At 41.9% G+C, this 364,842-nt stretch carries 340 protein-coding genes, 2 tRNA genes, 9 rRNA genes, 1 other RNA gene, 3 pseudogenes, 3 riboswitches and 3 other annotated features (1 of these 361 only partly in view); of the genes and pseudogenes, 200 read left to right on the top strand and 155 right to left on the bottom strand.

The window, feature by feature from the left end; all coding sequences use genetic code 11:
* Positions 1-122 precede the first annotated feature (122 nt).
* The 18 genes from rrf (MKZ10_RS03090) to MKZ10_RS03005 form a co-directional block, all read right to left on the bottom strand.
* Positions 123-238 (bottom strand): 5S ribosomal RNA (rrf, locus tag MKZ10_RS03090).
* Between the two features lie 151 nt (positions 239-389).
* Positions 390-3,322, bottom strand: a 23S ribosomal RNA gene (locus MKZ10_RS03085).
* A gap of 277 nt (positions 3,323-3,599) precedes the next feature.
* Positions 3,600-5,151: ribosomal RNA gene (locus MKZ10_RS03080) — 16S ribosomal RNA — on the bottom strand.
* Together the 16S, 23S and 5S rRNA genes form the textbook arrangement of a ribosomal RNA operon.
* A 450-nt stretch (positions 5,152-5,601) precedes the next feature.
* Positions 5,602-7,092 carry a lysine--tRNA ligase gene (lysS, locus tag MKZ10_RS03075; RefSeq protein WP_342507779.1) on the bottom strand — a complete coding sequence of 497 codons (1,491 nt, stop codon included), beginning with the start codon at positions 7,090-7,092 and terminating at the stop codon, positions 5,602-5,604.
* A 140-nt stretch (positions 7,093-7,232) separates the two neighbouring features.
* Positions 7,233-7,751, bottom strand: a complete 519-nt coding sequence (folK, locus tag MKZ10_RS03070) for a 2-amino-4-hydroxy-6-hydroxymethyldihydropteridine diphosphokinase (RefSeq protein WP_342507777.1) — start codon at positions 7,749-7,751, stop codon at positions 7,233-7,235.
* Complete coding sequence (gene folB, locus MKZ10_RS03065; RefSeq protein ID WP_342507775.1) at positions 7,748-8,116, bottom strand: dihydroneopterin aldolase; 369 nt, start codon at positions 8,114-8,116, stop codon at positions 7,748-7,750. The genes folK and folB overlap by 4 nt, the downstream gene beginning before the upstream one ends.
* A gap of 7 nt (positions 8,117-8,123) precedes the next feature.
* Positions 8,124-8,975 carry a dihydropteroate synthase gene (gene folP / locus MKZ10_RS03060; protein ID WP_342507772.1) on the bottom strand — a complete coding sequence of 284 codons (852 nt, stop codon included), beginning with the start codon at positions 8,973-8,975 and terminating at the stop codon, positions 8,124-8,126.
* Entirely contained in the window at positions 8,975-9,829 is an 855-nt protein-coding gene (gene pabC / locus MKZ10_RS03055) for an aminodeoxychorismate lyase (RefSeq protein ID WP_342507770.1), read from the bottom strand. Before pabC ends, folP begins: the two co-directional genes overlap by 1 nt.
* A 16-nt stretch (positions 9,830-9,845) precedes the next feature.
* Complete coding sequence (locus tag MKZ10_RS03050; RefSeq protein WP_342507768.1) at positions 9,846-11,255, bottom strand: anthranilate synthase component I family protein; 1,410 nt, start codon at positions 11,253-11,255, stop codon at positions 9,846-9,848.
* Positions 11,256-11,358: 103 nt separating this feature from the next.
* On the bottom strand, positions 11,359-12,285 hold the full coding sequence (gene cysK, locus MKZ10_RS03045) for a cysteine synthase A (protein WP_342507766.1): 927 nt from the start codon (positions 12,283-12,285) through the stop codon (positions 11,359-11,361).
* A gap of 166 nt (positions 12,286-12,451) precedes the next feature.
* Entirely contained in the window at positions 12,452-13,378 is a 927-nt protein-coding gene (locus MKZ10_RS03040) for a peptidyl-prolyl cis-trans isomerase (protein WP_342507764.1), read from the bottom strand.
* Positions 13,356-14,243, bottom strand: a complete 888-nt coding sequence (gene hslO, locus MKZ10_RS03035; protein ID WP_342507762.1) for an Hsp33 family molecular chaperone HslO — start codon at positions 14,241-14,243, stop codon at positions 13,356-13,358. Before hslO ends, MKZ10_RS03040 begins: the two co-directional genes overlap by 23 nt.
* 18 nt (positions 14,244-14,261) lie before the next feature.
* Entirely contained in the window at positions 14,262-15,026 is a 765-nt protein-coding gene (locus MKZ10_RS03030) for a type III pantothenate kinase (protein ID WP_342509981.1), read from the bottom strand.
* 189 nt (positions 15,027-15,215) lie between these two features.
* Positions 15,216-17,243: an ATP-dependent zinc metalloprotease FtsH gene (gene ftsH / locus MKZ10_RS03025; RefSeq protein ID WP_342507760.1), complete on the bottom strand. Its 2,028-nt coding sequence runs from the start codon at positions 17,241-17,243 to the stop codon at positions 15,216-15,218.
* 109 nt (positions 17,244-17,352) lie between these two features.
* The gene (gene hpt / locus MKZ10_RS03020; RefSeq protein WP_342507758.1) at positions 17,353-17,895 is read right to left on the bottom strand and encodes a hypoxanthine phosphoribosyltransferase; all 543 of its coding nucleotides are present in this window, start codon (positions 17,893-17,895) and stop codon (positions 17,353-17,355) included.
* A gap of 26 nt (positions 17,896-17,921) precedes the next feature.
* The gene (gene tilS, locus MKZ10_RS03015) at positions 17,922-19,325 is read right to left on the bottom strand and encodes a tRNA lysidine(34) synthetase TilS (RefSeq protein WP_342507756.1); all 1,404 of its coding nucleotides are present in this window, start codon (positions 19,323-19,325) and stop codon (positions 17,922-17,924) included.
* 19 nt (positions 19,326-19,344) lie between these two features.
* Positions 19,345-19,470, bottom strand: a complete 126-nt coding sequence (locus MKZ10_RS03010) for a hypothetical protein (protein ID WP_342507754.1) — start codon at positions 19,468-19,470, stop codon at positions 19,345-19,347.
* Between the two features lie 176 nt (positions 19,471-19,646).
* Positions 19,647-22,046: a SpoIIE family protein phosphatase gene (locus MKZ10_RS03005; protein ID WP_342507752.1), complete on the bottom strand. Its 2,400-nt coding sequence runs from the start codon at positions 22,044-22,046 to the stop codon at positions 19,647-19,649.
* 202 nt (positions 22,047-22,248) lie between these two features.
* On the opposite strand from MKZ10_RS03005, the gene MKZ10_RS03000 reads away from it, so the two are divergent.
* A tRNA-Met gene (locus tag MKZ10_RS03000) sits at positions 22,249-22,322 on the top strand.
* 138 nt (positions 22,323-22,460) lie between these two features.
* On the opposite strand, the gene MKZ10_RS02995 is transcribed toward MKZ10_RS03000, so the two are convergent.
* From MKZ10_RS02995 to MKZ10_RS02965, 7 genes are all read right to left on the bottom strand, one after another.
* Positions 22,461-22,889, bottom strand: a complete 429-nt coding sequence (locus MKZ10_RS02995) for a S1 domain-containing RNA-binding protein (RefSeq protein ID WP_342507751.1) — start codon at positions 22,887-22,889, stop codon at positions 22,461-22,463.
* Between the two features lie 245 nt (positions 22,890-23,134).
* The gene (locus tag MKZ10_RS02990; RefSeq protein WP_342507749.1) at positions 23,135-23,554 is read right to left on the bottom strand and encodes a septum formation initiator family protein; all 420 of its coding nucleotides are present in this window, start codon (positions 23,552-23,554) and stop codon (positions 23,135-23,137) included.
* A 51-nt stretch (positions 23,555-23,605) separates the two neighbouring features.
* The gene (gene yabQ / locus MKZ10_RS02985; protein ID WP_203248979.1) at positions 23,606-24,073 is read right to left on the bottom strand and encodes a spore cortex biosynthesis protein YabQ; all 468 of its coding nucleotides are present in this window, start codon (positions 24,071-24,073) and stop codon (positions 23,606-23,608) included.
* Positions 24,070-24,366, bottom strand: coding sequence for a sporulation protein YabP (yabP, locus tag MKZ10_RS02980; protein WP_203248978.1), 297 nt, complete (start codon positions 24,364-24,366; stop codon positions 24,070-24,072). Before yabP ends, yabQ begins: the two co-directional genes overlap by 4 nt.
* Before the next feature lie 482 nt (positions 24,367-24,848).
* Positions 24,849-25,370, bottom strand: coding sequence for a hypothetical protein (locus MKZ10_RS02975; protein WP_203248977.1), 522 nt, complete (start codon positions 25,368-25,370; stop codon positions 24,849-24,851).
* Positions 25,371-25,604: 234 nt separating this feature from the next.
* Positions 25,605-25,946 carry a hypothetical protein gene (locus MKZ10_RS02970; protein WP_203248976.1) on the bottom strand — a complete coding sequence of 114 codons (342 nt, stop codon included), beginning with the start codon at positions 25,944-25,946 and terminating at the stop codon, positions 25,605-25,607.
* 368 nt (positions 25,947-26,314) lie between these two features.
* Positions 26,315-26,527, bottom strand: coding sequence for a hypothetical protein (locus MKZ10_RS02965; RefSeq protein WP_203248975.1), 213 nt, complete (start codon positions 26,525-26,527; stop codon positions 26,315-26,317).
* 154 nt (positions 26,528-26,681) lie between these two features.
* On the opposite strand from MKZ10_RS02965, the gene MKZ10_RS02960 reads away from it, so the two are divergent.
* The 4 genes and pseudogenes from MKZ10_RS02960 (at position 26,682) to MKZ10_RS02945 (ending at position 32,007) form a co-directional block, all read left to right on the top strand.
* Positions 26,682-28,157, top strand: coding sequence for a spore germination protein (locus MKZ10_RS02960; RefSeq protein WP_342507742.1), 1,476 nt, complete (start codon positions 26,682-26,684; stop codon positions 28,155-28,157).
* Between the two features lie 4 nt (positions 28,158-28,161).
* Positions 28,162-29,304: a GerAB/ArcD/ProY family transporter gene (locus tag MKZ10_RS02955; protein ID WP_342507740.1), complete on the top strand. Its 1,143-nt coding sequence runs from the start codon at positions 28,162-28,164 to the stop codon at positions 29,302-29,304.
* Positions 29,279-30,370, top strand: a complete 1,092-nt coding sequence (locus tag MKZ10_RS02950; protein ID WP_342507738.1) for a Ger(x)C family spore germination protein — start codon at positions 29,279-29,281, stop codon at positions 30,368-30,370. Before MKZ10_RS02955 ends, MKZ10_RS02950 begins: the two co-directional genes overlap by 26 nt.
* Before the next feature lie 335 nt (positions 30,371-30,705).
* Positions 30,706-32,007 (top strand): annotated as a pseudogene (locus MKZ10_RS02945) (IS3 family transposase).
* A gap of 437 nt (positions 32,008-32,444) precedes the next feature.
* On the opposite strand, the gene MKZ10_RS02940 reads toward MKZ10_RS02945, so the two are convergent.
* From MKZ10_RS02940 to MKZ10_RS02925, 4 genes are all read right to left on the bottom strand, one after another.
* The gene (locus tag MKZ10_RS02940; protein WP_342507736.1) at positions 32,445-32,990 is read right to left on the bottom strand and encodes a DUF5412 family protein; all 546 of its coding nucleotides are present in this window, start codon (positions 32,988-32,990) and stop codon (positions 32,445-32,447) included.
* A gap of 417 nt (positions 32,991-33,407) precedes the next feature.
* Positions 33,408-33,698 carry an RNA-binding S4 domain-containing protein gene (locus MKZ10_RS02935; protein ID WP_340739813.1) on the bottom strand — a complete coding sequence of 97 codons (291 nt, stop codon included), beginning with the start codon at positions 33,696-33,698 and terminating at the stop codon, positions 33,408-33,410.
* Positions 33,695-35,152, bottom strand: coding sequence for a nucleoside triphosphate pyrophosphohydrolase (mazG, locus tag MKZ10_RS02930; RefSeq protein WP_342507733.1), 1,458 nt, complete (start codon positions 35,150-35,152; stop codon positions 33,695-33,697). Before mazG ends, MKZ10_RS02935 begins: the two co-directional genes overlap by 4 nt.
* Before the next feature lies 1 nt (position 35,153).
* Entirely contained in the window at positions 35,154-36,749 is a 1,596-nt protein-coding gene (locus MKZ10_RS02925; protein WP_342507731.1) for a polysaccharide biosynthesis protein, read from the bottom strand.
* A 259-nt stretch (positions 36,750-37,008) separates the two neighbouring features.
* Here MKZ10_RS02925 and MKZ10_RS02920 point away from each other — a divergent pair, with 259 nt between their 5' ends.
* The 21 genes and pseudogenes from MKZ10_RS02920 to MKZ10_RS02820 all read left to right on the top strand — a co-directional run bounded on the left by MKZ10_RS02920 (position 37,009) and on the right by MKZ10_RS02820 (position 59,559).
* The gene (locus tag MKZ10_RS02920; protein ID WP_342507728.1) at positions 37,009-39,567 is read left to right on the top strand and encodes a LuxR C-terminal-related transcriptional regulator; all 2,559 of its coding nucleotides are present in this window, start codon (positions 37,009-37,011) and stop codon (positions 39,565-39,567) included.
* 183 nt (positions 39,568-39,750) lie between these two features.
* A complete protein-coding gene (locus tag MKZ10_RS02915; RefSeq protein WP_342507726.1) occupies positions 39,751-41,970 on the top strand; it encodes a leucine-rich repeat protein in 2,220 nt (739 codons plus the stop codon).
* Positions 41,971-42,600: 630 nt separating this feature from the next.
* Positions 42,601-45,141, top strand: a complete 2,541-nt coding sequence (locus tag MKZ10_RS02910) for a LuxR C-terminal-related transcriptional regulator (protein WP_342507724.1) — start codon at positions 42,601-42,603, stop codon at positions 45,139-45,141.
* A 17-nt stretch (positions 45,142-45,158) separates the two neighbouring features.
* Positions 45,159-45,854 carry a response regulator transcription factor gene (locus tag MKZ10_RS02905; protein WP_342507722.1) on the top strand — a complete coding sequence of 232 codons (696 nt, stop codon included), beginning with the start codon at positions 45,159-45,161 and terminating at the stop codon, positions 45,852-45,854.
* 1 nt (position 45,855) lies between these two features.
* Positions 45,856-46,791 (top strand): ATP-binding protein, encoded by a 936-nt coding sequence (locus tag MKZ10_RS02900; protein ID WP_342507720.1) that lies wholly within the window; start codon positions 45,856-45,858, stop codon positions 46,789-46,791.
* 99 nt (positions 46,792-46,890) lie between these two features.
* Complete coding sequence (locus MKZ10_RS02895; RefSeq protein WP_342507719.1) at positions 46,891-47,814, top strand: ABC transporter ATP-binding protein; 924 nt, start codon at positions 46,891-46,893, stop codon at positions 47,812-47,814.
* Positions 47,807-48,502 carry an ABC transporter permease gene (locus tag MKZ10_RS02890; protein ID WP_342507717.1) on the top strand — a complete coding sequence of 232 codons (696 nt, stop codon included), beginning with the start codon at positions 47,807-47,809 and terminating at the stop codon, positions 48,500-48,502. Before MKZ10_RS02895 ends, MKZ10_RS02890 begins: the two co-directional genes overlap by 8 nt.
* Before the next feature lie 152 nt (positions 48,503-48,654).
* Positions 48,655-48,825, top strand: coding sequence for an aspartyl-phosphate phosphatase Spo0E family protein (locus tag MKZ10_RS02885; RefSeq protein ID WP_342507715.1), 171 nt, complete (start codon positions 48,655-48,657; stop codon positions 48,823-48,825).
* Between the two features lie 140 nt (positions 48,826-48,965).
* Positions 48,966-50,000 (top strand): ABC transporter permease, encoded by a 1,035-nt coding sequence (locus MKZ10_RS02880; RefSeq protein WP_342507713.1) that lies wholly within the window; start codon positions 48,966-48,968, stop codon positions 49,998-50,000.
* A 1-nt stretch (position 50,001) separates the two neighbouring features.
* Positions 50,002-50,676, top strand: a complete 675-nt coding sequence (locus MKZ10_RS02875) for an ABC transporter ATP-binding protein (protein ID WP_342507710.1) — start codon at positions 50,002-50,004, stop codon at positions 50,674-50,676.
* A gap of 568 nt (positions 50,677-51,244) precedes the next feature.
* Positions 51,245-51,928: a GntR family transcriptional regulator gene (locus MKZ10_RS02870; protein ID WP_342507708.1), complete on the top strand. Its 684-nt coding sequence runs from the start codon at positions 51,245-51,247 to the stop codon at positions 51,926-51,928.
* A gap of 58 nt (positions 51,929-51,986) precedes the next feature.
* On the top strand, positions 51,987-53,027 hold the full coding sequence (locus MKZ10_RS02865) for a C4-dicarboxylate TRAP transporter substrate-binding protein (RefSeq protein WP_342507706.1): 1,041 nt from the start codon (positions 51,987-51,989) through the stop codon (positions 53,025-53,027).
* 11 nt (positions 53,028-53,038) lie between these two features.
* A complete protein-coding gene (locus MKZ10_RS02860) occupies positions 53,039-53,533 on the top strand; it encodes a TRAP transporter small permease (RefSeq protein WP_342507704.1) in 495 nt (164 codons plus the stop codon).
* Entirely contained in the window at positions 53,534-54,814 is a 1,281-nt protein-coding gene (locus MKZ10_RS02855; RefSeq protein ID WP_342507702.1) for a TRAP transporter large permease, read from the top strand. It abuts the gene before it with no gap.
* 55 nt (positions 54,815-54,869) lie between these two features.
* Positions 54,870-54,956: pseudogene (locus MKZ10_RS02850) on the top strand (oxidoreductase); the annotation flags it as partial.
* Positions 54,955-55,140, top strand: a complete 186-nt coding sequence (locus MKZ10_RS02845; protein ID WP_342507701.1) for a glucuronate isomerase — start codon at positions 54,955-54,957, stop codon at positions 55,138-55,140. The pseudogene MKZ10_RS02850 and the gene MKZ10_RS02845, both read left to right, overlap by 2 nt.
* A 19-nt stretch (positions 55,141-55,159) precedes the next feature.
* Positions 55,160-56,221, top strand: coding sequence for a mannonate dehydratase (gene uxuA / locus MKZ10_RS02840; RefSeq protein ID WP_342507699.1), 1,062 nt, complete (start codon positions 55,160-55,162; stop codon positions 56,219-56,221).
* 10 nt (positions 56,222-56,231) lie between these two features.
* Positions 56,232-57,080 (top strand): SDR family oxidoreductase, encoded by an 849-nt coding sequence (locus MKZ10_RS02835; RefSeq protein ID WP_342507697.1) that lies wholly within the window; start codon positions 56,232-56,234, stop codon positions 57,078-57,080.
* A 13-nt stretch (positions 57,081-57,093) separates the two neighbouring features.
* Positions 57,094-58,032, top strand: coding sequence for a sugar kinase (locus tag MKZ10_RS02830; protein WP_342507695.1), 939 nt, complete (start codon positions 57,094-57,096; stop codon positions 58,030-58,032).
* 19 nt (positions 58,033-58,051) lie between these two features.
* The gene (locus MKZ10_RS02825) at positions 58,052-58,675 is read left to right on the top strand and encodes a bifunctional 4-hydroxy-2-oxoglutarate aldolase/2-dehydro-3-deoxy-phosphogluconate aldolase (RefSeq protein WP_342507693.1); all 624 of its coding nucleotides are present in this window, start codon (positions 58,052-58,054) and stop codon (positions 58,673-58,675) included.
* 416 nt (positions 58,676-59,091) lie between these two features.
* The gene (locus MKZ10_RS02820) at positions 59,092-59,559 is read left to right on the top strand and encodes a GNAT family N-acetyltransferase (RefSeq protein ID WP_342507691.1); all 468 of its coding nucleotides are present in this window, start codon (positions 59,092-59,094) and stop codon (positions 59,557-59,559) included.
* 186 nt (positions 59,560-59,745) lie between these two features.
* Here the strand turns inward: MKZ10_RS02820 and spoVT are convergent, their stop codons facing one another.
* The 18 genes from spoVT to metG all read right to left on the bottom strand — a co-directional run bounded on the left by spoVT (position 59,746) and on the right by metG (position 78,343).
* Positions 59,746-60,282, bottom strand: coding sequence for a stage V sporulation protein T (gene spoVT / locus MKZ10_RS02815; RefSeq protein ID WP_203248963.1), 537 nt, complete (start codon positions 60,280-60,282; stop codon positions 59,746-59,748).
* Positions 60,283-60,493: 211 nt separating this feature from the next.
* Positions 60,494-64,024: a transcription-repair coupling factor gene (gene mfd / locus MKZ10_RS02810; protein WP_342507688.1), complete on the bottom strand. Its 3,531-nt coding sequence runs from the start codon at positions 64,022-64,024 to the stop codon at positions 60,494-60,496.
* A gap of 200 nt (positions 64,025-64,224) precedes the next feature.
* Positions 64,225-64,455, bottom strand: coding sequence for an anti-sigma-F factor Fin (locus MKZ10_RS02805; protein WP_342507686.1), 231 nt, complete (start codon positions 64,453-64,455; stop codon positions 64,225-64,227).
* Between the two features lie 281 nt (positions 64,456-64,736).
* The gene (gene pth, locus MKZ10_RS02800; protein ID WP_342507684.1) at positions 64,737-65,294 is read right to left on the bottom strand and encodes an aminoacyl-tRNA hydrolase; all 558 of its coding nucleotides are present in this window, start codon (positions 65,292-65,294) and stop codon (positions 64,737-64,739) included.
* 75 nt (positions 65,295-65,369) lie between these two features.
* Positions 65,370-65,996 (bottom strand): 50S ribosomal protein L25/general stress protein Ctc, encoded by a 627-nt coding sequence (locus MKZ10_RS02795; RefSeq protein WP_342507681.1) that lies wholly within the window; start codon positions 65,994-65,996, stop codon positions 65,370-65,372.
* 109 nt (positions 65,997-66,105) lie between these two features.
* Positions 66,106-67,065, bottom strand: a complete 960-nt coding sequence (locus tag MKZ10_RS02790; protein WP_342507680.1) for a ribose-phosphate diphosphokinase — start codon at positions 67,063-67,065, stop codon at positions 66,106-66,108.
* Positions 67,066-67,079: 14 nt separating this feature from the next.
* Positions 67,080-68,450, bottom strand: coding sequence for a bifunctional UDP-N-acetylglucosamine diphosphorylase/glucosamine-1-phosphate N-acetyltransferase GlmU (gene glmU / locus MKZ10_RS02785; RefSeq protein ID WP_342507678.1), 1,371 nt, complete (start codon positions 68,448-68,450; stop codon positions 67,080-67,082).
* A gap of 213 nt (positions 68,451-68,663) precedes the next feature.
* A complete protein-coding gene (spoVG, locus tag MKZ10_RS02780; protein ID WP_342507676.1) occupies positions 68,664-68,948 on the bottom strand; it encodes a septation regulator SpoVG in 285 nt (94 codons plus the stop codon).
* 166 nt (positions 68,949-69,114) lie between these two features.
* Positions 69,115-69,489, bottom strand: a complete 375-nt coding sequence (locus MKZ10_RS02775) for a RidA family protein (RefSeq protein WP_342507674.1) — start codon at positions 69,487-69,489, stop codon at positions 69,115-69,117.
* A 1-nt stretch (position 69,490) separates the two neighbouring features.
* Entirely contained in the window at positions 69,491-70,318 is an 828-nt protein-coding gene (gene purR / locus MKZ10_RS02770; RefSeq protein WP_342507672.1) for a pur operon repressor, read from the bottom strand.
* Positions 70,319-70,374: 56 nt separating this feature from the next.
* Entirely contained in the window at positions 70,375-71,241 is an 867-nt protein-coding gene (ispE, locus tag MKZ10_RS02765) for a 4-(cytidine 5'-diphospho)-2-C-methyl-D-erythritol kinase (protein WP_342507670.1), read from the bottom strand.
* Between the two features lie 267 nt (positions 71,242-71,508).
* Entirely contained in the window at positions 71,509-71,688 is a 180-nt protein-coding gene (locus MKZ10_RS02760; protein WP_203248952.1) for a small, acid-soluble spore protein, alpha/beta type, read from the bottom strand.
* Between the two features lie 131 nt (positions 71,689-71,819).
* The gene (locus tag MKZ10_RS02755) at positions 71,820-72,086 is read right to left on the bottom strand and encodes a Veg family protein (protein WP_342507668.1); all 267 of its coding nucleotides are present in this window, start codon (positions 72,084-72,086) and stop codon (positions 71,820-71,822) included.
* A 139-nt stretch (positions 72,087-72,225) separates the two neighbouring features.
* Positions 72,226-73,119 carry a 16S rRNA (adenine(1518)-N(6)/adenine(1519)-N(6))-dimethyltransferase RsmA gene (gene rsmA / locus MKZ10_RS02750; RefSeq protein WP_342507666.1) on the bottom strand — a complete coding sequence of 298 codons (894 nt, stop codon included), beginning with the start codon at positions 73,117-73,119 and terminating at the stop codon, positions 72,226-72,228.
* Entirely contained in the window at positions 73,116-73,673 is a 558-nt protein-coding gene (gene rnmV, locus MKZ10_RS02745) for a ribonuclease M5 (protein ID WP_342507664.1), read from the bottom strand. The genes rsmA and rnmV overlap by 4 nt, the downstream gene beginning before the upstream one ends.
* A gap of 193 nt (positions 73,674-73,866) precedes the next feature.
* On the bottom strand, positions 73,867-75,099 hold the full coding sequence (locus MKZ10_RS02740; protein ID WP_342507662.1) for a ubiquitin-like domain-containing protein: 1,233 nt from the start codon (positions 75,097-75,099) through the stop codon (positions 73,867-73,869).
* 137 nt (positions 75,100-75,236) lie between these two features.
* Positions 75,237-76,001: a TatD family hydrolase gene (locus MKZ10_RS02735; protein WP_342507660.1), complete on the bottom strand. Its 765-nt coding sequence runs from the start codon at positions 75,999-76,001 to the stop codon at positions 75,237-75,239.
* Between the two features lie 377 nt (positions 76,002-76,378).
* On the bottom strand, positions 76,379-78,343 hold the full coding sequence (gene metG, locus MKZ10_RS02730) for a methionine--tRNA ligase (RefSeq protein ID WP_342507659.1): 1,965 nt from the start codon (positions 78,341-78,343) through the stop codon (positions 76,379-76,381).
* Between the two features lie 258 nt (positions 78,344-78,601).
* Here metG and MKZ10_RS02725 point away from each other — a divergent pair, with 258 nt between their 5' ends.
* Positions 78,602-78,880: an AbrB/MazE/SpoVT family DNA-binding domain-containing protein gene (locus MKZ10_RS02725; protein WP_340739850.1), complete on the top strand. Its 279-nt coding sequence runs from the start codon at positions 78,602-78,604 to the stop codon at positions 78,878-78,880.
* A 66-nt stretch (positions 78,881-78,946) separates the two neighbouring features.
* Here MKZ10_RS02725 and rsmI read toward each other — a convergent pair whose 3' ends face one another.
* The 19 genes from rsmI to ffs all read right to left on the bottom strand — a co-directional run bounded on the left by rsmI (position 78,947) and on the right by ffs (position 95,609).
* Positions 78,947-79,825, bottom strand: a complete 879-nt coding sequence (gene rsmI, locus MKZ10_RS02720; protein ID WP_342507655.1) for a 16S rRNA (cytidine(1402)-2'-O)-methyltransferase — start codon at positions 79,823-79,825, stop codon at positions 78,947-78,949.
* On the bottom strand, positions 79,803-80,090 hold the full coding sequence (locus MKZ10_RS02715; RefSeq protein ID WP_342507653.1) for a GIY-YIG nuclease family protein: 288 nt from the start codon (positions 80,088-80,090) through the stop codon (positions 79,803-79,805). Before MKZ10_RS02715 ends, rsmI begins: the two co-directional genes overlap by 23 nt.
* Entirely contained in the window at positions 80,074-80,823 is a 750-nt protein-coding gene (locus tag MKZ10_RS02710) for a tRNA1(Val) (adenine(37)-N6)-methyltransferase (protein ID WP_342507651.1), read from the bottom strand. The genes MKZ10_RS02715 and MKZ10_RS02710 overlap by 17 nt, the downstream gene beginning before the upstream one ends.
* 122 nt (positions 80,824-80,945) lie before the next feature.
* Positions 80,946-81,305 carry a DNA replication initiation control protein YabA gene (gene yabA / locus MKZ10_RS02705; protein ID WP_342507649.1) on the bottom strand — a complete coding sequence of 120 codons (360 nt, stop codon included), beginning with the start codon at positions 81,303-81,305 and terminating at the stop codon, positions 80,946-80,948.
* A gap of 13 nt (positions 81,306-81,318) precedes the next feature.
* Complete coding sequence (locus tag MKZ10_RS02700) at positions 81,319-82,146, bottom strand: stage 0 sporulation family protein (protein ID WP_342507647.1); 828 nt, start codon at positions 82,144-82,146, stop codon at positions 81,319-81,321.
* Complete coding sequence (holB, locus tag MKZ10_RS02695; protein WP_342507645.1) at positions 82,139-83,134, bottom strand: DNA polymerase III subunit delta'; 996 nt, start codon at positions 83,132-83,134, stop codon at positions 82,139-82,141. The genes MKZ10_RS02700 and holB overlap by 8 nt, the downstream gene beginning before the upstream one ends.
* Before the next feature lie 64 nt (positions 83,135-83,198).
* The gene (locus MKZ10_RS02690; RefSeq protein ID WP_203248938.1) at positions 83,199-83,639 is read right to left on the bottom strand and encodes a YaaR family protein; all 441 of its coding nucleotides are present in this window, start codon (positions 83,637-83,639) and stop codon (positions 83,199-83,201) included.
* Between the two features lie 19 nt (positions 83,640-83,658).
* Positions 83,659-83,988, bottom strand: coding sequence for a cyclic-di-AMP receptor (locus tag MKZ10_RS02685; protein ID WP_203248937.1), 330 nt, complete (start codon positions 83,986-83,988; stop codon positions 83,659-83,661).
* 52 nt (positions 83,989-84,040) lie between these two features.
* On the bottom strand, positions 84,041-84,673 hold the full coding sequence (tmk, locus tag MKZ10_RS02680) for a dTMP kinase (RefSeq protein WP_342507641.1): 633 nt from the start codon (positions 84,671-84,673) through the stop codon (positions 84,041-84,043).
* A gap of 1 nt (position 84,674) precedes the next feature.
* On the bottom strand, positions 84,675-86,111 hold the full coding sequence (locus MKZ10_RS02675) for an aminotransferase class I/II-fold pyridoxal phosphate-dependent enzyme (RefSeq protein ID WP_342507639.1): 1,437 nt from the start codon (positions 86,109-86,111) through the stop codon (positions 84,675-84,677).
* Between the two features lie 576 nt (positions 86,112-86,687).
* Positions 86,688-86,803 (bottom strand): 5S ribosomal RNA (rrf, locus tag MKZ10_RS02670).
* 81 nt (positions 86,804-86,884) lie between these two features.
* A 23S ribosomal RNA gene (locus MKZ10_RS02665) occupies positions 86,885-89,817 on the bottom strand.
* A 277-nt stretch (positions 89,818-90,094) separates the two neighbouring features.
* Positions 90,095-91,646, bottom strand: a 16S ribosomal RNA gene (locus MKZ10_RS02660).
* Positions 91,647-91,878: 232 nt separating this feature from the next.
* Positions 91,879-92,142, bottom strand: coding sequence for a pro-sigmaK processing inhibitor BofA family protein (locus tag MKZ10_RS02655; RefSeq protein WP_342507637.1), 264 nt, complete (start codon positions 92,140-92,142; stop codon positions 91,879-91,881).
* A gap of 55 nt (positions 92,143-92,197) precedes the next feature.
* On the bottom strand, positions 92,198-92,410 hold the full coding sequence (locus tag MKZ10_RS02650; RefSeq protein ID WP_342507635.1) for a YaaL family protein: 213 nt from the start codon (positions 92,408-92,410) through the stop codon (positions 92,198-92,200).
* A 12-nt stretch (positions 92,411-92,422) separates the two neighbouring features.
* Positions 92,423-93,019, bottom strand: coding sequence for a recombination mediator RecR (gene recR / locus MKZ10_RS02645; RefSeq protein WP_342507633.1), 597 nt, complete (start codon positions 93,017-93,019; stop codon positions 92,423-92,425).
* Between the two features lie 11 nt (positions 93,020-93,030).
* Positions 93,031-93,351, bottom strand: a complete 321-nt coding sequence (locus MKZ10_RS02640) for a YbaB/EbfC family nucleoid-associated protein (RefSeq protein WP_342507631.1) — start codon at positions 93,349-93,351, stop codon at positions 93,031-93,033.
* A gap of 22 nt (positions 93,352-93,373) precedes the next feature.
* Positions 93,374-95,131, bottom strand: a complete 1,758-nt coding sequence (dnaX, locus tag MKZ10_RS02635; RefSeq protein ID WP_342507629.1) for a DNA polymerase III subunit gamma/tau — start codon at positions 95,129-95,131, stop codon at positions 93,374-93,376.
* A 211-nt stretch (positions 95,132-95,342) separates the two neighbouring features.
* Positions 95,343-95,609: signal recognition particle sRNA large type (gene ffs, locus MKZ10_RS02630), an RNA gene on the bottom strand.
* 128 nt (positions 95,610-95,737) lie between these two features.
* Here ffs and MKZ10_RS02625 point away from each other — a divergent pair.
* Positions 95,738-95,830: transfer RNA gene (locus MKZ10_RS02625), tRNA-Ser, on the top strand.
* A 122-nt stretch (positions 95,831-95,952) separates the two neighbouring features.
* Here the strand turns inward: MKZ10_RS02625 and thrB are convergent.
* The 3 genes from thrB to MKZ10_RS02610 are packed head-to-tail and all read right to left on the bottom strand — an operon-like array spanning position 95,953 to position 99,199.
* Complete coding sequence (gene thrB / locus MKZ10_RS02620) at positions 95,953-96,846, bottom strand: homoserine kinase (protein ID WP_342507627.1); 894 nt, start codon at positions 96,844-96,846, stop codon at positions 95,953-95,955.
* A complete protein-coding gene (gene thrC, locus MKZ10_RS02615; protein ID WP_342509979.1) occupies positions 96,846-97,904 on the bottom strand; it encodes a threonine synthase in 1,059 nt (352 codons plus the stop codon). Before thrC ends, thrB begins: the two co-directional genes overlap by 1 nt.
* Positions 97,905-97,906: 2 nt before the next feature.
* Positions 97,907-99,199, bottom strand: a complete 1,293-nt coding sequence (locus tag MKZ10_RS02610; RefSeq protein ID WP_342507626.1) for a homoserine dehydrogenase — start codon at positions 99,197-99,199, stop codon at positions 97,907-97,909.
* A gap of 156 nt (positions 99,200-99,355) precedes the next feature.
* Here MKZ10_RS02610 and MKZ10_RS02605 point away from each other — a divergent pair, with 156 nt between their 5' ends.
* The gene (locus tag MKZ10_RS02605; protein WP_342507624.1) at positions 99,356-100,723 is read left to right on the top strand and encodes an aspartate kinase; all 1,368 of its coding nucleotides are present in this window, start codon (positions 99,356-99,358) and stop codon (positions 100,721-100,723) included.
* A 151-nt stretch (positions 100,724-100,874) separates the two neighbouring features.
* On the opposite strand, the gene MKZ10_RS02600 is transcribed toward MKZ10_RS02605, so the two are convergent.
* From MKZ10_RS02600 to MKZ10_RS02585, 4 genes are all read right to left on the bottom strand, one after another.
* Positions 100,875-101,531 (bottom strand): hypothetical protein, encoded by a 657-nt coding sequence (locus MKZ10_RS02600; protein WP_342507622.1) that lies wholly within the window; start codon positions 101,529-101,531, stop codon positions 100,875-100,877.
* A 30-nt stretch (positions 101,532-101,561) separates the two neighbouring features.
* Positions 101,562-102,191: an acetylglutamate kinase gene (locus MKZ10_RS02595; RefSeq protein WP_342507620.1), complete on the bottom strand. Its 630-nt coding sequence runs from the start codon at positions 102,189-102,191 to the stop codon at positions 101,562-101,564.
* A gap of 134 nt (positions 102,192-102,325) precedes the next feature.
* A complete protein-coding gene (locus MKZ10_RS02590) occupies positions 102,326-102,994 on the bottom strand; it encodes a deoxynucleoside kinase (RefSeq protein WP_342507619.1) in 669 nt (222 codons plus the stop codon).
* A complete protein-coding gene (locus MKZ10_RS02585; protein ID WP_342507617.1) occupies positions 102,981-103,628 on the bottom strand; it encodes a deoxynucleoside kinase in 648 nt (215 codons plus the stop codon). The genes MKZ10_RS02590 and MKZ10_RS02585 overlap by 14 nt, the downstream gene beginning before the upstream one ends.
* 243 nt (positions 103,629-103,871) lie before the next feature.
* Between MKZ10_RS02585 and tadA the strand changes: the two genes are divergently transcribed.
* The gene (gene tadA / locus MKZ10_RS02580; protein ID WP_342507615.1) at positions 103,872-104,375 is read left to right on the top strand and encodes a tRNA adenosine(34) deaminase TadA; all 504 of its coding nucleotides are present in this window, start codon (positions 103,872-103,874) and stop codon (positions 104,373-104,375) included.
* Between the two features lie 76 nt (positions 104,376-104,451).
* Here the strand turns inward: tadA and serS are convergent, their stop codons facing one another.
* Both serS and MKZ10_RS02570 read right to left on the bottom strand, forming a co-directional pair.
* Positions 104,452-105,729: a serine--tRNA ligase gene (gene serS / locus MKZ10_RS02575; protein ID WP_342507612.1), complete on the bottom strand. Its 1,278-nt coding sequence runs from the start codon at positions 105,727-105,729 to the stop codon at positions 104,452-104,454.
* Positions 105,730-105,800: 71 nt separating this feature from the next.
* Positions 105,801-106,020: a binding site (T-box leader), on the bottom strand.
* Positions 106,021-106,102: 82 nt separating this feature from the next.
* Positions 106,103-106,675: an NUDIX domain-containing protein gene (locus tag MKZ10_RS02570; RefSeq protein ID WP_342507611.1), complete on the bottom strand. Its 573-nt coding sequence runs from the start codon at positions 106,673-106,675 to the stop codon at positions 106,103-106,105.
* Positions 106,676-106,832: 157 nt separating this feature from the next.
* Between MKZ10_RS02570 and MKZ10_RS02565 the strand changes: the two genes are divergently transcribed.
* Positions 106,833-108,248: a PLP-dependent aminotransferase family protein gene (locus tag MKZ10_RS02565; RefSeq protein ID WP_342507608.1), complete on the top strand. Its 1,416-nt coding sequence runs from the start codon at positions 106,833-106,835 to the stop codon at positions 108,246-108,248.
* A gap of 19 nt (positions 108,249-108,267) precedes the next feature.
* Here the strand turns inward: MKZ10_RS02565 and MKZ10_RS02560 are convergent, their stop codons facing one another.
* The 13 genes from MKZ10_RS02560 to dnaA form a co-directional block, all read right to left on the bottom strand.
* Positions 108,268-109,611 carry a serine hydrolase gene (locus MKZ10_RS02560; RefSeq protein WP_342507607.1) on the bottom strand — a complete coding sequence of 448 codons (1,344 nt, stop codon included), beginning with the start codon at positions 109,609-109,611 and terminating at the stop codon, positions 108,268-108,270.
* A 160-nt stretch (positions 109,612-109,771) separates the two neighbouring features.
* Positions 109,772-111,235 (bottom strand): IMP dehydrogenase, encoded by a 1,464-nt coding sequence (guaB, locus tag MKZ10_RS02555; RefSeq protein ID WP_342507605.1) that lies wholly within the window; start codon positions 111,233-111,235, stop codon positions 109,772-109,774.
* Between the two features lie 112 nt (positions 111,236-111,347).
* Complete coding sequence (locus MKZ10_RS02550; RefSeq protein ID WP_342507603.1) at positions 111,348-111,824, bottom strand: glutathione peroxidase; 477 nt, start codon at positions 111,822-111,824, stop codon at positions 111,348-111,350.
* 127 nt (positions 111,825-111,951) lie between these two features.
* Positions 111,952-112,067: ribosomal RNA gene (gene rrf, locus MKZ10_RS02545) — 5S ribosomal RNA — on the bottom strand.
* 81 nt (positions 112,068-112,148) lie between these two features.
* Positions 112,149-115,081: ribosomal RNA gene (locus tag MKZ10_RS02540) — 23S ribosomal RNA — on the bottom strand.
* A gap of 277 nt (positions 115,082-115,358) precedes the next feature.
* Positions 115,359-116,910 (bottom strand): 16S ribosomal RNA (locus MKZ10_RS02535).
* Positions 116,911-117,363: 453 nt separating this feature from the next.
* Complete coding sequence (locus MKZ10_RS02530) at positions 117,364-118,470, bottom strand: HD-GYP domain-containing protein (protein ID WP_342507601.1); 1,107 nt, start codon at positions 118,468-118,470, stop codon at positions 117,364-117,366.
* Between the two features lie 117 nt (positions 118,471-118,587).
* Complete coding sequence (gene gyrA / locus MKZ10_RS02525; protein WP_342507599.1) at positions 118,588-121,137, bottom strand: DNA gyrase subunit A; 2,550 nt, start codon at positions 121,135-121,137, stop codon at positions 118,588-118,590.
* A gap of 31 nt (positions 121,138-121,168) precedes the next feature.
* A complete protein-coding gene (gene gyrB / locus MKZ10_RS02520) occupies positions 121,169-123,091 on the bottom strand; it encodes a DNA topoisomerase (ATP-hydrolyzing) subunit B (RefSeq protein ID WP_342509977.1) in 1,923 nt (640 codons plus the stop codon).
* A 72-nt stretch (positions 123,092-123,163) separates the two neighbouring features.
* Entirely contained in the window at positions 123,164-124,285 is a 1,122-nt protein-coding gene (gene recF, locus MKZ10_RS02515) for a DNA replication/repair protein RecF (RefSeq protein WP_342507597.1), read from the bottom strand.
* Positions 124,275-124,514, bottom strand: a complete 240-nt coding sequence (gene yaaA, locus MKZ10_RS02510; protein ID WP_212391685.1) for a S4 domain-containing protein YaaA — start codon at positions 124,512-124,514, stop codon at positions 124,275-124,277. Before yaaA ends, recF begins: the two co-directional genes overlap by 11 nt.
* Positions 124,515-124,824: 310 nt before the next feature.
* Positions 124,825-125,961, bottom strand: a complete 1,137-nt coding sequence (gene dnaN, locus MKZ10_RS02505; protein ID WP_342507593.1) for a DNA polymerase III subunit beta — start codon at positions 125,959-125,961, stop codon at positions 124,825-124,827.
* 165 nt (positions 125,962-126,126) lie between these two features.
* Positions 126,127-127,476, bottom strand: coding sequence for a chromosomal replication initiator protein DnaA (gene dnaA / locus MKZ10_RS02500; protein WP_342507590.1), 1,350 nt, complete (start codon positions 127,474-127,476; stop codon positions 126,127-126,129).
* A 503-nt stretch (positions 127,477-127,979) separates the two neighbouring features.
* Between dnaA and rpmH the strand changes: the two genes are divergently transcribed.
* The 11 genes from rpmH (at position 127,980) to MKZ10_RS02445 (ending at position 138,859) form a co-directional block, all read left to right on the top strand.
* Positions 127,980-128,114, top strand: coding sequence for a 50S ribosomal protein L34 (rpmH, locus tag MKZ10_RS02495; RefSeq protein WP_179392742.1), 135 nt, complete (start codon positions 127,980-127,982; stop codon positions 128,112-128,114).
* Between the two features lie 114 nt (positions 128,115-128,228).
* The gene (rnpA, locus tag MKZ10_RS02490; RefSeq protein ID WP_342507586.1) at positions 128,229-128,573 is read left to right on the top strand and encodes a ribonuclease P protein component; all 345 of its coding nucleotides are present in this window, start codon (positions 128,229-128,231) and stop codon (positions 128,571-128,573) included.
* A gap of 105 nt (positions 128,574-128,678) precedes the next feature.
* Positions 128,679-129,443 (top strand): membrane protein insertase YidC, encoded by a 765-nt coding sequence (gene yidC / locus MKZ10_RS02485; RefSeq protein WP_342507584.1) that lies wholly within the window; start codon positions 128,679-128,681, stop codon positions 129,441-129,443.
* Positions 129,440-130,195: an RNA-binding cell elongation regulator Jag/EloR gene (gene jag, locus MKZ10_RS02480; RefSeq protein WP_342507582.1), complete on the top strand. Its 756-nt coding sequence runs from the start codon at positions 129,440-129,442 to the stop codon at positions 130,193-130,195. Before yidC ends, jag begins: the two co-directional genes overlap by 4 nt.
* A gap of 514 nt (positions 130,196-130,709) precedes the next feature.
* Complete coding sequence (gene mnmE, locus MKZ10_RS02475) at positions 130,710-132,095, top strand: tRNA uridine-5-carboxymethylaminomethyl(34) synthesis GTPase MnmE (protein WP_342507580.1); 1,386 nt, start codon at positions 130,710-130,712, stop codon at positions 132,093-132,095.
* Positions 132,096-132,240: 145 nt separating this feature from the next.
* Complete coding sequence (mnmG, locus tag MKZ10_RS02470) at positions 132,241-134,130, top strand: tRNA uridine-5-carboxymethylaminomethyl(34) synthesis enzyme MnmG (protein WP_203248272.1); 1,890 nt, start codon at positions 132,241-132,243, stop codon at positions 134,128-134,130.
* A gap of 41 nt (positions 134,131-134,171) precedes the next feature.
* The gene (gene rsmG / locus MKZ10_RS02465; RefSeq protein ID WP_203248273.1) at positions 134,172-134,888 is read left to right on the top strand and encodes a 16S rRNA (guanine(527)-N(7))-methyltransferase RsmG; all 717 of its coding nucleotides are present in this window, start codon (positions 134,172-134,174) and stop codon (positions 134,886-134,888) included.
* A gap of 311 nt (positions 134,889-135,199) precedes the next feature.
* Positions 135,200-136,081 (top strand): nucleoid occlusion protein, encoded by an 882-nt coding sequence (gene noc / locus MKZ10_RS02460; RefSeq protein WP_342507579.1) that lies wholly within the window; start codon positions 135,200-135,202, stop codon positions 136,079-136,081.
* A gap of 128 nt (positions 136,082-136,209) precedes the next feature.
* Positions 136,210-136,971 (top strand): AAA family ATPase, encoded by a 762-nt coding sequence (locus MKZ10_RS02455; RefSeq protein WP_342507578.1) that lies wholly within the window; start codon positions 136,210-136,212, stop codon positions 136,969-136,971.
* Positions 136,964-137,803 carry a ParB/RepB/Spo0J family partition protein gene (locus MKZ10_RS02450; protein ID WP_342507577.1) on the top strand — a complete coding sequence of 280 codons (840 nt, stop codon included), beginning with the start codon at positions 136,964-136,966 and terminating at the stop codon, positions 137,801-137,803. Before MKZ10_RS02455 ends, MKZ10_RS02450 begins: the two co-directional genes overlap by 8 nt.
* Before the next feature lie 348 nt (positions 137,804-138,151).
* Positions 138,152-138,859, top strand: coding sequence for a DUF554 domain-containing protein (locus MKZ10_RS02445; protein WP_342507576.1), 708 nt, complete (start codon positions 138,152-138,154; stop codon positions 138,857-138,859).
* Here MKZ10_RS02445 and yyaC read toward each other — a convergent pair.
* Positions 138,854-139,411 (bottom strand): spore protease YyaC, encoded by a 558-nt coding sequence (yyaC, locus tag MKZ10_RS02440; RefSeq protein ID WP_342507574.1) that lies wholly within the window; start codon positions 139,409-139,411, stop codon positions 138,854-138,856. The genes MKZ10_RS02445 and yyaC overlap by 6 nt on opposite strands.
* A 79-nt stretch (positions 139,412-139,490) precedes the next feature.
* On the opposite strand from yyaC, the gene MKZ10_RS02435 reads away from it, so the two are divergent.
* The 3 genes from MKZ10_RS02435 to ychF all read left to right on the top strand — a co-directional run bounded on the left by MKZ10_RS02435 (position 139,491) and on the right by ychF (position 141,781).
* On the top strand, positions 139,491-140,345 hold the full coding sequence (locus MKZ10_RS02435; protein WP_342507572.1) for a mechanosensitive ion channel family protein: 855 nt from the start codon (positions 139,491-139,493) through the stop codon (positions 140,343-140,345).
* Positions 140,346-140,367: 22 nt separating this feature from the next.
* Positions 140,368-140,565, top strand: a complete 198-nt coding sequence (locus tag MKZ10_RS02430) for a DUF951 domain-containing protein (RefSeq protein WP_342507570.1) — start codon at positions 140,368-140,370, stop codon at positions 140,563-140,565.
* 115 nt (positions 140,566-140,680) lie between these two features.
* Positions 140,681-141,781 carry a redox-regulated ATPase YchF gene (ychF, locus tag MKZ10_RS02425; RefSeq protein WP_342507568.1) on the top strand — a complete coding sequence of 367 codons (1,101 nt, stop codon included), beginning with the start codon at positions 140,681-140,683 and terminating at the stop codon, positions 141,779-141,781.
* A gap of 76 nt (positions 141,782-141,857) precedes the next feature.
* Here ychF and MKZ10_RS02420 read toward each other — a convergent pair whose 3' ends face one another.
* Positions 141,858-142,418, bottom strand: coding sequence for a DUF3267 domain-containing protein (locus MKZ10_RS02420; protein WP_342507566.1), 561 nt, complete (start codon positions 142,416-142,418; stop codon positions 141,858-141,860).
* A 147-nt stretch (positions 142,419-142,565) separates the two neighbouring features.
* On the opposite strand from MKZ10_RS02420, the gene rpsF reads away from it, so the two are divergent.
* The 16 genes from rpsF to rlmH all read left to right on the top strand — a co-directional run bounded on the left by rpsF (position 142,566) and on the right by rlmH (position 159,006).
* On the top strand, positions 142,566-142,853 hold the full coding sequence (gene rpsF, locus MKZ10_RS02415; RefSeq protein WP_342507564.1) for a 30S ribosomal protein S6: 288 nt from the start codon (positions 142,566-142,568) through the stop codon (positions 142,851-142,853).
* Positions 142,854-142,910: 57 nt separating this feature from the next.
* Complete coding sequence (gene ssb / locus MKZ10_RS02410; protein WP_342507561.1) at positions 142,911-143,444, top strand: single-stranded DNA-binding protein; 534 nt, start codon at positions 142,911-142,913, stop codon at positions 143,442-143,444.
* Positions 143,445-143,781: 337 nt separating this feature from the next.
* Positions 143,782-144,018, top strand: coding sequence for a 30S ribosomal protein S18 (gene rpsR / locus MKZ10_RS02405; RefSeq protein ID WP_340739903.1), 237 nt, complete (start codon positions 143,782-143,784; stop codon positions 144,016-144,018).
* 204 nt (positions 144,019-144,222) lie between these two features.
* A complete protein-coding gene (locus tag MKZ10_RS02400; protein WP_342507557.1) occupies positions 144,223-145,161 on the top strand; it encodes a YybS family protein in 939 nt (312 codons plus the stop codon).
* A gap of 12 nt (positions 145,162-145,173) precedes the next feature.
* Entirely contained in the window at positions 145,174-147,150 is a 1,977-nt protein-coding gene (locus MKZ10_RS02395; RefSeq protein WP_342507555.1) for a DHH family phosphoesterase, read from the top strand.
* Positions 147,147-147,593 (top strand): 50S ribosomal protein L9, encoded by a 447-nt coding sequence (gene rplI / locus MKZ10_RS02390; protein WP_342507553.1) that lies wholly within the window; start codon positions 147,147-147,149, stop codon positions 147,591-147,593. Before MKZ10_RS02395 ends, rplI begins: the two co-directional genes overlap by 4 nt.
* A gap of 19 nt (positions 147,594-147,612) precedes the next feature.
* The gene (dnaB, locus tag MKZ10_RS02385; RefSeq protein WP_342507551.1) at positions 147,613-148,971 is read left to right on the top strand and encodes a replicative DNA helicase; all 1,359 of its coding nucleotides are present in this window, start codon (positions 147,613-147,615) and stop codon (positions 148,969-148,971) included.
* Between the two features lie 355 nt (positions 148,972-149,326).
* Positions 149,327-150,799 carry a peptidoglycan DD-metalloendopeptidase family protein gene (locus tag MKZ10_RS02380; protein WP_342507550.1) on the top strand — a complete coding sequence of 491 codons (1,473 nt, stop codon included), beginning with the start codon at positions 149,327-149,329 and terminating at the stop codon, positions 150,797-150,799.
* Positions 150,800-151,158: 359 nt separating this feature from the next.
* Entirely contained in the window at positions 151,159-151,869 is a 711-nt protein-coding gene (gene yycF, locus MKZ10_RS02375) for a response regulator YycF (protein ID WP_342507548.1), read from the top strand.
* Positions 151,870-151,874: 5 nt separating this feature from the next.
* Entirely contained in the window at positions 151,875-153,698 is a 1,824-nt protein-coding gene (gene walK, locus MKZ10_RS02370) for a cell wall metabolism sensor histidine kinase WalK (RefSeq protein WP_342507546.1), read from the top strand.
* Positions 153,689-155,014 (top strand): two-component system activity regulator YycH, encoded by a 1,326-nt coding sequence (yycH, locus tag MKZ10_RS02365; RefSeq protein WP_342507544.1) that lies wholly within the window; start codon positions 153,689-153,691, stop codon positions 155,012-155,014. The genes walK and yycH overlap by 10 nt, the downstream gene beginning before the upstream one ends.
* Positions 155,001-155,810, top strand: a complete 810-nt coding sequence (gene yycI / locus MKZ10_RS02360; RefSeq protein ID WP_342507542.1) for a two-component system regulatory protein YycI — start codon at positions 155,001-155,003, stop codon at positions 155,808-155,810. The genes yycH and yycI overlap by 14 nt, the downstream gene beginning before the upstream one ends.
* A 12-nt stretch (positions 155,811-155,822) precedes the next feature.
* On the top strand, positions 155,823-156,611 hold the full coding sequence (locus MKZ10_RS02355; RefSeq protein ID WP_342507540.1) for an MBL fold metallo-hydrolase: 789 nt from the start codon (positions 155,823-155,825) through the stop codon (positions 156,609-156,611).
* 231 nt (positions 156,612-156,842) lie between these two features.
* The gene (locus MKZ10_RS02350) at positions 156,843-158,078 is read left to right on the top strand and encodes a trypsin-like peptidase domain-containing protein (RefSeq protein ID WP_342507538.1); all 1,236 of its coding nucleotides are present in this window, start codon (positions 156,843-156,845) and stop codon (positions 158,076-158,078) included.
* A 193-nt stretch (positions 158,079-158,271) separates the two neighbouring features.
* Complete coding sequence (locus tag MKZ10_RS02345) at positions 158,272-158,436, top strand: CxxH/CxxC protein (RefSeq protein ID WP_342509975.1); 165 nt, start codon at positions 158,272-158,274, stop codon at positions 158,434-158,436.
* Positions 158,437-158,526: 90 nt separating this feature from the next.
* The gene (gene rlmH, locus MKZ10_RS02340; protein WP_342507536.1) at positions 158,527-159,006 is read left to right on the top strand and encodes a 23S rRNA (pseudouridine(1915)-N(3))-methyltransferase RlmH; all 480 of its coding nucleotides are present in this window, start codon (positions 158,527-158,529) and stop codon (positions 159,004-159,006) included.
* A 104-nt stretch (positions 159,007-159,110) separates the two neighbouring features.
* Here the strand turns inward: rlmH and MKZ10_RS02335 are convergent, their stop codons facing one another.
* A complete protein-coding gene (locus MKZ10_RS02335; protein ID WP_342507534.1) occupies positions 159,111-159,848 on the bottom strand; it encodes an SDR family NAD(P)-dependent oxidoreductase in 738 nt (245 codons plus the stop codon).
* Positions 159,849-159,948: 100 nt separating this feature from the next.
* Between MKZ10_RS02335 and MKZ10_RS02330 the strand changes: the two genes are divergently transcribed.
* On the top strand, positions 159,949-160,536 hold the full coding sequence (locus MKZ10_RS02330) for a Crp/Fnr family transcriptional regulator (protein ID WP_342507532.1): 588 nt from the start codon (positions 159,949-159,951) through the stop codon (positions 160,534-160,536).
* A gap of 257 nt (positions 160,537-160,793) precedes the next feature.
* On the opposite strand, the gene MKZ10_RS02325 is transcribed toward MKZ10_RS02330, so the two are convergent.
* The 4 genes from MKZ10_RS02325 to MKZ10_RS02310 are packed head-to-tail and all read right to left on the bottom strand — an operon-like array spanning position 160,794 to position 164,719.
* Positions 160,794-161,609, bottom strand: coding sequence for an ABC transporter ATP-binding protein (locus MKZ10_RS02325; RefSeq protein WP_342507530.1), 816 nt, complete (start codon positions 161,607-161,609; stop codon positions 160,794-160,796).
* Positions 161,609-162,640 carry an iron chelate uptake ABC transporter family permease subunit gene (locus tag MKZ10_RS02320; protein ID WP_342507528.1) on the bottom strand — a complete coding sequence of 344 codons (1,032 nt, stop codon included), beginning with the start codon at positions 162,638-162,640 and terminating at the stop codon, positions 161,609-161,611. Before MKZ10_RS02320 ends, MKZ10_RS02325 begins: the two co-directional genes overlap by 1 nt.
* A complete protein-coding gene (locus MKZ10_RS02315; protein WP_342507526.1) occupies positions 162,637-163,671 on the bottom strand; it encodes an iron ABC transporter permease in 1,035 nt (344 codons plus the stop codon). Before MKZ10_RS02315 ends, MKZ10_RS02320 begins: the two co-directional genes overlap by 4 nt.
* 1 nt (position 163,672) lies before the next feature.
* Positions 163,673-164,719, bottom strand: coding sequence for an iron-siderophore ABC transporter substrate-binding protein (locus MKZ10_RS02310; protein WP_342507524.1), 1,047 nt, complete (start codon positions 164,717-164,719; stop codon positions 163,673-163,675).
* 289 nt (positions 164,720-165,008) lie between these two features.
* On the opposite strand from MKZ10_RS02310, the gene MKZ10_RS02305 reads away from it, so the two are divergent.
* From MKZ10_RS02305 to MKZ10_RS02275, 7 genes are all read left to right on the top strand, one after another.
* Positions 165,009-166,553, top strand: coding sequence for a malate:quinone oxidoreductase (locus tag MKZ10_RS02305; protein ID WP_342507523.1), 1,545 nt, complete (start codon positions 165,009-165,011; stop codon positions 166,551-166,553).
* Positions 166,554-166,944: 391 nt separating this feature from the next.
* Positions 166,945-167,325 carry a VOC family protein gene (locus MKZ10_RS02300; protein WP_342507521.1) on the top strand — a complete coding sequence of 127 codons (381 nt, stop codon included), beginning with the start codon at positions 166,945-166,947 and terminating at the stop codon, positions 167,323-167,325.
* A gap of 281 nt (positions 167,326-167,606) precedes the next feature.
* Positions 167,607-168,182: an Ada metal-binding domain-containing protein gene (locus MKZ10_RS02295; protein ID WP_342507519.1), complete on the top strand. Its 576-nt coding sequence runs from the start codon at positions 167,607-167,609 to the stop codon at positions 168,180-168,182.
* Positions 168,179-169,087, top strand: coding sequence for a DNA-3-methyladenine glycosylase (locus tag MKZ10_RS02290; RefSeq protein WP_342507517.1), 909 nt, complete (start codon positions 168,179-168,181; stop codon positions 169,085-169,087). The genes MKZ10_RS02295 and MKZ10_RS02290 overlap by 4 nt, the downstream gene beginning before the upstream one ends.
* Positions 169,080-169,571 carry a methylated-DNA--[protein]-cysteine S-methyltransferase gene (locus MKZ10_RS02285; protein ID WP_342507514.1) on the top strand — a complete coding sequence of 164 codons (492 nt, stop codon included), beginning with the start codon at positions 169,080-169,082 and terminating at the stop codon, positions 169,569-169,571. The genes MKZ10_RS02290 and MKZ10_RS02285 overlap by 8 nt, the downstream gene beginning before the upstream one ends.
* Before the next feature lie 179 nt (positions 169,572-169,750).
* Positions 169,751-170,866 (top strand): GAF domain-containing sensor histidine kinase, encoded by a 1,116-nt coding sequence (locus MKZ10_RS02280; RefSeq protein WP_342507512.1) that lies wholly within the window; start codon positions 169,751-169,753, stop codon positions 170,864-170,866.
* A gap of 12 nt (positions 170,867-170,878) precedes the next feature.
* Positions 170,879-171,526 carry a response regulator transcription factor gene (locus MKZ10_RS02275; RefSeq protein WP_342507510.1) on the top strand — a complete coding sequence of 216 codons (648 nt, stop codon included), beginning with the start codon at positions 170,879-170,881 and terminating at the stop codon, positions 171,524-171,526.
* 90 nt (positions 171,527-171,616) lie between these two features.
* Here the strand turns inward: MKZ10_RS02275 and MKZ10_RS02270 are convergent, their stop codons facing one another.
* Positions 171,617-172,204 carry a GNAT family N-acetyltransferase gene (locus MKZ10_RS02270; RefSeq protein ID WP_342507509.1) on the bottom strand — a complete coding sequence of 196 codons (588 nt, stop codon included), beginning with the start codon at positions 172,202-172,204 and terminating at the stop codon, positions 171,617-171,619.
* Between the two features lie 321 nt (positions 172,205-172,525).
* Here MKZ10_RS02270 and MKZ10_RS02265 point away from each other — a divergent pair, with 321 nt between their 5' ends.
* Both MKZ10_RS02265 and MKZ10_RS02260 read left to right on the top strand, forming a co-directional pair.
* Positions 172,526-172,786 (top strand): DUF4183 domain-containing protein, encoded by a 261-nt coding sequence (locus MKZ10_RS02265; RefSeq protein WP_342507508.1) that lies wholly within the window; start codon positions 172,526-172,528, stop codon positions 172,784-172,786.
* 88 nt (positions 172,787-172,874) lie between these two features.
* Complete coding sequence (locus MKZ10_RS02260; protein ID WP_342507506.1) at positions 172,875-173,195, top strand: DUF4183 domain-containing protein; 321 nt, start codon at positions 172,875-172,877, stop codon at positions 173,193-173,195.
* A 79-nt stretch (positions 173,196-173,274) separates the two neighbouring features.
* On the opposite strand, the gene MKZ10_RS02255 is transcribed toward MKZ10_RS02260, so the two are convergent.
* Together MKZ10_RS02255 and MKZ10_RS02250 are read right to left on the bottom strand one after the other, a co-directional pair.
* The gene (locus tag MKZ10_RS02255; RefSeq protein ID WP_342507504.1) at positions 173,275-174,930 is read right to left on the bottom strand and encodes a sigma-E factor regulatory protein RseB domain-containing protein; all 1,656 of its coding nucleotides are present in this window, start codon (positions 174,928-174,930) and stop codon (positions 173,275-173,277) included.
* 17 nt (positions 174,931-174,947) lie between these two features.
* The gene (locus MKZ10_RS02250) at positions 174,948-175,469 is read right to left on the bottom strand and encodes a sigma-70 family RNA polymerase sigma factor (protein WP_342507502.1); all 522 of its coding nucleotides are present in this window, start codon (positions 175,467-175,469) and stop codon (positions 174,948-174,950) included.
* Positions 175,470-175,795: 326 nt separating this feature from the next.
* On the opposite strand from MKZ10_RS02250, the gene MKZ10_RS02245 reads away from it, so the two are divergent.
* On the top strand, positions 175,796-178,156 hold the full coding sequence (locus tag MKZ10_RS02245; RefSeq protein ID WP_342507500.1) for an EAL domain-containing protein: 2,361 nt from the start codon (positions 175,796-175,798) through the stop codon (positions 178,154-178,156).
* Between the two features lie 59 nt (positions 178,157-178,215).
* Here MKZ10_RS02245 and MKZ10_RS02240 read toward each other — a convergent pair whose 3' ends face one another.
* From MKZ10_RS02240 to MKZ10_RS02225, 4 genes are all read right to left on the bottom strand, one after another.
* Positions 178,216-178,902 (bottom strand): hypothetical protein, encoded by a 687-nt coding sequence (locus MKZ10_RS02240; protein ID WP_342507498.1) that lies wholly within the window; start codon positions 178,900-178,902, stop codon positions 178,216-178,218.
* Positions 178,902-179,786, bottom strand: coding sequence for an ABC transporter ATP-binding protein (locus MKZ10_RS02235; RefSeq protein ID WP_342507496.1), 885 nt, complete (start codon positions 179,784-179,786; stop codon positions 178,902-178,904). The genes MKZ10_RS02240 and MKZ10_RS02235 overlap by 1 nt, the downstream gene beginning before the upstream one ends.
* Positions 179,783-180,154: a GntR family transcriptional regulator gene (locus MKZ10_RS02230; protein ID WP_342507494.1), complete on the bottom strand. Its 372-nt coding sequence runs from the start codon at positions 180,152-180,154 to the stop codon at positions 179,783-179,785. Before MKZ10_RS02230 ends, MKZ10_RS02235 begins: the two co-directional genes overlap by 4 nt.
* A gap of 143 nt (positions 180,155-180,297) precedes the next feature.
* Positions 180,298-181,488, bottom strand: a complete 1,191-nt coding sequence (locus tag MKZ10_RS02225; protein WP_342507492.1) for a coenzyme F420-0:L-glutamate ligase — start codon at positions 181,486-181,488, stop codon at positions 180,298-180,300.
* A gap of 243 nt (positions 181,489-181,731) precedes the next feature.
* On the opposite strand from MKZ10_RS02225, the gene MKZ10_RS02220 reads away from it, so the two are divergent.
* The 3 genes from MKZ10_RS02220 (at position 181,732) to MKZ10_RS02210 (ending at position 185,144) form a co-directional block, all read left to right on the top strand.
* Positions 181,732-182,622, top strand: a complete 891-nt coding sequence (locus MKZ10_RS02220; protein WP_342507490.1) for a LysR family transcriptional regulator — start codon at positions 181,732-181,734, stop codon at positions 182,620-182,622.
* Between the two features lie 88 nt (positions 182,623-182,710).
* A complete protein-coding gene (locus tag MKZ10_RS02215) occupies positions 182,711-183,511 on the top strand; it encodes an ABC transporter ATP-binding protein (RefSeq protein ID WP_342507488.1) in 801 nt (266 codons plus the stop codon).
* Positions 183,504-185,144: a hypothetical protein gene (locus MKZ10_RS02210; protein WP_342507486.1), complete on the top strand. Its 1,641-nt coding sequence runs from the start codon at positions 183,504-183,506 to the stop codon at positions 185,142-185,144. The genes MKZ10_RS02215 and MKZ10_RS02210 overlap by 8 nt, the downstream gene beginning before the upstream one ends.
* A 56-nt stretch (positions 185,145-185,200) precedes the next feature.
* Here MKZ10_RS02210 and MKZ10_RS02205 read toward each other — a convergent pair whose 3' ends face one another.
* Positions 185,201-186,454: a polysaccharide deacetylase family protein gene (locus tag MKZ10_RS02205; protein WP_342507484.1), complete on the bottom strand. Its 1,254-nt coding sequence runs from the start codon at positions 186,452-186,454 to the stop codon at positions 185,201-185,203.
* A gap of 44 nt (positions 186,455-186,498) precedes the next feature.
* Complete coding sequence (locus MKZ10_RS02200) at positions 186,499-187,227, bottom strand: hypothetical protein (protein WP_342507482.1); 729 nt, start codon at positions 187,225-187,227, stop codon at positions 186,499-186,501.
* A 326-nt stretch (positions 187,228-187,553) separates the two neighbouring features.
* On the opposite strand from MKZ10_RS02200, the gene MKZ10_RS02195 reads away from it, so the two are divergent.
* On the top strand, positions 187,554-188,414 hold the full coding sequence (locus MKZ10_RS02195) for a Cof-type HAD-IIB family hydrolase (protein WP_342507480.1): 861 nt from the start codon (positions 187,554-187,556) through the stop codon (positions 188,412-188,414).
* 76 nt (positions 188,415-188,490) lie between these two features.
* Positions 188,491-189,105 (top strand): class I SAM-dependent methyltransferase, encoded by a 615-nt coding sequence (locus tag MKZ10_RS02190; protein ID WP_342507478.1) that lies wholly within the window; start codon positions 188,491-188,493, stop codon positions 189,103-189,105.
* Between the two features lie 226 nt (positions 189,106-189,331).
* Here the strand turns inward: MKZ10_RS02190 and MKZ10_RS02185 are convergent, their stop codons facing one another.
* Positions 189,332-191,272 carry a translation factor GTPase family protein gene (locus MKZ10_RS02185; protein ID WP_342509973.1) on the bottom strand — a complete coding sequence of 647 codons (1,941 nt, stop codon included), beginning with the start codon at positions 191,270-191,272 and terminating at the stop codon, positions 189,332-189,334.
* Positions 191,273-191,392: 120 nt separating this feature from the next.
* Between MKZ10_RS02185 and MKZ10_RS02180 the strand changes: the two genes are divergently transcribed.
* The 3 genes from MKZ10_RS02180 to MKZ10_RS02170 all read left to right on the top strand — a co-directional run bounded on the left by MKZ10_RS02180 (position 191,393) and on the right by MKZ10_RS02170 (position 193,809).
* On the top strand, positions 191,393-191,569 hold the full coding sequence (locus MKZ10_RS02180) for a hypothetical protein (protein WP_342507476.1): 177 nt from the start codon (positions 191,393-191,395) through the stop codon (positions 191,567-191,569).
* Positions 191,570-191,639: 70 nt separating this feature from the next.
* Positions 191,640-192,383 carry a pirin family protein gene (locus MKZ10_RS02175; RefSeq protein WP_342507474.1) on the top strand — a complete coding sequence of 248 codons (744 nt, stop codon included), beginning with the start codon at positions 191,640-191,642 and terminating at the stop codon, positions 192,381-192,383.
* Between the two features lie 193 nt (positions 192,384-192,576).
* Positions 192,577-193,809 (top strand): MFS transporter, encoded by a 1,233-nt coding sequence (locus MKZ10_RS02170; protein ID WP_342507472.1) that lies wholly within the window; start codon positions 192,577-192,579, stop codon positions 193,807-193,809.
* A 1-nt stretch (position 193,810) separates the two neighbouring features.
* Here the strand turns inward: MKZ10_RS02170 and MKZ10_RS02165 are convergent, their stop codons facing one another.
* Entirely contained in the window at positions 193,811-194,668 is an 858-nt protein-coding gene (locus tag MKZ10_RS02165) for a helix-turn-helix domain-containing protein (protein ID WP_342509971.1), read from the bottom strand.
* 267 nt (positions 194,669-194,935) lie between these two features.
* On the opposite strand from MKZ10_RS02165, the gene MKZ10_RS02160 reads away from it, so the two are divergent.
* From MKZ10_RS02160 to MKZ10_RS02115, 10 genes are all read left to right on the top strand, one after another.
* Entirely contained in the window at positions 194,936-195,148 is a 213-nt protein-coding gene (locus tag MKZ10_RS02160) for a helix-turn-helix domain-containing protein (protein ID WP_342507471.1), read from the top strand.
* 81 nt (positions 195,149-195,229) lie between these two features.
* A complete protein-coding gene (locus MKZ10_RS02155; protein WP_342507469.1) occupies positions 195,230-196,531 on the top strand; it encodes an ectonucleotide pyrophosphatase/phosphodiesterase in 1,302 nt (433 codons plus the stop codon).
* Positions 196,532-196,595: 64 nt separating this feature from the next.
* Positions 196,596-197,858 (top strand): MFS transporter, encoded by a 1,263-nt coding sequence (locus MKZ10_RS02150; protein ID WP_342507467.1) that lies wholly within the window; start codon positions 196,596-196,598, stop codon positions 197,856-197,858.
* 305 nt (positions 197,859-198,163) lie between these two features.
* Entirely contained in the window at positions 198,164-198,931 is a 768-nt protein-coding gene (locus MKZ10_RS02145; protein WP_342507465.1) for a GntR family transcriptional regulator, read from the top strand.
* A 4-nt stretch (positions 198,932-198,935) separates the two neighbouring features.
* Entirely contained in the window at positions 198,936-199,367 is a 432-nt protein-coding gene (locus MKZ10_RS02140; protein WP_342507463.1) for a PTS sugar transporter subunit IIA, read from the top strand.
* Positions 199,368-199,383: 16 nt separating this feature from the next.
* Complete coding sequence (locus MKZ10_RS02135; protein ID WP_342507461.1) at positions 199,384-199,668, top strand: PTS sugar transporter subunit IIB; 285 nt, start codon at positions 199,384-199,386, stop codon at positions 199,666-199,668.
* Positions 199,669-199,674: 6 nt separating this feature from the next.
* Entirely contained in the window at positions 199,675-200,943 is a 1,269-nt protein-coding gene (locus MKZ10_RS02130; protein WP_342507459.1) for a PTS ascorbate transporter subunit IIC, read from the top strand.
* A gap of 29 nt (positions 200,944-200,972) precedes the next feature.
* Positions 200,973-201,896, top strand: a complete 924-nt coding sequence (locus tag MKZ10_RS02125; RefSeq protein WP_342507458.1) for a phosphotriesterase-related protein — start codon at positions 200,973-200,975, stop codon at positions 201,894-201,896.
* Positions 201,897-201,906: 10 nt separating this feature from the next.
* Positions 201,907-202,530: a bifunctional 4-hydroxy-2-oxoglutarate aldolase/2-dehydro-3-deoxy-phosphogluconate aldolase gene (locus MKZ10_RS02120; protein ID WP_342507456.1), complete on the top strand. Its 624-nt coding sequence runs from the start codon at positions 201,907-201,909 to the stop codon at positions 202,528-202,530.
* 5 nt (positions 202,531-202,535) lie between these two features.
* The gene (locus MKZ10_RS02115; RefSeq protein WP_342507454.1) at positions 202,536-203,279 is read left to right on the top strand and encodes a creatininase family protein; all 744 of its coding nucleotides are present in this window, start codon (positions 202,536-202,538) and stop codon (positions 203,277-203,279) included.
* A gap of 615 nt (positions 203,280-203,894) precedes the next feature.
* On the opposite strand, the gene MKZ10_RS02110 is transcribed toward MKZ10_RS02115, so the two are convergent.
* On the bottom strand, positions 203,895-204,122 hold the full coding sequence (locus MKZ10_RS02110) for a helix-turn-helix domain-containing protein (protein ID WP_342507452.1): 228 nt from the start codon (positions 204,120-204,122) through the stop codon (positions 203,895-203,897).
* 323 nt (positions 204,123-204,445) lie between these two features.
* Between MKZ10_RS02110 and MKZ10_RS02105 the strand changes: the two genes are divergently transcribed.
* Positions 204,446-204,901 carry a GNAT family N-acetyltransferase gene (locus MKZ10_RS02105; protein ID WP_342507450.1) on the top strand — a complete coding sequence of 152 codons (456 nt, stop codon included), beginning with the start codon at positions 204,446-204,448 and terminating at the stop codon, positions 204,899-204,901.
* A 95-nt stretch (positions 204,902-204,996) separates the two neighbouring features.
* Here the strand turns inward: MKZ10_RS02105 and MKZ10_RS02100 are convergent, their stop codons facing one another.
* Both MKZ10_RS02100 and MKZ10_RS02095 read right to left on the bottom strand, forming a co-directional pair.
* Positions 204,997-205,629, bottom strand: a complete 633-nt coding sequence (locus tag MKZ10_RS02100; RefSeq protein WP_342507449.1) for a CBS domain-containing protein — start codon at positions 205,627-205,629, stop codon at positions 204,997-204,999.
* A 257-nt stretch (positions 205,630-205,886) separates the two neighbouring features.
* The gene (locus MKZ10_RS02095; protein ID WP_342507447.1) at positions 205,887-206,591 is read right to left on the bottom strand and encodes a pseudouridine synthase; all 705 of its coding nucleotides are present in this window, start codon (positions 206,589-206,591) and stop codon (positions 205,887-205,889) included.
* Positions 206,592-206,804: 213 nt separating this feature from the next.
* Positions 206,805-207,143 (top strand) — a binding site (T-box leader).
* 334 nt (positions 207,144-207,477) lie between these two features.
* Between MKZ10_RS02095 and trpE the strand changes: the two genes are divergently transcribed.
* The 6 genes from trpE to trpA are packed head-to-tail and all read left to right on the top strand — an operon-like array spanning position 207,478 to position 213,291.
* Positions 207,478-208,851 carry an anthranilate synthase component I gene (gene trpE, locus MKZ10_RS02090; protein WP_342507446.1) on the top strand — a complete coding sequence of 458 codons (1,374 nt, stop codon included), beginning with the start codon at positions 207,478-207,480 and terminating at the stop codon, positions 208,849-208,851.
* Positions 208,852-208,882: 31 nt separating this feature from the next.
* Positions 208,883-209,914: an anthranilate phosphoribosyltransferase gene (gene trpD, locus MKZ10_RS02085; protein ID WP_342507444.1), complete on the top strand. Its 1,032-nt coding sequence runs from the start codon at positions 208,883-208,885 to the stop codon at positions 209,912-209,914.
* The gene (trpC, locus tag MKZ10_RS02080) at positions 209,911-210,699 is read left to right on the top strand and encodes an indole-3-glycerol phosphate synthase TrpC (RefSeq protein WP_342507442.1); all 789 of its coding nucleotides are present in this window, start codon (positions 209,911-209,913) and stop codon (positions 210,697-210,699) included. Before trpD ends, trpC begins: the two co-directional genes overlap by 4 nt.
* Complete coding sequence (locus MKZ10_RS02075; RefSeq protein WP_342507440.1) at positions 210,696-211,313, top strand: phosphoribosylanthranilate isomerase; 618 nt, start codon at positions 210,696-210,698, stop codon at positions 211,311-211,313. Before trpC ends, MKZ10_RS02075 begins: the two co-directional genes overlap by 4 nt.
* Positions 211,313-212,506, top strand: a complete 1,194-nt coding sequence (gene trpB / locus MKZ10_RS02070; protein WP_342509969.1) for a tryptophan synthase subunit beta — start codon at positions 211,313-211,315, stop codon at positions 212,504-212,506. Before MKZ10_RS02075 ends, trpB begins: the two co-directional genes overlap by 1 nt.
* Positions 212,503-213,291 carry a tryptophan synthase subunit alpha gene (trpA, locus tag MKZ10_RS02065; RefSeq protein ID WP_342507438.1) on the top strand — a complete coding sequence of 263 codons (789 nt, stop codon included), beginning with the start codon at positions 212,503-212,505 and terminating at the stop codon, positions 213,289-213,291. Before trpB ends, trpA begins: the two co-directional genes overlap by 4 nt.
* Positions 213,292-213,373: 82 nt before the next feature.
* On the opposite strand, the gene MKZ10_RS02060 is transcribed toward trpA, so the two are convergent.
* Positions 213,374-214,207 (bottom strand): AAC(3) family N-acetyltransferase, encoded by an 834-nt coding sequence (locus MKZ10_RS02060; RefSeq protein ID WP_342507436.1) that lies wholly within the window; start codon positions 214,205-214,207, stop codon positions 213,374-213,376.
* Between the two features lie 140 nt (positions 214,208-214,347).
* Here MKZ10_RS02060 and MKZ10_RS02055 point away from each other — a divergent pair, with 140 nt between their 5' ends.
* From MKZ10_RS02055 to MKZ10_RS01985, 15 genes are all read left to right on the top strand, one after another.
* Positions 214,348-215,322, top strand: coding sequence for a DUF4003 family protein (locus MKZ10_RS02055; protein ID WP_342507434.1), 975 nt, complete (start codon positions 214,348-214,350; stop codon positions 215,320-215,322).
* Positions 215,323-215,623: 301 nt separating this feature from the next.
* Positions 215,624-216,640 (top strand): ABC transporter ATP-binding protein, encoded by a 1,017-nt coding sequence (locus MKZ10_RS02050; protein WP_342507431.1) that lies wholly within the window; start codon positions 215,624-215,626, stop codon positions 216,638-216,640.
* Positions 216,627-217,559: an ATP-binding cassette domain-containing protein gene (locus MKZ10_RS02045; protein ID WP_342507429.1), complete on the top strand. Its 933-nt coding sequence runs from the start codon at positions 216,627-216,629 to the stop codon at positions 217,557-217,559. Before MKZ10_RS02050 ends, MKZ10_RS02045 begins: the two co-directional genes overlap by 14 nt.
* Before the next feature lie 6 nt (positions 217,560-217,565).
* A complete protein-coding gene (opp4B, locus tag MKZ10_RS02040) occupies positions 217,566-218,531 on the top strand; it encodes an oligopeptide ABC transporter permease (protein WP_342507427.1) in 966 nt (321 codons plus the stop codon).
* A gap of 35 nt (positions 218,532-218,566) precedes the next feature.
* The gene (locus tag MKZ10_RS02035) at positions 218,567-219,469 is read left to right on the top strand and encodes an ABC transporter permease (RefSeq protein WP_342509967.1); all 903 of its coding nucleotides are present in this window, start codon (positions 218,567-218,569) and stop codon (positions 219,467-219,469) included.
* Between the two features lie 18 nt (positions 219,470-219,487).
* A complete protein-coding gene (gene opp4A, locus MKZ10_RS02030) occupies positions 219,488-221,335 on the top strand; it encodes an oligopeptide ABC transporter substrate-binding protein (protein ID WP_342507425.1) in 1,848 nt (615 codons plus the stop codon).
* A gap of 165 nt (positions 221,336-221,500) precedes the next feature.
* Positions 221,501-222,424 (top strand): LD-carboxypeptidase, encoded by a 924-nt coding sequence (locus MKZ10_RS02025; protein WP_342507424.1) that lies wholly within the window; start codon positions 221,501-221,503, stop codon positions 222,422-222,424.
* A gap of 22 nt (positions 222,425-222,446) precedes the next feature.
* Entirely contained in the window at positions 222,447-223,349 is a 903-nt protein-coding gene (locus MKZ10_RS02020) for a C40 family peptidase (protein ID WP_342509965.1), read from the top strand.
* A 429-nt stretch (positions 223,350-223,778) separates the two neighbouring features.
* Entirely contained in the window at positions 223,779-224,081 is a 303-nt protein-coding gene (gene ureA, locus MKZ10_RS02015; RefSeq protein WP_342507421.1) for an urease subunit gamma, read from the top strand.
* Positions 224,082-224,096: 15 nt separating this feature from the next.
* A complete protein-coding gene (locus MKZ10_RS02010) occupies positions 224,097-224,465 on the top strand; it encodes an urease subunit beta (RefSeq protein ID WP_342507419.1) in 369 nt (122 codons plus the stop codon).
* A complete protein-coding gene (gene ureC, locus MKZ10_RS02005) occupies positions 224,462-226,177 on the top strand; it encodes an urease subunit alpha (protein ID WP_342507417.1) in 1,716 nt (571 codons plus the stop codon). Before MKZ10_RS02010 ends, ureC begins: the two co-directional genes overlap by 4 nt.
* Positions 226,178-226,195: 18 nt before the next feature.
* On the top strand, positions 226,196-226,642 hold the full coding sequence (locus MKZ10_RS02000) for an urease accessory protein UreE (protein WP_342507415.1): 447 nt from the start codon (positions 226,196-226,198) through the stop codon (positions 226,640-226,642).
* Positions 226,584-227,324 carry an urease accessory protein UreF gene (locus tag MKZ10_RS01995; protein ID WP_342507413.1) on the top strand — a complete coding sequence of 247 codons (741 nt, stop codon included), beginning with the start codon at positions 226,584-226,586 and terminating at the stop codon, positions 227,322-227,324. The genes MKZ10_RS02000 and MKZ10_RS01995 overlap by 59 nt, the downstream gene beginning before the upstream one ends.
* Before the next feature lie 19 nt (positions 227,325-227,343).
* Positions 227,344-227,958 carry an urease accessory protein UreG gene (ureG, locus tag MKZ10_RS01990; RefSeq protein WP_342507411.1) on the top strand — a complete coding sequence of 205 codons (615 nt, stop codon included), beginning with the start codon at positions 227,344-227,346 and terminating at the stop codon, positions 227,956-227,958.
* 34 nt (positions 227,959-227,992) lie between these two features.
* The gene (locus MKZ10_RS01985) at positions 227,993-228,757 is read left to right on the top strand and encodes an urease accessory protein UreD (protein ID WP_342507409.1); all 765 of its coding nucleotides are present in this window, start codon (positions 227,993-227,995) and stop codon (positions 228,755-228,757) included.
* A gap of 35 nt (positions 228,758-228,792) precedes the next feature.
* Here MKZ10_RS01985 and MKZ10_RS01980 read toward each other — a convergent pair whose 3' ends face one another.
* Positions 228,793-229,185 carry a hypothetical protein gene (locus tag MKZ10_RS01980; protein WP_342507407.1) on the bottom strand — a complete coding sequence of 131 codons (393 nt, stop codon included), beginning with the start codon at positions 229,183-229,185 and terminating at the stop codon, positions 228,793-228,795.
* Positions 229,186-229,275: 90 nt separating this feature from the next.
* On the opposite strand from MKZ10_RS01980, the gene MKZ10_RS01975 reads away from it, so the two are divergent.
* The 3 genes from MKZ10_RS01975 to MKZ10_RS01965 all read left to right on the top strand — a co-directional run bounded on the left by MKZ10_RS01975 (position 229,276) and on the right by MKZ10_RS01965 (position 232,163).
* On the top strand, positions 229,276-229,752 hold the full coding sequence (locus MKZ10_RS01975; RefSeq protein WP_342507405.1) for an acyl-CoA thioesterase: 477 nt from the start codon (positions 229,276-229,278) through the stop codon (positions 229,750-229,752).
* Between the two features lie 102 nt (positions 229,753-229,854).
* Positions 229,855-229,967: riboswitch (SAM riboswitch) on the top strand.
* A 105-nt stretch (positions 229,968-230,072) separates the two neighbouring features.
* Positions 230,073-230,810, top strand: coding sequence for a cyclase family protein (locus MKZ10_RS01970; protein ID WP_342507403.1), 738 nt, complete (start codon positions 230,073-230,075; stop codon positions 230,808-230,810).
* Positions 230,811-231,050: 240 nt separating this feature from the next.
* Entirely contained in the window at positions 231,051-232,163 is a 1,113-nt protein-coding gene (locus MKZ10_RS01965; RefSeq protein ID WP_342507401.1) for a 5-methyltetrahydropteroyltriglutamate--homocysteine S-methyltransferase, read from the top strand.
* Between the two features lie 381 nt (positions 232,164-232,544).
* Here MKZ10_RS01965 and MKZ10_RS01960 read toward each other — a convergent pair whose 3' ends face one another.
* The gene (locus MKZ10_RS01960; RefSeq protein WP_342507399.1) at positions 232,545-233,570 is read right to left on the bottom strand and encodes a DUF4179 domain-containing protein; all 1,026 of its coding nucleotides are present in this window, start codon (positions 233,568-233,570) and stop codon (positions 232,545-232,547) included.
* Positions 233,567-234,130 carry a sigma-70 family RNA polymerase sigma factor gene (locus MKZ10_RS01955; protein WP_342507398.1) on the bottom strand — a complete coding sequence of 188 codons (564 nt, stop codon included), beginning with the start codon at positions 234,128-234,130 and terminating at the stop codon, positions 233,567-233,569. Before MKZ10_RS01955 ends, MKZ10_RS01960 begins: the two co-directional genes overlap by 4 nt.
* A 150-nt stretch (positions 234,131-234,280) precedes the next feature.
* Between MKZ10_RS01955 and MKZ10_RS01950 the strand changes: the two genes are divergently transcribed.
* Complete coding sequence (locus MKZ10_RS01950) at positions 234,281-235,231, top strand: hypothetical protein (RefSeq protein WP_342507396.1); 951 nt, start codon at positions 234,281-234,283, stop codon at positions 235,229-235,231.
* A gap of 55 nt (positions 235,232-235,286) precedes the next feature.
* Here MKZ10_RS01950 and MKZ10_RS01945 read toward each other — a convergent pair whose 3' ends face one another.
* Positions 235,287-236,750, bottom strand: a complete 1,464-nt coding sequence (locus MKZ10_RS01945) for an aminoacyl-histidine dipeptidase (protein ID WP_342509964.1) — start codon at positions 236,748-236,750, stop codon at positions 235,287-235,289.
* Positions 236,751-236,775: 25 nt separating this feature from the next.
* Positions 236,776-237,153, bottom strand: coding sequence for a VOC family protein (locus MKZ10_RS01940; protein WP_342507394.1), 378 nt, complete (start codon positions 237,151-237,153; stop codon positions 236,776-236,778).
* A gap of 285 nt (positions 237,154-237,438) precedes the next feature.
* Between MKZ10_RS01940 and MKZ10_RS01935 the strand changes: the two genes are divergently transcribed.
* From MKZ10_RS01935 to MKZ10_RS01900, 8 genes are all read left to right on the top strand, one after another.
* Entirely contained in the window at positions 237,439-238,221 is a 783-nt protein-coding gene (locus MKZ10_RS01935; RefSeq protein ID WP_342507392.1) for a hypothetical protein, read from the top strand.
* Between the two features lie 5 nt (positions 238,222-238,226).
* Positions 238,227-238,952 carry a hypothetical protein gene (locus tag MKZ10_RS01930; protein WP_342507389.1) on the top strand — a complete coding sequence of 242 codons (726 nt, stop codon included), beginning with the start codon at positions 238,227-238,229 and terminating at the stop codon, positions 238,950-238,952.
* Positions 238,953-238,957: 5 nt separating this feature from the next.
* Positions 238,958-239,755, top strand: coding sequence for a hypothetical protein (locus MKZ10_RS01925; protein WP_342507387.1), 798 nt, complete (start codon positions 238,958-238,960; stop codon positions 239,753-239,755).
* Between the two features lie 3 nt (positions 239,756-239,758).
* Positions 239,759-240,127 (top strand): GntR family transcriptional regulator, encoded by a 369-nt coding sequence (locus MKZ10_RS01920; RefSeq protein ID WP_342507385.1) that lies wholly within the window; start codon positions 239,759-239,761, stop codon positions 240,125-240,127.
* Complete coding sequence (locus tag MKZ10_RS01915; protein WP_342507383.1) at positions 240,120-240,830, top strand: ABC transporter ATP-binding protein; 711 nt, start codon at positions 240,120-240,122, stop codon at positions 240,828-240,830. The genes MKZ10_RS01920 and MKZ10_RS01915 overlap by 8 nt, the downstream gene beginning before the upstream one ends.
* Complete coding sequence (locus MKZ10_RS01910; RefSeq protein WP_342507381.1) at positions 240,820-241,743, top strand: ABC transporter ATP-binding protein; 924 nt, start codon at positions 240,820-240,822, stop codon at positions 241,741-241,743. Before MKZ10_RS01915 ends, MKZ10_RS01910 begins: the two co-directional genes overlap by 11 nt.
* Positions 241,721-242,653 (top strand): ABC transporter permease subunit, encoded by a 933-nt coding sequence (locus MKZ10_RS01905; protein WP_342507379.1) that lies wholly within the window; start codon positions 241,721-241,723, stop codon positions 242,651-242,653. Before MKZ10_RS01910 ends, MKZ10_RS01905 begins: the two co-directional genes overlap by 23 nt.
* 561 nt (positions 242,654-243,214) lie before the next feature.
* Positions 243,215-244,189: a nuclease-related domain-containing protein gene (locus MKZ10_RS01900; RefSeq protein WP_342507377.1), complete on the top strand. Its 975-nt coding sequence runs from the start codon at positions 243,215-243,217 to the stop codon at positions 244,187-244,189.
* Between the two features lie 214 nt (positions 244,190-244,403).
* On the opposite strand, the gene MKZ10_RS01895 is transcribed toward MKZ10_RS01900, so the two are convergent.
* The 4 genes from MKZ10_RS01895 to MKZ10_RS01880 all read right to left on the bottom strand — a co-directional run bounded on the left by MKZ10_RS01895 (position 244,404) and on the right by MKZ10_RS01880 (position 247,052).
* Complete coding sequence (locus tag MKZ10_RS01895) at positions 244,404-245,507, bottom strand: DUF4179 domain-containing protein (protein WP_342507375.1); 1,104 nt, start codon at positions 245,505-245,507, stop codon at positions 244,404-244,406.
* Positions 245,504-246,070 carry a sigma-70 family RNA polymerase sigma factor gene (locus MKZ10_RS01890; RefSeq protein WP_342507373.1) on the bottom strand — a complete coding sequence of 189 codons (567 nt, stop codon included), beginning with the start codon at positions 246,068-246,070 and terminating at the stop codon, positions 245,504-245,506. The genes MKZ10_RS01895 and MKZ10_RS01890 overlap by 4 nt, the downstream gene beginning before the upstream one ends.
* A 176-nt stretch (positions 246,071-246,246) precedes the next feature.
* On the bottom strand, positions 246,247-246,636 hold the full coding sequence (gene mscL / locus MKZ10_RS01885) for a large conductance mechanosensitive channel protein MscL (protein ID WP_342507371.1): 390 nt from the start codon (positions 246,634-246,636) through the stop codon (positions 246,247-246,249).
* Positions 246,637-246,743: 107 nt separating this feature from the next.
* Positions 246,744-247,052, bottom strand: coding sequence for an MGMT family protein (locus tag MKZ10_RS01880; RefSeq protein ID WP_342507369.1), 309 nt, complete (start codon positions 247,050-247,052; stop codon positions 246,744-246,746).
* 340 nt (positions 247,053-247,392) lie between these two features.
* Here MKZ10_RS01880 and MKZ10_RS01875 point away from each other — a divergent pair, with 340 nt between their 5' ends.
* The gene (locus MKZ10_RS01875) at positions 247,393-249,120 is read left to right on the top strand and encodes a HAMP domain-containing methyl-accepting chemotaxis protein (RefSeq protein ID WP_342507368.1); all 1,728 of its coding nucleotides are present in this window, start codon (positions 247,393-247,395) and stop codon (positions 249,118-249,120) included.
* 96 nt (positions 249,121-249,216) lie between these two features.
* On the opposite strand, the gene MKZ10_RS01870 is transcribed toward MKZ10_RS01875, so the two are convergent.
* Positions 249,217-249,870, bottom strand: a complete 654-nt coding sequence (locus MKZ10_RS01870; RefSeq protein ID WP_342507366.1) for a phosphatase PAP2 family protein — start codon at positions 249,868-249,870, stop codon at positions 249,217-249,219.
* A 162-nt stretch (positions 249,871-250,032) separates the two neighbouring features.
* On the opposite strand from MKZ10_RS01870, the gene MKZ10_RS01865 reads away from it, so the two are divergent.
* The 13 genes from MKZ10_RS01865 to MKZ10_RS01805 all read left to right on the top strand — a co-directional run bounded on the left by MKZ10_RS01865 (position 250,033) and on the right by MKZ10_RS01805 (position 262,390).
* Entirely contained in the window at positions 250,033-250,572 is a 540-nt protein-coding gene (locus MKZ10_RS01865; protein WP_342507364.1) for a glycerol-3-phosphate acyltransferase, read from the top strand.
* Between the two features lie 4 nt (positions 250,573-250,576).
* Complete coding sequence (locus tag MKZ10_RS01860) at positions 250,577-252,145, top strand: aminotransferase class V-fold PLP-dependent enzyme (protein WP_342507362.1); 1,569 nt, start codon at positions 250,577-250,579, stop codon at positions 252,143-252,145.
* A gap of 18 nt (positions 252,146-252,163) precedes the next feature.
* Positions 252,164-252,493, top strand: coding sequence for a bacillithiol system redox-active protein YtxJ (ytxJ, locus tag MKZ10_RS01855; RefSeq protein WP_342507360.1), 330 nt, complete (start codon positions 252,164-252,166; stop codon positions 252,491-252,493).
* Between the two features lie 33 nt (positions 252,494-252,526).
* Positions 252,527-253,267: a 3-oxoacyl-ACP reductase FabG gene (fabG, locus tag MKZ10_RS01850; RefSeq protein WP_342509963.1), complete on the top strand. Its 741-nt coding sequence runs from the start codon at positions 252,527-252,529 to the stop codon at positions 253,265-253,267.
* Between the two features lie 315 nt (positions 253,268-253,582).
* Positions 253,583-254,635, top strand: coding sequence for a fatty acid desaturase (locus tag MKZ10_RS01845; protein WP_342507359.1), 1,053 nt, complete (start codon positions 253,583-253,585; stop codon positions 254,633-254,635).
* An 82-nt stretch (positions 254,636-254,717) separates the two neighbouring features.
* Positions 254,718-255,848, top strand: a complete 1,131-nt coding sequence (locus MKZ10_RS01840) for a sensor histidine kinase (RefSeq protein ID WP_342509961.1) — start codon at positions 254,718-254,720, stop codon at positions 255,846-255,848.
* A gap of 1 nt (position 255,849) precedes the next feature.
* Positions 255,850-256,458: a response regulator transcription factor gene (locus MKZ10_RS01835; RefSeq protein WP_342507357.1), complete on the top strand. Its 609-nt coding sequence runs from the start codon at positions 255,850-255,852 to the stop codon at positions 256,456-256,458.
* A 228-nt stretch (positions 256,459-256,686) separates the two neighbouring features.
* Positions 256,687-257,952 carry a kynureninase gene (kynU, locus tag MKZ10_RS01830; protein WP_342507355.1) on the top strand — a complete coding sequence of 422 codons (1,266 nt, stop codon included), beginning with the start codon at positions 256,687-256,689 and terminating at the stop codon, positions 257,950-257,952.
* Positions 257,949-258,584 carry an arylformamidase gene (kynB, locus tag MKZ10_RS01825; protein ID WP_342507353.1) on the top strand — a complete coding sequence of 212 codons (636 nt, stop codon included), beginning with the start codon at positions 257,949-257,951 and terminating at the stop codon, positions 258,582-258,584. Before kynU ends, kynB begins: the two co-directional genes overlap by 4 nt.
* Complete coding sequence (kynA, locus tag MKZ10_RS01820) at positions 258,577-259,395, top strand: tryptophan 2,3-dioxygenase (RefSeq protein WP_342507352.1); 819 nt, start codon at positions 258,577-258,579, stop codon at positions 259,393-259,395. The genes kynB and kynA overlap by 8 nt, the downstream gene beginning before the upstream one ends.
* 337 nt (positions 259,396-259,732) lie before the next feature.
* The gene (locus MKZ10_RS01815) at positions 259,733-260,620 is read left to right on the top strand and encodes a D-alanyl-D-alanine carboxypeptidase family protein (protein WP_342507350.1); all 888 of its coding nucleotides are present in this window, start codon (positions 259,733-259,735) and stop codon (positions 260,618-260,620) included.
* A gap of 86 nt (positions 260,621-260,706) precedes the next feature.
* Entirely contained in the window at positions 260,707-262,020 is a 1,314-nt protein-coding gene (locus MKZ10_RS01810; RefSeq protein ID WP_342507348.1) for a D-serine ammonia-lyase, read from the top strand.
* A 40-nt stretch (positions 262,021-262,060) separates the two neighbouring features.
* The gene (locus MKZ10_RS01805) at positions 262,061-262,390 is read left to right on the top strand and encodes a hypothetical protein (RefSeq protein ID WP_342507346.1); all 330 of its coding nucleotides are present in this window, start codon (positions 262,061-262,063) and stop codon (positions 262,388-262,390) included.
* 43 nt (positions 262,391-262,433) lie between these two features.
* Here MKZ10_RS01805 and MKZ10_RS01800 read toward each other — a convergent pair whose 3' ends face one another.
* Positions 262,434-263,168 carry a YqcI/YcgG family protein gene (locus MKZ10_RS01800; RefSeq protein ID WP_342507344.1) on the bottom strand — a complete coding sequence of 245 codons (735 nt, stop codon included), beginning with the start codon at positions 263,166-263,168 and terminating at the stop codon, positions 262,434-262,436.
* 108 nt (positions 263,169-263,276) lie between these two features.
* Between MKZ10_RS01800 and MKZ10_RS01795 the strand changes: the two genes are divergently transcribed.
* Positions 263,277-264,128 (top strand): arginine deiminase family protein, encoded by an 852-nt coding sequence (locus tag MKZ10_RS01795; RefSeq protein ID WP_342507342.1) that lies wholly within the window; start codon positions 263,277-263,279, stop codon positions 264,126-264,128.
* Positions 264,129-264,249: 121 nt separating this feature from the next.
* Here the strand turns inward: MKZ10_RS01795 and MKZ10_RS01790 are convergent, their stop codons facing one another.
* On the bottom strand, positions 264,250-265,938 hold the full coding sequence (locus MKZ10_RS01790) for a methyl-accepting chemotaxis protein (protein WP_342507341.1): 1,689 nt from the start codon (positions 265,936-265,938) through the stop codon (positions 264,250-264,252).
* 196 nt (positions 265,939-266,134) lie between these two features.
* Here MKZ10_RS01790 and MKZ10_RS01785 point away from each other — a divergent pair, with 196 nt between their 5' ends.
* Positions 266,135-267,112 carry a ring-cleaving dioxygenase gene (locus MKZ10_RS01785; RefSeq protein WP_342507340.1) on the top strand — a complete coding sequence of 326 codons (978 nt, stop codon included), beginning with the start codon at positions 266,135-266,137 and terminating at the stop codon, positions 267,110-267,112.
* 41 nt (positions 267,113-267,153) lie between these two features.
* Here the strand turns inward: MKZ10_RS01785 and MKZ10_RS01780 are convergent, their stop codons facing one another.
* From MKZ10_RS01780 to MKZ10_RS01770, 3 genes are all read right to left on the bottom strand, one after another.
* Positions 267,154-268,521 (bottom strand): FAD-containing oxidoreductase, encoded by a 1,368-nt coding sequence (locus MKZ10_RS01780; protein WP_342507338.1) that lies wholly within the window; start codon positions 268,519-268,521, stop codon positions 267,154-267,156.
* Between the two features lie 503 nt (positions 268,522-269,024).
* Entirely contained in the window at positions 269,025-269,468 is a 444-nt protein-coding gene (locus tag MKZ10_RS01775) for a carboxymuconolactone decarboxylase family protein (protein WP_342507336.1), read from the bottom strand.
* An 85-nt stretch (positions 269,469-269,553) separates the two neighbouring features.
* Entirely contained in the window at positions 269,554-270,243 is a 690-nt protein-coding gene (locus tag MKZ10_RS01770) for an NAD(P)H-dependent oxidoreductase (protein WP_342507334.1), read from the bottom strand.
* 184 nt (positions 270,244-270,427) lie between these two features.
* Between MKZ10_RS01770 and MKZ10_RS01765 the strand changes: the two genes are divergently transcribed.
* Both MKZ10_RS01765 and MKZ10_RS01760 read left to right on the top strand, forming a co-directional pair.
* Positions 270,428-270,919 carry an Rrf2 family transcriptional regulator gene (locus MKZ10_RS01765; RefSeq protein WP_342507332.1) on the top strand — a complete coding sequence of 164 codons (492 nt, stop codon included), beginning with the start codon at positions 270,428-270,430 and terminating at the stop codon, positions 270,917-270,919.
* A gap of 292 nt (positions 270,920-271,211) precedes the next feature.
* Positions 271,212-272,816: a gamma-glutamyltransferase family protein gene (locus MKZ10_RS01760; protein ID WP_342507330.1), complete on the top strand. Its 1,605-nt coding sequence runs from the start codon at positions 271,212-271,214 to the stop codon at positions 272,814-272,816.
* 79 nt (positions 272,817-272,895) lie between these two features.
* Here the strand turns inward: MKZ10_RS01760 and MKZ10_RS01755 are convergent, their stop codons facing one another.
* Positions 272,896-273,036, bottom strand: coding sequence for a hypothetical protein (locus MKZ10_RS01755; protein WP_342507328.1), 141 nt, complete (start codon positions 273,034-273,036; stop codon positions 272,896-272,898).
* Positions 273,037-273,397: 361 nt separating this feature from the next.
* Here MKZ10_RS01755 and MKZ10_RS01750 point away from each other — a divergent pair, with 361 nt between their 5' ends.
* The 10 genes and pseudogenes from MKZ10_RS01750 to MKZ10_RS01705 all read left to right on the top strand — a co-directional run.
* Positions 273,398-273,598, top strand: a complete 201-nt coding sequence (locus MKZ10_RS01750) for a hypothetical protein (RefSeq protein ID WP_342507326.1) — start codon at positions 273,398-273,400, stop codon at positions 273,596-273,598.
* A gap of 85 nt (positions 273,599-273,683) precedes the next feature.
* On the top strand, positions 273,684-274,088 hold the full coding sequence (locus MKZ10_RS01745) for a (deoxy)nucleoside triphosphate pyrophosphohydrolase (protein ID WP_342509959.1): 405 nt from the start codon (positions 273,684-273,686) through the stop codon (positions 274,086-274,088).
* 25 nt (positions 274,089-274,113) lie between these two features.
* Complete coding sequence (locus MKZ10_RS01740; RefSeq protein ID WP_342507324.1) at positions 274,114-277,008, top strand: DEAD/DEAH box helicase; 2,895 nt, start codon at positions 274,114-274,116, stop codon at positions 277,006-277,008.
* Positions 277,009-277,089: 81 nt separating this feature from the next.
* Positions 277,090-277,980, top strand: coding sequence for a pentapeptide repeat-containing protein (locus MKZ10_RS01735; protein WP_342507322.1), 891 nt, complete (start codon positions 277,090-277,092; stop codon positions 277,978-277,980).
* The gene (locus tag MKZ10_RS01730) at positions 277,977-278,681 is read left to right on the top strand and encodes a nucleotidyltransferase domain-containing protein (RefSeq protein WP_342507320.1); all 705 of its coding nucleotides are present in this window, start codon (positions 277,977-277,979) and stop codon (positions 278,679-278,681) included. The genes MKZ10_RS01735 and MKZ10_RS01730 overlap by 4 nt, the downstream gene beginning before the upstream one ends.
* Before the next feature lie 11 nt (positions 278,682-278,692).
* Positions 278,693-279,079: a hypothetical protein gene (locus MKZ10_RS01725; RefSeq protein ID WP_342507318.1), complete on the top strand. Its 387-nt coding sequence runs from the start codon at positions 278,693-278,695 to the stop codon at positions 279,077-279,079.
* A gap of 454 nt (positions 279,080-279,533) precedes the next feature.
* Complete coding sequence (locus MKZ10_RS01720; RefSeq protein ID WP_342507316.1) at positions 279,534-281,072, top strand: hypothetical protein; 1,539 nt, start codon at positions 279,534-279,536, stop codon at positions 281,070-281,072.
* Between the two features lie 838 nt (positions 281,073-281,910).
* Positions 281,911-283,737, top strand: coding sequence for a hypothetical protein (locus tag MKZ10_RS01715; protein WP_342507314.1), 1,827 nt, complete (start codon positions 281,911-281,913; stop codon positions 283,735-283,737).
* Between the two features lie 316 nt (positions 283,738-284,053).
* On the top strand, positions 284,054-284,782 hold the full coding sequence (locus MKZ10_RS01710; RefSeq protein WP_342507312.1) for a hypothetical protein: 729 nt from the start codon (positions 284,054-284,056) through the stop codon (positions 284,780-284,782).
* Between the two features lie 112 nt (positions 284,783-284,894).
* Positions 284,895-284,981: pseudogene (locus MKZ10_RS01705) on the top strand (cysteine hydrolase); the annotation flags it as partial.
* A gap of 84 nt (positions 284,982-285,065) precedes the next feature.
* Here MKZ10_RS01705 and MKZ10_RS01700 read toward each other — a convergent pair.
* The 3 genes from MKZ10_RS01700 to MKZ10_RS01690 form a co-directional block, all read right to left on the bottom strand.
* Positions 285,066-285,581, bottom strand: coding sequence for a hemerythrin domain-containing protein (locus tag MKZ10_RS01700; protein ID WP_342507310.1), 516 nt, complete (start codon positions 285,579-285,581; stop codon positions 285,066-285,068).
* Between the two features lie 236 nt (positions 285,582-285,817).
* Positions 285,818-286,552, bottom strand: coding sequence for a glucose 1-dehydrogenase (locus MKZ10_RS01695; RefSeq protein WP_342507308.1), 735 nt, complete (start codon positions 286,550-286,552; stop codon positions 285,818-285,820).
* Between the two features lie 112 nt (positions 286,553-286,664).
* A complete protein-coding gene (locus MKZ10_RS01690; protein WP_342507306.1) occupies positions 286,665-287,294 on the bottom strand; it encodes a helix-turn-helix domain-containing protein in 630 nt (209 codons plus the stop codon).
* A 160-nt stretch (positions 287,295-287,454) separates the two neighbouring features.
* Between MKZ10_RS01690 and MKZ10_RS01685 the strand changes: the two genes are divergently transcribed.
* Positions 287,455-288,072: an NAD(P)-binding oxidoreductase gene (locus MKZ10_RS01685; RefSeq protein WP_342507305.1), complete on the top strand. Its 618-nt coding sequence runs from the start codon at positions 287,455-287,457 to the stop codon at positions 288,070-288,072.
* A 136-nt stretch (positions 288,073-288,208) separates the two neighbouring features.
* Here the strand turns inward: MKZ10_RS01685 and MKZ10_RS01680 are convergent, their stop codons facing one another.
* A complete protein-coding gene (locus tag MKZ10_RS01680) occupies positions 288,209-288,811 on the bottom strand; it encodes a TetR/AcrR family transcriptional regulator (RefSeq protein ID WP_342507303.1) in 603 nt (200 codons plus the stop codon).
* A gap of 193 nt (positions 288,812-289,004) precedes the next feature.
* Between MKZ10_RS01680 and MKZ10_RS01675 the strand changes: the two genes are divergently transcribed.
* The 3 genes from MKZ10_RS01675 to MKZ10_RS01665 all read left to right on the top strand — a co-directional run bounded on the left by MKZ10_RS01675 (position 289,005) and on the right by MKZ10_RS01665 (position 292,485).
* On the top strand, positions 289,005-289,742 hold the full coding sequence (locus tag MKZ10_RS01675) for an SDR family NAD(P)-dependent oxidoreductase (protein ID WP_342507301.1): 738 nt from the start codon (positions 289,005-289,007) through the stop codon (positions 289,740-289,742).
* 176 nt (positions 289,743-289,918) lie between these two features.
* A complete protein-coding gene (locus MKZ10_RS01670; protein WP_342507299.1) occupies positions 289,919-291,139 on the top strand; it encodes an MFS transporter in 1,221 nt (406 codons plus the stop codon).
* 158 nt (positions 291,140-291,297) lie between these two features.
* Positions 291,298-292,485, top strand: coding sequence for a DUF4317 domain-containing protein (locus tag MKZ10_RS01665; protein ID WP_342507296.1), 1,188 nt, complete (start codon positions 291,298-291,300; stop codon positions 292,483-292,485).
* 146 nt (positions 292,486-292,631) lie between these two features.
* On the opposite strand, the gene MKZ10_RS01660 is transcribed toward MKZ10_RS01665, so the two are convergent.
* On the bottom strand, positions 292,632-293,798 hold the full coding sequence (locus MKZ10_RS01660) for an acyl-CoA dehydrogenase family protein (RefSeq protein ID WP_342507295.1): 1,167 nt from the start codon (positions 293,796-293,798) through the stop codon (positions 292,632-292,634).
* Positions 293,799-294,056: 258 nt separating this feature from the next.
* Between MKZ10_RS01660 and MKZ10_RS01655 the strand changes: the two genes are divergently transcribed.
* The 6 genes from MKZ10_RS01655 to MKZ10_RS01630 all read left to right on the top strand — a co-directional run bounded on the left by MKZ10_RS01655 (position 294,057) and on the right by MKZ10_RS01630 (position 300,978).
* Positions 294,057-296,150 carry an MMPL family transporter gene (locus tag MKZ10_RS01655; protein ID WP_342507293.1) on the top strand — a complete coding sequence of 698 codons (2,094 nt, stop codon included), beginning with the start codon at positions 294,057-294,059 and terminating at the stop codon, positions 296,148-296,150.
* A 22-nt stretch (positions 296,151-296,172) separates the two neighbouring features.
* Complete coding sequence (locus MKZ10_RS01650) at positions 296,173-296,844, top strand: response regulator transcription factor (protein WP_342507291.1); 672 nt, start codon at positions 296,173-296,175, stop codon at positions 296,842-296,844.
* A complete protein-coding gene (locus MKZ10_RS01645) occupies positions 296,841-298,220 on the top strand; it encodes a HAMP domain-containing sensor histidine kinase (RefSeq protein ID WP_342507289.1) in 1,380 nt (459 codons plus the stop codon). Before MKZ10_RS01650 ends, MKZ10_RS01645 begins: the two co-directional genes overlap by 4 nt.
* Before the next feature lie 612 nt (positions 298,221-298,832).
* A complete protein-coding gene (locus tag MKZ10_RS01640) occupies positions 298,833-299,609 on the top strand; it encodes a MerR family transcriptional regulator (RefSeq protein ID WP_342507287.1) in 777 nt (258 codons plus the stop codon).
* Between the two features lie 140 nt (positions 299,610-299,749).
* On the top strand, positions 299,750-300,457 hold the full coding sequence (locus tag MKZ10_RS01635) for a hypothetical protein (protein ID WP_342507285.1): 708 nt from the start codon (positions 299,750-299,752) through the stop codon (positions 300,455-300,457).
* A gap of 296 nt (positions 300,458-300,753) precedes the next feature.
* On the top strand, positions 300,754-300,978 hold the full coding sequence (locus MKZ10_RS01630; protein ID WP_342507283.1) for a hexameric tyrosine-coordinated heme protein: 225 nt from the start codon (positions 300,754-300,756) through the stop codon (positions 300,976-300,978).
* A 65-nt stretch (positions 300,979-301,043) separates the two neighbouring features.
* Here MKZ10_RS01630 and MKZ10_RS01625 read toward each other — a convergent pair whose 3' ends face one another.
* The 3 genes from MKZ10_RS01625 to MKZ10_RS01615 all read right to left on the bottom strand — a co-directional run bounded on the left by MKZ10_RS01625 (position 301,044) and on the right by MKZ10_RS01615 (position 303,815).
* A complete protein-coding gene (locus tag MKZ10_RS01625) occupies positions 301,044-302,231 on the bottom strand; it encodes an amidohydrolase (RefSeq protein ID WP_342507280.1) in 1,188 nt (395 codons plus the stop codon).
* Between the two features lie 205 nt (positions 302,232-302,436).
* Positions 302,437-303,201: a peptidoglycan editing factor PgeF gene (gene pgeF / locus MKZ10_RS01620; protein WP_342507278.1), complete on the bottom strand. Its 765-nt coding sequence runs from the start codon at positions 303,199-303,201 to the stop codon at positions 302,437-302,439.
* Positions 303,202-303,230: 29 nt separating this feature from the next.
* Positions 303,231-303,815: a TetR/AcrR family transcriptional regulator gene (locus MKZ10_RS01615; RefSeq protein ID WP_342507276.1), complete on the bottom strand. Its 585-nt coding sequence runs from the start codon at positions 303,813-303,815 to the stop codon at positions 303,231-303,233.
* A 185-nt stretch (positions 303,816-304,000) separates the two neighbouring features.
* Here MKZ10_RS01615 and MKZ10_RS01610 point away from each other — a divergent pair, with 185 nt between their 5' ends.
* Complete coding sequence (locus tag MKZ10_RS01610; protein WP_342507273.1) at positions 304,001-304,759, top strand: SDR family oxidoreductase; 759 nt, start codon at positions 304,001-304,003, stop codon at positions 304,757-304,759.
* A 118-nt stretch (positions 304,760-304,877) separates the two neighbouring features.
* On the opposite strand, the gene MKZ10_RS01605 is transcribed toward MKZ10_RS01610, so the two are convergent.
* Positions 304,878-305,684: a YitT family protein gene (locus MKZ10_RS01605; RefSeq protein WP_342507271.1), complete on the bottom strand. Its 807-nt coding sequence runs from the start codon at positions 305,682-305,684 to the stop codon at positions 304,878-304,880.
* 777 nt (positions 305,685-306,461) lie between these two features.
* Here MKZ10_RS01605 and hprK point away from each other — a divergent pair.
* Positions 306,462-307,379 carry an HPr(Ser) kinase/phosphatase gene (hprK, locus tag MKZ10_RS01600; protein WP_342507269.1) on the top strand — a complete coding sequence of 306 codons (918 nt, stop codon included), beginning with the start codon at positions 306,462-306,464 and terminating at the stop codon, positions 307,377-307,379.
* A gap of 49 nt (positions 307,380-307,428) precedes the next feature.
* Here hprK and MKZ10_RS01595 read toward each other — a convergent pair whose 3' ends face one another.
* Positions 307,429-308,208, bottom strand: a complete 780-nt coding sequence (locus MKZ10_RS01595; protein ID WP_342507268.1) for a Cof-type HAD-IIB family hydrolase — start codon at positions 308,206-308,208, stop codon at positions 307,429-307,431.
* A gap of 415 nt (positions 308,209-308,623) precedes the next feature.
* On the opposite strand from MKZ10_RS01595, the gene MKZ10_RS01590 reads away from it, so the two are divergent.
* Both MKZ10_RS01590 and abc-f read left to right on the top strand, forming a co-directional pair.
* Positions 308,624-309,160: a histidine phosphatase family protein gene (locus tag MKZ10_RS01590; RefSeq protein ID WP_342507266.1), complete on the top strand. Its 537-nt coding sequence runs from the start codon at positions 308,624-308,626 to the stop codon at positions 309,158-309,160.
* Between the two features lie 396 nt (positions 309,161-309,556).
* Positions 309,557-311,239 carry an ABC-F type ribosomal protection protein gene (gene abc-f / locus MKZ10_RS01585; RefSeq protein WP_342507263.1) on the top strand — a complete coding sequence of 561 codons (1,683 nt, stop codon included), beginning with the start codon at positions 309,557-309,559 and terminating at the stop codon, positions 311,237-311,239.
* 188 nt (positions 311,240-311,427) lie between these two features.
* On the opposite strand, the gene thiW is transcribed toward abc-f, so the two are convergent.
* The 7 genes from thiW to MKZ10_RS01550 all read right to left on the bottom strand — a co-directional run bounded on the left by thiW (position 311,428) and on the right by MKZ10_RS01550 (position 315,864).
* Complete coding sequence (gene thiW / locus MKZ10_RS01580) at positions 311,428-311,925, bottom strand: energy coupling factor transporter S component ThiW (protein ID WP_342509957.1); 498 nt, start codon at positions 311,923-311,925, stop codon at positions 311,428-311,430.
* Positions 311,925-312,575, bottom strand: a complete 651-nt coding sequence (gene thiE / locus MKZ10_RS01575; protein WP_342507261.1) for a thiamine phosphate synthase — start codon at positions 312,573-312,575, stop codon at positions 311,925-311,927. The genes thiW and thiE overlap by 1 nt, the downstream gene beginning before the upstream one ends.
* Complete coding sequence (thiD, locus tag MKZ10_RS01570; protein WP_342507259.1) at positions 312,568-313,404, bottom strand: bifunctional hydroxymethylpyrimidine kinase/phosphomethylpyrimidine kinase; 837 nt, start codon at positions 313,402-313,404, stop codon at positions 312,568-312,570. Before thiD ends, thiE begins: the two co-directional genes overlap by 8 nt.
* Complete coding sequence (gene thiM, locus MKZ10_RS01565) at positions 313,401-314,150, bottom strand: hydroxyethylthiazole kinase (protein WP_342507257.1); 750 nt, start codon at positions 314,148-314,150, stop codon at positions 313,401-313,403. The genes thiD and thiM overlap by 4 nt, the downstream gene beginning before the upstream one ends.
* Positions 314,147-314,836, bottom strand: a complete 690-nt coding sequence (gene tenA / locus MKZ10_RS01560; protein WP_342507255.1) for a thiaminase II — start codon at positions 314,834-314,836, stop codon at positions 314,147-314,149. Before tenA ends, thiM begins: the two co-directional genes overlap by 4 nt.
* 94 nt (positions 314,837-314,930) lie before the next feature.
* A riboswitch (TPP riboswitch) is annotated at positions 314,931-315,036 on the bottom strand.
* 60 nt (positions 315,037-315,096) lie between these two features.
* Entirely contained in the window at positions 315,097-315,477 is a 381-nt protein-coding gene (locus MKZ10_RS01555; RefSeq protein WP_342507254.1) for a hypothetical protein, read from the bottom strand.
* Between the two features lie 3 nt (positions 315,478-315,480).
* The gene (locus MKZ10_RS01550) at positions 315,481-315,864 is read right to left on the bottom strand and encodes a hypothetical protein (protein ID WP_342507252.1); all 384 of its coding nucleotides are present in this window, start codon (positions 315,862-315,864) and stop codon (positions 315,481-315,483) included.
* Positions 315,865-316,064: 200 nt separating this feature from the next.
* On the opposite strand from MKZ10_RS01550, the gene MKZ10_RS01545 reads away from it, so the two are divergent.
* The 5 genes from MKZ10_RS01545 to MKZ10_RS01525 all read left to right on the top strand — a co-directional run bounded on the left by MKZ10_RS01545 (position 316,065) and on the right by MKZ10_RS01525 (position 322,033).
* Entirely contained in the window at positions 316,065-318,218 is a 2,154-nt protein-coding gene (locus tag MKZ10_RS01545; protein ID WP_342507250.1) for a choice-of-anchor I family protein, read from the top strand.
* Positions 318,219-318,404: 186 nt separating this feature from the next.
* Positions 318,405-319,301, top strand: coding sequence for a DMT family transporter (locus MKZ10_RS01540; protein ID WP_342509954.1), 897 nt, complete (start codon positions 318,405-318,407; stop codon positions 319,299-319,301).
* Between the two features lie 51 nt (positions 319,302-319,352).
* On the top strand, positions 319,353-319,904 hold the full coding sequence (locus tag MKZ10_RS01535) for a hypothetical protein (protein WP_342507248.1): 552 nt from the start codon (positions 319,353-319,355) through the stop codon (positions 319,902-319,904).
* 80 nt (positions 319,905-319,984) lie between these two features.
* Entirely contained in the window at positions 319,985-321,178 is a 1,194-nt protein-coding gene (locus tag MKZ10_RS01530; protein WP_342507246.1) for a DUF3238 domain-containing protein, read from the top strand.
* 246 nt (positions 321,179-321,424) lie between these two features.
* Entirely contained in the window at positions 321,425-322,033 is a 609-nt protein-coding gene (locus MKZ10_RS01525; RefSeq protein WP_342507245.1) for an alpha/beta hydrolase, read from the top strand.
* Positions 322,034-322,154: 121 nt separating this feature from the next.
* Here MKZ10_RS01525 and MKZ10_RS01520 read toward each other — a convergent pair whose 3' ends face one another.
* Together MKZ10_RS01520 and MKZ10_RS01515 are read right to left on the bottom strand one after the other, a co-directional pair.
* On the bottom strand, positions 322,155-323,213 hold the full coding sequence (locus MKZ10_RS01520; protein WP_342507243.1) for an acyl-CoA dehydrogenase family protein: 1,059 nt from the start codon (positions 323,211-323,213) through the stop codon (positions 322,155-322,157).
* 24 nt (positions 323,214-323,237) lie between these two features.
* Positions 323,238-323,765 (bottom strand): DUF4242 domain-containing protein, encoded by a 528-nt coding sequence (locus MKZ10_RS01515; protein ID WP_342509952.1) that lies wholly within the window; start codon positions 323,763-323,765, stop codon positions 323,238-323,240.
* A gap of 134 nt (positions 323,766-323,899) precedes the next feature.
* Here MKZ10_RS01515 and MKZ10_RS01510 point away from each other — a divergent pair, with 134 nt between their 5' ends.
* Positions 323,900-324,334, top strand: a complete 435-nt coding sequence (locus MKZ10_RS01510) for a helix-turn-helix domain-containing protein (RefSeq protein WP_342507241.1) — start codon at positions 323,900-323,902, stop codon at positions 324,332-324,334.
* An 18-nt stretch (positions 324,335-324,352) separates the two neighbouring features.
* Here MKZ10_RS01510 and MKZ10_RS01505 read toward each other — a convergent pair whose 3' ends face one another.
* From MKZ10_RS01505 to MKZ10_RS01495, 3 genes are read right to left on the bottom strand one after another with little or no spacing between them, the layout of a single operon-like run.
* Entirely contained in the window at positions 324,353-325,114 is a 762-nt protein-coding gene (locus MKZ10_RS01505; RefSeq protein ID WP_342507239.1) for an ABC transporter permease, read from the bottom strand.
* Between the two features lie 5 nt (positions 325,115-325,119).
* The gene (locus MKZ10_RS01500; protein ID WP_342507237.1) at positions 325,120-326,058 is read right to left on the bottom strand and encodes an ABC transporter substrate-binding protein; all 939 of its coding nucleotides are present in this window, start codon (positions 326,056-326,058) and stop codon (positions 325,120-325,122) included.
* Positions 326,059-326,072: 14 nt separating this feature from the next.
* Positions 326,073-326,852 carry an ABC transporter ATP-binding protein gene (locus MKZ10_RS01495; protein ID WP_342507235.1) on the bottom strand — a complete coding sequence of 260 codons (780 nt, stop codon included), beginning with the start codon at positions 326,850-326,852 and terminating at the stop codon, positions 326,073-326,075.
* A gap of 292 nt (positions 326,853-327,144) precedes the next feature.
* Between MKZ10_RS01495 and MKZ10_RS01490 the strand changes: the two genes are divergently transcribed.
* The 4 genes from MKZ10_RS01490 (at position 327,145) to glpK (ending at position 331,936) form a co-directional block, all read left to right on the top strand.
* On the top strand, positions 327,145-328,794 hold the full coding sequence (locus tag MKZ10_RS01490) for a glycerol-3-phosphate dehydrogenase/oxidase (protein WP_342507233.1): 1,650 nt from the start codon (positions 327,145-327,147) through the stop codon (positions 328,792-328,794).
* 28 nt (positions 328,795-328,822) lie between these two features.
* Positions 328,823-329,398, top strand: coding sequence for a glycerol-3-phosphate responsive antiterminator (locus tag MKZ10_RS01485; RefSeq protein WP_342507231.1), 576 nt, complete (start codon positions 328,823-328,825; stop codon positions 329,396-329,398).
* Between the two features lie 181 nt (positions 329,399-329,579).
* Positions 329,580-330,410, top strand: a complete 831-nt coding sequence (locus MKZ10_RS01480; protein WP_342507230.1) for an MIP/aquaporin family protein — start codon at positions 329,580-329,582, stop codon at positions 330,408-330,410.
* Positions 330,411-330,439: 29 nt separating this feature from the next.
* Positions 330,440-331,936, top strand: a complete 1,497-nt coding sequence (glpK, locus tag MKZ10_RS01475) for a glycerol kinase GlpK (protein WP_342507228.1) — start codon at positions 330,440-330,442, stop codon at positions 331,934-331,936.
* Between the two features lie 61 nt (positions 331,937-331,997).
* Here glpK and MKZ10_RS01470 read toward each other — a convergent pair whose 3' ends face one another.
* Positions 331,998-332,537 (bottom strand): hypothetical protein, encoded by a 540-nt coding sequence (locus MKZ10_RS01470; RefSeq protein ID WP_342507226.1) that lies wholly within the window; start codon positions 332,535-332,537, stop codon positions 331,998-332,000.
* Positions 332,538-332,657: 120 nt separating this feature from the next.
* On the opposite strand from MKZ10_RS01470, the gene MKZ10_RS01465 reads away from it, so the two are divergent.
* Positions 332,658-333,245: a TetR/AcrR family transcriptional regulator gene (locus MKZ10_RS01465; protein WP_342507224.1), complete on the top strand. Its 588-nt coding sequence runs from the start codon at positions 332,658-332,660 to the stop codon at positions 333,243-333,245.
* Positions 333,246-333,295: 50 nt separating this feature from the next.
* Here the strand turns inward: MKZ10_RS01465 and MKZ10_RS01460 are convergent, their stop codons facing one another.
* The 4 genes from MKZ10_RS01460 to MKZ10_RS01445 form a co-directional block, all read right to left on the bottom strand.
* Positions 333,296-334,165, bottom strand: coding sequence for a peptidylprolyl isomerase (locus MKZ10_RS01460; RefSeq protein WP_342507222.1), 870 nt, complete (start codon positions 334,163-334,165; stop codon positions 333,296-333,298).
* A gap of 71 nt (positions 334,166-334,236) precedes the next feature.
* Positions 334,237-335,643 (bottom strand): HAMP domain-containing sensor histidine kinase, encoded by a 1,407-nt coding sequence (locus tag MKZ10_RS01455; protein ID WP_342507221.1) that lies wholly within the window; start codon positions 335,641-335,643, stop codon positions 334,237-334,239.
* Positions 335,640-336,341, bottom strand: coding sequence for a response regulator transcription factor (locus MKZ10_RS01450; protein ID WP_342507219.1), 702 nt, complete (start codon positions 336,339-336,341; stop codon positions 335,640-335,642). Before MKZ10_RS01450 ends, MKZ10_RS01455 begins: the two co-directional genes overlap by 4 nt.
* Positions 336,342-336,452: 111 nt before the next feature.
* On the bottom strand, positions 336,453-337,682 hold the full coding sequence (locus tag MKZ10_RS01445) for a trypsin-like peptidase domain-containing protein (RefSeq protein ID WP_342507217.1): 1,230 nt from the start codon (positions 337,680-337,682) through the stop codon (positions 336,453-336,455).
* A gap of 292 nt (positions 337,683-337,974) precedes the next feature.
* Here MKZ10_RS01445 and adh point away from each other — a divergent pair, with 292 nt between their 5' ends.
* Positions 337,975-339,516, top strand: a complete 1,542-nt coding sequence (gene adh, locus MKZ10_RS01440; protein WP_342507215.1) for an aldehyde dehydrogenase — start codon at positions 337,975-337,977, stop codon at positions 339,514-339,516.
* A 21-nt stretch (positions 339,517-339,537) separates the two neighbouring features.
* Positions 339,538-339,894 carry a DUF779 domain-containing protein gene (locus MKZ10_RS01435; protein WP_342507212.1) on the top strand — a complete coding sequence of 119 codons (357 nt, stop codon included), beginning with the start codon at positions 339,538-339,540 and terminating at the stop codon, positions 339,892-339,894.
* Between the two features lie 220 nt (positions 339,895-340,114).
* On the opposite strand, the gene MKZ10_RS01430 is transcribed toward MKZ10_RS01435, so the two are convergent.
* On the bottom strand, positions 340,115-340,507 hold the full coding sequence (locus MKZ10_RS01430) for a DCC1-like thiol-disulfide oxidoreductase family protein (protein WP_342507210.1): 393 nt from the start codon (positions 340,505-340,507) through the stop codon (positions 340,115-340,117).
* Between the two features lie 175 nt (positions 340,508-340,682).
* Here MKZ10_RS01430 and MKZ10_RS01425 point away from each other — a divergent pair, with 175 nt between their 5' ends.
* The 5 genes from MKZ10_RS01425 to MKZ10_RS01405 all read left to right on the top strand — a co-directional run bounded on the left by MKZ10_RS01425 (position 340,683) and on the right by MKZ10_RS01405 (position 344,282).
* Positions 340,683-340,871: a hypothetical protein gene (locus MKZ10_RS01425; protein ID WP_203247842.1), complete on the top strand. Its 189-nt coding sequence runs from the start codon at positions 340,683-340,685 to the stop codon at positions 340,869-340,871.
* 292 nt (positions 340,872-341,163) lie between these two features.
* The gene (locus MKZ10_RS01420; protein ID WP_342507208.1) at positions 341,164-341,493 is read left to right on the top strand and encodes a helix-turn-helix transcriptional regulator; all 330 of its coding nucleotides are present in this window, start codon (positions 341,164-341,166) and stop codon (positions 341,491-341,493) included.
* A complete protein-coding gene (locus tag MKZ10_RS01415; RefSeq protein ID WP_342507206.1) occupies positions 341,490-342,608 on the top strand; it encodes a DUF2812 domain-containing protein in 1,119 nt (372 codons plus the stop codon). The genes MKZ10_RS01420 and MKZ10_RS01415 overlap by 4 nt, the downstream gene beginning before the upstream one ends.
* Positions 342,609-342,654: 46 nt before the next feature.
* Positions 342,655-343,758, top strand: a complete 1,104-nt coding sequence (locus MKZ10_RS01410) for a DUF2812 domain-containing protein (protein ID WP_342507205.1) — start codon at positions 342,655-342,657, stop codon at positions 343,756-343,758.
* Between the two features lie 89 nt (positions 343,759-343,847).
* Positions 343,848-344,282, top strand: coding sequence for a spore coat protein (locus MKZ10_RS01405; RefSeq protein ID WP_342507202.1), 435 nt, complete (start codon positions 343,848-343,850; stop codon positions 344,280-344,282).
* Positions 344,283-344,425: 143 nt separating this feature from the next.
* Here MKZ10_RS01405 and metH read toward each other — a convergent pair whose 3' ends face one another.
* Positions 344,426-347,872 (bottom strand): methionine synthase, encoded by a 3,447-nt coding sequence (gene metH / locus MKZ10_RS01400; protein ID WP_342507201.1) that lies wholly within the window; start codon positions 347,870-347,872, stop codon positions 344,426-344,428.
* 100 nt (positions 347,873-347,972) lie between these two features.
* A riboswitch (SAM riboswitch) is annotated at positions 347,973-348,079 on the bottom strand.
* A gap of 166 nt (positions 348,080-348,245) precedes the next feature.
* On the opposite strand from metH, the gene MKZ10_RS01395 reads away from it, so the two are divergent.
* The 16 genes from MKZ10_RS01395 to MKZ10_RS01320 all read left to right on the top strand — a co-directional run.
* Positions 348,246-348,431 (top strand): histidine kinase, encoded by a 186-nt coding sequence (locus tag MKZ10_RS01395; protein ID WP_342507199.1) that lies wholly within the window; start codon positions 348,246-348,248, stop codon positions 348,429-348,431.
* Positions 348,432-348,549: 118 nt separating this feature from the next.
* Positions 348,550-350,232, top strand: coding sequence for a hypothetical protein (locus tag MKZ10_RS01390; RefSeq protein WP_342507197.1), 1,683 nt, complete (start codon positions 348,550-348,552; stop codon positions 350,230-350,232).
* Between the two features lie 189 nt (positions 350,233-350,421).
* Positions 350,422-350,892, top strand: a complete 471-nt coding sequence (locus MKZ10_RS01385; RefSeq protein ID WP_342507195.1) for a CtsR family transcriptional regulator — start codon at positions 350,422-350,424, stop codon at positions 350,890-350,892.
* Positions 350,893-351,148: 256 nt separating this feature from the next.
* Positions 351,149-351,703: a UvrB/UvrC motif-containing protein gene (locus MKZ10_RS01380; protein WP_342507193.1), complete on the top strand. Its 555-nt coding sequence runs from the start codon at positions 351,149-351,151 to the stop codon at positions 351,701-351,703.
* Positions 351,693-352,781: a protein arginine kinase gene (locus MKZ10_RS01375; RefSeq protein WP_342507191.1), complete on the top strand. Its 1,089-nt coding sequence runs from the start codon at positions 351,693-351,695 to the stop codon at positions 352,779-352,781. The genes MKZ10_RS01380 and MKZ10_RS01375 overlap by 11 nt, the downstream gene beginning before the upstream one ends.
* A 181-nt stretch (positions 352,782-352,962) precedes the next feature.
* Positions 352,963-355,422, top strand: coding sequence for an ATP-dependent Clp protease ATP-binding subunit (locus MKZ10_RS01370; RefSeq protein WP_342507189.1), 2,460 nt, complete (start codon positions 352,963-352,965; stop codon positions 355,420-355,422).
* Between the two features lie 84 nt (positions 355,423-355,506).
* A complete protein-coding gene (gene radA, locus MKZ10_RS01365; RefSeq protein WP_342507187.1) occupies positions 355,507-356,880 on the top strand; it encodes a DNA repair protein RadA in 1,374 nt (457 codons plus the stop codon).
* 158 nt (positions 356,881-357,038) lie between these two features.
* Positions 357,039-358,142 carry a PIN/TRAM domain-containing protein gene (locus MKZ10_RS01360; protein ID WP_342507186.1) on the top strand — a complete coding sequence of 368 codons (1,104 nt, stop codon included), beginning with the start codon at positions 357,039-357,041 and terminating at the stop codon, positions 358,140-358,142.
* A gap of 38 nt (positions 358,143-358,180) precedes the next feature.
* The gene (gene ispD, locus MKZ10_RS01355) at positions 358,181-358,864 is read left to right on the top strand and encodes a 2-C-methyl-D-erythritol 4-phosphate cytidylyltransferase (protein WP_342507184.1); all 684 of its coding nucleotides are present in this window, start codon (positions 358,181-358,183) and stop codon (positions 358,862-358,864) included.
* Positions 358,865-358,928: 64 nt separating this feature from the next.
* Positions 358,929-359,405 (top strand): 2-C-methyl-D-erythritol 2,4-cyclodiphosphate synthase, encoded by a 477-nt coding sequence (gene ispF, locus MKZ10_RS01350; RefSeq protein ID WP_342507182.1) that lies wholly within the window; start codon positions 358,929-358,931, stop codon positions 359,403-359,405.
* Between the two features lie 69 nt (positions 359,406-359,474).
* The gene (gene gltX / locus MKZ10_RS01345; RefSeq protein ID WP_342507180.1) at positions 359,475-360,935 is read left to right on the top strand and encodes a glutamate--tRNA ligase; all 1,461 of its coding nucleotides are present in this window, start codon (positions 359,475-359,477) and stop codon (positions 360,933-360,935) included.
* 265 nt (positions 360,936-361,200) lie between these two features.
* Positions 361,201-361,419, top strand: a binding site (T-box leader).
* Positions 361,420-361,558: 139 nt separating this feature from the next.
* Complete coding sequence (gene cysE / locus MKZ10_RS01340; protein ID WP_342507178.1) at positions 361,559-362,221, top strand: serine O-acetyltransferase; 663 nt, start codon at positions 361,559-361,561, stop codon at positions 362,219-362,221.
* Positions 362,218-363,618, top strand: a complete 1,401-nt coding sequence (gene cysS, locus MKZ10_RS01335; protein WP_342507176.1) for a cysteine--tRNA ligase — start codon at positions 362,218-362,220, stop codon at positions 363,616-363,618. The genes cysE and cysS overlap by 4 nt, the downstream gene beginning before the upstream one ends.
* Positions 363,619-363,623: 5 nt before the next feature.
* A complete protein-coding gene (locus tag MKZ10_RS01330; protein WP_342507174.1) occupies positions 363,624-364,046 on the top strand; it encodes a Mini-ribonuclease 3 in 423 nt (140 codons plus the stop codon).
* A complete protein-coding gene (gene rlmB, locus MKZ10_RS01325; protein WP_342507172.1) occupies positions 364,043-364,801 on the top strand; it encodes a 23S rRNA (guanosine(2251)-2'-O)-methyltransferase RlmB in 759 nt (252 codons plus the stop codon). Before MKZ10_RS01330 ends, rlmB begins: the two co-directional genes overlap by 4 nt.
* Positions 364,798-364,842: the 5' end (the start) of an NYN domain-containing protein gene (locus MKZ10_RS01320; RefSeq protein WP_342507170.1), read on the top strand. The gene runs 471 nt beyond the window's last position; only the first 45 of its 516 coding nucleotides appear in the window; it begins with the start codon at positions 364,798-364,800; the stop codon falls past the right edge of the window. The genes rlmB and MKZ10_RS01320 overlap by 4 nt, the downstream gene beginning before the upstream one ends.

Below are 364,842 nucleotides of genomic sequence, written 5' to 3'. Positions count from 1 at the left end.
GTGCTTATGTACGCTCCTTCGTTCTCTCAATCGTTTCCTTGTACTACTCGCTTCTCCCACTTTTACCGGGATTACAATAAGTAAAATTAGACGTTTTGAATGTTATATGTAATGAATTACAGGCCCGGCGACGTCCTACTCTTGCAGGGGGAAACCCCCAACTACCATCGGCGCTGAAGAGCTTAACTTCCGTGTTCGGTATGGGAACGGGTGTGACCTCTTCGCCATCGGCACCAGACCTGCATCATCTTTTTCCAAAGACAATACTCATTATATCAAATCAGTTAAGATTTGCAAGCACTTTTTTATGAACGGTACTTATTCGTTCAAAACTGAATAAAACAGACAGTGTGTTTCACAAATCAGGGCCAACCTGCCCTTTTTACTAGAAGGTTAAGTCCTCGTTCGATTAGTATCTGTCAGCTCCACACGTCGCCGCGCTTCCACCCCAGACCTATCAACCTCATCTTCTTTGAGGGAACTTACTTACTTGCGTAATGGGAAATCTCATCTCGAGGGGGGCTTCATGCTTAGATGCTTTCAGCATTTATCCCGTCCACACATAGCTACCCAGCGATGCCTTTGGCAAGACAACTGGTACACCAGCGGTGTGTCCATCCCGGTCCTCTCGTACTAAGGACAGCTCCTCTCAAATTTCCTGCGCCCGCGACGGATAGGGACCGAACTGTCTCACGACGTTCTGAACCCAGCTCGCGTACCGCTTTAATGGGCGAACAGCCCAACCCTTGGGACCGACTACAGCCCCAGGATGCGATGAGCCGACATCGAGGTGCCAAACCTCCCCGTCGATGTGGACTCTTGGGGGAGATAAGCCTGTTATCCCCGGGGTAGCTTTTATCCGTTGAGCGATGGCCCTTCCATGCGGAACCACCGGATCACTAAGCCCGTCTTTCGACCCTGCTCGACTTGTAGGTCTCGCAGTCAAGCTCCCTTATGCCTTTGCACTCTACGAATGATGTCCAACCATTCTGAGGGAACCTTTGGGCGCCTCCGTTACTCTTTAGGAGGCGACCGCCCCAGTCAAACTGTCCACCTGACACTGTCTCCTGCCCCGATAAGGGGCATGGGTTAGAAGTCCAATACAGCCAGGGTAGTATCCCACCAACGCCTCCTCCGAAGCTGGCGCTCCGGAATCTTAGGCTCCTACCTATCCTGTACAGGCTGCACCGGAATTCAATATCAGGCTACAGTAAAGCTCCACGGGGTCTTTCCGTCCTGTCGCGGGTAACCTGCATCTTCACAGGTATTATAATTTCACCGAGTCTCTCGTTGAGACAGTGCCCAGATCGTTACGCCTTTCGTGCGGGTCGGAACTTACCCGACAAGGAATTTCGCTACCTTAGGACCGTTATAGTTACGGCCGCCGTTTACTGGGGCTTCAATTCAAAGCTTCGCTTGCGCTGACCTCTCCTCTTAACCTTCCAGCACCGGGCAGGCGTCAGCCCCTATACTTCACCTTACGGTTTTGCAGAGACCTGTGTTTTTGCTAAACAGTCGCCTGGGCCTATTCACTGCGGCTCTCTCGGGCTTTAACACCCTAACAGAGCACCCCTTCTCCCGAAGTTACGGGGTCATTTTGCCGAGTTCCTTAACGAGAGTTCTCTCGATCACCTTAGGATTCTCTCCTCGCCTACCTGTGTCGGTTTGCGGTACGGGCACCTCCCGCCTCGCTAGAGGCTTTTCTTGGCAGCGTGAAATCAGGGACTCCGGAGATTAATCTCCTCGCCATCACAGCTCAATGTTATAGGAACGGGATTTGCCTCATTCCACACCTTACTGCTTAGACGCACATAACCAACAGTGCGCTCACCCTATCCTACTGCGTCCCCCCATTACTCAAACGGCGGGGAGGTGGTACAGGAATATCAACCTGTTATCCATCGTCTACGCCTTTCGGCCTCGACTTAGGTCCCGACTAACCCTGAGCGGACGAGCCTTCCTCAGGAAACCTTGGGCATTCGGTGGAAGGGATTCTCACCCTTCTTTCGCTACTCATACCGGCATTCTCACTTCCAAGCGCTCCACCAGTCCTTACGGTCTAGCTTCAACGCCCTTGGAACGCTCTCCTACCACTGATACCAAAGGTATCAATCCACAGTTTCGGTGATTCGTTTAGCCCCGGTACATTTTCGGCGCAGCGCCACTCGACCAGTGAGCTATTACGCACTCTTTAAATGATGGCTGCTTCTGAGCCAACATCCTGGTTGTCTGGGCAACGCCACATCCTTTTCCACTTAACGAATACTTGGGGACCTTAACTGGTGGTCTGGGCTGTTTCCCTCTCGACTACGGATCTTATCACCCGCAGTCTGACTCCCAAACATAAATCATCGGCATTCGGAGTTTGTCTGAATTCGGTAACCCGGGATGGGCCCCTAGTCCAAACAGTGCTCTACCTCCGAGATTCTTAAGTTTGAGGCTAGCCCTAAAGCTATTTCGGAGAGAACCAGCTATCTCCAGGTTCGATTGGAATTTCACCGCTACCCACACCTCATCCCCGCATTTTTCAACATACGTGGGTTCGGGCCTCCAGTAAGTGTTACCTTACCTTCACCCTGGACATGGGTAGATCACCTGGTTTCGGGTCTACGACCCCATACTCATTCGCCCTATTCAGACTCGCTTTCGCTGCGGCTCCGCATTCACTGCTTAACCTTGCATGGAATCGTAACTCGCCGGTTCATTCTACAAAAGGCACGCCATCACCCATTAACGGGCTCTGACAACTTGTAGGCACATGGTTTCAGGATCTATTTCACTCCCCTTCCGGGGTGCTTTTCACCTTTCCCTCACGGTACTGGTTCACTATCGGTCACTAGGGAGTATTTAGCCTTGGGAGATGGTCCTCCCGGATTCCGACGGAATTTCACGTGTTCCGCCGTACTCAGGATACACTCTGGAGAGAATGGACTTTCGACTACGGGGCTTTTACCCGCTACGGCGGACCTTTCCAGGTCGCTTCGCCTAATCCATTCCTTTGTAACTCCGTATAGAGTGTCCTACAACCCCAGGAAGCAAGCTTCCTGGTTTGGGCTTTTCCCGTTTCGCTCGCCGCTACTCAGGGAATCGATGTTTCTTTCTCTTCCTCCGGATACTTAGATGTTTCAGTTCTCCGGGTCTGCCTCGTTTACGCTATGTATTCACGTAAACGTACTGCCCCATTATGGGCAGTGGGTTTCCCCATTCGGAAATCTCCGGATCAAAGCTTACTTACAGCTCCCCGGAGCATATCGGTGTTAGTGCCGTCCTTCTTAGGCTCCTAGTGCCAAGGCATCCGCCATGCGCCCTTTCTAACTTAACCTTTTGGGTTCAATCCGCTTAACGCTTCATGAATTCCATTGGTGACTTTTCATCAACAGCGATGTATCCGAAAAAGTCGTAAAAAGGTATTGCAATCGTAAATAACAAGTTATTTACGTGGTTGATTCTTGATTTGTTACTATCAATGTCGTTTTATCCAGTTTTCAATGAACAAGTTTAAAAAAGGCATCTCTTATTATAAAAGATAAACCTTCAAAACTGAACGCAAAACGTCAACTTGCAGACCCCTAGGGTCTACATTCCGAATAATTCCTTAGAAAGGAGGTGATCCAGCCGCACCTTCCGATACGGCTACCTTGTTACGACTTCACCCCAATCATCTGTCCCACCTTCGGCGGCTGGCTCCCGTAAGGGTTACCCCACCGACTTCGGGTGTTACAAACTCTCGTGGTGTGACGGGCGGTGTGTACAAGACCCGGGAACGTATTCACCGTGGCATGCTGATCCACGATTACTAGCGATTCCGGCTTCATGGAGGCGAGTTGCAGCCTCCAATCCGAACTGGGAATGATTTTATGGGATTGGCTCCCCCTCGCGGGTTGGCAACCCTCTGTATCATCCATTGTAGCACGTGTGTAGCCCAGGTCATAAGGGGCATGATGATTTGACGTCATCCCCACCTTCCTCCGGTTTGTCACCGGCAGTCACCTTAGAGTGCCCAACTAAATGCTGGCAACTAAGATCAAGGGTTGCGCTCGTTGCGGGACTTAACCCAACATCTCACGACACGAGCTGACGACAACCATGCACCACCTGTCACCACTGTCCCCGAAGGGAAAGGCGTATCTCTACACCGGGCAGTGGGATGTCAAGACCTGGTAAGGTTCTTCGCGTTGCTTCGAATTAAACCACATGCTCCACCGCTTGTGCGGGTCCCCGTCAATTCCTTTGAGTTTCAGCCTTGCGGCCGTACTCCCCAGGCGGAGTGCTTAATGCGTTAGCTGCAGCACTAAGGGGCGGAAACCCCCTAACACTTAGCACTCATCGTTTACGGCGTGGACTACCAGGGTATCTAATCCTGTTTGCTCCCCACGCTTTCGCGCCTCAGCGTCAGTTACAGACCAGAAAGCCGCCTTCGCCACTGGTGTTCCTCCACATCTCTACGCATTTCACCGCTACACGTGGAATTCCGCTTTCCTCTTCTGTACTCAAGTCCCCCAGTTTCCAATGACCCTCCACGGTTGAGCCGTGGGCTTTCACATCAGACTTAAAGGACCGCCTGCGCGCGCTTTACGCCCAATAATTCCGGACAACGCTTGCCACCTACGTATTACCGCGGCTGCTGGCACGTAGTTAGCCGTGGCTTTCTAATAAGGTACCGTCAAGGTACGGGCAGTTACTCCCGTACGTGTTCTTCCCTTACAACAGAGCTTTACGATCCGAAAACCTTCTTCGCTCACGCGGCATTGCTCCATCAGACTTTCGTCCATTGTGGAAGATTCCCTACTGCTGCCTCCCGTAGGAGTCTGGGCCGTGTCTCAGTCCCAGTGTGGCCGATCACCCTCTCAGGTCGGCTACGCATCGTCGCCTTGGTAGGCCATTACCCCACCAACTAGCTAATGCGCCGCGGGCCCATCCTACAGTGACAGCCGAAACCGTCTTTCAGAGTTGGTTCATGCGAACCAACTGATTATTCGGTATTAGCCCCGGTTTCCCGGAGTTATCCCCATCTGTAGGGCAGGTTGCCCACGTGTTACTCACCCGTCCGCCGCTAACTTCTGGGAGCAAGCTCCCATCCATTCGCTCGACTTGCATGTATTAGGCATGCCGCCAGCGTTCGTCCTGAGCCAGGATCAAACTCTCCATAATAGAAGAAAATGAATAGCTCATTTCTTGCTGGCATTAAATTAATAATGTCATGTGTTTTGCTCGGGTGCGTTAAGCACCTTTGCTGTATTTCGTTGACGTTTTGCTGTTCAGTTTTCAAGGTTCATGTTGATATTGTTTGTCACTTCTTTTTCGTAAGCAACTTTTATATCATACCAAGTTGCATTCCTCATGTCAACAACTAATTTCAATTTCTTTTTCGTTGTTCCTCACACTAAAAGTGCGACGCTTTATATCCTAACATTCTTAGGGATACAAGTCAACAACTAAATTCAATCTCTTTTTTAGTGTTTTAATATATCGGAAGCGCAACGTTTTTTAATATACCACCCCGCACTTTCGATTGCAACAATTATCTTACGTTTTCTCTTCGTTAACAAAAAAACACCACGTAAAGCATATTCAAACAACTTTACGCGGCGGTTATTAACCTTAATCTTTCTTACGCATTTGCGGAAATAGTAGAATATCACGGATTGATTGTGCATTAGTCAACAGCATGACAAGACGATCAACACCAATTCCAAGTCCACCAGTAGGCGGCAATCCATATTCCAATGCCTCTATAAAGTCATTGTCCATTTCATGCGCTTCATCATTACCTTGCTCTTTCTCAACCATTTGCGCTTCAAAGCGCTGACGCTGGTCGATTGGATCGTTAAGCTCCGTGAAGGCATTAGCATGTTCACGGCGAACGATGAACAATTCAAAACGATCCGTAAAGCGACCATCCTCCGAATTTTTCTTCGCAAGCGGTGAAATCTCAACCGGATGACCAAAGATAAATGTTGGTTGCACAAGTTGTTCTTCTACTTTTTGCTCGAAGAATTCATTCAACACGTGGCCAACCTCCATCATTGGAGTTACTTCTACGTTATGCTCTTTAGCTAACGCATGCGCTTCCTCCTTCGACATCTCTTTCCAGAAGTCTACGCCTGTGTATTGTTTTATCGCATCGACCATATGAAGACGCGTCCAACCTGGTGCCAATTCAATTGTATCTTCTCCGTATTGCACTTGTGTTGTACCGAGTACTTCTTGCGCAATATGAGCAACCATGTTTTCCGTTAGCGCCATGATGTCATTGTAATCCGCATACGCCTCATATAATTCAATCATTGTAAATTCAGGGTTATGACGTGTTGAAATTCCTTCGTTACGGAATACGCGTCCAATTTCATAGACCTTCTCAAGTCCACCTACGATGAGGCGTTTCAAATGAAGCTCAATCGCAATACGCATATATAGTTCCATATCTAGCGCATTGTGATGCGTGATGAATGGACGTGCTGACGCTCCGCCTGCAATCGAATGTAACATCGGCGTTTCAACTTCAAGAAAACCTTGTCCATCTAAGTAACGACGCATCGATTGGATAATCTTACTTCTTAAGATGAATGTTTCTTTACTACCCTCTGTTGAAATTAAGTCTAAATAACGCTGACGGTAACGTTGCTCGACGTCTTTTAACCCGTGGAATTTCTCCGGTAGCGGACGTAATGCTTTTGTTAGGAATGTAAATTCCGTTGCTTTAATGGATAGTTCTCCAACTTTTGTTTTAAAGACCACTCCTGAAATCCCAATGATATCACCAAGATCCGCACTATTGAATAGCCCATATGCCTCTTCACCAATCGCATCTTGCCTTACGTAGATTTGAATCTGACCACCAAGGTCTTGTAAATGCGCAAAGCCGGCCTTCCCTTTTCCACGTTTCGTCATAATACGTCCCGCAATTTTCACTTCATGCGGCGTTTCATCTAGCTCTTCCTTTGAAAGAGCTTCGTATTTCTCCAGTATTTCATTGGATAGATGAGTGCGTTCAAATCTTGAGCCGAATGGATCTAATCCACTCTCCCGTATATCTTCCATCTTCTGGCGTCTCACCAGTAACTGATCATTTAATTCATCCAAATGGGACATTTCTTTCACTCCTTCATCATTTATCCTTTAATAGCATGCACCTATTGTACACAATTTGCGCCAGCTCGACACGCTTTACTTATCATACGCAACAAAAAGAGCTACCACGGTATACGGCAGCCCTACTCATTTTTTCAGCTTCATCCCTTTAATTGCAGGAAATGCCCGACTCCGTCAACCTTCTTCCAAAGTATTACGCCACCGTCTTGAACAGCAAATTCCTCCGAAAATAATTTCCCTGTTGCCGGATGTGCGATTGTAGGAGCAATCTCCAAAAGTGGAATGAGCACAAATGCCCGCTCATGCATTCGGGGATGTGGTACAACTAAATTCTCCGCTTCTATATTGTCGACACCATACAGTAAGATGTCGAGGTCAACCGTTCGAGGACCCCATCTTATCGCCCGTACCCGACCAAGCTCCCGCTCAATCTCCTGACAAATCTCCAACAAATCAAAGGCCCTCGCAATAGTTTCTACACATACTGTCACGTTCAAAAAATCCGCTTGATCCGTATAACCAACTGGCGCCGTTTCATAGATAGAGGAAACAGACAACACCTCCACCTCATCTCGAAAATGAAGTGCCCGTACCGCCTCAACTAGATGCTCCAACCGATCACCGATATTCGAACCAATCGACAAATACGCTACAGTCATATGAAACGCCCTCTCGTGATATCGACAGACACCGACGCGTAATGACCTGGAATCGGAGGATCCGGTTTGATCAGCACAACACGGACGCCCGTCACCTTAGCCTCAAACTCCTCCATTACATTAGCTGCAATCTTTTCTGCGACTGTTTCAATTAATTTCACCGGCTCACCTTCCACAATCGCACGACACACATTATAGACCTTCGCATAGTTCACGGTTTTATCTAGATTATCGGTTTTCCCCGCTTCCGAAAGATCCGTCGCAAGTGACACCGTCACACGAAAACGCTGGCCCAATTTATTTTCCTCAGGCAACGCACCATGATAGCCGTAGAACTCCATTTCGTTTAGATGAATATAATCCATACAACTCCTACCCTTCAAATACCGTTTTCCCCGTTAAAACATCCATCATTTTTGCCATTTTTGCAATTTCCTTTACATCATGAACACGCATAATATGACAACCATGCTCAATTCCATAACAAACCGTCGCGCCTGTACCTTCCAATCGTTCCTCGACAGGCAGCTCTAGTACATTGCCAATTAATGATTTTCGTGAAGTGCCTAATAAAACCGGATAACCCATGTTAGAAATCCGACGCAACCCTTGCATTGTCCATATATTTTGCATCGTATTTCTCGCAAACCCAATGCCCGGATCTAGCCATATGTTATCATGCGCAACACCTGCCGCAATCGCAATGCCGACACTTTCTTCCAAATCGGCTACAACCGTGTCCATGAAAGGTTCACCGTACTCCGCTTTTTCACGGTTATGCATCAAGATAATAGGAACCTTATATTTCGCCGCAACATCTGCGATAACCGGTTCACGTTTTGCACCCCATATATCATTAATGATTTGCGCGCCCGCTTTGATAGCCTCTTCCGCCACTCCCGCTTTATATGTATCAATCGACACTACACAGCCAAATTCTTTGGCGATTGCTTCAATAATCGGCACCGTTCGTTCAAGCTCCTGCGCCAACGAAACCGGCGCATGCCCCGGTCGCGTTGACTCTCCACCGATATCGATAATTTTCGCCCCGTCACGGAGCATTTCTTCCACATGTTCAAGCGCCGCATCCATCTGCCCAAATTTCCCGCCGTCCGAAAAGGAATCCGGCGTCACGTTTAAAATACCCATGATCACCGTTTCTTTATGAAAATCCATTTCCGTCTCGCCAAATTTGTACACACCACGCGCATTCGCCAACTCCATCAATCGTCGCCTTCTTTCATATCCCTTATCGCCTGTCTATATAATTCGTGAAGCTTTTGATAATAAAATCCCGAATCTCCCGGAAGCAAGATATCCCCGATTGCCGCTAACGGTACGAGCTCCTGCACAGCATTCGTGACAAATGCTTCATCCGCAGATTCCATATGTTCTTTACCATAACACCCTTCATGAACAGTAATCCCAGCAGTTCTAGCCATTTCCATGATAAACGCACGCGTCGTTCCCGGCAAAATTCCCGTTTCAATCGCCGGCGTGAACAATTCACCATCCTTCAGCCAAAAGACGTTTGACGTCACCCCTTCAGCTACAAACCCCTCACTTGTCACAAACAGGCCCTCCGCATCTTTTAACGAAGGCAATTCCAACCGTCCACGCACATTATTCAAGAAGTTATGCGATTTGTGACGCACTGCGCTTTCCGGCTGATTACGCGTCGTCTCGAGCCAAACCGCCTTTTTCTCCATACCTATAACAGCCGGAGCCAACGCTTTTCTAAATATAATAACGTTTGGCGTTGCGTATGATGAAGGGGCTAGTCCTATATCATGAACACCTGCTGAAACATTGAGTCGAAAATAGCCGTCTTTATTCCCCGACTTTTCACCAAGCATCTGAACAACAGCAAGTATATCTGCATTTGTATAAGGCATCGTAATTCGGTACTCCTTGAGGGCAACATGTAATCGCTCCATATGTTCATCAAACAACAAAACGTTGCTATCATACGTCCTAAACGTTTCGAAAAAACCAGTACCATACAGAAAACCGTGATCAAACGGAGATATTCTCAAATCCTCCGCCCGCATGAATTCACCATTCATCCAACACCACATGCCGCACCCTCCATTGTCAGTTTTCCGCCATCGCCTTTGCTTGCCATAACGCTTTCGCTTTATTCAACGACTCGATATACTCGGCTTCAGGCACTGAATCAGCGACCAAACCTGCCCCTGCCTGAATATGTGTGATCCCGTCTTTGATGTAAGCCGTACGAATAACAATATTTAATTCCATATCCCCATTAAAACCAATCCACCCAATCGACCCAGTATATAGACCTCTACGTGTCGGCTCCAATTCCTCGATAATTTCCATCGTCCGCAATTTAGGCGAACCTGTAATGGAACCGCCTGGGAAAACACCTTTAATAATATCCGCATTGGATATACCTTGCGTCGCAGTCCCCCGAACATTCGATACTAAGTGCATAACGTGCGAATATTTTTCCACGACCATGAACTCATCCGTTTCTACTGTACCGGGTGCACAAACACGCTCAAAATCTTCCTTTTCCAAGTCAACTAGCATAATATGCTCGCCGGTCTCTTTATCATTCGACAATAACTCCGCCTTCAGTGCAGCATCTTCCTCGTCATTCATCCCTCTAGGTCTCGTCCCACCAATCGGTCGCGTGCTCAGTTCTTCCCCACGTTTTTTCAACAACAGCTCAGGCGAACCTGAAACGACTGCAAATTCCGGCGCACCAATTGACGCCATATAAGGCGATGGGTTGAATGAACGAAGCGCCTCATACATGTCAAGCGGGTGCGCCGCCAACGGTTTCGATTGTCGTACAGATAGATTTACTTGCACAACGTCTCCACTCGCAATATAACTTTGCACATCACGTACCATCTGTTCAAATTGCGGTCCCGTTACAGCTACCGCAAGATCATCAGACGCCGAAGAAACTTCTGTCGCTCTTCCAGGTACGAAAACTTGTTTTTTCAACCCTTCCGAAGCTGCAGCTAACCATTCATCTTTCACCTCTACAACATCCAAATCACGATTCGGTAGTGCTATGAAATAAGCAGTTTCCGTTTGCATATCCAATACCGCCCAACGATCAAATAAATAGAAATAGAGATCAGGTGTCTCCAAATCATCTACCGTATCTACCTGAATCGGTTCATAGCGACGCGCATAATCATAACTGATGAAACCCATTAATCCGCCTTGAAAATCCGACAGCGCCGAAACTGTATCCATTTCGAATGATTGAGCAAAATCGTTCAATAATGCCAACGGCTCCCCTTGACGCACTTCTTCCTTACCATCACGCCAAGTAAGTTTTAATTTATCACCCTCAAGTGTTTGCAATGTCACAAGCGGATCAATTCCAGCCATACATAACGCACCGCTCCGTCCACTTTCAAGTAGTAGATGGCGCTCATTCTGATGCGCCAACTCTTTATACGCGTAGAAAAATTGTTCTTTCGTCATTTCCGCCGTTGTATATACTGGTTGTCGTCCTTGCATCCTTATTCCCCCTGCTAACAATTAGTATCTTCATCTTACCTCGCGAAAGGCATTTTACGCCACAAAAAAAGAAGGAGCTTATAAGGCCCCTTCTTCCGCGCTATTACTCTTCGTCGAATTGATAAAGTGGTGTACTCAAATAGCGCTCACCGTTCGATGGAAGAATCGCCACAACTTTCTTCCCTTTACCTAGCTTCTTCGCCGCTTGCAGTGCTACGAAAATGGCTGCTCCAGATGAAACCCCACCTAGAATTCCTTCTTCACGCGCTGCACGTCTTGCTGTATCATACGCCTCGTCATTCGTGACCAAAGCAATTTCATCATAGATTTTTGTATCCAACACTTCTGGAACAAACCCTGCACCAATTCCTTGAATTTTATGCGGTCCTGGTTTTCCACCAGATAGAATAGCTGAGTCTGTCGGTTCAACCGCAATAATTTTCACATCAGGGAAACGTTCTTTCAGGACACTTCCTGCGCCTGTAATCGTACCGCCTGTTCCAATGCCAGAAACAAACGCATCGACACGATCAAGTGCATCTGCAATTTCAGGACCCGTTGTTAAACGGTGTACTTCTGGATTTGCTTCATTATTAAATTGCTGTGGAACGTACCAGCCATTTTCTTTCGCTAATTCATCCGCCTTAGCAATGGCGCCCTTCATTCCTTCAGCACCTGGCGTCAAAATAAGATCTGCACCATATGCACGCAACAAATTACGACGTTCCGTACTCATCGTATCCGGCATGACTAGCACGGCTTTATAACCTTTTGCAGCTGCAATCATCGCAAGACCAATTCCCGTGTTACCACTTGTCGGCTCAATAATCGTGCCACCTTCTTTGAGGTCTCCAGACTTTTCAGCCGCTTCAATCATCGCAAGTGCAATACGGTCTTTCACACTAGAACCCGGATTGAAGTACTCCAGTTTCAAATAGACTTCTGCATCCTCCGGCCCTGTCAATCTATTCAATTTAACAAGTGGTGTCTTTCCAACCAAGTCCGCAACAGAGTTTCCAACTAACGTCATCCTTATCCTCTCCCAATCCCTACTATTTTGATATGCTTTGTTTAATTAATGATACTACCATATTATGCTCGTTGTCAAATGATTCTCTACATTTATTTTACCGCTACCCTTGGTACAAAAAAACTGTTCAGATGTACCGATTATAATCAGCTTCTGAACAGTTTTGTTATTTACTATAAAACCACTCTGCATCAAACTCGCTCCAAAATGCCTCTGGGTTCACAGACTGCGGAAGTTGCTCCAATGCAAGCTCACGTCTAATATGATCGTTTACCTCATTCAATGTAAATGACTGACCTTCTACCACTTCACTTACATGAATAATCGCAAACGTACCGTCACTCAAAGCAATAACCCCACTCGTCGTGGAACTTTTCATATCGACTGCAACCTGTACAATTTCCTTATCGATAGCATTCGTCGATTTGTTCACATAACCAATGTCTCCACCAAGACTTGCAGAAGCAAGATCCGTTGAACGCTCTTTCGCTAGCATATCGAAGCTCGACCCTTTCGATAGCTCTTCCACGGCTTGCTTTGCTTCATCATGCGTCGGAACAACGATGATAGCTGTTCGATAGGCGGTTGAAATATTATAAAGGGAAGCATTTTCGTCATAATGCTTCTCAATCTCGGCATCCTCAACGACGATGTCCTTCGTCAGAACTTTTTCAAGGATGAGATTGGCGCGGATTTTTTGACGCCTCTTCTCCATGTCTAAACCTGTATAGGAGCGGCCATCCACCGAGCGAATGAGCGCTACTTCGAGGTCGATTTCCTGGTCGGATACGTCAATTTCATATCGCTTTGCGGCGACTTCCATTACCTTGTTATTGACAAGCTCCAGCAGAGTTTCACGCCCTACTTCTTTTTCCATCGCGGTCATCCATTGTTCTCTTGTGATCGGCTCGCCAGCAACCGACGCCACTTCCTCACCCGTTTGCTTAGGCTTCTGATCGGGTATCAGCCAGCCAATGAACCACAAAATATTAAAAGCAAAGAGGATACCTATTAACAGAAGGAGCGGCTTCGTCTTTAGTTTGCGCTTTTGCGAACTAGCCGGTTCCGATTTAGGATTCCGACTGTATTTCACTGATAAAGCCTTCCAACTCTTCCTTTGGATACACATACGTCTCTAGACAGAAATGGCAGTGCGCTTCCGCTTTTCCATCCTCAGCAATCATCTCGCGAATTTCTTGCTCTCCAAGACCGATAATCGCATCACCAAATCGTTCCTTTGAACAATTACATGTAAACGCAACATCCATTCGATCCAGTATTTCCACGTTTTCTGTACCGAGCACTTCGCCAAGTATTTCCTCCGGTGTTAGACCACGGTCAATCAGTTTAGAAATCGGCTCGACATTAGCAATACGTTCTTCCAATTCCCCAATTGTTTCGTCCGTCGCCCCCGGCATCACTTGAATAATAAACCCTCCAGCCGCTTTCGCCGTATTATCAGGATTCACAAGAACGCCAAGTCCCACTGCTGAGGGTACCTGTTCCGAAACAACAAAGTACTCGGTAAAGTCTTCCGCAATTTCACCAGAAACGATTGGTACTTGACCCGTAAAGAAATCACGCAAGCCAAGGTCTTTGACGACCGTCAACATGCCTTCCGTTCCAACCGCACGTCTTACATCTAGTTTCCCTTGGTCATTCAAATCAAAATGAGTTTGTGGATGCGTTGCATAACCACGAACTTCCCCATGCGCATTCGCATCAATAATCATTGAACCAATCGGGCCACCGCCCTCAATTTTAATCGTTAGTTTATCTTCACCTTTTACCATTGCTCCCATCATCACAGCCGCAGTCATGGAGCGACCCAAAGCAGCTGTTGCTGTCGGCCAAATCCCATGACGACGTTGTACTTCAGCCACAGTCTCTGTCGAACGAACTGCGTACGCGCGAATTGTCCCATCAAACGCTAATGCTTTTACTAAATAATCCTTCATTTACACTCTCGACTCCTTTTACATGTTTCGTTCATAAATTAAATGAAGCCCTTTTAACGTCAGGAAGTTATCGACAACATCAATAACTTTCGTTTCACTTGCGATTAAATCAGCAAGACCACCTGTCGCAATCACCGTCGGCTCTACCTTACTTTGTGCTTTCATACGCGCAACGATTCCCTCAACTTGTCCAACATAACCATAGACAATCCCCGCTTGCATAGCTGCAACCGTATTTTTCCCTATAACATGGTCCGGCTTTGTCAGTTCAATACGTGGCAATTTAGAGGCTCGGTCAAATAGGGCCTCCATTGAGATACCTATACCCGGAGCAATTGCACCGCCCATATACTCACCTTTTTCATTGACGTAGCAATAGGTAGTCGCTGTCCCAAAATCAACAACGACTAGCGGATAGCTATATTCGTGAATGGCAGCGACAGCATTTACAATCCGGTCCGCACCTACCTCACGCGGATTTTCATACTTAATATTCAAGCCCGTCTTCACTCCTGGACCTACAATCAACGGTTTTTGATTAAAATACTTTCTACACATCTGTTCAAGCGGAAACATTACGGGTGGCACAACCGACGAAATGATAATGCCTGTCACATCCCCAAAAGTGAGACCAACGTGAGAAAACAGCGATTTAACTTGCATCGCATACTCGTCCTCCGTCTTATGTCTGTACGTTTCCATACGCCAATGATGTTTAAGCTGCCCTTGCTCGTAGACCCCAAGGACAATATTGGTATTCCCAGTATCCAACACTAAAATCATAATGGTTTCCTCGCTAACTTCGATGTTTTCCACCACATCATACCACAGACTATTGGATGAACAAAAGCGGAGGGCGCCTGCTTAGATGTAACAGCCCGTCCTGCTCATGACCCGAGCATCTGGCGCCCGGAGACTAGACGTGAAAAAAGCCGACTGCTTCAAAAGAAGCAATCAGCTTTTATTCATCACTCAATCTTGACGTTTCTCGTCAATCGGATCAAGTAATTCTACTGACTCAGACTCCTTCGGCAAATCACCAATAGATGGATCCTTTGCCGCTCCAGTCGAATCAGAGATAACTCCCTCATCTTCTTTTTTCAAAATATCAACACTCTTAACATCTTCATCTAAATTGTCCAAGCCATAACGACCATACGGACGATCAGGCAATGTACCATGATCTTTTAAATGATTAATCTGCTCAGCATCGAGTGTTTCAACTTCCTTAAGCGTTGTTGCAATCAAATCAAGCAATTCACGTTTTTCTGTAAGAATTTCTTTTGTACGTGCATATTGTTCTTTGATAATGCGTTGCATCTCTTGGTCAATCTCATATGCAATCGACTCAGAATAGTTTTGCTCAGAGTTAAAGTCACGTCCAAGGAACACTTGCCCGCCTTGTGATTGACCAAACTGCATCGGTCCTAGCTTATCACTCATCCCGTACTCCGTAACCATCGAACGTGCGATACCTGTTGCACGCTGGAAGTCATTATGAGCCCCTGTTGAAACTTCACCAAGAACGATTTCTTCTGCTACGCGACCACCAAGAAGTCCTGAAATTTTATCCAAAAGTTCTGGTTTTGTCATGAAATAACGATCCTCTTTTGGTAGCATGACAGCATAACCGCCCGCCTGTCCGCGTGGAACGATTGTTACTTTATGGACAATTTCCGCATCGTCAAGCGTTAATCCAACAACGACGTGACCCGCCTCGTGGAAGGCTACGATATTGCGTTCTTTTTCCGATATAACGCGACTCGTTTTCGCAGGTCCTGCAATAACACGGTCTGTCGCCTCATCGATATCTGCCATATCAATTTTCAATTTGCTACGTCTTGCTGCGACAAGCGCTGCTTCGTTTAGCAAGTTTTCAAGATCCGCACCAGAAAATCCTGGTGTACGTTGTGCAAGTGCCTTCAAGTTGACAGTATCGTCAAACGGCTTATTACGTGCATGCACCTTAAGTACAGCTTCTCTTCCTTTAACATCCGGACGACCAACTGTGATTTGACGGTCAAAACGACCTGGACGAAGAAGTGCTGGGTCAAGAATATCCGGACGGTTTGTTGCCGCCACGATGATAATGCCCTCATTTTCGCCAAAACCATCCATTTCAACAAGCAGCTGATTCAATGTTTGTTCACGCTCATCGTGTCCACCGCCGAGACCAGCGCCACGTTGGCGACCAACCGCGTCGATTTCATCGATGAAAATGATACATGGTGCATTCTTTTTCGCGTTTTCAAATAGGTCACGAACACGGGATGCCCCGACACCTACAAACATTTCTACGAAATCAGAACCTGAGATGGAGAAGAATGGTACTCCCGCTTCCCCTGCAACTGCACGTGCCAACAATGTTTTACCCGTACCTGGAGGTCCTACAAGTAGAATCCCTTTTGGAATACGCGCACCAACTTCAACGAATTTACGTGAATCTTTCAGGAAGTCAACAACTTCCACAAGCTCCGCTTTTTCTTCGTCTGCTCCTGCCACATCTGTGAAACGAACTTTTTTCTTATCGTCCGTATGCAACTTCGCTTTACTTTTACCGAAATTCATCACACGGCCACCGCCGCCACCTTGCGCTTGATTCAACAAGAAGAAGAATAAGATGAAGATGATGATGAACGGTACTAGACCCGTAAAGAAGGATACCCATGCGCTTGTTGTTGGCGCAGGCAGAACGGTTATTTCTGTCTTCGTTTCTGTTGCTAATGCTTTTATTTCCTCTTGAATATCCACACCATCCAAGACTTTTACAACGTATGATTCGCCTTTTTCATAGCCTTCCATAACGCCTTTAACCTCAAGAACATTCGCAAGCGGTTGTAAAGATAATGACTTTACTTCCCCTTTTTCTAAAGATGTTATAAATTGATCGTACCGAAGTTCCTGCATCTTCGGATTTGTTTTGTTTAGTGAACTAAATATCCCCATAATCGCTAGGAAAATTAGTCCATATAATAGAAAGTATCGAAGTATTCGATTCATCCCAAGCCTCCTCATTTCATTCAAACAGAAAACTAGTGTAAATCTTATCATAGGTCTGATTCAACCTACAAAGAAAATGCCTTATTCGGGAGTTAGTTTCCCGGTGAGTTTAAAAAGAATAGATTTCTTTTTTCAACACGCCGATATAAGGTAAGTTTCTGTATTTTTCTGCGTAATCCAATCCGTAACCAACGACGAATGCGTCTGGCACAATAAAACCAACATAGTCCGCCTTCAAATCTACCTTCCGCCCGGTAGGCTTATCCAGTAGCGTAACAATTTTAATGGAGTTTGCTTTTCTATATTTCATCAGCTCAACGAGATAACTTAACGTTTTCCCACTGTCAATAATATCCTCAATGATTAGCACGTCGCGCCCTTCGACACTTGTATTCAAATCTTTGACGATTTTCACTTCGCCTGATGAAACCGTTGCATTGCCATAGCTCGATACATCCATGAAATCGAGTTCAATGTATGCATCTACGCGCTTGATAAGATCGCTCATGAAAGGTAGGGCTCCTTTGAGCACACCAATCGCAAGTGGAAACTTATCTTGGTATTCCTCAGTTAATGTAGCGCCAAGCTCATGGATTTTCTCTTCAATCTGTTGTTCTGTTATTAAGACTTCTTCGATATCTTTCTCCAACATCGAAATTCCTCCTCCATCTAAGTCGATTAGCACTTTCTCGTAAGAACTATGTAATGACTCTGCTTTGTCTTGTTGCGCGAAAAGGCCACACCATAACGCAACCCCGGAATCGCACAAACTTCTCCTTGCGCTGTGACAATGATTGGTAAGCGATCACGTTCAGCTAATCCCACTTTGTCATCGATAAATAGCCGAGATAAACGCTTCGAATGGCTCATACCTGGTAACACAATACGATCTCCAGCTTCTCTTTGTCTAATACGTAAAGGAAAAGCCGCATCGGGCAGATCAAAATACATTATGTCGGCTGCGCCTATGAATAATTCTGCATGACTATCATCCACCGTATTCCAGTAAAGCTCTACTTCATGCCCCCAACGAGTCCAGCTACCTTGTGGAAATACTCGCTCCATCGCTATTTCCTCGAGCAATACTTCTCGAACAAACATCAGCTTACTATATGCCCGTATAAATCGGTAACCACGTGGAAGGTCGATGGATACAGTTCCATCCTGCGATGTGATGTGGTGTAATAGCTGGCTAATAAGCGCGGAATTGTATTCAACGGGTACACTTTCCCCATCATAAAGATACTTTAATAGTAGTGTAATCACCCTTCTTTGTAAAGCAAGGTGCATATCGGAAAAAGCATCACTTTCAACGACGGGGAGTCCTTCTACTGTGAATTCAACGATTCTTTCAAACTGTTCCACTGCTAACATTTCGAGTAGTTCTTCATCTTGCTGAAGCAAGCCGGTCATTTTCACTGCATTTTTAGCAGCTGCGGCGTTTTCACGTAGCATAAACGGGACGATATGATGGCGATAGCGGTTGCGCATATAGGCATCACTTTCATTACTCGGGTCTTCACGGTATTGCAAAGCATGCTCTTCAACATATAAGTAAAGCTCTGCTTTCATAACAGAAAGAAGGGGACGAATGACAATGCCGCCATCGACGTCTCGTTTCACAGGCATACCAGACGGTTGCCCCCCTTTCGCTACTTGCATCAAGACTGTCTCTAACTGGTCTTCCGCATGATGCGCAGTTACTAGGACAGTGTAACCTTGCTGTTGCATGACCTCCGCAAATAAAGCATATCTTCCGTCGCGACACACCGCTTGTACATTGCCACCTTCCTGTTCCAATAATTCAGGAACAGGGACATGACCACCAAAAAACGAAATTCCAAGCCCTTTACATAATTCTTCAACAAAAAGTCCATCTGCTGCCGATTCCTCTCCCCGCAGCATATGATCGACGTGAATCGCAGCCACTTCAATGCCCATTCTATCCCGGTACGTGGCCATGAAATGTAACAGCGCAACCGAATCGACACCACCTGAACACGCAACAAGAACACGATTTCCTGGCACAATCAATGACCATTCCTTAATAAATCGGAAAATCGATTGTTTAAATGTATCCATTGCATAAGCACCTCATTCATTACATTTCATCAATTACGCCCCGGCGTAATTGCGTCGGAATTTTGAATTGTGCCTGTCTAAGTGCCTTAATTTCTGCAAAAAACGCAGAAACACGGCAAATCGAACCCTTTGCTGTTCGATTCACAATTAACTCCCCTCAAAATCCTTGACATCCGCCGGCCGACAAAAACGCCACGTCATGTACGTCGGAGGCTTAACTTGAATCAGCAAATGTATTTGCTGATTCAAGTTAAATTTTACCCCTAGAATACCCTCACTTCAAGTTATGCGAAGCGAGGGTATGCCTATCGCATACCTTTTTCAAGAAATAATTTGTGAATAGGGCGTGAAGCTGGACCACTTTGGAAGAACATGGTCAATCTTCAACACCAGCACCGTACGATCATCCGTCACCACACCAAACTTGCGCTCCATTTCACTGATAATGCGATCCGCGATTTTATCACAATCGAACTCTTCGTATTTGTCGAGCGTTCCATACAAAACTCTCTCTTGCTTTTCAAGCGCAATCTCTCCATTAAACATTCCATCCGTCATCATTAAAACTATGTCCCCTGCCTTCAACTGTTCATTTTTTGCTTCAACAGAAAAGGAAGGGAGAAATCCAACGGGGACAGACTCGCTATCCAATCTTAAAAAGTCATCGCCTCGCTTAATATATGTGCTCATAGAACCAGCCTTCCACGACCAAAGCCGACCATCTTGTAAATCAATCAACGCCAAGTCAAGCGTTGCATACATATCATCCAACCCATTCAATGACATCATATAATGTAGCGTATGCATCGCCGTTTCTGGATCCATTTTACGATCCAAGCATTCACGCATTAATCGAATCACCTTACGACTCTCCCGGTAAGCGTTCAAATCCTGACCCATGCCATCCGACAGCAAAACAGCCGTAAGTCCGTCGTGAATTGGAAATACCTCATAGGCATCTCCCGCTTGAAATGACTCACTACCCGCCGTTGCGACAACCCCATAATCCAGTGCAAAACGGACTGCCGAACCAAATGTTAGTTGAATATGTGGAAATGGTTGCTGCTGCACAATCGATCTTGTGACTTGAAATGGCTCATCGTACATTTCTTCAAGAACCGGTAAAATAAGTCGTTCCGCGACAGTCGTATCTGTTTCAAAATCCGATCTTTTTTCCGGTATACAACAAACAATACGACGTGCTCCCCGTTCACCCGATATAATATCTATTTGAAAATACTCAATGTTTTTCTCTTGAAGTCGCTTAGCCAGCTCGTCCTCCGCTGGCTTGTACACCGATAAATCCTCTTTCACTTCATTCATAATCTTATCCAAATGCGTGCTCATATCCCGCAATTGAAGTGCTAGCATTTTCCGACCATGCTGAAGCTGTCCTGTCAATAAACGTGTCGTCGCCTGCTCCTCAAGTTCTGTTACAAGTCCGTTAAACCGAATACATTTATACTTTATCTTATCTTCAACGCGGTGACGCGTGGCTTTTTTCGTCGGAGAGTACGTCGATTCCCATTCATACAGCAGCCTAGCCATATCGTCATCCGCCGATTCCCAGCATTTTGCATAACGAAAACAAGACGCACACGTTTTAGGGATCACTTGGGGAATCGGTTCTTCTTGATTCCCTCTGGAGGAAAATCGTCCGCCAACAAGCGTTGACATGAATTCGGAGAACTGCTGGAAATCTGCCAACTGTTCGTCCAAACGCTCCGCCAACCACTTTTGACGTTTTTCCGTAGATTCCTGATTTTCTGGATAGAAGACACGACGAACAGCCCCTAGCTTTTGCGATGGAATCAATAAAAAAAGAAGCGTCGCGATACCAATTGTGACAAAATGTGAGCTATCTAACGGTAACGTCAAATCATAGAGAAGGAAAAAGAGTGATACAGACACTCCCCCTATAGCAATCCCGATTTTGCCAAAGCGACTGAGCGCACCTGCGACAAAGCCTGTCATCCCATACACAGCCATCATACCGGTAAATGATAACTCCGCTATTCCAATAATCGCAGCGATAATCATCGCAATCGTTGTTGCAAATGGTAGCCCCCCGATTAAAGCGGAAAGCAAGATCGTGAGATGAATGAGTGTTCCAGCCACAGATACATGCCCAAGCATAAGCCCACTCATCCCCGTTGTCGCCATCGCCCCAACTAAACAAGCAGCAGCGAGCCGTTCTGGCGTCCACTTGCCAAAAAAGATTCGATCCGCGGGTGGAAACGCGATAAACAGAAAAAAGGTCATGATTAATGCCAGTACTGCTTCAAAGCCAATAGATAATTGGATATTAACAGGCGGTTGCCCTACATACATAACAAACTGCCATGATACTTGTACAATGATGATACAGCCAGCTACCGTTAACGGTATTGATTTTCGGAAGAACGGGTATCTGACGACTGCATTGAATAGAGCAAGCAATAATAGCTGAATAACTGCCTGTCCCACACCTAAAAATGCACTTCCTGCCATACCACCAATAAAAACCCACACGAGATATTTTTTAAAGCGCGCTCGTGCTAGCGCCCAGACAGGCAGGAAAAAGGGCACAGCTGCATCAAATAACACAGCTTGCGACAAGAAAAAGGAGCCAAACAAAAATAAGGTTGCAACGAGTATGTCTATTTTGTGCTTTCCAAGCATTCCTATATACATACGAATTGGCTGACCTACCGGACGTGTCATACTGTCTATCAATTTCATTTCCCATTCCCCCTATGTCTACTATGCTCCCAGTATACATATGGAAACGGCAGGAAATTGTCTGTTCGTGACGACTAGAAAATAAAATGTTTCGACTTGTTACGAACTATTTTTCTTTTTTCCTACGATGGCTTGACACTATGATAGTTCGGATGTAATATGAATATTGTTGTTCTTGAAGAAGATACAATCACACAATCACGGCGGCGTAGCTCAGCTGGCTAGAGCGTACGGTTCATACCCGTAAGGTCGGGGGTTCGATCCCCTCTGCCGCCATACTGAAGAAGGCATAATGCTTGTTGGAGCTAGACGTTGGCTTCATATCTAAAAAAGCGACAGACATCGGGATATTCCCATTGTCTGTCGCTTTTATATATGATGTACATTTTTTATTGAATTGAAACAGCTAGCAAGTTACCCTCTTCTTGCGCCGCGGCCACCGCGTTTCGATTCTGTCGCTCTCTTCAAAGTCGAGAGGCGTTCTTCACTATCTTTCATGAACTTAGCCATCTTCGTTTCAAAATTTTCTGGGCGTTCAACCGGGCTAGGACGACCACCTTGACGAGGACGTTGAGGGCGCTGCGGACGTTCTGGACGTTGCTCAGACTCAGGCTTCGCTTTACGAATCGACAACCCAATCTTGCCATCTGTTCCGACATTCATCACTTTCACTTCAACCATGTCGCCTACTTTTAAATGTTCGTTAATGTCTTTGACATAGTTGTCTGCCACTTCACTAATATGGACAAGACCTGTCGAACCGCTCGGTAGCTCAACAAACGCTCCGAAGTTTGTGATTCCTGTTATTTTACCCTGTAACTTGCTGCCTACTTCAATTGACATAAAAAAAATGCTCCTCCTTAGAATTTAAGCGGGCTCCTTTTTAGAAGCCTTGCAACCGTATTAATGATCCTATCAATTACGCCTCGGTGTAATTGCGTCGGGATTTTTAATTGTGCTCGCACAATTAAAAATCCCTGACATCTGCCGGAGGCTTAATTTGAGTTAGCGGGGGTTCCGCTAATTCAAGTTAAAATACAGAATCCCTACTCTCTATTATAGCCAACAAAAAAAGAGTGTCAATAAGACTACTCTTTTCCGTCGTCTTTTTTATCGTTTTTCTTCTTATTTTCTGGCACGGAGAAAATAATCTCGTTATTTTCAGACAAAAAATATTCTTTCCGCGCAAGCTTCGCAATATAATTATCGTCATCCAATTTAACAAGCTGTCTATTCAACATTTCTTGTTCTTCTTGTACGACTTCAAGCTGCGCAAGCACATCCTTCCGCTGCTGCTCCTTTACCGCCAAAACCTGCTTTTGTTTGATTTGCATTTGTATTAAACCGCCAAAGGTAACAGCTACGATAATGGCAAACACCGTCAACCTGCGATATAACCTTACTTTCCTTGCATTTTTTCGATTTTCTTTCTGTTGCAGGGAACGGACATATTCAGTTTGAATCGTTGCAACCGTTGCCGGCGATTTTCTCTGCTGCTTTTGTTCCAAGTCCCGCACGTCCTCTCATCACATCACCATCGTTAGTCTATCGATTATATATCATTTCTTCCTCTTATTAAAGAGGTTTCTCGAAATGATGCGGAATAGCTTCACGAATGGGGTGAAAAGAAACACGACAATCTTAATTATCATACGAAAGACTTGCTGGATAATCGACATAACCAACCGAATAATGAACCATAACGGTTTGATGAAAATCATCAAGATGATTCTCCCGAGCAAACGGCATGGCTTATAAAATAAACTAGCATACAATAGCAGTCCACTAATCTGCGCAAACGGGTCATACATTCGCCATGCCCCGTCCCGAACAAGAAAAAGGACATAAAATGTCCCGCATCCGACAACAAACCAGCCAATGACCTCAAACCATACCGCACGCCTTCTAATGAATGACTTCTTTCCGGCATGCGCAGTTCCAGTCCCAATCATATCCATGAATGCCCCGGCAACAATACCTGTCCCAATCATTGCAAGTAGACTAAGAAACTGAACGGATAGACTCATCCAAACAATTTATGGAGGAAGTTCCGCGAACCTGCTTCTTCTTCGTCATATTGGATGGTGGCAACCGTGCCTTCCAATGTGAGAAGTCCTTTATCGACATCGAGATGGACGATGCGCAGTTCCTCTCCGCGTATTTGCAGCAATCCTTGCGATGTCCGAATCAAAAATTCTTCTTGATCGAAGCGATCGATTGATTTTACTGATGTGAGATCCATCCTCTTTCTGTTGCGCATTGTCACAACATGATCACCTGATGGGATTGTGTACGTAGGACTGTCCGTCTGGAATTGCATATGATGCTTCCCCCTTCGCTTGTATGTTCACAGTCATCTTATGCTAAGGACTAAAAAAACATGACAGGAGAATTTCTCTGTCATGTTGGTTAAGTTCATATCGATTGATGAACTTTTTACTTGTTTAATATACCCGAGAGAAGAGATTGGAAAATAAAGAATAGAGGGCTTTCTATAAAGAGTGTAAGTCCCCGAAGATGTAATTTCGGGGACTCTGGCACTTTGTACGATGTATTCCTTCTTTACTTTTTTAAAATCACAAATGGAAACACTAGTAGATAGGGAAGGCTTCAGCAACCAAAATTGCAGCTTTACAAATGCTACCAGCCCCTCTCTCAAAACCGAAAATCAACATCGTAACAATAAATGTGCTACATCCATGTCATCCTGGATAATATCAAGGTATCTTACCATGACGCTTTCAGGGCTATGATTGAACATCTTCAACTAAAAAAAATCCAATTAATAGGGGTAGTTTTGTTTTAGCAGAAGGAAGAGACCATTCGTTCCCACAATGGTTTAATTTTAACTGGGTCTGCAACGCAAGATAAAACCCATTCAGTTTCATTGGATAACAGTTCACATATAAGCTGAGCTGCATGTTTATGTTTTTGGGGTGTCATATTCTTAAAGACCTGATTAATGACACGGACGACGCCTTCTGGAAGTGATGTCTCAATTGTTTTCATTCCCAATTGTGCCCTGTCCGGATTGTACCTGTGAAGTAACACTCTTGATAAATGCGTCATGACATGGTGGAGCATACTTACTAACCAAATATCATTGCCCCGAGCAGACGATTTCTTATATTGAAAAAGGAACCATGCAACATCGTCGACAGCATCCTGAAACTCATTATCGGATAATTTCAGATTCTGGTTTTGTTTGAATTTCTCTAATTTATTGTTTGGATCGAAGAGGACTTTCATGAAATCCTTTTCGATATATGTGTGTTCTGTGACCGTAAACAGGTCTATATGCACACTTGCTTTGCTAATTGCCAAAACGCTTCGAGTTCGTCCAGTGTCTAGTCGGCCAATCGTGATCCACACACAATCGGAAACTATGTAAATTTATCACGCGTGTTGATTAACCAAAATTATACAGTGTTCAATTGATTTATCCTCCATTGAAAATCTATGGTTTCATTCAAACTAATACGCCACTCAATTGGCAGCTCATCACAAAGAAACATGCGTGTAAAACCTGCAAATGATAAGGGTTTTATGTGCTTTACCTTACTTCCTTGTACATGAATAAATTTCAGTAAAACATAGGCAATCATAGCCGCAAACAATGACTTCGAAAATACGTTTCATAATCGCGTAATCTAACGTTTTCATATGCTTTGACAGTGATGAATGATCCACAGAAATAAGTCCTATACTTGGACCCACATCGGCTGCGTGACGGAGGCTCTTCCATTCATTTGTTGCAGCACTAATCAAATATGAAATGACTGTAGAAACCGTGCATTTTCGGGCTGTATCTGTATAGTTAAACTCCGTTAAAATAGCCTGTAGCTCTGCTTCTGAAAGAAATTTTTGAATCAGTGTGTGGGACGTGGTATTCTTGTTCATGAGAGATTCCTCGTTTCGTCAATGTTGGTGTGGTAACTTACATTGTACAAGAGGGTCTCTCTTTTTTGTAGTTATTTATTGGTAGAAACTAGATAATCAACACGCGTGTTAGAATGTAGGATTTCATTCACTGTCTCTACAATTTCCATTGCTAACTATGTGCATCTTTATCTGAACCTTTTATTGATGTTTGAATGATAATGGTTTTTTGATACTCAGTATTTATATTTCCGAATACGTGCTTATATCTATGTCAACAACGGATTTAATTACATTTTTTGCAATGGACTCAACATCCTTTTTTACTGAATTAAAATATTCTTTATTCTCTTTAACTTTTACCTTCAATTCTATCTCCAAGTTCGAACTTACTGTAAACTCCAAATCCCTATATTTCTCATATTTTTTTCAGTTACCGTATTCAATGCAGAAAATTGTAATTCTTGTTCTTTAGTAGATAAAGGTTCTGGTTCATCCTTATTCGCAACGGGAGTATCAACTTCTGAATGCTTATTTAACATGCTAAATGATGCTATTCCCACTATAAGTATTCCATTAATAATCAATATCCTTTTTAACATATAATCCCTCCTGTTAAGAAGGTAAGGGTGTGCCTCTGCATCTTATTAATTTAGTTTCGTATATTTTAAACTTAAAAAGCTAACAATGGAATTAATATGGAATTTTACCGTTCTTCCAAAAATGCTTTTTTACATTTAGAGGTGAGGGATGTACATGTTTTGGAAAAAACAATCAAATGAAAATAAGCCTGTTTCTCAATCAAACGCAGAATCAGAATTATCAATAGAGGCTCTAAAAAAAGCCCTCGTTCAAATGGATGATGCGGAATTTGTGGAAATCAACATTTCTGAAAATCAAAATGTTGAACTTATCTACGTAAGAACCCTGATTGACCAAGAAAAATTAAATGAAAGCATTGTAAAACCTTTATCTAACTGTTCCGAACAATCCATTCAGGAATGCCATGTTCACTCAACAATAAACTCCATTTCCACTTTTAAAGAGGCAAAAAAGCAGCTGTTTAAAGGATCAGTCTTGTTATTTGACTCTTCGTCAAACCTTTGGTTCGCTATCCCTTTAAAAAATCCACTTGGACGTGCAATTGAACCATCCGATACTGAAACCATCCTTTTAGGAGCAAAAGACAGCTTCAGTGAACAGCTAGAACAAAATATTACGCTCATTCGTAGACGTCTTCCAACACATGATCTGAAAACAGAGAAGTTCACCGTTGGTTCTTTAAGTGAGACAAATGTGGTCTTATTGTACATAGAAGGGCTGACCAATCCAGAATTTGTTTCAACCGCCAAAAAGAAGATTTTGGAAATTAATTATGATCTCTTCTTTGATTCTTCTCAAGTAGCGGAATTCATGGAGGGACATCAAGACAGTATTTTTCCTCAGTTTCAGCAAACTGACCGACCTGATGTTGTTGCTTATTCTCTGGGATTAGGAAAAATTACGATTCTGGTAGACAATACACCTTTTGCTCTCGTTGCCCCAATTACTATTTTTCATTTGTTCCAATCACCAGAGGATTATATTAATCGATGGGTAGTTGCCAGTTTTTTGCGCATCATCCGATATGTAAGTTTTATTCTGTCTATCACATTGGTCCCATTCTACGTGGCTTTAACAACTCATCACTATCAAATGATTCCTTTACAAACACTTTTCATCTTGGTGGAGTCAAGGAGCAAGCTTCCGTTTACTCCTTTTTGGGAAGCATTTATCATGTTGATTTTTATTGAAATTATAAAAGAAGCAAGTTTAAGGATGCCAACAAAGACTGGTCAAACGCTTGGGGTTATTGGGGGCATTGTAATTGGTCAAGCAGCAGTTGAGGCTGGTTTGGCAAGTAAGGTGTTAATTGTCATGGTAGGGATTTCAACTATCGGATCCTTTCTTTTTCCTAATTACCTTGTGACAAAGGCGAATTCATTGATTCAATTCATTTTTCTTGTATTTTCTTCGTTTCTTGGGATAGTAGGGATTGTTCTGGCAATGATTATCGTTTTAGCCCACCTTAATGGCTTGTCTTCACTCAAGCAGCCATATTTATCCCCTGTTGCCCCTTTCTACGGAAAAGATTGGCTTGACCTATTCATTCGAGGGCCTTTAGTCAAAATGAAGGAGCGTCCAGAACATCTTAAACCGCTGAAGATGAAGAGATATCAAACTAGGAGATGAACTGATGGAAGCCCTTCAATTATTTAATAAGAATGAAACCTATAATGGGTTCTATGTCATGTTGATGGTAAATCGCCTCCAAATGCTTTACTTCTTTTTGATTATGCCAAGGTTTTTGATCCATTCATATATGATTTGGGTGATTATAGCGGTCGGCATATTGTCTCAACTAAACCTTCTTCTTTTATCCAAATGGTTTTTAACCCGGATTTCTAGCGAAGGATACAACGGATTTGTCCAATTATTCGGAAAAAAACTTGTACGTCTCCTCTCCTTCATCGGGTTGTTCTTTATCCTGCTTAAACTTTTCGTGATTATGTTAGGATTCTCGGAAATGGTTCAAATATTTCTGTTTCCAGCTACAGATTCAAATTGGCTTATCTTTTTTATTCTGTTGTCTTGTTTGTATGTAGCATGGAAGGGCGTTGAAAAAACTATACGTTTTGTCGTGATTTCATTTTTGTGTACATTTTGGATGTTCTTATTCTTTGCTTTTTTCTTCTTTCCTCCAATAGCTCAACTCAGTGATTTGTATCCGATTATTCCAATGGAATTAAGTGTGAATTCCTGGAAAGGAATATTTTTAATTTTATCTTCATTTTCAGGGCCTGAATTTCTGGTATTTTTGGGACCGTGGTTTAAAACAAATAATAAGACATTTCGCTATTTGTCTTATGGCAATGCTCTAACCGTTATAGAGTATGTATCCTTATATATGGCGTCCTTATTCTATTTCGGTTCCAATTATTTAAGCAAAAGTCAATTTCCAATTGTCACTATGGCCCGTTATTTTCAAAATCCAGTAATTGAACGTATTGATATAGTCATGCTTTCTTTGGAATTATTTAACATCGTCTTTGCGGTTTCAATTTTTCTACTGTTGTTTTATGGAGCATCTAAAATAGCTAATGGGAAAATGGAGAGACCACCCAGTCGAGTAGGCTTTTTATTCAGTGTATTCATTATTTTAATTGGAATGATTCTTGTGAATGAATGGATTTGGAAGTCAGATGAAAAGCAGGTTATTTTACTTAATCTTCAAATTTTAGCAGGAAGCTTAAGTTACTTAGTGGTTCCAATTACTATTATCGTAGTGATGAAGATAAAGGGGGTTAATAAACATGAGACTACGAAAGAAGATGGCTAAAAAATTGTCAATCATATTTATGGCATTATGGTTAACTGGATGTGCCCCTTTTACTGAAAATAATATTATTGAAGAGCTTACTCCAGTCACATTTTTATCACTTAGTAAAGGGGATGAAGGTAAAATAAAAATCAGTACGATTTTGCCTCCTCTAAGCAAAGAAAAAAAGAGTGTAATGACGCAAGAAGTAAGCTTAATAAAGGAGGGATTAAGGAGTTTTAATTTAAACTTCTACCAGGAAATGAAATCTGGGCAAATGCGAATGCTGATAATTAATGAAGACCTCGGAAGAAACGAGGGGATTATGTCCATTATTAATGTGTTATTGACTGATCCGGATATTTCTTTGAGAATCTATTTAGTTATCGTAAAAGGAAATTTTGAAGAATACTTGGAAAATCAATTGGACAAACAAGAAAATCTTGATTACTCTTTTTACCGAATGCTGAAGCACTATGAGGAAAAAAATCAGGGAGAATTAAGTGTCGTTAATCTACATGAATTTAAAAATTTGTTATATACTCCTTATTCAGATCCTTTCTTACCTGTATTCAAAATAGAAAATGACGCTATCAGCTATGAAGGTACAGCCCTGTTTCAAAATGATAAACTAGTTGAAATAATAACAACTTTTGATGATCGTATCTTCCAGCTGTTACACAACGATCACTACTTAGCAGTTTTACCGATCCCAGAATTAGAAGTTGTTCTAGGTCATGTTAGGTCTAAAACGAAAGTGGATATCAATAAAAGCTTGTCTACAATGACCTATACAGTGAATATAGACTCAAGAATTGAAGAATACCGGGGAGAAAAGCAATTATTTGACCCGAAGGATTTAGAAGATTTAAAAAAAGATATCCAATCCAATCTTGAAAAACAAACACAAGAACTAGTAAAAAAGATGCAAGAATTGAATGTGGATCCATTACAGCTAGGCATTCATACATTAAAACCATTCTCAAAACCAATGGATGAAAAAAAATGGATTGAACTTTTCGAGAAGATGGACATTAAGATTGATTATCAGTTTAATATTGAGCCTTTGACGGATTCAAACGCATAAAGTTAATTACAATAAAAGAAAAAAACGCACTCACTTGAGAAAATGTACCCTATGAGATAGACACTTAAAAAAAGTCTCTCTTATGGGGTACTTTTATTTATAATGGGAATAACAACGATTATATGTTGACATAAAGAATTCCACCAACAACGCTTGTCGCTTGGGGATGCCTCCCGCAATAAGCCAGACAGAAGATCACTGTCAGTCTTATTGCTTCGGCTACCCCAGTAAGGCGCCTTCGCTGGAGTTTACAAGAAAAACATAAATCCAACATATATAGATAGAGCGGAGCAGAACTTATATCAAAGAAATTATTTAATGATTAAGAACAAAAAATGCTGAGGAGAAATTCCTATGTAAAGGCTGTTAGTGAAAGGGGAATTACATATATAGATGAATTTAAAGCTATGGCTATTAAAGAATTTGAAGAAGGAAAAAGTTCACGGAGAATCTTTGAAGATGCGGGGTTCGATATTGATATCGTGGGGATTCAACGAGCAAAATCAGCTTTGAAACGCTGGCGTGCAGCCTATAAAGAAAATGGTCTATCTGGGCTAGAAGATACACGTAAATATCATTCAGGACGTCCTTTGAAGCGTGAATTAAGTTTAGATGAAAAGTATGCCAGATTAGAAGCGCAAAATGCCCTTCTGCGTGCGGAAAATGAACTACTAAGAAAGATAGAACTAGCAGAAAGGATGTTGGGGAAGAAAAAGTAAAACTAACAGAGGAACGACAATTCCAATTGATACACACCGTCATCGAAAAGCATGATTTAAAACGAATGGTACGCTACCTTTGTCAATTAGTAGGGGTATCCCGTTCGGGATATTATCGATATTTTTCAGATGAGGAAGTGGAAAAACGACAAACAAATCATCAAGCTGATGAAGCAGTCAAAGCCATCATTTTAAAGGCCATTCATTTTCGACGTCGTCCCAAGGGGGCTCGCCAGATAAAAATGACATTAGAACGCCAGTATCAAATTACATATAATTTAAAACGAATTCATCGTATTATGAAAAAATTTGATATCGTATGTCCGATTCGAAAAGCGAATCCTTATCGTAGGATGGCAAAAGCAACAAAGGAACATCGTACACTACCAAACCTTTTAAATCGCAAGTTTAAGCAAGGGATTGCCGGAAAAGTATTATTGACGGACATTACCTATTTAAGTTATGGGAAAGGAAAACGTGCCTATCTATCCACCATCAAAGATGCGGAAACCAATGAAATTCTAGCCTATGAAACATCCGATAAAATAACGCTAGATATCGCCCTAAATACAATAAAGAAATTAAAGAAGAATGGTAGAAAGCTAGCTGCTGGTGCATTCATCCATCCACTCAGATCAAGGTGTTCATTATACTAGCCCCCACTTCCAAAAGCTTGTGAAGAAAATGGGTTTAGGCCAGTCAATGTCACGTCGTGGGAACTGTTGGGATAACGCTCCCCAAGAATCATTCTTTGGTCATTTTAAAGATGAAATAGATATGAAATCATGTGAAGCTTTGGAAGATGTAAAACGAGAGATAAAGAGTTATATGACCTACTACAATCATTATCGAGGTCAGTGGAATTTAAAGAAGATGACGACTGTAGAATACAGACACCATCTTCTTCAAGTTTCCTAAATATGTTGAATGTATGATTCTTACTCACTTCAGCTGATTGAAGTGGAGAGCGGCGACTCCAGCGGGAACAGCGCGAGCCGAAGACCCCGCAGGAACGCAGTGACGAGGAGGCTGAGGCCGTGCCCGCGGAAAGCGTACGCTCGGAACGGAAATCAGCAGCTGGTTAGATTCTTTAGTTCAGCTTATACAAGGACTTTTTTTAAAATGTCCTTTACAAAGGGTACATTTTAATAATCATGACCGTCTTTTTTATTTATCAAATTCAGGTCTTTTAATTCCGATAATGGTTCTGTAATTTCTAAATTACATACTTTACAAATTAGTTTCAACTTGTCGTTTCCTCCTTTTATATGCATATGGTTCCAGTCAATGCTACAAATCTGTTTTTCTTCAAGTAAAGCACACCCTTAATTTAAGTAGATTGTTGCTAACAAACATTAATATCCAAAAGTTTCGCCTTCGTTTAATTTCAAAACATGATTGTTAATCGAAACTTTATTATTGCTTTTCCATTCAACATTTATGTTTTCAGTTCTTTTTTCATAATAAATTCTCTTTTTAAACCAAAGTGGTCCATTCAATTCTCCTCTTATCACAAATGTTCCCGCTGCTCCTGCGTCCCAACGATGGAAATCTATGATTAAGCTATTGTCTGGAGAACTCACCCTCTTTATATGTTCATTTGCTCCAAATGATGAAAAAAAGAATGTAAACGATAGCGCTAAAAAAAGTGCGATAGATAACATCGACGACAAGGTTATCGTTAACCAACTTCTTGTTTTTATCCGCCAGTTTCTCTTATCTTTAAGACCTTTAATTCCTAAAATAAAGGCTAGTACACTAATTATAAAGAGAATGTAATTTGGCGGTGAAATTAACCAAGTGTTGTTAATGTTGGAATATAATGAATAGAATGCCACTCTTAAACAAATAAGTATTAAATAAAGAGACCAAAAGTTATATCGTTTTTCCAAAGAACTCATACTATCCCGCCTCTCTAATAAATAAACGTTCATTGCCTTAGAGAATTTGCGCAACATTCCTATTAAACTTAACTGCCGCATTAGTTCGACAATTCATTCGACGCTGAACGGATTTATATGTTGCATGCACCTCTAGTAGACATAACACCGGGAGTCAGAAGCTACGTACCCCCACAGTCACGCGGAAAACACCTTTTGTAATCCCTGTTGCTTCTGTGCACCATTTTAAACAATCACTTCACTACGCTGTTTTCCATTTCCTCACACACCTCGAAAATGAACAAACACCAAAATATTACCGAAAAAAATGTGTGGGGACGCTATAAAATCGCATCCCCACACATCAAGATATCTTCGTAATCATATAGAATCCGTTCAATCCAAAACAGCTATTCACGTAGCACTCATTTTATAATCTCAATCCTCATCATCCACAAATTCTAATTCCACTTTTTCCAGCTTCTCTTCTTTCAAAATCGTATACATCGAAGCTGCGTCTTCTTTTTTCGTTGACTCTTTCAATAAATTGATTTTCACCGTGACAATCTTTTGACCGAAACGGATGGCCAATTCATCGCTTTCTTTGACGACAGAAGAGGCTTTTGCCACTTTGCCGTTGATTGTAATCCGACCTTGGTCGGCTACTTGTTTTGCCAATGTCCGTCGTTTAATTAGACGGGATACTTTTAAGAATTTATCGAGTCTCATTGTTGTTCCCTACCTTTCGCTAATTGCCAGAACGCTTCTAGTTCATCGAGTGTGTAGTCGGCAAACTCGCCCCGACCTTCTTTGACACTTGTTTCGACGAATGAAAACCGTGAACGGAACTTGTGGTTGGCGTGGACCATCGCTTCTTCCGGTGATAGCTTGAGAAACCGGGAGATATTAACGATGGTGAACAGCACGTCACCGAGTTCGTCTGTTTGGCTTTCTTTTGTACCATTCTTCACTTCTGCATGGAATTCCTGCCATTCCTCTGCAAACTTATCCAAAGCACCATCAATCGTCGGCCAATCAAATCCCACCTTCGCCGCCTCTTTTTGATAATTAAAGGACGTTAACAGAGCAGATGAATACCGATCTTGCCCATCCAACAGCGATTCCACCTGTGGCTTCTCGCTTTTTTTAATGTCCTGCCAATTTGACAACACCTCTTCGGAGTTCTCTACGCTTTTATCCCCGAAAACATGCGGATGACGGCGAATCATTTTCGCACCAACAGACTCAAGTATGTCTTCCATTGCAAAATAACCATCGTCCTCGCCAATTTGAGCATGTAAAAATACTTGTAGCAAGACGTCACCGAGCTCTTCAATGACTGCATCATCATCCTGTTGCTCAATGGCTTCCAGCAGTTCATGCGCTTCCTCGATTAAATATCTTTTCAACGAAGCATGTGTCTGTTCACGATCCCATGGACAGCCATCAGGTGCGCATAATGCAGCGATGATTTCACGGAATGTTGACCAATCCTTCAATCGACCTTCCCGTTCGAGCACTGGCGGAACGTACACTGTCGTCAAGTTATCGATGGTCGTTACATGATCCAGCTCGAATAACGGAACTGTACTTAGCTTTTCACCTGTAGAGCCTGCCGCTGTTACAATCGTCACAGGATGATCGTATGCATATTTCTCCATCAATGATAACTTCACTTCCGATGCCACAAATGCATCATACACTTGTCCAATGAGGACATGCTGCGTCATTTGCACATCATCGCGTTTCATATCTGTGCCGTCGAGCAATTGAAAACCCTCGATTGGATCAATGCGTAGCGCCGCAAAAATCGGGTCTAGAAAACTATTTCCCCCGGCAATATTCAGTTCGACAATGCCCGCTTGCTCTTTTTCTACTAATAATTGCACCGTTCGTTCTGCCACTAGCGGATGCCCTGGCACGACATATGTGACTGGTTGTTCGGCACACATAACCAATAGTTCCGCGACGATTTCTTCGTAAACCGACTCGAATGCATCATGTTTTTCATAAATCGCATCGAAGCTTGTCAACTCCACGCCCTCAGCTCTTAATTCAACAATTGCTGGGTGTTGGTCTGTCCGCGCAACGATAGTTGTTGCCGCTTTTAGTTGTCGATAGGTCCCGAGGGCGAGTTGGTCTAAATCCCCAGCACCGAGACCGATAATTGTTATTGAATGCATATTAGTCACCTTTTCTTTGATTCAGTCGTAATTGTAATGTAGCTAAACGTTTGCCGAACGGCAAGAGATACCATTCCTTCTCTGCCATTATACGCGATTTCATAATAACGAGCAGGAAAACGGACGCTCCTAGTGTAACTGCCGTCAATGCAATAACCGTCGCCCCCATCCGGCTTGATAATCCGTCAAATAAAAAGCCGTCCGCTACGACCATCCACGGTAGCACTACTGCAACCATCAGCGCGGTTGCAGCCATGACCCAACCGTAAAACCTGCGAGGCGCAAGCTGGATGGGATGGACCTTTTTAAAATACAGTATGAGTCCTAGCGTAATGACTGCGAAACCGATATTACCCGCAATCGACGCCCCCTTGACGTCCCATAGAGGAACAAGCAATTGATTGGCAATCATTTTTACAACAAGTCCAGCCATCAGCAACAACGTCGGGATTTTCACTTTTCCTGCTCCTTGCAAAATAGCGGTAAGCGGTAAAATCAATGACAGCCAAAAAATTTGCAGCGAAAAAATAATAAGGGCAACAGATCCAGCGCGTGTTTCAAATAGCATTTCATTGACATAGGGCAACACAAGCGCCAGTCCTGCGGCTGCTGCCCAGCCAAACAAAAATGCCGTCCGAAACGTTAGGCGGATGAAAGGCAAAGCCCCCTGCCCTGCCCTTTTCGTTGAGTGATGTGCAATGAGCGGCACAATTGCCAAAGCCAGCGTTGAAGCAATGAGAATCCCCATTTGCACAAGTGGCTGCCCGCGGTCATAGACACCTTTCATCTCCATTGCTGCATCCTGCGCAAAACCATTTGTCAGCAAAATATTGTAAACAGTAAATGAATCGACGAGCTGAAACAATAGAAGGATGAGTGAACTGGCGCTGACACTCAAACTGACCACCGTCAATTCTTTAACGACGCCCCATGTATCCACCTTTTCCAAAGGTCCTTTAAATGTATTTCGAAAATAGAGTGCCAAAATAACAACGCCCGCAGTTTCTCCAACAACCGCACCCCACATCGCCACCTCGCCAGCTACGTATAGCGAAGCGCCCGTACGTACGGCAATCCATGTCCCAACCAAAATGACTACGACACGAAATGCTTGCTCACCAACTCCCGACACTGCAACAGGCACCATCCGACCTTCTGATTGAAACGACCCCTTCAACACCGCAAGCGCCGGCATAACTAACACAATATAAGCACCCGCACGCAATAAGGTCACAAGCTCTGGATCTCCCATAGCCCGTGCAAAAAACGGGGAAAAGACCGTCAACACCACAAAAAATGTTAGTGACAACACGAGTAAATAGCTAAACGCCACTCGCATCATAGCCTTCGCCTCACCACGACTCGCACTGCCTGCCAACAATTTCGACACCGCAACCGCAAAACCATACGACGTCCAAACAATAAAAATTCCGATAAACGGATACACCTGTTGGTAAATGTAAAATCCTTTATCGCCCACTAGATTTTGAAACGGCACCCGATACACCGCACCAAGCAACTTCACAACTATCGCCGATATCGTCAAGATCGACGCACCTTTCATGAACGTTTTCATATTCCAATCCGTAGAAGACATGCCCGACCCACTTTCTTTTATGTAAGGAAGATTATTTTAGCGAAAATCACACTAAAGTCTTATAGAAGATTATTTTAGCGCAGTTCACGCTAAAAAACCTTAATGAAGCTAGTATATCATTAGCTGCTCGTACAGATAGACACTAGCCATGATTCAATATATGAAAGTTGGGTCCGTCGGAGTATTCCCAATTCAATGATAACCGAGCCGAGATATAGTAGTATAGAATTACAAGATAGTAGAGAGGAAGTCATGACTGATGGAAATGGTTTGTTTGAACTCGAAAATAACCGTGCCACGTGTCGCATTAGAAGCCGTTGAACGACAACGGTTATTTGATTTACTACATAATGATTCGAAAAAATTGACGATTGTGCGCGCTCCGGCAGGCTATGGCAAAACAACATTACTAAGTCATTGGTTCAGTCAATTCGATGACTCGGTCGCATGGCTATCAATCGATACCGCCGATAATGACCCCATGCGTTTTTGGCGATACATCATACATACCGTAGCTGATGTGACTCAGCGTGACGTGAGTGAAACATTATTACCCCTTTTCAATTTGCAACCACAGTTGCCATTGGAGTTACTCGTTGATACCTTTTTAAACGAATTGGATACCATTCCAGGAACGGTTCAAATTGTGATGGACGACTATCATTTAATTGACAACGATACGATTCATGAAATGATGACTCGATTCATCGATTACTTACCGAATAATGTACATATGTATATGACCAGTCGAGCAGAATTACCACTCCCCATCACAAAATGGCGAGTGAAGTCATGGCTTTCCGAAATTGGTAAAGAACAATTGCGCTTTACCTATGAAGATATCAAGCGTTTCTATGAAAAGAAAAACTTGGACTATAAAGACGCAGATGTCTTGCGATATGTATTGAATCAGACAGAAGGATGGGCAGCAGGGATTCAATTGATCGGGCTAACAATCGACATGTCCAAACAAAATAATAGGATAGTCGATCTGCCTCATACAACTCATCCGTTTATTACCGAATTTTTATTGAACGAAATTCTAGCGATACTCCCGCTAGATATACAGGATTTTCTAGTCCGTACTTCACTCTTAAACCTACTCGATCCTGCAATATGCAATACATTGACGAATCGATCAGATAGTGATGCTGTTTTGCTAGAGCTTGAAAAAAAGGGGCTATTCATCGTCCGCTTACATTCGAGCCAACTTGTTTTTCGCTATCATCATATGTTTATGGATGCCTTGCAAATTGAATTGCAAAATCGCTATTCAAAGGACAAAATTGCCCTACTCTATAAAGAAACAGCCACGCTGTTGTACGAAAAAAGGGACGTGCATACGGCAATTGAACTTGCACTTGCAAATGGTTTCTATGAAATAGCAGATACGTGGATAGCCGCTCATATTGTCGAACTATTTGAATCCGGTCAAACGTCGACGTTTCTGCGTTGGGTACAGACCTTATTGAACAATAAATATGTTGTTCAACCCGAAACACTGGTCATGTCTGCGCTTATGTTAACCATCGCCCATAAGCTGACAGAAGCCAGACAACTCTTATCCGATTTGGAACAAAGACAAACGGAAAACCAATGGATGAATAAAGTGGAATATGAGAATATTGCACGGAGCTATAAGGCTGTAAAGGCATATGCACTCATCGCAAGTGGTGAGGATATTGAACAAGCAACGGAAATTATTCGCGAAAAATTGCATGGTGGGTTTGTCGACGCAAAATGGGACGCACTCTCCCTACAATATAATCGATTCGAGCCAAAGATTTTACATACAAGCATTGGATCTCGTGGCAAGCTGTGGTCCGATGAAAAGTCTCTTCCTTTTTTTGAATTATTACGCCAAAGTGAATTTAACAAGCAAAATATGACCGGATTTAGTTACGGATTGCGCGCAGAGACTTTATATGAAAGGAACCGTGTGGATGAGGCCTGGACGGAGCTAAAAGCAGCACTCAAGTATGGTCATACTTTTCAAGATCCCGGTTTACTAATTCCGATGTATCTCCTGCAAGCACGAATGTATATGACCAAAAAGCAATTTACCAATGCCTATACGTTACTAGATCACGCACTAGACAGTGTGAAAGAATCGCATTGGATAAGACCGTTATTCGCGATGAAAGCTTATGGTTTTTTAATAGAAGGAGATATTGCACTGGCAGAAGCAGCACTCTACAACACGACGAATGTCAATAATAGAAAGGCAGAGTCAGGACAAGCATTTTGGTTATTGGTACACATTCGTATTTTATTAGCCAAAAAGCTAGGTAAGGATGCATTGCTAGTCATTATTCAAGTAAAAGAAAAAGCGCTGCAAGAACAACAAATTTCGATCCTGATTGAAGCAACTGTACTGGAGGCGAGCTGTCAACTCATTTTGTCTGATGATAATGCGGCGCTTGAGGCACTGCATGAAGCGTTAGAATATGGTGCTCCTTATTATTATGTAAGGACTTTTCTCGATGAAATAACAATCATTTCGTTGTTTAAAAAATATGTAAAAGTACGCAAAAATGGTGTCAATGCTAGCTGGAATTCGGTACCCCTTTCATACATTGAACAGCTGTTAGCCCATCATCAGGATGATTACATAGGGAGTACAGAGATAGATGTCCTCACACCACGCGAACAAGATGTCCTAAAATTGCTAGCAAGCGGCGCAGCGAATATCGAAATTGCTAGTCAGCTAGCTCTTTCAGAGGGCACTGTACGCATTTATTTGTCGAGAATCTACAGTAAGCTGGGCGTCAATTCACGAACGCAAGCCGTCCTTTTAGCGAAAGAATGGGAAGAGTAGACGATCGCGAGTCAAAGGTCTTTATGACCACTACTAAAGCATTGCTAACATTCCTCAATATAGCATAAAACCACATCTCCTTTTATGATTAAAAGGAGATGTGGTTTTTGTTTTCCTGCTAATAGACAAGACATTCCCTGATAACTTATACTTTCTGATTTCTTTAAAAAAGGAGGAATTATAATGAAGAAAAAGTCTATTCACTTCATTGCATGGTTACTATTACTTTCGGTAATCATCTTATCCCACGGACAATTGGCTACCGCGAATGACAGTGACTATAATTGGAAAGTCAACGATGATGGAACAACGGTAACAATTACAGGGTATAACGGTTCGGACACAATTGTGGTGATTCCGGATAAGCTAGACGATAAGCTAGTGACCGGGATTGGGTATGCTGCATTCACTAGCAACGAACTCAAAAGCGTTATACTGCCGAATAATTTGACGAGTATTGGCGATTGGGCATTCCAAAACAACTACCTCACGAGCATTGCACTACCGGATAGTTTGACGAGCATTGGGAGTGGGGCATTCCATATCAACTACCTCACGAACATTGCACTACCGGACAGTTTGACGAGCATTAGGGGAAGCGCGTTCTCTAACAACCACCTCACGAGCATTGCACTACCAGACAGTTTGACGAGCATTGGGGATCGGGCATTCCAAAACAACCAGCTCACTAGCGTTTCACTGCCGGACACTTTGACGAGCATCGGGAATCAGGTATTCTCTGGTAACAAACTCACAAGTTTAATCCTGCCGAATAAATTGACGAGCATTGGGAGTTCTGCATTCCAATACAATATCCTCACAAGCGTTACAGTTCTATCTGACTCAACAATCATTGGTAATGAAGCATTTCACAATCAGGGTAATTCCACTACCACTACTATTTATAGTCACAATTCATCAACAGCTGAAAATTATGCCCATAACAATAATCATTCATTTAAGGCTTTTACCTATAAAATTATGTATGACGGAAACAACAATACAGGAGGCGATGTGCCTGTAGATAGTAATGAGTATGGGAGACAGACAGCGGTTACAGCGCTAGACAATACTGGTCAACTCGTAAAAACCGGATACACGTTTGATGGTTGGAATACCTTAGCCGATGGAACGGGAGATGATCATGCTGTAAATTCCACATTTCAAATGGGAGAAGCAGATGTCACGTTGTACGCGAAATGGACAGTCAACAGCCCTATCGTCACAGACACCGAAGCTCCAATATGGTCAGCTGACAGCGACCTGAGCATCACGGGTATCACCACAACAAGCGCTCAAATCACCTGGCCTCTGGCAACCGATAACACCGCCATCGCCAGTTATCGTATCTATGTAAACGGCGTTGAAAAGGTAGTGCTAGGCAATCATGAAAAATCCTACGTTGTGACAGGCTTAAACGATCGAACAACATACAATTTCACGGTTCAGGCCTATGATGTAGCTGGAAATGCCAGTATATCTTTAGGTAAAACGGCAACGACATTATCACCAGTCAATCAAGGCGGGGGCGGAAGTGATAACTCTAGTAGCGAACCTAGCTATGTTCCATCCAGCAACAACGATCTCCAAGAATTAAAAGTACTGCTAAACGAGCAGCTATTAACATTAACACCAGACGGTTCAGCCTTTACCCTAGAAACAAAAGCACCCGAAATAGAGCTATTCCCGACGAAGGCACATTCAGCTGCCAAGGTAACGCTCAACGGAAATACCTTAGTCGAAGGACAAAAAACACCGCTTCATGAAGGCATAAACATTTTTGATTTAACTATCGAAGCTGAAAATGGTACAAAAAAAACTTATACAATCATAATCGAGCACACACTAACAGAACCTGTATCACCCATCGAATTCAACGACATGGCAGGCCACTGGGCAGATGATTACATCCAACAAGCTGCTGTGCTCGGCATCCTAAAAGGTTACCGAGACGGCACATTCAAACCGAATCAACCATTAACACGCGTACAAGCCGTCTCCATCATCGTACGTGCACTCCATTTACAAAACGATGAAGCAGCACCATTCAAGGATATCGGCAACTACGCTAACGAAACACAGGCAGAAATCGCAGCTGCTTACCAATTTGGCATCATCAAGGGAAACAACGGCGATTTCAACCCGTCCAACCAAATCACACGCGCACAAATCGCCTTAATGATCCAACGCGCGTATGAATACAAAACCGGAACAAAATACGATGCAGACAAAGCTCCCTACTCTGACTTCGGAAACTATAACGCAGAAACAATTAACGCCATTTCGATGCTTCATGAACTGGGCATCGCAACAGGATCTGAAGGCAAATTCAATCCAGACAATCAAACAACTCGCGCACAAGCCGCAAAAATGTTTGTAAACTTACTCAACAGCTTAGAATAAAGTATTAAACAAAACGCAACCCGGAACTCCATTACAGAAATTCTGGGTTACGTTTTATTTATGAATTATGCGAGCAACACATCAAAAGGAACATAAACGAATTGCGTTGATGATTGAAAGTTCCTACGCACTTAAAACAGGTGTGAAGTACAAAGTAGTCAAAAAAGCGCCGTACTCCACATCGGAAACTACAATGCAGAAACAGGCAATGTCATCTCCATGCTATACGAACAAGGCATCACAATTGGAGAAGCTAGAAAATTCATGCCAAACAATCCAAATCGGTTTCATGGAAAAACGACAAGAAACTAAATAAGCCAAATAAAAATGGTCTGGCATTCTTTCACGAGAATGCCAGACCATTTTTATTTGGTTTAACTCTGTAATTATTTCGGACTGAAAGTGAACCTTCAGCTACAGCAGTCTCCCTACTTTCATTAAAGCAGGAAATAAGCTCCGTTTTATTCGATGAAATGTATCTTTCCAACTGGCAATAAAATTTTAATCTACTAAATAATTTTGCATCAATCTTACTGTGTAGGTATTATAAAGGTTATAGGCAACTGTCTGAACTATACATATATTGCATAAATGGATGATAAAACGACAAAGTGAAGGAGGAGAAGAAACTTGCAAACGCTTTGGCTACATTCAAAAACAACTGCACCAAGCCCTTCATTGATGGTAATTGAAAGAGCGAGGTTAAAACAACCTAGACATTCATCTAAAATTACGATTGTACGGGCACCCGCAGGTTACGGTAAAACGACGCTACTGAGTCAATGGTTTAGCCAACTTGAAGAACCCGTCGCATGGCTGTCAATAGACACCATAGATAATGATCCAATCCGCTTTTGGAAATATCTCATACATACTTTATCGAATGCACTTGCTAATGGGATGGACTCGAGACTGCTTTCTCTATTCAATGAGCAATCACCCTTCGAACTGTTAATAGACTCCTTTTTAAATGAAATCGGGTCAATTCAAAGCACGATACATATCGTCATGGATGATTATCACTTAATCGAAAATCCAGAAATTCATGAGACGTTGACCCGATTTATCGACTATTTACCCAGTAATGCACGGGTCTATATGACAAGTCGGACCGAGTTACCCCTTCCGATTGTTAAGTGGCGAGTCAAATCATGGTTGACGGAAATCGGTGTAGAGCAGTTACGCTTCACTTATGATGAGTTGGAAGATTTCTATACAAAGCAAGGATTTAGCTATGAATCGCTTCAACATGTATTGAACAAGACGGAAGGCTGGGCGGCAGGTATTCAATTGGCAGGGCTTTCGGGGAACACATCTAGAATGAGTGAATGGGAAGTCGATTTACTGGCTAGTGCTCAACCTTTCATAACGCAATTTTTATTACAGGAGATTCTGATATCGCTTTCACTAGCTACACAAGACTTTCTTATTCGTACTTCAATAGTGGATCAGCTTGAACCTGTAATTTGTGATGCTCTTACAGCACGTACAGATAGTGAGCATGTCCTGTTAGAACTTGAAAAAAGCGGATTATTCATTGTTCGTTTACATACAAGTGAACCCGTTTTCCGCTATCATCATTTGTTTGCAGATGCTTTGCAAATTGAACTGAAGAACCGCTATTCACAAAAACAAATTTTGTTGATTTATCAGAAAGCGTCAAATCTATTGTATGACACGGGGGATTTTACATCTGCGATTGAGCTGGCATTGTTAGGTCAATTGTATGAACAAGCAGACGAATGGATGACTGTCCATCTCGTGGAACTTTTTACATCAGGGCAAACCACGACCTGCATGCGTTGGGTACAACAATTAAAGAAAAACCAGTATCCGGTAAATGTGGAAACGCTGATTATGAACGTCATTACTTTGGCAACTACCCATGAATTAGAAAAGGCGACCCAACTCATTACAGAATTGGAACAAAGGCATGAGCTTGATCAATGGATGGATCACTTGGATAACCAGGGCATGGTGAGTATTTTGGAATCTATGAAAGCCTTTGTCCTCTTTGCAAATGGCGGAGATCTTGGGCAAGTAATCGAAATTATGCTGAAACAACTCTCGAAAGGTCCTGCGAGATCAACAAGATGGGATGACATTCCCATGCAATATAATCGGTTTGAACCTACCCTCTTACGTACAAATATTGGCGTAAGAGGTAAGCTTCTGCTAAAAGAAACAGCCGTTCCTTTAAAGCTACTATTTAGTGAGGGGGAATTTGAAAAACAAAATATGACGGGATTTGGGATTGGCGTATCGGCGGAGAACTTATATGAGGGAAATCATATCGATGCGGCACTTAGAGAATTGGAAAGCGCCCTACAGTATGGGCATCATTTTAAAGACCCAGGATTATTCATCCCCATGTATATACTCAAAGGACGTATCTATGCTGCTAAAAAACAGTTTGTAGAAGCACATGCCCTGCTCGACTATGCGATGGAAACAACAGACAACTTGCACTGGATTGGCTCACTACACACCATGAAAGCCCATTGCTTTTTGCAAGAAGGTCATATTGTACAAGCCGAACAACAGCTTTACAAATCGACGAGTTTGAACAATCCTAAAGCTGAATCAGGGCAGGAATTTTGGTTGCTTGTACAGGCTCGTATTTTATTGGCAAAGGAGCAGTCAAAGGAAGCATTACAGATTGTGATTCGCGTAAAAGAAAAAGCACTTCAGGAAAGACAAATTTCAACAATCGTAGAAGCCACGGTGCTTGAAGCGATTTGTCAAATGAAGGTATCGCATGAAGAGGTTGCATTGACAACCTTGCATGAGGCTTTGGAACAAGGTGCCCCTTACGGTTACATCAGAACATTTCTAGATGAAGTAGCTATCATTCCTTTATTGAAAAAACATATCAAGATACGTAAAAACCGAACAAGCTCTCATTGTTATTCTGTACCACTCGCATACGTCGAACAATTAATAGAGGCTAGTCCTGAGGATACTCAGCTAGATACAGTAATGGACACACTTACCCCACGTGAACAGGATGTGCTACGCTTATTGACAAGCGGGGTTTCAAATAATGATATTGCCAATCAATTATCACTATCCACAGGGACCGTGCGTATCTATTTATCGAGAATATATAGCAAACTCGATGTCAATTCGCGAATGCAAGCTGTGTTACTGGTAAAAGATTTGGAGAACTAAAAAAGAGGTGCCTATAGATGCAAAAACATATTTTGCTAGTTGAAGACGATGAGTCAATCCGCGAGATGGTCGAGAAGTATTTACAAATGGAAGGCTTCAGCATTACAACTGCCTCGAACGGTGAAGAGGCCGTACAGAAATGTTTGGATACTTCGTTTGATTTGATGATTTTAGATATTATGATGCCGAAGCTGGATGGTTTGGAAGTGTTAAAGATTATTCGTGAAAAAAGTGCACTTCCGATTTTAATTATGTCTGCTAAAGATAGTGATATTGATAAAGCAGTAGGACTTGGATTAGGCGCAGATGATTATATTGCCAAGCCATTTTCAATGCTAGAGCTTTCGGCACGCGTGAAAGCTGCAATTAGACGAGCGACGACATATTCAAGTCAGGTAGAGGCAAAGCAGGATATGTTAGTGATTGGTGGCCTAACCATCGACATTATGAATTTTTCCGTTATGAAAAAACAACAAGCTGTGAAACTTACTTCAAAGGAATTCGCCATATTGAAGTTGTTTGCAACCAATCGTCAGCGAGTCTTTACCAAGCAGCAAATCTATCAACTCATTTGGAATGATGAGTATTATGGCGATGAAAACATTATAAATGTCCATATGAGTCGGCTCCGAGAAAAAATTGAAGATGACCCATCCAATCCCCAATATATTAAAACGCTGTGGGGCATTGGCTATAAGTTAGAGGATTATTAATATGGTACTACTTCTTTCAATCATTATACTTTTATTAATCGTTATTATTTACTTCCAATATAGAGAGAAAAAGTCGCATAATACTACTCTTCATTATACGTACAAAACATTACAGTCCATCATCGCTGATAACACAAGTGAAAAGGTTTTAGCCGTGACGACCAATCAAGAATTACGACTATTATTCAATGCGATTAATGGGCTGTTGGATCATAACCAAAAGATTATGGCTACACATCGTAAAATAGAAAACTCGACAAAGAAGATGCTGGCGAATGTATCGCATGATATAAAAACACCCTTAACTGTTGTCCTTGGCTATATCGAAATACTCCAACTCGATACCACAATCAATGAAGAAGAACGGCAACAATTACTCTCCGATGTCCATTCAAAAACACTGGAAGTCCTTCAACTCATTCACCAATTTTTTGACTTGGCAAAATTAGAAGCTGGCGATACTGATTATCCCATCACGAAAATAAATGTGAATGAAATCTGCCGAAAAAATATTTTATCTTTCTATAATCTTATTACGTCAATGGGGGTTGACATTGACATCGATATCCCTGAAACAGCAGTTTTTGCACTCGGAAATGAAGGAGCATTGGATCGAATTATGAATAACTTACTGTCGAATGCCATTACATATGGGGCAGAGGGCAATGTGATTGGACTAGCTGTTAGACATGACGATACGAACATTTATGTCGATGTATGGGACCGCGGGAAGGGCATTGATGAATACCATATCGATCGTGTCTTTGAAAGAATGTACACCCTTGAAGACTCTAGAAATAAATCGTTTCAAGGCAGCGGACTCGGACTGACGATAACAAAGCGATTAGTCGAAATTTTAGGCGGCACGATTCACCTATCGAGTATCCCATATGAAAAAACAATCTTCACCGTTTCATTGAGAAAAATAACCTATTAACCAAACCCTTTGAACTTAAGAATTTCGTAAGAAACGGGTAAGAAAAAAGAGAGTTTCACCTCTTATACTAAAAGTAGTCACAGATCGGGGGGAATTCATATGACGTATCTTATACAAACCAATCGGCTCACAAAAGTATATGAGGGGAAAGAAGTTATTTCCGAAGTGAGTATGCATGTGAAAAAAGGAGAAATTTATGGGTTTTTAGGTCCCAATGGTGCAGGGAAAACAACCATCATGAAAATGATGACCAATCTTATAAAACCTACAAGCGGCAGCATCGAAATTTTTGGCGAAACATTAACACATAATTCATATGATGTGTTGAAAAGGATGGGAACAATCATTGAGTATCCCATTTTCTATGATGATTTAACTGCGAAGGAAATTTTGGATCTTCATTGTGAATACATGGGGTACTACGATAAAGGGGAAATCGATCACGTACTTGATTTAGTCAAATTGATCAATACGGATGGCAAGCCAGTAAAAGATTTTTCACTCGGGATGAAACAACGATTAGGCATCGCACGCGCAATTATCACAAAACCGGAGTTACTGATTCTTGACGAGCCGATTAATGGCTTAGATCCAATTGGCATCAAGGAAATTCGCGAATTATTCAAGATGCTATGCAAAGAATATGGCATAACGATTATTATTTCCAGCCATATTTTAGCGGAAATCGAGCAAATTGCCGATACAATTGGCATCATTCATAACGGCAGGTTAATTAAGGAGCTCTCGATGAATACTATTAATCTTAACCAAACAGATTACATTGAATTGATTGTTGATGATGGAAAAAAGGCAGCCTTTATTTTAGAAAACAAATTATCCATCACTAATTTTAAACTAATAGACGACCATTGTATTCGTATATATGATTCGGCAGTTTCTCAAAAGGTGATTTCAAAAGCTTTAATTGAGCAGGAGATTGAGATTGAAACGATTAACAAGGAAACAAGTTCGTTAGAGGATTACTTCTTAAAGTTAATTAACGGGGGTGCTATGAATGCTTAATTTAATGCGATTAGAAATGAAAAAATTTAAATTAGGGGCCTCTATAAAAGGAGCAATCATTACCAATTTCATCATAGCGGCTTTGGTGGTAGCCGTACTATTCATCTCGAAAGCTGAAGGCGAGCCCGCTTTCCAAAGTTATCCGGAAGCTCTAGGTATTATCGACTCAATCATAAGGGCAACCTTTATTATTTTTGCCTCGACATTAATTTCTAAACTAATCATTGGGGAATTTAAAAACAAGACAATCACCACGTTATTTCTATACCCTATTAATCGCAAGAAACTGATTGCTGCAAAGTTAGCCATTGTAGTCCTGTTTACCTTCTGTTCAATTATCGTCTCTAATATATTTATAACAGCAGTGTGTGCTTTCACGACCAACTATTTTAATTTAATACCCGATGCATTAACAGTATCCATGATTGCACAGCACACTCCTGCTGTTTTTATGAACGCAATCGCCGCTTCAGGTATGTGCCTTATACCACTATACTTTGGCATGAAAAAGTACTCCGTACCTACGACGATTATTTCTTCCATTCTTATCGTAATGATTGTTTCTTCAAATTCTGATGGCTTTTCGTTAAATAATATTATTGTGATTCCGATATCACTTGCAGTAATCGGAATTAGTGTTGCCTACTTTGCAATCCGAAATATTGAAAAGCTCGATTTGAGCTACTGAAAACGATTCTATTGAAAAGAGTTGCTTAGTTGCAGCTCTTTTTTTATTTCTTATAATCAAAATAAGTTTAGTTTGGCAAAGTTTAGGGAATATCATAGTATAACCAGTTAAATTGAAAATACTACTTATAAAAAACTAATGGAGGGGTAATTATGGTCAAAAAAGTTCCTAGAAAACATATTCTTTCACAACAAATCAAGCTAAAACAACAAGATATGTATGCCAAGGCTAATCTTTTTGGCTTTACCCATCCGATTGTCGTTGCTTGTAGTCAAGAACTCGATCAACTGCTGAATGAATATCAAGGGCTCCGCTCCGCCTAAATAAGCACTAAAACACCGGAACTGATTTGACACTTACAATCAGTTCTTTTTTGTTGCACTAAAACTGTAATATTGTGTTCATCCTCCGTTCACCTTGCTCCCCCATACTCTAGTTATCAACAACAAACGGAGGCGTAAAGATGAATATTGCATGGAAAGAAATTAGCAAGAACAAAATAAAATTTACGATTTTAGGTTCCATAATTTTTCTAGTGAGCTTTTTAACATTTATCATTTCCGGATTATCCAACGGGCTATCCCAAGATAATGCGGCGTTAATAAAAGATCTGCCTGACGGTCAGTTTTATATGAATGCTGATGCAAATGAAAAATACGGTCTATCAAGAATTGGTGAGGACATACAAGCTACCTTATTAAAAGAGCACCCAAATGCAACCGCTATGTCGATTCAAATGGGCTTTGTCAACGATGCGGACGACAAACAGAATAGCGTAGCCTTCGTCACATCAACTGATTCGAAGTTATTTCCAACAGTTGCTCCAGGAGAAATCATCCTCGATCGTTCATTAGAAGCGAACGGCATTAGGGTCGGAGATGTCCTAACGAACAATCAGTTTAGCGGCGAATTCATAGTAAAGGGTTTTGTCGACCAACAGAAATATAGCCATGCTCCCGTTGCTTTTATTAGCATGGTAAACTATCAAGAAATTTACCGTGTCCTTGAAATGCAATTAGTGTTCGTTCCAGGGCAAGATAAAGCGCAGGACATTGCGTCCTTACAAGCTTTTTCAAATAAAGAATTTCTCAATACGATTCCAAGTTATAGCGCGGAACAACTATCACTCAATATGATTATTTGGTTCTTAGTCGCCATTAGCGGCATGTTATTCGCGATATTCTTCTATATGATGAACGTCCAAAAGATTGGCTTGTACGGCATCTTAAAAGCACTTGGCGTAAAAACAAGCCGCTTGTTCGGTATGATGTGGCACCAAATGATTGTCATCACCGTCATTGCACTCGGACTATCCGTTGCTTTAAGCCAAGGCTTTGCATTCATCGCACCTGATGGAATGCCTTTCAGTCTAACACTTGCGACAACTATTCAACTGTCTATCCTATTCTTAGTCATCGGATTCATAGGCGCAACACTTTCCGGCCTGCAAATTAAAAAAGTAGAACCACTACAAGCTATCCAACAAGGAGAGGTATAAGATGACGATTTTCACAATTGATGAAGTTACCAAATCATTTACCAACGGCGAAGTCGAAGAACAAGTATTAAAAGGCATTAATCTTGCCTTGCAACAAGGAGAAATTACCGCATTAGTCGGCGCTTCGGGATCTGGAAAAAGTACCATTCTGACGATTGCCGCAGGATTGCAACAGGCATCAAACGGCCAAATACTATTTGAAGGACAAAATATGACCGACATGAGCCAGGAGCAAATTCGCAAAATTAGAGCGAGCGAGTTCGGTTTTGTCTTTCAATCCTCCCATCTCGTCCCTTTTCTGACAGTGGAAGAGCAACTGTTGTTAATGTTGGACGTATCAGAAGTAAAAATGAACAAACATGTTCAAAAAGACGAAATCAAAAAAGTACTTACATTAGTTGATATGTATCATCGAAAAGATGCCTACCCTGCCTCATTATCCGGTGGAGAAAAGCAGCGGGTCGCCATTGCCCGTGCGATTATCCACAAACCAAAGATGCTATTTGCGGATGAACCAACAGCGAGTCTGGATTCGAAAAGATCAAAAGACGTTATGGAATTGATTCGAGAATTGACGAAGACATTGAATATCACAACGTTAATGGTGACGCATGATGAGGAAATGCTGCCGTATGCAGATCGGGTGATTACGATTAAGGATGGGTTGATTGTGTAAACCAAATGAGGGAGAGTACACGTAAAACGTTATGATGCGGTTCCACTAACTTACTTACTACTTTTATAAGTTGCGTACGAATGGTCTGAATTCCGAGTGGAAACTACTATAGATTTTGCTGAATTCTCAAGTAAGGGTTATAACCTTTCTCCCATGTAGCTGCATCTACTGAATGGAACTTGTGCAGTATTGTACTTCATTTTGTTTTACAAACTCGTCCATGCCGAGCACACAAAAATGATTGACTGAAGTGGTTTCAAGTCACTTCAATCGATCTTTTTTTCATGTATAGGTTTATTGTACAAAGAATTAAAGTACTACAAATCTGGAGTAGTTGGAGGTTTTTAGTTGGACTTAATAATTAACATGGTGCTATTATACCGGCCTATCCTTTAAAGACATGACACAGCTTCAAATTTTCAATAAAGGAACTTTGGAAAAAACCTACTTGTAAGGGAATATAAAAGGCATGACTTAATAATTGAAACGGAATATAGTAAATGTTCAAAAAATACTAGTATACAAGTATGCTAGTGTGGTAGTATATAAAAAAAGAGGAGGGAAAATATTGTTACATGAAAAAAATAACCGTGTAAGAAGCTATTCTACTCGTGATCATGTATATGAAACACTAAGGGAAAATATTATTAAATTAAAATTTAAGCCAGGTCAAAATGTGTCTGAAAAAGAAATATCCGAAATGCTAAGTGTCAGTCGAACTCCTGTCCGAGAAGCGTTCGTAAAGTTGGTTCAGGAAGAATTATTAGAGGTTTATCCACAAAAAGGTACATTTATTTCTTTAATCGATTTGGAATATGTAGAGGAAATTAGGTTTATCCGTGAGCTTCTAGAAAGAGCTGCTGTAAAACTAGCCGCTGAGAATTCTGGTGATGTAGACCTTGTTTCTTTGAGGGAAAATTTACAAAGACAACGCTATTGTGTGGAAGAGAAAAATTATACTAAGTTATTTGAGCTAGATGAGGAATTTCATTACATTATTACGTTAGGTTCTGGGAAGCCAAGAATTTGGTCTGTACTTCAAAACTTTAACGCACATTTAAATCGTATAAGGGTGCTTAGTTTAGCTGCAAACTATAATTGGGAACAGATTCTTTCGCAACATACAAAGATTGTAGATGCCATCGAATCCCAGAATCCTGATCTTGCTGATGAAGCGATGGGAGAACATCTTCGAAAATTACGCTTTGAGTTAAGTTCGTTAAAAGAAGAATATCCAACTTATTTTAAATAATAAGTTCCAAATTAAATGTAAGCGCTTTATTTAAACTAAATTACAAGGGGGAGAAAGAATGAGTGTGAAAAAAAGGTTATTTTTATTGACTGTATTATCTGTAATGATGCTGCTAGCGGCCTGTGGGGGAAGTTCAGAGGCAGAGGGTTCAACTGATGCAAAAACAAGTGGTGAGAGCGGCACTGGCAAAGTTTATACGCTAAAGATAAATACAGCACTTGCACAAACAGATCCAATTTATCAAGGATTAGAAGCATTTAAAGCTAGTGTAGCGGAGAAAACGAATGATGAAGTAGTTATTGAAATCTTCGGTAATGGCTCATTAGGAGACGATAGCGATGTGTTAGAGCAAGCAAAGGTTGGAGCTAATGTTGCGGTAATCGTAGATGCAGGACGTCTAGCTGAAATGGTACCGGAAATTGGAATTCTTTCCGCTCCTTATATTGTAGATAACTATGATGAGGCTAACAAAGTTACACAATCTGATTTATTTAAAGGCTGGGAAGAAAAGCTTGCAGTAGAGCATAATTTACAGGTCCTTTCCTTCAATTGGTATCAAGGTGATCGTCATTTATTAACAAACAAAAAGATAGAAAAACCTGCAGATTTAAAAGGATTAAAATTACGTACACCAGGGGCGACTGTTTGGACAGAGACGATTTCTGCAATGGGAGCAAGTCCCGCGGGCATGGCATTTTCGGAGGTTTATCCAGGTATTCAGCAAGGGGTAATTGATGGAACGGAAGCACAGCATCCCGCAACATTTGGTGCCAACTTACATGAAGTAGTTAAATATATTACAAAAACAGGTCATTTCCAACTGGTTACTGGAATAGTTGCAGGCGCTGACTGGATGGCAGAATTGCCACAAGAATATCAGGATATCGTTTATGAAGAAGCGCAAAAAAATGGAGAATTAGCTTCGCAAAATACGATAGATTTGTTAGCCGACTTTGAACAAAAAATGATTGATGCTGGTATTGAAGTACATGAAGTAGACATAGAACCATTTAAAAAGGCAACAGAAACAGTTTACGAGAAGTTAGATGGCTATCAAGCTTTAAGAGATCAAGTGAACGACATTCTAGGGAAAAAGTGAGTGATGTTGTCATGATAAAGCGAATTGGACAATTATACATTAGCTTTGAAAATTTCATAACTAATTTATTACTCATAGCCATTGTATTCTTTGTTTTTACTTCTGCAGTCATGAGGTGGGCCGGGGTGCCCCTCTCATGGTCAGTGGAATTTGCACAACTTCTGTTTGTTTGGGTAATATTCTTAGGCGCCAATAGAACCTTACGAGAAAACAAGCATATTGAAGTTGATTTTTTCGTTAAAATGATGCCAAAAAGGGTAAAATCCATTATCGATATAGTGATGAATATACTGGTCATTGCATTTTTATTATTTTTAACAAAGTATGGGATTCAATTAAGTATAGAAAACTCTGTGCGACAAATTAGCAACCTTCCATTAAGTTATTCTTTTATAACGATGGCTGTACCTATCGGAAGCATACTTATGGTTCTAACAACAATCATCAAGTTAAAAGAAAAATTTACAAAGTTCATGTCACGAAGTGAGCTCATAGGGGGGAAATAGATGTTAGTTGTTGCAATTGTTTTTTTTGTTTTGTTATTTTTGAATATGCCAGTTGCATTTGCCATTGGGATTGGTAGTTTAATGTACTTTTTAGTAGGTTCTGATTTACCAATTGAAATAACTACCCAGCGAATGGTGGCAGGGACTCAATCTTTTCCATTACTAGCCGTTCCATTTTTTATACTTGCGGGTAATTTGATGAATGCATCTGGTATTACCGATAGACTTATCCGTTTTTCTAATGCATTAACAGGTCATTTAAAAGGAAGTCTTGCCCATGTCTCGATTGTATTAAGTACTGTTATGGGTGGGGTTTCTGGCTCAGCAAATGCAGATGCTGCCATGCAAAGTCGTATTTTAGGTCAAAAAATGATTGATCGTGGCTATTCTGGTGGGTACTCTGCAGCCGTAATTGCGATCAGTTCTTTAATAACTGCCACTATACCTCCTAGTATTGGATTGATACTTTATGGATATGTGGGGCAAGTCTCCATTGGGCGACTGTTTTTGGCAGGAATAATACCAGGTATTTTAATGATGGTAGTATTAATGGTTATCTCATATATTATTGCAAATAAGCGTGGGTACGATAGTAATGTTGTTCAGAAAAGAGCAACCTTTAAAGAAATAATGATTGCCACAAGAGAGAGTGTATGGGCATTAATGTTCCCAGTTATCTTAGTCGTAGGAATTCGATTTGGGATTTTCACTGCATCAGAAGCTGGAGCTTTTGCCGTTGTGTATGCCATCGTTATTGGTTTCTTTGTTTATCGAGAGTTGAATTGGAAAAATTTCAAAGAAGCTGTTTCACAATCTATTACAGATAATGCTTCTATTTTATTGATCATTTCCGTCTCTTCGATTTTAGGTTTCTTAATTACGTATGATCGTCTCCCTCAAAACGCAGCCGATTTCTTAATTGGTATTACATCAAGCGCTAATCTGATGATTATCTTGATATTAGCATTCTTAGTAATTGCCGGGATGTTCATAGAATCAACAGTCTTGGTTTTATTGTTAACACCAATATTCCTTCCGATTGTTCAAACGGTAGGTGTAGATCCAGTGCATTTTGGGATTCTAATGATGACTATTGTAACATTTGGTGGGATGACACCTCCAGTAGGTGTCACGATGTATACGACTACCTCTTTAATGAAGGTTCCTGTAGAGGAGTATGTAAAGGAATCCATTCCATTTATCTTAGGAGTGTTTGCTTTAGTCCTATTACTAACTTTTGTTCCAGCTATCGTGATGTTCTTGCCTGATTTGTTAATGTGAGTAAAAAAGTATTTTTAGAGAAATGGGGTATTGAAGGTTTTCATTTGAAGATAAGGTGGTTTGGGTTACTGGAAGTAGTACGGGCATTGGTCGATCTATCGCAACCAGGTTTGCAGAATTCGGAGCAAAAGTAGTAGTGCATGGTAACTGATTCACTTAGCTTTTTGTCTTATACTCGTCATGAATATTTTAGAAGGGTCTTATGTGATGTCGTTGATGACTGGGTAGAGAATGGAAAATACACAGTAGACTTTGATTTATTAGGTAAAATAATTCAAGATATCTGCTTCCACAATGTACAGAATTACTTGTCGATAGAATTATAAGGAATGTAAGGTGATAGAAATGGAAATGGTATTTAGATGGTTTGGAGAAGAAAATGATCATATACCACTTGCACATATTCAACAAATACCTGGCGTTAAAGGGGTAGTATGGTCACTGCATAATAAAGTTGCTGGTGAGAAATGGTCTACTGATGATATAAAGGAACTACAACAACAGGTAGACCCGTATAATCTCCACATTGAAGTAGTGGAAAGCGTCAATATTCACGAAGATATCAAGCTTGGATTACCTACGCGAGATAAATATATTGAGAATTATATAGAAACCATTCAAGAGCTTTCTAAAGTTGGGGTCAAAGTAATTTGTTATAATTTCATGCCAGTTTTTGACTGGATTCGAACAGATTTGTTTAAAGAATTACCGGATGGTTCAACTGCATTGTTTTATGAAAAGCAGCTTATAGAAGGAAACGACCCATCTGAACTTGTAGAACGTGTGATGAAAGACGAGAACTTTACACTTCCCGGTTGGGAACCAGAGAGAATGGAGCAATTGAGTGAAATATTAGAAGCCTATAAAAAAGTGGATGAAGAAATGCTATGGGATAATTTGAAGTACTTTCTAGAAGCAGTGATTCCTGTTGCAGAAAAGTATAATATTAAACTAGCTATTCACCCCGATGATCCACCATGGCCAGTTTTTGGACTACCTCGAATTGTCATTAATGCGGAAAACCTTGGAAGAGTTTTAGAGTTAGTAGATAGTCCTTCAAATGGTCTAACTTTTTGTAGTGGATCGTTAGGTGCAAATCCTGCAAATGATTTACCAGCAATCATTCGTAGATACGCAGATAAGATTCATTTTGCTCATGTAAGAAATTTAAAACGATTTGATAATGGTGATTTTATCGAAACATCTCATAAAATGTCCGATGGCTCGGTTGATATGTTTGGAATTATGAAGGCCTTCCATGAGGTTGGTTACACAGGTTATATTCGACCTGACCATGGTCGTCACATTTGGGATGAAGTATGTCGTCCAGGTTATGGTTTGTATGATCGTGCACTCGGAATTATGTATTTATGGGGAATATGGGATTCATTAGAACAAACTAAATGAGGTGAAGAAAATGTTAGAGATTAAAGAACATCTCGCTGGTAAAGTAGCTGTAATTACAGGTGGAAGTGGAGTTCTATGTAGTGCCATGGCACGTGAACTAGGACGCCAAGGTGTAAAGGTAGCGATATTAAATCGTACACTTGAAAATGGTCAGATGGTTGCAGATGATATTAACAAAATAGGTGGAGAAGCTATCGCTATTGCTTGTGATGTATTGAGTAAAGAGTCCGTTGAGCAAGCGAGAGAAAAGGTAGTAGAAGTCTTTGGCACCTGCGATATATTATTAAATGGAGCAGGCGGTAATCATCCAATGGGGATTACAACTAATGAAACATTTAATAAAGAAGATTTTCAAGATTCATCTATTCAAACTTTTTTTGATCTAACGAAAGAAGGATTTGGATTCGTTTTTGATTTGAATATTATGGGGACATTATTACCGACACAAGTATTTGCTAAAGATATGGTGGAAAAGGAGCATGCAACGGTTATTAATATGTCATCAATGAGTGCACCGTCCCCGATGACAAAGGTACCTGCTTATAGTGCTGCAAAAGCAGGGATAGAAAATTTAACTAAATGGTTGGCAGTTCATTTTGCCGATGTAGGGCTACGCGTAAATGCAATTGCCCCAGGCTTCTTTTTAACAGAGCAAAACAAAAAACTATTGACACATGAAGATGGTTCTTTAACAGAACGTTCGAATAAAATCATTACTCATACACCTATGCGTCGTTTTGGAAAACCTGAAGACTTATTGGGAACAATGTTATGGTTGGTGGATGATCAAATGTCTGGTTTTGTTACCGGTGTCACAATACCAGTTGATGGTGGTTTTATGGCCTATTCAGGCGTTTAAAGGGGTGAAAGACATGGATGTAGTGACAATTGGTGAGTCGATGGTGTTGTTTACCCCTGACTCTATAAGTTCTTTAACTTTTGCCTCCAAGTTTGACAAGACAATTGGCGGAGCAGAATCGAATGTAGCAATTGCCCTAGCTCGACTTGGACATCAGGTCGGTTGGATTTCTAATTTAGGGCATGATGATTTTGGAATCTACATCAGAAATATGATACGTGGAGAAGGAGTAGATACTTCCCAAGTTAAATTTCTAGAAGATTACCCTACTGCCGTATTTTTTAAAGAACGAAAAATGGTTGGAGAGCCACAGGTCTTTTATTACCGAAAAAATTCAGCGGCTTCCCAAATGACTCCAAAGGACATAGATGAAAGTTATATAGCAAAAGCAAAATATCTACATATAACAGGTATTACTCCAGCATTGAGTCCTACCTGTTTAGATACAGTTATGCATAGTATTAAGCTTGCGAAAAAACATGGATTAACCATCATATTCGACCCTAATATTCGATTAAAACTTTGGAGTAAGGAAGAAGCAACACCAGTTTTACGCGATATTGCTAATAAGTGTGACATTGTTTTGCCTGGTATAGACGAAGGAGAGTTACTGACAGGAAAAATAGAACCCGAGGCAATGGCACGTGAATTTTTACAACATGATACATCTGTTGTCATTGTAAAGTTAGGTAAAAAGGGTGCATACTACGCAACAGTGGAGGAGTCCGGATATGTAGAAGGCATTCAGCTTGAACAGGTAGTAGATCCAATAGGAGCAGGCGACGGATTTGCCGCTGGATTTATATCTGGATTGATTAGTGGTATCCCTATTTCCGAAGCAGTTCATCGAGCCAATACAGTTGCATCCTATGCTTTAACTGTTCCTGGGGATGCAGAAGGCTATCCTTATTCACATCAAATTGACCCTAATTATAAAGAAGTCCAAAGGTAATGGAAGGAATTGATAATTAATGATAATAGACATTTTAAAGCAGCACCCCATTATTCCAGTACTACGGAAGATACCTTATGAGAAAAGTCAATCCATTATTCAAGCACTTTACGATGGCGGTATTCGAGCAGTTGAAGTCACTATGGAATCTGAAGGGGCAGTTAGTATCATTGAAGAAACATTGGAACTTTTTCCAAAGGATTTACTTGTTGGGGCAGGTACTGTTTTATCCAAAGAGGATTGTCAACGAGCAATTGATGCAGGAGCGCAGTTCATTGTCTCTCCAGTACTAGATGAAGCAGTTATGCAATACGCTATAGAACGAAATGTTCCATTTATTCCAGGTGCTTTCACCCCGAGTGAAATGGTAAAAGCACATAATGGAGGAGCCGCAATGATTAAACTCTTCCCTGCATCTGTTCTTGGCCCATCCTTTATAAAGGATGTAAAAGGACCTCTTAGTCATATCGATATTATGACGACAGGTGGAATTACAATGGAAACGGCCAAGACCTATTTAGATGCCGGGGCTAAAGTAGTTGGTGCTGGCAGCGCACTTATACGAAAGGATTTGGTAGACAGTAACGATTGGGCAAGTTTAACCGCGGAAGCGATCTCTTGGGTGACCCTGGGCGGAAGGTAACTATATTGACATTGTAGGAAATTCTATTATAAACGAACAACTTGTTTCCTGTATAAAGATCTTCCGAATATCGATAAATGTCCGTATTGTCCATGAAATGCAATTGAGCTTCGTACTGGAGCATTATAAAGTACAAGACACTTCGTCCCTACAAGCATTTCTCAATAAGCCCTCTGGCAGCGAATTGCCATTGAATATTTCGGTATTGATGGTGATGATGAGGAAATGTTGCCGTGTGCAGATTGGGTGATTACGATGAAGAATGGATTGTGTAATCCAAATTAGGGAGAGTCCACGTAAGCCGTTATAATACGGTTGGCGTGGACTGTTTTTCTTTAATTGTAAACTTGGAAGCACCAAATTATCTCTTCTACATAATAATTCAACTAGTTGTATATTCGTTAAAGGGAGGTCCTATGAAAATAACATTCGCAAAAACAACCGATGCACCAATCATCCACGACTTAATGATCCAAGCATTTATGGAATATGAAAATGAAGTGCCACCCTCAAGCGCTTTGGAAGAAACCGTACAATCGGTATTGACTGCTCTAGATGATGGCGAACAGGCAATCATTTGCTCTATAGATGATGAGCCGGTGGGAATGGTTCGTTTTCGCGTTAAAGAAGACTATGTTTATTTTTATCGATTGGCCGTTATTCCGATAAAGCAGGGGCAAGGGATTGCAAAGAAGCTACTGAATTCATTGGAGATGTATGCAATTGAACAAGAAAAACCAATGATCCAATGCAAGGTTCGTATGGCTGTCCCTAAAAATATAGCGCTCTATCATTCGTTAGGATATCGGATTTTTGAGGAGGAAATTGTATATAAACTGAATGGTTTTGCTTTGAATGTGGTCGCTATGGTGAAGCAGGTCTAGCTTATTCATCAGTACTTTTGAAATGAAATGAATTGATTTCTTTTTAAGTGGCAAGAGATTTATGTATATATCAGTTTGTTGTGCCAGATTCAGCCACAATTCGATGAGCATAAATCGGGTCTATCACTCCCCCCCAAAAAAAAGCCCACAAAAACCGTAAAACTCCCGGTCCTTGTGGGCTGTTCCCTATTGCTCCATCTGCTTCGATAAAAAATGTGCCGCGGTTTCTGCCGCTTTTTGTTCAGGTTCCCCGATGAAATGGACTTTCGACAACAAATAGACAGCCCCTATCGTGTCGCCCCCCGCTACAATCGGGGCAATACAATACGATTTGACCTGCTCCACTTGTCCCGGTATCCATTCCACCGCCTTTTCAAGTTTTTCGGTGACGATTTTGCGACCTGCTAGGATTTCCTCGATGTCTGGAGATAGCTGGCGATTTAAATAATCCTTTTTCGATAAACCCGAGACAGCAATCATTTCATCCCTATCACTAATAAGTGTAGGTGTACCGAGTGTTTCGTACAGCGTTTCTGCATACTCCTTCGCGAATTCTCCAAGCTCTGATATCGGAGAATATTTCTTCAAAATCACTTCGCCATCTCGATCGGTGAAAATTTCAAGCGGATCCCCTTCACGAATGCGGAGTGTCCTCCTAATTTCTTTCGGAATGACTATCCTTCCTAGATCGTCGATTCTGCGGACGATTCCCGTTGCTTTCATACCATGATGCCTCACTTTCCACAAAATTGAATAGCAATTGCGCCTTGGCGTAATTCCTGACATCCGCCGGAGGCTTAACTTGAATCAGTAAATGTATTTGTACTGAAAGCAAAGCGTCAGCTACAGAGAATTTGAACTTCTGCTGATTCAAGTTAAATTTTGTTTCAAATGTAGTATGCATCATTTATGGACAAAATATGCAACATGCCCTTTAGACGGAATCGGAAACAACCGTTTCCTTTACAGCCGATTGCAGAAGTCTCATCATTTCTTCCAACACATCAAATGCAGTCTGTTTCCCTGTATGGCGTTCATCGACATTCATGATGAGCTGTCCGCCCTCCATCGTAAAGCCAACAGCACGACCAAATTTCATGGATTCAGATACCAACTTAGCACCATCTGTTGTAGCTGATCCTTCCGGCGATATACGTACCTCAATACGTGTATTCACTTTCTTAATCGATTCCACACCTGCCGTACGTCCCCACGCCTTGATACGTGCAATACGGAGCAGTAAGTCGGCTTCAAGTGGCATGTCGCCGAATCGGTCTGTCATTTCATCCACGAGCTCACTGTAATCTGCTTCGCTATCAATTGCTTTCACTCGTTTATACATTTGAATCTTTTGGAAGCCATCACGAACATACTCATCTGGAATATACGCGTTGATTGGCAATGAAATTTCCATTTCCTGAATATCAGCTTTCACAATGCCTGTCTGCTTCTCTTCAATCGCTTCCTGTAGCATCTGCGAGTACAGATCGAAACCTACTGAGTCAATGAAGCCATGCTGCTGCGATCCTAATAAATTACCCGCTCCACGAATGGACAAATCACGCATCGCAATTTTAAAACCTGAACCGAGTTCAGTAAATTCCTTAATGGCTTGTAAACGGTTTTCGGCTACTTCCGTCAGTACCTTATCACGCTGATAAAGGAAATAGGCATATGCGACACGATTCGAGCGTCCTACGCGTCCACGAAGCTGATACAACTGTGATAAGCCCATGCGGTCCGCATCATGCACAATAAGTGTATTGACATTTGGAATATCGATACCTGTTTCGATAATCGTCGTCGTGACCAATACATCATATTCCCCTTCAAGGAAACTAAGAATAACTGACTCCAGTGCCGACTCACCCATCTGTCCGTGCGCAAAGCCTACCCTTGCTTCTGGGACAAGCTGTCTGATTTCATCCACTTTGCGTGCCATATCCTCCACACGATTGTATAAGTAGAATACTTGCCCACCACGACCCATTTCCCGTTCAATGGCCTCACGGACGAGTCCGAAATTATGCTCCATGACATATGTCTGGACAGGAAAGCGATTTGCTGGAGGTGTTTCAATGACGGATAAGTCACGAACACCTAACATCGACATATGGAGCGTCCGCGGAATCGGCGTTGCCGTCAATGTTAGAACATCCACATTCGTTTTTAACTGCTTTAACTTCTCTTTATGCGTCACACCAAATCTTTGCTCTTCATCCACAATCAATAGACCTAGATCCTGATAGACGACATCTTTTGATAATAGCCGATGTGTACCTACGACAATATCAATCGTTCCAGCTTTCATGCCCTTCAATGTTTCTGTCTGTTGCTTTTTCGAACGGAAACGATTTAACAACGACACTTCTACTGGGAAACCTGAAAAACGCTCTTTCATCGTTTCATAATGCTGTTGGGCAAGTATAGTCGTCGGCACAAGGAATGCTGCCTGTTTACCATCGGCCACCGCTTTAAACGCTGCACGAATAGCCACTTCCGTTTTCCCGTAGCCGACATCTCCACAAAGCAACCGATCCATCGGGCGCTCTTTTTCCATATCCAGCTTCACTTCTTGAATCGACCGTAGCTGGTCATCCGTCTCGTCGTAAGGGAATGCATTTTCAAATGCTCGCTGCAAATCATCGTCTGGCGCAAAGGCATGCCCCTTTTCTGATTCACGTTTGGCATACAAAAGGATCAGATCGTCTGCAATGTCTTGAACAGCCGCTGATACCTTACTTTTCGTTTTCTTCCAGTCCGCGCTACCCATCTTATGCAACTTCGGCTCTTTTTCACCTGACGCTACATATTTTTGGATCAAATCAATCTTATCCGTCGGAACGTATAACTTATCCTCCCCACGGAAATGAATCACAAGGAAGTCTTTGTCTATGCCGCCTTGGCTTAAATTATCAATCCCGATATATTTTCCAATACCATGATTGACGTGGACAATATAGTCGCCAGGCTTGATCTCAGAATAGCTTTTAATACGTTCTGCATTGGTCATCTTTTGCGGGCGAGCCTTGCGCTTAGGCTTCCCTTTGAATAATTCCGAATCTGTTATGACTGCAATTTGCTGAAAAGGCAGCTCAAATCCAGCCGACAAATCACCATCGATGACTAACACAGCCCCTGCGCTCGATGGTTTGCCGGACAAGACGGACGCCATATCATAATCTTGCAAAATCGACTGTACTTTTTTCATGCGTTCCGTGCCATTCACAACAATGAACACATTGAAACGGCCTTGCTGCCAGCGCTCTATCTCATTTTTCAATAAATTCATCTGTCCATGGAACTGTTGCATTGGTTTACACGAAAATGTAACAGTCTTTTTCACCGTAATACCAGGTATTGAACGGACAAATAGCGATAAATACATTTTCTGCTGATTGATCATACTATGTATTTCATCGAATGACCAAGAAATTTTCGCATCATGGACAATCTTTCCTTCTTCCAGAAGCGCAATCATCCATTCCTTTTCCTCTGCTTCCAGTGACGCTACAACTTCCAAAATACGCCCAATTTCATCAAATAAAACTGTGCCGTTACTTGGAAAATAGCTTTCAAAGGAGGAGATCACCGCCGAAAACGATGCATATTTCAACATATTCTCTGGAACTATACCATCCCTTAATAAGCTAATATCGCCCGTCATATGTAACGTTAGCCGCTCTTTCGCTTCCGCATCCTTCATCTTCTTCAAACTCGCGCCAAGTGCTAGTTCTAGCTTATCTGCAACGGTCATCAAATCTTCAGCCGCCCATACAAATTCCGAAGCCGGAAGGATGGTCATCTCTTCAAGCTTGCCGGTGGAGCGCTGATCCTCTGCCAAAAATGTACGGATAGAGTCGACTTCCGTATCGAATAATTCAACCCGAACAGGGTCTTCCATATTCAATGGATATAAATCTAAAATACCTCCACGTAACGCAAACTCGCCTGGAGCTGTTACCATTGGCTGCCTCGTATAGCCCATTGACACTAGTTGATCTAGCCACATTGAGACATTAATCGTATCGCCGATTCTTGCTGACAATGAACTATTCAACCATCGCTCTTTTGTCGGCAATAATTTTTTCATACCTGCAATAGGCGTGATATAAATACCTTTTCCAACCCGTGCCATATGATCGATTGTATCAATACGTTGCGCACGGAGCTCATAGCTAGAAATCGAGAAATCAGCTGCAATTAGCTCCTCTGCCGGGTACAGATGCACAAGAGAATCACCCAGCATTTTGACAAGGTCTTCATATGTACGTTGTGCTTGCAATAAATTTGGGGACACAATAAGAACCGGCTGCTGACTCGATTGCTGGAGCGTTTTGAAAAAGACCGACTTTGCCCCTCCTGATAGCCCAGCGATGAGTTGGCGGTCTTTCCCTAACTCTAACTCTTCAACTAGATTTCGAATCTCTTTTTCTTGTAAAAATAAATCTAACAGCGCTTCCACTCATACACTTCCTTTCTTTTCATCAAATACATCGGTTGAAGTAGGTTTAGTCAGAGAATCAAACAGCGAAGGGTTCGATTCACCTTAATTTCTGATGCGGCGAACTTAGATTACCCTCCATTCTTGACTTAGTGAGGGCCCCCATTGAGTCAAGTTAAACCGAAAAAGCTTTGAACGCTATCAAGCGTCAAAGCATACCTCTATTGAAGCCACTTATGGAGTGTGTAATAGTCTGGAAAACGTTGAAGGGACTGTTGACACTGCTCACATATGCAGCGCACCGTCATATCTCCATCTTTTTCATACGTCAAAAACTGTTCCTCTTGCTCCTCGTCCGCTTTCTGCAGTTGAAAGATTGTCTCCTTCACAGATTCAAACGGGAGTGTACCAATTTCTGTTGCACAATGCCGACATGTATAACGAATCGCCATTATTCTCCGCCCCTTTTTACCTTTAGTATAGGCAAGAGTTGGCTCCGTTATTCGTGACACACTACTATAACTTGGCTCAATGAAGATTAAATCAATTACGCCTTGGCGTAATTGCGAATCGAACTGCGAAGGGTTCGATTTGCCGTATTTCTGTGCTTTTTGCAGAAATTAAGGCACATAATTTAAGATGTCGCGCACTTAGACTGCCTTCTTGAGCTCCCCTAAATATTTGTGACATCCGCCGGAGGCTTAACTAGTTTCAGCAGGAACTTCTGCTGAAACTAGTTAAAGTTGTTCATGACATCAAGAAAAGGTTTAGTAATCCATGCTTCACAAGCAGAAGCACTTTTTTGCACCATTTCCTTAATCAATGGACTTTCTTCTTTGCTAAAAGGTGACAGCACATAATCAGGTACCTTCATGCCAGCTGTTGGACGCCCGACACCTATACGAATTCTATTGAATTGATCTGTACCAAGATGAGCAATGAGTGATTTCATACCATTATGACCACCCGCACTCCCTTTTTGACGCAATCGAATGGTTCCAGGTGCAATATCAAGATCGTCATATAAAACGACAACATCCTCCACATCAACCTCAAAGTAATCCATTAATGGTCGAACACACTCACCTGATAAGTTCATATACGTCAAAGGCTTGACTAGCATCACTTTCCCCTCTGGGCGATGAACGACTGTATACATGCCATTGAATTTCGCCTGCATCGCTGGTGCTGATAGACGGTCACAAAGCTCATCAATGACGTGAAATCCCACGTTATGGCGGGTTTTTTCATATTGCTTACCCGGATTTCCGAGTCCAATGATCATTTTCATAGTTTTCTCTTCCCTCTTACAGTAGATAGTCAAACAGAAAAGAAGCGCACGGTTTGTCCGTGCGCTCGTTTTATATTATGCTTCAGCTTGATCTTCGTCAGTCGCCGTACTCGTTTCCGACACTTCACTTTCAAGTTCATCCATTTCTGCTTGCGTACGTGGAGCAGAAATGAGGACAAGTCCGTAATCATCGTCATTCAAAATCTCATACTGCGACTTATCACGAATATCCGCGATGGTAATTGTTTCACCGATTTGCAGCTGTGAAATGTCGATATCGAAGGTCTCTGGAATTTCCGAAGGCTTCACTTTAACCTTCACTTCACGGTTCGGTTGCTGTAGAATGCCGCCTTCCTTCTCGCCTGGCGAATCACCTAGAAGATTTACAGGGACGTCTACTTCAAGCTCTTCAGTCATATTAATTGCAAGGAAATCGGCATGGTGAATATGACCTTTTAACGCATCAGACTGATAGTCATTTAAGACAACGTTAATTGCCTTTCCATCAACATTCAGTTTAATGACACCATTACGACCGGTTACGCGAAGTGTATTCAATAGGTCCCGCTCTTTTACTGAGATCGTTGTAGCCTCCGTATTGTAGCCATAGACTACCGCAGGAACAATACCGCTCTTTCTTAATTCTGTAAGTGTTGATTGTTTTGCTGTTGTTCTCATTTCTGACTGAATTGTTGTACTCATTTTGTTTAGTCACCTTTCTTTTGAAAAAGTTACTCCACCCTAGAAATACCCAATGACAGACGATTTGAAACATACCACTGCTTTTTTAACAATCTTACAACTTAACCTATCATCCAAATAATGGGCTAACGGACTTTTCTTCGAACACACGAACAATTGCTTCACCCAGAAGTTTAGCAAGTGATAACTCGATGATTTTTGAAGATTTTTTTGATTCTGGAAGCTCAATTGAATTCATAATCACTAATTCTTTAATTTGCGAGTTTTCAATCCGTTCGATTGCTGGTCCTGATAGCACAGGGTGTGTACAACAAGCATACACTTCTTTTGCTCCGCTTTCGATCAAAGCGCTCGCAGCAATTGTAATTGTCCCAGCTGTATCGATAATATCGTCAATCAGAATTGCTGTTTTACCTTCAACATTTCCTACAATATTCATCACTTCAGCAACGTTCGGACGCGGACGACGCTTATCGATGATTGCAATAGGTGCTTTCATACGATCCGCCATCTTACGTGCACGTGTTACCCCGCCATGATCAGGAGATACAATAACAAGTTCGTCACTATTCAAACCTTTTCCTTTGAAGTATTCCGTCATAATTGGTTCACCGACCAAATGATCGATTGGAATATCAAAGAAACCTTGAATTTGTGGCGCATGTAAATCTACTGCAATCACACGGTCTGCCCCAGCTGTTTCAATTAGATTTGCAACGAGTTTAGCTGTAATAGGCTCACGTGGACGTGCTTTTCGATCCTGACGTGCATAACCATAATAAGGCATAACGACATTGATAGCACGTGCAGATGCACGCTTCAATGCGTCAATCATGATTAACAGCTCCATCAAGTTTTCATTGACAGGCTGTGAAGTCGACTGAATGACGAATACATCGCAACCGCGGATACTTTCTTCAATATTAATTTGGACTTCACCGTCACTGAATCGTTTTACGGAACATTGTCCGAGTGGGAGTCCAACTTCATCTGCTACTTGCTTCGCAAGTGTTTGGTTAGAATTCAAAGAAAATATCTTCAGTTTATCGTCTGGATAATGATTAGGCATCGTGGCCCTCCTGGTTAATTGAGATTTAGTTTTTTTACATAGCCTTCTTTATTCTCTTGGCGTGCGCGCCCAATTGCAAGTGAATGTTCTGGAACATTTTTAGTAATGGTTGATCCAGCCGCCACATAGGCGCCCTTTTCAATCGTCACCGGTGCAATTAAATTAGAGTTGCAACCAATAAAAGCATCATCTTCAATTGTTGTAATATGTTTGTTTGTACCATCATAGTTAACCGTTATGGTACCACAACCAACATTGACACGCGAGCCAATTTTCGTATCACCAATATAACTCAAATGGGACACTTTACTTCCTTCTCCTAGTGTCGACTTTTTCACTTCAACGAAATTACCGATTTTCACTTTATCGCCAAGATTTGAATCTGGCCGGATATGTGCGAATGGTCCTACCGTTGTAGTCGAGCCGACCGTACTGGCTAAAACAACCGATGAGTGAACAGTCGTTCCTTCACCAATGACACTATCTACAATCTGGCTATTGGGACCAATGAGACAATTTTCACCAATTACTGTATGGCCTTCAATCATCGTGCCTGGCTGTAAGATTGTATCGCGCCCAATCTCGGCAGCAGCACTAATATACGTGTGATCCGGGCTGATGATCGTTACACCGTTGCGCATATGCTTGTCAGCAATCCGACGGCGCATAACACTTTCCGCTTCTGCTAAAATGACACGATCGTTAATCCCTAACGTTTCGCTAAAGTCATCCGTCATATATGCTGAAACGAGTGCTCCCTCCGCTTGCAAAATGCCAGCAACGTCTGGAAGATAATATTCACCTTGCACATTATCATTTCTCACTTTTTTCAATGTTTCAAATAGCACGCGGTTATCGAAACAATAAGTACCTGTATTGATTTCGACTATTTCCTGCTCTTCCAGCGTTGCATCTTTCTGCTCGACGTTTCGAAGAACTTGCCCGTCGTCCCCTCGGATAATACGTCCGTATCCCGTTGGGTCATCCGCATTGGCCGTCAAAATGGTCGCTTTTGCACCCGTTTCATTATGATGTGCAATAAGTGCCTCCATCGTCTCCGAGCGAATGAGCGGCGTATCCCCGCACACGACTATCGTCGTACCATCTAAATCACCGATGAGCTTCTCCGCCTGCTGAACGGCATGTGCGGTCCCAAGTTGTTGTTCTTGTAGTACGTATTCACTTTTTTCTCCAAGCGTCTCTTCCACTCGTTCTGCGCCATGACCAACAATCGTCACAATTCTATCGATCCCAAGACCACGGATATGATCAATGACATGCTCGACCATTGGTTTTCCGCAAACCGGGTGGAGTACTTTATATAAACTTGACTTCATCCGTGTTCCTTGCCCAGCAGCAAGTACAACGGCATATGTATTCGTCATTCGACTTCCCCCATCAATGAGAAATAAATTCTAAACGACCTTTATTGTTTTTCACTATTGACTATAGCCGAAAGTTCCGTTTTTTTCAACCACATTTACTTGACAATTTGATAACAATCTTTTATTATTTATTATTTCTATTTTCTCGATTTTTTCACACGGACAAAAAAACTGCCTATTGCAGGCAGTCTATACATATTTGAGAGAAGAGAATCACGCGCCTGCTCCTTCGAGTACTACTTCCTCGACAGAAAGATAATATGCCGTGAGCACTGCGTCTTGGATTTTTGTGCGAGCATTTGAATTGATTGGATGTGCTACGTCTCGGAACTCCCCATCAGGTGTCCGTTTACTTGGCATGGCGACAAACAGTCCCTCATTCCCATCAATCACCCGAATATCATGAACAACAAATTCATCGTCAATCGTAATTGATGCGATTGCCTTCATCCTTCCGTCAGTTTCAACCTTTCGTAATCTTACATCTGTTACTTCCATTCCTTTACCACTCCTTTTGTCTTTACAACGCATGACGTCTATATTCCACAAAAGTAAGCGTTTCCCTTCTTTTACTAACACAATTTTTTAAACATTATAAATAACGGAAGGTTCAGACCAGAACTCAAAAAAAGCCCGCTCCATTTTACCGGGCGGGCATAGATCATTAATCTGCTATGGCTATGACTTCGATTTCAACTTTTACGTCTTTCGGCAATCTTGCTACCTCTACCGTCGAACGCGCTGGCGTATGTTCTCCAAAATGCTGTGCATAGATGTCGTTTAAAGCAACAAACTCATTCATATCTTTAATGAAAACAGTTGCTTTTACAACTTTGTCCAATGAAGAACCCGCTTCTGCAAGAACTGCTTTCAAGTTTGCAAATACCTGATGCGTTTGTTCTTCAATTGTTCCTTCGACAAGAAGACCTTCCGGGGTTAACGGAATTTGACCTGAAGTATAAATGAATCCATTCACACTGACTGCTTGTGCATAAGGTCCAATTGCTTTTGGTGCATTTTCTGTCGCTACATAATTCATATCATTTTCCACCTTCCAAAAAGTAGTTACCTTCTTCCAATTCAATCGTTCGGTCCTTCTCATTGACTGCATGAAGCTTCACAAGGGATAAATAATGATCGACGAGCACTTCCTCCGGATGAATAGCCTCCACAAGCACAGCAATCCCCGCAAGCTCACAACCAAACTCCTCTAGCAGGTTCTTCATCCCCACCATAGTACCGCCAGCTTTCATGAAATCATCCGTGATGAGTACCTTCTGTCCACTCTGCATACTTCTCTTCGATAACACCATTGTTTGAATACGTCTTGTTGAACCCGAGACATAATTAATGCTTACTGTTGGTCCCTCTGTCACTTTACTATCACGACGAACGACAACGACTGGAACATTTAGATGACGCGCAATGGCATGTGCAATCGGAATCCCTTTCGTCGCCACAGTCATAATGACATCGATGTCCGTTTCTGCAAACGCCGAAGCGAACACTTTTCCGACCCGGTCCATGATGCGCGGGTTACCGAGAAGGTCTGTCATAAACAAATAACCACCAGGCAATAATCGGTCTGAATGACCGAGTTTCTCCATCAGGAGTGTCATCACTTCACGAACATCTGATTCGGCCGTTTTCGGAATATATTTCACCCCACCAGTTGCCCCTGACATCGTCACTAGTTTTCCTGTTCCTTTTTCTTCAAACGTTTCTTTTACAATCGTCAAGTCTTCACTAATCGAGGACTTCGCCGCGGTATAACGTTCAGAAAAGAAGGTTAGTGGAATGAGTTCATGTGGATATTCCAATAAATATCGGGTCATATCAACAAGACGCTCGCTCCTTTTCCACTTCATGGTACCATCTCCTAAACCCGAATGTTTTAATCGTACATTACCACAATCATACGTGTTTAATCAAGAAAGTTACGCTCCCCAACCATTCTCACCGCATAAACCTCCGGACAAAATCCTTTTAGCCCATTATAAATGCGTGGCACTCGAGATTCGTGTTTAACGAGACCAAAAACAGTCGGACCACTTCCACTCATCAGAACAGCATCTGCTCCAAATTTCCTCATCTGTTCTTTCAGCATCACGACTTGCGGATGAAGATCCATCGTTACTCCTTCAAGGACATTGCCAACAGACTTGCACATCTTATCGTAATCGCCTGCTTCAAGCGCTTCAATCATGCTCGACGTGCGTGGATGATTGACCGCAGAGAGATCCAGATTACCATAAATGTCCGCCGTCGAAACCGAAATAGCCGGTTTTGCAAGTATCACCCAGCAATTGGGAGGTGCAGGTAAGTTTTTGATGATCTCTCCGCGCCCTGTAGCCAGCGCTGTTCCACCGTGGACACAGAAAGATACATCCGAACCAATTTTCGAACCTAATGTAGCGAGCTCGTCCGCTCCTATCCCTAAGTTCCACAGCCTATTCAAACCTCGCAATGTAGCAGCGGCATCCGAGCTACCTCCCGCAAGTCCGGCAGCAACAGGGATACTTTTTTCAAGTGTAATCTCGACTCCCTCTTTAATGCCATATTGTCGTTGTAGCAGTTCAGCTGCTTGATAAGCCAAATTCTTTCTATCATTCGGCACAAACCGTTCAGACGTTTTGATTGTAATCCGTCCACTATCCGTAGGTCGAATCCAAATCCGATCGGCCAAATCTACAGTCGTCATAATCATTTCAACTTCATGAAAACCATCTGGCCGTTTATGTAACACATCTAGTGTTAAATTGATTTTTGCTGGCGCCTTCTCATACAGCATCCGGCTCCCTCCATTCCAGCTTGTCATTATTTCCTATTTTACCATAGGGAGATTTGTTTTGGTTATCAATTATGCCTTGGCATAATTGCGTCCAAATTTTGAAGGGTGTGAATTGGACAGTGTACTAAACCAAATTCACCTCGCTAGCCATAGAAGTGGTCGATTTCTACTGAACGAATATAAAAAAAGAGCTACACGAAACGTCGTATGACGCCACATGCAACTCTTCCTTTGTCAACTTGTAATGGAATACAGGGTCCTTCATAGCTATTTCTGCTTTTGTGCTACTCCTTGTTCGGCCATTTCAATTGCTCGCTTCACCATATTTCCAGCGTCACGTGCCTTAATGCCACCCCAACCTTCTCGCTCTACAACATCGTAAAATCCAAGCTCTTTCGCAATTTCTTCCTTCAAGCGCTCAGACATAATACTACGTTTTTTCGCCATTCGGTTTTCCTCCTTTGAAGCTGACGATTGTAGTATGTGCCATGTAAAAGAAAAAACACCCTTATGATCATTCATTTTCAGAATGTTCATAAGGGTGTCTTACAAAATGAATAAAATCATAAATGCTGTAATTATTTGACGCTAAACTCGGTAGAATCTACGCCGTCAAGAATTGTTATTTCAACCGCTTCGGTTAAAATATCTGCGTAGCTGTAAGATACTCTTTCAAATGCATTTTCGTCCTGGTCAAGTTCAACTACGAATACTGCACGATATGTCTCACGCAATACTCCAGCTCTTTCGATCGTTTTCTTCCGACCACCGTTCGCTCTTAAATGCAAACGTTTCCCTAGATGAGAATCCAATGACTTCTTAATGTCCGCTAATGTTTTTGGCATGTCGCTTACACCTCACTAAGTATAAGCATAACACTTTTAAAAGGTTCTGTCAATTAAAAGTTTTATTTTAACAATTCACCAGTAAGTTTGTCAATCTTTTTTTCTTCATTCCGCAGAAAACCCCTGCGGAATTGATATGTCATTTTTTCTTTGCAACAAAAAAATCCTCATATAAAGCATTTGAGAGAATCGCAAACTCTTCGATAGTCAGTGTTTCTCCACGTCTGCCTGGATCCATATCTATTTTTTCAAATGCGTCTAAAATTTGTTGTTTTTTCTCTTTACCTTTTGGTAATGAAGATTGTAAATTATTTAAGATTGTTTTTCTACGCTGAACAAATGACCCTCTTGATATTTCAAACAGAAAGTCCTCATCCAACACATGGGCCGGGGCTTTATCTTTACGCGTCAGGTGAAGGACAGCAGACTCGACATTTGGTTGTGGCATGAATACTGTCTTAGGCACAATCATCGCTACTTCTGCGTCCATATAATACTGAATGGCAATAGACAGTGAGCCATATGCTTTTGTCCCAGGTAGGGCTGTTATCCGATCCGCGACTTCCTTTTGCATCATGATGACCATGCCTGAGATTGGTACTTTTCCTAAAAGGAATTTCATAATAATAGGTGTCGTCACATAATAGGGCAAGTTCGCTACAACAACGACATCGTCATAATCCGTGAAGTGCTCTTCTACCACTTGGGCCAAGTCTGCCTCCAATATATCCTGATGCACGATCGTCACGTTGTTGTAAGGCGACAATGTATCCTCCAATACCGGCAATAGACGTCCATCAATTTCAAAGGCGACAACCTTGCCTGCACTTCTAGCAATATGCTCAGTCAATGCACCGATACCCGGTCCGATTTCAATCACACCCGTTTTCTCCGTTAACTCTGCATGTGACACGATATTACGCAAAATATTAGGGTCGATTAAGAAATTTTGCCCCAAGCTTTTTTTAAATGAAAAACCGTACTTATCGAGAATCTCTTTCGTCCTGACCGGAGTCGCGATATCTTTTCTCATTCATTTTCCTCCTTGTCGAGAACTTGTAATACTTCTCCCAATTGTTCATGGCTGATGCGAAACATTTCAAGCCGTTTCTTCAAGCCCTTGCCATTGACTTGTCCAATTTGTAGTAGCTCACTTAGCCGTTCGCGTCTTCTTTTAGCAGCAGGATGACCAATTAGCCTTGCCGCCATCAAATCAGCAAGCGGGATGTTGACAACAGGTTGGTCGTCTACCGTATAAACTGCGCTAATTGCACGCCTTATATCCTCATCATGTGCGTGCTCAATACCGAGTCCTTGACCATTCTTAGCAATCGTCAATTCCTTTTTCAAAAAGGCATGCTTGACGCCTGGGACACGCTCTTCAATAATTGCCCGGATGCGTCTCCCTGGAAAGTCAGGGTCAGTAAAAACAATAACCCCACGCGTTTCTAAAGCATGTTGAATACGGACAAGCGTCTTGTCGTCAATAGCAGACCCATTGGTTTCAATCGTGTCAGCACCCGTAGCGCGTTTAACGGCAACTGTATCCGATTTCCCTTCGACAACGATAATCTCTTTTATATTCACAAAAATCCTCTTTCCCATTGCATTCTTTCTTCAATTCTACTCTCTGGTTAGGTCGTTGTACAGAAAGGGATATGATCGATTATATCGAAGGATGCTTTAATCCACGGGAGGCACGTTATACCGTCACTTCAACAGAGACGATGGTATAACGTAAATATCCGTAGGACTAATTGCAGTCCTACGGATATTTATATCAATCGATAACTTTCATCTTCACTTGGCGCCGCCCAAATTTATAGGCCGCATTTTTCGTTGGTACATGAAGATCAATCTTCATGCCCTTAATTGCGCTACCTGTATCCCCAGCAATCGCATAGCCATACCCTTCCACCCATACTTTTGAACCGAGTGGAATAACATTTGGATCGACTGCAATCACTTTCAAGTCCGGATTCGCACGCAGATTAATACCTGTCTTTGTAATGCCTGAACAACCATTACAATACGCTGTATATGCCGTAGCTGTTACATAAAACTCCTGACCACCCGATGGGGCATCGGTATTACTACGAGATATGCCTACACCTGATCGTCCCGTGGATGCACTTGCCAGCATTACCTTCGAGCCAACTGCAACAATTTTCTTTTGTGGCTCCGTAATTACTTTTTCAGCTAACAGCTTACGGGAAACTTCCTTACCATTTTCTTTCACAACTTCGAACTCCCGTGAAACCGTTCCTTTCTTTCCTTCCTGGACTACTTTTTCCCGTCCTTTTAGCAAAGATGAATCGCTACGTGTTTCAACCGCGAAGCCCGCTGGCTCTTCCACTACATCGGTGACCTTTTCCACTCGTACAACCTCGACTACAGAGCCAGGCTTCAGATATCCCTCTGCCTTTCTATTTAGTCGGTCGTCATCATTCAGTTGAATGTTCTCTCTCTTTAAAAAGTCAGCGACCGTAGTCGAAGTAGACCAGACCTTCTTCTCTTCTCCCCCGTCATTCAGCATTACCTCGAACGCTTTGTGGACGGTAATCTCATTATCTGCTTCAAGCTTAGTCGATAAACCGGGATTTACATCGTCATACTCGGTTACGTTAATGCCAGCTAGCGCTAACGCTTCTCCAACCGTACTGCTCGTTGTCCAAATATCCGTATGCTCCTGATCGACCTGTATTGCAACTTGTTTCGACTGTTCCCACCTAATCGATAGACCGTCTTCGATAGATGTATTCACTGAGGGTGTTACTAAATCATGCTCGGCAACTTCAATTTCTTGTTCAGAAAGAAGATGACCTACTGTATGTGCGTGCGTCTTGATTTCAAGTTCTTCACCGTTCACCTGTAAAGTGACCGACTTCTGTGTCCCTTCAAAAAGGACAAGTGTTGTAATAGCAACAAATAGTGTAAGTGATACGACGGTTACGGCTATTTGTTTACTCCTCAATGACTGAAAGAACAGGTTTTCCATGATCCATTTTGACATGAAAAAAACTCCTCCTTTATCACTCGGCTGATTATAAAGGTTACTTTCGTACCTGTCAACCTATCCGAACTCATTTCCTCAAAAAACAAGAAGCCCTCCACATGAAAAGTATGGAAGACTTATTGGTAATTTATTCATTAGATATTAAATAATTTCATGGCGTTAGCAGTTGTTCTTTGCGCGACTTCCTCCACCGACAAATCCTTTAACCGTGCAATTTCCTTAGCTACTAACGTCACCCAAGCTGGTTCATTACGCTTGCCACGATAAGGATGCGGTGCCAAGTAAGGAGCATCCGTTTCAATCAATAAATGATCAAGTGAAATAGCAGCGGCAACTTCTTTTGGCATTCTTGCATTTTTAAACGTCACAGGCCCTCCAAGTGAAATCATGAAATTCATGGAAATACACGCTTGAGCCGTTTCCACACTGCCACCAAAACAGTGCATAATGCCGCCTGTTTTCTCCGCCTCTTCCTCCTTCAAAATACGGACAACATCCGCTGTCGCATCCCGATTATGAATAATGATAGGTAGGTTCACTTTCTGCGCCAGGCGAATTTGTTTTCTAAACAACTCCTGTTGAACATCCTTCGGTGACTTGTCCCAATAATAATCGAGACCTGTCTCACCGATGCCAACGACTTTCGGATGTGCGGCTAGTGATTCAATCCACGCCAAGTCTTCCTCTGTGCAGTCGACAGCATCGACAGGATGCCAACCGACAACTGCGTAAATGAATGCGTGCTGCTCCGCTAGCTCCATCGCTTTCACAATCGTCTTTCTGTCAAATCCAACTACTACCATTTTTTCCACTCCCGCCTCAAGGGCACGTCCGATAACTTCATCTATATCTTCTTCATATTGGTCCGCATTTAAATGGACATGTGTATCGATAAACATAAACTTTTCCGCCTCGCTATCTGCTTATTTTGATTAATTTCACAATAGAGCAATCAACCTTCAAATCCGAACGAAGTTGATTTTCGCTTGAGGCAGATGCTTTCTACAGACACGTCATCAGTCCATTGGATCCGCCGCCCTACGTGCAATCAACGAGTATTAAACCTGACAATTTAAGAACAATGAAATAAATAATCCTATAAATGTTCGTGTCTTTAATTAGAAAAGATAATTATGAATTTGATTCATTTATAAAGAAAAAACGGCGTTTCCATGAGGGACGCCGTTGCTATTTTTGATTACTGTCTAGTTTTCAGGCGCCAGCCCTTCCAATCGCTTCAGCGCTTGTCGAGGCTAAACAGTGCCTTACGCTTTTCTTATTTCACTTGCGCTCCATTTTCCAACTCAGGATCAACGGTTGCTAATTTCAACACGCCATCCGATTTCCCCGCCAAAATCATACCTTGTGATAGTTCTCCGCGTAATTTGACCGGTTTCAAATTGGCTACTACAATCACTTTCTCACCAATCAACGCCTGCGGCTCATAATGCTCGGCAATACCCGACACTACTTGACGCTGCTCATAGCCAAGATCCAATTGTAGCTTCAATAGCTTATCGGCTTTCGGAATTTTCTCGCACGCCGTCACTGTCGCCACACGTAAATCGACCTTCATGAAGTCCTCAAATGTGATTTCATCCACCTCGGCAACTTCCGCTTCGAGCCTTTCCTTTGGCTTATTTTCAGCTGGAGCTGTGATGGCCATTTGATCGCGAATATAAACGATTTCAACATCTGAATCCAAGCGTGGGAAAATCGGTACACCTTTGTCTACCACTTTCGTCCCCGCCGGAATGACATCGAACTGGCCAAGCGTATCCCAAGCAAGCAACGCCTCATCCAAACCAAGCTGTGACATAATCTGTTTCGGCGACTCCGTCATAAATGGCTGCAGGAGCACCGCAATATGACGGAGTGAAATGGCTAGATGCGCCATAACAGACGCCAACTTGCCGTTATCTGCCTCTTCTTTCGCTAAAACCCACGGAGACGTTTCATCAATATATTTGTTCGTCCGTGAAACGAGCGCCCATAATTCAGATAGCACAGTACTAAATTGCATATCTTCCATCGAAGCTTCGTATTTCTCTACTGTTTTGGTGATGAAATCCTTCAAACTGGCATCGTACTCTGTCGCTACAAGCCCTGTTGTTGGAATATTTCCATCGAAATATTTATTAATCATAGAAATTGTTCGGTTTAATAAATTTCCTAAATCATTCGCAAGATCATAATTCGTTCGTTCAATGAAGGATTCTGGTGAAAATACGCCATCCTGCCCAAATGGTAATTCACGAAGAAGGAAATAACGTGTTGCATCCAAACCGTAACGCTCAACAAGCATTTCAGGATAGACGACATTCCCTTTAGACTTCGACATTTTACCATCCTTCATCATAATGAAGCCATGTGCAAATACTTTTTTCGGCAACGGTAAATCCAGTGCCATTAGGAAAATCGGCCAGTAAATGGTATGGAAACGAACAATATCTTTTCCTACAACATGGACGTCAGCCGGCCAGTATTTATTGAACAACGAATCGTCTTTAGACTGATACCCAAGTGCCGTAATATAGTTTGTCAACGCATCGACCCATACATAGATGACATGCTTCGGATCTCCAGGTACTTTAATGCCCCAATCGAATGACATACGGGACACAGACAAGTCTTCAAGACCCGGTTTGATGAAGTTATTGACCATCTCATTTTTACGTGATACCGGTTCGATGAACGTCGGGTTATCCTCGTAAAACTTCAGCAGTCTGTCTGCGTATTTCTTCATATTAAAGAAGTACGATTCTTCCTTCACTTTTTGAACAGCACGTCCACAGTCCGGACAATTGCCATTATCAAGCTGCGCCTCCGTGTAATACGTTTCACAAGGTACGCAATACCAGCCCTCGTACTCCCCTTTGTAAATGTCACCATTGTCGAGAAATATTTTGAATATCTTTTCGACCGTCTCTTTATGTCGCTCCTCAGTCGTCTGAATAAAGTCATCATAAGAAATATCCATGATACCCCATACTTTTTTCGCAACTTCTGCAATACCATTCACATATTTCTGTGGTGGAAGTCCTGCTTCCTCGGCTTTTTCTTGTATTTTTTGACCATGCTCGTCCATTCCCGTTAGAAAGCGTACATCGTATCCGCGAAGTCTTTTGTAGCGGGCCATAGCATCCGAAGCAACGGTTGTATAAGCCGTGCCTATATGGAATTTTCCACTCGGATAATAAATTGGTGTTGTAATATAAAATGTGTTTTTCTGATCTGCCACGAATATTCCTCCAGTGTAATTAAATATACCTTCTATTCTATCGAAAGCATCTCACCGATACAATCAAATTCCTTATTCAACTCTGGTAAACCTGGTCCCATATGCTTTAAAACCACTTTGAAAACTATACTATTATTTATATTATAGTTTTAAGTAAGTTGTATTGACGTTAATTGGAAGTCTTGGTATGATAAAAAGCAGACAAGAGAATTTTGTCGAATTTTGACGAAAAACTATAAATTGGAAGGAGTTCTTATTATGAAATCTACTGGTATTGTAAGAAAAGTTGACGAGCTAGGACGCGTTGTTATTCCAATCGAACTACGCCGTACACTCGGTATCGCTCAGAAAGACGCTTTGGAAATTTATGTGGATGAAGACAAAATCATCTTGAAGAAATATATGCCTAATATGACATGCTCAATTACAGGCGACGTGTCTGACAACAACCTACGTTTAATTGATGGAAAATTGATTTTGAGCCCTGAAGGCGCAAAACAATTGATTCAAGAAATTCAAGAAAACCTTCAAAAGTAATCTTACTATAACAATATCCAGGACGATTCTTCGTTCTGGATATTGTTATACACAAAAGAGGTAACATCACTCATTTTCTACATGGTATTCCTTATAAACTTCGCGTCTGCTCATACCCCGTTCATTAGCTACTTCTCGGATGGCATCCTTCGATCGAAGTTCTTTTCTCTCCATTACTTCAATCACATGGTGACGCACATCTATAGCACTCCACCAGACATCCTGCTGCTCTTCAACAATACCGTCACTACCCTCAATAACAATACAAAACTCTCCACGTATCTCACTTGATTCTACCCATAAGACAGCTTCTTCAAGCGTGCCACGCAGAAACTCCTCAAAGCGCTTCGTCAATTCCCTTGCTAACGTTACACGACGTGTTTTGCCAAAGCTACCTTCAAGCGCACGCAGAGTCTCTTTCAGTCTATGAGGGGCCTCATACAAAATAACAGTCTCTTCTCGTCGTTTTAAAGCCTCCAACTGGCTTGTCCGTTCTTTTTTCTGTCGGGATATAAAACCAACAAATAAAAAAGGTTGCGGGACTAATCCAGATGCGACTAATGCACTGATTGCTGCATTGGCTCCTGGTACAGGTACAACATCGTAGCCGGCAGTAATTGCCTTGGCTGCAATATCTGCTCCTGGATCTGAAATACACGGCATTCCCGCGTCACTGACAAGCGCGATGGACTTCCCCTCCGCGAGCATCGTTAAAATTTTTTCCCCGCCAACCTCTATATTATGTTCGTGGTAGCTCAAGAGCGGTGTCTTAATCTCAAAATGATTACACAGTCTAATTGTATTACGCGTATCTTCAGCAGCAATCGTATCCACCTCTTTCAAAATACGAATCGCGCGAAACGTCATATCCTCTAAATTCCCAATCGGTGTTCCGACGAGAAATAATTTGCCACCGCCTAGTTCAGCACTCTTTTGTGACTTCATCCGACATCCGCCCCTTTACAATGTATCGCTCTTTTGCTTCCCTTTTTAATTGTTTAAATTGATATTCTGCCTGCATCGCTTCACGTTTTGTTTCAAAACGCTCATGGTAAATACAGCGAACAGGTCTTTTTGCACGCGTATATTTTGCGCCTTTCCCTTCATTATGTACACGGACACGCCTCTCCAGGTCATTGGTATAACCGGCATAATAGGAGCCATCTTTACATTCCAGCACATAGAAGAGGTGATTAGCCTTGTTGTCCATACAGAAGCACCCTCACTTCATCCGTATATTCACCATCAGCACCATATACATAGAGCGGGGGCAATACTTTCAAATCTGGCTTCCCATCCTTAATCCCTTCGATAAGCAATGTATTCGCTTCTTTTCCTTCCTTCGGATAGACAAAGCGAATTCGCTTCGGCTCCAGTCGATTTGCACGCATTGCAGTAATAATATCCAGTAAACGCCCAGGCCGATGAACAAACGCAGCTTTCCCACCTTGTTTTAACAAAGCACTCGCCGATTGGATTGCTTGCTCAAGCGTTAAATGGATTTCATGTCTTGCAATCGTCACATGCTCCGACAAATTCTTTTCACTCGCCTCATGTGCTGGGAAGTAAGGTGGATTGCATGTCACCGTATCGTATGTTTCATAACCGATTTTTGCAGCGATACCAACGACATCATCATTGACGATACGAATCCTATTTTCCAAACCATTATAATGAACGCTTCTTTCTGCCATATTTGCAAGTCTCTCCTGCAACTCAACCGCAGTAATATCGGCATTCGTCCGAGCACTCAAAAATAACGGTATTGCACCATTCCCTGCACATAGGTCCACAATTTTCCCCGAACGGATCGGCACATACGCAAACCTTGCCAATAATACCGCATCCAATGAAAATGAAAAGACAGACGGACTTTGGATAATACGTAAGTCTTCCGCCAACAAAAAGTCAAGACGCTCATCATCTCGTAAAATTTCCTCCATATTCTACACTCCTCATAAAATCCGCAGACCAACAGGATGTCGGTCATACAACTGTTGCCTTCCTATTTGTCTGAATTCAGATAAAAAAGCCGATGCCTACATTGCAATAGGATCGGCTCATTTCACACATTTTGTTTATTTAAAAAAGATAGACAAAACAAACAGTCCTCCCCTTTTCTGCTTCCTCCATAATGGACGTTGCAGACGTGGAACCCTTCGTTATAAAGGCGCGCTAAATTGTCGACGCCTTCTCCAATGTCTACTGTACTCGATTTTTTACTGTGTTGATTTTTATCCACAACTTGTGTTTGCCCATCTATTTCTTCCAGCCGCTCTCGCAAATGATGGTTTTCAAGTTGAAGTGAATGATTCTCTTCCGTCATTTGTGCGACAAATCCAATCAATTCATGAAATTGCTTATGCATGGAGCCGAGTTGTTGTTCAAATTCCATCACTCTGTCCAGAAAGTTCCTTTCTTTCAACTATCTCACCTCATCATTTCGTCAATTGAGCCACATTATTTTGTTGCCCCATTAATTCTTCCAACGTATACTCCAATACATGATCCTGGTCCGCCAGGCTTACTTGAAGCAAACGTTCAAGAAGGTTAAGGCCGACCACCCTACCAGGTCCATCCGGTGTTTTAACATGTGTTCCAATATCAGGCATTAGTGCTTTCGCTTCTTCATACTCATCATTTTCATACTTCAGACAGCACATGAGACGACCGCAAAGCCCGGATATCTTCGATGGGTTGAGTGATAAGTTCTGATCCTTCGCCATTTTAATAGAAACCGGCTCAAAGTCACCCAAAAATGTCGAACAGCAAAGCATCCGACCACATGGGCCAATTCCACCAAGCATCTTCGCCTCATCGCGTACACCTATTTGACGAAGCTCGATACGCGTTCGGAAAATTGCCGCTAAGTCTTTCACAAGATTTCGGAAGTCAACACGACCTTCTGCTGTAAAATAGAAAACAATCTTATTACGATCGAATGTATATTCAACATCAACAAGCTTCATTTCCAATTTATGTTCATGGATCTTGTCGACACCTGTTGTGAAAGCTCTTTCTGCCTCTAGACGATTCTCTTCTACCTTTTCAAGATCTTCCGTCTGTGCTGGACGAATGATTCTTTTGAGTGGTAGTACAACATCATGTTCTTCTACTTCCCTCACACGACCCGCAACTTTACCGTATTCAATCCCGCGGACAGTCTCAACGATGACATAATCTCCTTCATTGAGTATAAATTCAACTGGATCGAAATAATATATTTTACCCGCTTTTTTAAAACGGACTCCTACAACTTTATACAACAAGTAACCCCTCCTGCATGCTGAGCACCAATTGTTCCATTAAAAGCGTGCGATTCATATTGCCGTGCAACTGCTTTTTCGCTTGCAAAATTGCCTCCATATTAGCAGACAATCGACTATATGTCATCTTCATCGAAAGACTCCTGAAAAATTCTTGCTGATCCGGAAATGCCGGCGTTGACTGCAAGCCCGCTTTAGATGCCACCACATCTCGATAAGCATATAGTAACAAATCAAGACCGCGTTCAGCTTCTTCCTTCTCTTTAAATAAAGGAGACCATTCCGATTGGATAAATAACAAAGCTTCATGGACATGTCGATCTGATGCTTCAACCAATTTTAACACTGTCTTTCGCATGTGTGCAAATTGATCGTCACCGGCAAGCCGAAATGCTTCATCCGGACTGGCCGTCACCATCGTCACTGTTGCCGCCATTGACGAAGTAATCCCTTGTTCAACAAGCCCTTTTATCATCACTTCTCTCGATGGTGGAAGAAAAGAAATTCGCTGACAACGCGATTGAATTGTCGGCAAAATGGATTGATAAGCGTCTGTTAACAAAATCGCCGTTACATCCCCCTCAGGTTCCTCTAGAAACTTCAGAAGCGTATTCGCCGCTGCAACATTCATGCGATCAGCCTTTGAGATAATATAAATCTTCCTACCTGATTCATACCCTTTTTTCGTCATATTATAGATCAGTGTAGACATTTGCTCTTTTTTTATATCTTGTCCATCTGGTTGAATCATGGTGACGTTAGGGTGATTACGGGATGTGACACGTCGACAGGAATGGCATGTTTCACATGGAACAAAGTTTTCAGGTTGACTGCATAGAAGAAGTTGAGCAAAAAAAAGGGCCGCCAATTCTTTTCCTGTGCCAGATTCACCATCAAATAGATACGCATGTCCAATTCGTCCATTTTTATAAGAAGAGCTTAATCGTTCCGTGACAATTTTCTGCTCTTCAAAAAGTCGCTGATTCATTTCCTCTGACACACCCCTTATTTTGAAAAAAGCCCGTGTTTCTTATATGACAGAAAACACGGGTTCACATGTATAGATTAATGAGAAGACCTTTAATCTCGCCAATTTTAGCTAATAAATCGACAGATGTCTTCTCTTCATTCAACAAGTCTTCTGCTAATTCAATCAACCGTTCGTCTATCGTCTCGACAAGTTTCAAACGACGCCCCTCACCAAAACGATTCCACGAATGAGACTGCTTCAACCCCATTCCCGACTCAACAGCTTCCTTGAGAAAACGTCGGACAAGCATTTTAAACTTAGCCATATCTCGTAAATTACGCGAGCGCGCAATTCGATCGCCAGCTGATGAAATATCGCCAAGCAACCTAGTGATTTGCTCACCATGAAGGCGCTGCTCTTGTTTGACAACCATTTGACCAAACCTTGCTCCGCCTTGTGGTGTTTGCAAGGGGTCCTTTCTCATCTTATCAAGACCGGCACGGTAATCACCATTGACCTTCATTTCGCTTCACCTCGGTTCATCAAAAATGATGAAAATGTTCAATTGGTAGAACGAATACCGTTGCCCCACCAACTTCAACTTCAACCGGATAAGGAATGTATGAATCGGCATTACCACCCATTGGAGAAACAGGCGCTACCATTTGATCTCGTGAACGGCAATTTTCCCGGATAAGTTCAAGTGCCTTTGGAATAAGGCTATCATCGGTACCAATAAGAAACGTTGTATTTCCCGACCTTAGAAATCCTCCCGTACTGGCTAATTTGGTTGCTCGGAAATCGTTTTTAGTCAACGCCGCAGACAACCGGTTACTATCCTGATCCTGTACAACTGCCACAATTAATTTCACGGTAATCTCCCCTTTTTTTCCGCTTTCCACTATTATATCATGAATTGGCTGATTACATGAGTCGCGCGCATATAATTTCCCAAACGTTTTCCGTTACTTCCATTTCAGAAAGAGAAGCATCCGTCTGAACAATCCGATTCGGATAACGGCGAATGATTTCTTGATATCCTTCATAAACCTTACGGTGAAAATCAAGACTCTCCTTATCTAACCGATTTTGTTCACGTTCATCATTTTTCGAAATACGTGCCAATCCTATTTCTGGGTCAATATCAAAGAAAACAGTCAAATCAGGCATTGTATTGCCAATTGCAAACTCATTTATAGACAATACCTCGTCAATGCCAAGCCCTCTCCCATGCCCCTGATAGGCTAGCGAACTATCTACAAAACGGTCACACAACACAATCGAACCGCCATGGAGTGCAGGCATCACCTTTTCTGCAAGATGCTGCCTTCTTGCGGCTGCGTAAAGCAGTGCTTCTGTCTTTGCATCCATTTCTTGATGGTGATTATCCAAAATGATATCACGAATTTTCTCCGCTATACGTATACCACCCGGTTCACGCGTGAGTAGTACATCACGCCCCTCAACCTTTAAGCGATTATACAACTCTGCAATAACCGTCGTCTTACCTGCCCCTTCAGGCCCTTCAAATGTTATAAAAACACCTTTCTGTACCATACTATTCCTCCGTCCCTTCCTTTACGACAACTATTTGCCCTTCATTGACCCGAATGGCCCCTTGAAACTTTGCTCCCATTTGACGTAAACTCGTCAGCGATTGAATATGCTCATCTCCAACCTTTTCTCCACCGACTAGCAGTGGAATCCCTGGTGGATAGGGAATGATAGACGCCGCGACCACACGACCCACCGCTTCATCATACGAAATCCACTCTGTCTCCATTTGTGCCAATTCTCTGGCTGTATATATCAGTTGAGAGATTCCTTCATTAAGTAAAGGCATCTCAAGTACATCCTGTTTTCCACCCACTAGGTGTAACCGAGTAATGGCAGACCCCATCCTCTTAGCAATCTCCTCGAAGGGATAATCCGTACCCACCTTCAACAGTGGCAAAACGAAAAGCACTTGATACGGATCTGCAAGCTCTGCATAAACGCCCTCCGCCTCTAACTCCTTCTGTAATTTAAACCCCGAACAGCCCTTAACTCGGATCATTAGCTTTAACAGATCATCTGACTCAACTAGCTGTAGCCCCGGAATCGTCGCTAATTGTTCCATAAAAGCCAATCGTCTCTCCATCAACAAAACCTTATCCTCTTCATCATAAGCCTCTATATAAGCCCGTGCGTCATCCAATGAAGCCATCAATACATACGATGGACTACTTGACTGTAGCATTTGCAAATAATGCGCAACCTTTTCAGTAGAAACAAGTTCTGACCTTACATGCAAGAACGAAGCCATTGTCATGGCCGGCAATGTTTTATGTGCGGAATGGACAACAACATCCGCCCCCATATCCAACGCCGAGCGAGGAAATGGATCTCCCGCAGCAAAATGGGCTCCATGGGCCTCATCGACTAAGACTGGAACCCCATATGTATGACAAGCTCTTATCATCTCTTCTAAATCTGCTCCCGTCGTTCCATAATAAGTCGGATGCGTCACAACAACTGCCTTTGCATCCGGATACGCTTCTAGCGCTTCGCAAACTTGCCCGACAGTCATTGTCCCAGCTGTCTTTGTTATCTCATCCCAACCTGGCGAAACAAGCACCGGCCTCGCACCCGTCAGCTCAATCGCATGGAACACCGACTTATGCGCATTACGCTGAACGATAATCGTATCACCAACGCTGCACGTCGCGTAGATCATCGCCAAGTTTCCGACTGTAGAGCCATTCACAAGGAAAAAACTTTGATTTGAGCAATAAAATGAGGAAAGCTTCCGCTGTGCCACTGCGATCGCCCCATCCGGCTCATGAAGGTCATCTAGCCCCGTTAACTCTGTCAAATCATAACGAAGTACCGAACGTAAATCTGCCGGCAACCCCGACAGACTCCCCCCTTTATGCCCTGGCACGTGAAATGAAACAGGAGCTGCTGCATTGAATTTTAATAGCGCCTCAACAAGTGGGCGGTTCGGATTTCCCATCGTGAATCACACTTCCTTTACCTATCTCTATTATAGAGGATACTTGGGATTTATTCAGTCCGTAGAATAGAAAACTTAGTAATTATATGGATTTAAGCGCGTTTTCATTAAAATTAAACAACAAAAAAGCCATTACCCAATTGGTAATGACCATGTGCCCGGCGACGTCCTGAAAACCCTTGCTTTGATTTACGCAAAAAACGCGTAAATCACGCAGAAACGAAAGGTTCCCTTTCGTTTTGCAGCGGGAAACCCCCAACTACCATCGGCGCTCGAGCCTAACTTCCGTGTTAAAACCCGTGCGTGATTTACACAAAGGGCGTGTAAATCACGCAAAATGTTAAGATTCTAAAGGAATCTTAACGTCTGGCTGCGAAAGGCGATGCGCGGCAGATTTCTTCGTCAGCTTCAGTCGTCCGGTTCTCGCGTATATCATGCGCTCCGATCCTCCTACCTTCGCTTCCTCGAACTCCACCACACCTCCCCTTTCTCGCATTCCATTGAACTAGTTCAAAAGATGAACCTTTGGTTTTTTAGGTACTAAAAAAGCCATTACCTAATTGGTAATGACCATGTGCCCGGCGACGTCCTACTCTTGCAGGGGGAAACCCCCAACTACCATCGGCGCTGAAGAGCTTAACTTCCGTGTTCGGGATGGGAACGGGTGTGACCTCTTCGCCTTCGTCACCAGACTATGTTGAGCTTGTTCACTCAAAACTGAATAATACGACAGTGTGTTTCACAAATCAGGGCCAACCTGCCCTTTTTACTAGAAGGTTAAGTCCTCGTTCGATTAGTATCTGTCAGCTCCACACGTCGCCGCGCTTCCACCCCAGACCTATCAACCTCATCTTCTTTGAGGGAACTTACTTACTTGCGTAATGGGAAATCTCATCTCGAGGGGGGCTTCATGCTTAGATGCTTTCAGCATTTATCCCGTCCACACATAGCTACCCAGCGATGCCTTTGGCAAGACAACTGGTACACCAGCGGTGTGTCCATCCCGGTCCTCTCGTACTAAGGACAGCTCCTCTCAAATTTCCTGCGCCCGCGACGGATAGGGACCGAACTGTCTCACGACGTTCTGAACCCAGCTCGCGTACCGCTTTAATGGGCGAACAGCCCAACCCTTGGGACCGACTACAGCCCCAGGATGCGATGAGCCGACATCGAGGTGCCAAACCTCCCCGTCGATGTGGACTCTTGGGGGAGATAAGCCTGTTATCCCCGGGGTAGCTTTTATCCGTTGAGCGATGGCCCTTCCATGCGGAACCACCGGATCACTAAGCCCGTCTTTCGACCCTGCTCGACTTGTAGGTCTCGCAGTCAAGCTCCCTTATGCCTTTGCACTCTACGAATGATGTCCAACCATTCTGAGGGAACCTTTGGGCGCCTCCGTTACTCTTTAGGAGGCGACCGCCCCAGTCAAACTGTCCACCTGACACTGTCTCCTGCCCCGATAAGGGGCATGGGTTAGAAGTCCAATACAGCCAGGGTAGTATCCCACCAACGCCTCCTCCGAAGCTGGCGCTCCGGAATCTTAGGCTCCTACCTATCCTGTACAGGCTGCACCGGAATTCAATATCAGGCTACAGTAAAGCTCCACGGGGTCTTTCCGTCCTGTCGCGGGTAACCTGCATCTTCACAGGTATTATAATTTCACCGAGTCTCTCGTTGAGACAGTGCCCAGATCGTTACGCCTTTCGTGCGGGTCGGAACTTACCCGACAAGGAATTTCGCTACCTTAGGACCGTTATAGTTACGGCCGCCGTTTACTGGGGCTTCAATTCAAAGCTTCGCTTGCGCTGACCTCTCCTCTTAACCTTCCAGCACCGGGCAGGCGTCAGCCCCTATACTTCACCTTACGGTTTTGCAGAGACCTGTGTTTTTGCTAAACAGTCGCCTGGGCCTATTCACTGCGGCTCTCTCGGGCTTTAACACCCTAACAGAGCACCCCTTCTCCCGAAGTTACGGGGTCATTTTGCCGAGTTCCTTAACGAGAGTTCTCTCGATCACCTTAGGATTCTCTCCTCGCCTACCTGTGTCGGTTTGCGGTACGGGCACCTCCCGCCTCGCTAGAGGCTTTTCTTGGCAGCGTGAAATCAGGGACTCCGGAGATTAATCTCCTCGCCATCACAGCTCAATGTTATAGGAACGGGATTTGCCTCATTCCACACCTTACTGCTTAGACGCACATAACCAACAGTGCGCTCACCCTATCCTACTGCGTCCCCCCATTACTCAAACGGCGGGGAGGTGGTACAGGAATATCAACCTGTTATCCATCGTCTACGCCTTTCGGCCTCGACTTAGGTCCCGACTAACCCTGAGCGGACGAGCCTTCCTCAGGAAACCTTGGGCATTCGGTGGAAGGGATTCTCACCCTTCTTTCGCTACTCATACCGGCATTCTCACTTCCAAGCGCTCCACCAGTCCTTACGGTCTAGCTTCAACGCCCTTGGAACGCTCTCCTACCACTGATACCAAAGGTATCAATCCACAGTTTCGGTGATTCGTTTAGCCCCGGTACATTTTCGGCGCAGCGCCACTCGACCAGTGAGCTATTACGCACTCTTTAAATGATGGCTGCTTCTGAGCCAACATCCTGGTTGTCTGGGCAACGCCACATCCTTTTCCACTTAACGAATACTTGGGGACCTTAACTGGTGGTCTGGGCTGTTTCCCTCTCGACTACGGATCTTATCACCCGCAGTCTGACTCCCAAACATAAATCATCGGCATTCGGAGTTTGTCTGAATTCGGTAACCCGGGATGGGCCCCTAGTCCAAACAGTGCTCTACCTCCGAGATTCTTAAGTTTGAGGCTAGCCCTAAAGCTATTTCGGAGAGAACCAGCTATCTCCAGGTTCGATTGGAATTTCACCGCTACCCACACCTCATCCCCGCATTTTTCAACATACGTGGGTTCGGGCCTCCAGTAAGTGTTACCTTACCTTCACCCTGGACATGGGTAGATCACCTGGTTTCGGGTCTACGACCCCATACTCATTCGCCCTATTCAGACTCGCTTTCGCTGCGGCTCCGCATTCACTGCTTAACCTTGCATGGAATCGTAACTCGCCGGTTCATTCTACAAAAGGCACGCCATCACCCATTAACGGGCTCTGACAACTTGTAGGCACATGGTTTCAGGATCTATTTCACTCCCCTTCCGGGGTGCTTTTCACCTTTCCCTCACGGTACTGGTTCACTATCGGTCACTAGGGAGTATTTAGCCTTGGGAGATGGTCCTCCCGGATTCCGACGGAATTTCACGTGTTCCGCCGTACTCAGGATACACTCTGGAGAGAATGGACTTTCGACTACGGGGCTTTTACCCGCTACGGCGGACCTTTCCAGGTCGCTTCGCCTAATCCATTCCTTTGTAACTCCGTATAGAGTGTCCTACAACCCCAGGAAGCAAGCTTCCTGGTTTGGGCTTTTCCCGTTTCGCTCGCCGCTACTCAGGGAATCGATGTTTCTTTCTCTTCCTCCGGATACTTAGATGTTTCAGTTCTCCGGGTCTGCCTCGTTTACGCTATGTATTCACGTAAACGTACTGCCCCATTATGGGCAGTGGGTTTCCCCATTCGGAAATCTCCGGATCAAAGCTTACTTACAGCTCCCCGGAGCATATCGGTGTTAGTGCCGTCCTTCTTAGGCTCCTAGTGCCAAGGCATCCGCCATGCGCCCTTTCTAACTTAACCTTTTGGGTTCAATCCGCTTAACGCTTCATGAATTCCATTGGTGACTTTTCATCAACAGCGATGTATCCGAAAAAGTCGTAAAAAGGTATTGCAATCGTAAATAACAAGTTATTTACGTGGTTGATTCTTGATTTGTTACTATCAATGTCGTTTTATCCAGTTTTCAATGAACAAGTTTAAAAAAGGCATCTCTTATTATAAAAGATAAACCTTCAAAACTGAACGCAAAACGTCAACTTGCAGACCCCTAGGGTCTACATTCCGAATAATTCCTTAGAAAGGAGGTGATCCAGCCGCACCTTCCGATACGGCTACCTTGTTACGACTTCACCCCAATCATCTGTCCCACCTTCGGCGGCTGGCTCCCGTAAGGGTTACCCCACCGACTTCGGGTGTTACAAACTCTCGTGGTGTGACGGGCGGTGTGTACAAGACCCGGGAACGTATTCACCGTGGCATGCTGATCCACGATTACTAGCGATTCCGGCTTCATGGAGGCGAGTTGCAGCCTCCAATCCGAACTGGGAATGATTTTATGGGATTGGCTCCCCCTCGCGGGTTGGCAACCCTCTGTATCATCCATTGTAGCACGTGTGTAGCCCAGGTCATAAGGGGCATGATGATTTGACGTCATCCCCACCTTCCTCCGGTTTGTCACCGGCAGTCACCTTAGAGTGCCCAACTAAATGCTGGCAACTAAGATCAAGGGTTGCGCTCGTTGCGGGACTTAACCCAACATCTCACGACACGAGCTGACGACAACCATGCACCACCTGTCACCACTGTCCCCGAAGGGAAAGGCGTATCTCTACACCGGGCAGTGGGATGTCAAGACCTGGTAAGGTTCTTCGCGTTGCTTCGAATTAAACCACATGCTCCACCGCTTGTGCGGGTCCCCGTCAATTCCTTTGAGTTTCAGCCTTGCGGCCGTACTCCCCAGGCGGAGTGCTTAATGCGTTAGCTGCAGCACTAAGGGGCGGAAACCCCCTAACACTTAGCACTCATCGTTTACGGCGTGGACTACCAGGGTATCTAATCCTGTTTGCTCCCCACGCTTTCGCGCCTCAGCGTCAGTTACAGACCAGAAAGCCGCCTTCGCCACTGGTGTTCCTCCACATCTCTACGCATTTCACCGCTACACGTGGAATTCCGCTTTCCTCTTCTGTACTCAAGTCCCCCAGTTTCCAATGACCCTCCACGGTTGAGCCGTGGGCTTTCACATCAGACTTAAAGGACCGCCTGCGCGCGCTTTACGCCCAATAATTCCGGACAACGCTTGCCACCTACGTATTACCGCGGCTGCTGGCACGTAGTTAGCCGTGGCTTTCTAATAAGGTACCGTCAAGGTACGGGCAGTTACTCCCGTACGTGTTCTTCCCTTACAACAGAGCTTTACGATCCGAAAACCTTCTTCGCTCACGCGGCATTGCTCCATCAGACTTTCGTCCATTGTGGAAGATTCCCTACTGCTGCCTCCCGTAGGAGTCTGGGCCGTGTCTCAGTCCCAGTGTGGCCGATCACCCTCTCAGGTCGGCTACGCATCGTCGCCTTGGTAGGCCATTACCCCACCAACTAGCTAATGCGCCGCGGGCCCATCCTACAGTGACAGCCGAAACCGTCTTTCAGAGTTGGTTCATGCGAACCAACTGATTATTCGGTATTAGCCCCGGTTTCCCGGAGTTATCCCCATCTGTAGGGCAGGTTGCCCACGTGTTACTCACCCGTCCGCCGCTAACTTCTGGGAGCAAGCTCCCATCCATTCGCTCGACTTGCATGTATTAGGCATGCCGCCAGCGTTCGTCCTGAGCCAGGATCAAACTCTCCATAATAGAAGAAAATGAATAGCTCATTTCTTGCTGGCATTAAATTAATAATGTCATGTGTTTTGCTCGGGTGCGTTAAGCACCTTTGCTGTATTTCGTTGACGTTTTGCTGTTCAGTTTTCAAGGTTCATATAGTAGAGAAACCAATCTATGTTTCTTCCTATTTCGTCTGCCTCACTGGCGACTTATATAAGATTACATCATCAACATTCGGATGTCAACACTTTTAAAAAACTTTTTATAAGAAAACTGCGAAAGTGCATAGCGCCGCTACTCCAGGGATACCTAACACCGCAAGTAATAGACCCGAGGCAATGTTTACAGGAACGTAGACTCCAACAAATCCTCCTGCGATGTTCATAGCAAAAAGAACTAAAAATGCAAATGCCAATCGGAACCAATACACGGATAAGCGCTCTAACACTTTTTGAATCTGCTTCTTATCCATCACCATTAATAGCAGAAGAACTAATCCAATAACTAAAACACCAATAACTTTCACGGGAAACACCCCTTTCAAATGAATGATCCATTCTATGCAATCCCGTGAAGATATATTAGTCTCTTCCTAATCGACGAGCCTTTGCTTCTTTGAATAAATAAAAATGTTTACTTTCAGCAATTTTCCGTTGCACCATCACTTCTTGGTCATAATCATTGAGATATTTCTCATTCTCTCTTGCACGTTCCCATTCTTCCTTCGTTTCCATCATTAATGTACGAAGACGTTCGTCAAACTCAGCTTTAAGTTTTCTTTTTCGTCCAAACATCCAGGATGCCTCCTATAACTCTCGGCGGCCTTCTAGCGCCTTCGATAATGTCACTTCATCTGCATATTCGAGGTCTCCTCCAACTGGTAGTCCATGCGCAATTCTTGTTGTCATGATTCCAGATGGTCTTACAAGTCTCGAAATATACATCGCAGTCGCTTCACCTTCAATTGTAGGATTCGTAGCTAAAATTAATTCTTCAACCGTTTCATCCTGAAGACGTGTTAATAAGGAAGGAACATTAATATCTTCTGGACCAATCCCGTCCATTGGTGAGATTGCCCCATGAAGAACATGGTAAAGTCCTTTATAATCCCTCATCTTCTCCATAGCAATAACATCTTTCGTGTCTTGCACGACACAAATCATCGAGCCGTCACGACTCTTATCCTGACAAATATGACAAGGGTCAATATCCGTGATATGTCCACAAACCGAGCAATAACGTAAATTCCTCTTGGCGTCGACAAGTGCTTTTGCAAAATCTAACACTGTATCTTCCTTCATGCTTAATACAAAAAACGCCAGTCGGCCCGCTGTTTTGGGGCCGATACCTGGCAACTTCATAAAACTATCGATTAGTTTTGAGATTGGTTCAGGGTAATGCATCGATTTTCCTCCTAGAACATTCCAGGTAGGTTCAATCCTTTCGTGAATTGACCCATCGTAGAGTTCGTTAATTCTTCGGCCTTCGCCATTGCTTCGTTAGTCGCAATGACAACAAGGTCTTGTAGCATTTCAACATCTTCTGGATCAACAACGGATGGGTCAATAATCACATCGACAACTTGCTTATCGCCAGATACAATGACTTTCACCATACCGCCACCTGCTGCTCCTTCAAGACGCTTTTCACCAAGCTCTTCTTGTGCCTCAGCCATTTTCTTTTGCATTTTCTGCATTTGCTTCATCATACCTTGCATATTTCCCGCTCCACGCATATTCATTTCCTCCTCTTATTTGTTAGTCATCATGGACCTCTATGAATTCCTTGCCAAAAATCTTTTCTGCCTCTGTCACAATCGGATCTGTGTTTTCCTGTTCGGCTTCCTTCACGAATGACAACATATCTTCGGCGGCTGCCTCTTCAGGAGCGGATGATTCCTGCGGTTTTGCCAACCCACTTTTTTGGATGAACTCTCCCCGCACCTTTAACCAGCCTTCTTCAGGAACATACACAACTTCATACGCCTTGCCCGTTCGTGAACGTAAGGCATCCGATAAACCTGACCGAAGCGACGGATTTTCAGAAGCCATTAGACAATGGATTTCATACTTGAATTTTAACACAAAAGCATTCTCGGATGCCGCTACGGGCTCCGTTTCTCCAAGAAGTGCGGCATGTGATTTTTGCATAGTCTGCATCATCCCCGCCCACTCTTCCCTAATCGTCTGGATATCCTGTTTTGTCGCCGCCGTTAGCACTTCATGTATCTTACCAGTCGGGATTTTAAATGTCTGCGATGATTTCGAGACGTTTTTTCGTGGCTGTGCAGTTCTCTCCGCAGCCACTTGTACACTTACTCCACTAGCAATTTGCTGTTGCATATTCGCGATAACCCGCTCCAGCTCCGCTACTTTCTGCGCAAGCCCCGTGTCGGCGGCCTCATTGCTACCTGCCGATTGACTAGGACCACTATCAAGGTGAATCATTTTCAATAACGCAGATTCTATATATACCTTTGCATGATTGGAAAACCGCATCTCTTGCTGTGTTTTCGCCAGTACATCTATAAAAGCATATAAAATATCTGGATTAAATCTCTGCGCCATTTCTCCAAAACGCTCATCCCCTGATACGAGCTCCAGCAAGTTTTTCAAGTCTGGGGCTGTTCGTAGAAGAAGCAAATCCCTAAAGAAGGTAATCAAATCCTCCGCAAGCCTCGATACATCTTTCCCTTCCGCAATTAAGCGATCAAGTAATGAAAGTGCCACCCCAGCATCTTTGCTAAGTAATGCTTCCGCCAGCTGATGAAAAATGTCTTCACTAATCGAACCTGTGACAAGCAAAGCATCTTCAACAGTTAGCCGTTCTCCACTGAACGATACGACTTGGTCAAGCATACTTAGCGCATCTCGCATTCCGCCCGAGGCGGCTTGCGCAATTACCTTCAATGCCCCCTCATCAAACTCGATTCCTGTGTCTGCTAGTACAACCTTCATCCGATCCATAATATCAATCGGTGTGATCGGCTTGAAATCAAAGCGCTGACATCTTGAAATAATTGTTAGTGGTAGTTTGTGCGGTTCCGTCGTCGCCAAGATGAAAACAACATGTGATGGCGGTTCTTCGAGTGTTTTCAACAAAGCATTGAATGCAGAATTTGAAAGCATATGTACTTCATCAATAATATACACTTTAAAACGTGCATTCGACGGGGCAAATCGGACTTTCTCAATAATCTCACGCATTTCCTCTACACGCGAGTTCGAGGCTGCGTCGAATTCAATCACATCTGTATTCGAACCTTCTGTAATGCTCAGACATGTTGGACATTCATTGCACGGTTCTTTTGATGGACCATTTTCGCAGTTCAGCGCTTTTGCAAAGACTTTTGCGGCACTCGTCTTCCCTGTCCCCCTTGGACCCGAGAATAGATAAGCATGCGTCGTCTTATTATGAAGGAGGGCATTCTGAAGCGTCTGTTTTACATGTTGCTGCCCGGACATCTCAGCAAACGACTGAGGTCGATATACACGATAAAAAGCTTGATAAACCAACAGTTTTTCCTCCTTTTGACGCCATGCAATAATATTTCTAGTATAACACAAATAGCCTGAGTATAAATTTTTAAACATTCAATTACGCCTCGGCGTAATTGCGTCCAAATTTCGAATTGTGCCCGCTGAATGCGGGTATGCAGTCTAAGTTCCTGCTAAAGAAAATAAAAAACTCGCCCTAAAATGGACGAGTTGAATTATAAAATTAAAGCCGTGCACCTTCCTCTGGCAGCCGCACATAAGCGTTACTCCTGTCGCCAGCTCGGTCTAGGCGACCCCGCGGCACATGAAAAAGTCCACTTAATGCTGCTTCCTTCCGGACCTGACATGGTTCATGGGTTTCCATTGCGCGAGACCCAAACGTCAACACTACGTGCAAAAGGCAGACCCTACAATACGGACAGCCTCGAGAAGGAATTCAGTCTTGCTAGAGCGGATTGCAAGTGATAGGGCACCGCTACCTCCCCACCTAGCACGGCATTTCTTAGTATACTCATTGTCTCGTAAAAAATCAAATATTTATCCGTGAAGTTATTTCAATTATTTTATATTAGATAACCTGTTGACAGCGCGATCTAAACATGATAAATTGTATTTTGTTGATACGGAGGTATACCCAAGTTCGGCTGAAGGGAACGGTCTTGAAAACCGTCAGGCGGGTTAAACCGCGCGGGGGTTCGAATCCCTCTACCTCCTCCATATTTTCAACTTAGCGCATAAGTTTGGAGATTGAATTCGTTATTTGATAACGGATTTTTATTTTGGACATTTACTTAAAACCAAAAGAAGCAGACCCATTTTAGGGCCTGCTTCTTTTTCATTTACCGAACGATGGCACCTGCAATAGATGGCTTAATTGTTAAGCAGTCATAATAAGGAAATTCAGCCGCTAGTTTACTAGCTACGCCAGCCTCTTCCCCCTGCTTCACTGCGATGAACAGCGATGGACCAGCACCACTAATCGTCATTCCATATGCTCCGTAATCACGAGAAGTGGAACGAATTTTCTCAAAATCTGGAAATAAAGGCTTGCGATAAGGCTCATGAAAAATATCCTTTTCCATCATCTTGCCTGCGGTTTCCCAGTCTCCTTGTGCGATAGCTGCCGTCATCACGCTACTTGCAGCACTACCTGAAATCGCGACTGCATGTGGTAATTCGCCTGGAAGGAGCCCGCGCGACTCTTTCGTCGGTAATGCCTTTGGTGGAACAAGGATGATAACACCGATTTGAGGTTCCGGTAGATGAATAACGTCGATCTCACCCCCGTCAAAATAAGAAATCGTCACACCGCCCAGTAACGCAGCTGACACATTGTCGGCATGGCCTTCTAATTCGCTACCAATCAACACCTTATCCTTAGATGAAAGACTCAGTTTAAGCAACTGATTCGCAATTTCAATGCCACCTGCAATTGCTGTTGCGCTACTGCCAAGCCCTTTTCCAAGTGGGATATCCGATCGAACAACCAACTGTTGCGGAGTGACCACTCGATTATAACGTTTCGCCACATACTGAATCGTCGTCACAATCAGATTATCTTCCCCGCTGGCCAAACCCTGGTACTCTTCACCCTCGTATTGAACAAACCACTCTTCTGCCAACTTGACATCAACCGTCATATATAAAGCAAGCGCAAGTCCAATGCTATCAAAGCCTGGGCCAAGATTGGCCGTCGTAGCGGGTACGACGACTGAAAAATTGGCTTCCCCCATTACTTTGCTCCTTCTTTCAATTCATTCAATAACGCGTCAAATTGATCACGTGACAGTAATGACTTCTGTTCGTTCACCCTAATTGCTGTCTCAGGATCCTTCAGCCCATTCCCTGTCAACACACCAACAATCGTTGAACCTTTTTCAATCATTCCCGCATCCAGACGCTTTTTAATGCCCGCAATCGTTGCACATGATCCTGGTTCAGCAAAAACACCTTCCGTTGAAGCAATCAAGCTGTATGCTTCCAAAATCTCTTCATCCGTTACTGACAAAATTGCGCCGTTCGATTCTGCAAGTGCACCTTTCGCCAATTGCCAGCTCGCAGGATTACCGATACGGATTGCTGTTGCAACTGTTTCAGGGTTTTCAAATACACGGTCATAGACAATCGGTGCTGCCCCGTCTGCCTGTACACCAAGCAACGCTGGTAAAGCAGTTCCTTTGCGCTCTGCGTATTCTTTAAAGCCTTTCCAAGCCGCTGAAATATTGCCTGCGTTCCCTACTGGTAATGCAAAAATGTCCGGCACTCTCCCAAGCTGCTCAATCGCTTCAAAAGCAATCGTTTTCTGGCCCTCCAAGCGATACGGGTTAATAGAGTTCACAACTGCTACTTTTCCTTCGCCCGCCTCCCGAACCATATCAAGCGCCACGTCGAAGTTACCAGCAATCTCTACAATTTCTGCCCCGTACATTTTCGCTTGTGCTAATTTCCCAAGTGCAATTTTCCCTTCAGGAATAACAACAATCGTCCGCATCCCTGCACGCGCGCCATATGCCGCGGCAGATGCCGATGTATTCCCAGTCGATGCACAAATAAGGACTTCTTTCCCTTCCTCTTTGGCCTTCGCAACCGCCATCACCATCCCACGATCTTTGAAAGATCCAGTCGGATTCGTCCCTTCCGTTTTCACGTAAAGTTCGATTCCCCATTGTTTAGACAAATTCGTTAGGTGAATGAGTGGTGTATTTCCTTCCTGTAACGTCAATGCCGGCGTTTCCTCCGTCACTGGCAACCATTCCTTATACTCGTCAATCAATCCATTCCATCTTCTCATCATTATTCCCCCTCAACTCGGTAATGACTTAGTAAGCCAATGACCTCTGGTGTTTGATTTAATTCAGCGACAATATTTAAATGCTGTTTACGAGAAATTTGATGTGTAATGAAAATCAAATCCGCATCAGTCTCTGTTTTATCGGAGTGCTGAATAACCGTCGCTAAACTTGCACCTTGACTACTATAAATAGCTGTCAGCTTCGTAAGAACACCAATCTCATCCCTCACACGAATGCGATGGAAGTAACGCGCCAGCTTCGTTTCATCACTTTTCACCTTACGTTCATATTGAGGAGCGTGTGGCCTCTTCCCATTGACGCCCATCAGTAAATTACGACATGCGGCTACAATATCGCCTGTAACAGATGTTGCAGTCGGTAACGAACCAGCACCAGGACCATAGAACATTGTCTCCCCAACTGCATCTCCATACACATATACCGCGTTGAATTCATTGTTCACTGATGCCAATGGATGTGAATTTGGGAACAGAACGGGCTCAACTGCCACTTCAATACCATCCGAATTCTTCTTAGCAGACCCTGCCAACTTCACTGTATAGCCAAATTGCTCCGCAAGCTCCAAATCACCGTCGCGAATTTCTTTTAGTCCCCTGACAAACACATCCTCTAAAAGGACTTCTGTTGAGAATGCCAGTGAAGCCAAAATCACCATTTTACGCGCAGCATCAATACCGTCAACGTCTGCTGAGGGATCTGCTTCCGCAAAACCAAGCTCTGTTGCCTCTGCCAATGCATCTTCATAGCTCATCTTGTCATGCTTCATCTTCGTAAGGATAAAGTTCGTCGTACCGTTCACGATACCTGTCAATGCACTAATCCGATCAGATGCCAAACCATCTTCCAACGTGCGAATCAGCGGAATCCCACCACCAACACTTGCTTCATAAAATAGATCACATTTATTATCATCCGCTAGCTGTAACAGCCCTGGGCCATATTCCGCCATCACATCTTTATTAGCTGTCACAACGCCTTTTCCTGCACGCAGTGAACTCTCAATGGCTTCTTTCGCCTCACACGTCCCACCAATCACTTCTACAATGAGATCGATAGATGGATCTTCTAGTATCTCATTTAAATCCGTTGTGAAAATATCTGACGACAACGCGGTGTCCCTTTTTTTATGTTGATCTTTCACAAGAACTTTTTTAATCTCCACAGGTACACCAAGCTTGTGGCGCAAGTCTTCTTGATGGTTTTCTAAGATTTTAGCGACGCCACTTCCTACAACTCCAAATCCTAATAATCCAATATTAATCTCATTTTTCATTGACGATTCTCCTAACTGTATGTACACTATGAAAAAACAATCGTTCTTTGCATAAGGACAGTATAGTGAAATATTCGGTCAATAACAACCCTGATTCGAGATAAAGTCTAAAAAAACATATAATTGTCACTAATTTAAAGATAGGATTTGATGAAAATGAAAGTATCTAAATTTGGGGGAACATCCGTCGCATCAGCTGAGCAAATCAAAAAAGTAGCAGCCATCGTCACATCTGACCCTGCACGTAAAATTATTGTCGTCTCGGCACCTGGTAAAAGATTTGGTGACGATGAAAAAGTAACAGATTTACTCATTCGCCTTGCAGAACAGGCACTTACTGATAAAGAAACAGCTCACGAACTTGAAGAAGTCGTCAATCGTTATCGACTGATTGCTGAAGGACTTGGTCTTTCTGAGGAAATCGTCCACGTCATCGAACAAGATTTACAACAACGTCTTGGAAGGGATAAAAATGATCCCGTTCTCTATATGGATTATTTAAAAGCATCCGGTGAAGATAATAATGCAAAGCTTATTGCCGCCTATTTCAAACATATCGGCATGGATGCCAAATACATATGTCCTAAAGAAGCAGGACTGCTCGTCAATGATCGACCTGAGCGTGTACGTGCTTTGCCAGAAGGCGATGAACGCCTCGTCAAATTGCGCGATGAACCCGGCATCGTCGTCTTCCCAGGCTTTTTCGGCTACACAGAAGACGGAACACTCCGTACATTCAATCGAGGGGGGTCCGATATTACAGGATCACTGCTAGCAGCAGCAACGGAAGCTGAACTCTATGAAAACTTCACAGACGTCGACTCCGTCTTTGCGGCCAATCCAACAGTTGTCGATAACCCCATTGCCATCGACAAAATGACTTACCGTGAAATGCGAGAACTAGCCTATGCAGGATTTTCTGTCTTCCACGACGAAGCATTGATGCCCGCATTCCGTCGGTCTGTTCCTGTATGTATTAAAAATACCAATAACCCGGAAGCACCCGGCACATTGATTGTGAAAGAGCGTAATAATTCCACTCAGCCTGTTATCGGCATTGCAGCAGACGATGGATTTTCTACACTGTTCGTTGACAAATATTTAATGAACCAAGAAATTGGGTTCGGACGCCGCCTACTGCAAATTTTAGAAGAAGAAGAAATTCCGTTCGAACATACACCATCCGGCATTGATAACTTATCTGTCATCCTGCGAAGCAAATTCATCAATGAAGATAAAGAAGCACGTATCATTCAGCGCGTCAAAGAGGAACTAAAAGCAGATGATGTTCATGTCCAAAACGACTTCTCCATGATTGTGCTCGTTGGTGAAGGTATGCGTCATTCAACAGGACTTGCTGCACGTGCCGCCTCTGCCGTCGCACGTACAGGTGCTAGCATCCAAATGATTAACCAAGGGTCTTCCGAAGTGAGTTTGGTCTTTGGCGTTCATAAGAAAGACGAAACGAAAATTTTGAAGGAGTTGTATGCGGAGTTTTTTGTTAAATCTACTGTACTTTCCTAAATAAAAAAACGGGGTTAGCCGAAAAGTCATAATGACAAGCCGGCAGCCCCTTTTTCAATCATAAATAGTATTACCCTCTAGAACGATTCACCTCATAACTTATTAGACAACCCCGTTTGTATTAGCATTGTGGCATGAACATACCCGGAAACTACCTCACAATCGCTTCCGCTATCATATCTGACATTTCTAAGGCCTGCTCTTCGATTTTATCGAACACCTCAACATCTGCTTTATAGTTTTTCTGTATCATATAAACGGCTTCATTCTTTGTTAAAGCCAAGTGCATGTAAAACATTTGCTTTACTTCTTCCATGCCTAAATACGGATTGATGCCACTTAAAAACTTGGCAATATCATCCGCATTGCGATACCACTGCTTCTCCGCCTCCGTCGCCTTTTGCGCCTCTCCTTTAGTAGCCGCCGTGACTAATTCTGCTGCTAGCAATAGGTGTTCTTTAATAAGTACAGTGTAATGATCAGCCACTTTGTCTCCATAGAAAGGTCGTAAACAATTCCCCAAATCCGTTGCATTTCTCAATAAACGTTCTTGGACGAACGACAAATCAGGTAAACTAAATACAATACTAATAATCGTCATTCGCGTCCAATTAACATGCTCCATCCACAAAAGTCGATTCATATTTATAAAATCAACCTCTGCCTTACTTATGCAGTATCTCCCTTGTGACTCAACCGCATTGTCCAAAATATACCTGACGGGGGCTGTATATTGCGCATAGGGTTCCACACTATCCGTCGATCCCATCGTCTGGGAGATAAGCTGTTCATTTGAATAAGGGTACATTTTACAATCTCTCCCTCCCTGCTTACTCAATCATCCGTACACCGACATGAACTTATAGGGAAATTGCTTAACAATTGCATCCGTTATCGTATCCGACATTTCTAAAACACCTATCTCCATTAAGTCAAATAGGTCTACGCTCGCTTTAAAATCTTTGTCGAATACACTCATCATCCCTTGCTTGATGAGCATCAATTGCTCGTCAAACATCTCCTGAAACTCTACTGCTGATAGGTAAGGGTTAATATTACTTAAAAATAGCGTAATCTCCGTTCCATTACGGAACCAATTTTTTTCTATCGTCGCTGCCTTTTCTACATTTCCTACTAATGTAGCGTTGATGAAGTCACCTACTAGTGTGATATACCTTGTTAACAATTGACTATACCTCTTGGCTACCTCATCACCGTAAAAAGGTCGTAATGCACCACCCAAATCGATTGCTGTACGAAAAAGACGTGCTACAACAAAGCTAACGTCCGGCAATGTAAAAATAAGACTACTGACAGCAGCCCTCGTCCAGGTAGTATGCTCTCCCCACAAACGCCGCATTGTACTTCTCAATGCAGCTTCAGCCTTATTCACACAGTCCAACGGCCCTATTAAACACGGCTGCATCGGATAACAGTATAAATACACTCTCCCCCAATAATGATTCACGCTATCCCAACTCCCAAAACTTCCGTAAGTGTAAACACTCTATCTTATTCATGGAAAGACAAAAGTTCAGGGCTTCTTGATAAATACAAAAAAGCGCATTGGATAATTGATCCCAATGCACTTCTTACTTATAATCATTTCCTCAAAAATGCTGTCTGATCAAGCATATACCCAATACGTTCGACAATTGTTTCTACTGCTTGTGGGTTTTTAATCAGATCATAATCATTAATATTCAGTCGCAGCACTGGACATGTATTGAATGAATTGATCCACTTATCATAGCGTCCGTGCATCTCTTCCCAGTAGGAAATCGGCGTCTGCTGCTCCATTGGACGACCACGCTCTTGAACACGTGCCACAATTTCATCCAGCGACCCTTCCAAATATACAAGTAATGTCGGATGCGGGAAATATGGCGTCATCACCATTGCCTCAAATAAATTTGTATATGTTTCATAATCAACAGGATCCATCGTACCCTTTTCCTGATGCATTTTCGCAAAAATCCCTGTATCCTCATAAATTGAACGGTCTTGGATAAACCCACCGCCATATTCAAAAATACGCTTCTGCTCTTTAAAACGCTCCGCCAAGAAGTAAATTTGCAAATGGAAGCTCCATTTTTCAAAGTCATCATAAAAACGATCGAGATACGGATTCTGATCGACATTTTCAAAGGATGTCCTAAAATTCAGTGCATCTGCAAGTGCCTGTGTCATCGTCGATTTCCCAACACCAACCGTCCCAGCAATTGTAATGACAGCATTATTTGGAATACCATATTTTTCACGTAAGTTCATTCACAGTTACTCCTTTTTGTATCGTTGCATCAACGGTATCTAAAATAAATTGCAAATCCTGAGCATTATTCACGAAGTCTAGCTCATCTCCATTGAATCGAAGCACAGGAATTTCAGGATGTGCCGTTTCAAAATAAGTGATGAACGTCTCGTAGTCTTCTGATAGCTGCTCCATATAAGCGGGGTCCATGTTTTTCTCGAAATCACGACCACGCATACCTATTCGTTTCATGAGCGTATCTAAGCTCGCATGTAGGTAGACAATCACGTTCGGTACAGGCATGTCCTTGGTTAAAATTTTATAGATTTCCTCGTACTTCACATACTCTTCGGGACGTAGTGTACGTTTCGCAAAAATGAGGTTTTTGAAAATATGATAATCAGCAACAACTGATTTCTCTTCTACTAAAATTTCGTTTTTAATATCACTAAGCTGTTTGTAGCGGTTACAGAGAAAAAACATTTCGGTTTGGAAGCTCCATTCCTCAATGTTATCGTAAAATTTATTTAAAAATGGATTTTCATCCACAATTTCTTTTAGCTGATGGAATTGTTGTCTGTCTGCAATCGCCGTGGAAAGTGATGTTTTTCCAACACCAATCGGACCTTCGACCGCTATGAACGGAACCGACATCGGAAATCCTCCTTCGTAATACAAATAAGTAATGCTCCTTATTTTATCACACGAAGGGAATGAAAAATAGAGTGATTACAATGAAATGATTCACGTGGAACAATTTTAACTTTATTCGGCAAATACTTTTTTACTAAAAGTGATGAGGGAAATACAGGAGCTTTCAATACCTGCTGAAACAAAGTGAAAGCCCCTAGCGTATTTGATTCATGCTACACTACTTTCAAGGAGCGATGTGATGAGATGACTACATTTGAAAAAGATCGACGATATATGCAACTGGCAGTAGAAGAAGCGATGAAGGCGCAAGCGATTGGAGAGGTACCAATAGGCGCAATCATTGTCCATAATGACCAAGTCATTGCGCGTGCACATAATTTGCGGGAAACTACGCAAAATGCTGTCACCCATGCAGAACTATCCGCCATTCAAGAAGCCTGTCAGGAAATCGGTAGCTGGCGGCTAGAAGATACGACGTTATACGTCACGCTTGAACCATGCCCAATGTGCGCAGGTGCAATTTTACAATCCAGAATTCCACGCGTTGTTTACGCCGCCCGCGATCCGAAGGGCGGTTGTGTCGACTCATTATATCGTCTGTTGAACGACCCACGCTTCAATCATGAATGTGATGTAGTCGAGGGTGTGTTGGCAGATGAATGTGGCGAGATGCTGACGACTTTTTTCAAGGCGATAAGAGAACGTAAAAAGAATGCAAAAAAAGAGGCGGCGCAAAAAGTCGAATGACTTCAGCGCGCGCCTTTTTAATTCCACTGAATGTGTCAGTAACTAGACACCGGAGTACAGTGAACACGTGAATTAATTACTTCGTAATAACTTCTTTTCCACCCATATACGGACGCAACACTTCTGGAATGACAACTGAGCCGTCTTCCTGCTGGTAATTTTCAAGGATCGCCGCTACTGTACGACCAATCGCTAAACCACTACCATTCAATGTATGCACATACTCAGGCTTCGCGCCCGCTTCACGACGGAAACGAATATGCGCGCGACGTGCTTGGAAGTCTTCAAAGTTTGAACAAGATGAGATTTCACGGTAAAGATTCTGTGTTGGAATCCATACTTCAAGATCATACTTTTTAGCAGCCGTAAAGCCAAGATCTGCTGTACACATTTTCAACTTACGGTATGGAAGCTTTAACAGCTGCAACACTTTCTCTGCATGTCCTGTCAATTTCTCCAATTCATCATAAGAATCTTCCGGTTTCACAAAACGAACCAGCTCCACCTTGTTAAACTGATGTTGACGGATCAATCCACGCGTATCACGGCCCGCAGATCCCGCCTCTGATCGGAAGTTTGTGCTATACGCAGCAAACGCGACCGGAAGCTGTGCATTATCCAAAATTTCATCGCGGTAAAAGTTCGTAACAGGCACTTCAGACGTTGGAATTAAGAAATAATCCTCTTCTTGAATCAAAAACGCATCCTCTTCAAACTTCGGAAGTTGTCCTGTTCCCGTCAAGCTCGCACGATTAACCATATAGGGAGGAAGCATTTCCTCATAGCCATGCTCATCCTGATGCAAGTCCATCATGAAGTTGATCAACGCACGCTCTAAACGAGCACCCATCCCACGGTAAAAGACGAAACGACTTCCCGTTACTTTCGCAGCTCGCTCGAAATCAAGCAGCTTCAAGTCCGTACCGATTTCCCAGTGTGGCTTCGGTTCAAATTCAAATACTGGGAGCTCTCCCCAAGTAGCCACTTCAACGTTGTCATCCTCACTATCACCAACAGGAACGCTTTCATGTGGGATATTTGGAATACGCATCATAATGTACTCGAGTTGTTCCTCTACCTGGCTAAGTTCCTCGTCGAGTTTTTTAATGTCGTCTCCAACCGCACGCATACGTGCAATTAATTCATCTGCGTCCTCTTTATTGCGTTTCATTTCTGCAACCTTTTGGGATACTTCATTACGTTCTGCTTTCAATACTTCTACTTTTGCAATCAATTCTCTGCGTTTTTCATCGAGACCACCGAATTTATCGAAATCTGAAAGGTCTTCCCCGCGTTTCGCGAGCTTTTCCTTCACTTCATCGAAATTGGCACGAACTTTTTTAATATCAAGCATGGACAATTCCTCCTTAAAATATTGACGATGATGGATTCTAGGCAATAAAAAAAGCCCTCAAATCCCCTAATAAAAGGGACGAGAACTACCCGCGTTGCCACCCAAATTGACCGGACATGTATCATCCAATCCACTTCATTGAAATAACGGTTCAAATACCGGCATAGGCTTACTCATTCGTTCAGCCCAGCTACTCAGGAACGGATTCACAAGTGTTTTTACCGACTCTCACCACCCGTCGGCTCTCTTCAAAAAAACGTGCTTGCTACTGCTTTCCATCATCGTCTCCTATTTGCAATTACAAATACCTTACTACATGCACACCGTTTTGGCAAGCCTTACAGCGAAGAATTGTATTCGCTTTCAACAGCTCCTATTTCAGTAACAACGCAATCTGTTCAAAATAAGCTCGTTCATGGGGTACAAAATCAGACAATCCTATTTCCGACGTCATTCCGTCAAAAATATTAGTACAAAGCACCGTTTCCAACTCCGTAAAAAAAAGAGCCACCAATACCGATTTTTCCACTGCATGCACACTTGCCACTTCCTCTTGTTGTAGTAAAAATTGGCTCGGCTTATACGTGGATTGATAGATAAATACATTTGCAAATTCACGGTCGATAAAGCCCGGTAATCTAATGATATCCTGTACAATGCCTTTCGAATGTATTTTTGTCAAATCCACCACTAATCCTAACTCTTCCTCTACTTCACGAATCCCATCCATCACCGTCTCCGTCGCCAAAATATGACCGGCAGCTGTAATGTCAAATAAACTCGGAAAGTCTTTTTTCGTAGCACTTCTTTTTTGAATGTAGACAAATTCATCATCAATCAACCAACAATGAAATGTTTCGTGCCATAGTCCTTGTCGGTGCACTTCATCCCGGCTGGCTTCTTTCACGTATGTATAGCTTTCGTCAAAAACTTTTAATCTTTCCACATCTACCACCTCCATTCTAGTATACAAAAATGCAAAGAAATATACCCGAAGATTTATTTTCACCTTCCCTATTTTCCCAGTACTCAGTATAATGAAATTGACCTTGTTAAAATTACTGATTCCCTATAAATCGAAAAGGTCAGATAGGATGATCACAATGGATATGCTATTAATTAAGTTAGAAAAAAATCAAAGTGTTCCATTATACGAGCAGATTTACGACCAAATCCGTCGAGATATTACCAATGGCAAATTACCTATCGGCATGAAACTTCCTTCCAAACGTAAACTTAGTGATTTTCTGAATATTAGTCAGACAACCGTCGAATTTGCTTATTCACAACTTGTAGCTGAGGGGTTCATTTCATCTAAACCTCGCAAAGGATATTATGTACAAGCCATTGAAGAACTTGCCTATGTTCAACCTGTAGAACTTACAGCGAAATCCATCCATCGAAAAAAAGAAGATGTATCCATTGATTTTTCACCCGGTAAAATTGATACAGAATCATTTCCATTCACGCAATGGCGGAAATACGCTAAAGATGTCATCGACGAATCTTCACAGAACCTTCTGCTGCTCGGCCATCCTCACGGTGATAGCGAGCTGCGACAAGAAATTGCACGCTATCTATATCATTCCCGTGGCGTCGATTGTACACCAGAGCAAGTCATTATTGGCTCTGGAACAGAACAGCTCATGCCACTCGTTATCCGAATCCTTGGTAAAAATGCAACCTATGCGATTGAAGACCCTGGTTATCCACTGACGCATCATGTCTTTTTTCACAATGATCGAAAAGCAATACCTATTGCCGTCGATGAAGAAGGGTTAGATGTACGGGCTCTCCAGCGCTCAGGGGCAACCGTTGCCTATGTGACACCCTCACATCAGTTCCCAACTGGCACCGTCCTTTCTGCGGCTCGCAGGACCGCTTTAGTAAACTGGGCTTCGGCGCAAGACGAGCATTTCATTATTGAAGATGATTATGATAGCGAATTTCGTTATACAGGACGCCCCATCCCATCCTTGCAAGGAATGGACAAAGGCGGCAACGTCATCTATTTGAGTACATTTTCAAAATCGCTCATGCCATCGCTACGGATTGCCTACATGGTGCTCCCGCCCGTATTGCTCGACAGATATGAGAAAGCCTTTATTTATTACGCGGCTACCGTACCACGACTCGACCAGCATATTCTTGCGCGCTTCATGGCAGATGGGCATTTTTCACGTCATTTGAATAGAATGCGTAAAATTTATCGACGTAAACTGCAAGTTCTAGCCGAAGCACTCACGGCTTACGCGCCTTACATCTCATTTTCTGGTGATGAAGCAGGTATGCATATCATTATCACCGTCCATACCCATGCCACTGAAGATTCGCTGGTAGAAGCCGCTAGTCTAGCGAATATCCGTGTCTATGGTCTAAACGGTTACAGAACAGCTCCGATGACAGGTGAGCCCTCATTCCTAATTGGCTTTGGCGGACTATCTGTCGATGAAATAGCAGAGACCGTGGACGCCCTCATGAAAAGTTGGCATATTGAAAAAGACGCGGAATCCAGTTAAGGATCCCGCGTCTTTTATTTTATTTAAACAAACCTTTAACAAAACCAGTTGCGCCATTCCAAATTCCCGCGAAGAAGTCACCAATCGCACCCATCATTAGGGAGAACCAACCTGCCTTATCGACAGCAGCCTTTGTGACAACATCAACTCCTGGACTATCGGCGTCAATGAAGCCATAATCAGTTCCTTCTGTTTTCACCAGCTTCACATGACCGACAACCGCATCTTGTTCAACTGGTGCTTGAAGTGAACCCTCTTTCAATTTTGATTCATCAATCGTTAATTCAGGAACATACAATTCCTTTTCACTCGTTTTGACCATCATACGAATGGGTTCCTTCACTGCAATGGATACTTGTTTTTCTTTGCCTTTAATCACATCGAGTTCTTTTTGATCATCAAACTGATAACCAGCGGGAACGAATTCTACCTCAGAGAATTGGCTAAAACCATAATCAAACAAAGCGCGTGTTGCGTCGAATCGTGCTTTGTATGAACCGACACCGTTTGCATCGACCGCTTTCATGACCACAGAAATAATCCGCTTTCCATCACGTGTTGCAGTCCCTGTAAAGGAATGCCCTGCAAAATTCGTTGTACCTGTTTTCAGACCGTCAACACCTGCATATTCATAAACGAACCCCGGAAGCATGAAATTCCAGTTGTCCATCTTGATGGCATCCGTTGTACCTTCACGGAAAATTTTTGTATTGATTTTTGTTGTTTCCAGAACTTCTGGATAATCATGAAGCAAATGATAAGCAAGCTTCGCAACAGACTTTGCAGGCATGACGTTCTCGTCCTCTGCGCCTGTCCCTTGTGGATGCATCCCCTGTAGATCGCTATTATTCAAACCAGTCGAATTGACAAATTTATAATCTTTCAAGCCAAGCTCTTCTGCTTTTGCATTCATCAGCTTCACAAACTCAGTTTCTGTACCTGCAATCGTTTCAGCAACAGCAATTGTCGCTGCATTTGCAGAATAGATGGCGACTGCTTCATATAATTCACGAATGGTATACGTACCATCTCTTCGTAGCGGTACGTTACTAAGACGTCGATCCTGTGAAATCGCATATGAGTAGTCGTTCACTTTATATTCTTGATCCCAGCTTATTTTTCCTTCTTTAATCGCCTCAAAAAGGAGATACTCTGTCATCATTTTTGTCATACTTGCAATGCCTAGTGGTGTATCTGCATTTTCTTCATATAAGATTTTTCCACTTTCTGCATCAATTAAAATAGCACCATCCACATGGATACCCAATGGAGACTCCGCTTTAACTGGAGCTATGCCGAATGTTGTTACTACTAGTAGTGGCATTAACAATACAGCCACCCATTTCCTCATTTTGTGTTTCACTATACTACCTCCGTCATTGCTATTTCCCCAACGTCATTTTATCATAATTTCACTACTGCATGGGAACTAAACCAAAAAAGCACCTTTCCGCTCATATGTAGACGCGGGAAAGGTGCTAAAGTTCCTTCACTTTGACTCCAAATTTTGGTGCTTTATTTTCTTAGAGCGAGTAGTTAGGCGCTTCTTTTGTAATTTGTACTTGGTGTGGATGACTTTCACGTAATCCAGCACCCGTCATACGTACAAACTGTGCTTTTTCTCGTAGATCATGTAAATCCTTTGTACCGCAATAACCCATCCCCGCACGTACGCCACCTACTAATTGATGGATTGTATCAGATAGTGGACCTTTATATGGCATACGGCCTTCGATCCCTTCTGGTACAAGCTTCTTCGCATCATCTTGGAAGTAGCGATCTTTCGACCCACGCTCCATCGCCGCAACCGAGCCCATTCCACGATATACTTTAAAACGACGACCTTGGAAGATTTCAGTTTCTCCAGGACTTTCCGTAGTACCTGCTAGAAGACTTCCGAGCATCACAACATGTCCACCCGCAGCAAGCGCTTTGACGATATCTCCAGAATATTTAATTCCACCATCTGCAATAATCGTTTTGCCTTGTCTACGTGCTTCTGTTGCACATTCGTAAATCGCTGTAATTTGTGGAACACCAACTCCAGCAACTACGCGTGTCGTACAAATCGAACCAGGACCAATTCCAACCTTTACAACATCAGCACCTGCTTCGTAAAGCGCACGCGCACCTTCAGCAGTAGCAATATTTCCTGCGATAATATCAAGGTCAGGGTATGTTTGTCTAATTTGTTTAACGGTATCTAGAACACCCTTAGAATGCCCATGAGCCGTATCAATCACTATGACATCGACCTCGGCATTGACAAGCTTCTCAATGCGTAACATCGTATCGGATGTAACACCAACTGCCGCACCGACAAGAAGACGACCATGCTTATCTTTTGCAGCATTTGGGAACTCAATCACTTTTTCAATATCCTTAATTGTAATCAAACCTTTAAGAATTCCAGCTTCATCAACAATCGGAAGCTTTTCAATTTTGTACTTCTGTAAGATTTTCTCTGCATCTTCAAGAGTTGTCCCAACAGGAGCTGTCACAAGATTTTCTTTCGTCATGACATCATCGATAATCAATGAATAATCCTGAATAAATCGAAGATCACGATTTGTCAGGATTCCGACAAGCTTCAACTCTTCATTATTATTAACAATTGGAACGCCAGAAATACGATATCTGCCCATCAAATGTTCAGCATCGAAAACTTGATGTTCAGGCGTAAGATAAAATGGATTTGTAATAACCCCATTTTCAGAACGTTTAACAGTAACCACTAGCTCCGCTTGCTCTTCGATACTCATATTCTTATGAATGATACCGAGCCCGCCTTGACGTGCCATCGCTATTGCCATCTTCGACTCTGTGACCGTGTCCATTCCAGCACTAATAACTGGGATGTTTAGTTTAATCTTCTCTGTAAGATTAACGGCTAGTGACACATCTTTAGGTAATACTTCAGACGGTCCCGGTATAAGCAACACATCATCAAATGTAAGTCCTTCACGCGAAAACTTTGATTCCCACATTCCATTACGCCTCCTAGTATATATATTCTCAGTTGAATATTATTAAAAGGGTATCAGCGGATACAATAGCTGTCAAGGAAGTAATATCAAGAAAGAGTATTCCTATTATTCGCTAAACAATTTGATTGATTGAATGCCTCATTTTGAGGGGTGAAGTTTGCGGAGCAATCCGTTCCAAGACGTTCCCTTCACGGTCAATTAGAAATTTTGTGAAGTTCCATTTAACCCCTTCTGTCAGCAAACCTTTCTGTTCCGAAGTAAGGAATGTAAATAAAGGTTCGGCATGTTCACCTTTAACATCCACTTTCGCAAACATTGGAAATGTCACACCAAAATTGATTTCACAAAACTCTATTGTCTTTTCAATATCATCAAATTCTTGATTGTTGAAATTATCCGACGGAAAACCAAGGATAACCAAGCCTCGCTCCTTATACTCCTCATAAAGTTCCTGTAATTCTTTAAACTGACTTGTGAAGCCACATTTACTCGCCGTATTGACAATGATCAATGTCTTTCCTCTATACTCTTCCATCGCTTGAAGTTGACCATTCACTTTTTTCAGCGAGAAATCATAAATTATTGTCATAAAGTGCAACTCCTTTTATAAAGATTATACAAGCAAAATGATAAATAGGGTACTTATAGATATTGAATCAATTGATTATTAAAATTAAACAACAAAAAAGCCATTACCTAATTGGTAATGACCATGTGCCCGGCGACGTCCTACTCTTGCAGGGGGAAACCCCCAACTACCATCGGCGCTGAAGAGCTTAACTTCCGTGTTCGGGATGGGAACGGGTGTGACCTCTTCGCCTTCGTCACCAGACTATGTTGAGCTTGTTCACTCAAAACTGAATAATACGACAGTGTGTTTCACAAATCAGGGCCAACCTGCCCTTTTTACTAGAAGGTTAAGTCCTCGTTCGATTAGTATCTGTCAGCTCCACACGTCGCCGCGCTTCCACCCCAGACCTATCAACCTCATCTTCTTTGAGGGAACTTACTTACTTGCGTAATGGGAAATCTCATCTCGAGGGGGGCTTCATGCTTAGATGCTTTCAGCATTTATCCCGTCCACACATAGCTACCCAGCGATGCCTTTGGCAAGACAACTGGTACACCAGCGGTGTGTCCATCCCGGTCCTCTCGTACTAAGGACAGCTCCTCTCAAATTTCCTGCGCCCGCGACGGATAGGGACCGAACTGTCTCACGACGTTCTGAACCCAGCTCGCGTACCGCTTTAATGGGCGAACAGCCCAACCCTTGGGACCGACTACAGCCCCAGGATGCGATGAGCCGACATCGAGGTGCCAAACCTCCCCGTCGATGTGGACTCTTGGGGGAGATAAGCCTGTTATCCCCGGGGTAGCTTTTATCCGTTGAGCGATGGCCCTTCCATGCGGAACCACCGGATCACTAAGCCCGTCTTTCGACCCTGCTCGACTTGTAGGTCTCGCAGTCAAGCTCCCTTATGCCTTTGCACTCTACGAATGATGTCCAACCATTCTGAGGGAACCTTTGGGCGCCTCCGTTACTCTTTAGGAGGCGACCGCCCCAGTCAAACTGTCCACCTGACACTGTCTCCTGCCCCGATAAGGGGCATGGGTTAGAAGTCCAATACAGCCAGGGTAGTATCCCACCAACGCCTCCTCCGAAGCTGGCGCTCCGGAATCTTAGGCTCCTACCTATCCTGTACAGGCTGCACCGGAATTCAATATCAGGCTACAGTAAAGCTCCACGGGGTCTTTCCGTCCTGTCGCGGGTAACCTGCATCTTCACAGGTATTATAATTTCACCGAGTCTCTCGTTGAGACAGTGCCCAGATCGTTACGCCTTTCGTGCGGGTCGGAACTTACCCGACAAGGAATTTCGCTACCTTAGGACCGTTATAGTTACGGCCGCCGTTTACTGGGGCTTCAATTCAAAGCTTCGCTTGCGCTGACCTCTCCTCTTAACCTTCCAGCACCGGGCAGGCGTCAGCCCCTATACTTCACCTTACGGTTTTGCAGAGACCTGTGTTTTTGCTAAACAGTCGCCTGGGCCTATTCACTGCGGCTCTCTCGGGCTTTAACACCCTAACAGAGCACCCCTTCTCCCGAAGTTACGGGGTCATTTTGCCGAGTTCCTTAACGAGAGTTCTCTCGATCACCTTAGGATTCTCTCCTCGCCTACCTGTGTCGGTTTGCGGTACGGGCACCTCCCGCCTCGCTAGAGGCTTTTCTTGGCAGCGTGAAATCAGGGACTCCGGAGATTAATCTCCTCGCCATCACAGCTCAATGTTATAGGAACGGGATTTGCCTCATTCCACACCTTACTGCTTAGACGCACATAACCAACAGTGCGCTCACCCTATCCTACTGCGTCCCCCCATTACTCAAACGGCGGGGAGGTGGTACAGGAATATCAACCTGTTATCCATCGTCTACGCCTTTCGGCCTCGACTTAGGTCCCGACTAACCCTGAGCGGACGAGCCTTCCTCAGGAAACCTTGGGCATTCGGTGGAAGGGATTCTCACCCTTCTTTCGCTACTCATACCGGCATTCTCACTTCCAAGCGCTCCACCAGTCCTTACGGTCTAGCTTCAACGCCCTTGGAACGCTCTCCTACCACTGATACCAAAGGTATCAATCCACAGTTTCGGTGATTCGTTTAGCCCCGGTACATTTTCGGCGCAGCGCCACTCGACCAGTGAGCTATTACGCACTCTTTAAATGATGGCTGCTTCTGAGCCAACATCCTGGTTGTCTGGGCAACGCCACATCCTTTTCCACTTAACGAATACTTGGGGACCTTAACTGGTGGTCTGGGCTGTTTCCCTCTCGACTACGGATCTTATCACCCGCAGTCTGACTCCCAAACATAAATCATCGGCATTCGGAGTTTGTCTGAATTCGGTAACCCGGGATGGGCCCCTAGTCCAAACAGTGCTCTACCTCCGAGATTCTTAAGTTTGAGGCTAGCCCTAAAGCTATTTCGGAGAGAACCAGCTATCTCCAGGTTCGATTGGAATTTCACCGCTACCCACACCTCATCCCCGCATTTTTCAACATACGTGGGTTCGGGCCTCCAGTAAGTGTTACCTTACCTTCACCCTGGACATGGGTAGATCACCTGGTTTCGGGTCTACGACCCCATACTCATTCGCCCTATTCAGACTCGCTTTCGCTGCGGCTCCGCATTCACTGCTTAACCTTGCATGGAATCGTAACTCGCCGGTTCATTCTACAAAAGGCACGCCATCACCCATTAACGGGCTCTGACAACTTGTAGGCACATGGTTTCAGGATCTATTTCACTCCCCTTCCGGGGTGCTTTTCACCTTTCCCTCACGGTACTGGTTCACTATCGGTCACTAGGGAGTATTTAGCCTTGGGAGATGGTCCTCCCGGATTCCGACGGAATTTCACGTGTTCCGCCGTACTCAGGATACACTCTGGAGAGAATGGACTTTCGACTACGGGGCTTTTACCCGCTACGGCGGACCTTTCCAGGTCGCTTCGCCTAATCCATTCCTTTGTAACTCCGTATAGAGTGTCCTACAACCCCAGGAAGCAAGCTTCCTGGTTTGGGCTTTTCCCGTTTCGCTCGCCGCTACTCAGGGAATCGATGTTTCTTTCTCTTCCTCCGGATACTTAGATGTTTCAGTTCTCCGGGTCTGCCTCGTTTACGCTATGTATTCACGTAAACGTACTGCCCCATTATGGGCAGTGGGTTTCCCCATTCGGAAATCTCCGGATCAAAGCTTACTTACAGCTCCCCGGAGCATATCGGTGTTAGTGCCGTCCTTCTTAGGCTCCTAGTGCCAAGGCATCCGCCATGCGCCCTTTCTAACTTAACCTTTTGGGTTCAATCCGCTTAACGCTTCATGAATTCCATTGGTGACTTTTCATCAACAGCGATGTATCCGAAAAAGTCGTAAAAAGGTATTGCAATCGTAAATAACAAGTTATTTACGTGGTTGATTCTTGATTTGTTACTATCAATGTCGTTTTATCCAGTTTTCAATGAACAAGTTTAAAAAAGGCATCTCTTATTATAAAAGATAAACCTTCAAAACTGAACGCAAAACGTCAACTTGCAGACCCCTAGGGTCTACATTCCGAATAATTCCTTAGAAAGGAGGTGATCCAGCCGCACCTTCCGATACGGCTACCTTGTTACGACTTCACCCCAATCATCTGTCCCACCTTCGGCGGCTGGCTCCCGTAAGGGTTACCCCACCGACTTCGGGTGTTACAAACTCTCGTGGTGTGACGGGCGGTGTGTACAAGACCCGGGAACGTATTCACCGTGGCATGCTGATCCACGATTACTAGCGATTCCGGCTTCATGGAGGCGAGTTGCAGCCTCCAATCCGAACTGGGAATGATTTTATGGGATTGGCTCCCCCTCGCGGGTTGGCAACCCTCTGTATCATCCATTGTAGCACGTGTGTAGCCCAGGTCATAAGGGGCATGATGATTTGACGTCATCCCCACCTTCCTCCGGTTTGTCACCGGCAGTCACCTTAGAGTGCCCAACTAAATGCTGGCAACTAAGATCAAGGGTTGCGCTCGTTGCGGGACTTAACCCAACATCTCACGACACGAGCTGACGACAACCATGCACCACCTGTCACCACTGTCCCCGAAGGGAAAGGCGTATCTCTACACCGGGCAGTGGGATGTCAAGACCTGGTAAGGTTCTTCGCGTTGCTTCGAATTAAACCACATGCTCCACCGCTTGTGCGGGTCCCCGTCAATTCCTTTGAGTTTCAGCCTTGCGGCCGTACTCCCCAGGCGGAGTGCTTAATGCGTTAGCTGCAGCACTAAGGGGCGGAAACCCCCTAACACTTAGCACTCATCGTTTACGGCGTGGACTACCAGGGTATCTAATCCTGTTTGCTCCCCACGCTTTCGCGCCTCAGCGTCAGTTACAGACCAGAAAGCCGCCTTCGCCACTGGTGTTCCTCCACATCTCTACGCATTTCACCGCTACACGTGGAATTCCGCTTTCCTCTTCTGTACTCAAGTCCCCCAGTTTCCAATGACCCTCCACGGTTGAGCCGTGGGCTTTCACATCAGACTTAAAGGACCGCCTGCGCGCGCTTTACGCCCAATAATTCCGGACAACGCTTGCCACCTACGTATTACCGCGGCTGCTGGCACGTAGTTAGCCGTGGCTTTCTAATAAGGTACCGTCAAGGTACGGGCAGTTACTCCCGTACGTGTTCTTCCCTTACAACAGAGCTTTACGATCCGAAAACCTTCTTCGCTCACGCGGCATTGCTCCATCAGACTTTCGTCCATTGTGGAAGATTCCCTACTGCTGCCTCCCGTAGGAGTCTGGGCCGTGTCTCAGTCCCAGTGTGGCCGATCACCCTCTCAGGTCGGCTACGCATCGTCGCCTTGGTAGGCCATTACCCCACCAACTAGCTAATGCGCCGCGGGCCCATCCTACAGTGACAGCCGAAACCGTCTTTCAGAGTTGGTTCATGCGAACCAACTGATTATTCGGTATTAGCCCCGGTTTCCCGGAGTTATCCCCATCTGTAGGGCAGGTTGCCCACGTGTTACTCACCCGTCCGCCGCTAACTTCTGGGAGCAAGCTCCCATCCATTCGCTCGACTTGCATGTATTAGGCATGCCGCCAGCGTTCGTCCTGAGCCAGGATCAAACTCTCCATAATAGAAGAAAATGAATAGCTCATTTCTTGCTGGCATTAAATTAATAATGTCATGTGTTTTGCTCGGGTGCGTTAAGCACCTTTGCTGTATTTCGTTGACGTTTTGCTGTTCAGTTTTCAAGGTTCATGTTGATATTGTTTGTTGTTGTTATTTCGCAAGCAACTTTTATATCATACCAAGTTGTGTTCCTCATGTCAACAACTAATTTCAATTTCTTTTTAGTTGTTTTTATGTATTTCGGAAGCGCAACGTTTATTAATATATCATCCTATCTTTTAAAATGCAATACTTATTTCAAAATAACTTTCGATACTCTTCTTTCATACCACAACAATCACCACGCAAAGCTTTGTTAGTCCTCTTCACGTGGCAATAATTCTTGCGTGGGCTATATTATAGTAGTTTATTTTCAAAAGACCTGAAAAAGTATCAACTTACTCTTCACCCAAGACGTTCTATATCAATACCTTCCCGACAGCAATATGACGATTAATTGTAAGGTCTAAAATAGTCCCGTCTACACTTTTCTTTATCATTGGACGTAATCTTGCATCACGGTGAACAAATACAACTTCTCCGATATCACCGTTCGTCAGTTGAACTTTTGTACCGATTGATAAATTACCTACTAAATCAAGTAATGCTTGAACAACTTTAATATCAAACTTTCCAAACTCTTCTTCCCTTATCATCTCAATCACTTTGAATGGAGATTCCTTAGCGCGATAAATCCGTTCAGATGTCATCGCATGGAAAACATCTGATACTGCAAGGATTTGCGCAAACACAGAAACTTGTCCCATTTTGTCACCGCGTGGATAACCACTTCCATCAAGGCGCTCATGATGTTGCAAAATGGCTAACTTCATCTCTTGACGCAACAAAGATGTATCTTGAATCATCTGATAGCTATATACTGTATGTTTTTTCACTTCATTAAATTCATTTTTTGTAAGAAACGCTGCCTTTTCTGTAATGATTGTATCGATTTTGGCCATTCCACAGTCTGCAAGAACACCGGCGAGACCAAGTTGCAGCACCTGACCTTTTGGGAATCCCATCTGTCCACAAATGGCCGATGCTAATATACCAACCGCGATGGAATGATGATACAAATAATCTTTTGGATCTGAAAGGTCGTTTAAAATGGTTAACATTTTCTTTTGGTCTATAAATGTCTCTAGCAAAGAGATTACGATTGAGCGAACTTTTGCAACATCAGGACGTTGACCTGCCCGCCATCCGATAAACTCTTTTTTGTAATTTTGAACTGATTCATTGTACTGCATTTGTAAATCTTCTAGTTTCATAGGGATTTTAGTAAGAATATCATCTGGATCTATTGGATTTTCTTGATCAATTTCATGTGCTTTATCTCTCTTCACGACAAGGCGTTCATGAACTTTAACTTGTTTCACATCAAAAATATGTAAGATTTCTAAATGATCGTGGGAAATGACTGTGTCTTTTCTCACAATCGGGTAGATGGTATTCGCGAATATATCCTCACTTATTACAAGACCAGGACGTAAATCATCTATCTTAATATATGCTTCGGTCATCAAGGTTCCCCTACTTTCACCTCTTAGTTCCCTTTATCATACTCTAAATATTACAAACAGACGATATAAAAAGGTATTGAAATGACTAATTTAGTCATTTCAATACCTTTTCCCTGTTCAAGACTCGCTATTTTCGTCGTTTTCAACGATTGGTAACTCGGCTTCATCTTCTTTATTTTCCAAAGTAGCTTCGCTTTCTCCAACTTGATCATCGTCAAGCTCCGCTTCTTCGATTTCATCTTCTTTTTCAACTTTCGCGACAGTTGCAACAAGTTCGTCTTCACCTAGTCTGATTAGACGTACCCCTTGCGTACTTCGTCCGATTACAGAAATATCTTCAATATCCATACGGATCAAGATACCGTGGATTGTAATTAACATAAGATCTTCTGTACCGTCCACTGTCTTCATCGCAACTAGTAAACCGTTACGTTCAGTGACGTTCAATGTTTTTAATCCATAACCACCACGCGATTGGATACGGTATTCATCTTCAGGAGTCCGTTTTCCGAAGCCTTTTTCTGTTACAACTAGGATTTCATCACCTTCGTGCACGATATCCATGCCTATTGTAATGTCCCCCTCACGCAGACGAATACCACGGACACCTCCGGCTACCCGACCCATAGAACGGATGTCTACCTCATTGAATTTAATCAGCATGCCATCCTTTGTTCCAATAGCGATATTGTCATCGCCGCCAGTCATTTTGACACCGATTAGTTCATCATCGCCGCGTAATGTCAGGGCAATCAAGCCATTTGAGCGAATATTTGCAAACTCCGTAATAGGCGTACGTTTAACAATACCATTGCGAGTTGCAAAGAATAGGTACTCATCTTCCTTGAACTCTGCCACTGGAATCATAGCCGTTACTTTCTCATCTTTGTCTACCCCTAACAGGTTGATGATTGGTAACCCTTTAGCAGTCCGACTAAATTCAGGTACTTGGTAGCCTTTCGTACGGAATACTCGCCCTCTACTCGTAAAGAACAGGATAGTGTCATGCGTTGATGTATTCAACAGATGCTCGACGAAGTCATCGTCATTCGTGCCCATCCCTTGTATACCACGACCACCACGACGCTGACTTCGATAAGTATTAGCGGGTAAACGTTTAATATAGCCATTATGTGTGAGTGTCAACACTGAATTCTCGACTGGAATTAAATCCTCGTCCTCAATCATTTCAGCGCCGCCTAATGTAATTTCCGTTCTACGCTTATCTTCAAAACGGGCTTTTACTTCGAGCAGTTCCTCACGTATAATTTCGAGTAATTTCATTTCATCAGAAAGAATCGCACGAAGCTCTGCCATTAAGAGCTGCAGTGCTTCGTATTCGCTTTCGATTTTGTCCCGCTCAAGTCCTGTTAAGCGTTGGAGGCGCATATCAAGAATAGCTTGCGCTTGACGATCGGATAAATCAAATTGCTCCATCAACCCTGATTTCGCTTCATCAGTTGTTTTAGATCCGCGAATTAAGGCGATGATTCTATCAATATTATCGAGTGCGATACGCAGTCCTTCTAAAATGTGTGCGCGATCTTCTGCTTTTTTCAGGTCATACTGCGTACGTCTGCGAATGACAACTTTTTGGTGCTCCAAATAATGATATAAAATTTCTTTTAACGCCAGTACTTTTGGTTGGCCATCGACAAGTGCCAGCATGTTAATACCAAAACTAGATTGTAATGCAGTTTGCTTGTATAGGTTATTCAATAATACATTAGCATTGGCATCACGGCGCACTTCAATGACAATACGCATACCTGTACGGTCTGATTCATCTGCTAAATATGTGATACCATCGATTTTTTTATCCCGTACTAATTCTGCAATTTTTTCAATCAATCGTGCCTTATTTACTTGGAACGGTATCTCACTGACAATAATGGTTTCTCTGCCATTCGATTTCTGTTCAATTTCAACTTTACCGCGGATAATGACAGAACCTTTTCCCGTTTCATAAGCTCTTCTAATTCCACTACGGCCAAGAATAATCCCACCTGTAGGGAAATCAGGACCGGGTATAATTTCCATCAATTCTTCTGTCGTAATAGCAGGATTATCTGCCAATGCAATAACAGCGTCAATCGTTTCTCCAAGATGATGCGGTGGAATATTCGTTGCCATTCCGACTGCGATTCCTGTTGTCCCATTGACAAGCAAGTTTGGATAACGACTCGGTAAAACAATCGGTTCTCTTTCTTGCTCATCATAGTTATTTTGATAATCAACCGTATCTTTATTAATATCACGAAGGAGCTCCATCGCGATACGTGACATACGTGATTCCGTATATCGCATTGCTGCCGCCCCATCGCCATCAACTGAACCGAAGTTCCCATGACCATCGACGAGCATGTAACGATAGTTGAAATCCTGCGCCATCCGTACCATCGTCTCGTAAACAGCACTATCACCATGTGGGTGATACTTACCGATAACGTCCCCAACGATACGTGCGGATTTCTTATGCGGCTTATCGGCGGTATTTCCAAGATCCTGCATTGCATACAAAATACGACGGTGGACTGGTTTCAAACCATCCCTTACATCAGGGAGGGCACGTGAAACGATGACACTCATTGCATAGCCAAGGAATGAAGTCTTCATTTCCTTGCTAATATTGATGCCTTGGACACCACGTTTCGGCATATCTGCCATGTTTGTTAGACTCCTTTCAGCTCAACGTTCCTCAAGTATCTATATTTGTAGCATACATTGCATTATCCTCGATGAATTTACGACGTGGTTCAACATCGTCTCCCATCAGGTGTTGGAACGTTAAATCTGCATCAAAGGCATCTTCAAGTTCAACTTGCAGTAATGTACGTTGCTCTGGATCCATTGTTGTATCCCATAATTGTGTTGCGTCCATTTCACCAAGACCTTTATAACGTGTAATGACAGGCTTAGGTGTAGGCGACATCCGGTTGATAATCTCTTCAAGTTCTTCCTCTTTATAACAATACTCTTCGACTTTCCCTTGTTTCACGCGATAAAGTGGTGGCTGGGCGATGTAAACATAGCCTGCCTCAATAAGCGGTCGCATGAAGCGGAAGAAAAAGGTCAATAGAAGCGTACGAATATGCGCACCATCAACATCGGCATCGGTCATAATAACGAGTTTATGATAGCGTGCTTTTGAAAGGTCGAATTCTTCTCCAATACCTGTTCCAAGTGCTGTAATCATCGCGCGAATTTCTAAGTTACCTAAAATGCGGTCAAGACGTGCTTTTTCAACATTCAATATTTTCCCACGAAGTGGAAGTATTGCTTGAAAATGACGATCTCGTCCCATTTTAGCCGAACCACCCGCCGAGTCTCCTTCAACGATATACAATTCACTGATTTTGGGATCACGTGATGAACAATCCGCAAGTTTACCTGGCAAGCTAGATACTTCAAGTGCAGACTTACGCCGCGTAAACTCACGTGCATTTTTGGCTGCAATGCGTGCACGTGCTGCCATAAGACTTTTTTCAATAATTTGCTTTGCAGTTGTTGGATTTTCAAGTAAGAAACGTTGGAATCCTTCTGAAAATAGCGAGTTTGTAATCGTACTCACTTCAGAGTTTCCAAGTTTCGTCTTCGTCTGTCCTTCAAACTGCGGATTCGGGTGTTTGATAGAAATAATAGCCGTCAATCCTTCACGCACATCATCACCCGATAAGTTCGGGTCGGCTTCTTTCAGTGCACCATTTTTCCGCGCATAATCATTGATGACACGTGTAAGTGCTGTTTTGAAGCCAGATTCATGTGTCCCGCCCTCATACGTATTGATATTATTGGCAAATGAAAATAGGTTCTCTGCATAGCCGGCATTGTATTGCATCGCAATTTCGATTGAAATGCCATCTTTTTCACCTTCGATGAAGATTGGTTCCTCATGGATAGGTTCTTTATTTTTATTCAAATGTTCGACGTAGGACTTGATACCGCCCTCGTAGTAATAATGATCAACTCGATTTTCATCTTCTCGCTCATCCGTTATTGTAATGCGTAAACCACGGTTTAGATAAGCAAGCTCACGCAAACGGTGTGCCAAAATATCGTACTCATATGTCGTTGTTTCAGTAAAGATTTCTGGATCGGCTTTGAAGCGGATTCTTGTTCCCGTTTCATCACTCTCTCCAATGACGTTCAATTCTTCTACTACATCGCCACGTTCAAACTTGATGTAATGAACTTTACCATCGAGTCTAACAAAAACCTCCGTTGTTTCAGACAAAGCATTAACAACAGATGCACCTACTCCATGTAGTCCACCTGATACTTTATAGCCTCCACCGCCGAATTTACCTCCAGCATGAAGAACAGTCATAATAACTTCAACAGCTGGACGCCCTGTAGATTCTTGGATCCCAACCGGAATTCCACGACCGTTATCGTCGACACGTATCCAGTTATCTTTTTCTATTGTCACTTCGATATGATCACAGTATCCTGCAAGGGCCTCGTCAATACTATTATCAACGATTTCCCATACAAGATGGTGAAGTCCTCTTGAACTAGTCGTCCCAATATACATACCGGGACGCTTGCGGACAGCCTCAAGTCCTTCTAAGACTTGGATCTGATTCGCATCATAAGCTGTCTGCAACTCTTTCTCTTCCATTGCCAAACTGTTCACCATTCCTTTCTGAACGTCTAACATCTATCACTTTTCGTGCATTGTAAAAATTAATTACTATCCTTCTTTTCTAGCTACTACGCCAGCTGTAACTTCAAAGATATCTGCCTGGCGAATCGTATCATGGTCTATCCCAGCAACGTTTGTCGTTGTAACAATCGTTTGCACTTGCCCTTGAATCGTATTCAACAGATGAGATTGTCTATAATCATCAAGCTCAGACAACACATCATCGAGAAGAAGGACAGGCGTTTCCCCGACTTCTTGCTTTACAAGTTCAATCTCGGCAAGTTTAAGGGACAGCGCCGTCGTCCGCTGCTGCCCCTGTGAACCGTAAGTCTGAATATCGTATCCGTTGACAAAAAAATGAAGATCATCTCGATGGGGTCCAATCAATGTCATCCCACGCTCCAACTCGCGACGCCTTACTTCCAGCAACTTCTGACCTAATATAGACTCCATCTGTTCCACAGTCTGCCCCGAATCGAACTCTTTTAAAGTTGCATAAGTAATTTCAAGTGATTCAATTCCACGAGAAATTCCATTATGAATGGGTTCTGCCCACCGCTGTAAAAGTTCCATAAAATAAAAACGTTTACGAATAATTTGTACAGCTACTTGAATATACTGCTCTGTATAAACATCAAACATGACATCCTTCAAATCCAATTTGCCTCGATTATCTTTTAAGATAGCATTACGCTGCTTTAGGATTTTCTGGAATGTTAAAAGGTCATGTAAATAAGTCGGTGAAATCTGACCGATTTCCATATCTAGGAACCGTCTACGTACTTGGGGACTTCCTTTGACAAGGTTCAAATCTTCTGGTGCAAACATGACAACATTCAATTGCCCGATGTACAAGCTCAGGCGATTTTGTTCAAGATGATTGACACGCGCCTTTTTACCTTTTTTTGAAAGGATCAACTCTAATGGCAGTTTGCCATATTTTCGTTGGATGTCACCTTCTATTTTACCATATTCTTGGTCCCAGCGTATTAATTCTCGATCATTAGAGGTTCTATGAGATTTCGCCATGGAAAGTACATAGATTGCTTCCATCACATTCGTCTTTCCTTGCGCGTTTTCACCAATCAACACATTGATATGTGGAGAAAACGATAAGTCAAGCGCTTCGTAATTACGATAATCAGTTAATGCAAGTCGTTCAATGTACATCCGGTTGCTCAGTTAAGATGTCATGTATTTTAAATTTTCCAACACCTGGAACGTTGATTACATCTCCATGGCGTAATTTTTTACCTCGTCGCTGCTCTGCTTCTCCATTGACATAAACAGTATGTTCTTCTAAAAACCATTTAGCCATACCGCCAGAACTGATTGCATCCGTCATTTTTAATAATTGACCTAATGTTATGTACTCTGTATCAATTGTCAGGTTTTCCATCAGACCCTATCCCTTCGCAAATTAGTCTATCCCTCTATTTTAGCCGATTTTCGATTGTATATCAATTGCGGCTAAGATCTAATTGCATTCAGATTTCGAATTAGACTTAAATCCATACTGAATAAAGATTAGAAAACTCGGTGATTGCCGAGTTTTTGGCGGAAGGCAGTCTAAGTTGGCGATGTCCTGATTCTGTGCTTTTTGCAGAAATTAAAGCAGAGCCATAGTTGCTCTTAAAAGGTCACCAACGTACTTATACTTTCTGAAGTTATAAAAAAGGATAGTCATTTATTTGACTATCCTTCAAAATTTAATATGTCCGGACGGGAAGAATTAGTTGCAAAATGGAGTCATCATCCACTGATTTTAGAATGAATGGTCGCATCGCTCCTGTAAATTGAATGGCTACATCTTGACCATCAATTGCTTTCAATGCATCCATCATATATTTAGCACTAAAAGAAATTTTTAGTTCTTCTCCAGTAATACTAATTACCTCTACTAGCTCTTCAACCTTTCCAACTTCAGGTGAGTTGGATGAGATTTCAATAACCTTTCCTTCATCTGCTGAAAATCGGACAATATTATTCCGTTCTTCACGTGCTAAAAGGGAGGCTCTGTCAATCGCTTGAAGCAGAAGACGTCCGTTGATTGTTACCGTTGTTTTATATTCAGAAGGGATTAGTCGAGAAGTATCCGGATAATTACCTTCTAGTAAACGCGAGTAAAATAAGACATTACGAGTTTTAAATAATACTTGCTGATCTGCAATAACGATATCTACAATTTCGCCAGTATCAGGCAAAATTTTATTTAATTCCTGCAAGCTTTTTCCCGGTATAACGACACTAAAAGGAACTTCTGGCATTTCTTCAGGCACTGTTAACCTTCTTGCTAACCTGTGGCTATCTGTGGCAACACAAGACAGTCCTCCGTCTTTTGCTTCCCAGTGAACACCTGTTAATATCGGTCTTGTTTCTTGTTGCGATACTGCAAAGACAGTTTCGCGAATGATAGATTTCATCAAATCTGCTGGTAATGAAAATAGATATTCATCTTTTACTTCAGGTAATACTGGATACTCGTCTGCATCTGATCCAATGAGGTGGAATTCCGTTTTACCAGATTGAATATGAGTTTGAAAACCATTAGCAGCTTCGATAGTTACATCATTTGTAGGTAGTTTGCGTACAATTTCACTAAAAACTTTTGCTTGTAAGACAATACTTCCTTTTTCGATGACGCGAATGATTTGTTCCCCATTTTCTTCAGCAGCAATGAATGTGCAAATTGTAATATCAGAATCGCTACCTGTCATTGTAATTCCTTTATCATCCACATCGATTTTTATACCTGTCAAAATAGGATTGGTTACTTTGTGGCTGATCGCTTTCATCACATCACTTAAACCATCAATCAGTCGATCTCTCATGATTTCAAATTTCATTATATACCCTCGCTTATATAATATTAATGTTTAATTAATTAGTAGTAATAGTAGTAGGGGCTGTGGAAATGTGCATAAGTCCTAAATTCTACGTTGTATCAGGGTTTTCCACATGTGCATAAACTGTTCACGAGTATGCACACCTTATCCTATGTTATACACAGGTCATCCTCTACCAAGTACATTGCGTACATCTTGAACATCTTGTTGAAGAGCTTGATCATCTTTCAACATTTTTGAGATTTTTTCATGGGCATGAATCACAGTTGAATGATCTCGGCCACCAAATTCAGAGCCGATTTTAGGTAAAGAGGAGTCCGTCAATTCTCTGGACAAATACATAGCGACTTGTCGTGGGAATGCAATGGATCTTGTTCTTTTCTTGGCGGTGAAATCCTCGAGCCGAATATTGAAGTGCTCTCCAACTGCTTTTTGGATGTCTAGAATGGTCACAGTACGAGGCCTAGAATTAGGTATGATATCTTTTAATGCTTCAGCAGCTAATTCTGTGGTGATATCCGTATTTACTAAAGATGAATAGGCAACAACACGTATAAGTGCACCTTCAAGCTCACGTATATTGGAATCAATTTGATTTGCAATGTACAGCATGACTTCGTTTGGGATATCAATTAGTCCGTCCGCCTTGGCCTTTTTACGCAAGATTGCAATCCGCGTTTCAAGATCTGGGGGAGCTATATCTGTAATAAGACCCCATTCAAAACGTGATCTAAGCCGATCTTCCAACGTTGGAATTTCTTTCGGTGGTCGATCACTTGAAATGACAATTTGTTTTGATTCTTCATGTAGCGTATTGAATGTGTGGAAGAATTCTTCCTGGGTTTGTTCTTTTCCTGCAAGGAATTGAATATCATCTATTAAAAGTACGTCTACATTCCGATAACGATTGCGGAATTCGACAGCTTTGTTATCCCGGATTGAATTGATGAATTCATTTGTAAATTTTTCAGATGAAAGATAAACAACCTTAGCTGTTGGGTTTTGTTCGAGAACATAATGACCAATTGCATGCATTAAGTGAGTTTTACCAAGTCCGACGCCACCGTAGATGAACAGTGGGTTATAAGCTTTTGCAGGCGCTTCAGCTACTGCTAGTGATGCAGCATGAGCAAATCGATTTCCTGAACCAATAACGAATGTATCGAATGTGTATTTAGGATTGAGCATACCAGGTGCCGTTACTGCTGGGGTTGTTTCAATCGGTTTCACAGTTGGTTTAGGGACCATAAAATCATTTTCTACCATATCTTCTGGAACGACAAACTGAATGATACGATCTTCACCAGTCAATTCAGATAAGATGCCAGTAATTAGATGTACATAGTGAGTTTCAAGCCATTCTTTTGCAAAAGAATTCGGTACGGCTATAGTGACGTTCTCTTCGCCATACGACATGAGTTTTGTCGATTTGAGCCAGGTTTCAAAACTGGGCCTTGAAATTTTCTGCTCTACTTTCGACAATACTTCGCTCCATAATTCTTCTAAGTGTTCCAATCTCTTGCCTCCTTTACAACAAAAATAAACTCTGAAGATATGTATTATACACAGTTTCAACGGTTGTGGATAACAATTATACAAAAATGTTGAAAAAATTATCCACAACCTATCAACAATTGTGGATAACGGAAATGTTATAAAATTATGTGCACAACAAAATCCATCTCATTGTAACAGGAAATGAGATGGATTACAAGGTTCTCTGTGGCTTATCCACAATACGGGCAAACGTGGAGGAAACCTTTATCCACAGGCTTTAATATGTGAAAAACATGTCGATAAGCGATGTGGATAAAAAAATATTGAAAAATAGTATACACATTATCGTCGCCAATAATTTGACTAAGATGTGGATAACCAATTATTATAAATGTACTTGCAGATTTAGATATGAATGTGGTATCTGATAAAAAAAGGTTGACTTTTACTGTGAAATACCGATATACTGTTCAAGACTGTCATGTAGTAAACAGACAATCACGCAGGAGGTGTCTTAAAAAATGAAACGTACATTCCAACCAAATAAACGTAAACGTAGTAAAGTTCACGGCTTCCGTGAGAGAATGAGCACGAAAAGCGGACGTAGAATCCTTGCAGCCCGTCGACGCAAAGGAAGAAAAGTACTTTCAGCATAAGGCCACTGCCTCAGTGGTCTTTTTTTCTATTGAAAATCAATTATCCCACTTATATAAGGGTGGGGACTTTAAGCTGAAGCAAGTTAAATTTAAGTGACGAAGCAGGTGCGTTTTATGAACAAACGTCAACGAATAAAGAAGAATGAAGAGTTCCAGCAGGTATTTAAGAAAGGGAAGTCTGTCGCCAATCGACAATTTGTTGTGTATTCCTATAGGAAAGAAGAGCAGCAAGAATTTCGAATTGGTCTTTCCGTCAGTAAAAAAGTTGGAAACGCGGTTACACGAAACCGTATTAAACGATATTTGAGGCAGTCTTTCTTGGAAATGAAGGACGAGTTACGAAAAGATATGGACTATGTTATCATCGCCAGACATCAGGCGGCCACACTCGACTTTCATGAAACAAAAAAGAGCTTACAGCATGTTTTGCGAATTGCACGTGTGCTAAAGAAGAAGTAGAAGGATACAACTTAACATGATAAACTGAAATTACTAGCTAACAAGACGGCTGGAATTCGATTAGTCTTCTATATAAAAGAAAAGATATGATTTGGGGGAACCAATTTGAAAAAGAAGGTAGCATTACTTTTGATGCTGACGGCATTATCGGTATTCCTTGCGGGATGTTCTGACTTCAATCAACCGATTTATGCAGACAGTGAAGGATTTTGGAACAAATATATTGTTTGGCCACTTGTTTCGTTAATAACATTATTTAAAGACATAATGGGTACGTACGGATGGGGAATTGTTTCAGTTACAATCATCATTCGACTTGTTTTACTCCCATTAATGATCAAACAGACGCAAAGTTCTAAACGAATGCAAGAAGTACAACCTGAATTAAATGCATTAAAAGAAAAATATAAATCAAAAGACGCTGTCACGCAACAGAAGTACCGTGAGGAAATGCAAAAAATAATGTCGGAACGAAAAATCAACCCAGCAGCAGGTTGTTTACCGGTCATTATCCAAATGCCAATCCTCTTTGGCTTCTATCATGCTATCAGTCGTATGAATGTTACTTATGATATTGGTAAATTCCTTTGGTTCGAACTGGCAGCACCAAGTATTACACTTGCAGTCATTGCTGGACTTGCACAATTCGTCGTATTGCGGACAGGCCCAGCAATGGGGAACCCACAGATGAAGGTAATGATGTATATCATGCCATTCATGATCATGATTTTCGGTTCATTCTTACCCGCAGCACTTGCACTTTATTGGGTAATTGGGAATATCATTTCAGTAATCCAAAATATCTTCATTTACAAACCATTTAAGAAAGAAGAAGTGGTACCTGTAAAAGTAGGAGGGAAACGAAAATGACAAGGATGACGCGAAGGGGAGCCACAGTTGAATTGGCGATCTCGTCAGCATTAGCAGCACTTGGTGTTACACGTAACGAAGTTGAAGTTAAAGTAATCGATCAAGGGAGAAAAGGATTTCTTGGTTTTGGTGCAAAAGAAGCTGAAGTGACCGTAACAATGATACATGTAGATGAACCTTCCGTCCCTGAAACACTTGTAATATCCGAAACGACAACAGATGACTTGCAAGAAAAAGTCGTTGTCGAATCTATTCCAACTGAAACAGAGCAACAAGCAACAGTTGAAAAATTATCCGATGAAATAGCGATTGAAGAAACAGAACGCTATCTACAGCAAGTTGCTGAAGGAATGGGAATTAAAGATATTCAAGTTAGTCATGAAATTGACGGCAAATATGTAAATTTTCAGTTGGAAAGCTCTAAAGCAGCTCTGCTAATTGGTAAACGAGGGCAAACTTTGAATGCACTTCAACAGCTATCCCAGCTTGTGACAAATAAGTCAGCTAATCAATTTAAAGTTGTTCGGGTAGATGTCGGAGATTACCGTGAACGTCGTGAACAATCACTTGAACAGCTTGCTGATCGCATGGCCGACAAGGCAGTGCGCACGGGTCGTAAAGTACAGCTGGAGCCGATGCCATCTTATGAAAGAAAAGTGATTCATAATGCATTGTCGAATCGCTTAGATATTGAGACATATTCGGAAGGTAATGATCCATTTAGATACCTTGTCATTGAAGGTATTCGCTAAATAAATTTTTTCTCGCAAGGACGTATTTGTCTTTGCGAGTTTTTTTTATCTTCATTCAGCAAATTATTTTAGACTGAGTAGGCTCTATTCAGTGGGTGTCCAAACGCCCGCTGAATGAAGATAAGGCCCCCGGCGGATGTCACAGATTTTGAAAGGAGTCAATGAGGGCAGCCTAAGTTCACGACGTCCTAAAAGAGTGCCTTGATTTCTGCAAAGAACGCAGAAATCAAGGCAAATCGAACCCTTCGCAGTTCGATTCGCAACGCCTGCATAACCTACTTCCTGTAGGCCTCAAGCTCGATTCAAAATCTGGACGCAATTACTCAGAGGCGTAATTGAATTGTGCAAAATCTAGGCTATTGAGACTTTTGTCGAATGAAGATAAACTTATCCACATATTTTCGATTCTCAAGCTAGAAGGATAGGTCATTTTGTGATACTATATTATGTTAGATAGTCATGTCCGGAAATGGTTTATCCACATGTGAATAACTAAGCTAGGAAGGTGAAGAATGTGCATTTTGATACAATAGCCGCCGTTTCAACTCCGATGGGGGAAGGCGCGATTGCCATCGTTAGACTTAGTGGAGATGAAGCTATTCAAATAGCAGATCGCATTTTCCGTTCTCCGTCAGGAAAAAAGTTAATAAAAGAACAATCGCATACGATTCATTATGGTCATTTGGAAAATCCTGCTACTGGCGAAGTTGTTGAAGAAGTAATGCTTTCTCTTATGAAAGCACCTAAAACATTTACGCGTGAAGATGTAGTGGAAGTGAATTGTCACGGGGGGCTTGTAGCTGTCCAGCGGGTTCTCCAACTGGTGTTGAAAGAAGGGGCTCGTCTAGCTGAGCCGGGCGAGTTCACAAAACGTGCATTCCTCAATGGGAGAATTGACTTGTCACAAGCTGAGGCGGTCATGGATCTTATCCGTGCGAAAACAGACCGTGCGATGAATGTCGCGCTAAATCAGATGGAAGGAAAGCTGTCTCGGTTGATTGGCGACTTAAGACAAGCACTTCTTGAAACGTTGGCGCAGGTAGAAGTGAATATCGACTATCCTGAATATGATGACGTCGAAGAAGTGACAATCCCATTGATGATTGAAAAAGGGACATGGGTTAGAAATGAAATAGACCAATTATTACGTACATCATCCCAAGGGAAAATCCTTCGGGAGGGGCTATCTACCGTTATAGTGGGTAGACCGAATGTCGGTAAATCTTCATTGCTTAATAGCCTTGTTCAAGAAAATAAAGCAATTGTAACTGACATAGCAGGGACGACGCGTGATATTATTGAAGAGTACGTCAATGTGCGAGGTGTTCCACTGCGTCTTGTCGATACGGCTGGAATCCGTGAAACAGAAGATATCGTGGAACGGATTGGTGTTGAAAGATCGAGACAAGTACTCAAGGAAGCGGATTTAATTTTACTTGTCCTTAATAGTTCAGAAGAGCTTTCCGTTGAAGATGAGCGCCTTTTTGAAGCGATTTCGGGGATGGATGCCATTATTGTCATTAACAAAACCGATCTTCCGCCAAAAATTGATTTGGCGAAAGTAAAGGAGCTCTCGGGCAATGGAAAACTTGTGACTACTTCCCTTTTGAAAGATGAAGGGATCGATGAGTTAGAAGAAGCAATTGCCGGACTCTTTTTCGAAGGAAACTTAGAGTCAGGCGATTTCACATATGTATCCAACGCAAGACATATCTCTTTGCTACACAATGCAAAGGCTACTATAGAGGATGCTATAAGCGCAGCAGAAGCTGGTGTCCCAGTTGACATGATACAAATTGACGTCACACGGACATGGGAAATTCTCGGTGAGATTATTGGAGATACTGTCCAAGAAAGTTTAATTAACCAGTTGTTCGCACAATTTTGCCTCGGAAAATAACAAATTAAATGAGGGTTCAAAAAGGAAGATGAAAAGGGCCGAGGAGGGAAGGTGGTCTAAGGCAGCGACGACTGCATGACTTACTTCCTGTAGGCTCAATTTTCACGGGATCTTTTGAACAATCTAAAGAAAGAAGGAAAAGAACATGCCACAATTTGAAGCAGGCACGTTCGATGTTATTGTCATTGGGGCCGGTCATGCCGGTGTTGAGGCGGCATTATCCGCTGCCAAAATGGGTGCATCGACGCTTGTACTAACTATGAACCTTGATATGATTGCTTTTATGCCTTGTAATCCGTCACTCGGGGGTCCTGCAAAAGGGATCGTCGTACGCGAAATCGACGCACTTGGCGGTGCGATGGGGAAAGTAATCGACAAAACACATATCCAAATGCGGATGTTGAATACAGGAAAAGGACCTGCTGTTCGTGCGCTTCGAGCACAAGCTGATAAAGTTCTTTACCAACAAGAAATGAAGCGCCTTCTCGAAGAACAAGACAACTTAACGCTCCATCAAGGGGTTGTAGAAGAACTGATTGTCGAGGATAATGAAGTAAAAGGCCTAATTACTCAAGTAGGGGCAGTGTATCGTGCGAAAACAGTAATTGTTACAACGGGTACGTTCCTACGAGGGGAAATCATCATTGGGGACTTGAAATATTCAAGTGGACCAAATAACCAAATGCCTTCGATAGGACTAGCAGATAACATCCGAGAGCTTGGATTCGATATGGTCAGATTCAAAACAGGTACACCACCACGCGTCAATAGTCGAACAATTGACTATAGCAAAACGGAAATTCAACCAGGTGACGATGTACCGCGTGCTTTCAGCTTTGAAACGACTGAATTCATCATGGATCAGTTGCCATGCTGGCTGACGTATACATCACCAAGAACACATGAAATTATCAATGAAAACTTGCACTTATCACCAATGTATTCAGGTGTAATTAAAGGAAAAGGGCCGCGTTATTGCCCGTCTATTGAAGATAAAATTGTGCGCTTTGCTGATAAATCACGTCATCAGATTTTCTTAGAACCCGAAGGTCGAAATACAAAAGAAGTATATGTCCAAGGATTATCAACAAGCTTACCTGAACATGTTCAAAGACAGCTCATTGAAAGTGTTCCAGGGCTAGAAAAAGCTGAAATGATGCGTGCTGGCTATGCAATTGAGTATGACGCAATCGTTCCAACACAACTATGGCCGACCCTTGAAACGAAAAAAATACGTAATTTGTATACAGCAGGGCAATTGAATGGGACGTCTGGTTACGAAGAAGCAGCTGCACAAGGAATTATGGCAGGGATTAACGCAGCTTCACGTGCTCTTGGGAAAGCGGAGTGCGTTCTAGGACGTGCCGATGCTTATATAGGTGTTCTGATTGACGATCTCGTTACAAAAGGAACAAGCGAGCCCTACAGGCTTCTGACATCACGTGCTGAGTACCGACTATTATTGCGTCATGACAATGCGGATCTACGTTTAACGGAAATCGGTTATGGGCTTGGAATGATTAGCGAGGAAAGATATGCAGCGTATCTTGCGAAGAAACAGCATATCGAAGAAGAAATTACTAGGTTGCGAAAAGTATCGATTAAACCGGATGAACATGTGCAAGAAATCATTCGTGAAACAGGCGGAACAGAGCTAAGAGAACCGATGAAAGCGGCGGACCTTTTGAAACGTCCAGAGATCAATTATAACCAAATTGAGCGAATGATACCTTCAAGTGAAAAGAAATCTGAAGAAGTTGAAGAGCAAGTGGAAATTTTTATTAAATACGAAGGATATATTGAAAAATCAATGCAACAAGTTGATAAAATGAAAAAAATGGAAAACAAGAAAATACCAGAGAACATTGATTACAATGCAATAGCGGGTATCGCGACAGAAGCCAAAGCTCAGTTGAGTGAAGTCAGACCTTTATCCATCGCGCAAGCATCTCGTATATCCGGCGTTAACCCAGCTGATATTTCAATACTTCTCGTTTATATTGAACAAGGGAAAATTGCCAAAGTATCTAGCTAAACTATAGTTTTACGCTTTTCTTTAAAAGGGGGAGTTATTAATTGAATGAAGAGCAGTTTGTACAAGCATTGAAGGAACAAGGAATTGAATTGAATGAAACACAAAAAACTCAATTTGCTAGGTATTTTGAACTTCTAGTTGAGTGGAATGAAAAAATGAACTTAACAGCTATAACAGACGCTCCATCAGTTTATTTGAAGCACTTCTATGATTCAATTTCTGCTGCTTTTTACGTTGATTTAAGTGGACGAAGCACAATTTGTGATGTAGGTGCAGGGGCTGGTTTTCCAAGTATTCCTTTGAAAATTTGTTTCCCAGACCTTGAGGTGACAATTGTAGATTCTTTGAACAAACGGATTGGATTTTTAGGGGCTTTAGCAGAGGAACTTCAACTGACCAATGTCCATTTTGTTCATGCGAGAGCAGAGGATTTTGGACAAAACCCTTTATATCGTGAAAAGTTTGATATTGTTACTGCGCGTGCAGTCGCTCGATTGTCTGTGCTTGCTGAATTATGTGTGCCTCTCGTCTCGGTTGGTGGAATTTTCATTTCTATGAAAGGTGCGGCTGCGGACGACGAGCTTGCAGATGCGAAAAAATCACTTGCCATTCTCGGTGCTACCATCAAAGAAGAACACTCATTCAAACTACCAGTTGAAGATAGTGAACGGAATATCTTTGTTTTTGATAAAGAAAAGAGAACGCCTAAAAAATATCCACGTAAACCAGGTGTGCCAAACAAGACGCCTATTCAATAAATTACACCTCGGCGTAATTTAGTCCGGAGCTTTTTGAGCTTGCTCAAAAGGCTCCACTAAAAAAACATGACATCTGCTGAAGGCTTTATCTTCGTTCAGCAGGAGCTTGAACACCTACCGAACAGGAAAATAGGATGCATTTCGCTACCTATAGGGTGGGCCATTCTGTAGCTGATGCTTCGCTTTCAGTACAAGCATATTGGCTGAATGAAGATAAACTGTTTCACGTGGAACATATTTAAAGAGGATAAATTTTCCCTGTGACGAACTAAGTTAATATAGGGAGTAGTCTTGAAAAGGTGGTGCCGGGAATGAAAAGTCCTTTTTCACGTTTTTTTGGAAGTGGTGATAAGGAAATAGAGATGGAGATAGAAATAGAGACGGATTCACTAGAAATCAGCAATAATCATCAAGAGCAGATTGAACAAGTGAAAATTGAGTCTATCAAACCAAATAAATATCAACCGCGTACAGTTTTTTCAGAGGAAAAAATTGAAGAACTGGCACGAACGATTCACATCCACGGTGTTATTCAACCAATCGTTGTTAGAAAAGTAGATAATGCCTACGAAATTATTGCTGGAGAACGAAGATATCGTGCTATGAAAAAGCTCGGATGGTTAGAAGTTCCAGCAATTATTCGAGAGCTTGATGATAAAGAAACGGCATCAATTGCATTGATTGAAAACTTACAGCGTGAAGAGTTGACAGCCATCGAAGAAGCATTTGCTTATGAAAAGCTCATTGAACTTCATTCGTTAACACAGGAGGCATTGGCACAGAGACTTGGAAAAGGCCAATCCACGGTTGCAAATAAACTACGACTTTTGAAATTACCCGAAGAAATTAAAAATGGTATTTTAACAAAAGAGCTCTCCGAAAGACATGCTAGAGCGTTAATACCTTTGAAAGATAACGAATTACAGTTACAGCTTTTCAAAGAAATTATTGAACAGCAGTTAAATGTCAAACAGCTCGAGATGAGAATCCAACAGTTACTAAATCCTGAAGAGCCAAAAGAAAAGAGAAAAGCTCCTAGAAGGAAGTCGGTTAGTAAAGACGTTCGAATCGCAGTTAATACGATTAGGCAATCTTTAGTACTCGTAACGAAAAGTGGCATTGATGTGAAAACGGAAGAAGAGGATTCCGAGGATTTTTACACGATTACGGTACGAATTCCGAAGAAAAAGTGACGAAAAACTCTTGCTTGACAAAAGCAGGAGTTTTTTTATTATACTTTTCCCCACTTACAATGGTTTTTTTGATAGACTAGAAGTTAGAATTGATTGAAACTTAAAGAGCAGGAAAGCGGGTGCAGGCTTTGGGTAGAATTATAGCGATTGCCAATCAAAAAGGAGGCGTCGGAAAAACAACAACATCCGTAAATTTAAGTGCTTGTCTTGCACATATAGGGAAGAAAGTTCTTTTAATTGATACTGATCCACAAGGCAATGCGACAAGTGGGGTAGGTGTAAATAAAGGGGAAGTTCAAAAATGTATTTATGACATTTTAATTGATGATGTTGCTATTAAAGAAGTTATCCGTTCAACAAAAGTGGATAATCTTGATATTATACCGGCTACTATTTCATTAGCTGGTGCAGAAATTGAATTGGTGTCAACGATTTCAAGAGAAGTGCGGATGAAGCATGCAATTCAGGAAGCAAAGGAATTGTATGATTATATCATCATTGATTGTCCTCCATCGCTTGGATTATTGACAATAAATGCGTTAACGGCGTCGGATTCAATTATTATTCCAGTCCAATGTGAATACTATGCATTGGAAGGCTTGAGTCAGCTGTTAAGCACCATTCGCCTTGTTCAAAAGCATTTAAATGAAAGTTTAATGATTGATGGTGTACTGCTAACGATGTTTGACGCACGAACAAATTTAGGTATACAGGTAATAGATGAAGTGAAAAAGTATTTTCAAGATAAAGTGTACAAAACAATCATTCCACGAAATGTACGATTAAGTGAGGCACCGAGTCATGGAGAACCGATTATTACTTATGATCCAAGATCTCGAGGAGCGGAAGTATATTTAGAGCTGGCAAAGGAAGTGGTACACAATGGCTAAAGGCCTTGGCAAAGGTTTGAATGCTTTATTCCCCGGAGAGTCGCTGGAGAAGGCTGAGTCTGTTGAACATATTCATGTGAAAAGTATAAAAGCAAATCCGTACCAGCCGAGGAAAGTATTTGATGCAAACGCAATCCAAGAATTAAGTGCATCAATTAAAGAACACGGCATATTGCAACCAATCATTTTGAGGAGAACGGGTACGGCGTATGAAATTGTTGTAGGAGAGAGACGTTTTCGGGCAGCCCAAATGGCTGGACTTCAAGAAGTACCTGCGGTTGTTCGCATATTAACAGATGAAGAAACAATGGAGTGGGCAATACTTGAAAACTTACAAAGGGAAGATTTGACACCTATTGAAGAAGCGGAAGCCTATCATAGCCTAATGGATAACCTGAGTCTTACACAAGAACAACTCGCTTTTAGATTAGGTAAAAGCAGACCACATATTGCAAACCATGTTCGTTTGCTTTCTTTGCCTGAGAAAATCAGGAATTATATTTCTGAAAGTAAATTATCAATGGGACATGGTCGAACATTGCTTGGACTTCGAAAAAAAGAACAAATTCTTTTAGTAGCAGAACAAGTATTGAAAGAAAGCCTTAATGTTCGACAGCTTGAAAAACTTGTCCAAAAAATGAATGATGATGTTCCACGTGAAACAAAAAAGGAGAAAAAACAAGATTTATTTTTAGCTGAACGTGAATCAAACTTACGTGAATACTTTGGTACAAATGTAACGATTAAGAAGTCTAAAAATAAGGGGAAAATAGAAATTGAATTTTTCTCTGAAGATGATCTTGAGCGTATACTTGAATTATTGAATGAGTAATTGAATCAATTTCATAATAAAACTATTAAATATGTAGCACGAAAAGGTTGATTTCCTCTTCAGGCGGACGCTTTCCGCGGGCACGGCTTCAGCCGCTTCCCTCGCTTTGCTCAATCCAGGGTCTTCAGCTCACGCTGTTCCCGCAGGAGTCGCCACCTTCCGCTACAATCAACGAGAGTATTCCGATATATTAACGAACAATGAACTGGAAAAATTAGATTGTTCGTCTTTACTTGTTGTGGAATAAGTAATAATGAAATTGACGTAAATACATACCTATTTTGCGAAGTATGCAAAATAGGTATTATTTTTACTATTACTGAAAGCATATCGAATGGAAGTGGATGTATGGTTTTATTTGGAACAATTATTAATGCTCTTTTAATAATTATTGGAGCATTTATCGGTAGGTTTTTACATAACATACCGGAACGGATGAAAGAGACGGTCATGTATGGAATTGGGTTAGCAGTTGCAGTGATTGGGATACAAATGACGTTTGAAAGTACACAGATTTTGATTGTGATTATTAGTATTGTCTTCGGAGCAGTTGTTGGCGAATGGATGGATCTTGACGCGAAAATAAACCAGCTTGGGCAGTGGATGGAAAGTAAAATGCCGAAAAATAAAAAGGGGCCTGGTATTGCACAGGGGTTTGTCACTGCGACACTTATTTTTGTAGTTGGTTCAATGGCAATTATTGGCGCAATAGATAGTGGGCTAAGAAATGATCATGATGTACTCCTTATGAAAGGAATTATTGATGGTTTTACGTCTATTATTTTGAGCTCGACGCTTGGAATAGGTGTTGCTTTTGCTGCTGTTCCCGTGTTTTTGTATCAAGGAATTATCACATTATTTTCGACACAAATAAGCCGTTTTGTGCCGGATGAATTACTTAGTTTCTTTATTTCAGAAATGACGGCGACAGGTGGACTAATGATTTTAGCTATAGGATTGAATTTAATAGGCTTAACTAAAATAAGAGTTGCCAATCTTATTCCAGGTATTATTGTAGTCGGAATTGTAGTGACGATTGTACATACGTTCCTATGATTTATGACGATTATAAGCGAGTTGTAAGGCTCTAGCGATGATACGGCTCATTTCGAACGGAAGATGGAGTCGCGTACTTTGTAAGACGGCATGCTCCATGAAGCCAGCAATATTCACGACACCTTTAACTGATAGATCGCCGACGGGGGGCAGTTCTTTACCGACAGCCTTGCCTGGATGGATAGGGCCGCTATGGAGAAGTAATTGCCCGATGGAGCTACCTTGTCCAAGGCAAGCATCAATGGCAACGATGAAAGCGGAAGGGTTATCCAACTGTGTTTGTTGAATATGGTGTTGGAGATTAAGAGCGTGTAGCGGGTTTTCTAGAGTACCAATGACTGAGAAAGGAAATATGGGTGATTCAGAAAGAATAGAACCTGTTAGTGGGCCTAATGCATCTCCTGTGGAGCGATCTGTTCCGATACAGAAAAAAATGATTTCATGTGTATCAAACGGGATATGTTGTAGGAATAATGAGCTTAGTTTCCATATTGCATTATTTTCCTTATAGTGGATTCTGAAATCATTTGTTGAAGAAAGAGTAGCTCGCATGAAAAAACTCCATTTCTTTTTTTATAAGCTAGTCTACGCTTGAGGACGCTTAATTATACGGAGGGAGGGGATTTTTGAATTGGAACAAGTTTTAGAAACCGTGAGGAAGTTTTTATTTAACGAAAAGACATGGGTTGATCTTGGTGGGATTTCTATGAAGATACTATTTATCGTTATTTTTTCTGCAGTCATTATTAAAATAGGAAAAATGATTATTCATCGTATTTTTCAAGTGAAATTTAAAAGTCCTATCCGTCGTTCGGAAAAACGGGAGAAGACGCTACTCAAGCTATTGGAAAACACGTTATCTTATGTTGTTTATTTCTCGGCAATTCTTGCGATTTTAGAAGAATTTCAAATTGACGTAAAAGGATTACTTGCCGGAGCTGGTGTGCTTGGCTTAGCGGTAGGATTCGGTGCACAAAGTCTTGTGAAAGATGTGATTACTGGATTTTTCATCATATTTGAAAATCAGTTTTCAGTTGGTGATTATGTGAAAATAGGTGTGGCAGAAGGTATTGTAGAGGAAATTGGGTTACGTACAACTAAAATAAAAAGCTTCACTGGAGAAGTTCATATACTACCGAATGGAACGATTAGCCAAGTGGTCAATTATTCGATGAAAAACTCGCTCGCTATTGTTGATGTAACGATTCCTTTTGATATCGGTGTGGACAAAGCCGAAAGTTTAATAGGACAATACTTAGTAGGATTACCGAAGGAGAACAATGATTTTATTCAGACACCAAAACTGTTGGGAGCACATGATTTTAAGGATACCGAAGTGATTGTACGTATTATTGCGGAAACAAAACCAATGCGGCATTATGATTGTGCAAGGGCGATTAGTATTGGATTGAAGAATTATCTCGAACAGCAAGGCATTGAAATTCCTTATCCAACATTGGTGACGAAATCATTTGCGAATCTGTAGAGAGAAAGGGCGGGTGCTTGTTATGGAACGTAAGGAGTATGGTTTGAACGATGTTGTGGAAATGAAGAAGCAACATCCATGTGGAACGAACGCATGGAAGATTATTAGGATGGGTGCAGATATTCGCATTAAATGTGAGGGCTGCGGGCACAGTGTCATGATTCCACGCAATGAATTTTCAAAAAAGATGAAAAAAGTTTTGATAAAGGCAGAATTATAACGAGCACTTATCCGCGCCTTAATGGACAACTGAGACTACTGTCCTTATAATGGAAGAGTTGCATATAGAATGAATGAATGGACATATAACATACAAAGGAAAGGTTGTGGGATGAATGGCATTAACAGCTGGAATTGTCGGTCTTCCGAACGTAGGGAAGTCGACGCTATTCAATGCGATTACAAAGGCAGGAGCGGAGGCGGCGAACTATCCGTTCTGTACGATAGATCCAAACGTGGGCATCGTTGAAGTACCCGATGAAAGACTTAATAAATTAACGGAGCTCGTGACACCGAAAAAAACAGTACCGACTGCATTTGAATTCACAGATATTGCCGGGATTGTTGAAGGAGCAAGTAAAGGCGAAGGGTTAGGGAATAAATTCCTTATGCACATTCGCGAAGTCGATGCCATTTGCCAAGTTGTCCGTTGTTTCGTCGACGAAAATATCACACATGTATCGGGGAAAGTTGATCCAATCGATGACATTGAAATCATCAATCTTGAACTGATTTTGGCCGATATGGAGGCTATTGAAAAGCGGTTGGCTCGCGTTTCTAAAATGGTGAAACAAAAAGAGAAAGTTGCGATGGCAGAAGAACCAATTTTGCTGAAACTAAAAGAAGCGTTTGAAAATGAAAAGCCTGCTCGCTCGGTTGATTTCACAGATGAGGAGTTTGTCCTTGCAAAAGGGATGAACCTGCTGACGATTAAACCGATGCTCTATGTCGCCAATGTTTCTGAAGATGAAATTGCAGATGCAGACAATAACGAATACGTAAACAAGGTTCGCGACTTTGCGGCAAAAGACAATGCGCAAGTTATCGTTGTTTGTGCAAAAATCGAAGAAGAAATGGCTGAACTTGAAGAAGAGGAAAAAGAAATGTTCCTCGAAGAACTTGGCATTAAGGAATCAGGTCTTGATCAACTAATTAAGGCATCATATGACCTGCTGGGCTTTGCGACGTATTTCACAGCAGGTGTACAAGAAGTACGTGCATGGACATTCCGTAAAGGGATGAAAGCACCACAATGTGCGGGTATCATCCATACGGACTTTGAACGCGGCTTCATCAGGGCTGAAACGGTTGCTTATGACGATCTTGTTGCAACAGGTTCAATGGTTGCTGCAAAAGAGGCTGGAAAAGTTCGTCTTGAAGGAAAAGAATACATCGTTAAAGATGGCGATGTTATGCTATTCCGCTTTAACGTTTAAGTTGATTCAGCATAATTGATTAACTATGACAAAAGCCACACTGGATAACCAATCCTAGTGTGGCTTTTGTGTCTACTTATTGATCCAATGTATCAGCTGCATAGACATAGAGTTGCGGGAGTTCGGGATCGTCTTTTACTAGCCAATCATTAGGTAGCTTGCGTAACTCTTTATACATTGCAAAATCACCGGCAGCTCCGCCGATTAACAGAGCAGCTAAATTAAGAAGTAGCCCGTTTCCGATAGCTAGCCCGAGAATGGCTGGGATGACACCAGTAGTCCAGAAGGGGAGTAGGAGTGCTTTTTGGATTGCGCGATTGGTCATCAGTTTATCAGTTGTCGCATAGGCAACACCTAACTTTAAATTGAAGCCGATAATCATACTTTTCCATGGTACGCCACCGAATAGACGAAATCCAAGTAGATGGAATAATTCATGTAAGACAATAAGAATGATATAACCGACGATAAGTAGGGCGGCGGAACCTAATGTAACGGTAATCGAAATTTCCTGCTCAATCGCAATATGCAAAGCCCATAATCCAACAAAGGATGCAGCGGTAATGAGTAAACTACGCTTGGCAACTTTAGGTAAATCAATGGTAATTACTTTATCGGGTTCAGGAACTTCATTCAATAAAATCACCTCTTCTATAAAGTATACAAGAAAATACTTGAAATACTAATGAAGTCATGCTAATATATACTGATGTGAGTAATAATATTACTTACTCCTTGCCCGCTGCAATCAGCAGGGCCAATGTCCATAAGGAGGTGACTGAAGATGAGAAAGTACGAAATCATGTATATCATCCGCCCAACGGTAGAAGATGAAGCGAAAAAAGCGTTGATCGAACGTTTTGACGGTATTCTAACTTCTAATGGTGCGGAAATCATCGAGTCGAAAGAGTGGGGCAAGCGCCGTCTTGCATACGAAATCGACGATTTGCGTGAAGGTTTCTATCAGCTTGTAAAAGCAAACGCTGATACTTTAGCAATCGATGAATTTACACGTCTTGCAAACATCAACGAAGATATCCTTCGTCATATGACTGTGCGCATCGACGGCTAATCTATATATATCCGTTACAGGTGAAACTTACAAAATGATGAGGGAGGTTGAATTCTGATGATTAACCGTGTCGTTTTAGTTGGCCGACTGACGAAAGACCCTGAACTCAAGTATACACAAACTGGTATAGCGGTTACACGTTTTACTCTTGCGGTGAACAGAACATTCTCAAGCCAATCGGGTGAACGTGAAGCTGATTTTATCAACTGTGTAACTTGGAGAAAGCAGGCGGAGAACACAGCGAACTTTTTAAGGAAAGGCAGCCTAGCCGGAATTGAAGGTCGTATTCAGACAAGCAGTTTTGATGGTCAGGATGGAAAACGTGTCTTCATGACAGAAGTTGTGGCAGATAGCGTCCAGTTCCTAGAGCCTCGCAATGCATCCACTGCCGATAGGTCCGGAGCTGGTTATGGAGCACCAAACCAAAACCAAGGCGCTCAGCAGAACGAGCAACCGTACTATCAGAATCAGCAGCCGACTCAACAATATCAACAACAACCAAATCAGCAAAACTATACACGTACTGATAACGATCCGTTCTCGACAGGCGGAGGTCCGATCGAAGTATCGGACGACGACCTGCCATTCTAAGATCGACTGTGCATAGTTACCAAACGAGGCTTCCGATAAACAACGCAATGCGCCGCTTATCGAAAGCCAAAAACAGGGGTTTAGAGAAGCAAGCAGTGCTAGGCAGCAAGTGAGTGAAGACCGGAGCGTGCTAAGGCACGTGAGGATCTGAGCGAGCGAAGCTAACAACGCAATGCGCCGCTTATCGAAAGCCAAAAACAGGGGTTTGGAGAAGCAAGCAGTGCTAGGCAGCAAGTAAGTGAAGACCGGAGCGTGCTAAGGCACGTGAGGATCTGAGCGAGCGAAGCTAACAACGCAATGCGCCGCTTATCGAAAGCCGGAGAAGGAGGGAAAGCATATGGCACCACGTCGTGGAGGTAAAAGACGCCGTAAGGTATGTTATTTTACATCAAACAATATTACACACATCGACTATAAAGATACTGATCTGCTTAAGAAATTCGTTTCTGAGCGTGGGAAAATCTTGCCTCGTCGTGTAACAGGTACAAGCGCGAAGTATCAGCGTAAACTGACACTTGCAATCAAACGCTCACGTATCATGGCACTTCTTCCATTCAGTTCGGAAGAAAGATAATTTCATTCATATAGACCGCCTTGTCAGACCGGAACACCGGTACCAGGGCGGTCTTTTTATTAAAATACGAAAAGTACATATGTTCCGTTTTGGTTTAAATCGAATAATCATGATACAATTAAACGGACTATCTAATGATAGGAATTAGGAGAAAATAGGTAGATCAAACAAGTCGTCCAACGAAAGACCGGAGGAATCTATATTATGCAAGACAACGCTAGAAAAGTTACTTATGGAGCTATGATGATTGCGCTATTTGCAGTCCTGCTTGCGGTTTCACTTTATGCGCCTATTCTTGGGAATGTTACAATGTTTTTTATCCCTTTGCCGATTATTTTGTACAGACTGCGTTATGATCGTGCATCATCACTTCTCGTCACTACGACAGGTATTATGTTATCGCTGCTCGTCGGAGGAATTGTACTTGTCCCATTTGCCTTTATCCACGGATTACTTGGCTTTGTTGTAGGGGACACAGTCCAAACGAATAAGACTAAATTGTATACACTGATGGCAACAGGGCTCACTTTGCTCGTAACAGGTATTTTGATGTACGCAGCAGCTGTACTTGTTTTTGGCTTTAACGCCATTGATGAATTATTTAAAATGATAGATGAAGCACGTGAACAGGTTACGTCATTTATGGGGACACTTGGTGGACTTCCTGATAATTATGATAAGTTGATGGATACACAAATCGAATTTTATCAAACAGCTATTCCATCTTTATTCATCATCACTATTTTTGTTCTGTCGTTCATCTATATTACTTTGAACCTTGAAGTTGCGAGTCGATTGGGCAATAAAGTTCAAAAGTTTCCACCTTTCCGAGAAATGAAATTGCCAGTGATGACGGTAATTGTCTATGGAATTGTCCTCCTGCTGTCACTCTTTGTACCAGCAGAGCCGGGAACAAACTATTACCTGATTACCATCAATGCAACGATGATTTTAAGATTTCTATTTTTATTACAAGGAATATCATTTGTCCATTACTTTATTTACGAAATGAAGGTACCGAAAGTGATGTCAGTCGTTGCAACTATTTTTGCATTACTATTGAGTCCCATTACGACGATGCTCGGGATTTTGGATGCAGGAATGAATATACGTGCCTGGATAAGGAAAGACAAGCTGAAATAAGGGGATGGTGCAATGACGTCATTTTTTAGAAAAAGGGCAATCCGTTATCCGTTGACGGCTTTGTCGGTCCTAGGTGTAATGGCAACGGTAGTTCTTCTCCTGTTTCAGTTTTGGTTAGGACTTCTTTTTGCTATCCTATTTGGGATAGCTGCTGGAGTGGCATGGAAGATAGAGCGACAAACATATGTTGAAACGGAAAAACATATCGAGACATTGTCGTATAGGATGAAGAAAGTCGGGGAGGAAGCACTCCTTGAATTACCGATTGGTATTCTCCTGATCAATGAAAAAAATGTAATTGAGTGGGCAAATCCTTATATCATCGAGATATTTGAAACTGAATCTCCTATTGGAAAAGAACTCCTTGATTTATCTAAACAGTTTAATGCCATTGTGAAGAGTGATAGTCCAGAACACTCCGTCTTAACGGTTGGAACACGGTCATATAATGTCTTTTACAAAGTAGAAGAGCGTCTCATCTATTTGTTTGATATTACTGGACAATTAGAGATGGAATCCCTTTACTATGCAGATCGTACAGTGCTCGCCAATATTCTTGTCGACAATTATGACGAACTCGCACAGACAATGGATGACCAGACGAGAAGTCAGCTCAATTCACTAGTAACATCACTCGTTAATAGGTGGGGAACTGAAAATGGTATTTTTGTAAAACGAATATCTTCAGATCGCTTTCTTGCTGTTTTCAATGAAGAAATATTGGACACTCTTGAAAAAACAAAGTTCTCAATCTTAGATAGTATTCGCGAAGCAACTGCCAAACAAAGTATTGCACTAACACTAAGTATCGGCGTTGGGATGGGGTCTACATCACTGATTGAACTAGGGGAGCTTGCGCAATCAAGTTTAGATCTTGTTCTTGGACGTGGTGGTGACCAAGTAGCCATTAAGCGAACGGATGGTAAGTTAAAATTTTATGGTGGTAAAACGAATCCGGTTGAAAAAAGGACGCGCGTGCGGGCGAGAGTTATTTCTCATGCATTACGTGACCTTATTCAAGGCAGTGATAAGGTATTTATCATGGGTCATAAAATGCCGGATATGGATGCGATTGGCGCAGCTATTGGTGTTCGAAAAATGGCCCGTATGAATAATATTGAAGGCTTTATCATCGTTAATTTCAACGAGTTAGATGGTAGCGTAACACGACTGATGGATGAAATTGAAAGTGAAACAGATCTTTTTAACCAATTCATTACTCCAGAAGATGCACTTGCGATGCTTACAGAGAAGTCGCTCGTCATTATCGTGGATACACACAAACCGAGTATGGTCATTGATGAACGGATTCTAGATAAGGCGGAAAAGGTTGTTGTGATTGACCATCATAGACGCGGAGAGGAATTCATCAATAATACAATGCTGGTTTATATGGAACCTTATGCGTCCTCGACTGCAGAGCTTATTACAGAGCTGATTGAATACCAGCCGAAGCAGGAAAAACTGACAATGCTAGAATCGACAGCGTTACTTGCGGGGATTATCGTTGATACGAAAAGTTTCACGCTACGCACAGGGGCACGAACATTTGAGGCGGCATCCTATTTACGGACATATGGCGCGGATACAATTCTTGTTCAAAACCTGTTAAAAGAGGATGTTAATACCTATTTGGAACGGGCAAAATTAATTGAAACTGTTGAGTTGTTGGACAATGGGATTGCGATTGCGAAAGGGCAAGAGCAAGTAGACTATGGAACAGTTTTGATTGCACAGACGGCCGATATTTTACTAACGATGCAAGGGATTATAGCATCATTTGTCATTGCAAGGCGCGCAGATGGTAAAATAGGAATTAGTGCACGGTCACTGGGTGACTGGAATGTCCAGCTAATCATGGAGGAGCTTGGAGGCGGTGGTCATTTGACGAATGCCGCTTGCCAGTTAGAGGTTGAATCAGTCGGAGAGGCTGAGGAGATGTTGAAATCTATCATACAGATGAAAATGGAGAGGGGAAATTCGGAATGAAAGTAATCTTTTTGAAAGATGTTAAAGGGAAAGGCAAAAAAGGTGAAGTGAAGGAAGTATCTGTAGGATACGCACAAAACTTTTTATTGAAAAATAATATGGCAATTGAAGCAACGCCGGGCAATCTAAGTAAATTGGAAGGCCAGCAAAAACGAGTGGAAAAAGATGCGGCTGAAGAGTTAGCGGAAGCAAAAGTGCTGAAAGAACAGCTGGAAAAGATTACTGTTGAAATGAAGGCCAAGTCTGGTGAAGGTGGTCGACTATTCGGTTCGATTACAACAAAACAAATTGCAGATGCGCTACAAAAAAGTCAAGGCATTAAAGTGGATCGACGTAAAATGGAGCTACCAGACGCAATACGCGCACTCGGTTTCACAAATGTTCCGATTCGCATTCACTTAGATGTTACTGCAACGCTTAAAGTACATGTAACAGAAGAATGATAAAAAGGGAGATGGCAAGATGGACCAGATGATCGATCGCATCCCACCCCATAATAATGAAGCGGAGCAATCGGTCATTGGAGCAATTTTCCTTGAACCGCAGGCGCTCATTACAGCGGCGGAGCTTCTAATACCAGAAGATTTCTACCGGCTGGCACATACGAAAATCTTTGATACGATGATTAAGCTAAGTGATAAAGGTCAAGCGATTGACGTTGTCACAGTGACAGAAGAACTTTCTGCTAAAAAAGAGTTGGAAGATGTTGGTGGGATTTCGTATTTGACAGAAATCGCTAACTCGGTGCCAACAGCAGCAAATATCGTGCATTATGCTCGCATCGTAGAGGAGAAAGCACTGTTACGTCGCCTCATACGAGTCGCAACGTCAATTGTTGAAGACGGCTATGCACGTGAAGATGAAGTAGAAGCTCTTCTATCTGAAGCAGAAAAAAAGATGATGGAAGTATCGAACCGTAAAAATGCGGGTGATTTCCGTCATATTAAAGATGTCCTTGTAGAAACCTATGACAGTATCGAACTTCTTCATACGCAAAAAGGGGACGTGACAGGAATTCCGACAGGCTTCCGAGATTTAGACAAAATTACGGCCGGTTTTCAGCGCAATGATTTAATCATTGTGGCGGCACGTCCTTCTGTTGGGAAGACGGCATTTGCATTGAACGTAGCTCAAAACGTTGCCACGAAAACAGACGAGAATGTTGCCATCTTCAGTTTGGAGATGGGGGCAGAACAACTTGTGATGCGGATGCTTTGTGCAGAAGGGAATATCGATGCACAAGTACTGCGGACAGGAGCACTTGAAGCTGAGGATTGGCGTAAATTGACGATGGCAATGGGTAGCCTTTCCAATGCAGGTATTTTCATCGATGATACACCTGGGATTCGGGTCAATGAAATTCGGTCAAAATGCCGTCGTTTACAGCAAGAGCATGGCCTCGGTATGATTATGATTGACTACATGCAACTCATCCAAGGGAGCGGCAGCAAACCCGGAGAAAACCGCCAACAGGAAGTATCGGAAATCTCGCGTTCGTTAAAAGGACTTGCAAGGGAATTAAAAGTGCCCGTCATTGCACTATCCCAGCTTTCTCGTGGCGTGGAGCAACGACAGGACAAGCGTCCGATGATGTCAGACTTACGTGAATCAGGAAGTATTGAGCAGGATGCTGATATCGTTTCCTTCTTGTATCGTGAAGACTATTATGATAAAGAAACAGAAAATCAGAATATGATTGAGATTATTATCGCTAAACAACGGAATGGTCCAACAGGCACAGTGACACTGGCATTCGCTAAAGAATATAATAAATTTGTAAATATCGACTGGAGTCAGCATGAATCAGCCGCTGCATATTAAAAAAGACATCTTGTGAACCGATTATAAAATCGGTAAACAGGATGTCTTTTTATTATTTAAGAAGTGTAATAAAGACGGAATAATTAGTATTATGACAAAAAAGAAAGACAAATAGGTCGATAAATGTATAAATGAGGAAGTAATAGACGAATAATATGTTAGAAAATAAAAATATAGGAAAAAAGCTATAAAAATATAGGAAATAATTGGATGCTATTATACAATCACGTTACAATGGGCTATAACACTATAAGTGTGGGAGAGAATATGTTAAATTAGAGGGGCGTGTAAATAATGTAACATAACTATTGACCTATATCGGTCTTCCATCTGAAATACGGAAGGAGTTTCACACATGTTATTTAAGAAAAATAAACAGGACAAAACAGAAACAACATCATCTGTCATTAAACGTCCTTTTAAAGTAGTTCCTACGGTTTTGATAAGCACCTTGATGTTAACAGGATTCGGTATGAATACCAGTTTTGCTAACGCAGGTGAAAATACAGATTTAGCGACGGTTTTTCATATTTATTCGGATGGTGAATATGTAGGCATCTTATCGGATGGCGAAAAGCTCGAACAATTGAAAGAAGAAGAGCTACAAAAGGCGGCCTCCGAATTTGAGAATCTCCCACTCACAATAGGAACAGATTTGTCGGTCATACCGGAACGAGTATTCACGGTTGGGGTAGACGATGACATTGTTCTTGAAAAACTACAAGGTATGCTATCCGTTGAAGCGGAAGCAATCGCGATTACAATCGACGCAGAACCAGCATTCTACGTCAATGATTTAGTTGCCTACGATGAAGTAATTCGTAAACTAAAGTTGCAATCGGTTACGGAGAAGGAGCTTAACGAATTCGAAGCCCGCACAGAGTCTTCTGAGTCTATACCCGCCCTCGAGGCAAATGAAACACGTATTGCAAATCTCTTGATGAGTAGTGATATACAGGCGGAAGCTAGTGAAACAGATCCGAGCGACGTAAGAAGTGTTGAAGAAGCCATCACTTTACTCAATAAAGGGACGCTTGAACAGAAAACGTATAGCGTTAAATCAGGAGATGTTCTTGGGACGATTGCTGCCGCTCATCAGATGACAACGGCCAAATTATTGGAACTGAATCCAAGCTTTACGGTGGATACAGTCCTTCAACTAGAGGATGAGCTCAATGTTACTGTGACCGAGCCTTATGTCGAGGTCGAAGTTCATTACGAAACGAGACAACAAGAAGTTATTCCGCATAAGACGGTAACTCAAGAAGATAATAGCATCTTCAAAGGTGAAAAAAAAGTTACACAAGAAGGTAAAGACGGTGAGAGGGATGTTACAAAGCTCATTCGCAAACGCAATGGTGTGATTGTTGGTAGTTCTGTTGTAGATGAACAAATTATTGTTGAAGCAAAGGATCAAGTAATAGTCATCGGTACAAAGGTAATACCTTCGAGAGGAACAGGTTCGTTTACCTGGCCGACTGTTGGCGGTTATGTCTCTAGCCAGATGGGGACACGTTGGGGAAGAACTCATCAAGGAATAGATATCGCCCGACCATCATCACGTACTATCAAGGCAGCTGATAACGGTGTTGTGACATCGGCAGGATGGCAAGGGGCTTACGGGAATCGAATTGTAATTACGCATAATAATGGCTATGAAACGCTATATGCCCATCTTTCATCAATTGACGTGAGTGTAGGTCAAACTATCCCACAAGGTACAGCAATTGGCGTTATGGGATCTACAGGACGCTCTACAGGTACCCATCTTCATTTTGAAGTCTTTAAGAATGGCGCAAACGTCAACCCTATGAGTGTTTTAAGGTAAATAAGAAGAGTGGGACGGTACACAATGTTGTACCGTCTTTTTTATCTTCATTCAGCAGAAGACTCCCACCTCCCTAGGTGGAGAGATGAATGCTGTTTTGTATCCCTGTTCAGTGGGTATCCAGACTCCCGCTGAATGAAGATAAAGCCTCCGGCGGATGTCACAGATTTTGAATTGAGCAAGCTCAATTCAAAATCTGGACGCAATCACGCCGAGGCGCGATTGATTCTGAATGAAATAGCAGATATTTCCCGGGGAATATCTTACGTGAACACTAAAGTAGGGCGTGCGAATCAAATGGAATAATGATAGAGTAAAAGGAAATGAATTGCGAACCTAAAAGGGTGAGGAGAGATAATATGCAAGATAAAACAATTCTAATCGTTGATGATGAAAAACCGATTGCAGATATTCTAGAATTTAATTTAAAAAAAGAGGGATTTACAGTTTTCTGTGCTTATGATGGTGAAGAAGCACTTGAAAAGGCAGAGGAAGTGAAGCCGGACCTCATGCTTCTCGATATTATGCTGCCAAAAAGGGATGGAATGGAAGTATGCCGAGAAATTCGGAAAAAATATGACTTCCCAATTATTATGTTAACAGCTAAGGACTCTGAAATTGATAAGGTACTTGGTTTAGAGCTTGGTGCTGATGATTATGTAACAAAGCCTTTTGGTACGCGTGAGCTCATAGCACGAGTTAAAGCCAATTTACGTCGACATATGAAGTCGGTATCTGAGGAACAAGAAGAGACGACGAATAATATTACAGTCGGTCACTTAATCATCCAGCCGGATGCTTATCTTGTACAAAAAAGAGATGAAACGATTGAACTAACGCACCGGGAGTTTGAATTATTACATTATCTTGCGAAGCATATTGGGCAAGTGATGACGCGTGAGCATCTCTTGCAGACGGTATGGGGCTATGACTATTTTGGAGATGTTCGAACGGTCGATGTAACGATTCGTCGTTTACGTGAAAAGATTGAGGATACGCCAAGTCACCCGACATGGATTGTGACAAGACGTGGTGTAGGTTATTATTTACGGGATCCGGAACAGGAGTAATCACAATGCAGAAGGTTAGCTTTTTTCGCTCCATTCACGTTAAATTTGTACTTATTTATGTGATGCTCATCTTACTTGCGATGCAAATTATTGGGATTTATTTTGCAAGTAAGCTTGAGCTGACATTAAAAACAAACTTTACAACTTCGATTGAAGATCGGATGAATTTAATTGAATTCAGCGTGCGTGAGGAAATGATGAAAGAACGATCTGCGGACGATCCAACACCCGAACAGAGCCTTCGAACTGTTCTTTTGGGCTTTACATCAGAAGATATTAATGAAATTAGAGTCATTAATTCACGCTACAAAATTTTAGCAAGCTCAGTCTTCGATAATCAGGCAATGGTAGGGCAGCGTTCGATGGATAGTCTTGTGAAAAAAACCATCACTTCTGAATTAGCTGATGAAAGTATTCGTCTCGATCAGAAAACAAGAAATCGCATATTGGTTCATGCCAAGCCGATAATGGTTGGGAGTGAAGTGATTGGGACGCTTTATCTTGAATCGAATATTGAAAAAGTATTTAAACAAATTGATGAGATTAATGAAATACTTGCGGTCGGTACGGCAGTATCTTTGTCGATTACCATTATCATCGGGATTTTTATCGCACAGACGATGACGAGACCGATATCAGATATGCGACGTCAGGCACAGGCGATGGCGAAAGGGAACTTTTCACGAAAAGTACATGTATATGGGAACGATGAGCTGGGTCAGCTGGCAATTGCCTTTAACCATTTGACCAACCAGCTTCAGGAGTCCCAGTCAACGACAGAAAGTGAACGTCGAAAGCTGGCCTCTGTTCTTGAAAACATGACAGACGGTGTTATTGCAACGGATCGAAAAGGGCGGGTCAGTCTTATTAATGATGCGGCTCTTGTCATGCTCAAGATGACGCGTGATAGTGTGTTAAATCGACCGATATCTAGCATACTCGGGCTAGAGCAGGAGTATGCATTTGAAGATTTGATTCAAATAAAGGATTCCATTGTACTTGATTTCAGTACAGAGCAGCAGCCGTATATTTTACGAGCTAATTTTTCTATCACGCAAAGGGAGACAGGCTTTGTGAATGGTCTTATTGTTGTTTTACACGACAATACAGAACAAGAGAAAATTGATATGGAAAGACGCGAGTTCGTTTCAAACGTCTCCCATGAATTACGCACACCACTTACGACGATGCGGAGTTATTTGGAGGCGCTCGCTGATGGCGCGTGGAAGAACGAGGAGATTGCACCATCCTTTCTTCACGTCACACAAACGGAAACAGAGCGCATGATTCGACTCGTCAATGATTTGTTAAAGCTGTCAAGGATGGATAGTCGGAATTATGATTTGAACAGTGAGTGGGTAGAATTCAATCATTTTTTCAACTCGATTATTGATCGCTTTGAATTTTTAAAATCACATGATGGTCATTTCAAGCGACTTCTACCGACAACGGAATTATTTGTTGAAATTGATACGGATAAAATGACGCAGGTCATTGATAATATTATTTCAAATGCGTTGAAATATTCACCAGATGGTGGCGATATTCGTTTTGGTGTTACGATGGAGGATCACTTTATAAAGGTGATGATTTCAGATGATGGAATGGGTATCCCACAAGCGAATGTTAAGCGGATTTTTGACAGGTTTTATCGAGCAGATCGTGCAAGATCACGTGCTATGGGCGGTACAGGTTTAGGTCTGGCGATTGCACGCGAGATGGTGATTGCGCACGGAGGGGATATATGGGCGGAAAGTGAGGAAGGCAAGGGGACAACGATTTTCTTCACGCTACCTTTCGAACTTCAAGAGGATGGTGAGTGGGATTGAAATATATTGAACTAATTAAATCAATCATTCTGCTCTTACTCGTCGCGTTAAGTATTGTCTTTACGTTTTCCATTTGGACGTACACCCCAAGTTACGAAACATCTGAAGAATTGCCGACTGTCGATATTTCCATTGCGAAAAGAATGTCTATAGATGAGATTATTAAACCATATAAGCTCATTTTCAATTTTGAAGAAAAACTGACTGGAACACTTAGCCCAACGGATATCGACTATATTGTGAATGAATTAAAGAAATGGGGATTATCTGAACTCAAGCTCGTGGATAATCAGTTTAATGCAGAGAAACTGGATGTTCTTATGAGGAAGCCTAATCAATTTACATTGTATTTTCATGGAGAAGTTCCCCTGCCTGTTTATAATAATGTATTGTCGATGGAGGGGCTTAAATTGGGTGTACCGGAAATGTCCTTCGATCGACTGGTTGTCGATTGGAATCCGTCTGGCGTGCCTATGAATATTAGCTTTGTGAGCAGAGCGGATAAAGTACTATATCGCGCAAAGGTCAATGACTATCATGGATTTCAACGTTTAATTTTAACATGGGGGAAAGAGCTTGGCGCGTATGCCGATGTTAACGCAGACGACTCGCCATTCATTGGACTATCCGCAGAACCTGTTGAAACAATTCGGAATATGTACTATCAACGGGAGATTAACCCATCTCGTTTCCGCGATGCACTTTTTAGCGACCCAAATGCTGTTCGTCGCAGTCAGTCGGGATTGAACAAAGAGGAATTCCAAGATGACCATGCGTTGATGAATATTGACACTGAGAAGAAAATGTTGAAATACGTTGTGCCAGCTACTGAAAGCCATGAGCTTGCGATTCCTTCGGAACTATTGACCAACACAATTGACTTTGTGAATGAACACGGCGGTTGGACAGATGAATATAGGTATATGTCGATGAATCCGATATCCCGTTACGTTAAGTTTCAATTGTTTTTACATGGACTACCCGTCTATGGAGATGTAACTTCTACTGAGATGACAGAAGTATGGGGAAATAATCGAATTTTAAGCTATAGTAGACCGTATTATACATTGGATTTGCCGTTCCCTGAAATAGATGTCGAGTTCCTGCCTTCAGGCGTTGATATTGCAGAGATGCTGAAGCAATCAGATACGATTGATTTTAAAGCGATTGAAGAGCTCACGCTTGGTTATTTTATGCAACATGATAGTGAGCGTCGTCTGTTTATCATGGAGCCTTCTTGGTTTTATTTATCGAAAGGGAATTGGATACGCTTTTCACCTGAGTTATTAGGGGGTGAACTAATTGGATTGGAATAAAACTAAAACGATTTTTATTATTGTTTTTTCGATTTTGAATATTTTTCTGTACTATCTTTATTTGGATCGCGTGATGGAGACGGAAAGTGTACAAGTGTTAGGGAAAACATCGATTGAGGAATCACTTAGACTCGATAATATAACATTTACCGATCTGCCATTAGTGACAAAGGATTCTTCCTATGTGTCTGCAAAAATTGTGACATTCACAAGCGAACAGATAAAGAAACTGGAAAATCAAACAGCCGAGGTTGTGAATAACACCTATTTGCAATCTAAAATGGAAACACCGATTAGTGTACGGAGTGGCAAAGGAGATTATGATTTTACTGAATTCCTGATGAAGTATGTGTTGAATGGATTAGATTATGTACTTTGGGAGGTTAATGAGGAGGAAAGACATGCCTTGTTCTTTCAGAAGGTAGACAATCATCCAATCTATTTCAGTCCGGATGCTATGCTAGTGATTCATTGGGATGAAGAAGGTAGAGTAACGAATTATGACCAGCGTATGTTTGGTGAATTTGTTAGTTTTAATAACAAAAAAGATCTTCTTTCACCTATTGAAGCACTTGGATCATTGTCTTCACGTGGTCATTTGAACCAAGATTCAAAAGTGAAAAGTATGAAGCTCGGTTATTCAACACTTGTTCAATTGACGGAAACGCAAGTGTTTGCTCCGACATGGCATGTTCATGTAGAATTAAAGGATGGTACAATTGAAGATCACTTCATCCATGCAGTAGAAGGTAAGATTATAGAGTTCCAAGAAGTAGTGGACGATGAACATGAATGAGAGGTTTTTGTAATGCGTTTTAGTGTGCTCGCAAGCGGTAGTAGTGGCAATGCGATCTATATAGAGAATGATGAACATACTTTTCTTGTTGATGCGGGTTTTAGCGCGAAGAAAATGGATAGTTTAGTAGCCGGCATTGATCGCTCCATGAAGCAGGTGGATGGGATTTTTGTTACGCATGAGCATAGTGATCATATTAAGGGTATTGGTGTTGTTGCCCGAAAGTATGGGATTCCGATTTATGCGAATGCCAAGACTTGGCAGGCGATGGACGGGCTTGTCGGGAATATTCCTTTGGACCAGCGTTTTCAATTCAATATGGAAACGGTCAAGTCATTTGGTTCACTCGACGTTCAATCATTTGGTGTGTCGCATGACGCGGCGGATCCAATGTTTTATATTTTTCATGAAAATGGACGTAAGCTTGTAGTCATTACGGATACAGGTTATGTGAGCGATCGAATGAAGGGTCTTATCCGCGGAGCAGACTCCTTTGTGTTTGAAAGTAATCATGATGTCAGTATGTTGCAGATGGGACGTTATCCGTGGTCTGTGAAGCGAAGAATCCTCAGTGATGTGGGGCATGTGTCTAATGAAGATGCGGCGGTCGCTATGAGTGAGGTTGTGGAACAGAAGGATACGCGTATTTACTTATCGCATTTAAGTAAGGATAATAATATGAAAGACCTTGCTAGAATGAGTGTGACACAGACGCTGGAGACATGTGGGATTCGGACAGGTGAATATGTCCATTTGTACGACACAGATGCTGATCAGCCAACGGAGCTTGTAACAGTATAGGAAAAGCGGAAGGCGCCTGATAGACGCGACAGGCATAAGTCAAGCCAGAGACGTGGCGCTCTTTGCCGCATAGCTGGCTTGCTTATGACCCGAGCGGCTGGTGCCTGGAGCTAGACAGTATGGAATAAAACCTTGCCTTCGGGTGAGGTTTTTTCTTTTGTGTGATCATTATTTTTGAAATCGGCAAAATAGGGTAAAGTTAACTTGAGGACATTAGAAAGGGAGAGGCATATGGATGAATATAATCGGCCTTCTAATCAGGAAGAGTCTAAATCGGAATATGAAATGAGGTCAGAATATAAGCCACCCGCTCCACCACCGAAGCGAAAGGCTGGCTTTTTCCCAAGTTTGTTTGGTGCTGTCATTGGTGGTCTTGGTGTTTGGTTGCTTATGACAAATTTAACGGATGAACCGAAGGAAGCTCAAGTTGAACCGACTACAGACGTAAAACAGACGGAACAAATTTCAGTTGAAGTGACAAATGACTTAACTGAAATTATTGATGAAGTCATTGATTCGGTTGTTGGTGTGACGAATTTACAAACTGTCCGTGACTTTTGGTCAACAACGGAAACGTCAAGGGAAGCGGGTACAGGCTCAGGTGTTATTTATAAGAAACAAGATGGTAAAGCGTATATTATTACAAATCATCATGTTGTAGAAGGCGCACAAGAGCTTGAAATTACATTTGATGATGGCACGAAGACGGCGGGGAAGCTTGTTGGTAGTGATATGTGGACTGATTTAGCTGTTATTGAAATTGATGCTGTAAATGTGAAGACAGTGGCTACGTTTGGGGATTCGGACGTGCTAAAGCGTGGTGAAACGGTGATTGCTATTGGTAACCCACTAGGACTTGGCTTCTCGGGATCAGTAACTGTGGGTGTAGTATCTGGTAAAGACCGTTCAATCCCAATTGATTTTGATGAAAACGGTGCGATTGATTGGTACGCAGATGTACTTCAAACCGATGCGGCTATTAATCCTGGGAACTCTGGTGGGGCACTTATCAATATGACTGGCCAGCTGATCGGTATTAATTCAATGAAAATATCAGAAGCAACAGTTGAGGGAATTGGCTTAGCGATTCCGATTAACCTTGCGATTCCGATTATTGATCATCTTGAAACGACTGGGACTGTGAATAGACCCACAATGGGGGTTTCACTCATCGACCTTAGAAGTATTCCGGAACAGCAGCAGCGCGGGCTGCTGGCAGTACCAGGGGACGTGACAGATGGGGTTGTCATTACGGACGTCATTGCTAATTCACCAGCACAATATGCGGGAGTTCAGAAATATGATGTCATCGTTGAAATGGATGGCGAAAAAATTGAAGATATGGTCAGCTTGCGTAAACATCTGTATAATGCGAAGGAAGTAGGCGATACGATGAAAATGAAAGTCTACAGAGAAGGCAAGTTACTTGAGCTTGAAATGGTTTTAAAGGATGGTAACTCGTTCTAAGCATTAGTACAATTCGGGTTAGATCTCGGAGGACATTTACACACAATTTACAAAGAAACCTTATCCACAGTGGGTAGAGTAGCTAGCTGATGGCTATTCTACCTTCTTTTTAATATATTTGCTCTTTGTGGATAAATCTAAATATTTGTGAATAACTTTGTGAACAATAAAAAAGAAGAAAGCAGGGATGAATATGACGATTTATAGCTGTGAAACCCATATAAATCACGCACTTGATGTTTTTGTAGCTGGGGAAGGAAAATTTCCGATTATGGAATTACTATCGGATGAAATAAAGTTATCCACAAGCTGTGCTTACTGTGAAGAGGCTGCATTATATGTTGTGGCGAACAAATAATCGGACACAAGATGTAGATAACTGCTGTGGGTATGTGCATAAGTATTGTGGGTAGTTTGTTTGTAAATAGAATGTAAAGGTGGATAACCTGTGAATATTACAATTGTGACTGTAGGAAAACTAAAAGAAAAGTATTTGAAAATGGGCATTGAAGAGTTTTCAAAACGACTTGGGGCTTATGCAAAAATCGAGTTGGTCGAAGTAGCAGATGAAAAAGCGCCGGAATCATTAAGTGATGCGGATATGGAAATCGTGAAGAAAAAGGAAGCCGATCGGATTCTAGCGAAAGTCGGGGCGGATGCTTATGTTATTGCACTGGCGATTGAAGGAAAAATGAAAACTTCAGAGGAGCTAGCAGCGGGCATTGAGTCGTTAATGACTTATGGTCGCAGTAAGTTGGTGTTTATCATTGGCGGATCGCTTGGCTTGCATGATAGTGTGCTGAAACGAGCAGATGAACTGTTGTCATTCTCAAAAATGACTTTTCCACACCAGATGATGAAACTGATTTTGCTGGAGCAGGTGTATCGGGCTTTTAGGATTATGAAGGGTGCACCGTACCATAAGTAACGGCGAATTTTCTTGTTCTCAGGAATCCACCACTTCTAAACATCGTGAAAGTGGTGGACGTTCAAATATGGTCTTATCAAGTAGGGTTTCCTTCAATTATACAGTCATCCGAGTCTCCTCATCATATTCCGGGCTATTGCGGGTGATACTCGAGCAAGCCAATAGAGCAGTTTGGTCTTGGATACGTAAACTTCATTTGCCCGACCTTTAATGGAGCTTAATATTGCGGCTGCTACCTTGTCAGGGTGCAGTTTATTACTACCTCTTCCCACGGTCATCGGGGTTTCCACAACTGGCGGAAGAATCTCAATGATACGGACATTTGATTCGGCTAATTGATTTCTTAGCGCTTGTGTAAAAATCCTCAATCCACCTTTTGTCCCACAATAAACGGCGGAATTTGTCTTTGGAACAAGAGCAAGTCCTGTAGTCACATTCAAGATTGCAGCCTCTTGCTGCTTTTTAAGTACCGGTAATAAGGTGCGAATGAGAAGTAGCGGCGCTAAAAAGTTTGCTTGCATTTCATATTCAATCTTATGGGTAGTAGACTCGTCTGAATCAAACTGTATATTATTCTGAATACCTGCGTTATTGATCAATACTTGCAGGTCTGGATGATCATTTACAAGCTGTTCGCCAAGTGTTATTAAAGCCTTCGAATTGGCAAGATCGCAAGAATAGATCCCCGCAAGATCGTGTTTATTGTTCAACGCAGCTAACTTATTCTTATCCCTGGCGACGACAATAACGCTTGCTTCCTCTCGTAATAGGGCTTCAACAGTGGCCAGACCTATGCCAGAAGTTCCTCCTGTTATCAGTACTTTAACACCTCTAAGATCCATTTATAACCGCCTTCTTTACTTTGTGATAAACTAATCATAATAAAAGAACTAATCCAAATCATTAACCTATGTTAATAGATTTAAAAGAGGTGCATTGAGCATGTATCGCAGTTCGTTGTATGATTCTTTAAAGCAAATCACTGATATTCCGGTGGAGGAGTATATTTATTTTGAACAGCAGTTGAAGTGGAAAGACATAGAAAAAGGACAGCATGTGCTTCGGGAAGGGGACGTTTGTAATCATCTATATTACTGCGTCGACGGCGTTTTTCGAATGTATCATACATCCCAGGATGGAGCGGAGTTTAATAAGAACTTTTTTACAAAGAATGTGTTTTTCACTTCATACAGCTCGATTGTTCTGGACATTCCTTCTTTTTATTCCATTCAAGCCCTGAAAAACTCCAAGATTGCGAGCTTTACCAAGCAGACTTTTGAGAATTTGTATGAACGAAATCGATGTTGGGAAACGTTGGGGAGGAAGCTTGCCGAAGGACTGTATGTCAAGAAAGAACTCAAAGAGCGCCAGCTAATGGTTCACTCGGCAGAAGAACGTTATCAGATTTTTCTTCAGGAATATCCCGGATTGGACAAGAGAATACCTCAATATCACATTGCTTCGTATCTGGGGATCAGCCCTGTATCACTAAGCCGAATTAGGGGTTCCTCTGGGATATTTGACGGCTGAGAATGAGATGAAATACATCTATTTGAAACGAGTTCCCCAATAAAGTGGTCTGCCAACTATCGCTTTCGATTATGGTGATAAAGAAGCGATCTTAATAGGCACCCAATTAGGAAAGTTTTATCGTGTTGAGGTACACATGCCGGCGGAACTCAAGGAATTTTGTCATTAAACTGCGCATAGTTGCAGAAAGCCCTTCTCCTACAAGGAGAAGGGCTTTCTGTAGAAAATTACTGAGCGGGAGTGTTAGTCTCTGTTAATTAAAGAATATGTTCACTATTAACATGATATCTTCCTATTGGTACCACAGAAGGAGAGCCCGAAATGTGATCTTTTATCACAGAGCAACGAAGCCCGAAAACATCTTTAATCAATTCACTTGTAATGACCTTTGAAGGTTCGCCTTCTGCAACCAGCTTTCCTTGACGAAGGGCAAAAATATGGTCTGCGTAACGTGCGGCCAAGTTGATATCATGGAGGACCATTACGATTGTTGTTCCGCGTTTTCGGTTAAGGTCAGTTAGCAGGTCAAGAATTTCAATTTGATACGTAATATCTAAAAAAGTTGTCGGTTCATCAAGAAATAAAATATCGGTTTGCTGCGCCAACGCCATTGCAATCCAGACGCGCTGTCTTTGTCCGCCGGATAGCTCGTCAATGTTCTGGTTTGCAAATTCGGTAATGTTCATAATGTCCATTGCTTCGGCAACAGCTTCATAATCCTTTTTTGTCCAACCGGAGAACAGGGATTGGTGAGGGTACCTGCCTCGTCCAACCAAATCCGAAACCGATATTCCTTCTGGAACAATGGGGGATTGCGGCAGAAGCCCTAAAACCTGCGCCAATTGTTTCGGCGGGATTTTACTGAGCGGTTTTCCATCCAGTGTAATTTTTCCAGATGTCGGTTTGATAAGTCTTGCCAATGTTTTAAGAAGTGTAGACTTTCCGCAGCCGTTTGCGCCAATAATGACACTGATTTTATTGCTTGGGATTAAAAGGTTTACGCCGTGGACAATGGTTTTATTATCATAGCCCGAAATGACTTGTTCAGCTTGAAAAGTATGTGCCGGTTTCATTATAAATCTCCCTTTCGATTCATTCGGATTAACAAGTAGATCAAGTAGGGAGCCCCTAGAATGCCTGTGATTACGCCTACCGGGTATCTAGCGACGAATGCAAATTGTCCAATAAGATCTGATGCTAAGACTAAAACGATGCCAACAAGACCTGATGGAATAATAGTTGAAAAGCCCACGCCCACTAATCTTTTTGCGATAGGTCCAGCAAGGAATGCGACAAATGCAATGGGTCCTGTTGTAGCGGTAGCTAACGCAATGATAAGTACAGAACTAATAATAAGTACAAGTCTTGTCTTATCCGTATTAATTCCAAGTGAAGTGGCAGCCTGCTCTCCGAGCTCCAACATATCTAATTGTTTCCCGAGTAAGATAATAACAGGTGTAAAGATTAGAACTGTTACAATCAAAGGGAAAAGATTCTCCATTTTAGCTCCATTTAGACTACCACTTAGCCATCTTATTGCAGAGGGAATATCATTCGTCTGACCAATAAGCAATAAATAGGAAATGACGGCGTTCAATATTGCTTGGATTCCAATTCCAATTAGTATTAATCTACCTATTGAAAAAGAAGTCCCTTTTGATAGTAAAAAAATAACAATTACTGTAGCAAGTCCACCAACAACAGAAGCAATGGAAACAACCATATTGCTGGCATGTAGAACAATGATGCAAAAAACAGCGGCTGCACTTGAACCAGCGGTAATTCCGATGACATTGGGGTTTGCCAAAGGGTTTCGTAACATTGTCTGGAATACTGTACCGGCAACTCCGAAAGCGAATCCGGCAAAAACACCTGCAATCATTCGTGGAAAACGGATTGTCCCCACTGCAAACGATGCGCCTTTTACTTGTTCACCCAGCAGGACATGTACGACATCCTGAACGGGATAAATCGTATTCCCTAGCATGAGCATAGCGCAGCAAAGTGCGAAAGCAATGATTGCAAGTAAGGAAGTCACGAGTATAAAACGCCGACGTCTCTTTGTTCTGCCAACTAGTATAAGATTCATAGAGTCATTTATCATAATGCACGCATCTTCGTTTTCATAGTTAGTAAGATTAAAATAGGAGCCCCAATAAATGCCGTCACTACACCAACTTCAAGCTCACCTGGACTGCCGATAAGCCTACCGCATACATCTGATATCGTTAAAATAATGGCACCTGAAAGGGCTGCCATCGGGATAACATATCGTAAATCAGGCCCAATGACGAGTCGTATTACGTGGGTGGCCAATAAACCAATAAAGCCAATAGGGCCCGCCAGCGCTGTTGCTGCACCACATAATAGAACACCACCAAAAGCGGCAATGAGTCTAAGTGTGCCAGTTCGTACACCTAAACCTTTAGCAACTTCATCGCCTAATGCTAATGCATTCAGTGCTGAAGCCGAGAATAGTGCTATTAGTATTCCAACAAGAAGAAAAGGAAGCAAAGTAGAGATAGTACTCCAGTTTCCTGACCCAACACTTCCTACCTGCCAAAATCTAAATTGATCCATAACGTTTGAGCGGGGAATCATAATTGCAATTACGAGAGATGATAATGCTGCACTTGTAGCAGCACCCGCTAAAACAAGTTTAAGGGGTGTGGCACCGCCACCCCCCATAGAACCAATTCCGAATACAAAAATGGCAGTTATGGTTGCTCCCGCTAGTGCAAGCCAAATATATTGACTAGCAGTACTGATATTTAAAAAGGAAATTCCACAAATGACAAAGAGAGAAGCCCCTGTGTTTACACCTAATATGCTGGGATCTGCAATGGGATTACGCGTGACCGATTGCATAAGTGCCCCGGAAACTCCTAATGCGGCACCACACATTAAACAAAATACAGTTCTAGCAATTCTTTGGCGTACAACATTTGCTCCATGGGACTGTACATCAGGATGAAATAAACCAGCCATTAGTTCATCCCACCCAACTGTACGTGAGCCAAAGGCAAGGGAAGCCAGTACACATATACCGAGTAAAATAATGGAGAGTACAAGGACTCTTATAAAATTTTTCGGAATAAGCAACTGCTTATTTACTGAAACGGATGTATGGATCATTTTATTTTACCTTGTTAGCAGCTTCTGAAAGTAAATTTAAGTATTCATCAATTGAATATTCAATTGCAAGTGGATTTGGAGTCCCAGCCGCTGCAAGTGGCGTGTTATCTCCAATAATTACAACAGATCCTCTTTGAACTGCTGGAATTTTTCCGAGAATTGGATCAGCTTGTAGTGCATTTAATGTATTGTCATCTCCGTATGATATGAAAAGATCGACTTCGTTCAGTATATCTGCATTTTCAGCACTTAATTCTAAATAGAAACTATTTGGATCAGTAATTTGACTCGTTATACTTTCAGGATATTCCATTCCTAACTCAGTAAGGAACTCACCACGTGGATCTGTTGGTGTGTAAATATAAAATTTCGATAAATCTGTCGCTGTTACGCTAACAAACGCAGCTTTTTTCCCTTTTATAGCAGGGTATTCATTCGCTTTATCTTGAATTAATTTCTCCGTATCGGCAATCAGTTGTTTACCTTCCACTTCCATTCCCATACCCATTGAATTGAATGTAATTTGTTCACGCCATGAAGCTAACCAAGGGCTCGTTTGGTAGGCAACAACTGGAGCGATTTCACTTAATGTGTCATATTCTTCTTGCGTAATACCTGAGTATGCTGCAAGAATTACATCTGGGTTTACATCTGAAATGGCCTCAAAATCAAGTCCGTCTGTATCCTGGAAAATAGTAGGGTTATCCACACCAAGTTCCTTAAGCTTGTCTGCTGTCCAAGGTAATAGTCCGCCGTCATCCTGAATACCGTAATTCGCTGCTGAAAAGCCTACAGGTGCAACCCCGAGAGCAAGAGCAACATCATGGTTTGCCCATGAAATCGTAGCAACGCGTTCAGGTTTCTTTTCAATTACAGTTTCACCTAAAGCGTGCTTGATGACTAACGGGTATTTGGAAGTTGTCTCTTCTTTTTTTGTATCTGCTACTCCAGTAGAAGTGGAAGTAGATTTATCAGCTGAACAAGCAAATAGCAGTAACATAGCTGAAATAAATAAAATGCTGAGTGAGATTTTTCGTTTGGTTTTCATTAATTAAGCTCTCCTTTTAACTGATAATGATTATCATTGTCAATGATATCTATTTCATTCTTGCTTGTCAATGAAAATTTTAGGAGATTGTGTATCTGTGAAGTCTTGTGGGTGGGTTTGCTTTTTTTAACCATCTTTCAAATAGATGAAAACTACTATATAATAGGTATTATCTAAAGAAAATTGTATTACGTTTTGTGACTGTTATAATTGAGACAGAAGATATGTGATGCCCGATCAGGCGCTTCTATATTCTTTCTGCAAATCTTAGAGTATAAGGATGATAAAAATGAGCAACAGCGAAAAGAAAACAGATGTTATCTTAATTGGTGCCGGAATCATGAGCGCTACTTTAGGGACAATGCTGAAGGAATTAGTGCCTGAATGGAACATTAAAGTATTTGAAAAGCTCTCGAGTGCGGGAGAAGAAAGCTCTAACGAGTGGAATAACGCGGGAACAGGACATGCAGCATTATGTGAGCTTAACTATACAAGTGAAAAACCAGACGGATCTGTAGATATTAGCAAAGCTATAAATATTAATGAACAGTTTCAGGTTTCCATGCAGTTTTGGTCTTACCTTGTAAACCAAAAGCTAATTAGCAATCCCCAAGAATTTATTACGGCGTTACCACATATGAGTATGGTGCAAGGAGAACAAAATATAGCGTTTTTAAAGAAACGTTTTGAAGCGATGTCTAAAAATCCTCTGTTCGAGGGGATGGAGTTTTCCGATAACGTAGAAAAACTGAAGGAATGGATTCCACTTATTATGCAAGGTCGTCCATCGAATGATGCGATTGCAGCAACCAAAATCGACTCTGGAACAGATGTCAATTTTGGTGCTTTAACGCGCATGTTATTTGATCACCTAAAAGCTAAAAATGTTGATATTCATTACAAACATAGTGTTGCCGGTATGAAACGAACGGAAGATGGCCTATGGGAAGTAAAAGTGAAGAATGTCGATAGCGGTGCGATTGAGCGCCATACGGCAAAATTTGTCTTTATCGGCGGCGGTGGTGGAAGTCTGCATCTATTGCAAAAATCCGGTATTCCTGAAGGGAAGCATATCGGTGGTTTCCCAGTAAGTGGCATATTCATGGTGTGTAATAACCCGGAAGTGGTCGAGCAGCATCATGCAAAAGTGTATGGAAAAGCTGCTGTAGGCGCTCCACCAATGTCTGTTCCGCATCTAGATACACGATTTATCAATAATAAGAAATCATTGCTATTTGGTCCATTTGCAGGCTTCTCACCGAAGTTTTTAAAAACGGGCTCTATGCTCGATTTAATCACTTCTGTTAAACCGGATAATGTGCTGACGATGTTATCCGCTGGCGCAAAAGAAATGTCTTTGACAAAGTATCTTATCCAGCAAGTACTGTTATCGAAAGAACAGCGTATGAAAGAGTTACGAGATTTTATTCCGAATGCCAAAATAGATGAGTGGGATTTTGTAGTCGCAGGTCAACGTGTGCAAGTGATTAAGGACACGGAAGCTGGTGGTAAAGGAACGCTACAATTTGGTACGGAAGTGATTACTGCGGAGGATGGTTCAATCGCAGCGCTGCTAGGTGCTTCCCCAGGAGCATCTACTGCTGTTCACGTAATGTTTGAAGTCATTAAGAAATGCTTCCCGCAACATATGGAAGAGTGGGAGCCGAAATTGAAAGAAATGGTTCCTTCCTATGGACTGTCATTAGAGGACAACCCAGAGCTTCTGCATGAAGTTCATACTTCAACAGCGCAGGTACTTGGGTTAAGTGACAGCTTACCGGAGTCTAGTAGTTCATTGGAGCTAGAAACAGAAGAGTTGAATGAGGAAGTTTAAGTAAATAAAAGTTCCAGATACTCATCGGATGTTGAACCGTTTGAGTATCTGGAACTTTTTTAGTACAGATAATTATTTAAAAACACAAAACTTTTTTATACGATACAAGCCGGAATGGCTGTGTAGATCCCGACGAAGTGTTGAACAATGTTTCCGAGGATGGGGATGATTTTTTGTTATAAATCATAGCGGTCAGATTGCAAGAAAGTTGTAAAATGAAGAAGGATATAGGGTACTTTGGAAGGAAACCTGTTAAAATAGAATAGATGTTTTAGTCAAAAAGGGAATTTACATCTTCAGTATGAATCGTTACTTGTAACAGTATATCGGTGAATGCTTTTTGAAATTGCAAGGAGAAATCACAATAAACAACAGACAGGGAGAGAATAAGATGATTTCAAAAGTTGGTCAAATTATGCTATATGTTAATAACCAGGACGAAACAGTAAAGTTTTGGACAGAGACAGTAGGATTTAGCGTCATTTCAGAAGAGGATAATGGTCAAGGCATGAGATGGATTGAAATTGCGCCAACGAAGGACGCAGAAACAACGATTATTCTTCACAATAAAGAGCTTATTGCTAAAATGCAGCCTGAGTTAAATCTTCAAACGCCTTCTTTACTCCTATTCTCGGATAATTTGGATGAGCTATACAAGGATCTTTCGGACAAGCAGGTTACGGTCGGAGAGCTAGTCACGATGCCTTCTGGAAGAGTATTTAACTTTGCGGATAATGAAGGAAATTACTTTGCGGTTTTGGAGAAAAAATGAATGTAATCAAATAAAAGTGCTAGATACTCATTGGACTGTTAATCGTTGAGTATCTGGCACTTTTTCTTTGTAGACCATAAGCGCAAGAATGAGGACGAAATCGATACAGGATTCTTGTTAAAATAGATGTAACAAGCTTCGGTAGCAGTTCTAAACCTTGGAAGGAAATGCATTTTCGGATAAAATGATTTCCTTTTTGGAAAGCAATGCTTCACAATTAATAGAATCAAAAGATACCTCATTGCTGTATAAGGGTTGACTTAGAAAGGGCGGAGAATTCAATGAAGGATAGACTCAATCTTTCTTTTGATGAAATGTGGGATAAAATTATGGCTTGCGATCAAAAGTATGATGGGCTATTTTTTACGGCAGTGAAAACAACAAAAATATACTGTCGACCATCCTGTAGATCTAGAAAGCCTAAAAAAATAAATGTGGATTTCTACTATGACATCCACAAAGTTGAACAAGCAGGTTTTCGTGCTTGTAAAAGGTGTCAACCGGAAGTTGAGCATTCACCGCATACGGAACTAGCTAGAACCGTCATCTCCTTTTTAATCAATCACTATAAACAAAAGTTGGTATTACAGGATATTGCGGATCATGTCGGGGTAAGCCCTTTTTACCTTGAAAGATTGTTTAAACAGGAAACATTGGAAACGCCACGTGCATATTTAGAAAAAATAAGAATCGATAAAGCAGCGTATCTCCTTTCTAGCACGAATCGATCGAATTTAGAGATCTGCTATGAAGTAGGGTTCCAGAGTCCTTCAAACTTTTATAAGGTATTTCGCCGTTTGAAAAATTGTTCACCTAGTGAATATCGTATTTTTGCCGCAAAGGAGTCACGAGTATGAGATGGGGCAATCATGGGTCGTATATTGAGATACACCCACCAAAGGAGTTCAATTTTGAAGAATGCTTAGTATTCTTGGGCAGGTCCAACGAAGAAGTGCTCCATCAAATTAAAGATGGTTTATTGTATAAATTAATTAAAGTCAATCAAGAACTAATTCTTTGTAAAATAGGATTCGTTCAACAAGTCATTCATGTTGAATTCCCAATTGTTTCATCGTCTAAAGACGTCCATGAACAAGTAGCGGCATATATATGGGAATGGTTTGATTTGGATCAAGACTTGAGCTGTTTTTATAAAGTAGCCAACCAAGATAAGGTATTGCAGCAGGTTTACAAGAAATATTATGGGTTACGGATGATGGGTATCCCAGATTTATTCGAAGCATTGACATGGGCAATCATGGGGCAACAAATCAATTTAACATTTGCCTACAAATTAAAAAAACGCTTTGTCGAAAGCTTCGGAGAATGTCTTACTTTTGAAGGTGATACTTTTTGGCTATACCCAACGTATGAAAGAATAGCCATACTAGAGGTAGAGGAACTAAGAATATTACAATTTACTGTTAGAAAGGCTGAATATGTGATTGGAGTAGCTAAAATGATGGAGGCTGGTCAATTAACAAAAGAAATGTTGCTACAGGAGCAAACGAATCAGCAAGTGCAAAAATCTCTAATGGCAGTACGAGGAGTAGGCGCATGGACGGCAGATTATGTGATGATGAAATGCTTACACAATCCGTCTGCCTTTCCAATAGCAGATGTCGGTCTTCAAAATGCGTTAAAGCTACAATTAGGACTTGAGCGAAAACCAACAATTGAAGAAATGAAAGAAGTTGCGATTAATTGGAAAGGTTGGCAGGCGTATGCTACCTTTTATCTCTGGAGGTCTTTATATGCATAAATTAGATTACAAATCGCCAATCGGCATAATAGAAATAGTGGGGTCAAAGGAAGCAGTTAGTTCAATCTTATTCGTTGAACGAGACGAAATTATCAATGTAATAAGTGATGAGACCACCGACGCTGTAGTAGAATGCTTTAATCAACTGGATGAATATTTTAAAGGGAAGCGTCATGTATTTACATTCCCCTATCACTTCGAGGGTACTGAATTTCAAAAAACGGTGTGGAATGCTTTGACAACAATTTCTTATGCTAATACAGGGTCTTATAAGGATATTGCTGTTTCCATTAACAATGAAAAAGCCGTCAGAGCAGTAGGAACTGCCAATGGTAAAAATAAATTAAGTATCGTCATTCCTTGTCATCGAATTATCGGTGCAGACGGAAAGTTAACGGGTTATGCGGGCGGCTTGTGGAGGAAGGAATGGCTCCTCGAGCATGAGAAGACTTTTAAAAAGAACTTGCAGAAGAAGCAGTTATAAATGTTCAATAATGAACAACATAGAAAAATGGGGTGCCCACAAGACAAGGTACTCCGTTTTTGTATGCACATTAAGATTCGATCGATGTACTTGTGCTGAAAGTAGGGGAACGTGTGGATTCTCACTGAATGGTATCATAGTAGATACTATACAATGACAAATAGGATGGAGGTGTTTATATGCACCCAACAGAACTTTTGAACGTCAGACTATTAAAGGAAATTGCAGAGTTTATAAATGAAGAAACTGAAATAGAGGCGATGCTGTCCGGTGCCCTAAGTAAGTTTTTAAAAGGCACTAACTTTCGAACGGGTTGGATATTTTTTATTGATGACAAAGGTAAACAGCAGCTGATTGTTAGTGAAAATCTCCCTGAAGCGCTAGCGCAAAACGGATGCAACCATTTGAAAAAGGGTGGCTGTTGGTGTGTGTCGAGATACCAAAATGGGGAATTAGAAAAGGCATCGAATATTATTGAATGTCAGCGGATTGAGAATGCGATTGCTACAAAGCTAGGCGATAATGGTGGAATTACACATCATGCAACGGTACCACTGCAATCGGGGCAGGAACGGTTTGGGTTATTGAATGTCGCTTCCCCGAGCACAGTCACTTATTCTGAGGGGGAACTCGCTTTACTCGAGTCACTTGCCTTCCAGATAGGCTCATCGATTAAACGGATCATGTTGACGAAACAGGAGCAGAAGCTCGCGCTTTTACAGGAGCGGAATCGCTTGGCAAGAGATCTGCACGATTCTGTGAACCAACTGTTATTTTCAGTAACTTTGACTGCAAGGGGCGGGTCAGAGATGACAAATCAAATTGATATAAAAGAGACATTTAAGGAAATACAGTACTTGTCGCAGGAAGCATTAAATGAGATGAGGGCATTAATATGGCAGCTTCGTCCAAGTGGTCTAGAAAGTGGGTTGCTTGAAGCGATAAAAGGCTATGCGGAAATGTTAGGACTGTCCGTGAATTCGCGCGTATCTGGAGTCCTTAATGTACCTTCAGGTGTTGAAGAAACTTTATTTCGCATCTCACAAGAGGCATTAAATAATATTCGAAAGCATGCAGGGGTCAATGTCGTGGAAATGTTTTTGAATGTAACGAAAACCGATGTTTTACTTGTCATTAAGGACGATGGTCAAGGATTTTTAATAGATCATGGAATTCGGCTTCCCTCAATAGGCTTACAAAGCATGAAAGATCGTGCAAAGACTGCAGGCGGTTCAGTTGAATGGGATAGTGAAATTGGAAGAGGGACGGAGATATTAGTCCGTATACCCTATTAAGAGGTGAACGGAATGATAAAAGTACTCATTGTAGATGATCATCATGTCGTTCGAAGAGGCTTACTTTTTTTCTTGAAAACGCAGAAAGACATCCAGGTGATTGGTGAAGCCGAAAATGGGAAAGAAGCGATTGAATTAACGGGCGAACTGCAACCTGATATTGTGCTCATGGATTTGATGATGCCTGTCATGGACGGTATTCAAGCAACTAGGCACATCAAAAAGGATTACCCGCAAGTTGAGGTGCTCATGTTAACCAGTTTTTCTGATCGAGATCACGTCATTCCAGCTATTGAAGCGGGAGCGGCTGGGTATCAGTTAAAGGATATTGAGCCAGACGAGCTCGTTTCATGTATACGAAAAATCATGCGGGGAGAAAATACACTTCATCCGCATGCAACAACACATCTAATGAAGATGAGAGAACCAAAGGAAACGCTACCGCATATCTACAACCCATTGACACGGCGCGAAAAGGAAGTTTTAGTAGAGTTGACAAAAGGAAAAAGTAATCGTGAAATTGCATCGTCATTACTTGTTACGGAAAAAACCGTAAAAACGCATATTTCTAATATGTTCTCAAAATTACTCGTTCAAGATCGAACACAAGCTGCGCTCTACGCAGTAAAACATGGTTTAACCGAATCGAGTGATGACTAAAGGAATAAATTACGCCTAGGCGTAATTGATCAGAAGGTGAGACACAGATAGAAGGTGCTCACCTTTGTCGACAATCTAACGCGTACAAATTTATTTCTTATACACCTCCATCAATCTCTCAATATGCTGCTTCACTTCCAACCATTCCTCTTGCACAACACTATACATAACCGTATGTCGCACCTCTCCATTCGGCCGAATCATATGATTGCGCAAAACTCCTTCTTTTGTAGCCCCAATACGTTCTATGGCTTTTTGTGATTGGGTATTTTCATGGCCTGTTTTAATTTGTACACGTTGCAATTGTAGCTGCTCAAAGCAGTAAGTTAGCAGTAAATATTTGCATTCTGTATTGACGTTTGTACGCCAAACAGATGGATGTAGCCAGGTATGGCCGAGTTCCAGGCGTTTATGGGCAGTGGCAATATCAAAAAAACGGGTTGAGCCGACAATTTGATTAGTTGCAAGAAGGATGATAACAAAAGGATATTCCGTTCCTGCCTCTTGATTCACTAATGCCTGGTCAACATAGGCTCGCACGTCCTCTTTCGTTTGCAACGTCTGCGACATATGCGTCCAAATGCGTTCGTCCTGGCAGCTTGCGTATATGCCCTCAACATCATCCTTTGTCATGGGTCGTAACAGTATAGCCTCTCCGATTAATTGAATAGTTTCCATGATAATTCACTCCTTTGTTTCTTTATATTTGGTAAGGTACCGTGTTTGCGCATAAACATATGTCAAGCAGGGAAAACGGCTAATCAACTAACCAATTATTATCATATAGTATGGTTAGGGGGTGATAATACTATGGAGAACTGTAAAAAGCAAAGAGATGTAGTGAAAATGAATGTGATTAAAAGCTGTGGAAATAGAACTGCATGCTGGCCAACAATAAAAGTTAGCTCTACTTGCATTGGAGTTCCCCCGATAACCCGACCCATAAATACCTCTGAGATTAGTATCATACCCACTGTAAAAAGATATTTTTATGTTGCAATGGCTAACATTAATTTGGCGAATGGAGCCACGCTTCCTGCAACTCTATTTTATAACGATGATGGAAGTTCAACAATAGAATTTATGAGCTTCAGTCCAAATGGGTACGCTGATCTATTCATCAACGCAGTTATCCAAGAAGGAGGAATGTATAGCGTGGACACGAACTCCTTAACGATTAGCCCAGCAAATGCAACCATTTATAGAGGTACTCCTATTATTCTTGAGTTGTTGACGTTCTCAGCTGAACGGAGTTTATAAAGTTGGTTGAGTTTTTTTATATGGACAGCCCTGTCACTTCAGCGCAACTTTTCATTTACTATAGTGTAAATGAAAGGAGGTGAATCAAATGGCGCTTTCCTTAATTAATATTCACGTGAATGTTTCAGGTACTTCGACAAGGTTTTTTAATGTGTTGGCAGCACCTTTAGTTGTTGCCGATGCTACTACTGTTGCTGCAACAACCTTTTTGGATGACAGCGGTACTGCTGCAACTGCTTTTCCAGTCGTTACGAATGGTTACTATAATTTCTATATTAACGGTGTGCTACAAGAGGGCGATTCGTATACAATTTCTGCAACTGAATTGACCTTTAATACGGTTATTGGCAACCTTTCTGCCGGGACTCCTTTGGTAATAGAAGCTGTTGAATTAGTGACGCTAGTGTAACTAAAGGTCTAGCAATATAGGACAAGATTGGTGAAAATGAATGATGCCAGGAACTCCTCGAGTGCCTGGCATCACTATTTCAATCATATCCAACAACAGTCCATATTCCGGTAGAATCGGGACGGATAAGTCTTTTTAGATAGATGGTTGTAATCGGTGTTTGATTGCTGCTTACTTCTAAAATTGCCTCTGCATCGCTTTGTGCAAGGATGTTAAAATCCTGTAGGTCAATGGGGGAGTCGCCTATAATCCCGTCAGGAGAAATTTGAAGACTGACAAAAACTTGCGCTACGGCAACAGGATCTAATCTCCAAGGTGAACTTCCAGCATCGACACTTTTTTGCGTATTTTCCTCTACGGTCATATCATATGGAACATCAAATTGTGGTGTTGTTCCTGAGTTTTTTGCAGTCGATTGCATTTCAAATGCATCATTCGTTAGACTATTTACAAATGCCGCGAGTTCTTTCAAAGCACCATTGCCAATAACAACGTATTCAAAGCCGTCCTGCTGCCATCGAATCGAGCTAACATCTGTCATTCCTGCATACAGCCCTCCGCCGCCTAAAATCCCAACATCCTCATAAACAGGAGACTGTATTTCGGCTACATTGCCATTTACCTTGCCAAGAGTAGCGGTTCGAACAGGTGTAATTGGACTGATAGCATGGCCTTGTATGAAGACAAGCTTGTTGTCGTTGTGTTGTGAGGTGTAGTAAATCTTAACAAGACCTTGATTGGGGATAATCGTCATATAATTTTGGTCGTATCCTTCGGGAATCGTTTTTGGCATTTCTGGAATGTATCCAATAGCTGATGGGATTTCATTTAGGCTATTGACGATTTGTTCAGGTGATGATTCCACCTCTTGGTAGCCTTTCGGAACTTGATAGGACAAGAGTTCTTCAGGAATCGTCTCATTGAAATCAATGTCTGTGAAAGTAATTGTGTACTGTAATGCGTTGTGCATGGCTGTTTGTTTTTGTAACGGAAGCTTTGTTTCCTTGTCAATCCAAATTCGATAAGGTTGCCCGCCCCGGGGCGTTACTTCTACAATCGAAGCTTTTCTACCTATGACGGTATCATCTCCAATCACTTTTGTAGATAAAGCATTCGTTACTTCTTTGATTTCATGACCAAGTTCAAATGCAAAATGATAAGTGTCCGGGAACGCTGGGAATCGATGAATCTGTTTTTCATTTGGATTGACCTGCCACTTTGTTTTTCCGTTGTTACCGGTAACGATGTCTTGATTGATCCCTTCTAGACCTTTGACAACGTAATGTCCATCTCTATTCGCCCATACCTCCAACCTCGCTTGCGTTGTAGACTCCTCGTTCGCATTCGTTGCGATAATTTCAAGAAATCCGTGGTAAGCTTTTACGTCATCGAAAGCTACTTCCATGGCATTCACAATATCACTGTTAGTAAAGGGAGAAAACATGTTAAATAGTATAGCTAAAATGGCAGCAATACTGGCAATACCAGTAAAGAGCATTCCTTTTTTCCGGGGTAACCGTTTCTGGCGTGATAATTCGTTCTCTACTTGTTGAACAAGCATTTTTTCATAATCAGAATTAGGTTCCGCGGGCTCTTTTAGACTTCGGATGCGTTTGACTGTGGAGTACAGTTCCTCGATCTCAACAGATTCTGAAATGGTGTCATGTTCTATCGGTTTTTGTTCTGCATTCAAACGATCAATATACTCGGATAGTTGTTGTTCATGCTTGGACATAACTCGTACCTCCTTCTCTAGTTGACTGTTTTAAGAATCTTGGCAAGCGATTGCAATGCCCGGTGCTGCATCACACGAATATTTACTTCTGTTTTATCCATGATTTCAGCGGTTTCTGCTACTGAATATCCCTTGATTATTCTTAGCTCAATGACTGTCTGTTGTTCTTTTTGAAGCTGTGAGAGTGCTTTTTCGATGATAATGCGTTCAACGCTCATTTCTGTAGCATCGCCCACAGCACTTACCTCGGGATGTATGGTCTCGATATCGACGTTTATTCCTCGACGTTTTTTCTTCCGCCATCTATCACGAAGAACATTTAGCGCGACTGTTTTTAAAAAACCACTATATTTGTCAGGGTGAATCTTGCCCTTACGTAAATAAGGAATAGCTTTCACGAAAGTTTCCTGTGTGATTTCTTCTGCTTCCTCACGGTTTTGTACTTTGTAATAGATGAAACGGTATAAAGGCTTCCATGTTGCGTGACATATTTCCTCCACAGAGCTTGCGGGTATATCTTCCCTATTTATTTGGGGCATTCGCTTTCACCTTCTCTCTCAACCAGTCGCTTATACTAATAAAAACGTCTTGAGGTGTCATAGTGTTACATGGAAAATAAAAAAGATGCAAACGACTTATCAAAATTTGAATCATTTAAGTGTCTTGCCCTTGTTCTTAGTCGGGCTTTCTGTTGGGGAGATTATCTATAAACGAAACCCTGGATATGTTTCAGCCAATTTTTTATCTATTTCGACATATTTCTGATAAATTTACCGAATAAGCAGGAAAAAAGTAGATACAATGAGAATATATAATAGATAGAGATAGGTCAAAAGAGATATTGGAAATAGGTGGAGGAGAGTCTATGAAATTGGGGATAAACGGTAAAGTTGTTCTTGCAATGCTTGTCGTTGTGTTGTCAACGATGTTGATGATTGCTTTCTATTCTCACTCTATGACGAAAGATATTTTGATCGACCAAGTTGAACGGGAGCTGGCTATAAAAAGTGATAATGTAAAAGATGCAGTTTCTTCTGTATTTGAACAAAAAGGTGAAATTGTTCACCAACTTGCATCTATTCCGGTCATCGAAAGCTTTATGGGTGCTAATGAAAAAAGAGAAAATATTCGTTCCAATAAAGACTATGACTGGATTCAAAAAGCATTAGTACAAGCAAAAGAAAACAATGAAGATGTTAATATGGTTTGGCTTGCTCATACGAAGAATAGCTACTATGTTGCAAATGATGATTATGTTACGGATGCATTATATCGTATCGAAGAGCGTCCTTGGTTTAAAAAAGCTTTCGAAAACGAAGGGCTTACGTTTTCTTCAACTTACATTGACTACACAACAAATCAATTAACAATCAGCATAACGCATCCGGTCACAGTAGAAAATGAGCAATTAGGTTATCTAGGCGTGGATATTCATCTGGATGGTCTAGCTGATTTATTACAACCATTCGAGACGGACGGACAAAAAATAGCTTTAGTTTCTGATCAAGGAGATATTTTATACGACCCAGGGGAAATATGGACAACCATTCGGGATATACCCCTAAAAAATGAAGGGATATTGCAACTTCAAACAGATGAGGAGACCCAATTTGCTTCGGTTCGTCAACTGGAAGAACTGGGATGGAAAATAGTTGTGTATATGCCTGAAGAAGTAGTGTTAGCCCCCCTTACAATATACGAAAGGTCGATATTTGTTTCTTGGGCTATTGCTATCCTTGTTTTGTTAACAACACTATCACTTGTTTTGCATTATTTACTGAAAGACATTCCCTTTATTGTTCGCCAAATTAATAAAATAAAACATGGGGATCTTAGCGTTAAAATGGGCATGAAAAGGAAAGATGAAGTTGGTGAAATTGCGAGGGCTGTTGAACAAATGGCGCTACAGATTAAAACCCATGTGGATGAATTGGATTATCAAGCAAGTTATGATTCCCTAACGAGTTTAGCTAATCGGAATTCAATTGAAAAAGTACTTCAACAATGGATCGACGAGATGGATACTGATGAGGAAATGATGGCTGTCACTTTTCTTGACTTGGACCAATTCAAACATGTTAATGATTCAAAAGGGCATGTGTACGGAGATGAGTTGCTAATTGAAGTAGGAAAAAGAATAGGTGAAATGTTGCCGACGACTAGTTTTTTTGGACGCTTCGGAGGCGACGAATTTGTATTAATCATACGGGCTAAAAAAGATGACGTAGACTTTATTGATATTTCCTTACAACGAATCCATGAATCATTCATGAATCCGTTCCTATTATTCGGGCAGCACGTCTATATTACAGCTTCTATGGGTATCTCCCTGTACCCTGCTGATGCAGAAACGATAGGGAAATTGCTTATAAATGCCGATACGGCCCTCTATCATGCAAAAGACCAAGGTCGTAACTGTATTTCTTTCTTTGATAACGATATGAAGGGCCAAATTGAAAAGGAGCTCAAGCTAAAAGATGGTTTGAGACAAGCGCTGTTGAACGAGGAGTTTTTCCTTCACTATCAGCCGCAGCTCGATATTAGCAGTGGGGAGACGGTCGGGGTTGAAGCGCTCCTTCGATGGAAGCATCCAGAATTAGGGATGGTTTCACCTGCGGAATTCATTCCTTTAGCAGAAAGTACAGGTCAAATTATTGCGATTGGCGATTGGGTGTTAGATGCTAGTTTGCAGATGATCAAACGGGTTGCCAAGGAGGATATAACGATACAGCGTGTGGCGGTAAATGTTAGTGCACTTCAATTACGTGAAGCGGATTTTGTTGATAAAGTGCAAAAGAAGCTCGCCTATTATGATGTTGAACCATCCTTCCTTGAAATTGAAATAACAGAGTCCGTCATCATTAATTATCAAGAAGAAACAATCCAAAAGTTGAAAGAATTAAAGCAGTTGGGTGTCCACATTGCCTTGGATGATTTTGGGACAGGCTATTCTTCCTTGAATTATTTGCGTCTGATGCCTATTGACTGCGTCAAAGTAGATCGTTCCTTCATCCATCAAATTGAAGAAGATCCGATTGTACAAGCCATCTTGCAAACAATTATTACGCTGGGACATAGTTTAGGATTTCAAATTGTCGCAGAAGGTGTAGAGGAAGAGGCGCAGCTCCAGATTTTGTGTGATATGAATGTCGATACGGTTCAAGGCTATTACTATAGCAGACCTTTGGATGAAGAAAAACTATTGGATTTTTTACAAAAACAATAAATTCAAAAGCCAAGTACTCATCGAATGTTGAATCATTCGGGTACCTGGCATTTTTTAATTTATACGCTTGTTCTCCGCAAAAGTAGGAACGAAGCGAGTAAATAGAACAGTACCAAAGGCAAAAGCCAGAAGGAAATTTGTACAGCTGTTTTGTCTACAAACCAACTGAAAATATTACCCCAAAGTTCAAAAAAATGTATGAGGTAAACTGCGATACTTCCGATTAGCAGGAAGGCCATTGATGAAATGAACATCCCCTTGCGCCCAAAGCGTTTCGCAAAGCTTGCGATTAAAAAGCCAAGGAAGAATAAATGAAGAAATAGGATCATGTACATACCAAACTGTTCCACTAACGTACCATCGTTTACATAAGGGAAATAGAAAAAGTGGAGCCTATTTCCCCAGCCATTCGACTGGTTTTCTAACTGTCCCATTAAAAAAATCAGTAAGGAGAATACGAAGCTGGAAATTGCTCCAATCACTACAGTCCCGATAAAATAATCGACTCTTCTAATCGACATTCCGACTGCAAAAGGAAACGTTTTTGCGACTACGATAATCCCTGCTACAAAAAGATAAATAAAAATGGATGAGACTCCGCCTGTATAAATGGCTACTTGACTTGGTACCAAGAAACCAATAATGAGATTTACAGCGAAACTAGAGAATAGAATTATGGCTGGAATATAAATCCATGACCATTTATCTCGAAAATGAAGGGTTAAGACACCGGAAATTCGATTCATTATGCAAACACTCCTTTTTTGTCATTTGTCAAATGAACGACGAGTTGTTGCAAAGAGACAGGTGAAACTTCAAGTCCACTTGCTTCCCCCTGTTGTTGATCTGAACCATCCTTGCTACGAATGACAGTAGCTGAAAGCAAACCGCCGAATGGCTCACGATGTACAGTTTCTTTCCCTACGAGGAATGCTTCCACCTTCGAAGCTTGCCCTGTGACTGTAAATGCTTTCCCACGCAGTTCCTCCGCATCTTTGTCAATGATTAGCTTGCCGTTGTCAATAACTAACACATGCTCAAGCAAGTTACTTACCTCGTCAATTAAGTGGGTAGATAAGATGACGGTACGAGGATGTTCTGAATAATCCTCCATTAATCGATCGTAAAATACCCCTCTTGAAACCGCATCGAGCCCCAAATACGGTTCATCAAAAATAGTTAGTGGTGCCCGACTTGCGAGACCTACGACAATTCCGACTGCTGAAAGCATTCCGCGCGACAGCTTTTTAATTCTCCGTTTCAAAGGTAAATTGAAATCATCGACTAGTGAGCTAGACAAGTCGGCGTCCCAATTTGGAAAAATAGATTTGGAGACTTCCAAAACATCAAGAACGCTGTAATAGTCAGGGTACTGTTGGCTTTCTTTAATAAAACATATTTGGCTAAGAGCGTTGGCATTTTCATAGGGGTCTACTCCAAATACATTTAAATCACCACTAGTCGGAAAAAGTTGAGCTGTAATCATTTTCATCATCGTTGTTTTTCCTGCGCCGTTTCTACCGAGAAGTCCGTATATTTTATTTGCATAGATGGAGAAACTGACGTCCTGTAAAGCTGCAAACTGCCCATATGATTTTGTAAGCTGTTTAACTTCAATCACTTTGTTCATCGTTTATTATCTCCTCTCCGAATCATATCCGTTAACTGGTCCGCTGTAATTCCAAGCTTCTCCGCCTCCTGAATCATCGTGACTATATACTGTTCAAAAAATTGTTCTTTACGCTTTTCCTTTACTTTTGCTCGCGCTCCTTCTGCCACAAACATTCCAATCCCTCGCTTTTTATATAAAATTTCTTCGTCTACCAACAGATTTACACCTTTCGCAGCAGTAGCAGGATTGATTTTGTAAAATGCGGCGAACTGATTGGTTGAGGGGACTTGCGATTCTTCTGGCAGGACGCCTTCAATAATGTCATCTTCAACTCGCTCGGCAATTTGAATGAAAATTGGCCGACCATCATCAATTAAGTTTTTCACTTCTTCACCACCATGTTGGTTAGTTACTTATGTAACTAACCATATAACGATGGTTGTAAAATGTCAATGCTCAATTTAAAATAAAAAATACCAGGCAATCGAATTATGGAGATTTCGATTGCCTGGCATTGTGTTCGTTTATTTTATTTCGTAAAGTTATCAAAGTACCCTTGGATAAAGACAATAGGTGTACCTTTATCTCCACTACCTGACGTTAAGTCAGAGAGAGAACCAATGAGGTCTGTTAGTTTCCGTGGAGTCGTACCTTGCGCTTCCATTGAACCAGTGAGGTCCTCATCTTTGTTGTCGATGAATTCGGAGATCGCTTTGTTTAACTCTTCGCCACGTAGGTCTGCAAAGTTGTTGTCTGCCAAGTATTTCAGTTTTACTTCGTTTGGCTTACCTGCAAGTCCAGGCGTGTATGCAGGAGATACGACTGGATCAGCTAGCTCCCAAATCTTACCGACAGGGTCCTTAAACGCTCCGTCTCCGTAAACCATTACTTCCACTACTTTACCTGTTTTTTCGAGTAACATACGTTGAATATTGTCGACGACTGGTTGGCAGTTGCGTGGGAAAAGTTTAACCCCATCATCTGTTGATTTGTTTGAACCAAGTAAGCCGTATTCTTCGTTATAGCCGCTACCATCCACCGATTCTGATAAAATATCATCCAGTGTAAATACTTTTTCAGCACCGTTTTCTTCTAAAATACGCTTTGTACGGAAACGCGTGTGAATGTCACATGTTAAAACACTCTTCGTATAATGTAAAATGGTTTTCGGTTTTTGAGAGAAGATAATCTCACATTCAACCCCAAATTCTGCAGCTAACGATTTGTAGTAATCAATATAGTCGACTCCCGTGAACGTATGCTTTTGGTAGCCAAAATGCTGGCGGAATTCTTGCTCAGTAAGCACATCCGTCCATGGGTTAATTCCTTTTTCATCCAATTGATCAAGGCTGATTAGGTGATTTCCAACTTCATCAGACGGGTAACTCAGCATAATGACAATTTTCTTAGCCCCTTTTGCAATACCACGAAGACAGTTTGCAAAGCGGTTGCGGCTTAAAATCGGAAAAATGACACCGATTGTGTCGTCTCCAAATTTAGCGTGAACATCTTTGGCAATTTGATCGATGGTTGCATAGTTCCCTTGTGCACGGGCAACGATAGATTCTGTAATGGAGACGATATCTTTATCATTAATGTGAAAGCCTTCAATTTCTGCGGCTTGTAATACGCTATCTACAACGATGTCTTCGATATTGTCCCCTTGATTGATAATAGGGCAACGTAGACCTCTCGCAACTGTTCCAACTACTCTTCCCAATTGAATCGCTCCTCAGAATTATAAAGTCTATTTACCTTGCTTCTGCCGAAGCAAGGTAAGCCTCCGGCGGATGTCACAAATTTTTAAAGGAATGAATTGCACAAATGCAATTCAAAATTTGGACGCAATCACGCCGAGGCGTAATTGATATTATCATTATCTAACTATCTACTTGTAATATACATCAGTGTAATGGTATAAGTAAAATTAATATATCGAATGATAGGTATAAGGGGTGCTTATATGGTAAGTAAACTAGATTTATATAAAGTTTTTTGTCAGGTAGCTGTTAATAAAAGCTTTTCCAAGGCAGCAAGAGAGTTATATATGACACAACCAGCCGTCAGTCAGTCCATCATGCAGTTAGAAAAAGAATTGGATACACGCCTTTTTAACCGAACACCTAAAGGCGTGTCGTTAACAAATGAAGGTAATCTATTATTTGAATATGCAAATTCAGCTATTAACCTTCTGCGTGTTGGAGAAGAAAAGATTTTAGAATTTAAGAATTTAACGACAGGTGAATTAAAGATTGGTGTAGGTGATACCATTTCGAGGTATTTTTTATTGCCCTTTTTAGAGTTTTTTCATAATGGTTACCCAAATATAAAGTTCAAAATTGTTAATGGAACAACTGTGGAGCTCTGTGCGACGCTAAAATCAGGTGAGGTAGATATTGCGATTTGTAACCTACCCATTGACGATCCTACATTGGAAGTGAGACCTTGTTTTGATGTCCAAGATATATTTGTTTACGGAGAGAAATTTAAAAAGATATTAGCAAAGCCGTTAGGTCTTAATGAGTTAGTGAAATTACCTTTAATATTTCTTGAACCAAAATCTAATTCAAGAAAGTATGTAGAGGACTTTATGATAGCGCGCGGCATACAGTTTTCACCAGAATTTGAATTAGGTTCTCATGACTTATTATTGGAGTTTGCCAAAATCAATTTGGGCATTGCATGTGTAACGAGAGAGTTTTCCAAAGAGTATTTAGAGAATGGATCGTTATCTGAAGCCCAATTACTTGAAGATATTCCGAAGAGGAGTATTGGTGTCTGCTTTTTAAAAACCGTGCCACTATCACCAGCTTCCACGAGATTTGTTGAGATTTTGGAGAGCAAGCGGTTTTGAATCCGGATTCTAAAGAAAAGGGAAATCATCACAATTTTCACAAGTAAATGTTAGAATAATAACATAATTATAGGTAAGGGGTGAGTGTATGGAGACTGCTGCTGAAAAGGTATTATCTCTTAAAAATGTGACGATGGATTATGGTGGAAAACGTGTATTAAATGGCGTCAATTTAGAAGTGTCTAGAGGGCAAATAATTGGTTACATTGGGCCAAACGGTGCTGGAAAGAGTACAACGGTTAAAATCATGCTAGGACTCATTGATACTTACCAGGGAAAAGTAAAGATTTTTGGACAGGATATTGCCTCGGGTGACCCTTCGTATAAACGCAAAATTGGCTATGTCCCAGAAAATGCGGAAGCATACGATAATTTGACAGCAAGCGAGTATTTGGTCTTTGTTGCTGAGCTGTATGGAATGAGTCGGGAATATGCGGAAGAAAAAGCGACAAAGCTTATGAATGAATTCGACTTAGGTGATGTTAGGAACACACGTCTATCTTCGTTTTCAAAAGGGATGAAGCAAAAGGTTTTAATCATTTCGAGCTTATTGCATGATCCAGACTTATTATTTTTAGATGAGCCGTTAAGTGGGCTAGACGCAAATAGTATGATGGTAATTCAGGAGATTTTAGCACAGCTTGCTGCGCAAGGAAAAACCATTTTTTATTCGTCACATATTATGGACCTCGTCGAGAAAATTAGTAATCGCATCGTCTTGCTTGTGAAAGGCGAAGTGATTGCAGATGGTAGTTTTGAGGAATTGCAGGAAATGAGCGAAGAAGGGACTCTTGCTGAGATCTTCAATCAATTGACGGGCTTTACTGACCATAAAAATAGAGCAGAGAAATTTGTGTCGATTGTACAAGAGGGGCAGACGTATGCGTGATTTTCGATCATTGAAATTTTTAGCGTTATTCAAACCTGTATGTAAAAGACTAGGCGTGGATTACGAAGCTATGGACAAAATTTTGCGTATCAAACTGACGATGGATGAGCGAAGGGTGCCAACGATTTTTAATGATGCTAGGAAAAAGAAGGACGGCAATCAGTTTTTGAAATCACTGTGGATCTATGGCTTGTATGGACTTATGCTCATCCCATTTATGGTGTTTGGTGAAAATTATATTTTTCAAATGAGCGTTGCTTTCGGCATCATTATGTTTTTTTTAACAACGTCGATGATTTCGGATTTTTCGTCTGTCTTGCTCGATGTGAGGGATAAAAATATTTTACAAACAAAGCCGATAAGCGGAAGAACAATTAGTGCGGCGAAAATTGTACATATTATGATCTATATGGTGTTCATTACGGGCTCGCTTGTGACGATTCCACTCATCGTGGGTCTGTTCACACACGGTATAGGTTTTGCACTTGTTTTTCTAGTTGGGTTATTGTTAACAATCTTGCTTGTCGTCGTCTTTACTTCATTATTATATTTGTTTATTCTGCGGTTTTTCGATGGTGAAAAACTTAAGGATATTATTAACTACGTGCAAATTATGTTAACGATTGGTGTCGTTGTTGGCTATCAACTACTTATGCGATCATTTCAGTTTGTTGACGTAGATTTTACGTATCTATTTAGCTGGTGGCATTTTTTCATACCGCCTATTTGGTATGGTGCGCTGTTCGAGCTGCTGTTAGCCCATCATGTAACCTATTATATGATTGTCTTTGCGATTCTTGCCATCTGTGTCCCGTTGCTCGCCATGTATAGTTACGCTCGTTTAATGCCTTCTTTTGAACGAAATTTAGAGAAGTTAATGAATGATACGAAAAAAAGGAAGCGGAAAAACAATTGGTGGGATGAGGCGTGGGCAAAAATGGTGTGCTGGAATACGGAAGAAAGAGTATTCTTCCGTTTTGCTGTGCTGATGATGAAGAAAGAGCGAGAATTTAAGCTGAAGGTGTACCCGGTACTTGGAATGTCGCTTGTTTTTCCGTTCATTTTTATTTTCAATGAATTGCGCGGGCGAACGTTGTCAGACATTGCGATGGGGAATATGTTTTTATTTATGTATTTTTGTAACCTGATGATTCCCAATATCGTTCATATGCTAAAGTTCTCGGTAAGTTATAAAGGGAATTGGTTGTTTAAGGCTGCACCCATTCAACAGCCGTCTGCCGCCTATAGTGGGGCATTGAAAGCCTTTTTAGTGAAATTGTATTTGCCTGTTTTTTTAGTACTCAGCTTTGTATTTACTTGGATTTTCACAGTGAGAATATTGCCAGATCTATTCGCAATTTTCTTGGTTGGAATTGTGCAAATGCTTATAACATACACGATTTTGAAGGCCGGAGAGTATCCTTTTTCCGAGTCCTTTGAATTTGCCCAAGATGCAGGGGCGGCTAAAATGCTGCTACTCGGTTTACTGGTCGGTATCTTTGTTGTCGGTCATCTTATCGCTAACATTTTTGATTACGGTATTTACGTCTATGTCATAGTCCTTTGCGTAGTTATTTACTTTAGTTGGAAAAGGCTTTTTCCAAAGAGTCGTGTTTTCAAATCGAAGCAGTAATTTATCATTAAAGAAAATAAAAAAAACATTTGTTCATGTAGCAACAAATGTTTTTTTTACTGCAAATTGACGATTTGTAAATCCTGGGATTGTAGGTAGTCGATGATTTGTGGCAAAGCGTCGATGACAGCTTGGGATTCATGGAGAAGAATGATGGAACCAGAAACTTTAGATGTCTGTACAGCATTCACAATTTTATCGGCATTATGGCTTTTCCAATCTAGTGTATCTGTATTCCAAAGAACCATTTTTGTCTGGTTATTTTCCATGACCTTTAAGGTCTCTTCGTTATTAGATCCATAAGGAGGTCTAAAAAGTATAACCTTTTCTTGAATAACTTCTTCAATTAACTGGTTTGTATGCAAAAGATCGAGTTCCTGTTTTTCGTAAGAAAGCTTTATTAAATCAGTATGTTTCATAGAATGACTGCCGATTGTATGGCCATTAGCGTGAACGTATTGAACGTGATTGGGATATTTAAGTACATTACTGCCCACAAAGAAAAACGTTCCGCCCACTTGATAGCTCTTTAATATGTCCGTAATTTCTTTTGTATATTTTGAGGGTCCGTCATCGAAAGTAAGGGCGACGGTACCTTCTAGAATACTATAGGAAATTACTTCATTGAGTACACTTGTAGGGAAAACCGGTTCACTTGTAGGAATAGTAGGCTCAGTTCCAGGTTCTTTAGGGAAGTGATTTGCCGTTTGCTGCTGTTCCACTAATGGGCTTTCTTCTATAACTGTTAAATCTAAGGGAGTTTCGTTATCTGCACCGTTAGCTTTTACAGTTATATTTTGGATAACCTCTAAGTTATTCATAGGATAGTTACCAAACGAAATAATGGCTGTAATCGCAAGCGTTGCGGCTACTATCCAAGAAAATTTACGAGAGAATCTGTGCGGTGTAGCTTTTTGTTGCTGGACAGGATGAATATGCTGTGAATGGTTAGTTAAAAAGTGGAGAGCTTGAATTTGGTTAATTTGCTCACTATATTTAATAGCATTCAGTCCGTTGACATAGGCTTCTGAACATGGAAAATAAATCTTTTCGCTTTGGTTTCGATGCGTTCTTGTTAAAAAGCTCATATATTGATGTTGGTCTGCATCCCAAAAACTAGAAAAGGATAATCTATATTTGTGAGATTGGCCGAGTGTCGTCACGGTTTTCAAATGATTAGCCGTATCAGCATCAATTTTCCAAAGTAATTCAATATCCTGTTCAAATGATAGCCTAATTTGTAGAAATGGTTGATTTGCTTCGGTATCAATCGCTACTAATTCAAGCAATTTTCCATGGTAGGCTTGCATGAGCGCCTCCTTTCCAAAGCAGCAATGCGTATGCTACTTACTGTTTATTCTTCCGATGGGGTTGCCTTTGAAGAAAAAGAAAATGACATTCTTTCTGTAAAGTCATTGATTGTTTGCATTAATTCATTTTTCTCGCCCAGAATTTGAGCACATTGTTCTGCGTATTTTTGATTTTCTACTTCTAAAGTTCTAACTTTTTCCTCGAGTTCTCTTATTGCTAACATGTTCTGATATTGACTATTTGTGGATTCTTCATTGAGCATATTGTATTTGTTCATTTCTTTTTCAAGCTGGTTTGAAATTTTTTGGAAGTCATTATTTGAAGTGCTCTGATAATCTTTATAATCTTCGAGAAGCTGATCATAACCCATTTGTTTATTTGTTAGATTACTTTCTAATACACGAATTTCCTTATCTTTGTCATGTGTTAGTTGATCTTTCTTCATAAGGTCATGCTTGAGGCGGCTAATTGTTTCATTGGCCGTATGTAATTGGTTTTCGAGACCTTCTTTTTTATACAAAATTAACTGTCGGTCATTAAGCATATTTTCTAGAGAAACGATCATATCCAAGGCGATTTTGTCCTGATTATCTTTAGAAAATAAGTCTTTATTGCTAGATGAGTCTAAGTCATTGGTCTCTTCTTGCATTATGAAGTCGTCTTCGACAATTTCAATGACATCTTCCTCGGAACTATTTTGCTCGAATTGATTTTGAGTAGATAGCACACCTTTAAACCACCCTTTTGATTTGTTTTTGGTATCTTTGGACATAACTTCATCTCCTAAATAATATGATGGGATTTTAATTTTATTCAAATGATAAAAGGCTATATATGCCTATGATGAAGATTCGTTTTTCTTTTATGTAGAGAAAAACAATGAAAAATATTATAATACCTTAATCCTATTGTATGATGATGTAGAATAATGTCAACAGATTACTAGTTTGTTGTCGAACAAAGGTGAAAAGGTAGAGGTGGGATATTCCTCTAATTACTTGACGTATTAACCGAAGAATCAAGGAACTTAAAACGTATATGGGGCTATTTAAGGTATAATGAATAGGACGTAACGGATTAGAAAGGGGATTGATTGTTTTGAGATTAATCGCGATTGATCTTGATGGTACATTATTATCGGAGAATGGCATAATTAGCGAGGCCAATAGAGAAGCAGTTTTGGAGGTGCAAAAACAGGGGGATATCGTGGCGATTTCCTCTGGACGTGCCTTGCCAGACGTGGAGAAAATTCTACAACCAGCGGGAATTGTTTGTCCGATTATGACGGGAAATGGTGCAGTTTCTTATTATAAAGGACAAGAGATTCAACGTTTTTCAATTCCAACTAAAGTTGTTGAGGAAGTCATTGAAATACTTGGGAAAAGTGGAGTTCACTATGAGATTTACACTGCACAAGGCATCTATAACGGACAAGGTGGTAAGGAAGTTCTACAGGAAGAAATTCTCCATGCAACGAAACAACAGGTGACGGGTTGGGCTGGGGAAATGCTTCATCATTATTTGGACAACCAATATGATTTGAATGAAACGTTATCAACAGCTACCATTGGGATTCCAAATGTGTCACATTTAAACGTATATAAACTGTTGGTGCTATCACTGAACGAGGCTAAGCTAGCAGAGCTGAGCAAGGTGTTATCAGGAAGGGCTGATTTGTTCCTTACTTCATCAGGCGTTTTCAATTTAGAACTGGGTCATCCTGATGCGGGGAAAGGGAATGCCTTGCGATTCATGGCGGGGCACTTGGAGATTCCATTGGAAAACACGGTCGCCATTGGAGATAATTATAATGATGTATCGATGTTTGAAATTGCTGGAATGAGCATCGCAATGGGCAATGCGGAAGAGCCGTTGAAGGAAATGAGTACGTATGTAACGAAGCACCATAATGAAGATGGAGTTGCTCATGCTTTACGGACATATATTTTACAGAAGTAAGCTAGATGGATAGAAGGATCCCCTCCGAGTTTTATTTTGGAGGGGATTTTAGTTGCAATTGGGAAGGAGGGTATTTATGGACGATAAAGACTATGATCGCTTGCTACGTATTAAAACCGGTGGCACGCGGGAGTGGCAAACTCAGTCGTCACATTACAATCGTTACGAAGCGACGCCTTATGTGGCGTTGGATGAATTATTTCGTGAGTATACACTGAAGAGAACGGATGGGGTCGTCGATTTTGGCTGCGGTAAGGGACGGCTGGCATTTTACCTGCATCATCACTTCCAAGTATCGGTGACGGGGATTGAAATGAGTGCACAGTTATATCAGGAGGCACTTGAAAATCAGGCCAGTTACTGTGGGAAGCTTAAGCAACTGGGGGGTGCTATTTGGTTTGAACGCTGTTTGGCAGAGGACTATGAAGTGGCGATAACGGACAATCATTTTTATTTTTTCAACCCGTTCTCCATTCAAATTTTTATGAGAGTCATTGCCCGTATTTTACGTTCAGTTGAGCAACACAAGCGGTCAGTTGATATTATCCTGTACTACCCGACAACCGATTATAGCCAATTCCTTGAAACAGCAACACCTTTTGTATGGTTACAGGAAATAAAGGTCCCTGGATTATATGAACAAAATAATAATGAACGTTTTTTAGTTTTTCGCTTAGATGCAGATAACTAGTAACAGGCACAGTCTATAGGACTATGCCTGTTACTAGTTATCTAAACTTTTTGCTAAGGTAATAATTGTTTGGACAATTCAATGTGTTTGCCCCTTGTGGCTGACACCCAATAAGGAGATCCTTCTTTTATAAAGTTATTATCATTTTCCGAAAAAATACTTCCGCTTCAATCATGTCGAGGATATAGCTCAACGAGTGTAATAGATTTAGGCACTATTTAAAGTTCTATACACAATGCATAGCTGCCTCTGCTTCATCCCAAGGGACTGGATAGCCTTTCCCTTTTGCGCAGAAGATGGAGGTGGATGTGTATTCCGGGTCTGCGTTTTTGTTGTAGCCAAGCAGTTCAATCACTTGCTCTTCGTTATGACAACGATCATAGCCACTAAATTGCAAGCGTAGCGTTCCTTTGCCATGCGTGAAGGAAGCAAAGGCAGTGCTGTAGTTCATGAAGGTTGCAACAGGAACACGTCCTTTGACGAGCACTTTATCTCCGAGTGTTTCGGGAGGCTCAAAGCTGCCATGTGCTTGTTGAATGTCTGATAGCACACGCCCAATCAGATCCAACTCGACTTTGATTGTATAGTCATAGTAGGGTTCAAGTAATAGATTGTGGGCTTGCTCTAACCCTTGGCGTAAGGCTCGACGTGTAGCTTCTCTAAAGTCACCGCCAGAGGTATGCTCATTATGTCCTCGTCCTGTCAGTAATGTGATTTTGACGTCGGTGAGGGCGGAGCCGGTTAATAGCCCGTGATGGTCGCGTTCAAATACATGATGGCGGACTAGATTTTGATTGCCAATCGACAGATCATTAGCGTGACAGACGTTATCGAAGGAAATACCGCTATTTCTATCGGCGGGTTCGATTTTCAAATGGACTTCTGCGTAATGTCGTAGTGGTTCGAAATGGCCGTAGCCGTTTACGGTTGTAGCAATGGTTTCCTTATAAAGAATTTTGGGTTCATCGAAAGTGACAGTGAATTGAAATCGTTCTTTGACGATTACCTTCAACACTTCAAGTTGGATGATGCCCATGACATGTACGTGAATTTCCTGAAAGTGCTCGTCCCAAAAGACGCGTAGAGAGGGATCCTCGGCATCCAATAGGTTGAAGCAACGCAACATCTCTTTGACATGGATGGATGCATCAAAAACAACTTTCGATTTCAAGGTGGGTATGAGGTCAAATGTCACTTTTTCTTTCAAAGCCCCTACGCCATCACCTATGGATGCATTTGTTAGGCCAGTCACCGCGAATAATTCACCTGCATGAATTTGGTCGACTGCCTTGAATTTATTGCCGCTATAAATACGGATTTGAGTAATTTTTTCAGCCAGCTCCCCGTAATGAACCTCTTCACGAACGTGAAGTGTACCGCCTACTGATTTGAGGAATGTCACTTTGTTGCCGTTATCATCATGCCGAACTTTGTACACTTGTGCCGCAAACTCACCGGAATCATCGTAGGAGGTCCCTGTCAGGACATCGAGTTTCGTGAAAAATTCTGCAATGCCGATGTCTTTTAGTGCAGAACCGCTGGCGCTGGCGAACACTTTATTGTCCCGGATCATATTCTTGAATGCTTGGAGCCATAGCGTCTCGTCATAACCAGTTTCCATATAGGTTTCCAGCAGTGCTTCGTCACGCTCTGCGATAAATTCGATGAGCTCCTCTTGCATGATACCTTCGTGGAAGGCGGTTGTAAGGTCGCAAACATCTTCTGACAAATTAATGCGAATCTCTTGTAAAATATTTTCTACATCCGTTCCTTCACGATCGATTTTATTGATGAAGAAAAATGTGGGTACTTGGTGTTTACGAAGTAGCTGCCAGACGGTTTCGGTATGACCTTCGACACCATCGCTTGCACTAATAATGATGATGGCGTAGTCCATCACTTGAATGGCGCGTTCCATTTCCGGAGAAAAGTCGACATGCCCGGGCGTATCGATAATCGTATAGGTCGAATTGTTATATGAGATGATTGCTTGATCTGCAAAAACGCTGATGCCACGCTCTTTTTCGATGGCATGGCTATCCAAGAAGGCATCCTTATGATCGACGCGCCCCCGTTGTTTAATGCTATTGGTGTGATAAAGAAGTTGTTCTGAAAATGTTGTTTTTCCCGCATCGACGTGTGCTAGGATACCGATTGTTTTATACATCATGTCACTCCGTTCTATTTCCTGCTGATAAAAGTAGTATAGCAAATCTGAATCGGATGGATGTATGTTAAGCAATGGTATACTAAAGAGAGAAAAAGTTTAAAGAAGGAGGTTCGGATTATGCAGTATTCAAAACCAAAGATGGAGCAGCTTGTGAAGAATGATACGGAGCTGAAAAAACAACTGAACCAAATTATGAAAGAGCATGACTTGGAAAAAAGCTTTGCGTTAAAAGCGTTGTATCATTCTGTGGTCAAAGACGGCGGAAGATATCAAAGGGATTATCAGGAGCTTTAAACAGCTGTGAAGCGTGGAGAGTCCGAGAGGAATTTTCGCGCTTTCTTCAATCTATGAGGGAGGGATGGGGTTGATTCAAATACTCCGTGCAGGAAATCATTATCAACCTTTTAGAGGACCATTCACCATTACGAGGATCCAGCCAAGTGATATTTTGGATGTGGAGATGAATGATCCGGCTTTTGGGCCTCTTAGTACAATCGACCACGCTATTATGAGAAAAGGTTTGACGATTAAAATGCATGAGCATGTGAACGATGAAATTTTCAGCTATGTCTGGAAAGGTACTTCTTATCACAAGGATTCGGCAGGCTTTGAGGCGTCAATCGCACCGGGCAAGTTAATGATGATGAATGCTGGAAATAGCTTTTGGCACGAGGAAAAGGTAAAAGAGGAATATGTTGAAATGCTACAAATCTTTTTCCGCCCTTATGAGGCAAATTTACCTCCAAGCATTCAATTTCATGACAAACCTTCGGACAATCGTGATTGGTATGAGATGGTCGGCCCTGAAGGAAGCGGAGCACCGTTAGTCATTAGACAAAGCGGCTATGTGTTGGACGCGCATCCCAAAATGGGTGACGTCCTTCAAGTTCCGCAATACAAGGGGATGAAACCTTTTCTGTACGTTTTGGACGGTTCGATTCAAATTGGCGATGACACGATCCATAAACAAGAAGCAGTGACCGATCTAGAAAATGATCTGCCGCCATTTACAGCAATCGAAGATACAACCGTCGTCTTGTTCATTGTTGATATGGATGCCATTACCTCTAACAGCGGAACAATTAGTGGAATGGGTAAACGAAGGTAAGGAATAAGTGAGGCCTGCAAGCGATGTTGAATACATATCGCTTGCAGACCTTTTTTTAATAAACGAAAATTTGTGCAAGGTTTCATGTGAAGTCTTGTTATTTGTAGGTGAAATATACAGGTATTTCATTATCGCAAATATGGACAAGAAACCGAGTGTCCTTCTCCTTATAATCAAGATGAGGGGGAATAAGATGAATAGATTACTGACAAAAGATCCATATCGAGTTTATATTTATACTTGTTTTTCATCACAATTATTTTTCACGTTTATCTTCACAGTAAACTTGTTATATCATGTGAAAATTGTAGGGCTTAGTCCACTCCAGCTTGTGTTTGTGGGAACTGTATTAGAACTATCCGTTTTCCTTTTTGAAATTCCAACTGGACTAGTCTCGGATTTGAAAAGTCGGAAACTTTCAATCATAATTGGTTACTTTTTAATAGGATTCGGTTTTTTAATTGAGGGGTTATTTCCCTACTTCATCACTGTATTACTGGCCCAGGTGGCGTGGGGGATAGGTTATACGTTTACAAGTGGTTCCCGGCAAGCTTGGATTGCAGATGAAATAGGGGAAGAACGTGCTTCGCTAGCCTTTATAAGAGGTGCAAAGGCAGGGAATCTTGGGCAAGTTATTGCAATCCCATTAAGTATTTTAACAGGTTATTTCATGATTAACTTGCCAATCATTATTGGTGGACTATGCATGGTTGGATTAGCTGTCTATTTAATCATTTTCATGAAAGAAGAAAACTTTAAACCGTTAGATAAAGATGAAATAACCTCAACATGGGGAAGTATGAAGGGGAATATGGGCAAAGTTATTTCCCATTCCAAAGCGAGCTTCATTATAAGAATGGTGTTTCTTATTGCCTTGTTTGTAGGATTTTATAGTGAAGGTTTCGATCGTTTATGGATGTCCCACTTTTTGGAGGTATCCAACATATCGAATTTGGCGGACGAACAATTAGTTGTGGTAATGGGGGGACTTCAGTTTATCGTCGTGCTTGTTTCCTTTGTAGCACTTCATTGGATGAATCGGAGTGCTATCCATGGGAATCTCAGACATATCTATGTCTTTCTTTTTGTCGGAAGTGTACTTATTATCATCTCATTGATAGGCTTTGCGTTGTCATCTTATGTCGTGGGTTTACTCACTTTCTATATAATTATCCAGGTTACAAGGCAAGTCATGTATCCGTTGGAGGATATTTGGCTCAATAAAATCATTCCAGATTCCTCTACACGCGCAACCTTCTTTTCGGTAAAAGGGCAAGTAGATGCCATTGGTCAAATAGGAGGAGGTCCGGTTATTGGTGTTGTAGCGTCAGGTTTTACAATAAAAATAGCAATCATCGTGAGTGCGGTGTTATTAGCACCTGTATTATTTTTATATAAGATGATCTTGAAACAATCCAAGGAGTGAGTCATTCCTTGGATTTTTCTTTAATGGGCAGGAAGATTTCCATGTAGATTTTTACGTATTCCCAGTGATGGCAGTGTTCGTCGTAATATTCGAAGTCATAACTTGTCTCATCGACTTCGTAAAGGGATTCCGGGAGCCAATCTTCTAAAATGTATTGCCAAGTACCTTTGATGGAGGAGACAAATTGTTCGACTGTAACAAGTGGGGTTCTAAAAACTGCATAAGTTGTATCTGGAATTTGTAGTTTTGTCAGTCCAGTGGGTAACTGAACGTTTTGATCGTAATTTACTGCAAATAAATACGTAAACCTGTCCCCCTGGTCTTCGCTGCTTAGGTTGATACAATATTCCCCATGTTTTTTAGGAGATAAGGCTGCATACAATGTGCGTTCGATTTCTTCATCGGGAGAAATTCCTTGATCCCAAAAGGCGGGCGCATCTCTTGTATAGGAAATATTTTCGATGGTGCTCCCAAATGTTTTACCAGCAATATTAAAAGCAGACTTCTGCACAATTTTCGGTTGCATGACAATGCCACCTACCCTTTTTTCACGGAGACTTAGTAGATTGAGTTTTGGGGGTAATGATAATGGACAATGAAGTCGATATAGACTGGGTGGACTACCAAAATATTTTTTAAAAGCCTTTGTAAAGCCAGAATGCGTTTCAAAGCCATAGTCCAAAGCAATTTGAATAATTTTTTCACCCTGCGCTAAATCATATAATGCATATTGCAACTTTCTCTTTAAGACATAGTCCATAATGGTGTACCCGATATGTTTATCAAAAATGCGATAAAAATGATAAGGGGAATAGCCAACTAGTTTAGCTAGTTCCTTGGGTTCGATGTCCTCTTTAATATGTTCCTCAATATAATCGATGACTTGTTGCAGTAGTGGTGACTGTTGAATAGTTATCGCCTCTTTACTTTAAATAACGCCATTAGATTGTTGTGATGCAATCCAATAAAGGGTTTTGAATAAACATTATCACGGAAAGAGCAAACTGAAAACTAAATAACGTGAAAAATAATCGATTAAATAGAGCAAGAACCATTTTGGGGGATAGTACCAAATACTTTCGTTGTTACATTGCCGAAAAAGGATCAAGGTGTTTCGTTAAAATTGATGGGGTGGATTAAGCAACACGAGACTTTTACGAGTAAAGAATTAGAAAACTATCTTGATAGAAGCAAATCATCAGTTCGTCAGTTGATAACTGAACTCGTTGCATCTAATTTAATTGAACACATGGGGTGTGGGCATGCAACAAAATATCGCGTGAAGCTGCGACTAGCTAATAGAGGAAAAGTACTTGGTTTAATCGAATATAATTTATAGTAAGTTAATGATAGGGAATTTCGGGTGTGCTTATGATTGAAACCATCGTTGCGTATATATCGTCTGAGAAGGAGGCTCACAATGGAACGTTTAACAGATCATTTACTTGTTATTTCTTTTGATTGTTTATCGTCGCTTGATCTTCCGATGCTAGAGACGCTGCCGCATTTTCAGGAATTATTGAATAAGGCAGCGATTTGTAGAAAGGTCGAGACGATTTATCCTTCGGTGACGTATCCTTGTCATGCAAGTATTGTGACGGGGAATTATCCAAATCGGCATGGCGTTGTGACGAATACGTTGCTACAGCCGAATCGACTGTCACCGGATTGGTATTGGCATCGTCGTTATATTAAAGGGACAACGTTGTATGATGAGGCGAAGAAAGCAGGATTGTCAACGGCGGCATTGCTATGGCCAGTGACAGCAAAGGCGAAGATTGATTATCATATGCCTGAAATTTTTGCGAATCGTCCGTGGCATCATCAAATTGCTGTGTCTTTTATGAATGGTAGCAAGCGTTATCAGCTTGAAATGAATAATAAGTTTGGTCATCTGCGAAAGGGGATTGCTCAGCCAGAATTGGATGATTTCGTGACGGCGTCGACTGTACATACAATTCAAACGAAAAAACCGAACTTGATGCTGGTTCATTTGGTAGATCTTGATACACAGCGTCACCATCACGGGTTTTCATCAGCGGAAGCACATGCAGCTATTCACCGTCATGATAGACGGTTAGGAGAGATTTTGGCGGCTTTGAAGGATAGTGGCATGTACGAACGGACGACTATTGTGGTGCTGGGGGATCATAGTTCGCTAGATCATTTGAGGGCTGTTAAGTTGAATGTGTTACTGAAGGATAGTGGTTTGATTCAACTGAATGGGCGGGGCATGGTGAAAGATTGGCAGGCATATTGTAAGAGTAATGATGGTTCGGCTTATATTTATGTGAAAGATGAGCCGGCGAAGGATAAAGTGCGTGCGCTGCTGCACTCCCTTGCGGTTAATGAAGCTAATGGTATTGAATTCGTACTAGAGGGTGCAGAAGCTGGATTACGCGGGGCGGACGAGCATGCTGCTTTTATGATAGAGGCACGTCGTGGTTTTTATTTCACAGAGCATCTTGATGGAGAGTCCATAGATGTCATTACGGCGGGGGATGTGGCGGCGGGCAAGTATACACATGCTTCTCATGGTTACTCACCAGGAAAAGAGGATTACTCGACGGTTTTTATTGCGACAGGGAAAGGGATTCAGCCGAATGTGAAAATTGAACATATGCGGTTGGTTGATGAGGGACCAACGTTTGCAAGATTACTAGGGGTAGATTTGGGAAATACGGATGGAAAAGTGATAAAGGAACTGTTGAGAATAGATTGAAGTTTTACAATGTTTACATTCAACTTCGTGTAAACTGTCTATAGGGGATGAAAGGGGTGTGGGGATGAAGAAGTATACGAAACAAGAGAATAGTTGGATTTTCTATGATTGGGCAAACTCGGCATATTCCATTATTATTACGACCGCGGTTTTTCCACTATATTATAAGGCGGTTGCAACTGATGCTGGCGTTAGTTTGTCGAATTCAACTGCGTATTTGGGTTATTCAGTTGCCATTGCGACGTTCATTTTGGCAATGATTGGGCCGGTTTTAGGGGCGATTGCGGATTACGAAGGATTAAAGAAGAAATTTTTCCTGTTCTTTTTCCTCGTGGGGACAGTCTCGACAGTTTCGTTGGCATTTGTACCGGGGGATAATTGGTTGTGGTTATTGATTATCTACACGGTAACGGCCGTTGGCTTCCATGGTGCGAATATATTTTATGATGCATTTCTCGTTGATGTAACACCGCAAAAGCAAATGAATCACATATCTGCACGCGGCTTTGGTTTTGGGTATATTGGAAGTACAATTCCGTTTATTATTAGTATTGCTATTATTTTATTGGCCCAGAATGAAGTGATTCCACTTGCAGTGTCTATGGCGAGTAGGATCGCCTTCGTCATTACGGCAATTTGGTGGTTTGTGTTTACGATTCCGATGCTGAAAAATGTGCGTCAGCTTCATGGCGTGAAACGTGAGTCGAATATACTCGGAGGTAGTTTCAGACGGCTTGGTGGGACATTTAAAGAAATTCGTAAATATCGGACAGTGTTTTTATTCTTACTGGCTTACTTTTTCTACATTGATGGCGTCGGGACGATTATTAATATGTCAACAGCCTACGGAACTGATTTAGGGATTAGCGCTACTAATCTTCTAATTATTTTGTTTGTCACACAAGTGGTAGCTGCACCATTTTCGATTATTTACGGTAAGCTGGCGCAGAAGTTTACAGGGAAAAAGATGTTGTATGTTGGTATTTGTGTTTATATTATCGTTTGTATTTATGCGTATTTCATGAAAACAACGATGGATTTCTGGATCTTGGCGATGCTTGTTGCAACGTCACAGGGAGGCATCCAGGCGCTTAGTCGTTCCTATTTTGCTAGAATTGTCCCGAAAGAAAAAGCAAATGAGTTTTTCGGATTCTATAATATTTTCGGCAAGTTCGCATCCGTCATGGGTCCTTTATTGGTAGCGTTGACGACACAGCTGACAGGGAGCTCCGCAAACGGTGTATTCAGTCTCGTAGTGTTGTTCGTTATCGGGCTTGTTCTACTCGCGAAGGTGCCAGAACCGGATGATAAAGTGAAAACTGCTTAACTAGACAAGCGAGGTACACTGTGAGAGGTGTCCTCGCTTTTTTGTATTTACTGAACGAAATGTTGTGGTGAAACCTTATGTAGTTAATCCTCTATGAATACTTCGCAAATATGAGGTCAGACAAATGTCTCTTAGCCGGGCTACCGGTTAGGGGACGTTTTTAATCAAACCATTAAAATGATAATCATTATAATGAAAACGCTTTAAATAAAATTATTGACATAATACATTATAATGTTATGATTCAATTAAGTTGATTATTTGAAATACATCATAATGAATATGAAATGAAAGGGCGGAGAGGTGTGCAACAAGAACCGTTGAGTAGTAAATCGAAGACACCCCTGTATAAGCAGTTGAAAGTGTCCTTAACAAAGTATATTGAAGAGAACCTTGTGGAGGGAGATGTCCTGCCAATCGAGCCGGAAATTGAAAAGATGTACGGTGTTAGCCGGATAACTGTACGCAGGACGATTGATGAATTAGTCGTTGATGGAGTAGTGAGGAAGATACAAGGTAAAGGCACCTTTGTAGAGTCAAAAAGCATAGTGCAAACTGCAGGGACAATTACGAGTTGGACAGAAGAGATGCAACGGCAGGGAAAAGAAATACAAACTGAAAATACAGTGCTGATGGAAATGGAGCCAACTCAGAAACTTAAAAAGAAATTACAACTATCTTCCAGTGAAAAAATCCTTTGTCTAAAAAGGATACGTTTAGCTAATGGAGAGCCTATTGCCATAATGATTAACTATATGCGTGCTAAATATGTGCCGGGTTTACTAGAAAAAGGCCTGCAAGGGGAATCATTATATGAAACCTTAGAGGATGAATATGATATACGGCTTAGTAAAGCTAACGAACGAATTCAGGCTAGAAATGCCAGTGATCTTGAAGCTATAGAGTTACGAATACCGCCTCAATCAGCCTTGTTACATTTAACTAGAGTTTCTTATTTGGAAGACGGGACTCCATTTGAATTAGTTGAAATGTCGAATAGAGGAGATCGTTATGAGTATTACATTGATTTAGATGGAAGAAACAAAACGAAAACAAATGAAGGAAAGGGATGAAAGAATGTTAGTGCTTACAGAAGAACTGATTGAACTGGATATTAAAGCAGAAAATGCTGAAGACGCCATTAGAAAGGCGGGGCAATTATTAGTAAACGCAGGACTAGCAGAAGACCGATATGTAGACGCAATGGTAAAAGGATTTCAAGATGTGGGACCGTATATTGTAATTGCCCCCCATATTGCATTTCCGCATGCTAGACCTGAATCGGGTGCATTAGGAAAAGGCGTATCTATCGTTAGATTGAGTGAGCCGGTCGTATTTGGACATCCATCTAATGATCCTATAACACTAGTTTGTGCACTTTGCGGAACAGATAGCACTAGCCACATTGAAATGCTTCAAGCGCTGGCGAATTTATTAAGGGATGAAGAGAAGTTAAATATGATTATGAATACAGCGACAACGAAAGAAGATATTCTTTCGATAATCTAAAAAGGGGTGTTTATTAATGAAAATAGTAACGGTATGTGGAATGGGATTTGGAACTAGTTTAATGCTTCTAATGGATATTCAGTCTATAGCAAAAGGTCATGGGTATGAAGTGAATGGGGAAGCGGTTGATTTAGGATCTGCCAAGGGAATGTCATGTGATTTTATGGTGGCATCAAGTGAAATTTCAACTGAGTTACAGGATGAGCCTATGGAAGTTATTTCTATCAATAACTTATTGGACAAAGATGAGATTGAAAGTAAAGTAATGCCTATCATTAAAAGATTAGCTGAAAAGGGGTGATGAAATATGTTAGATGCAGTTGTATCAGTCTTAAGTAATCCAGCAATTATTCTGGGGATTATTGCGCTCGTCGGATTAGTGGCTCTTCGGAAATCTACTTCCGATGTGATTAAAGGTACATTAAAAACCATTTTTGGATTCATTATTTTACAACAAGGAGCTAATGTTATCGTTGGTGCCTTGGTTCCATTTAGTAATATGTTTAATAAAGCTTTCGGATTAACAGGTATTGTTGCGGAGGACAATGCTTTAGTCGCTTCGGTGCAAACTGTATTAGGGACGGAAACAGCTTTAATATTAGTTTTCTCCTTTTTAATTAACTTATTGATTGCCAGAGTAACAAAGTGGAAGTATATCTTTTTGACTGGACATATGATGTTCTCATTTGCTGGTACAATGGCAATTGTCTTTAATCAGATGGGGCTATCTAGTACCACTACCATTATTCTTGGTTCTATCATTCAAGGTATTTCAATGGTACTTTTCCCTGCAATTTCACAACCGTTTGTGAGGAAGATCACAGGCAATGACAACATTGCATTTGGTTTCTGGGGGAGCACGTGGATTAGTATGTCCGGGTGGATTGGCGGTAAGTTGGGCAATAAAGAGAAATCAACAGAGGATGTTAAAGTACCCAAGTCACTTGATTTCTTAAAAGATATGAGTGTTCTGATGGGAATCATAATGATTGCTCTTTATTTAGTGACTGCGATCTTTGTAGATGGAGCAACAATGCATGAGATCACAGGTGGAACAGACGTATTTCAGTTTTCCTTAATGAATGCTTTAACGTTTGTCGCAGGTATTCTTATTCTTCTACAAGGTGTGCGGATGTTCCTAGGGGAGATTGTTCCTGCATTTAAAGGGGTAGCGGAAAAAATAGTACCTGGCGCAAAACCTGCTTTAGACGTTCCTATCTTCTTTTCATTCGCTCCAATCGCTGTAACGCTTGGTTTCTTGTCAGCGTTAGTAGGGGGTCTTTTAGTGACATTAATATCGAGTATACTCCCTGTAGTTGTATTACCTTCCGTTATCGGATTATTCTTCATGGGTGGTGCTGCAGGTGTTTTTGGTAACGCTACAGGTGGAAGAAGAGGTGCAATGATTGCAGGTTTGTTCTTAGGTATTTCATGGTCACTACTCGTAGCACTTGCCTATCCACTAGTTGATGTAACAGCTTATGGCATCGAGGGCCTTTGGTTTGCTTCACCGGATGCTATTATCGTTGTTGTCATCATTAGACTAGTGGGAATGTTATTTGGAATTGGCTTATAAGTGAAGAATATAGTGTGTAGGAGGAATTCTTGATGGGAAAAATAAGAACGGTTTTAGGGGATATAGGCGTAAAGGATCTTGGATTTACTTATAGTCACGAACATTTGTGGACAAATCCACCTTCAAATCAAAAGGATCGTGATTTAGAGCTGACAGACTATGAAGCATCAGTCAGTGAACTTTTAAGGTTTAAAAAAGCAGGTGGAAATGCGCTAGTAGATGCGACTACTTTAGATTACGGAAGAGACGCTTCTAAACTAAAGCGGATGGCGGTAGAAGCGGGTGTTAATGTGATTGCGACTACGGGATTTAACAAACATATTTATTTCCCAGCATGGGTAGAGGCATTAACGATTGAGGAAATCCAAGAAAAGTTAGTAAGAGACGTTACGATAGGAATGGATGGAACTGACGCCAAAGCCGGCTTTTTAAAAGCCGGATCTTGGGATCAATTAATTCATCCTCTTGAAGAAAAAGTTACGAGAGCTGTTGGTCGAGCACAAAAAGAAACAGGTGCACCCGTGTGGCTGCACACAGAAGCAGGAACAATGGGTGAAGAGCTGCTTGATATTTTAGAAGAGGAACAAGTTGATCTTACAAAAGTGGCAGTAGGTCATAGCGATCGAAACGCAGATCCATATTATCATTTACAACTTGCCAAAAGAGGAGCATATGTGCAATTTGACGGTGTAAGTAAGATAAAATATTACCCTGACAGTACTAGGGTGGGGCTTATCAAAAATATGATTGAAAATGGCTATGTAAAACAACTTCTCATTTCTGCCGATATGGGTCGCCAAGCTTATTTACACGCTTATGGTGGAGGTCCTGGTTTTGAATATATTTTGAAAAAATTCATACCGCGCTTATTGGAAGAAGGCGTAAGTCAAAACGATATTAATACAATATTTGTAGACAATCCTGCCCGTTGGTTAGGGCAATTTGAAGGGTGATAATTAAATTATGATAGTAGAAAATGGAAGTATTGTAGCGATTCTAAGAGGGATAGATCCGGAATATGCAGTTGCCATCACAGAGAAGTTGGTTGAAAATGGTATTACAATGCTTGAGGTATCATTGAGCGAAGAAGAGAAAGCACTTGGTTCCATTCGGAAAATTAGTTCGGCATTCCAAGCTTCGGTTTATCTTGGGGCAGGTACTGTCGTTCACACACACCAAGTAGATCGTGTATTGGACGCTGGAGGCAAGTATATCATTACACCTGGTTGGGATCGAGACTTAACCCGCTATGTACAATCAAAACGTGTGAGCGTAATTCCCGGCGTATTCACTCCAGGAGAGATTATGCAAGCGGTACAAGAAGAAGTGGAAGTAGTGAAATTATTCCCAGCAAATGTGCTTGGGGTATCCTATGTGAAAAGTCTTCAAGGACCATTTCCGAATGTACATATTATGGGAGTAGGTGGCGTTGATCTAAATAATTTAAAAGATTATTATGAAGCAGGCTGCTCTTCATTTGCTATTGGAAATGACCTTGTACCAAGGGGTGCAACTACAAAAGATTTGAAGAATATCGAAGAAAAAGCAAAACGTTATGTAGAGCTGATGCAGGGACTAAGGAGCTGAACGAGATGGCAAAGGCTAAAGAATTGATTAACATGACTAGAGACCAAGTTAAAATTGCGATAGAGGAATACCCAGTTGCCATTTTACCTTTAGGTGCTACAGAACAGCATGGCCACCATCTTCCATTAGGCGTTGACATCTATTTAGCTGAAGGCATTTCACGAAGAATTTGTGAGGAGACTGGAGCTCTATTATTACCAGCTGTACCATTCGGTTACTCATGGGTATGGCGTGATATTCCGGGGACAGTTTCACTTCAGCAACATCATGTTGAAGCAGTTATTAAAGATGTAGCTCACAGTGTTAACCGGTATGGCGTAAAAACACTTATTCTAGTGAACGGGCATGATGCTAATAATGCAGCTATGAAATATGCGACTCGTGAGCTGATGGATGAGCTAGATATGAATGTCATCTACTTATTTTATCCCGATATTCATAAAGTCATGGCAGAACATTGTGATTCTCAGACTTGGTCCGGTATGATCCATGCTTGTGAATTTGAAACCTCCTTGATGCTTGCGGTAAAGCCTGAATTAGTTGATATGTCCAAGGCTGTAAAGGAGTACCCTGATAGACCTGCACTATATGGAAGTTCTACAATATCTCTAGGGGATTTAAGTAAAAGTGGAGTATTTGGAGATGCGACGCTTGCTAGTGTGGAAAAAGGGGAAAAGCTTCTAGAAAGTTTCGTAGGCAAGATGGTTGATTTAGTCAATCTTGCTGTTAATGAACCCCCAAAAAAATAGTCATGAATGTGCCAGGAACTCCTGTCTATAAAATAAAGATTGTTTGATTAAAAAGGCGAGGTACCTTGTAAGAGGTGTCCTCGCTTTTTGGTGTTTCCCTATGATTCTTGGTCTAATTCAAAGAAGTTTTTAACATTCGCTGTAATTAAAATAGCATCTTCAATGTAGGCGGTATAGAGTATTTGTGCGTCGGACATACCACCGTATTCCATTTTGTCTCTACCCATATCGTCTTTAAAATTAGAGAGAACGTGGGGAGTTACTTGTCTGATTTTGTGTTCAATTTCTGGGGATAAAACGACTGGGTGAGACTTCTTGACAAAGTTCTAATTGACCCACAATTTTACGTTTTTCTTTATCGGGTAGGTTAATGATTGAACTTCTATTTCACGAATAACCTTCCTTGATACAAGAAGAATGGCTTTCCCATTTTTGAAATCGTGTAAAGCGTTTTTCCGAAAAGTCTGGCTGCCCTTCGTAAATCTTCACCACAGGTTGGGTTCACCGTATATCTAAATACATTTGTATCTAATAGATATGGTTTTAACTTTCTCATTGCCTCCCTGACAATCTATTCTACATCGTCTAGGTATTCGAGGACTTTTTCTGCGATGTTTATCGATTGTTTTTTAGCTTTGCTCGTTTTTCAATGAACTTATCCCAACTTGGTTTATCCATAAATTGTTCAGCGTCAATTCGCCACTTACCACTGCCTTCTAGCGTTTGGTAGGATTTAAGTTTCCCGTCAGAACGGTGCCTTCGAACCATTTGAGGTGTGATTCCTAGAATTTCAGAAACATCACGAACAGTAATGAAATCCGGAATATTGAATTGCTTACTCAAAACTTCAAAAGCTTTTTTCTTCTCTATTTCACTAAGTCCTTGATAAAGTCTTTCTCGTTCTCTTTCAAGTTCTTCCTTGAAGCATCATGACTTTGACAAAATCCATTGATTTGCGGCTCAGCACCACTTGTTCTTCTGTTATTTGTGGTTTATAATCATCAAGAATTGTTGGCATATTATCCACCTCTTTCACCTTCGCTATAACTCATATCGTTGGGGAAAGAAAGAAACAAAACAAAACAAATGAAATAATATATACTTGAAACTTGAAAAAGATACATCATACTATTTCGGTCCTAAAGTTAAATTTGAGGAGGATAACATTGATTAAAGAAATAGATATTACAGATCCCAAATTTGCTGAAGAAGTGTTAGATGTTCAAATTCCATCGTATAAGGTGGAAGCAGAATTAATTGATTTCTATGATATCCCACCATTAAGGGACACGGTGATTACTTTGCAACGATGTGGAGAAACTTTCTATGGCTGTTATGTAGATGGAGAGTTGGGCGGAGTTATTTCAATCAAAGTAGAAGAGGAGTTAATTGATATTCATCGGTTAATGGTGTATCCTAAACACTTTAGAAAAGGGATTGCGGGGAGACTATTGGACTTCGTTGAAAGCTATGGTGAAGGCGATGAAACGCTAATTGTATCAACGGGTTCTAAAAATGCACCTGCTGTTCATTTCTATGAAAAAAGTGGGTTTGTGAAAATAGGAGAAATGACAGTAATGGAAGGCTTGTCGATTACTTCATTTGAAAAGAAAAGGAAATGATTGCACGGGTGTATTATTTGGTGAAGAATATACGGTAGTTTGAATATAAAAAGGCTAGATCAAGCGAAATCATTCGCTGTAATCTAGCCTTTATTTTATTTACTTTGTCCAATATGATCGACATGTAAAATTCTAAAACCATTCTTTTCGAGCTTGTCGCTTAGCTTCTCAATATCCTCTTCTGTCTTTCCATCCTCAAGCGTGATAACAACTCTTCGTGCCAACACGGAACCATTATCCAGCGTGAACATGCCTTCGATATTTTCGCCCCGTAGCGTTTTTGTTAATTTCTCAATCATGCCTTTTGCTTCGGTTGACGAAATCGTAATATTGATACCACCTGTTTTCAGACCAAATGCATCCTCCAATACGCTTTCGACCTTGTTATGCGTTAGGATCCCAATTAGCTTGCCGTTTTCAACAACGCTTAGAAATGGCAATGACTTAATATCAATCAATGCGTTTAAGAAAGAAGAACGTTCAGATATAAATGCATCCTGGTGCTTTAATAAATGTTCGACGGTCGTATTTTTATCCCCGTTATCCTCGTAAATGTATTCAATTAAGTGGACTCTGTAAATCATCCCTTTGTAATTATCATTACTGTCCACAACAGGAATGCATCGGTAGCCACTTTCTTTGATTTTTGTTAATACTTCCATAACAGTTTGTTCAGTATGCGCAATGACTACATCTTGTTTGGGTAAATATAAATCTCTGACGAGCATGTGACTTCCTCCTTTAAATTGACGAAATTTTTTGGATGGTATTATATAGTATTATAGTAGAAGAATTGAAGAGTAGACAAGCTATTTCGATATGTCGACTAATAAAAGTACTTTCATAGATTAACTATGCTGGGGTATTATTGATTCACGCTTGCAGTTCTATAGTTTTGATATTCTTTTTTAGATTACTAAGACACAGATTATTTAGAGTGGAAAAACTGTTATATACTTGGGGAAATCTAAGTGTATAACAGTTTTTATCGTTTCGGCTTATAATTCATCATGCTAAACATCTCGTTCAGCTCTTCTTTCGTCAAATCACGCCATTGTCCATTCTGTAAATTGCCCAAGTGGATATTGAGGATACGCGTGCGTCGTAAGTTCTGGACGTTGTAACCGAGTGCGGAGCACATGCGACGGATTTGGCGATTGAGCCCTTGGGTTAATGTGATGTTGAATTTGCGTGGCCCGAGTTGTTTTACTTTGCATGGTTTTGTCACGGTGTCTAAAATAGGGACGCCCGATTCCATTTTGTCGATAAATGCTTGCGTAATCGGATGATCAACAGTGACGATGTATTCTTTTTCATGACCGTGTTCTTCACGCAAAATTTCATTGACGATGTCGCCGTCGTTTGTCATGAGAAGCAGTCCATCTGAGTCTTTATCGAGCCGTCCGATATGGAAAATGCGTAGGGGATGGTTGATGAAGTCGACAACGTTTCCCTCGATATGGCGTTCTGTTGTGCTTGTAATACCAACAGGTTTGTTGAGTGCGATATAGACGAGTTGTTGTTCTGTTTTGACTGGTTTTCCATCCGCATGAACGTCATCGCCTTCTTGTACTTTGCTACCAAGTTCCGCTAGTTGCCCGTTGATGGTTATACGTCCATCTTCAATCCATTTATCTGCACCGCGACGGGAAACGATTCCCGCTTCGCTTAAATATTTATTAATTCTCATCGCTGTCACCCAATCCAGGAAATTTCTTACCTCTATTGTAGCGCGTTGGCGCGGAATGTTCAAAAATGATAGGTTTAATTGTTGACTGAAAAGGTTGACAATTAACTTTCCACGTACTAAGATAAGAATAACTTTTTTGTTCAAAGACGGGCAGGAGGTACCGAGAGCGGTGCCGCCCACGGATAGATGAGTCGAGATGAGAAGAGCATAGCTGAGAAATTGTTGAATAAGAAGAGTAGCATGGGTGCGCGATTTAAGAGAGTCAGTGGGTGGTGGAAACTGATTCGCAGCCGATGTGAATGGACTTATGAGAGTTCCCTTGAATATGTTCAAGGGAGACGTATATCCCGCGTTAGGGGATGTGCCTTATTAACTTGCTGAAGCAAGTTAAAGCCTCCGGTGGATGTCACAGATTTTGAAAGGAGTTAATTGAGCTCTGCTCAATTCAAAATCTGGACACAATTACACCGAGGCGTAATTGATTTAGGCGCACTAAGTGGAAGCAGTTATGCTTCAATTAGAGGTGGCAACGCGGTTTATTCCGTCCTCTGCAATCGGACTTTTATGTCCTTTTGCAGAGGGCTTTTTTTATTTTTATTCAGCAGAAGTTCAAATGCCTGCTGAATAAAAATAAAAGGAAGGCAACCAAAGAACGCCACGTCCTGTGGCAAAGGTTGCATGACCGACATCCTGTCGGCCCGCGGATGTCACAGATTTTGAGGGGAGTTAAAGGAAGGCAGTCTAAACTCGCGACGTCATGTCGCAACGACTGCATGACCTACATCCTGTAGGCCTCAAGCTCAATTCAAAATCTGGACGCAAATACGCCAAGGCGTATTTGATTTCAATTTATAAATGAACTCAAAAAGAGATGAGGAGAGATGAGATGAGCACAGGGCAGAAGAGTTTAAGGACGACGATGAAGAAGGTTAATGGTGATTCGCTTACGCCAATTTTGATTTTTAGAAGAATGCAAGGCGAGCGAAAGTTTTTACTCGAAAGTTCTTCGAAGCATGAAGGATCTGGGCGTTATTCGTTCCTTGGGATGGATCCGGTGAAGTGTTATAGCGGACGGGAAGGCAAAATTGAGGAGCATGTCTACGCAACGGGGAAGAAATACAGCCATGAGGGCGATTTGTTTGTGCTGTTGAAACGTTTGATGCCGCGGATTACGGATGATATCGACTTTCCATTTACAGGCGGTGCGGTCGGCTATGTCGGGTACGGGGCGGCACGAGAAGATGGCCACCGTACAGAGGAAAATTTAGGATTCCCGGACGTCAATTTTAATATCTATGAAACCATCGTTATTTTCGACCATGTGTTGAATGAAGTGACGTTGCTGCATACAGAAATTAATGAAGTACAAAGTGTGCCCGACCTGGATGCGTTAGCAGAAAGTATGTTGGCAGGACCGGAAAATGAAGACTCTACCTTTGAAATCTCCGACTATACAAGTTCTGTAACGCAACAGCAGTTTGAGGATTTGGTGCGCCAGGCGAAAGGTTATATAGGTGAAGGAGAAGTGGAGCAAGTTGTGCTGTCGAGAAGATTGGTAGCTGATTTCAAAGGTGACCCGTTTTCATTGTACCGTAAGCTGAGAAAACGTAATCCTTCGCCGTATATGTACTATATGGAATTCGACGATCATGTTGTGGTGGGGACGTCGCCGGAAAGTTTGGTCAGTGTGTCGAATGGCAAGGTAATGACGAATCCGATTGCGGGCACACGTCGACGTGGGCAAGACAAGGCAGAGGATGTGGCGCTCGAAAAAGAGTTGCGTGCAGATCCGAAAGAGGTGTCGGAGCACGATATGCTTGTTGAACTTGGACGCCATGATCTAGCGAGAATTTGTGTAGCAGACTCCGTCGACGTTACGAGCTATATGGAGGTTGTTCGTTATGAGCACGTCATGCATTTGGTGTCTGAAGTGGAAGGGACGTTATCGCCAGTGCTTCACTCATTGGATGCTTTGAGTGCGTGTTTGCCGGCGGGTACAGTAACGGGAACACCGAAAACACGAGCGATGGAATTGATTGATGAATTAGAGCAAATGGATCGCGGCATTTATGGCGGAGCCATCGGTTATATCGGTTTTAATGGCAACATGGATTTTGCGTTAACGATTCGTACGATGATTGTGCGGGATGGAAAAGCATACGTACAGGCGGGTGCAGGGATTGTGGCGGCATCGAACCCGACAGCAGAATACATGGAAACAGTTAATAAGGCACGTTCGTTGTTAGAGGTTGTGAATTAAGAAAAAAGAGCTGAGCAGAGGAGAGATTGAGATGAGAGGGATTGTGAGTAAAGTAGAGCAGGGTAAGCATCTAATGTATGAAGAAATGCTGGAGGCGGCCAACCTCATTTTTGATGAACGGACAGATTCAAAGGATATTGTTGACTTCCTCGTAGCATTGTCACGTAAAGGAGAGACGGCCCATGAGGTGGCGGCTCTTGCATTTGTTATGAAATCACATGCTGTTCAATTGCCCGTTCCTGAAGGTGTCTACATGGATAACTGTGGAACAGGCGGGGACGGTTTGAACAGCTTTAATATTAGTACAGCGTCAGCCTTTGTACTAGCGGGTGCAGGTGCATTGGTTGCCAAGCACGGCAATCGGAAAATTTCCAGTGCTGCAGGCAGTTCTGACGTGCTAGAAGAACTCGGAATTCGTTCTGATTTCAGTAAGGAGGAAACGGCTGAATTACTTCGTCAAGAGGGTATCACCTTCCTTCATGCACCACAGGTTCATCCGAAAATGAAACGGATTGGCGCCATTCGGCAGCAAATTGGTAAGCCTACCATCTTCAACTTAGTGGGTCCTTTGACCAATCCGATTCCATTAAAAACACAGTTTACAGGCATTAATCGCCCTGATTTCACAATGGATTATGCAACGGTTTTACGAATGCTTGGTAGGGAACGTGCGATTGTCGTATCGGGTGCAGGTGGTATGGATGAGGCGTCGCTCGCGGGGCAAAATATTTTTGTTTTGTTGGATAAAGGCGACTTGATTCCGTTTTCATTGACAGCAGAGGATGTTGGATTGACAACCGCTCCGGCGTCAGCTATCCGTGGGGGAAATGCTAAAGAGAATGCGGCCATTATCCGTACTGTTTTTCAAGGGCAACGCGGTCCGCATTTCGATACGATTGTCTTCAATGCCGGAATCGGATTGTTTGCTAATGGGCAAGCAGGGACGATACAAGAAGGAGTTAAGCTGGCGACGGATAGTATTTTATCGGGAAGGGCGTTAGAAAAATTACAAGCAGTCGTGGCATTTAGCGAACAAATCGGGCAAAGGTCGGTGGCGAAATGACTATTTTAGATAAAATTCTACAACAGAAGCATCATGAAGTGCAGCAGCTGTTAACACAACAAACTATTCAACAAGAAAATCAACCATCGCGCCCGTCTTTATTCGACAAATTATATCAGTCGGAGCATTTGCAGGTCATTGCGGAAATGAAGCGTGCTTCACCTTCAAAGGGGTTAATAGCGGAAGGCGCTGATCCCGTTGCACAGGCGATTATTTATGAAAAATCTAATGCGGCATGCATTTCGGTTCTAACGGATGCTCACTTTTTCAAAGGTTCATTTGAAGACCTAGCGGCGGTTGCAGATGCTGTTTCAATTCCGCTACTATGCAAGGATTTCATGATTCACAGCGTACAAATCGACCGTGCAAAAAATGCAGGTGCCTCGGTGATTTTGCTCATTGTAGCAGCACTTACCGATGAAGAATTGTCCACGCTTTATGCGTATGCATTGGCAGCCGGTCTCGAAGTGCTTATAGAAGTACATGACGAGGCGGAATTAAAACGTGCGCTTGCGCTAGATGCCAAGCTGATCGGTGTCAATAATCGGGATCTCCGAACATTTGAGGTGGATTTGCAGAGGACTGAAGAAATTGCGGCGCTATTTCCGTTCCATGAAGAGCGCGTTTTGATTAGTGAAAGTGGTATTTGGCAAGCAGAAGACGCGTTGCGTGTATCGAAAGTTGGAGCTAGCGCAGTGCTTGTTGGTGAATCATTGATGCGCAGTGACTCGGTTGCGGCGGCTATTCAGTCACTACAAGTTGCTACGCAGGGGGTTGCTCGATGACGAAAGTGAAAATTTGTGGATTGATGGAGCAAGAGCATGTCAAAGTGGCAGTTGATGCCGGAGCAGATGCCATTGGATTCGTTTTTGCTCCTAGCCGGCGACGAGTGACGATAGATGAAGCGCAAGTGTTAGCACGTGATATTCCATCTGGGGTTCTAAAAATCGGGGTATTCGTCAATGCTTCGACCGAAGAAGTAGAGGAGACGTATCGACAAGTGCCGCTCGATATTATCCAATTTCACGGAGATGAAAGTGCAGAATTTATCAAAAAAGTCGGACTTCCTTCTATTAAAGTAGTATCAGTTCACAGTGATGAAGATGTGAAGCGTGCTACACAGTATGAGGCGGATTATTATTTGTTTGATACACCAGGAACGGATTTTAAAGGTGGTAGTGGTATGACCTTCGATTGGGCGCTGATGAACAATGTTGGTATACAAGCAGATCGGGTTATTCTTGCAGGTGGTTTAAATGTGGAAAATGTGGGGGATGCGATTCGGCGTGTGCAGCCATATATGGTGGATGTGTCGAGTGGCGTCGAAAGTATGAAGCGAAAAGATAGCCACTTGATTCGTGCATTTATTCAAGCGGTTAAGGATGAGGGGCGATTGTGATGGTAAAGGAATTGAAGGTAGGTCGCTACGGGAAGTTTGGTGGGCAATTTGTGCCGGAAACATTAATGACGGCGTTGCTGGAATTGGAGAAGGCGTATGAGGAGGCAATCGCAGATCCAGCTTTCATGGATGAAGTGAATCATTATTTAAAGGATTTTGTTGGGCGTGAAACGCCACTTTATTTCGCGGAGAGACTTACGAGGCTGGCAGGTGGCGCGAAGATCTACTTGAAACGGGAAGACCTGAATCATACAGGTGCCCATAAAATTAATAATACCATCGGGCAGGCGTTGCTTGCCGTACGCATGGGTAAAAAGAAGATTGTGGCGGAAACCGGCGCGGGGCAGCACGGCGTGGCAACGGCAACAGTTTGTGCATTGTTTGACCTGGAATGTGTTATTTTCATGGGGGCCGAAGATATTCGTAGGCAGGAATTGAATGTTTTCCGTATGGAATTGCTTGGTGCGAAGGTCGTTTCGGTTGATAAAGGTGGCGGAACGCTCAAGGATGCGGTTAATGAGGCGTTGCGTTACTGGGTGGCCAATGTGGAGGATACCCATTATATTTTGGGTTCAGCTCTAGGACCACATCCTTTCCCAAAAATTGTTCGCGATTTCCAACGTGTCATTGGTGTGGAAACGAGAAGGCAAGTCGTGGAAAAGACAGGCCGTCTGCCAGATGCAATTGTGGCGTGCATTGGTGGAGGGAGCAACGCGATTGGTATGTTCCATCCGTTTTTGGATGATGAAGAAGTAGCATTGTACGGAGTGGAAGCAGCCGGCAGTGGCTTGGCAACGGGACTTCATGCTGCTGCAATTGCGGATGGCAAAGAGGGTGTTTTGCACGGAGCATATATGTATATTTTACAGGATGAGGATGGATTTATACAGGAAGCGCATTCGATTTCTGCCGGGCTTGATTATCCTGCCGTGGGTCCGGAGCATTGTCATTTGCACGATATCGGACGTGTGAGGTATACCGCGGTGACGGATACAGGTGCATTAGAAGGCTTACAGCTGTTGGCGAAATTGGAGGGAATTATTCCGGCTTTGGAAAGTGCGCATGCTATACAGTATGCAGTCGAGTTAGCAGGTCGAATGAGCGAGGAAGAAATACTTGTCATTTGTCTATCAGGACGTGGCGATAAAGACGTTCAAACGGTGCGCGATGCTTTGGGAGGTGGAGTGAAATGACGAAAACGATTCTAGTAAATGCCATCAATGCTTGTACTGAGCGTGGGAATAAAGCGTTTGTCCCGTATATTATGGCGGGGGACGGCGGAGTAACGGCTTTGAAGGAGCAGATTTTATTCCTTCAGGAAGCAGGGGTGACAGCGATTGAGCTTGGCATTCCATTTTCTGATCCAGTGGCGGATGGTCCGGTCATTCAAGAGGCTGGGGAACGGGCACTTGCTCATGGGATAACGCTTCGTAAAGTATTGAAAGAACTTACTTTGTTTATCGATGAGGTGACGGTTCCACTGGTGATCATGAGCTATTTGAATCCTATTTTAAGTTACGGCATCTCTGAATTCGTCAAGGATTGCGGCAACAGTGGTGTTCGTGGACTTATCGTTCCGGATTTGCCGCTGGAGGAAAGTGATTTGTTACGGGATGCACTAGCGGATTCTGACATTGCTCTTATTCAACTTGTATCGCTGACGAGTCCACCGGAGCGGATAAAGAAAATTACAGCCGAGGGTGAAGGTTTCATTTACGCAGTGACGGTCAATGGCATTACTGGTGTTCGCGATGGTTTCGGCGATGATCTTCAAGTACATTTGGAAGGATTAAAAGCAGTGAGTCCAGTCCCGGTATTGGCGGGATTCGGTATTTCGACACCAGAACAGGTTCGAACAATTGGTGCTTTTGCCGATGGCGTTATTGTAGGAAGTGCCATTGTAGATGCTTTTCATCGCCGAGATTTATCGAAGGTGGCAGCATTGGTAAAGGCGGCAGAAAAAGAGGTCTATAGCTGAAGAAGCGCCTCTCCACATGTGGGGAGGCGCTTCTTATGCGTAGTTCAGCTTGTGAAAAAGGTAGCCAAGTTTCCACCAGACTTTAATCTTCAGTACTAGCCTTTGCTATTCTTTTCTTCGCTATCCAGTCCGTTCCGAATTCAATCAGTGGTTTCATCGGCATAATTTTACAAGTAGCTTGTCCCAATAAACCGTCGATGCCTACATTAGGATTCGCCTTCGCAAATGTCTCGACAAGATCTGGGAAAATATCAGAGTCCAAATGTGCCATGTCGTAGGTAGCCCAAACCCGTTCGCCATTTTGCAGCATAGCCGTACCGTCTGGGGCAGTCGTTAGCCCAGGTGCACGGTATTCAGCCAGATGAAGGGCGGTGCATGTATCGTAATCGACACCAATCATCACAATTTTTACATCGGCGTTAAACATCTTTCCAAGTGGTGAAGTCATGCCAAATGAGTCGTGCAAGAAATGCTCGGCCATCCAGTCCTCCGCATGTCGGCCCCATGCCATGAAGGAGTGGACAGGGTGAGCACTTCGAATGGTCGCGGGATGACGGTGGAAACACTCTGCAATTTTTCCCATGCCGCGTAAATTGGAAAGATGCGGATTATAGGCTGGAAGTGATTGTCGGATATACTCATACCATTCTTCTGGAACAGGTGGGTTTCTCCAGTTAGAGGGCTCCGAATTATCAGCAGATTGCGCGGGCATAATGATTGTTCCGTTAGAAGTGATTGTTTCCATCAGTGCCTCAACGACAGCCTGCGCGCCTCCCGCAATCCAACCCATCGACTGGAGCGAAGCATGAACGATGATATTGTCACCTGCCTGAATTCCAAGTGTGTGAAGTTGTTGTTGTAACGTCTTTTTCGATTGGAAAGAATGTGTACGTTGAATTGTTTTTAGCTCGCTCATTCTAGCATCATCCTATTCATTTAAAGTATTGTTAGCATAGCAATTATCACTGAGTTCGCCAAGAGGAATTTGGATCTCCATGGATTCAAGTGAAACTTTTTCTTTCGTGGGTCGTACATATATAAAAGGAGTTGGTCGGATTGGATGCGTATGCGATTAGGCAAGATGTCGAAACGACATATGACAAAGTGAAATCATTGGCAGGTTGGGCGGTGGACAAGGCCGTTGTGCTGACAATTACTTCGTATTATGTCACGTCCGAGCGCGAATTCGATGCGGTTAGCCTAAACCGGGCAATGGACGCTTTGAAAAGTAGGACAGGCTGGCTTTCTCCGTTGCGTGGCAATCTTTTGCCTATGATGGCGGCATTTCTTAATCAGCCGGGAATGGTCATTGACGAAGAAGTAGATCGTTTATTTGAAAAGCAGCAAGTTTTAAAGGGTGTCGGTTTTCGCAATACCATCCATTCGTATTTAGCTGCACTCCTAATGACGAGCAACCAAGCACATTATGAAACTGAAGCGTGGCAAGCCAAAAAACTATACGATGCTATGAAAAAACAACATTTCTTTCTTACGTCTGACGATGATTATGCTTACGCGGTATTGCTCGGCAAAAGGGGCGCTAATCCGATTGAACATGCCAAGTCGATGCGTACTTATTACGATGCACTGCGTACAGAAGGATTCCGTTCAGGCAATGAACTTCAATGGTTGTCGCAAGTTATGACGTATGTACACAATGAGTTCAATCCAATTCTTGTATCTCGCGCGGTAGAAGTACTTGCTCATTTCAAGCGGGATACTAAAGTACGTCCCGTTCATTATCCGATGATTGGTTTTCTGACTGTATTTGGAGTTGCAGATGCTGAACTAAAAAAGATTGTCGAATTGACGCACGCGTTAGAAGAATCTAAGCTTTTTAGATGGAATCGTGAGATGGCCTTGTCAATAGGCATTGGTTATAGTATGCATGAATTAACGGAGAATGTTGAAGAAGCAACGGTTAGCCTTGTGACATCTGTGGAATTGATTTTGCAGGCGCAACAAGCTGTGATGGCTGCGACAATGGCGGCTATGGCAGCATCATCTGCAACAAACTCGACAAATAGTTAGGTAATCTAGACGGAAAACAGAAGAACAGATTCCTTTTCGAATTGAGAAGGGGTCTTTTTTGTATTTCAAAAGAAAAATTAATTAATTTTCCGAAATATTATTTAGAATGTTACGGTTTGCGAAACGCTTTCATAGCAAGGTTTGTAATCAAATTGTAATACGTGAAATATTCAATAAATTTGATATTCTAAAAAAACAGTATTGTCATACAATAAATTGTATAGTATATTGGGGCGAGTGATTAATCAGAAAATTTTATATTAATAGTTTGCAGTTGGCATAATGCAAGGAGGAAGTCATCATGGGAAACCCAGTATTGGAAATTGAAAATCTACGCACATCATTTCGGATTAAAGATGACTACTATGCGGCGGTTGACGGTGTATCATTGACGGTTGGAAAAAACGAGTTGTTGGCAATTGTTGGAGAATCGGGCTGCGGGAAAAGTGCATTAGCATTTTCGATAATGGGTCTTCATAACAAGGCAAAAGTAGAAGGTAATATTCGTTTTAAAAATCATAATATTGCCAACATTTCACCTGCAAAATTGAATGAATTACGCGGGAAGGAAATGGGCATGATTTTTCAAGACTCACTTTCTGCGTTGAATCCGTTAATGATTATTGGTGACCAAATTGGTGAAATTATTTACATCCACAATCCAAAGCTTTCAAAAAATGATCGAAAAAAGAGAGTCATCGACTTACTGAATAAGGTCGGAATTGTCCGTCCGGAATTTACGTATGACCAATTTCCACATGAATTATCGGGTGGGATGAGGCAACGGGTCGTTATTGCGATGGCGATTGCTAACGAGCCGGAGTTACTTATTGCGGATGAACCAACGACTGCACTCGATGTTACAATTCAATCGCAAATCCTCGATTTATTGAAAGAGTTAAAAGAGGATAGCCAAGCAGGGATTATTCTTATTACACATGATTTAGCGGTTGTTGCTGAGATGGCAGACCGGGTGGCTGTGATGTATGCAGGACAAATTGTTGAAATTGCAGATGTCTATACGCTGTTCGAAAATCCGTTGCACCCTTACACTAGATCATTATTGAATTCCGTGCCACATGCGAGTGAAATCCAATCTGAACTCCATGTCATTGAGGGAATTGTTCCATCTCTGCAAAAGTTAGAGCGTGAAGGTTGTCGTTTTAGTCCAAGAATTCCATGGATAGACAGCTCGGTACATGAAAAGAATCCAGCCCTACATGAAGTCAGTCCGGGTCATTTTGTACGCTGTACTTGTTATCAGCATTTTACCTTCCCTGAAAAAAGCAAGGAGGATCAGCGCCATGTCGTTTCTTGAAGTCAAAGATTTAAAAGTCCACTTCCCTATTCACGGTGGCATACTGGGCAGAACTGTCGATCACGTTCGAGCAGTTGATGGTGTGTCGTTGTCGATTGAAAAAGGAAAGACATACGGACTTGTTGGTGAATCGGGATCTGGGAAAACAACGACTGGACGGGCAATCATCGGGTTGAATAAAATTACTTCGGGTCAGGTTCTTTTTGAGGGGCAAGACATTACAGATTTACGCCGTTCAAAAATGGATGCACGTCGTGATATCCAGATGATTTTTCAAGATCCTTATTCTACATTGAATCCTAAAAAGCGAGTGCTCGATATTGTGTCTGAGCCGCTTCGTAACTATGAAAGTCTTTCAAGAGTTGAAGAAAGAAAACGCGTTCAGGAATTATTAGAACTTGTTGGATTAAGCCCTGAAAGTATACATAAATACCCACATGAATTCTCAGGTGGGCAGCGTCAACGAATTGGCATTGCTCGGGCAATTGCTTTAAAACCAAAACTAATTATTGCGGATGAGCCTGTGTCAGCTCTTGACGTGTCTGTTCAGGCGCAAGTCTTGAATTTTATGCAGGAGATTCAGAAAGAGTTGGGGTTAACGTATCTTTTCATTAGTCATGATCTTGGAATTATTAGGCATATGTGCGATCGCATTGGCATTATGTATAAGGGACGGTATGTTGAGGAAGGAACACCAGATGATATTTTTAACAACCCACAGCATATCTACTCAAAACGATTGGTTGCGGCGATTCCTGATATTGACCCTCGAAAACGTGAGCAACAATCACAATTCCGCCAACAAGTAAAACAAGAGTATGAGCAGTCCTATAACGATTATTTCGATGACTTGGGCTTGGCCTATAACCTACAGCCAGTATCGGACACACATTTAGTGGCTCTGCCTGGGAGAGGGTGAATAATTATGTGGAAATTCACTGTACGTCGAATTGGAATTATGATTCCGCAGCTTGCGTTACTGAGTATTTTAGTATTTATACTGGCAAAAATGATGCCTGGGGATGCGTTAAGTGGTTTAATCGATCCAAGCATTAAGCCGGAAGCGATGGAAGTTATGCGTGTCAAACTGGGTTTGGACAATCCTTGGTATACCCAGTATATGGATTGGGTTAAAGGAATCGTGATAGATGGAAGTTTTGGACAATCGTTTCGTTTTAAAATGCCAGTGACTGAGTTAATCGCTCAGCGAATGGCCAATACATTTTGGTTGTCTCTTATGACATTATTCTTAACGTATCTGATTGCAATTCCTCTGGGGATTACAAGTGGTCGTTTTAATGACACATGGGGTGACCGCTTGATAACGGGTTATACGTACCTAGGGTTTGCTGCACCGTTATTTATATTTGCATTAGTTATGCTTTGGATATTTGGTTTTAACCTTGGTTGGTTCCCTACTGGAGGGAGTGTAAAGCCGGGTCTTTCACCGGGAACATTCGAGTATGTAGTCAGTAAGATTCAACACTTGTTGCTGCCTTCCTTGTCGATGGCACTGATTGCAACGGTTTCGACTGTTCAGTATTTACGCAGTGAGATCATTGATACAAAACAGAAGGAATTTGTTGTGACGGCGAGGGCAAAGGGTGCGTCTGAATCACGCGTCTATAACCGTCATATTTTACGGAATTCGTTGTTGCCGATTGCTGCTTTCTTTGGCTATGAAATTACGGGACTAATTGGCGGGACGGTCTTTATTGAAAGTATCTTTGGGTATCCAGGGATGGGCCGACTATTTTTAGAATCTATTACATTACGTGATTTTAGCGTAGTGACAGCTGTAGTTATCATATTTGGGGTTGCTGCGATTTTAGGTGCATTGCTCTCGGATATTATATTAAGTATTGTGGACCCACGCATTCGCATAAAATAATAACTCGATAGACTTTGAGGTGATTAAGGTTGGAAATGAAAATAGCTCAATTACCTGATAATGCCCAGAGTGATGATAGAAGTCCATCTGGTTGGCAGATTATCTGGCGTGAAATTGTCCGCGATAAATTGGCCCTTGTGTCATTAATTTTTCTTATACTGATTATGATGTTTGTCTATGGTATATCCCTATTTTTAGATCAAAGTGAAATTGTTAGAGTTGACTTGTTCTCTATTCACAAGGCTCCATCTGAGCAGTTTTGGTTAGGGACGGATCAGGGTGGACGTGATGTTTTTGGACAACTGATTATTGGGACGCGAAATTCACTGTCGATTGGGATTCTTGTAACAGTTATGACGGGCGTTCTTGGAATTTTCGTTGGATTAGTCTCCGGTTATTTTGGCGGAGCAATTGATAATATTTTAATGAGAACGGTAGACTTTTTCATGATTCTACCATTCCTAATGATTATTATTGTATTCAGTTCAATTACGCCGAAATATTCAATCTGGACGTTTTCATTGATTATGACCGCTTTTTTATGGATGGGAAAAGCAAGGTTAATACGTTCGAAGGCTTTGCAGGAAAGGGAACTGGACTATGTTCAGGCTTCCAAGACGCTTGGTTCCTCGAATTTTAAAATTATGTTTTCACAAGTATTGCCGAACCTAAGTTCAATTATTATCGTGTCAATGACCTTGAACTTGGCGGCAAATATTGGATTGGAATCAGGCCTGTCCTTTTTAGGATTTGGTTTTCCGGAAAGTACACCGAGTCTTGGGACACTTGTGAGTTATGCAAGAAACCCACAAACGTTGGAGTTTAGATGGTGGATTTGGTTGCCCGCATCAGTACTAATTTTAGTACTGATGTTGAGTATAAATAATGTTGGTCAAGCGCTTAAACGTGCGACTGACGCAAGGCAAAGAAGAGGATAAGAAAGGGGAGAGATTGATATGGTTGGAAAGAAAAGTGCAAGTAAAGTTTTGTTCGCGATGCTCCTTGTTTTACTACTCGCGTTAGCTGCTTGTAATAAAGCGGAAGAAGCAACTCCAGATGATTCTGGTGCGAAAGATGAAGAGAAACCAAAAGTAGAAGAGGAAAAAGAGGAAGAGAGTGGCGAAAAACTCTATTCTATCGATGATTTTAGCAACATCAAAACAAATGAAGGTGAAGCAATCGAAGGAGGTTCGTTCACATTCGGTCTTGTTTCGGATACTGCATTTGAAGGAACTTTGAACTTTAACTTCTATTCAGGAGACCCGGATGCACAAGTTCTTCAGTGGTTTGACGAAGGACTCCTAACATGGGATGCAAACTTCGTGTACACAAATGATGGTGCAGCAACATATGAATCATCAGAAGATGGTCGTACATTTACATTCAAGATTAAAGACAATGTAAACTGGCATGATGGTCAGCCGGTAACTGCAGAAGACTGGTTATTTGCCCACCAAGTGCTAGCGCATCCTGATTATGATGGACCACGTGCTGGAGATGTCTTGAACATTGAGGGTATGGCAGAATATATCGCTGGTACAGCAGATACGATTTCTGGTATTGAAGTTGTCAGCGATAAAGAATTGAAAATTACTTATTTGGAAGCAACACCATCATTGATCACAGGTGGAATTTGGACGTACCCGCTTGCGAAGCATATCTTTGGTGATATGGCAGTAGCAGATATTTCATCTTCTCCAGAAGTACGTCAGAACCCAATCGGTTTTGGTCCGTTTAAAGTGGACACAATCGTTCCTGGTGAGTCTGTTACTTATGTGAAAAACGAAGATTACTGGCGTGGAGAACCTGGACTTGATACGGTTACTCTAAAAGTTATCAATCCAAACGTTGTTGTGCAAGCATTGGAAAAAGGTGAAGTCGATACAGTAAGTAGCTTCCCAGTAAACCAATATCCGGATAATGCAGATATGGCAAACGTTGAGTTCCTTGGTGCGGTAGACCGTGCGTATTCATATGTTGGATTTAAATTAGGTGCATGGGATGAAGAAAACAAAGTTGTAAAATATAACCCAGAAGCAAAAATGGCAGATAAGAATTTACGTAAAGCAATGTGGCATGCAGTGGACAATAACGCTGTAGGCGACAGATTCTATCACGGTTTACGTTGGGCTGGTACTACGTTAATTCCACCATCCCACCCAGAATTCCACGATGCAACGAACCCAGGTGCTGCGTATGATCCTGAGTTAGCGAAGCAAATGCTAGATGAAGCTGGCTATGCAGATGTGGATGGCGATGGTTTCCGTGAAGATAAAGACGGCAACGAATTAGTAATGTCTTATGCTTCTATGTCAGGTGATGATATTGCTGAGCCATTGGCACAGTACTACATCCAAGCATGGGAAGCTGTAGGTTTGAAAGTAGAACTATTAGATGGTCGTTTACTTGAGTTCAACAGCTTCTATGACCGCGTAGGTAGCGGCGGAAAAGACGACCCTGCTATTGACATTTATGCTGGTGCATGGGGCGTAGGGATTGACGTTGACCCAAGTGGATTATATGCAAGCAATGTATTGTATAACTTCTCACGTTGGGAAAATGAAGAAAATGATCGTTTGCTAGCTGCAGGTATTTCTGAAGAGGCATTCGATGTGGAAAAACGTAAAGCAATTTATAACGAATGGCAAGCACTAATGGTGGAAGAGGTACCTGTATTCCCAACACTGTATCGTTCTATGGTTGTACCGGTTAATAACCGCGTGTTGAACTATGCGATTGGTGATGGCACAGGTTACTACTTGAATGATATTCAAGTAACACAAGATACACCGATTGCTAAATAGTAAGTTGTAACAGATTGGCCTGTGAAGGGAATAATTCCTTCACAGGCTCTTTTAATGTTAAATCGGGCGAGGCATAATTACGGGGGAAGAGGGCGTATGATAAACTGGTGATAGATGGACTGAACGAAGAGAACCTCATAGGATTATAGAAGGGAAGGAAAAGTTATGAAAATACGACCACAACGTTTACAACAAGGGGACACGATTGGCATTATTGCGCCAGCAGGTCCTCCGAATCAAGAGAGATTGAATCGTTCATTGGCATTTTTGGAGAGTTTGGGGTTGCAATGGCGATTTGGGAACAGTGTGAAAAATGTGAACGGTTATCTCGCTGGAACGGATGATGAGCGTTTGAATGACTTACATGACATGTTTGCCGATCCAGCGATTAAAGGGATTTTTTGTGCAAGAGGAGGTTACGGTTCAGCGCGCTTTGCCGATAAAATTGATTATCAACTGATGCAGGAAAATCCGAAAATATTTTGGGGATTTAGCGATATTACATTTTTGCATACTGCGATGGGATTGTATTCAAATCTCGTGACGTTCCATGGTCCGATGCTAGCGACGAATGTCGCGAAAGAATCATTTCATGAACTATCTGCGAAAATGTTTCAACAGTTATTTGAGCCGATGGAGCTTCATTATACAGAAGCAATTGCACCTCTTGAAATTGTGTCGGGTGGTGTCGCACAAGGTGAATTAGTTGGTGGGAATTTGTCTTTATTGGCGAGTGGTATAGGGACGAAGTTTGAAGTGGATACGAAAGGTAAATTAGTGTTGCTGGAGGATGTAGGTGTAGAGCCTTATGGTGTCGATCGGTTGCTCAATCAGCTGCGAATGGCGGGTAAATTAGAGGATGCAGCAGGATTTGTGGTAGGTGATTTTGCAGATGCCATGCCGAAAGACCAGGACGAATCACTAACGCTCGATGAAGTCATTGACCATTATTTGCGCGACCTTGGCAAGCCGGTTGTGAAAGGATTTAAAATTGGACATTGTGAGCCGCATTTTGCGATTCCACTTGGTGTAGAGGCGAAATTGGATGGAGACAATCGGACACTCATCATTTTACCAGGCGTAGAATGAAAGGGGAGTGAGTGTTGTGAACATGTGGTATTGTGCCGTTTCGGTAGCGACGTTGTGGACGTCACCTGAATCTGCAAGGGATATTGACGAGGCGGGGCTAACGAATCCAGTTCGGTTAACAAAATGGTTGGAGCAGTTACCGTTTGAGGCACGTCTTGACTTGTGTGATGGTAATCGAGTGCAGACGCAATTGTTGTACGGGGAACCGGTGATCATTGAGGAAACGCAGGGTGATTGGGCAAAAGTGATTGCGGTTTGGCAGTCGTCGAAAAAAGATGAGCGCGGTTATCTGGGGTGGGTGCCGCTTGTGCAATTGAAGGAAACGAAGCCTATTCATGCGCAAGGATTCGCCAAAGTGGTGTCTGGGAAAGCGCAGCTCTGGCACACAGATGGCTTACCCACCAGCGTGATTTCGTTCAATACGCTATTGCCTTATAAGAGTGTGGTAGGTGAGTATGTATGTGTAAGTACACCAGACGGCGATGCGTTGTTATTGAAGCATGATGTGGAAATGGCACCGTCCATTCACGGATTTCCTAAAAAATCCGCAGCCGAAGCGGTACAAAAGGGTCTTGCTTTCCTTGATCTACCCTATCTGTGGGGCGGGACATCCTCATACGGCTATGATTGCTCCGGGTTCACTTACAATATGTTGAGGGCATGTGGCCATATCATTGCGCGGGATGCTAGTGATCAAGCGTGTGGAGGTACGGAGATTCCGATGGATAATCCGGCATGTTGGGTAAAGGGAGATCTTCTTTTTTTCGCTGATGAAGGACAGGGAAATATTCGACACGTCGGGTTTTACGCGGGGAACGGGTTATTGCTACATTCACATTGTACAGGGAAATCAGTGGAAGTCATGAAGCTAAAAGAATCGGGCCTAGAGGGTGATCTTTGTGCAGTTCGACGTTATGAAATATGAGTTTTAAAGCCATTTCCAGTATGTATGGGGATGGCTTTTTGTTTGAAGAATATTGCTTATGGGTAAATTAATAAAGTATGAATTAACCAAATTAACGTCTTTATTTATTTGTAATTTTGTTTCCAATTGTTAGAATGTTGAAGAAACAAATGAAATGCTTTATAATCGGATAGTCAACGACAACCCTCGACATCATTCGACAAAAACTTCTTCTGCCCGCTTTAAATGGGCCCCAACCGACGGGACGCTCGTCCTAAGCTGCATGTTCTTGTGGCAATTATAAAACACAAAGAGAGTTAGAAATACGTAATAAGGAAGCCCATCTAATTTGAATTAGGTTGGTTTATTTATCTGCATTCAGCAGGTGTCAGGCTCGAAAAAATCTGGACGCAATTGATTACACAAAACACGAAAAATGAGGTGCTTGAATTGAAATTATCACCAGTTGAACAAGAGAAACTACTTCTTCATGTAGCGGGAGAACTTGCACTTAAACGGAAGGCGCGAGGGGTGAAGTTGAATTACCCAGAATCAATGGCATTGCTTAGCCACTTCATCATGGAAGGCGCGCGCGATGGCAAGACGGTTGCGCAGCTGATGAGCGAAGGTAAGCAAGTGCTGACGGTTGACGATGTCATGGAAGGTGTCGGCGATATGATTAGCGATGTGCAGGTTGAATGCACATTCCCAGATGGAACAAAACTTGTGACGGTCCATCGTCCAATTCAATAAGAGGAGGGTTCATCAATGATTCCAGGAGAAATAAGGCCAGGAGAAGGCGTGATTGAAATTAATGTCGGGCGTCCGGTAAAAACGGTTCGCGTCGCAAATACAGGGGATCGCCCAATTCAGGTGGGTTCTCACTTTCACTTTGTTGAGGTCAATAAATACCTGACGTTTGATCGTGAGGAATCGGTTGGGATGCATTTGAACATTCCATCTGGTACAGCCGTCCGTTTTGAACCAGGTGAAGAAAAGGAAGTTGAATTGACGGAATTCGGCGGGAAACGTCATGTGTTTGGGTTGAATAAGTTGACGGAAGGTTCGACGCATAATAAGGATGAAATTTTGGACAAGGCAATAGAGGGCGGCTTTAAAGGAGCGGAGGACAAATGAAGGTAACACATGAGCAATATGCAAAAATGTTCGGGCCAACGGTAGGCGACAAAGTGCGTCTTGCGGATACGGATTTGTGGATTGAAATTGAAAAAGATTATACGACATATGGTGATGAAGGTGTTTTCGGCGGCGGAAAATCACTGCGTGTATCGATGGGGCAGAATGGTAAAAACACACGTGATGAAGGCGTGTTGGATACGGTCATTACGAATGTCATGATTATTGATTACACAGGGATTGTCAAAGCGGATATTGGGATTAAAGATGGTCGTATTATTGGTATCGGTAAGGCTGGAAATCCGAATTCGATGGATGGCGTTGATCAGGATATGATTATTGGCGTGGGGACGGAAGTGTACGCGGGTGAAGGCTTGATTGCGACGGCGGGTGCGATTGATACACATATTCACTTTATTAGTCCCCAGCAAGTTGAAACAGCACTAAATGCGGGAACAACAACGTTTATTGGTGGTGGGACAGGGCCGGCAGCTGGCTCGAAGGCTACAAGTGTAACGCCAGGTGTATGGCATCTTCACCGAATGCTACAAGCGGTTGAGGATTTACCTGTTAATGTCGGTCTTCTTGGTAAGGGAAGTGCATCTGTTCCTGAGCCAATTATTGAACAAATTCAGGCCGGTGCAATCGGCATGAAGATTCATGAAGACTGGGGTGCGACTCCTGCTGCACTCGATCAAAGTTTAACGGTGGCGGATGAGTATGACATTCAAGTGGCGCTTCACTCTGACACACTCAATGAAGCAGGATTTGTAGAAGATACGATTGCGGCGATTGACGGTCGTGTCATTCATATTTTCCATACTGAAGGGGCGGGCGGTGGACATGCACCTGACCAGTTGAAATTGGCTGGGTATCCGAATATTTTACCCGCATCGACAAATCCAACGAAACCGTTTACGACGAATACGATTGACGAGCACTTAGATATGTTGATGGTTTGTCATCATTTAAAACATGATGTACCAGAAGACGTAGCGTTTGCGGACTCACGTATCCGTCCCGAAACGATTGCGGCAGAAGATATCATGCAGGATTTAGGTATTCTTAGTATCATGTCCTCGGATTCGCAAGCAATGGGACGTGTCGGTGAAGTAACGATCCGTACGTTCCAAACGGCTGATAAAATGAAAAAACAGCGTGGATCTCTTCCGCAAGATGAAGGAAAAGATCATGATAATTATCGTGTGAAACGCTATATTGCAAAATTAAATATTAACCCGGCAATTGCTCATGGGATTAGTCATGAAGTTGGTTCAATTGAAGAAGGAAAACTCGCGGATATTATTTTATGGGACCCGGCGTTCTTTGGTGTCAAAGCGGAAGTTGTTATTAAAGGTGGAATCGCAGTGTACGCTATGACAGGCGATCCAAATGCCTCTATTCCAACACCGCAACCGATGATGGGGCGTCGTATGTATGGTTTTCATGGCAAAGGGCCGCAAAATGCGGCGATGACATTTTTACCGAAAATTGCAGTGGAAGAAGGTCTTCCAGAAAAACTGGGTCTACAGCGGATGATTGGCACAGTGAAAAATTGTCGTAACATTGGCAAGGCAGACATGAAGCATAATAGCGAAACACCTGAAATTGACGTCAATCCAGAAACATATGAAGTGAAAATAGACGGTGTATTGGCGACTTGTGAACCAGTGAGTGTGCTTCCAATGGCGCAGCGATATTTCTTATTTTGAGTAAAAGGAGATTGACGAATGCTTATTGAAAAAATAATAGGTAATGTTGGGCATTATGAAGAAATTGAAGGAAAAAAAACGGAATGGATTGAGCTTGATTGGGAAGAGTTGAGCAAGCGCATCCTGCGTACTGAAACGGATCAAGGAACGGATATCGCACTTAGAATTGACCAGGAAGAGCCACTTCAATATGGTGATATCTTATTTGAAGATGACAGCCGGCGCATTGCACTTCGCACAAAAATGGAGCCAGTCATCGTTATTAGCCCGAAAGATATGACGGAAATGGGTAAGACGGCTTTCGAACTTGGAAACCGTCATACACCGGCATTAATTGAAGAAAACGAAGTTATCGTGCGAGCAGATCATACGTTAAATAAATTGCTGGATGAAGTGGGTGTCGCATATGAAACAACAGAAAGACGCTTCAAACAACCATTCAAATACCGTGGACATTCCCACTGATCTCGCCCTTTTGAGGTTCATGCAGATTCACGATTCTGCGTTTCCGATTGGGTCTTTTACACAGACGTATGGAATGGAGACGTATATTCAAGAAGATATTATCCGAACGAAAGAGGATTTGATTGCTTATTGCACATCGTTTCTCTTTCATAATTTGGTGCGTGGGGATGCGATTTTAATTCAAGAAGCGTATGCTGCGGCTCGGGCACAGGATATTGAACGACTGCTCTATTTGGAGCAATTATGTGGGGCTATGAAGCTGGCGAAGGAATCACGTGAAGCGAGTGTGAAACTTGGTAGACAGTTTATTAAAACGGTGTCTCCGCTCGGCACGGATGCGTTTCTTGCTGAGTGGCAAGCCCGCATTGATTCGACGGAAATCAAAGGACATTACGCTATTCTTTATGGTATTTATAGTGCGACAACCGGTGTCAGTGTGCATCAGGCAGTGATGATGTATTTGTTTGCTACACTTAACGGACTTGTTCAAAATGCAGTCCGTGCGGTGCCATTCGGGCAAACGACTGGCGTGGAAGTGACGTATGCATTGATTGTACAGGTGACAAAAGCAGCGCAATTCGTATCAACGTTAACGCTAGATGATATTAGCAATAATGCGCTCAGTATTGAGCTCGCTTCGATGAGGCATGAATATTTGTTTTCAAGGCTATTTATTTCTTGATTTGGAAGGGGTTATGTTAATGAAACCAGTACGTATTGGTATCGGTGGTCCAGTTGGATCGGGCAAAACTTCGCTCGTCGACCAACTGACACGTGTGATGCATAAAGACTATAACGTGGCGGTCATTACGAATGATATTTACACACGTGAAGATGCTCAATTTTTAATAAATAGCGGTGTGCTTGAAGAGAACCGTATTTTGGGCGTTGAAACGGGTGGTTGCCCGCATACAGCCATTCGTGAAGATGCTTCGATGAACTTTGCAGCAATTGATGAGCTGAAAAGTCGTTTTGCTGATCTAGACATTATTTTTGTTGAGAGTGGCGGAGATAACTTGTCTGCTACGTTTAGTCCTGAGCTTGTGGATGGCTATATTTATGTCATCGATGTTGCAGAAGGTCAGGATATTCCACGAAAAGGCGGACCTGCGTTGACGCGATCTGATCTTTTATTAATTAATAAAACGGATTTGGCTCCGTATGTTGGGGTGGATCTTGAGATTATGGATAGTGACACGAAGAAAATGCGTAATGGTCGTCCATATATATTCACAGATGTACGAACACAGAAAAATGTTGATAAAGTGGTCGATTGGATCAAGCATAGTATGCTACTAGAGGGTGCGGGTGCTTAATCCATCCCGCGCTATCCATCATGGAAAATTGGACATGGCATTCGAACTAAGAAGAGGATATACACGGATGCCGCATGTTTACCAGCAGCCTCCATTGAAGGCCAGTCGGGAATTATACGAAGGAAAAGACCCGACTGCAACGGTCTATATTATGGAGTCGTCTGGTGGGATGGTGTCGGGAGATCGCAATGATATTACGGTGAAACTTGGGCCGGATAGTCGAGTGCGGTTGACGCAGCAATCGGCGTTGAAAATCTATCCGTCGCATACGGGGGATACTTGTCATTTTACAATTGAGGTCGACCTTGCGGAACGTTCACGTTTGGAGTGGATGCCCGAGGTGCTGATTCCGTTTGTTGACGCGAAGTTTCAAGTGAATACAACGTTGCGCGTCGCGTGTGATGCAACGGTATTATGGGGTGAAATTGTTGCGCCGGGGCGTGAAAAACGCGGTGAGATTTTTGATTATCAATCATTTCGGTCGAATTTTAAGATTTTCGTAGAGGATGAGTTAATTGCTTTTGACTCGCTACATTTTGCGCCGCGTGATGCTGAGCTAGGTGGGATTGGCCTCCTTGAAGGCGCGATGTATGTCGGCTCCATTTGGCTTGTTTCTCCGAATGTCGTTAATGTTGATGTGCGTGCATTGCAGGAAACGTTGCGAGTTGAAGAAGGGCTGAAGGCTGGCATGACGCGGCTTGAAGGGAATGCAATTCATTGTCGATGGCTCGCGGTCGATCAGTGGAAGATGCAGGAAGAGATGAAGCGTGTTTATGCGCTACTGGCGGGAATGGTGTAAGAGGACACTCCAATAGGAGATGTCCTCTTTGGATTTTACTTCGATGACTTTTTCTTATTCCATACTTTTACCAAGAAATCCATAAACCAAGTATAAAAGAACATGGATCCAACTAAGACAATGGCGACGTAAATATACTGCAAGAAGCCAGGGATCGTATGTTTTTGAACGAAACTACTTGAAAACCACATGACGACTACTAGCGCAGCAATCAGTACAATCATACCGAGTGCATATATAAACATCGTACTTCGCGGTGTATTCTGAAGCGTTTTTCGAATCGTTGTTCGAAACTTTATGGCTCTCACAAGTAGATAGAAAAATAACACAAGTGATACGTAATCACTTGCAGTAAATAGTAAAATGAAACCGATTATTAGGAAGAACCAAGTAATTCTTTCATAGTGTTTTTCGATAAAAGTCGTCATTGAAATTCCTCCAATAGGTGTATACTATATTTACGGAATAGATACGGGAAAAGTTCCCTTTATTCATAAAAAACAGGGGGAGAGAGTAATATGAAAAAAAATAGACCTATGGGCCAATCGCGCACCATCCAGACAAAGCTGGTTTTGCCGCCCGATACGAACCATCTGCAAACCATTTTTGGGGGACGAGTCCTTGCCTATATCGATGAAATTGCTGCAATTACGGCAATGAAACATTCGAATACAGCAGTCGTTACGGCTTCAATCGATTCAGTTGATTTCATGTCATCTGCGCGTGTCGGTGATGTGTTAGAGCTCGAAGCACTTGTCACATCAACTGGGCGTACATCGATGGAAGTATTTGTGTCCGTTCATTCGATGAATTTACTGACAGGTGAAACGAAATTGACGACGGAGTCATTTTTGACGATGGTTGCTATGGATGAAAATAATAAACCAACTCCTGTACTGGGAATTTATCCGGAAACAGAAATTGAAAAGAGTTTGTTTGAAACTGCGCCAGCACGCCGCGAGCATCGTAAATTACGCAGTGAAATGAAGCACTAAATCTACAACATTAGTTAGTTAATTTTAAAAATTTTATATCTTTACTGTTGACATTCTATTCAAAGGACTGTATTGTACTATTTACCAACTGAATACGTAACTTTCTTATCCAGAGAGGTGGAGGGACTGGCCCTTTGATACCTCAGCAACAGACTTTTTTAGTACTGTGCTAATTCCAGAAGCCAAGTGTAATGCTTGTAGCTTGAAGATAAGAAGAGCAAATAGCGATCATGCCAAAACCTCTTCTTTTTAGTATAGAAGAGGTTTTTTTGTTCTATCTGGAGACTAAAGTTACCTTCATAAAATAAGGAGGAATGTTTATGTCGAATGAATTAATCAATGCAATTGCGTTATTAAAACAGAAAGAGTGGGTCGATTTAACACATACTTTTGGACCCGACTCGCCCCATTTCTCAGCCTTTGATGCGGCTGAATTTACAACATTATTTGATCATGATGATGGATTTTTTGCACAGAGCTTTACATTTGCGGGACAGTACGGTACGCATATCGATGCACCCATTCACTTTGTGCGTGATACAAGATATTTGGATGAATTAGGTTTGAAAGAGTTAGTTTTACCACTCATCGTTATCGATAAATCAAAGGAATCCGCTACTAATCATGATTTTACATTAGCGGTTGAAGATATTTTAAAATTTGAAGAGCAGTATGGCCGAATTGAAGCAGGTACTTTCGTCGCGCTGCGCACAGATTGGAGCAAGCGTTGGCCGGATAATGAGGCCTTTTGTAATAAAGATGCCGACGGCAATAACCGCATACCCGGTTGGGGACTTGATGCTTTGGAGTTTTTATTCGAAGAACGACAGGTGAAAGCAGTTGGACATGAAACGTTCGATACAGATTCAGCCATCGACTTTCAAAAGAACCAAGCGTTGCTAGGCGAATATTATGTGCTAGAACAAGATACTTACCAAATAGAATTATTAACAAATTTAGATAAACTGCCTGCTAAAGGTGCAGTCATTTTCAATATCGTTCCGAAGCCAGAAAAAGCATCAGGATTCCCGGTACGCTCATTCGCGATACTGCCATAATAATGAAAAAAGGGCTGCTCACTCGTGTCCCTATTCAAACAAAGCAAGCAGATCCGCTCATTCGTGTTTCTGCTCAAGCGAACTAAACAGGGTTGCCCATTTGTGTCTCTGTCCTAACAAAACCAAGCAGGTCTGCTCATTTGAATGCCTGTCCAAAGATAAGCAAATAGGAGCGCCCATTTGCGCTCTTATCATAAAAAAATCAAAATTGACTACTAAAAATAGAAAGAAGGAATAGACATGACAACTCAATCAACTACTGTAACGAAAGCGCCATTCAGAGCGGATCACGTAGGAAGTTTACTACGTCCAGATAATTTGCACCAAGCACGTAAAGATTTTAAAGAAGGTGCGATTACAGCACAACAATTACGTGAAGTTGAAACACAGGAAATTAAACGAGTTGTCGATAAACAAATTGAAGTTGGGTTGGAGCTTGTGACGGACGGCGAGTTTAGACGTACGTGGTGGCATTTAGATTTTATGGAGCATTTAAACGGATTTGAAGGATATGTTCCTGAAAAAGGGTATACATTCGATGGTGTTGAAACGGAACGTTACGATGTTCGAAACACGGGGGAAATTTCCTTTAATCCTAATCATCCGTTCATCCAAGACTTCGTGGAATTCAATGAAATCGTGGGCGGTCGTGCAGTAGCGAAACAGACAATTCCAAGTCCGAACCAACTCTTCAATGCTGGTATTCGTGATGAAAATATTTATCCGGATATCGAGGAGTATGCGAAAGATATTATTCAAGCGTACAAAGATGCACTGAATGCATTTTATGAAGCGGGTGTACGTTATTTGCAATTGGATGATGTGTACATTGCAGGACTTTCTGCTCCGGACATCCCGTTCAACGACAGTGCGTATTCAAGGGAACAACTGATTGATCTAGCGCTCCGCGTCATTAACGGCGTGTTGGAAGGAAAGCCGGAAGATTTAGTCGTGACAACACATCTATGCCGCGGAAACTACCAATCGACGTGGGCGTTTGAAGGAAGTTATGCACTTATTGCGCCAACATTATTGGCAAAAGAAAAAGTGAATGGTTTCTTCTTGGAATATGATGACGAGCGTTCAGGAGACTTCAAGCCACTGGAGTATATTCCAAATGGCGGTGCAAAAGTTGTTCTTGGCGTTGTGACATCTAAAACAGGTGAAGTGGAAGATAAAGAGGCTGTTAAAGCACGTATCCAAGAAGCCGCCAAATATGTGCCACTTGAACAACTGTGCCTCAGCCCACAATGTGGCTTCGCTTCTACACATCATGGCAACAAGTTGACAGAAGATGAGCAATGGGAGAAATTGAAGTTTATCGTCGATGTTGCGAAGGAAGTTTGGAAGTAAAATAAATAACCCTGAACAGAGCCCATTCGCTTGGTTCAGGGTTATTTATTTTGCAGTAAAAGGGACAATGAAAGATTGTTCGTGCATCGGTTTACCGATTGCGAGAGATGTTTTCACTAGGTGATAGTACCTCTACCATACACGCCTTTATGTGGATAAGCCTTGGAATGTACGAATAGAAATAGTTTTCGCCCACTGACTTACTAACAGATTCAGTCATATTTTTAAATAATCAACAAATGAATGTGGACAAGCTGTTGTTTAGTCAGAATCGGTTGATTATCCACATGTGGGTAACTGGATTGCTTTTTTTGCTTAGCTTTACATACCGGTTCGAAGAAAAGTTTGTCCACATGGGTATAATACAAACCTTGCCTATTGTTAGTGTAAATCAATAATAATAGGTTCCATTTCCTTTGTTTCTACCCCTTTACCCTCCCCAAGCGAAAAGTAGATAGTTGGCACGAATGTGAGTGATGTCGCATTTGGATCTATAGTTCGTATGGAGCCACTCGATTTGTAAGAGAGTCTATTATCGTTTGTAGTATTTCCATACCCATTGTATAGATAGGTATTTCCAAGATTATCATGAATATTGTCAAACTGAGCTGAGACAGATGACCATTCATTCAAGGCATCTGAGTCTATAAATTGCTCATAGTGAATGACGGTGGACATGTCGTTTGTTTCGAATGATTTGATTAAAACCGTTACACCGTCTTGCTCAATTGACGCATTGATGAGTTTGAAATCACTTTCTAGTTTTGTTAGTTTGAACTCAAATTGCCAATCTCCTTTTAGCTCGGTCTTTGTTTCTTTGTTGGTGAATGAATACGGCTCCCAGGAAAGGACAACTTCATCAGGAGAGGTATTTGCGAATCTTGGTGTGATCTTGGCGAGCCCCACATATGTTGTGTCACTTACTTTTCTCAAAGGCCTACCTGTTGCTGACCATCCTTTTGATTTTTCAATATCAAAAAAGTTCTCTTCACGGGGGCGATCTCCTAACTCTTTGTCCGTTTCAACGGCATAAGACACGGTAATCGCTGTTCCATCATACACAGCGTTTTCGATCATGACGGATATGCCATTATCTGTTTGAACTTGGCCAATGGCTGTTGCATATTTGTTGAAATCAAGGTCCACGTCATCTTGGAAATAGGAAAAGATATTATGCATAAATGGAAGTTGAGAAGCGACTGTTGGAAATGCCAAACTCATCGCTGTTACAGCACTTACGCCAATAATCGCTGCGGCAGTTAGCTGACGTAAGCTCATAAATTTTTTCTTTTTACGACTTTTGGCCAATATATTATTTTTAATATCGGTCTTTTTGGCATTCGACAGTTCCAGCGGTTCTATATTGTCCACATCTAAATCCAACCAATCTTTATAGCCATTCGTCATATCCATCGCTCCTTTAGTTGAATTGTCGTCGCTAGCTTTTTCTTCCCGCGGTACAGTCGGTTTTCCACCGCTGCTGTTGATAAATGCAGTGCTTCTGCAATTTCAATCGTGGATAGCTGTAAGTAGTATTTCATCATGAAAATATCACGATCAATACTCTTTAGCTGGCTGATGGCGAATAATACATCGTTTTTTTCTTCTTTTTTCATAAGTTGCTCCTGTAAGTTTTCGTCGGTTGGTTTGTGTTCAAGTAACTCGTCACCATATTCTCGGGCTTGTTGTTTTTCAAGCTTCCGAAAGATGTCAATTGCCTTATACTTCGTTATCATGGCTATCCATTTTTTAAAATCCTCAGGTTGTCCTTTAAATTGTCCAGCATTTTGCCAAACTGCTAAAAATACATCATTCACACATTCGTCAATCGCGTCCATGCGAATGCCAGAAAGAATTTTATAGGCAACGGCATTTACTAACGATGAATAGTGTTCAATTACATAGTCGAGTGCGTCTTCTTGTTGTTTTTGCAAACGTGTAACAAAATTTTTAGAATGACATCGCATGATTTCGTCTCCTTTGTTCATTCGAAAAGGCCTTTTCACTAACTATATCGAAGTGAGCTACTGAAAACTCTCAAAGTATTTTCAATATTTGTGGGAGAGGTTGAAACTTCGTCCATTCATTTCCGTATATAGGTAAAAGGGGTGTTAGCAATGGGACAAGATTTATATGAACGCCAAATGGATTTGACAATGAAGCGGACTGCGTATAATCGCATAACAAGAAGACTGGATGGAGCAGAGGCTCAATTACAAGAGGCCATTGTGCTACGTGATGAGCTCCATAAACAATTAACGAAAGAGCAACAAGACGTTGTGAAGCTTGGAAAATTTACTTTTATGAATAAAATCAAAGAGTGGACAGGTAAATGGGATGAACAAATGGAGAAGGAAATTGCTGAGGCGGCTGAGGTGGAATTGAAATTTAATGACGCGGAGAAAACGGTGACGGATATGGAGGCGGAAGCCCGGCGTCTGCATGAGGAAATGAAAAATCCTGATTACACATATATTGAAGCAGATTGGACAGATTTTCTAAAGGAAAAAGAGGAATGGATTCGACGGAACGATTCAGCTGCCAACGCGAAATTGCAAAAGATTGCGGATGATCGGGTCAGGCTTCATTCAATCATGCGTGAAGTCAATGAGGCTAGTGATGCGGGGAATACAGCTATTCAGGCACTGGATGCGGCCCTCAATAAGCTTGATTCTGCAGAAGGATTATCGACGTGGGACACATTTTTTGGCGGCGGAATGATTATATCGGCGATGAAGTATTCCGAAATCGATGCCTCGGATGACTATGTGCATCGTGCGCAACGAGCACTTCGTCATTTTGAAACGGAATTGATGGATGTTCAAAATGTTGCAACAGAATCATTCACTGTCAATAACAATGATATTTATACGTTCACAGACGTATTTTTTGATAATATCTTTTCAGACTGGGCGGTTCACTCGCGGATTACGGACGCCAAAAGTAAGTTAAATACAGTGCTTCAGGATGTGCGGCGGATACAGGATCAGCTTACGAGACAGCATGCCGAAATGACGCATGAATTGGAGCGACTTGAAGTGCAGGAGAAAGAAATAATTGAAGCTTAAAACGAAAAAACGCCAAGTTTCCTCTGAACTTGGCGTTTTTGAATGGTTGTTTTAATCAATCTACTTTCATTCTCTTCAATGTGTATATAAAATATTCCCAGTTATTAATGGTCGAAGGAATGCTGACATGCTCGTCGGGCGTGTGTACATGAAACATATCTGGTCCGAGTGAAACGGCATCTAGTCCAGGAATCTTTTCGATAAAGACACCACATTCAATGCCAGCATGCACAGCAATAATTTCAATGTCTTTGCCATACTTTTCTCGATATGTCTCTTCGAATAATTTCCTCACCTGTGAGTCAGGATTATAGGGCCACTCCGGATAATCGGCATCAATCAATACTTCGCAGCCAAGCATGTCCGCCAGTGATGTAGCTTGCGTCACCATATGGGCTTTTGCACTTTTGATGGAGCTTCTGATTTCATTTTCAAATTGGATGGCTGTATCAGTTGTTGTCACGACCCCTAAATTTGTAGAGCTTTCCACAAGTCCATTGACACCCATACTCATCGCTTGGACGCCATGTGGAATGAGCAATAAGGCAGTAATTACTTTGTGCTTTGTTTCTGCTGAAAAAATAGCTGTCGAGTGACTGTCATTTTGTTCAACACTAATGGATACGTCTGGATCTGCTAGCTGGAGCTCATTTTTGAAAATTTGCTCCCATTGTACGATTTTTTCGTTGACCTTGCTGACATCAGTTGGTGAAATGAAAATAACGGCTTGTGCTTCACGAGGAATTGCATTTGATTTCAAGCCACCTGAAATCTGTTGAATATCGAAAGGTACTTCATTGGCTAAATCATGTAATACTCTTCCCAATAATTTAGTAGAATTTCCTCTGCCTTTATCAATCGAGATGCCTGAGTGACCGCCTTTTAACCCTTTGATTTGAAGGCGATAGACAATTTTATCATGTGATGCGTTAGCCCATTCAATCGGCAAAACTTGCGTCACATGGACGCCCCCCGCACTGCTAACAAGGAGCTTGCCATCCTCTTCAGAATCTAGGTTGATGAAGACTTTACCTGTGAAGTGACTGGCATCCACTGCAATCGCGCCGTTCATGGTCGTTTCCTCTTCTGTCGTAATGACGACTTCGAGAGCAGGATGTGGAATATCTGTTGCGTCTAGTAATGCCAATGCGTAAGCGACCGCAATGCCGTTATCTGCGCCCAGTGTTGTATCTGTCGCATAAAGCATGTCCCCAATAATTCGGAGTTGAAGAGGGTCCTTGTTAAAGTCATGGACCGTGCCTTCATTCTTTTCACAAACCATATCCATATGCCCTTGAATAATAACAGTCGGGGCATTTTCGTAGCCAGCTGTTGCTGCTTTTTTAATGATGACGTTTAATGCCTCGTCTTGAATGACCTTTAAGTTGCGTTCCTGTGCAAAACGTACTAAGTAATCACTAATGGCTTGCTCGTTGCCAGAACCTCTTGGAATCGCCGATATTTCCGCGAAGTAATGAAATACGATATGCTGCGTTAATTGTTGTAAGTTATTGTACATAGAATTCGTCCTTTCATTCAATCAATCATTCCTCCCCGTAAAACTCTAAAAATTCAACCTTGTTACCGAACGGATCATGTGTGAAGAAGCGGGATCGCCCAGCGATGGGTAGATCTTCGTTCACTAAATAATCCGCCTGTTGCAAGCGTGATTTTAATTGTTCAAGTGCATTTACGGTAAATGCCGGATGTGCTTTTTTTGCTGGAGTGAAATCATTTTGAATTCCAATATGGACCTCTTGAGATCCACAAAGGAACCAGCATCCCCCGCGTGCTTGCAAGTTTTCAGGCTTCGGAATTTCTTCCATACCGAGGAGTTCACCGTAAAATTGTCTTGCAGCTTCTTCGGAACCAGCTGGTGCTGCGATTTGAATGTGATCAATACCTGTAAGGAATGTGCTCATTATTCATCTCTCCTTTGAACGTTGTACCTTTAGTATAAACCCCAATCGACCCGAACACTATGACCCTTTTTGGATACTTCTATATAAGTAATTACTATTGGTTTAATTAAATGCCATTGGATTCACTGATTACTCAGGCGTATGACTTTCGATTTTTCATTCCGTTTATTCAGCAAAAAAAATGTATTGAAGCATTTTGTAGTTCATCCCAACAAATCTCTTTACAATCTCCCGGTCCATAGTGTACCATATAACTAATACACTGATACAAAGGGAGGTATCCTCATGCAACAGTTGAATGGCTTGTTGAGGAAAGAGTGGGTAGCGATGAAGGGGCCGTTACTTGTGAATGCGTTGTTTGCAGTTGCTACGATGTTGTTTCTTCCAATACTTATAACCCGGATTCTGGGAACTGGCACCCAGGTTTTTGAGGTGGCACTGGTCATTTGTTTTTCGTGGGCGGTCGCAAGTGTAGCTTCGCCAGTTGTTAGTTTTTTTATAATGTTAGAAAGGGATATGAAGCGGCCGGATGTGTGGCTTCATTCGAATGCATCTATTGCTAAATTGATTGGATCAAAAGTGGTGTTTGCATTGCTGGTTGGTGTTGGTGGATTACTGATTGCTACGATTGTTCTCGCGCTACATTATGCATTTTCAGCGACATCTATTCTAACGTTTAATGCATTGTTGTTTTACGGGGTTATTTTTCTCGTAGTATCCTTTATTGCTTCGATTTCAATCCTGTGCATAGGGTTCTTTTTCTGGGTGCTGTATCGCCTGATGGAACCATCCATTAAAGGATTTTCAATTGTTGTTACGATTGTTTTGTTTTTCATTTCATTGTTGGTAGTCGAACGGGTAAGAAGTTCGGACTTATACGATAAGGTGGTTAAAGTTGGACCAGTTGATTTATTAGGATTAAAAAATCCTAATTTGGATGTTGGAAATGGTTATTTTGAAGTGACAGGTACAGCTTTTTATACGGGGCAAATTGTATTGGACACATTCTTTATCGTTGTTGCGTTCGTTGTTGCAACGGTCTTGTTTGAAAAGAAAGTGAGGTTGTAAGGCGTATGAAAAGATGGGGAGGGTTAGTGCGCAAAGAGTGGGTGCTTATGAGGTGGGGAATTGTTTCTTTTGTTTTAGCATTTAGTGCGTTTATTTTCCTAGCATACTTTCACGCATTTCAAGGAGTGTTGGAAACGATTGTTGGCGATATTCAAAACACAATGGTGTTTATTTTTCTACTTCATATGCTTGCGGCAGTATCATGGTTTTTGGATAGTCTGAATAAAGAAATGAAGCGACCCGATATATGGCTCCATTCCCCTATGTCTATGTGGCGGCTTGTTGGAGCGAAGGTTTTATTCATCACCATTATTATAAGTTGCTCGTATTTGTTGTGTGGAACGGCTTCTATTGTAGACGGTCTTGCCCTATTCTTTAGCGTGGGTGTAGTCATTTTGTTGAATGCAATTTATGTTATGGCACTCGTCTTTTTCTTCTGGTCAATTTACCAAGTATTTCGCTCGCGCATTGGTTGGTTTTTCGCTGTTATTAGTATGCTCGTTGTATTCATCGTTTGGGCGTATGCATGGGGGATGATTTGGTTTTCGAGCGTGTTTCAAACAGTCAAGGAGCTAGGTCCGCTGAATGGGATGCTACCAGTGATGGAAATCAATTATATCGTTCCAGGTGTAGCGATTTTAACGATTGGAAATCTAATTCTTCATGGCGTGATGACGACAATTTATTTCGCTGTCGGGTCCATGCTGTTCGAGAAGAAAGTGAGGTTGTAAAGCGTATGAAAAGATGGGGAGGGTTAGTGCGTAAAGAATGGGCACTTGTGAAGTGGTTTGCCATTGCTTTGTTTGTCATAAATATAGGTGTTGTAGTGGTAGATAATAGTCATATTTTTCTTGGGATAGCAGATGACTCGACTTCTTATGCCTTTATGACAAGTGGCTTGTGGTTGCATCTTCACACGTATATGGGTGCTGTCCTGGTTGCGGTTAGCTATAGTCGCGAAAGACCGAGGGTAGATATTTGGCTTCATTCTCCAACACCTTATGTGCAACTGGTAGGTGCAAAAGCAGTAGTAGCGGCTAGTGCCGTATTCTGGTCACTGGTGTTAACCGGGATGGTCATTGCTGTTTTTAATTATGTGGGTGGCTATTGGGGTGGCTTGTCGATTGTAGATGAACTACTTTTGATGCTGTCGATGATTATCGCAGTCGTTTTAAATAGTTTGTTATTTATAGTGATTACGTTGTTTTTCATGCAAGTTTATCAAGTGTTGAAGTCATGGATGGGTAAACTATCTATCATTGCTACGGTTGTTTTATTCCAACTAAGTGTTTTGATTTGGGCAGTTGTTAATATTATAGACTGGTTTCAAGGAATGAAGGAACTTGGCCCGATTTATGGTGTGCACACAGCGGTAGGGGTTTTACCAAGTTTGCACGAGAGAAACTTTATTTTAGCTGGTTTGTTACCTGAAACTGCTATTTTGACAGTCGGTAGTGTAGTGCTTTATGGAGTCTTCACATCGATTTTATTCATCGGTGGGGCTGTCCTGTTCGAAAAGAAAGTGAGGTTGTAAGCGATGGGCATAGAATTTCTTCCAGACAAACCAATTTACCAGCAGCTCATTGACCGAATTACGGGTGATATTATTCGAGGGACGTTGAAGCCTGGGGAGAAGTTGCTATCCGTTCGTGATTATGCGATGGAAGCCGGTGTCAATGCCAATACGATGCAGCGCGTCTATAAGGAGCTGGAGCAGATGGAAATCACGGAAACGAAGAGAGGGCAGGGGTCCTTTGTGACGGAAGATGAAGTGAAGATTTCCAGGCTCCGAGACAGCATGAAAGAGCAGTTAGTGACGTCTTTCATTCAAAGTGTGGAGGAACTTGGCTTTACGACGACTGAAATTGTGCAACATCTACAGGAACGGGGTGGAGAAAATGATTGAGTTAAACAATGTCTATAAGAAGTACGGCGGGCGGAAGGCGCTGGAGAATATTACACTGACAGTGCCGCAGGGTAAAATAATTGGTCTTGTTGGGGAGAATGGTAGTGGTAAGACAACGCTGTTGAAGCTAATGGCGGGCTTGTTGACACCTAATTCGGGAACTGCGATGTTTAATGGAAGTCGTATGACGCGCAAAGTTGCGACGAATATTGCGTATATGCCGGATGCAGATTTGTTTTATCCTTATTTTACGGTGGGTCAGTTATTCGAGTTTTACGAGTCGCAGTTTACTGATTTTAATCCAGTGAAGGCAAAGGAAATAGCAGCGTTTCTCAATCTATCTCTTGATTCGAAAATAAAGAATTTGTCAAAGGGGAACCGTGGGCGAGTCAAAATTGCGGTGACACTTGGGAGAGAAGCAAATTATTATTTGCTGGATGAACCGTTCTCTGGCCTTGATCCGATGGTGCGGGATGATATTGCGAAAGGCCTGATCCGTTTCACGGATCCAGAGCGGCAAACGGTTATCATGTCGACGCATGAATTAAAAGAAGTGGAACCATTGCTCGATGAAATCGTAGTATTAAGAGGGAGTCGGATGATTGCACATAAGGCGGTGGATGAAATTCGGGATACCTATGGGAAAGATGCCACCTCGTGGATGGTATCGTTGTTTAGGGAGGGAAGTTCAAATGGAGAATAAACCAGTAGTAGAATTGAAGAATTTATCGAAAACGATTGGGAAGAAGAAAATTATTGATAATTTGAATTTGGCGTTATATCCAGGTCAAATTACAGGGTTCCTCGGTCCGAATGGTGCGGGGAAAACGACGACCATTCGGATGATGGTTGGGCTGATGGAGCCGTCTGGCGGGGATGTCGTCATTGAAGGCATCTCGCTCTCTAATGACTTTGAAGGAGGACTTTCCAAAGTTGGAGTGATTGTCGAAAACCCTGAAATGTATAAGTATATGTCCGGGTATAAAAATCTCGTGCACTTTGCGCGTATGCATAAGGGTGTGACGAAAGCGCGGATTGATGAGGTTGTCAATCAAGTAGGCATGCACAATCGAATTCATGAGAAAGTGTCGAAGTATTCTCTTGGCATGCGGCAACGACTTGGGCTTGCGCAAGCATTGTTGCATCGTCCAAAGTTTTTGATTTTGGATGAACCGACAAACGGGCTGGATCCAGCGGGGATTCGTGAGTTCCGAACATATCTCAAGAGCATCGCGGAAAAAGAAGGTGTTTCTGTCTTTGTATCGAGCCATATGTTGTCGGAGATTGAACTGATGTGTGACCGGATTGCGGTTATCCAGAACGGGAAGTTAATTGATATTCGGGAAATGTCGGGGATGCAAGAATCACATTATTATATTGAAGCACTTCCACGGGAAGCGGCTGAGGCCCTTCTTAAGGAAAAAGGATTCTCTGTTGAATCACATCAAGATGGCTTTATTATCAACGCAGAAAAAGAACAAATTCCCGCATTGATTCAGCAGTTTACGGTACAGAATCAGCAGGTTTTTGCAATTCAGCCATATCGTAAAACACTAGAGGACGAGTTTTTAGAAATGACGGGAGGTGGCCAGATTGCTGAAGCTCATACAAAATGAATGGATGAAGTTGTGGAGTAAAAAAGGGACGTGGGTGATGGTTATTCTCATCGCCGCAATGATTGTTGGCCTGTCAGGGCTGTTGAGATTATTAAATGAATTAAATGATTATTCTAGTTGGACGGAGTCATTGCAGCAGGAACTTGTGCAGGTGGAGGAAGAACTTGCTTCACCTGATGTGACGGAAGAGAAAAAAGCGGAGTTACTTCAAAGACAAGAGGAAATTGGATACGAAATTGAATCTACTATGGAAATGAGTAAACCGAAAAGTAGTGAGGAAGTCATTTTAGAAACATCCGGTATGATGTCGCTTGTGATGCTTTTTATGATTATTGTTGCGGCGGGAATAGTAGCTTCTGAATTTTCACAAGGGACAATCAAGATGTTGCTTTCCCGTCCGGTAAAACGATGGAAGATCCTTACGTCTAAATATGTGACCGTATTGCTATTTGGTTTGACACTTACAGCGATTACATATGTAGCGAGTGTAGTGAGTGCGTATATTTTCTACCCAACTGCAGAAGGAAATTCGGTTTTATTATACGGCTCAGAAATTGCAGTTACAGCTGTATTCGGTAAATCTATTTATTTAGTACTTCTCGCATTTGTTTATGTTGCTGTTATGTCGACATTAGCCTTCATGATAGGCTCTGTGTTCCGGTCAACTGCACTGTCAATTGGGATATCTTTATTCTTATATTTCACCGGTTCGATGATTGTAATGTTTCTTGAAAGATTTGAGTTCGCAAAGTTCATTCTTTTTGCACATGATTTGGCGCAATATGAGACAGGTTTCAAAATGCTAGAAAGTAATACGATGCCGTTTTCGATTGCGGTGCTGCTCGCCTATGTAGTTGTACTCCTTGTCGTGAGCTATACAACATTTATGAAACGAGATATTACGGCATAATAAAAGCCCTCCGGCGATGGAGGGCTTTTTGACTGGCATTATTTATTGCTGCTGTACGTTCTAACAAGACCTGCAACGTTACCAATGATGACGAAAGCGAATAGCGCGAACATGATAGATAGGAACCACATGAAACAATCACTCCTTTGATAGTAAATCCTGCTTCGATTATACCACCAGTAGTAAGGGCAAGCAATGGAGGTTGATGGAGAGTTATGGCGGGTTTGTATCTATTTGAGTCTATGGTCTTGATTCGCCAATAAGTCGTTGGTAAGTGCCAATAAACCGGTTGGGACCGCCAATAAAAGATCGGCGAACGCCAATAACTAAGGATCAAACGCTAATAAATAGAATTCGATAGTTGGATAATAAACTAAGGAAATTTGAAATTTGCTTAAGCAGGATAACTTGTTAAACCTTTGTTGTATCTAGATCTTCATTTAATTATATAAATAAAAACAGGGATTTAAACCTCAAAACAAAGCCAAATTACGGCTTTCGGCCATCGTATAGTATCCCTCTTAAGCCTGTGATACTCTCTAGTAAAGGGGGGAGTTCTTGTTGATTAAAAAGGAAGGTTCGGTGCCTTATAAATTACTTGGACTAAGGGTGTTGGAAAAAAGACTATTGGCAAGCTCAGGGAAAATAGATGTGATTCGAGAACATTTGCGTACTGCACAGGCTGGTGTGAATGGTGAAAAGAGGTTGAAAGGGGTTTTTGAGAAGTATACATTTCCATTTGAACATTATGTGTTTCATGGCCTGAATCTGCAATCCACAGGCAAGTTTCAAATCGATACATTATTCTTATCTCATGCTGGGGCTACTGTGTTGGAAATGAAAAATATTGGTGGACGTATCCGTTTTTCAGAGGAGCTTGGCCAGCTTAGTCGTACATTAGACAATGGAAAAAAGGATATGTTTGAATGCCCATCCGTCCAACTGGAGCGTAACAGAATGCTCTTGGGCGATTGGTTTCATACGCGTCAAATTGCAATGCCAATCCATGGTGCAGTCGTCTTTTCGAAACCGCAACAACAATTCGAGAATACGCGGGAGCATTTACGGATTCTCTTCCCGTTAGAAGTTCCGGGCTATCTAAGAAGTCTTATAGGTTCTTCAGAGAATGTGGATTCCACGACCTTAAAGGAGGTGGTCGCTGAACTTGAAGTTGCGGATCGTGAGTATACTCCATTTCCCATGTGCTCCACTTATCACATAGATCCGAGAGATATTGTAACAGGCGTGATGTGCGACGCTTGCGGTTTGTTTGGGATGACTCGCATTTCGCGAGGGTGGGTGTGCGAAATATGTGGCCATTTTGATCGTCATGCACATCGTCAAGCGATTGCGGATTGGTTCATGTTGTTTGGTGGAAAGCTAACGAATCGTGCGTGTAGGGAGTTTCTCCATATAAATGATATTAATGTTGCCAAGCGTTTGTTGAATGGAATGAATATTTCATTCCAAGGGACCAATAAAGGACGAGAATACTGGATGGATATGCAAGATATTGCGAATCACTCGATGAAGTGATGGGTCTATGGTCTTGATTCGCCAATAAGTCGTTGATAAGCGCCAATAAACCGGTTCAGACCGCCAATAAAAGATCAGCGACCGCTAATAACCAAGGCCAAAACTCCCTCCCATACTATACACTTCGACGAAGTGTATAGTATGGGAGGGAGTTTTGGCGGTAGAGCGGGAGTAGATAAAAAGGGACTACCACATTCATGGCAGTCCCTCTTGCTTATTTCTCCAATTCAATCACAATATCATCCATGACAAACTTTTCTTGCCCAACGCCCGTTTTGACTGGAATCGGAATTTCTTTCTCCTTTCCATCCGACGTAATTTCGACGCCTCCCGAATTCGAAGCATCATGAATTCTGAAAGTGACATGTGGAGTGACAATGAGCTTTGTTGCATTCGGATCTAGTTTTTCGAATGTTTTACTCCAATTTACCGTATAAGCATCTGTACCTGAACCACCATTTCCTTCTCCAGAGTATACGTTACCGATATCATCTTTTATTTCTAGTTCAATGTAAGCCTCATGCCATTTTTCTCGTACTTGCTGGGTTGCTTGTTGGTTGTAATGAACAATGAAAGACATTGGCGTGAATGCTACTTTTTTGATATTGACAGTTACACCATTTTGTTCAACGCTCTGGTTCGTTAATTGGATTTGGCTATCTGTTGCTGGAAGTGAGAATGCAAATTTCCAATTGCCTTTGATTTTTTCACCTGTAGAGGTTTGCAAAATACTGCCTATTTTCCATTTGATGTCGGCAGAGTCTGATGTTAAGCCGAAAGGAGTGATTTTGTCTAAGCCGACATAATGATGGTCATCTATTTTTGAAATGTAAGAGCTTCCTGCTGCTCCAGTCGCGCCTTTAATCGACGGCGTGTTAAAGGATGTGAGATCTCCTCCCAAATCACGGTCACTCTCAATGGAATAAGTGAGGGCAACCGTCTCTCCATCAAAAACCGCATCATTAATCGTTATTTCGATACCATTGCTTTCTTGTGTTAGATTCATTTCAGTTGAGTATTCCTTATAATTATCGTACAGTCCCGTTTTTTCGTTATCCAAGAATCTGAAAATATCCCCGATGATCGGGATGTTGCCCGCATAAGCAGGGAAGGTTAATCCTACTGTCGCAGTGGATAAGCCCACAACTACTGCAGCTGCCGCCACATTCATTTTCCAACCCATTCTCTTTTTCTTCTTGGTAATGGACTGTTTGAGTCTACTTTTCACTTTAGCTTTTTCAAATTCAGTGACTGCCATTTCCTCAAATTCGTTGTCATCCAGGTTCACGTCATTTAGCAATTCATAAATGTCCTTCATGCTCTACTCTCTCCCAACTCTAAAGTAGTTACCTTTTGATAGAGTTTCTTTTTTCCGCGATATACGCGGTTATCGACTGAAGTATTGGTCAACCCAAGTTTTTTAGAAATTTGCTCTGTTTTATAACCAAGAAAGAATTTCATGATAAATATGTCCCGCTCAATAGGTTCTAATTGGTTGATTAACTTTATTAATTCAGTACGGTCTTCCAATAAAATCAGTTCATCCTCGGCAGATACATCTGTATTCCTATCCATGTAATCTGAAGGGAATTCAACTTCTTTACTTGCTTTTCTGTGATAATCAATTGCTTTAAACTTGGCAATGGTACAAATCCACTTTCTAAAATCAGTCGAATCTCCTTTGAACTTTTTCGAGTTGTTCCAGATGGACAGAAAAATATCATTGATGCATTCGTCGACAATACCTTGATCCTTAAGGGGAATGAGAACTTTATATGTGATCCCCTTAATAATAGGTAGATAAGTATCCACGACAAATTCTAAAGCATCCTCTTTTTGTCGCTGTAATCGCTTAATAAAATTCTCCTCATTAGATTTCATGTGATGATTCCCCTTACTTCGTTGTAAAAGCCTTTACACCCTATACAACGTACTAGAAAATATTATCTCTCATATTGCTATTGAATCCGCTGGGTGCCATTGCTTTGTATTTATTATCTTTCATTAAAAAAAGCTATAAACCATGACGGTTTACAGCTCTTTTACTGGTTGTCCTATTATTTTGCTTGCTCATTTTTCAGCAAGTCACGAATTTCTTTGAGAAGCTCTTCTTTCGTATCGACCTCAGGTACTGCAGCAACTTCCTCGACAACCTCTTCTTTCCGTTTAAACTTCATCAATAAACGAAGGGCCATGAAAATGGCGAATGCAATGATAATGAAATCGAAAATATTTTGGATGAATACACCGTATGTGATTTCTGCATCGCGAAACGTATAACTAAGCCCGGAAAAATCAATGCCTCCTGAAAGAAGTCCGATAAGCGGTGCAATAATATTTTCAACAAGTGATGATACAATTTTCCCGAATGCGGCACCGATAACAACTGCAACTGCAAGATCGATAACGTTCCCTTTTAATGCAAACTCTTTAAAATCCTTTAACATCTGTCTCACTCCCAATCTATCTGTATTGTTATTGTACCGTTTACGTGCATGAATACAATACCCAGGGTTATAAATTAGTAAACATAAAGGGGATTTTATTGGTTATGTTATCGCTCTTCCGCATCCGTTGGAAACCAGCGATAGATTGTTAAATCGACCTTGCCATTTTTCAAACGAACGCCTTCCATTTCAAGCAACTCTTGTTGGTCACTACCTGTGAGCGAAATTTCCCCTTTGATATTAATAACGCGATGCCACGGCAAGCGATATTTTTCGCTCATGGAATGGAGGATTCGTACAACTTGTCGCGCACCACGTGGACTGCCTGCAGCAGCAGCGACTTGGCCGTATGTCATGACGTATCCAGTGGGAATTTCTTGGATGATGCGTATGACGCGCTCTGTGAATAGATTCAAAACCGCGACCTCCTGTTCATGAATACCCTCGTTGATTGTAGTGGACATCAACATTGTTCGTGTTATATATCCAATAGTTCTATTATGAAATTGAATCACCAGCGTTGCAATAATTATTTGCCTGGGCAAAAGAAATTCGGAAAAGTAGAATAGAAATTGCGAGTTACAATACTCTAAATATTACGTGTTATTAAGCTGTTTGTATGGTAAAATTCATATAAATAGTGGAATAAAATGAAGTACTTGTTATTATGTTAAGAAAACAAATTGATAAATAGAAAGGGGTTAGGGCAATTGCCTTTGTGTTGAAAAGGGAGTTTCTGCCCGAATTTAAATGAAAATGATGAATTGGTTAAATAACATGAAGTTGAGTACTAAGTTATCTGGAATATTAATTTTAGCCGTATTAGCAATTATCATAAACAGCAGTATCTTAGTTACTAATTTAAAAACTACGTCACAGGAGCTTGAAAAAGCATTGTATGATGAATTATACTATTCAACTTATTTTCTTTTGAATGCAGATCGGGATTTCTATCAGGCAGACCAGGCTCTAATGCGATTTTCAGTAGACCAATCGTTATCAGGTGGTAAAAAAGGGGATTATACTGAAGTATTCCAATCGAATGTCAGTCAAGTGAAGGAAAGAATGGAAGAGGCAAAGAGAATTTTGCTGCTAGATGACGGTATCGATAGCAGCGAGATTGAACCACATTTTGAAAACTTTTTTGAAGAACTTTCTCTATGGGAGAAAGAAGTAGGCGTCGTTTTGGCAGGAACTACTTTTAATCAATCAAAAATTGAGAATTTGGGAGCTGAATTTGACTCGATCCGTAATGGAATTGATTTGATCCAGCAAAATCTTGAAGAGTCAGCAATAAATAAAGTTCAACTCATCAATAACAAAAATCAAGCATCATTGATTATTTCAATAGGCATTATCGGGCTATCTATTCTTATTGTATTTGTATTGGGAATTCTTTTAATTCGCTCCATAAAAAATCCCATCACAAAACTTCTGCATAACTTTCAACTTATATCAAATGCAGATTTAAGGGTGGAACAGCTTGATAGTAATCGTAAAGATGAAATCGGTCAATTAGCCTTAGCAAGTAATACAATGGCCAATCATTTAAGAACTATGATTGCAGATATTCAAGCTATTTCCGCAAATGTGGGTAGCCATAGTGAGGAATTAACCCAATCGTCGAATGAAGTAAAAGCGGGATCAGAGCAAATTGCCACGACTATGCATGATTTGGCATCGGGTGCTGAAACGCAAGCAAACACGACAAGCGAAATTTCTTTTGCAATGCAAGCTTTTTCTAAAGAAGTTGAATATGCAAACGGGGATGGGGAACGTATTTATCAAACTTCAAGTGAAGTTCTTGAATTAACAAATGAAGGTAGTTTACTCATCGATTCTACCAAAACTCAAATGATGAAAATCGATAGGATTGTTAAAGATTCAGTACAAAAAGTGCAAGGTTTAGATGTTCAATCTCAGGAAATATCCAAACTAGTCGCAGTGATACAAAGCATTGCCGATCAAACAAACTTACTTGCACTAAATGCAGCCATTGAAGCTGCTAGGGCTGGAGAACAGGGCAAAGGCTTTGCAGTTGTCGCAGATGAAGTAAGAAAACTTGCGGAGCAAGTATCGGTATCTGTGACAGATATCACGGACATTGTTTCGAATATCCAAATAGAGACGAGTATGGTAACAAGGTCTTTACAGGATGGGTATGAAGAAGTTGAACAAGGCACGAAACAAATCGAGGTTACAGAAGTAAAATTCAAAGGAATTGATAATGCTGTAAAAAATATGGTGAATAATATTCGGAATGTGACTGAAAAATTAACGAGTATTGCCGCAACTAACGAACAGCTAAGCGGCTCTATCCAAGAAATTGCCGCAATAACAGAAGAGTCAGCGGCTGGCATTGAGCAAACCTCTGCGGCATCCCAACAAACAAGCAGTTCAATGGAGGAAGTGGCCGGAACTTCCAGTGAACTTGCGCGCTCGGCTGATAAATTAAATGAGCTCATTCATAATTTTAAAATTTAACTTGTTTGTACTGAAAGCGCATCAGCCACCAGTTTCCGTGGCATTTACAGGAAGGGATAGCACCCTATCGTATATGTGCTGACAAGAAAGACCACTTCAAATACGAAGTGGTTTTTTCTTATCCCGCCAATATGTATAGATTGTAATCGCAATTGTTACCCATAGCGCGCTTACTGTGAATCCCCCAATAATATCACTTGGGTAATGGACGCCTAAATAGATGCGACTCACGCCAATGATAATAATCATAAAGGCAGTGAACAGCAGTAGAGCAACACGGCTCGTCATCGTTTTCACATTGCGCCAAGCGATATATGCGATGATTGCATAAAGGGCGAATGCCATCATGGAATGCCCGCTTGGGAAGCTGAAGCCGTTTGCATCCAGAATTCGGTAAATTTCTGGACGCTCTCGTTTGAAATAATTTTTTAGGATGGTATTAAAAATAACAGATCCAGCAATGACTGCAATCAATAGAAATGCTTGTTGACGGTAATGAAGTGCAAAATATAACACGGAAAATCCGATTACAGCAATTGGTACAACGACATAACCGGAGCCAATCCACGTAAAGAATTTCATGACAGTCGTTAACCATGGCGTTTCCAGTCCTTGAACAAAGCCAATAATGGCCGTGTCAAAGGAGGCAATCGATTCGTTACCAATGGCACTCGCAATGTAGCCAAACGCAACACCGAAGCCGATGCAAAGAATAAATGCGATGAGTAGACGGAGTGAGAGTTCACGCATAAGAACCCCTCCTTTCAGATGTGAATTATTGTATCCCATTTCCCTTAATAAGCATAGTTGCACAATGCTATATATCATGGAAAAATGCTACACTAGAAAAAAATAATGATTTATTGTAAAGGACCGATTATGACACTATCTCTCGTATTAATAGGCTCATACATGCTTGGCAATGTATTGACGGCCTCTATCATTAGTAAGTTCCTTTATAAGAAAAATATCCGCGAGCAAGGCAGCGGCAATCCGGGCGCGCGTAATGCAGGACGTGTATTGGGAAAAAAGGCGTTTGTGGTGACTTTTTTAGGAGATGCATTAAAAGGGGCAGTCGCGGTGATCAGCGCAAGGTGGCTTGGTTTCGAAGCACCTATAGAACTTCTTGCCCTTTTAGGCGTCATGTTAGGACATAACTATCCGATATGGTTACGATTTCGCGGAGGGATGGGGGTTTCTACTTTCATCGGTGGTATGCTGGCGTTCAATCCAATTCTGTTTGCTGTATTTGTCGGACTTTTTCTTGTGTTTTATCCGTTTCTTAAAAGCTTCACGGTCGCAGGACTTAGCGCAGCTGTATGGATGCCGACTTTAGTGCTTCTATTTTCATACGGTATTCCCGCATTCGTTATCGCTTGTTTGCTGGCTGCCCTGCTTTTATTTGCCCATCGTGAAGGTCTGAAAGCGAAATTTTTGTTGAAAAGGGGGTAACTGTATGGGATTGATCTATAAAATTGCAGAAACATCTACAGAATTTGAGCAAATTCATGAACTGAATTACCGTACGTTTGCTGAAGAAATTCCACAACACGAACCTAACGAGGCACATAAACTGATTGATAAATTTCACGATGAAAATACATATATTATTGGCGTCAAGAATGGTCGGGTTATTGGGATGATTGCCATCAGAAGCAAGCGCCCCTTTTCGCTTGATGGGAAAATTGGTCCAGTAGAACAACAATTACCCGTTCAGATCGAAAACCTAGTGGAAATTAGGCTTTTGGCGATTGAGCCGGCATATCGCAACGGTCGTGCTTTTCTGGGGCTTGCACAAGCGTTAGTTCGGTATTGTTTAAAAGCTGGGTATGACGCGGCGCTTATATCTGGGACGGTTAGGGAACAGAAACTATATGGTCAGCTTGGATTTTTGCCGTTTGCTCAATTAACAGGTACGGAAGAGGCTTCGTTCCAACCGATGTATTTGACGAAAGAGACGTTTGAGGCAGGGGTTGCGGGAAGAATTTCAAAACCGCATGTCAATTTTTTACCAGGTCCTGCGACAATTACTGAAGATGTGAAGAAGACAATGATGGCAGAGCCATTTTCACATCGTTCGTCCGAGTTCGATGGCGTGCTCAAACGCGTGAAAAACAGTTTAATATCATTGACAGGGGCGAAATACGTTCAACTTTTACAGGGGACCGGGACTCTTGCAAACGATGTCATTGCGGCGCAATTGAGTATCCGTAGTGGTAAAGGGCTTATTCTTGTTAACGGGGAATTCGGGTTGCGGCTTATCGATCATGCACAGCGCTTCAGCTTGGACTTTGACACAATCGAAATGGAATGGGGAGCATCCTATCATGAAGCGGACATTCGGGAGGCGTTAAGGACAGGCGGCTATAGTTGGTTATGGGTTGTTCATTGTGAAACGTCGACAGGTATCTTAAATGATTTAGTTTCCTTACAAAAACTATGTGTACAACAGGATGTTGAGCTTGCCGTCGACTGTGTTAGTTCAATCGGGACGACGCCGATCGATCTCTCCGGTGTCACATTTGCATCTGGGGTAAGTGGGAAAGGCCTGCTAAGTTATACAGGTTTGTCTTTCGTCTTTCATAATGAAGACATAGCCGCATGTCACGAATTACCGCGTTATCTCGACTTGGGTACGTATGCAGAAGCAGGGAGTATTCCTTATACGCAATCGTCCAACTTGCTTTCGGCACTTGATGTGGCTTTACAAAAGTTTGAGCAGCCAGAAGAAGTGTTTGCGAAGATTGTAAAACGAGCGTGTAAGGTGAGGGAGGGCGCAGAACAGGTAGGACTTACAGTTTTGGCTGAACAACAGCATGCATCTCCTGCCATTATAACGATCGTACTGCCAGCCGGTCTTTCTGCCAGACAGCTGGGAGATAACTTGTTTTTGAATGGCTTCAGTGTTCATTATGAAAGCAGTTATTTACGCGCTAGGAATTGGCTCCAAATTTCATGTATGAATGATGTGAAGGAAAAAGAGCTAAATGTTATGCTTAGTATGTTGGCTTCACTAACACTTTGAAATGGAGATGAATAATTTATGAAAGAATTAGAGACCATTCAAGATTGGCAAGCCGTATTAGAACAGTCACAGGAACAACGATTATTCATGTTGAAACATAGCACAGCTTGTCCAGTCAGTGTGGCTGCTTTGCGAGAGTTTGATGAGTTGGTAACGGATATTCCCAAATATTTTTTGAAGATTCAACATCACCGTCCTGTTTCCGCTGAAATTGAAAGCAATTTAGGCAGACGTCATGAGTCACCACAGCTGTTTTTATTGGAGGACGGAAAAGCATTGTGGGAGGCTACGCACCGTGCTATTACGAAATCAAAGATTAACAAAGCGTTAGAAGAGTTAGAGGGATAAAAAAACACTAGCATGTGAATGGGGGAGCTTATGTTGCGTTTACAGAATAAAACCGCAGTTATTACAGGTGGAGCGAATGGAATTGGTGCTGTTGCAGCCACGCTTTTTGGGCAACAGGGAGCACAAGTGGCAATTCTTGATTTTGATGAACAAGCAGGGGAAGCGAAAGCACAGGAATTGCGAGATGCAGGGGTAGATACGGCTTTTTTCAAAGTAAATGTTTCGGATAACGATGATGTTAAAGAGGTAGCGGGTCAGGTCGTTGACAAGTTTGGCAAAGTAGATATCCTCATTAACAATGCCGGCATTACAAAAGATGCGATGCTGTTAAAATTGGACGCTGCGGATTTCAAACAAGTCATTGATGTCAATTTGACGGGCGTATTTAACTGTACGCAAGCTTTTTTGCCCGCAATGCTTGCTCAAGGGAAGGGCAAAATCATTAATACATCGTCTATTGCCGGAACGGGTGGTAACGTAGGACAAACAAATTATGCGGCGTCGAAAGCGGGGGTCATTGGCATGACGAAAACATGGGCGAAAGAATTTGGTCGTAAGGGTATCAATGTCAACGCAGTCGCACCGGGTTTTATTGAAACAGATATGATTGGTACGATTCCAGAGAAAGTGATGGGGCAGATTAAATTGCTAACGCCATTTACACGACTGGGTAAGCCGGAAGATATCGCAAATGCTTATTTGTTTTTAGCTTCTGACGAATCGGATTTTATTAATGGGATCATTCTTGAGGTAGATGGTGGCATGTTGAAGTGAATGAACTGTAAAGAAGAGCTGTCCTTAAAATAAAATGAGGATGGCTTTTTGTTTATTTAACTTAATTCATCAGGAGTCTTCCACTTCTATAGATGATGGGATGAATGCTAAATATGCCATCAAATTCAGTGTGGGTTCGAACCCCAGCTGAATGAAGTTAAGCCTCCGGCGGATAGTATTTGTGAATTTATTCACAAGAAGTGACAGTTATCATATGATTTTCATGACATCTATGTCTTCTGCAAAGTTTGAAAGTTCTTTACTATGAGAGTAAGAAATATGTGAGCGAAAAAACATCCAACTAGGGAGGATAACATGAGTAAAGAAAAAACGAAGCAGTTGCATAAAGATGTTGCCCCATTTGCGAAGTCCGATCAAAAGAAAAGTATTATGCAGATTGTCAATACGGTACCTCCATTTCTACTATTATGGTTTTTGGCCTATCAAAGTCTATCCGTGTCTATTTGGTTGACACTAGGAATTGCTGTCATTGCATCAGGATTTGTTATCCGAACGTTCATCATTTTCCATGATTGCACGCATGGTTCATTTTTCAAGAATAAAAAGTTGAACGATATTGTTGGTACGGCGACAGGTGTTTTGACGCTGTTTGCTTATGAAAAGTGGAAACGTGAACATTCTATCCACCACGCAACAAGCTCAAATCTCGATAAACGCGGTGTTGGGGATATTTGGATTATGACGATTGAAGAATATGTGGAAGCGTCGAAATGGCAGCGTTTCGCTTACCGTTTGTACCGTAATCCACTAGTGATGTTTGGATTTGGTCCATTGTATCTTGTGCTCATCTCAAGTCGTTTTAATCGCAAGGATGCACGGAAGAAAGAGCGTAACAATACGTATTTGACGAATGCAATTCTTGTTGGTTTGTATACAGGTATGATTTTACTTGTTGGCTGGCAGGCATTCTTGATTGTTCAAGGATCTATTATGTTCGTCGCAGGTGCGCTAGGTATTTGGTTATTCTATATCCAGCACACGTTTGAGGACTCGTATTTTGAAGAAGAATCTGATTGGGATTACGTGAAAGCTGCTGTTGATGGCAGTTCTTATTATAAGTTGCCACGTGTATTGCAGTGGGCGACAGGTAATATCGGTTTCCACCACGTGCATCATTTGGCGCCGCGTGTACCGAACTATAATTTGGAGTTGGCACATGAATCGACGCCACCTCTTCATCAGGCAACGACGATCACAATCAAATCAAGTTTGGAATCAATTCGCTTCCGCCTCTATGATCCAGAACGAAAAAGGTTTGTTGCTTTCAAAGAAGTTAAGCATCTTGTGAAATCGGCACGAGCTTCGATTGATTTGAAACCAAAACGCACGAGCTTGGATGTAAAATAAATTGCCGACCAGTCATCTCTTTTACGGGGTGGCTGGTTTATTTTGCTATAATGGAAGTAAGACAGGATGGTGAATGAATAATATGCAAAGCTGGTATAGTATTTTTCCGAAAAATCCATTGCTGAGTATTTATGCGTGGGTGATTTTTTGTTTTTTACCGTTCTTTTTCATTTTTAGGTCATCATCGCCGATTGAAATTTCCATCGGTATATCGCTGTTGTTCTTATTCTTTCTGTCATTCCGCTTTTCATTCAAATCAAAAACTGGGCTTGTTTATATGTGGCTTAGTTTTGAAATGGTCATTAATGTTGTGATGACGCTATTATTTGGCTATGTGTACTTATCTATATTTACTGCGTTTTTCATAGGTAACATCCGTAATCCAGTTGGTTTTTTCATTATTTACGGACTTCATATTGCGTTCACGATAGGTGCAATTGTTGCAGGTTTTTTCATCGAAATCGAATTGTTTTTGCCGCAGGTCCATTTCATCCTTATTTCTGTCATTGGGACAGTTCTATTGCCGTTCAACTTGTATAACCGCAATAAGCGTGAAAACCTGGAGGGGCAATTGGAGGATGCGAAAGAACGTATTTCAGAATTAATCATCATGGAGGAGCGCCAACGAATTGCTCGTGATCTTCATGATACGCTTGGACAAAAGTTATCGCTGATTGGTTTGAAGAGTGATCTAGCAGGAAAATTGGTGTCGCGTAATCCACAAGCAGCTGAAAAAGAGTTGCATGATATACGGCAGACGGCCAGTATAGCATTAAAGGAAGTACGTGAGTTAGTGGAGGACATGCGTGCCGTGAAGCTGGAGGATGAATTGATGCGGATTCAGCAAATTTTGAAGGCGGCTGAAATGGATTTCACAGTTGTCGGTGATCCGGCATTTACCAATATCCCAGCAATCGTCGAAAACGTGCTGAGTATGTGCCTGAAAGAAGCAGTGACAAATGTTGTCAAGCATAGCTATGGGACATCTTGCTCGATTGCATTTGAACAGTTGACAAATGAGTTTGTTATCAATGTAGAAGATAACGGGATTGGCATTACAAGAGGCGGCGAGACATCGCCTGGCAGTGGGTTAAAAGGGATGCGAGAACGACTCGAATTCATTAACGGTAGCCTCCGTATTGAGGGGGGCGAGGGTACGAAGTTGTCGATTCGAGTACCTGCCATTATTAAACATATTGTGGAGGCTGATTGACATGATACGTATTGTAATAGCGGAAGATCAAGGGATGATGCTTGGGGCACTAGGCTCATTGCTCAATCTAGAAGAGGATATGGAAGTTGTCGGTATGGCGAAAAATGGGGAAGAAGCCGTTGCGTTAGTGAAAGAGCAGCAACCTGATGTGTGCATTATGGACATTGAAATGCCGGTAATGACAGGGCTTGATGCGGCAGAGGCATTGCGAGGCGAGGACTGCAAAATTATCATTTTGACGACATTCGCGAGGACAGGCTATTTTGAACGGGCACGCAAAGCGGGAGTACGCGGTTATTTGTTGAAGGACAGTCCGATTGAAGAACTAGTTAGTTCGATTCGGACAATTATGGACGGTAGACGTATCTATGCGCCGGAGCTCGTTGATATTGCTTATGGGGATGATGAAACAGAGAATCCATTGACAGAGCGTGAAAGCCAAGTGCTGGGACTCGTCGCAGATGGCAAAACGACGAAAGAAATTGCGGGTGAGTTGTATTTAACGCCAGGGACTGTGCGCAATTATATTTCTACAATCCTAGAGAAACTAGGGGTGGGCAATCGAATTGAAGCCATTTCCCGGTTTAAGGATAAGGGCTGGTTTAAATAAATAATTTTTGAGGGAGCCGACAGAAATGTCGGTTTTTTTTGTGGAGAAATAGACATGGTGGTCATAAGCCTGCTTGTGCCGGTCATAACACGGTCCAAGACGGTCATAAACTCACCTATGGCGGTCATAATACGCTCCATGCCGGTCATAAAACCTATTTACAAGGTACATTCACAATATGGTATGCTTTATTTGAAAACTGAAAGTTCTCATAAGGGGGAATAGGGGATGTTCGGAGTCGATTATGCAAAGGGGCTTGACGATAAAGACGAGCTTGCGAAGTACAGGGACGAGTTTTATCTGCTGAAGGATACGATATATATGGATGGTAATTCGCTCGGTTTATTATCCAAAAGGGCAGAGCGAACGCTACATGATTTACTAGAATCATGGAAAACACTAGGCATCGATGGCTGGACGGAGGGGGACAATCCGTGGTTTTACCTGTCAGAATCTGTGGGGGAGAAGATGGCGCCGCTTGTTGGGGGACTAGCGAGTGAAGTGATCGCGACAGGATCGACCACAACAAATCTGCATCAGCTTGTCGCAACGTTTTACAAGCCTTCTGGCAATAAAACAAAGATTCTCGCGGATGAACTCAATTTCCCATCGGACATTTATGCGTTGAAAAGTCAGCTCACCTTAAAGGGCTACAATCCTGCTGAACATCTCGTCCGCGTCAAAAGTCGTGACGGTAGATTTTTGAATGAGGCAGATATTATTGCGGCGATGACGGATGATATTGCGCTTATTGTTTTGCCGGCGGTGTTATACAGAAGCGGACAAGTGCTTGATATGGGGCGACTGACAGCGGCGGCGCATGAGCGTGGCATTCCCATTGGTTTCGACTTATGTCACTCGGTTGGTTCGGTTGAACATGCCTTACATGATTGGGGAACGGATTTCGCTTTTTGGTGTACGTATAAGCATTTGAACGGCGGACCTGGTTCCGTTGCTGGCCTATTCGTCCATGACAAACATTTCGGTACAGCACCTGGGTTAGCCGGCTGGTTTGGCTCTAAAAAGGAGTCGCAGTTTGATATGGATCATGTGATGGACCCTGCACCGGATGCAGCAGCGTATCAGATTGGGACACCGCATGTCCTTAGTCTAGCGCCAGTCATTGGTGCGCTTGAATTGTTTGAGGAAGTTGGCCTACAACGTGTGCGTGACAAATCGCTTCAACTCACAGCCTATATGATGGAATTAATTCGGGAAGAACTGTCCGCATATGGGTTTACAATCGGCAATCCACTTGACGATTCGCGCGGGGGTCATGTTCTACTTGAACACGAAGAAGCAGCCCGCATTTGTAGAGCACTGAAAGCAGAGGGAGTTGTTCCAGATTTTCGTACGCCGAATGGCATTCGACTAGCGCCTGTAGCACTGTATAATTCTTTTGAAGACGTTTGGCATACGGTGCAGAAACTAAAAGTTATTATGGACAGCAAACGCTATGAAAAATTCACTAATCAAAGGGGTGTTGTGGCATGACAGAAAAATGGATTGATATTTCACAGCCGCTTCAAAATAATATTGCAGAGTGGCCAGGAGACACGCCGTTTACGTATGAAGTAGCATATGCTAAAACAGATTCAGGTTCCGTTAATGTTGGTAAGATGACAATGAGCGCACATCTGGGGACACATATTGATGCGCCGTTTCACTTTGATGATAATGGATTGAAAGTGCTTGATTTGCCGATTGATTTGTACATTGGCCGTGCGCGAGTGATTGATATGACTGGAGCTGAAAGTGTTGGGCGCGCGGAGTTGGAAGGTCTCGATTTCGGTGGCGCCGAACGAATTTTATTGAAAACGGGGAGTCGTCCCGATGCCAATGTGTTTCCAAAGAATTTTACAGTGTTGCGTGCAGATATTGGACCTTTATTGAAAGAGCGCGGGGTTCGGTTGATTGGAGTTGATACGCCATCTGTTGACCCTGAAACGAGCAAGCTAATGGAGGCGCATCATGCACTCAATGATAATGGCGTGATGATTTTGGAGAATATTGTGCTCCGTGCAGTTGAACCAGGGGATTACGAGCTGATTGCGTTGCCATTACCGTTACAGGATGGCGATGGTAGCCCGGTGCGTGCTGTATTGCGGAGGTACGCGCATGACTGAAAAAGGAATTCACACGGATTTTCGGGATAATATGACGTACAGTGAGTATTTGAATCTTGATAAATTACTGTCGAGCCAGCAGCGCTTGTCTGGTCATCATGATGAAATGCTGTTCATCGTTATTCATCAGGTAAGTGAATTATGGATGAAGCTCATTTTGCATGAGCTGGGTACGGCAATTGAGTTGATTGAAAAAGACGAACTGCCGGAAGCGTTCAAAATGCTGGCTCGTGTGTCAAGGACGCAGACACAGATTATTCAGGCGTGGGATGTACTGGCCACGTTGACACCTGCTGAATATATGGAGTTTCGTGGGAGCTTGGGCAGGGCATCTGGCTTTCAGTCGTATCAGAATCGGCTGATTGAGTTTGCGTTTGGTTATAAGCAGTCACATATATTGAAAATTTACGAGAAGGATCAAGAGTTGGCAAAAGAACTTGAAAAGGCCTATCGTGCGCCCGGTATTTACGACGTAGCAATCCGCGCGCTGGCTAGAGCAGGCTTCGCGATTACGCCTGAGTTGCTGACCCGCGATTTTTCCGTAACCTATCAAGGGGATTCGACAGTGGCGGATGCATGGCTTGAAGTGTACCGCAATGTCGATGATTACTGGGATTTGTATCAGCTTGCGGAAAAATTAGTTGATATTGAAGATAGCCATCAGCAATGGCGATTCCGTCATATGAAAACGGTTGAACGAATCATTGGTTTCAAAATGGGAACGGGTGGCTCGTCCGGCGTGAACTATTTGAAATCCGTGCTGGACCATCGCTTCTTCCCGGAATTATGGGATGTACGGACAAAATTATAACTTAAGCCTCCAACATGATTGAATAAGGAAAACTCCGTGGAAAAGGAAATTCACTCCTCCTCCACGGAGTTTTTGATGGTCTGTTACTAACAAATGCTAGCAATGAACCTGTCGAACTGATTGCGCATCGACTGTAGGAACGCCTCCTCGAACCGCTGTGGCCCATTGCCCCAACCTTCAAACGCCCCCCCATCATCACATCGTTAGTCTATTGTATTCGGAAAAGAGGGTAGTGGTGTGTGCAGAGAAACTTAAGAAATTCTTCATAATTATTCTATAAAATTCTTCATTTTTAGTGGTCATAATGAAAGGATAGAATTGAAAAGGTGTGAACGAAATGAAGAAATTAGGATTTATCATAGTAATCTGTGCGCTTAGTCTCACTTTTGTATTGAAGGATAAGCAATTGATTTCCGAAGCAGTTGATATGAATAGCAGTGCGAAGGCAACGATTTTACTAGAAGCAGAGACGGGAAAGGTATTATATGAGGACAATAGTAAACAACCATTGCCAATTGCGAGTATGTCTAAGCTGATGACACAATACGTAGTGCTAAACGCAATGGATAACGGGGCGTTAACATGGGAAAGTACCTATCAGCCGAGTGAATATGTGCAACAGATGGTACAACAAGCAGGTGCAGTTAAATTGGGTTTGGTAACAGGCAACTCGTATACAGTGGAAGAGCTTTTCATTGCGATGACTGTCAGTTCGGCGAATGATGCAGCGATGGCACTTGCTGAAATGGTTAGCGGAACGGAAGAGGCTTTTGTGGAGCTGATGAATAAGCAGGCCAACAGTTTCGGGCTCAAGGAGACGACTTTTTACAATGCGAGTGGGCTGGATGGCGATTATGTCGGGAAAGAACAAGATGAAACAAATCTCTCGTCTGCAAGGGATATCGCAACGATAGCACAACAATTACTTGCCAAATATCCAGAGGTACTGGATATCGCAAGCATGACAGACTATACGACAAGTGAAGGAACACGGCTATGGAGTACAAACTTAATGCTGCCGGGTATGCCACAAGCTTTTCCGGGAATCGATGGATTGAAGACGGGTTATACAGATCAGGCAGGTTCTTGTTTTGTCAGTACAGGTATCTTTGATGGTCGGCGTATTATTACGGTTGTGATAGATGTTGAAGCAGGCGGAAATGATACTACCAATCCAAGATTTGAACTGACAAAAGAGCTTATTGAACGGTACGTGATGAAGTGAAATTCTTGCCGAAATATATATTTGAATATTTGAATAAGTTAGGAGTGAGTTCTATAATAAAGAGAGGATAAGAGGGGGGAAAGGCCGTGTTGGATGAAGCAGAAGTGAATAAGTGGGCAGATCAGCTACCACTTATCGAGCAGATGATGGAACGCAAGGAAGTTTTGTGGTTAAATCCATTAGTGGAATCAACAGCAACCGGAATTCCGAAGACAGGCATAACCGTATCGGATGTCCAAGATGCATCAGCTCGCCTCAAACATTTTGCCCCATATATCGAGCGAGTTTTTCCGGAAACTAGACCTTCGAAAGGCATTATTGAATCACCTCTCACGATTATTCCAACTATGAAACAAGCACTTGCAGATGACTACGACATAGAAATAGCTGGAGAATTGCTTGTGAAACAAGATAATGCCTTGCCGATTTCGGGTTCTATTAAAGCACGTGGTGGTATTTACGAAGTGCTTAAACATGCGGAAACGCTGGCGATTGAACACGGCTTACTTACATCTGAAGATGATTACGCCAAGTTTGCAGAGCCAAAATTTAGTCATTTATTTGCCAAACATAAAATTGCAGTCGGATCGACGGGTAATCTGGGCTTGAGCATCGGTATCATGAGCGCAAAGCTTGGTTTCGATGTCACTGTCCATATGTCGGCAGACGCAAAACAATGGAAAAAGGACATGCTGCGTGAAAAAGGTGTCACCGTCATCGAGTACGCAGATGATTATAGTAAAGCCGTCGAAGAAGGTCGTCGTCAAGCAGATGCAGATTCGACCTGCCATTTTATCGACGACGAAAATTCACTCGATCTATTTTTAGGATATGCAGTTGCTGGGGAAAGGATAGCCGTACAATTAAAGCAGGAAGGAATCACCGTGGATGCAGACCATCCTTTGTTTGTCTATCTACCATGCGGAGTTGGCGGGGGACCGGGTGGCGTCGCATTCGGATTGAAGCTGGCGTTTGGCGACCATGTGCATTGCTTTTTTGCGGAACCCACACATTCCCCGTGTATGATGCTTGGGATGATGACGGGCTTACATGACAAAATGTCCGTCCAAGACTTTGGCCTCGACAATAAAACCGTAGCGGACGGGCTCGCAGTCGGCACGGCGTCAGGTTTTGTCGGTAAAACCATGGAACCACTTCTAGCAGGCTGTTACACCATCACGGACGAAACGCTGTTCAAGCTATTAAAAAAGCTTGCTGATACGGAAAATATCAAACTCGAGCCATCCGCACTTGCTGGAATGACGGGTCCCGTGCATACCATTCGTGAGCATATAGTGGGTGCTAATATGGCGGGCGCAACTCATCTTGTCTGGGCAACAGGCGGTGGCATGGTACCGGAAGCTGAAATGGCCGCATACTACACAGCAGCGGAGAAGTGAATTACAGTATTTCCCGGGAAATCGGTAGAGAGGAAGACCCGTGTTCCTACCATTACTACGTTATACAAAACGAAAATGGGTCGCTCAGTACAAACATATCCTATTGGAGGCGATTGTTGTGGAACGAGATTGGACGCGGAAGAACATGACCATTCAAATTCGGCAGATTGTTCAAATGGAAGATGCTTGTGGCATTACTTTTTCTCCAGAAATGTTGGCGCATTTGAAGGTAGAAGTAGGCGAAGAGGTGCAAGTAGTAATGACAGAAAACGATTTGATTATTCGAAAAGTGCTTCCAGCCAACTATCTGGATGGCGATTCAGATGGCTTGCAAGATCTTGTGCACGAAGCCGAGGAAACATACAAGTAGACCGAAGGAGGTGAAGTAAGAAGTCGACTAGCTCAGCCGGCTTTTACTTCATCTCTTTATGCGTAAACGGACATACACCTTGAATAGGCTCCGCATCATCGCCAATGAAAAATTGCTTCCATTCATGATGTGATGGGTCGCCAAAGTGACTAATATCGGGATGCTTCGGCAACTGATCCCATACCGCAACACGTTCACGTACTTTTTCGCGTGACATCATCCCACCAGGTTCTGTTCCTTTTAACCCCTCGAAAATTCTTCTAGGCTGAAACCCAATGACCATAGCATTGCCAAGATTACGTGTTTTTCGTTGCTTGTAGGCGGGGGCATTACCAAAAACGAAAATCGGCTCACCGAGAAAATGAAAATCCCACAAATAATGCTGAGAATCCCGGGGGCTTTCCGCAGGCCATTCTTTATTATCGACTCCATGCAGATATTGTAGAATCTCCCAAAACTGCTTTCGATAATCATCCAACGAACCCTCAATTTTAAATGGCTCTACAAATACAAAGAGCCCATGCCGCTTATGATTAGGCTCTTTGAAAAGTGCCAAAAACGACTCTAACGCAGTCGGTAAATTAGACCAATCATCTTGGGTCACAAATGCATATCGTAGTTCACCCTTCAACTCTCCGTTCATCCCAAAATAACAGGGAAACGTCTTATCTGTTACTGTCCTATGAAATGTTTCATATTCCTTCAACAACCAATCTGGCAAATCAGTACGCTTCGCAAAATCATCTTTTGTCAATAAAGCATCATCTGTCTGAATCATACTATTTCCTCCATTCCAGTCATTTTTACTACCCTAAATAAAAATGTTTAAATCAACTGTCGAAGGGAACACCAATGAAGACGACTAAATTTATTGGAGGATAAAAAAATGAGCACCCCAGTGGAAGAGACACCGATAACTCAATGCGATACAGAATATGATACGCTACGCCGTGTCATCCTATGCCAGCCAAAATTCATGGCAATCGAAGAGGTAATCAATGATGTACAAAAGAAGTATGAAGATGAAAATATAGACGTGGAACTTGCGATGAACCAGCATAAAGACTTTGAACAAACGCTGAAGGAATACGGAGTTGAGGTAATCACATTGCCGTCATCCGCACAATTTCCGGAACAGGTTTTCACACGTGATATTGGCTTCACTGTTGGAGACGACATTTTCGTTTCGGAGATGGCAAGTGACATCCGTAAAGGTGAGGAGGAGGTACTGGAAGAGTGGTTGGACGATGAGGATATCCCATTCCAAACAACGACAAATCGTGTGGAAGGCGGCGATGTCATTGTTGACCGCGGTACAGTATACGTCGGTATCAGCAGTCGCACATCTGAAGAGGCAGTCCAGAAATTGAGGCATGATTTGCCTGACCACGACATCATCCAAGTACCGTTCAATGAAAAATACTTGCACCTCGACTGTGTGTTCAATATCCTATCACCCGAAATTGGGCTGATCTTCCCAAAGGCGCTAGACAAAGAAACAATCAATATGCTGTCAACAACATACAAACTTATCGAAGTATCCGAAGAAGAACAATTCACAATGGGTACGAACGTCTTATCAATCGGTGATAAACAAGTGTTCAGCTTGCCACAAAACAAAAACGTCAACGCACAAATGCGCGCCCGCGGATTCGAAGTGATCGAAGTCGACTTCTCAGAAATTATAAAATCTGGCGGTTCTTTTCGATGCTGCTCGATGCCGATTGTTAGGGAATAGCATGTAGGTGAACTGTCCGAGTGCCAGTATTCGTTTTCTATCAGCTTTTCGATGCGTTAGCATAAGCTATTAAAAATATAGTGGTGTCAGGCACTCGGGTAATACAGCATATCTACTTTCTTCAGAGCGTAAATCGTGCCATGTCACCTTGTAAGGTCTCTGCTAGTTTTGCTAGTGTTTGTGCACTGGACGAAATTTCTTCAGTCGTTGCAAGCTGCTCTTCGGTTGCGGCGCTTGAGGACTGCGCTTCACTGGCTGATTGTCCTGCAAGCTCCTCGATGCTAGCTGATTCATAGGCAACTTTATCTGTCATTGTGCGAATCTGTTCAATTGTGATGGAGACAGTAGCAAGCTTCTGACTCATATTAGCCGCTGCGTCCTCAATACTGTTGAATATGGTGGCTGTTTTTTCCGTGTCAGCAAGCCCTGCTTGAACACGTTGACTGCCGTCCTCTGTACTCGTAACAGCTTGTCCCACATTGTGAATCATGGCGTCCATCATCCGACCAATTTCTTCAGCAGAATGCTTGGATTGTTCAGCAAGCTTGCGGACCTCATCGGCTACAACGGAAAACCCTTTTCCATGTTCGCCTGCTCGAGCTGCTTCAATCGCCGCATTTAATGCCAATAAGTTCGTTTGGTCTGCGATGCCTGTTATAAGTGCTGTGACAGAACGAATTTGTTCTGAGTGCGTAGCCATTTCACTGATGATGGTTGTAGATTGTTCCATCGTTGTACGAATGGACTGCATTTGATCGGTGAAATTATTCATGAAAGTCGCTCCATCATTGACGAGTCGTGAAACAGCTGTGGAAGAACTTTGTAGTGCTTCATTGTCTACTGTTATCCGATCGATGCCAGTAACCATTTCACCTATGGAAATAACGGACTCCTTAACTGTGGACGCCTGTCGTTCATTCGTTAGCAAACTGCGCTCTGTAATGCCGGCAACCATTTCAGAGGCAGCTAGGCTTTCTTCTGAGCTAGCAGACAATTCTTCTGCATGCGTCGCAAGCTGGGAAGCAGATTGTCTTGCATTTATAATGATTCCACGAAGATCACCTACCATGTCGTTCAAAGCATCCGCCATTTCTCCGAGCTCATCCTTGGTGCGAACATTCACGGGTTCCACAGCGAAATCGCCAGTAGCGAGTTGTTTAAGCGCTACTGTCATCGTTCCTACAGGACGTGAAATGCTACGACTGATAAGGCGTGCAATGGTTACGGTAACAATACTCGCAATTCCAATTAGACTAGCAATCAGTATTCGAATCAAAGCCAACGCATCTTGCAGCTCTTTTTCAGTCTGTAGTTGCTGATTTGTTTGGATTTCCATTAGCTTTCTTATATTTTCATTAATCACGATCTCGTACATCTCAGCCTCGGCAGCTATTTTTGCAGCGGTTTCTAAACTGCCTTCTTGGACATCTCTTATCGCAATTTCATTAATTTCCCGATAACTTAAGGCGGCTTCCTTGACTGCTTTGAGTAATTCTTGTTCAGAAGGGGCTTGTATGAGTTTATCTAATTCTTTTAATTTATTTTTAAATGAAGTCACCACTTCTTCGCGATGTTCCAAATAAGAATCTTCTTTATAAATGATAAATCCATGAACATTTTTAGCATCTTCATTTTGATTGGATAATAATTGTTCAAACAATAAAACACTATTTATTTTTTCATCAATTAAATAACGGTACTCCTCATTCAATTTCATCAATGCCCATAATCCGGATGCACCGACGACAATTAAAATAACTAATATGGATGTAAAGCCAATCCATAATTTTTTCCCTACAGTAATTCGCATGTCAAAAGTCCTCCTAAGTTATATAGCTATTTATAATTATAGAGTAGGAAGGAAAAGTTTAATGTAAAAGTAATGTAAAGATTGTGTAAGCCGTTCCAAATCAAAGCCATTGACATTGTCGATTATTTATTATAATATTATCTTGAATTCGAGATAATTAGTTGATTTGAAAAAAACATACATTGGAGGAATACTTATGAATCATTTAAAAGGAATGCACCACGTAACAGCCATTACAAGCAGCGCAGAGGAGAATTACAAATTTTTCACCTATGTATTGGGCATGCGTTTAGTGAAGAAAACGGTAAACCAAGATGACATTCAAACGTACCACCTGTTCTTTGCAGATGATGTAGGCGGCGCCGGGACAGACATGACATTCTTCGATTTTCCAGGTATCCCAAAAGGTACGCATGGTACAAACGAAATCTATAAGACGGCTTTCCGTGTGCCGACGGATGTTGCACTGGATTATTGGGTGAAGCGCTTTGATCGATTAGATGTGAAGCATGCAGGTATTGAAGAGCAATTCGGCGTCAAAGTACTGTCATTCGTCGATTTCGATGACCAGCAATACCAAATGATTTCAGATGAAAACAATAAAGGCATTGCGTCTGGTACGCCATGGCAAAAAGGTCCGGTTCCATTGGAATATGCTATCACTGGACTCGGCCCCATTCATATTCGCATCGTGGAATTTGATTATATGAAAGAAGTGTTGGAGAAGGTTTTGTTGTTCAAGGAAATTGGGCAAGAGGGAGATTTGCATTTATTCGAAGTTGGCGAAGGCGGTAACGGCGCACAAGTCATTGTTGAAAAAAATGATGTGCTTCCTCCAGGTCAACAAGGCTTTGGTACAGTGCATCACGCAGCATTCCGTGTCGAAGACCGTGCTGTTTTGGACGAATGGACGGAGCGTATCGAAAGCTTTGGCCTACGTACATCTGGCTTCGTCGATCGCTTCTTCTTCGGATCGTTGTATTCAAGAGTAGCACCCGGCATTCTATTCGAATTTGCTACAGACGGACCGGGCTTCATGGGTGATGAACCTTATGAAACGCTTGGCGAAAAGCTATCGTTGCCTCCATTCTTGGAAGGGCAACGCGAGCAAATTGAGCAAATGGTGCGTCCGATTGATACAGTGAGAAGCACAAAAGAATTCGTTAAAGAATAATGATAAGACCTTCCATGCGGTGTGGAAGGTCTTGTTTTTTGTTAATCAATCGATACCGCAAACAAATCATTTAATGCCTCGCTCATCGTTGGATGCGTAAAAATCGTATCACGCAAAAATGTATACGGCAATTTGGCTTCCATGGCAACCCGAACGATATTGATCATTTCACTCGACTCTGCACAAAACAAGGTACACCCTAAAATCTCTTGGGAGTCGGGGTCGACAAGAGCCTTTAACAGCCCGTCCGTTTGCTGAACAACACGTGCACGTGGAATGGCTGCCGCGGGAAGTGTCACTACTTTGTAGGCAATCCCTTGTTCCTTCGCCATATTTTCATTCAACCCCACCTGCGATAAAACCGGATCAATGAATACGGAGTAAGGCACGTTGTTACGCTGTTTTCTTGTATACTTCCCAGCACCAAACAGCTGGTCTTTGACAATCCGGAAATCATCCAACGAAATATACGTGAACTGAGGACCGCCATTGACATCGCCTAGAGCCCAAATATGATCCACCGTTGTTTTCAATACATCATCGACGACAATGGCCCCTCGCTCATTTACTTCAATCGCCGTGTTTTCAAGACCAAGGCCTTCTGTATTCGGCTTTCTTCCCGTAGCCAATAACAATGCATTGCCGTATGCCTCTGCCTGAATGGAATCACCTGCTTGATAAGAAACGGCCACTCCACCATCCCGATTTTCAATGGACTTCACTTGGCTATCGACAACAAAAGTAATGTTTTTTGCCTCAAGCACTTTCTTCACTGCAGCGGCAATATCCCGATCTTCATTGCGTAAAAACAATGGAGAGCTGTCAATCACGGTTACTGCTGAACCGAAATTTGCATAAATTGAAGCAAACTCCAAGCCAATATAGCCCCCGCCGATAATGACTAGTTTTTCAGGAAGCTCCTCTAACTGCTGAAGGGTCGTCGAATTATAAACGAAATCAGCGTTGTCCAATCCCTCGATTGTTGGGATAATCGGGGAAGAGCCTGTGTTGATAAAGAATTTATCGGCGGATAACTCCAGTGTTTCATTGTCAGTTGTTACTTGAATTTTGCTGTCATTTAGAAATGTAGCGGTTCCTGTATAGACGGTGACGCCCTCCGCATCATCCAGCATATGAAAATTCTTATTACGTAAAAATGAAGTTAATCCGTCCTTTTGTTCAATTGCTTGTTTGTAAAAGTCCTCGTTAGAAGCACTGGAAAGCTTCCGTTCATTTGATTGATGAACGAGTGATTTTGTGGGAATGCAAGCAATGTTAATGCAAGTTCCGCCGTACATGGCAGCGGACTTTTCAATCATCGCCACATGCTGACCTTCCTTAGCAAGCAGTGAAGCTAATGTTTTTCCACCTTTACCAAATCCAATAATAATTGCATCAAAATGATCCATGGTTTCACGCTCCTCTTTTATCTATTGCCTTGTTAATGGAAGGGTAAACGTGTCGGGAAATTAACCTGAAGAATTCTCTTAACAACGCTTGGTGCTTGGGCTACCCCCAGTAAGGTGCCTTCGCTGGAGACTACAGAGAATTAGTACACTACGATTTAAACATAGTATCCCAAAATAGAGTATTCTAAGTACTCGGAGTTTAGGATTTTTTATAAAGCCAAACCAGCTTTATATACAGTATATTAAGGACAGGTTAGTGTAGCTCGTGAATAAAGTTTGATTAAAAAAATCTCACAAACCCATACTTCACGATAAATTTAACAAATCCCTTTTGAAAAAAGATTGATCAAAAGGGATTCTTATTCAGCGGATTTAAGTTTAATTTTTAAAAAAATTGATTATTTTCTACCTATGTTGTTCAACAATCGCGACCGAATACTGAAGATAAACAATATTATTAAATGTATTCGAAACGAACACTATAAGATGTTCACTGTGAGTTATTATTTTTCAGTTGCCGTATTCCCCATTGCAATAGAAATTCTATTCCAACTGTTGATTTGGTTGATAATTAGAACAAGGTCAACATATTGTCTTTCGTCATAATGTTCACGTACTCGTTGATAAAGCTCATCTGGTACACGTTTTGTCGGGATTAAAGTCACGTGCTCTGTCAACTCAAGAGCTACTTTTTCTGCATCTGAATAAAAGGTACACTCTCTCCAAGCGCTAATACAATATAAACGTTGTTCCGTTTCTCCCATTTTTCTAGAATCTGCCGTGTGCATGTTAATACAGTATGCACAACCATTTATTTGAGAAGCTCGAATTTTTATAAGTTCACGAAGTTTCCGGTCTATACCTGTAGTTTTCGTATACTTTTCCATCTCCATCATGATTTCAATTGCTACTGGTGCCAAATTGTAATAATCAATTCGTTGTTCCATTTTTAATTACCTCCTTAAAAGTCTTAGTTAACTCTGGATTTTAATATCTTTCCCTTTAATTCAAAAGGTCACTGATTTTTCTAGTTTAGAAAGATTGTGAGTTAATATAATCTATTAATTCTTTTTCAGTTGATTTTATTATTTCTTCTTTGTCGTTAGTAAACATGTCTAAGCCTTGAGCACGTATTAATTTCATATGGTTAATTCCCATCATGTGCAATACTCCGCGCATATATTGTGGAGCAATATCTAAATTTACATATCGGTAATTAGTATCATATTCACTTCCACTCGTGAGGATAAATGTGACCTTGGTAGTTTCGTCTGACATTAATCCAACTGAACCAGTTTCAGTGTATTTGAATGTTTCTCTTGCTGTTAGAATATTATCCAGATAGTCTTTAAACCTTGCAGGCACATTCCAATTATGCAAAGGCATATAAATATAAATATAATCTGCTGACTTCCATTGTTTAATTAATTTATATTGTGCTTCATGATTTTTTAATTGTTCAGCAGACATTTCTTTAGGATTAGTAAAATTTAAAGTGTCAGCAGTAACTTGCGGGATAAAATTATTTGGATCGTAAACATTTAATACCTTGATTGTTCCTTGACCATTTAATTTTTCTTGTAAAGTTTTTAATCCAACATCTGCTAAACGATTTGCTGTTCTTTTTTGATTATTGTAATCAGGATGAGCCATTAACTGTAAAATATTCATTGTTCCACCTCTATTGGTTTGATTGTTTTGTAGTTCCATTCTTGATTTCAATTTATTTCCTCCTATGAAATCTTATTGTAGACTAAGTTAATCAACGATTAACTTAGTCTACAATAAACGCTATGATTATTTTTGTCAAACGAATAAATTTATCGAAGAGAGAGGTATCATTTGACTAGTACTCTAAATCCCCATAAGATACAATTGATAGTCCTTCAAAAGTAGGTGAATTTATATGCAATATAGTGTCGGAGTAGAATATGCTTTACATTGTCTGGTTTATTTAATTGATGTTCCTTCCAAAGAAAGTGTTGGAATAAAGGATTTGGCAGAGTTTCAAGGACTTTCCGAGACATTTCTATCAAAAGTTTTCGGTAAATTAACTAAGGCTGGTATTGTAAGTTCTGTCCCCGGTGTGAAGGGTGGATATAAACTTGCTAAATCTCCAGAAGATATTTCCTTTTGGGATGTAGTGGAAGCAGTTGAAGGTCCTAAACCTATCTTTCAATGTAAAAATATTAAAGATAATGGCTATTTATATCGAGAAGGATGCTGTTCAGCTCCCTCCTTTTGCACCATAAACTTAGTTATGCTCGAAGCAGAAGAAAAAATGCGTGATTATCTACGTAGCAAAACCCTTTCATGGTTAAATAAGGAACTCGATCAAGTCCTGCCCAAACAAATGCGTAAAGATACCCAGATATATTTTTCAAAAAGCGACATATAAAAAACCTCTCATGAAATTCCTTAAGTGGAGTTTTGAGAGGTTTTTTTCTTAGTTCAAGGAAACGTATCCCGCAATTGTCTATTGATAATTACAACAGCCTTGCATCAGAATATGGACCGTTTGTGGAACAAGAAAAATCACGCACTCAACATGAGACCGCTGAAAAAATCCCCGCTTATGCCTTGAAAAATTTATTCAAAATACCAAACATTATCTTTATCAAAAAAAACGGTGACAGGCATTCGCCTATGTAAGGTATAATCAGAGTATTACAGCAACGAGGGGGATTTTCATGGATTACTTATACCACCCGTATCAATCAAAACGTCATACCGTATTTGCTAGGAAAGGAATGGTCACTACATCTCAACCGCTTGCAGCGAATGCAGGACTGGAAATCATGCAAAAAGGCGGTAATGCCATAGACGCAGCCATTGCCACTGCAGCGGCCCTAACAGTCGTCGAACCAACATCAAATGGCATTGGTGGCGATGCATTTGCGCTCGTTTGGGTCAAAGACAAACTATACGGACTCAACGCATCTGGTCCGGCGCCTGCCACATTAACACCTGAAGCTGTGAAAGTACTTGGGCATGACAAGATGCCGGTTCACGGCATGGTGCCAATCACAGTACCTGGTGCACCGGCGGCTTGGGCGGAGCTATCCCAGAGATTCGGCAAGCTACCATTGAAGGAAGTGCTAGCCCCTGCGATTCGCTACGCAGAAGAAGGCTATCCATTGACTCCCATCCTCGCGAAATACTGGGGATTCGCTTATAAAAAATATAAAGAACTATTCACGGGCGATGAATTCAAGGCCTGGTTCGATACATTTGCACCAAACGGTCGTGCACCTGAAGTGGGTGAAATGTGGTCTTCGCCAGGTCATGCAAAAACACTGCGAGCTATCGCTGCCACAGATGCGCGTGATTTTTATGAAGGCGAAATTGCCAATCAAATCGATACTTATATGAAAAAATACGGCGGGTTTTTATCCAAAGAAGACCTTGCTGCCTATAAGCCCGAGTGGGTCGAGCCCATTTCTGTGAACTATAAAGGCTATGACGTATGGGAAATTCCCCCGAATGGTCATGGCATGGTCGCACTAATGGCTTTGAACATTTACAAAAAACAAAGTAAACCACAGTGGCAGTCAGTCCAAGCACTCCATGAGCAAATCGAAAGCATGAAGCTAGCCTTTACAGACGGCAAAGCTTTTATAACAGAAGAAGCGGATATGCCTGTCGAAACAGCCCATCTATTATCGGAGGAATACGCCGAAAAACGTTCCGCACTCATTGGTGATGAAGCGCTAGATCCACAAGTTTATGACTTGCCTAAAGGCGGGACAGTCTACTTGGCAACAGCTGATGAGGAAGGGAATATGGTATCCTTCATTCAATCGAACTACATGGGCTTTGGTTCAGGCATTGTGGTACCTGGAACAGGAATCGGCCTGCAAAATCGAGGGCACGACTTTTCACTGGAGGAAGGTCATCCGAATGTATTGAAGCCAGGGAAACGAACGTATCACACAATCATTCCAGGATTTCTATCAAAAGACGGACAAGCAGTCGGCCCATTTGGCGTCATGGGCGGCTATATGCAGCCACAAGGACATTATCAAGTCGTGCTCAACACCGTAGACTTTTTACTGAATCCACAAGCTACATTGGATGTGCCGAGGTGGCAATGGATGGCAGGGAAGAAAGTAGTCGTCGAGCCAGAATTCCCGAATCATTTAGTACAAGCACTCATTCGAAAAGGCCATGACATAACCGTTGCCGCAGATGGTGGTAGTTTTGGGCGAGGGCAGATTATTTGGCGGGATCCAGTGACGGGTGTGCTGCAGGGTGGTACGGAATCGCGGACAGATGGGGCGATTGCGGTTTGGTGAGGAATTAAAAAAGGTACCACTAGCTCTGAAACAATTGTGCGTTGTTTTCAGAGCTAGGCACCTTCTTGTGGTCTAATCATTATTGGTCGGAAGTTGTATTGGTGTTCCCAGAAGCATTTTCATAAGCAACTAAAGTTACTCCTAGTTTATCCTCCAAGACATTCAATGCCGCTAATTGTTCATGGTTCAAATCTGCTATTTCAACCTTATCAAGTGACATATCAGATTCTCCTTTCTAATGTAGCTATATTGTATCCGGTGTAGGTGGGATTATACGTTGGGAATCAATCAAATTACTTAATATAGAGTCCTCAATCGAAAATAATAACCAAGTAGGGAGCATTTAGCGTACCTTATTTGGTTATTATTTTTTTAATCGTTTTTCCACTTATATCTTCCAATATGGCTCTTAAACTGGGTTATTTTACTACTGACCTAGTTGAATTCAGTTTGTAGCTATTTGATTAAGGACCAAATAAGGAGTCCTAAACGAGAAATAAAGGACTTTTAAGTGCCTAATGCGTGAAATGGTTTTTTAAGTTCCTTCACTTTTCGGATGGATAAAAAATGACGCTAATTACATGGATATCCGAGTGCCTGTTACCACTACACTATGCTCTCAATGTGGCACGCCGATGCAGGAAAGGTTTATCTTTGAACCGGACGCGACGCAGTATTGTAGTGAAGAGTGCCTGAAACAAGTGATAACGTGGGAGGATTATTTGGCGATTCATGATAACGGGAATGGGGATGCTTATTGGACGGATTGGTATGATTGTTGATAATAGGCGGTAGATGTTGGATAATGTTTATATACAGATAATTCGGAACTACTAATGATACGAATAGAAAGTAAAGGTGAGAATCATTAAAAAGACAGTACATGTTGTAGGTGCAATTATAGAAAATAACAACAAAGAAATTCTTTGTGCACTACGAGGACCAGAAATGACATTAGCGAACTACTGGGAGTTCCCAGGCGGAAAGATTGAGCAAGGTGAATCAAAGGAAGAAGCACTAAAGCGGGAAATCCAAGAAGAGTTGAGCTGTACAATTGAAGTTTTTGAGCATGTGGAAGATACGACTTATGAATATGAAAAAGTCATTGTGCGATTAGAGACATTTATGGCGAAGGTTGTTTCAGGAATACCGATAGTTTCTGAACACGCGGAAATAAAGTGGGTGACTAGAGAAGAGTTACCGAGCCTGAACTGGGCACCGGCAGATATACCTGCGATTGAAAAGATATCGAATACGATCTTGTACAAATAACATAGAGAAATGATGTGATGTTTAGATGGAAAGCTTTATTCGTAATTTAACAACATCTTTACATGCAGGATTTATCGATAAAAATCAAAGTAATTCTGGAAGTTTTAAGCCGGAGCTACTTATCAATAATGAAAAGAAAAATAGTAACGTACTAAATACATTACAGGAGGAACTTGCGAGTAGCGAGGACTTCCTTTTTTCAGTTGCATTTATAACTGAGAGTGGACTTGCTACTCTGAAATCCCTATTTTCAGATCTCGAAAAAAAGGGCGTTAGCGGACGTATATTAACTTCTACATACTTATATTTTAATCAACCAAAAGTATTTAAAGAACTTATGAAATTAACAAACATAGAAGTACGATTAACAAAATTAAAAGGCTTCCATTCTAAGGGATACATATTTAAACATAAAACGCACTACTCACTGATCGTCGGAAGCTCTAATTTAACAGCGCATGCTTTGAAAGTGAATTATGAGTGGAATGTTAAATTAACTTCGCATGAAAACGGCGATATTGTTCACCACTTTAAAAATCAGTTTGAAGACGTATGGGATGAATCTGAATTACTCACTGAAAAATGGATCGAAAGCTATGAAATAGAGTATGAGAAGAATGCGGATAAAAGAATGGCCGAGCAGGTTATTGAGATACCTGGAAAGTATACAACCAATGCAATCGAAGAATCTTTAAAAATAGTCCCTAACAACATGCAGCAAGCAGCGTTGTTACAAATTCAGGCGATTCGTGATGAAGGGAAAGACAAGGGGCTTGTTATTTCTGCAACGGGTACTGGAAAGACGTATTTATCTGCATTTGACGTGAGAAATTTTGCACCTAAACGCATGTTATTTATTGTTCACCGAGAACAGATATTAAACAAGGCAAAAGATGATTTTCAAAGGATTCTTGGTGGTATCAGTGAGGATTTTGGGATGTATGTGGGTGCGAGTAAGCAAGTAGATAAGAAATATCTATTTGCCAGTATTCAAACGCTGTCAAAGCCAGAGAACCTAAGCCAATTCGATCCAACAGATTTTGATTATATATTAATAGATGAAGTACATAAGGCTGGTGCAGATTCTTATTTAAGGGTCATTGACTATTTTAAGCCGAAGTTTTTAATGGGCATGACAGCTACACCAGAACGGACAGATGACTTTAATATTTATGAACTGTTCGATTACAACATTGCGTATGAAATCCGTTTACAAGAAGCGCTTGAAGAGGACATGCTTTGCCCATTTCATTACTTTGGCGTGACGGATTTTGAACGTGACGGAGAAGAAATTGACGACACGACACTTTTATCAAAGCTTGTTACAGAGGAGCGGGTTAATCATATACTCGAAAAGGTAGATTACTATGGTTTTTCTGGAGAGAGTGTAAAGGGGCTAATGTTCTGTAGTCGAAAAGATGAAGCTATAGAGTTATCTCATGCGTTAAATGTGCGGGGATTGCGAACGGTTGCTTTACTAGGAGACCACTCCCCAGAGGAACGAGAGCGTCAGATAAATCTCTTGGAAAATGGATTTCTCGATTACATTATAACCGTGGATATTTTTAATGAAGGAATCGACATTCCTTGTATTAATCAAGTCGTCATGCTAAGACAAACGCAATCGAGTATTATCTTTATTCAGCAGCTTGGAAGAGGTCTGCGGAAGCACGATTCGAAAAGTTATGTCACGATTATTGATTTTATCGGCAACTATAAAAACAACTATCTCATTCCTGTGGCGTTGTCAGGCGACCAATCGCTAAATAAAGACAATATACGTCGACATACGAAGGACACAAGTTATATAAAAGGTGTTTCAACGATTAATTTCGAAGAAATCGCTAAGAAAAAAATCTTTAGTTCCATCAATCAAAGTAATCTAACGGCATTGAAGATTTTGAGGGATGCTTATACTGATTTGAAAAAGAGGATTGGCAGAATTCCATACTTATACGACTTTGTTGCCAATCACTCTATTGACCCGACGGTAATTGCGGATAAGTACGTGAACTACTATCAGTTTTTAATAAAGATGAAGGAAGAAGTTCCGGCATTAAGCGTTTATCAAGATAAAGTATTAACAATGCTTTCTGCAGAAGTTTTAAATGGTAAACGAAAGCACGAAATTATTTTGGTAGAGATGTTATTGAAGCAAAACGAAGTTTCACACGATGACTATTTGGAGCAGCTAACAGCCAATGATTGTCGTACAGATGAAGGTACCCTTCAATCAGTAAATCGTATCCTGGACCTTTCATTTTTTACGCTGGCCAATAAAAGTAAGTACGGAGAAAAGCCGATAGTGGAAATGAATGAGGCCGGACGCTATCAGCTCAATACATCCATACAGGAAAGCCTGGCGAAGAATCCATATTTCACAAAACTAATTAAAGATGTTATCGACAGTGCCAAAGAGAAAGCAGAAAAATATCAAAGTGATCAGCCGCTTACACTGTACGAAAAGTATTCAAGAAAAGATGCATGTAAACTATTGAATTGGGGCAGTGACGAAAGTTCGACGATGTACGGATACAAGCCAAAGCATGGCACATGTCCAATCTTCGTAACCTATCATAAAAATGAAGAAGTCGAATCGAGTGTCGACTACGGCGACGAGTTCCTGAGCCCGGAGCTTTTTAAATGGTACACAAGAAGTAACAGAACGTTGCAATCTAATGAAGTACAAAAAGTTATTCAATCGCCAGGGAACAATATGGATATTCACATATTTGTAAAGAAGGATGACGATGAAGGAACTGATTTCTACTATCTTGGAAAAGGAATTCCAGATAAATCTAGTGTTGAAGAAGACCGGATGGTTGATAAGAATGGGAAGGAGCTTCCCGTGGTGCATATGAACATGGTGATGGAGCAGGCTGTGGAGGGGAAGTTGTATCACTATTTAATGGAGGAATGAGGGGGGTAGTTTTATTTATGATAAGGGGAACCGTACCATAAGTAAGTGCGGTTTGGATATATATATAGGAGGGATATACTATTGGATCTTGAAATTATAAGTATTAAGGAAATTAATTTGGAAGTAGAACGTGAAAAGGTATGTATTAAATACGAAGAAGAAGATAATCTCTTATTGGAGAAAGTTAGAATATTTAAGTCTACTTTTTCAAATGTTGGTCTTAAAAAAGCTAATTTTAATAGTTGTAGTATAAATAATTCGCTTTTTGAAAGTTGTTATTTAAGATATGCAACTTTTAATAATGTAGATTTAACAGGTTCGGTTTTCATAAATTGTGATTTATCGAATGTAAAACTTAATTCATGCAATATCAGATATGTTAAATTTAAGAAGTGTCAAGTTAATCTAAAAGAAGTTTTGGGATGTTTACCACAAGAGACAAATTTGAAAATACAATTATTAAAAGAACTTAGATTAAATCAAATAAGCATTGGTGATAACAAAGGTGCGGACGAATTATTAATAAAAATTCTAGATGCAGAAAAGTCATTATTGATGGAACGTGTAAAATGCGAAACAAGTTATCATCAAGAGAGAGAAGATTTTGTTTCTAGAGTTAAAGCATACTTTAATTATATTTTGTTAAGTCTGAATGACTTGATATGGGGGTATGGTTTAAAATTATCGAGACTTTTTAGAGCAGCACTTACTATAATATTTGTATTTGCTATTTTAATTTACCTTTGCACTAAAGCTGAATATCTCTCAACAACAACAGCCAGTAATGTTTTAGTAGAATTGAGTTTTTGGGATTCTATATATGTTAGCTATACCAATTTTATAACAATGGGTTATGGAAATTATATTCCTAATACAATGACTACAAAAGTTATTTTTGTTATTGAAAATACTTTAGGTTATATATTTCTTGGCTTTCTTGTATCAGGGGTTTATAGGAGAATCTCGAAATGATAGAAGAATATAATTTTAATTATATAAAAGGTCTAGAAGTTGTAATGGTTTACGGTTCCGTGGCAAGAAACGAGGCTGATATTAATTCTGATATAGATATTTTTGCTTTAGTAGAGGATTCACTTACAGAAATAGAGAGAGAAAAGGTAATAGAGAAAATATATTACCAAATCTCCGCCAAGGAAGTGAATGTCTCTTTATATACTAAAGAGATATTCAACAAAATGTCTATAGATGGTTCCCTATTTTTATGGCATTTAGAAAAGGAAGGAAAATATCTTTTTAATAAAAAAAATGAAGATATTTTTATCAACCTATCCAATTTTGATGGCTATCAAAAGAATATGAAATTGTATAGAGACTTATTTAACAGTGTTCAGAAAAGTTTGTTAAAAAACGGAGTAAATAGTTATGATTTATCAATGTTATTTTTCTTATGTAGAAACATTAGTATATTAACCTGTTTTAAAATAGATAATCCTAACTTTGGACGACATTCTGCCTATGAAACTCTTACAAAGTATTTAAATTATGAACCAGTAACTTATTCAAATTTTATCTCGTTATCTAAATGGAGAATTGATTATACTAGGGGGCTTGAAGAGGAACTAGCTTATCCTAATAGAGATAGATTAATAAAGATTATAAATGAAATATCAAATTTACTAGACGTATGTGAAAAAATTATTAATAGTGAATAGTGGGGATAAAAATGAAGAGTATAGAGATATTAAAATCTTTTTATGAAGAAATCAATAAAAATAAAACTTTAATTTTTAATTACTCAAAGGTTAGTGAATTTGAAAGGAATTTATTTATATCAATATCAAATTTTATTTATAAAAAATATAACTATCAGCTTAAAGGATTAACTAAATTACACTTTAGCAGATTAGAAAATGCTATTGATATAGTAAGTGATGATAAGGTATTAATAGATTACGCTTATAAATTAAATTCAATGATAGCTACACGGACGATTACTATGGGCTATGGCGGCAATGCTGAAAAGAAGATAATAAAAAATCACAAATTAGACAAATTTATTGAAGAATTGAAAGAATATGTAGAGGAATACGAAAGAGAAAACCGCACTTAGTCTAGTTACGGAGAACCGTATCACAAATAATAATAAAGCGGAGAACGGAGTTAACGTAAAAAGGATCTGTCATAAAGCTGAAGGTTGGAAATGGGGAAAAGTCAGAAAGAAGAGCCGATTCAGGAATTACAAAAAAATAAGTCCCCAAAAGCGATCCGGTAGGTCAGTCGCCATTGGTGGCTTTTCATTTTATGTATTACTTACCTTTCTAGATAGTGCAGAAAACCGAATTAAATGTTTGCTGGGCGCGGACACTTAACCCGGGTGACAGGGTTGGCCCCTCCTCATGTTGCAGATAAACGGCTAAGGTCCAAGCCGCTTGGCCTTTGTGGATTTATTGTTTTTGTATCTAATTATTGCGTTTCGAAAGAGAGATTCTTCACTGTAGAAATGTTTAACCTAAGTTTGTGTAAAAACCGTGCAGCAAAGTGTAGAACAGCATAGGAGGTCTTAGATGGATGCACTTCAGAACGTTTTTAATAACAGGGAGATTGCATTAGGTTGTTGGGTTATCATAGCCATTATAATCAGTCTCTTCACAAAAGCTGGAAGGAGTTTTTTTGAATCTGTCTTACCGATTGTCTTTAGTCGCAAGTTTGTTGTTTTTTATATAGTATTTCTAAGCTTCTTTTCGCTAACTGTTTTATATCTCAATCATGCCGGTTTTTGGGATTTATCGTTATTGAAAAACACCTTGTTTTGGATAATTTTAATATTTATTCCGTTATTTGTAAAAACAATTGAAAATGCAAAAGATGGCCGATTCTTTGTAAAACTAATTAAAGACAATCTTGCATTTATCGTGATTATCGAATTCGTCCTAAATTTTTGGAAGTTTAACTTGGTTGTTGAAATTTTGATTTTCCCAATCGCCCTACTTCTTGGAGGGGTTTATGTAGTTGCATCGAGAGAAGAAAAAAATGTGATTTTCAAAAAAAACTTAGATGGACTATTTGTCATTTTTGGAATTGTGGTAATTATATTCACCTTTTACAACTTAATACAACGTCCCGAAGAGATTTTAAATATAAAAACTTTGAAAGTGTTTCTACTCCCTATTTTATTGTTGGTTATGAATCTCCCTGTAGTATATGGATTGGCCCTGTATAATACTTATGAGCAAGTGTTTGTAAGGGTAAAAGGTGAACCGAAAGAACGACAAAAAATTAAACGACTACTCTTTCGATTCGCTGGAATTAATCTGACGAAAGTAACCTCGTTAAAAAATAATTTAGTGCGTACCACAGATTTAAGCAGAACTGCCGAAGAGTTAAAACTGCATTTGCGAGAATTTGAAAAATATTTGAATACCCGTATAGGAGATAATTATATGAAAAGACCACGGTTTTACATTTTATCTTTTATTCTAATGATTATTATCTGCCTGTCAGGTATTATTGCAAGTAATTCTACTGTGGGGTTGAAAGACTTAGTGACTTTCAACTTCGTATTGGATATTGAGAAAATGAAGCAAATAGTGACTTATGTATTATCAACAGGACTAGCTATTTCTATATGTTTTTTGATTTATTTCATTGGGTTTCGAAAAAGGAAATATGAAGAGATTTCTCAAATCAAAAAGTTTGCCTTACACGATTTGTTGTTATTTATTAAGTATCAAAATAGAATGTTACGGGATTTTCCACCAGTTGAAGATCCTCAAAAGCTATTCGTCCAATATATATTAATTATATATGACATTAATAGAGAGTGTGATAAAGCTATTGTTACGTATGACAACCTATTGACCAATTGGGAATTAGAAACCCTTAAACGATTACAGACATACACAGCTTTATTAATTTCAACAATAGGAATTGATGATATTGAAAGTTATAGCGTAGAAGAGTTTGTAATTTTTTTTAACGATAAAAAAACAGCTGCTATTCAAAACGAAAAGATTAATATTTTTACTTCCGATATTGAAAGAGACATCAAGAAGTATTCAGAGCAAATCAAACTTTGCATGGAAATGTTCAAAGTCAGTATATAATATTACTGCCTAAACGTTCGATGAAACATGTCATGAAATCAGGAGGGTCATTAACTGATGGATCCAAATTTTTTATCTTTGCGATGATATGCTGAACCGTATCACAAATAACATGAACTTTTGTGGTAGTTAAATTAGTTGCGTATATAAAATTTTTACTGAGCTCCTGAAGTGCAATGGAAGTTGTAAAGGGAGGAGAACCCCATGGCCCTCACTCAAATGCAAATCATCTAATCCCTAGGAGAAGTAATGAGTTGGCTAGAGCGAGAACTCAGCCGGGGATCGAATCCAGCTGAGTTACGACACCTCATGGGACGCATTGGTGAGTTATAAGTCGCGATGTATACGAATGGGAATTTGGCGGAGCATGTAAATTAAAAAGGATATGACATAGTTACGAAGGACAATGAAAGGATTTCCGTAAAGACGACGACACGTATTAGTGGGCAGCCTGACCCAGGATACCAGGCGCAGCCACAATTCGCGGAAGAACGCGAATGGATGTCTATGCCAGGCACCCTAAGACGCCGATCGACAAGGAAATCCCTACAATACATGCAAACTCGGAACGCTCATTATTCACGAATTGATTCAACCACAAACCAAACAAGGTGCCTGATCCCCAACAACTACCGTCGGGAACCAAGCACCTTATTTCATTCCACATAATCCCCAATCCATATAGACCACCCCAGCCATTATTGGTAGTATAAGACAAACAGCACTACTTTCAAGTAATGCGAAGTAATGAAGAAATTTAATTAAAGGTACCAGATGTCGGGACAATTCGGAAACGTGTTGATACCGTTCACTTAACACCTACTCCAAGGAGGACTTCATGGGTTTTAAAGATGATTTTAAGCGTGAAATGCGTAACGCAGTGAAAGATGTAGAAAAAGAAGTACATAAGACGTGGAAGATGAATTATAAAGGGCATCGTATTGAAGTCATAAACCAGATGAAAGAAGAGTTACTGATCATTGATGGTGTAACAGTGGATAGGAATAAGCGAAAGTCTATACTTTCCCATATTATCCCGTTCTCCAAGTTATCAGGGACACTTCATCTGCAAGATGGTTCAAAGCATGTTGTTTCCGTTAAACTGGGTGGTTATGTAAGGCTGAATTGCATTGTGAAAGTAGATAATGAAACCATTTTGGATGACTCTCTGAAGTTAGACTTTCTTCCGTGGGAAAATAAAGAAAAAATTGTTCCCTTTATTCAACAACAAGTTCAAACGCATACTAAAATAGTAGATGATCATTTGCCGGATGAAGATTATTTGTATGATGAAAATCAACCGCGATTGGCTGCGGGTTTATTCGATCATGTTGCTAGTGATATCCCGACACCCTTTTATGTGAAGAAACTACTAAAGCTTTTTGAAGAACAGTTACATAATCCTACTACTAAAACACGAAAAGCCACATACGAAAAAGTGATATTTGATAATATAGCTAGCTATAGCAATGCATTCATTGAACAATTCCAGCAAGCTCAATTCGATGAAGCCATTGTACAGCAAGAGGCATTATGGCTACTGGAGCATGCAGCGCATCGAGAGGTTGTGAAATTTTCAATCACTGTACTTGGCTGTACGGATTGTGAAAAGTATAAAGAGCTATTATTCACAGTAGGTCTGCATGAAGAGTTCACACCGTATGTCCTATTTGCATTGAAAAATGGCACAACGCGGGCAAACGACCAAGTTTGGCAACTTGCTCAGTCCGTTCATGGTTGGGGCAAGATTGCGGCTGTTGAACGACTGGAAGCAACGACGCCAGAAATAAAACAATGGTTGCTGACAGAGGGCTGTAGCAATAGTATTATGGATGAGTATTTAGCTTATACTTGTGCCGTAAAAGGAGAGCTTGACGTTGCTCTATACGAAGAAACGATTTCGAAAGAGCTTTATGATGGAGCAGGTCATATCATCCAAGCATTACTTAATAAGCATTCACCTGAAGGCATCGAAGATTATCCATATGCAAGCGAAGTTCTTTCGCGTTTCGTGTATCATGCGAATACGCACTGTCAAACACTTGAGGATTTTTATCCGCTCATGAAAATAAGTGAATTTTTAAATGAAGATAGTGAAGTTTGGGAAGAACGATTTAATGATCAGTGGAAACAACATGAGTACACTTCTATTCAGCAAGCGATTCACCCCTTTATAAATGATGCCAAATGGCCACAGCTTGCGATGGATGCACTACAGCAAGAAAACAATGTAAAGGCACTTGAAATTGCTTTCTTTTATCAATTAGATGTTTCGCAGAATTTGTTTAATATGCTGGGGGGAAATCCCACAAACAGTGCACTCTATGTGGCTGTTATGGATACAAATAATCGTAAGTACATCGAAGACATCTGCACATTTGCGGAAAATCATTTAACGCTATCAAATCCATCAAATGAAGAACAAGATTGTCTGCAATGCATTATTCAAGATTTGTATCGGTACGAAGGAGTGGGGGTGCCACTAATTCAAGCTGCTCTTGCATCGGATAATGTAAGTCTACAATACCATGCACTCAGTGTACTCGTAGGATGGTCTCCATCGATTTCGCAACAATCTGCTCTGCAGGAAATCATTAAGAATATTGCAATGACAACAAAAGATAAAGAAGATCGTGAGTTAGCAAAAAGATTGTTGGAAAAGTGATGAATTGTGTTGTCTTCACTACTATCCAAATAAATTCACTTTATACCTGAATCTAAACTAAAAACCACCAGAAATCCATCAATCAATTAGCGATGGATTTCTGGTGGTTTTTGTTGATTAATAAATCATTTAAAAAATAATTTCACTTCGATGTATCCTTTTCCCCCACAGTGATCTATATAAGCAGTGAGTAGGGTGTTCACAAAATAGATAAAGCAGGTGAAGGGTTATGAATCATGGTTGGATAAAGATTCATCGGGTGATACTTGAAAAGCCAATATGGATAGAGGCAACACCCGAACAGAAGGTAATTCTAATGACGTTGCTTATGATGGCCAATCACAGTGTGAAACAGTGGGAGTGGCGGGGAGAATCGTTTTCTGCGCAACCGGGGCAATTCGTTACTTCGTTGCCGTCGCTTGTCCAAAAATGCGGGAAAAACATCAGCATACAAAAAATCCGAACGGCGCTTAAAAGATTCGAACGCTACGGATTTCTAACAGATGAATCAACACATCAAAATCGACGGATAACGATTGTGAATTGGGGATTCTATCAAGGTTTAGGGGAAGTGGCAACAGACGCATCAACAGACAGCCAACAGCCGGCTAACAGACAGGTAACAGCTAACAAGAATGATAAGAATGAGAAGAAAAGTAATACTCGTGATTTCTTATTCGAAGCTTCTTCTGAATTTTATCAACTGGCACTATCTCTCGCTAAAAGTGTGAAACAAAATTGTCCAGGAGTAAAAGAACCGAACCTCCAAAAATGGTCAAATGATATGAGATTGCTAGTTGATCGGGACAAGCGAACGGTTGAGCAAATTATTGACCTGATTGAATGGTCCGGGCAACATGTGTTTTGGCATACAGTTGTACTTTCGCCCGTTTCACTGAGAAAGAACTGGGATCGTATGATTATCCAGTTCCAACAAAAGCATGCGTCGCGAAAGGGTCAAGTGCAGCAGGACCGGGTAGAGTCGATGAAGGGATTTGAGTTAGATTTTTCGAAAGGGGAAGATATGGTTAACTCATTTTTCTAAGCGCATCCATTGAACCCAGGATGCCAGTCACTATTATCGTTGAATGTGATAGCTTGGCACCCCGGGATGAGGTAATATGAGCCGTGTCATAAGTAAGTGAGATTTTTGTGTAGTCAGAACAGTCACTATTAGTGGTTTGGATGTCACATTAGTTGGGGATGGACATTCAACAACAAACAGTGGTGCATTAAGTGCAAAGGTGGAGAGTAATTTTGAAGCGATACAATCCTGAATAAGTAAAAAGTTTCCTGATAGGGATTGATATGTGTGGGCATCATCACTGTTACAATCGTTCAAAAAGGTGCGCTAGTTCTACTTTCTCCTCTTTTGAAAGTAAACTTTCAGCCATTGGAAATAGTATTTTTTCTTCTTTCACAAAATGTTGCGTTAAAGTTGTGTATGCTTGAAATGCATATACAGTGATGGCCTGCAGGTCATGCTCATCTCCCTTCTTCGATGTAATGGCTTTTGCTGCCTCCGATAAAAAATCCTGTAGATGTTGTTCAGCTTTTTCGTGTTCGAATTCCATGATTTCAATGGTTCGGTTGTGTTCCCCAGGGTGTTGATTCATCAACGGAAATAAGCTGTCGTCTTCAAGTTTAGAATGTGCCAAAAGTTTAGGATGGAAGGAAAATATAAGTTCATATAGTTTTGTAAAAAGTTGTAGTACCGTAGGACCTGTCTCAAAATCAATTTCCTCGATAAGTTCATAAAAGTGATTCATTTCTCCTTGCAATGATTGATGTTCATCCTTCAATTGTTGTAACGGAGCACAGAATAGAACATTTGAACTTTCCACTATTTACCCACTCCCATTCGCTGTATGTTTTGAGTAAGACTAATATGCTTTGAGACTAGTATAAATGAAAAGTAGGAACTAAACTGTGATAGGATTCACTTTTCCTAGGGAATAGACTATCTTTTGTTGATGTTAACAAAATGGAAGCACCGAAGCTTAATAAGTCCATTTAAACAAAGGCCGGTTTTCTAAGTTAATAGAAAACCGGCCTTTAAAAAATCACATACACACTACTATCACTGCGCAGTTAACCCACCATCAATAACGAATTCTGAACCTGTTGAGTAGCTAGATTCGTCAGATGCCAAGAATAGTACCATGTTTGATACTTCTTCTGGTTGTGCTACGCGTTTTAATGGAATATGTTTGGAGAATTCTTCTACAGCTGCTTTTGTATCTTCTTGAACAACCATTGGTGTAGCGATTACGCCTGGGTGTACAGAGTTTACGCGAATGCCCATTGGTGCTAGGTTGATCGCCGCTGCTTTTGTCATACCACGAACTGCGAATTTTGTATCCGTATAGCCGACTGCACCAGCTACTAAGCCGTTCATTGAAGAAATGTTGACGATTGAACCACCGCCGACTTTCATCATGGAAGCTGCTACGGTTTTCATACCTAGGAATACGGACACTTGGTTAATGTCTACGATGCGGCGGTATTCTTCCACTGTTATATCAAGCATATTTTTCGCCATTGTAATCCCGGCGTTGTTTACTAATACGTTTACTGGACCGAAAACCTCTTCTGCTTTCGCAATAACTGTTGCCCACTCTTCTTCAGATGCTACGTTTTGTTTAACGAAAACTGCATTTTCGCCTAATTCAGTTGCTAATGCATGTCCTTTTTCCTCATTTAAATCTGTTAACACAACTTTTGCGCCGTGCTCAACGAATAATTTTGCGTGTGCTGCACCCATACCTTGTGCTGCTCCAGTAATAACTGCTACTTTACCTGATAAACGACTCATGTAAAAAGCCTCCCTAAAATGGATTCGCATAATGTGATAGTCGACTATCACATTTCGTAATTATAAGATAACAATTTTCCGTTCAAATGTCAATTCATACGTCCATTGTTTGCTATGAGCGAATATAGCGTAAAAATACATCCTTCATCATCGTCAGTTGCTTGTCCGTGGAAAGTAACCTCGATAGATCAGTATCATGTTTAGTTAGGCTTGATTTATAGGTGAATAGGCTAAAATTCTGCACCATTGTCATGATAAAGACATCCAATTCAACATCAGATCTTAACGAGCCATCCTGCTTGCCTTGCTCACTTAATGTTAATAAAATACTAGCTAATTTACTTCGTGCAGATAAGTATTCAGCATATTGTTCAGGTGATTCCTCTGCTATTTTTTCATATAAGTCAAAGGACTCGAAAAACTTCGCCAAGCGCAGTTCTGGATCCTTGATGATGCCCATATAATAGTCCAAAATTTGTTCGATTTTTTCATAGGCAGTCATCGTTTGCTCAACAATGCCCCCGACATCCGTAGCCATTTCAGCTGTAATCGCATTGGTCGCGGCAACTATTAAAAACTCTTTTTTGGGGAAGTAGCGGAATAACGTCGCAATCCCAATGTCAGCAGCAGTCGCAATATCTTGCATTTGTATAGTTTGCACGCCTCGGTCCAAAAATAAATCCTTTGCAATCTCGATAATATGTTGTCGGCGTTGTTGTTTTTGTTGTTCACGTTTACTCATTTTCGTCACTCCAACCGTTTTCTCATGCATTGATTGTAACATGTTTACTAGGTACCCTAGATCCATATAGACGGCGCTAACCATTATTGGTAGTATATTTGCTATAAATAGGATATTTTTAAGAGGACGGAATACTAATAGAAAAGAAAGGTGAAGTGCTATGAAAATTATTGTTTTTGGCGCAACGGGCGGGGTAGGTCAATCTGTCGTGAAGCAGGCCGTAGAGAGTGGTTTTGGGGTAACGGCGTTTGTACGGACACCGACCAAGCTCGAAGTGACTCATGAGAATTTAACGATTATTAAAGGAAATGCTTTCAATCAGGCAGAGGTCTCAGCAGCAATAGCGGGTCATGATGCTGTCGTATCTTGCTTAGGCTCTAGCCAGGGCATGAAAAAGTCAACAGAGCTCCAGGAGATGGCGAAAAATATTGTTATTGGTATGCAAGAGCATGATGTGAAACGAATCGTCTACACTGCATCTGCGGGAATTCATAAAGAACTGCCAGGCATAAGTGGGAAACTGATTATGAGGGTGCTTAAAAATACGCTACTAGATCATCGGGCTGCTACAGATTATATTGAAGCGCATGGACTGAACTACACATTTGCTAGACCGATGGGGTTAACGAATGGTCCCTTTTCAGGAAAATACAGAGAATCTATAACGGGCTTACCTGAAAAATCAAGGTCAATCCCCCGTGCGGATGTTGCACATTTTATCCTGAAAGCATTAAAGGATGCACAATACGAAAACACATCGATTGGCATTTCTACTTAATTGCTCAAGATGTTAGGCATAGCCACAATACGAAAATGGATGTCTGTGCCTGATACCTTGAAACACCGCGTGATGAAGCCTCGTTATTACTTGAAAAACAATCATTATAAGCTGAATAGTAGCCCCATCTAAAAGGTTATTCATTCTTATACTTAAACGAATAAATATGTGTTTTTGATAGATCCGTTACTTCTTGGATAAACTCATCTTGTGTTTCTTTGAAATCACTTGTAATCCAGTTCAGCAATAGTCCGTGAAAACCATAGGCTGTGTAACGTTTAAAATAATCCATGTTGACGGGGATATTATTAATCGTTTTGAAAACAAACTGTTCCTGATAAATTTTTAATATCGTTTGAGGGAATCGTGTATGTAATCCTGGTAAAGTATCTTCGAATTTAATCAACTCAAAAAAATTCCTGTTCTCATAAATGAACGATACGATATTAAAGGATGATGCATTTAGCTTCGTAGTATATACTTTCTGTCCAGGTACATATGGCTTTCCTACTGAATCTTCTAACCCTTGAAGCATGGAATCGAGTAAATCTTTCGCAAGTTCTATTTTATCTTGGTAGTGGACATAAAAGGTACTCCGATTATACGAAGCACAGTTTACAATGTCTTTTACAGAAACGGAATGGTACCCATTCTTCTTAATAAGTTCGATTAGTGCTAGTTTTAAATGTTCTCTTGTTCGATTTTGTCGCTGAGATGTCTCAATTTGTTGGTCATCCATCAAAAAACCTCCCGAAAATAGACAGTCCAGTTCGAAGTGTCTATTAGATAGACGCTTCGTCAACTTTTAATGATTGTTATGTATGAGCAAAGTTGTACAATTAAATTACGGATGAAATAGTGCAAATATTGTATATCCTTTTTGGGTAAAATATAATTGTGCTATGGATATTATTATACTGGAGGGATCAATTATGGGGAAATTACAAGACAAAGTAGCCGTAATTACTGGAGGAGCATCTGGTATCGGTGCAGCAACAGCTCGTTTATTTGTAGCAGAAGGAGCCAAAGTGGTTCTTGTTGATTTAAATGAAGAAAAAGGGAAAGCTTTTGAGGAAGAATTGAAAGCGCTTAATGCCGAAGCACTATTTGTAAAAGCCAATATTACAAGTGAAGAAGATGTAGCTAATATCTTTAAACAAACAATTGAGGCTTTTGGTAAAGTGGATGTTGTGTTTAATAATGCAGGTATCGGACGTGTTCATTCGTCCCATGACTTAGAGTATTCTGAGTGGCGGAACACAGTAAATGTTGATTTAGATGGTGTATTCCTAGTGGCGCGTGAAGCAATTCGTGAGATGCTAAAAGCAGGCGGCGGTACAATCGTGAATACTGCATCTATGTACGGTTGGGTTGGTTCACCTGGTTCAGCAGCTTATAACGCAGCAAAAGGTGGCGTGATTAACTTAACACGTTCGCTTGCTCTTGAATATGCAGAACAAAATATCCGTGTGAATTCACTATGCCCAGGTTTCATCGATACACCAATTATTCCAGAAGAAAGTAAAGAAGTATTAAAATCGATGACACCGATGAAACGTCTTGGCCAAGCAGATGAAATGGCGAAAGCAGTACTATTCATGGCAAGTGACGATTCCTCATTCATGACTGGCAATAGCTTAACTGTCGACGGTGGCTATACAGCACAATAATTATATATGTAAAAAGAGAAACTCTTTTAATTTTGCCCATCATCGAATTAGGTGATGGGTTTTTCATGTGGATGTACGAATGCAATCCTGTAGCTCCATATAGACAGTACTGGACATCATTGGTAGTATTAGAAAAGTCACACTACTTTTAAATAATGCAGATACAGGAGAATAAAATGAAAAAATTTGTCTGGATTGCTTGTCTGATTTATTGTTTGAATGGGTTTGGTCATATTATCATTGGGACTGTTTTGGAGCCTATGGTTGATGCGTATGGGATTCATTATAAAGATGGCGGACAGTTGATTATGAATCAATTTTTAGGCTTTTTAGCTGGCGTCATGTTTGCACCGCTTATCGTCAATCGAATTGGCCGGAGACTGACAATTTTTCTTGCTTTACTCACTTTTGCTCTTTCCCAGTTTGTGTTTAGTTTCTTACCTAATTGGGATGTGATGTTAGTGGTTGCTCCATTTGGTGGGGCAGGAATAGGGATTGCTGAGACAATTGTCGCTGCTCTTATTATTGGGCATTTAAAGGAAAGAAAAGCGAAGACACTTGTCATGGTTGAAATCTTTTTCGGAGTAGGCGCATTAGCGATTCCGGTCATTTCTGCCTTTTTGATAGTGACAGGTGTATGGAATTTTTCGTTTGCATTTGTAGCCGTGTTTGCCTCGTTCATTATGCTGCTCTGGCTACTTCTTCCGTTTGGAGAATTGGATCCAGTTTTAAAAAAGCAGCCAAAGTCTTTAGCTGAAGACGGAAATAAACCAGCGAGAAAACGATACTCTAAAAGGCAATTGCCGATTATTGCGATGGGTGCGGTGTTTTTCTTCATGTATGTGGGAACTGAAATGGTATTGCCAAACTATTTGCCGACAATCTTGAGTAAAACAACGGATTTAGACGCCTCCGCATTGGCCATCAGCATCACCGTCTTTTGGGCTGCGATGACAATTGGACGGATCAGTATGACGGGTATCATCGATAGAATAGGCTATAGCAAGCTCTTTGTGATTTGCTGTATTGGCCAGTTTTTCACCATTATGATGTTTGCTTATTCAACCTCTGTCGCATTTAGCTTTATTTCTATATTTTTAACGGGTCTATTAATGGGCGGCGTTTTCTCAATGGGTCTTCTCATTGTGAATGAAACATCTACAGGTTTAGAGGAATGGACAACAAGCATACTAATGGCAATGGGCGGATTAGGCGGCGCATTCCTGCCGAGAATTGCAGGCGAATTGATCGATCGCTACCCAATCAGTGTTACCCTATGGGCACTCGTAGTATGTACCTTCATCCTTGCGAGTTTAATGGCCGTCATTTTTCACTTTAGAAAAAAGGCATTGGATTTTAAGGGAGTGCAAGCGGAAGAAGCGAGTAATGTTGTATAGAGTGTATTGATGTATTCAAAATAAATTGTAGTCCTACCATCATCAAAAACATTGCTATAATAAAAGAGTGTCAAATGCAGAACGAAAGCTTTGACGCTCTTTTTACGTTCAAAACGAGAATTTTAGATTCAATATGCTAGTCGGGAGTTGAAATTGAGATGAACAAGAAAGATATTGCGGCGATTCGCAAGCAATTTAAGTTGGATACGGATTTACTGACAATTACTGATATTTACAAAGTGTACATTAGGCAGGAGAGCAGTGAATTTTATCATGAGGAAAGTCAGCCATTTTCCCTTTTGGACAGGGAGCAGCAGGAGTTGTTTCTGAACAATTTTAAAAAAGTGTTAGGTGGAAAACTAGGTTTAAAACTATTTGAGGTGAAGTTTCGACAGCAAGAGGCGGAGCAAACGGACCATACGCAACAGCTTTTATATGAGGGGCTCCATACGACTGAAGTAGAAGATTGGAAAGAGAATATGCAAAGCATTGCCGAAAAGATGGTGCAAGACGTTCAATATGAAAAGGATATCGTTGTGACTTTTATTCGCGGTACTTATTTTAAACCGACGAAGAGGAATCACGAGGAAGAGGAAGTAGCCAAAACGGATGAAGTGTACAAGAACCCGTTCATTCTCTGCAGTATGAATCAGACTGAGCTGCCGAAGCGGTCACTTGTATTTGATTTCAATGAGAAGGAATTTAAGTCGCGCGACATGCTCGATCCGATTATCAATTTAACTTCTCCAATCGGTGGTTTTTTGTTCCCAGTCTTCACGGATAATGCGGCAGACGTCAATCATATTTTGTATGCGGCAGGCAAAGCGAATAAGCCAGATTACCAGTTTGTCGAGAATGTACTAGACGGCGAAGAGGTGATGACCGCTGATGATGATAAAGCGGTCTTTGAAGAAATCATAAAAGAAGTGGTAGGTAAAGAGGTAAATACTAAAACCCTTGCCAATGTCTATGATGAAATCAACAGTATGTTGATTGTAGAAGATGAGGGGGAAGAGGAATACCTTCCTGTTCTGGACACGAAAGAAGTGGAACGTGTGCTGAAGGCAAGTGGTGTGAAAGATGTCAGCACGGAAAAAGTGGAGCGGGCATTTCAGACGGTAATTGAAGACAAAACCTATGAAATGCAGGCAAGCCATATCATTCCAAGTTACACTTCTAAGTCCATCAAGATTGAAACGAAAGTAGCGAACATTGCGATTAGCCCGCAGGATTTGAGATATGTGAGGCAGGTTACTGTCAATGGAAAACGCTGCATCTTGATTGAGGTGGAAGAAGATACAATCATTGAAGGATTTACGCTGCTTCCAGAAGAGCTGTTGGAGTAGCAATCACTAAAGCATCTCTTTGAAAGTTGTGCAGTGGAAAAGGTGTAACATGGAATATAAATACGTTCTTTATCAGAAAAAGTACCACGTCCTAAACGGATTTTAGCGTTTAGAACGTGGTATTTTTATTCCAGAAGGGATTGTTACTAGGGAAGATTCTTGTCCTGATCTTGTTCAATGGCAGACAATGCTAACTTTTTGATGGTCATGTCATCCATTGGAGGATTATGCAAGCCTGCCCTGACATCGCGGTAGTAACGTTGCAAAGGATTGCTGTGCTGTAGACTTTTGGCGCCGACAATTCGCATCGCTTTATCGACAATCGTCACGGCCGAGTTGGTTATGGTATGTTTGACGACGCCAATCTCATTGGAAAGTAGACTTCTTCGAGATTCGTCGTCGTACACTTCTGCGACGCTATAGATCAGATGTCTTGCTTGTGTTAACGCCAAATCCATTTCACCGATGAGTTGTTGAACGTTTGGTAATTGGCTGATGGGTCCGTTTAGACTGTTTGGTTGATGGTTATTGGCGAAGTGGACGGCATAGTCACGTGCGGCTTGTGCAATCCCCAGATAACAGGCTGGAATGTGAAGAAGCCATGCGTTCAATTTTCCGCCACTTGCTGTAGCTGGGAGTTCAACAAGTTTTGAAGCTTCGACGATGACGTTGTTAAGCACTAAATCATGGCTTGCAGTACCTCGCATGGACATCACATCCCAAGTTTCTTCAATGGTGAGTCCTTCTAAATCCTTATGCAGCAGAAAGAAGCCAATCTTTTGTTGCTCCTCAATCCAGGCGGAGGTTAGAAAATAGGTGAGAACGGGAGAGGCGGTTGTAAAAATTTTGCGTCCCGATAAAACCCAGGCCCCGTCTTTCTTGATAGCAGTTGTGCCAGGGCGTCCACCTCGCGTTGGACTTCCTGTTTGCGCTTCACTTGCCGTACGATTGATTAACGCCCCATTCAGTATTTCCTTGGCTATAAAGTCTAAGTTGTCATCCGTCCACAGTTTTTGTTCGAAAAGCTCACCGATTACTCCGAGATTCCAGCCGATGGAAAGAGCTGTGTTCGCATCAAAACTTGCAAGTGTTTCTTGAAGTAGTACCATGTCGTAGACGGTCAATCCCGCACCACCATACGCTGTTGGAAGCGTACTGCTTGTATAACCGATATCTACTAACGATTGAATATTGTCTTTTGGAAAGAGGGATAACTCATCGATTTCGGCTGCTCCATTTTTGAATGTAGCTTCTTTGCTATATAGTTTTTGTAACCACTCTTTTTGACGCGCTGTCTTTACGAATAAATTCATAGTACTGTTCCTCCTCAAGTCGAAAATGAAAGTATGATTATATTATAATTCATATTTGTTTAGTTAGCTTTGAAAGTGAACGTTGGAATAAGTAGACTCCCTGTATTTTCAGGTAAATTAATGATTCCGTTTCACCTTCTTCCGATTAGCCCTTTGATGATCATAATGTGAAGTAATAACAAAGTGATGCGGCCTTGAATTTATATAACGTTTATATATGAAATTTATACTGTTAGAGTTATGAAAGGGAGGAAAACAATGAATTTTATAAAAGCATTAACAGATAAGGTGGCTACAAAAAAAGGTGCCTGGATAACGGTTGCACTTTGGCTCGTTTTAATGATTGGCATAAGTGCAGGACCTAAATTAGGAGATTACAAAGTAACAAATTTCCAATCCTTGCCTGATGAAGCGCAATCAATTATTACTCAAAATAAACTAGATAAGTATTTTCCAAATGATCAAGGAACACCTGGGATTTATGTATTCCACAAAGCTGATGGAGAATTGGTAATAGAAGACGTTATTACGATTATTGACGGCATTAAAGAGGCAAATATTGAAGGAATAGAAGAGATTGTAGATCTCGCAGCATTACCTCCTCAAGCATTACCGGCGTTTTTATCAGAAGATAAAACGACGATGATTGTCCCTATGAATCTCAAAGCAGGTTTAGGAAATGCAGATTATGCAGAGATTAATGACGAAACTACTGAGCTAGGTACAAAAATCGCAGCAGAGTTACAGACGGAATTTTATATTACTGGCCCAGCGGGTATTGCAGGCGATACAGTAAAATTATTTGAATCTGCAGACTTAAAGCTATTATTTACGACAATCGGAATTATTTTGGTGTTATTAATTGTCATTTATCGTTCTCCGTTATTGGCAATTATTCCATTGTTTGCAACGGTGGTAGTCTATCAAGTAGTCAACCAAACAGTGGCTTTACTTGGTGCAGGTGGACTTGAAATCAATAACTCAACAACTTCAATAATGAGTATATTATTGTTTGCAGCAGTAATTGATTACTCATTATTTGTATTCTCTCGTTATCGCGAGGAGTTAAACCATTACGAAGATAAATATGAAGCCATGAAAGTAGCAATGCGTGCAACAGCAAAACCAGTTTTATTTGCAGGTGGTTCTGTATTTGCCGCTATGATTATTTTGTACTTTGCAGATTTCCGTGATTATCAAAACTTTGCGCCAATATTTGGTACGGCATTGGCCATCATTATGATTGCTTCCGTAACACTTATACCAGCATTATTCGCGTTGTTTGGACGTAAAGCATTCTGGCCGAAAGTACCTGAATTCGGGAAATCAAAAGAAGTTAAACATGGTATTTGGGGACCGATTGCAAAATTTGTTATTCGGAAACCAGGATTAGTCGGTGGTACGGTATTACTGTTTTTAGTAGTAACAGCAGCAAATGTACTCAATTTAAATTATGAATTTAACTCAGTAAAAAACTTCCCGGCGGATTTGCCATCTCGTGTAGCATTTGAAATCGTTGAAGAGAAGTTTAATAAAGGAGATTTAGCACAAACGAATGTACTTGTTACTGGTGATGAGTTAACGCAAGAACAACTACAAGAGATTGCAACCTATTTCTCAGAAAATGAACTGATTGGTTCTGCTAGACCTTCTGGATTAACAGAGGACGGAAAATACGGTAAAATAACAGTATCCCTAAAGGAAAATCCATATAGCATAGAGGCAATTGACTTCTTAGAACAATTCCGTGAAGATCATGCAACGTACGGCTTATCAAATGATAAAGAAGTTGAATTATCATTTGCGGGTACAACGGCAAAATTAGTCGATGAACAACAAACCAATAATAAAGATATCATTAAAATTGTGATTCTAGAAACAGTACTCATTCTTGTGTTGTTACTAGGTCTAACGCGTTCATTTAAAATGCCGATATATATGATGGCAACGATTTTATTCTCATATGTATCTGCTCTAGGATTAGGAATTTTCTTAGTGGATGTTTTATTTGGATATGATGCTATTTCAACCCGTGCACCCGTGTACGCCTTTGTATTCTTAGTAGCACTCGGTATTGACTACAACATTATTCTAGTGAGTCGTTTCTTAGAAGAGCGTAAACATCTAAAAGTGAAAGATGCCTTAGAAGTTGCTATACGTAATACTGGTGGGGTGATTTCGTCTGCTGGTATAATACTTGCAGCAACGTTTGCAGCATTAATGACAATGCCGATTACTGACCTGTTTATCTTTGGGTTTATTGTAGCAATCGGAATTCTCATTGATACATTCTTAGTACGAGGAATGTTATTACCTTCACTTATTTTGTTTTTTGAAAAAGATAAAAAATAAGTCTATCAAGGAGGAAATGTAATTGTCGATATTAATCGTGGACGATGATGAAGCGATTTTACAATTAGTTTCCATCCATTTAGAACAGGCTGCATATAATGTGGAAAAAGCAAGCAATGCCGAGGCAGCGCTTGCTTTTTTGCAACAACAACCATTTGATTTAGCGATCATTGATGTGATGATGCCTGGAATGGATGGCTTTCAATTGGCGAACATAGTCACGAACCAATATGAAATCCCTGTTATTATGCTAACGGCAAAAGGGCAAATTGAAGACAAGGAAAAGGGATTTGCGCAAGGGATTGATGATTATATCGTTAAGCCTTTTGAGACGAAGGAGTTACTATTTCGTGTAAATGCCATTTTACGTCGCTATCAAAAAATAAATCAAGCGCAAAGTGTTGTTGGAAATGTCAAAATGGATCGGAATACATGGGAGCTGAAAATTGGAGATCAACAATACATTTGGCCAATGAAAGAACTAGAAGTTTTATTATATTTATTGCAACGGACAGTTGGAAATGTAAATCGCTGGGATCTAATTGACGAAATATGGGGTGAAACATTAGAGCAACCAGAATTCACATTAAATACGCATATTAATCGAATACGGGAACGGTTAAAAAGAGCTGAAGCGACTATTGAAATCGTTACAATACGCGGTTTTGGCTATCGACTTGAGGTAAAAGAATGAAATTACTACAACGTTTTATTTTATCTACATTGATTATTATTTCTATAAGTATTTTTATTGGTTTAATTTGTTCAAATATCCTTTACGTTACCTTGGTAAAGGAGAAAATGAATAATCGTTACTTAGATATTGCTGAACAATTAGCCACTCAAATGGAAGATCATGAAATAAGCCTTCAGGCATCTTCAGACTTTCTGAAAATAATGGGTCACTCTGGTTACCAAATTGCATTAGTAAAGGAAAATGGAGAACAGATTATTTTTGGAGAACAGTTTCATGGCAACGAATTAAATGATCAAATGCGGTCCTTATTTGAAGGGGAAAATACGTATCATGGTGTCAAATCCTTTAAAAATTCCTATTTAATGATGAGTCATTTTACAAATGATATAGAAAATACTGTAGGGACGAGACTAGAACTTGAAGGTGAAGAGTATGCGTTGTTTTTACGTTCCAATAACACAAGTTTCTTTACAGAGTTTCACTTAATTATTATTGGATTTATATTTGCTGTTTTTGTGAGTAGCATCATTGGCATTTTGTTAGTGTCCCGAAAGTTAACCCAGTCACTATCGGAATTGACGAGTGCAACGCAAGAAATTGCAAATCATAATTATGAGTATACCTTAATGATTAGACGAAAAGATGAAATCGGACAACTCGCTGATAGTTTCCGTATGATGCAACAGAAGTTAGCGAATACAGATAAAGCAAGAAAAAAGTTTGTGAATAATGTCTCCCATGATTTTCAATCACCATTGTTAAATATTCAAGGGTATTCAGAGTTACTAGATCGTGAACTTTCATCAAGTGAAAGCAAAAAGTATAACAATATTATTCAAACAGAAGCAAAACGATTATCAAATCTAACAAAACAATTGCTAATCCTTACTTCAATTGATCAAGGGAAATACCTGATTAATAAGAAGTTAGTAAGGATAGATGAGCAGCTCCATCAAGTTGTGCGTTCCATGCTTTGGCGTATAGAGGAGAAAGGGCTTGAATTTAAAATTGATTTGCAGCCTGTAACTGTTTATGCTGACCGCTCGTTGTTGATGAATGCGTGGGAAAACTTAATCGGAAACGCGATTAAATACAATAAAGAGTATGGGGAAATTAGTGTTCAATGTTATGAAGAGAAATCCCGAATAATTGTGAAGATTAAAGATACTGGGATCGGACTAGAAGAACAAGCATTGGAAAAAATATTTGAGCGATTTTATCGGGTGGATCAGGCACGCAATAAAGAAGGAACTGGGTTAGGGTTATCGATTGTTCGGGAAGTATTGTCTTATCATAATGCTTCTATTGAAGTTGAAAGTAATATAAACGAAGGAACGACCTTTACGATAGTTTTCGACGTTAAAGAAGTGTAATAATATATGACAATAACCCTCGTAAGTTTTGTAAAGCTTATGAGGGTTATTTTAAGTCTAACTGACATCTGTAAATGTACAGGAAGAAATTTTTGAAGGTTACTTCTCCCCAAGTGAAGGGCCCTATGAATGATTCCGCTTGGCCTCTTTCACTGATAATATGTCAGCATCAGCTCCGTATTCTCCCCTGATTACTTTCCTTGCGCCGACGGGAGTTCTCGCGGTGACTTGTTTGAGTTCCCTTGTCCCGTTTAGCTCCATTTCGACAAGGAAACATTTCGATCCGCACATCATATGAATTCCTCGTTTCTTAAGACTTTCATTTCTTCCATTGTAGGCTAACTTCACTTGAATGGGAAATCTACTGCTGTAGTAGCTTTGAAGAGGTTACGCAATCTCGGGCGTAGGTCATGGAAATTTTCATTTCGGCCCAGATTCGCTTTCTCGATTTCCACATATTATAATTATCAACATGAACTGTATCCAATAATGGAAGACACTTTACTCGGATTTTGTTCACTTGCTACACGACCAAAATCAAAATTTAAAAAAGTCCTTGCGGTTGACGTAACGTCAAGTGATAGAGTTCAAACTGAAAGGGAGTGAATAACAATGGAGAAAGAATACTCTATTGGAGAATTTGCAAAACTGACAGGAATTACTGAGCGTACACTGCGTCACTACGATCAGATTGGGCTATTGAAACCTTCGGAGTACACAGAGCATGGACATCGGAAGTATAGCAACGCATCCATTGCACAGCTTCAAAAAATAGTAGTCCTAAAATTTTTGGATTTGTCACTGGCCGAAATTTCCGAGCATCTTAAGCAACCTGAGCAGAATTTTTTGAAGACACTGGCCGTTCAAGCAAATATGCTGGAAGAAAAAAAGGAACAGCTTGAAACGGTTTTACAGACCATTGCTCGCGTTCAAAGTACCGTTTCAGAATCAAAAGCAGTCGATCCTGATTCACTGCTCATACTCATTCATGCCTTGAAAAATAAAGAGGCACGAAACCAATGGATAGATGAGCATGCGACTGGCTCGGTATATAATAAGTTACACGCATACACGGCGCAACTAGAGTTGGATCAGGAAATGACCGTGTGGACTAGTAAAATGAAGCGATTCATTCAAGAAGGAAAAGCACCTCATGATTCTGAAGTGCTAGACCATGTCGAAGCTATGATTTCGTTTATGAAGCCTATGGTCGAACCCCTTTTAGATGATGAAGCGAGGAAGCAGCTCATGAATAATGAGGGCTCTTTCCAAGAACCTAATCCGTATTTATTTCCTAGTGCATTTAACGAAGAAGAGGAGAAATTTATGGAAAAGGTGGTTGATGAGCTGATTAGCAGTAAGATAAACATTGATCAGGATGAATCATAACATTTCACCAACTAGTTCTTCAAGAACAGGCGTGATGATCGAAGTTCAAAAGCCTAATCGTTACCTCCTTGGCAAATGTAGTAGTACATTCTCAAGGCTATAATTAAAAGATGAATTAATTGGAAAAGAGGCTGGTATTCATGTATTCATTTAAACAGATTAGATGGATTGTTCTAAGTTTGCTAATGCTGCTACTTGTCGCCTGTAATGGAACACCAGGGGCTACTCCAGAACCACCCATTGAACCATCAGAGGAACAAGAACAACAGGAACAAAAATCAGAACCAGAACCAGAACCAGAACCAGAACCGGAACAACCAGTTGAAGTAGAAGAAGGAATGCCGCCAACCGTATTAGAAGCTGGTACCACAGTTATAAGGGCGTTGAAGAATGGTGATTTGAACACACTCGCGGCTTGGGCAGATCCAAATGAAGGTGTTCGGTTTTCGCCGTATGGAAATGTGAATACGGAGACGGATCTTATATTTTCTCGAGATGAACTAGAAGGTTTGATGAAGGACTCCACAAAACACTTATGGCGTTCATTTCCTGGTTCAGACACGCTGATTGAGATGCCATATAGCGAGTACCATGGGAAATTCGTTTATGATGTGGATTTCATGGAGGATGCTGAAATTACAGTGAATGAGGGCCTCGGGCAAGGCGCCATGATTTACAATTTGAATGAAGTGTATCCAGAAGACACTCATGATTTTGTTGACTACTATATGGATGGCATTGACCCAGCTGTTGAGGGGATGGATTGGCGCAGCTTGCGTCTGGTCTTTAAGAAAATTGGGGATGATCGTTCACTTGTAGGCATTATCCACGACCAGTGGACACCATGAAGTGGAAATTAAGTCTATCTTTATTCAGCAGAAGACTCCCACCACAATAGGTGTTGTGAGGAATGAGATTTTGTTTTCCTGTTCAGGGGGTGTCCAAACGCTGGCTGAATAAAGATAAAGCCTCCAGCGGATGTCACAGATTTTGAAAGGAGTTAATCGAGCAAGCTCGATTCAAAATCTGGACGCAATTACGCGAGGCGTAATTGATTAAATAAGTAATAACTTTTGGACTCTTGCGAATCTATTTGCTATATTTAAGATACAACTTATCTTGAAAACTAAAGGAGGATTTTCTTATGACTGACTGGCTTCCTAGCTTAAAGACAGAGACACCTCAACAGGGATTTGAACTGGCGATTATGCTCGCGAGAAAAGGTGTAGCTTATACTCAACCCTCAGCGGAGATTCGCAAGGATTTACGACCGAAGTATGAAGCGGATGCAGATAGCCTAACACTGGCATCACAAGTCATTGCCATCCATTTTCAAACAGTAGCGCTCGCCAATAATCATTGGAAATGAAAATAGGTGTCTAGTTCTGAAACAATATCCAATCGTTTCGGAATTAGACACCTTATTTTATTCAACTATCGGCTACCTTGCATACTACAAACAACCTGTCCAACAGCTTTTGCTGCAATGAGGAGTGCATCTTCGTCGATATCAAATTTGGGATGGTGGTTGAAATAGGGTTTTTCGACGCCTTTTGGTGAACACGCAATATAAAAGAAACAAGCAGGAAATTTTTCAGCATAGTAAGCAAAATCCTCGGAAGGCGCCATGGGTGGTACTTCTTTTACCTCTGTAATTTCTTTTATATGCGCATTTCTTAGTGCTTCAGCTACTTTTTCGGTCAGTTCGGGATTATTGTATAGGGGCGGATAATCCGGCGCATACGTCAGTTCACAACTGACATCAAACTCTGTCTCAAGCCCTTTAACAAGACGTTTTATCTCTCGTTCTATCGTTTCTTTTGTTTCAACCGTCATATAACGGATATCACCTTCAAGCACGACGCTATCTTTAATGACGTTAAACGTACCAGCCCCGTCGAATGAACCAATTGTGATGACGCCAACATCAAATGGGCTTAATCTACGACTGATGATCGTTTGAACTGCGGTTACAAAGTGAGCGCCTGCAACAATCGCATCATTTGCCAAGTGAGGTGACGATCCATGCCCACCTCTGCCTTGTATTTTTAATTTCATATATGCTCGTCCATTGAAAGCATAGCCTTTATTGTAGGCAACCATTCCAGCAGGCGCGATTGGTAATAAATGAATGCCATACACTTCATCGAGATCATCCAGAAGACCTGATTCTACAATACTTTTCGCTCCGCCTGGGGGAACCTCTTCGGCATGCTGATGAATGATTTTTATAGTGCCGGATAGTTCGGATTTCAGTTGAATCAAACAATCGGCAAGGACTAATAAATAGGCTGTATGACCATCATGTCCACATGCATGCATGACGCCTTCATTTTTCGACTTGAACGGTACAGGCGTTTCCTCCACAATGGGAAGCGCATCAAAATCTGCGCGTAATCCAATGGTCTTTCCAGGTTTCCCACCTAAGATTGTTACTATAATTCCGTAACCGTTTCCGACATTAGTTTGGACATCCACGTCTTTTCCTTTGTAAAAGTCGATAATATATTGTGCTGTTTTTTCTTCTTGGAAGGATAATTCAGGGTGCTCATGTAAAAAACGACGGATTTGAATCATTTCATCTTTTCGTTCCTCCAACATATCCATTAATTTTTCTTTCATAACTGAAACACTCCTTATATTGCTCCACTTTTACCGTCATTGTTTGGGATCGATAAGCTATAGAAAGCATACCCGATTGAAAAGATGTAAAACCTCATCCTCTACATACGTATTCCCAATGACGTGCATTCTGATAACAGCATTGGGTAAGAAGTTTAAAACGGTTGCACATTTTGCATCGCTGATGAAATCAATCGTTAGCTAGTCAATCACCTTTCCTCACAATAAAGCTCAAATGCCTTCCAGACTTTTTATCTTCTCGATAAGAAAAACCACTCGGATCTACATAGGTACATGTCCGGTCCATCATAATTTGTTCTGCTGGAATCCCAGCTAACACACATTGCTTTTGTACAGTTAGTTGATTATCAATGTGATATTTATGGGTTTGCTCGTTGTGGTACATAAATTCATCCGCATAGCCAAGGTTCTTGAATTTCACATAGACATCTTCATCTACTTCAAATTTTTCCTGGCTTAATGCTACGCCAATTTGGACGTGGAAATCACTTGGATTACACTGCTCCGCTTGCGTTAGATGCTCAAAAAGCTTCAAGGTAATCTCTTTGGCGGTGCCCTGCCATCCAGAATGGATGACGCCAATGAGTCCCTTCACTTCATTGTAAAAAATCACGGGTACGCAATCGGCTGTGAAGCTGCATAATACGATGTTAGGCTCGTAGGTATACAGGGCGTCTGTATCGGTGATGGCAGTATCCATTTGTCTCGCGCCTCGCCCTTTGTCCTCCGGCGTTACGCGATGGAAATTGGCGCTATGGGTTTGATTGGCACAGACAAAATCGTCGAGCTCGTATTGTAAAGATATAGCTAGTTTTTGGCGATTTTCCACAATGCGTTTAGAATTTTCGCAAGCATGAAGCGCCATGTTGTTATGTTCAGGTTCGGCGTCATTTTTCATGGTCATTCCTGCGATGAATTTACTGTTATTTATATAGAGATTTGTTGTCATATGATCACTGCCTCTACTTGAATTGATGGTTAAGGATTGCGCTGAACAATCACCAGTAATTGCTCGGCCATATAGTCGGATGTATAATGAAATTCACTGTCAATCCATTCAATAATCATTCCCCAGATGGCGTAAGCCTGATAACTGGCCAACATTTTTGGATTGATGTCAGAATTTAGGGGCGCATGGGATTGGGATAGATCTTGAAAGAGAAGTTGTGTTAGTTCATCGCAGATTCGGGTTTGGAACCCAGTTAGACTATTTGACCGACCGAGTAACGTATAAAAGCTGGCGTATGTGGCTACGTGTTGGAATATTTTAATGGCTGAAGCGGTTAATTTGCTCACATCAAAGTTTCCTATCTCTTCATAAGGAGCGCGGTATGATTCAGTTAAATTTTTCATGACGTCATCGATTATTTCTTCCAGCAGTTCTTCTTTATATTGATAATGTTTATAAAATGTTCCGCGATTGAGGTCGGCTAGTTGCACAATATCCGTGATGGAAATCTTTTTAAAATCCTTTGTTCGCATTAAGGTTAGGAGCGCTTCCTTCAACGCAGCTTTAGATTTTCGAATTCTTCTATCGACACTGGTTAATTGGTCAGACATCATAATCATCCTCTTTTTATAATAAATAGACAAAACATTATAAAACTGTCTACTAATCAACGATTGGCTTGTTCTTTACTGATTGAATGTTGTCTTTAAAATCGATTATACTATAGATGAAAGATAATCAACACTTGTTCACTAAAATAGCAGTGAAAGCGTATTCAAATTGACGAGGAGGAATTAACATGAAACTTCAAGACAAAGTTGCAGTGGTAACAGGAGCCGGCTCAGGTATGGGAAAAGCGATAGCTATTCTTTATGCACAGCAAGGAGCAAAAGTGATTGTTTCTGATATTAACGCTGATTCCGCGAATGCGGTCGTAGAGGAAATTAAATCGGGTGGCGGCGAAGCAATGACTGTCGTTGCGAATGTTGGTAAAAATGAGGACATTGAAAACTTAATTGATACAACTGTCAGCACATATGGCACAGTAGATGTGTTGGTAAATAATGCAGGCATTATGGATAATTTTGAACCAGCAGGAGAAATTGAAGATGACAAATGGGAGCGGATTTTTGCCGTTAACACGACAAGTGTGATGCGCTCAACGCGTAAAGTGTTGCCGATTTTCCAGGCGAAAGAACAAGGTGTCATTATTAATATCGCTTCTGCCGGCGGATTATACGGTGCGCGTGCAGGTGGAGCTTATACAGCTTCTAAACATGCGGTTGTTGGATTTACAAAAAATACAGGCTTTATGTACGCGAAGGATGGCATTCGATGTAATGCGATTGCGCCAGGCGCGGTTGAAACGAATATCAGCTCTTCGATGACAGGTGTTAGCCAATTTGGTATGGGGCGTGTCCAACCAGGACTTGCGATTAATCCTGGCATTGGTAAGCCTGAAGATATTGCGAAGGTCGCGTTGTTCCTAGCTTCAGATGATTCGAGCTTTGTGAATGGTACAGTTATTACTGCAGATGCAGGATGGACTGCTTATTAATAGATAGTATAATGCCCCATTTGAAACAACTTTGAGTTGTTTCAAATGGGGCATTTTTTGATAGGCCGTGAACTGTTCGGAGAAACCGAATAGTTCAGCTTAAAAAGGGTAAAGGTATTTAATTCACATGAAACTTGCCGTCGACCTCAACTGTCTCATAAATATTAATAAACGCATCTTCGTCATACTTTCGTACAATTTTTTTAATGTTCAGCGTCTCATAACGTGTGACGACCATCATTAGAATATCTTTCTTTTCCTGCGTATAGCCCCCGTACCCCTCTGTAATCGTAATGCCACGATAGATGGATTCCAGTAATTCGTTGCGGATTAAGTCACCTTTTGTGGTGACAATTTGCATCGTTAATTTGACATGATCGGTGAAGATGGTGTCGATCATTTTACCCGTGATGTAGATGGATAACATTGTATATAATGCGAGTTCCCAGTCAAAGAAAAATCCGGATAGTAGGACAATGATGCCATTCATTCCTGTGAGAAGAAGACCAATGCTGAAGGAGCTTGTACGGGACACGATAATAGCAATGATGTCTAAGCCGCCGGAAGTTCCTGAGTATTTAAGAATAAGGCCAACACCAATCCCGCCAATACCTCCACCAAAAACCGTAGACAACATAATATTGTCTGTCACTGCGACGACGGGAATTATGTAGAGGAAGGCTGAAAGCGACACGACACAAATCATCGTGTTAATGGTAATGGTTTTGCCGAGTTTGTAGTAGCCAAGAACAAGTAAAGGGATGTTAAGTACAAGATTCAATAGCCCTATGTTAAAGGGCGTGAGTAACCCGAGTAGGATAGCGATTCCGCTAATCCCGCTGCTTAAGATCCCGAAAGGCACGAGAAAGCAGTTAAACGCAAATGCAACAATGAGCGAGCCAAGAACGACAATCATATTTTTCATAACTAGTAAATCTCCTTCCGACTTGTGTAAATAAAAAAACTCGACCCGAGGAAGGGACGAGTTTGTGCTCGCAATTTTACTCATACGTAACCCATATAACGGTAGTAAACCGTCGAAGTTGTGAAATTACAGCTTTATCTCTTGCTAGAATAGGGTTCTAATCGTACTTTTTTCTGTCATAGATTTGTATTGTTAGATGTTAATTTAGCAGAGAAAAATGGGTGTGTCAATATATGCTTTTAGAGTTAGTAAAAATTTGTTTTAAAAAGTATATAAAAAGTATAAATAGCATAGTGAATCAAGGTAAACATTGAATTATTAGCGGAAATAAAATAGTTAGAATCATTAGGGATTAAGGCGTAAATTTTATCTTTACATAATGCGCTTTGCTTTTGAATCCGATATGTTTTATTCAAAATTTCCGGCAGATTTATAGGGTTTGAACAAATGAATAGTACGAAGGGGCCAAATTGGATATCAAGGATTTTTTTGCATCCTTTAAAATTAATAAGTAGAGAGGTTATTTGATATACTTGTTTCATATTTATCTTCATTCAGCAGAAGACTCCCACCTCTATAGGTGGCGAGATGAATGTAGTTTTGTGTTCCTGTTCATCGTGTGTTCAAACGCCAGCTGAACGAAGATAAAGCCTCCGGCGGATGTCACAGATTTTTTAGAGGAGCTTTTCGAGCGAGCTCGAAAAAATCTGGACGCAATTACGCCGAGGCGTAATTGATTAATGGAAAGTCAAGTGGATGAGTAGAGGGGGGACCGTCATGAGAATAGTGACAATTGAAGAGATTACCCAAAAGTTCTCACTGGAAGTGTTGAGTGGGCAGGGCTATTTGCAGCGTGTTATAAAAAAATCTAAAGTTCGTCGTCCTGGACTGGAGTTTATGGATAAATTCGATTTCATTGCAACGGAGTATGTCCAAATTCTTGGGAAGAATGAAATTAATTATCTTCATACGCTTACAGTCGAAGAGCGCAAGCTACGGATTGCTAATATTGTTCAATATGCTCCCCCTTGTATCATCATTACATCTCAGCAAGAAGAGCCGTTGGGGCTGGTTGAATATTGCGAGGAAGAGAAGATTCCTGTGTTACGAACGCGCGATTCGATGAGCGAGCTGACTGCAAAATTGGATGGATACGTAGTAAAGGCGATGGCTCCAGAAATAGCGATACACGGTGTTTGTGTCAATGTATCGGGGATTGGAGTTCTGTTGCGCGGCAAGTCCGGGTTGGGGAAAAGCGAGACGGCTCACACGCTGATTGGTCGTGGACATCGATTGGTTGCGGATGACATCGTCTTGCTGAAAAAACTGAGTCCGCAAACGCTTATTGGAACACATGATGAAAAAAACAAAGAATTTCTGGCGCTGCGCAGTATTGGCTTGTTAAATGTCGTGCGTCTTTATGGACAAGCTGCTTTCCAAGAGGAAACAAGGATTGCATTAGATATTGAATTGACCAAATGGGAAGATGATGCTTTGAACAATGAGTTGGAGTTGGAGACAAAATATGTGGAGTATATGGGTGTTCGGATCTCACATATCCAAATACAACTTCAGCCGGGGCGTGATATTGCAAGCCTGATTGAAGCGGCGGCAAATAATTGGTATCTTCACCAGCAAGGCTATAGTGCTGCGGAGGAATTTATAAAACGGATTGAAGGGGAAATGTCAGAATAAAAATAAGTCCCCTATTCTAAAGTTTTTAGAGTAGGGAACTTTCTGCTGTTCAGTCTAATAACCCAACCATTTTCAAGCCATTCAAAATACCATCGTCGGTTACGTTGGTTGTCACGTGTTTAGCAGCTTTTTTTGCTTCGTCCCGTCCATCGCCCATTGCAACGCTATTGGCAACGGTCTTGAGCATTTCGACATCGTTTAAACCATCGCCGAATGCGTAAATATTTTCGGGTGCAATGTTTAACCTATCGATAACTTTTTGAATTCCGCGTGCTTTCGAACCACCGGCGGGTACGATATCAACTGCAAAAGGGTGCCAGCGGATGAAATCGAATTCGGGAAATTGTTTCTCATATTCTTTATCTTCGGGATCCTGGCAAAATAGTAGCGACTGGTAGAGTTCGCGTCCTTCGTGAAATGCCGGGTCATGCGCTGGGAAGTGGCTGATTTTTAACGACTGGATACCCGCTAAGATATGCTCATGGTCCAGTGTGTTTGTTTTCATATCCTCATGGTCCATGTAGACAATGGGATGCTCGCGTTCAGCAGCAACGTCTGTTAGGCGAAGAAGTGCTTCAGCATCGAGTGCATTTTTATAAATAGGCTCGCCTTTAAATACGACGTATTGTCCGTTATAGCTGACAAATGTTTCGATTCCTAGCTCTTCCAGCAAGTCTTCAAACATAAATGGTGCTCGTCCTGTGGCAATCGCTACTTCATGTCCTTTCTCCTGCAATTGGAGAAGGGCTTTTTTGGTTGAGGCAGGAAGTTTTTTATCGTGATCATATAAGGTGCCGTCTATGTCGAAGAAAATAATTTTTTTAGTCATTTGTTGCTCCTTTGTCCTTTATTTGTCTAGGTATAGCTTAACAAACAATGTTTGTTAGAACAATTGAAGCGTTTGGTGGACAAATTTAAACCAGGCCGATTGCATGTCGACCTGGTTGGAAACATTGATTTAACGCATTGTAAGATTTGTGATAATGACTATTGTGATAATCACGAGGGATCCAAATAAGCTAAGCCACATGGATTTATCGGGATTGTAAGGTCTGTGGTCCGTGTCACGCTCATACATAATGATATGCCTTCTTTCGTATGGGTTGTATATGGATATATTATTCCCTTTTACATCAAAAAATAAACGAATACGTGAGGTATAATTAGTCTTAAATGTTTTGTGGAAGGTTGCAAGGGAAACAGAATAGGGAGACAGAAAATTTACGGATGGGGGTAGAGTTACATTGGAAAAGATAATCTACATCGTGCGTCATTGTTCAGCGGAAGGTCAACCACCGCATGCAGATTTAACTGCGGAAGGCATTTTACAGGCGGAAGAGCTCGCAAAGTTTTTTGACGAGATTGAGGTTGATCGTATTATTTCGAGTCCGTTTCAGCGGGCGCGGCGCTCTGCTTGGCCGATTGCGGAAAGGAAAAAACTGCATGTGGAAGTGGATAGTCGGCTGACGGAGCGTGTGCTAAGTTCACATGATTTAGAAGATTGGTTGGTGAAGTTGGAGGATACTTTTTCCGATCTAGATTTGATATATGAGGGCGGGGAGTCTTCCAATGAAGCAATGTCACGTGTGTATAATGTGGTTGATGAGCTGGGGGATGGTTCAAGAACTATACTTGTGACGCACGGGAATTTGATGGCGTTGTTGTTAAATTTTTACGATGAGCAGTTTGGTTTTAAGGGATGGCAAGCATTGTCGAATCCGGATGTGTATCAGGTGCGGATTACGGACGATAGGGCTGACGTGAAGAGGGTTTGGAATTAATTTTTGGTAAACAGAATAGTGTGTTATACTATCTGTAACTTTAACTTAAACCAGCGGAAATTCATTGCTGATTCAAGTTAAGCCTCCGGCGGATGTCACAAATTTTGAAAGGAGTTAATTGCGCTTGCGCAATTCAAAATTTGGACGCAATTACGCCGAGGCGTAATTGATTAAGAAGGGAATGACGAGTGGACGATGTATAACTAATCTTTGATTCCGAGAAATTGAATTTTTTATTCACACGGAAAATAGGATTAGTCTGTCCATTTTTAAGTCATTTCCTTGCTCATTGCGTATGCAACGGGTCTTTTTAGGGAGCTTTTAAAACGGATATATAGTGACTGATCCTTCCGATACTTATTTCGGAGGGATTTTTTGTCCCTCTATTTAGGAGGAATGACTATGCTTTTGGGCACGTTAAATCAATTATCAATTACACACGGTGAAACGGTGATTTTGGATCGGGTGTCTGCGGATATTCCGGAGGGAGCTTGTATTGCGATTGTTGGGGCGAATGGTGCAGGAAAGACGACATTGTTGTCTTTGTTAGCAGGGGAGATGTTGCCAACTTCGGGTTCGATTGGTTGGCATGGAAAGGCGCCGTCTGTTACGTATTTTAGGCAGGAGCAGGAAGACGAAGGGGCGGCAGATTGGGAACGAGCAGAAACACATTTGTACCGAAAGAAATGGAATGTGCCGGATCAAGTTCAGTATCTGTCTGCCAGTGGTGGAGAGCGAATGAAGATGAGGCTTGCTGGGGCGCTTGCTGATGATAGTCAGCTTGTTTTGTTGGATGAACCGACGAATCACTTGGACAGTGATAGTGTGGAGGAATTGATTCGGATTATTAATGAAGGTAAGCGCACGTATATGATTGTGTCGCATGATCGGCATTTTATTGATAGGACGGCGGATGTTGTCTTTGAGATTGAGCACGGTAAATTAACGGCATATGCAGGAAATTATTCAGATTACAGAGATAAGAAAGCTGTGGACAGGGAGATTCAACAAAAGCATTATGAGCAGCAGCAGCGGAAGATTGCGCAAGTGGAGGAGCAGATTGAGGAATTAGGCAATTGGTCGGCGAAGGCACATGCAGAATCGACGAAAAAAGGTGCCGGTGTGATGGGAGGAAAGGAATACTTTCGGATGAAGGCGAAAAAGCGCGATGTGCAGATTCGTTCGAAGCAGAAGCGATTAGAAGGGGAATTGGAGAAAAACCGTATCGACAAGCCTGAAGATGAAATTGGTGTGTCTTTTGATGTCAAGGGTCGCAAGAAGAAGGGGAAACGGGTACTGGAGTTAAAAGGTGTTCGAAAGGTATTCGGTGGACAGCAATTGTTTGCAGATGTGTCGTTTACGGTGCAAGCGGGTGAACGGATTGCTCTTATTGGAGCGAATGGTGCAGGAAAATCGACGCTTTTTCGGATGATACTTGGCGAGGAGACGCATGAGGGGGATTTGTGGACAACGGCGGGGATGACAATAGGGTATTTGAGTCAGAGTGTGTTAGATTTGCCCGAGGACCTGACAATGGCAGAATATTTTTATGTGGATACGTTCCAGGAGCGGGGGATTATCCGTACCAATCTGATGAATCTTGGGTTTACGAAAGAGCATTGGGATTTGCCGCTGTCTGCGCTCAGTATGGGGGAGCGCGTGAAGGTGAAGTTGATGCGGTTTATCTTGGAAGGGGTAGATGTATTGGTATTGGATGAGCCGACGAACCATTTAGATTTACCATCGAGAGAAGAGCTTGAAAAGACGTTGGAGTCGTTTCCAGGATCACTGCTATTTGCCTCACATGACCGCTATTTTACGGAACGGATGGCGAACGGGTTACTGGTATTTGAGAAAGGAACGATACGGAAAGTGCCTATGACTTTGGTGGAATGGCAAGCACGTGGGGCTATGGTGCAACCAGAAGAGACGGCACAGGAGCGATTGCGTTTGGAAACAGAATTGCAGGCAGTGCTTGGGGAGTTGAGTTTGATGAAGCCAGCTGACAAGAAGTATGCCGAGTTGGATAGGGCTTTCTATGAGTTGAGCAAGCAGTTGAGGGAATTGCCTGGAAAATAAGTTGGGCGCGGGGTCTGACTTTATGAGAGGAATAAATAGCCGCCTGGATAGCTAGGCGGCTATTTAATTTATAAAAGGAAGCTAGACAACGTTTTGCAGAAACTAGGAAATGTTTTTGACCGACTAAATAACATTTTCGACGAACTAAGCAACGTTCTCCGCGAACTAAACAACATAACCCTAAAACCTCACAACATTCCACCAATCTTACCGCCGACCTTCGTATGCTGCAACCGTACAACAAGCACTAAACCAAGCACAGCACCACTCACACTTGATACAAGAAACGGCGGTACGAAAAAGAAGGCGGTCATTGTAGTACCCATTAATATTTTCGCGTAAGGGACTGCAATGAGTGAGGCGATAACACCTGTCCCGATAACTTCTCCAACTGCCGCCAGCCATGTTTTACCGAACTGCTTATACAACATACCGGCAAGGAAAGCGCCAATCATGCCTCCTGGAAATGCGAGTAGTGAGCCTGTACCGGTAAGTATCCGAACGAGCCCAGTCAAAAAGGCAATGATGACGGCTGGAATAGGTCCAAGCATAATCGCGGCAATGACATTGACGGCATGCTGAACAGGATAAGCGCGTGCGATGCCTGCTGGGAATGAAACGAATGTGGAGCCGGCAACCGCAATGGCGACGAACATCGTCATGATGACCATTTTTTTAGTTGTTATCATGAAGTGACCTCCTTGCCTATTGCAACCTTAAAACGACGTGCTGCAATATACGGGTCAACAGCTAAGGCAATCGCTGAAATGATGGAGACGCCTAAAGCACCTGCTTTCAAGACGGATTCACAGTTAGCTGCTGTAATACCACCAATTCCGACGATTGGCATAGTAGGGTAAAGGCTGCTCATTTTTCGAATGAAAGCCGTCCCGATGACAGGTTTTGCATCTGCTTTCGATGAAGTTGCATAGACAGGTCCCATTCCGACATAATCAGCTCCAGCTTTGATTGCTACCAACATTTCCGACTCATTGTGCACGGAAACGCCTAGTATCTTATCTTTTCCAATCCGTTCTCTCACGATTGCCGCTGTTTCATCATCCTGTCCGACATGCACACCATCTGCATCAATGGCTATTGCTAACTCCACGTCATCATTGACGATAAACGGGATATGATAGTGCCGACAAAGTGTCTGGCAAGCTTCTGCAAATGCTCGTTTTTCATCTCCAATAAGTGCTCCGTGACCTTTTTCTCTTAATTGAAAACAAGTTACACCACCCCGCAGTGCCGCCTCCAATACTTTCAGTGGATCGGCTGTCCCTGTATTGACACTTCCCATGATGAAATACAATTGTAGCTGTTGCTCAATCAATGAAGACCATCTCCTTCCACTCTGTTGCACTTTGCTGTCTGTACGCCCAATGATTGGTAGGTCCATGCCCTGCCGTCCCCAAGATCAGACCGTCAGCAATGGCCATTTGGATAAATCGTTTAGCATCGATAACTGCTTCAGTAATAGGCATCCCTTGTGAAATCCGTGCGGTAATTGCTGCAGAAAATGTACAGCCGGTGCCATGTGTGTTTTGGGTATGGATCCATTCTGAGCGTAAGGTGATGCGTTTGCCGTCTGCCGATAAAAATAAATCCTCTGCATGGTCGACATCTTGTCTATGGCCGCCCTTCATGACAACAGCCCCCACTCCTAATTGCAAAATGCGATGCGCGGCTTCCTCGACATCTCCATCTGATTCAATGGTCATCCCTGCTAACACTTCTGCCTCTGGAATATTAGGCGTGATGACAGAAGCTAGTGGAATTAGTTGTGTTTTCAATGCATCCACGGCCTCCTCTAGTAAAAGGGAAGCCCCGCCTTTAGCAATCATGACGGGATCGATAATGAGTGTAGGCGTATCATAAGATTTCAGTATTTCTGCTACAGCGCGGATGATGTCAGCAGAAAACAGCATGCCCGTTTTCACTGCACCGACGTTGAAGTCATCCAGCACTGCCCGCATTTGCGCGGTCACACCAGCTGCCTCAATTGGATAAACCCCGTGTACACCTAGTGTATTTTGTGCCGTCACAGCAGTTAGTGCCGATGTCCCGAAGACACCCAACTCTTGAAATGTTTTCAAATCGGCTTGAATGCCTGCGCCGCCACCACTATCGGATCCTGCGACAGTTAAAGCGATAGCTGTCATCTTGCTACACCTCCCTGATGAAGGGCGTTCAAAAACTGAGCTTGAAAATCGCCGGGACCCCCGGATTTTTCAGCAGCCTGCTGTCCAGCTTGTTTATAAAAAATACATGCATTCGCTACCGCGTCCAACGAAATTTCATTCGCGACAGCCAAGAATGCACCTGCGATGGCACTTAGTAGGCAACCGCTGCCTGTAATTTTGGCCATCAATGGATGCCCGCCTGTAATGTGCAGCGTTTTGTTGCCATCGGTGACAATATCGACCACGCCGGTAACGGCAACGATACAGTGGTGTCTACGTGCAACGTCCTCTGCAAGTGTGGCTAAATCCGTGTCACCTTGACCCGCGTCGACGCCTTTTGCCTCCCATTTTACCCCTGCAATGGCGGCAAGTTCGCCCGCATTACATCGGATGAGTGTCACATCGACTTCATCTAAAATCCCTAAAACAGATTCTTTGCGGAAAGCGGTTGCTCCAGCCCCGACAGGATCGAGAACGACAGGTTTACCATGCTGATTAGCGCTTTTCCCCGCCAGAAGCATTGCTTTGACGGTTTCCCGTTTCAGTGTGCCGATATTTAACACGGTACAAGACGAGATACTAGCGATTTCCGCTGCCTCCTCCACAGCATCGGCCATAATGGGAGATGCGCCGAGTGCTAGCAAACCATTCGCTTGGAAATTGGCCACGACGATATTGGTGATGCAATGCACAAGTGGTTGTTCTTCACGCAGTTTTTGTATCATTGGTTCGCTACCTCTTCGTATGGGTGAATTGTCCACTGTTGCTGTGTCCAGGCCATTGCCCAAAACTGCCATTCATAATAGCTGCTCTTACGGAAATGTTCTTTGAGCCGAAGGCGTCTCTCTGGGGAAACAGCTTCCGCTAGTTCATTCATCCGGGCAATCTGTTCTTGTACAAGCTCTTCAAACCATTCAGAACTGTAGGTTTGAATCCACTTATCGTAAACGGGGTGATTTGGTTTCGCGTCTTTGAGTCTTTCGCCAATTTCATAATACAACCAGTAACATGGCAACAATGCAGCGAGGATATCTGCTAAATCACCCTCGTGAGCTGCGCGATACATATGGGAAACATATTGATAAGCGGTTGGCGCAGGTTGGAATGCTGTGCGTTCTTCTTCGGTTATGTCTAACATGCTGAAAAAGGACTCATGCAAGGACATTTCCGCACTACATGTACGTTCTGCGTGTGCTGCAAACCGTTGTGTCGTTAGTAAATCCTGTGCTTTCACAGCACCCAGCGCCTGGATTTTTGCAAAATGGGACAAATAATAAGAATCCTGTTGCACATAAAACTTAAACACTTCTACAGGCAAAGTGCCGTCTGCTACTCCTTTGATAAATGGATGGTCAAAGCTCCCTTGCCATAATGCATCACATTCCGACCGTACTTCATCACAAAATGTCATCCTGTCCACTCCCCATATCCCTATTATTGAAAATGAAAAAGCCGCCTCCTAATATAGCTTAGGAAGCGGCCCACGATGGTTTGGTCAATAAAAAAACAGCGCAGTCCCACTTCCCTACGCTGGTATGATCCAGATCAGGTTCCAAGGGTCCGCATATGCATATGCGTCTCAGCCTTTAAAAGACTCCCCTAGTGGCGAAAAATATTCGATTTTCATCACAACTATAACATAAGTTTGATAATTGGCAAGATATAAAACTATTATTCGTCGTTTTGCCTCTGTGAATAAAAAGCATCCAAACGCTCGGCAGCTAATTTATAAGCTTTGCTTTTATCCCGAGGACCGATTGCAATCATATCCATCCTTGTAATGGTGGATTTAACGGGTTGATAGATACATCTGATGTTAGTAGACTTCGATTTAATTTTTGCGAAGCCGTTTAAATTGCCATGTAATGATTTTGCAACACCTTCAGGCACAAAAAGTGGTCCTTGTTTAGCTCGTCGAATAATAAGAGCTAGTATACTTGTTCGACTTCCTTTGTTGATGGCTTTTAAGTCTTGTTTAACTTCGGGTGTGAATTTTAGCTCTACGTTATAATTGTCGATTAAAAATTGGGTAAGTTCGGCTAGATTGTTCAATTTTTAGTCCCCAATTTCTTTCATTAATTGGTCAAAGTCGATATCATCTTCGTCAAAAACATCATGTAGAGACAATGTGGCCTTGCTGTTTAGCCTTTGTATGGCGGTCTCTTCAATTAATTCATCTAGGGCATTCTCGAGAGCCTCTTTATTTGCTAGGAGTTCTTCGAAATAATCTAAGTCTAAAAAAGCACCTTTTGCATTTTTATTCTTCGCATTTTGAATGATAAATACTTCATCGGTTACTTCTTCAGAAAAACGATCGAGCATTTCAGTTAGCTTGTTATGACGTGTGATATCCGTGATATTGTATACGTTATTTTTAAGAAATTTTAACGTGTCTGAGTTAACGGTTTTTTTTGATTTATCCAAAGTAGAAGCACTCACTTTCATCATTCCTTTCCAATAGTATATGCACGGTTTGATATATGTATACTCATTGTAGCATTTCATCCGTGTACATAACAACACGGATGAATTGCTAATGAATGGATTCTTTATGAAAAAACACAATAAATTAATACTCGCTTAACAATAGACCGCTAGAATTGGTTTATGGAAAGATACTATATTTAGGAGGCAAACAGATGAAAATGAGAAAGAAAATGATTTCAGGGATTGCGGCAGCGGGAATTCTTTTTGGTGCAAGTCAGCCACATAATGTATTTGCAGAACAATCGTCTTTATTTCAATATAAAGGGGATGATTTGAAGGTGACGCGAATTGGTCAATATGACAGTGCAGTAGGTATTGGTGGTACTGAAATTATGGCTTATGATGAAACGTTAAAACGTGCCTTTGTCACAAATGGCGTCGTATCTGGCATTGATATTCTTTCTTTTGAAGCATTAACATCTGGTGAATTTACAAAAGTAAGAGCCTTAAAACGAGTATTTTTAGCGGATTTCGGTATTGAAAATGTAACAGATATTACGAGTGTTGCATCTCATCCGACAAAAGATCTAGTGGCGGTATCGGTCGTCAGTAATCCGAAAACAGACCCAGGCTATATTGTTTTTTTAACAAAAGAGGGAGCATACATATCGCACGTGCAAGTCGGTTCATTGCCCGACATGGTGACATTTACACCGGACGGGACAAAAGCCATCGTTGCAAATGAAGGAGAGCCGGGTGATGATTACGCGGTTGATCCGGAAGGTACGATTTCCATCATTGATGTCACGAAAGAACCAAGCGATTTCACAGCAAATACACTTTCATTTAAAGATGTGGAGATCGATGGGAAAGTTCGAGTGAATTCTAAAGGGACCATCCTTCAGCAATTGGAGCCAGAATATGTAGCGGTTTCTGAAGATAGTAAACTAGCGTATGTATCGATGCAAGAAAATAACGCCATCGCTACAGTTGACCTCGTGGCAGAAAAAATCCTTAATGTGAAAGGGCTAGGGGTGAAAGATCACTCTATTCCTGGGAACGAGCTCGATGGAAAGCGTAATGATGAAACAACAATTGAAAATCTTCCTCTTCTAGGTTTTTACATGCCAGATGCCATTGATACGTTTACCTCTGGCGGCAAAACGTATATTTTGACACCTAATGAAGGTGATGCCCGGGATTACGAAACGTATTCTGAAGAGGCTGAAATTGGGGATATCGCCGATAAGATTAAATTAAATGCAGATCATTATAAAGGGTTCACGCAAGAAGAACTCGATCAGTTAGTGGCGGATGGTTTATTCGATGAGATGAAGAAAACCAAAATCACACTCGAGCAAGGTATGACAGCAGATGGTTCTTACGAGGCGCTCCATTCGTACGGTGGACGCAGTTTCTCCATCTTTGACGCTGAAACAATGGAGCTTGTGTTTGATAGCGGAAGTGAATTCGAGGAAATTACAGCTGAAGCACTCCCTCAGTTCTTTAACACGGATAACGAGGAAATCGCATACGACAAAAGGAGCTCTGCAAAGGGTCCAGAACCCGAAACCGTTGTTAGCGGAGAAATTGATGGTAAAAAGTATGCATTTATCGCTTTGGAGCGAGTGAGTGGAATAATGGTCTATGACCTTATGAATCCATTGAAACCTGAGTTCGTCACGTTTATTACAAGTAGAGATTATAGCGGGGATATTAAAGGGGATGTATCGCCTGAAGGTCTGCGCTTTATTTCAGCTGACAAGAGCCCTACAGGTCATGCTCTATTAGCGGCAACTCATGAAGTATCTGGCACGGTTGCGATCTATGAATTTGGTGGAAAAGGCATGCATAAATCAGTTTTGTTTGAAGATATCGAAGAGAGCCATTGGGCGTATCCATTTGTTGATGATTTGTACCAGCGCGGCGTGATTGCAGGGAAAACGACAACGACCTTTGCACCTCAAGACGAAGTAACATATGTGCAGTTGACGGAGATGTTAGCGAATGCCCTCGATGTACCAAGCCTAGCACAGGATGCGGTACAGGCTATTTTTGAAGCTGAAATTAGTCATGGTGAATTCAATCCAAACGCAAAACTCACACGTGAACAAATGGCGGTCATGGCGGTGCATGCATATGAATACGCAACGAAAACAACAGTTATAGTTAAAGGTGAAAAGAACTATAGCGATATAGAAAATGTGGGCGATTATGCGTTGAAAGATGTTCAAAAAGCCCATACACTAGGGGTAATGGAGGGAGACGGAGATAAATTCCTTCCAAAAGAATCTTCTACGCGTGCTCAAGCCGCAAAAGTACTATCAACTTTGCTGGAGCAAATAGAAAGTGATCTGAACAACTAATAGTCAGCCGCACAATAAACAACGCCTGTCCACTCATTGCTACAATGTGGACAGGTATTTTTTTATCTGTTCAATTTGTGAATCAACAGAGTTATGTGGGGGAGCAATGGATATAGTGAATAAGTTTGTTAAAAATGATATTTTTAGAGTATTATGAAAGTATTAAAGAAGTATAGGGTGATGATGATGAATGGAGTGCCCATGTTGCAAATGACACTGGCGATGGCGATTTTCGGTTCAATCGGATTTTTTACAGGAAAGACCGGGATTCCAGCGGCAGAATTAGTATTTGTTCGGTGTATTTGTGCCACACTTTTTTTAGGTCTTTGTTGGGTCGTTGCAGGTCAACATAAAGTGGAGGTGTGGCGAAAACGGGAAGTTATACAAACGATTATTTGTGGTGTTTTCTTAGTGTTGAATTGGGTGTTTTTATTTAAAGCATTCGAAGAAATGTCCATTACGGTTGCTATTACTCTTTATAATTTAGCACCGATTTTTGTACTAATTATAGGCAGCTTATTTTTGAAAGAGAAGATGACGGTGACAGGCTTGCTAGCTATTATCACTTGTTTTTTAGGCAGTATCTTCATTATCGGTATTCAAAACTTCTCTTCATTTACAGACTTCGTCGGTTCTGGTTTTGGCTGGGCGATCCTTTCGGCTGTGTGCTATGCAATGACGATGCTTATTGGGAAGGGAATTACGGGATTAAGCGCGTACGCGATGACATTTGTTCAAACTACGATTGGTATTTTGATGTTATTCCCGTTTATGAACTTCACTGTATTCGTAGGGTTAAGTGATTCAAATTGGTTCTACATCATTGGGACGGGCTTAATACATACGGGATTTGTTTACTATTTGTTTTTCAATAGTCTTCGAAAATTAACGACAGTCGTCATTTCTGCTTTAGTGTTTGTCGACCCGGTTGTTGCCATCCTACTTGATACAATTATTTTAGATTTCCATCCTTCTATTTTACAAACGGTTGGAATCTTTCTGATTTTTGGTGGGATTGTCTATACAATAATTGGGGCACCTGTACGAGAAATAAAAACAGAGTCTGCTTCTAAAGTAATTTAGCATTGTTTCAGAAACATTACCAAAAACTTAGTTAGGAGATGGCGTCATAACATGGATAAAATCACTCAATCTTATTTTAAAAATTTAGAGGCAGAGGACAAAGATGCTCAATTCGAGGCCTTTGAAAATATTGTTGCAGCCACAAGTAAAGAAGTGGATTGGGCTTATGAGGTTTGGGACCAATTAAGGGAGTGGCTAACAGACTCCGATAATCACAGAAGGTCTAGAGGTGCTCAATTTCTTTGTCGTATAGCAATCAGTGACCCGGAAAAACGAATACTTACTGATTATCAGGCGATTTGGGAAGTAACAAAAGATGAAAAATTCGTCACGGCAAGACATACCCTACAAGCAATTTGGAGAATTGGTCTAGCGGGCGCGGAGCAAAAAGAGATAGTCGTAAAAAGCCTAATCGATCGGTTTGTAAATGGAACGGATGAAAAGAACTATACATTAATTCGTTATGATATTCTTCAAGGTCTCCGGAATTTGTATGATGAAATAAAAGATGAGGAAATAAAGAAGATTGCATTAGATTTAATTGAACAAGAAGAGGATCCAAAATATAAAAAGAAGTATGCGACTGTGTGGAAAAAGGCGTAAATTTTTGACCTTATGTATCTTGGTTCCATGTTTAGTTGAGGATAAAATACCTCACACTTATCATGAGGAGTGTGACTACTGTGTTATTTGAAATGAAAACCGTTATGCATCGGGCAGATGTTATTTCATTCGCATGGAATGATGTGGGTGGGGTTTATCACGTTTATAAAGATGGCAATCATGTTTACGAGGGGACTGTGCCCGAATTTAATGACGGTGATTTTAGGCACGCAAAATTGTATAATTACGCGATTGAACGCACCGAAGATGGCGAAGTGGTCGATGTTATCGCGGTTCAAACGTCAGCGTTTGCCGAACGTAAAAGTAAGGATAATCCCCTTCAATCACTCGTCATGACAACGATTGTTGCGAAGACTCAAATCGTTTTGTCGTGGGAGGAAATTAGTGATGTCGATGAATATGAAGTGTTTCGAAATGGCGTGCATATGAAAACGGTGAAGGAGAATTTCTACAGCGACCGGGATTTTTCGTTGGATGAAACTTATCGCTATACCGTTCGTTCGAGGCGCCCTATTGCTAAGTCAGAAGATCGGTTTAATAGGAGCAAGTCACTGTTTTCAACTGTTTTCGGCATGTTGAATCCGGCTTCATCGAAAGAACAGGCAGCCGTTGAAGTTTTTGAAGTGACGAAATGGATTGCGCAGCCGCGGGAATTGTTGACGCCTATTCAAGATCGAATTCGCCGTCCGAATGTGGATAGATGGAAATTGCGCTACACGACATTCTTGGCAGATAGATGGGTGAAAAATCCAAATGGCTTTGCATGGAATCATTATTTTAAAGGAGATGGCAGAGGGTTTGATGTGGAAGGAGAGGGCTTTCGAACTCGTGTCAATATTGAACTGGCATATGATCAGCTCGGTGCGCCGTTGATATTTACAAAAGCTGTTGGGCCATCGATTGCCTATAGTCGTTTGAAACGATTTCGAGAACAAGCAACCGCTTCGCATGAAGGAATCGTTTTGAAACGTTTGGATCATGGACAGGGAGAATCCGGATTTTTGCTAACACATGCAGTGGGCAATCCTTTAACACCTGCTCCGAAAATAAACTATGAAATGCAAGCGGTTCTTCGACGAAATGGTACGTTTGATATGACAGGCTACCATGATCAAGCGCCACATCATGAAATTTACATGATGCGTGGTGAAGGGAATGAGTGGCAGCCAATTCATCAGGTGGAAAGTAAGGGGCTTGCTTGGTTATCACCGGTTATCGCCCGGCAATATTGGCGTTGTTCGAGCTTTGGCTGAAAAGTGGCGTTGGTCAGTGAAAACTAGTGGATAGTCAGTGCAACCTGGAGGTTAGTCAGTGCAAATCTATTTAGTCAGTGTAACCCGAAGGTTAGTCAGTGAAAACCAGTGGATAGTCAGTGTAACCTGGAAGTTAGGCAGTGCAAATCGAGAAACTGGTCCTTGCAGAGCAACCTTTTTGACAACGAACATTCTATTTGATAAACTTATCTTGAATTCGAGATAAAAACAAACATGGAGTGATAAATGATGAAACATATATTCAAAGAAGGAACAAATGCTGCAAAGCCAGTTTTGCTAATGCTTCACGGTACGGGCGGGACGGAAAATGATTTATTGTCACTTGCCGATTTAATTGACCCGGCGGCTTCGGTATTGAGTATTCGGGGAAATGTTCTTGAAAATGGGATGCCACGCTTTTTCCGCAGATTGGCAGAAGGTATTTTCGATGAGGAGGATTTAATTTTCCGGACGAAGGAATTGAATGAATTTCTTGATGAAGCAGCTCTGAAATACGGATTTGACCGATCGAATATCATGGCAATTGGTTATTCCAATGGAGCGAATATTGCTGCGAGCTTGTTGTTCCATCATGCAGGCGCATTGAAAGGTGCGATTTTGCATCACCCGATGGTTCCAAGGCGGGGCATTGACCTTCCAGATTTATCGGGTGCTTCGGTATTTATGGCGGCGGGGAAAAATGATCCGATGTGTTCAGCGCAAGAAGCGGAGGAGTTGGATGAACTGCTGACAGTTGCAGGGGCACAAGTGAAGGTACATTGGGAAATGAACGGCCATTCGTTGACGCGGACAGAAGTGGACGCGGCGGCGGAATGGTACAGAGCGATCTTTTAATACAGCTCGTGCTGTACAATAATCGGTCGGCTCGATATCTAGCAAATGGAAGTTCAAGTACGTTTCATAAAGCAGGAATACATGTAAAAGCCGACTTGTGATTGAAGTCGGCTTTTGGTGATTATGAACTTAGTACCTTCTCCAAATGCTTAATCGTCGGTGTTAAATTAGCATAAAAATAAGCTTCCCGTAATCTTCTTGCAGGCGCGCTCGTATTGAGATAGGCAGCACTGCCGTGATGTAGCATAGCGGCTTGGACGGCCTCAAGCGTTAAGTAAGCAGAGTCCAATCTGACTTTTGCAATTGCTTTCCAGTCCCAATCATCAGATTCAAGTAGGGCGACTAATCTTTTTTCATAGGCCTCATTGGCTTCTTTCAGTTTAGTAGGCTGGGTTTGGAGAAATTGGTTGCAGCCATTTTGTTTTTGGCATACTTTTTCAATCGATTGAATGGATGCCGCGGTTACCCCGAGACCAAGAGGAATCTGATAAGCCATAAATACTGGGCGTACTTTTTGTACAAAGGCGTCAGCATCTTCGGAAATGATACGGCTATCGGGAACAAATACTTGTTTAAAGACGCATGCGTACGTGGCACTGCCATTTAGTCCAAGATAATCATTGCGCTCTTTAAGTGACAAACCTTCTGAATCACAGGAGACAAAACACATAATGCGCTCATCATCATTTAAGCCAGCAATCACTCCAAATGCATGATCAGACCCTAAATTTGAAATTGAAGGGAGCACGCCTGAGATACTATAGCCGCCATCGACTCGTTCCGCTTTTAAATGCAGATTTTCAAGCCCGACATAAAATTTCATCGGGTTGGAAAGTCCTGTTCCGCCGAGTAAGCTACCATTTTCGAGTTGCCCTAGCAGTTCCGCGCGCAACTGTTCATTTTTCGTGTTTCGGACATACGTTAAAGCGGCTAAGTGGCACCATAAACAAAAAGCAGTCGTCATACATGTTTTTGCCGTTGTCGATACGATAGAGAGTTCATCTAACAGAACTTCATTTTTCGTACGGCCAACAGAAGAAAAGAGCCCCGATTCACCGAGTTTACGTAAAAACGTTTCCGCATAAAAAGCGTCCACATCAATCTGTTTCACGTATGGCTTCAATTCTTGTTTGATTAATGTATCGAGCACTTCTTTTTTGTTTACTATGCTGTTGTTCATGGATACCACCTCCGCCTTTTATTGTTAGCCTAAAATTTCTGTAATGGAATCGATTGGCGTTTTTACCGCTTCGCGTGCGCGTTTGACAGCTGCTTCGTCAGGTGCATCGTAGAAGCATAGACATTTAGACATATCTTCACAGACATACGTTCTAGCAAACGCCACTTCAGGTACTTCTTCGTAATGAACAGAATTTTTCTTTTTGCGAGCAAGATACTGATCCATTGTTAAGTCTTCTGGCAGGTTCCACTCCACTAAATAATTGACGACGTCTTTTTGTTGTTTTACTTTTTCTAACTCGTCGCCAACAAGACGAACGTCTTTGATCAGCTCGATTGTAATGCCAGCCTCTTGTAGCACACTAGATGCAATCTCTTTGTCAGTTGCTTCGATAATGAAGAACGAGCGTGAAAAATCTTTTGATACTTGTAGTTCAATCAGTGAAGCTTCTTTTTCTCCAAGTTTTGTTTGGAGCTCAGCTGCCTTTTGGTCAGCCTCTTGCTTTGTGCTTACGATACTGCTTAAAGATGATTCAACTAAAAATAATCCTATTGTTAAAACCAACCTTTCCAATCTGTATTGTATAACTTATGGATTATCTTATTATACTAAGTTAAAAAAAGCAACCCTAATAGTCTAAATTTAATGTATAATTAAAATTATATTTCTTTGAGAGGATGCTTGTTGTGAAAATAAAATACGATTTACCCTGTAATATCGCCCAGTCACTCAATATTATTGGAGATCGCTGGACACTGCTTGTCATTCATGAAATCCTTATCGGGCAGACAACATTTAATGAAATCAAGAAGGGACTAGATGGTATTTCTGCGAATCTATTATCCGAACGCTTAAAACTATTAGAAGCGCAAGGGCTTGTAACATCAGAACTCTATTCCAGTCATCCACCTCGTTATCAGTACACACTTACCGAAAGTGGGAAAGATTTAGAGCATGTCTTCCATGCACTAATCATCTGGGGAAGTGAGCATTTAGATCACTGCTACAAAAAATTGGTGCATACAACGACAGGTGACGAAGTAGGTCTTACTTATTATTCAAAACGAACGGGCGAAATCGTCCATGATATCCAAGCGGTAAGCCTTGAGGAGGAAGCATAATGCTTCCTTTTTTCTTCTTCAAGAAGAGATTCCCCAATGACGGCCCACCCACAACTCAAACAGACCAATTAACCGATCGAGGATGAATCCACATAGCCCTATGAATACAATACCTGCTAGCACACCAGCTAGATTCAGTGTATTGCGTGCATCGACGATTAAATAACCAAGACCGGATTGTGCACCAACCATTTCACCTGCCACAAGGAAAATCCATGCAGTCCCGAGTGCTAAGTGAAGACCACTCACAATGGAGGGAAAGGCAGCCGGGAAAATAATTTTAACCATCAGTTGTGGCTGCTTAATCTCCATGTTTTCTGCAATCTTCAAGTAATCTTGATCGATTTTTTTTACACCATTTACTGTCGTCAGTAGCACCGGGAAAAAGGCTGCGATGAAAATAATGGCGATTGCCGGCATATTACCGATACCGAACCAAAGGACGATAAAGGGAGACCATGCCACAGGAGATACGGGACGTAATACTTGTGCCACGGGGTCGACGATTTGCCAAACACGCGGCATTCTTCCTAGTAGCATGCCAAGGAGAATAGCCGGTATAACTGCCAGTAGATAGCCAGCTGCAAACCGTCCAAGACTCACCTGTAAATGCACAAAAAGAGAGCCATCCATCACCATACTAACAATTTCTTGCCCAACCGTTTGTGGCGATGGAAATAGTGCTTCCTCATAGCCGCCAATAACAATAACGAGTTGCCAAACCGCTACAAGCAACATCATTCCAATTATAAAGTTAATAAGTTTCTTTACGATTTTCATCTACATCACTTCGCTTTTTCGATAAATGTATTGTCTACAAAATCTTCATATAGTGGTGGTTGATCCGACAAGCCCATTTCAACCATAAACCCGGAAAGCTTGTCATAGTCCGGTTGTTCAATGCGAAGATCATCATAAGAAATCCACTCCAATGACAAGTCAAGCACTTCTCTATCAACCTTCATAAATTGTCCAAAAGATTCGTAGACTAGGTCATCTTTTTGATTGGCAAGCTCTCCTGCCAGCGCATAGTGGTTGATAAAGCTTTGTGTAATATCTATATTTTTCTTTATAAAATCATTACGCATAACAAGGACGCAGCAATAAGAATCTGGCCAAATTTCATCTGAATGATAATGTACTTGGCCCTTGTTCAGTACGACAGCTTGCGCCCCGAAAGGTTCGGCAACAATGTAACCAGCGATTCGATTTTCTGAGAGTGCAGCCGGCATTTCAGCGGGTGCCATTTCGACTACATTGACATCCTCATAGGTCATACCATCTTTTTTTAGCATTTCATTTAATAAAATATTATGGGATGAAAATTTATGGGGAATGGCATATGTTTTCCCTTGTAAATCTGCTGTGGCATCGATGTCGTGTGAAGAAATTAGTACATTACCATCTTTATGACCAAGTGCCACGGCTTTCAAATCAATCCCTTGTTCTTTCGCTTTCATTGCTAATTCAATGAGTGCAGATGCCCCGTCAATCCGCCCTGTATTGAGTGCATCCATTAAATCAGGCCATGACCCAAACTTCACCAATTCAATTGTGTAATCCTCTTGAAAATAGGCATCCATGTAAAGTGGCCCAGCGTGTGTAATCGGCAAATATCCAATTTTAATAGTCGGTTTATCACCAGTCGCTTTTTCGGTAGGTTTCGAGCAAGCGGTTGTCAGGAGCATTGCGCATATAACAAGTAGTGCAGTCCATTTTTTCATTGTTGTTCCTCCTCTTAAATCGAGTATTCGGACGTGTTTGGTACGCCGCTTAGTTCGAATTCATCTAAAATTTTCTTGCGGAAGTAATGGAAGTCGCCATGACTTCGATCACGTGGTTTTGTTTGTGTGATTTTCATTTCTTTATAAATTTTTCCTGGGTGGGAGCTCATAATGAGAACTCGATCGGATACATACACGGCCTCATCAATATCATGTGTGACCAGTAAAATCGTCGTTTTCTTTTGCGATTGAATGCGAACGAGTTCATCTTGTAAACGATAGCGGCTAAATGTATCAAGTGCTGCGAAAGGTTCATCCATTAAAATGACGTCTGGCTGCATGGCAAAAGCACGCGCAATGGCTACCCGTTGTTGCATCCCCCCTGAGAGTTCGTGGGGGAACTTATGCAGATGCTGTTCAAGTCCGACGAGCTCCAAAGCATCTAGGACCCGTTCCTCTTTTTCGTCCGCCGGCAACTTTTCCCCTTCAAGACCGAGCTCAACATTTTTCAACACAGACCGCCACGGAAGTAAGTTGCGTTGTTGAAATAACATGACGCATCTTTTTGTGGGGCGCTGTACGTGTTGCCCGTCAAGTAATACTTGTCCTTCGTCGGCCTTGGTAAATCCACCGACCATATGCAGTAGCGTACTTTTTCCACAACCACTTTTGCCGAGTAATGTGACAATTTCCCCTTTTTGAATGGTGAAAGAAACATCATCAAGCACGCGAGATGGTACGCCACCTGTGAAAAATGTTTTGGTTATCCCTGAAACTGCAATCATTTCTGCCATAATGCGTTACTCCTTTCTTCATCAATATTAATAATTCCTATTAGTTTAGTTGGTTTAGAGTTATCTTATTATACTACGTTCAAAATAACAACCTTGTATATGAAATTTTCTGTTTTTATAAGCGGAAAAGGCTTGAGGGTTTTCAAAATCACTGCCATATGATAGACTGAAATCAAGTTAATAGATATGGTTTGAGTTCATGAGAGACCTGACGACATTATTGCAAATATGCAGTGATGTACGTTCAGGTCTCTTTTTTTATCATAGAAAACAGCAAAGGGAGAAGATTATTATGGGTACATTTTCAGCATTGGAGAGACAATCTACGTTTGACAAAATGGCAGGTGAGCCATTCGATTTACTCGTTATTGGAGGGGGAATTACGGGGGCAGGTATCGCTTTAGACGCGGTAACACGCGGTTTGAAGGTAGCGCTTGTGGAGATGCAGGATTTTGCATCGGGTACTTCGAGTCGTTCCACTAAATTGGTACACGGGGGATTACGTTATTTAAAGCAGTTTGAAATTAAGGAAGTGGCAGAGCTCGGCAAAGAGCGTGCGATTGTATACGAAAACGGTCCCCATGTAACGACGCCTGAATGGATGCTATTACCGTTTCATAAAGGGGGCACATTCGGCAAGCTATCGACATCATTTGGATTGCGTGTGTATGACTTTTTAGCGGGTGTTAAGAAACAGGAAAGAAGAACAATGCTGTCGCTAGAAGAAACTGTTCGTAAAGTACCAATTGTCAAAAAGGATGGCTTGCTCGGAGGTGGGGTCTACGTGGAATATCGCACGGATGATGCGCGTTTGACGATGGAAGTCATCAAGGCGGCAGTAGAAAATGGAGCGGTTGTGACGAACTACGCTAAGGCAGCACAGTTTATTTACAATGAAAGCAAGCAAGTAATCGGTGCTGATATTCAGGATATGCTGACGGATAAGATGGTGTCTGTTCGTGCAAAAAAAGTTGTCAATGCGGCAGGGCCATGGGTAGATGATGTACGGGAAATTGATGGTTCGAAGAGTGAAAAGCACTTGATTTTATCCAAAGGAGTTCACCTGGTATTTGACCAATCTACATTTCCATTACAGCAGGCAGTCTATTTCGATACGCCCGACAAACGGATGGTGTTTGCGATTCCGCGGGATGGCAAAACGTATGTAGGGACAACGGACACATTTTACGATGAGAGCCGTGCGACGATCAAGATTACGACTGAGGATCGTGCGTATATCATGGGGGCCATTCACTATATGTTCCCTGACTTACACATTACTGAAAAAGATATCGAGTCAGGCTGGGCAGGGATTCGTCCTCTTATTCACGAAGAAGGTAAAAACCCTTCCGAAATTTCTCGGAAAGACGAGATTTGGCAATCGGATTCGGGTTTAATTACTATTGCGGGTGGGAAATTGACGGGGTATCGTAAAATGGCGGAAACTGTTGTGGGTATGGTTGTTGAAAAACTAGCTGCGGACGGCAATCAGCAATTCGGTCCATGTGTCACTAAAAATACCCCGGTTTCTGGTGGAGATGTTGGCGGTTCCTCAAGATTGCAACAATTTTTATATGCCAAGAATAAACAAGCGCAACGTTTAGGGTTGAATGAACAGCAAGGCCTCAAATTAGCGAGGATGTATGGGTCTAATGTGGATACGGTGTTTGGTTATTTGGAGGGCAACGATACGTCGTTACCGCCTGTTTTATATGCGCAGCTGATGTATGCCATTCACCATGAAATGGCCGTTAAACCAACTGATTTCTTTATCAGAAGGACGGGGGCTTTATTATTCGATATCGTCACTGTTATGGAATGGAAAGAGCAAGTCATGGCAGAAATGGCGACGATTTTCGGCTGGACAAAGGATCAACAGAAGCGTTATGCGGAGGAATTACAGCGGGAAATCGTGTGTGCGACGACTGCGGTCGAGGTATAATAAGGTTCGGAGGGAGAGGGGAAACGCAATGCCTTTTCGTGAACAAAAAATTTTACCGGCTTTACGCAATTTGAAGCAGCTCGAATCATTACTGAATAGTCCGTATGAGTATATTGTCTTGCTGGAAGTGCATATTAGCAATCTGAAAACAATAAAAAACGAAGCAAATCGCTATTGTAAAAAGATTATTATTCATGCGGATTTAATTCAAGGGTTAAAAACAGATGATTTTGCCGCAGAGTTTCTGTGTAATGATATTCGTCCTGCAGGTATTATCTCAACTCGGTCCAATATGATTATGAAAGCGAAGAGCAAAGGGATTATTGCGATTCAACGGATGTTTTTATTGGATACGATTGCTTTGGAAAAAAGTTATTCGCTTATTGAACGGACGAAGCCGGATTATATTGAAATTTTGCCAGGCGTGATTCCACAAATTATTAGTGAAGTGCATGAAAGAACGGGAATTCCCATTATAAGTGGTGGATTAATCAGATCAGAAGAGCATGTTCATGCAGCATTGGATGCAGGTGCAAAAGCTGTGACAACATCTAATCAGCAGCTTTGGAGAGCGTTTTTGAAAGACAGCCAATCCAAATATTAATTTTAATTTCTGAAAAGTGTTGACAATAGTTTGAATCTTTACTAGACTATGGATAGGTTAATAAACAGTGGTTGAGCATTGAGGTCCACATTTATTCATTCCGCACAAAGCGGGTGATTAAATGTGGATTTTTTATGCTTCCACACGTAACCGCTTACAAAAATTAAAGGGGGAAGACGAAATGACACCATTTTTAGGGGAATTAATTGGTACAATGATTTTAATCATCTTTGGAGCGGGTGTAGTCGGCGGAGTGTTAATGAAAGATTCGAAGGCTGAGGGTGCTGGCTGGATAGTCATTACACTTGGATGGGGGCTTGCTGTGACGATGGGTGTTTACGCAGTCGGAAACTTCAGTGGAGCTCATTTGAACCCAGCGGTTACAATTGGATTGGCATCTATCGGAGAATTCCCATGGGCTGATGTACCAAATTATATATTTGCACAGATGACGGGGGCTATTTTGGGAGCCATAATCATTTATTTCCAATACCTACCGCATTGGGGCAAGACAGAGGACCAAGGAGCCAAACTAGCAGTATTTGCGACATCACCTGCAGTCCGTCATCCGTTATCCAATTTAACAAGTGAAATGATTGGTACGTTTGTCTTGCTATTAGGTCTTTTGATGATTGGTGCGAATGAGTTCACAGAAGGATTAAACCCGTTAATTGTTGGTGCACTTATTGTTGCGATTGGTATGTCACTGGGCGGAACAACTGGCTATGCGATTAATCCAGCACGTGATTTAGGACCAAGGATTGCTCACTTCTTCTTACCGATTGAGGGTAAAGGATCATCGGACTGGAGTTATGCATGGGTACCTATCGTAGGACCAATTCTTGGCGGTGCGTTTGGTGCGTTGTTCTATCAACAATTTTTTACAGGTGTTAATAGTGTTGCGTTTTGGGTAGTTGGAGCTGTTGTGTTGGCGGTACTATTAGGTGCACAATTTACGCTTAAAAAAGAAGCGGCAGTAGTTGTAAAGCAAAGAGTTGCGAAAGGCGCATAATGCTAAAACTTATATAGGGGGAGAACAATATGACTGAAAAATATATATTGGCACTTGACCAAGGGACGACGAGCACACGGGCTATTTTATTTGATCAAAAGGGTGAAATCTTTCATACTTCTCAACAGGAATTTACGCAGTATTTCCCACAATCAGGGTGGGTTGAGCATCGAGCAGATGAAATCTGGAGTTCGGTTTTAGCTGTTATGGCAGGCGTGCTGTCTGAAAAGAAGAATATCGATGCCAGTCAAATTGCTGGAATTGGGATCACGAACCAACGTGAAACAGCTGTTGTTTGGGATAAACATACAGGTGATCCCGTTTATAACGCTATCGTTTGGCAATCACGCCAAACGGCCGACATTTGTGAAGAATTAAAAGCGCAGGGCCACTCTGATATGGTTCGTGATAAGACGGGCTTGCTCATTGACGCTTATTTTTCAGGCACCAAGGTTAAATGGATTTTGGACAATGTGGAAGGTGCAAGAGAGAGAGCGGAGCGCGGTGATCTGCTATTTGGCACAATTGATACATGGTTAGTTTGGAAACTATCCGGCGGTAAAACGCATGTGACGGATTATTCCAATGCTTCGAGAACACTGATGTACAACATTTACGACTTGCAATGGGATCAGGAATTGCTAGATATGTTAGATGTACCAGCATCGATGCTTCCCGAGGTCCGCCCTTCATCAGAAATCTATGGACATACAGATACGGATTTATTCTTTGGTCACGCGGCTCCACTTGCGGGAATGGCGGGCGATCAGCAGGCGGCATTATTTGGTCAAGCGTGTTTCGATAGTGGCATGGTGAAAAACACATACGGAACAGGTTGCTTTATGCTGATGAATACAGGCGAAAAAGCGGTTAAATCTGAGCATGGCCTGTTGACGACTCTCGCATGGGGAATTGACGGCAAGGTAGAGTATGCACTTGAGGGCAGTATTTTTGTAGCAGGGTCAGCGATTCAGTGGCTTCGTGACGGGTTACGGATGTTCAGAGATTCATCAGAAAGTGAACGCTATGCTGATCGTGTAGAGTCAACAGAAGGTGTTTACGTTGTACCGGCATTTGTTGGACTAGGTGCCCCTTATTGGGACAGTGATGTAAGAGGAGCTGTTTTTGGATTAACGAGAGGTACATCGAAGGAACATTTCGTTCGTGCTACGTTGGAATCACTTGCTTATCAGACAAAAGACGTGCTGGATGCGATGGAAGCAGATTCAGGGATTTCGTTGAAAGCATTGCGTGTGGATGGCGGCGCAGTTGCAAATAATTTCTTAATGCAGTTCCAAAGTGACCTATTGAATGTGCCAGTAGAACGCCCAGTTATTAGTGAAACAACGGCGTTAGGTGCAGCTTATTTGGCAGGTTTGGCTGTTGGATTTTGGAAGGATCGCTCTGAAATTGCGAAGCATTGGCATCTTGACAAACAGTTCGAGCCTGAGATGGAGCAAGAAGTACGCGAAGAAATTTATGGCGGCTGGCAAAAAGCCATTCGTGCAACGATGGCATATAAATAATTTGAAAAGGCTAGCAAGTATCGCTTATAGCGTGCTTGCTAGCCTTTTTTCAATAGATAAATTAGACTTTCTCAGGTCGTGGCCAAATGAAATAAGAAAGAGAGATGACAAGGTCGATGCCGAGGACGAGTGCCCATACTTTTAACATTCCGGATAATGCTTCTGTTCTTGTCGGGTCATCGATGAAGTAAATCATGGCCGCTAGGAATGCAGCACCAATGATGTAAGCAAGCACATGTTGAAGGGAACCTTTCATGGAATGACGAGCATGCGCAAAGCCAGTTTTCCTTACCGGTTTTGGTCCCTGTTTCTGAATATAATAAACAAAGCGTTCATCTGCCCAGCGGATCATGCTTTTCCCGAAAACGATGGATGCCCCAAGGTAAACAGCCGCAACGGCATGGACCTGGGTTGCAGTTGCTCCGTTGTACAAATCAGTTGCTGTGACGATAAGTAAAATTAAATCGATAATTGGCGTCAAAGCCAGGAAGAAAAATCCGAGCCGTTCGCGTTTAAAAATATACCGTGTGATAAGTCCAAGTAAGATAACAATCCAAAAACCGATTTCACACGCGATAATTGTCCATGCAATGAAATTCATAGGTAAATCCCCCTTTTTAATACATCTGTATTATTTAGTTCTATACTAGCACAATATCTTTATTTAATACAAGCGTATTGTTTAATTGCTAAATGTTTTTTCATGGATTAAACTAAGCGTATGCCTAAAATTGTAGATCATGAAGAAAGAAGAAAGCGTATTGCAGAGGCAATGTGGCAGGTCATTTTGGATAAAGGGATGGAAGGAGCGACTGTACGAAATATTGCGGAAGAGGCAGGGCTCTCATTAGGAGCACTGCGCCATTATTTTCAAAACCAAGATGAGTTGCTCGTCTATGCAATGACGCTCGTAAAAGATAACGCAACAGCACGCATTCAAGAAATTTTGAAGCGTGATTTACCACCAAAGGAGATGGTTATTGCAACGCTTCTTGAAGTTGTGCCAATTAATAAGGAAACGCGTATGGAAATGGAAGTGTGGTTTGCGTTTGTTGCGTTTGTGAAGCATCGGAAGGATTCGTTTGAAGTGCTGGATGACGGTCTATATGAGGCATTCGAAAAAATGCTCAATTATATGAACATGGCGGGGGTATTAAGAGATAATCTCGATCTCATTCTTGAAACGGAGCGGTTATACGCTTTGATTGATGGTATTGCTATACATGCGTTGCTTGATCCGGAGCGTGTGGACAGGGATCGAGTCGTCAATGTTATTCATTACCATATGGATTCGATTTGTGTTGAATAAATGATGAAAAAACGGAAAAGCCATTTCAGCTTTTCCGTTTTTCTCATCCTTTATTTCCCTAGCAAAGAGTTTTCAATATCATATTTCTCTTTTGCTTCATCCATCCAATCGGTATAGGCTGTTTGCATTTGTTCTTCGAGTAACAGTTTTTCAATGTCTTCTTTACTGTCTTCATAAACAGCCTCTTTCGCCGCCTTTTTATCGGTGACGTGAATGATATGGTAGCCATGTTCTGTTTTCACAGGCTCACTGATCGCATCAATCTCCATTGAAAATGCTTCTTCTTCAAATTCGGCAACCATTTTACCATGGCTGAAGTAGCCTAATTCTCCACCTTTTTCTGCGCTACCTGTATCCGTTGAGTGCTCTTTTGCTAGCGTTGCAAAATCCTCGCCATTCGCTAACTTTTTGGCAATTTCTTTTGCTGTTGCTTCATCCTCAACTAAAATATGACTGGCTTCAACCTGATCCTCTGTACTAAGAGATTCCTTGTTTTCATCGAAATAAGCTTTAGTGTCCTCGTCTGTTATGTCGATGCGTGGTTCAACCACTTCTCGGATAGATAAATATTCAGTAATACTGTCTTTGAACTCCTTTTCGGTGATACCGCCTTGCTCTAACGCAGCGGCAAAGGCTTCCTCTCCACCGACACTTTCAATTTGCGTTGCAAGCTCTGCCTCTACTTCTTCGTCAGAAACGGTCACTTTTTCCTTTTTCAATTCCATTGCAATGACTTTATCCTCAATCATTATATCAAGAGCTTGTTGTCCAGAAGCTTTGACAAGCGTGTCGTACAATTCCTCTTTGGTGATTTTTTCATCGCCCACTTTTGCTACGATTTCTTCATTTCCTTGTGAACACCCGGTTACTATCACAAGGATGACAGCAATTACTAGCGGGTATAGCCATTTTTTAGTCATGTATTCTCCTCCAAAATCATTGATTACCTTCATGGTACATCGAAAATATGAACAAATTATTACGGAGGAGTCTAGTTCGGTAGTAAAATCGTAAATTTGGTGCCTTTTCCTTGCTCACTGGTCACTTCAATCGTTCCGTTATGCATGGTGACGAGCTGTTTAACGATTGATAGGCCGAGTCCGAACTCTCCATATGGATTCGTAGTCCGCGAAACAATCGCTTTATAAAAGCGTCCCCATATTTTTTCAACATTTTCTGGATCAATGCCGATGCCGGTGTCTTCAATTTCAATAATAGTCATATCATCTTGCACATAGCCGCGCAAAAAGATAGATCCATTGTCGGTAAATTGAATACTGTTTTTCGTGATGTTAATCAAAATCTGGGTGAGCCGATCATAATCAGCATGCACAGTCACAGTCGGATTTACGTCAACGATAATCGTATTCTGCTGTTCAGCTGCAACACCTTCAAGCTGATCTTTAATAATTTCTAGTAGTTCAACGAGTTGGATATCTTGTTTAAGCAGTGTAATTTGGTTGGAACGAATTTTTTCGTAATCCAGGTTTTCATTAACGAGACGAATGAGTCGCATTGTTTCGTTACTGGCAAGCTGGAAACCTTTTTCTTTTTCTGTTTCAGAAATCATGTCATTTCTCATACCTTCGATGATGCCACGAATGGTTGTTAGTGGCGTTCGTAGCTCATGGGAAACATCCGCCATGAACTGGCGTCGTCGATTTTCCAGGCTTTCGATTTCCTCCATGGACACATTCAATTTCTCCACCATTTTGTTGAAGTCATCAGCAAGTTCACCGATCTCATCGACATTAGCGGATGGGATACGTACAGAGTAATCCCCTTGTGCAACAATCGAAGTAGCTTCTCGAAGTCGTTTGATACGTTTACCGTGGAAATTCGATAAAATCCAGCTGAGTAATAATGCGACCGCTAGTGCGAGCACCATTGTAAATAACAGATAGGTATTCATTTGAGTAATGACTTCCCGTGAGCCTTTAATGGGAGAAGTCAACAGGATGCCGCCAACAAATTGATTGTTTTGGACGTAGGGAAGCAGGACAAATGTAACGGCTTCGTTGAAGCGTTTAAAGTCTTGTTTGACCGTAACGGTTTTGCCGTTTTTAATCTCCTGCCACTCTTCCTCACTCAACAGCCCAATGACTGGTGCTTTTAGTTCGGTAGAATAAATGATAGCGGATTGCTCGTCGAATAAAATGTATTGAATATCACGACCGTTTAGCACATGTTCATAGGCTTGCAAGGTGCTTGTTGAGTTACGAGGATTGCGATCAAGGTCGCGTAAGATAGTTTGTCCATAAGTCGCGAGTTCTTCGGTTTTATTATCATAGACAAATTGCTCGATATAATGAGAGAACAGCAAACTCAATATTAAAAAGGCGATGAGGATGACGCTTACGTGACTGGCTAATTGCTGGTATAGATATTTAACTTTCATTTGGATTCACCTATTGTTTCATCAAATCGATAGCCAACGCCCCAGACAGTGTGGAAAAACGGTTGCTCGTCTGTTGCAATTTTCGTACGGAGTCGCTTGATGTGAACGTCTACGGTGCGGTCATCGCCATAGAAATCATAGCCCCAGACATTGTCTAATAATTGCTCACGAGAAAAGACTTGTTTTGGATGCTGGGCGAAATGGGACAGTAAATCGAATTCTTTTGGTGTTAAATTGAGGACGGGCTTGTTGTCTAACATTACCTCGCGTGTATTGTGATTGATTTTAAAATGAATGGTTTCAATGATGCCTTCTTCCGGCACGTCCACTTGTTGTGAGGAATACCTGCGTGTCACGGCTTTAATGCGCGCCATCAGAGCGAGTGGGCTAAATGGTTTTGTGACATAGTCGTCTGCACCCATTTCAAGCCCGAGTACTTGGTCTGATTCGCTATCTTTCGCGGTGAGCATAATAATCGGACCTGCATATTTTTCTTGCCTTAGCTTCCGGCAAATGGACACGCCATCCATTCCTGGCAGCATCCAATCGACAATTAGGCAGTCCCAATGCTCCTCACTTGCACGGCGATAGCCTTTGAGACCGTCTTTGACGAATTCTCCTTCGATGCCTTCCTTTGAGAAAAAGAGTTCAATCATTGAAGAAACGCTTTCGTTATCTTCAATTACTAGAATTTTCAATGGGCTGCATCTCCTCTCATTTTATAGTAGGTACTTTCAAGGTAAATCGGAAATTGGAAATATGCAACTAGAAAGACCTTTGCTTCGGTGGCAAAGGTCTTTGCTAAGTGATTATTCAGTTGTTGTTTTATTACTCGTCAGTGTAACTTCAATTGTTTTTAATTCCGCACCGCGATAAATCGTAAATGTAGCGATATCGCCAACTTTGAGTTGAGAATATAAAAACTTGCGTAGTTCTGTTGAGCTTGTAATGTCTGTGCTGTTAATGGCGGTAATGACGTCCTCTGCCAACAATCCAGCTTTTCCAGCAGCTGATGATGGATCGACATTTGCGACCATAACGCCGCCTTTCACTTCTTGTGGAATATTTTGCAAATACATAGGCGGCACTTGTGAAAGATCTGCAAGCCCGATACCGATGTACGGGCGTTCCACTTGTCCGTGTATTGTCATTTCTTCAATCAGTGGAATAACTTCGTTACTTGGAATCGCAAAGCCGAGTCCTTCAACACCACTTTCGGAAATTTTCAAGCTGTTAATGCCGATGACTTGTCCAGCTGAATTCAGTAGTGCTCCACCGCTATTCCCAGGGTTAATGGCCGCGTCTGTTTGAATGACGTTCATTTCCCATTCGCCGGCAGATGTATTGACGTTAATGGACCGATCGACTGCGCTGATAATCCCTTGCGTCACAGTACCAGAAAAATCAAGACCGAGTGGATTACCGATGGCAACGACCGCATCGCCTGCGCGTATCTGGTCAGAGTTACCGAACTCGAGGACTGATTTGGCATATTTTGCGTCGATTGTAAGTACAGCCAAATCGCTTAGTGCATCTTTACCCACTAATTCTGCCGTTGTCTTTTCTCCACTTTCTAAAGAAACTTCCAGCTTTTCAGCTCCTTCAATGACATGATTGTTTGTGACGATATAGGCTTTATTGTCGACGATTTTGTAAATGACGCCTGAGCCTGTTCCACTATTCACAGCCTCTGTATTTTGTGCGAAGCGATTACCGGCAGTTTTGTAATTGACCACCCCGACGATCGCGCTGGATGCCTGCTCCACCATATCTGCTAGTGATGTTGGATCTTTTACGGTTGTTTGCTGCACATTATAAGGAGCAACATTTGAAGTGGCGGGTATTCTTCCTTCAGAGCTTGCTTGCAAAAGATCGGTATTGACCACGACTCCCAATGTTAGCATTGACCCGATGACACCGGCTCCGATTGTTGATAAAAAGCGTTTACCTGACTTGTTTTTGTTCTTAGGTGCTTTTACTATTTCTTGCACAGTTTCTACCCCAGTCTCTTGAATTGTTTCTAACTCTTTATCCATCATTTATTCCTCCCGTTCAATCTGATTATCTTTATTCTAAAAGTTAAATATGAACAAATTATTACCGGGAAGTTAACAATTGATGAAGAAATGAGTGGCTTGTCGAAATATCACGAAAACAAATAATTGAATTATTCTATATAGTTTGATAGAGTCGGGAGACGAGCTCCTTTTTTATTTCAGGTGTATTGTAAGCGCATACATTACGTTTGGAATATGATGGATGCATACTGAAGGGGTTTGCAACGTATAGTAGCGGGATGTGAAAATTTCAACATACAAGGAGGAATGGAGAATGGTTCAAACGGTAGAAAATCCAGTTTATGCTTTTCCGAACACAGAAGGAGCAAAGGTAAATTTCAAGGAGCGTTATGAGAATTTTATCGGCGGTAAATGGACAGCACCAGTGAATGGCCAATACTTTGACAATCCAACTCCGGTGACAGGTAAGGTATTTACACAGGTAGCCCGATCAACTGCAGAAGATATTGAATTGGCATTGGATGCTGCACATGCTGCAAAAGACGCTTGGGGAAAAACGTCTGTTACGGAACGTTCAAATATTTTATTGAAAATTGCTGATCGTATGGAACAAAATTTGGAGATGCTGGCAGTTGCAGAAACGTGGGAAAATGGCAAAGCAGTTCGTGAAACGTTGAATGCTGACTTGCCGCTTGCTATCGACCATTTCCGCTATTTTGCTAGTGCGATTCGTGCACAAGAAGGTGGCGTCAGTCAGATTGACAATGACACGGTAGCGTATCATTTCCATGAGCCAATCGGTGTTGTGGGACAAATCATTCCTTGGAATTTCCCGATTTTAATGGCTGTGTGGAAGCTAGCACCAGCACTTGCAGCAGGGAACTGCGTCGTGTTGAAACCAGCAGAACAGACGCCAGCATCTATTTTGGTGCTTGTGGAATTAATTGAAGATTTATTGCCAGCTGGCGTATTGAATATCGTCAACGGTTTTGGTTTAGAGGCGGGGAAGCCGCTAGCTTCAAGCTCACGCATCGGTAAAATTGCGTTTACGGGTGAAACAACAACAGGTCGTCTCATTATGCAATACGCTTCACAAACGGCCATCCCTGTCACACTTGAGTTAGGTGGAAAATCGCCAAATATTTTCTTTGAAGATGTAATGGATCAGGACGATGCATTTTTGGATAAAGCGGTAGAAGGTTTTGTCATGTTTGCCCTTAACCAAGGGGAAGTGTGTACATGCCCTTCACGTGCGTTAATCCAAGAATCAATTTACGATAAATTTATGGAGCGTGCACTAGAGCGAGTGAAAGCTATTAAAGTCGGTAATCCGCTTGATCCGACAGTGATGATGGGTGCGCAGGCGTCGACTGAACAATTGGAGAAAATTCTATCCTATTTAGATATTGGTAAACAAGAAGGTGCAGAATGTCTGATTGGTGGGGAACAAAATCACCTTGAAGGCGATTTGGAAGGCGGCTATTACGTCAAACCAACTGTCTTTAAAGGCAACAATAAAATGCGGATTTTCCAAGAAGAGATTTTTGGTCCTGTCGTATCTGTCACGACATTTAAAACGAAAGAGGAAGCACTTGAAATTGCTAATGATACATTATACGGCCTAGGTTCGGGTGTGTGGACACGTGATATGAATACAGCCTATCGCTTTGGTCGCGGCATTCAAGCAGGTCGTGTGTGGACAAACTGCTACCACGCTTATCCAGCACATGCTGCATTCGGTGGCTACAAAGCATCTGGCGTTGGTCGTGAAAATCATCTCATGATGTTGAATCATTACCAGCAGACGAAAAATATGCTTGTTAGCTACAATGAAAACAAGCAAGGCTTCTTTTAAGAGAAAAGGAGGAGGGTGTGGATGACTGAGCGTGTAATAGCGACTGATGCTGCACTTGAACTCATGGAGCTTTTGAGGAAAAAACACGGTCCACTGATGTTTCACCAATCGGGAGGCTGCTGTGACGGCTCATCGCCAATGTGTTATCCAGATGGGGAATTGATTATTGGCAATCAAGATGTTCTTCTTGGACATATTGGAGGAGCCCCGTTTTATATGCATAAAAACCAATTTGAGTATTGGCGGCATACACAGCTCATTATTGACGTTGTCGATGGGCGCGGTGGGATGTTTTCACTTGAAGGGGTTGAAGGCAAACGCTTTTTAACAAGATCACGGGCGTTTACCGCAGAGGAGAATAAGGAATTACAAGTGTGAATGAACGAAAAAAGGGCTATCTCATTGTGGATAGCCCTTTTATGGCGTGAAAATTTCGGTGACGGTGATAACCTAGTCCGTGGCGGTGATAACACCGTGGTGATTCATCAAATCAATTATGCCTCGGCATAATTGCGTCCGGATTTTTTCGAGCTCGCTCGAAAAGTTCCCTTAAAAATCCGTGACATCCGCCGGAGGCTTTATTTGAATTCAGCTGAATTCAAATAAATCGTTTCCGCATTTCGGGAGGTGGTAACATACAGGCATCTTCCTTTTTGCCAAACCATTTGTAGCGATTTTTTGCCACATAATCATAAACGCCGTCACGAATTTTGCGCGGGACGAGTATAAATAAGAATGACAGATGCCATAAGCCATCCAATTTTTTTGCGATATGCAATGCAGCGGAGGATTTTGTATAGGCTCTCCCTTTGGCGATTAACACCAAGCTGTCTACATCTGCGGGAATATTATATTGCTTCACAAGCTCGACACCTTTGTCGCTTTGTAATGAAGTGAAAAGAAAATGAGCAGCGGGGTCACGTTTAATAATGAACTGCACACTTGAATCACAAAAATTACAATCACCGTCAAATAATACAATGCGTTTCATGGAATGACCTCCCTCTTTATTGTAAGTATAGCCTTGTTGGACAAATAATAAAACGATATAGGCGCAAGTATTTACGCGTGACTGAAAATTTAGTATAATGATAGAAAGAGTAGAACAAGTGAGTTGTTTTCCATCGCATGTAGCCGCGGTTAATATGTTGAGGAGGATGATTTGAATGGAACGTTTACCTATTGAGCCAGCAGAAGTAGAGTTACGGCATAATCGAGATTTCATTGCTTCGCTAAAAATGATTGGTGAAGGTGCTCCGATTTATGAACGTTATGAAGAAGATGAGCCAGTCGTGAAAAAACGGCAAGAACAGGATGGCTTTGACGAAGAAGACTTGCCGCGCGACTACCAATAACCGTAATCCCCACAGAGATGTGGGGATTTTTCTATGGAATGGAGCGACTTGTTAGTTGATTTTCCATGGGGTAGCCGGGTTTGCCAGATAAGTAGTTCAGTTTTGTTAAAAGGTAGTTGAGTTTGCGGAAAAGGTAGTCCGGTTTCTGCGAGGTAGCTGGGTTTGTCAGCTAGGTAATCCAGTTCCTACAGGGGAGTTCAATAGCGGACAACCTTTTCGATTTATCAGAATACATTTGACTCGATGTGTCACGATGCGACATAGTGAATGGGAAGAACGGATGTGATTCCGCTTGAAAACAGAAAAAGTGATTAAATTATATAGCCCGATGACGGAAACGGCATTTTATATTTTGTTGTCACTAATAGAACCGCGTCATGGCTATGGCATTATTAAGCATGTAGAAGAATTGACGACAGGGCGATTGGTACTGGGATCTGGAACGATTTACGGCACGTTGACCAAAATGCAACGGGATGAAATTATAACCGTCTATGCGGATGAAAAGCGCAAAACGATTTATGAAATTACGGATGTCGGGAAGGCGCTAATGCGACATGAGATGGGACGACTAAAGGAGTTACATGCGAATGTAATCAAGCATGAGGGGGAATTCCAATGACGATAAAAAAATGTCGATTACTTTGGAGTTATGATGTGGAGAAGACGGAGCGTTGGTTGAAGGAAATGGCGGCGCAGGAGAATCACCTGAAGGATGTAAATCGAATGACAAGAATGTTTACATTTGATCAAGCGACCGCTGAAAGTGCTCATTTCCAAGTTGTCTATGACAAATCGCAAAATACGTTACCGCGAAAGTTAGCAGAGGCGGGGTGGGAAGAAACACTATCGGAGAAAAAGTGGAAGTTCATGAAAAATAAATCCGAGGAAATAAGTATTTTTCCATCTCGTGAAGGAGTATTGAAAAGGAATAGAATTCACTTCTATCTGTTGACTGGATTGGCTTTATTCTACATTATGCCTCTACTCATGATGCTTATTACTTTATTTATGGTCATAAAGGGAGCGGCTACAGTCGAACCAAGTCCATTTTGGTCATTGACAGTCCTCTTTTTCTTGCAAATTATAGTCGTTATGGGTCTTGCTATTTTTATGATTCAAAAAGTAAGACGTTTTGAGAAGAAGTTTTTTGGCGGAGCTACGGATGTGAAGGAATCTGTTGGGGACACATTCACCAAGTGGAGATTTGGTTGGATGTATGCCCCGGATATACTGGAAAACTGGTTGTCGGAAATGTCTGCAGAAGGTAATCATCTCGTCCGTATCGGAAAACCAGGTCTTAGATTCGTATTTGAAAAAGGGGAACCAAAATGTGTGTCGTATGTATTTGACTATCAATTAAAAGCATCGCCTTCGTACTTTAATGTTCATCAAAGTACAGGCTGGCAGCTGAAATACACATCACCTTCTTCATTTGCAAAATACTCCTTATGGGCGCAACCGTATGACGAAGGGGGTGAAATGCCGCGATTTACATACGATTCTGTTGAGAAGAAAGCGCAAGTTCGAAAAGTAGTATTATCAGCGGCTGTCCTACTTTTATATTTTCTTGTGATTGCTGTCTTTTTTATCAGTCTGAATTATTCAATGTATCTAAGGGACAGTTGGAGTATGTTCAATAAAGTTATATTTGTAGCATTCATCCTTTCTTTATCGTCTCCACTATTAATCATGACTCGCACGATGAAATATGCGTTCAGAATGCGCAGGGGATAATTACAGGATTTATTGTTGGAATAATCAAGCATGAGGGGGGATTCCAATGACAATAAAAAAATGGCGACCACTTTGGAGTTATGATGTGGAAAAGACGGAGCGTTGGCTGTCGGAAATGGCAGCGGAAGGTCAGCATTTAACGGCTATGAATCGGTTGACTCGAATTTTCACGTTTGCGAGTGGGGATGCTGAAGAGGCAAACTACCAAGTTGTTTATGATAAATCGGAGAGTGTACTACCGAAAGGCTTGGAAAATGCCGGTTGGGAAGTTGCTGCTTCCGACCAAAGATGGAAATTTGTGAAGAACTCACTTGCTGATATAAAGGCATTTCCCTCACCTGAAAATAGACTAAGGCGTAATCGCGTTCACCAAAATGTATTGAGTTGGATGACGAAGTTGTCGTTATTTATTGCTTTCTTCTTATTAATAGTCGGGCCGCCAGGTGGTGAGCTGAATATCCATTGGTTAATAGGCGCAATCTTAATCGGACTTATGATCTTTACTATAGTACTTTTCATTTATGTATCCGATAAAGTAAATGTGGCTGAAAAACAACTTTATGGGGAGGAGTATGCGCATATAGACTTGGCTGAGCCATTGGGTGAAACATTCGTCAAGTGGCGAATAGGTTGGATGGATGCTCCGGATAGATTAGGAAAATGGTTGACAAAGATGGCGGCGCAAGGACATGTACTAGTCCAAATCAAAGGTTTCAAGTTTATTTTTGAAAAAGGACAGCCTAGACAGATAGCTTATATACTGGATTACCACTGGACAACATCACCCGCTTACTTTGACATGCATAAAGGTGCTGGCTGGCAGCTGAAGCTTACGAACGGATTACGGTTTATGAAGTACTCGTTATGGGCGCAGTCATACAATAAGGGGGATAAACCTCCGCAATTTACAAATAGCAATCAGGGGAATAAAATGCGGGCTCGGAAGTTACTGGAAGCCGCTGCTTTGGATTTATTATTTGTAGGGGCGTGGGTAGTAGTAATCCTTGTGGCGAATTATTCATCGTTTCAGGCAGGGAATCTAGCTTCATTTGAAAAATTAATGTTGTTGATATTTGCCATCTGTGTTGTTCCCCTAGTCATAGGTGCAATGCGTTTATTGACATCTGCCGTTAGAATGAGAAAAGTGTAATCGTAGATTCTGGCATTTTCTCTCCGGTCTAGTTGCTCGCCCGTTTGTCCCTCTACTTCTCACATCTAATAGAAGGAGGAGGTGAGAGTATGATGCAACATGGACAATGGAACTCTAACCAGATGCAGGGGATGTGTGGGTGTAATCGGATGCATGGTCAGTGCAATTGTAATCAGATGCGACCGAGTAATCAAATGCAACCCATTGTGTGTCCGACGCAATACCGATGCCACGATACGTTCGTTCGGCAGGAAGTTCCTGTTATTCATCCGATTGTCAACGTGAACCGACAGCACACTGTGGTGGTGCCGCGTAACTATGTGACGGAAACGACTAGAACGGTACCAGGTTCAACGGTATTCCCTAGTGGTGGTCAGCAGTTTGGTGGTGGATTTGGCCCAGGGGGCGGACCGGGTTTTGGTGGCCCAGGAGGTGGTTTCGGACCAGGTTTTGGAGGCCCTGGCCCTGGAATGGGATTCGGTGGCGGATTCGGTCGTGGATTCGGTCGTGGGTTTGGCCGATAACAATGGAGATAAATAAGTGAAAAATGTAATGTTCTCGCCAGCTCTTAGCATTTTGAAATCAAAGACGAGTGTATTTTTCTAAAGTTAAAAAAGGCGTTCCCGTCAGTTGGTTAATCGACTGACGGAAACGCTTCTTTTTTTAATTAATCGACATTAAAATACCTTGCATCTGGATGGGCGAAAACAATTGCAGAAACAGATGCTTCTGGTTCCATCATGAATTCCTCTGTTAAATGGACGCCGATATCTTCAGGTTTTAATAGTTTGAATAACTTTGCTTGGTCGTCTAAATTTGGACATGCGGGATAGCCGAACGAGAAGCGTTGTCCCGTGTATTTTGCCGCAAAGCGTTCAAGCATTGTAAAGTCCGTTGGATCTGGAGTACCCAAGTGGTCGCGCATTTCTTGGTGAATCCGTTCTGCAAACCCTTCTGCAAGCTCAAGCGCAGTTGCTTGGAACGCATGGCTCTCCAGGAACTTACCTTCTGCTTTAAACTTGTCGGCGAAAGCTCGAACGCCGTGTCCTGCAGTCACTTGCATGAAGCCAACATAATCCATCACACCACTAGACACTGGTTTCAAATAGTCAGCTAGGCAAAGGAATGGCTCTTTGCTTTGGCGAGGGAATGTGAAGCGTTCAATTTCTTTTGTCACGTCTTCTGGATCGTACACGATGACATCATCGCCATCAGATTGTGCTGGGAAAAATTGATAAAGTCCAGATGCCGACAAGTTACCAGATTCTAAAAATTGAGTAACCATTTCATGTAGCTCCACCGCACGCGGCTCTTTATTTTCCAACATTTTATTAACATTGCCCCGCAGCCCAAGATGGTGACCAATTAATGTCCGCATGTTGACATACGGATAGAGATGGGGAACGGAATAGTCTTTTTGAATGCGGCGGCGTAAATCTTTTGGAACTACGACGGGTACATCTTCACGTACGGTTTTTACAGGCTTTGGTGCAATTACTTCTGGAGCATCTGCTAGCTTCGCTGCTTTAATGGCATCGTTTTCCGCACGTTTTGTACGTTGTTCATCCAATTCAATGAGCAAAGCTGCTTTTTCTTCTTTATTCTGAAGTCGATTGGCAAGTTCGAGTCCGAACATCGCATCTTTGGCATACAGCACAGGTCCATCGTATTCTGCGGCAATTTTTGTATCGGTAAATCGGCGGGTCAGTGCAGCCCCACCAACCATAATCGGTAAATCAATGCCCGCCGCTTTAAAGTCTTGGGCGGTGAGCACCATTTGTTGGGCAGATTTGACGAGTAATCCAGACAAGCCGATAATATCAGGCTTTTCTTTTCGAATGACGTCAATCAGTGTTGAAGGTGTCACCTTAATACCAATATCAACGACTGTGAAGCCGTTGTTGCTTAGGATGATTTCTACTAAGTTTTTCCCGATATCATGGACATCACCTTTAACAGTCGCTAAAACAATTTTCCCTTTACCTGTGTCACCCTCGGCTTTATCCATGAACTGCTCGAGGAACGCCACGGATGCTTTCATCACACCAGCACTTTGAAGTACTTCTGCAACAATTAGTTTGTTCGTATTGAATAAATGTCCCACTTCAGCCATACCAGCCATCAATGGTCCATTAATGATGTCAAGGGGTGCATCATACATCTCGAGGGCGGCTTCCAAGTCAGGAATTAAGCCCTCTTTTGTTCCTTCGACGATATAATAGCTTAGGCGTTCTGGAACGGTTTTTGGAATATCATCTTCTGTTTTCTCTTTTTTCTTGCCACGATAGAAATTAGTAAATTCGGCAAGCGTTTCATCTGTTGTGTTGAATAGTAAATCATTGGCCATTTTAATTTCGGCTTCCGGAATAGAAGCATAGCGTTCTAGTTTCTCCGTATTGACAATTGCATAGTCGAGACCTGCTTGCGTACAGTGATATAAATACACAGCATTCAATACTTCACGGCCGACAGGGGGCAGACCGAATGACACGTTACTGACACCGAGAATCGTCAAGGCGCGTGGTAACTTTTCTTTAATGAGACGAATACCTTCAATCGTTTCTACGGCAGACCCGATGTATTGCTCGTCTCCTGTACCGACTGGGAAAACAAGTGGATCGAAAATGATATCTTCTGGCGATAGTCCCCATTTATTGACAAGAAGATCATAAGAACGCTCTGCAACTTCGAGTTTCCGTTCACGCGTAACCGCCATTCCAGGTTCGTCGATTGTCCCAACAACGACAGCTGCACCAAACTTTTTGACAAGTGGCATTACAGCATCGTAGCGGTCTTCGCCATCCTCCAAGTTGATGGAGTTAATGATGACTTTCCCTTGTGAATATTTTAATGCTTCTTCAATAACCTTCTCGTCTGTGGAATCAATGACGAGAGGCACTTTCACTTTTTTGACAACTTCCTTCATGAATTTTGTGACATCCTCTAACTCGTCACGATCTGGATTAGCTAGACAAATATCAATGACGTGTGCGCCACCTTTTACTTGTGCACGCGCAATTTCGGATGCTTCTTCAAATTTGCCGTCAACGATTAGCTGTTTGAATTTCCGAGACCCGATAACATTTGTTCGTTCGCCAATTAATAGCGGACGCATAGAGTCGTCATACAGTATTGGTTCAATACCCGATACGACATGACCGTGAATCGTTTCGGGACCTTGGCGCGGCTTTTTATCAGCGACTACTTCACGAATCGCACGGATATGCTCAGGTGTTGTTCCGCAACAGCCCCCTACGATATTTAACCAACCTTTATCAGCAAAGCCTTGTAGTTTTTTAGAGAGAGACTCAGGTGATTCATGGTAATGACCTTCCTCGTCTGGAAGCCCAGCATTTGGGTAACAACTGACATAACTTGTGGCTAGGTCTGATAGTGAGCGAAGGTGGTCTGTCATGAACTCCGGACCTGTTGCACAGTTCAGGCCAACAGATAGTGGTTTTATATGCTCGATTGAAATATAAAATGATTCAATGCTTTGACCAGCTAATGTTGTTCCCATTGGCTCAATTGTTCCAGAAATCATAACAGGTAATTCTAGTCCTGTTTCCTCAAATGCACGCTTGATCCCTAATGTGCCGGCTTTGACATTCAACATATCCTGGCTCGTTTCCATCAATAGCAAATCACAGCCGCCTTCGATCAATGCTTTTGCTTGTATATAAAAGTCCTGTGTCAGGCCATCAAATGTAGCTCCGCCTGTAACGGATAATGTTTTGGTCGTTGGGCCCATTGCACCTGCAACGAAACGCGGCCATTCAGGTGTAGAAAAGTCTTCCGCACACTTTTTAGCTATTTGCGCAGCATGGAAGTTAATATCATGTGCTCGTTCACCCAAATCATAGTCATCGAGAACAATGGGTGTTCCGCCAAATGTGTTTGTGGAGATGATATCTGCGCCAGCCTCCAAATATTCGCGGTGAATGCGATTTAGGACATCGGGCTTTACGATATTTAAATACTCATTACAGCCATCGTATTCTTCACCACCGAAATCCTCGGCAGAAAGGTTGGCATTTTGTAGCATGGTTCCCATTGCGCCATCCATAATAAGTATTCTTTTCTGTAGTTGTTCTTCAATAGGGTGTCTCGGCATAGCTCATCACTCTCTCTTTACATCAATTATTTTGTAGCTTTTAAGAAAATAAAAAAAGCCTTCAAATAAAGAAGGCTTTACGAGTTTACGTAGTTGTCCCTTCTCATCTTCAGAACCACGGGGATTCTTCTGGAATTAGCACCAGTCCATATAGGCAGGTTGCTGAAGCTTCATAGGGCCAGTTCCCTCTGCTTCTCTTGATAAGAATAATTATGAAATTGTGAAATCCGCCGGAGGCAAACCCTCGCTGGATAAAGTTGAATAATTGAAATTATCATAACGTTATAATTTGCTTCCGTCAAGCAATCCTTTGTAGAAAGCTAGAAAGTCTATGGTAAGATGAAGATAATATGACAAACAGAAGGTGAACGAGTTGAGAGCATTTAAATATATTATTCCCATCATGATGATTGTCGGGACGGTTAGTATTATGATGTTGAACAAGAACCACCAAGAGGTCCCGCCTATGTCTCGCATTTATATTACGCTAGGTGCAATGGCCGTCAGTGGAATTTTAGCTTACTTTTTATTTCCAAAAGATGAAGAGAAGAATAAATGAAAAGAGACCGCTAGCGAATTTTGCTGGTGGTTTTTTCGTGAAAAGTGAAACGATTCTATAGTCTAATCGTATAAGAGATATGTGAAAAAAATCTTTGCTATAGAAAAGAGTGTTTTAGATGATTAATTTACTTATCTTCTCAATCATTACAGGGATTGTGTCAAGTTTAATTATTGTCCCGTTTGTGTTGAACAAAAAGGAGACGAAAGAGCCGGTTTCTTTTAACAAGGTCGCGGCTGTGGCTAGCACTGCTGTTGTAAGTACAATACTCGTGTTTGCCTTTTATTATCTAACCAATATGGATCGCAACTGGACGTCATTATGGGGTCCGCTACTCGTGGTCACTTTATTGGGCGCAGTTGTTGCGGGGAGTAAAGACCGCAAATTTAAGATTGTCTTATTACTAGGAGCAATTGCTTTCGGTGCTTATATCCTCAGCGCGCCTTTATTCAACGCAGATCAGAAATACAAGGCTGTCGAGATGGATCAGCAGGTGGAAATCAAAGCGTTTGATGAAACGAAAACACCGGCAAGTGTGCCGCCGAAGTTTGCACGTAACAAGATGAAGAAAGCGTTCGGTCAAGTACCGAATACGAGTTATTATGAATTAGGCAATTTACAAATTCAAAAAGTTGGCGATGATTTTGTCTACATCGCACCTGTTGAATTTTCGGGTCTTTTCAAGTGGTGGGCTGGGAAAACAACACCTGGGTATTTCACAATGAGTGCGACTGATTCGGCAGATAATCCGAAATTCGTGAAGGTTGAAATGACTTATACGCCTTCATCGTTTTTCCACAAGCAAGTGGAGCGTCATATGCGGATGGAAATGCCGAATCTCATTTTCTACGGGGATGTCCAGCTAGAAATTGATAATGAAGGAGTGCCTTATTATATCCGCTCATACGGGAACTTTATTACGGCACGCAACGGCTTTGATGTTCAAGGGATTGTAGTGGTTGATCCGGCGACGGGAGAGATGGCGAAATATGCACTTGCGGATGTACCTGCATTTATCGATGGTGCTGTTTCGCCTGAAGCAGTTAGTTTACAAAATAGTTATTTTGGTAACTATGTTCACGGATTCTGGAATTCGGTATTCGGGAAAAAAGATGTGAAATTGCCGTCAGATGAAGGGACCGAAGCTAATGTGAGTCCGATTTTTGACGAGAATGGTCATATGTTTTACTTCACTGATTTTACAAGTCCGAAAGAAGGCGTCGATTCGATGCTTGGTTATGCCTTGACGGATGGTCGGACGGGTGAAGCAACGTATTATACGGGCAATCTGGAGGAGTCCTATATGGATTCGCAAGGGGCACTTCAAATCATTGAAAAGAAATTCATCGAAAAGAAATGGTCCGGTGAAATGCCGGTGCTGTACAACTTCTACGGGGAAGCCAGCTGGTTGACTCCGGTGCTCGATTCAAACGGATTTTTGCAAAATTATTTCATCGTATCTGCAGCAAATCCGGAAATTTCGGTGTATGGAAATACTCCGAACGAAGCATTGAAATTGTATAAAACAGCACTTCAACGCGGAGGCAGTACTGTCGATGGTAGTTCGGGCGCTGAAGAGGCGCAAACGTCGGTGACTGTCGTGCGTGTTTTCAAAGAACGTGTCGGTGACTTTACATTAGTGTCGTTTTTGGCTGCTGATGGACGGAACTTTAGCGTGTCATCTGAAATGGTGCCACTTGCAATTTACATTCAAGAAGGCGATCAATTGGCGATTACGTATATAGAGACAGGTGAGCTTTTCTTACCGGTGAAAGCCTTGACGAATAACAGTATGAAATAATTAGGTAACGGAGTACAGAGAGATTTCTCGTGTACTCCGTTTTTGTATGATGATTAAATGATAGCCAAACATGTCGATACTACGAGTTGCAGTGCTTTTCAATTGCAGATTAATCGGTGCGTCATGTACAATTAAGTCAAAGATAGTCAAAGTCAACGGCTTATCACCCGGTATGAAAGAGGTGAGGACATGCGAAATATTTCTGACATTATAGAAGGTTATTTAAAGGCCATCATCGAAGAAGAACAGAAAGGCGCAATAGTCATTAAGCGCAGTGAAGTTGCAGAGAAGTTCCAATGCGTACCTTCTCAAATCAATTACGTTATTAAAACTCGTTTTACGGTAGAACGTGGTTACGCAGTTGAATCGAAGCGTGGCGGCGGTGGCTATATCCGTATTTTTCGAGTGCAGACCAATTCGCGCAAAGAATTGATTGAACATGTTTTAGAAGGGATTCGAACGGGAATCTCCTTTACGATGGCTGAGGATATTGTCTATAGATTGATGGAGGAGGAAGTTGTGTCAGAGCGTGAATCGAGGCTTATTTTAGCTGCTGTCGATCGTACAACGCTCTATCAGCCGCTTCCAGAACGTGATATTCTTCGTGCCCGGATTTTACAGGCGATGCTCGTAACGCTTATTTATGAGCAGTTAGACTGAATGCCAATTTGATTCAGCAGAAGTTCCCCACTTCTATAAGTGTGGGAATGAATGCCAAAAAAGTATTTCAATCAAATGAAGTTCAAACTCCCTGTAGCTGACGCTTCGCTTTCAGTACAAATACATTTGCTGATTCAAATTAAGCCTCCGGCGGATGTCGGGGATTTTGAGGGGAGTGAATTGTGCAAGCACAATTCAAAATCCCGACACAATCACGCCGAGGCGTAATTGATTCTAACCACAATGAGGTGATTTTGTGATATGTGAAAATTGTAAGGAACGACCAGCCTCCGTCATTATTACGCAGGAAAGTGTGGCGGGTTCGGTGGAGCGTCATTTATGTGATAAATGTGCTTTTCAGATGCAGGCATTCCACTTTGACCCAAATCAGGAGCCGTTGTCGATTCAGCAGTTTCTGTCACACTGGTTTAGCGGGACGGACCCATTTCAAGCACAGCAGCAAGCACGTGATAGTTCGCAAACCGGGCTTGAATGTCCTTCATGTGGCTTGACATTCCAAAAGTTCATCGAAATTGGCAAATTTGGTTGTGCAACGTGTTACGACACATTCCGTGGCAAATTGCCACAAGTATTAAGAAAGCTCCACAATGGTCACTCGAGTCATGTAGGGAAAATCCCGGTGTCATTCAATAAATTATATGCAGTTAAAAAGAAAATCGAAGAAATTCGTGTGAAAATGCAAGTAGCTATCGAGGCGGAGCAATTTGAAGAAGCGGCAGCTTTACGTGATGAGGCGAATACACTAAAGCAACACCTTGCCAATGGAGGTGAAACGAGCGATGTCGATTGAAAAGTTCATGCGCAATGCGGTGACAGGCTGGATGACGGCTCATGGTGAGCATTCGGACATTGTGATGTCAACGCGGATTCGCTTAGCTCGCAATCTAACGGGTTATCATTTTCCAATTGCATTTAAAGAGGAAGATGCAATGGCTGTCGATAAGGCTGTTGCTGGCGTCCTGCTCGATTCGGATGAAAGTGAATACACCTATACGAAAATGGCGGATCTTCCAGCACTTGAGCGCCAAGTACTTGTTGAGAAGCATTTAATTAGCCCGCATTTGGCTAATCCAGATCGGCAAGGGGCAGTCATTCTATCGGAGGACGAAACAATTAGTGTCATGGTCAATGAGGAGGATCATATTCGCATCCAATGCATCTATCCGGGACTTCAGCTTGAGGATGCTTACAATCAGGCGAACCAAGTAGATGATCACTTGGAAAAAGAATTGCCATATGCGTTTGATGAGGATTTCGGCTATTTAACAAGCTGTCCATCAAATACAGGAACGGGGATGCGAGCGTCCGTCATGATGCATTTACCAGCGCTGACGATGACTAAGCAAATTGATCGTATTATTCCAGCTATTTCGAGGCTGGGTATGGTCGTCCGAGGGAGCTATGGTGAAGGTAGTGAGGCGCCTGGCAACGTTTATCAAGTCTCGAATCAGACGACACTTGGTAAAACGGAGCAGGAAATTCTTGTCGATTTGGGCAATATTACATCGCGTTTAATCGCCCATGAACGGAATTCACGTGAATTGCTACTAGCGAAATCGCGAATTGCATTGGAAAATAGAGTTTTCCGTTCGCTCGGTACAATTAGCTATGCCCGTTTATTGCCATCAGGTGAGGCGGCACGTTGTTTGTCGGATGTTCGATTAGGTATTGACATTGGCATTATTGAAGATATAGACATGTCCATTTTGAATGAACTACTCATTTTCATGCAAACAGGATTTTTACAACAATATGCTGATGTGGAATTATCTCAGGAAGAACGAGATATATTTAGAGCGAAACTATTTCGTGAACGACTCCATGCCGAGCGTATATTGGCTTCAGTAGAAAAAAGTAAGGAAGAGTGAGCAGGTACTTTGCTCATTTTATTTCATTTTAGTACAGTTAAGTCAAAGATGGTCAAAGTCGATTTTGAGAATAAAGGAGTTCTTGTATGTCCAGTGGAATACGTATAAAAGGATAGCTATTTTATTCTTTTGCTAGATGAGAACTTCGATTGATTATATAAAGAGAAGGAGAGGACTGAATATGATGTTTAATCGATTTACACAGCGCGCACAAAAAGTGTTGCAACTTGCCCAAGAAGAGGCGATTCGTATGAAACACGAATCCATCGGAACAGAACATATTTTACTTGGACTGATTCGTGAGGGCGGAGGCATTGCCGCAAAAGCGCTTGAAGCGATAGATGTTAGCTTTGAAACAATCGAACAAGGTGTGGAAAAACTTGTCGGTGCTGGGTCAAAGGATGTCGGTCCAATCGTCCATTATACGCCGAGGGCTAAAAAGGTCATTGAATTATCGGTAGATGAGTCACGTAAGCTAGGTCATTCCTATATTGGTACGGAGCATATTTTGCTTGCACTCATTCGCGAAGGTGAGGGGGTTGCGGCGCGCGTACTGAACAATGCAGGAGTCAGTTTGAACAAAGCGCGTCAACAAGTACTACAGCTGCTCGGTAGCAATGATAGCTCGGCGGGTAACCAAGGTGTGTCGAATTCAGCATCAACGCCAACATTGGATAGCTTGGCACGTGACTTAACAGAAATTGCACGTGAAGGCACGCTCGATCCGGTTATCGGACGCAGTAAAGAAATCACACGCGTGATTGAAGTGTTAGCGCGCCGTACAAAAAACAATCCTGTACTTATCGGAGAACCGGGTGTTGGGAAAACGGCTATCGCGGAAGGTCTGGCGCAACAAGTTGTGAATAATGAAGTGCCGGAAATTCTTCGTGATAAACGAGTGATGACACTGGACATGGGAACGGTAGTTGCTGGTACGAAATACCGCGGTGAATTTGAAGATCGCATGAAAAAAGTAATGGAAGAAATTCGACAAGCGGGCAATATTATATTGTTCATTGATGAGTTGCATACACTTATTGGTGCAGGTGGAGCAGAAGGAGCAATCGATGCTTCTAATATTTTGAAGCCTTCCCTAGCGCGCGGCGAATTGCAATGTATCGGTGCTACGACGCTTGACGAATACCGTAAATATATTGAAAAAGATGCCGCGCTCGAAAGACGGTTCCAGCCGATTCAAGTTGACGAACCAACTGTCGATGAGACCATCCAAATCATTTATGGTCTACGTGATCGCTATGAAGCACATCACCGCGTGAAAATTACGGATGAAGCAGTGATAGCAGCGGCGAAAATGTCGGATCGCTATATTTCTGACCGTTTTCTTCCGGATAAAGCGATTGATTTGATTGACGAGGCGGGCTCGAAAGTACGCCTTCGTTCTTATACAACACCACCGAATTTGAAGGAACTCGAATTGAAATTGGAAGCTATTCGTTCTGAAAAGAATGCCGCTGTTCAAAGTCAAGAATTCGAAAAAGCCGCTTCTTTCCGCGATAAGGAACAGAAGATGAAGGAAGAGCTTGAAACGACGAAAACGGCTTGGAAAGAAAAACAAGGTCAAACGGAGTCTGAAGTGACAGTTAACGAAATCGCAGAGGTTGTGGCGATGTGGACGGGGATTCCGGTTTCTAAAATTGCTGAAACAGAAACGGCCAAACTACTCAATATGGAAGAAGTATTACACGAACGTGTCATTGGTCAAGCGGAAGCAGTGACGGCTATTTCCCGGGCAATACGTCGAGCGCGTGCTGGATTGAAAGATCCGAAACGTCCGATTGGGTCGTTCATTTTTCTCGGACCTACCGGTGTCGGGAAAACGGAATTAGCAAGGGCGCTGGCGGAAGTAATGTTTGGTGACGAGGAAGCGATGATTCGTATTGACATGTCTGAGTACATGGAAAAGCACTCTACGTCACGCCTTGTTGGCTCGCCTCCGGGTTATGTTGGCTATGATGAAGGTGGACAGCTGACAGAAAAAGTGCGTCGTAAGCCTTACTCGGTTGTACTGCTCGATGAAATCGAAAAAGCGCATCCTGATGTCTTTAATATACTGCTACAAGTATTGGAAGATGGTCGCTTAACAGATTCCAAAGGACGCACAGTCGATTTCCGCAACACGGTTGTCATTATGACATCTAACGTAGGTGCACAAGCGTTAAAGAAAAATCGTTATGTCGGCTTTAATTTACAGGAGCCAGGACGCGATTATGAAGGTATGAAAGAAACGATGCTTGGTGAGCTGAAGAAAGCATTCCGACCGGAGTTCTTAAACCGTGTCGACGAAATGATTGTGTTCCACTCACTTGAGAAAGAGCATTTACGAGAAATTGTCACGCTGATGACTAATGAATTGACGAAGCGTCTTGGTGAACAAGATATTGAACTTGTGTTAACGGACGAGGCGAAATTGAAAATTGTTGATGTAGGATATGACCCTGAATACGGTGCACGTCCACTGCGTCGCGCTCTTCAGAAACATGTTGAGGATCGGTTGTCAGAGGAACTCCTAAAAGGGACTGTATTGACAGGTGGAAAAGTACTTGTCGGTGTGGAAGACGGGGAATTCATCGTCAAGACCGTTACCGATAAAAAGAAAAAGCAAGTCGCAGCAGAAAAATAATGAGTGAACTGGATAGTCCAACCATCGGAAGTGTTTTTCGACGGAATTGGACTGTCCTTTTCATCTTTATTGATGGAGGATTCTATGGCAAAAAGAAAAACGAAGTTTATGTGTAAGTCCTGTGGCTATGAATCGCCTAAATGGATGGGGCGTTGTCCGGGGTGTGGGGAATGGAATACGATGGATGAGGAAGTTGAGATTGTTCAAAAAGGTCCTCGAGGGGCTTTTCAACATACGGATAATGTCCGACAGAAGGCTATGCCAATCAGTGCAATTGAAACCGTAGAGGAGCCACGGATTGACACGGATTTAGAGGAGCTAAACCGGGTACTTGGTGGTGGAGTCGTCCCAGGCTCGCTTGTCCTAATTGGTGGAGATCCGGGAATTGGCAAGTCCACATTGTTGCTGCAAGTGTCATCCTTACTTGCTAATAAAGGTCAGCGAGTGCTTTATATTTCGGGTGAGGAGTCCATTCGTCAGACGAAGCTTCGTGCCGAACGACTTGGTGTAGCATCAGACGAACTTTATATTTATGCAGAAACAGATCTGAGCCAAATTCATGAAACAATCGCTAGCGTAGAGCCGCAGTTTGTTATTGTGGACTCTATTCAAACGGTTCATCACCCCGAAGTGACTTCGGCGCCGGGAAGTGTGTCGCAAGTACGGGAATGTACAGCGGAATTGATGCGTATTGCGAAGACAAAGAATATCGCTATCTTCCTTGTTGGGCATGTGACGAAGGATGGCCAAATTGCAGGGCCGAGATTGCTAGAGCATATGGTGGATACTGTCCTTTATTTTGAAGGAGAAAGACATCATACATACCGGATTTTACGTAGCGTGAAAAATAGGTTTGGCTCGACGAATGAGATTGCTATTTTTGAAATGCTGCAGGCTGGATTAAAGGAAGTACTAAATCCTTCTGAACTATTTTTACAGGAACGCTCGCAGGGAGGGGCAGGCTCGACGGTCGTTGCCTCGATGGAAGGAACACGCCCGATTCTTGTGGAAATTCAAGCGCTTGTTACACCATCGAGTTTCAATTACCCGAAACGAATGGCGACGGGGCTTGATCAAAATCGTGTGTCGCTGCTCATGGCGGTATTGGAGAAACGAATAGGGATGCTACTACAAGCACAGGATGCTTATATTAAAGTGGCTGGTGGTGTGAAGCTGGATGAGCCGGCTATTGACTTAGCTGTATTGATGAGTATTGTTTCAAGCTATAAAGATACAGCGGCTGGTTTGTCTGATTGTTTTATTGGCGAGGTTGGGTTGACGGGAGAAGTGCGTCGAGTTTCTCGTATTGAACAACGTGTGACAGAGGCGGCGAAGCTTGGCTTTGAGCGTGCCATTATTCCCGCGTCCAATCTAGGTGGCTGGGATTATCCGAAAGGGATTCAGGTAGTTGGCGTCGAAACGGTTAGTGATGCTTTAAAACTTGCCTTTTCGAACTAGAGGGAATGAAGGACTGTCTTAAAGGCAATTATGTGAACAGCGAAACTTCTATATGTGATACGGAGTCCTATCATATATAGAAGTTTCCGCATATTCAATGCTTATCAAGGCAGCATGTAGGGAAAACATGTATAATTATTAAAAAGGAGGTGGTTCATATGTTGAAAAGAGTCGTTCAATTTTCATTTCTGCTTATTGGTGGAACGCTAGGCGTATTGTTTTTACCGCATTTATTCACATTATTTTCTTTTACTTCAAATCCATTCGTCAACAATCCATACGTATCTGCCATTCTTGGAGCAGCGATTTTATTTGTGCTAAGTCTTTTTCTAACTGAACCAATCGTTAACTTTATCAAATGGATGGAAGAGCGTTTACTAAGAGCGCCGATTTTTGATCTACTATTTGGAACGATTGGTTTAATGGTTGGTTTGAGTTTGGCATTTCTCGCCAGTTTTGGTTTAAGTAGTATTCAAATTCCGATTATTACATCCGTTGCACCGATATTATTATCAATTCTTCTAGGCTATTTAGGTTTCCAGGTCGGTTTTAAAAAGCGTGAAGAGTTCATAACAGCTTTGCAATCTACAAAAAATAGTGGTTTAAAGAAGAGGGATGCGGAAGAGGCATCTACGAAAATAAATGGTAAGTTCAATAAAATATTGGACACAAGTGTTATTATAGATGGTCGAATTGCTGACATTTCAGCAACTGGTTTTCTTGAAGGTGTGCTCGTTGTGCCCCAGTTTGTTTTGACGGAATTACAACATATCGCGGATTCTTCCGATACGTTAAAACGAACAAAAGGTAGACGTGGTCTGGATGTTCTGAAGCGAATGCAAACGGATGATGGGCCAAATATACTCATTACGGATGAGGATTTTGCAGATGTGTCTGAAGTCGATTTGAAGCTTGTTCGCTTAGCAAAAAAAATGGGTGGTCTCGTTGTCACTAATGATTTTAATCTGAATAAGGTTGCAGATTTACATGGCGTATCCGTGTTAAATATTAACGACTTGGCAAATGCAGTAAAGCCAGTAGTTATTCCGGGTGAGGATATGCATGTGGTCGTTATTAAGGATGGGAAAGAGTATAATCAAGGAATTGCTTATCTAGATGATGGAACGATGATTGTCGTTGAAGAAGGGAAATTCCATATTGGCAATGCAATTGATGTGGTTGTGACGAGTGTGTTGCAAACATCAGCAGGCAGAATGATTTTTGCGAAACCGAAAAACGGTAAACCTGCAAGAGCCAATTAAGCATTGCGATAAGTATAAAAAGAAGAGGAAGATTGGTCGTGGAGTATACAGTCATGATGCCGGCAGCGGGAAGCGGACAGCGGATGGGTGCCGGCTACAATAAACTTTTTTTGAAATTAGAGGGTAAGCCGATTCTTGCGCATACACTTGGTGTCTTCGAAGGTGATTCGGCGTGTAAGGGTATTATTTTAGCGGTCAAACCGGATGAGCGCAGCGTTATCGAGTCTATGCTTGAGCAGTTTGCTATAACGAAAGTGACAGCGATGGTAGATGGTGGAGGCGAACGGCAAAATAGCGTCGCAGCCTGTATCCGAGCATACGATGGGGACGGTGTTGTCCTCGTTCATGATGCAGCAAGACCGTTCATCCGCCGCGCTGTTATTAATGAGCTGGTAAAGGTAGCAGCTGAGCACGGTGCAGCAATTGCAGGTGTTCGGGCGAAGGATACGATGAAATTTGCTTCAGCCGGTGTGGTGGAAGAAACGGTAGATCGGGACATGCTGTGGATTATCCAAACACCGCAGGCATTTCGCTATGCATTACTTCAGGAGGCTTCTACTAGGGCAGAGGTGGAAGGCTTTTTAGGCACGGATGAGTCGATGTTAGTTGAACGACTTGGTTATTCTGTGCGGATTGTGGAAAGTACGTATGATAATGTGAAGATGACGACGCAGGAAGATCTCGTTTTTGGCGAAATTTTATTGAAATCCAGCAGGATTTAAATAAAGCCTCCGGTGGATGTCACGCCGAGGCGTGATTGACTAAAATAGACAGTAGGTGGAGAAAATGATTCGAATTGGACAAGGATTTGATGTGCATGAATTTGGAGAAGGGCGCCCGCTCATTATTGGTGGAATTACGATTCCGTATGACCGAGGGCTGACAGGTCATTCTGACGCGGATGTACTTCTACACACAATTACCGATGCGGCACTTGGTGCGATTGGTGAGGGGGATATCGGGCGGCATTTCCCTGATACTGATGCGGCATTTAAGGATGCTGATTCTGCGGTGTTATTAGAAAAAATTTGGGCGCTTGTAGAAGGTAAAGGCTATAAGCTCGGCAATATTGACTGTACCATTATGGCGCAAAAGCCGAAAATGGCACCTTATATTGAAACGATTCGCGCTCGTGTAGCGCAATTGTTGAACGCTGATGTTACACAGGTGAACGTTAAGGCGACAACCACGGAGAAATTAGGCTTCGTAGGACGTGAAGAAGGGATCGCTTCGATGGCTACAATCCTACTTATCAAGTCATAACATCTTTAAAAGAACCTTAGCAAGTGGTAGAATGGCATGTAATCAAATCAGAACGGAGATGTACAAATTATGACAGCAGAAGTACGTGTACGCTATGCGCCAAGCCCGACTGGCCATTTACATATCGGAGGAGCGCGAACGGCGCTTTTTAACTATTTATTTGCACGCCACCACGGCGGAAAATTCATCGTACGGATTGAGGATACAGATACAGAACGTAATATCGAAGCCGGTGAGCTATCTCAGCTCGACAATTTGAAATGGCTAGGTATCGACTATGATGAGTCTGTCGATATCGGTGGTCCATACGGTCCTTATCGTCAAATGGAGCGTCTTGATATTTATACAAAGCACGCGCAAGAAATGCTCGAAGGCGGACAGGCTTACAAATGTTTCTGTACGACAGATGAGCTCGAGGCGGAGCGCGAGAAACAGAAAGCATCTGGTATCGCTGCCCCGATGTATGGCGGAACTTGTCGTCATTTGACAGCTGATGAAGTGGCAAAAAGAGAAGCTGGTGGCATTCCTCATACGATTCGTATGAGAGTTCCGGAAAATATTACGTACAAAGTGGAAGACCTTGTTCGTGGTACAGTAGCATTTGAATCGAAGGACATTGGTGACTGGGTACTTGTGAAAGCGAACGGTATTCCGACATATAACTTTGCGGTCGTCTTCGATGATCATTTCATGAAAATCTCCCACGTTTTCCGTGGTGAGGAGCATTTGACGAACACGCCGAAACAACTGATGATATTTGATGTCTTCGGATGGGAATATCCACGTTACGGACATATGACGTTGATTGTTAACGAAGATCGTAAAAAGCTTTCAAAACGTGATGAGTCCATTATTCAATTCATTTCACAATATAAAGAACTTGGTTATTTACCACATGCAATGTTTAACTTCTTCGCTTTACTTGGCTGGTCGCCAGGTGGGGAAGAGGAAATCTTCTCACACGATGAGTTGGTTAAGTTATTCGATGAAAGTCGTTTGTCGAAATCACCTTCTATGTTTGATAAACAGAAATTGACATGGATGAACAATCAATATATGAAACAGATGAGCCTAGATGAAGTTGTTGGCTTTGTATTGCCGCATCTACAAGCGGCGGGTCTGGTGAATAAAGAGATGACGGGCGAGGAAGCTGTGTGGGCACGTGATTTGATAGCTCTTTACCACGATCAACTGAGCTTTGGTGCCGAAATTGTCGAATTGTCAGCCCAGTTCTTCACGGAAGAACTTGAATACGATGAAGAATCCCGAGTTGTGCTAGCGGGTGAGCAGGTGCCTGAAGTCATGGCTTCATTCCAAGCCCAATTAGAAGCGCTTGAATCGTTTGATGCTGCATCTATCAAGGATGCTATCAAAGCCGTTCAGAAGGAAACTGGTCATAAAGGGAAAAACTTATTTATGCCAATTCGTGTTGTAACGACAGGTCAAATGCATGGCCCTGAATTGCAGTCTTCGATTGCGCTAATCGGTAAAGAGAAGTCAATTGCGCGAGTTGCGAAGTACGCAAAGTAATTGCATTGACTTTATAGCTCGTCAGCATGTAATATAAATAATTAAGTTGATTCAACAGAAGTCCCACACTTCTATAAGTGACGGGATGAATGCTAGACATGCATTTAATTCAGTGGAGGTTCAAACCTTGCTGAATCAAATTAAGCCTCCGGCGGATGTCACAGATTTTGAAGGGGTTAATTGCGAAAGCGCAATTCAAAATCTGGACGCAATTACGCTGAGGCGTAATTGATTAAGTTATGAGAAGAACAAACACAATCTAAAATAGACTGCTTTGATAAGGAGAAGTACATATTGCAAGCTCTTCAGAGAGGATCATCACCGGCTGTAAGTGATCCGTGCCGCTGCAATGTGGAAATGCACCTTTGAGTGCCGTGCCGAACGTGAGTAGGCCGGACGCATCGTCAGCGTTATGGACGTCAAGCGGGAAGGGAATGAATACCTTCCAAGCGGAGTGGAACCGCGCATTTAATGCGTCTCTGTCATTTTTGGCAGAGGCGTATTTTTTTATTTGGATTCAGCAGAAAGAACACCTGCTGAATCCAAATAAAGCCACCGGACGTAATCACTCTGAGGTGTGATTGATTGAAGCTATAACTAGATGATATAAGGAGGAGAAAATCGTGTTTCAACGGATGAAAGAAGACATTCGCTGCATATTCGATCAAGATCCAGCGGCGCGTAGTACATTTGAAGTTGTGCTGACGTATTCGGGTCTGCATGCTATTTGGTCCCACCGCGTTGCGCATGCTTTATATAAAAAGAAGTTATTGTTTTTAGCGCGAGTTGTGTCACAAATCAGCAGGTTTTTTACGGGGATTGAAATTCATCCAGGTGCAACGATTGGGCGACGGTTTTTCATCGACCATGGGATGGGTGTTGTTGTGGGGGAAACGTGTGAAATTGGTAATGACGTCACGATTTACCAAGGTGTGACGCTAGGTGGAACGGGTAAAGAGAAAGGGAAGCGGCATCCAACGCTTTGCGATAACGTGCTAGTTGCATCAGGTGCGAAAGTACTTGGTTCTATTACGATTGGCGAGAATAGCAAAGTGGGGGCGGGATCAGTTGTGCTCAAGGATGTCCCGGCTGATTCCACGGTCGTGGGTATTCCGGGGACAATCGTCATTTCGAATGGTGTTAAAGTAAAAAGTAAGTACGACCACCAAGAAATGCCGGACCCAGTAGCTGATAAATGTAGAATGCTTGAAGATGAGCTTGAACAGTTAAAAAAGCGATTTATTGAAATAGAGAAATTTGTTGAAAAGGAAGGGAACTTATTATGACTATTCAAATTTATAATACATTAACACGAAAGAAAGAGCCTTTCATCCCGATGGAGGAAGGGAAAGTGAAGATGTATGTATGTGGACCAACTGTCTACAACTATATCCATATCGGTAATGCCCGTCCTGTGATTGTTTTTGACACGGTTCGACGCTATCTTGAATATCGCGGTTTTGATGTATCATATGTCTCGAATTTTACAGATGTTGACGATAAAATTATTAAAGCTGCCAATGAGTTAGGGGAAGAAGTGGGTGAGCTAACAGATCGGTTTATTAACGCCTATTTTGAAGATGTTGGGGCACTTGGTTGTGGTAAGGCTGATGTCCACCCGCGTGTGACAGATCACATCGAAGACATTGTTGATTTTGTTAAAGTGCTGATTGATAAAGGATTTGCTTACGAATCACAAGGAGATGTCTACTATCGTACGCAGAAATTTGTAGGATACGGCAAGCTATCCCAACAATCGACAGATGAGTTGAAGATTGGTGCACGTATTGAGGAAGGCGTTAAAAAAGAAAACTCTCTTGATTTTGCGTTGTGGAAAGCAGCGAAGGAAGGCGAAATTTCATGGGAAAGTCCATGGGGTGCTGGGCGTCCGGGTTGGCATATCGAATGTTCGGTGATGGCGCGTGAGCATCTGGGCGATACGATTGATATCCATGCAGGTGGGCAAGACTTGACGTTCCCGCACCATGAAAATGAAATTGCGCAATCAGAAGCGATGACAGGTAAGCCGTTTGCGCGTTACTGGATGCATAATGGATATATTAATATTGATAATGAAAAAATGTCGAAATCACTAGGTAACTTTGTGCTCGTCAACGATATTCGTAAACAGATTGATCCGCAAGTATTGCGTTTCTTTATATTATCTGTTCATTACAGACATCCGGTCAATTTCTCGCAGCATCTTGTTGAAGGAGCCGCGAACGGTTTAGAGCGTATTCGTACAGCGTACAATAATTTGGAACATCGACTTGCGACTTCTGCTGACCTTGGTGATCAGAAAGATATCTGGCTACACAAAGTGGATGAAATCAAACGAACATTCGAACTAGCGATGGATGATGACTTTAATACAGCTAACGCAGTTGCGTCGATTTTCGAACTTGTGAAGTTAGCTAACGTCTATTTATTAGAGAAGAATACGCAGGCGGATGTACTGCAGCATTTCATCCAGACATTTGACGGCTTGTTATCTGTTCTTGGGCTACCATTTGCTAGCCGGGCTGAGCTGTTGGACGAAGACATTGAAATGCTCATAGAAGAACGATTAGAGGCGCGCCGCAACCGAGACTTCAATCGTTCAGATGAAATCCGAGATGAGTTGAAGGCGAAGGGAATCCTTTTAGAAGATACAGCGCAGGGTACGCGCTGGAAGAGGGACTGAACGGGATGTACAACTTACGTGATATAGATGTTAAACAATTAAATGCCCTAGCACTTGCGTATATGGGGGATGCGGTGTATGAACAAGCGGTTCGCGAGCATCTCCTACGCTCAGGGCGTGTGAAACCAAATGTGTTACATAAAGAAGCAACGAGCTATGTGTCTGCAAAATCACAGGCGGCGGTTGTGAAAATGATGCAACAATCCGGATTTATGACAGAGGAAGAGGAAGCGGTCATGAGACGGGGGCGTAACGCCAAGTCCGGTTCAGTGCCTAAAAATACTGATGTCGTGACGTATAATTACAGCTCGGGATTTGAAGCAGTCATTGGCTGGCTCTATTTATTAGGTAGAACTGAGCGGGTAGCGGAATTTATAGATGAAACCATTACGTTTATTGAAAAAATGAAGGAGGAGGCGAAATTATGACGGAAATGGAAGCAGAATTGATTGGTGGGAAAAACCCGATTGTCGAAGCATTACGCTCGGGTAGAGAATTGAACAAAATTTGGATTGCTGAGGGACTTAATAAAAAAAGTATTGGGGAAATTCTGTCGCTGGCAAAAGAGGCGGGGGTTATCGTTCAAGCTGTGCCGAAGCAAAAATTGGACGGCATGTTAGATATGAACCACCAGGGGATTATCGCGTCGGTTGCGGCTTATGAATACGCAGAGCTCGAAGATCTTTTCGAAGTTGCAAAAGAGCGCGGAGAAGACCCGTTCTTTATTATCCTTGATGAACTTGAAGACCCTCATAACTTAGGGTCTATCCTACGGACAGCGGATGCGTCAGGTGCACATGGGATTATTATCCCGAAGCGTCGTTCGGTTGGTTTAACAGGAGTTGTGGCGAAGGCGTCAACGGGTGCGATTGAACATATCCCTGTCGTTCGTGTGAATAATCTTTCGCAGACAGTAGAAGAATTGAAAAAGCGTGGTGTTTGGATTGCAGGGACGGATGCAGCTAAATCGGTTGATTACAGGTTGATGGATGCAACTTTACCACTTGCGATTATTATTGGCAGTGAAGGTAAAGGGATGTCGCGTATATTGAAGGAGAAATGTGACTTCCTTTATCATTTGCCGATGGTAGGGCATGTGACGTCATTGAACGCATCTGTTGCAGCCTCGCTCTTGATGTATGAAGTGTTACGCAAACGCCAACCGCATCAGTCTGGAAGATGAAAAAGGATGTACTTCTTGTTGATGGCTATAATGTCATCGGT

The sequence above is a fragment of the Sporosarcina sp. FSL K6-2383 genome (assembly GCF_038618305.1).
GTDB lineage: Bacteria > Bacillota > Bacilli > Bacillales_A > Planococcaceae > Sporosarcina.
The sequence above is the reverse complement of the archived record's forward strand: the minus strand, read 5'-3'. Positions and strand labels throughout refer to the sequence as shown.

Coding starts and splice junctions, on each gene's coding strand:
- spoVG (WP_342507676.1), bottom strand. CDS start 68,948: ATGGAAGTAACAGATGTAAGATTACGAAAGGTTGAAACTGACGGAAGG.
- ispF (WP_342507182.1), top strand. CDS start 358,929: ATGATTCGAATTGGACAAGGATTTGATGTGCATGAATTTGGAGAAGGG.
- MKZ10_RS02865 (WP_342507706.1), top strand. CDS start 51,987: ATGAGTGTGAAAAAAAGGTTATTTTTATTGACTGTATTATCTGTAATG.
- gyrB (WP_342509977.1), bottom strand. CDS start 123,091: ATGGAAGAGAAAGAGTTGCAGACAGCTTATGATGCGAATCAGATCCAA.
- MKZ10_RS01460 (WP_342507222.1), bottom strand. CDS start 334,165: ATGACTAAAAAATGGCTATACCCGCTAGTAATTGCTGTCATCCTTGTG.
- MKZ10_RS02330 (WP_342507532.1), top strand. CDS start 159,949: ATGTATCGCAGTTCGTTGTATGATTCTTTAAAGCAAATCACTGATATT.
- dnaB (WP_342507551.1), top strand. CDS start 147,613: ATGGACCAGATGATCGATCGCATCCCACCCCATAATAATGAAGCGGAG.
- MKZ10_RS03005 (WP_342507752.1), bottom strand. CDS start 22,046: ATGAAATTGATAGACAGTATGACACGTCCGGTAGGTCAGCCAATTCGT.
- rsmA (WP_342507666.1), bottom strand. CDS start 73,119: ATGAGAAAAGATATCGCGACTCCGGTCAGGACGAAAGAGATTCTCGAT.
- MKZ10_RS02605 (WP_342507624.1), top strand. CDS start 99,356: ATGAAAGTATCTAAATTTGGGGGAACATCCGTCGCATCAGCTGAGCAA.
- MKZ10_RS01985 (WP_342507409.1), top strand. CDS start 227,993: ATGGCATTCGAACTAAGAAGAGGATATACACGGATGCCGCATGTTTAC.
- MKZ10_RS02130 (WP_342507459.1), top strand. CDS start 199,675: ATGTTAGATGCAGTTGTATCAGTCTTAAGTAATCCAGCAATTATTCTG.
- ssb (WP_342507561.1), top strand. CDS start 142,911: ATGATTAACCGTGTCGTTTTAGTTGGCCGACTGACGAAAGACCCTGAA.
- MKZ10_RS02710 (WP_342507651.1), bottom strand. CDS start 80,823: ATGGAGGAAATTTTACGAGATGATGAGCGTCTTGACTTTTTGTTGGCG.
- adh (WP_342507215.1), top strand. CDS start 337,975: ATGGTTCAAACGGTAGAAAATCCAGTTTATGCTTTTCCGAACACAGAA.
- MKZ10_RS02950 (WP_342507738.1), top strand. CDS start 29,279: ATGAGACTACGAAAGAAGATGGCTAAAAAATTGTCAATCATATTTATG.
- MKZ10_RS01720 (WP_342507316.1), top strand. CDS start 279,534: ATGGATGCACTTCAGAACGTTTTTAATAACAGGGAGATTGCATTAGGT.
- MKZ10_RS02060 (WP_342507436.1), bottom strand. CDS start 214,207: ATGAGCGAGCTAAAAACAATTCAACGTACACATTCTTTCCAATCGAAA.
- MKZ10_RS01370 (WP_342507189.1), top strand. CDS start 352,963: ATGATGTTTAATCGATTTACACAGCGCGCACAAAAAGTGTTGCAACTT.
- MKZ10_RS01710 (WP_342507312.1), top strand. CDS start 284,054: ATGACGTTGCTTATGATGGCCAATCACAGTGTGAAACAGTGGGAGTGG.
- ispE (WP_342507670.1), bottom strand. CDS start 71,241: ATGCTGTATGAGAAGGCGCCAGCAAAAATCAATTTAACACTAGATGTG.
- rplI (WP_342507553.1), top strand. CDS start 147,147: ATGAAAGTAATCTTTTTGAAAGATGTTAAAGGGAAAGGCAAAAAAGGT.
- MKZ10_RS01485 (WP_342507231.1), top strand. CDS start 328,823: ATGCCTTTTCGTGAACAAAAAATTTTACCGGCTTTACGCAATTTGAAG.
- MKZ10_RS01895 (WP_342507375.1), bottom strand. CDS start 245,507: ATGAAGGACATTTATGAATTGCTAAATGACGTGAACCTGGATGACAAC.
- MKZ10_RS01815 (WP_342507350.1), top strand. CDS start 259,733: ATGAAGAAATTAGGATTTATCATAGTAATCTGTGCGCTTAGTCTCACT.
- MKZ10_RS02320 (WP_342507528.1), bottom strand. CDS start 162,640: ATGATAAATGACTCTATGAATCTTATACTAGTTGGCAGAACAAAGAGA.
- MKZ10_RS01670 (WP_342507299.1), top strand. CDS start 289,919: ATGAAAAAATTTGTCTGGATTGCTTGTCTGATTTATTGTTTGAATGGG.
- MKZ10_RS02035 (WP_342509967.1), top strand. CDS start 218,567: ATGAAAATAGCTCAATTACCTGATAATGCCCAGAGTGATGATAGAAGT.
- MKZ10_RS02200 (WP_342507482.1), bottom strand. CDS start 187,227: ATGTCCAAAGATACCAAAAACAAATCAAAAGGGTGGTTTAAAGGTGTG.
- trpD (WP_342507444.1), top strand. CDS start 208,883: ATGAGAGGGATTGTGAGTAAAGTAGAGCAGGGTAAGCATCTAATGTAT.
- MKZ10_RS02210 (WP_342507486.1), top strand. CDS start 183,504: ATGCGTGATTTTCGATCATTGAAATTTTTAGCGTTATTCAAACCTGTA.
- MKZ10_RS02220 (WP_342507490.1), top strand. CDS start 181,732: ATGGTAAGTAAACTAGATTTATATAAAGTTTTTTGTCAGGTAGCTGTT.
- rsmI (WP_342507655.1), bottom strand. CDS start 79,825: ATGAAGTCACAAAAGAGTGCTGAACTAGGCGGTGGCAAATTATTTCTC.
- MKZ10_RS02255 (WP_342507504.1), bottom strand. CDS start 174,930: ATGTCCAAGCATGAACAACAACTATCCGAGTATATTGATCGTTTGAAT.
- MKZ10_RS01860 (WP_342507362.1), top strand. CDS start 250,577: ATGGGATTGATCTATAAAATTGCAGAAACATCTACAGAATTTGAGCAA.
- MKZ10_RS02530 (WP_342507601.1), bottom strand. CDS start 118,470: ATGACCGAAGCATATATTAAGATAGATGATTTACGTCCTGGTCTTGTA.
- serS (WP_342507612.1), bottom strand. CDS start 105,729: ATGCTTGATATTAAAAAAGTTCGTGCCAATTTCGATGAAGTGAAGGAA.
- MKZ10_RS02235 (WP_342507496.1), bottom strand. CDS start 179,786: ATGAACAAAGTGATTGAAGTTAAACAGCTTACAAAATCATATGGGCAG.
- MKZ10_RS02315 (WP_342507526.1), bottom strand. CDS start 163,671: ATGATCCATACATCCGTTTCAGTAAATAAGCAGTTGCTTATTCCGAAA.
- trpC (WP_342507442.1), top strand. CDS start 209,911: ATGACTATTTTAGATAAAATTCTACAACAGAAGCATCATGAAGTGCAG.
- MKZ10_RS01690 (WP_342507306.1), bottom strand. CDS start 287,294: ATGAGTAAACGTGAACAACAAAAACAACAACGCCGACAACATATTATC.
- MKZ10_RS01625 (WP_342507280.1), bottom strand. CDS start 302,231: ATGAAAGAAAAATTAATGGATATGTTGGAGGAACGAAAAGATGAAATG.
- metH (WP_342507201.1), bottom strand. CDS start 347,872: ATGCCGAGACACCCTATTGAAGAACAACTACAGAAAAGAATACTTATT.
- rpmH (WP_179392742.1), top strand. CDS start 127,980: ATGAAACGTACATTCCAACCAAATAAACGTAAACGTAGTAAAGTTCAC.
- ytxJ (WP_342507360.1), top strand. CDS start 252,164: ATGAAAGAATTAGAGACCATTCAAGATTGGCAAGCCGTATTAGAACAG.
- MKZ10_RS02900 (WP_342507720.1), top strand. CDS start 45,856: ATGGTACTACTTCTTTCAATCATTATACTTTTATTAATCGTTATTATT.
- MKZ10_RS03030 (WP_342509981.1), bottom strand. CDS start 15,026: ATGATTTTAGTGTTGGATACTGGGAATACCAATATTGTCCTTGGGGTC.
- MKZ10_RS02925 (WP_342507731.1), bottom strand. CDS start 36,749: ATGTCTTCTACGGATTGGAATATGAAAACGTTCATGAAAGGTGCGTCG.
- MKZ10_RS01680 (WP_342507303.1), bottom strand. CDS start 288,811: ATGGATGACCAACAAATTGAGACATCTCAGCGACAAAATCGAACAAGA.
- hpt (WP_342507758.1), bottom strand. CDS start 17,895: ATGTTGGAGAAAGATATCGAAGAAGTCTTAATAACAGAACAACAGATT.
- radA (WP_342507187.1), top strand. CDS start 355,507: ATGGCAAAAAGAAAAACGAAGTTTATGTGTAAGTCCTGTGGCTATGAA.
- thrC (WP_342509979.1), bottom strand. CDS start 97,904: ATGAGAAGATGGAATGGATTGATTGACGAGTATAAGGAATGGTTGCCA.
- cysS (WP_342507176.1), top strand. CDS start 362,218: ATGACTATTCAAATTTATAATACATTAACACGAAAGAAAGAGCCTTTC.
- MKZ10_RS01610 (WP_342507273.1), top strand. CDS start 304,001: ATGAAACTTCAAGACAAAGTTGCAGTGGTAACAGGAGCCGGCTCAGGT.
- MKZ10_RS01630 (WP_342507283.1), top strand. CDS start 300,754: ATGACTGACTGGCTTCCTAGCTTAAAGACAGAGACACCTCAACAGGGA.
- MKZ10_RS02740 (WP_342507662.1), bottom strand. CDS start 75,099: ATGTCAAAATGGATCATGGAAAACCTGTTCTTTCAGTCATTGAGGAGT.
- mazG (WP_342507733.1), bottom strand. CDS start 35,152: ATGCATTCAATAACAATTATCGGTCTCGGTGCTGGGGATTTAGACCAA.
- MKZ10_RS02280 (WP_342507512.1), top strand. CDS start 169,751: ATGCACCCAACAGAACTTTTGAACGTCAGACTATTAAAGGAAATTGCA.
- MKZ10_RS02275 (WP_342507510.1), top strand. CDS start 170,879: ATGATAAAAGTACTCATTGTAGATGATCATCATGTCGTTCGAAGAGGC.
- MKZ10_RS02845 (WP_342507701.1), top strand. CDS start 54,955: ATGGTAACTGATTCACTTAGCTTTTTGTCTTATACTCGTCATGAATAT.
- MKZ10_RS02045 (WP_342507429.1), top strand. CDS start 216,627: ATGTCGTTTCTTGAAGTCAAAGATTTAAAAGTCCACTTCCCTATTCAC.
- MKZ10_RS02205 (WP_342507484.1), bottom strand. CDS start 186,454: ATGCAAGCCTACCATGGAAAATTGCTTGAATTAGTAGCGATTGATACC.
- MKZ10_RS01750 (WP_342507326.1), top strand. CDS start 273,398: ATGGATATCCGAGTGCCTGTTACCACTACACTATGCTCTCAATGTGGC.
- MKZ10_RS01525 (WP_342507245.1), top strand. CDS start 321,425: ATGATGAAACATATATTCAAAGAAGGAACAAATGCTGCAAAGCCAGTT.
- MKZ10_RS01920 (WP_342507385.1), top strand. CDS start 239,759: ATGGGCATAGAATTTCTTCCAGACAAACCAATTTACCAGCAGCTCATT.
- MKZ10_RS02265 (WP_342507508.1), top strand. CDS start 172,526: ATGGCTAACATTAATTTGGCGAATGGAGCCACGCTTCCTGCAACTCTA.
- MKZ10_RS01940 (WP_342507394.1), bottom strand. CDS start 237,153: ATGAGCACATTCCTTACAGGTATTGATCACATTCAAATCGCAGCACCA.
- MKZ10_RS02565 (WP_342507608.1), top strand. CDS start 106,833: ATGGATATGCTATTAATTAAGTTAGAAAAAAATCAAAGTGTTCCATTA.
- MKZ10_RS01970 (WP_342507403.1), top strand. CDS start 230,073: ATGTCGAATGAATTAATCAATGCAATTGCGTTATTAAAACAGAAAGAG.
- folP (WP_342507772.1), bottom strand. CDS start 8,975: ATGGAGTTGGCGAATGCGCGTGGTGTGTACAAATTTGGCGAGACGGAA.
- MKZ10_RS01890 (WP_342507373.1), bottom strand. CDS start 246,070: ATGAAATCTAATGAGGAGAATTTTATTAAGCGATTACAGCGACAAAAA.
- MKZ10_RS02640 (WP_342507631.1), bottom strand. CDS start 93,351: ATGCGTGGAGCGGGAAATATGCAAGGTATGATGAAGCAAATGCAGAAA.
- MKZ10_RS02955 (WP_342507740.1), top strand. CDS start 28,162: ATGGAAGCCCTTCAATTATTTAATAAGAATGAAACCTATAATGGGTTC.
- MKZ10_RS01845 (WP_342507359.1), top strand. CDS start 253,583: ATGAGTAAAGAAAAAACGAAGCAGTTGCATAAAGATGTTGCCCCATTT.
- MKZ10_RS01930 (WP_342507389.1), top strand. CDS start 238,227: ATGAAAAGATGGGGAGGGTTAGTGCGCAAAGAGTGGGTGCTTATGAGG.
- MKZ10_RS01785 (WP_342507340.1), top strand. CDS start 266,135: ATGAATCATTTAAAAGGAATGCACCACGTAACAGCCATTACAAGCAGC.
- MKZ10_RS02185 (WP_342509973.1), bottom strand. CDS start 191,272: ATGTATAAAACAATCGGTATCCTAGCACACGTCGATGCGGGAAAAACA.
- MKZ10_RS02400 (WP_342507557.1), top strand. CDS start 144,223: ATGCAAGACAACGCTAGAAAAGTTACTTATGGAGCTATGATGATTGCG.
- rpsF (WP_342507564.1), top strand. CDS start 142,566: ATGAGAAAGTACGAAATCATGTATATCATCCGCCCAACGGTAGAAGAT.
- MKZ10_RS03050 (WP_342507768.1), bottom strand. CDS start 11,255: ATGCAAGGACGACAACCAGTATATACAACGGCGGAAATGACGAAAGAA.
- MKZ10_RS01975 (WP_342507405.1), top strand. CDS start 229,276: ATGAAAAAAAATAGACCTATGGGCCAATCGCGCACCATCCAGACAAAG.
- MKZ10_RS02690 (WP_203248938.1), bottom strand. CDS start 83,639: ATGAAGGTCAATGGTGATTACCGTGCCGGTCTTGATAAGATGAGAAAG.
- MKZ10_RS02860 (WP_342507704.1), top strand. CDS start 53,039: ATGATAAAGCGAATTGGACAATTATACATTAGCTTTGAAAATTTCATA.
- glmU (WP_342507678.1), bottom strand. CDS start 68,450: ATGACGAATACATATGCCGTTGTACTTGCTGCTGGGCAAGGAACACGG.
- MKZ10_RS01490 (WP_342507233.1), top strand. CDS start 327,145: ATGGGTACATTTTCAGCATTGGAGAGACAATCTACGTTTGACAAAATG.
- MKZ10_RS01685 (WP_342507305.1), top strand. CDS start 287,455: ATGAAAATTATTGTTTTTGGCGCAACGGGCGGGGTAGGTCAATCTGTC.
- MKZ10_RS01640 (WP_342507287.1), top strand. CDS start 298,833: ATGGAGAAAGAATACTCTATTGGAGAATTTGCAAAACTGACAGGAATT.
- purR (WP_342507672.1), bottom strand. CDS start 70,318: ATGAAGTGGAAAAGGAGCGAGCGTCTTGTTGATATGACCCGATATTTA.
- MKZ10_RS02290 (WP_342507517.1), top strand. CDS start 168,179: ATGAGATGGGGCAATCATGGGTCGTATATTGAGATACACCCACCAAAG.
- yycF (WP_342507548.1), top strand. CDS start 151,159: ATGCAAGATAAAACAATTCTAATCGTTGATGATGAAAAACCGATTGCA.
- MKZ10_RS01910 (WP_342507381.1), top strand. CDS start 240,820: ATGGAGAATAAACCAGTAGTAGAATTGAAGAATTTATCGAAAACGATT.
- MKZ10_RS02240 (WP_342507498.1), bottom strand. CDS start 178,902: ATGAATCGAATTTCCGGTGTCTTAACCCTTCATTTTCGAGATAAATGG.
- rpsR (WP_340739903.1), top strand. CDS start 143,782: ATGGCACCACGTCGTGGAGGTAAAAGACGCCGTAAGGTATGTTATTTT.
- ureG (WP_342507411.1), top strand. CDS start 227,344: ATGAAACCAGTACGTATTGGTATCGGTGGTCCAGTTGGATCGGGCAAA.
- MKZ10_RS02260 (WP_342507506.1), top strand. CDS start 172,875: ATGGCGCTTTCCTTAATTAATATTCACGTGAATGTTTCAGGTACTTCG.
- MKZ10_RS01470 (WP_342507226.1), bottom strand. CDS start 332,537: ATGAATTTCATTGCATGGACAATTATCGCGTGTGAAATCGGTTTTTGG.
- MKZ10_RS01665 (WP_342507296.1), top strand. CDS start 291,298: ATGAACAAGAAAGATATTGCGGCGATTCGCAAGCAATTTAAGTTGGAT.
- MKZ10_RS01390 (WP_342507197.1), top strand. CDS start 348,550: ATGATTAATTTACTTATCTTCTCAATCATTACAGGGATTGTGTCAAGT.
- MKZ10_RS01675 (WP_342507301.1), top strand. CDS start 289,005: ATGGGGAAATTACAAGACAAAGTAGCCGTAATTACTGGAGGAGCATCT.
- MKZ10_RS02305 (WP_342507523.1), top strand. CDS start 165,009: ATGAGCAACAGCGAAAAGAAAACAGATGTTATCTTAATTGGTGCCGGA.
- MKZ10_RS01540 (WP_342509954.1), top strand. CDS start 318,405: ATGAATGGAGTGCCCATGTTGCAAATGACACTGGCGATGGCGATTTTC.
- MKZ10_RS01695 (WP_342507308.1), bottom strand. CDS start 286,552: ATGAGTCGTTTATCAGGTAAAGTAGCAGTTATTACTGGAGCAGCACAA.
- MKZ10_RS02735 (WP_342507660.1), bottom strand. CDS start 76,001: ATGTTTATCGATACACATGTCCATTTAAATGCGGACCAATATGAAGAA.
- MKZ10_RS02600 (WP_342507622.1), bottom strand. CDS start 101,531: ATGTACCCTTATTCAAATGAACAGCTTATCTCCCAGACGATGGGATCG.
- mscL (WP_342507371.1), bottom strand. CDS start 246,636: ATGTTAAAGGATTTTAAAGAGTTTGCATTAAAAGGGAACGTTATCGAT.
- MKZ10_RS02585 (WP_342507617.1), bottom strand. CDS start 103,628: ATGTCGGTTCCGTTCATAGCGGTCGAAGGTCCGATTGGTGTTGGAAAA.
- MKZ10_RS01960 (WP_342507399.1), bottom strand. CDS start 233,570: ATGACGAATGGCTATAAAGATTGGTTGGATTTAGATGTGGACAATATA.
- recF (WP_342507597.1), bottom strand. CDS start 124,285: ATGTACATTGAACGACTTGCATTAACTGATTATCGTAATTACGAAGCG.
- MKZ10_RS02995 (WP_342507751.1), bottom strand. CDS start 22,889: ATGTCAATTGAAGTAGGCAGCAAGTTACAGGGTAAAATAACAGGAATC.
- rnpA (WP_342507586.1), top strand. CDS start 128,229: ATGAACAAACGTCAACGAATAAAGAAGAATGAAGAGTTCCAGCAGGTA.
- guaB (WP_342507605.1), bottom strand. CDS start 111,235: ATGTGGGAATCAAAGTTTTCGCGTGAAGGACTTACATTTGATGATGTG.
- MKZ10_RS02795 (WP_342507681.1), bottom strand. CDS start 65,996: ATGAGTACAACAATTCAGTCAGAAATGAGAACAACAGCAAAACAATCA.
- walK (WP_342507546.1), top strand. CDS start 151,875: ATGCAGAAGGTTAGCTTTTTTCGCTCCATTCACGTTAAATTTGTACTT.
- hslO (WP_342507762.1), bottom strand. CDS start 14,243: ATGAAGGATTATTTAGTAAAAGCATTAGCGTTTGATGGGACAATTCGC.
- MKZ10_RS02875 (WP_342507710.1), top strand. CDS start 50,002: ATGACGATTTTCACAATTGATGAAGTTACCAAATCATTTACCAACGGC.
- MKZ10_RS01865 (WP_342507364.1), top strand. CDS start 250,033: ATGCTTGGCAATGTATTGACGGCCTCTATCATTAGTAAGTTCCTTTAT.
- MKZ10_RS02075 (WP_342507440.1), top strand. CDS start 210,696: ATGACGAAAGTGAAAATTTGTGGATTGATGGAGCAAGAGCATGTCAAA.
- mnmG (WP_203248272.1), top strand. CDS start 132,241: ATGCCACAATTTGAAGCAGGCACGTTCGATGTTATTGTCATTGGGGCC.
- abc-f (WP_342507263.1), top strand. CDS start 309,557: ATGACTATGCTTTTGGGCACGTTAAATCAATTATCAATTACACACGGT.
- MKZ10_RS01615 (WP_342507276.1), bottom strand. CDS start 303,815: ATGATGTCTGACCAATTAACCAGTGTCGATAGAAGAATTCGAAAATCT.
- MKZ10_RS02160 (WP_342507471.1), top strand. CDS start 194,936: ATGGGGTGGATTAAGCAACACGAGACTTTTACGAGTAAAGAATTAGAA.
- MKZ10_RS02835 (WP_342507697.1), top strand. CDS start 56,232: ATGTTAGAGATTAAAGAACATCTCGCTGGTAAAGTAGCTGTAATTACA.
- MKZ10_RS02310 (WP_342507524.1), bottom strand. CDS start 164,719: ATGAAAACCAAACGAAAAATCTCACTCAGCATTTTATTTATTTCAGCT.
- tenA (WP_342507255.1), bottom strand. CDS start 314,836: ATGACATTTTGTGATGAAGTACGGTCGGAATGTGATGCATTATGGCAA.
- MKZ10_RS02650 (WP_342507635.1), bottom strand. CDS start 92,410: ATGTTTGGACGAAAAAGAAAACTTAAAGCTGAGTTTGACGAACGTCTT.
- MKZ10_RS01795 (WP_342507342.1), top strand. CDS start 263,277: ATGAGCACCCCAGTGGAAGAGACACCGATAACTCAATGCGATACAGAA.
- MKZ10_RS02830 (WP_342507695.1), top strand. CDS start 57,094: ATGGATGTAGTGACAATTGGTGAGTCGATGGTGTTGTTTACCCCTGAC.
- MKZ10_RS01500 (WP_342507237.1), bottom strand. CDS start 326,058: ATGAAAAAATGGACTGCACTACTTGTTATATGCGCAATGCTCCTGACA.
- trpA (WP_342507438.1), top strand. CDS start 212,503: ATGACGAAAACGATTCTAGTAAATGCCATCAATGCTTGTACTGAGCGT.
- folK (WP_342507777.1), bottom strand. CDS start 7,751: ATGACTGTAGCGTATTTGTCGATTGGTTCGAATATCGGTGATCGGTTG.
- MKZ10_RS02020 (WP_342509965.1), top strand. CDS start 222,447: ATGTGGTATTGTGCCGTTTCGGTAGCGACGTTGTGGACGTCACCTGAA.
- MKZ10_RS02805 (WP_342507686.1), bottom strand. CDS start 64,455: ATGGCGATTCGTTATACATGTCGGCATTGTGCAACAGAAATTGGTACA.
- gyrA (WP_342507599.1), bottom strand. CDS start 121,137: ATGGCAGATATGCCGAAACGTGGTGTCCAAGGCATCAATATTAGCAAG.
- MKZ10_RS02790 (WP_342507680.1), bottom strand. CDS start 67,065: ATGCCTAATCATTATCCAGACGATAAACTGAAGATATTTTCTTTGAAT.
- MKZ10_RS02970 (WP_203248976.1), bottom strand. CDS start 25,946: ATGAACAAGAATACCACGTCCCACACACTGATTCAAAAATTTCTTTCA.
- tmk (WP_342507641.1), bottom strand. CDS start 84,673: ATGGTACAGAAAGGTGTTTTTATAACATTTGAAGGGCCTGAAGGGGCA.
- MKZ10_RS01385 (WP_342507195.1), top strand. CDS start 350,422: ATGCGAAATATTTCTGACATTATAGAAGGTTATTTAAAGGCCATCATC.
- MKZ10_RS02430 (WP_342507570.1), top strand. CDS start 140,368: ATGGAACGTAAGGAGTATGGTTTGAACGATGTTGTGGAAATGAAGAAG.
- MKZ10_RS02960 (WP_342507742.1), top strand. CDS start 26,682: ATGTTTTGGAAAAAACAATCAAATGAAAATAAGCCTGTTTCTCAATCA.
- MKZ10_RS02150 (WP_342507467.1), top strand. CDS start 196,596: ATGAAGAAGTATACGAAACAAGAGAATAGTTGGATTTTCTATGATTGG.
- pth (WP_342507684.1), bottom strand. CDS start 65,294: ATGAAAATGATCATTGGACTCGGAAATCCGGGTAAGCAATATGAAAAA.
- MKZ10_RS01375 (WP_342507191.1), top strand. CDS start 351,693: ATGTCGATTGAAAAGTTCATGCGCAATGCGGTGACAGGCTGGATGACG.
- MKZ10_RS02395 (WP_342507555.1), top strand. CDS start 145,174: ATGACGTCATTTTTTAGAAAAAGGGCAATCCGTTATCCGTTGACGGCT.
- MKZ10_RS02675 (WP_342507639.1), bottom strand. CDS start 86,111: ATGGGAAATCCGAACCGCCCACTTGTTGAGGCGCTATTAAAATTCAAT.
- MKZ10_RS01425 (WP_203247842.1), top strand. CDS start 340,683: ATGGAACGTTTACCTATTGAGCCAGCAGAAGTAGAGTTACGGCATAAT.
- MKZ10_RS01935 (WP_342507392.1), top strand. CDS start 237,439: ATGCAACAGTTGAATGGCTTGTTGAGGAAAGAGTGGGTAGCGATGAAG.
- MKZ10_RS02025 (WP_342507424.1), top strand. CDS start 221,501: ATGAAAATACGACCACAACGTTTACAACAAGGGGACACGATTGGCATT.
- MKZ10_RS02935 (WP_340739813.1), bottom strand. CDS start 33,698: ATGAGACTCGATAAATTCTTAAAAGTATCCCGTCTAATTAAACGACGG.
- dnaN (WP_342507593.1), bottom strand. CDS start 125,961: ATGAAATTTGAAATCATGAGAGATCGACTGATTGATGGTTTAAGTGAT.
- ftsH (WP_342507760.1), bottom strand. CDS start 17,243: ATGAATCGAATACTTCGATACTTTCTATTATATGGACTAATTTTCCTA.
- MKZ10_RS02190 (WP_342507478.1), top strand. CDS start 188,491: ATGGACGATAAAGACTATGATCGCTTGCTACGTATTAAAACCGGTGGC.
- ureC (WP_342507417.1), top strand. CDS start 224,462: ATGAAGGTAACACATGAGCAATATGCAAAAATGTTCGGGCCAACGGTA.
- MKZ10_RS01330 (WP_342507174.1), top strand. CDS start 363,624: ATGTACAACTTACGTGATATAGATGTTAAACAATTAAATGCCCTAGCA.
- hprK (WP_342507269.1), top strand. CDS start 306,462: ATGAGAATAGTGACAATTGAAGAGATTACCCAAAAGTTCTCACTGGAA.
- MKZ10_RS02715 (WP_342507653.1), bottom strand. CDS start 80,090: ATGGACAACAAGGCTAATCACCTCTTCTATGTGCTGGAATGTAAAGAT.
- MKZ10_RS02825 (WP_342507693.1), top strand. CDS start 58,052: ATGATAATAGACATTTTAAAGCAGCACCCCATTATTCCAGTACTACGG.
- MKZ10_RS02920 (WP_342507728.1), top strand. CDS start 37,009: ATGGAAATGGTTTGTTTGAACTCGAAAATAACCGTGCCACGTGTCGCA.
- MKZ10_RS01915 (WP_342507383.1), top strand. CDS start 240,120: ATGATTGAGTTAAACAATGTCTATAAGAAGTACGGCGGGCGGAAGGCG.
- MKZ10_RS01875 (WP_342507368.1), top strand. CDS start 247,393: ATGATGAATTGGTTAAATAACATGAAGTTGAGTACTAAGTTATCTGGA.
- MKZ10_RS02170 (WP_342507472.1), top strand. CDS start 192,577: ATGAATAGATTACTGACAAAAGATCCATATCGAGTTTATATTTATACT.
- MKZ10_RS02095 (WP_342507447.1), bottom strand. CDS start 206,591: ATGAGAATTAATAAATATTTAAGCGAAGCGGGAATCGTTTCCCGTCGC.
- MKZ10_RS02000 (WP_342507415.1), top strand. CDS start 226,196: ATGCTTATTGAAAAAATAATAGGTAATGTTGGGCATTATGAAGAAATT.
- uxuA (WP_342507699.1), top strand. CDS start 55,160: ATGGAAATGGTATTTAGATGGTTTGGAGAAGAAAATGATCATATACCA.
- MKZ10_RS01925 (WP_342507387.1), top strand. CDS start 238,958: ATGAAAAGATGGGGAGGGTTAGTGCGTAAAGAATGGGCACTTGTGAAG.
- MKZ10_RS02940 (WP_342507736.1), bottom strand. CDS start 32,990: ATGAGTTCTTTGGAAAAACGATATAACTTTTGGTCTCTTTATTTAATA.
- MKZ10_RS01445 (WP_342507217.1), bottom strand. CDS start 337,682: ATGATGGATAAAGAGTTAGAAACAATTCAAGAGACTGGGGTAGAAACT.
- pgeF (WP_342507278.1), bottom strand. CDS start 303,201: ATGACAACAAATCTCTATATAAATAACAGTAAATTCATCGCAGGAATG.
- MKZ10_RS01465 (WP_342507224.1), top strand. CDS start 332,658: ATGCCTAAAATTGTAGATCATGAAGAAAGAAGAAAGCGTATTGCAGAG.
- MKZ10_RS01755 (WP_342507328.1), bottom strand. CDS start 273,036: ATGTCACTTGATAAGGTTGAAATAGCAGATTTGAACCATGAACAATTA.
- MKZ10_RS01780 (WP_342507338.1), bottom strand. CDS start 268,521: ATGGATCATTTTGATGCAATTATTATTGGATTTGGTAAAGGTGGAAAA.
- lysS (WP_342507779.1), bottom strand. CDS start 7,092: ATGTCCCATTTGGATGAATTAAATGATCAGTTACTGGTGAGACGCCAG.
- MKZ10_RS02775 (WP_342507674.1), bottom strand. CDS start 69,489: ATGAATTATGTAGCGACAGAAAATGCACCAAAAGCAATTGGACCTTAT.
- MKZ10_RS01495 (WP_342507235.1), bottom strand. CDS start 326,852: ATGGCAGAAATGATTGCAGTTTCAGGGATAACCAAAACATTTTTCACA.
- MKZ10_RS01945 (WP_342509964.1), bottom strand. CDS start 236,750: ATGTACAATAACTTACAACAATTAACGCAGCATATCGTATTTCATTAC.
- kynA (WP_342507352.1), top strand. CDS start 258,577: ATGACTGAAAAAGGAATTCACACGGATTTTCGGGATAATATGACGTAC.
- kynU (WP_342507355.1), top strand. CDS start 256,687: ATGTTCGGAGTCGATTATGCAAAGGGGCTTGACGATAAAGACGAGCTT.
- MKZ10_RS02180 (WP_342507476.1), top strand. CDS start 191,393: ATGCAGTATTCAAAACCAAAGATGGAGCAGCTTGTGAAGAATGATACG.
- MKZ10_RS02760 (WP_203248952.1), bottom strand. CDS start 71,688: ATGGCGAAAAAACGTAGTATTATGTCTGAGCGCTTGAAGGAAGAAATT.
- folB (WP_342507775.1), bottom strand. CDS start 8,116: ATGGATTATATTCATCTAAACGAAATGGAGTTCTACGGCTATCATGGT.
- MKZ10_RS01760 (WP_342507330.1), top strand. CDS start 271,212: ATGGATTACTTATACCACCCGTATCAATCAAAACGTCATACCGTATTT.
- MKZ10_RS01520 (WP_342507243.1), bottom strand. CDS start 323,213: ATGAACAACAGCATAGTAAACAAAAAAGAAGTGCTCGATACATTAATC.
- MKZ10_RS02335 (WP_342507534.1), bottom strand. CDS start 159,848: ATGGATCTTAGAGGTGTTAAAGTACTGATAACAGGAGGAACTTCTGGC.
- MKZ10_RS02270 (WP_342507509.1), bottom strand. CDS start 172,204: ATGGAAACTATTCAATTAATCGGAGAGGCTATACTGTTACGACCCATG.
- MKZ10_RS01655 (WP_342507293.1), top strand. CDS start 294,057: ATGAATTTTATAAAAGCATTAACAGATAAGGTGGCTACAAAAAAAGGT.
- ychF (WP_342507568.1), top strand. CDS start 140,681: ATGGCATTAACAGCTGGAATTGTCGGTCTTCCGAACGTAGGGAAGTCG.
- tadA (WP_342507615.1), top strand. CDS start 103,872: ATGACTACATTTGAAAAAGATCGACGATATATGCAACTGGCAGTAGAA.
- rlmB (WP_342507172.1), top strand. CDS start 364,043: ATGACGGAAATGGAAGCAGAATTGATTGGTGGGAAAAACCCGATTGTC.
- jag (WP_342507582.1), top strand. CDS start 129,440: ATGACAAGGATGACGCGAAGGGGAGCCACAGTTGAATTGGCGATCTCG.
- MKZ10_RS02345 (WP_342509975.1), top strand. CDS start 158,272: ATGACGATTTATAGCTGTGAAACCCATATAAATCACGCACTTGATGTT.
- MKZ10_RS02350 (WP_342507538.1), top strand. CDS start 156,843: ATGGATGAATATAATCGGCCTTCTAATCAGGAAGAGTCTAAATCGGAA.
- MKZ10_RS02450 (WP_342507577.1), top strand. CDS start 136,964: ATGGCTAAAGGCCTTGGCAAAGGTTTGAATGCTTTATTCCCCGGAGAG.
- MKZ10_RS02855 (WP_342507702.1), top strand. CDS start 53,534: ATGTTAGTTGTTGCAATTGTTTTTTTTGTTTTGTTATTTTTGAATATG.
- MKZ10_RS02885 (WP_342507715.1), top strand. CDS start 48,655: ATGGTCAAAAAAGTTCCTAGAAAACATATTCTTTCACAACAAATCAAG.
- MKZ10_RS02890 (WP_342507717.1), top strand. CDS start 47,807: ATGCTTAATTTAATGCGATTAGAAATGAAAAAATTTAAATTAGGGGCC.
- MKZ10_RS02010 (WP_342507419.1), top strand. CDS start 224,097: ATGATTCCAGGAGAAATAAGGCCAGGAGAAGGCGTGATTGAAATTAAT.
- cysK (WP_342507766.1), bottom strand. CDS start 12,285: ATGACGTTAGTTGGAAACTCTGTTGCGGACTTGGTTGGAAAGACACCA.
- MKZ10_RS02905 (WP_342507722.1), top strand. CDS start 45,159: ATGCAAAAACATATTTTGCTAGTTGAAGACGATGAGTCAATCCGCGAG.
- MKZ10_RS01965 (WP_342507401.1), top strand. CDS start 231,051: ATGACAACTCAATCAACTACTGTAACGAAAGCGCCATTCAGAGCGGAT.
- MKZ10_RS02355 (WP_342507540.1), top strand. CDS start 155,823: ATGCGTTTTAGTGTGCTCGCAAGCGGTAGTAGTGGCAATGCGATCTAT.
- MKZ10_RS01800 (WP_342507344.1), bottom strand. CDS start 263,168: ATGATTCAGACAGATGATGCTTTATTGACAAAAGATGATTTTGCGAAG.
- MKZ10_RS02250 (WP_342507502.1), bottom strand. CDS start 175,469: ATGCCCCAAATAAATAGGGAAGATATACCCGCAAGCTCTGTGGAGGAA.
- MKZ10_RS02285 (WP_342507514.1), top strand. CDS start 169,080: ATGCATAAATTAGATTACAAATCGCCAATCGGCATAATAGAAATAGTG.
- MKZ10_RS01980 (WP_342507407.1), bottom strand. CDS start 229,185: ATGACGACTTTTATCGAAAAACACTATGAAAGAATTACTTGGTTCTTC.
- MKZ10_RS02610 (WP_342507626.1), bottom strand. CDS start 99,199: ATGAAAAATGAGATTAATATTGGATTATTAGGATTTGGAGTTGTAGGA.
- MKZ10_RS02120 (WP_342507456.1), top strand. CDS start 201,907: ATGATAGTAGAAAATGGAAGTATTGTAGCGATTCTAAGAGGGATAGAT.
- MKZ10_RS01725 (WP_342507318.1), top strand. CDS start 278,693: ATGAAGAGTATAGAGATATTAAAATCTTTTTATGAAGAAATCAATAAA.
- MKZ10_RS02325 (WP_342507530.1), bottom strand. CDS start 161,609: ATGAAACCGGCACATACTTTTCAAGCTGAACAAGTCATTTCGGGCTAT.
- MKZ10_RS02380 (WP_342507550.1), top strand. CDS start 149,327: ATGTTATTTAAGAAAAATAAACAGGACAAAACAGAAACAACATCATCT.
- pabC (WP_342507770.1), bottom strand. CDS start 9,829: ATGTGGTGTTGGATGAATGGTGAATTCATGCGGGCGGAGGATTTGAGA.
- recR (WP_342507633.1), bottom strand. CDS start 93,019: ATGCATTACCCTGAACCAATCTCAAAACTAATCGATAGTTTTATGAAG.
- MKZ10_RS02725 (WP_340739850.1), top strand. CDS start 78,602: ATGAAATCTACTGGTATTGTAAGAAAAGTTGACGAGCTAGGACGCGTT.
- MKZ10_RS01545 (WP_342507250.1), top strand. CDS start 316,065: ATGAAAATGAGAAAGAAAATGATTTCAGGGATTGCGGCAGCGGGAATT.
- MKZ10_RS02755 (WP_342507668.1), bottom strand. CDS start 72,086: ATGCCAAAAACATTAGCGGACATTAAGAAGTCATTGGATTCTCATCTA.
- MKZ10_RS01360 (WP_342507186.1), top strand. CDS start 357,039: ATGTTGAAAAGAGTCGTTCAATTTTCATTTCTGCTTATTGGTGGAACG.
- MKZ10_RS01955 (WP_342507398.1), bottom strand. CDS start 234,130: ATGCGATGTCATTCTAAAAATTTTGTTACACGTTTGCAAAAACAACAA.
- MKZ10_RS02245 (WP_342507500.1), top strand. CDS start 175,796: ATGAAATTGGGGATAAACGGTAAAGTTGTTCTTGCAATGCTTGTCGTT.
- tilS (WP_342507756.1), bottom strand. CDS start 19,325: ATGGATACATTTAAACAATCGATTTTCCGATTTATTAAGGAATGGTCA.
- thiM (WP_342507257.1), bottom strand. CDS start 314,150: ATGATACAAAAACTGCGTGAAGAACAACCACTTGTGCATTGCATCACC.
- MKZ10_RS02140 (WP_342507463.1), top strand. CDS start 198,936: ATGTTAGTGCTTACAGAAGAACTGATTGAACTGGATATTAAAGCAGAA.
- holB (WP_342507645.1), bottom strand. CDS start 83,134: ATGAATCAGCGACTTTTTGAAGAGCAGAAAATTGTCACGGAACGATTA.
- opp4A (WP_342507425.1), top strand. CDS start 219,488: ATGGTTGGAAAGAAAAGTGCAAGTAAAGTTTTGTTCGCGATGCTCCTT.
- MKZ10_RS01870 (WP_342507366.1), bottom strand. CDS start 249,870: ATGCGTGAACTCTCACTCCGTCTACTCATCGCATTTATTCTTTGCATC.
- MKZ10_RS01995 (WP_342507413.1), top strand. CDS start 226,584: ATGAAACAACAGAAAGACGCTTCAAACAACCATTCAAATACCGTGGAC.
- MKZ10_RS01415 (WP_342507206.1), top strand. CDS start 341,490: ATGACGATAAAAAAATGTCGATTACTTTGGAGTTATGATGTGGAGAAG.
- MKZ10_RS01790 (WP_342507341.1), bottom strand. CDS start 265,938: ATGCGAATTACTGTAGGGAAAAAATTATGGATTGGCTTTACATCCATA.
- MKZ10_RS01730 (WP_342507320.1), top strand. CDS start 277,977: ATGATAGAAGAATATAATTTTAATTATATAAAAGGTCTAGAAGTTGTA.
- MKZ10_RS01835 (WP_342507357.1), top strand. CDS start 255,850: ATGATACGTATTGTAATAGCGGAAGATCAAGGGATGATGCTTGGGGCA.
- MKZ10_RS02915 (WP_342507726.1), top strand. CDS start 39,751: ATGAAGAAAAAGTCTATTCACTTCATTGCATGGTTACTATTACTTTCG.
- MKZ10_RS01840 (WP_342509961.1), top strand. CDS start 254,718: ATGCAAAGCTGGTATAGTATTTTTCCGAAAAATCCATTGCTGAGTATT.
- MKZ10_RS01660 (WP_342507295.1), bottom strand. CDS start 293,798: ATGAATTTATTCGTAAAGACAGCGCGTCAAAAAGAGTGGTTACAAAAA.
- MKZ10_RS01480 (WP_342507230.1), top strand. CDS start 329,580: ATGACACCATTTTTAGGGGAATTAATTGGTACAATGATTTTAATCATC.
- yyaC (WP_342507574.1), bottom strand. CDS start 139,411: ATGCGAGCTACTCTTTCTTCAACAAATGATTTCAGAATCCACTATAAG.
- MKZ10_RS01410 (WP_342507205.1), top strand. CDS start 342,655: ATGACAATAAAAAAATGGCGACCACTTTGGAGTTATGATGTGGAAAAG.
- MKZ10_RS01645 (WP_342507289.1), top strand. CDS start 296,841: ATGAAATTACTACAACGTTTTATTTTATCTACATTGATTATTATTTCT.
- gltX (WP_342507180.1), top strand. CDS start 359,475: ATGACAGCAGAAGTACGTGTACGCTATGCGCCAAGCCCGACTGGCCAT.
- glpK (WP_342507228.1), top strand. CDS start 330,440: ATGACTGAAAAATATATATTGGCACTTGACCAAGGGACGACGAGCACA.
- MKZ10_RS02300 (WP_342507521.1), top strand. CDS start 166,945: ATGATTTCAAAAGTTGGTCAAATTATGCTATATGTTAATAACCAGGAC.
- MKZ10_RS01605 (WP_342507271.1), bottom strand. CDS start 305,684: ATGAAAAATATGATTGTCGTTCTTGGCTCGCTCATTGTTGCATTTGCG.
- MKZ10_RS02135 (WP_342507461.1), top strand. CDS start 199,384: ATGAAAATAGTAACGGTATGTGGAATGGGATTTGGAACTAGTTTAATG.
- MKZ10_RS01740 (WP_342507324.1), top strand. CDS start 274,114: ATGGAAAGCTTTATTCGTAATTTAACAACATCTTTACATGCAGGATTT.
- MKZ10_RS02100 (WP_342507449.1), bottom strand. CDS start 205,629: ATGCTCGTCAGAGATTTATATTTACCCAAACAAGATGTAGTCATTGCG.
- MKZ10_RS02215 (WP_342507488.1), top strand. CDS start 182,711: ATGGAGACTGCTGCTGAAAAGGTATTATCTCTTAAAAATGTGACGATG.
- MKZ10_RS01635 (WP_342507285.1), top strand. CDS start 299,750: ATGTATTCATTTAAACAGATTAGATGGATTGTTCTAAGTTTGCTAATG.
- MKZ10_RS02050 (WP_342507431.1), top strand. CDS start 215,624: ATGGGAAACCCAGTATTGGAAATTGAAAATCTACGCACATCATTTCGG.
- trpB (WP_342509969.1), top strand. CDS start 211,313: ATGGTAAAGGAATTGAAGGTAGGTCGCTACGGGAAGTTTGGTGGGCAA.
- MKZ10_RS01430 (WP_342507210.1), bottom strand. CDS start 340,507: ATGAAACGCATTGTATTATTTGACGGTGATTGTAATTTTTGTGATTCA.
- yabQ (WP_203248979.1), bottom strand. CDS start 24,073: ATGAGTCTATCCGTTCAGTTTCTTAGTCTACTTGCAATGATTGGGACA.
- noc (WP_342507579.1), top strand. CDS start 135,200: ATGAAAAGTCCTTTTTCACGTTTTTTTGGAAGTGGTGATAAGGAAATA.
- trpE (WP_342507446.1), top strand. CDS start 207,478: ATGAGCACAGGGCAGAAGAGTTTAAGGACGACGATGAAGAAGGTTAAT.
- MKZ10_RS01455 (WP_342507221.1), bottom strand. CDS start 335,643: ATGAAAGTTAAATATCTATACCAGCAATTAGCCAGTCACGTAAGCGTC.
- MKZ10_RS02895 (WP_342507719.1), top strand. CDS start 46,891: ATGACGTATCTTATACAAACCAATCGGCTCACAAAAGTATATGAGGGG.
- spoVT (WP_203248963.1), bottom strand. CDS start 60,282: ATGAAAGCAACGGGAATCGTCCGCAGAATCGACGATCTAGGAAGGATA.
- yaaA (WP_212391685.1), bottom strand. CDS start 124,514: ATGGAAAACCTGACAATTGATACAGAGTACATAACATTAGGTCAATTA.
- MKZ10_RS01405 (WP_342507202.1), top strand. CDS start 343,848: ATGATGCAACATGGACAATGGAACTCTAACCAGATGCAGGGGATGTGT.
- MKZ10_RS02880 (WP_342507713.1), top strand. CDS start 48,966: ATGAATATTGCATGGAAAGAAATTAGCAAGAACAAAATAAAATTTACG.
- opp4B (WP_342507427.1), top strand. CDS start 217,566: ATGTGGAAATTCACTGTACGTCGAATTGGAATTATGATTCCGCAGCTT.
- thiD (WP_342507259.1), bottom strand. CDS start 313,404: ATGACAGCTATCGCTTTAACTGTCGCAGGATCCGATAGTGGTGGCGGC.
- MKZ10_RS02820 (WP_342507691.1), top strand. CDS start 59,092: ATGAAAATAACATTCGCAAAAACAACCGATGCACCAATCATCCACGAC.
- MKZ10_RS02445 (WP_342507576.1), top strand. CDS start 138,152: ATGGTTTTATTTGGAACAATTATTAATGCTCTTTTAATAATTATTGGA.
- MKZ10_RS02550 (WP_342507603.1), bottom strand. CDS start 111,824: ATGACAATAATTTATGATTTCTCGCTGAAAAAAGTGAATGGTCAACTT.
- MKZ10_RS01435 (WP_342507212.1), top strand. CDS start 339,538: ATGACTGAGCGTGTAATAGCGACTGATGCTGCACTTGAACTCATGGAG.
- thrB (WP_342507627.1), bottom strand. CDS start 96,846: ATGGGGGAAGCCAATTTTTCAGTCGTCGTACCCGCTACGACGGCCAAT.
- kynB (WP_342507353.1), top strand. CDS start 257,949: ATGACAGAAAAATGGATTGATATTTCACAGCCGCTTCAAAATAATATT.
- MKZ10_RS01765 (WP_342507332.1), top strand. CDS start 270,428: ATGCAATATAGTGTCGGAGTAGAATATGCTTTACATTGTCTGGTTTAT.
- MKZ10_RS01775 (WP_342507336.1), bottom strand. CDS start 269,468: ATGGAACAACGAATTGATTATTACAATTTGGCACCAGTAGCAATTGAA.
- MKZ10_RS01505 (WP_342507239.1), bottom strand. CDS start 325,114: ATGAAAATCGTAAAGAAACTTATTAACTTTATAATTGGAATGATGTTG.
- MKZ10_RS02965 (WP_203248975.1), bottom strand. CDS start 26,527: ATGTTAAAAAGGATATTGATTATTAATGGAATACTTATAGTGGGAATA.
- MKZ10_RS02295 (WP_342507519.1), top strand. CDS start 167,607: ATGAAGGATAGACTCAATCTTTCTTTTGATGAAATGTGGGATAAAATT.
- MKZ10_RS01595 (WP_342507268.1), bottom strand. CDS start 308,208: ATGACTAAAAAAATTATTTTCTTCGACATAGACGGCACCTTATATGAT.
- MKZ10_RS01715 (WP_342507314.1), top strand. CDS start 281,911: ATGGGTTTTAAAGATGATTTTAAGCGTGAAATGCGTAACGCAGTGAAA.
- MKZ10_RS02115 (WP_342507454.1), top strand. CDS start 202,536: ATGGCAAAGGCTAAAGAATTGATTAACATGACTAGAGACCAAGTTAAA.
- MKZ10_RS01535 (WP_342507248.1), top strand. CDS start 319,353: ATGGATAAAATCACTCAATCTTATTTTAAAAATTTAGAGGCAGAGGAC.
- MKZ10_RS01950 (WP_342507396.1), top strand. CDS start 234,281: ATGGGACAAGATTTATATGAACGCCAAATGGATTTGACAATGAAGCGG.
- MKZ10_RS02590 (WP_342507619.1), bottom strand. CDS start 102,994: ATGAACTTACGTGAAAAATATGGTATTCCAAATAATGCTGTCATTACA.
- yabP (WP_203248978.1), bottom strand. CDS start 24,366: ATGCAATTCCAGACGGACAGTCCTACGTACACAATCCCATCAGGTGAT.
- MKZ10_RS02155 (WP_342507469.1), top strand. CDS start 195,230: ATGGAACGTTTAACAGATCATTTACTTGTTATTTCTTTTGATTGTTTA.